The sequence below is a fragment of the Ruania alba genome (assembly GCF_900105765.1).
Classification (GTDB): domain Bacteria; phylum Actinomycetota; class Actinomycetes; order Actinomycetales; family Beutenbergiaceae; genus Ruania; species Ruania alba.
Genome location: NZ_FNTX01000001.1, coordinates 173,015 through 627,558, shown reverse-complemented (window position 1 = coordinate 627,558; position 454,544 = coordinate 173,015). Strand labels below are relative to the sequence as shown.

The following is a 454,544-nucleotide window of genomic DNA, read 5'->3' as shown; positions in this document are numbered from 1 at the left end:
CCGCCTCGTGCGACTCCGGCCGGATCTCATCAGCCAGGCCGAGCGCTCCGATCACCTCACCGTCGGCGAGGACGTGCAGCACGGTACGCCCGTTGTCTGCCCACTCGGAACTCTCCTCGATCGCCTCGGCCCCGGCCTCCTTCAGCAGTGCCGGACCTCCGACCCGAATCGTTCGGCCGGCCACGGTGGCCTGCACCCCCACCGCGGGAGCCGATGAGAAGTCGCCGGCCGCCTCGATCTCGAGCCCGCGATCCCTGGCGTTGGCCACGATCGCCCGGGCCAGCGGATGCTCACTGTCGGACTCGGCCGCTGCTGCGAGCGCGAGCACCTCATCGCCATCGGCACCATCCGTCCCGGCGAGCTCCACGACGCCGGGCTCTCCCCTGGTGAGGGTGCCGGTCTTGTCGAAGAGCACCGCGTCAACGGTCCGCGCCCGTTCCAGCGCCAATCGGTCCTTGACCAAGATCCCGGCGCGCGCCGCCCGCTCCGTGGAGATGGCGACCACGAGCGGGATCGCCAGGCCGAGGGCGTGCGGGCACGCGATCACGAGCACGGTGATCACGCGAACGAGCGCATCGGACGGGCTCCCCACAGCCAGCCAGACGATCGCCGTCAGCACGGCCGCCCCGAGAGCGAACCAGAACAGCCAGCCGGCCGCCCGATCCGCCAGACGCTGTACCTTCGTCGAGGACGACTGTGCCTCCGCGACCATGCGCTGGATGCCGGCCAACGCCGTCTGCTCCCCCACTGCTGCGATACGGACCCGAAGTCCGGAGTCCGTCGCGACCGTGCCCGCCACCACCGAATCGCCCTCGCCACGCGCAACCGTCGCAGACTCACCGGTGATCATGGACTCATCCATGTGGGCCCGGCCCTCGATCACCTCACCATCGGCAGGGACCCGCCCGCCGGGCCGGACGATGACCAGGTCTGAGAGCTCCAGCTCGGCCGGTGCGACGGTCTCGATACCACCGTCCTCGGTGAGCCGTTCGGCCTCATCGGGCAGTAGTTCGGCAAGAGAGTCCAGCGCCGATGAGGTCCGGGCCAGGGAGCGCATCTCGATCCAGTGACCGAGCAGCATGATCACCACGAGCAGGGCCAGTTCCCACCAGAACTCCAGCTCGTGAGAGATCAGCCCGAGGGTGGCACCGACGGACGCGACGAAGGCGACGGTGATCGCCATCCCGATCAGCAGCATCATGCCGGGCTGTTTCGCACGGACCTCGGACACCGCCCCGGTGAGGAACGGGCGACCGCCCCAGACGAAGATCACGGTGCCGAGCACGGCAGGGATCCAGACCGTGCCCGACGGCGGTGTGTACCCGAGCAGGTTCGCGAACATCGGGCTCAGGGCGACCGTAGGGATGGCGAGGGCGAGCATGATCCAGAACAGCCGACGGAACTGGGCGACGTGGTCGCCGTGGTCGCCGTGACCGCCATGTCCCTCGTGGCCGTCGTGGCTGCCCTCATGACCCCCGTGGCCCTGGTGGCTGCCCTCGTGGGCCTCGTGGCTCCCGTGCCCCGCGTGGCCGGGCTGCTCATCATGCTGATGCGGCGTGACGGATTCGTGCTCGTGCCGAGCCGCGTGCTCATCGGTCATTGGGTGCGCTCCATCGTTCATCATAACCACGGCAACGCGATACCCCCTTGGGGTATTCCCGGATCCTCGTTGACTCTGACACCGTGTCACGGTGTCGACTCTTCCCATGATCACCATCGGCGACCTCGCACGGCGCACCGACGTCTCGGTCCGGATGCTGCGGCACTACGACTCCCTCGGGCTCCTCGAGCCAGCACGCACCGACTCGGCAACTGGCTACCGGCATTACGCACCATCCCAAGAGGGACGGGTCGCTGCGATCCTCGCCCTCCGCGACCTCGGCTTCAGCCTCGCGGACTGCCGCGTGCTGCTGCGGGACGGCACACCGCTGGCCGAGATCACCGCACTGCTGCAGCACCGCCGGATGGAACTGGAGGAGCAGATCACGGCGGATCAGCGGCGCCTGGCCGACATCGAGGACAGACTGACCGCGATCGACCAAGGCCGAGCAGGCACCACGGACACACTCCGACTCACCGCGCTGCCCGCGCTCCACCTCCTGGTGGTCCACGGCCAGGCGCGGGACGAGTCAGAGATCGGGCATGTGCTGGCCTCGTTGCGCGCCATCCTCACCGAACGCGCCGGTACCGCAGGGATCGCGTCGAACGTCGGCACGGTCGCGACCTACGCCGGACGTACCGACATCCCGGTGATCGATGTCGCGGTCGGTATCCGCGCCGACCCCCACACAACGGCACCAGACGGGTTCGACACGGTGACCGTCCCCGCGGAGGCGAGGGCCGCCGTCGTGCGCCACCGCCAGGGCGTGCACCTCGGCGACGCGTGGAACGCCCTCGACGACGCGCTCGCCGAGCGCGGACTCACCTCAACGGGCACGTACCGCCACATGGCCGTCACCACGCCGGACGGCCAAGAGCTCATCGAACTCCAGGTGCCCGTTCGCCCCCTCCGGACCGGATGCTGACCTCAGGTCGTCACCACCGACGCAATCCCCCGCTCGGCCAGGCGAGCCGGATCTTGCGCGTCAGTACTGGTCACGAGGGCCGCCGGGACACCATCAGCGCGGAGCGTGTGCCACGCCTCGAAGTGTGCCCCACCCGGTCCCAGCGACGGGCGGTCGAGCGGAACCAGGGCGTCGTCCACCTCGATCTGCACCGCCGTCGGCCGGGCCGGCACCTCCCGCGGTCGGGCGCGCGCGTCGGCGATAACCTCGGCGATCCTCCGCCCGATCGGCTTCACCGTCTGATCGGTGCGTAGCAGGCCGAGACTGTACTCCAACGTCTTGAAGTCGGACAGGTCGGCGCCGATGTCGTGCGAGCACCACCAGGTCACCCCGTAGAGGTCAGCGGTGGAGAGCGCAGCCTCGATGGACTGCACGGCGAACTCCGGTGCCTCGTCGTTCGTGAGGCACCGGTCCGGCGCCCCGATCTCCTGCAACCAGATCGGACGGCGGACGTCGTCAGCGAAGGCGCGCGCGAGCTCGATCAGGTACTCCCCGTGCCGGACCGACTCCGAGGAGAGCCCGCCGTAGCGGTCCGCTGTGCCGTTGAAGATCCATGAGTGCACCGTGGAGACGGTGCCGTGCCCGGTGACGTGCCGCGGCACGAAGGGGTGACCGTTGCGGTACCAGGCATGATCGTTCGTGCTGTGCACGATCGTCGACTTCGACGACGCAGCGAGCGGCCCGATGACCGCGTCCAGCCAGGCCGTGACCTGCTCCGGCGTAGCCACCATCTTGTCGGGGTTGGGATCGTCGACGAACTGGTTCGTCTCGTTGCCCAGGGTAAGCCCGGCGAAACCGGGCAGACCGATGAGCCGGTCGTGCAGCACCGTGGCGAGCCTGGCCTGCGCCTCGATCGCCCCCGGGTCGGTGAACATGTTCCCGCGATGCCAGTTGACCAGCCAAGCCGGCACGAAGTCGAAGCCGGACATGTGACCCTGGATCACGTCGACGTACACCTGCAGCCCGGCCGCGTGCCCGAGCTCGACGACGGTCGCGACATCCTCAACAGCGCGCTGACGAATCAGCGTCCGGTTCGGCTGCAGCACCGGCCAGAGGGGGAACACCCGGACGTGGTCGAAACCGAGCCGAGCGATCGCATCGAAGTCGGCGCGGACCACGTCCGGATCGAGAGCCATCCACTGGAACATCCAGTCGACGCTCGGTGTGTAGTTGACGCCGAAGCGGGGGGCTGTCGCGGCGACGGGCATGGAGCTCCTCAATCGTTGGGTCGGTGGGCGTGCAGAACAGCACGCTGTTACTCAGGCGCGACGGCTACTCAGGCACGACGGTCGGCGACGGAGTCGCGCTCGATCAGCTCGCGTGGGCCCACTCGTCCGGACTTCGGCCCTTCGGAGCGCAACTGCGCGGCCAGCAGGTCGAGCGCCACGCGTGCGCTCTCCTTGATCGGTGGGCGCAAGGCGGTCAACCGGGGCACGAGCATCTCGCACACCCAGGAGTCTTCCCACGAGATCACCGAGACGTCTCCCGGGATCGTCCAGCCGTGCTCGTGGGCGGCCGTGTACAGCCGGCTGGCCATCAGCTCGCTGTCCACCAGGACGGCGATCGACGTCCCCGTCTCGGAGACGATCTGCTCGAGGTCCGTAGCGACGGGGCCATGCGGGTCACTGACGACGAGGATCCCGTCCTCTCCGAAGGCGTCCCGGTGGGAGACGCAATACAGATCGTTCCGGCGCGCCACGGCCACGGTCGTGTCCGGGTCGCTGAGCCGAGCCATCCGATCATGCCCCAGTCCGCGCACATGCTCCATCAGGTCGGTCATCGTGTGCTCGTCCGCGACCGTCACCTCGGGGATCTTCTCCGGCGCAGGTGAGTGCCCGATCGTCACGGCCGGCACACCCAGCTCGGCCAGCAGCTCGGCACGGGGGTCATCCACCACCGGGTCGAGCAGCAGGAAGCCATTCACCTTCTGCTCCTGCCACCAGCGCCGATACACCTCCAGCACGGCATCGGGCTCCTCCACGAAAGCCAGGACAAGCGTGAGCCCACGCTTGCTGATCTCGATCGAGATGGACGCGAGGATGTGGACGAAGGTCGCGTCTCGCTCGAAGTCCTCCTGCGATCGGGAGACAATCAGCCCGACGTCGCTGACCACACCCGAGAGCCGTCTGCCTGCACTGGCGGGCCGCCAGCCGAGCTCATCAGCAATCGCCCGGATGCGCTGTGCCGTCGCCGGCGGGATGTTCGGCTTGCCGTTCATCGCATGCGAAACCGCCGCCGCGGACACACCGGCGGCGGCGGCGACGGTACGGATCGTCGGACGCGACATGACTCCAGTATAGCCATCATTGCGCCCTCTAGTTAACCGGTGTACAGTGGCGGCTCATCGCACCAATGAACCGCGCCGTTCTCCCCCACCTGCCCGGTTCTTATCCCCTGCAGTTTCCGTATGAAGGAGCCCACGCAATGAAGCCGAGTCCTCGAATGATCGCCGTGCCGGCGATCGCCGCTCTGATGGTCGCTGCCGGGTGCTCCGGTGGCAGCGACGAGGTTGATTCCGACAACCTCGTGATCCAGACCAACTGGACCGAGTCGCAGCCACAGAATGCGCCTTTGGTGGCCGCCACCGAACAATTCACGGAAGAGACGGGAATCACCGTCGAGCTGCTCTACAACAGCGACGACCTGAACCAGGCATACGAGAGCTCCGCCCTGGCCGGGGAGGAAGCAGACGTTGTCCTGCTCAACCTCACCGACCGGCAGCTCAACTGGGCCATCGACGGCATCGTCGTCCCGCTGAACGACTACATCGGCGAGTGGGGTCTGGACGAGGTCATTCCTGAGTACAACGTCGAGGAATGGACCGACGAGGAGGGGAACCTGCGCGGCATCCCCTACACCGGTTTCAGTTGGCCGTGGTGGTTCAACACCGACCTGCTGGCCGAGGCAGGGGTGGACCAGATCCCGACGACGACCGACGAGCTGCTCACGGCCGTCACCGCGCTGCGCGACGCCGGGATCACCCCGATGGCGGCAGGCGGCAACGACTGGTCCGGCCAGAAGCTCTTCCTGCAGATCGCACAGAGCTACCTGCCCGCGGACGAAGCAGTCGAGGTCTTCGCAGAGGGCACGTTCTGCGAGTCCGACAACGCGATGCGCGGCATCGAGCTGTTCGCCGAGCTGCGCGACGCCGGCCTGTTCGTGAACGGCGCCGAGGGATACACGGTCGATGACGCGACCACGGAGTACTTCACCGGCCAGGCTGCCATCGGCTCGATGGGCTCTTGGTCCTACCTGCAGGCGCCGGAAGAGATCATCTCGGTGACCGAGCTGGGCGGCTTCCCCGGACCCAGCGACGGCGAGTACGGCCAGCCCACCGCCTACCAGGGCGCCACTGGCTCCGGGTTCTGGGTCAGCAAGAACGGCGAGGAGAAGATCGAGTCGGTCGAGCAGTTCATCACGTTCATGTACCAGGACGAGATCATCGACTCCCTGCTCACCGATGGCGGAATCGTTCCGCTGGTGCTGCCGGAGGGGTCGGACGCCAGTGAGAGCAACCCGCTGCTGGCCGAGGCCCTCACCACTCTCCCGGAGTCGGTGGACTGGGCCGTGATGCCTGACCTGCACATCCCCGCATCGGCCACCAACCCGATGTACCGGTCGGTGAGCATCGCGTTCTCCCCCGGTAACGATGCAGAGGCGATCTGCACGGCGATGGACGAGGCCTACTCCGGATGAGCTCCGACACCGTGACGCCCCGCCGTTCGTCGGCGGGGCGTCCGGCCCGGTCCTCGCTCGTGCGGTCCGTGGCCGGTCTGCTGCCGACGATCCCAGCTCTGGTCTGGTTCCTGCTCTTCTCCGTCGGACCGATCGCAGCGCTGTTCTACTTCGCCCTGCTGGAGTGGCGTTCGATCAACGCCGACCGTACCTTCGTCGGCCTGGACAACTTCGTCCGGGTGATCGGCGACGACGTCGCCCGCCAGGCGTTGGTGAACTCGGTCGTGCAGCTCGGCGTGTCCATCCCGATCATCATCGTCGGGGCGTTCGCGTTCGCGTACTACCTCAACCTGCACCCACCCGGGCACCGGTTCATCCGCACCCTGCTGTTCACACCGGTGCTGCTGTCCACACCCGCCCTGGCCATGGTGTTCTCGGGCGTCTTCGCACCCTCGGGACTGGCGAACGCCGTCCTGGGCCTGGTCGGGCTCGATGCAATCCAACGGCCCTGGCTGGCAGAAGGCGCCACCGGACTGGCCGCGATCATCGCGATCGGGATCTGGTCCGGGCTGGCGATCTCGACGGTCATGTTCGCGGCACGCCTGTCCGCACTTCCGTCCGAGGTGTTCGAAGCCGCGGAGCTGGACGGCTGCAGCCATCTGCGGCGCATCAGGTCCATCGCCTGGCCGATGGCGCGGGAATTCGTCGGTGTGGTGACCACGCTGCAATTCCTGTGGACACTTTTCGGGTCGGCCGCCCTGGTTCTCTTACTGACCCGCGGTGGGCCGGGGAATGACACGGTGACTTTGTCATTCCTGGTCTATGACTACGCATTCGGGAGGCAACAGGTCGGATACAGCCAGGCCATCGCCGTCGGGCTCTTCATTATCGGAGCCATCGGCCTGCTGGGAATTCGATCGTTCTTCAACGAGAAATCCGAGGAGTCCTGATGGCATCACGACGTCGCGGTACATTCCGGGCCGGCCGCACCAGGTACCTCGCGCACGGCGCGGCGTGGGCATATGTGGTCGCACTCGCTCTCCCGCTGTACTACCTGCTGATCTCCTCGGTGAAGTCGACCGTGGAGATCATCGACCAGCCGTTCCTGCCGAGCCTGTCGCCGACCTTCTCGAACTTCGCGAACGCCTTCAACCAGGCCGACCTCGGCCGCGCCATGGTGAGCTCGATCTACGTCACCCTGGGTGCGGAGGTGCTCACGCTCGCCGTCACCCTTCCGGCCGCGTACGCCATCGCCCGGGCACGAGCCCGCACCGGACGCGTCCTGGAGACCATCTTCGGCGCCGGCTTCCTCATCCCCGGCTTTGCTGCCCTGGTTCCCTCGGTGCTGCTGGCGATCGCGTTCCGGATGTTCCACACCCGTGAGTTCCTGATCCTGATTCTCGGTGCCGCCGCGATCCCGATGGCCGTGCTGCTGCTCACCCAGGCGATGCGCACCGTTCCTCGCGAACTCGAAGAGGCGGCGAGCATCGATGGCGCGGGCCAGGCACGCGTCTTCTGGACCATCTACGTGCCGCTCACGGTTCCCACGATGTCCGTGGTGGCCATCCTGAACTTCCTCAACTTCTGGAACGAGTACTTCTTCGCCCTCGTGATCGGCGGCACGGGTCCGGATGTGCGGACCGCCCAGGTCGCCCTCCCAACGCTGTCCGCAGCCACGAACGCTCAGTTCGGCATCCTCGCCGCCGGTGTGGTCATCACGCTCGTGCCGGTCTACCTGGCATACGCGGCGATGGCGCGACGGATGGAGAGTGCCATCCTTGCCGGAGCGCTGAAAGGATGACAATGCCTGCAGCACACGTATCGGACCTCAGCCTGCGCGAACAGGTCGGCCAGCTGAACCAGCGCCTGAAGGGCTGGGAGTGCATTCAGCGCACCTCGCAAGGCTGGACCGTCACCGATGTGCTCCGGCGCGAGGTGGACCGGTGGGGTGGGCTCGGCGCCCTGTACGGCCTGTTCCGTGCCGACCCGTGGTCCGGGGTCGACCTGGAGTCCGGTATCTCCGTGGCCGAGCGCGCGGATGTGGCGGCCCTGGTCACCGAGTACTGCGTGCAGCACAGTGACCACGGGATCCCTCCGCTCCTGGTGGAGGAAGCCCCGCACGGGCACATGGCGATCGGCGGCAGTCTGTTCCCGGTGAACCTCGCGGCCGCCGCCTCCTGGGACGTCACCAGCGTCCGGGAGGCTGCGCAGCTCACAGCAGCCGAGCTGCGGGCGAGCGGCACGCATCTCGCGCTGCTCTCGGGCCTGGACATCGCCCGCGACCCCCGTTGGGGGCGGACCGAGGAGTGCTACGGGGAGGACCCGGACGCCGCCGCCGCCTTCGTGACCGCCGTCGTGCAGGGCATGTCCCACGTGCCGGGTGTCGGGGTGGTGCTCAAGCACTTCGCCGGGCAGGGCGCCGGCATCGGCGGCCGGAACGGATCCAGCGCATCACTCGGACCGCTCGACCTGGGCGACCTGCACCTGCGCGCCGCCCGCAGCGGTGTGCTGGCTGGCGCCGTCGGGGTGATGGCCGCCTACAACGACATCGACGGCACTCCGTGCATCGCCCACCGGCACCTGCTCACCCACGTGCTGCGTGAACGGTGGGGATTCGAGGGAATCGTGATGGCCGACGGCGGCGCCGTGGACCGGCTGATCAGACTCACCGACGATCCCGCCACAGCCGCAGCCCTTGCCCTGCGCGCCGGCGTGGACATGAGCCTGTGGGACGAGTCCTTCACCGCCCTGGAGTCGGCCGTCGACGCCAGACTGGTCGACGCCGAGGAGATCGCCCAGGCAGCCACGCGGATCGTCGCGCTCAAGCACCGGCTGGGGCTGCTCGGCGCGCAGGCCGACATCCCCGAGACGGCCACCCCGGCGACCGCCGAAACCGTCACCAGCCGGATCGCCCAGCGGTCCATCATCCAGCTGAGCACCTCCCCCGGCGCTCTTCCCCTGCCCGGCGGAACGATCGCCGTCGTGGGCCCGAACGCCGACGACCTGCCTGCCCTGCTCGGCGACTACACCCCACCGATCGCCGGGGACCTTGGCGGCGTCGCCACAGCACTGCGCGACCGCCCCGGGATGGCCGAGCGGGTCCGCACACCCGCGCACTGTCGCGGGCGCAGCGGCACCCGATGGCGGGTGGAAGCGGAGGATCTCGCCGTGTGCCGCGCGGCCGATGCGGCCGTGGTGGTGCTCGGCGATACCAGCGAGCGGCTGTACTCGACCGAGTTCGACGACAACGGTGCCGCGATCCCCGGCTCCGCGATCGCGACCGGCGGTGAAGGCGTGGATGTCGCCTCCGTGGAGCTGCCCGCCGAGCAGCTCCGCCTGCTGCACGAGGTGGCCGACCTCGAGATCCCGGTGGTGTGCGTGATCGTCTCCGGCCGGGCACGGTCGCTCACTCCCGTGCTGGAACGCGCCGACGCGGTGCTGTTCGCGCCCTGCCCAGGGCCGGCGGGGGCCACCGCGATCGCCCGGGTGCTCACCGGTGAGTCGACGGCTTCCGGGCGGTTGCCGATCAGCCTCCCGTTCGCCGACGGCGTGCTGCCGGTGGCCCACAACGAGCGCCTCGAGCACTTCCACGGGTACGCCGATGGTGACGGCCGATCGCTCCCGTTCGGCCTGGGCGGGACTCCAGGGGTCGATGAGGAGCTGCTCGCGCCCGCTGCCGACGTGACTGCCGAGGATCTGTGCAGCGGCCGGACTCTGACCGTGACGGTCCGGGTGCGCAACCACACCGACCGTGCTGTGGACCATGGCGTGCTGCTGCACGGTCAACGGCAGGTCGCCGGCCGGCAGCGCCGCAAGAACGAGCTGCTCGCCTTCGCCCGCCTGAGCCTCGAACCTGGGCAGGTGCGGGACGTCCCGTTCACGTTGGGTACCGAGGAGCTGTTCGCGCGGAATGCCTACGGGGAGCCCGCGGTGGCACCCACCCACGTCCTGCTGTCCGTCACGCCGGGCCCACATCCGTCCGGCGCCCCCGGGGTGCACGTGGTTTCCCTCACCGGCCAGCCCAGGACAGACTGAGGGTCGCGCTCGCGACCTGCTGAGCTGGTCCGGCGCAGCCCTGCTCCGCCGGAGCGCACGTACGAGACGAGAACGAGGATTCGATGACGAGGCTGCCCCTGCATGAGGGCTGGACGCTGCGCTGCACCGGCGGCGACGCACCCACGACGATCAGCACTGCGGTGGTTCCCGCGCAGGTGCCGGGATCGGTGCACACCGACCTGCTGAGCGCCGGGCTGATCGAGGATCCCTACCTGGGCGAGAACGAGGCAGCACTGACCTGGGTGCACCGGGCCGACTGGGTGTACGAAACGACGTTCGAGGCGGAACCGATCGCACCGGGCGAGCGTGCCGCCCTGGCGTTCGAGGGGCTGGACACGGTCGCCACGATCACCCTGAACGGTGCGATCGTGGGCCGCACGGAGAACATGCACCGCTCCTACCGGTTCGACGTCACCGGTCTGCTCGAGGAGGAGAACACCCTGGTGGTGTCCTTCTCCTCGGCGCTGACCCGTGCCGAGGAGATCGCGCAGGAGGTGGGCCCTCGACCGCACTCCTACGACCACCCGTTCAACGCGGTCCGGAAGATGGCGTGCAGCTTCGGTTGGGACTGGGGCCCGGACCTGCAGACGGCGGGGATCTGGAAGCCGGTGCACCTGGAGCGGTGGCACGAGGCGCGCCTGGCACAGGTGCGCCCGCTGGTCACCGTCGGTGCCGACGGCACCGGTCGGGTGGAGGTGGTGGCCGACCTGGAGGTGGCCGGCGCCGAGGATCCCGGCCGGCGGGTGCGGGCGGAGCTGACCGCCCCCGACGGCGGACCGATCGCCACGGGTGAGGTCGCCGTCACCGGTGGGCGCGCGGTCGTGGTTCTCGAGGCGGGTGACGTGGACCTGTGGTGGCCGCACGGGTACGGGCCGCAGTCGCGGTACGACCTGCAGGTCACCCTGGCGGACGGGGACCGGGAGCGGGACAGCTGGTCCCGCAAGGTCGGCTTCCGGGACGTGGCGGTCCGCGCCGATCCGGACGAGGCGGGTACCTCCTTCGTGATCGAGGTCAACGGTGTGCCCGTTTTCATCAAGGGGGCGAACTGGATCCCCGACGACCATTTGCTCACCCGCGTCACGCCCGAGCGGTATGCCCGCCGGGTGGAGCAGAGCGTGGCGGCGAACATCAACCTGCTGCGGGTCTGGGGCGGCGGGATCTACGAGCAGGACGCCTTCTACGACGCCTGCGACGCCGCCGGCGTGCTGGTCTGGCAGGACTTCCTGCTGGCGTGTGCCGCCTATGCCGAGGACGAGCCCCTGCGTGGCGAGTTCGAGGCCGAGGCCCGCGACAACGTGGCACGGCTGATGCCGCACCCCTCCCTGGTGCTGTGGTGCGGCGGTAACGAGAACCTCTGGTTCTCCGTGGATCAGGACTGGGACGCCCGGCTCGAGGGTGGCACCTGGGGGTACGGCTACTACCACGACCTGTTCGCCCAGGTCGTGGCCGAGGTCGACCCGACCCGCGCCTACGTCGAGGGCAGCCCTGCCTCCCCCGGCTTCGCCCCGTGGGAGAAGCACCCCAACGATCCCGACCACGGACTCAAGCACGAGTGGGCGGTCTGGAACCAGGTCGACTACTCCCACTACCGGGACGAGGCTCCCCGGTTCGTCTCCGAGTTCGGGTTCCAGGGGCCGCCCACCTGGGCCACCCTGACCCGCGCGCTCGCCCCGCAGGACCTGCACAAGGAGTCGGCGGCATTCCTCCTGCACCAGAAGGCCCCGGACGGCAACGGCAAGCTCGACCGTGGGATGGCGCCGCACCTCGGGATTCCCGAGGACTTCACCGACTGGCACTGGGCAGCCCAACTGAACCAGGCCCACGCCGTCCGGTATGCCCTCACCCACTACCGGTCACACTGGCCGCACACCGCCGGAGCGATCGTGTGGCAGATCAACGACTGCTGGCCGGTCACCTCCTGGGCGGCCATCGACGGCGACGAACGCCCCAAACCGCTCTGGTACGCCATGCAGGCGGCCTACGCACCGCGACTGCTCACCATCGCGCCGCGCGAGACCGGACTGGTGGTCGCCGTGGTCAATGACTCCGACGACACCTGGGACGACACCCTGCACCTCTGCCGGGAAAGCCTCGACGGCGTCGGGCAGGCCACCGAGGACACACCCGTGCACGCGCCGGCCCGGTCCGTCACGCTGGTGCAGATCCCGGCCCGCCTGGCCACACCGGCCGATGCCACCGGCGAGGCGCTGGTCGCCACCCTCGGCGAGGAACGCACCGTTCACCTGTTCGCCGAGCTCAAGGACGTCGCCCTCGACCCGGACGCGCTCACCGCGAGCGCCACCCGGGTTGGCGACGGATACGACGTCCACATCACCGCGTCCTCGCTCGCCCTGGACGTGACCGTCCTGGCCGACCGCCTCGCACCGGACGCCCGCACCGACCGCGCCCTCGACACCCTCCGCGCCGGGGAATCGGTCACCGTCCACGTCACCACCGAGCACCCGCTCGAGACCGGACTGCTCACCGCCGCACCCGTGCTGCGCAGCTCCAACGACCTGCACGGTGTAGCCACGGACTGACGGCGATCACGCCGCACCACCCGCATCACCTCACGCTGTTCCCGACGGGCATCCTCGCCCGCCGGGAACAGCGTGCTTGACGTGCGTTCCTCCACCCACCTACTCTTACTTCACTGCTTAACAAAGGAGTGAAGATTGGGTCGGACGACGGCACGTACAGATGTCACCCGGTCCGCGGTACTCGCCCACATCGGAGTCCACGGACCGACCTCCCGCGCTGAGCTGGCGCGGGTGCTCGACGTCTCACCCGCCCTGATCACCGGCGCGACGAAGCGGCTCATCGCCGACGGGTTGCTCACCGAGCTGGACCACTCCCCCTCCCAGGGCGGCCGGCCGGCCCGGCTCCTCGGCCTGGTCGCCGAGAGCGGCCGTGCGATCGGCATCAAGGTGGTGGCCGACCACATCACCCTGGTCGAGGTGGGCATCGACGGCACCGTCCAGCGGTCGGCTACCCGCGACTTCGACGCCGCCGCACCCGCGGCGCTGAGCGAGCTGGCCGCCGTCACCGTCGCCTTCATCGACGCGGGCACCTCCGGCCCGCTGCTCGGCGTGGGCGTCGGCGTGCCCGGCACGGTGGACGAGCAGCACGCCGGCACCGTGGACTCCACCCAGCTCGGCTGGGTGCGGGTGCCCGTGGGCGAGACGCTGCGCCGCGCCCTGGACCTGCCGGTCCTGGTGGAGAACAACGTCAACGCTCTCGCCATGGCCGAGGCGCTCTACGGCAGCGGCCGCGGCCTCGGGCACGCCCTCGTGGTGACCATCGGTACCGGTGTGGGTGCCGGCCTCATCACTGACGGCGACGTATTGCGCGGGTGGCGCGGTGGCGCCGGCGAGCTGGGGCATGTTCCCGTGGTGGCCGACGGACCGGCCTGTGTGTGCGGCAGCACCGGGTGCCTGGAGACCCTGATCAGTGAAGAGGCTCTGCTTCGTGCGGCGACCGCCCAGGGCATCGTTCCCGAAGCCGCCTCCATCGACGCCGTGCACACCGCCGCCGATACCGGTGATGCTGGCGCGCAGGCAATCTTCCGTACCGCCGGCACCCACCTCGGCCGCACCCTCGCCGGGGTGGTCAACCTGCTCGACCCGGAGGCCGTGATCGTGCTCGGAGAGGGCGTGACGGCCTGGACGCACTGGTCGGCCGGATTCGAGCCCGCCTTCCGCGCCGCTCTCATCCCGCACACTCGTCATATCCCCGTCACGGTGGAGACCTGGCAGGACGACCGGTGGGCCCAGGGATCAGCGGCCCTGGTGCTGTCCACGCCGTTCGACGCCCAGGGACTCTCGGGTGAGCAGGGACGTCTCGTGCGCGAGCGCCTCGCCATCGGCGAGGTCGCTGCGAGCGCAGCAAGCCCAGCCGGCCCTGCCGGGAACGGAGGGTGAGGCGATGACTGCACCCTCCGCCGTCGGGATCTCGCGCACCGCGCGCCCACTCCCGCCGCCTCGACAAGCCAGGCGCGGCAGCCGGCTGCGCTACACCCTCACCGTGCTGGCGTTCCTGCTGCCCAGCGCCCTGCCGCTGCTGGCGTTCACCATCTATCCGATGATCGGCGCATTCTGGACCAGCCTGCACTCGTGGAACCTGATCGGGGTGATGGAGTGGGTCGGGCTGGACAACTACGCCACGCTGCTCACTGATGACGCCACGAGGCGCGTGTTCGCGAACACGCTGTACTACGTCGTCGGGTATCTGCCGCTGGTCTACATCGGCGGCCTGGCGCTCGCTCTCGCACTGAACAGCCTCATCCCGGCGCGGAACCTGCTCCGCGGGATCTACTTCCTGCCGGTGGTGACCAGCTGGATCGTGGTGGCCCTGGTGTGGCGGTGGCTGCTGAACCCGTCGGTCGGCGTGGTGAACGCCGTGCTCGGCGGGCTCGGGATCGATGGGCCGGGCTGGTGGACCGATCCGTACTGGGCGATGCCCTCGATCATCCTCGCCTCGGCGTGGAAGGACCTCGGGTTCGTGATGATCATCCTGCTCGCCGGGCTGCAGGCCATCCCCACCGACGTGCAGGAAGCGGCCATGATCGACGGTGCCGGGCGATTCCGGCGCCTGCTGAACATCACCCTGCCGCTGCTGTCCCCGTCCACCTTCTTCGTGGTGGTGATCTCCCTAATCAACGGCTTCCAGGTGTTCGACCAGGTGTATGCGATGACCGGGGGCGGGCCGGCCGGCTCGAGCACCGTGGTGGTGCAGCAGATCTACGACCTGACGTTCCGGTACAGCTCGGCCGGGGAGGCCTCGGCACTCTCCTGGCTGCTGTTCCTGCTGGTGCTCGCCGTGACGGTGATCCAGCTGATCGGGCAGCGGAGGTGGGTGACCTATGCCTGAGCGCATCCGCCGCATCCTGCTGACCGCCGTGGTGGCCCTCGGCGCACTGGTGATGTTCTTCCCGTTCGCGTGGACGGTGAGTACCTCACTCTCGAGCGGTGTCGGCCTGGACGCCACCCCGCAGCTGATCCCGGATGACCCGACCCTGGCGGCCTATCGCGAGCTGTTCGCGAACACCCCGTTCGCCCGCGTGATCGCCAACTCCCTCGGCCTGGCCATCACGACGACGGCCCTTCAGCTGGTCACGAGCTCGCTGGCCGGCTATGCCTTCAGCAGGCTGGCCTTCCCGGGGCGGGGCGTGGTCTTCGGGCTGTACCTGGCCACGATGATGATCCCGATCCAGGTGCTGATCGTGCCGTTGTTCGTGCAGATGCGCAGCCTCGGCCTGGTGGACACCTACCTGGGTGTGCTGCTGCCCGGGGTGGCCAGCGCGTTCGGGGTGTTCCTGCTACGGCAGGCGATGAACGCGGTGCCCCGGGAGCTGGACGAGGCCGCCACCATCGACGGCGCCGGACACTTCCGCATCTTCGCCCGCCTCATCCTCCCCCTCGCGGGGCCTGCCCTGGCGAGCCTGGCCGTGTTCGCGTTCATGAGCAGCTGGAACGGCTTCCTGTGGCCGCTGATCATCCTGCGCTCCGAGCACCTGCAGACGCTGCCGCTGGCGCTGGCCGGACTGCAGGGGCAATACACCACCCAGTGGGACGTGATGATGGCCGGCTCGGTGGTCAGTGTGCTGCCGATGCTCGCCCTCTACGTCTTCGCCCAGAAGTACGTCATCCAAGGCGTCGCGGGCACCGGACTGAAATGACACCCCGAACCCTGACTCACCCTGAAGAATCGAAGGAGATCCTCATGACCCGCACCCGATGGATGGCCGGCGCCGGCCTCGCTGCCGCGCTCGGCCTCACCCTGACCGCCTGCGTCTCAGGCAGCACCGACGACCCTGCCACCGAGCCGGCCGGCACCACCGACGACGGCCCGGTGACGATCACGTACACCAACTTCATCTCCGCCGGTGGCAACGAGGAGAACCTCGCCACCATCGTCGAGGCGTTCGAGGCCGAGCACGAGAACATCACCGTGGAGGTCACCACACTCCCCTACGCGGACTACTTCACCGCCCTGCAGACCGACCTGGCCGGCGGCACCGTGGCCGATGTGTTCGACATCGAGTTCGCCAATTACGCCTCTTACCAGGACAGCGGAGTGCTCGCACCGCTGGAGGTGGACACCAGCGTCTACCAGACCTCCCTCGCCGAGGCCTACGCCACCGACGGCACCCGGTACGCCCTGCCGAGCTCGTTCTCGAACGTGGTGCTGTTCTACAACAAGGACCTGTTCGACGCCGCGGGCCTGGACTACCCCACCGCGGACTGGACGTGGCAGGACGAGCAGGAGGCTGCCGAGGCGCTCACCGACGCTGATGCCGGGGTGTGGGGCGACTACCAGCCGATCAGCTACCACGAGTACTACAAGGCCGTGGCCCAGGCCGGCGGACAGTTCCTCACCGAGGACGGCACCGCGGCCGCGTTCAACTCCCCCGAGGGCATCGCCGCGGCCGAGTGGCTGGTGAACAAGTCCGGCACCACGATGCCCACGGCGGAACAGGGCGCCGGCACACCGGACTTCGACAGCGGCCTGTTCCTCGATAGCAAGCTGGCCATGTGGCACAACGGCATCTGGATGTTCGGAGCCCTCGCCGAGGCGGACTTCGCCTGGGACATCGCCGTGGAGCCAGGCGATGCGCAGCAGGCGAGCGCCCTCTTCTCGAACGCGGTGGGCGTGTCGGCAACGTCCGAGCACCAGGCCGCGGCCGCGGAGTTCGCGCAGTTCCTCACCAGCTCTTCCACCACCGTGGACGTGCGTCTGGAGTCCGGCTGGGAGTTGCCGCCGATCGCCGACCAGGCACAGCTGGACGCCTACCTGCAGCAGGAGAACCCGGCGAACCGACAGGCCGTGTTCGACTCCCTGGAGCAGGTGGCGCTGGCCCCGTCGATCGGTGACGGTCAGGCCGAGATGCAGGACATCGTCACCGAGGAGCTCACCGAAGCCGCGGCCGGTCGCAAGAGCGTGGAGGAGGCGCTCGCCTCAGCCGAGGAACGCGTGAACGCCCTGCTCGGCTGACCGGCCACTCCGGGGCCCACGTCCCCGCCGGGCCCCCTCACCACCTCACCCCACCACCCACCCACGCCGAGTGCCCCCGATTTCGCTCACCCGTTGAGATATAGCCGAAATCGAGGGCACTCGGTGACACCCCAGTGGAGACGATCATGACCACCACTGCCCATGCCCCACTGCTGGAGACCTCCCGCGCACTGATCACCTCGCTGCAGGAGCCGGGCGGCGCCTACCCGGCGAGCCCCACGTTCTCCGCCTACCGCGGGTACTGCTGGTTCCGGGATGGTGCGTTCATCGCCGACGGCGTCTCCTCCGCCGGGGAGGTGGCCTCCCCTTCGGCGTTCCTGGACTGGTGCGCCGGGGTGGTCGAGGCCCATCGCACGCCGATCGAGCGGGTGGTCGCGGCCGCCGCGGGCGGCGCGCCGGTGCCGCAGGAGCAGATGCTGCCAACCCGGTTCACGATGGCCGGCACCCCCGGGGCGGACGAGTGGTGGGACTTCCAGCTCGATGGGTATGGCACCTGGCTGTGGGCCGCAGCCCAGCACGCCGCACGCCACGGGCTCGATGTGACGCGGTGGCAGCCCGCCGCCGGGCTCACCGTGGACTACCTGCTCAGTTCCTGGGATCGGCCCTGTTACGACTGGTGGGAGGAGCACGCCGAGCAGGTGCACGTCTCCACGCTGGGCTGCATCGTGGCCGGGCTGCGTGCGGCCGCCGACTCGGGCCTGGTGACCGGCACCCGGGCGGAGGCGGCCCGTGCGGGGGCGGAGGCGGCGATGGCGGTCATCCACGAACGGGGCGTGGCCGGCGGTCACCTCACCAAATGGCTCGGCACCGATGCCGTGGACGCCAGCCTGGCTGCGCTGATCGGCCCGCTCGGGGTGATCGAATCAGAGTCCGAGCTCGCCGCGGCCACGATCGCGGCGATCGAGGACCAGCTCTGCACCGACGATGGCGTCTACCGGTTCCGCGCCGACACCTTCTACGGCGGCGGCCGGTGGCCACTGCTGTCCTGCTTCCTCGGCCTCGCGCACGCACGCGCCGGGAACACCGCACGGGCCGGAGAACTGCTCGACTGGGCGGCCGGCACCGCGACAACGGACGGCCTGCTGCCCGAGCAGGTGGACGGGCAGCTGCTCGCGCATGAGTACCGCACCGAATGGATCGACCGCTGGGGGCCGGTGGCGACACCGCTGCTGTGGTCGCACGCGATGGTGCTCCGCCTGGCGGCGGAGCTGAAGGAGGACGCATGATCCGGCACCGGCCACTCGGCTCCGGCCACCCCTACGCCCATGACACCGAGCAACGCTCTCCCGTGCAGCCCATTGCGGGAGAGTCGCTGCGCCTCGGCGTACGCACCTCCGCTGAGGTCACCGCTGTGGATCTGGAGTACCAGGTCGACGGCGGACCGGTCACCACGGTCTCGCTGGCGCCGGTGGCCCGGTCCTCGCGCGGGCAGTCCACCGACGGCGGCCACCTCGCCTCTGCGCAGGCACGTCAGGCCCGCCAAGCGGGCGGGTGGCAAACGGAGATCGTGGCGCCGGCTGCGGGGACAAGGGTGCGCTACCGCTTCGTCGGCCACACCAGCAGCAGCACCGGTGACGCGCAAAAGACCCGCTTCTACGAGTGCCGGTCAGCCACCTGGCGCGACGCCAAGGGCGACGTGCTGGACCTGGCCGGGGACGCCGTCGGGGTTCTTCCCGGTACCCAGGTGCTCGACGACGGCAAACGAGTGCACCAGGTGCGCTTCGCCCTCCCACTCGCACCCGGTGAGCGCGTGACCGGGTTCGGGGAGCGCTACGACGCCCTCGACCACCGCGGAGCCTCACTGGACTCGGTGGTCTTCGAGCAGTACAAGAGCCAGGGCGCGCACCGGCGCACCTATCTGCCGATGCCGTTCGCGCACGTGGTCGGCGGCGCCGGGTGGGGCTTCCATGTGCAGACCTCACGCCGGGTGTGGTTCGACATCGGCGAGGCGAGCCCGGACAGGCTGGAGATCACCGCGGAGGTGGCTGCGCCGTCGGGGACCACGCCGTTGCTCGGTGTGGCGACCTACGCGGGTGAGCCGGCCGCCGTCCTGGACGCATTCCTGACCGAGGTGGGCCGCCCCACCGAGCTGCCCGACTGGGTGTTCCGGCTGTGGGCCAGCGGCAACGAGTGGAACACCCAGGCCGAGGTGGAGCGGCAGCTGGCGCTGCATCGCGAGCACGAGATCCCGGTGGGGAACGTGGTGATCGAGGCATGGAGCGACGAGCAAACGTTCACCGCCTTCCGCGACGCCAAGTATGAGGTACGTGAGGACGGCGGGCCGATGCGGCTGGCGGACTTCACCTTCCCGGCGGACGGCGCCTGGCCGGACCCGAAGGGCATGGTCGACGCCCTGCACGCCCGTGACGTGCGGGTGCACCTGTGGCAGATCCCGCTGATCAAGATGCGCCCGCACCCGGTCGGCCAGGCGAAGGCGGACGCTCGAGTGGCGATCGAGGAGGGGGTGCTGGTCCGGGAGGAGGCACCGGATGGCAGTCTGCGGCCCTATCGCAACCGCGGCTGGTGGTTCCCGCTTGGCTTGATGCCGGACCTCACCGACGAGCGGGCCGCCGACTGGTGGACGGCCAAGCGCCGGTACCTGGTGGAGGAGGTGGGCATCGACGGGTTCAAGACCGACGGCGGGGAGCACGCCTGGGGGTCGGACCTGGTGTACCTGGACGGCCGTCGCGGCGATGAGGCGAACAACACCTTCGCGACCGGGTACGCGGCCGCCTACGGGCGACTGCTGGAATCGTGCGGGAAGGCGCCGGTGACGTTCAGCCGGGCCGGGTTCACCGGCTCGCAGGCGCATGGCGCGTTCTGGGCCGGGGACGAGAACTCCACCTGGGAGGCGTTCCGGTGGTCGATGCTCGCCGGGCTGAGCGCGGCCGCCTGCGGGATCGTCTACTGGGGCTGGGACATCGCCGGGTTCTCCGGACCGATCCCAGAGCCGGAGCTGTACGTGCGGGCCATGGCGGCGAGCGTGTTCGTGCCGATCATGCAGTACCACTCCGAGTTCAACCACCACCGCACACCCTCGGTGGACCGCACCCCGTGGAACATCGCCGAGCGCACCGGTGACGCCGCGGTGATCTCCGAGGTGCGGGCACTGGTGGAGCTACGCGAGCGGCTGGTGCCCTACCTCGCCGCCTCCGCGCGGGAGACAGTGGCGACGTCCCGGCCGCTGATGCGGCCCTTGTACTTCGACCACCCGGACGACCCTGCCGTGTGGGAGCACCCGGTGCAGTGGCTGCTCGGGGACGACCTGCTGGTCGCACCGGTGCTGGAGCCCGGGGCCCGCACCTGGCCGGTGTACCTGCCGGAAGGCACCTGGGTGGACGTGTGGTCCGGGCGAGCCCACGACGGCGGAGCGACCCTGGACGCCGACGTCACCGAGCGTGACCGGGTGCCGGTGTTCGCTCGTGCCGAGGCGTGGGAGGACGTGCGGGAGGTCTTCTCAGCGCAGGGCTGAGGGCGCAGATGCTGAACCGGGACATCGGACCTACGGTGGAAGGACAGCAGACCTCACCGAGAGGAGTGCCGATGACTACGCTCACCCACACCAGGGTCGCGTTCCTGGCCACCGACGGGTACGAGGACAGCGAGCTGACCTCCCCGTGGGACGCCGTCACCTCCGAAGGAGCCGAAGCGGTGCTGGTCTCCCCCAGCGCCGGCACCATCACCGGGAAGAAGGGGCACGAGCAGCAGGTCGACATGACCAGCTCCGCGGCGGAGGCCGGTGAGTTCGACGCGCTGGTGCTGCCCGGTGGCGTCGTGAACGCCGACCACCTGCGGATGGACGAGGCCGCCGTGGCCTTCACCCGGGCGTTCTTCGCCCAGCACAAGCCGGTGGCGGTGATCTGCCACGGGGCCTGGATCCTCACCGACGCCGAGGTGGTCAGTGGACGCTGGCTCACGTCCTACCCGAGCCTTCGTACCGATCTGCACAACGCTGGCGCCACCTGGGTGGACGAGGAGGTGGTGGTGGACCAAGGGCTGGTCTCCAGCCGCACCCCGGCCGACCTGCCCGCGTTCAACGCCAAGCTGATCGAGGAGCTCCGGGAAGGAACCCACGCGGGCCAGACCGCCTGAGGGTGGTGGCGATCGGCGGGCCGTGCCTCCACCGCCGGTAGTGCCGGCCGCGTCACCGTGGGTCTTCCGATACGGTCGGAGCACCCGACGGAAAACGCGCGATGACGAACCAGCCCTATCAGGTCCACGAGTACCACCAGCAGACGGCACGAGCCTATGCGAGCGCGGGGCGCTTCAAGGGAGAGGTCGTCACGGTCCGCGGCGGCCCGGGTGCGGTGGAGGTGACCGGCGCACACGGCACGATCACCACCATCGCGGGTGAGGGGGAGATCCTCCAACGCGGCGGAGCACGGCTCCGTGTCTTCGAGATGCCGCCGACTCCGGAATCGATCACCTACGGCCCGGTCCGGCACGACTTCCACGGCATCCCCCGGTGGGCGCGGACACTGCGGACCGTGTGGATCGTGGTGCTCGTGCTCGCGCTGCTCACCCTGAACGGGATCTACCTGGGCGAGATCGGCGAGAACGTACCCCTCCCCTGGGCCGTAGCCATGGTGGTAGCCATCGCGATCGCCGGGATCCCGCTGCTGCTGAGCATCCGAGCCACCCGGCGGGGCCTGGCCGACGCGGACCCGGTCGAGCAGGTGACCAGCGTGTTCGAAGCCTCGGGGATGCCCATGGAGGACGAGGCGACAGCTTCGGTCCGCCGGGGCAGCACCTGGACGGGCGCGGGGCGTCTGCCCGTTGTCGACTACACCCTGCGCCGCTTCACCCGCGCCGGTCTCATCGGCAGCCAGTTGATTCCCGGGTTCGTCGGCTACGTCGTTGGCTTCGCACCGATGGGCGTGATCGCCTTCGGAATCTCTCGGGTCGTCCCGGACGAGTCGTGGCGGACGGTCGGCGCGCTCGTCATCCTGATCGGCCAGCCGATCTGCGCCATCGTGGTCTGGCACCTGCTGCTCTGGTGGGTGGCCAAGACGCGCTACCACTCGCCGCTCAAGGAGCACGCCGCAGCCTACTACCGGCGGCCCCAGCTGGCGAGCGTGGTCTGGTTCATCCTCTACCTGGTCGTCACTGCTGCCCTGATGCTGGCCGTCTGGTGAGGCTCCTCGGAGGACTCCACTGGTGGGACCTCATGCGTGAGGGACGACGTGGCGTCTCGACGCCTCCCCGCCGATGGGCATCAGCCTGACGCTCACCACCGCTTCTACCATCAGTCACGACCTACGTCGTCCCTCAGCGAGCGCGGTCGTAGAACATCCACACTGCACCAGTGTTGCTGGTGGTGAAATCGGTCAGCTTCCAGGAGGTCGTCGGGAGGCCGTCCTCGAAGAGCCGGGCACCGCCCCCGACGAGTTCGGGGCAGAGGTTGATGCTCAACCTGTCGATCGCGTCGGCTTCGAGTAGGGCTTTGATCACGCTCGAGCTGGCGAGCACGACGACGTCACCACCGGCCTCCTTTCGCAGCCTCGCCACGACACTGGCCGGGTCCCCGTCGACGACCTCGGCGTCCTGCCCGTTCGGCCATGCGGCCTGGGTGAGAGTCGAGGAGAACACGGTCTTCTCCACGTCATTGAGCCAACGTGAGAATGCGCGGTCACGAGGATCGGCGTTCTCGTCGTCTGCGACTCCTGGCCAGAAACCTGCGAATCCCTCGTAGTTCTTGCGACCCAGGAGTGCATGGTCGGCCCCGCTGCTCATTCGGGTCATCCCGTCCCGCGCGCCGTCGGTGATCGCATGGGGAACGAGCCAGCCCATGTCTGCGTCACCGCCGGGTCCGTTCGTGCGGCCGTCCAGCGACAAGGTGATGTTGGCGACGATTGTGCGCTTGTTCTCGGTCATGTCCGTCTCCTGTTCGGCTCCGATGCGTACAGCACAGGATCGTGGCGACAACGCGAGGAGAACATCGGCCAGATGGCAGAGATCCGGTCACAGGGAATAGAACCGGGTGGGAACTCCGGCAGGCTGGCAGAATCGCCGAGGTGTCCACCCGTGCCGTGCATCACGCGCCACCTGAACTGTCGACGTTCATCGGGCGGCGTGGCGAAGTGGCGCAGATTGCGTCGAGCCTGGCTGGGATGCGGACCGTCACGCTGGTGGGACCCGGCGGCGTCGGCAAGTCGAGGTTGGCGCAGGCTGTCGCCACGCGGACTGCAGAAGCCTGGGTCGACGGCGTGTGGTGGGTGGAGCTCGGCGGCGACCGAGGGCCGGACCACGTCCTGACTCGGGTGCTGTCCGCTCTTGATGAGGTCCTCCCGTCCGGACTCCGCAGCGGATCTGCGCTGGCGAGGGAGATTCGGCAGCGCCGGATGCTGCTGGTGCTCGACAACTGCGAGCACGTCCTCGACGAGGTGGCGGCGTTCGTCCACAGCGTGTCCAGCGAGGCCGGGCATTGTGGTTTCCTCCTCACCAGTCGGGCACCGGCCGATATCGAGGGCGAGCACGTGTACCGGGTACCGCCGTTGTCCCTGGACGACGCGCTCGACCTGTTTCGCGATCGCGCCGGCCTTCAGGGGCCGGGGCCGGTCATTCAGGAGGCGCGGCGGGTCTGTGACCGGCTCGACCGGTTGCCGCTCGCGGTGGAGCTCGCGGCGGGGTGGGCCCGGACCCTCACCCTCCGCGAGATCGCGGAGGCGCTCAAGGACCCGCTGGGGCTCCTGGATGGCGGACCGCGAACCGCGCCTTTCCGTCAACGCAGCCTGCAGGCGTCCCTGCGTTGGAGCCACGACCTTCTGAACGAGAATGAGCGGACCCTCTTCCGTCGACTCGCGATCTTCCGGCCCGGGTTCACCATCTCCACGGCGGCCGAGGTCTGTGGCTTCGGACACCTTCCGCAGAGCGGCGTCCTCAAGGCGATGAGGGGTCTGGTGAATTCATCGCTGGTGATCGCCGACACCACCGGCCCCGAGGCGAGGTACGCCATGCTCGCCGTCGTGCATGCGTTCGCGTCCGCGCGTCTGGAGGAGTCACCCGACGGCGAACAGGTCCGCGAGCGCCATCTGACGGCACATCTGGATCTGGCCAGGGCGATCACCCGGCTGCGGGACGACGACGTCGATGCCTGGCGAAGGGGCGTGAGTCGCGACTACGCCAACCACAAGGCTGCACTCGACTGGGGCCTGGAGCTGGAGGATTCGGCGCCCGCACGAGCGCTCGCCGGGGAGATCGCCTGGCTCTGGCATCTGGAGGGTTCGTCCGAAGAGGGCCTGGCCGTACTTCGTCGGGCTCATCACGCGGGACGGGAAGACCTCAGCATGATCCAGGCCAGAGTGTTGCTCGGCATCGCGATCGTAGCGGATCCGACCGCGTACCGAACCGAACGGGTCTCCGCTGCCGAGCAGGCGGAGTCGATGGCCCTCGAGTTCGACGACTGGCCGACAATCCTCCAGGCGAGGCTTTTCCTGGCCATCGATCTCATCAACACCGATCTCGACGCGGCTCGAGAGCTCGCGGCCGACGTGGCACGGCAGGCGCGAGAGCGCACGGTCGGGTTCGTCGGGGATGGTGCACAGGTAGTTCTGGGACTTCTCCACCTGATGCGCGAGGAGTACACCGAGGCGATTCAGCTGCTCGACGACGCCTCCGATGCTCTGCTCGAACGTGGTCACCGGGGTGTCGCCACGACAGGACTGAGCTTCCTCGCTCGCGCATTGGCCAAGTCCGGTGACGTGCATCGTGCTGCCGACGCCGCGGAGCACTCGGCTGCTGCCGCGCGGCCACTCAACGACGTCCACCGCCTCGGTGTCGCACTCAGTGCGGTCGCTGACATGCGCCGCTTACGCGGCGACTTGGACGGCGCCGAACGCGCCCTCGCCGAGATCGACCAGCTTGTCAATGACAGAGATGTGACACCCTTCGTGCCCGGATGGGAGCGAACGGCCGCGCTCGTCGCTCTGGCGCGCGACGCCCCGGACATGGCGGCGCAGTGGTGCCGACGCGAAGGCGCGGCGCTCGCCGTCGACGACACCGCACTGACCCCGCAGACCCAGGCCGTTCTGGTCGCCGCTCTGCTCCGTAGCGGAGAGTCGGACCGGGCTCGAAGCCTGCTGGCCACGCTGTCCACCCGTGCCGACGCATTGGGTCTCCCCGAATGCCAAGCCGAGGCCGCCGAGCTGCGAGCCGAGCTGACAGAGCACCCCGAACAGGCACTGGACCACCGCTACGAGGCCTTGCGGATCAGGTCGAAGCATCGTCAGGTACCCGGCTGCATCGACACCCTGGAAGCCATCATCGGTCAGCTCTCCGCTCGCGGCCGGACCGAGCCCGCCGCGATACTCTCCGGTGCGGTCCGCCGCGCCCGACACGAGTCCGGGTATGCCGGTCGCTCGTGGGTCGGAGAGCCCACCGCGGACACGTCCCTGGAGGACCCACACCTCCGCGAGGCGTTCGGCCAGGGGCAGAAGCTCACACTCTGGGAGGCCGCAGACTACGCCTCCCGGTCCCGTGGGCCGCGCCGTCGTCCGGAAACCGGCTGGGACAGTGTGACGCCAACGGAGCTGTCCGTGATCGCACTGGCCGTCGACGGCCTGTCCAACCCGCAGATCGGGCAACGCTTGTTCATCGCGCCGGGAACCGTCAAGACCCATCTCGCGCACGTCTACGCGAAGCTGGGGGTCGCCAACCGCACTGAACTCGCCCGGGTGGCTTCCACGCGTAGGACGGACTGATCCATCTGCCCTGCCTGCCCGCGCGGCAGTCGGAGTATGCGGACACCGACACACACTGGCGGGACGTGGGCGCACCGACCGAGCGCCCCGTAGGGCGGGGCGGGTTGGTCGCCTTCCCGGTGCGTGCCTTCGCCTCGGCCCCGGACGCCTCCGGACGAGAGAAGGCCGACCACCCACGGACCGTCTACGTCAGGGCACGTCCGGCTCACCGTAGGCGGTCACCTCGATCTGGAAGCCGTCCGCGAACGGGAGCAGCGCCCACGGCAGCACGGGCGGACGTACCCGGGCGGTGAGTGAGACCTCGGCGATCTCGCCGTCGGGCGTTCCGGTGGGTGGGACCACGGCAAAGTCCTCGAAGTCGACCATGCTCGCCGGCGCTGCGGCCAGGTACTCCTCCACCGAGTCACGGACCGAGGCGTCAGTGAGCGGGAGCTGCCCGGGGTCTCCGCGACCCTCGGTATAGAAAGTCGTCTCATCGGCGGCGTCGGCGGCGTCGGCCGCGAGCGCATCGGCCAGGGACAGCAGGTCCTTGCGTTCCAGGTAGATCGCCGACACAGCGATCACCACCAGCACCAGAGCCAGCGTGATGGCCCCGTAGACGATCGACAGCAGCAGGATCTGGCCGTCCTCGCGGTGCCCGCCGCGAGCATCACGCCACCGTGCACGCAGGGTTCGCATCGATCCGGCCACCTCAACCGCCAGCCCGGTAGTCGTCGACGGCGGCCATCGCCTCTCCCTGCACGTGCACCTCGGTGGCCAGCGCCTCGGTGAGGAACTCCGGGACGAGCGGCAGTTCGACATCGGTACTCACCTGCAGGTGGATGTAGGAGCCCGGGCTCAGACAGGGATCACCGGAGCACGTCACGTCCAGGGCCTGCTCGCCGTCCACCTCGAAGCCCTGGTCGGCGAATGCCAGTTCCACGGCGTAGGCCGCGTGGGCTGCCCCTTCCTCCTGGGATTCCGCCTGAGCGATGAGACGCCCCGCGTCCCGTGCGGCGCCGTCGGCAGCGAACGCGGCCGCCTGCACCCTGCTCAGCGTGATGATCAGGTACACGGTCGGGATGAGCAGGATGAGCGCGACACCGAGGAACTCCACCACGGCGCTGCCGGCATCGTCGCCGGCACGCACCTGCGCCCAGCGGCGCCGCACCCATCGCGCCACGCCCAGGGAAGGCACGTCACCGCTCACTCCGCGACCGCCCGACCCGTCACGCTGATCACCCCGGACGGGCCGAGCAGCCCGATCACCGGGACCGGAGCGCTCACATGCACCTGCACGAGCTCCACGCCATCGGCACTGCCCAGCTCCGCCGTCACCTGCTGCGCGTACGCGCTCGGAAGCGTCGCATCGATCAACGCAGCCGTGCGTTCCTGCCCGGCCGTGATCGAGCTCCCGTGCAGGGCGCCGAACCGGGCCCCCTCGGCCGCGGCATCGATGAGCACCGTGCGCACGTGCAGCGTCAGGGCGAGCTGCACCACCGCGAGCATCAGCGCGGTCACCAGCACCGAGACGAGCAGGAAGTCGACCAGGGCCGACCCACGCTCGTTCTCCCGCGCAGCCTCCCTCATGCTCCGAGGACGCGCTCCATCGCCGTCCGGAAGACATCCTCGAGGAGCTGCCCGGCCAGCGCCCAGATCGCCACAACCAGGCCCGCGGTCATCAACGTGACGAGCACCCAGCCAGGCACATCACCGCGCTCGGGATCCTGCCGCAGGCGCGTCTTGACCCCGGTCCACCAGTTCTTCATCGTCTTCTCCTTCTGTGTAGAGCCTTGCTAGATCGACAGCACCGACAGCCCCGGGAACACCGCAAAGACCACCGAGATGGGAAGAAGGACGAACACCACGGGAACCATCATCACGATCTCTCGCTTGCCGCCCTCTTCCATGAGCGCTCGGTGCCCCACCTGGCGCGCATCCTGCGCCTGCGCCCGCAGCACATCAGCCAGCGGTGTGCCGCGGTCCACCGCTGTGGCGACGCCGTCGGTGAACCGGACGATGCTGCTCAGGTCGGTCCGGGCAGCCATCCGTTCCAACGCTTCGGTGAGGGTCCTCCCGGAGCGGACATCGGCCAACGTGGTGCTGAGCTCGCCGGACAGCTCACCGCGCGTGCTGCGTGCCACTCGGTCCAATGCAGCCACCGGCGCCTCCCCGGCCCCGACCGCCAGCGCCAGCAGCTCCGCCACGGTGGGGAACTCCGCGATCATCCGTTTCTCCCGGGCCGCCACCTGGCGACTGAGCATGGTGTCCCGCACCAGAGCCCCGGCCAGCCCCGCGAGGGCCACGAGCACGATCAACGCGGGCAGCGACGTCTGCCGGGTGGCGGCAAGCACGAGGGCAGCCAGCAGCCCACCGGCGAGCGAGAGCGCTGACCAGATCACCTGTTCGGTCCGGAACTGCTCCACGGACATCGGGCTGCCCGCGCGGATCAGACGGCGCCGAATGCTGACCGCCGTACTCCCCAGGCGCTCGAGGAAGGCGGCGAGATCACCGAGGAACGGCCGAATCATCCGTTCGACCGTGGGGAACGGGGTGTGCGGGCTCTCGGCAAGCAACCGCGAGGTGACCACCTGGTCGCGCAGGTAGGGCGAGACGCGATCGATCAACCGCACTCGACGGGCGGCAAGTCGCCAGATCACCAGGCAACTGCCGAGACCGAACATCAGCCCGATCCCACCGCCGGTCAAGGAGAGTGTGGTGAGCATCAGCGCATCACCCGCACGTCTTCGGGGAGCCGGCCGATCCGTACCATCATCAGGTAGGCACCCGCGGAGGCGATTCCGCCGAGCAGGAGCACGAGTGCACCGACGGGGCTGTTGAACGCGTCGGCCGTCTGCGGGCGGGTGCTCAGCATCGCCAGGATCAGCCACGGCGACGCCGCGGCCAGACGCGCTCCGTTCACTGTCCAGGACTGGCGTGCCTCCAGCTCACCGCGAGCACGCAGGTCCTCCCGGAGGAACTGCGAGAGGGTGCGAAGCAGCCGCCCCAGATCACTGCCACCGACCTCTCGGGTGATCCGGAGCGCCTCGATGAGGCGATCCGCGACGGGGTCAGCCAGCCTTGCCTTGAGCCGGTCGAGCGAGTCCGCGAAGCGCCCGGTGGCTCGATAGTCCTCGGCGAACGCGGTGAACTCGGCACGCATCGGCTCGGGACCGCGCTCGCCCAGACTGATCAGTGCCTCCGGGAGGGACAACCCGGCCCGAATGGCCGAGGACAGGTCGTCCACCACGTCCGGCCACAGCTCACGGAGGGCCACCCTGCGCCGTCGGGCACGTGCCTGCACGTATGCCTGCGGGGCGAGGGCGCCCAGCACAGCGAACGCGACCGCGATGGGCGGCGAGGCAGTGAGACCGAAGGCCACCACGAGCACCAGCACACCGACACCGAGCGAGACGGCCACCATCCCTCCAGGGCTGACGCCGGGCATGCCTGCCTGGACGAGCAGGTCCTGCAGCCGACTGGACCTCTCGCTGCGCGGGCGCGGTACCCGCGGCCAGAACGACCACCAGATGCACAGCACTCCCGCGCCGAAGATCAGGCCCGCGACGGTTCCCACCTGCTCACCGCCTCGCGAGCAGGTCACGCAGGTCGAATCCGGACCGCTCGAACCGCTCGACGTGCGGCGGGAAGCCATCGCTGCGCACCAACTCTCCTGTGCGCCGTTCGAACAGGCTGGAGATCTCCACCACCCCCTGCTCGACCCGGCCGGACATCGCGGCGATCTCAGCCACCCGACGGTGGCCGCGCCGGTCCAGGTCGAGGTGGACGACCACGTCGAACGCCGCCGCGACAGTGGGCACCACGAACCGGTCGGAGATGTTCTCCCCGGCGAGCAGCGGCAGGGTGCACATCTTCACCACAGCATCCCGTGCCGAGTTGGCGTGGATCGTGCATGCCCCGGGGATCCCGGCGTTCAGGGCGATCAGCATGTCGAGCGCTTCGGCCTCGCGGACCTCCCCGATGAGCAGCCGGTCCGGCCGCATCCGCAGCGCCTCCTTGACCAGGCGCCGCAGCGGGATCTCGCCCGTCCCCTCCAGGTTCGGCTGCCGGCACTGCATGGCCACCACATCACGGCCCGCGAGTTGCAGCTCGAACACCTCCTCGCACGTCACGACGTGCTCATGGGCGGGGATCGACCCGCCCAGGGCGTTCACCATGGTGGTTTTTCCCGCCTGGGTGGCTCCGGACACCAAGATGTTGAGCCCGCTGGCAACGGCGGCATGCAGAAAGGCGGCGGCTTGGTCGGTCAGGGACCCCAGGGCGACCAGGTCGCTGAGCCGGCGGGCTCGGACGAGGTACTTGCGGATATTCACCGCCCAGTGCCGGCGGGTCACGTCCGGGATCACCACGTGCAGGCGTTCCCCGCCCGGCAGGGTGGCGTCGACGAACGGAGTGCTCAGGTCGAGCCGACGCCCGGAGGTGCGCAGCATCCGTTCAACCAGGTCGTGCACGTGCTCCTCAGTGAGCAGCGTGGTGGTGAGTTCGGGACGACCGTGCCGGGCAACGAAAACCTTGCCCGGTTCATTGATCCAGATCTCCTCCACCTCAGGGTCATCGAGGTAGGACTGCAGCGGCCCGAACCCGGAGATCGCGTCATGCAACTCCTTCGACGTCAGGTCAAGGTCGTCCAGACGGGGCACCAGACCCCGCAAGGATCGGTCGTCGTAGTCGGCCACAGCAGCGGCGATGATCTCGCGCACGTCCGAGTCGTCCTGAGCGGGATCGAGGCCGCGGCGGCGGATGAGTTCGCGCACCTCGGACTCGAGCAGTGCTGCGCCCCCAGCCATTCGCCTCTCCCCCAGTGCCCCGTACCGACTCGTCCGAACACGGTAGCGACGATCTCCTCGACGGGCTAGGTGCCTGTGGACAACGTCCACGGCACGGACCGGTCGAGGCGTGCGTAGGATCGGCGCACATGAGCGCCACTGACCTGATCCACCGTCATCTCGCAGCGTTCAACGCCGCCGACGCCGACGCCCTGATGGCCGACTTCGATTCGGACGCCACCTGGGTTACCGGTGACTACGAGGTGCCGCCGGGCACGCTGCGAGAATTCTTCGCCACGGCCATGGCCGGCCTCACTCCGCACCTTCAGCTGCGCCGGATCATCGACGGCGGAGCGGTGGTGGCCGCCGAGCTCACTGAGACGTGGACCTCCAGCGAGCAGGACAAGACGGCGGCGCTGATCGCCGTCTTCGACCTCGACGATCAGGGACTCATCACCCGCGCAAAGATCTACCGCGAAGGTTCTGCCGACGCCTGAGGAATGCCCACGACCCCGTGCCCGCCTTACACCCGCCGTGCGCGGTGCCGCCGCACTGCGGCCCGGTTCGCGCAGCGCACCGAGCAGTACCGTTGCCGCCCGTTGCGGGTGACGTCCACCACGACGGCGGAGCATGGGTCTCCCGGCTCCTGCCCTGCCGCGCACCGGGCCAGCCGGTGCATCCCGCGAGTGGTCAGGTGCAGTGCAGTGCCCACGCTGATCACCGCGGCGAGCACGTGTGGCAACGAGTGACCGTCGTCGCGGTAGTGCAGGTGCCATCCCTCGTCGTCGTGGTCGGTCAGTCGCGGGTAGGCGGTGACCGCCGCCATCTGCGCGTTCAGCAACCCGGCCCGTTCCTGCTCGCCGGGCGCGTCCACCACGGTGAGCCAGCCGTCGATCACCCTGCGGGTGCCGGCGTGATCTCCCGGAGCCTCGGGGAACGGTTGCGTCATCCCGAACTCGCGGGTGCGCTCCTCGATTCCGGCCCGATCAGCGGGCCAGTCGTTCGCGAGTGACGCGGCGAGCAGCACCGCATACTCGCCGTAAGGGTTGAGATGCATAAGACAATTACATCATGGCAAGGGCGAGGGCACTCACCCACGCAGCAACAGGAAGGCACCTTCACCTCATCGTGGCCACGTCGTGGCGGCGTGCGCGCCGATCAAACGTTGACAGTATCGTTCCGCACTCGGAATAATACTGTCATGCCGCTATTGGGAGTCGACGAGGTTGCTGCACACCTGGGCGTCAGTGCACGCCGGGTGCGGAACATGCTCGCTCACGGACACCTCCACGGGCGCATGCTTGGCGGCCAGTGGCTCATCGACCCGACATCCCTTCCCGCGATCCCCCGTGGCCCAGGTCAGCCGCTGACCCCCCGAACGGCGTGGGGCCTGGTCGCCATCTCGCACGGACAGCATCCGCACGACCTCACCCCCTCGGAAATCTCCCGGCTTCGGCGGCGCTGGCGCGAGCTCGTCCACGAAGGGCTGCCGCTTCCGAAGTTGCGGTCGCTGCTGGCCCGGCGAGCGCGACGTCTGACCTACGCCGCCCCCGACCTCCCAGGGGTGCTCGACGATGACCGCCTGGCACGGTCCGGGCGTAGCGACCGACGCTCCGGGATGGCTGACAACCGCCTTGCGGAGGGCTATGTCGCCTCTGTCGATCTGGACAACCTGATCATCGATCACCTACTGACACCACAGGAACTCGGCCAGACGGGCAACGTCGTGCTGTACGTGGCACCACATCGAGTGCAGGCACCGGTGCCATGGCTCCTGGTCGCTGCTGACCTTGCCGACGGCGGCCCTCGCGAGGCTCAGCAAGCGGCAGCCCTCATCCGCTCCGAGTTACAGCCGTGAGTACGCCAGGCCACACCGAGGCAGTCGAGGTGCCGATGCTCAATGACGAACAGGCTGCAGGCTGGCACGCCCTGCTGGACCTGCAGAGCCGGCACCCCAGCGGGTGGACCCTGGTCGGTGGCCAACTCGTGCACCTGTGGTGCGCAGCACGTGGATCCTGGCCCACCCGCCCGACCAATGACGCCGACGCCGTGCTGGACGTTCGCGGACACCCCCAGGCGTTACTCGAGATCACTAGCACGCTGGTCGACCTCGGCTTCACCCCGGACGGGACCACTCGGTCCGGACATCAGCACCGCTGGATTCGCGGCTCTGCGACCGTCGACCTCCTCATCCCTCGCTACCTCGGCGAGCGGGCCGCGAGCCGGCGAGGGGCAGGCGGGGCCACCACGATCGAGACGCCCGGCGCGCAGAAGGCCCTCAATCGGACTTCAACACAGGCCGTCCTCATCGACGGCCGCACAGGATGCGTTCCGCGCCCTTCACTCGTCGGCGCAGTGGTCGCCAAGTCAGCCGCTCATGGGGTGACGCTGGACACCCACCGTCGCCGTCACCTGATCGACTTCGCAGTCCTGGGCACGCTGATCCGCCCCAATGATGTGCGAGGAGAAGCCCCTCTGGACCGCACCGAACGACGGCGCGTGACCACGATGGTCGGAGAAATGACGGTGAACCGGCCCGTATGGGCAATGGTCGACGGGGCTGCAGCAGGGTTGCAGCGATTGCAGATGTCACTGCTACGCGACTGGCATTGAGAACAGCGCTCTCACCAACCTCAGGGCGAGACCAGATCGCCGTAAGGGTTGAGATGCATAAGACCATTACATCATGGTGGACCCCATGACCACCGATCAGCTGCACCAGCCGCTCACTCCTTCAGTCCCCCTCGCCGCCCACGAGCACGGTTGGGTCGTCGAGTCGGCGCACCACACCTCGCAGGGCCGCCTCCTCTACGTCCGTTGCACGGGCTGTGGCGTGCGCCGGGTGGACCTGCAGGACCAGGGCGACCGGCCGCCGTCGGCCATCAGCCGCCCCACCCGCGGGCTGGCCGCACTCGGACAGTAGGCAGTTCAGGCGGCCGAGACGGTCCGGAAGCCGGTGTTGCTCATCGCCGAGTCCGGGGTGTTGGACGAGCGGGCCGCGTTCCGGTAGCGGTTGCAGTAGGAGTCGTGGCACAGGAACGACCCCCCACGCAGTACCCGGGCCATCCCCTGCTCGGGCCCGGTAGGGTTCTGCGCCGGCGAGTGGGTGTAGTAGCGGGGGTCGAACCAGTCCGCGCACCACTCCCACACGTTCCCCACGGTCTGCCACAGGCCGTAGGCGTTCGGGCTGAAGGTGCGCACCGGGGCGGTGGTGAGGAACCCGTCCTCGACCGTGTTGTCCACCGGGAACCGGCCCTGCCAGATGTTCGCCCGCCACTGGTCACCGTCGCCGGGGAACTCGGCACCCCACGGGTAACGGTGCCCCTGGGTTCCCCCGCGGCTGGCGGCCTCCCACTGTGCCTCGGTCGGCAACGTCCGACCGGCCCACCGGCAGTACGCCTCGGCGTCGTTCCAGGAGATGTGCACCACCGGGTGGTCCGCCAGGCCCTCGACGGAGGAGTTCGGACCGCCCGGGTGTGCCCAGTCGGCGCCCTTGACGCCGAGCCACCAGGGAGTGCCCGGCGCGCGCCCCATGATGGCCTCCTCAGGAGCGGCCAGGGCGAGATGGAACACGGCCGAGAACCCGAAGGTCTCGGACTCGGTGCGGTACCCGGTGGCCTCCACGAAGGCTGCGAAGTCCGCATTCGTCACCGAGGTGGCGTCGATGCTGAACGCGTCCACGGTCACCGGGTGCACCGGGGTCTCCCCGTCGGCGTGGTACCCGACACCGTCGGCGTCGCCCATCTGGAAGGTCTGCGCCGGCACCGCGCACTGCTCGACCGCGTGCTGTCCGCGGCCCGCGCCGGCCGGCACCTCCCCGACGCTCTCCTCTGCGAGTGCTCCCTGCGGGGTCTCCCGCGCCGGTGCGCAACAGGTCTTCGGCTGGTCCACATTGTCCTCGGTCATCGCCTGCGATCCTACGCCGCGCCCGAGGGCCGCCTCAGCGCAGTCTCACGAACGCGCGCAGCCCCGGGTCGTGATCGTGGGTCTCGACGAACCCGAGCGAGGTGTAGAAGGCCCGCTGCTCGGGGCGGTCGTCGGTGAGCAGCACCTGCTGGCGGATGTCGCCGTAGGAGCCGAGCAGTTGGGTGAGCAGTTCGCGGCCGAGGCCGGTGCGCTGGTGCGAGGGGCGCACCAGCACGTCCTGCAGGTAGACCACCGTGACGCCGTCGGAGATCGTGCGCGCCAGACCCACCAGCTGCTCCCCGTCCCAGGCCACGCCCACCCGGTGCGAGCCGCGCACCGCCCGGAGCAGGGCGTCCGGGTCGCGCGTGTAGGCGCTCCACCCGACGGCGGAGTACAGGTCCACGAGTTCCTCACGCCCCAGGGTGGTCGCCTCGCCCGTGCTGATCTCCATGGCCATCGAGGCTATCCGTTCCCGGTCGGCTCTCTGGTGGTCAGCTCCTGGCGCAGGCCGCGCTCCCCGGCCGCCATCACCCGGGCGTGCGCAGCGGCGAACAGCCCGCCGGCCACCGGCGCCAGCGCGCGCATCCAGACGCGTTGCACCTGGACGTCCCAGAAGATAGTCATTTCCGTCCCACCACGCACCGGCCGGGCGGCCCAGATCCCCGTCCCGCGCAGGTCACCAACCACCCGGGCGCGGGCCCACTGCCCGGGCTGGACGGCCACGATCTCGGTGCCGAACCGGAGCCGGTAGCCCACATTGAGGGTGAGATGGATGCGTTGACCCACGCCGCCGTCGTCGCCCGCACGCACCTGCACCACCCGGGTGAAACCGGGCCACCACTGCGGCCACTGCTGCGTTGCGGTGAGCACTGCCCACGCGGCCGCGGGCGGGGCGGCCACCAACCAGGTGGAGACGAACGTCGCCATCGCCCCTCCCGATTCCTTCCTGATGCAAGGTTCGATCATCGCAACTATCGTCACTCCATGGCCAGCGTCGCCCGTGGCGAGATCTCGCGCCCCCACCCAGTGGCGGACACGCTCCTGGCCGCGACCGGCATGCTGCTGATGATCGCGCAGGTGCCGTTCTTCCTGTCGATCGGGATCCTCGCACCACTCACCGGCCGGGTCGTTCTCATCGCCGCGTGGCTGCTGCTGGCGACGCTCGGTCTGCACTGGTTCCGGGATCACCCCGCGCGGGTCCTCGGCCTGGCCATGGTGATGGGAGTGTTCTGGTACACGGCGGGAGTGCTCGCCGAGGGGTGGCTCGACTGGACCGTCTGAGCGATCGCCGCAGCGGCGCACACCTCTGGCGCCTGGCAGGCTGGGCCCATGTGCGGTCGCTACGCCTCGTTCCGGGAGGCTCAGGATCTTGCCGACGCTTTTGACGTCGAGGAGATCACCGAACGTGCCGGCCTGCTCGAGGCCAGTTACAACGTGGCCCCCACCGACGGGGTCCGGATCGTGCTCGACCGAGCACCGAAGCCCACCGACGGCGCCGACACCGACGCGACCTCGGCGCCCGTGCGCCGCGAGATGCACGTCGCCCGGTGGGGGCTGGTCCCCGGGTGGGCGAAGGACCTCACCGTCGGGTCGCGGATGTTCAACGCCCGCAGCGACAGCCTCGCCGCCAAACCGGCATTCACGAAGTCCCTGCGCACCCGGCGCTGCGTCGTGGTGGCCGACGGCTACTACGAGTGGCTGAAGGAGGAGGTGCCCGGCCAGACCAAGCCGCGCCGCACCCCGTTCTACATCCACCGCAGCGACGGCGCACCGCTCGCGTTCGCCGGCCTGTACGCCTGGTGGCGAGACCCGGCCAAGGATCCCGACGACCCGGACCGGTGGGTGCTCTCCACCACGATCGTCACCGAAGACGCCCGCGGCGGGCTGGAACAGATCCACAGCCGTGAGCCCGTGGTCCTCTCCCAGGAATCAACCAGGTTCTGGCTCGATCCGGCCATCACCGCACCGGACGAGGCACTCGCCGCCCTGACGATCCCGACGCCCCCCTTGCGCTGGCACGAGGTGTCCCCCCGCGTGGGTTCGGTGCAGAACAACGACGCGAACTTGACTCACCCGGTGTGAGGTTCGGCCCCACGCGACCCGACGCAGCGCGGGCAAACGCCGACCCCCGGAACTTCATCGGCAAGGCTTCCGAAATCACTCAATGGACGCTAAGGTCTCACAGACACCTGTTCAATCGAATAATGGGGACGAGCGATGCGCATTCCCGGCGCCCACCTGCCTGATACCGCTTCCGGAGTGGGCACCCATCGACTCCAGCATCGCCGCCTCGTTGCTGTCGGCTCGGCCGTCGTCGCAGCAACCGCCCTGATCTTCGCGGGGGCGCCCCGCCGGCAACTGCGGCTGGTTCGACCTGGTACGTCGACGCCGCCGCCGGAACCGACGGGCCGGACTGCGGCGAGGCCGCTGGCGCGGATGCCTGCGCCACGATCGGCGCGGCAGTGACGTTGGCACTTCCCGATGACATCGTGTCGATCGCAGCCGGCGACTATGCCGAAGCTCTGACGATCACCACCCCGGTGACGCTGCAAGGCGCGGGGGCGGGCGAGGTGTCGCTGACCAACCCCGATCCCGACAACGCGCCCACGGTGCTGATCGATGCTGCCGACGGTACGGTGACGATCGCCGACATCGGCTTCATCGACGAGGACACCACCGCCCTCCAGCCGGTGATCCACGTTGCCACCGACCGCGCCGCAACACTCTCGGGAATCACCATCACGGGCGCTCCAGCGGCTCCCTCGACCGTCGGTGTCCATGCAGATGCCGGCAGCGTCGTCACCATCGAGGATGCCACGATCACCGGTACCGGCTCCGGTGTCCTGGCGGGCAACAGTGAACTCGGGCCCGACGCTGCACCGGCGATGGTCACGATCAACTCGTCCAGCATCGCCGCCAATGCCGTCGGTGTGGCGCTGGTGGCGGGCGAGGCGACGATCACGGGCGGATCAGTGTCGGGCAGCCTGGGTGCCGGACTCATCGGCTACACCGCCGATGCGACGTTCGACGTGACCGGAACCTCGATCATCGACAGCGGCGATCCCACGGGCGGGACGTTCCGCGGCGGGGTGGTGATCTACCAGGGTGGCGCGTTCACCGGTACGGCCGTGACGATCTCGGGCAACGACAACGGCATGATGCTGCCCGACGGCGGCGATGTCACGCTGACGAACAGCACCATGTCCGACAACGCCAGTGAGGGCCAGGACGCCGGCATCTGGGGACGGGCTGGCTCGACGGACGGCGAACCCATACCGCTCACCGTCACGATCACCGGCACCGAGATCACCGGCCATGCCATCGGAGTGCACGTCGAGCATGGCCAGACGCAGATCAGCGACAGCACCATCGCGAACAACCAGGCCGGGGTGTGGGCACTCGCCTCCTCGCTCGAGGGATCCAGCCTTGAGCTGACGAACAGCGTCGTCACGGACAACGACGGCGGCGAGGCCGGGGACGGGACGCCAGGCGCTGGCGTCTACCTCGAAGGTTCCGTCGATGCGGTCGTGACGGACACCGAACTCAGCCGCAACGCTATCGGCCTGTTCGCAGCCTATGCCCATGCCACGGTGACCGGTGGCGTCATCGCCGACAACGACTGGGCAGGTGTCTTCGCCGTCGAGGAGCCGCACGCGCAACAGCGGACCACCGTGGACCTGACCGGAACCTCGATCACCGGGAACGGCCTGGACGCGGACCTGGGGTCCCTCTTCGGCTTCGGTGGCATCGCCCTCAGCTTCGCTGCATCGGTCACCGGAAGCGATCTCACGATCGCTGACAACGCCGGTGGTGTGATGGTGCAAGGCGGCAGCCTCTCGCTCACCGACAGCACCATCAGCGACAGCGTGCGTACCAACCTCGACGATCTCGTCGGGGGCCGATCACCGGCTACGGCGCCATCGTGACCCCTACGGCCGCCGATTGGCCCGGCGACATCCAGTTGGTGCGGACCGAGGTGTCGGCCAACGCACGTGACGGCCTGCGGCTCAGCACCGGCTCCAGTGGCCTCGTCCGCTCGAGCACTGTTGCCGGCAACGGCGGCTTCGGCATCAGCAGGGAGGAGCTCGGGGACGAGTTCGGCGAGATCGCCGCGGCACCGCTACTGCTCGCTGGCAGCACCGTCGCGGACAATGCTGAGGGTGGACTCTGGCTGGGCGACACCATGGCCACTGCGATCGCTTCGATCGTGGACTCCTTCGATGGCACGTCTGCCTGCGACGGCGAACTGACCAACCTGACCGACGGTGGCTTCAACGTCGCTTCAGATGAGACCTGCACGCTGGATGCCGACACGAGCGTTGTCGCAAACCCGTTGCTCGAGCCGCTCGGGGACAACGGTGGTCCCAGTCGCACAGCGCTTCCCGGGTCGAGAAGCCCGGCCATCAACCTGGTGCCCACCGGTACCTCCGTGCCGTGGGGCAACGAGACGATCGAGCTGTGCCCCGGTGACGTCGATCAGCGCGGCGACGGCTACCCGCGACTGGTAGCCAGCGCGTGTGACGCCGGCGCGGTGGAGCGATCGGGTGGTGTCATCACGGTGACAGCGAGCGACGCGACGACCTACGAGGGTGCGTTCGAGCCGGAGGTGACGGCCAGCTACACCGGCTTCTGGGACCACGACACCATCGACGACCTGGACACCCTGCCGACCTGCGGCTACGACATGGATGCCGCCACCACGTTCTGCAGCGGCGGGGCTGACGACTTCTACACCTTCGAGTACGTCAACGGCACCCTGTCCGTGCTCGACCCGCTGGTGATCGTGACCGAGTCCCTGCCGGACGGGACGGTGGGCGAGGAGTACGCGGTCACGCTGGAGGCCGACGGCGGCAACGGTGGTCCGTACACGTGGGGCATGTCCGAGGGCGACCTTCCGGCAGGACTCGACCTCGACACCGAGACGGGCGAGATCTCAGGTGTTCCCGAGGTCGCCGGGGACGTGACGTTCACTGTGTTCGTGGGCGATCCCATCACCGCGGAGTTCACCCTCAGCGTGGCGCCCGCACCGACCGACCCACCCACCGAGCCAACGGACCCGCCCACCGAACCGACCGACCCGCCCACCGAACCGACCGACCCACCCACCGGACCAACGGATCCGCCCACCGAGCCAACGGATCCTTCCGGCGAGCCGAGCGACCCGCCCACCAGCGAGCCGAGCGACGCTGATCCGGGTCAGGAGATGCCAGACACCGGCGCGGACGTGCTCCTCGGACTGGCCGTCAGCGCGGCCCTTCTGGTCCTCGGGGCAGCGCTCATGCTGACCGTTCGGCGGCAACGGCACCAGCGCTCGGTGTCCTGACACAGCCTTCTCCCGGGTGTCGGCCGACATCCGGGAGAAGCCGCACGTGGAAGGTCGGGGTTCGTCGCAGGCCAGAATCATCCGGCTGAACGAGAGGCGGGCTGGCCAGCTCGTCCGCCTGCACACGACCTCAGGCGGCGTCGTCCAGCGTCATCGGCAGGACGGAACCGGTTCCGGCAACGAAGAAGGCCCGCACCCGTACCTTCATCCGCCGCGCCACGGTTCGAATCTGAGCATCCCAGGTGCGGTCGCCGGGACCCCGCCGGCTCGCACCGGGGCGTTCCAGCAACAGTGCCACGGACCCGCCCGGGGCGTGCTCGACCAGCAGTCTGCTCAGGAACGTCAGTACCTCCAGAAGCGTGCACGCGTCCGGGGTCTCGGGTACGTCCTCGATCGGGAGCAGCAGCGGTAGCGGGTGATCCTTGGAGTCCAGCAGCAGCACCCACAACGTGCTCCGGGTGGGTCGTACGTCCTGATGGACGAAGCGAGCCCAGTCCAGCAGGTCATGGTCGCTGCGCAGCGGACGGTCGGGGGTGATCGGTTCTGGGATGCCATCGGGGTGTGTCATGCGCTCCACCGTGCCCCGAGGCACCGATCCCCCGCTCCGGTTATCCACAGGCCATGCGGTACGCCCGCGGACGGAGGCGGCTGAGGGCTTCGTCCGACCGCAGTGGGACGCCATGCACCCGTCGGCCACCTAGTCTGAGAGATCATGGCGCCCCTCGACCCGCCGCCGGCCCCGCCGGTGCGGCGATACTCCCCGTTCACCGCGGACGCGATCGTCGCTGCCATCCTCACGATCACCCTCGGGATGCTGTCGATCGGGATCACCGGGTCCCTGGGACTCGGGAGGTTCGCCACCACCGTCACGGTGGTCACCAGCCTGGGCATGCCCGCCGCTCTCGCCTGGCGACGCACCCGCCCGGTGGCCTCGGCCGTGACGGTCTATGCGATGGCGCTCGCGCACGTGCTCGCCGGAATGATCCTCAGCGCCTCTGACCTGGCGATCTTCATCGCGCTGTACTCGATCACCGTGTACGGACCGCGCTGGGCCCGCCGGACCGCCCTGTTCTCCGCGCTGTTCGGCTGCCTGATTGTGGCGGTCTGGTTCCTCGTGTACAACGGCTTCACCGGTCTGGGCGCCCTGGTGGGCACCATGGGTGTGTTCGGCCTGCTCGCGGCCTTGGTGCTCAGCTCCTGGGCGCTCGCCCTGGTGCGCCGGGCCCGCGTGGAGCGCGTGGAGACTCTCGCCGAGCGTGCCGCGCGGCTGGAGGTCGAGCGCGACCAGCAGGCCCAGATCGCCACCCAGGCCGAGCGCGCCCGGATCGCCCGGGAGATGCACGACATCGTGGCCCACTCCCTCTCGGTGGTGATCGCCCAGGCCGACGGCGGACGGTACGCGGCCGCACATGATCCCCAGGCCGCCACGCACGCCCTCACCACGATCTCTGAGACCGGTCGCGCTGCCCTGGCCGACATGCGCAAGATCCTCGGAGTGCTGCGCAGCGATACCGGCGGTGAGCGGCTCACCCCGCAGCCGGAGACCTCGGACCTGGAGACCCTGGTGGAGCAGGTGCGCGACACCGGGCTGGCGGTCTCGCTGGTGCGGATGGGCACGGCCCGGACCCTTCCCCCGGGCGCCGGGTTGACCGTGTACCGGATCGTGCAGGAGTCCCTGACCAACATCCTCAAGCACGCCGGACCGGACGCCCACGCCACCGTGCTCGTGCAATGGAACCCGGCCCACCTGCTGCTGCAGATCGACGACGACGGCCGGGGTGCGGCAGCCCCCTCCGACGGCGCCGGGCACGGCCTGCTCGGGATGCGTGAGCGCGCCGCGATGCTCGGCGGCACACTCACCACCGGCCCACGCCAAGGCGGTGGGTTCCGGGTACGGGCCGAGATCCCGGTCCCGCACACCCCACCCGCGCCGACGGTCCTCGCACCGGGCCAACACCCACCACCGCCTGCCGGCCACAACCCGGCCACCGCCGTCGGGGGTGTACCACCGCCACCACCGCCCATCTCTCCCACCTGGCACAATCCAGCCGAGTGGGCCGACCGCTCTGGCAGCACACCACCCCGACCTGAGGACCACCACCGATGAGCACCGACACGCAGCCACCGGCCCCGATCCGGGTGGCGCTCGTGGACGACCAACAGCTGGTCCGCGCCGGCTTCGCGCTGGTGATCAACTCCCAGCCAGACATGACCGTGGCGCTCGAGGCTGGCGACGGCGCGCAGGCGGTACGGCTGCTCGCCTCCCACGAAGTGGACGTGGTGCTGATGGACGTCCGCATGCCGCAGATGGACGGGCTGGCCGCAACGGCCACGCTCACCGACCCACGCACCTCTCGCGTCGGCGGCACCCCGAAGGTGGTCATCCTGACCACCTTCGACCTGGACGAGTACGTGCTGCAGGCCATCAAGGCCGGTGCGAGCGGGTTCCTGCTCAAGGACACCCCGCCGGAGGAGATGCTCGCCGCGATCCGCACCGTGCACCACGGCGAGGCGGTCATCGCCCCCTCCAGCACCCGCCGTCTCATCGAGCACCTCGCGACCGTTCTGCCGGACGAGCAGAAAGCGTCCGCCGCCGTCCTCGACGCGCTCACCGAGCGGGAGCGCGAGGTGCTGGTGCTGATGGCCCGGGGCCGCTCCAACACCGAGATCGCCGGCGACCTGTTCGTGGCCGAGGCCACCGTGAAGACGCACGTGGGCCGGGTGCTGGCGAAGCTGGACGCTCGCGACCGGGTGCAGGCCGTGGTGACCGCCTACGAGACCGGGTTGGTCAGCCCCGGCTCCTGACGCCGTGGGTTGCCTCAGTGTCGAATCTCGCCTCGGGAACGACACTCACGCAACCCTCGTCGGTGGACGGGCAGGGAGCACGGTCCACCCACGGGATGACCCGAGAACCCACCCACGGCCAGACGCGCCCGCACCGCCGCGGCTCCTAACGTCGAGGTATGACCACACCAGCCACGCCCGAACCGGGCACCGCCGTCAGCGCCCAGCACCTCACCAAGGTCTACGGCAGCGGCGACGTTGCCGTGACCGCCCTGAACGACGTCTCGATCGGCTTCGAGACCGGCCAGTTCACCGCGATCATGGGCCCGTCCGGCTCCGGCAAGTCCACCCTCATGCACCTGCTCGCCGGCCTCGACTCCGCCACCTCCGGCCAGGTCCGGCTCGGCGACACCGAACTGACCGCCCTCGGCGACAACGAGCTCACCAAGCTGCGCCGCGAGCGGATCGGATTCGTGTTCCAGTCGTTCAACCTGCTGCCCATGTTCACGGCCCTGCAGAACATCACCCTCCCCTCCGAGCTGGCCGGCACGGAGGTCGACGCCACCTGGTTGGACATGCTGGTGGACACGTTCGGGATGCGCGACCGGCTCACCCACAAGCCGCACGAGCTCTCCGGCGGCCAGCAGCAGCGGGTGGCCATCGCCCGCGCGCTGAGCACCCGCCCGGACGTGATCTTCGCCGATGAACCCACCGGGAACCTGGACTCCCGATCCGGCGCCGAGGTGCTCTCCTTCCTGCGCCGCAGCGTGCGCGAGCTGGGCCAGACCATCGTGATGGTCACCCACGACCCGACTGCCGCCGCCTACGCCGACCAGGTGGTGCTGCTCGCCGACGGGCAGATCGCCGGCACCATCGCCTCCCCCACCCCGGAGTCCGTGATGGCCGGCCTTGACGCGCTGCGCAGCCTGGAGACGACGGCGGGCATGAGCTGATGTGGAAACTCACCCTGCACCAGATGCGCGCCTCGGCCGGCCGGCTGGTCGCGGCCGGGATCGCGATCATGCTGGGCACTGCGTTCGTGGCCGCCAGCCTGCTCGCCACGGCCACGATGGAGCGCACCACCTACAACTCGGTGAGCTCGGCCTACGCCGACGCCGACCTCGTGGTGGTGGACACCGGCGGTGGCCGTTCGGACGCCGACCTCGCCGAGATCCGCGGTCTCGACGGAGTGGGCGCCGTGCACTCCATGGCGATGCTCGGCGCCGAGGTCTCCGCTGAGAACCGGAGCGAGTTCGTCACCCTCGGCTCCGCCGCCCCGAGCCCGTCGCTGGAAGCAGCTGACCTCGCCGAGGGGCAGGTCCCGACGGCGGCCGGTCAGGTCGCGCTGACCGGTGCGGTGGCCGAACGACTTCAGGTGGGCCTCGGGGACGAGATCACCTCCAGCGTGGAGTACTGGTCCGAGGACCCGGAGGCCGCCGACGGCGGGACGAGCCAGTCCGAGACGGCCACCCTGGAGGTGGTCGGCCTGCTGAACGAACCCGATGCGTTCCTGTTCAACCGTGCCTCGGCGCTGCTCCAGGCCGACCAGCTCAGCGAGCTGCTCGCTCTGGCCTGGGAGGGCGAGCCCGCACACTACGAGATGAGTCTGGCCCTCGCCGACGGCGCCGACCTGGAGACGGTGCGCGCCGACGTCGACGGGCTGTTCGGCGACTCGGTGCAGGTGCGCACGGTGCAGGAGCAGGCGGAGCTAACCACCGCCCAGCTCACCGGCAACGAGCAGATCATGACCGTGCTGCTGCTGGCGTTCGCCACGGTGGCGCTCGCGGTCGCTGCCCTGGTGATCACGAACACCTTCCAGGTGCTGATCGCCCAGCGCACCCGCACCCTGGCGCTGCTGCGCTGCGTGGGTGCAGCGAAGGCTCAGGTGCGCCGGTCGGTGCTGCTGGAGGCGGCGATCCTGGGTCTGATCGCGTCGGTGGCCGGCATCGCTCTCGGTAGCGCGATCGTGGCCGTCGGGCTGACGGTGCTCGCGAACCTGAACCTGGAGGTACCGATCGATGCCGAGCTGGTGATCACCCCGTCGGTGGTGCTCGCGCCGCTGCTCACCGGCCTGGGCGTGACCATGCTCGCCGCCCTGGTACCGGCCCGGATGGCCACCCGGGTGGCACCGCTGGCAGCGTTGCGTCCGCTGGAGGGTGGCGCCACCCGGAGCGCTGGTCGTGTTCGTGCGGTCCTCACCGGCCTGCTCCTGGTGGGCGGGTTCGGTCTGCTCGGCGCGGCCGTGCTGATCGTGCGCACCGTCGAGAGCGAGTCCGACTCGACCGTACTGATCGCGCTCGCGATCGGTCTGCTCGGTGGCATTGTCTCTCTCGTCGGCCTGCTCGTGGGCAGCGTGTTCGTGGTACCGCGCCTGATCCGCCTCGTCGGGCGTCTGGCCGAACGCAGCGTGGCCGGGAAGATCGCGATCGCGAACTCGGTGCGCAACCCGAAACGGACCGCATCCACCGCCAGCGCCCTGCTGATCGGCGTGGCCCTGGTAACGATGATGAGCACCGGCGCGATGTCGGCACGGGAGACCCTCACCTCCGAGCTCGACTCCCGGTTCCCGGTAGACCTGAGCGTGGCCACCCCGGACTCGCTCTCGGACGTGCAGACCAGCGCCGTGGGCGAGGTGCCCGGCGTGACCGACTCGGTGTTGCTTGCCCAGACGGAGGTGGACGCCACCGACAGCTCCGGGCAGACCAGCTGGCTCACCGTGGCGGCAGTCAGCGAGGGCGACCTCACCGACGTGCTGCGCGACGCGGCGGCGGCCCAGCCCGCGGCAGGCACCCTGGTGGTGCCCGGCGAGATGGCCGGCTGGCAGGGCATCGATGACGGTCAGGAGCTCACCCTCACCCGTGGCGATGGCGACAGCGACGGCAACACCTCGGTCACGGTGACCGCGCAGGTGACCACCCTGGACGGGATGGTCGCACTCCTGGACCCGGCCACCCTCGCCGAGCTCGGCGAGGTCCCGGCGGCGTCGATGATGTGGGCCCGCGTGGCTGATGACGCGAACGAGCGCGACGTGGTGCGGACCGTGCAGTCCACGCTCACCGATCTCTCGGAGACTGTGGACGGGCTGCAGGCGCCGGAGATCAGCGGAGCCGCGGTGGAACGTGCCGGCTACGCGCAAGTGGTGGACACACTGCTGGCCGTGGTGGTGGGTCTGCTCGGAGTGTCCGTGGTGATCGCCCTGGTGGGCGTGGCGAACACGCTCTCGCTGTCGGTGATCGAACGACGGCGCGAGTCGGCCATGCTGCGGGCGTTGGGGCTGACCAAGGCGCAACTGCGCGGGATGCTCGCGGTGGAAGGCGTGCTGATCGCCGGGGCCGGTGCCGTGATCGGCGCGGTCGCCGGGTTGGTGTACGGCTGGGCCGGCTCGTCGGTGCTGCTCGGCTCGCTCGCGGACGTCCCCTTCCAGGTGCCGTGGCGCGACCTCGCCCTGGTGGCGGGCGTAGCCCTGGTGGCCGGGTTGCTGGCCTCGGTGCTCCCGGCCAGGTCGGCCGTGCGTACCTCCCCGGTGGCGGCGCTCGGGGTGGACTGAACCGGCTCGTCCACCGGCCGTGCGCTCGCCGTCGATCGGCGAGCGCACGGCCGCACTCAACCCAGCCCTGGACCTCGACAGCCGGGTGCGTGTGTCATGGGCCGAGGAGTGCAGCCGGAACGACGGCGACGCCGTCTCGGAGGGCATGCCGACGCCGGTTCTACCCGACCTCACGCGCACCATCTACCCGACCTCACGCGCAGCCGACCACCCGCCCTAGTCCCGACATCCCCAGCACGGCGTCGTGCACAGGTGACCACCGGTGCTCCTTCGTCCACAGCACGCCCGGCACTCTCAGCGGCGCCCTCCTCCGCCGGTGCACGCTCGCGGCATGCCTGCCCTCCCCCGCCACCATCTCGCCGTCGTCGCCGGACCCGATCTCGGGTGGATCGCTCCCCTCGGGCCGGAACCGGTCGTCGTCGGGCGGGGAGCAGAAGCGGGGCTCCGCCTGACCGACGGACGGCTGTCCCGGACCCATCTCGCGGCACGCGATCGTGGCGGGCGGGTCCAGGTGCGTGATCTCGGTTCGGTGAACGGCACCCTGCTACGCCCAGCCCGCCCGGCTGGCGCCGCTCCGTCCACCCGCCCGGTGCGCCTGGCACGCAGGCCGCGGCGCGTGGGGCGCCGGTGGCGTCCGGTGCCGGTGGGCAGCATGCTGGTGGCGGGGTCAACCGTGCTTCAGGTGCGCACGCACCCGGCGCTGACCGACCTGCCCGAGCCGGAACAGCATCTCTCGGACGGCCTGATCGGCCGATTGATGCTGCCGATCCTGATGGCGCTGACGATGATCCCGTTGTTGCTCAGCGGGGGTGGGAGCGGCTGGCGGATCGTGCTGGTGATCGCGATGCCGGTGGCGATCGTGCTGGCGGTGCTGTGGCCCGCGCTGCGGGAACGGGCACGACGGCGACTGCGGCGCCCGGACCGTCACCGCGACGAGCCCGCACGGGTCCCGTTCGCCGACCCCGCCGAGGCGCTCGCCTGGCCCGGTGCTGATCCCGGCCCCGGGAGCGCTGAGGCCACCTGGGAGCTCGGCGACGCCGACGAGCGAACCCCCAGACCTCGGCGGCCGGACCTACCGCTCCCTGCGCGCCGGCATCGGATCGCCGAATCTCTCCGGTACGGGGGCCCTCCTGGCGCCGGTGCAGGTCTCGCCCTGGTGGGCGCTCCGGAGGCGACGCACGGGCTGGGCCGGTGGCTGGTCGCCCGGATCGCCGCCACCGAAGCCCGCGCCGTGCACCCCCCGGCCACCTGGGAGTGGGCTGCCGGGCTGGCCGAACGGCACGTCGACGACGTCCCACCCCTGCGGGTGCACGACCTCACCTTCGGCGGCACTCCCCCACCCGCGGCGGACCCGGCAGCGGCGCACCTGGTGCTGACCAGCGACCTCACCGACGTACCGCTGTGGTGTACCACTGTCATCGTCGTGCGCTCCCGGCACAACAGGCAGGTCACCGACGCGTGGGCACGCGGCTTCCTGTCGGCACTGGCGGCTCAGCGACCGACCACCGCCGGCTTGCCTGCCCGGGTGCACCTGGGCGACCTGCTCGGCCCGGCCGAGCGCTCCGTGCTGACGGGCCGCTGGTCGCAGGGATCACCGGGGCTGCCGGCCGTGCTCGGCGTGGGCGACGCCGGAACAGTCGAGCTCGACCTGGCCCGCGACGGGCCGCATGCCCTGGTGGCTGGGACCACCGGATCGGGAAAGTCGGAGCTGCTGCTGGCGTGGATCCTCGCGATGGCGCATGCCGGCTCCCCCGAGGACGTCTCCTTCGTGCTGATCGACTACAAGGGCGGCGCCACGTTCGCCCCGTTGCAGCAGTTGCGGCACGTGGTCGGGCTGGTCACCGATCTCGATTCCACCGCCACGGGGCGCGCCCTGGCGAGCCTGCGGGCCGAGCTGCGGTCCCGGGAGCGACAACTGGCCGAGGCAGGGGTGCACGATCTGGCCGAGTACCGCCGGCGCAGGCCCACCCCAGCCACGGGTGGTGCCGCGCACATCGGTCGGCTTGTGGTGGTGGTGGACGAGTTCCGGGCCATGGCCGACGCGCACCCCGAGCATCTCGAGGCACTGGTGCGGCTCGCCGCACAGGGCCGGTCGCTGGGTATCCACCTGATCCTGGCCACACAACGCCCCGGTGGTGCCATCACCCCGGACATGCGCGCCAACCTGACCACCCGGCTGTGCCTGAGAGTGCTCGAGGAGTCCGACGCCCTGGATGCGATCGGCGAGTCCGCCCCGGCCCGGTTGCCGCGGATTCCCGGGCGGACGGTCCTGCGGGCCGAGGACCGGCAGGTCCTGCAGTCCGCGTGGTGCGGCCCACCCGACGCGGGTTGGTTGCCCGGGCGGATCGCCACGTTGAACGACGCAGCCGCTGCGCTGACCGCCGCTGAGCCCTGGCGTGCCACCCAGCGCCGACCGTGGGCTCCCCCGCTTCCGGATACCTGCACCACGGATGAGTTGCGGGCGCTGGCCGGCGCTTCCGGCGACGCGCACCCACCGGCCGGTCTGCCGATCGCCCGCACCGACCTGCCGGAGGAACAGCGGCTCGGCACGTGGCACTGGCCGGGTGGCACGATGCTCGTCTCCGGACCGTCCGGCACCGGCCGCAGCACGGCCGCGCAGACCGTGATCGAGGCGGCCCTTCGCACCGGGCGCGTCACGCATGTGGTCGCCGAAGGCGCTCACGACTGGCCGGGTCATGACGCACCGTCCGCCGGCACCTGGTGCGATCCCACCGAGGTACGCCGGGTGCGGCGAGTCCTGGAGGGGCTGGTCCGCAGCCCTGATCCTGCACTGCTGGTGATCGACGACGTCGACACGGTACTCAGCGCCGTGGAGGAGACAGGGGCACCCGGCGAGGGCGCCGACCTGCTCGGTGCGCTGTTGCGCCGGTCCCGTCGGCTCGGACTGGAGGTCCTGCTGACCGCACCCGCCCCTGCCCACCGGTGGGCCGCCGTCGTGGATCGCCACCTGGTGCTGTGCCCCCGGGACGCCGCAGACGCAGTGATGGTGGGGGGCCCGCGAGAACTGGTGGGCACCGGGTGGCCCCCGGGGCGTGGGGTGCTCGTCGAGCGCACGGGCGCCTGCGTGATGCAGGTGGGCGTGGCAACGCCCGACGGCGCAGCCTGGGTGGCGCCGTCGACCGTCCCCTGGCGGGTACGCGCCCTGCCTGAGCGGGTCGAGCTCACCGATCCGCTCCAGGGTGAGGGCGTGCTGCTCGGCGTCGGTGGCGATGCGGCGAGCGCCGTGCGCAGGCATCCGGCCACGGGCCAGACGTGGCTGGTGGCCGGACCTGCGGGGGCCGGGCGGTCCACCGTGCTGCGCACCATCACCGATCAGCTCAGCGCGCTCGGGTGGCAGGTCTCGGGCGGCGAGATGGTGGAGCCGGACCCCGCTCGGCACACAGCGGTGGTTCTGGACGATGCCGATCGTCTCCGAGCGCCGTTGCACCCCAGCGTGCTCGATGACCCGCGGGTGCTGGTGATCGCCGCGACCCGGCCGGACGGCTCGCTGACCATCGCGCATCCCCTGGGCACTCGACTGCGCGACCCCGATCTCACCCTGGTGCTGGGCGCCGGGCCGGTCAGCCACCTCCCACCTGTCCCGCTTCGCCACCATCAGGAACCGGAACCACCACCGGGCCGCGGGGTGCTGGTCGATCGTGGAGCGTTCGTCCCGCTCCAGGTAGCCACGGTGGCCCGCACCGACACGGCACGGAACGGCCGGTCAGAGCATCGCGTCAGGGTTTCCGGTGCGCGCGGTGGCGGCGAGCGATGCGGGCAGCAGGAGGCAGATCGTGACCGCGATCGCCGTCCCGATCCCGGGCACGGTGAGCCACCAGGGCAGGCTCGTGAAGGACGAGATCAGGATCGCCACCTGCAGCAGCTGCCAGGTGATCACCGGGGCGCGGCCCCACCGGCGCCCCTGATGGAGAGCCCGCACGGCCGCGGTGAGGAACGCAGCGAAGAGCACCAACACGAGGAGTACCCCGATGTTGGTACCCAGCAGCACACCGTCAGCGCTCAGGGCCGCGATCACGCCGGCGATGCCGACCAGCACCAGAACGACGGCTTCGAGCAACGCGAAGAGCAACCCGACGCGCAACGGCCACGGGTAGGCACCGGGTGCCGCACTGGCAGGATCGGAGGAAGCATCGGGCACGCCCTCACTGTACGCGCGGCCCGGACCCGTCGGGCGAGCAGCCCATTGGCCGTTCTGGCAATACCGGTTTGCTGTGATTGATCTCTCAGGGTCGCGAAACGGAAACTCAGCCGTAACCCCTTGTGCACGTCACCGTTGCATGTGAAAGTTGAACCAGTGAAAGTGCGCGTCCGGCGCGAACCCTCCCCCGAGATTTGGTTCATTGCGCTCGCACGCCTGGCGAAGGAGAATACCGCATGGATTGGCGTCACGAAGCAGCTTGCCTCACCGAGGACCCTGAACTGTTCTTCCCGATCGGGAACACCGGACCTGCCCTGGTGCAGATTGACGAGGCCAAGGCTGTCTGCCGCCGCTGCACGGTGGTGGAGACGTGCCTGAAGTGGGCCATCGAGTCCGGTCAGGACGCAGGCGTCTGGGGCGGCATGTCCGAGGACGAGCGCCGCGCTCTCAAGCGCCGCACTGCTCGCGCCCGCCGCGCCGGCTGAGAACGCCTGCACGAACTCCGACGGCGGCCGGTCACCCGACGAGGGTGGCCGGCCGTTCGTCATTCCCCGGCCCGAAACTCGCACTCGCGAGGTTCTTCCTCTGCCTTCCCATTTCAGCAGGCCGCCCGCGCCCGTCATGGGGAGAATGATCATTCCCCGGGCGTATCACAGACGTATCTCAGGCAGGGTCGCGGGGTTCTCCGAGACGCGCGTCCAAGAGCACCGCGGTACCTCCGGTGGGGACGGGCTCCCAGGTGATGGTGCCGTCCAGTTCCGTCGCCACCAGGGTCCGCACGATCTGGGTGCCCAGACCGTTCATCGCGATCTCGGACTCCATGCCGCGGCCGTCGTCGGCCACCCGCACCTTGAGCAGATGCCCGGTGCGGTCGGCGTCGATGGTGACGGTGCCTCCGATTCCGGCAAGGCCGTGCTCGACCGCATTGGTGACGAGTTCGGTGAGCACCACCGCGAGCGCTGTGGCGTCGGTGGCCGGGACCCGGCCGAAGGTGCCGTTGCGCACGGTTTTGACGTGACTCTCCCCGGAGGCCACATCAGCGGCCAGGCGGAGCGTGCGGCCGAACACCTCGTCGAAATCGACCACCTCGTCGATGGTCTGGGACAGGGCTTCGTGCACGGTGGCGATCGTGGCCACTCGTCGCATCGCCTCTTCCAGGGCACCTCGGGCGTCGGTGGAGTCGGTGCGCCGGGCCTGCAGACGCAGCAGGGCGGCCACGGTCTGCAGATTGTTCTTCACCCGGTGGTGGATCTCTCGGATGGTGGCGTCCTTGGTGAGCAACTCCCGCTCGCGGCGCCGCAGCTCGGAGACGTCGCGCACCAGCAGCACTGCACCGACGCGTTGCCCGTATTCGGTCACCGGCAGGGCGCGTAGCGAGAGGCTCACTCCGCGTGCTTCCATATCGGTGCGCCAGGCGGCCCGGCCCATCACCACCAGCGGGAGGGACTCATCGACCGGCGTGTTCATCTCCACCAACGGGGTGACCACCTCGGCCAGGGTGCGCCCGACGATCTCGTCGGTGACGCCGAGGCGGTGGAAGGCGCTCAAGGCGTTCGGACTGCCGTAGAGCACCTCCCCCTCGCTGTTCAGCCGGATGAGGCCATCGCCCACGCGTGGCGCGCCGCGGCGTGGGCCGGTGGCGGCATTGGCCAGGGGGAACTCGCCGCGGGCGATCATCCCGCAGATCTCGTCCGCGGACTCGACGTAGTTGAGCTCGAGGCGGCTGGGGGTGCGGCTCGCCCCGAGGTAGGTCTCACGGGCGATCACCGCGAGGGTGCGCCCGGCGCGGACCACCGGGATGGTCTCCTCGCGGATCGCGAAGGTGCCGTTCCAGCGGGCTTCCCGGGCCCGGTTCACCGCCTGCGCATCCCGGGCGGTGCGCAGCGTGGCACGCAACCCTGGTGGCACTCGACGGCCCACCACGTCGTCGTGGTGCACTGTGGCACCGGTGGAGGGGCGGGCGTGCGCGATGGCTACGAAGTCGTCGTCCTTGGTGGGCAGCCACAGCACCAGGTCGGCGAAGGCCAGGTCGGAGATCACCTGCCAGTCACCGACGAGGAGGTGCAGCCACTCGGCGTCCTGAGGCATCAGGTCGCTGTGCTGGTCGATCAGATCACCCATCGTGGACACGCGGACTAGCCTACGCAGTCCAGACCGCCTCTTCGCCCACGCAACTGGACGGGCGCGTTCGTGGGATGTCGCGCCCACGAGCGCCTCTTCAGACATCGACCTGGATGTGGGCGGGTGGAGCAGATCGCGCCTATCCGGGAGCAGCCAGGCGAGGGGCGTAGCCATACTCGGGCTCATCCGGCGCGATCCAAGCGTCGGCGCCGATCATGCCGTCCGGAAAGCCCTCCTGCCACGCGATTGCCTGCTCGGTTGCGTACTCGAACAACGCAGTCAGCCGAAATCGTCCCAGGACGTCGATTCCGGCGTGCGTCACCATCAGGTAGTCACCTGGCCGCGAGTCTCGGGCCAGCTCGAGATCCGCCATCGTCCAAGATGCCTCCACGATGCGGAGGTATTCGCCATAAAAGGGCTCCAGAGCACGCGAAACCCTCCGAGACTCTCCCCGCCCGACGGAGGCCAGGACCGCCGACCCGTGGTCGTTCGAAGAGAGCGGTCCGAGCCACAGGAGCGCGCCCATCTTACGTAGCGTTCGTTCCACGTCGATCGCATCGGCAGAGCGCTGCTGCCACACCGCGGGCGCAGCACGTCTCCGTGGGTGTGCAGACGCGATCCACGGTTCCACCTCCGTGGCTTCATGCGCACCCGCCACGTGCAGAACGTCACCGGACCACGTTCCCTGCACTCGGAGCGGCTGAAGAGGCGGAGATGCTGAACCTGGCCACTCAAAGCGCGTGCGCGCGGGTCGATGGACGACGTCGAGCCCTTTCGGGGGTGGTAGGTACCACGAATCACCATCGACTACGGCCGTCACTACGACGCGCTGGCCCTCGACTAGTCGACGTTCTCTGAGGCTAGCCACACTGCAGATCGGTCATCTCACGGGTGACCGGGGCACCGGTCGCAACAACACATCCCACCTCGGGTGACCACATCAACAGACTCCACCGGTCATCGCTGTAGTTCGGAAAGCAGTAGTAGTCGGTATATGTCATCAGCGGCGGAGGATTGTACATCAGATGGACGCCGCGCATTGCGCACGACTTCTCACTGTAGAACCAGTTGCCAGCCGGAACCCAACCCATCGGCCGAGGACCGATCTGATCGACAGAGACGATGGATGCCTGCGCACTCTGCCCCATCGACGGAACTGCCACCGCGCCCGACGGCATTGACTCCTAGCGCGGATCCGAGTGCGACAGCTAGCGAAAGAAGCCCATTCCTCACCCATACCCATATTTCCCCATATGCCGAGAATACCTCCGCCATGAAGGTGATACAAGTCACAATTCGAAGCGTACGAAGCACGTCCTGCGATCCGAATACCTGAGTGCGAAGGTTGATCACGACAGACACGACGCGTCCTCAGTCAACCCTTGAGGAGGCGGTTCACCGTGACTTCGTCAGCGGCGCAGCGCCTTCCGGGCGAGGGTGTTCCCCAGCCATTGCACAGCGTGCACGATCACGATGATGACGAGCACCACCATCGCAGTGACACCCCAGTCGAACTGGCGGTACCCGTGCACGATGGCGAAGTCGCCGAGGCCGCCGGCGCCGAGGTACCCGGCGATCGCCGAGGCGTCCAGGACGGCGACGAACAAGAAGGTGAACCCGAGGATCAGGGGGGCGAGCGCCTCCGGGATCAGCACACTCCCGATGATCCGCAGGGGACTCGCGCCCATCGCGCGCGCGGCCTCCACCACGCCCGGGTCGATACCGAGCAGGTTCTGCTCCACCAGGCGGGCGAACACGAAGGTGGCCATGAAGGACAGCGCGAAGGTGAACGGCTCGATCCCGATCGTGCTGCCGGTGACGAGTCTGTTCAGCGGTCCGATCGCCACCAGGAAGATGATGAACGGAATAGGCCGCACGATGTTCACCGCGACGTTCAGCACACCGAAGACGAACCTGTTCGCCAGCAGGTTCCCGGGGCGGAACAGGTACAGGCCGAGGCCGATCGCCAGCCCGCACAGGCCGCCCGCCGCCATGGCGATCAGCACGATGTACGCCGTCTCACCGGCGGCGGCGATCAGCAGCGGTGTGAGTCGCTCCCAGTCCATCAGCTGGTCCTCCCATCACCGATCGGCAGGTGGGACGAGCCGCCACCGAACAGTCCCGATCCGGGTCGCCTCGTTCTGGGAGGCGGCATGGCGGGTGGCCCGTCCGGCGTCCCGCCGTCGGATGAGCCCCGAGGAGTTGCCATGGACGGATCCTCGTGCGGATCGGACGCCGTACCCAGGTCGACCACGTCGGAGAAGGCGCGCAACGCCGTCACCCCCTGCTGGATGCTGGCCGGCTGCCCGGTGAGCTCCAAGGTGAGCGAGCCGTACGGGCGCTGGGCGACTTCGGTGATCCCGCCGAAGACCACGGTGGAGTCCACCCCAGCCTCACGGAGCACCTCGTTCATCGTGGCCGTGGAGTGTCCGGCATCGTCGACTCCCACCGTCACCAGGCGGCCCGGGTGCCGCCCGCGCAGCCGCTCCAGCACGTCCGCCGTCGGGCGGTCCTTGAGGGCGGAGGCCACGAACCGGCGACTCACCGGGTGCTGCGGGGTGGAGAACACCCGGTAGGTGTCGTCCAGCTCGACCACCCGGCCGTGCTCCATCACGGCGACGCGATCACACAGGGAGCGCACCACGTCCATCTCATGCGTGATCACCACCACGGTGATGCCCAGCTCAGTGTTCACCCGTCGTAACAGGGCGAGGACGTCGGCGGTGGTCTCCGGGTCGAGGGCACTGGTGCACTCGTCGGCGAGCAGGATGCGTGGGTTGGTGGCCAGCGCCCGGGCGATGCCCACCCGCTGCTTCTGACCGCCGGAGAGCTTCGCCGGGTAGACGCCGGCCTTGTCGGCGATGCCCACGAAGTCCAGCAGCTCGGCCACGCGCGCGGCCCGCTCGGCCTTCGGCCAGCCGGCCACCTCCAGTGGGTAGGAGACGTTCTTCGCCACGGAGCGCGATCCGAGCAGGTTGAACTGCTGAAAGATCATCCCGATCCCGGCGCGAACCTGCCGCAGTCGGGACTCCGGCAACGTGGTCAGGTCCAGACCGTCCACCACCACCGAACCGGAGGTCGCCGGCTCGAGGGCGTTGATGAGCCGCACCAGGGTGCTCTTCCCGGCGCCGGAGTACCCGATCACGCCGAAGATCTCCCCGGGGCTGATGTCGAAGGACACCCCATCCACCGCGCGGACGTCCCCGCTGCGGGCGGTGAACACCTTGCTCGCTTCGCGGAAGGCGATGATCGGTTCCGTCATGACTCTCCTCCGACGCACGTCTGCTTCCCGGGCGAGTCCGCACCCGGGAAGCAGTGTGCCAGGGCCAATTACTACTGCGAGAAGTCGCTCTCGATCTGGGCGAGGATCTCCTGCAGCTCGTCGGCCGGATTGTTCACGAAGACCGCACTGCCACCGGAGGACTCGAACGCTGCCTCCTCCACCTCGGGCGAGTGGTAGAGCTCGACGAGCTGGGCGAAGGTCTCGTTGTCCGCCTCGCCGGCGCTGGAGACCCAGATGTTGATGTAGGGCGCCGCAGCGTCCGAGGCCGGGTCGTCGGAGAAGATCGCGTCCTCAGCCACCAGGCCCGCATCGGCCACGAAGTCGTTGTTGATGATCGAGGCGGCCACGTCCTGCAGGGCCAGCGCCGTCTGGGCCGCGTCCACCGGTGTCACACTCACCCGGGACTCGGCCGCGATCACGTCAGCAGGTGTGGAGAAGGCACTACCGCCTCCCTCGAGGGCGAGCAGACCCGCCTCCTGCAGCACCAGGAGCGCGCGCGCCTGGTTCGTCTCGTCGTTCGGGATGGCGATCTCGGATCCTTCCGGGATCTCCTCCACGCTGGCGTGCTCGAGGGAGAACAGGCTCAGCGGGTACACCGCGGTGGCGCCGATCGGGGTGAGGTCGCTGTCAGTGTTGACGTTGTACTTGGCCAGGAACTGCAGGTGCTGGAACTGGTTCAGGTCCAGGTCGCCGTCGGTCAGGCCCTGGTTGGGCAGCTGGTAGTCGGAGAAGTTCACCATCTCCACCGTGATGCCCTCGTCTGCCGCGGCCGTCTCGAACACCTCCCACTGCGGTTCGGAGGAGTTCACCACACCGATGCGGATCGGGTCGTCCTCGGTGCCGGCGGCTGCGCCGTCGGCGGCATCGGCTCCACCACAGGCGGCGAGGGTGAGGGCTGCGGTGGCGGCAAGGGCGGTCGCCGTGAGGTGACGGCGGGAGAGCAGTGTGGACATGGGTGGCACCTTTCCGGGGGTGAGGTCAGGGACGACTAGGAGGGGGCAGGGGTGTGCCAGGTGGCCGCGATGCGGCGTGCGTCTCCGGCAGCGGGCTGTCAGCCGCGCATTCGCCCGGCGGCACGAACAGCCGGGACACGGGCGGTGCGGGAGAACAGGGTCATGGGCTCATCCTCGCTGTCACACGGCCGAGCGCCCAATCGTTCCGGTCTTGTGTCCACACTCTGGACGGGCTACTGCGGGGGTGCGGGGACATCCATCGCTGCGAGGCGGATCGGATCGACCAGTGCCACGACGTCCACGATGCGTCCGTCGACGACCGTGCAGGCCATCACACTGACCGGGGCGCCGCTACGCCCCCAGGTCATGATGCCGGGCTCGCCGTTAACCAACACGCGACCGGCCACGACCGAGGCGCGACGGCCACGCCGCGCTGCCTCCACCACCTCGGCCGCACCGAGATGCTCGATCGTGCCGCGGGCGGTGTAGGAGCGCCAGGTCACCTCGGGATGCAGCAATGTCACGAGCCCGTCGAAATCCCCCTCGCGAGCGGCGGCGAGGAAGGCATCGACCACGTCTCGCTGCTCCTGGCGTTTCGCCGTGGTCCGCGGGGTGCCACGGACCTTCCGGCGTGCTCGACTGGCGTCCATCTTGGCGGCGTCGGTGGATTTGCCGAGGATCTGGCCGACCTCGGCGAAGGGCACCCCGAACACGTCGTGCAGCACGAATGCCAGTCGTTCATCCGGGCGCAGGGTATCCAGGACCACCAGCAGCGCCAACCCGACCGAGTCCGCCATGACCGCGCTCTCCTCCGGGGTGACCTCATCCTCGGCGACGACGAAGTCCGGGAGCTCGCCGTCGTAGGACGCCTCGGGCCTGGCTCGGCGGGCACGCAGCACATCGAGACAGACCCGGCCGACGACGGTGGTCAGCCACCCGGGGAGGTTGTCGATGGCGCTGATGTCCTGACGCGCCAGGCGTAGCCATGCTTCTTGCACCGCGTCCTCGGCATCAGCACGGGATCCGAGCATCCGATAGGCCATCGCGATCAGACGCTCGCGCTCGCCCTCGAAGCCCTCGGTAGGGACAGCGTCGGAAGTCATGCGGCGTTACCTTTCGTGGCCGAGATCCGTCATGGGTACGACGTGCCCGCAAGGGCTGAGGTAACACGGAGGAGGATACATGGACACCGCTTTGTGGATCGTGGCGGGTGTGCTGGCGCTCGCCTACCTGCTCGGAGGCACCAGCCAACTGGCGATGACGAAGGAGAAGTACCGTTCGTTCGGCCGGGGCAACCACTGGGTCGACGACTTCGGCACCGGGCACATCACAGCGATCGGCATCACGAAGATCGTGGGGGCGATGGGACTGGTTCTGCCGGCAGCTGTCGATGTCGCGCCCGTGCTGGTCCCGATCGCCGCGACCGGGCTGATGCTGGTGATGGCCGGCGCTGCCACGACCCGGTTTCGTCGCAGCGAGTGGGGGTTCTTGGCCGGTGACCTCGTCTACCTGGGCCTCTTCGCCTTCGTGGCGTGGGGACGCTTCGTGCTCGTGCCCTTCGGTTCGTGACGCTGCGTTCGTCCGGGGGCTCAGATCGACCGGCCCAGGCTGCGCCGCAGCAGCAGCGACCCCAGCAGCAGTGCGCCGGCCGCGAAAGCAGCGAGCACACCCAGGTGCGGCAGGATCTCCGCCACCCCGGCGTCGTGCCGCTGCACCTCGGCGAACGCGCGGTAGCCCCAGCCGTGCGGGGTGAACGAGCTGACAGTGCGGAGCGTGTCCGGGAAGAGTTCTTGCGGGAACATGCACCCGCCAAGGGCGGCGAGCACCAGGGAGAGCCCGACACCGAGACCGGTAGCAGCACCCTCGTTGTCCAGGAGCGAGCCGATCACCATGGCGAACCCGGCCGCCACCGCCGCAAACACGGCAACCACCAGCAGGGCGACGGGCAGACTTCCCCAGGTGACACCGAACAGCAGGGTTGTCCCGGCCATCACGTACACCCCTTGGAAGGCCGCGATGACCCATCGTCCGAGCGCCTGCCCGGCTACGACGCTGCCCGTGCCTACAGGTGCGGCGAGGGTACGTGCGATCACCCCGTTGCGGCGCGCGTCGATCAGCGTGCCGGACCCGGCCAGTGCGGCCATGAACACGAACAGCAGCACCTGCGAGGCAGCTCCGACGTCGAAACCCGTCGCGCCGGCGAACGCCTGGCTGATCTCGTTGACGTCGATCACCTCGACCTCGAGCGGCGGCACCTCCTGCTCTGCTGTCTGCACCGCCTGTGCCGCGACATCCGGGTCCGCTCCGGCATCGGTCAGGGCGGTCAGCTGAGCACGCGTGGTGGCGAGCTCGTTCAACGCGGTCTGTACCCGCTGGGCCGTGGTCAACGCCCCGTTCGTGGAGGCCTGGATCACCTCCACCTCGACCGGTTCTCCGGCATCGTAGGCGGCCACATCCTCGGGGGAGATGATGATGGCCACATCGGCTCGTCCCCGCGCGAGCGCTTCAGCCGCGTCCCCGGCCGAGGAGGGATCGACGCTGACGTCGGCACCGCCGAGCGTGGTCTGCAGGTCCTGACCGAAACTCGTCTCGGTCTCGGTCAGCAAAACCCGTCCGTTGCTCGCACCGCCGCCGAACTGGGCGCCGATCACCACCACGAGCAGCAGCGGGAAGATGAAGGTGAAGAAGATGTTGGACTTGTCCCGCAGGAACCGGCGCAGCTCCACCCCGGCGATCGCGCCGACGACACTCATCGGGTCTCCCCTCGGTCCGGGATCAGCCGGGAGATCAGCAGGCATGCCGCGGCGAACGCGAGCAGGGTGAGCACCGGAATCGTCAGGTCGGTGAGCCCGCCGCCCCCGGCGGTGATGCCCAGCCCGCGAGTGAACGCGGCGATCGGATTCACATCGAGGGCCGCTCCGAGTGCACCACTAGCGGCGATCGGGAAGAACGCCCCGCCGGACATGCCGAGGACCAGGGCGAGGATGGTCTGCACGATGTTCGCCTGCTCGGCCGTGCGCGCCAGGCGCACCACGATGAAGGTGAGCGAGGTGGCCGCGGCCACGGCACACACCACCAGCACGGCCACGGCGCCCAGATTGCCGAAGGTGACCCCGAACAGCAGCGACCCTGCGATCAGCAGCACCGAGGTGGCCAGCACCCCGAGCACGAACGCACCGAGTGCCTTGGCGAGCACGATCGACCCGGGCCGGATCGGCATCGATCGCAACCGGGCAAGGGTGCCGTTGTCCCGCTCGGCCACCATGGAGAGCACTCCGAACCCGACGGTGAACATCAGGAACAGGCCGGCTTGCCCGGCAATCAGCGCACCGCCGGCGCTGAGCTGTTGATCGGACGCCTCGCCGGGCTCGGCCGTGATCGCACCGGCCGCGTCCAATTCCTCCTGCGCCAGCTGCGCAGCGACCTCGGGTGCGAGGCCAGCCTCGATCTCCGCCGCGGCGGAGACACTGCGTGAGCGCATCTCGGCGAGCAATCCGTCGGTGACGGCGATCAGGATGTTCGCGGACAGGCCCGCGTTGTCGCCGACCACCATCTGCACGGAGTGCTCGGTGCCCGAGCGCAGGTCCTCGGTGAGCCCGGGCGGGATGATCAGGCCGAGATCGGCGTCACCGGCGTCCACCCTGGCGCGCGGGTCCTCGGCGTCGGTTGCCGTCACCGGAAAGATGCTCAGGCCGGTCAGGCTGGAGACGACCACTCCGGCGAGCTCGTCGTCGGGATCCACCGCGACCGCGACGGACACCGGCTCGAGTTCGACCTCGTCGGCGCCGGTGGGGATCACCAGGTTGAGCACCGACATCAGCGCCAGCGGCACCGCGATGGAGAAGATCAGCACCGACTTGTCCCGCAGCCGTTGCTGCAGGTCCTTGGTGACCATCACCCACACGGCACGCATCGATCAGTCCCGCAGGGCCTTGCCGGTCAGGTGCAGGAACACCTGTTCCAGGTCCGGGCGGGTGATCTCCACGTCGGCCAGCTCCAGGTGGTTGCTCGCGGCGGTCACGATGGCCGCCAGTGCCGAGGGTGCGTCGGTGGCCGTCACCAGGAGCTCGGTGTCGACGACGTCGGCGTGCTCCACGCCACGCACTTGGGTCACCGCCCCGGCCGCTGCTCGCAGGTCCCCGGCCCCGGTCAGCCGCACCTGGTCGGAGGAGCCGAGGAGGCGGATGAGCTCGGAGCGCGTGCCGGCGGCCTGGATCCGCCCGGAGTCGATGATGGCGATCCGGTCGCAGAGGCGTTCGGCTTCTTCCATGTAGTGCGTCGTGTACAGCACGGCCATGCCCTCGCCGGAGAGCGCCTCCACCGACTCCAGGATCGCATTGCGCGACTGCGGGTCCACCCCCACGGTGGGTTCGTCGAGGATGAGCAGGGAAGGTCGGTGCAGGAGTCCGACGGCGATGTTCAGCCGTCGTTTCATCCCACCGGAGTACTCCTTCACCGGGTCCTTGGCCCGGTCGGAGAGGCCGACGACGTCGAGCACCTCGTCCACCCGGTGTTTCAGGTCCGCTCCGCGCAGGCCCTGCAGGCGGGCGAAGTAGCGCAGGTTCTCCCGGCCCTTGAGGTCGGGGTAGAGCGCCAGGTCCTGCGGGACGAGCCCGATGTGGCGTTTCACCGCGACGGCGGAGGGGCCGATCCGCTCACCGGCCACCGTGATCGACCCGCGGTTCGGGGCGAGCAGCCCAGCGATCATGGTGATGGTGGTGGTCTTGCCGGCTCCGTTAGGGCCGAGCAGCCCGAAGGTCTCGCCCTGTCGGATGGCCAGCGAGACCCCATCAACGGCCGTGAGGTCACCGAAGCGACGCTCCACATCGGTCACGACCAGCACGTCCTGGTCGCTCGATGTCTCTGCTCCCGCGATGTCGCCCACCCGTTCGGCCGCCACAGACGCCCCTCTCCCTCAGCCCTCCGGATCATCCTGACATGACCTCGACCGCCCTGGAACCCCTTTCGCCGAACGCAACTCTGTGCGGCTTCTGGCGCGCCAGATGCCGCACAGAGTTGCGTTCGGCGGGAGGGGGTTAGCGCACGTACCGGGCGGCGGCCGGCGGCTCGCCCGCGAAGTCCCACCGGGTTCCGGTGGCGGCCATCGCATCCCGGATCACCGCCCGACGGCGGACCGACTCCCGGGCCGCGGTATCCAGGGCGTCCGGGTCGAACTGGTCCAGCAGCAGGGCGTGCATCCGTTCCACGTCGTCGGCGCGGTCCGGGTCGCCGGCGAGGTCATGCCGCTCCCCCGGGTCCTCAGCGAGGTCGAAGAGCTGCCGGTCGTGGCCGTGCACGTAGACGTACTTCAGCGTGCCGGAGCGGACCATGTACCCGGAGGCGTGCACCTTCTCCACGTGGTACTCCGAGTACACGGCCTCCCTGTCCCAGGCATCGCCGTCGAGCAGGGGCACCAGGCTGGCCCCGTGCATCGGCGTGCGGCCCTCCTGGGGGACCTGCGCCAGATCGAGGAGGGTCGGTGCCAGGTCCACCAGCGTGACCGGCTCGGCGCACCGCCGTCCCGGGTTCGTCTCGCCCGGCCGGGTGATCAGCAGGGGCACCCGCACGGACCATTCGTAGAAGCAGCGCTTCTGCACCATGCGGCGCTCGCCGAGCATGTCCCCGTGGTCGGCCGTCACGATCACCACGGTGTCCGAACTCTGCCCGGTCTGTTCGACGGCGTCGAGCATCGCCCCGATCTTGCGGTCCACGTAACTGACGAGGGCGTAGTAGGCGCGACGCAGCGCACGCAACGCGTCCGGATCGGTCAGGTCCACTCCGGTCGTGTCGTGGGCCTCGTTCAGCCACCGGTCCAGGGCATTGATCGGCAGATCCGGCTCCGCTTCTGGGATGTCGACGTCGGCGTCGGCGTAGACGTCCCACATCTCCTGCGTCACCTGAAACGGATCGTGCGGGTTGTGCAGGGAGGCCACCAGGAGCCACGGGTCTGTGTCGCCACGGGTGCCGGCGAGGGCACGCTCACGGATGAAGTCCACCGCGTGATGGGTGGTCTCCTCGTCGTAGGTGAGGAAGCGGGTCCAGGTGCGTACGCCCACCCCGGGCGGGACGTAATCATGAGCGTGGCCACCCCGCGGGAACTGCCCGTTCTCATCCACCTCGGGCAACCAGTCGAAGCCTGCGGGAAAGATGTCCGGGTTGAGCCGGTCGGCGAATCCGTGCCGCTGGTCCGGGCCCACGAAGTGCATCTTTCCGGTCAGCGCGGTCCGGTAGCCCGCCACATCCAGGTAGTGGGCAAAGGTGGGCCTGTCAGCGGGGAACAGAGCAGCGTTGTCGTAGCAGCCGAAGGACGACGCGTGATCGCCGGTCATGAATGCCGCCCGGGCCGGGGAACACAGCGGATACGGCGTGTAGGCGGCGTCGAAGGTGACACCGTGAGCGGCCAACCGGTCCAGGTTCGGCGTCTGCACCACACCGTCGCCATAGGGGCCGGTGAGGAAGGGCACCAGTTGGTCGGCCATGATCACGAGGATGTTCGGCTGGTCAGTGGCAGTGTCGGCCACGGTGCCCCTTCTGGTGTGTCGAGACCGCGTTGATGGGTCCAGTCGTTGTGAGATCGTTCCCATGCTATGCTGCCCACTCTCCCGGACGAACGCAACCCCACCCGCCACCCGCGAGCTAGGCTCGCCTCGTGCCGCACCCCGCGCTGACCGACCTGCACACTGCCGTGGAGCGAGTACGCACCGGCACCTACATCCCGCTCGGTGGACCGCACGCCTACGACTCCGACCGGGCAGCCGCATCCCGGAATGCCGCCGTCCTGGCGTTGTTCACCCCGGCCGCCGACCGCGCCCGAGTCCCTGGGGCGGATCTGTTCCTCGTCCAGCGCTCCCCTGCGTTGCGCCATCACCCTGGGCAGATTGCGCTCCCGGGCGGCCGGATCGAACCGACCGATGTCGGACCAGAGGCGGCCGCCGTGCGTGAGACCGAGGAGGAGACGGGCATCCCGGCCGGGCAGGTCGCCGTGCTCGGCGCTCTCCCTCAGGTGCTCGTGCCGGTGAGCGGGTTCGTCGTCACGCCCGTGCTCGGGTGGGCCGACCGCGCCACACCGGCCACGACCGTGACGGATGGCGAGGTGCTGCACACGCTCCGGCTTCCGGTGGCAGATCTGCTCGACCCAGCAGCCCGGGCGACGGTGGTGCTGGCCGGGCACGGCTCGTGCGGGTTCCGGATCGCGACCGGATGGGTCTGGGGGTTCACCGGCAACCTGCTCGATCATCTGTTCACCGAGCTCGGCTGGACCCTGCCGTGGGACCGAGCCAGGGAGCACGCGATGAGCTGGGACGAGGCACGCGGCGCTCAACTGCTCGACTGAGACCGCACTCGTTCCGCAGCGAGTGCGGTCAATCTCGGCTAAATCTCGCCAAGTGAGCGAGATGGGCCGCACTCGCGTCAGCGGCCGTCGACTCCCGCTGGCGTGCCGGTCGGAGAGTCTTCCTGGGCAGGCAGGTGACCGAACCGGTGCATGGTGCGGCTGATCGCCTGCTCACGCAGCACGCTCAACATCTCGCGACGCCCCGAGGCGAGCACTTCTCCCGTCAACGGGGTCACGTCGGCGCGCTCGTCGCCGGCGGCCTCCCACAGCCCGGGCACATAGCCGATCACGCGCAACCGCCCGATCACGCGACCGGCAGCCACCCGGCCACAGAACTCCTCGTCCGTCTCGGTGGCCCAGTCCATGGCAGCCACGTCCGGTCCGAGCGCCGCACTCACCTGCCGGAACACGTCGGAGTGCAGCGAAACTTCGACCGGCACGCCGGCGCATGTGGCGGCAAGCACCATCCGGCCCACCTCCACCGGCATCGCTTGCGCGCCTGCGCGCACGGTGAGCAGCGGCACGGGGCGGTACCGGAACACGTTCGCCTCGCTGCGCAGCCCGGTCAGATCGGTCTCCCGGCGATAGATTTCGTCCCGTGCCCAGGCGTCGCTGGCCGCGGCCACCCGGAGCCACTCCTGCTCCGCTGCGTCGTCGCTCAGGCGTAGGAACCACTCCAGCAACGGCCGCGTGCGGGCACCCACCGTCCCCTGCCCGTGCGGACGGCGCTCGGTCGCCCACGTGCCCAGCTGGGCCACGTAGTTGGGGCCACCTGCTTTCGCCCCGGGCCCCACCGAGGATCGCTTCCACCCACCGAACGACTGCCGCTGCACGATCGCGCCCGTGGTGTGCCTGTTCACGTACGCGTTCCCGACCTCCACGTGCGTAAGCCAGTGCCGGATCTCGGCCTCGTCGAGGCTGTGCAGTCCCCCGGTCAGGCCGTAGGCGGTCGCGTTCTGCCACTCGACGGCTTCCTCGAGGGTGTCTGCGGTCATGATGCCCAGCACGGGACCGAAGTACTCGGTGAGGTGAAATGCCGAACCTGGCCACACCCCTTCCTTCACGCCCGGCGACCAGAGCCGTCCCTCGCCGTCGAGCTGGCGTGGCTCCACCAGCCAGGTCTCCCCCGGTTCGAGAGTGGTGAGGGCGCGCTGCAACTTGCCCTGCGGGGGTTCGATGACCGGCCCCATCGTGGTGCCCAGATCCTGCGGCCAGCCGACACGCAGCGAGGAGACGGCGTCGACGAGCTGGCGCCGGAACCGTTCGGAGGTCGCCACCGAACCGACCAGGATGAGCAGGGACGCGGCCGAGCACTTCTGCCCGGCGTGGCCGAATGCGCTGCGCAGCACGTCCGCGACGGCGAGGTCGTAGTCCGCGCTCGGCGTCACCACCAGCGCGTTCTTGCCACTGGTCTCGGCGAGCACGCCGGGACCGGTCAGGCGATCGGCCCGCCAGGAGGTGAACAGCTGGGCGGTCTCGTAGGCACCGGTGAGGATCACTCGATCGACGTCCGGGTGGGAGACCAGATGGCGCCCCACATCGCCCTCGTCGGTGCGCACGATCTGCATCAGTTCTGCCGGCACGTCATGGGTCGCGAATGCGGCGTAGATCGCCTCGGCGACCACCTCCGAACAACCCGGGACCGGCGGTGCCGGTTTCGCGATCACTGCGGCGCCGGCGGCCAACGGCGCCAGCATCCCCCCGGTGGGGATCGCGATCGGAAAGTTCCACGGTGGCGTCACCAGCACCACACTGTCCGGGGTGAAGGACAGACCCTCAGCCTCGGAGATCTGCTCGATCTCCTCGGCCCGGTCGGCGTAGTAGCGGGCGAAATCGATCGCCTCGGAGACTTCCGGATCCGACTCGGCGACCGTCTTGCCGCCCTCATGGGCGGCCACAGTCACGAGCGCACCCCGTCGTGCCTCGAGTTCGTCGGCAACGGTGCGTAGCACGGCTGCCCGTGCGGCCGCCGGACGGGCGACCCAGCTGGCACGGGCCACCCGCGCCCGCGCCACCACGTCGTCGACGGCCTCGGTGGAGCCGAGCATCGGGGAGGTGAGCTCGCGGGGCGGGGCGGTCACCCACTCCCTGGCTGCCTGCCGCACCTCGGGCAGTGAGGGGTCGGAATCCACCGAGTTCACGAACGAGCGCCCACTGGGCGCCCGCTCGGCGGTCCGGCGTCGTTCGGCGCTGACCTGCCCGGCAGCGGCCACCGAGGCCCGGAACCGGTGCTCCTGGTCGGTCAGCGGGGAGGAGCCCGTCTCGTCACCGGCGTGCGGGGCGAAGATCGCGTGCACGAAGTTCTCCGGTGCGGCATTCTCCTCCAGGCGGCGCACCAGGTAGGAAACGGCCACGTCGAAGTCCTGCGCGGCCACCACCGGGGTGTACAGGATCAGCGGGCTGCGGGTGCCCACCTCTGCTGCCACAGCGCGCGCCTGAGCCGGCGCCATGCCCTGCAGCATCTCCACGTCGAAGGCGTGCGCGACATCCCGCCCAACGGCCAGATGGTGCGCCAGAGCGAGGTCGAACAGGTTGTGCGAGGCCACGCCCACGCGGACGGCGTCGGCCACCTCCGGGCACAGGATGGTGTCGAGCATGCGCACGTAGTTCGCATCGACCTCCTCCTTGCTCCCGTAGGTCGCCTGCGCCCAGCCATGCACCTCGGCCTCCACGTGCTCCATCGCCAGGTTGGCCCCCTTGACGAGGCGGATCTTGATCGGTGCCCCTCCCGCGCCGCGGCGTGCCTGGGCGAAGCGGATGAGTCGTTGTAGCGCGTCGTAGGAGTCGGGCAGGTAGGCCTGCAGCACGATCCCCATCTCCAGGGACAGGAACTCGGGTTCGTTGCAGATCGCCTCGAACACCGCCACGGTGAGGTCGAGGTCGCGGTACTCCTCCATGTCCAGGTTCACGAACGCCGTCGGGGTCTTCGCCGCGGCAGTGCGGTAGAGCGGGCGGAGCCGCTCAAGCACGCGAACGACCGTGCCTTCGGTGTCCCAGGGACTGATCTGAGAGACCAGGGCTGAGACCTTGATGGAGACGTAGTCGACATCGCTACGTTCCAGGATCTGCCGGGTGCGGGCCGCGCGGGAGGCAGCCTCCTGCTCGCCGAGCACAGCTTCTCCGAGCAGGTTCACGTTCAACCGCCGCCCGTCCGCCCGGGCGTTCGCCAGATGCTGGGCCAGTCCCGGGTCAGACGCGTCCACGACGAGGTGCCCCACCAACTGACGCAGCCGTGCCCGGGCGAGCGGAACCACCACCGACGGCGCCAGTCTCGCGACCGACGCGCCCACGGCGAGCATCGCTCGGTCCACCGGAGAGAGGAAGCCGCCTGCGGCAGAGGTGGAGAGCCGGCCGAGCTCGCGAGCGGCCACCGCCAGATCCTCCGGCCGGGCTACCCGATCCACGAAACGCACCGCGAGGTCGAGCCCCTCGGGGTCCGAGACCAGCGCGGCCAACCGGCCCGAGGTACGGCTCTCGCTCGCGGTCGTGCCGTGCGACGTCGCCTCGGCCCACCGCCGGGCGAGCTGGACGGCGGGCTCGACAGCAGTACTCAGGGTGGTCTCGGTCATCCCCCTATCTTGCGCTGTCCGAGTGCCCCGCGTCTCGTCAGACGGGTGCGGGTTCGTCAGTGGTCCCGGCCCTTCACTTGGCACGATCGACGCGGGTGAGGCGGCGAGGCGGCGCCAGGGCAGGTTTCCATCCTGCGAGGTGGGACTCGGTACAGTCACGGCCATGACCGCCGACGCCGAGATCCGCGCGTGTGAGCGAACCTTCCGCCGGTTCGGGCTGCCGCTGCTGGTGGAGAACCACTCGGCGCGGCGGGATGTCTTCGGCCGCGCAGCGCCGTTCCTGCTCGTGGTGTTGTTGCTGCAGCTGACCGGTGCGGTGCGTCTGGACTGGTCGGCATGGGCGAACGTGCTCGCCGTGGTGGGGGCGGTGGCGATCATCTTCGCGGCCTACGTCGGGCTGAACGTGCTGCGCGGCAGACGATGGAGCACCCTTCCACAGGACGTGGGCCTGCCCGAGCTGGCGTTCTTCGTGCTGGCCCCGGCGGCCGTGCCGGCCATCATCGGCGCCCAGTGGGGCACGGCTCTGAGTACCGCGGCCGGGAACCTGGTGCTCCTTGCAATCGTCCGTGGCGTGGTCGGCTACGGGCTGGCGGCCACCCTGTGGTGGGGCATGGGGCGCATCTGGCGAGACCTGGGGTCATCCCTGGTGCGGTTGATCCGCTTCCTGCCGCTGCTGCTGATCTTCTCGATCGCGCTCTTCTACAACGCCGAGGTGTGGCAGGTGTTCGATCACACCCCCGGTGTCTCGGATTTCATCCTCGCCGGGTTCTTCGCCCTGCTGATCGCGGTGATCCTGCGGATCCGGTTGCGCAGCGAGTCCCAGGAAGTACTGGACCGGGCCGCGGCCGAGCACCCGGAGGTGGCCGAGCTTCCGCCGCTGACGCGGCCGCAACAGATGAACATCGCCGCGATGGTGGGCACCAACCAACTGCTCCAGGTGATCGTGATCAGCGCCGGGGTGGGGCTGTTCTTCTTCGCACTCGGCACCCTCACCATCACCGACGGGGTGCTGGAGGCCTGGAGCATCGACGGTGGCTCGTGGCAACAGCGCTTCTCGCTCGCCGGCGCAGACCTGCTCATTACCCAGACCCTGCTGCGGGTCTCGGTGGCGCTGGCCACCTTCACCGGCCTGTACTACGCGATCTCCGTGCTCACCGATGCGCTCTACCGGGCCGACTTCGTCGACGACATGGCCGAGCAGATGGCCGAGGTGTTCGCACACCGGGTGCGGTACCTGCAACTGCTTGCCAGCCGCGAGGACGACCGCCTCGACGCGCCGCTCGCCACTGATCGCGGGAACGGCCAGGACTAGGGTGAGGTGATGGCGATTCCCCCTGCCACCGACGGCCGACTGGTCGGTTCCGACCGCGTCCTCGCTGTTCTCGTCGAACTTGCTCAACACCCGGCCGGGATCGGCCTGGACGAGTTGACCACCACCATCGGGAGCGCGAAATCGACCGTCCACCGCGCACTCGGCGCCCTGGTGCGGGCCGGCTTGGCCACCAAGGACGGTCGTGGGACGTACCGGCTCGGCGACGAGTTCTTCCGGATCGCATTCAGCCACCGCGAGGCCCGGCCTGACCATGAACGGGTCACACCGGCGTTGCAGGCGCTGTGCGAGCGCTTCGCCGAGACCGTCCACTTCGCTGTGCTCGACGATCGCTCGGTAGTCTACCAGGCAAAGGTCGATCCGCCGGCAGGCGCGGTGCGGCTCACGTCGACCGTCGGGGGACGCAACCCCGCCCATGTCACCGCCGTGGGCAAACTGCTGCTCGCCTACCGCCTGCCCGATCTGGAGTCGGTCCAAGCCTGGACCGACGCTGCCCCGGTGGAGCCACGGACACCGAACTCGCTCACGTCCGCAACAGCACTGCACGCTGAGTTGGAACAGATCCGCGCACGCGGGTACGCCGTCGACGATGAGGAGAGCGAGCTCGGCGTCGCGTGCGTGGCCCTGCCGACGTTCCTCGCCTCGCCCAGCACGCCGTCGGGAGCGGTCAGCGTGAGCGCGTTGGCGCGCCGCACGCCGTTGCAGCGGCTGGTCGCGGCCATCGACGAGATCCGTGACGAGCTTGCCGCCTTCGGGATCAGCACCACACCCGACGGCGCACGCTCGCACTGAGCGGGCCCGCCGCCGTCGGGAGGGGGTCGCCTCGGGCTCAGTACGTGGCGCGCCCACCAGAGATGTCGTACACGGCGCCGGTGGAGAAGGAGCATCTGTCCGAAGCGAGCCAGGCCACCAGCTCGGCCACCTCGTCGGCCCGGCCGACGCGTTTCATCGGGATAAGGCTGGTGATGTGCGCGAGCACATCAGGGGCAGTCTCAGCGTTCATCGGCGTGGAGACGACGGCGGGGGCGATGGCATTGACGAGCACTCCGAACTGCGCCAGGTCCTTGCCCATCGTCTTCGTCATGCCGATGACGGCGGCCTTCGTGGCCGAGTAGGCGATCATATTCGGGTTTCCGTCCTTGCCGGCCATGCTGGCAAAGTTCACGATCCGCCCCCATCCGGACTCGATCATCGCCGGAGCGAAGGCGCGGCACACGTTGAACGTCCCATCGACGTTGACGGCGAACGTGCGCTTCCATGCGGCATCGTCCACCTCCCAGAACGGGATGTTCGGCCCGACGATGCCTGCGCTGTTGATCAGGATGTCCACGGCGCCGATCCGTTCGGCAGCCTCGCGCACGGCGGCGGCGTCGGAGATGTCGAGGACCACATCGGCGCTGTCGGCGATGTCGACCGTGATGATCTCCACTCCGTCCGCGGCCAGCCGCTCGGCGGTGGCAGCGCCGAGCCCACTCACCCCACCGGTCACTACTGCTCGTCGAGTCATGGCTGTGCACTCCATCGTTGGGTCGTCATTCGTCCGTGATCGCACCATCGCGAAGCGATCACGTCAGGCCACCGGCCTCACCTGTTCGGTCGGGCTGATCCGCCCGCTCGGGGCCGGCCCACAAGGGCTGCGGCAGTCCAGCAACACCCGGCTCCACGGTGAACAGGAATCCCGATTGCGGGAATTGCTGGAGTTGAACATCGGTGAGGCCCTGAGTGGCCGTGGTGATGACCAAGGTGCGCAGCTCATCGCCCGCGAACGCCACGCTCGAGGTGTGCGGCGCGGGCACGTCGACGACTCCGACCAGCTCACCCTCGGGCGAGTACCGGTGGACCTGCCCCTTCCCCAGACGGCTACCCAGAGGTGTTCCTCGGTGTCCAAGCACATCCCGTCCGGATATCCGTCGTCCAGGCGCACCAGTTCCGAGCGGGCGCCCGTGGCTCCGGAGACCGGGTCGTAGGAGCGGACGTAGACGACCTGCCGCAGGGTGTCGACGCTGTACATCCGCGTCCCGTCCCGGCTCCACGCGAGCCCGTTGGCCAAGGTGAGGTCGTCATCGATCGTGGTGAGATCGCCGTCGGGCTCGATGCGCAGGAGTACCTCAGCGGGAACCTGCTGCGCACCGCCGGCATGCAGGGTGCCGACCACGAACCTGCCGGCCGGGTCGGGTTTGGCGTCGTTGCAGCGCCGCCGGCCATCTCCGGGCAAGATCGTGGGTCCCGGGGTGAGGTGCCCGTCGGGTGTGCGCATCAGGATCCGGTCCGAGCCGGCGAGGATCCACTGGCCGCTCGCTGCCGGTGCGACAGCGCCGATCGTCTCGTCGAAGGGCACGCTCTGGACGGTCTCGACCGCGCCGTCGTCCTGGAGCACACCCATGTGCACGGTGCCGCTGACAATGTCGACCCAGAGCAGTCGGCCGCGGGGCGCGTCCCAGAACGGGCCCTCACCCAGCTCGCACCTCGTGCCGTTCGCGAGGTGGGCGGTATCACTCACAGTCACCACCAGTGTTTCCTCCCTGAGTCAGTGCGACTCACGCAGCACCTCCGAGCCGGACGAACCCACCAGGAAGTCCAGGTCCACACCGGCATCGGCCTGCAGCACGTGGTCGACGTACAGCCGCTCCCAGCCGCGAGCGGGATTCGCGAAGCTCTGCACGGTTCGCTCACTCGGTGAGCGTGCCGCCAGGTCCTCGTCGCTGATCAGCACCTCGATCCGCCGCGCGGGGACATCGAGGGAGATGACGTCACCGGTCCGAACCAGCGCCAGCGGTCCGCCGGCGGCGGCCTCCGGTGTCACGTGCAGCACGACGGTGCCGTACGCCGTCCCGCTCATCCGTCCGTCGCAGATTCGCACGACGTCCCGCACGCCACGTTCCAGCAGCTTGCGTGGCAGGGGCATGTTGGAGACCTCCGGCATCCCCGGGTAGCCCTTCGGGCCGCAGCCGCGGAGCACGAGGACCGAGTTCTCGTCCACTTCCAGGTCCGGATCGTCGATGCGCGCGTGCAGGTCCTCGACACTGTCGAAGACCACCGCGGGTCCGCTGTGCGTCATCAGGTGCGGTGAGGCGGCCGCTGGTTTGATCACGGCTCCGCCCGGTGCCAGGTTGCCGCGCAGGACCGCGATCCCGGCATCGCGCTGAAGTGGTGCGGCACGGTCACGGATCACGTCGCCGTCCCAGACCCGGGCCTCGTCCAGGCCATCCACGAGTGGTCGTCCCGTGATCGTGATCGCCTCCGGATCGAGGAGGTCACGGACGTCGCGCAGCACCGAGCGGAATCCCCCGGCCCGGTGGAAGTCGTCCATCAGGAACTCGCCGGAAGGCTGCAGGTTCACCAGCAACGGGACGCCGGAGCCGACCCGGTCGAAATCGTCCAGGCTCAGCTCGACGCCGAGCCGGCCGGCGATCGCGAGCAGGTGGACCACTGCGTTGGTCGAGCCACCGATGGCCGCGAGCGCCACGATGGCATTGAGGAAGGATGCGCGCGTGATGGTGGTGCTCGGGCGCCGGTCCTGGCGCACCATCTCGAGGATGGTCCGTCCTGTCTCGTGCGCGCCGGCGAGCAGGTTGCTGTCCACGGCGGGGGTTCCCGCCAGGCCCGGGAGCACGACGCCGAGCGCCTCGGCCATCAGGGCCATCGTCGACGCGGTGCCCATGGTGTTGCAGTGACCTTTACTGCGGATCATCGACGATTCCGAGCGCAGGAAGTCCTCGGCGGACATCTCGCCACCGCGAGTCTCTTCACTGAGCCGCCAGACGTCAGTACCACAGCCGAGCGCACGCCCCCGGAACGTCCCTGTGGCCATCGGGCCGCCCGGGACCACGACGGCCGGGATGTCCACCGAGGCGGCGGCCATCAGTAGGGCCGGGATAGTCTTGTCGCAGCCGCCGAGCAGCACGACGCCGTCGATGGGGTTGGCCCGGAGCAGTTCTTCCGCAGCCATCGCTGCCATGTTGCGCCACAGCATCGCCGTCGGACGCATCTGCGTCTCCCCGAGCGAGACCACCGGGAGGTTGTGCGGTACACCGCCGGCCTCCCAGACCCCCATCTTCACGTGCTGGGCCACCTCGTCCAGATGGGCGTTGCACGGCGTGAGATCCGAGGCAGTGTTGGCGATCGCGATCTGCGGCTTCCCGTCGAAGGCGTCCATGGGCGCGCCGCGGCGCATCCAGGCGCGATGGATATAGCTGTTGCGGTCCCTGCCCCCGTACCACTGCGAACTGCGAGGCTGTGCGTGACCCATCGATGCCAACTTTCCATTTACTGGACCCTCGATCTAGTATTGTGAAGACTAGGCGGGGAGTTCCCGCAGAGCAACCCAAGGATGGTGCAATGGCCCAGGAGGCGCGGCTGGTCGGTACCGATCGCGTGCTGGCCGTGCTCATCGAGCTCGGCGCTCACCCGCACGGCGTCACGCTCGACGAGCTGTCCCGGCAGGTCGCGAGCCCGAAGCCCACCGTCCATCGCGCCCTCGCCGCGTTGCGCCGGCAACGGCTCGCCATCCAGGACGGTCACGGGCGATACCTGCTCGGTGATGAGTTCGTGCGGCTCGCCTTCGCCAATCACGAGCAGCGGCCCGAGCACATGCGGGTCGCCCCCGCCCTGAGCCGGCTCTGTCACCGCTACGGGGAAACGGTCCACTACGCCATCCTGGACGGTCACGATGTGGTCTATCGAGCCAAGGTCGACCCCCCGACCGGCGCGATGCGGATCAGCTCGGTGGTCGGCGGCCGCAATCCCGCCCACGCCACGGGCGTCGGCAAGCTACTCCTCGCCCAGACGCTCACCAGTGCCGATGAGATCAGTCGCTGGATCGGCAACCGCCCGCTCGCCCGGCCTACGGACCACACACTGACCCAGCCGGAGGAGTTGCACGCAGCATTCGAGAAGATTCGTGACCAGGGCTACGCGGTGGACGAGGAGGAGAACGAGATCGGCATCGTCTGCCTTGCCGTACCCGCCGCACCATCCCCGCCTGCGCCTCACGGGGCGATCAGCATCAGCGCACTCGCTCACCGCACCCCTCTGGACGCCCTCGTGGGCGACTTCGAGGCAATCCGAACCATCGTCGATCGACCGGAAGATGACCATTGATGCGAGCCTTCGTCCTCACCGCACCCCACACCGCGACCGTCGTCGACGTCGAACCACCGCGAGCCGGACCGGACCAGGTCGTGGTCGACATGGCACGCGTCGGAGTCTGTGGCACCGACCAGGAGTTCTACACCGGGGAAATGGCTTACCTCGCGGACGGGTTCGCCAGCTATCCGATCCGCCTCGGCCACGAATGGTGCGGCACCATCAGCGCGGTGGGCGACGGCGTCGACCCGGACCTCCTCGGCCGGCGCACCACCGGGGACACCATGCTGGGGTGCGGCACCTGCGCCCGGTGCCGATCGGGCCGGCACCACGTGTGCGCCTCCCGGTACGAGATCGGGGTGCGCCACGGCTGGCCTGGCGCGCTCGCCGAGCAGCTGCTCGTACCCGCATCGGCCCTGCACTTGCTCCCGGATGCCGTGGACGACACCTCCGGTGCAATGGTGGAACCGGGCGGCAACGCGTTGCGCGCGGTCCGCGCCGCCCAACTCACGCCGGGAGACTGTGTGCTGATCGCCGGTCCGGGCACGATCGGCCTGCTCGCCGGGCTGTTCGCCCGGGCCGCCGGCGCACAGGTGCACCTGCTGGGGACCACGACGGCGTCCCTCGAGTTCGCCCGCACGTTCGGTTTCGATGGGGTCTGGAAGGCCGAGGACCTCCCCGAACTCGCATGGGATGCGGTGATCGACGCGACGAATGCGCCAACGATTCCGGCGTTCGCCCTCGATCAGGTGGAACCGGGCAAACGGGTCGTCTATATCGGTGTGGCGGGGAGTCCGAGCACGATCGATACCCGCACACTCGCCCTGAAGGATGTGACCGCCGTCGGGATCCTGGGCGCCTCCGCCGGTCTGGACGGTGCGATCGCCGCCTATGCCGACGGCTCGGTGGACCCCGAACCACTCGTTCAAGCCACGATCGGCCTCGACGGTCTGGCTGAGGCATTCCGCGGGGTCCGCCCGTCCGGCGCAGGCCCGGGCCCGAAGCTGCACGTGGATCCACGAGGCTGACCTAGCCGTCGGTCAGCACTGATCGCCAGCACCCGTCTCGCATCGAACCGTTCAGCCAGACCGATCGGTCGACCGGGGCAACGGTCCACCTGGCATAGCCGGACACGTTCGTCAACTCTCCGCACAACCGTGGTGCGTACTGCCGCCAGAGGTCACCACGGGTGGCGACCCAGGCCTCGATCGATCCGTCTCCAGCATTGCCAAATAATATACTTTTGTTCCAGTAATCAGAATACATACGTCGACCCACCCGGCGCCCCATCCGGTGTGATCCAGTGCGATGATCAGGGGATGGAACTTCCCACCTCTGGACTTCGCATCGAACGCACCGGCACCCGCCAGTACGTCGCCCGGAACGACCGCGGCGGCGAGGTGGCGATCGGCCCGCGCGAGATCGACGGTGTCTTCAACCCCGGTGAGCTGATGGCATTGGCGCTGGCGGCCTGCACGATGATGAGCGCGGATCTGCCGATCGGGCGGCGCCTCGGCGAGGACTTCACTGGCGGCGCCGTGGTCCGCACCGAGAAGGACGAGCAGCAGAACCGGTACACCTCGGCCGAGGTGGACGTGCTGCTGGACACGGACTCCTTGACCGAGAAGGAGACCGAAGCCCTGGTCCGGGTGATCTCCCGCGCCGCGGAGCAGGCGTGCACCGTGGGCCGTACGTTGCACGCCGGCCTGCCGCACGAGGTGCGCCTGGCCCCTCCCGGGAAGGACTGAGTCGATGGCACCGCGGCTGGATCACCTCATCGACGCAGCAACCACGATCCCGTCCACCCAGGTGCGCCGGTACGTGGACGGGCTCCGGCGCGCCCACCCGGACGCCTCCCCGGCCGAACTGATCGCCCTCATGGAGCGCCGGTACCTGATGGCGGTGAGCACCTCCGGTGGCGCCGTGGGAGCAGCGGCCGCCTTCCCCGTGGTGGGTACCGGTGTCGCGATCGCTCTGACGGCCGGGCAGGTGGGCGCGTTCGTGGCCGCCTCGGCCGCCCTCACCCTCGCGGTGGCGGACGTGCACGGGATCGCCACCGAAGACGCCGCCCGCCGTCGGGCCCTGCTGCTGACCACGCTGCTCGGTGAGAACGGCCCGGAGCTGCTCGAGCAGCAGCTGGGCCTGTCCACGGCCACCTGGGCGCAGGTGTTGCTCACCCGGATGCCGGTGGCCACCGTGAAGACGGTGAACAAGGCGTTGCGCGGACGAGTCGCCAAGGCGGTCGTCGCCAAGGGCGGCTCGGTGATGCTGGGCCGACTGGTGCCGTTCGGGATCGGTGCGGTGATCGGGTACGCCGGCGGCCGGGTGATGGGCAAGAACCTCATCGAGGGGATGGAGGCGGCCTTCGGGGCCGCACCCGCCGAGTTTGCCCGTGAGCTCGAGTCCCTCATCGAGGTCACCGAGATCACCTCCGGGGACGACCCAGACAGCCGCGACCTGTTCGCCGATGCCGCCCGGATCGCCGACGAGGCCGCCGAGCCTGACCGGCCCCGCCGCGACACCGACCTAGACTGATCGCCATGCCGGACACCCAGTACGAGAACCTTCTTGCCCACGTCCTGCAGCAGGGCTCGCCGAAGTCGGACCGCACCGGCACCGGCACCCGGTCGATCTTCGGCCACCAACTCCGTTACGACCTCTCCCAGGGTTTTCCGCTGGTCACCACCAAGCGGGTGCACCTGAAGTCGGTGGTGCACGAGTTGCTGTGGTTCCTCCGGGGCGATTCCAACATCGCCTACCTGCGCGAGCACGGGGTGCGCATCTGGGACGAGTGGGCAGACCCCGACGGCGATCTCGGCCCGGTCTACGGCGTCCAGTGGCGCTCCTGGCCCACCCCCGACGGCGGGCACATCGACCAGTTGGCGACCGTGCTCCAGCAGCTGCGGGAGCAGCCGGACTCGCGGCGGATGCTCGTCTCAGCCTGGAACGTCTCCGAGCTGGACAAGATGGCCCTGGCTCCGTGCCACGCCCTGTTCCAGTTCTACGTGGCACAGGGCCGCCTCTCCTGCCAGCTGTACCAGCGCAGCGCGGACCTGTTCCTCGGAGTGCCCTTCAACATCGCCTCCTACGCGTTGCTCACCCACATGGTGGCCCAGCAGTCGGGCCTGGAGGTGGGAGACTTCATCTGGACCGGTGGTGACTGCCACATCTACGACAACCACACCGAACAGGTGCGCGAGCAGCTCAGCCGCACCGCGTTCGACTTCCCTCGGCTGGAGCTGCGGCAGGCGCCGGACCTGTTCTCCTACGCCTTCGACGACGTCGAGGTGCTCGACTACCAGCACCATCCGAGCATCAAGGCACCTGTGGCAGTCTGAGGGGACGCACGGTAGCGCCGGTACGCAGGGCGGACATCAGGAGGGAGAGGTCGTGCTCGGGATGATCTGGGCACAGGCCCACCACCGAGTGATCGGGCGCGCCGGCGACCTGCCCTGGCACCTGCCCGAAGACATGCGCCATTTCCGCGAGTCCACTGCGGGGCATCCGGTGCTGATGGGGCGCAAGCAGTGGGAGTCGCTGCCGGAACGGTTCCGTCCCCTCCCGGGGCGGCGCAACATCGTGCTCACCCGCGACCCCTCCTACCCCGCCCCAGGTGCCGAGGTGGTCACCTCGATGGAGCAGGCCCTCGCGCTCGTCGAGGGAGAAGAAGCCTGGATCTGCGGCGGCGGTGAGATCTACACGGCCGCAATGGCCCACGCCGACCGACTACTGGTCACCGAGATCGACCTCGACGTCGAGGGAGACACCTACGCCCCCGTGATCGGCCCCGAGTGGCACGCGGCGCCGCGACCCTGGCAGACCGCGCGCACCGGCACCCAGTTCCGGATCCTCGACTACCGGCGCCGTGCCTGACTCGTCCACCGAGCCCGCCGGAGGTGCCGGGCCGGGTCGGTCCACCCGTGCACTCCCGGGTCGGTCCACCCGTGCACTCACGGCCACCTCGCTGGTGGCACTGGTGCTGCTGGTGGTGGTGCTCGCGGCACCCCTCGTCGGGTCGTGGGAGTTCGAGCCACGGTTCGAGCCTCGCGATCCCGTCCAGGCCACCGCCCCGACCGCCGAGCTCCCGACGGCCGAGCCCCGCTCGCCCGCGCCCACGCCCACGCCCACCCTGCCCGAGAGCGATCTGCACGCTCCGGACCTGCGCTGGCTGCTGGTGGTCGGTGCCGTGCTGGCCGCCCTGGTGGTGCTCGCACTGTTGGTGCGCCTGCTGCTCTGGCTGCGCCGCCCCACACCACCTGCTCCACCGGAGCCGCGGGGGCTGGCCGGCCACGGTGAGATCGATGAGGAACCGGAGCTCCCGGTGCTGCATCGCGGGGTCCAAGCCGCGGTGGCGCACCTGGAACAGATCCACGAGCCACGCGATGCCATCGTGGCAGCCTGGCTGGCGCTGGAGGAGGCGGCTGCACGCTCCGGCGTCCGACGGCGTCCGGCTCAGACTCCCACCGAGTTCACTGCCGCAGTCCTCACCCGCACCGGTGCCGACCAGGAGGCGATCACCCGGCTGCTGCGTCTCTACCACCGGGCCCGGTTCTCCACCTCAGACCCGAAGCGCGAGGATGTGGCCGCCGCCACCGAGGCGTTCGCTGCCCTCACCGCATCCTGGCCCGCGCTCACCGAGCCCTCCCAGCCAGATCCCAACGGAGGCGCCCGATGACCTCACGGGCCTCCCGGCTGCGCCCCTGGTATCCCTTCCTGGGCGCGCTGGGCATCGGCGCCCTGGCATGGGTGATCGGCGTGCACCTCCCCCATGCGCTCCTGCTCACCGGCCTGGTCGCGGCACTCACCCTCGTTGTCAGCGTGCTCGACGTCGGCAGCCAGACGACCTGGCCCGGTCTCGGCTTCGGGCGCAGGGACGGCGCCCGGCGGGACGTCTCCACCCTGACCTGGTCGATGCTCGACGGCACGGGCGGCCTCTCCGGCGTCGGCGCGGCACGACTGCACCGCGCCCTCACCGAGACTCTGCGGCTCACCAGGACCGACGCGACCTCACGTCGAGCGACCGAGCTGTTCGGACCCCGGGTGGCTCGCTGGCTCACTGAACCACCCGGCACGGAGAACCCACCGCCGGACCGCGCCACCGCCCGCCGCGCGATGGCCACCGCAGAGACTCTGCTGCGCACCCCACCCACGAGAGAGGGAGCCCATGTCCACCCCAGGTGAACCCCCAGGCCCCGCCCAGACCCGGGGCCCCGATCGGACCGACCACGAGTCAGGCCAGCACGCCCCGCTCCCGGTGGCCGAGGTGGCCCACCTCGGCGGTGCGGTCCTTGCGGAGGTGAGTACCGCCGTCGTGGGCATGCACCGGCCGTTGCGGGTGGCGCTGGCGACGATCCTGGCAGGTGGGCACGTGCTGTTCGAGGACGTGCCCGGCCTGGGCAAGACCCTCGCGGCCCGGTGCCTCGCCCAAGCCCTCGGACTGGACTTCTCCCGGCTGCAGTGCACCCCCGACCTGCTGCCCGCCGACATCACCGGCTCCTACGCGTACGACCCGAACGCGGCGGAATTCACGTTCCGGCCGGGCCCCGTATTCACCGGGCTGTTCCTCGCGGACGAGATCAACCGCACCGCCCCGAAGACCCAGTCGGCACTGCTGGAGGCGATGGCCGAGCGGCAGGTGACCGTGGAGGGCACCAGCTTCACCCTGCCGGCGCCGTTCCACGTGCTCGCCACCTCCAACCCGGTGGAGTACGAGGGCACCTACCCCCTCCCCGAGGCCCAGCTCGACCGATTCATGGTGCGTCTCGCCGTCGGACATCCGGACGCCCAGGCCGAGGTGGATGTGCTCACCCGCAGGATCGCCCGCCGCACCGAGCATGCCTCGGTGGCGCAGGTGGTCACCAGCGAGACCGTGCTGGGGATGCAGGCCGGGGTGGAGGCGATCGAGGTGGACCCGGACGTGCTGCGCTACTGCGTGGACCTGGCGGCCTCGACCCGCGCGCACCCCGCCGTGGAGGTGGGGGCCTCGCCGCGTGGGTCGCAGGCGCTGGTGCTGGTGGCGCGCGGCCTCGCCGTGCTGGATGGGCGCGACTTCGTCACCCCGGAGGACGTCAAGGAGGTGGCCGTGGCGGCACTTGCGCACCGGCTCACCCTCACCCCGGGGGCCTGGGCGTCGGGAACCACCCCGATCGAGGTGGTTTCCGCTCTGCTGGAGGAGGTGCCCGGGCCGGCCACGGCGGGCGCGTCGAGCACAGCACGCTCATGACCGGCCACAGCATCGGCTCCGACGCCCTCAGCACGGCCGCTGTGGGTGCGGCGGTGCTGGTGGGCGGCCTGGTGGCGGGACGCTCAGATGTGGCCGTGCTCGGGGTCCCCTTCCTGCTCTGCTTCACCTGGGGGTGGCTGACCCGCCCGACGGCGCAGGCTCGCCTGGCAGTGCGCCGCGCCACGGGTCCGGCTCGGGCAGGCATGGTGGCCGGTGTGCTCGAGGTGGCTGCGCCACCAGGAGCGGAGACCGTCCGCGTCCGGGTCTCCTCTCCCGGCCACCAGGAGGCGCAGGCGCTGCTGGCCGCCGACGGCACCCGGACAGTGCCGTTGCAGGTGACGACGGCCCGCACCGGGGTGTCTCAACTGTTCCGGACCGATCATGTGGATGCGGGCTTCGACGGCGTGACGCTGGCACACCCGGGTGTGGCCGGTCCGGTGCCGGTGGTGATCTACCCGCCTGCCCGGGACCTGCGCCGGATGCCGCTGCCGCCTCGTCTGCAAGGTCTGACCGGGCCGCACACCTCCCGGCGGGTGGGCGATGGCACCGACCTGCACGACGTGCATCCGTTCACCCCTGGTGACCGGCTGCGCAGGATCGACTGGCGGATCACGGCCCGGCGCTCCTATGACCCGCGCACCCGGCGCCTGGGCACCATCTACACCCGGCGCACCTTCGCCACAGCCGATGCCACGGTGATGCTCGTGGTGGACTCCCGAGACGCCGTCGGGCCTGATGTGGCCACCTGGGGTGGCGGCCGGGTGGCGGCGATCGACGAACCGATCTCGCTGGACGTCGCACGGGAGGCAGCCACGGCGGTGGCACGTGCCACGGTGACGGCCGGGGACCGGGTGGGCCTGGATGACTTGGGGCTGCGGCGCCGACCGGTGCCTCCGGCAGGTGGGCGACGCCAGCTGGACCGGATCAGTACCCGGTTGGCGCTGCTGGCCCCGGACAGCTTCCCCAGCCCGCGGGAACGCGCACCGCAGATCCCAGCGGCAGCGATGGTGGTGCTGTTCTCCACGTTCCTGGACGACGAGGCGGCCCGGATGGCACAGGAGTGGCGCGCCCAGGCGCACCGGGTGATCGCCGTGGACACACTGCCGGTGCTTCGCACCGATGAGCTGGACGAGGCCGCGCAGGCGGCCTACGAGCTGGTACGGCTGGAACGCGGGTTGCGTCTGGAGCGGCTGCGTCGGGCGGACGTGGAGGTCGTGCACTGGTGCGGTGATCCCACCGGGACCGGCGAGCACGGCGCCGACGTCGGGCTGGATGCCGCGTGGCAGCTGCTGGCCCGGCCCCGGAAGGGCGGGCACCGATGAGGGCGAGGAGCCCCCACGCAGGAGGGCCGAGGAACGAGGTCCACCGGAGTGAGGCACCGCAGACCTCAGAGAAAGGCAAGCACCGATGAGGGCGAGGAGCCCCCACGCAGGGGGGCCGAGGAACGAGGTCCACCGGAGTGAGGCACCGCAGACCTCGGAGAAAGGCATGCACCGATGAGCGCGGTGATCGAGTGGTTCGCGAGCGCGGGTGCACCGCGGCAACGGCCCGACCCCATGGTCGAGATCGGTACCGGAGCGGCGGTGTCGGCATGGGTGCTCCGGGTGACAGCGGCGGTGGCCCTGCTGGTGGCGAGTCTGGTGGTGGTCTCGGGGATCCCTGCCCTGGTGGTGGCCGGTGCGCTCGCAGTGGCTGTGGCAGTGGCACCGCACGGCGTATTCCCTGCCGTGACAGTGCTCCTGGTAGCGCTGGAGCTGCTGCGCCGGCCTGCTGGGGCACCGTCCTTGGTGGACCTGCCCGCACCGGTGACGACCGCCGTCGTGCTGTACACCCTGCACCTGATGGTGTTCCTGAGCCGCCGGGTAGCGGACCTCTCGCCTCGTGCCGCAGTGGAATGGGCGGCGCTGCGCCGTGGTGCGGTGCCGGCGCTGGCTGCCCAGGGAGTGGCCCAGCTCGGCGCGGTGCTGGCGATCGCGATCGCTGCCCCGCAGGTGCGGCTGCCGTGGGTGGCAGTCGGGGTGCTCGCGGTGGTGGTGGCCCTGCTGGTGCTGGCCGGCCGGACACTGCATCGGTCCGAGCAGCAGGCGCAGGCCGAGCAGCGGGCACAGGCGCGACAGTACGATCACGACAGTGCCGGCATCCCCCGGTGGGGACGTCTGGATGACTGACGGCACGAGGACGCGAGAGGGACGGCGATGACGGAAGAGAACTGGGCAGGGTCCTACACCTACCGGGCGGCGCAGATCCACCAGCCGGATACCCTCGATGCCGCCCGGCACCTCGTGGCCGAGGCACCGAAGATCCGTGCCCTCGGCTCGCGGCACTCCTTCCATGACCTGCCAGACTCCCCCGGCGTGCTGATCACCCTGGACTCGATGCCTCGCACGATCCGTCTCGACGAGGAGGCGAAGACGGTGACGGTGAGCGCCGGGACCCGGTACGGCGATCTGGCCACCGAGCTGCACCGGGCGGGGTGGGCGCTGTCGGCGATGGCGTCGCTGCCGCACATCGCGGTGGCGGGGGCAATCGGGACCGGGACGCACGGCTCCGGTGACCGGGTGGCGAGCCTCGCAGCCCAGGTTCTCGGACTGGAGCTGATCGATGCCGCGGGCGAGTTGCGCACGCTCACCACCGACGACGCCGACTTCCCCGGAGCGGTGGTGCACCTGGGGGCGCTGGGCGTGTTGACCTCGGTGACGCTGCGGGTGGAGCCGACCTACGACGTGCAGCAGTACGTGGTGAACGAGGTGCCCTGGGAGTTCGTCGAGGCCCAGTTCGAGGACGTGATGTCTGCGGCGTACAGCGTGAGCATCATGACCCGGTGGAACACGCCCACCGTGCAGGTGTGGCTGAAGAGTCGGGACGGCGACGCGAGCCTGCCGGAGGGCAAGCCTGCCGTGAAGAAGGAACACCCGGCCGGGCGCGACCCGGAGGGCTGCACCGAGCAGCTCGGTGAGGCAGGTCCCTGGCAGGACCGGCTTCCGCACTTCCGGATGGGGTTCACCCCCAGCAGTGGTCGGGAGATCCAGGCCGAGTACCTGCTCCCGCGGAAGCACGCGCGGGCGGCGATCGCTGCGCTGCGCGAGATCGGCTCGATCATCACGCCATTGCTGCAGACGTGCGAGATCCGTACCGTCGCCGCCGATGAGCTGTGGCTCTCCGGCTCCTATGGGCGTGACACCGTGGCGTTCCACTTCACGCTGCACCCCGAACCGGTGAAGGTACGGGCGCTGCTCGGCAAGATCGAGGAGGCCCTGGCCGGGCTGGAGGCACGGCCGCACTGGGGCAAATGGTTCAGCACGCCCGGCGAGGAGATCGCGGCGATGTATCCGCGGATGGCGGACTTCCGGGACCTGGTGGGGCGCTACGACCCGCAGGGCAAGTTCTCCAACGCCTTCCTGGAGCGGGTGGTCCTGAGGCGATGAGGCTGACGTGCCACGGGTGATCTTCATGTGCGGACCGGCGGGGTCCGGGAAGTCCACGGTGGCGGCCCGGCTGGAGGCGGCCGGGGCGGTCCGCCTCTCCTTCGACACCGAGGCCTGGGCGCGGGGGTTCCGGGCGATGCCACTGGCCCCGGACGTGCACGCGCAGATCGAGGCCGACCTGCGCGCACAACTGCGTGAGTTGGTGCTCGCCGACCGGGACGTGGTGCTGGACTTCTCGTTCTGGTCCCGGCGTATGCGTGCCGACTACCGCGACCTGCTCCGCCCGCTCGGGGTGGAGCCGGAGACCTACTACGTGCGCGCTCCGCGAGAGATGCTGCTGGCCCGGGTGCGGGCCCGGCAGGGCGCCCATGCCGAGGACTTCCGGCTTACCGAGGAGCTGGCCGCCTTCTACGCGGACGGATTCGAGGAGCCCACGGCGGACGAGGGGCCGCTGCGGGTGATCGACGGGACGGCAGAGATCGAGCTGATCTGAACCGCGGCCGACAGGAGGGCCAGGCTCACAACCGCGGGTCGACCGGCTCCGATTCCAGCGCGAGCACCGCGAAGACCGCCTGGTGCACCTGCCAGAGCGGCTGCTGGGCCACGAACGCCGTCAATGCCTCCACGCCGAGCCCGTGCTCGCGCAGGGCCAGCTGACGTTTCCTACCCAGGTTCCGGCTCCGCAGGTCGGTGAGCGAGTCCAGGTAGTCCGGGCCGTAGATCATCCGCAGGTACTCCCGGCCGCGCACCTTGACCGCTGGTTGGAGCCGCCCGCTCGGCACATCGGCGGGTTTGACGACCATCCCCTCACCCCGGCCGCGGTGAGGTCGGTCCACCACTGCGCAGCCTCATCCCGTTGACTCGGGGAAGACAGGTCCACGAACCGGTGCCGGGTCGGGGTGATGATGTCGCCCTGCACTTGGGCCAGCTGGGCGAGGTGCCAGTCGTGGGACTCGGTGAGGGCCACCGCACGCCCCTCGACGGCGAGGATCTGGAACGGCGCGATCGTGACGCCGTCCAGCCCATCAGTGGGGCGCACGTACGGAACGTAGGCATCCCGGAACGCGTGGGCGTTCTCCAGTCGCCGAGCGATGCGGACGGGCAGGTCGCCGAGATCGAGCCCGCGTTCGCTCGCCCGCTCCAGGGCTGACTGCGCCTCCGGCAGCGCATGCTGGGCGGCCGCGCCGACGGAAGCGTACTGGACCTTGATGAGGTCCAACGCCTTCGCCGACCAGGGCAGCAGCTCGCAGTCGAGCGCGAACCAGTCGGTCTCGAGGGCCTCGAACAGGCCGGAGGCGGCGGTACGGATCCGGTCAACGAGCGCGCTGGTGTCCGGGAAGAACGGGCGACCGGTGCGGGTATAGACGGTTCCCGTGCTGCCGTCGTCGATCCCGAACCGGCGTCTGGCCACGTCAGCGTCCTGGGCGATCACGGCGATGGCGCGCGATCCCATGTGCTTCTCCTCGCACACCACGCGGGGCACACCCCAGCCGGCGTACTCCTCGAACGCCTGCTCCGGGTGCTCCAGATAGCCGTCCCGGGTCGAGGTGGTGACGGGAGACATCGTGGGCGGGAGGTAGATCAACCAGCGGGGGTCGACGGCGTACCGGCTCATCACCTCCAGCGCTGCGGCGGCGTTCTCCTCCGGGATCTTCACCTTGCCGCCGTGGGTGGTGTTCAACCATCGGTCCCCGGCGACGTCGGAGATCCTGAGCACGGCAGACTCACGGGCGTCGGTGGCCGGCTGCAGCGGACGCGCCGGTTCGAACCACTGCTGTTCGGCGGGCACGCTGACCAGGTCCCGCTCGGGGTACCGCAGCGCGGTCAAGGTGCCACCGAAGACCACGCCGGTGTCCAGGCAGATGGTGTTGTTCACCCACTCGGCCTCCGGGACCGGGGTGTGACCGTAGGCGACCACCGCACGTCCGCGGTATTCCTGCGCCCACGGATACCGCACAGGTAGTCCGTACTCGTCCGTCTCCCCCGTGGTGTCACCGTAGAGCGCGAACTGGCGGACCCGGCGCGATGCCCTGCCGTGGTAGGCCTCCTTGAGTCCGGCGTGGGCGACGACGAGATTTCCGTCGTCGAGGACGTAGTGGCTGATCAGCCCGTCCATGAAACTGACGGCCTCGCGGCGGAACTCCTCGCTCTCGCGGGCGAGCTGGTCCAGCGACTCGGCGAGTCCGTGCGCGACGGTCACCTTGGCCCCGTTGAGCGCGCGCACCAGTTTCGCCTCGTGATTTCCACTCACGCACAGCGCAGCCCCGAGGCGACCATGCCCATGACGAGACGGAGGACGCCGGGTGTGTCGGGGCCGCGGTCAACCAGGTCGCCGACGAACACCGCCTGTCGCCCGTCCGGGTGAGAAGCCCCGACGGCGGCCCCGTCCTTGACCTGGATGTGCCAGCCCAGGGTGGTCAGGAGGGTGCGCAGTTCACTGACGCAACCGTGCACGTCTCCGATGATGTCGAACGGACCGCTGAGGTCCCTGCGATCGTTCCACGGCCGTTCGCGCACGATTTGCGCGGCGTCGATCTCCTCGGTCCCGCGGAGCACGTGGATGCGGCGGAAGCCTTCCTTCTTCGTCCGGCCGAGGGATCGTTTGAGATCACGCCGCTGGCGGCTGACGACGCGGCTGCCGAACGTGCGGTCCGGGCGACGTTCGTTGCGTTCGATCGCGACGTGCTCAGGGACGTCGAGGACGATCGCGTCGACCAGGACGTCATGCTCCTTGGCGAGCGAGACCAGGGAGGACCGCGCGTACGGCTGCACGTTCGTGGCGTCGACAACGGTGAGCAGTCCGCGGCGCAGCCGGGTGGCGACGATGTAGCCGAGCACATCGAACGCGTCCTTCGTCGCGGACTGGTCGTTCTCGTCGTTCGCGACCAGTCCACGGCAGAAGTCGCTGGAGATGACTTCGGTCCCGCCGAAGTGCTGGCGTGCGAACGTGGACTTCCCACTCCCGGAGACACCGACCAGCAGGATCAGGCCGGCCGCTGGTACGGCGATCGGGTCACGGGGCTGCTCGCTGGTCATGACACGCCTGCTTCCCGGGTGAAGACGGCCATCTGTGTGGGCGAACCGAGGGCAGCGTCCTGGTCACCGATGCCCCGGTGGTGCACGAGGTAACCGAACCTGTGAGCGACTTGGTGGGTCCACTCGGCGAACTCCCTGCGGGTCCACTCGAACCGGTGGTCCGGGTGCCGCATCCCGACCAGACCCTCGTAGCGGTCGTTGTACTCGCTGTTCGGTGTGGTCACCACCACCACGCCGGGCCGGGCTGCTTCGAAGACCACGTGTTCGAGCGCGGGGAGCCGGGCCGGGTTGAGGTGTTCGATGACCTCCATCAGCACGGCGGCGTCGTAGCCGGCGTAGCGCTCGTCCTCGTAGGTGAGGCTGCCCTGGAACAGCTGGATCCGTTCGGTCTGGCGCTCGCTCATCCGGTCGAGGCGGAGTCGGCGTGCTGCGTGCTGCAGGGCACGCGCCGAGACGTCACTACCCACGATGCGGGTGAACTTCGCGGAGGGGATCAGTTTCTGCAGGAGCTGTCCGGAGCCACAGCCGAGGTCGATGACCGAATGCACCCCTGCCTCGGTGAGTACGCCGAGCACGGCGTCGTGGCGCAACTGGTTCAGGGGCGGTGCTGGAAGGTGAACGTCCTCGTCCTCGTCCTCGGTCACGGAGTCGCTGAGCTCGGCAAGCCTCGCCCTGGCGAGGCGGGCGAACTCGCGGCGCGCGAGGTACCGATCGACGATGAGTGCGGAGTCCGGGTGGTTCGCCAGCCATCCGGAGCCTGATCGGATGAGCTTGTCCACCTCGTCCGGTCCCTGCCAGTAGTGCTTCGACTCGTCCAGCACCGGCAGGAGCACGTGGAGCTGGTTCAGCGCGTCGGCGAGGCGCACCGTGCCGGTCAGGTGCAGGCGCACGTATCGGGAGTCACCCCACTCACTGAACCGGTCGTCCAGCGGGATCGGATCGGCCTGCACGGTCCAACCGAGTGGCCCGAACACCCGGTGAGCGACGTCCGCGCCGCCACGGCACGGCAGTGCCGGGATGGTGATCTCTAGCGGGATCGGAGAGTCGGCCAGCTCCTGTCGCGAGGGGCACCGGCCGCTACGGGCGGTGGAGAACACCCGGGCGAGGGCGACACCCAGAAGCGAGGACGCTGCGTAGGAGCGGTCGTTGACGTACTGGGCGAGACTGAAGTCAACGGTCTGCTTGCGCGATCGGGTGAGCTGCACGGGATCCACATCGAGCAGCAGGGCAGCCGTGCAGCGCTCATCCGTGGCTTCGGGGTAGAAGACCCAGGCCGTGCCGAACGACTGCTCGAACGGCTGCACACGGTCGGGATGCTTGTGCAGCAGATAACCGAGATCGGTCGCCGGCTGATGCGTCGTCGACACGGTCAGCAGCATGGCGCCAGTCTGCCGGACGGCCTCGCCAGAAGTCTCACGAATACCTGCCCGGACAGCGCGATCACCGATCGCTCTGTGCCAGAGCGGCATCCTGAGCGGATCTGCAGGCCACCATGGACGATGCACAACGTGCACCGCCCGAGCGGCGCATGCACGACGAAGGCCCCCGATCCGTAGATCGAGGGCCTTCGTCATTCTGGTGGCGGGGGGAGGATTTGAACCTCCGACCTCCGGGTTATGAGCCCGGCGAGCTACCGAACTGCTCCACCCCGCGTCGGTAGTGACCACTCTACGGGTGCAGTGTGGCCGGATCAAATCGAGACGGTGTCGGCCCCGTCACACCTGCGGACCTACCGAGCGCAACTCTGTGCGGCGCTGACGCGTGCTACGCCGCACAGAGTTGCGCTCGGCCATGCTGAGGGCTACTCGTCCGTCGGTTCCTCGGTGGGTTCGGCAGACGCGTCCTCTCCGGCGGTGCCGTAGAGCTCCTCCTCGGCCGCGATCGCGTCCTCCAGGGCTGCCTGCAGCCGGTTCTGAGCCTCGCCGTAGGCGGTCCAGTCGCTGTTCGCCAGCGCCGTGTTGGAGTCCTCGATCGCCTGACCGGCCGCGGCCAGTGCCTCGTTGAGGCGCTGCTGGGCACCGCTCTCCGGGGAACCGCTGCCGTCGTCCGGATCACCGGAGCCACCGGCCCCCGTGCCGTCGTCGGGTTCAGGCTCCACCCCGGCGTCGCCGGCGTTCGCTCCGGAGTCTCCCTCGAACACCTGGTCCAAGGCTTGGTCGAGCGTCTGGGCGAACCCGATCTCGTCACCGAAGGCCACCAGCACGCGGCGCAGCAGCGGGAACTGGGTCCCACCGGAGGACTGCACGTAGACCGGCTGCACGTACAGCACACCGCCGCCCACGGGCAGCGTGAGCAGGTTGCCCTGGATCACCTCGGACCCACCGCGCGAGAGGATGTTCAGCTCGTTCGCAGCCGCGGTATCGGAGTCGAAGTTGTTCTGCACCTGCCCCGGTCCCGGCACGGTCACGTCCCGGGGTAGCTCGAGCAAGGTGATCGTGCCGTAGTCCTCGGCCACTTCCCCGGCTGTATCGCCGGGTTCGGCGTTGACCGCCATGAACCCGGTCAGCACGTTTCTTTCATCACTGTTGATGATGTAGCTCGACGTGAGGGAGAAGTTGGCCTGGTCCTCCCCCGGCAGTGCCAGGGTCAGGTAGTAGGACGGCTGCGGCGTCTGCACGCCGGCGGTCGGGTCGTTCGGGATCCGCCAGAAGTCACCACCGGTGTAGAAGGTGGCCGCGTCGGTCACGTGGTACTGCGTGAGCAACTCACGCTGCACCTTGAACAGGTCCTCCGGATAGCGCAGGTGGCTCATCAGGGAACCACTGATCTCCGACATCGGCCGGATCGTGTTCGGGAAGATCTCCATCCACGTCTGCAGCACCGGGTCCTCCGGGTCCCAGGCGTACAACGTGACAGACCCGTCGTAGGCGTTCACGACGGCCTTGACGGAGTTGCGGATGTAGTTGATGAACTCCGGCAGCGCGGCCGCGGCGAGCTGGTCCTGCTCGGTCAGCGAGTCGGTGATCGCCGACTCCAGCTCTTGCCGTGCGGAGTACGGGTACTCGTTGGACGTGGTGTAGGCATCCACGATCCAGACGACCTCGTTCTGGCCGTCGTCGTCGGTGTCCACGACCGCTGGGTAGGTGGAGCCTTCCGTGGTCAGGAACGGTGCCACGCGGGAGACCCGCTCGATCGGGTCGCGGTAGTACAGCACCTGCGACTCGTCGGTGACACGGTCCGAGAACAGGATCTGCTCGCTGCCGAACCGGGCGGCGTAGAGCAGCTTGCTGAAGAAGCCACCGATCGACGGTCCGCCGTCACCGGTGAAGGTGGTGTTCACCTGCCCGTTCGGCGCACTGTCATCGGGGTAGTCCAGCTCCCACGGGGTCGTCCCCTCGGGGGCGCCCACGATCGAGTAGTCCGGCGAGTTCGGGCTGAAGTAGATCCGGGGCTCGTAGTCGCCGAGCACGCCACTGCTGGGGATGCCACTCTCCATGAACTGGGGGCGACCGTCACCGCTGGTGACGTTGCCGCGTGCGGCCACCACGCCGAAGCCGTGCGTGAAGACAGTGTGGTCGTTGACCCAGTTCCGCTCCTGAGAACCTTCCAGGTTGAGCTCGCGCACCGCGATCACCGTGTCAGCGCTCTCCCCGTCCACGTCGTAGCGGTCCACCGAAAGGGTTTCCCGGAAGTCGTAGTACTGCCGGTTCTGCTGCAGCTGACGGAACGTCGGGGAGACGACGTTCGGGTCGAGCAGGCGGATGCTGGCAGTGGATTCGGCGTCCGCCCGCAGCGCGCCAGCCTCGGCGACGGTTTCGGCCTCATAGCGTTCCACTTCCACGCTGTCCAGGCCGTAGGCATCGTAGGTGGCCGCGATGTTGCGTTGGATGTACTCGGCTTCGAGGTTCTGCGCGTTCGGGTTCACCCGGACCGACTGGATGATCGCCGGATAGGCCCCGCCGACGAGGATGCCGGAGACCACCATGAGCGCCACGCCCACTGCCGGGAGGCGCCAGTTTCCACGGACGCCCGTCCACACGAACAGCAGGGCCACGAACACACCCACGACAGCGAGGATCGCCTTGGCCGGCAGTACCGCGTTGATGTCGGTGTAGGTGGCACCGTCGAACCGCTCACCGGCATTGGACAGGATCGAGTACCTGTCCAGCCAGTAGTTGGCGGCGATCGCCAGGGTGATGATGGCTGCGAGGATCGCGGTGTGGATCCGGGCCGCCCGGGTGATCCGCTCACCGTTGCCGGCCGGCTGCAGGGCGCCGTAGAGGTAATGCGTGAAGATCGCGACGATGCCCGAGATGATCGTGGTCGTCATCACGAAGGAGACGATGAACCGCACGAACGGCAGCGTGAACATGTAGAACGAGAGGTCGATCCCGTGCTGCGGGTCAGCGCTGCCCCACTCGGTCCCGTTCAGCGCCAGCAAGGCGGTCTGCCACTGTGCCGAGGCCGCCGACCCGGCAAAGAACCCGGCCACGATCGGCGCCCCCACGAACACCACCCGGCGCAGGGGCTCGAAGGCCTCCCGGTACCGGTCCAGGTCCTGCTGCTGCGGAGTGGTGGGCACATACATCGGCCGGTTGCGGTACGCCAAGCGCAGGTTCACCCACAGGGCCGCGCCCATCACCGCGAAGCCCAGCACGAACAGCGTGGCGCGGGCGATCCACTCGGTGCGGATCACCTGGCTGAAGCCGACCTGATCGAACCAGAGCCATTCGGTGAGGAACCGGGCCAGGACAAGGAAGGCGACCACGACACCGGCGAGCACCAACAGCGTCGGGAGCAATGGCCCACGGCGGCGCTCCCCGGATGAGGGGGAAGCTGGGCGGGAAGCGGCAGAGGACACGGACTACACCTCGGGTGGTCTCGGTTCAGTGAAAGTTGTCGACCCATTGGGGCGGTGACGACGACCGGACCGTACACAGGGAGTCGCTCCCGGCACGATCGGCCTCATCTGCACCAACGCATGAGCCGTCCATGAAGTTTCGCACACCCCGCACCGACTGCGACCATAGAGTCATGACCTCCGAGCTCAACGCCGCCACCCGCGCCCTCGCCCTGGCTACCGTGGAGATCGAACGGCACGTCGGCACACGCGGCTGGGATGGGCCGATCGCCGTGTTCTCCCTCGTCCGTTCCAGCCGGATCGTCGCGACGAGCCCGGAGCTCGCCGATCAGCTTCCTGAGGGCGCCGCCGAGGACCCCGAGCACCTCACCTCGATCGAGCAGGATGGCCTCCCCGAGGCGGACACACTCGAAGACCTGCTCGCGCAGCTCGCCTGGCCGGAGACTGTCGACGGTGCGGCGATCGTGGTGGAGCGGATGGTCGTACCGCCTGAGGCAGAAGCCGACATGCCGAGCGACCCGGAGGAAGGGCTCGCCTATCTGATGGCCCATCCGGAGCGCCAGGACATGCGCATCGCGGTCGGAGTGCTGCGATCCGGGGACACCTGGTGCGCCCTGCGCTCGCGCGCGAACGACAGCGACGATGCGGTCGCCGGCGGTCCGGACGCCGTCCCCGGCCTGGCCGAGGCGCTGGCGAGCACGCTGCGCTGAGACACCCGCCGCACCCACATGGTGCCGAGTGCGGAGGATTTCGCTCATATCCCGGGATATGAGCGAAATCCTCCGCACTCGCGCTGGTGGGTGGGGGCGCCGGGGGTGCGCCGGGTGGGTGACTAGCAGCTGGGGAGGTCGGCGGTGTCGCCGTCGGCGATGGCCTCGACGGCGTCCCTCGCCTCGGCCAGGGTGCTCACCCTGACCACCTGGAGTCCATCCGGCACCGCATCGACCGCCTCGGCGCAGTTTCCGGCCGGGGCGAGGAAGAACTCGGCGCCGTCCCGCTCGGCGGCGTACATCTTCAGCGTGATCCCACCAATCGGCCCGACCGTCCCGTCGAGGCTGATCGTTCCGGTGCCGGCCACCACGTGCCCGCCCGTCAGCTCTCCCTCGGTGAGCCGGTCCACGATCCCGAGAGCGAACATGGTGCCGGCGCTGGGACCACCGACATTGTCGATCTGGATCTGTACGTCCACCGGGTACTCGAACTCGGCGTCGAGGTAGATCCCGAGCACGCTCGCCCCGGTCCCGTCGTCGGTGGTGACGATCTCCAGGTCGGTCCGCTCTCCGTCCCGATCCACTTCGAGGGTGACCGTGCTACTCGCCGGGGTCTGGTCCAGGACGTCCGCGAGCGCCTGATAGGTCGGCACCTCGTAGTAGGTGCCGCCGGAACTGATGCCGCTGATGACGTCCCCTCCTTCCACCACGCCGTGGGCACCCATGGTCGGGTCCGCCCCGACCATGGTCAGCTCAGCGGGGACGTCGTACCCGAGGGAGCTCAAGGCAGCCACCGTGGCGTTCTCCTGGGAGGAGATCATCTGCTGGGAGGCGATCCGGTCCTGCTCCTCCTCGGTGACGTCGGGGTCGATCACGCCTTCTACGGGCAGGACCCGCCGCCCCGGGTCCAGCCAGCCGCGCACCACGCTTCCGGCGTCCACCGGAAAGCCGGGACCGCCGGCGGTGGTGACTGTGGTCAGGCGCAGTTCACCACTGGTGGGATAGGTCTCGGCGCCGGAGATGGTGATCAGCTCGGTGTCGGACACCTCACCGAGTGCGTCGAAGGTGGGGCCCGCCCCTTGGACGGCGTAGGGCACCGGAGTGAGCAGCATCAAGAGCAGCAGGCCCAACGTCAGGGTGCCGCTGACCAGCATGGTGATCGACCGGGTACCGATCCGATCGGTGTGCGAGCCCTGCCCGCGCGATTCGTCGTCCATCCCCCCATCATCTCCCCTGGACGGGTGCGCCCTGAGCGAAAGGTCTGCTGCGGGCCTGCCGTATGCCGGGGGCTGTGGTTACCGTGAAGCATGACCGAGGACTCGCGGGAACAGTGGCGCCAGATGCTCGAGCAGATGCTCGGATCCGAGGGTGCGGACGAGGCGATGCGGGCGCTCGAGGCGAGCGGGATCGATCCGAGCCAGATGTCCGGGGCGGGATTCCCGGCGACGCCGGAGCAGATGCAGGCTGCGATGGCTCAGATGCAGCAGATGCTAGCGGGGGCAACGACAGCGACTCGCACTGGAAGATGGCACACGATGTCTCGCGGCAGGTCGCGCACACCGGCGGCGATCCGAGCGTGACCGCGGCGGATGCCGACCAGGTTCGGAGCGTACTGCGGGTGGCAGACCTCTGGCTGGATGCTGCCACGGAGCTCCCTCCCTCAGGCGGGTCAGCCACGGCAGCGTCCCGGGCGGAGTGGGTCGAGCGCACACTGCCGACCTGGCGCACCGTGGCCGAACCGGTCGGCACGTCGGTAGCGGATGCTCTGGCCACCCTGCTCGATCCCGAGCGTCTCGGTTCCGAAGGGATGCCGGAGCTTCCCATGGCGGGGGTGGACATCTCCGCGATGATGCGCACCTTGGGCGCCGCGTCCTTCGCGATGCAGGTGGGCCAGGGAGCAGGCACTCTGTCGCGCGAGGTCTTCGGCGGCACCGACGTCGGGCTGCCGTTGCTGCGTGAACCGGGACTTCTGCTCGTGCCCGCCAACGTCCGGGAGTTCGCCGACGGGCTCGACGCCCCCGAGGACGAGGTGTGGCACTTCCTCGCTGTCCGGGAAGCGGCGCACGCGCGGCTGTTCACGCATGTGCCCTGGCTTCGCGGACACGTGTTCGGCGCCGTGGAGCAATACGCCCAGAACATCGAGATCGACCTGGAGCAGATGGAGGAAGCGGTCCGCAGCATCGATCCCACCGATATGGATCAGCTGCGCCAGGCGCTCTCTGCCGGCATCTTCGTGCCGAAGCCGACGCCTGCGCAGGCGAAGGCGCTGCTGCGGCTGGAGACCGCGCTCGCGCTCGTGGAGGGCTGGGTGGAAGAGGTGACCGCCGCCGCGGTGGCCCCACACCTTCCGCACGGGGTGCCGTTGCGCGAGATGCTGCGCCGTCGACGCGCCGCTGGTGGTCCTGCCGAAGACACCTTCCGATCCCTGGTCGGCCTGGAACTGCGACCGCGGCGCGCCCGGGACGCTGCCACCTTGTGGGGCCTGGTCGCACGTGAACAGGGCACTGAAGCCAGGGATCGGCTGTGGTCGCACCCGGACGTGTTCCCCACCGACACGGACTTGGACGCCCCCAGTGAGTTCCTCACCAAACGGGCCGCAGAGGCGATCGCCGACTCGGAGATCGATGCTGCCCTGGCGGCGATGCTGGACGGCGAGACCGGGCCTGATGACGACGACGACCACCCGGAGGGCACGGCCTGAGTTCAGAGCGGGAAGCGATCTCGCGCCTGTCAGCCCTGGTCGGCGTGGATGACCCCGAGGAGGAAACCACGGGCCCGCTCCGTCTGCGGATAGCGCTTCACGAGAGCCCAGAAGTTCTCGTCATGGCCAGGCTCGATGAGGTGCGCGAGCTCGTGCAACAGGACGTAGTCAAGAACCCAGCCGGGCATTCCCTGCACGCGGTCGGAGATCCGGATGGTGCCGCTGGCCGGAGTGCACGACCCCCACCGTGAGCCCTGGTTGCTGACCCAGGTCACGGTGGTCGGAGCGGCCCGTTCGTCGAGGTACCGGGCAGCCAGTTCCTGCGCGCGCGCAGTCAACGCATCGGCGTCCGGACAACGCCGCCCTTCCGAGGCGGCCAAGCGGGCAAGCATCCGGCGCACCCAGTGCTCCTCCTCCGCGCGGCTGAACCTGCTCGGGATGGACACCACGGTGCAGCCGTCCTCACGGAACGCGGAGACGGTCTTGCGCCGTCGGGCGCTGCGCCGCACCACAACGGTCTCCCCGTCCACCTCGCGGGCCGCCTCCAATGCGCTCACAGCGACAGCGTGGCACAGGTCGGCCGGGTTATCCACAGGCCCTCGGAGAGTCCCGGCGACGGCAGCCCACGATGTGCCACGCTCGCCGCGAGGAGGCGAGATGCGAGTCCGACCTGGATATGAGGTGTATTGGCGTGAGCCCGGGACGAGCCAGCTCGGCCTGGACCCACGGTGCGCGGTGGTGCTGGACGGGCTGAGCGAGAACGCTCAGGCGCTGCTCGAGCACGCATCGCGCGTCTACGACGTATCGATGCTGCGCGAGCGCGGGAACCGCTTGGGGATGAGCGCGGCACAGGTGCGGGAGTTGATCGGTCGGCTGAAGGACGCGGACCTGTTGACTGAGCGGGTGGGCGGTGAGGACGGGCCGGACAGGCGCTACTGGGACCGTGCCGCCAGCGTCGGGATCGAGTGCCACGCTGACCGTGCCACGGCGGTGGTGGAGATCCGCGGGCTCGACCGGCTGGGGCTGCAGACCGCTCTGATCGCCGCGGAGGCGGGTGTGGGGACCCTCGTGCTCCGGGACGATGCCACGGTGACCGAGCACGATGTCTCACCCGGGCTGTTCCGTCCGGCAGACGTGGGTCACTCGCGGCTGCGGGCTGCCCTGCCGATACTACGGACCGCGGCACCTCGGGTCCGGGTGAGCACACCCGAGGCGACACGTCCCGACCTGGTGGTGCTCGTGCACCAGAGCGTGGTGGACCCGGTGGCGGTGCGGGACCTGATGCGTGAGGACGTCCCGCACCTGAGCGTCCTCAGCGGTGAACTGTCGGTCACGGTCGGGCCGATGGTGCGTCCTGGACTAGGCGCATGTACCCGGTGCCTGGACCTGTACCGGTGCATGCTCGATCCGCGATGGCCCGCGGTCGCGACACAGGCCGCCGCTCGTGCCACGAGGCCGCGCGGAACGGAGACGAGTCTGGCCTGGTCAGGCGCTGCCTTAGCCGCCCAGCAACTGCTGGCCGTCGTGGATGGTCGGGCAGTGGCGTCGGAGGGCGCCACGCTCGAGGTGACGGCGTGGCAACCGGTGCCGGAGGTACGCAGGTGGGGACCGCACCCGGAGTGCGGGTGCACGGTGACGGCGCTGATCGAGCCGGTCAGCGCGTAGGCGGCGACGCGCCTCACGCAGCGGAACTGCTGCGTGAGGCGGCCGGCGCGTACGGGTCATTCTTGCGGGGGCGGCCGCGTCCGCGCTTGCGGGCGACGACCTGACCGTCGACGAAGACCTCACCACCCCAGACACCCCACGGCTCGCGCCGTTCGAGGGCTCCGGCCAGGCACTCGGCCCTGAGCGGGCACTCGGTGCAGAGTGCTTTGGCCCGCTCGATCTCGTCGGTCCGCTCAGCGAACCAGAGGTCTTGGGTGGTGGTGTCCTGGCAGGGCAGGGGTTGATCGTCGACGGCGGTGAGGTCGATCGACGAGGACGGGAAGCTCCAGCCAGTCGCCGACCCCCCGCGGGTGAGTTGGTCGAGAACTGAGGTGTACTGCACGAGATGCTCCTGAGGCATGGTGGGTGATGAGCCGGAGAGGTCCGTCATCACTCGGTGGAGCTGTGGCTCACACACAAATGAGGTCGCGGACCCGTGAGGGGCTCCGCGACCTGAACTGCTACAGGAGTGGTGCTGTCAGAGCAGTTCCGGGGCGGAGCCGGGGGTGTTGCCGCCGGTAGCGGGATCACCGGAGCCGGTGATCGCCACGCCGATCAGGCCGGCGACGGAGCGCGGGCGCACGAAGGTGAACGTGCGCAGGTCGCTCAGTCGCACGCCGATCGTCGACGGGCTGATCTGGTTCTTCATATCCACTGCGCTTTCCACCTCCTTCGGCTCAGGAACCGTGTCTCGCTGGCTAGGCGACGGCTCGCATCTGTCTCGGAACGGGATTCAGCCTATGACGACTCCGGCCGTGGTCCAAACTTTTTTTCGAAGTTTTTTCTCATCGCTCATACAGGAGTGTCTGAGCGGGCACCTTCGGTGAGCTCTTCACCGCGGACGACGGCCAGGATCTGGGCGCCATATGCCTCGATCTTGGTGGGGCCGATCCCGCGCAGGATGGCCAGTTGACGCAAGTGAGTGGGCTGCGCCGCAGCGATCGCGACGAGGGTGCTGTCGTGCAGCACGGTGAACGCCGGGCGATCGAGTTCCTGCGCAGTCTGCGCACGCCAGGCGCGCAAGCGTTCGAACACCTCCGGGTCGGCGTCCTCCTCCGCGATGGAGGATGCCAACGCCTCCGCCCGCGCCCCCTTGCTGCGCCGCCGGCGGGGCGGTCGCTCGTCCGAGGGCCAGATTCCGTCGAGGAATCGGGAAGGACGGCGGGTGCCGCGGCCTCCGGCGTTGCGCGACCGGGCGTAGGAGATCTGCAGGTGCTCGCGGGCACGGGTGATGCCCACGTACAACAGGCGCCGTTCCTCCGCGACCGCCTCATCGGTTTCGGCCATCGAGATCGGTAGGAGCCCGTCGCTGGCTCCCACCAGGAACACCGCGTCCCACTCCAGCCCTTTCGCGGCGTGCAGCGAGGCAAGCGTGACGCCGTCGACCGTGGGAGCGTGCTGGGCGGCGGACCGCTCCCCCAGCTCGGCCACCAGTTGCGCCAGATCGGCCCCCCGGGTGTGGTGAAGGTCGTCGGCGAGCTGCACCAGCGCGTTCAGCGACTCCCACCGCTCGCGCACGGCGCCACGTGCGGCCGGCGGCTCGGGCGCCCATCCGGCGCTGGTGAGCACGTCGCGTACGACCTCCGGAAGGGTGGACTCCCCTTGGCTACGGACCGCCCCGCGCAGCAACACGATCGCGTCCCGGACCTCTTTGCGGGAGAAGAAGCGTTCTCCGCCACGAACCAGATAGCCGATCCCAGCCTGGCTGAGCGCCTGCTCGTAGGCTTCGGACTGGGCGTTCGTGCGGTAGAGGACGGCGATCTCACTGGCCGACACGCCACTACGGATCAGTTCGGCCGCTCGTGCCGCAACGGCGGTCGCCTCGGACTCAGCATCGTCGTGCGCCTCGAACCTGACCGCCGGACCGGAGGGACGCTGCGCCTGCAGTTCAACTGACGCAGCCGACCGGTAGCGACCGGCCCGCGCGAGCAGGGCGTTGGCCAGAGAGACCACCTGTGGGGTGGAGCGGTAGTCGCGCACCAGGCGAACCACAGTCGCCTCCGGGTACGTGCGGGGAAACTCCGTCAGATAGCGAGCGGTGGCGCCAGTGAAGGAGTAGATGGTCTGGGCGGCGTCACCCACCACGCACAGGTCGTCCCTGCCGCCGAGCCACAGCTCGAGCAACCGGTGCTGCAACGGCGAGACGTCCTGGAACTCGTCCACCACGAAATGGCGGTACTGGCGCCGCACGGTGTCAGCCACGTCCGGACGTTCGGAGAGAATGCCGACCGTGAGCAGGAGGACGTCCTCGAAATCGATGACATTGCGGTCGGTCTTGGCGTCCTCGTACACCGAGAGCAGCCGGGCGATGGTGGTCGGATCGAAGCCGGCCACACCGCTGCGGTCCGAGGCGGCCGAGGCTCGCGGGTAGTCATCCGGAGTGATCATGGAGACCTTCGCCCACTCCACCTCTGCCGCGAGGTCACGGATGGCGAGCCGGTCCACCGACAGCCCGAGACGGCCGGCAGCTTCACCGATCAACGGCGCCTTGTGCTCGGCGATGCGTGGCACACCGCCGCCGATCGCGCTGGGCCAGAAGTAGGAGAGCTGGCGCAGCGCGGCGGCGTGGAAGGTGCGGGCCTGCACCCCACCGACACCCAGGTCTCGCAACCGGGTGCGCATCTCCCCCGCCGCCCGCGCAGTGAACGTGACGGCGAGAACGGTCTGCGGGTTGTACGCGCCGACGTGCACCCCGTGGGCGATCCGGTAGGTCACCGCGCGGGTCTTCCCGGTACCGGCACCAGCGAGCACACACACCGGACCGGTGAGCTGTTCGGCGACAGCGCGTTGATCGGGGTCGAGCGCATCGAGAAGCTGATCGGCAGACATCGACTCGATTGTCGCAGCCGGGGCCGACATCGCTCTGGCGTGTCCACACCCTGCTCTCCTGGACTGTGTCGAGTTTCGGTTCCTGATGACGGCGTGGAGATTTGCGGATCGTGCGGAGCGTGAGTCTCACGCCGGTGGTGACCGGTGGCCTTGACTGGGCATGGCTGCGCTCCTGGGCACTCGCGGGTGCTGAGAGATGAGCGCGCTTCGGCGCGCGCTCGTGCCGCTCCTGGTGCCGCCCTTCCTCGTGGCGGGCGTAGTCCTCGAGCGTGCGCGTGCGCGTCCGGGCCATCCCGTGGGGTGGCTTTATTCCCGTGGGATGACGGGTGGTCCCGGTGGTCCCGGTGGTGCCGGTGGTTCTGGTTCCTCGGGTGGGATGGCTGGTTGTTCGCAGGGTGGTGGGTGGTGGTAGTTGATGGGGTGGCCGCTGGGTGTGGTGAAGTGCCAGTGGTCGTGGTGTCGGGTGATGGTGATATCGCGCTGGTGGACCAGGCGGTGGTGGTACCAGCAGAGCAGGATGCCGTGGTGGGTGTTGGTGTGGCCGCCGCGGGACCACCAGGTGCTGTGGTGGATCTCGCCCAATCCTGGTGGTGCGGTGCACCCTGGGTATTGGCAGTGGTGGTCGCGGGCCCAGATCGCTTTGGTCTGGGCGGCAGTGTGCAGGCGTTGCGCCCGGCCCACATCCAGTACCTGACCCGCCGGGTTGAGGATGATGCGGGTGAACTCGGCATCACAGGTCAGGTGGGCGAGTTCGGCGTGGCTGATCGGGGTGCCATCAGCCAGGGTCGCGGGTTCTGCGCCGACCAGGTGTTCGTGGTCGATGGTTGAGCTGATCACCGGGGCGGCCGGGTCGGCCGGGCACCCCGGCGCGTGACCAGCCGTGTGGTCCAGACCCGGCAGTGCGGTCTCGAGTGGGCCCGCCTCGCTTGCGCAGGTGCAGCGGGGGCGCCGGTGGTCTGGGATGGGGGTGGGTGTGGTGGTCAGGCGGTGCAGGGTGTCGGCGGGGACGTGGACGAGGAGGTGGGGGCGGACCCGGGCTGTGGGTTGGAACTGGCCACTGTCGAGGACGTGCTGGGCGAGGGTGATCAGGGCGTGGGCGTTGCGCTGGGACGGGGTGCGTTCATCATCAGCGGCGGGCACACCGGTGACGGCGGCGAAGGCTTGCTCCACGATGTGACCGTTGGTGTCATCGAGCCACCCATCCACGCGGCGCCCGGCGGTGGTGGCCGAGACGAAGAGGTGCTCTTTGGCGGAGTCCTCACGCCAGTTCCGCTCCGCCGCCTCCGGGTCAGCCCGCACCGCCCAGGTTTTCACCAATCGGGTGAAGGAGTCCGCATCCAACACCCGCGCCTGAGCCACGAGGAAGTCCTCACCCACGTCGGGGTGACTCAACCGTTCCCGCAAGGTGTCGGTGGTGGTGGCGTGCCTGGCCAACGCGGCGGCATGGTCGCCGCTGATCACCCCGGCACGAAGGGCCATGGTGGTGGCGGGGAGGTGGTCGCGCAGGGTGCGGGACAGGTGCACCTGGCCACGGGCTTTACCCCCGTGAGTCCCGGTGGCGTTGGCCCACCAGGACGCCATCGTGCGTGCCCCTGACACAGCCCACGTCCCATCGGCTTCGACCGCACTGACGGTGGCGGTGGTGAGGGCGTCCAACCGGCGTCGCGCCTGCTCCACCCCACCCACCAGCTCAGGCAGCACCGCGGAAGGCAGCCCGGGCAGGTCCGTCTCGAGGACGTCATCCAACAGGGCGGTGACCACGGCCAACTTCCCGGGCGCATCGGTCTCGGTCAGGTGTTCGCTCAGCAGGTCCCGGACAGCCTCGGCGGGGGTGGTGCCCAGGTGGGTCGTGGTGCTCATCCCCGCCTCCTCACGGTCCCGAATCCTGCCCTGTTTCCTACCTCACAGTCTAGAACTGTTGTTCGCCTCAGTCAAGAGTAATCGTTGGTATTGCAACGAAAAGTCCGCCTCTACCTGTGGATGAAGGTGCATCGGGTATGCGCCTGTGGACAAGGCGCCCCGGGAAGGGGCATCGGACCCACATCTGTGGACAAACCCGCATCGCAGCGCACTCGATGCGTGGTTGGACGACAGGAGATCGAGGGTGTGCCGGAGTGCAAACCAGCGCCATTCACCACGCCCACGGATGCCCCAGTCCCAGCCCTGCTGAGCCTCGGGGGTGTAGAACACGTCCATGCACTGGCCGCTGCGCCCTGCTCCCAGTCGCGCCGAGTCTCGGCGCTGCACTTGCCTCAGCCGCGCCGGAGTACCAGCGGGGCACAATCAGCAGTGCCGAGGTACCAGTAGGACGCGATCAGCAGTGCCGACCTGCCAACGGGGTGCGCTCGACGTATCGACGTGACGGCAACCATGCGTCCGTGGCCCCGGGAACAGTGAGCTGATCGCAGGCGTTGCACGCGGCGAGGCCGAACGCCCGAGGCGACCGGCCGCCGTCATCGATCTCGATCATCTGGAGGACCCCGTGAGCACGACCGCACTCCCCGAGGCCGGCAGCATCACCATCTACAGCACCACCTGGTGCGGCTACTGCCGGCGGCTGAAGGGACAGCTGGACAGCGCCGGAATTCCGTTCACCGAGGTCAACATCGAGGAAGCGCCCGAGGCTGCCGCATACGTGGAGCAGGTCAACGGCGGCAACCAGACAGTTCCGACCGTCGTGTTCCCAGACGGGTCCGCGGCGACGAACCCGTCCCTGGCGGACGTCAAAGCCCGGCTCAGCTGAACCTGCTCAACGCGGCAGCGGCTGCCCGTACCACTCCTCGATCAAACTGCAGGCGATCGAGGTGGGCCGTGGCAACCGAGTCTGACCGGTGCGCCACTCCTCGGCGATCTGCTCCCGGGTGACGAACCGTGCGGCGGTGACCTCTACGCCGTCGGGGGTTGCCTCACGATCATCGGTGCGTCCACGAAAGCCCAACATCAACGAGGCGGGGAACGGCCACGGCTGGCTCGCGGCGTAGGTCACCTCGTGCACTCGGACGGCGGTCTCCTCGAGCACCTCGCGTCGCACGGCACTCTCGAGCGACTCCCCCGGTTCGACGAAGCCCGCCGGCACCGAGAACTGACCCTCCGGCCAGTGCGCCGCGTGGCCCAGCAACAGTCGATCCTCCGGGTCGGTGATGGCCATGATCACCGCAGGGTCGGTGCGCGGGAAGTGCTGCGAGCCGTCGTCCGGGCACCGTCGGACCCACCCCGATTCCACCACGTCAGTAGCCGCACCGCAGCGCGGGCAGAAGCCGTGCGTGGCGTGCCAGTTGGCCAGCGCGAGCGCGGTTGCCGCCAGACCGGCCTCCGCTCCGGAGAGCATCCAGCCGATGTCGCGCAAGGTGAGCATGCGGAGCTCGGCCGAGGTGACGGCCCCCTGCGGATCGTCCATCCCGCGCGCGAGCCCGGTCGTGGCCTGCTCGCTGGTGATCGCCGCGAGGTAGTCAGCATCCTCGTCGCGGCCCAGGTAGATCCAGAGCGCGTCCGCGGGAACCGGGTCGTGCCAGCGCAATCGGGGCTGGTCGGCCCCGCTGGTCGTGGCCTGGTCAGCGGCCACGCGTCCGTCGCTGACGTGCACCACCCGAGTGGACGAGGATGCGCGCAGCTCCTCGATCAGGTCGGGATGGTTCCGGCGGTGAGCGTCACGATCCACGCCGGGCCGGGACAAGGGCAGCAGGTCGGAGTCCACCTCGTCAGCCTGACACATTCCGCGAACCGGCCGAGCCGGGCGATCGGTGGACGCGCCGGGCGAGCGCCCGGCTCGTGGGGCAGGCGGGGCATACCGTGAGCATGTGCCCGAGACCTCCCGCTCTCCGCTCGCCCTCGCTGCGCTCGCCACCGTGGCGATCCCCGGCATGGACGTGATCGCCACACGCCCACCGCGCAATCCCGGTGCCGACTTCGACGTGGTCGGTGTGCTGGACTCCGCGAGGCGGCGCTGGATCGTCCGCGCCCCGCGCCGGGCATCTGCCGGTGCCGCCCTCGAGGCCGAGGTGGCGCTGCTCGGGGTCCTCGGGGCTGCCGTGGACTCCGGTGCGCTGCGGTTCGACGTCCCTCGACCCGCCGGGTTCGCCCCGCTGCCCGAGGGTGGCCGGGCGATGGTCTACCCGGAGCTGCTGGGCCAGCCGCTGGCCGTGGACCGGCTCGCGCATGGCCCGGGCCTGGCCGCCCAGGTGGGGCGGGCGATCGCCTCGCTGCACGAGATCGACGGCGCTACCCTCGCCGAGGTGGGGCTACCGGCCTACGACGCCGACTCCTACCGCCGCCGGCGACTCGCCGAGGTGGACGAGGCCGCGGCCACCGGCTACGTACCGGCCGCGCTGCTGCGGCGGTGGGAGCACGCGCTGGAGGACGTGGCGCTCTGGCGGTTCCGTGCCACCCCGGTGCACGGCGATCTCGCCGCCGAGCATGTGCTGGTGGCTGATGACGCGGTCACCGGTGTGCTGGACTGGTCCGACGCCCGGGTGGCCGACCCTGCCGACGACCTCGCCTGGTTGCTCTCCAGCGCACCGGAGGAATCGCTCGATTCGATCCTGGAGGCCTACGCCCTGGCCCGCACCGAGACCGCCGACGAGCACCTGGCCGACCGTGCCGTCCTCGCCGGTGAGCTCGCGGTGGTGCGCTGGCTGATGCACGGGGTCCGGGTGCGGGATGGCCAGGTGGTCGACGAAGCGATCACGATGCTCAGCCAGCTCGCCGACGACGTGGCCGATGCCGGACCGATCGGCCGCACCGAGCCGGTGATGGCTGACTGGTCCAATGAGTCGAGCGAGTCAGAAGACGAGGACGGTGCCGACGAGTACCCGGCCAACCACGAGTACGACGCTGACGACGAGCCCGGCACCGACGAGTACCGGGCTGGCCACGAGCCCGTCACCGACGAGCACGCATCGGGTCCGGAGCGGTCCCACCGCCCCGGGGTCCTGACCGGCGACGACAACGAGACGGCCGATCACCCCGAGCTCCGCCGTCTGCGCGAGTCGGCTGCCTCGCCTGCAGAGCACCCCGAGGACCATGCCGGTGAGACCCCGGCCGCCGACGCCCATGCGCTCACCGGCGAGGAGATCCGCGTCGGGCAGGACCGCCCGTTCCGCCGCGGGGACGATGAGACCCCGACGGCGCAACTCCCGCCACTGACCTAAGCCACTGTCCTGAGCACGTATGACGGGGCTCAGCGCCGCATCTGCCCTATGCGGCGACCGCGCGCGCAGATCAGTCGATTCTTCACACCGTCATGGCAGCATCGGCGAACTCGAGGCGTGGAGCGCGCGGGCGCGTCGTGCTGGCGCCGTCCCGTTGGGACACGTTGATCACCATGAACGAACGCCACCCGCTCTCGGCGAAGAACTCGGCATCGATCCCCTCAGCGTCCATCCCGTTCATCGGTCCTGTGGCCAGACCTGCCGCGCGCAGGCCGACGATGAGGTAACCAGCCTGCAGCAGCGCGTTCGTCCGCGCCATCGCCTCCGCGGCAGCGGCATCGCCGCCGACCTTCTCCCCAATGCCGGGCACGTGCGGCACCAGGTGATCCAGCCGCTCGTAGAAGACCGGGTCGAACGCCACCACGATGCTCAGCGGCGCCTCGGCCACACGTTCCCGGTTGCCCTCGGCCATGTGCGGGCAGAGTCGCTCACGCGCCTCGGCCGAGCGGACCAGCAGCAGCCGCATCGGGCTGCAGTTCATCGCCGTCGGACCCCACTTGATGAGGTCATACACTGCGGCGATCGTCTCGTCCGGAACCTCGGCGTCGGAGAACTCACGCACCGAGCGTGCCTCACGGAAGAGCAGATCGGCGGAGTCGCGGGCAAGGTGGAGCGCAGGACGATCGGCGGCAGTATCGATACTCATACCCGCGGCAACGGTTCACTATTCAACGAGATTCCGATGTGCACGGTGACACCGGCCACAATCGACCCGCCCAGGCAGCCACCACCCTCAGCCTCAGGACGGCGCATTCACCTCGGCCGCAGCCGCGAGCACCTCCTCGATCTCGCCCTCGGTGATCTCGTCCCCGCTGACCGTGACGCCCTCGGCCACGTAGTAGAACGAGGCACGCACCGTCTCCAGCGGCGTGCCGTGCAACCGCGACCATGCCACGCGGTAGAGAGCGAGCTGCATCTGACGGGCACGGGTGGCCGCAGGGTCTCGCGGGGGCGAACCGGTCTTCCAGTCGACGATGTGGATCCCGTGCTCGTCGGCGAACACGGCGTCGATACGGCACCGGATCATCACCCCGCGCACCGGGGTCTCGATGTCTGCCTCCACATCCACCGGCGAGCGATGAGCCCACTCGCTCGCCAGGAACGCCCGGCGCAGTTCCTCGAGCTCGGGATCGGTGCCGCTGAGGTCGTCGTCAGCCCCGGGCAGGGAATCCCAGTCGATCAGGGCACGCGAGCCGAAGTGCTGCTCCACCCAGGCGTGGAAGCGGGTCCCCCGCCGGGCGTGCACGCTCGGTCGAGACGGGACCGGACGCCGCCTGCTGCGCCGGAAGCTCTCCGGGTCCTGGGCAAGAGCAACCACTGCGGAGGCCGACAGGTGCGCCGGCGGGCTGGTGCCGGCGGCACGGGCACCGTCCCGCTCGGCGAGGAGCAACGCCGCATCGCGCCACCAGAACCGTACGTCCTCCGGAAGATCAGGGGCGGCCGGTGGCTGGTCGGGTGCTCCCTCCGGTCGACCCTCGGCCGGCGAGGGCTCCGCGGCGTCGTCCCACAGCCGCCACCACGAGGGACTGACCTGGGGTGGGAGGGTCGGCCAGGTGGCGGTGCGCACCTCCTCCGTGGCCGGGTTCTTCTCGGTCGCGCTCTGCTGCGGCCACGCGCCGCCGGTCTGAGCGAGCTCTCCGAGCACCACCTCGGTCAGGAATGGCGACGGACGGTTCACGCTCTGGCGCTCACCCCAGAACGACCCCGTCAGCAGCAGGTGGTGCCGTGCGCGGGTGAGCGCCACGTAGGCCAGGCGGCGCTCCTCCAGCAGCAGCCGTTGGCCCTCGGCGAGCCGAAACTGTGCCAGCGCCTCATCGACCTCCTGGTGCGTGCTCGGGGCCGCGAGGTCGAGCTCAGGCAGTGAGTCCCGGTCACCGCGCAGGGGGTAGGGCAGGGTGGCGATGCCACTGAGCCAGCCACTGCCGGTGAACGGCTTCTCCGGCTTGGGTATCGGGTTCACGGAGGGGAAGTCACCCACATTCATGCCCACCACCACAACGGCGTCCCACTCCAACCCCTTCGCCGCATGCACGGTCATGATCTGGATCGCGTGCGGATCCGGTTCTGCCTCCACGACCTCCAGACCGCGCTCCTCGTCCTCAGCGACGTCCAGGTAGCTGAGGAAAGCCCCCAGGGTCGGGGCTTCGGCGTCGCGCGAGAAGTCGGCCGCGGCGGCGGTGAAGGCGTCCAGGTGGCGGCGAGCGTGCCCGGCCGAGCCCGGTACCGCTGCCAGCACCTCGATGTCCAGGTCCAGGGCCTGTTCGGTGGCGGTGACCAGCTCGGGGATTCCCAGGTGGGTCAGCGAGCGCACCAGGCGGACCTGGTCAGCCAGCCGGTTCAGCCGGTCGCGTGCCGGTGGACTGAGCGTGCGCCCCTCGGCGGTACGCCATGCCGGCGGAGGCAACCGGTCGATGGCCTCGACGAGGCTCGCCTGCTCCACCGGTTCGAGCACCTCGGCGCGCTCGTCCCGGTCGGCCGAGACCTTCGCCGTCGCTTCGGCACTCGTTCCCGATGGCGCGTCACCTTCGCCACTGCCGAGGTCGAAGAGCACACCCGACGGCGTCCCTTGCGTGGCGAGCGCAGGTTCACCGGTGGTGCGCCACGACCGCGCCTGGGTGCGCGCCCACTCCGAGAGCACTCGCAGATCGCTCGCTCCGAGGTTCACGCTCGGGCCGGTGAGCAGACGCATCAATGCGTCACCACGGGACGGGTCGTGGGCCACCTGCAGGGTGGCCCGCACATCGGCGACCTCCGGGGTGGCGAGCAGACCGGCGAGCCCGACCACCTGGCACGGCAGCCCGGCCTCCCGGATCGCGCGTTCGATCACCGGGAACTGTGCGCGGCGCCGGCACAGGACGGCTGCCGAGCCGTGCTCCGGGTGCCAGTGCCGGCGGAGGAACGAGGCCACGATCTCGGCCTCCTCGGCCGCCGTCTCCGGATACCGCGCGTGCACGGCCCCTTCAGCCGCACCGGGGCGGGGCTGCAGCTCGGCGACGCCTTCGGTCAGCAACGGCGCGGCCACGGTGTTCGCGGCACGCAGGATGGCCAGGTCGTTGCGCCAGGCGGTGGAGAGGTTCGCGGTCCCCGCGCGGCTGCCGTCCGCCGCGCGGAACACCTCGGGGAAGGCCAGCAGCGTTCCGGCCGCGGCGCCACGCCAGCCGTAGATCGCCTGGTTCGGGTCCCCGACGGCGGTCACCGGGTGGCCGCCGTCGAAGAGCGCGCGCAGCAACTGCACCTGGGCGATCGAGGTGTCCTGATACTCGTCCAGGAGCACCACCTGGTACCGGGACCGTTCCGCGACCCCGACGTCCGACACCTGCTCGGCCACGGTGGCGGCGATCCGCACCTGGTCGCCGAAGTCGACCACACCGTCGGCGCGCTTGCGCCGCGCGAACTCGGCCACCACGTCCATCACCTGGGTGCGCGTACGCAGCGAGACCAGCAGGTCCCGAGCCGCCTTGAGTGGCCCCTTGGCCCGTGCTCCCGGCTCGACCTCCTTCTCCTCGATCTCCCGCATCAGGTCGGTGAGCACGGCGGCGGCCTCGTCCGGTGTCCGGCCGTGCTCGGACAGCTCCGCTGCCAGGGCAGCGACGGCGTCGATCACGGTCGTGACGGCTGACGGCGTCTCGATCGTCTCTGCCCACGTGTTCACCACGCTCTCGGCGAGCTGGTAGCGCCCGGCGTCGCCGATCAGGGTGGCATCGGGGTCGATCCCGATCCGCAGCGCATGGTCGGCCACGATCGCCGCCGCATAGGAGTTGTAGGTGGCGATACGGGGCCGGTCGGCCACTGTGTCACCGATGGAGACCCCGGCGCGCTGCAGCCGACGCAACCGGGCCCTGATCCGCCCGGACAGCTCGGCGGCAGCCTTCCTGGTGAAGGTGAGCCCGAGGATCTCCCCCGGTGCCACGATGCCGTTCGCCACCAGATACACCACGCGAGCGGCCATCGTCTCGGTCTTGCCGGAGCCGGCGCCGGCCACCACCAGCATCGGTTCCAGCCCGGACTCGATCACGAGTCGTTGCTCGGCCGTGGGCGGTGGCTGCCCCAGCGTCTCGGCGATTCGCGCCGCGGTCCATTCCACGTCCGCAGCCGCGCTCGGGGCGTCGCATCCGTCACTCATGAAGGCGTCACCCTTCCTCCGGCCGGCTGGGCCGGGCACGAGTTCTGCACCGGGCAGATCCGACAGCGTGGGTTGGGCCGGGCCTCGAACTCGGCGGCGGCCATCGAGGCGGCTCCGTCGCGCAGCATGGTCTCGGCCCATGCGGGGTCGGCGTCCTCGGCCAGCGGACGCTGCTCCCGCTGCGTCACCGCCTTGGTGGCCGCACCCAGGTAGACCAGGGCAGCGCCACCGGAGGCTGACGCCCCGAACGCCCCTCGCTCGACGGCCACCTGATAGCTGCCCAGCTGGGCGTGCCGCTCGGCATCTGCCTTCGACACCGCGGACTTGCCGGTCTTCAGATCGACGATCCGCACCCCGGTACTGGTGTGCTCCACCCGGTCCACCCGACCGCGTAGCCGGATCCCGTCGGCGTCCACCTCGAATGCCGTCTCGGTCTCCACCCGCTGTCCAGCGCGCTCAGCGTTGTACTGGGCGAGCTTGCGCATGATCTCCTCGCCGCGGGCTCGTTCGCGGCGACCGACCCACCCGTCGGAGAGCTCCAGTTCGTGCCAGCGCTCGGCGAGCGCCTGCAACAGCTCGGACTCGCCGCCGGACGGATGCTCGGCGGCAATCTCGTGCACCAGGTTTCCCAGGTTCTGGGCAGTGGAGTCGCCCGGCTTGCCGCCGTGCCGGGTGAGCGCCCAGCGCAGCGGGCAGGTGGTCACGTCCTCCAGGGTCGAGGGCGACACCGTCACGGTCTCCCCGTCGGCCCACAGTGGTGCCGTGGTGCTCGGGGTGCGGAAGATCGGCCACTGCGCTGGATCCGCCCCGTGCACGTCGCGGGCAGCCAGGTGAGCCAGCAGCGCCGCGGCCGACTGCGCGCGCGCCCCCGCCTCGGTGCCACCCTCCGGTTCCGACCGGGTCAGCAGTGGTCGCACCTCGGCCCGCAGCCGCCCGACCAGGCCTCGCAGGTCGAGCGGCGGGGCCACCGGGGTGACGGGGGGCAGCTCGTCGGAGTCCGGCAGCAGCGTCTCCACGAAGATCGACGGCCGTGCGTCGGTGTCGAGCACAGCGGTGACCAGCAGGTCCCGCCGTGCCCTGGAGCACGCGGAGACGAAGGTGCGCAGTTCACCCTCGTACACCTCGCGCCTGGCCCGCCGGAACGCATCCCGCTCAGCAGTGCCTGCACTGTCGGTCGCGGTCGCCACATGCCGCGCCGTGGCGATATCGGCCAGCTCGGCCGAGCGCAGCAACGAGTCACGGATCCGCAGGTCGGGCCAGGTGTCATCCTGCACCCCGGCCACGACCACCACGTCCCACTCTCCCCCGGCAGCGCCGGCCGGGGTGTGCACCGCGACAGCATCGCCGGTGTCGCCGTGGGCGGCGAGGGTGTCGGCCGGGAAGTCCTGCGCGGCGAGGTGCTCGAGGAACTTCGCCGGGGAGGCGAACGTGCTGCGATCGACGAACTGCTCGGCCGCCCGGAACAGGGCCATCACGGCGTCCAGATCGGTGTCAGCGCGGTCCCCACCAGCCCCGCCGGCGAGCGCCCGCCGTTGCCATGTGCGGCTGAGCCCGGCGGTCTCCCAGATCTCCCAGAGCACTGTCTCCACGGTGGCCTCCGGGCCAGCGAGTTCGTCGCGGGCCGCGGTCAGCACCCGCAGGACGGTCCGGACACTGCGCACCACGCGGTCCGGGACATCTTCCAGTGCGGCGCCGGAACGGCCAGGCGTTGCTGCTTCCTCGGGTCCCCCGCGTCCTCGGGCGCCGCACTGACCGAACCATCCGGGCCATCTGAGCCAGCTGAGCCATCAACGATCCCCGCCGTCGGCAGTTCGTGCGCCGCCAGACGCACGCCGACGCGACGAACGGCGGGTTCGAACAGCTCCCCGAGCAGGTCCTCGGAGTGCCGCTCCCCGCCCGACGGCGCTCGGCTTGGCGGAGCGCCCGGCGGAGCGCCCGCACGCCGACCGCATCCATCCCGCCGATCGGTGAGACGAGCAGTGCTGCCGCGTCCTCCGGGGTGACGTCCCCGGTGATCGCGCACCGCAAGGACACCAGCAGCGGCCGCACGGCCGGCTCGTCCCGCAGCGGTCGGTCCGGGGTGGCCATCGCGAGGGGGACGCCCGCGGTCCGCAACCCGCGCCGCACGGCACCGACCAGGGACCCGGACCGCACCACCACCGCCATCTGCGACCAGGGCACGTCGGCGTGCACGTGCTGCTCCCGTAGGTGACGCGCGATGTAAGCCACCTGCTGAGCGTCGGTAGACAGCAGCACCGCACGGACCCGCCCGTCTCCCGGCTCGGCCCGCGCCCGCCGCCGCCGGGTCTCGGCCATGCTGGGCAGCGACGCCGTGAGCGAAGTCACCGCCTCGCGAACTGCCGCCGGATGCCGGTGCACGTCATCCAGCACGTGCTCCGTCGCGCCCCAGGCACCGTCCCGTCCGGGCGGCAGCGACGCCGTGTGCAACAGCGCAGGAACACCGCCACGGAACTGCTGCACGGCCAGATCCGCGTCGCCGAAGACCGCCACCCGCGCGCCGTCGTCAACCAACGTGTCGAGCAGTCGGGCGGTCGCCAGGGTGGCGTCCTGATAGTCGTCGTGCAACACCAGGGACCAGCGCGGGCGGGGCACGTCCGGCACCGTGTCTTCCCAGGTGCGTAACGCAAGCACCGCCTCGTCGACGATCGTGGCGGCGTCGTACCGTGCGCCACGGTCCGGTGTGGTCTGCCCCAGTGACATCACCTGGGTGTACTCGGTCAGCACCCGGCCCGCGGCGCACCACTCCGGGCGATGGTGCCGTTCACCCCAGGCGGTGAGCCCCTCTCCGTCCAGCCCGGCCTCGGCGGCCCGCATCAACAGGTCCCGCAGCTCGTTCCGGAAGGCACGCAACCCCAGCGTCTCCCGACTCACCGACTCCGGCCAGCCGATCGGCGCCCCCTCCCTCTCGGCGTGCCCGGCGAGCAGCTCGGCGAGCGCCTGGTCCTGCTCCGGTCCGGTGACCAGGGTGGGAGCGGGTTCGCCGAGATGGCTGGCCCGCAGTCGAAGGATCGTGAAGGCGAGCGAGGCGGGCGTGCGCACCAGCACCGCACCGGTGGTGCGCTGCAGCCGGGCACTCACCTGGTCCCGGACCGCGGCCGCCCGACGGCGGGTGGGCACCAGCAGCACAGCCGCACCAGGGTCCTGGCGCACCCACTCGGTGAAGGTGAGCAACGCCGTCGTGGTCTTACCTGTCCCAGGCGCGCCATGCACCACGTGGTGGCCGCCGGCCAGGATGGCCGCGCGTGCCTCGTCGGCAGCACCGCTCAGGCGGTGCACGAGAGAGTCTGCGGTAGCCACGGGCATGAGTCCATCATCACCCGCCGACATCGGCCTACGGAGCGACCCACCCGTTCGGCGTGCACCCGTCCAAGGTGATGGTCTGCTGCTGCATCACCGGTGCCCGCTCGCCGGCGCCGGGGCAGTCCTCGTGCGGGTAGCCGAGCAGATGTCCGACCTCATGGGTGACGAGGTACTGGCGGTAGGTCCCGATCCCCGCCTCGGCGAGGAAGGAATCGGTGCTCTGCGCCCAGCGCACCGCGTTGAGAACGGCGTGCCCCTCTCTCCCGCAGGAGTACTCACCGCCGGTGTCCAGGGGCGCACAGAGTTCGTCGGTGAGGTCAGGAGAGGCGAGCACCACGCGCATGTCGGGGTCGCCGTCGGTGCGGGCGAAGGCCACCGACCCGTCGTGACCCCAGCCGCGCGGATCGTTCAGGACGGTCATCACGTACGCGGCGAAGGTCTCCGGCTCCACGGCGAGCCCGTCCTCCACCTCGACCCGCACGTGGATCACCCGGTCGGCTCCTTCGGGGGCCGCGGTCTCGCCGTCGACCACGAGCAGCTGCCCGGAGGCGGACCGCGGCACCTCGCGGTCCAGCACACCGGCGCGCTGGTCGGCACGCTCGGCCGCGGTCAACTCCGGTTCTTCCGGCTGCTCCGACTCCGCTGAGGTGTCCTCAGCGGACTCGTTCCCTGCTTCGACCTCGCCCGGCCAGTCGGGAATGCGCATCGACGGCCAGGCCGTGGGGGTCGGATCAGCCTCACGACCGTCCGACGGCGCCGGATCGCGGTCGCTTCCACGGCTCGTGACCGGGGCGCGGAGCACCTCTGTCTGCGCGGCGTCGTCCGGATCGGGAATAGCGCTCGGACCCTCGGCGCTGACCATCCCGAGGAGCAGCACGAGCAGGCCCACGGGCGCGACGAACCGCACCCGCTTGCGCCTGGACTCGTGACTGGTCATGGAGTCCATGGTGCCACTCGTAGCAACGTACGATGGCGCGCAGTACCCCTAACCACAGGTGGCCTAGGCCACGCATGAGATGCGGAGAGACACGTGGAGATCACGATCGGCGTCAAGCACATCAACCGCGAGCTGACCCTGGAGGTGGGTGAGGACGCCGACGCCGTGGTCGCCGCCGTGACCGAGGCGCTCGCGAAGTCCGCCGACGGCGATGCCGGCGCGGTCCTGGACCTCACCGACGAGAAGGGCCGCCGGGTCGTGGTGCCGGTCGCAACCCTCGGGTTCGTCGAGATCGGCGCCCAGACCCCGCGCCCGGTGGGCTTCGGGGCTCTCTGAGCCCAGCTCGACCTCACCGCGACGGGTCGACCGCCTCGAGCCTCCGCGCCAGACCGTCCAGGAGCAGGTCGAGGGTGAACTCGAACTCGTTCTGCGAGTCGCACCAACCGAGCGGGTCCTCGTCGTGGTCGTGCAACTCGGCGGCCACCATCGCGGTCAGGTGCGGGAGCCGTTCGGCCATCGCCGCGAACTCGGCCTCCGCAGCGTCCTCGTCGAGCGTCCCGCCGGCGTCGGTGGGGCTGAACAGCTCCTGCGCGAAGCCGAGCGCCATGCTGCCCAGGCTGTGCAACGCCTGGTGCGCCAGGTGATAGCTGAAGCCGCCCCCGATCAGGGTGGCGAGGATCGCCTCGAAGTAGGGATAGAGGGGGGCCGGGATCGTCGACCGCGACCCGATCAGCCCCGGCGCCCAAGGATGACGCACCATCACCGTGCGCGCTGTCAGGCACCGTCGCCTGAGCGCAGCACGCCAGTCCTGGGCCACGGGGTCGGCGCTCGGTGACCCCGGCGGGTTCGTGCGCCCCACCGCGGCCTCGATCTCGCCGACCACGGACTCCACGAGCCCGTCCAGCAGCTCCTCCTTGCCGCGCACGTGGTGATAGAGCGACATCGCCTCGACATCCAGCTCGGCCGCCACTCGGCGCATCGTCACCGCCGACAGCCCGTCGGCGTCGGCGAGCGTCGATGCCGCGGCCAGCACCCGATCCCGGCTCAGCGGCGGGCGCACCCTCCCGGCAGCCATCCAGCCTCCTCGGTTCGGTCGTGGGTTCGCCCCCATTGTTGACCGACCTTACGCCGTATGGTTACCTTACGCCGTAAGTTTCGTCGATCCGGGAGCAGATGATGACCACGACCACCGCCACGTCCCCCGTCCCGAACGCTCTCGACCCGGACCAGCAGGCACGCGTCCGGACTGCCCGGATCACCGGCCTGCTCTACCTCGGCCTCGGCGTGACCGGAGTCCTGGGGTTCCTGGTGATCCGCAGCCAGCTGTTCGTCGCCGGCGATGCGGCCGCCACCCTGGCGAATCTGCAGGCGCACCCCGTCCTCACCCGGGCGGGCGTCGCGCTGGAGATGGGGGTGGTGATCACCCAAACCCTCACTGCCCTGTGGTTCTACCGCCTCTTCCGCGGCGTGAGCCCGTTCGCCGCAGGCGCCCTCGCCGTCTTCGGGCTGATGAATGCGGTGGCCCAGACCGGCAGCGCAGCCTTTCTCGCCGCGGCGGCCGGCGTGGCCGCCGACCCGGCCACCGCGATCGCCGGGGACGCGGCCGGCTCGGTCCAGCTCTTCTCCACCATCGCCGAGCACTTCTGGAGCGCCGGCACCCCGTTCTTCGGACTCTGGCTGCTCCCGATGGGCCACCTGATCCTCACCTCCGGCTGGCTCCCGGCACCGCTCGGCTGGCTCCTCCTGGTGGGCGGGGCGGGCTACCTCCTCAGCGCCTTCGTCGCCACCCTCGTCCCCGAGGCGGAGACCGTCGCCGGCCTGCTCACCGCGCCCGCCACGGTCGGTGAACTGTGGACCCTGGGGTACCTGATCGCCGTCGGGGTTCGACGGGCCCCGGCGGCGCGATAGCGCGGCCACATCCGGAACTGTCGACGCAGGCGGTAGCATAGGAGCCGTACACGGTTGCCCGGTCGCCCGAACAGGTAGATCACGCGGCATAAGTCGGCACGAGCCGACACTGACATTCTGCGATCGGCTACCACGACCAGGTGAGACTCGTCGCCCCGCACCGCGTGGGTGGGACGAGCGGCGCGATCCACCGTGAAGCGAACAGGTTCACACCCGTGACAGACACCATCAACACTGACGAGGCGACCGAGGATCTCGACGCCGTCGTCGGCGACAGGGTCGAGGCCGGCGAGATCGCCGACCCGCACGCCGAGGTCGCCAAGACATTCGCGGACTTCGGTGTCCGTGACGACATCGCCGGCGCGCTCAGCGACGTCGGCATCACCCACCCCTTCCCGATCCAGGCACTCACCCTCCCGGTGGCGCTGAAGGGCCGGGACATCATCGGGCAGGCCAAGACCGGCACCGGAAAGACACTCGGTTTCGGCGTGCCCCTCCTGGAGGGCGTGGTCGCCCCCGGTGAGGACGCCTGGGAGACCCTGCCCGACGCCGGGAAGCCGCAGGCGCTGGTGGTGGTGCCCACCCGCGAGCTCGCCGTGCAGGTGGCCGGCGATCTGGCGACGGCGTCCCGTCGCCGCAAGGTGCGCGTGCTGCAGGTCTACGGTGGCCGTGCGTACGAGCCGCAGATCGAAGCCCTGCAGACCGGTATCGAGGTTGTGGTCGGCACCCCCGGCCGGATGATCGACCTGCTCAAGCAGCGCCACCTGGACCTGGGCAAGGTCCGCACCGTGGTGCTGGACGAGGCCGACGAGATGCTCGACCTCGGCTTCCTGCCGGACGTGGAGACGCTGCTCGCCGCCACCCCCGCCACGCGCCACACGATGCTCTTCTCGGCCACCATGCCGGGGCCCGTGGTCGCGATGGCTCGCCGGTACATGACGCGCCCCACCCACATCCGGGCGCACGACCCGGGTGACGAGGGTGCCACGCTGAAGACCACCCGGCAGGTCGCCTACCGGGCGCACGCGATGGACAAGGTGGAGATGCTCTCGCGCATCCTGCAGGCCGAGGGCCGCGGGCTGACGATCGTGTTCGCCCGGACCAAGCGCACCTGCGCCAAGGTCTCCGACGAGCTGAACGACCGCGGTTTCGCTGCCGCGGCGATCCATGGTGACCTCGGTCAGGGCGCCCGTGAGCAGGCGCTGCGAGCGTTCCGCAACGGCAAGGTGGACGTGCTGGTGGCCACCGACGTGGCCGCTCGCGGTATCGACATCGACGACGTCACCCACGTGATCAACTACCAGTGCCCCGAGGACGACAAGGCGTACGTGCACCGGATCGGGCGCACCGGACGCGCCGGCAACACCGGGACCGCGATCACCTTCGTGGACTGGGACGACCTGCCGAAGTGGGGCCTGATCAACCGGACCTTGGACCTGAACATCGGCGAGCCGCCGGAGACCTACTCCTCGTCGGCGCACCTGTACTCCGACCTGAAGATCCCCGAGGGCACCAAGGGCCGGCTGCCCCGTGCGGCGCGGACCCGTGCCGGACTCGGGGCCGAGCAGGTCGAGGACCTGGGCGAGACCGGCAACTCGGCCGGTAAGAGCAAGAGCCCGGACCGTGCTGGCCCAGCAGGCGGTCGCGGCCATGGCGACGGCGGTGGCCGAGGTGAGGGACGCCGTCGGGGTGGACGCTCCGGAGGACGTTCCGGGGAGGGCCAGGCCGGCGGCGGACACGCCGACGGTGAGCGCCCCGGTGGTCAGCGCCGCCGGCGTCGGCGCCGTACCCGCGGCGGCCGCCCCGCCGAGTAAGTCACGCAGCACCGGTGGGGCGGGCGTCGATCTCACAATCGATGCCCGCCCTACCGTGGTGTGCGATCAGGTCTCCCCCGGCGGGAAGTAGAACTGGGGCGCCGACTCCGGCCCCTCGCTGCGAGGTTGCAGGGCGCCGATCCGCCCGTCCCGCGGCTCCGGGAAGATCAGGGCATTGAGCTCGCTCGGATCCCCGGGGGCACAGGCGGTCCTCGCGGCAACGCGCACGCTCCCGGTGGCCGGGTAGCAGGAGACGACGAGTTCGGCGTAGCGGTCGTCACCGCGCACGATCAGCGCGTGCTGGGCACGTTCCCCAGAGCCGTACGACTCAGCGTTCGGTGCCAGCCCTGCGCCGCGGAGCATGGTGAGCGCCTGGGCCATGACCTCCTCCGCCGGCCGGCCAGTCCGCACGTGCCGCAGGTACTGGAAGTGGTATCGCGCCGGTCCCTCAGGATGGTCCGGGCATCGTTGCGCGAAGGCGCCGTACTGCGCCTGACCCACGGCCCACTCGCCCTCGTGGACGCTCATCAGGAGTGCGTGCAACTGCCCCTGATAGGCGTGGAACAGGTCGGCGGCGCCCTCGTAGAGCACGCCTGCGGTAGGACCGTCAATCGTCTGGGACATCACTCATCACCAATCCGCAGCACGACTGCTGCATGCTGCCTCACCATGGGACCGCCGGGGTGCTCACCGGCGGCCACCGGAAGGAGTCCTTCACGAGTTCCACGCCGTCCTCGATGACGTTCTTGCCGGTCTCGACGACGTCGTCCACGGACTCCCAGAACCCGCCCTCGCTGCCGACGCCGTCGGTCACGGTGCCCGGCTCACCGTGGGCGACGATCTGCTCGATGTTGTAGAGGGACTCGCTCCCGTCGCTCAGATAGCCGTCCGCACCCTGGGCCGAGTGTCCCTCGGTGGGATGCAGGTACTCGCCGTCCTTGTCGGTCGCGAGCGTCCCGTCGGGGTCGCGGGCATAGCCACCGTCGCTGTCGAACTCCGTCGCACCCGGAAGGCCCTCGGGGCCCACTCGGTCCCCGCCCCAGAGCGTGACGTGCCGGCCGATCCGCGCCCACGGGTCGTCCGGGGACAACGAGGCGTACAGGTCCGGGCCGTCGTTCAGGTTGGCGAGCAGGGCCTCGTCGTTCGGGAAGCCGGCCGATCCGACGGCGATGAACTGGTCCACGCCGTGCCCACCCGGTTCGGAGCCGATCGCGAGCGCCGCGGTGGTGCTTCCGTAGGAATGGGCGATCACCGCGTTCTCGGCATCGGGATGGACGGTCTGGAGACCGTCCAGGAAGGTGCTCAACGAGGCGGCCCCGTCCTCAGCCCGATCCAGGAACGGCTCCTCCAGCTTCGAGGGTGTGTCATATCCGAACCACACCACGGTGGCCGATTCAGCCGCGGCGTCGGCCGCCTCGACGCCCTCGTTCAATGCCCGCGCCGATGCGCCCCAGCTGGGCATCCCGGTCACGCTGGCATCCATCCCCGGCACCAGCACGTTGAGGTCCGTGGCGCCGGCAAGGTCGCCGTAGGCGAGGGCCGCCGTCACCTGCTCGGACCCGTCCGGATCGAAGGAGACGAGCCACGCGTCGTTTCCTTCCACCTCGGCCTCCAGTGCAGCGAGGTCCGGCGGTACGGGCTCGCCTGCGGCAGCGATGGCCCGCTCGAGCTCAGCCACGTTGGCCGCGTGCCGCACGTCATACGGGATTCCGTCCAGGTTGCCGATGATCTCCGGACGGCGGCCGCTCAGTTCCGCTCGCGCGCCCGGTCCGAGCTGCTCCCAGTAGGCGGCCACCTCGGCAGGGGTGTCACAGGCGAGGAGGCCCGCCAGTGCGTCCCGCGCCTCGGAGGTGAGCGCGGTGCCGGTGCCCTCGGCGAGCGCCGTGAGTGCCTCGTCGTAGGCCTCGTCCCACGCGGCGTAGTGCTGCTCGTAGGTCTCCCACAACTCGTCGAGCGCGCTCCTGCAGCCCTCGCGCGCCTCATCGGCCTCCTGCAGCCTCGAGTGCGCGGTCGCCGACGCCTCCTCATCGTCGCCGCGCGCGGACCACAGAGCGGCCAGCGCCGCCTCCTGGTACTCCACATCGGCCGCCTGCCAGGCAGCATGGGCGTCCTCGACGTCACCGATCACATCGTTGGCGCTGCTCGCGGAGGTGTCGTAGGCCTCGGCGTAGTCGGCGAGCACCCGCACCAGCAGCTCGGCCGCCGCGATGTCCGTAGCAAGCGCCAGGAGCAGGTCGGCGGCGTCGTCGCGGGCCCTGGTCACCGACTTGCCGGTGCCGGGGAGCTCCATGGTCTGCTCCGCGGCGGATCGGACGTCGTCCTGCCGATCAGCCAGCCGCCCGATGGCGCTGCTCCACCACCGCATGTCCCCGGCACTGCCGTCGATCTTCTCCAGCGGAAAGCCTCGGTTCGGCGAGGTGAGTGACACGTGCTGCTACTTCCCGAACAGTTCGTCGTCGAGCATGCCGAAGTCGTCAGCAATGGCCTGCACGTTCGCGCTCAGGGTGGATGCGGCCACGGACCGGTTCAAGGCAGTATCGCGGAGCGTCTCGATCTGCCCCCGCACGGCCAGTCGTAGACCGGCTCGACCAGCCGGGTTCTCGATGCCGAACCCCTCGCCGGTGAGGTCGGCCCGCGCCTGGTCGAGCTCGCTCACGGCCCGGCTCATCGCCGCGGCGGATCCCTCCAGCTCGGCTTTGAAGATGTCGACGTCGCCCACCAGGTCCTCTCCCGTTGCGCCTTCGTGATCGACGCTAGAGGCAGGCCCCGGCCTGCACGATGGGGAGATCTCCCCAACGACGCTGTCAGCCGGCGAGGATGAACGCCCGGACGGCGTCAGCGATGAGCTGCACCGCGATCGCCGCGAGGAGCAGCCCGGCGATCCGGGTGACCAGGATGGTGCCGCCCTCGCCGAGTACCCGGTGGATGATCCCGGCGAACCGCATCGCCAGGAACAGGCACAGGTGCACCCCCACGATCGCCGCGACGATCGCCACCCACTCGGGCAGGCTTCCCTCAGAGCGCTGCACAGCGAGCATGGCGGCAACGATCGCACCCGGGCCCGCCAGCAGCGGAGTGCCGAGCGGCACCAGGGCCACGTTCACCTTGCCCGACGGCGAGGGTTCTTCGGCCTTACCGGTGAGCAGGTCCAAGGCCACCAGCAGGAGCAGCAACCCGCCCGAGGCCTGCAACGCCGGCACAGAGATGTTCAGGAAGCTCATCAGATGCTGCCCGAACAGCATGAACGCCACGATCACACCAAAGGCCACGCTCACTGCCTGCAGAGCGGCCTTGGCGCGCTGCTTCGCCGTCATCGTGGAGGTCAACGCCAGGAACACGGGCACCGTGCCGGGCGGGTCCATGATCACGAACAGGGTGAGGAAGGTGGTGGCGAACAGGGTGCCGTCGATGATTGCGCTCACGGGGTCAGCACCTCCACCGCCCCCTGAGCCGCGATCACCTCGAACACAGCCTCGGACGTGGTGTGCTCGCCGAGCCGGTTCAGCTTCCCGGTGCCGTGATAGTCGCTGGATCCCGTCACCAGGAGACCGAGCTCTGCGGCGAGCGCGGTGAGGTACTCCCGGTCGGCCGCGGTGTGATCGCGATGGTGCACTTCCAGTGCGGCGAGCCCGGCCCCGGCCATCTCCCGGATCATCGACTCGTCCACGACCCGACCACGGGCGCTGGCACGCGGGTGTGCGAACACCGGCACACCTCCGGCCGCCCGCACCAGCTGGACCGCGTCCACCGCGTCCGGAGCCTGGTAGCGCACGTAGTACGGACCTGCCGGGGAGAGCCACGAGGCGAACGCCTCGGCCCGATCAGCCACGTACCCCTTGGCCACCAGCGCGTCGGCGAGGTGCGGGCGGCCGATCGTGGCGCCGTCGGAGGCCTGCGCCTGCACGTCCGCCCAGGTGAGGTCGACGTCCTCGGCGAGGCGGGCCACCATCGCCTGGGCGCGCCCGTCCCGAGATGTTCGCGAAGCCTCCAGCACGGCGTTCAGCGCGGCGTCGTCAGGGTCGTGCAGGAAACTGAGCAGGTGCACACTGATTCCCCCGGCGGTGCAGGAGATCTCGGTCCCTCGGACCAGGCCGACGCCCGCGTCCGGCACGGCGGCGGCCGCTTCCGCCCACCCGGCCGTGCTGTCGTGGTCGGTGAGCGCCAGCACGTCCACCCCGGCCGCGGCCGCCTCATGCACGAGCTCGGTGGGCGTGGAGGTTCCGTCGGACACGCGCGAGTGCGTGTGGAGGTCGATGCGCACGGGCCCCACACTAACCGCCGGTGTCCGGTGAGTGAGACGCTCGGGAGTTTGCGATCATGGGCGCATGGTCTCTTCAGCCGATGAACGCGACGCCGCCCAGCAGCTCTCCGACCGGGGCTCGAACCGCTCCCAGCGCCCCACCTCCGACGCGTTCCGCGCGTTCATCGCCGCCGAGTGGGCGGCGCGTCCTGAGCCGGACGTGGCCCGGGCACCGGTGGCCGACCACGCCGCGGCCCGCCGGGACCGGATCGCCGAGCACTTCGCCGGGGACCGCCTGGTGATCCCGGCCGGCCCGCTCAAGGTCCGCTCGAACGACACCGACTACCGGTTCCGGCCACACACCGCCTTCGCGCACCTCACCGGGCTCGGCACGGACGAGGAACCGGACGCGGTGCTGGTGCTGCATCCTGAGGCCGATGGCGGTCATGAGGCCGTGCTGTACTTCCGTCCGCTCGCCGGGCGGGACACCGAAGAGTTCTATGCCGACGCCCGGTATGGGGAGTTCTGGGTGGGCGCCCGGCCCACCCTGACCGAGTTGGAGGCCCGGACCGGCATCCGGTGCGCGCACATCGACGAACTCGCCGACGCTCTCGCCAAGGACGCCGGGCAGGTGCGCATCCGTGTGGTGCCGGAAGCGGACGACGCCGTGACAGCCCAGGTGCACGCCGCACGCACCTCCTCCGGCCAGGAGATCGACGCCACCTCCACCCAGGCCGAGGACGGCGAGCTCGCCGAGGCCCTCTCCGAGCTGCGCCTGGTCAAGGACGACTGGGAGGTGACCGAGATGCGCCGCGCCGTGGACGCCACGATCGACGGTTTCGCCGAGATCGTGCGGTCCCTCCCCCGCGCCACCGAGCACCCCCGCGGGGAGCGAGTGATCGAAGGAGCGTTCGGCGCCCGCGCCCGGGAGGACGGCAACGGCACCGGGTACGACACCATCGCCGCGGCCGGCGACCACGCCACCACGCTGCACTGGATCCGCAACGACGGCCAGGTCCGCGCCGGGGAGCTGGTGCTGGTGGACGCGGGGGTGGAGGTGGACTCCCTCTACACAGCGGACGTCACCCGCACCCTGCCGGTGGACGGCACGTTCACCGAGGTCCAGCGCCGGATCTACACCGCGGTGCTGGACGCCGCCGACGCCGCCTTCGCTGCCGCGAAGCCCGGTCTGAAGTTCCGGGACGTGCACACGGCTGCGGTGACCGTGCTGGCCGAGCGGCTCGCCGCCTGGGGGTTGTTGCCGGTGGGTGCGGACGTCGCGCTCAGTCCCGCCGGGCAGCAGCATCGCCGGTGGATGCCGCACGGCACCAGCCACCATCTCGGCCTGGACGTGCACGACTGCGCCCAGGCACGCCGGGAGATGTACCTCGACGCCGAGCTGGAGCCGGGGATGGTGTTCACCATCGAACCGGGCCTGTACTTCAAGTCCGACGACCTGGCCGTGCCGGAGGAGTACCGCGGCATCGGGGTGCGGATCGAGGACGACGTGCTGGTGACCGCCGACGGGGTGGAGAACCTCTCCGCCGCGCTGCCCCGCCGCCCGGAGGACGTGGAGGCGTGGATGGCCTCGCTGCGTGACTGACAGCAGCCAGACGCCCGCCCCGGCGCCCGAGCGGGCCGCCGGTGGGGTGCGCGGCCGGCGACGCGTGCTGCCGGCACTGGCCGTAGGGCTGCTCACCACCGCGCTGTACACCGTGTTCTCGGTTCGCCAGTGGTCCCGGTTCACCTCGCCGTCGTGGGACCTGGGCATCTTCACCCAGCTGCTGCGTGCGTACGCCGAGCTGCGCTCCCCGGTGGTGCCGATCAAGGGCGAGGGCTTCATGCTCCTCGGCGACCACTTCCACCCGTTGCTCGTGCTACTCACCCCGGCCTACGCCCTCGCACCGTCCGGCCTCACCCTGCTGGTGCTGCAGAACGCCCTGATCGGCGTCTCCGCGGCGGTGCTCACGGGCTGTGCGGTGCGCCACCTGGGTCGAGTGGGCGGGACCACCCTGGGGATGGCCTACGGGCTGAGCTGGGGGTTGCAGTCCGCCGTGGCGTCGCAGTTCCACGAGGTGGCCCTCGCCCTGCCCTTCCTGACGGCGTCCGGTGCGGCCCTGGTGCGCCGTGACCATCGGGCGGCGGTGCTGTGGGCGCTGCCGTTGCTGGGCATCAAGGAGGACCTCGGCCTGACCCTCACCATGGTGGGGGTGGTGGTGGCCCTGCGCGGCTCACGTCGCCTGGGCCTGCTGACGGCGGCCGGGGGCGTGGCCGCGTTCGTGCTGGTGACCAAGGTGGTGCTGCCTTCCCTGAACCCCGACGGCGTCTGGGACTACGCCGACGACTCCATCCTGGCGACACTCCTGGAAGACCCAGGGGCCGCCGTCGGGGCCCTGTTCACCGGGGCCGGAGCGAAGCTCGGCCTGGTGCTGATGGTGGTGGGGGTGACGGCCTTCCTCGCGCTGCGTAGCCCGATCGTGCTGCTCACGCTGCCCACCTTCGCGTGGCGCCTCACCTCGGACGTGCCGTTCCACTGGAGCACCGACTGGCACTACTCGGCGGTGCTGATGCCGGTGGTCTTCCTCGCCGCGGTGGATGCGGTGCTGGTGCTGCGGCTGCGCCCGTACACCTCATGGATCGGGGCGGGACTGCTGGTGCTCGCCCTGGCGGTCACGTTCCGGTTCCCGCTCTGGCAGCTCACCGATCCGGAGCTCTACCAGCCCGCGTGGAACGCCGACGGTGCCGAGGCCGCACTGGAGGCGGTGCCCGACGGCGCCGTGGTGGCCACCGACATCACCCTGATGGCCTATCTCGCGCCCCGGGCGGAGGTGTATTGGGTGGGCAACGAGGACAACCCGGTGCCCGACCTGGTGGTGGTGAACACCAGCTCGGGGGTGTACGGGGATGCGCCCCCGGAGGACGTGGTGACCTACGCCGAGGCGAAGTTCCCGGGGGTCGAGTTCACTGAGGTGCTCGATCAGGAGGGGTTCGGAGTCGCCGAACGAGCGAGCGGCTGAGCGTTACTGCTGCGGGGGCCGGTCCTCGTGTGGCGGCTGGTGCGCCGGCGGCTGCTGGGGCGAGGGCTGCTGAGCCGGCGGCTGCTGGGCAGGCTGCTGCTCAACAGGCGGATGCTGGGCAGGCGGCTGCGGCTCCTCCGAAGGGCGGGCCACCTGGGTCACCGGGGCGCCCGGCCCGCCCGACTGGCCGTCGGAGCCGAGGCCGTTGAGCACGCGACGGGCTTCACCGGCCTTCTCCTCCAGGCAGAGGATCGCGAACGATCCCGCGACCACCTGGGAGGTCGAGGTGAAGTCGCGCTTCCCACCCGTCATCGCGTAGGCGATCACCGCGAAAAGCATGCCGGCACCCGCACCGATCAGCAGAGCCGGGAGCAGGGTCTGTGCCAGCGTGCCACCGAACAGCAGCAGCAGGATGCCGATGAAGAAGCCGAAGTAGGCACCGGAGCCGGCGCCGCGCAGCGCCACCTTCGGGTAGGTGCGCCGGCCGGTGATCCGCTCCACCATCGTGAGGTCCTTGCCCACGATCGTCACGGCGCTCACCGCAAACTCCTCGTCGGCCAGGTAGTCCACGGCACGCTGGGCCTCCAGGTAGCTGGAGTAGGTGGCGATCTCTTCTCCGCGGGGCTGGTTCCCGGCGCGCGGGTCGGTCGGGCTCATTGCTGGCATGTGTTCATTCTCGCCCAGATTCAGCCGCCATGTCACCCGACGCGAACGCCCTGCTGACATAGGCTGCACCCGTGAGCACCACCACGAGCCGCATCTTCGTCGCGCGCCTCGCCGGCATCGGCGTCTTCGACCCGCTCGGGGACCGTGTCGGCCGGGTGCATGACGTCGTGGTGCTGCTCCGGGTACGTCAAGCACCCCGCGCCGTCGGCCTGGTCGTGGAGGTGCCCGGGAAGCGGCGCGTCTTCCTCCCGCTCTCCCGCGTCACCGCCATCGATCCCGGCGCTGTCATCACGAACGGGTTGCTGAATCTGCGACGGTTCCAGCGCCGGGCCGCGGAGACGCTGGTGATGGGCCAGCTGCTGGACCGCGTGGTCACCCTGCGCGACGGTGGCGAGAAGGTCACCATCCAGGATGTCGGGCTGGAGCAGCAGCGGAACCGGGACTGGCTGGTGACCAAGCTGTTCGTGCGGCAGGAACGGCACAGCAGCGGGCGCCGGCTCTTCATGCGAGGGCAGGGCCAGGTGGTGGACACCGCCGAGGTGACCGGCCTGGCGCCGTCGGCGGAGCAGCAGGGCGCCGCGGCGCTGCTGGCCACGATGGACGACCTCAAGCCCGCCGACCTCGCCGACGTGCTGCACGACCTGCCCGAGCGCCGACGCAAGGAAGTCGCCGCGGCACTGCCCGACGTCCGCCTGGCGGACGTGCTCGAGGAGCTCGGTGACGAGGACCGGGTCGCGATCCTCTCCGCCCTGACCGCTCAACGCGCGGCGAAGGTGCTCGACGAGATGCAGCCCGATGACGCCGCCGACCTGATCGCCGAGCTGCCCACGCAGAAGGCGAGCGAGCTGCTCGAGCTGATGGAGCCCGACGAGGCCAAGGACGTGCGCCGCCTCCTCATCTACGACGAGGACACCGCCGGTGGTCTGATGACCACCGAGCCGATCATCCTCTCCCCCGAGACGTCGGTGGCCACCGCGCTCGCGCACGCCCGCCGGCAGGACGTCACCCCCGCCCTGGCCGCGATGATCTTCGTGGTGCGCCCTCCGCAGGAGACGCCCACGGGCCGCCTGCTCGGGGTGATCCACCTGCAGCGGATGCTCCGCGAAGCCCCGCACGAAGCGATCGGTGGTCTGCTGGACAAGGATGTCGAAGCCGTCGACCCGCACGCGCCGATCGGACGGATCACCCGGCTGCTGGCCACGTACAACCTGACCGCACTTCCCGTGGTGGACGAAGATCGCCGGCTCCTCGGTGCGGTGAGCGTGGACGACGTTCTCGACCAACTGCTGCCCGACCACTGGCGGGAGGCGGACGACGAGGTGACCGACGCCGCATTGGGAGGCCAGAATGTCTGACCGCCTGGACACCCCGCTGAAGATCCGGCGCCGGCTCATCCCCCGCCGTCGGAACAAGGACTCCTTCGGCAAGTTCGCCGAAGCCATCGCGAGGTTCATCGGCACCCCGCGGTTCCTGCTCTACATGACGGTGTTCTGCGGCGTCTGGCTCGGCTGGAACTCCCTCGCCCCGGTGGAGCTGCAGTTCGACCAGCGCGCCCAGAACTTCACGCTGCTCACCTTGATGCTCTCCCTGCAGGCCTCCTACTCGGCTCCCTTGATCCTGCTCGCGCAGGACCGGCAGACCGACCGGGACCGGGTGGCCGCCGAGCAGGACCGGCAGCGGGCCGAGCGCAACCTCGCCGACACCGAGTTCCTCGCTCGCGAGATCGCCGCACTGCGGATGGCGATGAACGATGTGGCCACCCGGGACTTCCTGCGCAGCGAGCTGCGCACTCTGCTGGAGGAGATCCAGGCCGAGCGGGAGGACTCCTCCGACCAGGACGTGGGCCGGGACACACCCACGAACTCCGGGGTGGATCGACGACCGTAGACTCGGGGTATGTCTGAGTTGATCGCACGCGTCCGCGAGGCCATGACCTCGGTGCTCGACCCGGAGATCCGGCGGCCGATCACCGAGCTCGACATGGTCAGGGACGTCGAGGCGTCCGAGGGCCCGGACGGCGCAGCCGTCACCGTCACGATCGCCCTGACCACCTCCGGGTGCCCGCTGCGCGAGACGATCACCCGCGACGTCACCAACGCCGCGAACGCCGTCGAAGGGGTCGCGCGGACCGAGGTGTCGATGACGGTGATGACCGACGAGGAGCGCACCGCCCTGCGCACCAAGCTGCGCGGTGGGATGGCCGAACCGGTGATCCCGTTCTCACAACCGGACAACCTCACCAAGGTCTACGCCGTCGCCTCGGGCAAGGGCGGGGTCGGCAAGTCCACGGTGACGGCGAACCTCGCCGCCGCGATGGCCGCCGACGGTCTCAAGGTGGGCGTGGTGGACGCCGACGTGTACGGCTTCTCCCTGCCCCGCATGCTGGGCGTGGAGCTGCCGCCCACCAAGGTGGACGACATGATCCTTCCGCCGGTGGCCGGGGACGTGAAGGTGATCTCCATCGGGATGTTCACCGAGCCGGGCCGGGCCGTGGTGTGGCGGGGACCGATGCTACATCGCGCCCTGCAGCAGTTCCTCGCGGACGTGTTCTGGGGTGACCTGGACGTGCTGCTCCTCGATCTGCCGCCCGGCACCGGGGACATCGCCATCTCCGTGGCGCAGCTGCTGCCGAACGCCGAGCTGCTGGTGGTGACCACCCCGCAGCTCGCCGCCGCCGAGGTGGCCGAGCGTGCCGGTGCGATGGCGCAGGCCACGCAGCAGAAGGTGGCCGGGGTGATCGAGAACATGTCCTGGCTGGTGCAGCAGGACGGGAGCCGCCTGGAGCTGTTCGGGTCCGGTGGCGGTCAGCGGGTCGCCGACCAGCTCACCGCCACGCTCGGTAGTGACGTGCCGTTGCTGGGTCAGGTCCCGATCGAGGTGGAACTGCGTGAGGGCGGCGACAGCGGTTCCCCGCTGGTCACCTCCACCGATCACTCCGAGGCGGCCGACGTGCTGCGGGAGGTCGCCCACACCCTCGGCACCCGTCAGCGTGGGCTCGCCGGACGCAAGCTCTCCATCTCGCCGGTCGGCTGAACCCGCCTCACCGCGGTGGCGGGAACTCAGGTCGCTTCGTCGTCGTAGGGGGCGCCGTTCGCGAGCGGGTCGACCGGTTCGACTGTGTCGGTCGCGTCGCTGTCGGTCGCGGTGGTCGTGGCACCCCCGCTTGCAGCTGCCTCGTCGGTGGTGTCATCCTCGCCCGCACTCGATCCGGTCGCCGGCTTCGACGTGGTGCTCGAGGAGCGAATGGAGGAACCGGTCTTCGTCGCCGTGCCGCTCGGCTTGGTGGGCTTCTCGTCGTCCAGCAGTGCGTCGCGCACGATACGGCGCGGGTCGTACTGCCGGGGGTCGAGCTTGCTGAAGTCGAGGTCGGCAGCCTCCGGGCCGAGCTCTTCCTTGATCGTCGCGGTCGCCCCACGCGCCATGTCCCGCAACGTCCGGACCAGCCGGGCCAACTGCTCGGCATAGGTGGGCAACCGCTCCGGACCGATGAGCAGCACGGCGAGAACGGCCACGATGGCGATCTCTTCAAACCCAAGTTGCACACCCGAAGCCTATGGCACGTACCGAGTGCTCCTCACCCATGGGCTCATCGTTGCTCGCTGACGCGCTCTCCGAGCACCACATCCACGTCGCGCTCCTGCTCGCCTTCCCGCACGGTGAGGGTGATCGTCTCCCCCGGCGCACGCGCGCGGATCTTCACGATCAGCTCGTCCGGTGAGGTCACCGGTTCACCATTGATCGCCACGATCACATCGCCCGGTTCCAGACCTGCGTCGTCAGCCGGGCCGTCGGGGACGATCGCCTCCAGGTCGTCCGCGTCATCGGTCAGGACCTGCACACCCTCGCCGCTGTACCGCCCGTTCAGGGTGGCCCCGATGATCGGGTAGCTGGCCTGGCCGGTATCGATCAGCTGTTGTGCGGTCCGCCGCACCTGCGTGCTCGGGATCGCGAAACCGAGGCCGACGCTGCCGGCCGAGGATCCCACCTGAGCCGTGGAGGCGATGGCTGAGTTCACGCCGATCACCTCACCCGCGGCATTCACCAAGGGGCCTCCGGAGTTACCGGGGTTGATCGCCGCGTCGGTCTGGATGGCGTTCAGGAACGAGCTCCCTTCCTCCCCCGGGATACTCACCGGCCTGTTCAGCGCACTGACGATCCCAGCGGTGACCGTGCCCTCCAGGCCCAGTGGCGCACCGATCGCTACCACCGGATCGCCGACACGCAACCCGTCCGAGTCACCGAGCAGCAGCGGGGTCAGGTCGGTGCGTTCCACCTGCAGGACGGCCAGGTCGTAGTCCACCGTGGAGCCGACCACGTCTGCCGGCTCCTGACTGCCGTCGGCCAGCACGACCGTGACCTCGTCAGCGGCGGCGATCACGTGATGATTCGTGACGACGTACCCATCCTCGCGGAGCACGAAGCCACTTCCTGACCCGCCTTGCCCGGCGCCACTGGTGCGGATGTAGACGGTGCTGGGCAGCACGTCGGCAGCGATCCCCGCCACTGAGCTCTCGTCCAGGTCGGCAGGACTGGGACGATCGCTCGTGGGTGCAGCGGTCGGCAGCGGCCGCGACTGTGGTTCGTCGAAGAGCTGCACACCACCGATGGCTCCGGCGATCAGGCCGACCAGCAGGCTCAGCACCATCAGCAGCACCACCATTCCCCCCGCGACACCGCGCCGGCCTCGTCGGCCACGGTCGGGGCGCTCTCCCGCGTCCCGTGCTGTGCTCCCGTCCGCGGGCACCGTCGGCGAGGGCTGGGGGCGCTGGGCTGGTGCCGACGATGCTGCGGGCGGGTGCCAGGCCGCGGAGCCGTGCCCCTGTGCCGGCCCGTGCGGCTCCTGCGGGGCGGTCACGAGCCGGCGAGCAGGACGTGCAGACCGTTCGCCATCCGGTCCACGACACCGGGGTCGTCGTTCTCGGCCATCCGCACGATCACCTCGTGCGCCGCCGTCGGGTCCGGGCCGGAGGACACGGCCACGACGGACCCGCCGCACTGGAGGATCCACCAGTCCTCGGCCACCAAGTAGGCCTCGTGCTCGCCCACCTGGACCGGTTCGAGGGCTGCGATCATCGATGTGTCGAGCACCCCGCGCTGCTCCATCACGTGCACGACCGCCTGACCGGAGACGAGGTCCAGCTGCAGCACCTGACCGCCGGCGTCAGCGCTCTCGGCGACGCTGACGTTCTCCACCCGCATCCCGGCCGGGAGGTCGCTGGGGGTAGACCACCCGGAGGTACTCATCCAGTCCAGGACCGTGCCGGAGATCTCGTCGCCGCTGCCGTCCGAGGCGGTGCTCGCGGTGGAGGGGGCATTCGCCAGGCCTGGCATCGCCGTCAGGCCGACCGGATCCTTGATGGTCGGCACCATGGCGGTGAGGTCGTCCACCTGGCGCTGCTGCCCGCCGAGCACGAACAGGGCCACGGCGAACACGCCCGCCGAGGCGAGCGCACCGGAGATCACCCGTACCCGGGTACCGCGCACGGCACGCTCGACCTCTCCCGTTCCGGTGTTCAGCCGACCGGGCGAGGCGTCCGGGATGCTCAGGGCCAGCAGCTTCTCGGTGAGGTCTGGGTTGACCGGGACCGCTCGAGCGGCGCGTGCGGCGTCTCGGCAGGACCGCTCGGCCTCGACCTGGGCACGGCACGCTTGGCACTGCGCGAGGTGCTGTTCTGCCTTGGCCACCCGCGCAGCGGAGAGCTGTCCGTCGACGAACGGGGAGACGAGCGGTCCCAGATGGCTCATCCGGCGCCTCCGGGAGACACCGGTGAGAGGACGGGAGTTGTGGCGGCCGGAGCGTCGTGTTCGGGTCCGGGCCCGACGAGCAGACCACCGTCCGGGGCGCCGGGTGCACGGTGCGCCAATACCTTGCGCAACTGAGCCCGGCCCCGGTGGATCCGCGAGCGCACGGTCCCCATGGAGATGCCGAGGGTTGCCCCGATCTCCTCGTAAGAGAGACCTTCGATGTCGCACAGCACCACGGCCGCACGGTATTGCGGCTTGAGCCCGTCCAGGGCCGCTTGGATGTCGGTGTCGAGGTTCTCGTGCTCGTACCGGCGCTCGGGAGACCCCGCCTCGCCGGTGGCCGGGACCCGCTCGGCAGCGGGGCCCAGGGCGTCGAACCGGATGCGCTTCTTGCGGCGCTGGCCGTCCAGGAACAGGTTGGTGGTGATCCGGTGCAGCCACCCCTCGAAGGTGCCCGGAGCGTATGAGCTCAATGAGCGGAACACCCGCACGAACACTTCCTGGGTCAGGTCTTCCGCATCTGCCCGGTTACCGGTGAGGCGGTAGGCAAGCCGATAGACCCGATCGGAGTTCTCGCGCACCACCTGCTCCCAGGTGGGCGGTTGCCAGCCCGTTGTGGCGTCCGCGGTCTGGTCCGGGTCGCCGTCGGTCGTGACAGAAGTAAGCGTGTCCATGTCACCGTCCATCGTAGAGGCAGTACCTGAGAACTTCCTGGGAGAGGACCGACGGCGCCACTCACCGCGAGAAGCGACCCGCCGCCTGGCCGGGCACGCCGCGTGCGAGACGGGGCATCGGCGCTACCATCGAGGTCACCGACTATCACCGACAGTTTCGTTCCGGCTCCGCCGGCACCTTCCGGGAGGCCCACCATCGCTGCCGACAAGGCCCAGAGCTGGGCCTACACCGAGGACTTCCTCACCGAACCCGAGCAGATGCAGGCCGCGCGTGGCCGCGCAGAGGAGTTCGGCATCACCCCGGTCTCGACCGGCACCGGCGCAGCCCTGCGGATGCTCGCCGCTGCGGCGAAGGCTCGAGCGGTGGCCGAGGTCGGTACCGGGACTGGCGTCTCCGGGCTCTGGCTGCTCGAGGGCATGCTCGAGGACGGTGTGCTCACCACGATCGACGTCGAGGTCGAGCACCAGCGCGCCGCCAAGGAGAGCTTCGCTGCAGCCCATGTCCGGCCGACCCGGACGCGCACCATCTCCGGCCGAGCCCTGGATGTCCTCCCCCGGCTGGCGGACACCGCCTACGACATGGTCGTGGTCGACGGGGACCCGGCCGAGGCCGCTGACGACGCCGACCAGGCCGTCCGGATGCTGCGTGCCGGGGGAATCCTCGCCGTCACGGACGCGCTCGCCCGCGACCGGGTCGCCGACCCGGCGCGACGTGACGAGCAGACGGTCGCGATGCGCGAGCTGGGGCGCCGTCTCCGCGAGGACGAACGCCTGATGCCCACGCTGCTCCCGGTCGGCGACGGCCTCCTGGTCGCGATCCTGCGCTGAGGCGCCGCTCCCCACCCCGCCGAGCACCACTCCCCACCCCGCCGAGCACCACTCCCCACCCCGCCGAACGCAACTGTGTGCGGCGTCTGATGCGGGAAACGCCGCACAACATTGCGTTCGGCGCTGGGTGGACGGCCGCAGCATAGGGGTGAGCGCGGGCTGGAGCTCTTACTGGCCCAGCGATTGCAGCCAACGGAACAGCAGGCGCGCGCCGAATCCGGTCGCCCCTTCGCTCACCTCGTGCTCCGCCTTGGGTGAGCGGCCAGGGCCGGCGATGTCCAGGTGCGCCCACGGCTGCTCCCCCGCGAAATGCTGCAGGAACAGGGCCGCGGTGATGGAGCCACCGCCGACCGTGGCGTCGGTGGCGATGTGGGACAGATCAGCCACCGAGGACTCGAGGGCGCGACGGTACTCGGGCACCAGCGGCATCGGCCACACCTGCTCGCCGGTGCGTTCGGCCGCCGTCTGCAGACCAGTGGTGAGCACGTCGTCGGTGGCATACAGCGCTGCGTGCCGCTTGCCCAGACCAAGGCTCGCTGCGCCGGTCAACGTGGCCACGTCCACGAGCGCTGCCGGGGCGTAGGTCGCTCGCGCCCACGCCATCGCGTCGGCGAGCACCATGCGCCCTTCGGCATCGGTGTTCCCGATCTCCACGGTGGTGCCGTCGACCATCTCGACGACGTCGCTGGGCCGGTAGGACGCGGCGCCGATGGCGTTCTCGGCCAACGGCAGTACTGCCACCACCCGCACCGGAAGCTGGGCACGTGCGGCGCCGAGGACGGTGCCCAGCACAGCCGCGGCACCGGCCATGTCCGTCTTCATCGGGATCATCGCCTCGCGTGGTTTCAGCGAGATGCCACCGGTGTCATAGGTGATGCCCTTGCCCACCAGCACCACAGGTGCCGAGTCGTCGGCTCCCGGGGCTCCAGGGTGCTCCACGGTCACCAGGCGCGGTGGACTGTCGGAACCACCGCCGACGGCGAGGATCCCGCCGAAGCCGTGCTGTGCGAGCCAGGTCTCGTCCCGGGACTGCACAAGTAGTCCGGTCCCCTCGGCGAGCTCGGCCGCTTGCTCGGCCATCCACTGCGGGTTCTTCACGTTCGACGGCGTCGCCGCGAGGCGACGAGCCACCAGCGTGGTCTCCGCTGCGATCGCCCCGTCGGCGACCGCAGCATCGAGATCGACCGCTGCGCCGCACAATGTCAGTGCTGCCAGTGACGCTGATCTCGTGACCGCCGATCCCTGAGACGGGGGCGCGTAGGCGCCCAGCAGCACGCCTTCGACCAGGGCGGAAGCATCGCCGTCGAGCAGATCGGCAAGCACCAGGACGGCATGCTCCTGCCCCACCGAGGTCGTGGCCAGTGCCGCACCGGCGCGGCGTGAGGAACGGTCCGACCCGTCCCCGATCCCGAGGAACACGACCCTGCGCGGCAGGCCCGCCCAACGCTCGAGGCGGGGCAACGACACCACGACGGACTCACCGGCCCTGCCGGTGACGCCCGCTGTGCCGGCCCACTCGGCAAGGTCGATGTCGTACCCATGCACCCCGGCGACGCGCAGGGAGTGCTCCCCTGCGCCGTCGGGCATGGCCGGGGCGACGGCGAGCGCAAGCGTGGCGTCCTCACCCCATGCGCTCAGGTCGTCCGAGCCGGGAGTGGCAGGTCCTACGGTGAGTGTGGGGGCGTGAACCATCCTCAGCCGGCGACGGCGGAGAGCGCAGCGCTCAGTTCGTCCGCCTCGCCGGGCTTGAGCTCGACCACGAGACGACCACCACCTTCGAGCGGCACGCGCATGATGATCCCACGGCCCTCCTTGGTGACCTCGAGCGGTCCGTCACCGGTTCTGGGCTTCATGGCGGCCATGGGGTTACTCCCTGTTCTGAGTGCGTGATGCGCCCTCGGTGGTCGCGGGCGTGATCTCCCCTGACGACCCACCTGTGGTGCGGTTCATGTCCCATTCTATGCCAGGTGTGACGCGGGACTCCATCATCTCGGCCTGGTCAGGGTCGGAGGGGTCGTCGAAGGTCACCTGCCACTGCCCGCTGGAGACGGCCACCGCGACGCACGCGACGAATGCGCATACACCGAGCAGCATCCAGGTGATGGCCGTGACCCAGATCATCGGGTGCTCACTCGGGACCGGCGGCACCGGCGCGCGCCGCAGCATCGGCGGCCGCAGCCATCTCCTGGCGGCGGCGGCTCCGGTTCGCCTTGACCACCACATCCACGGCCTCGGCCGGGTCGTCGGTGAGGTGCACCAGATCCAGGTCGTGCTCGGAGATCGTGCCGCGACCGGCGAGCGAGTGCCGGATCCAGTCCACCAGGCCGCCCCAGAACTCGGTGCCCACGAGCACGATCGGGAACCGCTTCACCTTCTTCGTCTGCACCAGAGTGAGCGACTCGAACAGTTCGTCCATGGTGCCGAAACCACCGGGGAGCACGATGAAACCTTCGGAGTACTTCACGAACATCGTCTTGCGAGCGAAGAAGTACCGGAAGTTCACACCGAGGTCGACGTACTCGTTGAGGCCCTGCTCGAACGGGAGCTCGATCCCCAGCCCTACCGAGATGCCGCCGGACTCGTGCGCCCCCTTGTTGGCAGCCTCCATCACGCCCGGGCCACCGCCGGTGATCACCGCGTACCCGGCGGCAGTGATGTTCTGGGCCACCTCTTCGGCGAGTGCGTACTCGGGGTCCTCCGGGCGTGTCCGGGCGGAGCCGAACACGCTCACCGCGGGGCCGAGCTCGGCAAGCGCGCCGAAGCCCTCCACGAACTCGGACTGGATCCGCAGCACCCGCCACGGGTCGGAGTGCACCCAGTCGGCACCCTCGGAGGGCTCGAGGAGTCGCTCATCGGTGGTCTTCTCCGGGATCTGCCGGCCCCGAAGCTGCACCGGGCCCTTCCAGTAATTGTGCTTGCGGTCAGCGGTCATTGTGGGCTCCTCTTCTCGCCCGGGCCGTGAGCCGGGGCGGTCAACCACGCAGCCAGGGCGGCTGCACACTGTCGGATCTGCTCGGTGGGGACGTGCTCGTCGTCGGCGTGGGCGAGCGAGGGGTCGCCGGGGCCGAAGTTGACGGCGGGGACCCCCAGCTCGCTGAACCGGGCGACATCGGTCCAGCCGTACTTGGGGCCGAGCTCCCCGCCCGTCACAGCGGTGACGGCCTCCAGGAAGTCACGGGCGGCTGGGGAGTCCATCCCGGGCCGGGCGCCCGGTGAGGAGTCGGTCAGTGCGAGCTCGTAGCCGTCGAACAGCTCGCACACGTGGGCATACGCCTGCTCCACGCTCGCCGAGGGCGCGAACCGGTAGTTCACGGTGACCACGCACTCGTCCGGGATCATATTGGTGGCGATCCCGCCACGGATCCCGACGGCGTTCATCCCCTCCCGGTAGACCAGCCCGTCCACCTCGACCTCGCCCGGGCTGTACGCGGCCAGCCGGGCCAGTACGTCGGCGGCGTCGTGGATGGCATTGTGCCCCTTCCAGGCGCGGGCGGAGTGAGCCGTGGTGCCGTGGGTGCGCACCTCCACACGCAGGGTGCCGTTGCAGCCGCCTTCGATGCCCCCGGCGGTGGGTTCACCAAGCACGGCGAAGTCACCGGTCAGCCAGTCCGGGTGGGTACGCACCACGCGGCCGAGCCCGTTCTTCGTCGCTTCGACCTCTTCGTGGTCGTAGAAGACCCAGGTCACGTCGACGCCCGGATCGGTGAGGGTGACGGCGAGGTGCAGCGCGACCGCGACGCCGCCTTTCATGTCCACGGTGCCTCGGCCGGTGAGGATCTCCTCGCCGTCGCGCTGCAGCAGCTGGGTAGGCAGGTTGTCCTGGATGGGCACGGTGTCCAAGTGGCCGGCGATGACGACCCGGCGGTCTCGTCCCAGGTGGGTGCGGGCCACCACGGCGTCCCCGTCGCGGAGCACCTCGAGGTGGTCGGCGCTGAGCAGCAGGTCCTCGACGGCGTTCGCGAGCGCGGTCTCGTTCCCGCTGACGCTGGGGATGTCGCAGATCGCGCGGGTCAGGGTGACAACGTCGACCTCGCGGGGGTCGGGCAGTGCGACTGGCATGACTTGAGCGTAACGATCACACGATGCTTCGACGACCGCCAACGGTCACGATTGCGCAGGTCAGTAGCGTGTGATTGACATCTCGAGTCCGCCGGTCGACCGAAGGGACGCCGATGGCGAATCAGACGATCAATGTGCGTACCTGGTCGAAGCAGGTTCCGGCGTACGGCTTGGCGCTGGGCGACCTCGACCTGTATGTGCTGAAGAACCACGACGAGATCCTGCGCGCCCTCGGGCGTCAACGGGTCACGGACTCCGCTACCACCCGGCGGCTGCTGCGTGCGGTCGCGATCGTGGTGCTGATGATGGCCCCGATCACCGGCGTGAGCACGCTCGGTGGTGCGGGCCGGTTCGGGGACGGGTTGGACGACTCTCTGGGGGTGCCCGTGACCGCGTGGGCGTTCGCGGTCGCCGTGGTCGGGGTGGTAGTGGTCGCCGTTCGGTGGCTGCGCAGCGACCGGCACGCCGCGCCGGTCGAGATCGTGTACTTGGCGGGCACGATCGTCTGCGGCGGTCTCGCCCTCCTGCAGTTGGAGACGGTGCGGGGAGTGGACATCGCCGCCTTCGCCGTGCCCTCCCTCCCGGTCTGGGTGGCGTCCGCCGCGGCGGCGATCATCCTTGCGGCGATCGTGCTCGGGTCCCGTGGGCGCCGGGTGCCCATCCCGGACCATTTCCGCACGATCGGCACCCCGGACCAGCGCACCGCTGCCGAACTCATCGATGCCCTGGATCCACGGGAGCGCGAGAAGCTGCTCGACGACCGCCGTCGGGCGATCCGACGGCTGCGTGAGCGGGGCCTGATCGGTGCCGACGACGCCACCCAGCTGGAGTCGGTGCCGTTGGGTGAGTCGACGAGCATCGGCTGAGGCCGAGGGTGTGCTACCCGCGGGCGTCGTGCAGTGTCCTGGCGGCCTCAGCGATCGACCCGGACAGCGACGGGTACACGGTGAACGCCCCCGCGATCTGGTCCACGGTGAGCCGGTTGGAGATGGCCAGCGTGATCGGGAAGATCAGCTCGCTCGCCCTCGGCGCTACCACCACGCCCCCGATCACTGTGCCGGAGGATCGGCGAGAGAACAGCTTCACGAAACCTTCATTGATCCCCTGCATCTTTGCGCGTGGGTTGCGGGCCAAGGGCAGAGTGGTTACGGCGCCGTCCACCGCGCCGGAGTCGATCTTGTGCTGCGGGATTCCCACGGTGGCGATCTCCGGGGCGGTGAAGATGTTTGCCGAGACCTGCCCGAGGTCGAGCGGGGACACCGCGTCGCCGAGGGAGTGCCACATGGCGATCCGCCCCTGCATGGCTGCGACGGAGGCCAGCGGCAGCACCCCGGTGCAGTCGCCCGCGGCGTAGACCCCGCGCACCGTGGTGCGCGAGACCCGGTCCACCTGGATGTGGCCGCGCTCGTTCACCGCCACCCCGGTCTCGGCCAGGCCGAGGTCCTCGGTGTTCGGCACCCCACCCACGGCGATGAGGCAGTGCGAGCCGCTGACCATGCGCCCGTCGGCCAGCTCAACCTCCACCCCGTTCTCGGTGCGGCGTGCAGATGCCGCGCGGGACCGGGAGAGCACCTCCATGCCGCGGCGCTTGAAGACCTGCTCGATCAGCTCGGCGGCGTCGGCGTCCTCCCCTGGCAGCACCCGGTCCCGGCTGGAGACCAGCACCACGTCGGCACCGAGGGCGTTGTAGGCGCCGGCGAACTCGGCGCCGGTCACCCCGGAGCCGACCACGATCAGCCGTTCCGGGATCTCGGTGAGGTGGTACAGCTGCGTCCAGGTGAGGATGCGCTCTCCGTCCGGTTGCGCCGTCGGGAGTTCACGCGGGCGGGCTCCGGTGGCGAGCAGCACCACATCGGCGGGGAGTTGCATGTCCCCGTGCGCGGTGGTGGCGATCACCCGGTGCGGCCCGTCCAGGCGGCCGGTGCCGTCCACCAGGCGCACCCCTTCGCGCTCCAGGCGGGTGTGGATGTCGGTGCTCTGCTTGTTCGCGAGGGCGACCACGCGGGCGTTCACGGTGCTGAAGTCGGCCGTGTAGGAGATCGCCTCCTCCCCGCGCGGCCGGATGCCGAGTTCGCTGGCGCTCTCGGTGAGGGTCATCCATTCGGCGGTCGCGATGAGCGTCTTGGAGGGCACCACGTCGGTGAGCACGGCCGACCCACCGACCCCTTGGCGCTCCACCAGCGTGACGTCGGCACCGAGCTGACGGGCCACCAGCGCGGCCTCGTATCCCCCGGGGCCGCCGCCGATGATGACGACGCGGGAGCCTTCGCGGGTGCTCGAGCGGCCCACGCCACTGCTCTGTTCGGATGGTGCAGGTGCATCGGGTGTGGAGGTCACCCGTTCATTGTGCACGGTGGGCGGTATCTTCGGGCATGTGAGTGAGAACGCGAGCACCGACCCTGCACATGCGGTCGTGGACCTGGATGATCCCGGCACCGACCCGTTCGAGGCGGCCGCTCAGGCGGCGCGCACCATCGCCGCACGCAGCGGGGTGGACCGGCACGACATCGCCCTGGTGCTCGGATCGGGCTGGGGCCCGGCGGCCGACGTGCTCGGGGAGACAGTGGCCGAGATCGATGCCGGCGAGGTGCCGGGGTTCTCTCGTTCCGGCGTGCCCGGTCATTCGGGCACGCTGCGCTCGATCCGGTACTCCGACCACGCCGGCATCACCCGACATGCCCTCGTGCTGGGTGCGCGGACGCATTTCTACGAGGGCCGCGGGGTGCGCCGGGTGGCGCACGGGGTACGCACGGCCGCTGCCGCCGGCGCGCAGACCGTGGTGCTGACCAACGGGTGCGGTGGGCTGCGCCCGGAGTGGGTTCCCGGTACCCCGGTGCTGCTCAGCGACCACATCAACCTCACCGCCGCCTCCCCGCTGGAGGGTGCGACGTTCGTGGACCTCACCGACCTGTACTCCCCCCGGCTGCGGGAGATCGCCCGCGAGGTGGACCCCAGCCTGGCCGAGGGCGTGTACTGCCAGTTCCGCGGGCCGCACTACGAGACCCCGGCCGAGGTACAGATGGCCAGGCGGATCGGTGGGGATCTGGTGGGCATGTCCACAGCCCTGGAGGCCATCGCGGCCCGGCACGCGGGTCTGGAGATCCTGGGGATCTCCCTGGTGACGAACCTGGCCGCCGGGATCTCCGCCCAACCGCTCTCCCACGCCGAGGTGATCGAGGCAGGGCAGGCGGCCGCACCCCGCATCTCGGAGCTGCTGGCGCAGATCGTGCGCCGGGCGGTGCCATGAGGCCCGATGACGCGCTGCTGAGCCAGGTGCGCACGTGGATCGAGGACGACCCGGACCCTGCCACCGTCGACGAGCTGCGCGAGTTGCTCGGCTACGCCGAGGGGGGCGGGGTCGAGCCGAGCGAGCGGGAGCAGGCGCTCGATGCGTTGGCCGACCGGTTCTCCGGACCACTCACCTTCGGCACGGCGGGCCTGCGCGGCCGCCTCGGCGCCGGCCCGCACCGGATGAACCGCGCCGTGGTGATCCAGGCTGCGGCCGGCCTGACGGCGTACCTGCACGAGGTCCTGGATGGTGCTGCTCCGGTGGTGGTGATCGGCTACGACGCGCGCTACGGCTCCGCGACGTTCGCCCGGGACACCGCGGACGTAGTCGCGGCTGCCGGTGGACGGTCCGTGCTGCTGCCCGAGGCGCTGCCCACCCCGGTGCTGGCGTTCGCCGTCCGCGAGCTCGGCGCGGACGCCGGTGTGATGGTGACGGCCTCGCACAACCCTCCCGAGGACAACGGGTACAAGGTCTACCTCGGTGGCCGGGTGATCACCGACGCCGGCCAAGGTGCGCAGATCGTGCCGCCGGCGGATGAACGGATCGCGGCGCAGATCGCCGCGGTGCCATCGGTGGCCTCCGTGCCGCGCAGCGCCGAGGAGGGCGACCGGCAGGGCGGTTCGGTGGAGATCGCGGAGCGTTCACTGGTGGACGCCTACGCCGATCGCGCGGCAAGCCTGGTCACCGCGCCGGCGCCGGCGTCGGCGCGTGCTGGGCTGAGCATCGTGCTGACCCCCATGCACGGGGTAGGAGGGGCGCTCGCAACCCGGGTGTTGCGTGCGGCCGGTTTCACCACGGTGCACCTGGTGCGCGAGCAGGCCGAGCCCGATCCCGACTTCCCCACGGTCGCGTTCCCGAACCCGGAGGAACCGGGCGCGCTCGATCTGGCGTTCGCGACCGCTCGGGCGAACGGCGCCGACCTGGTGCTGGCGAACGACCCGGACGCCGACCGCTGCTCGGTCGCGGTGCCCGACCCCACGGCCGAGGGCGGCTGGCGCCAGCTCACCGGAGACGAGGTGGGCTCGCTGCTCGGCGAGCAGGCCGCCCGCCTGGCCACCACTAGCCACGGCGTCACCGACGACCACGTCGCTGACCGCTCCTCCACCGACAACAAACCCACCGGGGGTGAAGTTGACACCCCCGGGGAGGGTGGCGCCGATACCGGCAGGGCCGCGAGGCCTGTGCTGGTCAGCTCGATCGTCTCCTCCCGGATGCTGGCGTCGATCGCCGACGCCCACGGTCTGGCGCACCGGGCCACCCTCACCGGGTTCAAGTGGATCAGCCGCGTCCCCGGAGCGGTCTACGGCTACGAGGAAGCCCTCGGCTACTGCGTCGATCCGGCAGCTGTCCGGGACAAGGACGGGATCTCAGCCGCAGTGCGCATCGCCGAACTCGCCGCCGATCTTCGCGCTCAGGGCCGCACCCTGCTCGATGCCCTGGACGACCTCGCCGTCACCCACGGCGTGCACGCCACCGCCCCACTGACGGTCCGGGTGGAGAACACCGACGAGATCACCGCCACGATGGCGCGGCTACGGATGGCGGGCCCGCGCACCTTGGCGGGCTCCGCCGTCGTGACCTCCCTCGACCTGAACGACGGGGGCGGGCAGACCTACCCGGACCTGCCGCCCACGGACGGCCTGCTCTACCTCACCAAGGCCGGGGACCGGGTGATCGTGCGCCCCAGTGGCACCGAACCGAAGCTGAAGTTCTACCTCGAGGTGGTCGAACCGGTCGCCCCGGGCGAGCCCGTGACGGCGTCCCGCACCCGGGCAGCGGAGCGCCTGGTCGCGCTCCGGGCCGACATGGCAACGGCGGCCGGCCTCACTTGACCGGGAACTGAGGTCAGGAACGCTCGGCCGAGTCAGCCGGGTCGCCGAGCACGACCCGCTGGATCGGGAGCGCCGCCGGGTTGTTCTCCCGCAGCCAGGTGGCCAGGTGCTCGCGCACATAGCAGCGCAGGGTCCAGTCGGCGTCGGTGTTCACGCTGGTCACCAGGGCTCGCACGGTCAGCCGGTCGCCGGAGGAGTCGGTCACCAGGATCGAGCGGGCACGTCCGTCCCACAGGCCACTCTCGTCGACGATCTCCTCGAACGCTGCCCGCAACCGGGTCAGGTCCACCCGCCAGTCGAGCGAGAAGTAGACGACGCCGGTGACAGTGTCGCCGGTGCGGCTCCAGTTGATGAACGGGGTAGTGGTGAAGTACGTGGAGGGAAGCACCTTGTGCCGTTCGTCCCAGATGCTCACCACCACGTAGGAGAGCGTGATGTCCTCGATGGTGCTCCAGGTGCCGTCCACCTCCACCACATCGCCGATCCGGATGGCGTCGGTGAACGCCAGCTGGAGGCCGGCGAACAGGTTGCCCAGGCTGGTCTGCGCGGCAATGCCGAGCACCACCGACAGCACGCCGGCCGAGGCCAGGATGGCGCCGCCGATCTGTTCCACCCCGGGGAAGGTGAGCAGCACCATCGCCACACCGACGACCAGGAAGGCGACGTCCACCACCCGGGTGATCAGCCGCATCTGCGTCTCCACCCGGCGGCGAGCGCGATCGTCGTCGGACTTCCGCTGGACCGCCTCGTGCTGCAGGTGCGCGAGCCAGGCCAGCACCACGGTCTCCACCAGCCAGACCGCGGCGATGATCACCGCGATCAGCAGCACGTGCAGACCGACGTCGCGGAACGTGCCGTCCTCAGCGGTCTGGGCGAAGCTGACGCGGAGCGCGATGGCCAGCACAAGGGCGGCCAGCGGGCGGCGGACCTTGCGCCAGGCGCGCGCCAGGAAGGGCACGCGGCGACCGACCCGGCCGACCACGATGTTGGCGACGATCAGCACCGCGACCACCACGGCGGCCGAGGCTCCGACAGCGGCGACCCACCGCACGACTTCCATCACATCCATGGCCCCTGCCTAACACACTGCGGCCGGGCCGGGGCAATAGTTGTGATGTGTCGCACGCCCACGCTGGGCACCGGCCGTCCAGCCACGGTGGTGATCGCGCACTCCTAGACTTCGAGGATGCCGAACGAAGCCGTGACCGCCGCCTCCGTCCGCGAGGCGGCTCAGCGGATCCAGCACGCCGTCAGCCGCACCCCGCTACAACGCTGGGAACGGATGAGCGCCGCGACCGGTGCCCAGGTGCTGCTCAAGCGCGAGGATCAGCAGCAGGTGCGCTCGTACAAGATCCGCGGTGCGTTCAACCTGATGCTGCACCTGGACGGGGCCGAACGGGACCGCGGCGTGGTCTGCGCCAGTGCCGGCAACCACGCCCAGGGCGTCGCCAAGGCATGCCACGAGCTGGGGATCGCGGGCCGGATCTTCGTACCGCGCACCACGCCCAAGCAGAAGCTGGACAGGATCGCCGACCTGGGCGGCGACCATGTGACCTTGGTGCCGGTGGGCTCCACTTTCGACGAGGCGTCCACTGCGGCGCGTGAGTTCGCCACCACCGACGGTGCCGTGCAGGTGCACCCGTTCGACGACGCCCGCACCATCGCGGGGCAGGGCACCGTGGCCAAGGAGCTGCACGATCAGCTCGGGCACCCGCCGGACGTCGTGGTGGTGCCGGTGGGCGGTGGCGGCTTGATCGCCGGCATGGGCGCCTATCTGGCCGAGGCGTGCCCGCAGACCCGGGTGGTGGGCATCGAGCCCGGCGGCGCGGCGAGCATGGCCGCCGCCCTGGCGGCCGGGGAACCGGTCGCCCTCACCGACATCGACACCTTCGTGGACGGCGCCGCCGTGCGCCGGGTGGGCGACGTACCGTTCGAGATGGTCTCCCGGTTGGGGCTGCCGATGACGGCGGTGCCCGAGGGGCGTCTGTGTGCCGAGCTGCTCTCGCTGTACCAGACCGAGGGGATCGTGGCCGAGCCGGCCGGGGCGTTGACACTGGCTGCCGTGGGCCCGATGGGATCGGGGGCGGCGGTGGAGGTGCACCCGGGGTCGACCGTGGTGTGCGTGCTCTCCGGCGGCAACAACGACATCTCCCGGTACGCCGAGGTGGAGGAGCGGGCACTGGTGCACGCGGGGCTGCGGCACTACTTCGTGATCGACTTCCCGCAGGAGCCCGGGGCGTTGCGCCGGTTCCTCGACCACGTACTCGGGCCGGAGGACGACATCTCCCTGTTCGAGTACACCAAGCGCTCGAACAGGGAGACCGGGCCAGCGTTCGTGGGCCTCACCCTCGGCTCGGCGGACGGCTACGTGCCGCTGCTGGAGCGGATGGACGCCTCGGGGCTCACCTACGAGGTGATCGCCCCCGACTCCCCGCTGTTCCGCTTCTTCACCTGACGCGAGTGCGGCGCTTCTCGCTCACCTGGTGAGAAATGGGCGAGATCGGACGCACTCGATGGGGCGCCAGTGCCTCAGGAGGCTGTCGCGATCCCGTCCAGGATCCTCGCGAGGCTGAACTCATAGGCCCGATCGCCGTCATACGCCGAGCCCTGGGCAGCGCCGGCCGCTGCACCGATGCGGGTGGCCAGCGGGTATCGGGTGGGGTCGATCACCTGCTCCAGCAGTGGACCGTTCACCGCCCACCACTGCATGTCGTCCATCCCGGACGCAGCGACCGCACGCGCCACGTTCTGCTCGGAACGGGCGTGTGCTCGCACGAACGAGAGCACCAGGGTGCGCGCGTGGTCGGTGCTCAGGTCGTCCAGTCCGAGCGGGGTGAGTGCCCCGAGCTCCCACTCGTAGGCAGCGATTCCCCCAGGCCCCAGCGCTGGTCGGTTCAACGCCTCGGCATCGATCAGCCATGGGTGCGCGACGAGCAAGGCCCGGTGCGCGTCGGCCACCTCACGCACCCGCCGTCGCCAGCCCCACCGCTCCCAGGGCCCGGTGGGCAGCTCACCCAGCACCGCATCGACCATCAGCACCAGCAGTCCGTCCTTATCGGGCACGTGGGTGTACACCGACATCGGCGCGATCCCGACGGCGGTGGCAAGGGCTCGGACAGAGAGCGACCGGACGCCGTCCTGATCGGCCAGCTCGACCGCCGCGCGGACCAACTGATCCACAGACCGCGACGGCACCGGCCCGCGGCGCTTCGGCGCCGTCACGGTCCCCCGCCAGAGCAGTGCGAGCAGGCGGTCTGGCTCAGGTTCGACGGTCATGGGAATACATTCTGGCACCCGGCCGTTCTCTATCTTCGTACACCGTACATAGATTGGAGTTCCATGGCCATCACCGCCACCGCCCTGTCCCTGAACGTCGCCGACGAGACCACCTCGGCCGCATGGGCCACCCGCTACCTCGGTTTCACCGAGCAGATGTCCGCGGAGGGGTTCGTCTCGCTGACCCACACCGAGAGCCCGCTCAATCTCATCTTCCTGCGTACCGGCTTGTCCTCGTTCAAGCCTGCCTCGGCTGCGGGGCCCGCTGACGGTCTGCTGGTGGTCTTCGAGGTGGATGACATCGAGGCTGACTACTCCCGCCTGCGCGGGGAGGGTGCCGAGATCGTCACCCCGATCGAGACCGAACCGTGGAGTGAACGGTACTTCCAGATGGCCGACCCGAACGGGGTGATCTACCAGCTGGTGCAGTGGGTGTAACTTCCCGACGGCGGAGCGCGCCCGGGCGAGTACGGCTCACCCGGGCGTAGGCTCCGTGGGTATGGGGCGGCGGGGGATCTATGTGGAGATCGGGGTCGCCGCGCCCCTCGATCGGGTGTGGCAGCTGAGTCAGGAGCCAACCCTGCACGCCCGGTGGGACCTGCGGTTCTCCTCGATCACACCGACCACACCCACGGCGGACGGCGCGATGCGGTTCACCTACACCCGCAGGGTGCCGCTGCATACGGTGGCCGGCGACGGGATCAGCATCGGCGAGACCCACCGCCCGGATGGCACCCGCACCTCGGCGCTGCGCTTCGCCACGACCGACCGCCTCTCCCCCATCCGCTCCGGGCGCGGCTACTGGCGCTATGTGCCCACCCAGGCCGGGGTGCGTTTCCTCACCGGATACGACTACGAGCCGGGCTGGGGGCGGCTGCTGGACCTCATTGCCCGGCCGCTGCTCGGCTGGGCGACCGCGTGGAGCTTCGACCGGCTGCGCATCTGGGCCGAGCGGGACGAACCGCCCGAGGTCTGGCCGCTGCATAGTGTGCTGTGGGTCTGGCGCGCGGAGCGACCCCGGGCCAAGCGGTGCCTGCGCGGCCCGCCCGGGAACCGCCGTCGGGCCAATCACCTGGCTGATGCACCTGCCACGCTCGCCACGCTGGCCGAACCGAAGGGACACCACTGATGACGTCGATCTTCGCCCGTGCGATGGGGGCCGAGTTCGAGCGCCTGCACCCGATGATGCAGCGCCGGTTCGGTGTGGGGCTGGACTCCGGTGAGGCATGCACGGGTCGTGGGGTGATGTGGGAGATCCGCCGCGGCCCGTGGTGGACGGTCCCGTTCCTGCAGATCGGCCGGCTGCGCAACATCCTGGTGCCGGACGTCGGCACGCACGTGCCGTTCGCGGTGGAGAACTATCCCTACCTGGATCCGTTCGGCCGCGAGACCGTGACGGTGGTGCGCGAGTACGAGATCGGCGGCAGGCAGCGTCGCTTCGACGCCACGATGATCCTCGCCGACGGCGGGATCGTGGACTACCTGGGCACCCATCAGCACCTGGCCGTGGACCTGGAGCTGCACGCCGACGATCGCGGCGGCCTGGTGCTCACCTCCGACGCGCAACGCTTCTACGCCGGCCCGATCGGATTCCCCTTTCCGATGCTGTTCAGCGGGCGGGCGCGGCTGCGGGAGTGGTATGACGACGCCGAGGGGCAGTTCCACATCGATCTGCGGGTGGTGAACTCGGTGTTCGGGTTCCTGTTCGGCTACCGCGGCACGTTCACCTGCGAGTGGACGCCGGCCGCCGATGCGCCGCAGCGGCTGAAGCCGGCGCGGCACGAGGCTCGCACCTGAACGACCCGCGACGGGGCTCCAGCGAACATCGGGGATCCTTCTCTATCCGTCCGCCCATCCACCAGCGCGGGATCGCAGGCAATTCCGGGGCAGACGGGTAGCCTGAGCGGTATGAGTGAAGCCGGATACGGCGACTTCGAGTTCGAGCGCAAGTTCTTCGTGCGCGCGCTGCCCACCGACCTGTGGGACGAACCGACGCCGGACGTGATCGTGCAGTCCTACTTCCTCGCCTCCGAGGGGTATGCCCTGCGGGTGCGGTTGCAGGCACCCGCCCCCGCGACGCTCGCCCGCGCCGACACGGCCACCGACGCCGCCACCATCCTGAACGAGCTCTCCGGGCAGTGGGAGTTGTGCACCCTCACCGCCAAGGGCCCGGCCGCCGGCGGCACTCGCTACGAGGCCGAACGCGAGCTCGACCCGATCGTGGCCGAGGAGATGGTGCGCCGCGGTGGAGCGAAGGTGATCAAGCTGCGGCACGCCGTCTGGCTCGGCGAGGACGGCTGGGTGCTGGATCAGTTCCTCGGCACCAACGCCCCGCTGGTGATCGCCGAGTGTGAGCGCGAGGGCCCGGTCACGGACCTGACCATCCCGGCGTTCTGCACCACCGAGATCTCCGACGACGACCGGTTCGCCAACGAACAGCTCGCCGCCCGCCCGTACTCGGCCTGGGCACGCCAGTTCAAGAGTGAACTGTCAGCGCATGGACCTCGCTACCTGCAGGCGTTCGGGCCGAACGTCTCGGGGCGCTGATCAGGTCGGTGCCCACAGCTCGTTGTCCCAGCTGAGCGTGTCTGCACCACCGAGCCGGAACTCGTCGGACTCGTAGTACTTCCAGTCCCGGCCACCAGTCTGCTCCCACCAGGTGTCCACCCGCTCGTGCAGGTCGTCACGAATGGGTCGAAAGTCGGGGTCGTAGGCACGGTTGACCATCTCGTGCGGGTCCGCCACCAGGTCGTACAGCTCAGCGTCACCCTCACCGGGTCCGTAGTGCCGCACATACTTGTACCGATCAGTGCGCACCATGCGGAACGGGTGGAAACCCCAGTACGAGCCATAATGCTCCATGAAGATCTGTTCCGGTCCGGCACCACCGCCGGCGACACTTGGAACCGAAGGGCGATCGGGCCATACCTCCGGTCGTTGCACCCCCGCCAGATCGAGCAGCGTGCCGGGTAGCTCCACGTTGACGGTCAGTCCGTCCACCCGGGTCCCGGGAGTGATCTGTGGTGCCGAAATGATCAATGGAACTCTGAACAGTTCCTCGTACGGGAACGTCCCCTTCAGTCGCAACCCGTGGCCACCCATCATGTCGCCGTGGTCAGAGGTGAACGCCACCACGGACTCCCGCTCTCTGGCCGCCACGGCATCCAACACCCGGCCCACCTCGTGATCCATGGCCGCGATCATCGACAGGTACTCGGCCTGCTCCTCGCGCAGTCCCTCCTCCGTGTAGCTACCCTCACGGTGGCTACGTCGCGCCGTCTGGTAGAGCGGTCGACCGGCGAGATCGTCGTCGAACGAGGCCGGGATCTCGACCGCATCCCGCGCCCGCTCGAGATACTCCTCGACCGGTTCGAACGGTGGATGCGGCTGGTGCCACGAAACCACCAGGAACATCGGCCGGTCCGGGTCGTGGTCAGCAACGTACTCGATGGCGTCGTCGGAGATCTGGCGGTCGACCTTCGCCATGGAACTCCCCGCCCCGCGTTCGACACCGCCGTCGTACCCCAGACGGTCGATCGGATAGCCGAAGTGCGACTTCCCGAACAGGGCGGTGGAATAGCCGGCCTCGGAGAACGCATGAGCGATCGTGGTGTGCCGGTCGTCCAGGTGGCCGGTGTGCCCACCAAAGCCGTAGATGACCATCACACCTGCCTCGTGCGGATACAGCCCTGTCTGCAAAGACGCCCGCGACGGGGTGCACTGCGCGGAGGAGCAGTACGCCCGGTCGAAAGTAGCACCGCGGGCCGCGAGGCCGTCGATGTTGGGGGTCAGGGAGGGGTCACCCCAGGACAATCGCTGTGCCTGCATCTGATCACAGATGAGCAGGACAACGTCCGGCCGCCGATTCGCTGCCGAGCCAGATGGGCTTCCGGGTGCCGCATCGGCTCCGTGCTCTGTCGTCATCTCGTTCTCCTCCTACGTCCGTACTCTCGCTGTTCGACGGCGTTCACCCTGCCCGGACCTGCGCACGCGCATCACGACGTCCATGGACACCGCTCTCGACCTGGCATGCATGTCGCAGGAACAGCTCGCGGTATCGGTCCACGTCGATAGCCAGGCCCACCTCGGCGTACTCGCCGAAGCGCGCACCGCGCAGGTCCGCCTCTCCCGGCCGAGCACGACGGTCTACGATCGTCTGACCACGCGCGAGGACACCGCCGCACTCCACGGCAACCCGTGCACGCTCCGTCTCCATGCCTGCCGGGTCAACAGCCGCACAGACTGCGCCGGCGTCGCCCAATCCATACCCTTCGTCGACGAGCGTCGGCCGACCGGTCAGGATCCGGTGGACGAGGTTCGCCCCAGGATCCTCCGCTCCCGCCATATTCGCGACCTGATCGTCCGTCAGTTGCAGGCCGGTGAAGACGTCCAACCCGTACATGGTCAGCGGCACGGACGTGCCGAACACGACGGCGGCGGCCTCGGGATCGTGCCACACGTTGAACTCTGCCACTGGGGTGGCGTTTCCCACCGAGGCTGACCCACCCATCAGCACGATCCGTCCGATCCGTGCTGCTGCCGCCGGGTACATGCGCAGTAGCAGCGCCACGTTGGTCAAGGGGCCCAGCGCCACCAGAGTGATCGGCTGTTCGCTTGAGGTCAGTTGCTGCCGGAGCAGTTCCACTGCATGGACCCGCGCTGGCGGCACCAGCGAAGCAGGGAGGTCGATCCCGGCGAGTCCATTCACGCCGTGCACGTGATCGGCATCCCGATGCGGCTCCAGCAGCGGTCGCTCGGCACCGCCTGCCACCGGCATACCGGGGGCGCCGATCGCTTGCAGGACCGCACCGGTGTTTCGGACGACGTTCTCGATGCTGGTGTTCCCAGCCACGCATGTGACGGCGCGCAGATCGATGTCTGGGTGGCGCGCTGCCAGGATCAGCGCGAGCGCGTCATCGGTCCCGGTATCGACGTCCAGAATGTATGGGGCGCTCATCGTCACGACTCCCGCATCGCGAGATCGACCAGATCGTCCTCGTTCAAGGCAGACAACACGGTGATCTCCACCCGATCCAGGACCTCGTCCGGAAACGCGAACTCACCCGGATAGGCGTCGGAGACCTGGCACAGGCGGTCCCGGCCCACATCCACACCCCAGAAGGAGAGATGCCCGAACGTGAAGGGAACATCGACCTTCCCGATCTCCTCCTCACCCTGCAACAAGCGCACCTGTGCCGAATGGTCATCGGCGGTGCGGACCTCGAATCCGACCGTGACATCACCGGCTGTGGTGAGCCGGCCTTGGACGCGAACGCGTTCCCCTATCGCAACATGCTCGAAGACGAGCTGCCCGCCCTGAATGTAGAGGACATACCCGCCATAGCCGGTCCCACTGGCCAGCATCACGCCTTCGTGCGAGGAGTCCCACGCGTGCAGATGCGCGCGCACGCGCTGCGAGCGCCCGATGCCGGCAAGCTTGGTCGACACCGGCACATGCCCAGCCCCCGGACGCAGCACCACCTGGTCCTGACCGGCCAGCCCGAGCCGAACTCCGACTCCCTCGTTGAGCAGGAGCTTCAAGGGGCGGTCGTCGACGGGGAAGACACCGTGCAGCTCCGCTTCGCGCCACCACAACTCATCGAGCAGCTGCACCACATCGGGGTGGTCAGCCGCGACATCGGTGGTCTCGGCGAAGTCGGTCTCGGTGTCGTACAGACGCCACTCGCTCAGGTCGTACCCGGCTCCTTCCTCGTGCGCAGTCACAGCCCGCCAGCGCCCGTGCAGGATCGCTCGGTGCCCGAACATCTCCCAATACTGCGTGCTGCGCGTGGGGGGCGCGGCAGACCGTCGGAACGACTCGGCGATCGACTCGCCATGCATCTGCGGGGAAGGCTCAGCGCCCGCACAGTCCAGCACCGTCGGCGCCAGATCGATCACATGTGCGAACTGCGAACGTACCGCGTCCACGTCGGCAACACCCTCGGGCCAGTGAACGATCAACGGTGACCGAACCCCGCCGAGGTCGACGAACTGCTTCCAGTACCGGAACGGCGTGTTCCCCGCCATCGCCCACCCTTCTGGGTAGTGCGCACCGGCACCAGGGCCGCCGATCTCGCCGAGACGCCGGCGCTGTTGTTCGAGCGAGTACGGCACGTGGGAGTACACCACATTCGTGTCCACACCACCGTTGCGGGCACCCTCACGGCTGGCGCCGTTGTCCGACATCACCATGACGATCGTGTTGTCGAGCTCGCCAGTCCGCTCAAGTGCCTCGATCACGCGGCCGAGCTGGGCGTCCGCATGCTCGAGGAACCCGGCGTAGGCGGCTTGGAGGTGCACGTACAGTTCTTGCTCATCGTCGCTGAGATCGGACCACGCCGGCACGCTCGGGTTCCGGTCCGCCAGAGCGGTCTCCTCCGGCACGATGCCGAGTTCGACTTGGCGGTGCAGCCGGTCCGTACGCGTGCGGTCCCAGCCCTTCGCAAAGATGTCGCGGTAGGGGGCGATGTACTCCTCTGGGGCTTGGAACGGCGCATGGGTCGCCCCGAAGGCCAGTTGCAGGTAGAACGGGTCGTGAGGGCGGAACGTCACATGCTCGGTGACGTAACCGATCGCGCGGTCGCACAGGTCGGTGGACAGGTGGTACCCGTCGGCACCAGGCGAGACCTGGTGGTGGTCCTCGTACAACTCGGGTGTGTGCTGATCGGTGCATCCGTCGAGGAAACCGTAGAAGCGGTCGAAACCCTTGGCCAGCGGCCAGTTCTGGTAGGGCCCTGACGGCGTGATCTCGTGCGCAGGGGTCAGGTGCCACTTCCCCACGAGATAGGTGCCGTAGCTGCGTTCGCGGAGCGCCGCTGGCAAGGTCGTCACGTCGGGGTCGACGCGGCCCCGGGAATTCTGGTACCCGGTGTCGAGGTCAGCGAGGAATCGCATCCCGACCGAGTGATGGTTCCGTCCCGTCAGCAGACTGGCGCGGGTCGGCGAGCACAGCGGTGTCACGTGGAAGTTGGAGTACCGCAGCCCGGCGGCGGCGAGCCTGTCAATCGTAGGCGTGCGGATCTCGGAGCCGTAGCAGCCAAGATCGGAGAAGCCCGTGTCGTCCAGCATCACCACCAGCACGTTCGGTCGATCGTTCTTGGCAACGTGGTGCGCCGGCCACGACGGCTCCGCGTCTGCAACCGTTCGCCCGCTCCTATGTCCATCTCCGTACACGATCTCGTGAGTCCTTCCTCTTGTCCCGACGCCGTCCCTGGCCTTGGTCTCGGACCGTCCGTCCGGGCCACGATTGGCCAGAACGGACGGTCCTGTCGTCACGAGACCCCGGTGATCAGCTGTTGCTGCGCAGTTTCAGCGTCCATGTCGCCCAGCAGGACGGCGTTCATCACGCTGGCGAGCAACTCACGCTCCTGCTGGGAGATGCCGGCGATCACGCCGTTGGGTCCGAGCGCTCCGTCCCATACGGTGTCTGGGACCAATCCGTAGGCGACCGCGGTGGCGGGGTCGTCGGTGAGCTCGGCCTGGAACGCCTCCGAGTTTGCCACCGACTCGCGAATCGGCAGCTGTCCTGTCGACAGCGCCCACGCCTCCTGCGACTCGGCGCTGGCCAGGTGCTCCATGAACAGCCAGGACGCGAGGTCCTCCTGTGCGGTGTCCGAGTCGAAGGCAGTCACACCTGGGCCGTACAGCACCGTGACGGGCGCGTCGGTCGCGGCGGCCTGTGGCGGCGGTGCTGCCTGCCAGGAGAATGCATCTCCGATCGCGTCCGGGAAGAAGCCGATGTTCCGGCTGGTCCCGAGAACGAACGCCGCACGTTCGGAGATGAAGGACTGCAGGTCGGGGCCGGTCACCTGCGCCGTGCCACCGCCCGCCACCTCGACGTACCCGGAGGCGGCGAGATCCTCGAACATCTGCAATGCCTCAAGCCACTCCGCACTGTCCACGGCGGGAGCGCCTGTCTCGTCCCGGATCAGCCCACCGAAAGCTCCGGCCACACCGTTCATCGACGATCCGTCGCCCCGGGCGGAGAAGCAGGGCAGATCCAGCTCGTCCTTGATGATGGCGCACTGCTCAGCGAAGTCGTCCCAGGTAGCCGGCGGATCGTCGATCCCCACCGAGCCCAACAGGTCTTCGTTGTAGTACATGACCATGACGTTGGCGGTGAACGGGAAACTCAGGTAGTTGCCGTCTGCCACGTCGTAGCGATTGATGGTTCGCTCGATCTCGAAGATGTCGGCGAGCTCATCCTCGCCGAGGCCCACCTCGGGACTCTCGATATACGAGGTGAGGTCGAGCACAAGACCGGAGGTCTCGTAGTCGAGCACCTGGGCCGGAAATGCGATCGCGACGTTCGGAGGGTCGCCCGCCTGGAGCGAGGAGATGATCTTCTGATTCTGCTCCCCGAAGCCGCCGGTGTACTGCACCTCGACGCTGACCTGTGGGTGCTCGTCCTCGAACGATGCGACAAGTGCATCGATGGCCTCCTGGTCAGCACCCTGATAGACGTGCCAGAAGGAAATGGTCACGTCCTCTTCGATTGCTGTAGCAATGTCGGTGGGACCGTCTTCCTCGCTGGGAGCACAGCCCGCCAGCACCAGTGCGGCTGCCATGCTCGTGCCCGCGAGTACACGGGTGCGTCTGCGTGTCATTTGATTGCTCCTTGACCGATCCCGTTGATGACGTACTTCTGAGTGATGGCGAACATGACGATCACAGGGATCACGGCGAGCGTCGTCGCAGCCATTAGGAGGTTCACGTAGACCCCGCCCTCGGTCTGGAACACGGACAACCCCAGTTGCAGGGTGCGCATCTCGGTGCTCGAGGTGACGAGCAGGGGCCAGAGGAAGGCGTTCCACGACCACAGGAAGCTGAGGATGAGAACGGTCAGCGAGGTCGACCGCGCGATCGGGAACACGATGGACCAGAAGATCCGCCACTCGGAGGCGCCGTCGAGGCGACCTGCCTCGGCGAGCGACTCGGGGAAGGTGAGGAAGCTCTGGCGGAACAAGAAGATGCTGAATGCGGTGACCAGCCACGGCACAATCAGGGCTGCGTAGGTGTCGTACCAGCCGAGTTCCCGGATCAAAACGTAGTTGGGGATGAACGTGGCTTCGCTCGGCACCATGGCAGCGATCAGGATCATCGCGAGGACGAGCCGCTTACCGCGAAACGCGCCGCGGGCGAGCCCGTACCCTGTCATCGCGCCGATGAACACGTTCGCGACCGCCGTCACGCTGGCGACCAGGACGGTATTGGCCACGTAGCGCCCGAACGGCGCCTCGCTGAGTGCGTCCGGGAAGGCCTCCAGGCTGGGCGAGGTTGGCCAGAGCGTCGGCGGGACGGCGAGCGCTTCCTGCAGATCCTTCAGCGCCGTCGAGAGCATCCAGTACAACGGGAAGATCATCACGAGGACGGCCAGCCCGATCACGATATGGGAGGCGACGAGACCCCTGTTTCTACCCCGAGGTCGGCGTCGAGCCACCGGTGCAGCAGGTCGACTTCGGACAGCGTTCTCAGTCATACTGCTCTCCCTTGCTCACCTTGAACTGAACCCAGCTCAGACCCACGATCAGCAGGGCAAGGACGATCGCCGTGGTCGCGCCCATGCCCAATTGGTTGTCTTCCCAGAATTGGCGCACCATCATCAGCGAGAGGGTCTCGGTGCTGCCGAACGGGCCGCCGCCGGCGAGCACATACGGCAGGTTGAACTCACGCATCGTGAACACCGTTAGCGCCACGGAGAGGAAGAGCAGGGTCGGCTTGACCAGCGGCATGGCGATGTTGCGGAACAACCGGACCCCACCCGCACCATCGATGCGAGCAGCCTCGAACATGCTCGGATCGACGTTGGATAGGGCCCCCAGCAGCACCACCACAGTGAAGCCGAGCAGGTTCCAGACCTGAACCACGGTCACCACCATCAGCGCCACGCTGGGTCCCGCCCAGAGGCCGCTCAGCTGTACGCCGAGCGGGTCCAGGAGGATGGCGAAGAGTCCGTTGCCATCCAGCAGCCAGGTGCGCGGTTCCGCACCGAAGATCCCGAGCAACGCGTTCGCGAGACTGCCGGGCGTCGGTCCGAACACTGTCTGAAAGATCAGCGCGCCGGCAACGGTCGGCACCACGTACGGCGTAAAAACCAGGATTCGATAGATCGAGTACCGCGCCAGCGTGGTGTGCATCAAGTACGCGATCGGCATCGCCAGCGCCAAGGTCACCGGAACGGTGCCGAGCACATAGAACAGGGTCACAGCCAACGCGTTGACGAACTCGGCACTGGCGATCAGGTCCGCATAGTTCTGACCGTAGTTGAACGTCGCTCCCGCGAGACTCCAGTCCGTGAACGACATCACCACGTCGAAGATGATCGCGCCGACGTGGAAGACACCGATCACGATCGCACCGGCAAGCACAAAGGACCAGCCTGGTCGACGAGCGCGAAGGGCTCGCGCCTGTGCCGCCCGTCCACGGGTTCGCGGATCGGTCCGCGGTTCCTGCAGAGTCATCGACCCTGACATGTCATCACCACCTCGTTGTGAGCAATACGAGTAGAGCATTCTGTTGATTCTGTGTCAAGAGTGCGTCATTTTTCCGCAGTCTTTCAACGTCTGATACGATCAACTCGTGTTGCTGAAGGAGGACACATGAACGGAGGATCTCAGCCGCCGGCCCGGCGGGCCGACGTCGCCGAACGCGCCGGCGTGTCCCCGGCCGTGGTGAGTTATGTCCTGAATGGCGGCCCACGCAAGGTCTCGCCCGACACTCGCGATCGCGTCCTGAAAGCCGTCAGGGACCTTGACTACCGGCCGAACCACGTTGCCCGGTCACTGCGCACGCAACGAACTATGACGATCGGGCTGATCGTGCCCGACCTGGCAAACCCGTTCTTCACCGAGCTGATGCACTCGATTCAACGGGAGGCATTCGAATCCTCGCTGGCGCTCATGGTGGGCGACTCCGGCGAGGACGGCGCACTGCAGGAGCAGTACATCCGCAGTTTCGTCGAGCGCCGCGTCGACGGGCTGATCCTGCTCCCTGCGCACGCCGGGATGAGCGGATTGGAGCATCTCAAGGAGCGGGGCCTTCCGTGGGTCGCGATCGACCGGTACGTCCCGGGAGGGGCCGAAGTAGCCACGGTCATGGTGGGCAACTGGGAGGGCGGATTTCAAGCAACGAATCACCTGCTCGAGCACGGGCGGCGCAGAATCGGGTGCATCGCTGGCCCTGCCAACGTGCGCTCAACAGTCGAGCGGGTATCGGGGTGGCGGTCCGCGATGACCAGCCGGGGGATCGAGCCAGAGAACCATCTCCTCCGACATGCCGTCTTCCAGCGAGCAGCGGGATATCGCGAGACCACCCGCATGATCGAGTCCGCTGAGGTCGATGCGATCTTCTGCGCCAGCGACGAGCAAGCACTCGGCGTGATGCGAGCGCTCAATGATCTGGGGCTGCGCTGCCCCGAGGACGTCGCGCTGGTCTCCTTCGACGGCATCCCCACCGGAGCGGATGTCACCCCCTCGTTGACCACGATGGCTCAACCGTTCGCTGAGATCGGCAGGGCGGCCGTCGAGCGGCTCATCGAACGCATTGCAGACCCGGGACGGATGAGCGCGGCCACTTTACTCCCGGTCCATCTCGTCCGCCGTGAGTCCTGCGGTTGCGCTGCGACCGACCGGGACGATTACACCGTCTCGCTGTACCGCGCGATCACTCGTCGTGACCATCCGAGCTGAAAGGTCCATGCATGAATGCTCGCGTTCCTGACTCCGGCGTCCTCGTCGTAGGCAGCGCGACGATCGACGTCACTGCCCGGAGCGCCCGAAGCCCGCGCCCAGGAGAGACGGTCCGAGGTGGCGGTTCCACGCTCGTTCCCGGCGGGAAAGGCGCCAATCAGGCCATCGCTTCGGCAGCGAGCGGCGCGCCCACCTACTTCGTCGGCTGCGTGGGCACCGATGCCTTCGGGACGATGATCAACGACGAGCTCTCCGATCACAGGATCGACCTGAGCCATCTCATTCCTGTCGAAGGGCCGACCGGCCTCGCCCATATTCGCGTGACCGAGGACGGAGAGAACGACATCGTCATCGTCCCGAACGCGAATGCGGCGCTGACAGTCGAGAACGTCGACACCGCGGTGGCATCGACTCGACGGAACTGCCGCGTGCTGCTGACACAGCTGGAGACACCGTTGGACATCGTGGCTCACACGTTGCAGTGCGGACGCTCGGCAGGTCTGACCACAATCCTGGACCCAGCGCCAGCAGCGCCACTACCCGAGAAAATCTGGGCCCTGGTGGACATCGTGACGCCGAACGAGACCGAGGCCACCGAACTCACCGGGATCCAGGTAACGGACGTCGAGAGTGCCGTGACCGCGGGCCACTGGTTCACCGCCCACGGTGTGGGCACGGCGATCATCACTCGGGCTGGGGACGGGGCTGTCGTCGTCACCAAGTCCGACTCTCACGCCCTCGATGCCCAACACGAGATCGTCGTGGTCGACACGACGGCGGCCGGTGACGCGTTTGCGGGCTACCTGGCCGGCTCGTTGGCTGCTGGACTCACCCCCGACGACGCCGTCCGACGTGGGATGGCCGCCGGCACCCTCGCCGTCACCGTCGCAGGTGCCTCACCAAGCATCCCCACAGCTGGCGACGTCGACGCCCTCCTGGACCGGGGAGCAGATCGAGATCTTACCCCCGCGACAATCCAGGGGCACTCGTGACATTGACCGTCTATCTCGCCGGCCCTGAGGTATTCCTCCACGACGGCCGTGAACTCATCGAACACAAGCGAGAGCTGGCCTGTACCTACGGCTTCGCTCCCGCCGAGTTGCACGGTGAGTTCGCGGCGCACGCCGACACCGATCACCTCGGATTAGCTATCAGCCGTCGCAACGAGGTACTGATGGACTCGGCCGACCTGTGCATCGCCAATCTCACACCCTTCCGCGGCATCAGCGCCGATCCGGGCACCGTCTACGAGGTCGGGTACATGATTGCCAGCAAGAAGCCCACCTTCGCCTACACGAACGACCCGCGCAGCTACGCCGATCGGGTAGCCGAGGTGTTCGGCCCCCTCGAGGAGTCAGACGGGGCGCTGCGGCTCGCCGATGGCGGGGTCGTGGAGAACCACGGCTGGTCCGACAACCTCATGATGGAAGGCGGTATCGCGTCGCGCGGCTGGGCGATGGTCCGCACCACTGTCCGCCCAGAGGACCTGTGGCGGGATCTGGAGGTGTTCACCGAGTGCCTCGACCGCGCCAGATCTGCCTTGCGCACCGACCACTGAGAAGGCAAGAACACGTGACATACACTCGCCCCATGACTGTGACGTCCCCAGCGCGCTCGACCAGCGGCGGCACCCACCCGGCCACGCGCACGGCGGATCAGGTCGCGGCGGACGCGACTGCCGTCGTCGGATCGGCCGACCTGAGCAACCGCGCCTTGCGCACCTTCCTGCACGGCCTGCCGGGCGTGGACAAGGTGGGCCTGGATGGCCGGGCGGCCGTGCTCGGCACGCGGTCGATTAAGACCACGTCGAAGGCGTGGGCACTCGACATGGTCATCGCGATGATCGACCTCACCACGCTCGAAGGCGCCGACACCCCGGGTCGGGTGCGTTCCCTCGTCGCGAAGGCGCGCACCCCGGAACCGGGCGATCTCTCCTGCCCCCGACCGGCCGCCGTCTGCGTGTACGGGGACATGGTGACCGTGGCGAAGGAGGCCGTAGGCTCGTCACCGATCAACGTGGCAGCCGTGGCGACGGCGTTCCCCGCCGGGCGAGCAGGACACACCTCCCGTCTCGCTGACACCACCGATGCGGTGGAGGCCGGCGCCGAGGAGATCGACATGGTGATCGACCGGGGCGCCTTCCTGTCCGGCGATTACCGGAAGGCCTTCGATGACATCGTCGCCGTCCGGGAGATCTGCCAGCAGCGCACCGGAGAACCCGCGCACCTGAAGGTGATCCTGGAGACCGGCGAGCTGTCCACCTATGACAATGTGCGCCGCGCCTCCTGGCTCTCCATGCTGGCCGGGGCCGACTTCATCAAGACCTCCACCGGGAAGGTCTCCCCCGCCGCGACCCTGCCGGTGACGGTGCTCATGCTCGAGGCAGTGCGCGACTTCCTCGCCGCCACCGGAGTGCAGGTGGGGGTGAAACCCGCCGGTGGGATCCGCACCTCCAAGGATGCGATCAAGTACCTGGTGGCCGTGAACGAGGTAGCCGGGGAAGCATGGCTGGACCCGGCGTTCTTCCGGTTCGGCGCTTCCTCACTGCTCAACGATGTGCTGCTGCAGCGCCAGAAGCTCGCCCACGGCGCCTACTCCGGCCCCGACTACGCCACGATCGACTGAGACTGAAGGCTGCTATGTCCCGCTTCGAGTACGCCCCCGCCCCGGAGTCGCGCGCTGTCGTCGACATCGACTCCTCCTACGGGCTGTTCATCGACGGCGAGTTCACGCAAGCCTCCTCCGGGCAGGCGATGAAGACCATCAACCCGGCCACCGAGGAGGTCCTCGCCGAAGTTGCCGAGGCGGACGAGGCCGACATCGACCGCGCTATCAAGGCCGCCCGCAAGGCGCAGACCCAGGTGTGGGGCCCGATGCCGGGCTCCGAACGAGCCAAGTACCTGTTCCGGATCGCCCGGCTGCTGGCCGAGCGCGCCCGCGAGTTCGCCGTGCTGGAAACCCTCGACAACGGCAAGCCGATCCGGGAATCCCGCGATGTCGACATCCCGACGGCGGCCGCGCACTTCTTCTACTACGCCGGCTGGGCGGACAAGCTCGAGCACGCCGGGTTCGGGGCGAACCCCACGCCGCACGGGGTGGCCGCGCAGGTGATCCCGTGGAACTTCCCGCTGCTGATGCTGGCGTGGAAGATCGCCCCCGCGCTGGCCGCCGGGAACACGGTGGTGCTCAAGCCGGCCGAGACCACTCCGCTGACGGCGCTGCTGTTCGCCGACCTGGTGCGCCAGGCCGACCTGCCGGCCGGGGTGGTGAACATCGTCACCGGGGCCGGTGCGACCGGCCAGGCGCTGGTGACCCATCCGGGAGTGGACAAGGTGGCCTTCACCGGGAGCACCGCCGTCGGGCGGCAGATCGCTCGGCAGCTGGCCGGCTCCCGGGTGCCCGCCACCCTGGAACTGGGCGGCAAGGCCGCGAACATCGTGTTCGAGGACGCCGCGATCGACCAGGCCATCGAGGGCATCGTGAACGGCATCTTCTTCAACCAGGGGCAGGTGTGCTGCGCCGGGTCCCGGCTGCTGGTGCAGGAGTCGATCGCCGACGAGCTGACCGACCGGCTCAAGGACCGCCTCGGCACCCTCCGGGTGGGCGACCCGATGGACAAGAACACCGATGTGGGCGCCATCAACTCCGCCCGCCAGCTGGACCGGATCCGCGAGCTCACCCAGGCCGGGGAGGACGAGGGCGCCACACGCTGGACCAGTGACTGCCCGATGCCGGAGACCGGGTGGTTCTTCGCCCCCACGGTGTTCACCGACGTCTCGGCTGCGCACCGGATCGCCCGGGAGGAGATCTTCGGGCCGGTCCTGTCGGTGCTGACGTTCCGCACCCCGGACGAGGCGGTAGCGAAGGCGAACAACACCCCCTACGGCCTGTCGGCCGGCATCTGGACCGAGAAGGGGTCGCGCATCCTCGCGATGGCGGACAAGCTGCGCGCCGGGGTGGTGTGGGCGAACACCTTCAACCGGTTCGACCCGACCAGCCCGTTCGGTGGGTACAAGGAGTCCGGGTACGGGCGCGAAGGGGGCCGCCATGGCTTGGCGCCCTACCTCAAGGGAGGGATCGGCCGATGAGCACCACGACGGCGGCACGGGTGGACGTGCGCAAGACGTACAAGCTGTTCATCGGCGGGAAGTTCCCCCGCTCGGAGTCCGGCCGCACCTACGAGGTGGTCGACGCCAAGGGAAAGTTCGCGGCGAACGCTGCCCAGGCCTCCCGCAAGGACGCACGCGATGCCGTTCGCGCCGCCCGGGCGGCACAGCCCGGGTGGGCAGGGGCGACGGCGTACAACCGCGGGCAGGTGCTGTACCGGGTGGCCGAGCTGCTGGAGGGACGCCGGGCCCAGTTCGTGGCCGATGTGGCTGCCGGGGAGGGGCTCACCCCGCGGCGGGCTGAGGATGCCGTCTCCGCCGCGATCGACCGGTGGGTCTGGTACGCGGGCTGGACGGACAAGGTGGCCCAGGTGGCCGGGAACGCGAACCCGGTGGCCGGCCCGTACTTCAACCTCTCGGTGCCCGAGCCCACCGGTGTGGTGGCAGTGCTTGCGCCGCAGAAGTCCTCACTGCTCGGACTGGTCTCGGTGCTCGCACCGATCCTGGTGACCGGGAATACGGCCGTCCTGGTGTCCTCCGAGGACCGCCCGCTGCCCGCGATCACCCTCTCCGAGGTGCTCGCCACCTCCGACGTCCCCGGCGGTGTGGTCAACGTGCTCACCGGCAGGACGGCGGAGCTCGCCACTCCCCTGGCGCGTCACCTGGACGTGAACGCCCTGGACCTGGCCGGTGCCGTCGGAGCCGCGGACGCGACCTGGGGCGAGGTGGAGGCGGACGCTGCCGAGAACCTCAAGCGGGTGCGACGACCGGCCACCGAGAGCGAGCCGAACTGGAAGAACGAGCAGTCGCTGGCGGCGATCCTCGCATTCACCGAGACGAAGACGGTATGGCACCCGAAGGGGATGTGAGGGGTGCCTCCGGCTTCAGGCGATCAGCTGGATCTGCACACCGGCGACCGGCGACCGCGCCAGTCGAGCATCACACGTGAGCAGCGGCGCGCCTAGCCCAGCGGCAAGCGCCACGTACTGAGCGTCCGAGACGCGCAGGGCCGCTCTTCGAGACCACGCGTCGTGGAGTAGGTGTTCTGAGGGCACTCGTTCGCATGCGAGCCGCAGCCAGGCATCCAGCCCGCGCCTCGCCTCAGCCGCGCTGATGGAACTCGCCCGCTCCATGCGGGCCAAGGCCGACATCACCTCGGAGTCGATCAAACACGGCGCCAAGAGCTCGGCCCCCTGCATCGCGTCGAGCACCCGAGAACCGCGATAGTTCGCGAGCACAGCATCGACCCCTGCACTCGCGTCCAGGACAACCCTCACCGGTTCGGAAAGCGCTCGTCAGGGTCATACTCGGTACGCGCAGCATCAAGAGCAGCGAGCACATCGATCTCCCGTCGCGGCTCATTGTTCCGCCTCTGCTCGGCGATCCATTCCGCGAGCGACGGCTTGGAGAGGTCTCGCTCCAGCACCTTGGTCACGTAGTCCGACATCGTCATCCCTTCGCTTCGGGCACGCTCCCGCAGAGCCGCGTGCAGCTCGTCCGGGAGGTTGCGTACCTGAAGCATCTTCACTCGATCAGGGTTTCATGTGCTGCACATGTCCGCAAGACTGTGGACAACCAGCCGCCCTACGCCTTCAGTTCAGGCGTGCAGCCGCGCGAGGAACTCCCGCGTCCTCGTCTCCTGCGGATCGCCGAGCACCTGAGCCGGCGTGCCCGACTCGTGCACGCGCCCTTCGTGCAGGAAGCACACCTGGTCGGCGACGTCCCGCGCGAACGCCATCTCGTGGGTGGCGATGAGCATCGTCATCCCCTCGCGGCGCAGCTCGGCCAGCAGTTCCAGCACCTCCCCCACCAGCTCCGGGTCCAGGGCCGAGGTCACCTCGTCCAGCAACAGCAGTTCCGGATCGTTCACCAGGGCCCGGGCGATCGCCGCGCGCTGCTGCTGGCCGCCGGAAAGCTGGTCCGGGTAGGCGCGGATCTTGTCCGCCAGCCCCACGCGGGTGAGCATCTCCACCGCAGCATCTTCGGCCTCGGCACGATCGCGCCCGTGCACGAGCCGCGGCGCCAGGGTCACGTTGTCCAGCACGCTCATGTGCCCGAACAGATTGTAGGCCTGGAACACCATGCCCATCCGCGCCCGGGCGGCATCGGCGTCCACCCACGGATCCGCCACGTCCACGCCGCGCAGCTCGATGGACCCGTCGTCGACGTCCTCGAGCAGGTCGATCGCACGCAGCAGCGTGGACTTGCCCGAACCGGAAGCCCCGATCAGCACCACGCATCCGTGCTCGGGCACCTCGAGGTCCAGATCATCGAGCACCACATGCTCACCGAAGCTCTTGCGCAGCCCGCTCACCCGCAGCAATGACGAGCCGACAGCGGACGGAACAGGCGCCGTCATCGGATACCTCCCGCGGGCCCACGGGCACCGCGCCAACCGCGGCGGGCGTTGAACGTGTCCACGGCCCGGGTGAGCGGCACCGAGACCAGCAGGAACAGGAATCCGGCGGCCACGTACGGGGTGAAGTTGTAGCTGCCGGTCACCTCGATCTCGGCCACCCGGATCGCGTCTACCGCGCCAAGCACCGAGATCAGACCGGAGTCCTTCTGCAGCGCCACCACCATGTTCAACAAGGCCGGCACCACGTTCCGCACGGCTTGGGGCACCACCACGCGCCGGGTGGTCTGCCCCCGGGTGAGCCCGAGCGCGCGGGCGGCCGCCACCTGCGAGGGGTGCACCGATTCGATCCCGGAGCGGAAGATCTCGGACAGGTAGGCCGAGTAGGTCAGCACCAGGGCGAGCGAGCCGAGGAAGGCGGCATTCCCGGGCAGCCACGGTAATCGCAGGGCGGGCAGCCCGAAGCCCACCAGCAGCAGCACCAACAGCACGGGGACTCCACGGAAGATGTCGACGTACACCACGACCAGTGCGCGCAATGGGAAGAGCGCCGGCGCTGCAGTGGTCCGCGCGATCGCCAGCAGCAGACCGAGCACGATCGAGATCGCACCGGCGATAATCCACACGCGCAGATTCAGCCACAGTCCCTCGGCGATCCCGGGGAGCACGTCGACGAACTCGGCCGGATCGAAGAACGTCTCCCGGGCGCGCTCCCAGCCCGGTGAGGTGACCAGCACCCACCAGGCCAGGGCGGCCACGATCACCGTGCTGAGCAGCGCTACGGCAAATGATCGCCGACGGCGGCCCTCACGGTAGGCGGTCCGCTCCCGTGCGCGTGTACTGGGCTGCCAGGTGCTCATCGGCTCCTCGGTTCAGGTCCGGGTGGGCGCCTCAGCCGAGCTCGTCGATGCCGTCGGTGCGCAGCCACTCGGTGTTGAGCTCGTCGATGGTGCCCTCGGACTGGAGCGTCTCGACGGCCTCGGACACGCAGGCAGTCAGCGGCGAATCCTGGTCCAGCACGAAGCCGAGCTGGGAGGGGTCGCCCTCCTCCGGGAGGGTGCCGATCACATCGGACTCAGGGAAGTACACCGTGGAGGCGGCAACGGCCTGGTTCACGTCCATGACGACGGCGTCGATCTGCCCGTTGGTCATCGCCTGCATCGCCTGGCCGGCGTCGTCGTAGGGGACCAGCTCGGCGGCATCTCCCCAGGCGGCCTCGGCGATCGGCATCGAGGTCTGTCCGGCAGTGACCCCGATCCGTGCGCCCTCGAAGTCGGCGAGTGCTGCGGCATCGGCGTAGTCGCCACCCTCATCGACCACCACACCCTGGGCGGTGGTCAGGTACGGCGAGGAGAAGTCCACCACCTCGGCCCGCTCGTCGGTGATGGTGGTCTGGTAGGCGGCGAAGTCGAACGGCTTGATGCTCGGGGCGATGATCTGCTCGAAGGTGACGTCCTCCCAGACCACGTCCTCCGCCGCGTACCCCAGCTCCTCGGCCACGGCGTACACGAGCGCGGACTCGAAGCCCTCACCGGTGCTGTGGTCCTCCCCCACGTACCAGGGCTCGTAGGGCACGGACGTGCCGACGGTGAGGACGCCGTCGGTGAGGGTGGGCAACTCGCCCGCGGTGCATTCCGCCGCCGGTGCGGAGGTGCCTGTTCCATCGGTGCTGCCGCTGGGATCGGTGCAGGCGGCCAGGGTGAGGCCGACTGCTCCAACGATGATGAGAGCGCGTGCGCGCAAGGGATCTCCTCGGTGGTCGTCACGCCGGTGGGTCACGGCGGTTCTTCGACGAGGCTATGCCATCGCCGGTGCACGCGGGACCGACCGGGTGAGGTGTCTCACCGATGCTCGGCGGGGGCGTCGTGGTGCGCATCACCTGAGCCCTGAGGCGGGCAGACCTCTGGTCGTTCTCGACGTCGAGATCGACCAGAAGTCCGCCCCGGGCGCAGATGGGGGCTCGGCTCAGACCCGCGCCGCCTCGAACCCGGGAATGATCTGCTCGGTGACGATCGCCTGCTTCACGTGGAAGGGCGCGAACGCGTTCCAGGCGGCTTGCAACGTGACTTCCTCGAGGTCGTCCAGGTCCCAGCCGGCCTCGTCCACCAGGAGCTGCATCTCGTGGCTCATCGAGGTGCCGGACATCAGCCGGTTGTCGGTGTTGATGGTGACGGCGAAGCCCAGGTTCCGCAAAGTGCTCACCGGGTGTTCGGCGATGGTGCCGGCGATGCCGGTCTGCAGGTTCGAGCAGGGGCACACCTCAAGCGGGATCTGCCGGTCCAGCACCCAGGCCGCGACCTCGCCGAAGGTGGCGTCGATCTCGTCGTCCTCGCGGTCCACCTGGATGTCCTCGATGATCCGCACCCCGTGTCCGAGCCGCAGGGCACCGCACACCTGCAGCGCTTCCCAGACGCTCTCCACGCCAGCGGCCTCGCCGGCGTGCGCGGTGGCGGGAATGTTCGCCTCACGCAGGGTGCGGAACGCGGTGAGCTGGCGCGAGGGTGGGAACCCGTCCTCCGGTCCGGCAATGTCGAAACCGACCGCACCAGAGTCGCGGTTCGCGATGGTCAACGCAGCGATCTCATCGGCATTGTCGGCCTGCCGCATCGCGGAGAGAAGGGTGCCCACCTCGATGCGGCGCCCCTCCTCCTCGCCAGCCTGCGCAACGCCGTCGGCGATCCCCGCGTGCACCGCATCGACCACCTGCTGCAGGCTCAGCCCACCCTGCAGATGCTGCACGGGGGCATACCGCAGCTCGGCGTAGACCACGCCATCGGCCGCCAGGTCCAGTACGGCCTCCTTCGCCACCCGGTGCAGCCCTTCCTCGGTCTGCATCACCGCAACGGTGTGCTCGAAAGTCTCCAGGTACCGCACGAGTGAGCCGGAGTCGGCGGCATCAACAAACCAGCGCCCCAGTTCATCGGGGTCGGTGCTGGGCAGCTCGTGGCCGACCGCAGCGGCGAGCTCGATCATGGTGGCCGGGCGAAGGCCGCCGTCGAGATGGTCGTGCAGCAGCACCTTGGGCAGGGCGGCGATCGTGCGAGGGGTCAGCGTCATACCCTGAGCCTAGCCCGCACTCGGCGGTCCACGAGTGCCCGAGATCTCGGGCATATCTCGCCATGTGAGCGAGATGGGCCGCACTCGCGGTGTTAGGCGAGCAGGTTCGCGAGCGAGAGCAGCAGCCCGAGGGCGGCGAGCACGATCACCGAGGTGCAGGTCATCTGCAGCACGGTCCACCGGGCCTGCTCGAACGGCCCCCACCGGCGCAGGCTGCGCAGCACGAGCACGAGCAGCACGAATGCAGTGATCGCCGCGATCGCCGCGATCAGCGCGTGCTCCTGGCGCTGCGCGGTGAGCGAGACCACCAGAGCACCCAAGGTCACCGCGAGCACGGTCCGGTGCCAGGACAAGATGGTGCGCTGCGGCTGCGCACCGCGGTCACCCTCGAGCCCTACCGTCATGTGAGGACCTGATACACCGCGTACCCGGCCATCAGCAGCGCGAACACAGCCACTGCAGCCACCAGCACGGGCAGGATCCGCGGCGCGGGCAGCGGTTCACTCAGCCGCAGCGCACGCTCCCGGCGGCGCCACCCGGAGATCGCCGCCAGGGCCAGCACCCCACCGCCGAGGCACGCGAATGCCGCAATCACGTCGAGGACGGCGTTGCCCCCGGCGAACGAGGCGAGCGTGGTGAGCGCGACCCCGCCGGCCACCAGCGTCAGCCCGGTGCGCAACCACGCCAACGCCGTGCGCTCGTTCGCCAGAGAGAAACGCACATCCGGCTCGGTGCCCACACCGTAGACGGACTGCGGCCGGCGGGTGTCCTTCTCCTCGTCCTCGCCGGAGGAACCGCTGGAGCTCTCGTCGTGGGAGCCCGCCTCAGCCGGATCGTCGTGCTCATCGTCGTACTCGGCCGGCTCCACGCCTGGTGCCTCCCTCTGCTCGGTTCACACTCCCACTCGCTCGAGCACGATACCGCCACCGGCGGGCCGGTCCTCGTCCGGTGCGAGCTCCACCGCACCGTCGAGCGCGGCCATCGCGTGGGCGAACCGCTCCGGGGTGTCGGTGTGCAGGGTCATCAGCGGTTCACCGGCGCGCACCAGGGCGCCCGGCTTGGCGTGCAACTCCACCCCGGCCGCGGCCTGCACCGGGTCTTCCTTGCGGGCCCGACCGGCGCCGAGCCGCCACGCCGCCACGCCCACGGCGCGCGCGTCCAACTGCACCACCACACCGTCCGCGGGGGCGAGCAGTTGCTCGGTGTGCTGAGCCACCGGAAGCGGAGCGTCCGGGTCCCCGTCTTGGGCGGCGATCATCGCCCGCCAGACGTCCATCGCCCGCCCGTCCGCGAGCGCCGCCGCGGGATCGGCGTCCGTGCGGCCCGCGGCGTCCAGCATGTCCCGGGCCAGTGCGAGGGTCAGCTCCACCACGTCCGCAGGTCCGCCCCCGGCGAGCACCTCCACCGACTCGCGCACCTCCAGCGCGTTCCCGGCGGTCAGGCCCAGCGGGGTGGACATGTCCGTGAGCAGCGCCGTCGTGCGCACACCCGCCTCGGTTCCCAGCGTCACCATCGTGCGCGCGAGCTGACGCGCCTGCTCCAGCTCGTCCATGAACGCACCGGACCCGACCTTCACGTCCAGCACCAGCGCGCCGGTGCCCTCAGCGATCTTCTTGCTCATGATCGAGGAGGCAATCAGCGGGATCGACTCCACGGTGCCGGTCACGTCCCGCAGCGCGTACAGCTTGCGGTCCGCGGGTGCGAGCCCGGATCCTGCCTGGCAGATCACGGCGCCGACGCCCTCGAGCTGGGCGAGCATCTCGTCGTTGCTCAGCGCGGCCCGCCACCCCGGGATCGCCTCCAGCTTGTCCAGCGTGCCGCCGGTGTGCCCCAGCCCGCGCCCGGAGAGCTGCGGCACCGCCACGTCGAACACCGCCACCAGCGGCGCGAGCGGCAGGGTGATCTTGTCTCCCACCCCGCCGGTGGAGTGCTTGTCCACCGTGGGCCGGGTCAGGGACGAGAAGTCCATCCGCTCCCCGCTGGCGATCATCGCCCGGGTCCACCGGGCCACTTCCGCCTCGGTCATCCCACGCAGCACGATCGCCATCGCGAGCGCGGCCATCTGCTCCTCGGCCACTCCGCCCCGGGTGTAGGCGTTGATCACCCAGTCGATCTGGTCCGCGCTGAGCGCACCGCCGTCGCGTTTGGTGCGGATCACGTCGACGGCGTCGTGGTCGGTCATGACCTCACCCTACGGCCGCACCGACGGATCGACGGATGCTCAGCCCTCGCTCAGTGCCACCTCGATCGCCCCGTCGATGGCGGTCGTGTCGTAGTCGGCCTCGCCGTCGGTCACCAGGTGTGCCTCGGCGCTGACCGTGTACTGCTCCCCGGCGCTGTAGCCGTACACCGCGGCCCACGACGCGGACTCACCCGGAGGAAGCTCCAGGTCGTAGCCGGACCCGGAATCGACCTGATCGTAGTCGATGGGCGAGCTAGCCAGTCCGGTCTCGGCGAACGCCCCGCCGCCTGCGAAAAGTGCCACAGCGATACTGGGCTCGTCCGGCTCGCTGCGCCGGTCGGACCCGTCGTATCGCAGCGTGGTCGTCACCTCGCCGTTCTGGAGCACCACGGGCTCCTCAGCCACGGTGGTCACCACGTACTGCAGCGCCACCACCGGGTCGCCTGCGGCGAACAGCGGCTCACCGGTGTCATCCGACTCCCAGCCGGAAGCCTCGGGCGCCTCCGCCACGCCCACCTGATACACGTCCAGGCGCAGCGCGTCGCTCTCCATGGCCCCTACCCACGTACCGGTGGGCTGCGCGTCGACCGCCCAGTCGACGATCTGATAGCTCTCGAGCGGCTCGGCGGGCTGCACCACCTCCGCTTCGGGGGACCCTCCGCACGCCGACACCAGCGCGATGGCCGTGGCCGCGGCAAGGGCAGGAACGATGCTGGTCGTCTTCACGGACTGTGCTCCTCAGCACTCGGCAGGATCGGCCGCTGATGCGACCGGGTCCATCATCACCGAGCCGGGTGGCCAACAGAGCACCGGGGCATGGGCAGCGGTGCCCATACCGTCGGTCAGGGGCGCTGCCCGCGGGTGAGATCGTCCGGCCCGAAGGCGTCCGGCAGTACCTCGGTCATCGGCCGGATCCCGCGGGGGGTGTCCACCAGCAGCTCCGGCCCGCCGTGCTCCCAGAGCAGCTGCCGGCACCGCCCGCACGGCATGATCTGCTGCCCGCGCGAGTCCGTGCAGGTGAACGCCACCAGCCGGCCACCGCCGCCGGTGATCAGCGCCGAGACCAGGGAGCACTCCGCGCAGAGGGTCACCCCGTAGGCGGCGTTCTCCACGTTGGCGCCCACGACGACGTCCCCTGCGTCGGTAAGCGCGGCCGCACCCACCGGGTAGCCCGAGTAGGGCGCGTAGGCACGCGTCATCACCTGCCGCGCCGCCTCCCGCAGGGCTGCCCAGTCGACGGCGACCCCGTCCTGGTCAGGCGAGGTCACCTCGGCTGGAGGCTCCGCCGTCATGAGGGGTACGCCTTCCCGGCGCCCGCTGGCGGGCGCACCCGCCCGACCAGGCCCGCCACGGCGAAGATCGTGGCCAGGTAGGGAAGCATCGCGAGGATCTCGTACGGCACCGGGGAGCCGATGTTGTTCAACACCCGGTTCAGGGAATCGGCGAAGCCGAACAGCAGCGCCGCGGCGAGCGCCCCGGTGGGGCTCCACCGGCCGAGGATCATCGCCGCGAGCGCGATGTAGCCGCGCCCCTCGGTGACCTCCTTGGTGAACGCCAGCCCGGCGGCCACCATCGACGCGCCGCCGAACCCGGCGACCGCGGAGCCGAACACGACGTTCCGGTACCGGGTCCGGTTGACGTCGATGCCGACGGTGTCGGCAGCCTTGGGGTGCTCCCCCACCGCACGCACCCGCAGCCCCCAGCGGCTGCGGAAGAGCCCGATGTGCAGCAGCACCACGGCCACGTACATCACGTAGACGATGAGGTTCTGGTTGAACAGCGCCTGGCCGATCACCGGGATGTCGGCCAGGAGCGGGATGCGCAGAGAGGGCAGCTGCGGCGGACTGTTCAACCGGAGCGGGTTGTCGCTGAGCACGGTGGAGAACAGGTAGCTGGTCAGGCCCAGCACCAGCACGTTCACCACCACGCCGACGATGATCTGGTCCACCCGGTACTTGATCGCGAAGACGGCGAGCAGCAGACCCACCAGGGCGCCACCCACTGGGGCAGCGATCAGCCCGATGTAGGGGTTACCGGCCACCGTGGCGAGCACGGCGGTGAGGAAGGCGCCGGCGAGCAGCTGGCCCTCGATAGCGATGTTGATGACGCCGGAGCGCTCGCACAGCAGGCCGGCGAACGCGCCGAAGATCAACGGTAGGGCCGCCGTCATGGCCGTGCTGAGCAGGAACGGCAGCGGCAGCCCGGAGGCGTTGCCGGCCACCGCCCAGATCAGGAAGGCCAGCACCAGGCAGACCCCGAAGACCACCGGGACGGCCACGGACCGCCGTCGGTTCTGAGTGGTCCAGAAACTCAGCCCGGCGAGCGCGAAGGCCACCAACACGAGGGCGAGCGCGGAAGCGCGCGAGGGGAGCACCAGATCAGGCAGCTGCCAGGCGGCACCGCCGCCGGTGAGCTCGATTTGGGAGTCCAGGTCGGCGGGGGTGAACAGCGCGAAGCCGAACAGGGCGAGGGCGGCGAGGGTCGCCATGATGATCGGCGTGCGCCAGGAGATGGGGGCCAGCACACTCCGGCCGATCAGCTCGCGCTCGGTGGTGGGGGCACTCATGAGGTCGCCTCCTTGGCCGTCACGGTGCGGGCACGGGTGGTCCTGCCCGGTAGCCGGAACATGGACCGCACGAGGGGCGGGGCAGCGATGAACAGCACGATCACTGCCTGGATCACCAGGATGATGTCGACCGGGGTGTCCGCCTCGGTCTGCATCAGGGCGGCACCGGCACGCAGCGCGCCGAACAGCATGGCCGAGGCGACGATGCCCCCGGGCCGGTTCCTGCCGAGCAGGGCCACGGTAATGGCGTCGAAGCCGATCGTTCCGGCGCTGGACCCCCGGAAGGTGCCCTCCACACCGAGGATCTGCATGGCGCCACCGGCACCGGCGAGCATTCCGGCGGCCACCATCACCATCACGAACACCCGGTTCACGGTGATCCCGGCGGTCCGGGCGGCGTGCGAGTTCGCACCGACGGCACGGAACTGGAAGCCGACCGTCGAGCGCTCCATCAGCCACCACCCCCCGACGGCGGCGAGCAGCGCGAGCGGGAAACCCCAGTGCAGCGGGGACCAGCCACCGAGCAGCGAGGGCAGCTCGGCGGTGCCGAGCACATGCGGCGCGATCGGGCGGTTGCCCTGGATCCGGTACACCGAGGTGGTGAGCAGATAGGCCACCAGATAGGTGGCGATCCAGTTCAACATGATCGTCACGATCACCTCGTTGGCACCCGTGCGCGCCTTCAGGAAGCCCGCGATCCCGGCCCACAGTCCGGCGACCAGGACTGCGGCACCGATCGCGACCACCACGTGCAGCAGGCTGGGGAAGAACCCGGTGCCCCCGGGCGGAACGAAGGTGAACCCCACCAGGGACGCCGTGGCCGCACCCATCAGCACCTGCCCCTGGGCGCCGATGTTGAACAGTCCGGACCGGAACCCGATCCCGATCCCGAGCGCGGCGAAGATCAGCGGAGTGGCCTCCACCATGGTCTTGGTCAGCGGTGCGATGGCTTGTCCGAGGGCGGCGAGGCTGAATCCCTGCCGCAGCACCGCGTAGTCGAGGACCGAACCGCGGAACAGGGCGATGTAGGTGCCGGCCACACTGTCCCCCACGGCCGCGAGCATGTCCGAGGGGCGGCTGAAGAAGTAGCCGGCGCTGCTGCGCACGTCGGAGTCGGCCACCGCAATCAGGACCGAGCTGATCAGCATGGCGGCGACGATGGCCAGCAGGGTGATCACCCAGTTCCCGGTGAGCATCTCGTGCCGGAACGTGGCCCACCTGGCCTGGCTGGTCGTTGGTCCGTCATCGACCGTGTGCGGGCGTGGTGCAGAATCGGGCACCACCGGCCTCGGGGACTTCGGGGCACCCTGCGGCTCCTCGCCGTCCCGCTGGCCGTCCTCGGTGTTCTCCGGCTCGTCGCGCCCGGTGCTCTCGCCCGTCAACTCGGTTCCTCGCCCTCGACCTCATGCATCGCCGTCGGGTGTTCCTCGGCTTCGTGCTGCGCCTCCTCCGGCGGTACACCGGCCATCATCAGACCGAGCACGTCACGGTCGGTGTCGGAGTCGACGATGCCGATGATGGCACCGCGGTACATCACCGCGATCCGGTCCGCGAGGGAGATCACCTCGTCCAGCTCGGTGGAGACGATCATCACCGGCGTGCCACTGTCACGTTCGGCCACGATCCGCTGGTGCACGAACTCGATTGAGCCCACGTCCAGGCCACGAGTGGGTTGAGAGGCGATCAGCAGCCGCAACGGCCGGGACATCTCCCGCGCCAGCACCACCTTCTGCTGGTTCCCGCCGGAGAGCGTGCTCACCGGGTCGTCGACCGAGGTGATCCGCACGTCGAAGGCGTCGACGTACTCCTCGGTCTTCTCCCGCGCCACGGCGAGCTGCATCGCCGGACCTTTCGCATACGGCGGCTGCGCGTACTGATCCAGCACGAAGTTCTCGATGATGGAGAAGGAGGCGATCAGGCCGTCCTTGCTGCGGTCCTCGGGCACGAACCCGACACCGGAGCGAAGCACCTGGTCCACCGTCTTGCCGAGCAGCTCGGTACCGTCCAGCTGCACCGACCCGGCCGCGGCGGGCCGCAGCCCCAGGATCGCTTCGGCGAGCTCGGACTGCCCGTTGCCCTGCACACCGGCCACGGCGAGCACCTCGCCACCATGGACGGTGAACGAGACATCGCGCACCACCGGGGTGCCCACCGCGTCCAGCACGGTGAGACCGTCCACCTGGAGCGCCCGGTCGTTCGTCTCCGGTGCCTCCTTGTGCACGCCGAGGGAGACCTCCCGGCCCACCATCAGCGCGGCGAGCTCGGCCTGGGAGTCCTCCGGGGTGGCCGTGCCGACCACCTTGCCGCGGCGGATCACGGTGATCTCGTCCGCGACCGCACGCACTTCGCGCAACTTGTGCGTGATGAACACGATCGCCGTGCCGGAGTCGCGGAGCTGGCGCATGATCTCGATCAGCTCATCGGTCTCCTGCGGGGTGAGCACCGCCGTCGGCTCGTCCAGGATGAGCACCTTGGCGTCCCGGGAGAGGGCCTTGATGATCTCCACCCGCTGCTGCACACCGACGGGGAGGTCCTCGACCTTGGCGTCCGGGTCCACGTCGAAACCGAACCGGGCCGAGATCTCGCGCACCAGGGTGCGCGCCTCCTCGATGCCGATGATGCCCAGCGGGCCGGTCGGTTCGTGCCCGAGCACCACGTTCTCGGCCACCGTGAACACGGGCACGAGCATGAAGTGCTGGTGCACCATCCCGATGCCCGCAGCCATCGCCTCACCCGGGCCGGCGAAGCTCACGATCTTCCCATCGATGATGAGTTCACCCTCGTCCGGGGTGTAGAGCCCGTAGAGCACGTTCATCATCGTGGACTTGCCGGCACCGTTCTCCCCGAGGAGTGCGTGGATCCGGCCCGGCTCGAACGTGAGATCGATCCGGTCGTTGGCCACGAGGGACCCGAACCGCTTGGTGATCCCGCGAAGCTCGAGCGTCATCTCGTCCCTCCCCTCTCCTGCCGGCGCCGTTGCTGGTCTGCCCGCACTGTAGCCCGCGCGTGGTCGGCCACGCTTGCCGATCCCTTGCCGCGAACCTGCTCGGTCGCCGGAACGAGGCCGCGGCCCGGGCGAGGTCGTGATCGCCCGGGCCGCTGTGGTGCGGTCGATCAGTTGGCGCTGGGCGAGGTGATCTCGAGATCTCCCGCGACGATCTGCGCCTGCAGGTCCTCGATCTCGGTCTGCAGCTCGGCCGGCACTGCATCCTCGAAGTCGTGGAACGGGGCCAGCCCCACGCCACCGTTCTCCAGCGTGCCCACGTACGGCTCGGCGCTGAAATCACCCTCCACCGACGACTCGATGGTGTCGAACACGGCGGTCTGGATCTGCTTGAGCACCGAGGTGAGGATCAGGTGCTGGTAGTCGGCGTTGGCCGGCTGCTCATACCCGTCGGAGTCCACCCAGATCACCGAGACATCCTCGTGCTCGGCTGCTGCCCGCAGCGACCCGCCGCCCACCGGCCCGGCGACCGGGAGGATGATGTCGGCACCGTCGGCGATGAACTGCTGGGTGGTGTTGTACCCGTTCTCGGTGTTGGTGAAGTCACCGGTCATGGATCCGTTCTGGGCGTCCTTGTCCCAGCCGAGGGTCTGTACGTCGGTGCCGTGCGCCTCGTTGTAGGCAGCGACGCCGTCGACGAACCCGTCCATGAAGATCGTCACGGACGGGAAAGGCTGGCCGCCGTAGGTGGCCACGGTGCCGGTCTCGGTCATCCCGGCAGCCAGGTAGCCGGCCAGGTAGGCGGCCTCCTGGGTGTTGAACAACAGCGGCTTGGCGTTGTCGTACTCCACGGGGTTGAACTCGTCGTCGGAGAAGCCGGAGTCCACGAGCGCGAAGTTGAGGTCCTCGTTGGCCTCGGCGACCTCCTGGATGGTGTCCTCGAGGGCGAAGCCCACACCGATCGTCAGCGAGCAGCCCGCCTGCACCATGGCATCGGCGTTGGAGGCGTACTGGCCCGGGTCGGTGGACTCGGCATCGCGGATCGTCACGCCCAGGTCGGTCTCAGCCTGGGTGAGCCCGTTGTAGCCGGACTCGTTGAACGAGGCGTCGTCCCAGCCGCCTTCGTCGGAGATCATGCAGGCGAGGAAGTCGCTGTTGTCCTCGCCGGAGCCTCCGGTCTCCTCGGGGGCGGCACCACACGCCGCCAAGGTCAGGGCTGCGGCAGCGGTGAGAGCTGCGGGGATGGACTTCTTCACGTGGTCACTCCTCGGTGGGGCGGCTCGGCGGTCGGGGGTGTGACGCCGAGAGGCTGCCCCGTACCTTAGACACCCACCATGGCACCTGTGTTACATCGTGAGACACCTGGCGCGAGTTGTTACCGAACTGGTACCTCGTCGGCGTCGCCCGCGTGCAACCGGCGGCCGGCGTCCAGGGCCACCTGGGCGAGGAACCGTGCACCGACGCTGATCGCTCGTTCGTCCACCACGAGCTCCGGTTGGTGCAGGTCGTAGCTGCGACCACCCGGGGTGCGGGTACCCAGGCGGGCCATCGACCCACGAACCTGCGTGAGGTACCAGCCGAAGTCCTCACCGCCCAGGGACTGCTCGGTGAGCTGGACCGCCTCATCGCCGAGCACCGCGCCGGCTGCCTGCTCCATCAACCGCACGCTCTCGGCGTCGTTGTCCACCGGCGGCACACCACGCACGATCTGCAGGTCCACCTCCACCCCGGTGGGGCCGACGATCTGCTCGATCACCTCGTGCAGGAGTGATTCGGCGCGGTCCCAGGCTCGCACGTCCAGGCACCGCAGGGTCCCGGTGATCGTGCCGGTGGTCGGGATGGCGTTCGAGGCGGTGCCCGCCTTGATGGCGCCCCAGGTGAGATTGACGCCGGTGCGCGGGTCCAGTCGGCGGCCGAGCACCGCGGGGGTCATCGTGGCGACCAGGCCGAGCGCATAGACCACGTCCCCGGTCAGGTGCGGGCGGGAGGTGTGCCCACCGGTCGAGCTGACCGTCACCGTCACGGTGTCGGAGGCGGAGGTGATCGGTCCGATCCGGGTCCCGACGAATCCGACGTCGAGCTTTGGGTCACAGTGCACGGCGAAGATCCGGTCCACCCCGTCCAGTGCCCCGGCGGCGAGCAGATCGAGCGCTCCCCGGGCTGGATCTCCTCGGCCGGCTGGAAGATCAGCCGCACCCCGGCCGGCAACAAGTCGTCCTGAGCGAGCTGCGCCAGGGCCAGCCCGGCGCCGAGCACCACTGTGGTGTGCACGTCGTGGCCGCAGGCATGGCTCACGCCCCGGACTGTGGAGGCGTACTCCAGTCCAGTGGCCTCCTGGACGGCGAGGGCGTCGAGGTCGGCGCGCAGCGCCACCCGGCGGCGCTTGCGTGCCTGCGGGCCACCGTGCGTACCGGGCGGGTCGATGTCCACCGAGAGGCCGGTGGGGCTGAACCGGTGGACAGCTAGCCCAGCGTCCGCGAACCGTTCCGCGAGCAGCTCACAGGTCCGTGTCTCGGTGCGGCCCAGCTCGGGGTGGGCATGCACGTCCCGCCGGAATCCGATCAGCTCGGCGTTGAGGTCGGCGAGCAGGGCGGAGAGCCGGTCGGTCAGGTCGGATCGGGAGAGCACCTTCCCGAGGTTACCCGTGACAAGGGCTGACGCAGGCTCAGGTGAGCCCACCGTCGTCATCGGACAGTCGCGCCACGATCTCCTTCACCCGCTGCGCCTGGTCGCGCGTGGTCACCAGCACCGCGTCCGCGGTGTCCACCACGACGGCGTCCGGTACCCCGAGCAGCACCAGGCGCCTCCCGGAGCCGGTCACTGCGAGCGCTCCAGGGGAGTCGAGGGCCAGCACGTCGCTCTCCTCACCGAGCACCCGGACGTCGCCCAGGCCGGCGGGGAGAAGGTCGCCAAGTGACTGCCAGTCCCCCACATCGTCCCAATCGAACTCGCCGGGAACTACGGCTACTCCCCCGGCGGCGGCCACGGGTTCGGCGATCGCGTGGTCGATGGCGATCTTGGTGAGCGCGGGCCACTCACGGTCGAGGACGGCGGTGCGCTCGCTGGTGTCCCAGGCGGCGGCGATCCGCTCGAGGCCTGCGGCGAGGGTAGGTTGCAGGCGCGCGAGGTGGTCGAGCAGCACCCGGGCACGGACCACGAACATGCCGGCGTTCCACCGGTACGCGCCGGTGGCCAGGTACTCCTCGGCAGTCGCAGCGTCGGGTTTCTCGGTGAAGCCGTGCACGTGGTGGGCGCCGACGCCACTGGCGAGCGGGTCGCCCATGCGGATGTAGCCGAAGGCGGTCGAGGGTGCGGTGGCGCGGATGCCGATCGTCACCACGTAGTCCTCGGTCGCCGCAGCCACCGCGGTGCGGACCGCCCGGGCGAAGGCATCGGTGTCGGTGATCACGTGGTCGGCCGCGAAGGAGCCGAGGATCACGTCCTGGTCCGGGTGGCGGTGGGCGAGCAGTGCGGCCGCGAGACCGATCGCTGCCATCGAGTCCCGCGGGGAGGGTTCGGTGAGCAGGTCGCTGACGTCGAGGTCCAGCTGAGCTGCGACGGCGTCGGCGTGTTTGTCTCCGGTGACCACGACGAGACCGTCACTGAGTGGGAGAAGTCGGTCCGCCGTCGCCTGGATCAGGGTGCGGCCGGTGCCGGTGAGGTCGTGCAGGAACTTCGGGTGGTCCTGCCGCGAGAGCGGCCAGAGGCGGGTGCCGGCGCCGCCGGCGGGCACGACGGCGTAGAACGAGGGCTGCATCGGCTCAGCGTAGTCAGGCGCGGCGGGCCCCGGTGATCTTGCGGCCCAACCAGCCGATCAGCCCGCCCCAGTACGGCTCCGGGGGCGGCGGCTCCTCCGGCTGCACCCGGCCGGTCACCGGGTCGTGCTGCCACTCGAGGGTCTCGGGTTCGCTCATCGTGACGTAGTTCGGGGTTTCGTCGAAGTGGGTGATCATGTCGTCGGCCACCACGGGGTGCGGCGGCGGGTTCGAGGTCCAGGACGCGACCAGCAGGGTGAGCCGAACGACGAGGTTGATCCACAGCAGGAGGGTGCCGAGCGCGGCACCGGAGGCGAACAACGGGTTCTCGCTCAGATTGCCCCCCACCACAGACGTGCCGAGGTAGCGGAGCACGCCGGCGCCGACTGCGGCGATCAGGGCACCCAGCCACAGGTCGCGCTTCGGTGGCCGGATCCCGGCCAGCGTGCGATAGATCCAGACGAACACCAGCGTGTCCACAACGAGCACTACCGCCAGGCCGGCGATGCGCAGCAGCCACTTGCCGGCGGAGGTGTCTTCCCATCCGGCCAGCGAGAGCAACCACTGCGCAGCTGCACCGGCCGCGATGCCCATCGCGGAGGTGAGGATCACCGAGAGCGCGAGGCCGAGGAACCCGAGGAAGTCGCGCAGCTTGCCGAGTACCGGGTTCTCCGGCGGGGCGACCATGCCGAACATGACGCGGATCGACGATCGCAGCGCGGCGGGCACACGGACGGCGGTGAAGAAGAGCACGAGCACGGAGATGATCCCGGCCACCCCTGCCCCGCGGGAGAGCGTCAGGTCGTCCGGGCTGATCATGCCGTTCTCGTATTCGGGCGTCTTGATGAGACCGGGCAGGGAATCGGCAACAGCATCGATCACCCGCTGGCGGAGCTCCTCGTTGTCACCGAGCACCGCCATGAACGCGACATAGGCGATCGTCAGGGCCGCGAACACGGAGAAGAGAGCGGCGAAGGCGATGCCCCCGGAGAGGAGATTGCCGTTCGCCGTGCCGTACCGGGCCAGCGCCCGCATCACCCGGGTGTTCTTCAGCCAGTCGACGAACCGTGCTACCCCTGTCTTTTCACCTGCCATGGCTCCAGCATGTCGAAACCGAGCCGACGGCGCACGTCTGGCTCACCCGTGTCCACCGGCCGGGCGATGTGCGGGCGGGATCAGGAGGTCAGCACGTAGGTGCTGACGTCCCGCCACACGCCGTCGTCGCCGTGCTCGTAGAGGCAGAAGTGGGCCACCGGGAAGACAGCGTCGAAGCCGGCCATGTCGTGGAACGCCGCGTCGAGCGCCGCATCGTCGACCTCGTGCGCAAGGGTCACGTGCGGGTGGTACGGGAACCGGAGGGTCTGTGCGACAGGCCCGTCGTTCACCGCCGCCTGCAACTGGGCGCACTCCGCTACCCCGGAGTCCAGCCGGACGAACACCACCGGCGAGATCGGGCGAAAAGTGTCGGTACCGTGCAACTCCACGACGAACGGGCTCTGCTGAGAGGCGATGCTAGCCAGGTGGTGGTGCACATCGGCGACGGCATCGGCCGGCACATCGGTAGGTGGTAGCAATGTGATGTGCGGCGGGATGGCGTGAGCCAGGGGGTCCCGGGCGTGGATCCGGGCACGGACCAGGCTCGCCGCGTACGGCTCCGGGATGGGGATCGCGACGCCGATTCGCACCACGTCTGTGACCTGGTCCGCATTGAGCTGCGCGGGTGTGGCCACCTGTGCGCGCGGGACGAGGGACGGTGCGCCACGCATCATCGCGCGCTCCATCCGTGCAACCCCTGCGAGCACTTCATCGTCGTATTGTGCCTCACTCCCACCCGGGCCGACGCCGTCTTCACCACCACACTCGACCTCGCTCGTCCCGATCGACGGTGATGCGTAGCGCCACTCGGTTATTTGCGCGGCTCTACGTATGAGCGTCGATCGGTTTGTGGGCCACGTCGAGCATGTGCGATTGTGTGCGAATTGGTGCATTCTTGTGCGAGACTGGGTCGGTGAGTGATCTCCCCGCCTTGAGCACCGCGCAGGTGCGCCGCACCCCCACCACCCTCGCCGACGGTCGCGACTTCTTCTACTACGACGACTCCGAGCCGTACGTCTCCGGCGAGCAGACCCGCCGCCTGGATGACCCGCGCCCACTCGCGGACCGCTTCGCGCCCGTGGAGTCCGCGGACGGCAGCACCCAGCCGGTCACCGGCCCGGAGATGCGTTACGACGTGCTCACCGGCGAGTGGGTCCCGATGGCCTCGCACCGGATGAACCGTCCGCACCTGCCGGGCGGGAACGCCAACCCGCTCGCGCCCGCCAAGCCCGGTGCGGAGTACTCCGACGGCGAGATCCCGGACACCGATTACGACGTGGTCGTCTTCGAGAACCGGTTCCCGTCCCTGATGCGGGTACCCGGGGCGTCGGACGAGGTGACCCACCTCGATGGTGACGACCTCTACCCGGTGCGCCCCGCCGTCGGGCGCTGCGAGGTGATCTGCTTCTCCCCGGACGCCAGCGCCTCGCTGAGCTCGGTGTCCCCCACCCGGATGCGCACCATCGTGGAGGCGTGGGCGGACCGGACCGCCGCGCTCGCGCAGATCGACGGCGTGCAGCAGGTGTACTGCTTCGAGAATCGTGGCGCCGAGATCGGCGTGACGCTGCACCACCCGCACGGGCAGATCTATGCCTACCCCTTCCTCACCCCGAAGACCGACGCGATGCTGCGCCAGGCGCGTGCGCACCGCGAGCGCACCGGGCGCAACCTGCTGCGCGACGTGCTGGACGCGGAGCTGGCCTCGGGGCGGCGCATCGTCGCTGAGAGCGAGCACTGGGTTGCGTACGTGCCGGCGGCTGCGCGCTGGCCCGTCGAGGTGCATGTGGCACCGCGGCGCGACGTGCCCGACCTGCCGGCCACCACCGATGCCGAGCGCACCGATTTCGCCGAGCTGTACCTGAGCCTGCTCTCCAGGCTGGACCGCTTCTTCGTCGATTCCGACGGCGAACCGATGCCGTTGCCTTACATCTCCGGCTGGCATCAGGCGCCGGCGAGCGCCCGCGACGACCTGCGCCTGCACCTGCAGCTGTTCTCGATCCGTCGCGCACCGGGCAAGCTCAAGTACCTGGCCGGGTCCGAGTCAGGCATGGGAGCCTGGATTTCCGACACCACCCCCGAGCGCATCGCCGACCGCCTGAAGGAGATCCACCTGTGACCGACGTGGTGACCGCATGGACCGAGGACGCGGGCGCCGCACAGGCGCGCGCACTGTTCACCGAGGCGTTCGACGGCGTCGCGCCGGACGGTGCGTGGTCCGCCCCGGGCCGAGTGAACCTGATCGGGGAGCACACCGACTACAACGGTGGACTGTGCCTGCCGATCGCGCTGCCGCACCGCACCTATGTGGCGCTGCGCCGCCGGGACGATGACGCCATCCGGCTGATCTCCGGGCGCGAGTCGGGCCGGTGGGAGGCCCGGCTCGACCAGGTCGGACCGGGCACCGTGAGCGGGTGGGGCGCCTACCCCGCCGGGGTGGCGTGGGCGCTCGAGCAGCTCGGGCACGCCGTGGGCGGCTTCGACGCGGCCGTGGCCAGCGCCGTGCCGTACGGCTCCGGGCTCAGCTCCTCGGCAGCACTCGAGTGCGCCTTCGCAGTCGCCTTCGCCGGGGCACCGGGATGGACCGGACCGGACGCCGGCACCGACACCGGGCGGGTACAGCTGGTGACCGCCTGCATCCGCGCCGAGAACGAGATCGCCGGTGCGAACACCGGCGGGATGGACCAGGCCGCCTCGCTGCGGAGCCAGCCGGGGCACGCGCTCCTGCTGGACTGCCGGGACGGCGGCGTTCGGCACATCCCGTTCGACCTGTCCGCCGCAGGGCTCGAGCTGCTGGTGATCGACACCAAGGCCGAGCACGCACTGGTGGACGGTCAGTACGCGCAGCGGCGTGCCACCTGCGAGGCGGCGGCCGAGACGCTCGAGGTCCCAACACTGCGCGAGATCTCGCCAGACCTGCTGGACGGGGCGCTGGCGGCACTGCCCGGTGCGGAGTCCCGCAAGCGGGTCCGGCACGTGGTGACCGAGATCGGCCGGGTGGAGCAGTTCGTCGAGCTGCTCGACTCCGGACGCGTGCGGGAGGTGGGTCCGCTGATGGATGCCTCGCACGCGTCGCTGGCCGAGGACTACGAGGTCTCCTGTGCCGAGCTGGACGTGGCGGTGTCGGCCGCCCGCAAGGCAGGTGCCCTCGGAGCCCGGATGACCGGTGGCGGTTTCGGCGGGTCGGCGATCGCGCTGATCGAGGCGGGGACGAGCGAGGCGGTCTCGGCCGCGGTGGAGCAGGCGTTCGCCGATGCCGGTTTCGGCGCCCCGGCGTTTCTCACCGCGGTGGCGTCGAGCCCGGCGCGATAGCGGGCCTCCCTCCCAGGGCAGGCACCGCCGTCGGCCGCGAGGTGCCACTCCTCGTCGCCACGAACCCGTGGCAGCGACGGCGGATGGCACCAACCCGGGCACGATCTCGCGCTTGGTGCCGCTCGCTGTCGGTCCGCCCACCCCAGAGCGACATTCAACGGCACCTACGGGCGGTGGCGGTCAGGGCGGACCTACCGGCGGTGGTGGTCAGGTCGGCGCGATCACGGCGGTCACGCAGGCACGGTCAGTTCGCGGCCGCGGCGCGCCAGAGGTCGATGGCAGTCCACCAGCTCAACCCGGTCGAGACTGCCGACCTCGGCGAGCGGGATCCAGCGCGCCTCGTCAGTGCTTCCGTTCTCCTCGTGCCGCAGATCCCCACCGATGATCGCGGCTTCGTAGACGGCCCGGACGGCCTTCATCGGCCGGGTGCCGTGCAGGCGACGCTCGGCCGGAATGTGATGGGTATCGATGCCGAGCAGACGGACCGCCTCGACCCGGTATCCGGTCTCCTCCCACACCTCCCGGACCATGGTCTGCTCGGCGATCTCGGCGAGGTCGGCACCTCCGCCGGGCATCGTCCACCGGGGCCGGTCGCTCTCATTCCAGAGGGCGAGCAGGATCTGCTCGGTACTGGGGTCGATGATCACGCCGTAGGCGGCGAACCGGGTGTCGAAGTCCACGAGCGGCGAGTCTACGACGCCCCGGAGATGGGGTGCGTTGCCGAGACGATTCGGCCATCGCGCGACGGCGATGCACCCCACACGGCTCACGTCGTCGCCGGTGCGTCGCTAGTGTCGCCCCACATCCTCGTGAGCCACGAAGAACAGCGACCACGGCTCCCCGTCGGGGTCCGGCTCCTCCTCCTTGGCCTCGATGAACAACTCGCCGATCTTGCGGATCAGCTCTGCGCGGCGCTCCGGACGCATCCGCACTCCGAGCCGGATGATCGCCTCCGTGCGGTTCATCGTGGGGCACCTCCCCGTTCGGCGGGCTGCTCGGTGCTGGGCTCGGCAGCACCTGGGGCACCACCACTGCCCTGTGTGTGCGGGTGGTGGGTACCGTGATCGCCGCGATGCCCGTGGTGCTATCGCCGCTGTGGCGGATGACTGTGGTGCCGCGAGGAGATATCGAGCCCTCGTGTCCGGTCCGGCCCGTCGCAGGCCGATCCGGGACACGTGAACTCACCCCCGACTGTGCCTTGTCCCCTACACTGCACACACGTTGAACTGGGGCCGTACGGAACAAGGGGGTCGTCGTGGGCGTGACGCGCCGCATCATCTTTCCAGCATTGAGAATCCTCGTCTGGGCGGTGATCGCCGTGGCGCTGGTGCAGCTCGCGTTCGGGGGCGGCTCACCCACCCAGCCGGACACTGAGGCGCCCCAGGATGAGCCGCACGCGGACTTCACCGAACCGCAGATCGAGGTCACGACCGCCTCGATCACAAACACGGTGGAGATCGCCGGGACAGTCGTGGCGGACGCCGCAGTGCCCGCACCTGCCGAGCAGGAGGGCTACATCCTCTGGTTCGAGGTGAGCGACGGTGCAGAGGTCACCGAAGGCGATCGGTTGCTCGTGGTTCAGCAGGAGATCCCCCGCGACCCTGTGGAATCGACGGACGAGGACGGCAACATCACTGTCACCGAGCAGGAGCCTCAGGTGATCAGCTCGGTCGTGAAGGCACCAGCATCCGGGATCGTGGACTTCAAGGTGCTGGCCAACCAGACCGTCACCATCGGTGACGTTGTGGCGACCGTGGACCCGGGCACGCACTCGGTGATCGGCTCACTCACCCCGGAGCAGCAATACCGGCTCATCGATGCGCCGAGCGAAGGGGAGGTCACGGTGCCGAACGGACCGGCTCCCTTCACCTGCTCCAATCTGACCACGGGCACGAGCAGCAGTGCTGACGGCGGGAGCACCGGCCCTTCCAATCCGGACTCCGTCGCCCCTGAGGGGGACGCGCCCGGCGGCACCACCGTCCAGGCGAGCTGCTCCGTTCCCGACGACGTCACCGTCTTCCCCGGGTTGACTGCCACCCTGACGATCACGACGGGCTCGGTCGAGGATGCCCTGGTGCTGCCGGTGACCGCGGTGCAGGGACGATTCGAGACGGGCAATGTGTGGTTGCCCGCCGATGAGGGGGAACCCGCTGAGCACGAGGTCAGCCTCGGGCTCACCGATGGTGAGGTCGTCCAGATCACCGACGGGCTCGAGGCTGGGGACCTGGTCCTGGAGTTCATCCCGATCGGCGATGAGGAGCCGATCGACCCGTATGCCAGGGACCAGGAGATGGTCGGGTGAGTCTGCTCGAGCTGCATGGCGTGACCAAGTCCGTCCGCCTGCCCGATGACTCCGTGCTGGAGATCCTGCGCGGGATCGACCTGACCGTCTCCGCCGGCGAGCACGTTTCGGTGGTGGGCAGGTCCGGCACGGGCAAGTCGACCCTGCTGAACATCCTCGGGTTGCTCGACGCCGCCACGGACGGCGAGTACCTGCTCGACGGCGTGCCGATCGGCCGGCTGCGGTCCCGGCAGCGGGCCCGCCGCCGGGGCGAGGGCTTCGGTTTCGTGTTCCAGCAGTTCCACCTGCTGCCGGGGCGCACCGCCCTGGAGAACGTGATCGCGCCGTTGCTGTACGCCCGCGGCCGGATGTTCTGGCGCCGGCGAACGATCGCCGCCGACATGCTCGATCGAGTGGGTCTCGGCACCCGGATGGACTCGATGCCTGAGCACCTCTCCGGCGGCGAGCAGCAGCGTGTGGCCATCGCCCGCGCCCTGGTGCGCACTCCTCGGGTGATCCTCGCCGACGAGCCGACCGGCGCCCTGGACCTGGAGACCGGCGCCGAGATCATGACGCTGCTCGATTCGATGGCCACCGAGAACGACGCAGCGCTGATCGCCATCACACACGATCTCGCCGTCGCGTCCCGGGCGAAGCGGCACTTCCGCCTCGGCGACGGCGTGCTCACTCCGCTGGACCTACCGACTGAGGATCGCGCCCCCGACGACGTCCCGATCAGTCGCGCTGATCAGTCGCCCGCCGAGGACGAGCCGAGCGACGACGAACGCGAGTTCGTCTCATGACCTCGCTGGTGGGGGCGCTCGTCGAGGCGTGGAAGGAGCTGCGGGTGCACCGGCTCCGGGTATTGCTCTCCCTCGTCGGCGTCGCGATCGCAGTCACGGCGATGACCAGCGTGACGGCGATCGGGCAGATCGCCCAGCAGGGCCAGGCCGAACTCATCGAACGGCAGAGTGGGCGGCCGGCCACCCTCGGTGTCAACGCATGGTCCGAGGGTATGGGGGTGCCCCAGGGGGACGGTCAGGCAACGACCGACGCGATGCGCGAGGTGGTGGACCGTTACCGGATCGAGCACGCGAGCCTCACCTCCATGACCACCACCAACTTCCGGTTCCCGGCGGGAACGATGATGGTGCAGACGCAGGTGGTGGACCCTGCCTACGGGGCCATGCGGCGTATCCAGGTGGTGCACGGCACTTGGTTCACCGCGGCGGACGAGGACAGGTTCGCCCCCGCCGTCGTCGTGAACGAGGCATTCCTGCGTGAACTGGGAGTTGCTGACCTGAGCGAGCCGGTCACAGCGACGATAACCGGTGACCCGGACGTAACGACCACCATCATCGGCGTGGTCCCCGATCAGTGGGACGGGGCGATGCCAGAAGCGTTCCTGCTGCACGCGGCGTTCGACCGGTGGGGCATGAGTGACCCGATGATGACGGGGCCACCGACGCTCGAGGTGTGGATCGGACCCGAGGTGGCGGACATCGCCCAGGAGACCATCACCCGCGACCTTCAGGCCATGCTCGGTGCGAGCACGCACGTCGAGGCCTACCGGATGGATGCGTTCGGCTACGAGGCCTTCGACCAGGCCTTCCAGCTGATCGTCACCGGCATCGGCGTACTGGTGCTGCTGCTGGGCGCCCTCAGCCTGGTCAACATCGCGCTGGTCACGGTGCGCCAGCGGATCCGGGAGATCGGGATCCGTCGCTCATTCGGCGCCACGTCCGCACGTGTGTTCTTCTCCATCATGATGGAGTCCGTGGTGGCCACGTTCATCGCTGGTGTGATCGGGGTGGCGATGGCTATCGCAATCGTGCAGAACATGCCCCTCGATGACTGGCTCGGCTGGGGTGGCGTCCAGGACGCGCCGCCGTTCCCGATGGAAGCGGCGATGACCGGACTCGTGGCCGCGACCGCCGTCGGGGCGTTGGCCGGCCTGCTGCCCGCGCTGGTCGCCGTCCGGGTGAAACCGATCGACGCGATCCGCTACTGACCCTCCTCACCAGCTCTGCTGCCAGGCCGCCTCGAGCAGGTCACGCACCCGGTCGTCCACCTCGGTCACATCCCGCAGCCGCACCCGGCGGTCCAGCGGCTGGTCCTTGTTCGGCGTGAGCACCTCCACGCGATCGTCGGCCGGCACGTCCAGACGCAGCAGCAGGTGCAGCGCACTCTTCGCGGCCGGCACCACCTGGGCGAACTGACGCCGTCCGGTGCGCAGCGAGACGTAGGTCTTGCGGGCCTGGAGCTGCGCGCCGAGCCCGGTGGCGATCTCGAAGACCACCTCGGCGATCGGGCGCAGCCCGGGCCGGTCGGCGTACTGATCGTCCACCAGCTCCTGCCCGGAGAGCTCGAAGAACTCCGGTGGCCCGAACATCTCCCAGATCACGGCGTCCTGCCCGCGCCCGCGCACGTCCTGCTCGGCGAGCCAGGTGCGCGCCTCCTCAGGCGTCCCCGCACCCGCGGCCCGGACCCGGTCGGCCCAGGCAGCGACGTCGGCACCGGTGCGGCGCTGCAGGATCGCCCGGCTGTCATCCACCATCTGCTGCCACCCGGCGAACCGGGGTTCGTTCTCCGCGGACATGTCAGCGATCGTAGGACACCCGCAGCGGGGCGTGGTCGGAGATCCGTTGGTCGTAGGCGGGGTCCCGGTCCACCACCGCCGAAGTGGCCAGGGGCGCGAGCGCAGGACTGGCGAACTGATAGTCGATCCGCCAGCCGGAGTCGTTGTCGAAGGCCTTCCCGCGCCAGGACCACCACGTGTACGGCCCGTCCACATCTCCAGCGAACGCGCGCCCCAGGTCCACCCACCCATGCTCACCGGTCCACCGATCCAGGTAGGCCCGCTCCTCGGGCAGGAATCCCGCGTTCTTCCGGTTGCCCTTCCAGTTCTTGATGTCGCGCTCGGTGTGCGCGATGTTCACGTCCCCACCCACGACGGCGGCTCTCCCCTGCCTGCTCAGCTCGGCCATCCGGTCGGTCACCTTGTCCAGGAACGCGTACTTCTCGTCCATCGACGGCGTCCCGGCGGTCCCGGAGTGGATGTAGGTGGAGATCACGGTGATCGTCTCCTCGCCGCGCTGGATGTCGGCCTCCACCCAGCGGCCCACCTCACCATCGGCCCGGGTGGCCGGATCGCCTACACCGAACCGGACGCCGTCGAGCGGGAGACGGGAGGCGATCGCCACGCCGGCGCGCCCCTTGGCCACCCCTTCCTCGTGCGCGAGGTGCCACCCCTCGCCGAGGTAGCCAGTGACGATCTCGTCGGTGGCACGGACCTCCTGCAGCAGCAACACATCGGGTTCGCGTGCGGCGATCCATTCGGCCATCCCGCGCCGGAAGGCAGCCCGGATCCCGTTGACGTTGAAGGTGGCAATACTCAGTGCGGGAGGAGAAGAGCTCGACATGGAACCATCCCATCACGGCCCGCCGACACTCCCTGACGGACGGGAGACTCAGTCCGCCGGCATCCGCCGCGCCCACGGCCACCAGGTGCGCCGACCCAGATCGTGCACCAGACCGGGCACCAGCAGGCTGCGCACCACGAAGGTATCGATCAGCACGCCCACGGCCACGATGAACGCGAGCTGAGCCAGGAACAGCAGCGGGATCACCCACAGCGCGGAGAACGTGGCCGCGAGCACCAGGCCGGCCGAGGTGATCACTCCCCCCGTCACCGCCAGCCCCGTGCGCACCCCGGGCCGGGTGCCGAGCTGCAACGACTCCTCTCGCACCCGCGTCATCAGGAAGATGGAGTAGTCGATCCCGAGCGCCACCAGGAACACGAAGCCGTACAGCGGCACCGTGGCGTCGGCGCCGGGGAAGTCGAGCAGGTGGTTGAACACCAGGGCGGAAAGCCCCATGGTGGCGGCGAAGGACAGGACGTTCGCGGCCAGCAGGACTAGCGGAGCCACCACGGAGCGCAGCAGGATCATCAACATCAGCGCGATCACGAGCAGGACCACCGGGATGATGGTGCGCAGGTCGCGCTCGGCCGTCTCCTGGGTGTCCAGGCGTTGCGCAGCCTCGCCACCGACGAGGATGTCCTCGTTCACCGTTTCCAGGGCGGTCCGCACCTCGGTCACGGTCGCCAGCACGGCCTGGCTCTCCGCGGAATCGGTGGTGACCACCTCCACCAGGACGCGCCCGTCGATCACCATCGCCTCACCCTGCCCAGGCACGCCCTGGCCGGACCCCTCGGTCACCACGGCCGCGGACGTGACGCCGTCGACACTCTCGGCAGCGGCGAGGACATCATCGGTGGACCCCTCGGGCGCGACCACCTGGATCGGCTGCACGGTGCCGACGGCGAAGTGCTCGGCGAGCACCTCCTCCCCGGCCACGGACTCCACCTCGCTGAGGAAGACGTCGTTGTCGCTGGTGCCCTCGGCCTGGAAGGTCGTGGCGAAGGCCGCCAGCACACCCAGCACGACGGCGGTACTCACCCAGACCACCCGGGCTCGCTTGGTCACCAGGGTCGCCACCCGGGCCCACAGGCCGGTGGTGGGCACGCCCGCGTCCTGCACGGACCTCTCCGGGGCGTAACGGGGGCGGGACGGCCAGAACATGGCACGGGACCGCGCGCCGAGCACGAGCAACAGGGCCGGCAACAGCGTGAGCGCACCGAGGACCGAGGCCACGATGCCGATCGCGGCGATCGGACCGAGGCTGGCGTTGGAGCCGAGGTCGGAGAGCAACAGGCACAGCAGGCCCACGATCACGGTGCCGGCACTGGCCGCGATCGGCTCCAGCGTGGCACGCCAGGCGGCCCGCATCGCGGCGGCGGGGTGCTCGTTGCGGGTGAGCTCCTCGCGGTAGCGGGCCACCAGCAACAGCGAGTAGTCGGTGGCAGCGCCGATCACGAGGATGGAGAGGATGCCCTGGCTCTGCCCGTTCAGGAGGAGCACGTCGGCGCCAGCCAGCGGCACGATCACCAGTGCCGCCAGGCACAGGGAGAACACCGAGGTGAGAATGACGGCGAAGGGCAGCAGCGGGGACCGGTAGACGATCGCGAGAATCACCAGCACCACCGCCAGCGCCACGCCGAGCAGGATGCCGTCGATCCCGGCAAAGGCCGAGACCAGGTCGGCCACACCGGCGGCCGGTCCGGTCACCCAGCCGGCCAGGTCGGCATCGGGGAGGGTGTCGGCTACCTCGGCACGGATGCGTTCGGTGACGGCGGTGGAGACCCGCTCCTCGTCCTCGCCGAGCAGGTCGCTCGCCTGGGCGGCATCCAGAGAGATAGGGAGGAGCGCCGCCTCACCGTCCTCGCTGGGAACGGTCGGGATCTGGGACGTGACCAGGTAGTCGGCGACTGTTGCCCCGCCGGGCAGGTCCAGACCAGGGATGGATTCGGCGAGGGTGCCGATGGCGGCCAGGTCCTGCGGGGTGAGTGCCCCGCCATCATCAGCTTCGATCACCAGCAGCGCGGGAAGCGAGGTGTCCTCGGAGAAATCGGCGATCAGCTCGTTCGCCTGGGTGGACTCGGCACTCTCGGGCAGGAAGGCTGCGGGGTCGTTCTCCTGGACTCCCGAGAGATTGCCCTGCGCCATCCCGCCGAAGCCTCCGATGGCGAGCCAGGCGACGAGCGCGAGGGCAACCATGAGGGAGCGCACCAGAGCGGGTCGGCGGCTGCTCGCACCGGCATTAGTCAGCATGCTGAGCATTCTGCGACGGGAGCCCTCCTTCGCGCAAGCAAATGGACCGCGACTTTGGAATCGAGTGCGGGCCTTTTCGGCTATATCTCACAAGGTGAGCGAGAAGGGCCGCACTCGGCGAAGGGTGGAGGCGGCGGCCCGTGCCAGGATGGACGTCGTGCCGCAGTCTGCCCCTCTACCTGACGAGCCCACGCCCGCACCGGGCCCGGGCGTGGCCGAGCGCCCGGACGAGTGGCCCACCGGCCGGTTGCTCTCCGCCGCGGCCCGGCGGGTGGAACGGGCCTGGGACACCTATCTCGCCCAGTGGTCGCTCAGCCACGCCTCGCTGCCGGTGCTGGCCGTGCTGGCCGGCGGTGGCCACTCCCAGCGGGAGATCGCCGAGCACACGGGCGTGACCGAGCAGACGATGAGCCGGATCATCCTCGGCCTGGAACGCACCGGCTACGTGCGCCGCTACCCGCACCCCGAGGACCGCCGTCGTCACATCGTGGAGATCACCGGCGAGGGGTTCGCGGCGCTGAGCTCGCTGAACGTGCCGGATGCGATCGACGGCCTGGTCACGCACGACCTGGACGAGACCGAACTCGCCGATCTGCGCCGGCTGCTGATCCGCTTCCTCGGCTGACCCCAGCCCGCCGGGGCGGGATCATGGTCGATCCCAACCCGCCCGGGGCGGATCTACGATCGTTCCCTTGGAACCACGGCAGGGTTGTGGTCGCTTTCAGGCCGACAAGCGACCACAACCCTGCCCACGGCGGTGGGAACTACGCCCGACGCTCGGCCGCCTCGACGGCGTTCTGGAACAGCATCGCGATGGTGGTCGGGCCCACGCCACCCACCCGCGGGGTGATCGCGCCGGCCACGGCCTCGCAGGACTCGTCGACATCCGGCAGCAGCTTGCGCCCTTCGTAGCGCACGCCTCCCCCGACCACGGTGACCCCCGCCGTCAGGTGCTCCGGCTGCAGGATCCCCGGCACCCCGGCGGCCGCGATGACCACCTCGGCCCGGCGGGTGTAGTCGGCCCAGTTCGGTACCCCGGTGTGCACCACGGTCACGGCCGCGTTCGCCGTCGGGCGCTTCTGGGAGAGCAGCAGTGCGAGCGGACGGCCGAGCGTGGTGCCGCGGCCGAGGATGCACACCTCCCGGCCGGAGATCGGCACCTCGTAGTGAGCGAGGATCGCCTCGATCCCGGCCGGCGTGCACGGCACCGGGCCGGGCATGCCGAGCGCCAGGCGCCCCATGTTCACCGGGTGCAGCCCGTCCACGTCCTTGTCCGGGTCGAGGGCGAGCAGCGCGGCGTCGAAGTCGATCTGCGGCGGGGTCGGGTGCTGCATCAGCACCGCATCCACGTCGTCGGCGTCGTTCATCTCAGTGATCGCAGCCAGTACGTCCGCCTGGGACGCGTCCTGACCGAGGTGGATGTGCGGGGAGGTGAAGCCGAGTTCGCCGGCCCGCTCCTGCTTCATCCGGATGTAGCCCGCGCTGGCCGAGTCATCGCCCACCAGGATCGTGCCCAGGCCCGGGCGGTGCCCGGCGGCCACGAGCGCCTCGATCCGGGGGGCCAGGTCGGCGAAGACCGCCTCGGCGACCGGCTTGCCGGGCATCATCCGCGCGCCGGTCTGCTCCGGGGCGCTCACTGGGCCAGTCCCGGGTAGAGCGGGAACGCGTCGGTGAGCTTCTGCACCCGGGCCTTGGCGGCCTCGATGTCCGCACCGGTTCCGGCGGCGAGCACGGTGCCGATGATGTCGGCCACCTCGCGGAACTCGGTCTCGCCGAACCCGCGGGAGGCGAGCGCCGGGGTGCCGATCCGCAGGCCCGAGGTCACCCGCGGCGGGCGCGGGTCGAACGGGACCGCGTTGCGGTTCACGGTGATGCCGGCTGAGTGCAGGAGGTCCTCCGCCTGCTGACCGTCCAGGGCGGAGTCCCGCAGGTCCACCAGGGTCAGGTGCACGTCGGTGCCGCCGGTGAGCACCGACACCCCGGCGCCCGCGACATCGGCAGCGGTGAGCCGCTCGGCGAGGATCTGCGCTCCCTGCACGGTGGCTGCCTGCCGCGCGGCGAACTCCTCACCGGCGGCCACCTTGAGTGCGACCGCCTTCGCGGCGATCACGTGCATCAGCGGGCCACCCTGCTGGCCGGGGAACACTGCCGAGTTGAGCTTCTTGCCGAAGCCTTCGGCGTCCCGGGCGAGGATCAGGCCGGAACGAGGCCCGCCAAGCGTCTTGTGCACGGTGGTGGAGACGACGTCGGAGTGCGGCACCGGGCTCGGGTGCAGCCCCGCGGCCACCAGACCGGCGAAATGCGCCATGTCGGTCCACAGGTAGGCGCCGACCTCGTCGGCGATCTCACGGAAGGCGGCGAAGTCGAGCTGGCGCGGGTAGGCGGACCAGCCGGCGATGATCACCTTGGGCTTGTGCTCGAGGGCGGCATCGCGCACGGCGTCCATGTCCACCCGGTAGGTGTCCGGGTCCACGCCGTAGGCGGCGACGTTATAGAGCTTGCCGGAGAAGTTGATCTTCATCCCGTGCGTCAGGTGCCCACCGTGGGCCAGGGAGAGCCCGAGGATGGTGTCGCCCGGGGTGGCCAGCGCGTGCAGCACCGCGGCGTTGGCCGTGGCACCGGAGTGCGGCTGCACGTTGGCGTACTCGGCGCCGAAGAGCGCCTTGGCCCGGTCGATCGCGAGGTTCTCGGCGATGTCGACCTGCTCGCAGCCGCCGTAGTAGCGCTTGCCGGGATAGCCCTCGGCGTACTTGTTCGTGAGCACCGACCCCTGGGCCTGCAGGACGGCGCGGGGGACGAAGTTCTCGCTCGCGATCATCTCGAGGGTGTCGCGCTGGCGGCCCAGCTCCCCCTCGAGGACGGCGGCGATCTCGGGGTCGAGTTCGGCGAGGCTCTGGTCACGCACCGGCGTGGTGGCCTGCTCGGACACGGACTGGGTCATGGATCCTCCAGGTGGATGCATCGGCGGTACCCTCGCGGCCCAGGCGGGCGACCGTGAGGCTCGTCTTCTGCATCGCTCCCCGGTGGTGATCCACCTGCGCCAGTCGCGATGGGTCCAGCCTAGACGATATGACGACGGCTCAGCCAGAGACGGTCATGTCGCAGGTCGGGTCTAGTTTGCTCAGATGGACGAACTCGCATCGATCACTCGACGGCTGCACCACCTGGAATCGCTGGAGGAGATTCGCGACCTTGCTGCCCGATATTGCTGGGGCGCGGACCACCGTGATGCGGACGTGTGGAAGTCGGTCTGGTCCCCCAACGCTGTCTGGAAGGTGGGCCCAGCCCGCGAGTTCGTCGGCCTGGGCGAGATTCAGGCCGCGGTTCGGCACCAGTGGGCACAGTTTCCGCGGATGCAGCACGCCACAGTGAATCACCGCGTCACCGTCTCAGGCGACACCGCCACTGGTACGGCGGACGTCGTTGTGATGACACAACTCGGTCAGGCATTCGGAGGCTGGGCCGACGACTGGCTCTGCGGGGGCGGCACGTATCAGGACGAGTACGTCTGCCTTGGAGGTTCCTGGTACCTCAGCAGGAGGGAAGCCACGGACAATGTGCTCTTCGGCCCCACTCCCACGTTTGACCCGGCGGGCAAACGCCCATAACCCTTCAACGTTCTGTCCTCAGCGCGTGACGCCCAGATCGTCACCTGGGACGTCGACGGAGGCACTGTCGTCATCACCGGCCATCCCGCCGAGGATCTTGCGCAGGTAGGCGTAGGTGAGGTCACCGGCGTTCTGGTCGTATTGGTGCTCGAACCCGTGCTTGGCGTAGAGGGAGAGGTTCTGCTTGGAGTCCTGCCCGGTGAACACCCAGACCTCCTGGGTCTGCTCGGGCAGGTAGTGCAGCACCGCCATCAGTAGCTGGGTGCCGATGCCCTGGCCCTGCAGGTCGGGCACCACGGCGAGGCGGCCGAGCAGCGCGCGGTCCTCCTCCAGGCCCACCCGCACCGAGCCCACCAGCCGGTTCTCCATCCAGGCACCGAGGGTGACGACGTCGGCACGCGCCAGGTCCTCGGTGAGCTCGTCCAGGGTCTGGGTGAGAGAGGGGATGTGCGGATCGTCGTAGAGCTGGGCCTCGGTCACGAACGCGGCACGGCGCACGGTGAGCAACTCACCGGCATGGTCGGCGTCGACGACGTCGATCTTCAGCTCATCCATGTGCCTATCCTTCCATCCCCGGCGCACTCGTGTGTACTCGAACACACACTCGTGTCCGGGCCGCCACCGCCGGGCTACTACTCTCGGCGTGTGACCAACGCAGCCACCGAATCCGCGACCCCGCCCACGCAGTGGGTGCTCACCCTCTCCTGCCCGGACCGGCCCGGCATCGTGCACGCGGTGGCCGGTGCGATCGCGACCCGCGGCGGCAACATCACCGAGTCCCAGCAGTTCGGCGACCCCGAGACAGGGCTGTTCTTCATGCGGGTACAGGTCGAGGCGGACCTTCCGCAGTCCGAGTTGGAGGCCTCGCTCTCCCCGGTGGCCGAGCAGTTCGGGATGACCTGGCTGGTGGACCGGGTCGGGCGGCCGATGCGCACCCTCGTGCTCGGGTCCACCACCGAACACTGCGTGGGCGACCTGCTGTTCCGCCAGCAGTCGCAGCGCCTGCCGGTGGACATCGTCGGCGTGGTCTCCAACCACACGGTGCTGCAGCCGCTCGCCGAGTTCTACGGCGCGGGCTTCCACCACGTACCGGTCACGAAGGCGACGAAGGCCGACGCTGAGGCGCGGCTGCTCGAGCTGGTGGACGAGATGGACGTCGAGCTGGTGGTGCTGGCCCGGTACATGCAGATCCTCTCCGACGACGTCTGCACCGCCCTGGCGGGTCGGGTGATCAACATCCACCACTCGTTCCTGCCGAGTTTCAAGGGTGCGCGCCCGTACGCGCAGGCGCACGACCGAGGGGTGAAGCTGATCGGGGCCACGGCGCACTACGCGACCGCGTCGCTGGACGAGGGCCCGATCATCGAGCAGGACGTGGAGCGGGTGGACCACTCCGACGACGTCACTGCCCTGATCGCGATGGGTCAGGACGTGGAGCGGCGCGTGCTAGCCCGTGCGGTGCGCTGGCACGCCGAGCACCGGGTACTACTGGACGGGCACCGGACGGTCGTCTTCCGCTGACTGTCAGTCCCGCAGGGCGGTCAGAGGCACGACATTCACACCGTCGTCGCGACGGTGGGCGAGGCCCCACCCCGTGACGACGAGCAACCCCAGGCACTCGCCTGTTCGCTCGTCCACGTTCTCGGCAAAGCGCAGCAGAGAACTCGCTGCGTGGTCGACGGCACCTGGCCCGAGCTTGATCTCGACGGCCATCCATGCGCCGTCACGCCGCTGCAGGACTGCGTCTGCTTCACGGCCGGAGGAGTCTCGTGCATGGAACACTCTGACTCCGTGGCGCTGACCGTAGACGCGCAGATCTCTGACTGCCAGCGACTCGAACAACTGCCCGGTAAAGTTGAGATCGCGCATCAGCTCCTCCGGCCCAGCACCCAGGGCGGCGACGGCCAGGGAGGGGTCGACGAAGTGCCGCTTGGGCGCCTTGCGCAGGGTCGCGCTGGACCGCAGATGCAGCGACCAGGCCGGCGCATCCTCGACCACCATGAGCCGGGAGAGCGCGTCGAGATAGTCGACGATGGTCTCCCATGCAAACGAGCCAGTGCCCTCTCCCACGTCCGTGGCCAAGGTGGAAATGCTCGACTCGGTCGCCGAGCTTCGCGCCAACGAGCTCAGCAGCTGGCGGACTCTGTTCGGGTCCCGTCGACGATTGGAAACAGCGCTGATGTCCACCTCGGCGAGAAGGTCGACATAGTGCTGGATCTGGGTGCGGGCATCGGCGAGGGGCGCACCCTGGACGCTCGGCCATCCACCGCGAACGAGGGCGTCGATGATCCCGGGCAGGTCAGGCTCGGTGACGACCGTCGACGGGCGCTCCCCTGCGAGCAGCGACCAGAGACTCACTTCACCGCTCGATTGACCCGATTCCCAGAGCGTCATCGGCCGCATTCGCAGCCGTGCGATCCGACCGGCCCCTGAGTGCAAACGCGCATCCTCAACCGGCTGCGCGGACCCGGTGAGGATGAACTGCCCCTTGCCCTGGCGGTCGTCCACTGCTCGTCGCACGACATTCCAGAGCTGCGGCTGCCCCTGCCACTCGTCGATAAGTCGCGGCGTGCCGCCACTCAGAAGCAACGCGGGATCGACGGCCATCATTGCCGGGACCTGAGGATCGACGTCCACGCGCACCTCACTCGAGGCCACCCGCCGCCCGGTCTCCGTCTTGCCGCAGGCCTTCGGCCCCTCGATGAGAACGGCACCCGAGATTCGCAGGAGGCCTTCCAGCTCCGCGTCCACCACACGCGGCAGGTACGCTCCCGAATCAGCACTCATGGGGCCATTCTAGAGTCTGTCGACCGTCTAGTCGAGAAATTGTGGACTAGTCAGTCGACAAAATACATGCCACTCAGCCGAGAACTTGCTGTCGACTCAGTCGAGACTCTATCGGCCCCTCAGTCAAGACAACATCGCCTAGCGAGTCGAGAGATTGCCGGATCCGTCAGCGGTATAGGTCGTCGCCCTTGCCCTTGGGGCCGCCGAAAGGCGAGTCTCCGGTACCGGAGCCGGGGATGTCCGAGCCACCCATCCCGGTGCCGTACAGGCCACCACCGGCGGCGGCTTGGGCCTGGGCGAGCTGCTTCTTCGCCTTCACGTACTCCACGATCCCGCGGATCCCGAAGATCACACCGAAGAGGACGAAGTACCAGGGCCGGAGGTAGGTATCCCCCGGGCCGGCCGCGCTGTACGAGACGATCCAGACCACCAGCGCCACCGCTGCGACCCCGAGACCGATCAAGATGTTCCGTCGACCGTCCTTGACCTGCTTCTCGACGAGCGCCATGCTCGCGCCCCCGGGCGCCATCGAGGGGTCGTAGGCACCGGGCTGCCCCGTGTTCGGGGACGGGTCGTAGGCGTTGGCCTGCCCCGTGGTCGGGGACGGGTCATAGGCGTTGCCCCCGCCGTGCGCGCCGGGCGTCCCGGCGTTGTGCATGCCCGGGTGACCCGGTCCGGCAGCCCCCGGGTTCGACGGACCGTACCCGCTCGGCTGGCTCGCGCCCCCGTAGCCGGGCTGCTGCTCGCCGTATCCCGGCTGCTGAGCGCCGTAGCCGGGTTGGCTGGCGGCACCATACGTCCCTACCGCGTCATCCACCCAGAAGTTCCACCCGGGAGGGGCCGGCGGCCAGGACGGGTCCGGCTGCCACCCTTGGGTCGGTGCGAAGCCGGCGGGCACCTGCCAGCCGGGAGGAGGATTGAATCGCTGGGCCATGCCAGCACTCTAGCGACCCACCCACCCCCTGCGCACCGGTGTCCCTGGGCAGCACTCCCCACCACAAACCGTCCCCACCATCGGCGCTCCCCGGCTGCAGCCGGCCCGCGAGCGCAACCTTGTGCGGCATCTGCGAGCTGCAACGCCGCACAAGGTTGCGGGCCGGCGGAGGGTGATGGGGCCGAGCGGTCGACCTCAGGCGCGAGCGAACCGCAGCGTGCAGATCTGGAACGGCCGCAGGCTCAGGTGGGCGCGGTTGCCACTGGCACGCACGCCGGCTCGCGTGGGACCCGGCCGCTCCAGCAGGTCGGTCTCGACCGCCCCGCCTGTCTCGAAGTCCGCGGCCACCACGGCCTCGGCACGCCGCCCGTGCGCCTCGTAGAGCCGCACCACCACGTCACCGGAACCGTCCTCGGCGAGCTTCACGGCTTCCACCACCACACCCGGGTGGTCCACGGCCACCAGCGGCGCCACCGTACGCTCACCGGAGACCCGCCGCAGCGGCAGGTTGGTGGCGTACCCGGCCCGCACCGCGCCGTCGATCCCGACGCCCACCGCGAGAGTGGTGCGCAGCACGTGCGTACCCTGGTCGGCGTCCGGGTCCGGGAACAGCGGGGCGCGAAGGAGCGACTGCCGCACCACGGTGATCGGGTTACCGGCGTCGTCGGTGTCGGCGTGGATGTCGTGACCGTAGGTCACGTCGTTGGCCACGGCGACGCCGAAGTCCGGCTCGCCCACGTGCACCCACCGGTGCGCCACCGTCTCGAAACGTGCGGCGTCCCAGGAGGTGTTGACCGCCGTCGGGCGGTGGATGTGCCCGAACTGGATCTCGGACGTGGCGCGCTCGGCGGCCAGGTCCAGCGGGAAGGCCACCTTGAGCAGCTTCTGCCGCTCGTGCCAGTCCGCCTCGGTGGTGATCTGCACGTCCCCCTCGGCAGGGAGCTCGATGCGCTGGGTGATCGTGGACTCCCCGAAGGAGCGCCGCACCACCACGACGACCGCGTGCCCGTGGGTCTCGGTGGTGATCTCGTCCGCCTCCACCAGGTCGGTCACGACGTGCCGGTAGTGGGCATCGATGTCCCAGGCGTCCCACTCGTTCGGGATGTCGCGGTGCAGCTGCAGCAGATTCGCCGCCCGCCCGGCCGGGATCACCTCACGGTTGGTGGCCAGGTCCACCAGCGACGTGATCAGCCCACGCTCGTCCACAGTCACCCGCACCCGCGAGTTGGTCAGCACCCAGTCGGTGCCGGCCGCCTCCAGGTGCACGTCCGTGTGCGGTTCGGCTGTGGCTGCCCCGCCCAGAGCGGGGATCCCCTCGACGGCGTAGGGCCCCGCGTTCAGGGACAGTTCCGTGGAGCCGGTGCCCACCAGGGCGGAGATCGAGGCAGTGATCAGCTCGTTCAGTTCGGCGGCGATCTCCTCATAGTGACGCTCCGCCTCACGGTGCACCCATGCGATCGAGGACCCGGGCAGGATGTCGTGGAACTGCTGCAGTAGCACCAGGTGCCAGAGCCGCTGGAGCTCCTCGGCCGGGTAGCGAGCGCCCACGCGCACCGCGGCGGTAGCGGCCCAGAGCTCGGCCTCGCGGAGCAGGTGCTCGCTGCGCCGGTTCCCTGCCTTGGTGCGGTGCTGGGAGGTGTAGGTGCCGCGGTGGTACTCCAGATACATCTCCCCGGTCCACACCGGCGGATCCGGGTATTCGGCGCGGGCGGTGTCGAAGAAGGTGTCCGGTGTGGAGAGCACCACCTGCGGCGAGCCCTCCAGGTTCGCCACCCGGCGCGCCTGGGCGACGATCTCGCGGGTCGGCCCACCCCCGCCGTCGCCATATCCATAAGGAGCCAAGGAGGTGTTCGCGCGGCCCTTCTCGGCGTACTGCCGCTCCGCGCGGGCAAGCTCGGGGCCATCCAGCATGGAGTTGTAGGTGTCCACGGGCGGGAAGTGGGTGAAGATGCGGGTGCCATCCAGACCCTGCCAGTCGAAGGTGTGGTGCGGCATGGTGTTGGTGTCGTTCCAGGAGATCTTCTGGGTGAGGAAGTACTCTTTCCCGCTGGACGTGGCGATCTGCGGGAGCGCACCGGAGTAGCCGAACGAGTCCGGCAGCCACACCTCGCGCGGTTCTACCCCGAACTCGTCGATGAAGAACTGGGTGCCGGTCACGAACTGGCGGGCCATCGCCTCCCCGCCGGGCATGTTGGTGTCCGACTCCACCCACATGCCGCCGACCGGGATGAACCGCCCCTCACGCACCCGCTCGGCGATCCGGGCGTACAGCTCGGGGTAGCACTCCTTGATCCAGGCGTACTGCTGCGCGGAGGAGCAGGCGAAGGTGAACTCCGGGTCACGGTCCATCAGGTCCAGCACGTTGGAGAACGTGCGGGCGCACTTACGCACGGTCTCACGCACCGGCCACAGCCATGCCGAGTCGATGTGCGCATGCCCGACGGCGTGCACCCGGTGGGCGGACGCCGTCGCCGGGGCACTCAGCACCCCTTCGAGAAGGTGACGGCCCTGCGCGGCAGTGCCTGCGACGTCGTCGGGGTCGACGGCGTCCATCATGTCCTCGAGGGCACGGAGGATCTGCGCACGCCGCGGGGAGGTCGGGTCCAGCTCGAGCATCAAGCCCTGCAGGGCGAGGACGTCGGCGGTGAGGCCGAAGACGTCGGTGTCCAGCAGCGCCACGTCGGCGGCGGTGAAGGTGTAGATGGGGTCCGTGCCAGCGGTGGCCTTGTCGCCCATCGGGGTGGGCTTGATCCACTGCCCGTCCGGGACGTCGGGGTTGGCCGCGGCCTCGACGTACACGTCCAGCTCGTGGGTGTCGGCGGCGAGGCCGAGGTGCTGGTTGCGCGGTTCGAGGCCCTTGAGGATGCGCCCGTCCGGCAACCAGAGCGCACCCTCGGCCTGGAAGCCCGGTTGCGCCGCGGTGAAACCGATGTCCACCACGAGCTCGAGCTCACAACCGGCGGCGATCTGGTCGGCCCAGTCGGTGGGCACCGAGCCAGTGAGGTGGAACCAGGCGGTGCTCCACGGGCGGCCCCACGGGGTGCCGACCTCGAACGGGCGGTACTCCTGGCTCACCGCCTCGGTGAACGGGACCGGTTCGTCCGGGACGTCCCAAGCGGTGACCGTCAGGGGCGCCCGGGCGCGGTACTTCGCCGGGAGCAGGCGTTCGGAGATGAAGCGGCGCAGGCGGTGCTCGGTGCGGGCAGTCGTGTCGTGCACGGTCAACCTTCGGGTAGGACGGCATCGGCCATGCTCCAACGTAGTCGTTCGTGGGAGATGCGAAAGATCGACGCTCCCCTAACGCGCCGCGTGGCCGCACCGAGTTCGGTGCGGCCACGCGGGTGGTTCAGTGAGGAGAGGTCGGAACAAGCCGATCAGATCAGCCCCAGCCCCTTCACGGCATCCCGCTCCTCGACCAGCTCGTTCACCGACGCGTCGATCTTGCCGCGGGAGAAGTCGTTGATGTCCAGCCCCTGCACGATCTCCCAGGCTCCTCCGGTCGAGCGCACCGGGAAGGAGGAGATGATGCCCTCGGGCACCCCGTAGGAACCGTCGGAGGGGATGGCCGCGGAGGTCCAGGAAGTGTCGGGTGTCCCGGCTACCCAGTCGTGGACGTGGTCCACTGCCGCGTTCGCCGCGGAGGCCGCTGACGACGCACCGCGGGCGTCGATGATCGCCGCGCCACGCTTGGCGACGGTGGGGATGAAGGTGTTCTCCAGCCAGTCCTGGTCGTTGACGACCTCGGCCGCCGGCTTGCCGGCGAGGGTGGCGTGGAAGATGTCCGGGTACTGGGTGGCGGAGTGGTTGCCCCAGATGGTGAGGTTCGCGATGTCGGAGACCGGGGTCTGCGTCTTCTGCGCCAACTGGCTCAGTGCCCGGTTGTGGTCGAGCCGGGTCATCGCGGTGAACCGATCGGCGGGCACGTCCGGGGCGTGCGCGGAAGCGATCAGCGCGTTCGTGTTCGCCGGGTTGCCCACCACGAGCACCCGAACGTCATCGGCGGCACCGGCGTTGATGGCCGCGCCCTGCGGGCCGAAAATGCCGCCGTTGGCCTCGAGCAGGTCACCGCGCTCCATGCCCGCTCCACGCGGGCGAGCACCGACCAGCAGCGCCACGTTCGCTCCGGAGAACCCGGCGGTCGGGTCGTCAAAGATGTCGATCCCGGCGAGCAAGGGGAAAGCGCAGTCGTCGAGCTCCATCGCGGTGCCCTCGGCGGCCTTCACGCCCTGCGGGATCTCCAGCAGACGCAGCTTCACGGGGGTGTCCGGGCCGAGCATCTGACCGGAGGCGATACGGAACAGCAGGGCGTAGCCGATCTGACCGGCCGCACCGGTCACGGTCACGTTGACGGGCTGAGTCATGGGGTGGGGTCTCCTCCTCGATTGTGGCGGCCCGGGCGCCGCTGGCACCTCGACGCGACCACTGTGCTCGCCCGCGGGCGACCAGCCCTCACGCCGGTGGGTACCGGACCGCACCCGGTGACCCCAGGCTAATGGACCCGGGCACCCGCCGGGCCCCGCGTTCCAGCCCGTCCGACCTCCGGGAGTGATGCGCCACCGGCGCGCGAGGAGTTCTCGGGAGATTCTCAGGTTCGCGTGGAAGGATCACCGTGCTGACTTATCCACGCCCGACCCGATGGGAACCGCATGTCCACCCCCACCGCCCCGGCCGTCGAGACCGACGACCGCACCGGCACCGCCGAGGACCACGTCACCCCAGCCGAGCGTCCTCTGTTCATCCGCTTCGCCGCCGAGATCCTCGGCACCTTCCTACTCGTGTTCATCGGGTTCGGCGTCACCCTGTATGCCGGGGTCACGGTCAACCCGGACGAGGGTGCCAAGCTCCTCGCCTGGGGAGCCGGCGTGATCGTCGCCATCGCCGTGATCGGACACGTCTCCGGCGGGCACCTGAACCCGGCCGTCACCCTTGGCGCCGCGCTCACCGGCCGGATCTCCTGGGCGGACATCCTGCCCTACTGGGTGGCGCAACTGATCGGCGCCGTCGGTGCGGCGGCCCTGCTGTTCGTGACAATCCCGACGGCGCTGGCCACGGCCAGCGGACAGGGGTCCACCCGGTCGATGTTCAGCACGAACGCCAGCGGCATCGGCGAGAACTCCACCCTCGGGCGCCTCTCCGGCGGTGAGGTGTCCAGCGATCTGGTGCAGGTGCTGCTGGTGGAGGCGATCGCGACCATGCTGTTCGTGGCGGTCGCGCTGGCTGCGGGGCGCGGGTTGCGCCGTGGCGTCCTCAGCGGTCCCGTGGTGATCGGCCTGGCGTATGCGGGACTCACTGTGGCCACCTACACGCTCACCGGCGGGGCGCTGAACCCCGTGCGTGCGACAGCGGCCGCGATCTTCTCCGAAAGCTGGGCGCTGGGCGACCTGTGGGTGTTCTGGGTGGCACCGCTGCTGGGTGGTGCGATCGCCGGACTGATGTTCACGGTCTTCGCTCCGGAGCCGCTCGCGGAGGAGGACACCTACGCGTGGGACGACGAGGACGAGGGTGACGACGAGATCGACGAGGACTTCACCGATGAGACCGAGGTGCTCGATCAGGACGTCGAGTCCGACGACTCCCCGGTCGTCCTCACCGAGGACGAAGCGACTCCCGAGCGCGACGACGCCTTCACCGAGGACTACGACGTGACGGCGCTCGACGACGAGGCGACCGAGACGGAAACCGTCGACGTGGACGCGGCATCTCCTGAGGCTGGTGCCGAGAGCACGGACGACGGTGAGCCCGACGAGCGCGAAACTCCTCGCGCCTGAGCTCAGAGGGGATCTAGGCCGCTCGCGATCAGCGCGAGCGTGCCGATCCCGATCCCGCTGAGCATCAGGACGGCGACATCGAAGGCACGCGAGCGGCTGGTGATCCCGTATGGCCCGGGGCTGCGAGTCACAGCACGGACAAAGCCGAGCACCACCAGCTCGGAGGCGATCACCAGCGCACCGGGGCGCGCTCCTTCGACGATCATCACCACGAAGGCCGCGAGCAGCCACGCGAGGGCGATCCACATGACGACGTACCGGCGCCAGTGGCCAGGTTCGACAGGCCGCGGGGTGGGCCGGGGGGTGGTCATCGCTGCGAGCCTACCGCCGCTGCGAGGCTGCGCCCGGCAGGTTCCCGGCGCGAGTAGCGTGGCCGGGTGAGCAACTCCAGCCTCGGTACTCCGAACCGGATCCTCGTGGTGGGAGCAGGTCTCGCGGGCCTGCGCACCGCCGCTGAGCTGCGAGCGGCTGGGTTCACCGGCCACCTCCGAGTGATCGGCGCCGAACCGCACCTGCCGTACGACCGGCCCCCGCTCTCCAAGGAACTGCTCAGCCATCCCGAGCCCACCTGGCTCGCCGACGATCTCGACCAGGACCTCAGCGCCCTCGCCGACGATCTGCACCTGAGCACCACCGCCGATGCCTTGCATGTGGGGACCACCACCGATGACCCCGTCATTGTGCAGACCACCAGTGGCGACTTCGAGGCCGACGCCGTCGTGGCCGCCACCGGCTCCCGCGCCGTCCAGCCCGCGGATTGGTCCGGCACCTTCACGCTGCACTCCCTCGAGGACGCCGCCGACCTTCGGGCGCGGTTGGTCCCGGGAGCATCCCTGATCGTGATCGGGGCCGGCTGGATCGGTGCCGAGGTTGCCGGGGTGGCCGCCGGCGCCGGTTGTGACGTGACCGTACTGGAGGCCGGCCCCGCTCCCCTGGCCCGCCAGCTCGGCACCGAGCTCGGGGCACGCACCATCGACTGGTACGCCGCCCAGGGCGTACGGCTACGCACGGACACCCCCGTGGCCAGCGTACGGTCCGCCGTCGTGACCCTGGCCACCGGAGAGGTCCTGACGGCGGACGTGGTGCTGTGCGCGATCGGCGCCCGCCCGAGCACGGGCTGGCTGGAACCCTCCATGCCCCTGACGGCGTCCGGTCACCTCCCGGTGGACGGGACCGGTCGGTCGATGCACCCGCGGGTGTGGGCGGTCGGAGACGTCGCCGCCCGCACCCACCCGCTGTTCGGCTCCGTGCCCGGTGGGCACTGGTCGGCCGCCCTCACCGACCCGGTGCCGCTGGCACGCGCTCTCGTCGGGCATGCGCCCGCGGAGGACACGGCTGAACCGGCCCCGTACGTCTACTCCACCCAGCTCGGCCACCATCTCACTGTGTTCGGCCGGCTCACCGACGACCAGCTCACCCGCGGCGACCTCACCCAGGCGTGGACCACGCTGTGTTTCGACGGTGAGCACCTGGTTGGCGCGGTGATCGCCGACGCCCCCCGGGAGGTCGGTGCGGTGCGTAAGCTGCTCAGCCGCGGATCGCTGCCGCGGTTGGACCGCACCCTCGCCGCCGACCCGGCCACGCCGCTGCGCCGCGCCGTCATCTAGCCCGCCGAGCGCAACCTGGTGCGGCACATCGCGCGCCAAACACCGCACAGGGTTGCGTTCGGCGGACGTGATAGCGGGCTGAGCCTGGTCAGCCTTCCCGCCGTCCCGCCCGCTCCGCGAACGCATCCACAGCACTCAGTACCTCGTCGGCGCGCCAGAACGGACCGAGCTGGTGCTCGCGCTTGGAGGCGAGGATTCCTGCCTCAGTGAGCGCTCGCAGTGGCGGATACACATTGGGCTGCCGGATGCCGAGTTCGTCGGCTGCCAGCGCTGCCGACACCACCGGACTGCGGAGCAGCACGTCCAGGAGCCGCCACGCATGGCTGTCCCGACGAACCCTCAGTCGCTCCTCCCAGCGTGCCCGGATCTCGTCGAGTTCGGCCACCAGGGCCCGCGTATTGGCAATGGCCCGCGCAATCGCGTCGGTGAATGCGAGCACGATGGGCTCCACGTCGCCGGAGCGGAATGCCGTGAGTGAACGGTGATACCCCTCGATGTCCGCGAGCAGCCCGGCCGAGACCGGAATAGCCAGGTGGCGCGTCACTCCTGCGTGCCGGAGCATCGCCTGTGCCAATGCGCGCCCGGTCCGGCCGTTGCCGTCCGTGAACGGATGGATGGTCTCGAACTGCGCATGCACCACGCTCAGATGAACCACGGGCGAGATGTCACGACGTGACGCGAGCGCGACAAGGTCGTCGATGAGAGCGGGAATCCGCGCATGGTGCGGCGCCACAAACTCAGCACCCACAGCGCTGTCCGAGCGGGTGCCCACCCAGACCGCCTCGTCGCGCCAACGGCCCCTCGGGTGCGCGCTCCGGTTCTCCATCAGCACAGCGTGCATCTGCAGAATCGCTGCTGGCGATATCTCGTCGGCCAGAGCGATCGCCGATTCCAACAGTCGCGTGTTCGCGGTGATCTGCTCGGCATTGCGGCCCGTCCTCAGGCCCAGTTCAGCGCTGAAGATCGCTCGCGCGGAAGCCGTGAGCATCTCGATCTGGGACGATGACGCCGCTTCCGACCGGAGCAGCACCGGAGCGAACGAACTCACACGCACTCCGAGCTCGGCATCGAGACGACTCAACTCCCGTTCAGCATCGCGCGCTGCGCCCTCGACATCAGTCGAGAGGGCAGGGACACGTTGAGCGACCGAGGCAGGCACTGCCGCAAGATACGCCTGCGCGCGGCCACGGCTCGCCGCCTGTACACCCCATTGGCCCGCGGGAGTCCAGACGCGCTCTTCCCACTGGAGGGCAGGCCATGCACCATCTGTCGAAGACGAATCCATAACACCTCCCACCCCAGATTATGAGTTCCAGCGTAGCTCATAATCTTGCGCGCTGCCGAGCGCAACCGTGTGCGGCGTTCGCGGCACGTTCTGCCGCACAAGGTTGCGTTCGGCGGGAAGGGGGCGAGCGTTCGGCGGAGAGGGGGCGAGCGCTGAGGGGCGTGCGCGGAGGGGCCAGCGATCAGTGCGCGAAGTGGCGGGTCCCGGTGAAGTAGAGGGTCACCCCGGCGGCGTTTGCGGCGGCGATGACCTCCTCGTCCCGAATCGACCCACCCGGCTGCACCACGGCCCGCACGCCGGCGTCGATCAGCACCTGCAGCCCGTCGGCGAACGGGAAGAACGCGTCGGAGGCTGCCACGGCGCCGCGGGCCCGCTCCACGTCACCGGTGTTCGCGCGCTCCACGGCCAGCTTGCAGGAGTCCACCCGGTTCACCTGCCCCATCCCGATGCCTACGGAGGCGCCGCCGGAGGCGAGCAGGATGGCGTTCGACTTCACCGCCCGCACGGACCGCCACGCGAACGCGAGGTCGGCCAGGGTCGCCTCGTCGGCCGCACCACCGGCAGCGAGGGTCCAGGCCGCCGGGTCGTCACCGTCGGCGTCGATCTGGTCGGAGGCCTGAACGAGGAACCCGCCGCAGATCTGCCGCACGTCCAGCCCGCCGGGGCGACCCTCGGTGCGCAGGATCCGGATGTTCTTCTTCCGCTGCAGCACCTCCAGGGCATCCTCGGCGAACGCCGGGGCCACGATCACCTCGGTGAACACCTCCGCCACCTGCTCGGCCATCGCCCGGGTCACCTCGCCGTTCACGGCGATCACGCCGCCGAACGCCGAGACCGGGTCACACTCGTGCGCCTTGCGGTGCGCCTCGGCCACATCGCCGCCCACGGCGATCCCGCACGGGTTGGCGTGCTTGATGATCGCGACCGTCGGCCGGCCGCCGTGGTCGTTCGCGGCCCGGATCGCGGCGTCGGTGTCCACGTAGTTGTTGAAGCTCATCGCCTTGCCGTGCAGCTGTTCGGCGGTGGCGAGGCTGTCCCCGGCGTCAGGGTGGGTGTACAGGGCGGCCCGCTGGTGCGGGTTCTCGCCATAGCGCAGCACCTGGTTGCGTTCCACCGCGGTGCCCATCCAGGCGGGGAACCCGGTGGACTCACCATCAATCACGGAGGTGTCGGTGAGCACGTTGCCCATCCAGGAGGCGACCTGCACGTCGTAGGTAGCGGTGTGCACGAATGCCTTCGCGGCGAGCTGCTCCCGCTCAGCCAGGGTGTACCCGCCCGCCTGTGCGGCGGTGACGGCGGAGCCGTAGTCGGCACCGGCGGTCACGATCGCCACCGAGGCGTGGTTCTTCGCGGCGGCCCGCACCATCGACGGGCCGCCGATGTCGATCTTCTCGATGCAGTCCTGCACCTCGGCGCCCGAAGCCACGGTGTCGGCGAACGGGTACAGGTTCACGACCACCAGGTCGAACGGGGCGACGTCCAGCTCCTCCAGCTGCGCCACATGCTCGGGCAGACGGCGGTCGGCGAGGATGCCGGCGTGGATCCGCGGGTGCAGCGTCTTCACCCGCCCGTCCAGGCACTCGGGGAAGCCGGTCACGTCCTCCACGCGGGTCACCGGCACACCGGCGGCCTCGATCGTCGACGCGGTGGAACCGGTGGAGACGAGCTCCACGCCCGCTGCATGCAGGCCGGTGGCGAGCGCGTCCAGTCCGGTCTTGTCAAAGACGGAGAGGAGGGCCCGGCGTACGGGAATCTGGTCGGTCACGGCGTACTCCTGGTGGGTCTCGAGGGGTGCTCCGGTCGCGGGTCGCTTCCGGCTCGGGACGTGGCACCCAGGCGGCCGGTGCACGAAGTCGCAGCTTCTCGGGCCGCTCCCCGGTGGTGCTCCACCTCGTGACGCCAGTCACGGCCCGCGAAGCAGTCTACCGGCCGCAGCGGGAGCGTCCACTACTCGCCAACGATCACCCGGCGCCCCTCGACGCGCCACCCCTCACGTGCCAGCCGGCCCACGGAGTCCACCAGTTGGGCCCGCTCGGCCACCTTGATCCGTTCGGTCAAGGTGTCCTCGGTGTCGTCGTCCAGCACTGGCACTGCCACCTGAGCGATGATCACCCCGGTGTCGACTCCCGCATCGACCACGAACAGCGTGGCGCCGGCCACCTTCACGCCGTACTCGAGCGCCTCCCGCGGCCCGTGCATGCCGGGGAAGGCAGGCAGCAGCGAGTTGTGCGTGTTCAGGTAGCGCCCGCCGAACTGGTCGAGGAATCGCTCCCCCACCAGCTTCAGGAATCCCGCCGAGATCACCAGGTCCGGTTCGTACTGCCCGACGGCGTCCGTCAGGGCCGCATCCCAGGCGTCCCTGTCGGGGTGGTCGCCCACCCGCTCCACGAAGGTGGGGATGCCGACCTCGCGCGCGAGGTCCAGGCCCGCGGCGCTGGGCCGGTCCGCCCCGACGGCGACCACCTGCGCCCCGTAGCCAGGGTCACCGGTGGCCTCGAGCAAGGCGGCGAGATTGGACCCACCACCGGAGATCAGGACGACGAGTCGCTTGGCGGGAGTCACAGAGCGTCACCTTACCGGCCAGGAACTATCGACGGACATACCGCACGCACTGCCCCATCAGGCAGTGCGTGGCTGAGGACCGTCGATAGTGTTGCGCACCTGCGCGGCATCGGCCGTCGGCCCGGCCACCGGCCGGTCAGAGCCCAGCACCAGCGCCGCCCCCTTCTCCCCGATCATCATCGACGGCGCCTGTGTGTTGCCGCTGATGATGGTCGGCATGATCGAGGAGTCGATCACCCGCAGCCCCTGCACCCCACGCACGCGCAGCTGCGGGTCCACCACTGCCATGTCGTCGACGCCCATCTTGCAGGTGCCCACCGGGTGGTAGTCGGTCTTGCCCCACTGGGTGATGTAGTCCCGCAGCTCCTCGTCGGTGTCCACATCCGCCCCGGGCATGTCCTCGGCGGCGACGTACGGGGCGAATGCGGGCTGGGCGAGCACCTCTCGGATCCTTCGCAGGCCCGCCACCGACACCCGCCAGTCCTCTTCCTCGGCCAGGTAGTTCGGGTCCACCACGGGCGGCTCGGCCGGGTCAGCCGAGGTCAACCGCACCTCACCGCGACTCTTCGGCCGGATCGCGCAGGCGAGAATGGTGAACCCATGCCCGGTCACCTTCTCCGCGGTGCGGGAACCGTCCTTCCACTTCACCGTGACAGGGAGCATGTGCAGTTGGATGTCCGGCTGTGCCACGGATTCCTCGCTGCGCACGAAGGCACCCGCCTCGGTGACCGTGGCGGTGGCCGGCCCGGTCCGGAACAGCGTGTATTGGATGCCGTGCCGCAGCATCCGCAGCCCCCGGTCCTCACCGGTGTAGCTGACCGGTTGCGCAGCGTCGACGGTGATATACACCTCGAGCTGGTCGTGCAGGTTCTTCCCGACACCGGGAAGGTCATGCACCACCGGCACCCCGATCGACCGCAACTCCTCGGCCGGGCCGATCCCGGAGTGCAGCAGCAGCCGCGGCGAGTTGATCGCCCCGGCACTGACGATCACCTCACGCCGGGCGCGGGCGGTGACCACACGGCCACCGCGCCGGTACTCCACACCGGTGGCCACGCCGTCGGAGACCTGCACCCGCCGCACGTCCGCCCCGGTGAGCACGGTCAGGTTGGGGCGGGAGCGGACCGGCTTGAGGAACGCCGTCGCGGCACTCTCCCGGCGGGCCTTGCGCTGGGTGACCTGGTGGTAGAAGACGCCCGTCTGGTCGGCGCCGTTCGGGTCCGGTGTGAACGGGATCCCGGCCTGCTGGCACGAGCGGACGAAGGCACGCGAGAGCGGATTGTGCTGCACCTGGTCGGCCACGTTCAGCTCCCCGTCGGTGCCGTGGAAGGCGTCGGCGAGCCGCTCGTTGCGCTCGTGCGCGATGAAGTAGGGCAGCACGTCGTCATAGCCCCAGCCCTCGCACCCGGCATCCCGCCACCCGTCGTAGTCGCCACGGTTGCCGCGCACGTAGAGCATCGCGTTGATCGAGGTGGACCCGCCGAGCACCTTGCCCTGCGGGAGGAACATCGACCGGTCGGCCAGGTGGCGTTGCGGCGCGGTGTCGTAGATCCAGTTCATCGCGGTGCCCATCACCATGCCGAACCCGGCGGGGATCTTCACCAGCGGGTGCAGGTCCGCTCCCCCGGCCTCCAGCAGCAGCACCCGCGCCGCGGGGTCGGCACTGAGCCGGTTCGCGAGCACGCACCCGGCGGCGCCGGCTCCGACGATGACGTAGTCGTAAGTGGCAGTCATGGTGTGTCCGATCGGTCGAGGTCGTGGGCCAGGCCGAGCAGGTCGGGCCGGAAGATGTCAGTGGCCATGGGGGTCACGTCGCCGACCCCGACGGCGAAGGGCAGCTGGTCGAGCACGTCCCGTTGGGCGTCCACTCCGGGGGCCACCTCGACCAGTTCCAGGCCGGCGTCGGTGAGGGCGAACACCGCGCGTTCGGTCACGTACAGCACCCGCTGTCCACGACGCAGCGCCTCGGCGGCGCTGAAGGTGATCTGATCCACCGCCGTCACGAACTTGCGGTGCCGGCCCTCGGCGGCGATGGTGAGCGCCCCGTCGGCCGGGTGGGCCTGCAGGCCACCGGCGGTGAAGGTGCCGCAGAAGACCACGGTGGCAGCGTTCTGGCTGATGTTCACGAACCCGCCGGTGCCGATCACCCGGCCGCCGAACTTGGAGACGTTCACGTTGCCGACTGCGTCGATCTGGGCGAAGCCGAGGAAGGCGATGTCGAGACCGCCGCCGTCGTAGAAGTCGAACTGGGCGGGCTGGTCGAGGATGGCGGAGGGGTTCGTGGAGACCCCGAAGATCACCCCGCGTGCCGGGATTCCGCCCACCAGGCCCTGCTCGATGGTGAGGGTGAACCGGCCGGACACCCCCTCCTCGGCGGCCACGGAGGCGATCCCGTCGGCGATGCCGACGCCGAGGTTCACCACGTCCCCGGCACGGATCTCACGCACGGCCCGGCGTGCCACTACCTTGCGCTCGTCCAGGTCGAAGGCGGGCAGCGTGGACAGTGCCACGGTGAGCTCGCCGGAGAACCCGGGGTTGTAGTCGTGCGTGACCAGCTGGCGCTGGTCCGGGCAGGCCACCACATGGTCCACCAGGATGCCCGGGATCTCCACCGTGCGAGCGTCCAGGCTGCCCGCCTCGACGACGTACTTCACCTGGGCAATCACGGTGCCGCCCCGGTTGTGGGTGGCCTGGGCCATGGCGAGCATCTCCAGCCGGGCCGGTTCTTCTCCCATCGCGATGTTGCCGTGCTCGTCCGCGACGGTGCCGCGGATGAAGCAGACGTCGATGTCGAAGGAGGGGTAGAACAGCCACTCCCGCCCGGCTAGCTCCACGACCTCCACGTAGGTACCGAGGCTGCGGTCGTTGAGCCGGCCCGCCTCCACCCGCGGGTCACAGAAGGTGCCCAGGCCCACGTGGGTGAGCAAGCCGGGGCGCCCTGCGGCGATCTCCCGGTAGAGCTGGCTCATCACCCCTTGCGGGAAGTTGTACGCCTCGAACTCGCCGGCGGCGGCCATCCGGCTCATCTGCGGCGCCATCCCCCAGTTCCCGGCGATCACCCGGTCGGCCAGCCCAGGGTGAGCGAGATGGTCCATCCCACCGCCTGCCCGGTCCCCGATCCCGGTGGTGTGCACCAGAGTGAGCCCGGCCGGGTGGGTGGTGTTCCGGTAGTGCTTGCCGAGTGCGGCCAGCAGGGCGTCCGGTTCCAGCAGGCCGCCGCCAGAGCCGCCGATGGCGAGCGTCGCGCCGTCGGGCACGACGGCGGCCGCCTGCTCGGGAGTGAGGAAGGTGGGCCCGTTGGCTGTTCCACCGCGGGTCATGCCATCACCCCGCCACCGTTGAGGTGCAGCGTCTGCCCGTGCATGAGCTCGGCACCGGCGGAGGCGAGGAACACCACGGGTGCGACGATCTCCTCCGGTCGGCCGAGCCGTTGCAGCACCGCCCCGGCGGTGCGCTCACGCACCCACTCCGGGGTGGTGTGCGGCGCGGTCATCGGCGTCTCGATCGGCCCCGGGGCGATCGCGTTCACCCGGACGGCGGGCCCCACCTCCCGGGCCAGCGCCCGGGTCATCGAGACGATGCCGCCCTTGGCGGCACTGTAGGAGACATACTCGTGGGCCCCCTTGAAGGCCAGCTGGGACGCGACATTCACGATCACCCCTCGACCGGCTGCCAGCATCCCCGGCAGCACCTGCCGGGTGGCGATGAAGACGCCGTCCAGGTCGATGCTGAGGGTCTCCCGCCAGGCGGCCAGGTCCATCTCGGCGAACGTCTGCTGGCGCATCATCCCGGCGTTGTTCACCAGCACAGAGACGGCGCCGAGGTCGGTGGCGATCCGCTCCACCATGGCATCGGTCTCGTCCCAGTCGGTCAGGTCCGCCTCCACCACGGTGGTGCGGGCACCCGCCTCGGCCAGCTCCGCGGCGAGCGCCTCCGCCTCGCACCTCTCACCGAGATGGTGCACGGCCACGGCCGCTCCGGCCGCGGCGACCCCGGTGGTGATGGCCCGTCCGAGGCCGCCGAGACTGCCGGTCACCAGGGCGACCTCGCCGGCAAGGGGGCGCGGGTCCCAGCCCGAGCTGAGGGTCCAGGGGGTGGTCATCGGGTTGTCCCTCCGTACCAGGACGCCCCGGCTCCGCCGGTGCGCACCATCATCGTCTTCAGGGCGGTGAAGAACTCCATCCCCTCGCGGCCGAACTCGGGGGCGAAGCCACTGTCGCGGCGCCCACCCAGTGGCAGCTCGGGGTGGGAGTCGGTGGACCCGTTCACCCACACGGTGCCCACCCGCAGCCGGCCGGCCAGGTCGAAGGTGGCGTCCACGTCACGCCCCCACACCGAGGCGGCCAGACCGTAGGCCTGGGCGTTGGCACGCCCGGCCACCTCGTCGATGGTGTCGAAAGTCTGCACGGCGGTGACCGGGCCGAAGATCTCCTGGGAGATCGCCGGGTTGGTGTCGTCGTCGGTGCGCAGGATGGTGGGCTCCAGGAACGGACCGGCCGCCACCTCGGTGAGGGTCTGGGATCCTCCGGCCACCAGCTGAGCGCCGCCGTCGACGCCCTGCTGCACCATCCGGGTGACCTGGGCGAAGTGGTCGGCGGAGATCAGCGGGCCGAGCTCGGTGGCCTCGTCCCGTGGCTCGCCGAGGCGGATCTGCGCCGCCCGACGGGCAAGCTCGGCAGCGAGCTCGTCGGCGATGCCGCGCTGGGCGAGGATGCGGGATCCGGCCACACAGACCTGCCCTTGGTTGAAGTAGGCGCTGAACAGCAGCCCCTCGACCGTGGACTCCAGGTCGGCGGAGTCGAGCACCACCACCGGCGTCTTCCCGCCGGCCTCGATGGCCACCGGCTTGAGCCGCTGGGTGCCGGCGCTGCGGGCAATGGCGCGGCCCACCCCGGTGGACCCGGTGAAGCTGATGACGTCGGTGCTCGCCGATTCGACGATCCTCGCCCCGCCCTCGGCACCGGCGAGCACGACGCTCAGGGCGTCTGGGGCAGTCCGGCCTCGAGCAGGATCTCCGCGACGGCCAGGGCGCTCAGCGGGGTCAGCGGGCTGGGTTTGAGCACCACGGTGTTCCCGGCGGCCAGGGCGGGCGGTAGCTTCTGGCCGAGGATCCCGAGGGGGAAGTTCCAGGGGATGATCAGGCCGGCCACCCCGGCAGGTTCACGGACGGTCATGGCGAGCAGATCGGTGCTGATCCCGGACTCGGTGCGGCCGCCGACGGTGCGCGCCAGTCCGGCGAAGTACTCCAGGGAGTTCACCAGGGCGCCCACCTCGCCGCGGGCCTCCCGCACAGGTTTGCCGGTCTCCACCATGAGCAGGTCGGCCAGCCGGTCGGTGGCGGCCGCGGTCAGCTCGGCGGCGCGCCAGAGCACCCGGGCCCGGTCCCGGCCGGTGCTGCGCCCCCACGGTCCGTCGTCGAACCCGCGGCGCACAGCCGTGATGGCGGCGTCCACCTGCTCGGCGCCGAGCACCGCGGTGTGGAAGGTCAGGTGCCGGTCACCGGGGCTGGGGCGGGCCGTGGGCTCATCCGGGCCGGCGGCCGGGGTGCCGCCGATCAGGCTGCTCGCCACCGTCCGATCGTCCTGAACGTGAGCGGCGGCGCCGATCAGGTCGGCGAGCGTGACATCGGTGGGGAGGAGGGCGGTCATGACTGTGCTCCTTCAGTGGCGGAGGATCCCTGACGGCGTGCCAGGAAGGCGTCCTTGCGGGATCGGGACTGGGGGGTCTGGGAGGTGAACTGGGCGAGCAGACCGTCGATGGGCGCTGCTCCGGTGAGCGCCTTGGCCAGGGACACCGCGCGCGGGTCGGCCGCTCGGATCCGCCCCACCAGTGCAGTGACGGCGTGGTCGAGCCCGTCCGGCTCGACGACCTGGGTGACCAGGCCGATCTGCTCGGCGCGGGTGGCCTCGACCAGGTCGGCGGTGAACAGAAGCTCGCGGGCGCGCACCGCTCCCACGGTGTGCATCAGGCGGGTGATCCCGCCATAGGCGGGCAGGTTCGCCAGGGTCGCCTCCGGCAACCCCAGCCGCGCGCGGGTGGTGGCAATACGCAGGTCGCAGGCCAGCGCCAGCTCGAGCCCGCCGCCGGCGGCCACCCCGTCGATCACGGCGATCGTCGGCATCGGCGCCTCGGCGAGCGCTGCGAAGGCGTCCACCCCGGCGCGGGACATCCGGTGCGCGTCCTGCTCACTGGGTGCGGCCCACTCAGTCAGGTCGGCCCCCGCGCTGAAGTGCCGGCCGCTGGACCGGACCAGGATCACCTCGACCCCAGCAACGGTCAGCTCCCGCACACCGTCACCGAGGGCGGTGATCATCTCGGTGGACAGGGCGTTCAGCTTCTCCGGACGGTCCAGGACGAGGTGCCCGACGCCGTCGGTGTGGTGGACGTCAACGGTGCCGCTCATGCGGTCCTCCTTCTGCCTGACCACTGCGGTGCCTCACTCCGGTACACCTCGTCCCTCGGCGTCCCTACATGGGGGCTCCTCGCGCTCATGCGGTCCGCTCCCGGCGCGCGATCCGGTCTACCAGCAGGGCGATGATGATCGCCGCACCGACGGCAACCTGCTGGTAGAACGCCTGCACGTTCAGTGCGGTCAGCCCGGCGGTGAGGGTGGCGATCAGGACGGCGCCGAACAGGGCGCCGAACATGCTGCCCTCCCCACCGGAGAGCTTGGTGCCTCCCATCACCGTGGCGGCGATCGCCGTCAGGAGCAGGTCCGCCCCGATGGTGGGGTCGGCGGCGCCCAGGCGGGCCACCAGGATCGCGCCGGCGAGGCCCGCTCCGGCGCCGGAGAGCACGTAGGCGCCGGTGGTGATGCCCTTGACGTTGATGCCGGCGAGGCGTGCGGTCTGAGCGCTACCGCCGACGGCGATCAGGTACTCCCCGAACCGGGTGAACTTCATCACCAGGGCGCTGCCCACGGCGAACGCGATCACCAGCACGATGGGGATCGGCACCCCGACCATCCGCCCGGCCAGCAGGTCCTTGAACAGTTGCGGGATGTCGTAGACGGCGCGGCCGCCGGCGATGATCAGCGCGACACCCGAGTAGATGCTCATCGTGCCGAGAGTCACCACGAACGGGGTGATCCCGGTGAGGGTGATCAGCAGTCCGTTCGCGAGCCCGGCGAGCGCGCCGACGGCGATACCACCGAGGATCGCCACCGGTGCGGGCATGGAGTGGGCGAACATCCCGGCGCTGATCGCCGAGACGGCCACGATCGAACCGATGGAGAGGTCGATGCCGCCGGTGAGCAGCACGTACGTCTGCCCGATCGCCATCACCCCGACCACGGAGGCCTGCAGCAGGATCGCGACCATGTTGTCCCCGGAGCCGAACGAGGGCCGGGCGATGGTGAAGGCGACGAACAGGATGATGATCACGGCGACCAGTCCGGCGCCGCGCGCGGCCGAGCGGATCCGGTCGGCCCAGGAGACCCCGCCGAGGAGGTCCGGGAGGGCGCCGTCGACGTCGGGCGCCGTCTGTGTGGTGGCGTTCATGTCAGTCCTAACCCGCCGCGTGCGCGACGACAGATTCCTCGGTGGCCTCGTGGCGATCCAGATCGGCGACGATGCGGCCGCGCCGCATCACCAGGATCCGATCGCTCATGCCGAGCACCTCGGGAAGGTCGGAGGAGATCATCAGGACGGCCTTGCCGTCGTCGGCGAGCCGGCGCATCAGCCGGTGGATCTCGCCCTTGGCACCGACGTCGATACCCCGCGTCGGTTCGTCGAAGATGTACACATCGGAATCGGTGAGCAGCCACCGCCCGACGACGATCTTCTGCTGGTTACCGCCGCTGAGGGAGCCGGCCTTGCCACGAACCGGGGTCTTGCTCCCGAGCCTGGTCATCACGTCGGCAGCAACGTGCCGCTGCTTATTCCGATCGAGCATGCCCCATCGCCCGGGTGGAGCGGGCAGGGTCACGTTCGCCGCGATGGACATGTGCAACCCGAGTCCCTGGCTCTTCCGATCCTCGGGCAGGTAGGCGATGCCCGCGTCGATCGCCTGCCGAGGGTGGGAGATCTGGTGCTTCCGGCCGGCCACCCGGACCTGCTGCGACCGGGACCGGAGCGCGCCGATCAGCCCGAGCGCGAGCTCGGTGCGTCCGGCGCCCACCATCCCGGCCATGCCGACGATCTCGCCGCGACGCACCGTGAGGGAGACCTGGTGCACCAGCCCCGGTACGGAGAGCGACTCGATCTCCAGGCCGGGCTCACCCGGCTCGGCGGTGCCGTGCAGACCAAGGGCGTCCAGCTCGCGGCCGACCATCAGCCGGATCAGGTGGTCCTCACCGGTGATCTCGCTGCGGGCGAGCTCGTCGATCGTGCTCCCGTCCCGCAGCACGGTGACACGGTCCGCGAGGTCGAGCACCTCCGGGAGCCGGTGCGAGACGTACACGATCGCGCACCCGGAGCTGCGCAGCTGGCGGATCACCTCGAAGAGCTGGTCGGACTCGTGCGTGGTGAGGGACGCCGTCGGCTCGTCCATGATGATCAGCCGGGCACCAGCGGCCACCGCTCGGGCGAGCTCGACCAGCTGCTGCTGGGCCACGCTGAGCCGCCCGACCGGGACGGCGGCCGAGGCGGAGAAGCCCAGCTTGGCGAGCGCGGGTACTGCCTCGCGGCGCGCCCGCCGCCAGTCGATCCACCCGGCGCTGCCGGCCTCCCGGCCGAGCACCACGTTCTGGATCGCGTTCAGCTGCGGGATCAGGCTGAGCTCCTGGTGCACCATCGCGATCCCACGGTCGATCGCGTCACCTGGGCGGGCGAGCTGGACCTCCTCGCCCTCGAAGGCGATCGTCCCGGAATCGGGGCGGTGCGCGCCGAACAATGCCTTCAGCAGCGTGGACTTGCCGGCCCCGTTCTCGCCGAGGAGCGCGTGCACCTCCCCCGGGAAGACCCGCAGGGACACCCCGTCCAGGGCGCGCACGCCGGGGTAGGTCTTGACCAGGTCACGCGCCTCGAGCAACGGTGTGACGGCGGGCGCATCAGTGGTGACACTCACTCGTAGAGTCCTTCGACGACGAGGCCGTCCTCGGTGTAGAACTCGTCCACATTCTCGGCGTCGATCAGCTGCGCGGGGGCCACCACCCAGGGCGCCACCTCCTCGCCGCGTAGCATCCGGACCGCGGCCTCCACGGCCCAGTAGCCCTCGTAGTACGGCAGGGGGCTCACGGTGGCCTCGATGGAGCCACTGCGCACGCCGCTGATCGCCTCCGGGACGCCGTCGGTGCCGACGATGGTGATCTGGTCGGTCAAGCCCGCCTCGGCTACCGCCTGCGCCACACCGATCGCCATGGTGTCGTTGTTGGCGTAGATACCCACCAGGTCCGGGTGCTGCTGCAGGATCTGGTTGGTGGCGGCGAACGCCTCGTCCGCGCTCCAGTTCCCGGGGACACTCGCCACTAGCTCGAGATCGTCGTGCGCCTCCACACCCTCGGTGTATCCGGCGATGCGCAACGTCGCGGCGCTGGAGCCAGCCTGTCCCTCGATCTGGGCGACCGGGCCGCCGTCGGGGTTGGCCTGCGCGATGTAGTCGGCGGCCTGGGTGCCGTTCAGGGTGTGGTCGGGGCCGACATAGACGGTGCCGGCGATGCGCGCATCGTCCACGTTCACGATCGGTGCACCCTGGTCCATGATCGTCTCGATCGCCGGGGTGAGGTTCGACGTGCTCTCCGGAGCCAGGATGTAAGCGTCATACCCCTGGTTCACCATCGTCTGGGCGATGGTGAGCTGCTCATTCTGAGCACTCTCCGAGCTGGCAGCCTGCAAGGTGACGTCGACGTCGAAGTCCTCAGCGGCCGCGTTCACGCCGAGTTCGATGCCCTGCCAGTACTGGTTGGTGAGGGCCTTGAGCACGACGGCGATCGTCTCGCCGGAGCCATCCGGCACCGGGCCGCCGGCCGCCAGTTCCACGCCCTCGACGGTGTCGATGCCGTCCTGGTCACTGGTGTAGGTGTAGGCGGACTCCGCCCCGTCGTCGGCACCGCCTCCGTTCGTACCGGCGTCCGCGCCGGTGCACCCGGCGGCCAGGGCCGTCACTGCCACGAGGGCACCTGCTGCCCACATTGTGCGCTGGTTCATGATCGAAGCTCCGTTCTGACAGCGTCGTCGCCGTCCTTGGCCCCGAGAGTATGATACCGGTTTCCTATCGCGCAAGTAGAGATCGCAGATTGGCCATACTCAGGTGCCGTTCAGCCTGCCGACGGCGCTCCTGTGGTGCCCCGAACACGCAGCACCGGCTGGTGCACCACCTCGCGCAGGTCGTCCTGCGCGGCGTCCTCCCTGGCTGCGAGACGGTCGAGCAACAGGCGGGCAGCATCCCGACCGATCACACCGGCCATCGAGTCGACCGTGGTCAACGAGATGAACGAGCTCGAGGCGAGGGCGATGTCGTCGAACCCGACGATCGATATATCGTCCGGGACGCTCAGCCCTCGGCTACGCACCAGGTCCATGGCACCGAGCGCCATGTTGTCATTGCCCACGAACACTGCTGTCGGCTGGGCCGCCCCGTCCAGAAGGGTGGCCATCGCCTCCGCACCGGCCTCGGTCGAGGACCCTGCCGCCACCACGATCAGCTCTTCCGCCGCCAAGCCATGCTGGGCGAGCGCGTCCCGGTGCCCGATCAACCGGTCCTGGAAGGGGACCACGTCCTGCGGCCCGGCGATGTGCGCGATCCGGGTGTGGCCCAGCTCGGCGAGGTGGTCCACAGCCATCCCGGCGCCGGCGTGGTTGTCCACGACGACGGTGTCGGTGACCAGGGTGGGCAGGTTCCGGCTGGCGAGGACGAGCCGGGTCCGCGAGCTCATCAGCGACTCGATCTCGGCTACCTGGAGGCGCGCTGAGCACATGATGACCCCGTCCACCTGGCGACGGATCATCGATCGAACGATGGCCCGCTCCCGCTCCGGGTCCGAACCGGTGCTGCCGAGCACCACCGTGTACCCAGCCGGTTCCACAGCCTCCTGCACGCCCGCCACGAGGTCGGGGTAGAACGGGTTCCGGATGTCAGCTGCTACCAGCCCGATCGTCATGGTGCGGTGCTGGGTGAGGCCGCGGGCGATGACGCTCGGTTCGAAGTCCAGCTCCCGGATCGCCGCCTCGATCAGCTCGCGCGTCTCTGCGGCCACGTAGTACCCGGCGGACGAGTTCAAGTACTTCGAGACGGTGCTCTTGGTGACGCCCGCACGCCGCGCGACGTCACTGATCGTCACGCGCGCCACCGTCCCTCTGACTCGCCCTCGCGACCCTGCTTCCACCCAGTCCTCCCTCGTCGTGGGCCGCCCGTACACCGGCCCGACGGTGATGGAACCTTCTCACATCGTTACCGGTCGAACCGTCGGGAAGCACCTGGCCGAGGGCATCTGAAAGAATCTCCCGCAGAGACGACCACGAGGAGCGCAGTGCCCAACCCGTACGCCCCGCCGGACCCGAACGCACCCCCGCCGCCGAAGCGCGAGTGGCCAGACCGGGACGCCGAGAAGCGCCACCACGCGGAGCAGGGCGACCAGAGCAAGAACGAGCCACCGAGGAAAGGCGACGGCGGGGAGCGGCGCACCCCGACCCCGGAGGAGGCCCGCGCGGCGAGCAAGTCCATCCTCACCTTCGGTGTGATGATGCTCTGCGGTCTGCTCGCCCTCCAGTGGCCGATCCCCTGGCAGCTCGCGGCGCCGGTCTTCTTCGGCGTGGCCACGGCACTGGGCATCCGCGCCCTGCTCGTCCACCGCCGGATCAATGGCCCCGGGTCCTTCTCTGTCTTCCTGATCCTGGGCGTAGGGATGGCCGGCGTGCTCACATTCAGCGCCCTCACCCCGCTGGCGCTCTGGGATGCCCAGGTCGAGCGTCAGGAGTGCCTGGACTCGGCGCTGACCCTGGCGGCAGAGCAGCGGTGCCAGGACGCCTACACCGAGGCACTCGAGGAACGTTTCAGCACCGAGTGAGCACCGGCGGTGCAACTGGAGCGGCCGCCGTTCAGTCGTCGACCGGCCGCCCGTGCACCTGCTCCCACCACGAGCCACCGGCTGCCCGAGCACGCTGAGCCAGCACCCCGAACGCACCGATCGTGCGAGTGTGCCCGAGCAGCACGAACACCGCTGCGGGCGCGCCCACCTGCCACAGCATCGCGACCCCCACGGCAATCGGGTCGGCGCCCACCTCGGCCATCCGTCCCGGGCCGGCCGAACCTGAGGCGACCAGCGTGAGCAGCGCCATCCCCCGGCGGCGAGCACCGCCGTCAGGATCACGGCCGCCACGGCGGCCCCCAGGGAACGCTCACGAAGCGCCCGCATCAACCACAGCCCCACCACTGCCCCAGCGACCAGTCCCACCAGGCCGAGCGCGGGCAGTTGGCCGGCCAGGTGGTCCGGTCCGGGTAGGCCACCGAGCACCGGCACCAGAGGCAGCGGACCAGCCTCCACCCCGCTCGGGGAGAACACCGTGCCCGCCCCCACCCAGAAGCCGGGTCCGAGCAGGAACGCGGCGGCGTAGACCACCAGGTTGGCCACCACCAGGAGCTGTGCCAGCACCAGCACCACCGCGCTCACCAGGTCCGGGCCCAACCCGTCGTGCAGCTCACGTACCTGATCGAGCTGAGTCACCAGCGCAGCCACCAGCACCGCTGTGGCCAACACCAGATGGACGGCGAGCGCGCGCCAGCCGGCCCGCACCGCGATCCTGCCCCACGCGGGTATCGTCCCGACGGCGGAGGTCACCCAGGCAGGGCGGGCTGCAGCGGGCAGCCCTACCGCCACCCCCAGCACAGCCACGACGAGAGCGCCGGCGATGGCGCGCGCCGCCCCGGGCACCCCGGCGAAAGCGACGAAGAGCACCGCGAGCAGCACGTAGATACCGGCGGCTATCGCGCCGGGTATCCATCCGGCCAGCCGGGCGCGGCGCACCGAGCCCGCCGTCAGGGCGATACCGAGCAGGGTGATGCCGAGCGGCACCAGGTTGATGGAGAGCTCTCCCACGCTGATGGCGGCACCGTGCCCGAGCAACCACGCGGCTGTGCCGATTCGGGCGGCCTCGAGCCATCCGGCCGAGCCGAGGGCGGGCGCGGAGGCGGTGGCCACATAGGCGGCGATCGCGGGCACCACCACCACGAGCCAGCTCAGCAGCGCCGCCTCGGCACCGGCGAGGAGACCACGCAGCGCCCCCTCGGGCAGGCGTAGCACCCGGTTGTTCGAGGCGTGCTCGACCACACGGGGGGCGATCCTGGGCGGCGCGGAGGCCGGAGGCGGAGTCATCGTCTCCATCGTGCGGCAACGGTGTGCTTCCGACTGGTCTGACACACCGAGCGCCGTCTGACCCACCGCGGGAGGTAGGTCAGACGGCGCTCAGTGTGTCAGTTGCCCGGCTGGGGTGAGGCGTCAGCCGGCGAGGAGCTGGCGGGCGAGCTCCGCCGTCTCGCTGGGGGTCTTGCCGACCTTGACGCCGACGGCCTCGAGCGCTTCCTTCTTGGCCTGCGCGGTGCCGGCGGAGCCGGAGACGATGGCGCCGGCGTGGCCCATGGTCTTGCCCTCCGGGGCGGTGAACCCGGCCACGTAGCCGACGACCGGCTTGGTGACATGGTCGGCGATGTAGGCGGCGGCACGCTCCTCGGCGTCCCCACCGATCTCACCGATCATCACGATGACCTTGGTCTGCGGGTCGTTCTCGAACGCCTCGAGAGCGTCGATGTGCGTGGTCCCGACCACCGGGTCACCACCGATGCCGATGGCCGTGGAGAACCCGTGGTCCTTCAGCTCGTACATCATCTGGTAGGTCAGCGTGCCGGACTTGGAGACCAGTCCGATCGGGCCGGCGCCGGTGATGGTGTGCGGGGTGATCCCGGCCAGGGACTCACCCGGAGTGATGATGCCGGGGCAGTTCGGGCCGATCATGCGGGTCTTCTTGCCCTCGAGGTAGGACCACACCTCGGCACTGTCCTGCACCGGGACCCCTTCGGTGATGACCACCATGAGTCCGATGCCGGCGTCGATGGCCTCGATGCAGGCGTCCTTGGTGAAGGCCGGCGGCACGAACAGTACGGAGACGTTCGCACCGGTCTCGGCCATCGCCTCGGCGACGGAGCCGAACACGGGCAAAACGACCTCGCTGCCAGTGTTGTCAGTGTGGCTCACCGTGGTGCCGGCCTTGCGCGCATTCACACCACCGACGATGTTCGCGCCCGATTCGAGCATCAGGGCGGTGTGCTTGGCACCCATCCCGCCGGTGATGCCCTGGACGATGATCTTCGAATCAGAGTTCAGGTAGATCGACATGTGTCAGAGTCTCTTTCCGCAGGTCTGTCAGGCGTTGGCCAGCTCGGCTGCCTTGTCGGCGCCGCCGTCCATGGTCTCGGCGAGGGTCACGAGCGGGTGGTTGCGCTCGGTGAGGATGGCGCGCCCCTTCTCGACACTGTTGCCGTCGAGGCGGACGACCAGAGGCTTCGTCGCAGCGTCACCGAGCAGGTCGAGGGCTCCGACGATGCCATTGGCGACCTCGTCACAGGCAGTGATTCCGCCGAAGACGTTCACGAACACGGACTTGACCTGCTCGTCGCCGAGGATGACGTCCAGACCCGCGGCCATCACCTGGGCGTTCGCGCCGCCGCCGATGTCGAGGAAGTTGGCGGGCTTGACCCCACCGTGGTTCTCCCCGGCGTAGGCGACCACGTCGAGGGTGGACATGACCAGACCCGCGCCGTTGCCGATGATGCCGACCTCGCCGTCGAGCTTGACGTAGTTGAGGTCGTTCTCAGCGGCCTTGGCCTCGAGCGGGTCGGCGGCCGCCTTGTCCTCGAGCTCGGCGTGCTCCGGGTGACGGAAGTCGGCATTGGCGTCCAGGGTGACCTTGCCGTCCAGGGCCACGATCTCCCCCGCACCGGCCTTCACCAGCGGGTTCACCTCGACGAGCGTGGCGTCCTCGGCGGAGAACACGGTCCACAGGGTGCGGATCACGTCAGCAACCTTGGGGGCGTCCTCGGCGGAGAACCCAGCGGCCTGAGCGATCTCGGCGGCCTTGGCCTCGTCCACGCCGACCTGCGGGTCCACGGCGACCTTGGCGAGCGCCTCGGGGCGCTCCACAGCGAGCTGCTCGATCTCCACGCCGCCCTCGACGCTGCACATCGCCAGGTAGCGACGCTCGGAGCGGTCGAGCAGGAGCGAGAAGTAGTACTCCTCGGCGATATCTGCGCCCGCGGCGATCATCACGCGGTGCACGGTGTGCCCCTTGATGTCCATGCCGAGGATCTGCCCGGCAAGCTCAGCGGCTTCGTCGGCGGACTTGGCGATCTTCACGCCGCCGGCCTTCCCGCGGCCGCCCACCTTCACCTGGGCCTTGACGACCACGACGCTGCTACCGGCTCCGAGGAGCTGCTCGGCCGCCGCCCGTGCTTCGTCCGGGGTTGTGGCGACAACGCCGCCCAGCACGGGTACACCATGCTTCTCGAAGAGATCTCGTGCCTGATACTCGAACAGGTCCACCTGCGCCTCGCCCTTCTCTCGTCACGCGATGAGATTTTGCCTCGACATCGAGACTTTTCCCGGCAACCCTACCGCGCCGTGCGCGTTCGGCGAGGCGCAGGTAAGCGCTATCCGCCAGGAACGGCGCCCGTGTGGGGAACCTCACGCGTGCGGGCGGCCGCTGGCTCCCCTCGGTGCGCTCTCACCACAGCTCACGAATCGCCATTCCCGCCGTCTCCCGGCACACACCTTCCCCAGCGCGCCGAGGCCTAACCGACTCCGAGCTCCTCCAGCGCTGCCTGCACGATGTCGGCGTACAGGTACATCCCCTCCATGTCCGGATGGATGCGGTCCGGCTGCAGGTCCTCGGGGTGGTCGAGCGCTGCCTGGTGCCAGTCTGCAATCACCACGTTCGGATAGTCGGCGGCGATCTCGGCGAGGTTCTCGTTCGACTCCTCCACCCAGAAGGAGGATCCGTAGATGTTCACCAAGACCACCTCCCGGTCCGGGCCGAGCAGATCGAGTGTCTCGCGCACGATCTCGGGCTCGCGGACACCGGCGTTGGTTCCTGCGGCGATCACCACCACATCGCGCACCGTGCCCTCGTCCAGGGCAGCCGCCACCGTCTCGGCGACTGCGGGCCACTGCCGGTTCGACTCGGCATCGATGGACATTCCCGGGAACGTGGCGCTCAGGCCTGGAGCGGCCACGTACATCATCGAGTCCCCGAACCCGCTGATCTGTGCCCCCGGCCCCTCGGCCGCACCATCGACGGTCTGGCCGCCGTCCGTCTCCGAGCTCTCACCGTCGGTCTCTCCGCTGCCGGTCTGCGGGCTCTCGGTACTCCCGGCCACGCTGCCCGACTCCCCACCGGAGGCCTCCACCACACCCGAGGCCTCATCCATCGCGATCTGCACCTGGGAACGGTCCGGAGCGGTGGCGACAGCCACCGCGAACAGGGCGAGGACCGCCGTCGTGCTCAGGAACGCCACCCGCGGCGGGGTGAGCCCACCGGGTGCGGTGAGTGCCGCCAGCACCCGGCGCCCGGTGGCGCGGAAGCCATCCCGACGCACGGGCATCTCGATCCACCGGTAGGAGGCGGCCGACACGGCAAGAGTGAGCACCAGGGCAGCCCCGCGCTGCACCCAGCTGGCCACCGAGTCCGGCGCCGTCGGCGGAGCGAAGGCGGCGATCAGCAAGATCACCGGCCAGTGCCACAGGTAGATGCCGTAGGAGCGCTCGCCGATCCACGCCACCGGGCGCAGCCGGAAGATCAGGTGCAACAGGTTCGTGGGCCCGGGCAGCGCGCCGAGCACGAGGGCGGTGAGCAGGGAGGCGGCAAGGATCCCGCCCCGGTAGGCCATCGGCTGGGTCGGGTCGAGTACCAGCATCAGGGCCACGAGGCCACCGAGCGCGCCGAGCGCGAGCAGCACCCGGGCGCGGCGGTACCAGGTCTGCGCGAGCAGGTTCCAGGACTCGCCGGCGGCACTGAGCGCAAGCGCGGCGCCGATCATCAGCCCGAACGCGTGGGTGTCGGTGCCGTAGTAGACGCGGGTGGCGTCCTCGCCCGGGGTGTACAGCAGCGCCATCAGGAGCGCGGAGGCGGCCGCCAGACCAAGCACCACCCCCACCCGTTGCCGGCCCGTGCGCGTGGTCGCCATGATCAGCACGAACAGCAGTGGCCAGAGCAAGTAGAACTGCTCCTCCACCGCCAGCGACCAGAAGTTCACGAACAGCTGGGGCGAGGTCGCGTTGAAGTAGCTGGACCCGGCGCTGATCTCGAGCCAGTTGTTGGAGAACGTGAGAGCCCCGACCACCTGCCGGCCGATGTTCACCAGCAGGTCGTCCCCGGCGAAGAACGCCAGCGCCACCGACGCCGCCACCACCGTGGCGAGGGCAGGCAGCAGTCGGCGGGCGCGCCGGGTCCAGAAGGCGGTCAGGTCGAGCTCGCGGTTCGCGCGCAGCTCACGCACCAGCAGGGTGGTGATCAGGAACCCGGAGACCACGAAGAAGACGTCCACACCCAGGTACCCGCCGGGCAGGCTGAGCGGACGCAGGTGGAAGATGAGCACCGCCACGATCGCGAGCGCGCGAACACCGTCGAGGCCCTCGATCCGCCCCCGATCCTGCGTTGCCGTGCTCACCATGGGTCCTCCCGCTGTCGATGCTCAGCGTAAGACAGCTCAGGGGCGTTCCACCGATCACACGCCGCACCCTCGCAGGTGACCGCTCAGAGCTTGGTGACCGGGGAGTAGCGCAGCAGCAGTCGCTTCACGCCACTGTCCCCGAAGTCGATCTTCGCGACGGCGTTGCTACCCGTTCCTTCCAGGGCCACCACCCGTCCCATCCCGTAGGCGTCGTGGGTGACACGGTCGCCGATGTCCAGCGTGGGAACGTCCCCGCGCGGGGTGGCTGAACCGAAGGTAGCGGGGCGTTCTCCGCGGGTGGTCGTCTGCACCGGCGCGGACGGGCCACGGGAACCGTGCCGCACCCGACCCGAGCGCGGGCCGCTGAACCCGGTCCCGCCGGCACGCAGAGTGGACATCGAGGACTCGGCGCGCTTCCAGTCGATCAGCTCCTCCGGAACGTCGGCCAGGAACCGGCTGGCCGGCAGCTCGTTCGGCAGGCCGAAGGTGGTCCGGACGGCGGCCCTGGTCAGGTACAGCCGCTGCCGCGCCCTGGTCAGGGCGACGTAGGCGAGGCGCCGTTCCTCGGCCAGCTCGGACGGGTCGGCGAGCGATCGCTGATGCGGGAAGGTACCGTCCTCCAGGCCAGTGACGAACACCATCGGGAACTCCAGGCCCTTGGCGGTGTGCACGGTCATCAGCGTGACCATGCCCTGATCGTCGTCGGGGATCTGATCGGCGTCGGCCACCAGCGAGACGCGTTCCAGGAAGTCGCCGAGATCCCCCTCGGGATCGGACTCGGAGAACTCAGCAGCCACCGCATGCAACTCGGCGAGGTTCTCCACCCGGGAGTGGTCCTGCGGGTCGCTGCTGGCGCGCAGCTCGGCCAGGTAGCCGGACCGGTCCAGCGCGGCGTCGAGCACATCGGCGGGACTGGCGTCTCCGGCGGCCAGCTCACGGAGCCCTGCCATCAGCTCGGCGAACGCGCGCGCGTTCGTCATGGACCGGGTGGCCAGGCCCAGCACATTGTCGAGGTCGTCGATCGCGGCGCCGAAGGAGACGCGCTCACGCTCGGCGTGCGCGGCGAGCATCGCCTCGGCGCGGTCCCCCAGCCCACGCTTGGGCACGTTCAGGATGCGGCGCAGGTTCACCGAGTCGTCCGGGTTGGCGATCGCGCGCAGGTAGGCGATCGCGTCCTTGATCTCCTTGCGCTCGTAGAAGCGCGTGCCGCCGACCACCTTGTACGGCAGCCCCACCCGGATGAGCACCTCTTCCAGGGCACGGGACTGCGCGTTGGTCCGGTAGAACACGGCGACGTCGCGAGGACTAAGCTCGCCGGCGTCGATCAGCCGGTCGATCTCCTCGGCGATGAACCGGGCTTCCTCGTGCTCGTTGTCGGCCACGTACCCGACGATCTGGGGTCCGGCACCGGAGTCGGTCCAGAGCTTCTTCGCCCGCCGCTCGGGGTTCTTCACGATCACCGCGTTCGCGGCGGACAGGATGGTCTGGGTGGACCGGTAGTTCTGCTCCAGCACGATGGTGCGCGCGTTCGGGTAGTCGGCCTCGAACTCGTCGATGTTGCGGATCGTGGCACCACGGAAGGCGTAGATGGACTGGTCCGAGTCGCCCACCACGGTCAGCTCGGCCGGCGGCACCGTGGCCAGGGCCCCCTCCTCGGCAACGGAACCTGCGCCGTCGGCAATCTCGGCCGTGACCCCGGTGAGCTCACGCACCAGCACGTACTGGGCATGGTTGGTGTCCTGGTACTCGTCCACCAGGATGTGCCGGAACCGGCGCCGGTAGTGCTCGGCCACCGCCGGGAATGCCTGCAGGAGGTTCACGGTGGACATGATGATGTCGTCGAAGTCGAGGGCGTGCGCCTGCCGGAGCCGCTCGTTGTAGAGGCGATAGGCGGCGGCGAGATTCTGCTCGAACGGGTTCGACTCGCTGACGGTGCCCGCGTAGTCGTCCGGGTCGATCAACTCGTTCTTCAGGTCCGAGACCCGGTGGCTGAAGGCCTTCGGCGGGAACCGTTTCGGGTCCAGGTCCAGCTCGCGGCACACCAGGGTCATCAGCCGCTGGGAGTCGGCCGCGTCGTAGATGGAGAACGACGAGCGGATCCCCAACGTCTTGGCCTCGCGCCGCAGGATGCGCACGCATGCCGAGTGGAAGGTGGAGACCCACATGGTGGCCGCGCGCGGGCCGACCAGCTCGGCCACCCGCTCGCGCATCTCCGCGGCCGCCTTGTTCGTGAAGGTGATCGCGAGGATCTGCCCCGGCCGGGCGCGACCGGTGGCGAGCAGGTGGGCGATCCGGTGCGTGAGCACCCGCGTCTTGCCCGAGCCTGCACCGGCGATGATGAGCAGCTGCCCGCCGGTGTGCTCCACCGCAGCCTTCTGCTGCGGGTTCAACCCGTCCAGCAAGGCTTCGGCAGCCAACGACGGCGGCCCCTCGCCGTCGGAGCGGGTGCCGGCTGCGTCATCGCTCATCTCTCCCACTGCACCGGTGCGCTCGCGCGCCGGCATCGAGGGGAGGTGCGAATCGCTGCCCTCGGGCACGGTCGCGGTCGGGAACAGCGGGAGATCGTCGAACAGTGAAGTCATGTCGAGACCGAGCCTAAGCGGTCGGACCGACATCTCCCCTATCGGTCCACAGGCGGCGACCCGCAGTCCGGATCGGAGGTCCCCTCAACGCTGGGCTCCTCGCCGGACTCGCCCTGGACATCGGGGACGCTGCCGCTGTGCCCGGTCAGTTCCTGCAGCGCCTCCTCGAAGAACTCCCGGACCTTCGACCAGCTGACGGTGGCCTCGGCCAGGTGGTGCTCGAGCCGTTCGATCTCAGCGTGCTGGGCCTGGTGCAGGCGACGTTCGGCGAGCTCGGCACGCAGTCGGCACACCGTCTCCTCGGTCTCGGAGATCAGCCGGACGAGTGCGGCGTCGATCTCGTCGAGGGAGCGGGGCGCGTCCGCCTCCTCGGAAGAGCCCTCGAGTGGAGCGTGCTCCGGGCCGTCGTCGTGCGGAGTCCGGGTGACCATCGTGCCTCAGAAGATCGAGGTGGCGAGGATCAGCAGGCCGGGCACGGCCACGAACACCCCGAGCACCCACAGGGCAGCGAAGGACTTCTGCTCGGCGGAACGGTCCGCGAGCCACTGCGCGGCCCGGACCGGAAGGAGGCGCAGGAACGGGAGCCCGAAGATCACCAGGGTGGCCGTGAGGTTGAACAGCAGGTGCACGAGCGCCACCTGCAGACCGAGCGTCGCCTCCATCCCGCTCAGGCCCAGCGCAGCCACCAGGGCCGTGATGGTGGTCCCGATGTTGGCGCCCAGGGTGAACGGGTAGACCTGGCGGAGCGTGAAGGTGCCGGACCCCGCGAGCGGGATCATCAGCGAGGTCGCCGTCGAGGACGACTGCACAATGGCGGTCACCACGGCACCGGAGGTGATGCCGCTGATCGGGCCGCGCCCGATCGCGGCGTGCAGCACCTGCTTGGCACGCCCCACCATCAGGACCTTGAGCACCTTCCCGACGAAGGCGATCGAGACCAGGATGAGCGCCACGCCCACACCGATCGTGAGCAATCCAGCCCACAACGCCGGCAGAGACCCGGTCAGGGCGCCCATCAGCTCCTTCAGTGGTGCGGTGGCGGCACCCACAACGTCCATGCTGTCGGTGTCTACGCCGCCCACGCCGGTCAGGGCGCCGGAGAGGCTGCCGGAGAGCCGCTCCAGGAAGCCCGTGGCCAGTTCCAGTGGCAGCAGGATCGCCACGGCGATGAGATTGAAGACGTCGTGCACCGTCGCGGCCGCGAACGCCCGCCGGAAGTCATCCTTGTTCCGGATCATGCCGACGCTGACCAGGGTGTTGGTGAGCGTGGTGCCGATGTTGGCGCCCATGATGATCGGGATGGCGATCTCCAGCGGGAGACCGCCGGCCGCCAGGCCCACGGTGATGGACGTCGTCGTGGAGGAGGACTGGGTGGCCGCTGTGGCGAGGACACCGACCATGAGCGCCACGATCGGGTTGCTGGCGAAGGCGAAGAGCGTCTCCGCGTGACCTCCGGTGGCGACCTTGAAGCCGGCTCCGATCACGCCGACGGCGGAGATCAGCAGGTAGACGCTGACGACGACGGAGAGCCAGTTGACGATCGATCGCGCGGTGCCTGCGGGGACGAGGGAGTCGAACGGGCCACGCAGTGGCGGCTCGACGGGCGTCGACGCCGTCGATGTACGGAGGGACGAGCTCGGCACCTCAAGGGTGGCGAGGTGCGCGTCCCCGAGGAGGTCGCTGTCGCGAACTGGGGTCTGCTGGCTCATCGGCCGGTCCCGTCATTCGAGTGCACACCACCAGTGAACCGGGGACGACGATGCCTCGCGTCCGTCCTCACGGAAACGTTAGGTGAACAACAGGTGAACGACGTGATCGGGGTCACTCAGGTGGCACGAATTCCCGCCTCGAGAGCCCGCGGGCACCCCGACCGTGTCAGCTCCAGAGCACCGCGATGGCGATGTTCACCGTGGTCAGGCCGGCGATAGCGCCGAGGTAGCCGCGGGTGACCTTCTCAGAGTTCCGGTTACCGAAGATGATCAGCCCAGTCACCACGAGCGCGATCACCAGCTTCACGCCGATCTTGATGTTGTTCGGCTCGTCCGCGGCCAGTCCTGCCGAGGCGAGACCCACCATGAGGATCCCGGCGATCAGTGCGGTCAGGATGCCGTGCAGCATGCCCTTGTTCAGGCTCACCGGCCGCATCCCGTAGACGGCGCCGCCGAGCACCAGGGCCCAGCCGATCAGGTGCAGTACCAGCAGAATCCCATAGACGATCTCCATGATGCTGACATTACGTCAGTTCCCTCTGGAGACGAAATCGCATATCGATCGGGCGCCCGTGGGCTCACCTCGCGCGCCGGAGGGTGCTGAGCGCGATCCCGACCGCCACCAGTACCAGCACTGCCCCGATCAGCGAGGTCAGGCCGACGCCGCTGGTGAATGCCGCCTGCGCGGAGGCCACCAGCTCCGCCGCCTGCCCGGGCGGAAGCGACCGGGCCACCTCCACCGCTCCCCCGAGGGTCTCACCGGCGGCCTGCGCATCGGCCGCGGCAACACCCTCCGGAAGCACCACGTTCCGGGCGTAGGCGCTGGTGAGCAGCCCGCCGAGCACCGCGGTGCCGAGCACCGAGCCCACCTCGTAGGCGGTCTCGGAAATAGCGGACGCGGCGCCGGCCTTGTCCGCGGGCACGGCGGAGAGGATCAGGTCGTTCGAGATCGTCTCCGCCCCTCCGACACCCACGGCGACCAGGACGAAGGCAGCCATCAACGCGCCCAGCGAGGTACCGCCGTCGCCCGCGGCGACCATCAGGTATCCACTCGCCGAGAGCAGCAGCCCACCGGCGACCACGAGCACCGGCCGGACCCGGCGCACCAACCGAGCGGCCAGCAGCCCGGCGGCGATCGTGCCGACCACGCCAGGCACCAGGACCAGGCTGGCCCGCATCGGGTTCAGCCCGTGCACGAGCTGGAGGTCCTGGGAGGCGAAGAACAGGAACCCCACCATCGCGAAGACCGACAGCAGGTTGATGGCCACGGCCCCGGAGAACGCGCCGTGGCGGAACAGGCTCATCTCGATCATCGGATACACCAGCCGGCGTTGCCGGCGCACGAAAGTCACCCCGAGCACCAGCCCGACGGCGAAGGTCCCGATCGCGAGCGTCGTCACCCCGTCCTTCGCGACGGTTTTGATGGCGAGCACGAGCGAGGTCATCGCCACCAGGACCAGTACCACGGAGGCGAGGTCGATGGGCCGGGCGTGCCGGTCGCCCGACTCCGGCAGGAAGACCGGAGCGAGCAGCAGGAGCAGCACCAGGACCGGCACCGCGATCAGGAAGACCGAGCCCCACCACGCGTGCTCGAGCAGGAACCCGCCGACGATCGGCCCCAGTGCCGCGCCGGCACCGAACCCGGCCGCCCAGACCGCGATCGCCGTCCGGCGCTCGTCCCGGTCGGTGAACACGTGCCGGAGCAGCGAGAGCGTGGACGGCATCAGCATCGCGCCGAAGAAGCCGAGCAGCGCACGCGCGCCGATCAGCACCTCGATCGAGGGCGCGTAGGCCGCGAGCAGGGACACGGCGGCGAAGCCGGCCGAGCCGATCATGAGCATGCGCCGCCGGCCGAACCGGTCCGCCGTCGCCCCCATCGGCACGAGCAGTCCGGCGAGCACCAGCGGGTAGATGTCGATGGCCCAGAGGAGCTGGGTCCCGGAGGGCCGCAACGCTTCGGAGATCTGCGGGAGCGCGAAGTTGAGCACCGTGTTGTCGATCGCGACCAGCAGCACCGGCAGCATCAGCACCACCAGGGCAGCCCATCGTGCGCGCTTGCCCAGCGGGTTCGCGTCGACCTGCGGCGGGAGCTCCACCGGGGTGTGCGTCGTGTCCGTCATGACCTCCACCTCCTTCCGAACCCTCGTTACTATACCGGCTGGACGGTTTAGTAACACGTGAGATCGCTCACCCGCGTACCCTGACTGCTATGCCGCCTCCCCCGGCAGCACGCGCAAAGGTGCTGCACGCGTTCGCCGAGATCCTGGTCAGCCAGGGTGAGCGCGCGGCCACGCTGGATGCGGTGGCAGAGCGCGCCGGGGTCTCCAAGGGCGGCCTGCTCTATCACTTCCCCACCAAGGAGGCCCTGGTGGAGGGGATCGCGGCTTACCTCGGTGAGCTCGTGGCCGCCGACACCGAGCAGATGCGCGCTGACCCGGAAGGGCCAGTCGCGTACTTGGTGCGCACGTCGGCGCACGCCGATTCCGAGTTCGAGCTGATCTACGGGGCGGTCGCCACGTTGGCGCGGGGGTCGCACGCCGGCGCTGCCGAGGCCCTCGTCCGGGCCCAGGCCAGTTGGAAGGAAACGCTCGCCGAGGGCGTGCCGCACCCCACGCTCGTGCGGGCACTGGTGCACATGGCAGACGGGCTGGCCGCCGATGCAGAGGTGCGCCGCGCGGCCGGGCACCCGCCGCTGGCAGCGTCCGAGGTGGAGGACCTGGTCACGCTCGCCCAGGAGATCGCCGATCTACGTTCCTGAGGGGTGCGTCCGCCTCTCCTGCCGGTCGGGCTCGGGGCGGGACGCGGTGTGCTCGGCGGCGTCAGCCGGTGACGGCGTCGAGCACCTGCGCGATCGGGGTGTCACCGTCGATGAAGGGCACCGTGGTCCCGATGGTGTCCTTGCGGCGTAGCACCTGCGCGGCCACCTCGGCCACGTCGGCCCGCGAGATCTCGCCGCGCTCCTCGCTCAGGGCGATCGTCCCGGTGGCCGGGGAGTCGGTCAGACGGCTGGGCTGCAGGATCGTCCACTCCAGCGCGCTGGAGCGCAGGTGCTCGTCGGCTGCTGCCTTCGCCTCGGCGTACGGGAAGAAGGTGGAGTCCTCGGGCACCCCGTGGTCCGGCCCCGCGCCCAGGTAGGACACCATGACGAAGCGCAGCACCGCGGTCAGCTGGGCCGCATCCATCGTCCGGATCGCGGCGTCCCGGTCCACCGCGTAGGTACGGTCCGGGTTGCCACCACCGGCACCGGCCGACCACACGATCGCCTCGTGTCCACCCACGACCTCGGCGATCTCGGTGGCCGAGAGGTGCTCCACGTCAGCCACGACGGCGGAGGCGCCCGTGGCCTCGACGTCCGCCACGTGCGCGGGGTTGCGGATCACCGAGGTGACCTCGTCCCCACGGCCGGTCAGGACCTTCGCGAGCAGCAGGGCGATCTTCCCGTGCCCGCCGATGATGGCGACTCGACTCATTCCTCCACGCTACCTCGCGACGGCCCAGACCCCCAGCCCCATGGGCCCTGGGCCATTCGAACGGGGTACCGTCGCTCGAACGGGGTACCGGCCGCCCGGAAGCCCGTTCCAGCGCCGGAAGCCCGTTCGAATGCGATGCGAGCCCCGCGCCTCAGAGCAGCTTGCGCACCGCTGCCCACCGGGTGAGCTCGTGCCGGGAGGAGAGCTGCAGCTTGCGCAGCACCGCCGAGACGTGCGTCTCCACGGTCTTGATGGAGATGAAGAGTTCCCCGGCCACTTCCCGGTAGGTGTATCCCCGGGCGATCAGGCGCATCACTTCCTGCTCCCGTGCGGAGAGCCGGTCCAGCTCATCGTCGGTCACGGCCACGTCGGTGGCCCCCGTGCCGAAGGCGTCCAGCACGAAGCCGGCCAGCCGGGGCGAGAACACCGCATCTCCCCCCGCCACCCGACGGATCGCGTCGGAGAGGTCGTTGCCGGCGATCGCCTTGGTCACGTACCCGCGAGCGCCAGCCCGGATCACCGAGACCACGTCCTCGGAGGCGTCCGAGACCGACAGCGCCAGGAAGCGCACGTCACCGAGCAGATCGGCGCAGTCGCGCAGCACCTCCGCGCCGCCACCGCCCTGGCCACCGGGGAGGTGCACATCGAGCAGCACCACGTCCGGGCGCAGCTCGTGCACAGCGGCGATCGCGGTCGGCACGTCGGCCGCCTCACCGACCACCTGCAGGTCCGCGGCCAGCTCGCTCCGCACTCCGGCCCGGATCATCCGGTGGTCGTCCACCAGCACCACACGCAACATCATCGTTCTCCCATTCCTTGATGTGGCATCCGCAGCCGGATCTCCGTGCCGCGCTCAGCATCGCTGCGGATGTCCGCGGTGCCGCCGTGCCGGTGCATCCGGCCCACGATCGAGTGCCGCACCCCGTGCCGGTCGTCATCGATGCTCTCCGGGTCGAAGCCCGCACCCCGGTCCCGGACGAACACCTCAGTCGCCTCACCGTCGACCTCCACATACAGCGAGACCGGGGGTGCACCGTGCTTCGCCGCGTTCGTCAACGCCTCCCGGGTGGCGGCGGTCAGCACACCGGTGCCGGCATCGGGCACGGCGTCTCCCGCCGTCACCACATCGATGGGCACCCCGTGCGCGTCCTCCACCTCGGCGGCGGACTGGCGCACCGCTTGGGCGATCGAGTCCCCTTCGTCGGGGCGGTCGGCATAGAGCCACTCGCGCAACTCGCGTTCCTGCCCACGCGCCATCCGCCGCACGAACACCGGGTCGTCGGCGCGGGCTCGGATCAACGAGAGGGTTTGCAGAACCGAGTCATGCAGGTGGGCGGCGATGTCAGCGCGCTCCGCCTCCCGCGCACGCGCCGCACGTTCGGAGACCAGGTCGCGCCACATCCGCAGCCCGAGCGGCGCCAGCACGAAGGCGGTGCCGGCCAGGATCGCGAGCCCGGCGAGGACCCCGTTGACGACGTCACCGAGCGGGCGTCCGCGTGCCACGAAGATGATCACCCCGATCAGCGCGAGCGCCAGGCCGCCTCCCACCCGCAGCACCACCGCACCGCGCCGCACGGGTTCACCGGTCCGGCGGTGCCGTTCGACCGCTTCGAGCTGGCTCCACGCGAGCGCCGCTCCCGCCACGAGCACCACCACCGGGAGCAGCCAGGCAGCCTCCAGCCCCGGCTGCACCTGGCTGGCGAGCAGCGCCGCGGCGATCAGGAGCAGGACCGCGCCGATCACCAGGTCCGGCACCGGCGTCGCCGCGGTCGAGGCACGCAGCCGCGGCACCAGCCGCGTCAACCGGGTGGGGCGTTCCTCAGCGGCCGCCTCCTCGGGATCTCCCTCCGACACCGTGAGCACGAACCAGACGTAGAGCACGATCCCCGCGCCGAGCAGCAGTGCCAGGAGCACGAACACCCACCTGACGGCGGTCGTCGAGAATCCGAGGTGTCTCGCCAGCCCTGTGCACACGCCGAGGACGCGCCGCCCCTGCACAGGGCGGCGCAACGGCACGGCGCCGACGCGATGCGTCCAGTGCGCATCGGAGTCGGTCGGGGCTTGTGGGGTCACCGGAACATCGTGGCACGCGGCTGGCCGCCGCAGGAGGGTCAGGGCCCATGCTCAGGGGAGAGATCAGGGTGGACGGTGGCAGAACGGCGGGCGATCTCAGGGCCGGTTCAGGGTCTCCCCGATACCGCGACGCCTGCTGCGCCTGTTCACTGGAGGCATGAACTCGAACGCACCTGACCCGGAGGCCTCTGCGGCCGACGGCTTCTTCGACTCCCTGCGCCGCACCGGTCTCCCCCGCACCTCAGACCGTTGGATCGGTGGCGTGGCTGCGGGTATCGCCCACCGGCTGGGGATCGACCCGCTGATCGTGCGTGGCGCGTTCCTGCTGATCACCCTGTTCGGCGGATTCGGGCTGCTCGTCTACGGGGTGGCCTGGGCGCTGCTGCCGGAGCAGGCCGACGGCCGGATCCACCTGCAGGAGGCGTTCCGCGGCCGGTTCGACGCCGCGCTGGCCGGAGCGATCCTGCTCACCGTGATCGGGCTCTCCCGTGCCGGATTCTGGTGGAGCGGCTGGGGCGGCCTGCCGGTCAGCCTCGGCGTCATCGCACTGATTGCTCTCGTGGTGGTGATCGGCGTCGCGATCCAGCAGGGGCGCAAGGACAACGGCACCGGTCCGTCGGGCACACCCTGCGGCGATTCACCCGGATCTGCTGGTCCTGGTGGTCCGAGCGGGACGCAGTGGACCGAGGAGTCGGGTGGTGCCGGCGGGCCCTGGAGCTCCGGTGCCACCCCGCCCCCTCCCCCGGCGGGCACCCCCGGCCCACCGGGAACGACCGTGGCGTTCGCCGCAGGTGCGGCAGGAACTGTGCCGGCGCCCGCCGGAGAGCCGACCGCCGAGAGCGAGGACGCCACCGAGAGCGAGGCCACCAGCGCGGACACCCCCTCCGACGCCGGTGACGACCCGTCGGCCGAGACACCTCACCCGACCGACCCGACCGAGCCGGCAGACCCGACCGACCCGGCCGACCACGAGACCCACGTCCTCCCACCCCCCGACGACGGGACCCCGATGTCGACCACCAGCACCGCCTCGGCAGCCGGCCAACCGCCGAAGGACCCACCACCTGGTCCACCAGCCGGGCCACAACCACCGGTCGTGCCACAACCGCCGACGCCGCCACCACCACCGAAACCACGGGTTCCCGGCCCGGGTGCCACGCTGGTGCGGGTCACCCTCGGTCTGATCCTCCTCGTGGTCGCGGTCGTGCTCTTCGTCGGCTACACCGGGGTCGGGAGCGCATGGACCGGGCCCTGGTTCGGTCCCTCCGATCTTGGCCCAGCGTGGAGCATCCCGCTGGTCGCCATCGGTGCTGCGGTGGTCCTGTTCGGCCTCGGCTCCGTGGTCGCCGGTCTGATGAGCCGCCGGTCCGGGAGTCTCGGCGTGCTGGGCACCCTGGTGGCGCTCGTCGCTGTCCCCTGGGCGATGGTGCACTCGGCTGACGTGGTGCACCGCTTCGACTGGAACGACTCCAGCGCCTACAACGACGAGATCTGGCGCCCCACCACAGCCACAGAGGCGCAGGCCGGGTTCGACGACCTCGCCGGCGGCTCGCTCGAGGTGGATCTGACCGAGCTGGACGGGGCAACGGTGCCCGAGCCCGTGACCGTCGAGATGGGAGCGGGACAGGTCACCGTCGTGGTCCCGGACGGGATGCCGATCACGATCGAGGGCTCCGTGACCGGAGAGGTCACCACACGCCATCTCGACGACTGGACCGCTGTGGTGGACGGCCGGTCCGCCCAGATAGACGACGGCGACCTCAACGTCGGGTGGCGCATCGGAGGCGGCCGGGAGGTCACCCTCTCGTCCCCAGAGTCAGTCGACTCCGAAGCCCTCGAGCTCCAGGTCGACCTCGGGTTCGGCGAGATCGTCATCGAGGAACAGTCATGAGCACGGAACACGAAGAACGTCCCACTGTCGAGGAGGGGGAACCCACCATGTCCACCAGTCCTGCGAGTTCCGTGCACGAGACGGAGACCATGAATTCCGTCAGCTACGGTGGCGCAGCCGATCCCGCCCAGCCCCAGGAGCGGGGGCCGCGCCTGCGCACCGTCGTGTGGGGTCTGGTGCTGATCCTGCTCGGTGCCGTGGTGATCGCCATCGGCATGGGCGTCCAGCTCGACCCGACCGTCGTCTTCATCGGCATCCTCGCGATCGCCGGTGCCACGCTGCTCATCGGAGCACTGGTCTCCGCGGCACGAGGACGCTGACACCGCAGCACCGTCACCGTCAGCGCATCACACCGAGCCCGGGAGGCCCACCGCCTCCCGGGCTCGCGCGTATACCCGGTTCGCTCGACCGATCACCTCGGCCCAAGACATCGACGGCGGAACCGCCGCGTTGTGTGCGCGGATCCCGGCCAGCAGCTCGCCGTCCTCGGCCAGCCGCACCAGAGCATCGGTGGCAGCCTCGTCACCGTCGACGAGCAGCCCCTCCCGCTCGTGCTGCACGAACTCGCTCACCCCGGTACCGGCCTGCCCCACCACCGCAAGCCCGGCGGCACGTGCCTCCAAAGCCGCGACCCCGAACGCCTCGAGCAGCGCCGGCGCCACGAAGACGTCCTGGGCGCGGTACAGCGTCGGCAGCGTCTGCCGCGGCACCCGGCCCAGCACGGTCACCACGTCATCCAGGTCACCGGCGGCCACCTCGGCGCGCACCGCGTGCTCGGCCGGTCCGCCGCCGGCGATCGTGAGCAGGATCCGTGGGCGTCCCGCCGTGTCCCGGCCCAGCCGCTCGTGCGCCTGCGCCACGGTCCGCACCAACGGCACGGCCCGTTTACGCGGAGCGAGCCGCTGGGTGGCCACCACCCGCAGCGGACCGCCACCGCCGCGGCGAGCAGACACTCCCGACGGCGTCCGGTCACCTCCCGTCGCGACGGCGCGCCACGGCGTCAGGTCCAGTCCGTTCGGCATCACGGACACGTCCGTGCGTCCGAGCGCTTCGGCGACCCGTTCGGCGGCCACCCCACTGACCGCACTCGGGGCGAACCGAGCGGACCGCCACCCGGTGGCCCGGGCGCCGAGCGCAAGTGCCGGTTCAACGCCGTCCAGCATGCAGTGCCACGTGATGGCCAACGGAAGGCCCGCCGCCCGAGCCGCACGGGCGCCGTCGTGGGCGAACGGGGAGACCACGCCGGCGTGCACGTGCACCACGTCCGGTTCCAGCAGCGCCAACGCGCGGCGGATCAACGCCTGCCCGCGCGGGTGCACCGGCAGGCCGAGGGAGACCGGGGAGGCGATCCGGTGCACCCGCACCCCGGACGGCTCGGTGATCGTCTCCCGGTACCGGCCCAGCGTGGTGGTGCCCGTCTCTGCCGCGGTGGCGGTGAGCACGTGCACGGCGTGCCCCTGGCTCACCTGGTGCGCAGCAAGGTCGGCGACCTGACTCTCGATCCCACCCACGCGCGGCGCGTAGCAGTCGGAGACATGGACGATGCGCACGATGGCCCCCTCAACTGGGTGCGGTCAGAGGACTACTCCCACTCGATGGTGCCCGGCGGCTTGCTGGTCACATCCACCGTCACCCGGTTCACGTCGGGCACCTCGTTGGTGATCCGGGTGGAGATCCGCGCGAGCACGTCGTAGGGCACGCGGGTCCAGTCGGCGGTCATCGCGTCGTCGGAGGAGACCGGGCGCAGCACGACCGGGTGGCCGTAAGTACGACCATCGCCCTGCACGCCCACCGAGCGCACATCGGCGAGCAGTACCACCGGGCACTGCCAGATCTCGCGGTCCAGACCCGCAGCGGTGAGCTCCTCCCGGGCGATCAGATCCGCGCCGCGGAGCGTCTCGAGCCGCTCAGCGGTCACCTCACCGACGATCCTGATGCCCAGCCCCGGCCCGGGGAACGGCTGGCGCCAGACGATCGCCTCGGGCACGCCGAGCTCGAGCCCGACGGCGCGCACCTCGTCCTTGAAGAGGGTGCGCAGCGGCTCGATCAACGCGAACTGCAGGTCGTCCGGGAGCCCGCCGACATTGTGGTGGGACTTGATGTTCGCGGCGCCCTCACCGCCGCCGGATTCGACCACGTCCGGGTAGAGGGTGCCCTGAACGAGGAACTTGACCTCCCCGCCCCCCTCTCCTTCCGTAGCGACCACCTCACGGGCAGCATCCTCGAACACACGGATGAACTCGCGGCCGATGATCTTGCGCTTGGTCTCCGGGTCGCTCACCCCGGCCAGTGCGGTGAGGAAGCGCTGCTCGGCGTCGACCACCTTGAGCTTGACCCCGGTGGCGGCCACGAAGTCGGTCTCCACCTGCTCGGCCTCACCGGTGCGCAACAGCCCATGGTCGACGAACACGCAGGTGAGCTGGTCACCGATGGCTTGCTGCACCAGCGCCGCCGCCACGGAGGAGTCCACCCCGCCGGAGAGCGCGCAGATGACCTTCGCGTCCCCGACCTGGTCACGGATCGCGGCGATCTGATCGGCGATCACGTTCCCGGCCGTCCAGTTCGGCTCGATACCCGCGGCGCGATAGAGGAAGTTCTCCAGTGCCTGCTGGCCCCGCTCGGAGTGCTTCACCTCGGGATGCCACTGCATGCCGTGCAGCCGGCGCTCGACGTGCTCGAAGGCCGCCACGGGCGACCCCGGCGAGGTGGCCAGCACCTGGAACCCTGCCGGTGCCTCGTGCACCGCATCGCCGTGGCTCATCCAGGTGGTCTGCGCCTGGCCGCACCCGTGCAGCAGGGTGCCGGCCTCGTCCACGTTCACCGTGGTGCCGCCGTACTCCCGGGTCCCGGTGTGCGCGACGGTGCCGCCGAGCGCCCGGGCCATCGCCTGGAAGCCGTAGCAGATGCCGAGTACCGGGACCCCGGCCTCGAAGAGGGCCGGGTCGACCGAGGGCGCTCCCTCGGCGTACACGGACGCGGGTCCGCCGGAGAGGATGATGGCGGCCGGGTCCTTGGCGAGCATGTCGGGCACCGGCATCGTGTGCGGCACGATCACGGAGAACACGTGCGCCTCGCGCACCCGGCGGGCGATGAGCTGGGCGTACTGCGCGCCGAAGTCGACGACAAGCACGGGCCGGGGCGTGGAGGGGGAGGTGGGTGCGCTCACCACAGCAGGATAATGGCCGCCGACGGCGCCGCCTGCCAGCGTTCAGTCCGCGGTCTGCCGCGCCGCGAGGGTGTGCTCCACCCAGCCGTGCGCCTTCTGCTCCATCACGAAGGAGAGCACCGGGATCACACCGCCGGCGATGAGCAGGGCGATCCGGCCGAAGCTCCACCGCATCCGGCTCCACAGGTCGAACACCGTGACGGCGTAGACCACGTAGATCCATCCGTGCACGAACGCCACCCAGGACCCGATCACGGGCAGGGCGTCGCCGTTGACGTCGACGCCGTTCACCTTGACGACGTATTTGAGGATCATCTCCAGGCAGAGCAGCAGCAGCATGCCGCCGGTCACAAACGCCATGATCCGGTAGCGGGTGAACGCGCCGCGGTCCCGCATGTCCTGCGCGTCCGACGGGGCGGGATCAGGGGTGGTCGCCTCGGGGTCGGTCATACGCTCAGTCTCTCACCGGTGGGCGGCTGGCTCGACACTCCCGCGCTACGGTGATCGGTGTGCGTGCCAACTCCAACCTGCGTTCCCGGGTGACTGTGGCGGTGGTAGCGGCCCTCGCCGTCGCGGCGGTGGTGATCGTCCTGGTCGTCCGGGAGAACCGACAGCAGGCCGAGCATGAGGCCGCTGTGAGCGACTGGGACACCCAGTTCGCGTCCTGGGAGTCCGACCGGCTCGCCGGCATCGGCGCCGGCGTGGCTCTGCCGGACGGGGCAGTGTCCCTCTCCGATGCGGTCGGCGGAACGGCCCTGCGCCCCGCCTGGCCGGACGCGGCAGACCCGGACAGTTCTGCGGACTCCCTGGACGAGGTGAACACCGCGTGCACAGCCCTGACGGCGTACGCCGAGTCCGTGGACGTCGCTCCCGAACCGCCCGCTCCCCCGACCGACCTGGAGCTGACCGACCAGGACCGAGCACCGTTCGAGCGCGGTTCCGCCGCGCTCGCCGACCTGCGCTCGGCCGTGAGCGAACCGATCTCCGCAATCCGCCAGTTCTGCGGCACCTACCCGGCCCTGATCCTGGCCCACGGCACGACCGACGGCGCCGAGGCGAACCAGGCGGTGGCGGACGCCCTGGCCGTGCAGTGCCCGGTCCCGACGCTCGAGGCGACGTGCACCGCTACGGCCGGTGCAGCGCGCGCGCTGGGCGGCCAGAGCCCGAACATGGCGACGGACCAGTCCCTTTGGGCGTCCGCCGTCGTGGATTCCGGTGAGGTGGACGCGAACGCGGCCGATACCGGCGCAGTGGAGACGGCGGTGGCCGCAGTGGTGACCAGCCACCTGGCTGGCCTCGAGCAGCAGGTGGACGAGGCCGTTGCCGTGTTCGGGGCCGAGCTCGGTCAGTAACCCGCGCGCACGGCCGGTCAGGTCATCCGCCGACGGCGGAACGCTCCTCGCGTAGGTGGCGCACCTCGTCGCGCACCATCCGCCACCACAGCACGATCGCGAAGCCGCCGAAGATCCACCACTCCGCCGCATAGGCGAGGTTGCGGACGTTGAGGCCGCCGCCGGTGATCTCCGGTGGTCCGACCGGGGTGGGCGAGACGGCACCTGCCAAGCTCGCCGCATCCGACTCCTGGGTGGCCAGGCGCAAGTACGCCGAGTACATCGGCCCGCCCCAGTGGTTCACCAGTTGCGCCGGGCTGATCGTCTCCACCTCGCCGCCGGAGCTCGTCTCAGGATCGATCCCGTGCTCAGCGGGCTCCGGTCCGGCGAGGAATCCGGTGAGCTGCACCTCACCCTCGGGGACGATCAACGCGGCCTCCGCGGCCTCAGGCACCCAACCACGCAGCACCGGCAGGAGGGCACCGTCGGAGGGCCCACCGCTGACCCGCACGGCGCTGAGCACATAGGCTCCGGGCTCGCCGTCATACCCACGACCGGTGACGAAGAGCTGAAGGTCCGGCTCGAAGGAGCCCTGCACCTGCACCCGTTGGCCGAGTTGCTCCTGGGTAAGTCCGGTGCCCTGGACGAGGACGTCCGCTAGGGGGCGGGCGGGGCCGTCCATACGCTCCGACGCAGCGACCGCGGCTTCCTGATCTCCGCGGATCTGGGCCCGGTCGAGCTGCCAGGCGCCGAGACGGATACACAGCAGCGCCCCGGCGAGCAGGATCACCAGGATGCCGAGCAGACGCGGCCGGGTGGCGGCCCGCACCCAGTCCCGGCCGATGCGCGCCGGGCCCGCCGCGCGATCGGCCTGCCGCCCACCCATAGTCACCCCTCCAGGGTACGGCGGTACCGGACACACCGGTGACGGCAGTGGGGTCGCCACACAGGACCAACGGCCCGCCCCGGGCGGCCACCGCCGGGTAGCGTGTGCTCTGCCTGACCAGGAGCCCAGGGACCCGCACACCCACCGTGCCGGGGCCTGCGTCGACCGAGGAGAGACGTGCGATGGTGACCAGTGTCTATGTGACCTCCCCGGAGGGCCATACCGGGAAGTCGTCGGTAGCGCTGGGGCTGGTCGAGTCCTTCGTGCGGCGCGTCACCCGGGTGGGCGTGTTCCGGCCGATCACCCGCGGGGACTCCGACCGGGACCCGGTGCTGGAGCTGCTGATCAGCCATGACGCCGTGGACCTCGACTACGAGGACTGCGTGGGCGTCTCCTACGAGGACGTGCACGCGGACCCGGATGCGGCGTTGGCCACGATCGTGCACCGCTACCACGAGGTGGCCGACCGGTGCGAGGCGGTGGTGATCGTGGGCTCGGACTACACCGATGTGGCCGGACCCACCGAGCTCGCATTCAACGCCCGGGTGGCGGCGAACCTGGGGTCGGCGGTGGTGCTGGTGGTCTCCGCCGTCGATCGTGACCCCGCAGATGTCCGGCAGATGGTGGACGTCTCGGCCGCAGAGCTGGGCGCTGCGCACGCCCGCCTGGTGGCCGTGGTGGCCAACCGTGCGGCACCGGAGCGGCTCGACCCGATCCGCGCAGCGTTCACCGACCTCGACGTACCGGCGTGGGTGATGCCGGATGTGCCGCTGCTGGCCGCACCCAGCGTGCGGGACCTGATGGGAGCGGTGGACGGGTCGCTCGCGACCGGGGACTCGGAGCTGCTCGACCGGGAGGCCGAGGAGCTCATCGTCGGAGGGATGACGATGGAGCACATCCTGGAGCGCCTCTCCGACGGTGCCGTGGTGATCGTGCCCGGGGACCGTTCCGAGGTGATCCTGGCCCTGGTGGCGGCGCACGCGGCGGAGAACTTCCCGTCCCTGGCCGGGCTGATCCTGAACGGCGGCTTCGAACCATCCGAACAGACCACTCGCCTGGTGGACGGGCTGCGGCAGAAGCTGCCAATCATCACCACCTCCTACGGCACGTTCGAGACGGCGAGCCGGGCGGCCCGCACCCCGGGGCTGCTCTCCACCGGCTCCCAGCGCAAGCTGGACCTGGCCCGGTCCACCTTCGAGCAGGCCGTCGATGCGGAAGCGCTGATGGACGCCGTGAACGTGCCGCGCAGCGAGGTGGTGACCCCGCTGATGTTCGAGCACACCTTGCTGGAACGGGCCCGGGCGGGCGCGAAACACGTGGTGCTGCCCGAGGGTGAGGACGACCGGATCCTGAGGGCGGCGAGCACCCTGCTGGCCCGTGAGGTGGCGGCGATCACGCTGCTCGGGGACGAGTCGGTGATCCGGGCCCGGGCCAGCGAGCTCGGCCTGGACATCGCTGCAGCCACAGTGCTCTCCCCCACCGATGCGGACCTGCGGGAACGCTTCGCCGCGACGTACACGAGCTTGCGCGAGCACAAGGGGATGACCGTCGAGCGGGCCCGGGAGATCGTCACCGACGTGTCCTACTTCGGGACGATGATGGTCTACGAGGGTCTCGCCGACGGGATGGTCTCCGGCGCCCGGCACACCACGGCGCACACCATCAAGCCCTCGTTCGAGACCATCAAGACACTGCCGGACGTCTCCATCGTCTCGTCGGTGTTCTTCATGTGCCTGACCGACCGGGTACTGGTGTACGGCGACTGTGCCGTCAACCCCGACCCGGACGCCGGGCAACTGGCCGACATCGCGATCTCCTCGGCGGCGACCGCCGCGCAGTTCGGAGTGGAGCCGCGGATCGCGATGCTCTCTTACTCGACGGGCGAGTCCGGCTCGGGGGCGGACGTGGACAAGGTGCGCGAGGCCACCGCCGAGGTACGGCGCCGGCGCCCGGACCTGGTGGTGGAGGGCCCGATCCAGTACGACGCCGCCGTGGACCCGACCACGGCCAGCACGAAGATGCCCGACTCCGAGGTGGCGGGGCGGGCCACGGTGCTGATCTTCCCGGACCTGAACACGGGCAACAACACGTACAAGGCGGTGCAGCGCAGTGCCGGTGCGGTCGCCGTCGGGCCGGTGCTGCAGGGTCTGCGGAAACCGGTGAACGACCTCTCCCGGGGTGCGCTGGTGCAGGACATCGTGAACACGGTGGCCATCACGGCCATCCAGGCCGAGGGGGGTGCCGAATGAACGGCCCGACGGCGCAGCACGTGCTGGTCATCAACGCCGGCTCCTCCTCGCTCAAGTACCAGGTGGTCGATGCCACCTCCGGGGCGGCTCTGGCCACCGGACTGATCGAGCGGATCGGCGAGCCGAACGGGCTGGTGAGCCACGCCGTCGGGGACGCCGAGCACGAGCGTGAGGTGGCCGTGCCCGACCACGGGGCCGCGATGGCAGCGATGAGCGAGGCGTTCGCTGAGCTCGGCCCGGACCTCGCTGAGGCGAACCTGGTAGCGGTGGGGCACCGGGTGGTGCAGGGCGGGCCGGACCTGACCGAGTCCGTCCTGATCACCCCTGAGGTGGAGACGGCGATCGAGGACGTCTCCGACCTGGCGCCGCTGCACAACCCGCCGAACCTGGCGGGTATCCGTGCGGCTCGGGAGACGTTCGCCGATCTGCCGCAGGTGGCCGTCTTCGACACCGCCTTCCACCGCACCCTGCCCGCCCGTGCAGCGACCTACGCGCTCGACCAGGAGGTGGCCACGAAGCACCGCATCCGTCGTTACGGCGCGCACGGCACCTCGCACCAGTACGTGGCCCGCGCGGCGGCCCACGAGCTCGGCATCGCACCCGAGCAGGCGAACCTGATCGTGCTGCACCTGGGCAACGGCGCTTCGGCCACGGCGGTGGCGAACGGGCGGTCGGTGGACACCTCGATGGGGCTCACCCCGTTGGAGGGGCTGGTGATGGGCACCCGCACCGGGGACATCGACCCGGCGGTGGTGTTCCACCTGGCGCGGACGGCCGGGATGGACATCGACGAGATCGACACGATCATGAACCGCCGGTCCGGGATGCTCGGGCTCGCCGGCAGCAATGACATGCGGGACGTGGTGTCTGCGGTGGAGGCGGGTGACGAGCGGGCGAGCCTGGCGCTGGAGGTGTACTGCTATCGCCTGCGCAAGTACATCGGCGCCTACACGGCGGTGCTCGGCCGGGTGGACGCCGTGGTGTTCACCGCCGGGATCGGGGAGAACAGCGCGCCGGTACGTGCGGGTGCGCTGGCAGGGCTGGAGGGCATGGGCATCCGGTTGGACCCGGCGGCGAACGAGGAACGCGGAACCGTGCGGATCTCCACCCCGGACTCCCCGGTGGCGGTGCTCGTGGTGCCGACGAACGAGGAGTGGGAGATCGCCCGCGAGACGGTCGGCGTCATCACTGCCTGAGCAGTTGCATAGCCCCAGACCCTGGTGACCTGGGTCACAGAGATCTACCATGGTCCTCCACGGGGAGGTGACGAGATGACGCAGCAGCAGACGGTTGTGGTCCTGCGTGAAGTCGATGATTCCGACCTGGATGCCTTCTTCGCCCAATTGCGTGATCCTGACGCCGCCAATCTGGCGGGCGACATGTTCGAGGCACCGGACGAACGGCAAGCGTTCGACGCGCACTGGCGCCACCTACGGGCAGACCCCAGTGCCCACCTGCGCACGATCGAGGTGGACGACGACGCCGGACCGCGGGTGATTGGCCACATCCGAGGACGGAACGAGTCCGACGAGCACCGCGTCTCGTTCTGGATCGATCGTGAGTACTGGGGCCGCGGGATCACCACCAGGGCGCTCGGAGCATTCCTGGACGAGGTACCGCATCGGCCGGTGTTCGCGCGGGTTCCGCGGCACAATGAGGCGGCGCTGGTGGTGCTCCGCAAGAACGGGTTCATGCCCGTGGGCGAGGAGACCGGGTACATACCCGACCGTGGCCGGGTGGTGGACGAGCTGGTGCTCCGGCACAACTGAGGCGCTGGCCGTACGGCGACGAGCACCGGCCGGTAGGTGCCATCCGTTGTCGTCATGCTGCCAGTACACCGACGACGACCGGCACCCACCGACCAGCCCGGCTCCGGTAGATGCCACCCGTCGTCGGTTTCGGCTCACGACACCGACGACGAGCGGCACCTACCCGGGCCGGTCCCGTCCTGAGGGTTCAGTCCTGTCGGTCCGGCATGGCATGCTCACCACCATGCCTGGAACCAACCTCACCCGGGACGAGGCCGCTACCCGCGCCGCCCTCCTCTCCGTCGACAGTTACGCCATCGATCTGGACCTGACCGGTTCGGACACCCACTTCGCGAGCACCACCGTGATCCGGTTCTCCTGCTCGCAGCCCGGCGCCGCCACCTTCGCCGACCTGGTCGGCGCCGAGGTCCACGAGATCACCCTGAACGGCACCGCCCTGGACCCGGCCGAGGTCTACGCCGACTCCCGGATCCTGCTGCGCGACCTGGCAGCGCAGAACGAGCTGCGCGTGATGGCCACGCTCCCCTACTCCCGCACCGGTGAGGGACTGCACCGGTTCGTCGACCCCGCCGACGGGCGCGTCTACACCTACACCCAGTTCGAGGTGCCCGACGCCCGACGGGTGTACACCACCTTCGAGCAGCCCGATCTGAAGTCGGTCTTCACCTTCACCGTCACGGCTCCGGATCAGTGGCGGGTCATCTCCAACGCCGCCACGCCGGAGCCAGCGCCTGCCGCCGAGGGCACCGCCACCTGGTCCTTCCCCACCACCGAGCGGATGTCCACGTACATCACCGCTCTGGTGGCCGGGGAGTACCACGAGGTGCTCGACTCCTACCAAGGCGCGAACGGCGCCATTGCACTCGGCCACTACTGCCGCCAGTCCCTGGCCGAGCACCTGGACGTCGAGACGCTGCTGCACGTCACCAAGCAGGGCTTCGCCTTCTTCGAGGAGACCTTCGGCGTCCCCTACGCCTTCGGCAAGTACGACCAGCTGTACGTGCCGGAGTACAACATGGGCGCGATGGAGAACGCCGGCGCCGTCACCTTCCGCGACGAGTACCTGCCCCGCTCCCGGCAGACCCACTCCTTCTACCAGCAGCGCGCGAACACTATCCTGCACGAGATGGCGCACATGTGGTTCGGCGATCTGGTCACCATGAAGTGGTGGGACGACCTGTGGCTGAACGAGTCCTTCGCCGAGTGGGCCTCGCACCACGCGATGGCCAGCGCCACCGAGTACACCGAGGTGTGGACCGCCTTCACCAATGCCCGGAAGAACTGGGCCTACCGGCAGGACCAGCTGCCGTCCACGCACCCGATCGCCGCGGACAACCACGACCTGGAGGCCGTGGAGGTCAACTTCGACGGGATCACCTACGCCAAGGGCGCCTCCACGCTGAAGCAGCTGGTGGCCTGGGTGGGTCTGGAGGAGTTTCTCGCCGGCCTGCGCGCCTACTTCACCGAGCATGCCTTCGGCAACACCGAGTTCGCGGACCTGCTGCGTGCGCTGGAGGCATCCTCCGGTCGTGAGCTGGCTGGGTGGGCGGACGAGTGGTTGAAGACCTCTGGGGTGAACGTCCTCTCCCCCGAGTTCACGATCTCCGACGGCGGAGCGTACGAGACCTTCGCCGTGCACCAAGGTGCGGCATCAGAGTTCCCCACGCTGCGCCGTCACCGGATCGGCATCGGCCTGTACGACCTGACGGGCGGCGCCCTCACTCTGCGGGAGCGGGTCGAGGTGGACGTACGCGGCGAGCTCACCGTGATCGAGGAACTAGTGGGCGAGGCGCAGCCGGACCTGCTGCTGCTCAACGACGGCGACCTCACCTACGCCAAGATCCGCCTCGACGAGCGATCTCTGGCCACTGCGGTCGCTCACATCCAGGATTCCCCGGACTCCCTCACTCGGGCCCTGCTGTGGGGCGCGGCGTGGGACATGACCCGCGATGCGCAGATGCCGGTGGCGACCTTCGTGGACCTGGTGCTGGCCGGGATCGGCACCGAGACCGACCTCACCGCCGTCGGCCGGTTGCCCGCGTCGGTGCGCGCAGCGATCGAGCTCTACACCGAGCCGGCCCGGCGGGACGGGCTGCGGGAGACCTGGGAGTCCGGGCTGCGTGACCTGCTCACCGGCGCGGAACCGGGCAGCGACCACCAGCTGGCCTTCGCTCGCGCCCTCGCCGGTGCGGCGCAGACTCCGGCCAGCCTGGACCTGATCTCGGCTCTTCTGGACGGATCGACCGCGCTGGACGGGCTGACCGTGGACACCGACTTGCGCTGGGCACTGCTGACCGCGCTCACCCGCACTGGCCGTGCCGGTGAGGAGCAGATCGCTGCCGAACTGGAGCGGGACAACACGATCTCCGGTCAGGAGCGTGCGGGGATGGCGCGCGCTGTCCGCCCCGACGCTGCAGCCAAGGCCCAGGCCTGGCGGGACGCCGTCGAACGCGACGACGTGGCCAACGAGACCCAGCGGCAGACCGCCCTGGGCTTCGCCACCCTCGGGCAGGCCGACCTGCTGGCGCCCTACCTGGAGAAGTACCTCACCATGGCGGAGAGCATCTGGGAGGACAAGGGCGTGCAGCGGGCCTCGACGGCGCTGACCTACATGTTCCCGCTCCCCCTGGCCTCCGCTGAGGCGGTGGACCGGGTCACCCAGTGGCTGGCCACATCATCGGCGAACCCGGCCGCGAAGCGGTACGTGCGCGAAGGGCTGGACGACATGCAGCGGGCACTGACCGCTCAGGAGCGGTCACGGCGATCCTGAGCGCTGAGCCCCGACGGCGTCCGGTCACCTCCCAGAGGTCAGGTGACCGGACGCCGTCGGCCGGCCAAGTCGTTCGAGAGTCCGCGCCAACGCACGCCGTGCCGACGGCAAGTAACGGTATGCATGGACGATCTCGTAACCGGCGATGGCGCACTGGTAGGCCTCGATTGCAGCCTCGAGATCTCCGAGGGCCACGTGCAGATCGCCGATCGTACCGTCGGCACTGCCCCAGTATTGGCCGAATCGGAAGATGCCGTGCTCGCCGCGGTGCCGCTGCAGATGCTCCAGGCAGACCTCCAGGCCCGCCCGATGCTCCGTGCGTCGGCACGTGCCGGCGAGGAGCAGCAGCCGTGGCACGATGTCGCTGTCGGGGATGATCTCGTCGCGGATCTCCTCGACCAGGTCGGCACACAACTCGCGCGCCGAGGCCGCCCCCGCCACCGCCGGCAGGTAGGCGGCGACGTACCTCATGATCGGGTGCCGGCTGGCCCACGTGGGGTGGGCCAGCAACGGCGACTGTTGCGCCGCGTCGAGGTCGCCGGTGAGCAGCGCCAGGTACGTTCGCTGCCCGTAGAAGCTGGCCGCCCGTCGGGCGTTCTCCGCCGGGTCCGGGTGTCGCGGCGCCGCAAGCGCCTCGTCGATCAGCCGGTATGCCCGCCCCACGTCTCCGGCGGCGATCATCGTTGTGATGCGCCACTGGGTGAGGTCGAATCGGGTCTGATCATCGGCATCGTTGAGCGGCACGGGACACGGTGGCTGATCGTCGATGGCGCGCATCCCGGCCGCAACCTCGCTGACCCAGAGCCGGAGCCACGAGCCGATCGGATCGGCGGTGTCGTCCTCGACAAGCGCGCGGGCAGTGAGCAGCTGGTCCGGCACCGCCTGATGCTCCCAGACCTCCAGACGGAACCTTCCTCGCATCACGGGGGCGATCTGGCAGGTCGAGTCGAGGAGCTCAGCGGCACGAGCAGGCCGATAGACCTGGATGGCCGCGAGCGCCTCACCCACGAGCTCAGGCAGTGCGGCGAGCTCACCGCTGGCGCACGCCTCGGACACGGCTGCCACCAGATGGTCGGTGACCTCCGGGCCGACCCGCCTGGTGTACTGGGTGCGCAGGATCCCGAGCGCAGCGAACAGGCGCCACCGGATCATCCCCGTGGCATCTGCCAGCCGCAGCTGCGACTGGTACAGCTCGTTCGCCATGTGCAACTGGCCCGCTGCCGCACACGCCCCGGCGGCCGCACCGAGCAACTGGGCGGTGCGGGTGTCCTGCTCGCGCTGCGGATCCATCGCCAGATGGTCCAGCGCCGCCCGATAGTGGGCGGCGGCCTGCGTGAAGTCCAATTGTGCGCTGGCGGCTTGGGCCGCAGCCGTGAGGGTGTCCACAACCTCATCCGTGCTGGTCTCCGGCCAGCCGCGCACGTAGTGGTGGGCGAGAATGTCCGCTGGGCAGGGCCGGCTGAGCGCCAGGCGCTGCAACGCCCGGCCGATGGCGGCGTGGATCCGGGTCTGGTGGTCGGCCTCGATCTGGTCGTACAGGTGCTCCCGGATGAGGGTGTGCACGAAGTCGTACCTGCCCGGTTCGCCCGGATCCGCTCGAACCAGCCCGTGGCTAGCCGCCGTGGCCAGCTGGCCGCGCCAGGTGGGCAGGTCCTGGCGAATCTCGCCGGGCAGCGCCGCGAGGGTGACAAGAGTGAACGTATCGCCGACGGCGGACGCGACCCGGAGGGTGTCGAGCACCTCGTCGGGGATGAGCTGCAGGTGGGCGTCGATGGCTGCCTTCAGATCATCCGGCAGGTCGGAGGTACCGATGTGTCCGGTTTGGTGGAGCTGGCGCACGTACAGCGGGTTGCCGCCCGTACGCCGCCGGAGGTCCACCGCGAGGGCGGGATCGTTCTCGCTTCCGATCAGCTGCGCCACCGCGTCGATGCTCAGGCCAGAGAGCCGGGTCCGCTGCTGGACCCACCGGGTCAGCTGGTCTGGCAGCGTGCGCGTCCGTGTGGTGATGAGCACGGCGAGCGCACTGGTGTGGGCGGCGCCCAACAACGCGGCGACCGCCTCCACGGTGGCGGGCGGCGCCCAGTGCAGGTCTTCGACCACCAGCACCAGCCCCGTGGGGTCGGCGATGCTGCGCAGCTGCTCGGACAACGCGGTGTGCAGCAGGTCGATGCTGGCGGCGGGGTCGGCCAGCGCGTCTCCGCGGAGGAGTCTGCTCAGCGGAGAGGTCTGATCGTCCGGCGGAGCCAGCGGGGCGAACACCGCGTACGGGAGGGTGCGGCGCGGATCGCACTGCAGCGTCAGCGCGCGTGGCCCACCTTCCTCGGCGAACCTGGCGAGCACAGCCCGCACCAGGGCACTCTTTCCGATACCTGCCTCGCCGCTGACCGCCACGACGCTGGGTGTCGTGCTCTGGATCGCCGTGCGCACAGCAGCGGAGACCGCCTCCAGGTCGCGGGATCGTCCGATCAGTGGCTCCGGCTCCAGAACCTGCCCGGCCGGCTCCACGGGGCGGGCGGCTGATGGTGCTTCGGCCGATTCGGCGCGGCCGAGGCGTGCGATGATGCCGGACAGTTCCGGGCCTGGTTCGACGCCTTGATCGATCAGCGCCCGTCGTGCCCGGTCACAGCTGCGGTTGGCGTCGGCGCGGTTGCCGAGGTCGAGGTAGCAGCCGATCAGCAGTGCCTGGCTGTGCTCCCACGCGGGCCGTTCGGTCGTGACGTGCTCAAGGAGCCTGATCGCTTCGTCTCGCCGAGAGGTACCGGACAGCAGCTCGCCGAGGCGCTCCATCGCTCCGAGGCGCAGCTCCGTGAACCTTTCGGCCTCGGCCGGCGGTAGAGCGGCCCGTGGTTCGCCGGCGCTGGGCCACGTCGACAGCGCCTGCGTCAGCGCAGCGACCGCACCCGTCCGGTCGCCGTCGCGGGCCAGGGTGTGCCCGCGCTGCAGCAGACCCTCATACTCACGGACGTCGATGCTGCACCAGGCCGCGACCAGCCAGTATCCGTACGGGTCGGAGGAGATGGCTTCCGTACCCCATGTTTTCCGGAGGCGCCACACCAACGTGGCCACCGACCGACGGGGCCTGGGCGGCAGCTCCTCTCCGTAGACCGCGTCGACCAGCTCGTCGACCGATGGGCGCTGCTCATGGAGCGCGGCGACCGCCAGAGCGATGACCAGGCGCTGCTGGGTCGGCCCCTGGGGTGTGACGTCGACGCCGTTCACGCACACGCTGAGCCGGTCCAACAGTCCGATCTGCACAGGCGCGGCAGCAGCCGGCGAGGCTGCACCGGGCGGCACAGGGAGTCCGCGCTCGAACTCCCCCGTCCCCCTGTGGCCCACGCACACCGACCCTACTCACCGGACTGGTCGGGCGTATAGGCGCAGGGGCTACGTCAAGTGTGACCTACGCCACACCATCGGCGGTCCGGGCGGGTGGCCCAGAGCCGCTCACGGCGACTGCTCGACGGTATCGATCACGGACAAATCAGCGACCTGGGGGTCACGGTGCACGATCAGATCCGTCAGTCGTTGTGAGGCCGGATGCCCCCGAGGTCGGCGGACGCCCGGCGCAGCACCTCGAGCGCGTCCACCTGACGGTCCATCAGGTGCAGAGCACGCGCCAGCATCAACCGGAAGCCCAGTCTCTCGGGGTGCGCAGCGATCAGGTGGCGCAGCGTGGACACCGTGGTGAAGTCCACGCCATCATCCATGGCGAGCTCCTGCTGCATCTCCAGAACCCCCAGCCGGAGGCGCCGCAGGCGCTGAATCTCCGGAATCGCGGCGCTGTACCGGAGAAGCTCCGGATATGGGTCCGAACGCCACAACGCCAGCGCACCGTCGACGTCCGCGGCGACGCGCTCGTGCCTTCCTTCCCGCCAATGGCGGCGCGCTGCGGCGGCCAGCGCGGAGAACCGGGACGCGTCGACGGCGTCCTCAGTAAGGACCAGCCGGACGGTCGCCTCGTCCACCTGCACCACGCCGTTGGGCAGTGCGACCGCCAACCTGCGCAACTGAATCCGGACCTGTGGGGCCGTGCCGTGGCGAGCGCCATCGCCGAGCATGCGCGAGACCTCGCCGATCGGAAGGGGGCGGTTCGCGTGCATCACGAGCCAGGCGAGCAGTTCCACACGCTGTCCGCCGATGTCGGCCGGCCGCCGCCCGGAGGTGACCCTGAGCGGGCCGAGCACATCGATACGCACCATTCGCTGTCCGGGGTACTCACTCGCACGCTCGCTGAGCCGGCCCCTGCTCCCTCCACGGATCGTCATCGGCACGATCGCCGCGCCGGTCGCCGGCCGTCAGCGTAGCCGGGCCGCTGGCTCCCTCGGTCACCGCCGGGTCACCAGGGGCGAGTGGGCAGGGGGCAGTTCGAGGTGCTGCCGGGCGGTGCCGGCGGCGTGGCCGACCCGTTGTTGACCGCCCGGTGACCGGGGTGTGCGTGCCGGTGACCGCGCGGTGACCCGACGTCGTCGGTGCCTTGCCACCGTGAGCTGACCGAAGGACTGGTCGGCGAGGGCGCCGGCCGTGGACGTTAGATACGCAAGGAGACACAGCAGCTCATGTACGCGAGCAGAGGGCCAGGGATCGGCGCAACTGCCGCCCTCGCCTACACCGGTGTCGCCACCGGGTTCTACCTGCTGGTGGCGCTCGTGGTGATCATCGCCGGTCTGCTGCTCGTCCGCACCGCACATCTGAAGCGGGTCGAGCACTGATGGGTTCACTCCTGATCGGCATCTCGTTGGTGATCGTGGTGACGTTCCTGTCCTACCTGGCCACGATCGCCCGGGCCTTCTTTCGCCGCCTGCCGGACCAGCCCGGCGATGCGGAGGCGTTCGAGTGGCACATGTTCGTTCCGTGCCGGGACGAGGACGTGGTCATCGGCGCCACGATCGATCGCCTTCGCGCCACCTTCGCCGGCGCACACGTGTGGGTGATCGATGACGACAGTGACGACGCCACCGCGGACGTGGTGCGCTCCCGGGCTGCGACCGACCCGATGGTGCACCTGGTGCAGCGGCGCCGTCCGCACGCCCGCACCGGAAAAGGAGACGCGCTGAACTCCGCCTACCACCGCCTGAACGCGTTCCTTCCGGCCGGCTGTGACCGCACCCGGGTGATCGTGTGCGTGGTCGATGCGGACGGACAGATGGCGGGCGACGCACTGGACCACGTCGCGGGGACGAAGGTCTTCGGCGACCCACGCGTGGGTGCCGCACAAATCTCGGTACAGATGCGCAACCGCGACGATCACCGACCCCGGCCGAGCAAGGGGCGGGCCGCGAACGCCCTATCCCGGTACCTGGTGCGGATGCAGGACATCGAGTTCCGGACCTCGATCTGTGCGATGCAGGCCCTACGCACCCAGACCCGCAGCGTCGGACTGGGCGGCAACGGTCAGTTCACCCGCCTGACGGTGCTCGACGCGATCGCCACCCAGGCGGGGCGGCCGTGGCACGGCGCCCTGCTGGAGGATTTCGAGCTCGGTGTGCATGTGCTGCTCACCGGCCACGAGATCCGGTTCGTGGCCGACAGCTACGTCTCCCAGGAGGGGCTGACGGACCTCAAGCGACTGTTCACCCAACGCACCCGGTGGTCGCAGGGAAACATCCAGTGCATCAAGTACCTGCCGCAGATCGTGCGGTCACCACACTTCACCTCCGGCGGAGTCCTGGAGTCCGGGTACTACCTGATGCTGCCGTTCATCCAGATGCTCGGCCTGTTCCTGTGGCCGACGCTGGCGGTGCTCACCGTGAGCGGGACCCTGCAGGTACCGGGTGGGGTCGTGAACTGGCTGGCGAGCTCGTGGTGGCTGCTCGCGCTGTTCTTCCTGATGAGCGTCGCCCCGTTCGCCATGTGGGGACCGATCTACCGCGCGACGTGCGAACCGCGGGCCACCCGGTGGCAGTCGATCCTCTGGGGGCTCGGCCTGTGGCTCTACATCTACTACATGTACGTCTCCGTCACCCGGGCGTTCGTCCGCATCGCCTTGCGGCGCGGTGGCTGGGCCAAGACGCGCCGGAACGGGGAGAACCTCACCGTCGGCGCGACCGCCAAGGAGGCATGAACCGATGCGCGCACCCACGACGTCCGGCGACTACCCGCTCGGGCGCAGGCTCGTCCGCATCACCGCCGCGCTGGTGCTGCTCGGCGCGGCCGCCGCGATGCTCTTTTGGCAGCAACAGGTCCGCTACGGCGAGATGAGTCTGGCCGGCACCTGGTTCGACCTGGTGCTGGCCGGATCGACGCACACGAACCGGGATGCCATCTACTTCTCCTGGACCGGCGGCGAGCTGATCGGGCTGCGGAACACGTGGGAGTGCACCGTCGCCCTGCTCGCCGGGCCACTGCTGGGGATCGGTGCGGTGCTGCTGGCCCTGACGCGGATCCCCTGGCACCGCCTGGTCACCGGCCTCGCCCTCGCGCTCGTGCTGATCGTCGCGGTGAACCAGCTCCGCCTCGCCATGATCGCCGTCTCCCTGCAGCGCTGGGGCATGGACGGCTACGCGCTCAGTCACACCGTCATCGGCTCGATCTTCGCGATCGCCGGCTTCGTCGTCGCGGCGATGGTCTTCCTGAAGATCGCCGGGGCCTCACCGACGGGTCGGCACCGGCCGGCACCGCACCTCGGATAACCCAAGGGAGAGGAATCACTGATGAATGCACGAACGCACCAACACGGAGCCAGGCGGGCGTTGACCGTACTGACCGGAGCGGTCCTGGCGCTCGGGATCGGCTCCGTCACCGCCCCGGCCGCGCAGGCTGCTGACCCCACCGACCTGGAGTCGGAAACGACTTTCGTGACCGATCCTGTGGAGGTTGGCGGCGAGGGAACTGTGTACGTCAACGTGTTCAACCGCGGCACCGTGGACAGCGGGGACTGGACCCAGACCATCACTCTGCCCGACATCATCGCGCCCGATCCGGTTCTTGAGGGCGTCGATTCGCCTCAGGGCGAGTGCACCGTGGACGGACGAATTGTCACCTGTACCGGCACCGGGTTGGGTGCCGGGTTCACCTTCAGCGCGATCATGACCGTCACCGGCCTTGCACCCGGCACCGACGTCATCACCGCGGCCCATGTCGTCGTCCCTGAGGATCCGGAACCGGCGAACGACAGCCACACGGTGCCCATCACTGTGGTGGGTCCCGAGACGGGGTCCGGCGACTGGGGCAAGCCCGGCAGCGGCCTGATGGAGCCGGGAAGGACCGCGTACTACGACGTCGCCTTCACCTGCCTCTCGGCAGAGGGCTGCGACTACGGGCCGGGAATGACGATCACCGACCAGGCGATGAATGGCGGGTCGTTCAACGCTGGCACCAACACCGTCTACATCAACGGCGAGACGGGCATCGGCAGCTGCCAGGTGACCACCACCGACATCAGCTGCACCGTCACCGGGACCGGGCACGCCGACCAGGGCGACGTCATCGGCTCCACGAATATCGGCTACGCAGTGGCGGGAGGCACTCCCCCCGACACGCAGGTATTCGCCCAGACGATCGCGTTCCCGGCGGGCTGGGAAGGCAACGATCCGTCCAACGACGTCTACCCGATCTTCACTCCACCCGAGGCCGGGGCGTCCATCGTCTCGGCGCAGGCCGGGATCGGTGCCGGGGCGCTCGCCCTGGTCCTCGGCAGCGGTCTCCTGCTCCGCCGCCGGCAGCGCGCAGGCCAGACGCCCACCTGACCCACCCAAGCCGCACCGCCGGGCGGGTTCCCAGTACCCGCCCGGCGGTGCACCCACGCCCCGCATGCCGACCAAGGAAGGCACAGCGACGTCATGACCACCGCAACGTCCACACCCCCGGGCCGGATCGCCGTCGTGCTCGGTACCCGACCGGAGATCATCAAGCTGGCCCCGGTGATCCGGGAGCTGGGCAGGCGGGCGTGGGTGATCCACACCGGCCAGCACTACGACGCGAACCTGGCCGACGACTGCTATACCGGGGCCGGGCTCCGGGCGCCCGAGACCGTGCTCACTGGCGTGGGCGGTCGCACCCGTACGCAGCAGATCGCCGTCAGCCTCGGCCAGCTCGATGACCTGTTCACGGCTGAGCGCCCGGCCGCGGTGATCGTGCAGGGAGACACGAACTCCACCAATGCCGGTGCCCAGGCGGCCAGCTACCACGGCATTCCCCTGATCCACGTCGAGGCCGGGTTGCGCAGCCACGACCGGGCCATGCCGGAAGAGCTGAACCGGCTCCTCGTAGGCGCGCTCGCCGACCTGCACTGCGCCGCCACCGATCACAACGTGCAGAACTTGCGCGCCGAAGGAGTGCCGGCCGAGCGGATCGTCCTGACCGGAAACACGATCGTGCCCTCCGTCGAGCGCATGCTCGAGCGGTGGGCCCCCGCCATCGCCGGGCGGCAGTGGATGGCCGGCGACTTCGTCCTCGCCACCATCCATCGGCCGGAGAACACCGACGACCCCGCGCGGCTGGAGGTGATCCTGGATCAGCTCGCCCGGATCGGGCTACCGGTCCTCCTCCCCCTGCACCCCCGCACCCGCGCCCTCCTCGCCCGGCACCGCCTGGAGCATCTGAGCGACCCCCTCACCGTCACCGGTCCGCTCGGGCACGCGGAGTTCCTCGCCGCCGCCAGCGGCTGCGTGTTGCTGGTCTCCGATTCCGGTGGCCTGCAGGAAGAGTGCACCGTGCTGAAGAAGCCATTGATCGTCGTCCGCAACTCCACCGAACGTCCCGAGTCGGTGGACGCCGGATTTGCGCACCTGGTACCACCCGGCCCCGGCATCAGCGTCGTGGCGCAGCGGCTCCTGGCCGACTCAGGACTTCCTCAGCGGCTGCGTGCAACGGCCAGCCCGTACGGTGACCGCCGCGCGGCCGAGCACATCGTCGCGGCCACGATGCGCCTGATCGGCGCCGGGCAGGGCGAACCGATGGAATCAGGGGTGCGTCATCGTGGAGACGTCGAGCGCCTGATCGAGCACCTCGGTGGTGATCTCGCCCCGCTCGACGTACCCGAGGTCCTCGACGGCCTGCCGGATCGTGATGCCCTCGGCCACCGAGTGCTTGGCGATCTTCGCGGCCGCCTCGTACCCGATGTGCCGGTTCAGCGGGGTGACGATCGAGGGTGAGGACTCGGCCAGCTGGAGCGCGCGCTCGGTGTTGGCGGTGATCCCGTCCACGCACTTGGTAGCCAGATGGGTCGAGGCGTTCGCGAGCAGAGTGATCGACTCCAGGCTGTTCCGGGCGAGCACCGGCAGCATCACGTTCAGCTCGAACGAACCGGAGGCTCCGGCGAACGCGACCGCAGCATCGTTGCCGATCACCTGGGCGGAGACCATCAGGGTGGCCTCTGGGATCACCGGGTTCACCTTGCCGGGCATGATCGACGAACCCGGCTGCAGGTCGGGCAGGGCGATCTCGCCGAGACCGGTGCGCGGGCCGGAACCCATCCAACGGATGTCGTTGCAGATCTTCACCAACGAGACCGCGATCGTGCGCAGCTGACCGGAGGTCTCCACCAGAGAGTCCTGCGCCCCTTGGGCCTCGAAGTGGTTCGGCGCCTCGGTCAGCGGCAGCCCGGTGCGCTCGGCGATCAGCTCGATCACCCGGGGGGCGAACCCGGGCGGGGTGTTGATCCCGGTGCCCACCGCGGTCCCGCCCAGCGGCAGCTCAGCCAGCCGCGGCAGCGCGGCGTTCACCCGGTCGATCCCGTTGCGGATCTGCTGGGCGTACCCGCCGAACTCCTGACCGAGCGTCACCGGCGTGGCGTCCATCAGGTGCGTGCGGCCGGACTTGACCACGGCAGCGAACTCGTCGGACTTCGCCTCCAGCGATCGGGCCAGTGTGTCCAGCCCGGGCAGCAGCTCCTCGATCACGGCCTGGGTGGCGGCGATGTGGATCGAAGCGGGGAAAGTGTCGTTGGAGGACTGCGAGGCATTCACGTGGTCGTTCGGGTGCACGTCCAGCGCCTCGGTGCTGGCGAGGGTGGCGATCACCTCGTTGGTGTTCATGTTCGAGGAGGTGCCCGAGCCGGTCTGGAAGACATCGATCGGGAAGTCGTGGTCGAACTCACCGGCGATCACGCGGTCCGCGGCGGCGCCGATCGCCTGCGCGCGAGCCTCATCCAGCACCCCCAGCTCGGCGTTCGCCTGCGCCGCGGCACGCTTGATGTGCGCGAGCGCGGCGATGTGGTGGCGGGAGATCCCGCTGCCGGAGATCTGGAAGTTCTCCACCGCTCGCTGGGTCTGCGCCCGATAGGTGGCGTTCTTCGGGACCTTCACCTCACCCATCGTGTCGTGCTCGATGCGGTACTCGATCTCCTGCGTCATCACTGCTCCGTCGTCGGGCGGTCGCTGCCACGCGCCAGTATTCCACCGGTTCGAGCGACATGAGCACGCCGGAGCAGAGCGCTCCTCAGGGTCGCGCCACGAAGTACACGTTCAGCGGATCGTCTTCCAGCTTGGTCACCTCGACGAGCCCGAATCCGGCGTCGGTGAGCATCTCCTGGGCACGCTGCCGACCCCAGGCAGTCCCCAGTCCGGCGCCACCGTAGGCGAGCGAGACCGTCATGCAGTGGAACACCGAGAAGGCGAACGCCAGCGGCGCCATCGGTGCACCGACGTTCTCCTCCAGCCGGGAGGAGAGATCGATGTCCCCCATCAGGAACACGCCATCGTCGTTGAGCACGCCTCGCACCCCGGCGAGCACGTCGGCCGGCCGCGCCTGGTCGTGGATCGTGTCGAAGGCGGTGACCACGTCGTAGGAACCGGTGAGCTCGGCGGCGTCGCCGAGTTCGAAGGTGGCATTCTCCAGCCCCCACTGCTCGGCCTCGGCCCGGGCCAACCCGATGCCTTCGGTGGAGATGTCCAGCCCGGTGAACCGGCTGTTCGGGAACGCCCTCGCCATCACGTTCACCGCGTGCCCGGCGCCGGTACCCACGTCGAGCACCCGGGCTCCGGCCTCCAGCCTGGGCACGAGGGTGTCGGCGAGCGGGAGGATGTCGGAGACCAGGGCAACGTCGTAGACACGGGCGGTCTCGTCCCGCTGCAGCTCCTGGAAGGTGTCGTACGCCTCGTAGCCGACGCCTCCGCCCTCGCGGAACACCCGGGCGATCTCCGGCTCGATGGTGCCCATCAGGCTCACGTACCGGGTGAACAGGGAGAGGTCGTCCACACCGGCACCGGTGGTGAGGCAGGCGGCGTGCTCGGCAGGCAACCGGTACGTACGGTCGTCCGGGTCGAAGGTGACGACCCCGCCGACCACCATGCCGCCGAGCCACTCCCGCACGTACCGTTCGTCGAGGGCGGCCGCACGGGCCACCTGGGTGCTGGTGGCGGGGGCATCGAGAGCGGCGAGCGTGTCGAGCAGCCCGGTGCGGTGCCCGAGGCTGATCAGCAGCACGAGGGCGGCATCGTCGAGGCCGCCGAGGATGCGTTCAGCGAACGCCTCAGCTCGTTCAACCGTCCCGACGGCGGTGGCTTGCGCGGACATGATGACCTCCGGTCTGCAGGGGGTGTGGGTGAGACCAAGGCTTCTCGCTCCCGGACGTCGGCGATACCGTCCGCACACGTACTATCCCCGGCAGCACACGTAGGCACCCCGACACGGGTCGGCGGTACCCGGGTTGCCAGCGTCTGCCCCACCTCCCAGGGCAGCCGGCACCACCGGACGTTCCCAGGAATCCGGCGTCGGACCTGTCTCGTGGGTCAGATCAGGTGCGTCCGGTGCGCGTAGGCGATGGCGACCGAGCGAGCGGCCGACCCGGTCGCCCCCACGGCGAGGTAGATGTTCGACAGGTGCCGCTCCACGGTGCGCACCGACAGCACCAGGCGTTCGGCGATCTCCCCGTTCGTCAGTCCCTGCGCCGCCAGGCGCAGCACCTGGACCTCCCGGGAGGTGAGGGCTCCGCCGTCGGCGGGACGCAAGGTGGCCTCGATCTGGGCGGCAAGCGCCACGACCCCACCGGCCCCCAGCTCCTCCGCAGCGGCCCGTGCCTGCGCAGCCTCCCGGCGTGCGCTCCCGGAGTGCCCGCACCCGCACAGCGCTTCGGCCAGGGCGATCCGTGCCTCGATGGTCTCGAACGCGAGGCCCGACTCGTCGAGGTCGTCCACCGCCTGCTCGAGGAGCGGCACGGCGGCCTCGGGGCCTTCCCGCTCCCCAGCGACGCGCGCCCGGCACAGTCCGGCGGTCCCACGGATCCCAGCTGTCGGCACGCGCTGCGCCGTGCTGGTGAGCTCCTCGACCGCCTGGTCGGCCCGTTCCAGGTCCCCGAGGGCGAGCCGGGCCCGCACCAGTACCTCGAGACCATCGACCCGCTCGATCACGTCCTCCGGCGAGACCATCCGCAGATAGCGCTCGGCCAGGTCGGCGGCGGATTCTGCTTCACCGCGGGCCAGCTCATGAGCGGCGCGGCCCACCAGCACCAGGTGCCGGACCGCTCGCCGGTACGGTTCCCGCTCCGCGACCGAGAGATCACGGTCGGCCTCATCGGCGCGACCCTGGCGGAGCCGCAACCTGGCCCGGGTGATGAGGCTCATCGCCACGGTAAGCGGACGCCGCTGCCCGTCCCGCACCGTCTGCTCCAGCGCGGCCTCCGCCTCCACCCACCGGCCGGCCAGCAGCATCGCCCCGGCGTACTGGGTGCGGGCGAAGGCACCGAAGGTGTCCCCACCGGCTTCGGCCACGGCCATCACCCGTTCGGCCCACTGCACCACCCGCCCGGCGTCGCGGATACGTTCGCACGCCGTCAGCAACAGACAGTAGGTGTCGAAGGCATCGGTCACCGACAGTTCCCCCGCGGCGGCCGCGGTCGCGACGCACTCGAGCTTCCGCATCCCGCCGTCCAGGTCGCCCAGCATCACGTCGATGAGGCCGAGATACGCCTGGCCCACCAGGATGTCCTCCTGCGCGCCGAGCCGCTCGGCGACCTGCACCGCGGCGACGGCGTGGCCGCGAGCGCCGGCGGGGTCCTTGTCGTAGGCGAGGGCGACATAGGCCTGCATCCCCGCGAGCCGCACGTGCGCGGACTCCTCGGGAAGTCCCGCGATCAGCTGGTCGGCCCGGGAGAGCCAGCCCCGGGCCACCGAGAGGGTTCCGGAGTGCTCGAGCGTCACATCGGCCAAGGTGAGCGCATCCACGGCGGCCGCCCCGGCGTGCCCCTCGGCACGCCTGCACCGGTAGGCCCGTTCCAGAGCGCCCCTGGTGGCGGGGATGTCGTCAAGCACGCGGCACGCCGTGGCCAGTCCCTCCAGGGCGATCGCATCCGGGCCGCCGGCGAGGATCTCTTCGAAGGCGTCGCGAGCCTCCTGGAATCGTCCCGCATCGAGCAGGCCCTGGCATCGAGTGGGTGGGTCGTCCGTCACGGTCGCCTCCGCACCGGTCAGCGGGTGCATCGAGCGTACTCCCGTCGCCGGCAGGTCTCTCGTCGACCGGTCGCCGGACGGCCCACCGCCCGCAGCGGTACCGTGGGCCACCCGTCCGAACCCTCGGACACCGATCATCAGGACGACTCATGCTGACCGTCGCCCTCGTGCTCGCCGCCCTCGCGGCGCTGCTGCACGTGTACATCTTCGCGCTGGAGGCGCTCGCGTGGAACACCCCGCGCGGGCGAGCCACGTTCGGAACCACCCGGGAGCAAGCCCGAGCCACCCAGGAACTCGCCTACAACCAGGGCTTCTACAACTTGTTCCTGGCACTGGTCACCACGGTCGGTGTGGTGCTCATGGCCGCGAGCACCGGCCCGGCAGGAGCGGGACCTGCCCTGATCTACGCGGGTGCCGGATCGATGCTCCTGGCTGCCGTGGTGCTGGTGACGAAGAACCGGGCGATGGCTCGTGCGGCAGTTGTCCAGGGCACAGCACCAGCGCTCGCGCTCACCCTCCTCACGGTCGTGCTGCTGATGAACTAACCCAGCCAGCGCCCCCACACGGTGACGTCCTGCGCCTCGTAGCCGAGTGAGGCGTAGAACTCTCCCGCGGGGTTTCCCTCGCGCACCATGAGGTTCACCTTCGGCGCTCCATGCGAGGCGAGCCATGCCTCCGCGGCCACCACAAGGCGGCGGCCATGCCCCTCCCGCTGCCGGTCCGGCGCCACGGCGAGGTAGTAGATCCACCCGCGGTGGCCCTCATACCCGGCGAGCACGGTCCCGCACAGGTGACCTGCGCCGTCGTGCAGCACCAGCACCGTGGAACTCGGCGTGGCCAGGGCCGTGGCGAAGTCCGCCTCGGGGTTGTTCCACGGCCGGGTCAGGCCGGCGGCGTGCCACAGGCCGACGACGGCGGAGGCGTCCTCGGCGTGTGCCTCTCGTGCCGCTGTGGTCACCGGGGTGTGTACGGCGAGACCACGACCTCCACACGCTGGAACTCCTTGAGGTCGGAGTATCCGGTGGTGGCCATGGCACGGCGGAGCGCACCGAACATGTTCAGCGTCCCGTCGGCGCGGTTGCCGGGCCCGAGCAGGATCTCCTCGAGGCTCCCGACGCTTCCCACGTGCACCCGCTCACCGCGCGGCAGCTGCGGATGGTGCGCTTCGGGCCCCCAGTGCCAGCCCTTGCCGGGGGCCTCGCTCGCGCGGGCGAGCGCGGCACCGAGCATCACGGCGTCGGCCCCGCATCCGATCGCCTTCACCAGGTCGCCGCTGCGGCCCACACCGCCGTCGGCGATCACGTGCACGTACCGGCCGCCGGACTCATCCAGGTAGTCCCGCCGCGCGGCCGCCACATCGGCGACGGCGCTGGCCAGCGGGGCGTGGATGCCCAGGGTCTGCCGGGTGGTGTGCGCGGCACCTCCGCCGAATCCGACGAGTACTCCGGCGGCACCAGTGCGCATCAGGTGCAGGGCTGCGGTGTAGGTGGCGGCCCCGCCCACGATCACCGGGACGTCGAGCTCATAGATGAACCGCTTGAGGTTCAGCGGTTCGGCATGGCCGGAGACGTGCTCGGCCGAGACCGTGGTGCCGCGGATCACGAACAGGTCCACCCCGGCGTCCACCACGGTGCGCCAGTGCTCCTGGGTGCGCTGCGGAGAGAGTGCTCCCGCGACGGTCACCCCGGCCGCACGGATCTCCTGCAGCCGGGCGGTGATCAGCTCCGGCATGATCGGCGCCGCGTAGATCTCCTGCATCCGCGCCGTCGCACCCTCGGGAGGGAGTTCGGCGATCTCGGCCAGCAGCGCGGTGGGGTTCTCGTACCGGGTCCACAGGCCCTCGAGGTCGAGTACGCCGATTCCGCCCAGCTCGCCGAGCTGGATCGCGGTCTCCGGGCTCATCACCGAATCCATCGGCGCGGCCAGCACCGGCAGCTCCACCTGGTAGGCGTCGATCTGCCATGCGATGGACACTTCCTCCGGATCCCGGGTACGCCGCGAGGGCACCACGGCGATGTCGTCGAAGGAGTACGCGCGGCGGCCTCGCTTGCCTCGGCCGATCTCGATCTCGTTGCTCACGCCCCACAGGCTACCGGCTGCACGCCCCGGTGCCGCGCCCTTTCAGGGCGAGTGAATTACGGTGGCCTCGTGGCCCCGACCTGGCTGACCGTCTTCCTCGATTTCGACCCCGCCCGCTTCGACGTGGGGGTGCAGTTCTGGCAGCACGTCACCGGATCTGACCTGTCTCCACCTCGCGGCGAGCACGACGAGTTCGCCACCTTGCTCCCTGCCGACGGCGACCCGTTCCTCCGGGTGCAGCGCCTGCAGCACCGCCCGAGCGGCGTTCACCTCGACGTGCACCTGCCGGGCCGTGAGTTCGACGTGCGCCGCTCTCCCGGCGGCATGGCCTACTGCGTCGTTCCCGGACCCGAGTCCCGACGCCCGGCCGCCTCGGTGTGGCCAGGCGGCCACCGGTCGATCGTCGATCAGATCTGCCTCGACATCCCCGCGCGCCACTACGACGACGAGTGCGCCTTCTGGAGCGAGCTGACCGGCTGGGCGCTTCACGGGTCGACCGTGCACACGGACTTCCGATCCCTGGTCCGCCCCCAGGGTCAGCCGATCCGGGTGCTGTTGCAGCGCGTGCTCGACGACCGCCCTCGCGTGACGGCGCACGTGGATCTCGCCACCGACGACCGTGCGGCCGAGAGCCGACGCCACGAGGCGCTCGGTGCACGCGTCGAGGGCGTTCACCAGTGGTGGACCGTGCTCGTCGACCCAGCCGGGTCGCGCTACTGCATCACTGACCGCGACACCGAGACGGGGATGCCCGCCACTTCCCGATGAGCAGGGCGCCATCGTCTCCCGCAGCGATCTGCTCACCGGCTGACCATGGTGGGCCCGGCGTGTGCCCATCGTCGGTGTCAGTGCCGTGTGGTTGCGTAGGCACCACGTTCGGGAGGTTTCTGGAGATGAGCGCGAGATGACGACATGGCTCGATGGGCCACTGCTCGGTTTCGACACCGAGACCACCGGCGTGAACCCGTTCCGGGACCGGATCGTCACGGCGGCCTTGGTGGGCCGTGGGGCGAACGGCACCCAGCAGCGCACCTGGCTGATCGATCCCGGTGTGGAGATCCCGGAGCAGGCGTCCGCCATCCATGGCATCAGTACCTCCTATGCCCGCAAGCACGGGATGGCACCCCGCCGGGCCCTGGCCGAGATCGCGGACGAACTGACGACGGCGTTCCGGTTCCGGGTTCCTGTGGTCGCCTTCAACGCCGCCTTCGACCTCACCATCATCGAGCGCGAGCTGGAACGGCACGGTCTGCCCACCATCGGCGAACGACTCGGCCGTCCGCTCGCCCCGGTGCTGGATCCGCTGCTGCTGGATCGCGGGCTTGAGCACTCTCGACCGGGCGCGCGTCGACTGGTCGACCTGTGCGGGTACTACGGCGTGCAGGAGTCCGGCCGACTGCACACCGCCGACGTGGACGTGGAGGCGACCCTGGACGTGCTCGCCGCGCAGGTCCGCGAGCACCCGGACCTGGTGGAACGCTCCCTCGGGGAATTGCACGAGTGGCAGACCGATCAGCACCAGCGGTGGGCGGAGCGACGCAACGCCGAACGCTCGAGGCAGGGCGTGGACCCCGGCACCAGCATCGAGTGGCCGCTACCTACCGCCGAGAACGTGCCCGGGAGGGCACGGCCGGGACCCATCCCGGCCTGAGCCCCGCAGTACCGCACCCTCCCCGATGGTGTGCCACGTCACACCACGATCCCGCCACCCGGACGCGATGGCGGAATCACTTCGCTGCACACGCGTTGCATGAAGTGAGATCCACCGTTCGAAAGAGGTTGCTCCCATGTCCGCGCTGCTGCGCATCCTGCGGTTCACCCGCTCCCTGAGGCTGTACTACGTCGGCATCATGCTCGCCGCCGCTGTAGTGACGGGGGCCGGGCTGGCCGTGCCGTTCATCACCGGGCGGGCCACCGACGTGATCGTGGACGCCCTGGACTCCGGTGGCGGTGACGACGTGCTCGGGGCGACGATCCGGACCGTGCTGCTGCTCGCTGCTGCGTTGCTGCTCGCCGAGCTGGTGGACACGCTGGTCAGCAACATCGGCGGCTACTGGGGGGACGTGATGAGCGCGCGGATGCGCACCATCCTGTCCAGCCGCTACTTCGAAAAGCTGCTCTGGCTGCCCCAGCGCTACTTCGACAATGAGCTCACCGGCACCATCGTGGCCCGGCTGAACCGGTCGATCGCGGAGATCACCAACTTCATGAAGTCGATGTCGAACATGTTCGTCACGCTGATCATGACCACGATCGCGGTGCTGGTGATCAGCGCCTGGCACTACTGGCCGCTCGCGGTGCTGCTGCTGATCGCCTACCCGCTGTACCTGTGGTTGACGGCCCTGACGTCAGCGAAGTGGCAACGCCTAGAAGGCCGCAAGAACGAGCACGTGGACATCGCTTCCGGCCGGTTCACCGAGGTGATCGGGCAGATCCGGGTGGTGAAGTCCTTCGCCCGCGAGCGCAGCGAGCTGCGCCACTTCACCGAGCACTTCGACGCCACCATCGGTCTCACCGATGAGCAGTCCCGGCACTGGCACCGGATGGACGTGATCCGGCGCGCGGTGCTGAACGTGATCTTCTTCGTGCTGTACGCGATGATCTTCGTCCGCACCGTTCAGGGCCACTTCTCCCCCGGTGACATGGTGATGCTCGTGCAGCTGATGGCGATGGCGCGCCAGCCGGTCACCAGCCTGAGCTATGTGGTGGACACCGCGCAGCGGGCCATCGCCGGGTCGAAGTCCTACTTCGAGGTGATGGAGCTGGACGAGGCGAGCATCGGTGGTGGTGGAACGCCACCGCGGGAGCCGTCCCCCGCTCCCTCGACGGGCGGCGACGGTGCCACGATTCGCTTCACCGACGTCCGGTTCGGGTACGACAACGACGGCGACGTTCTCTCCGGGGTGTCCTTCGAGGTGGGCCGAGGTGAACGGGTCGCCTTCGTGGGCGAGTCCGGCGGCGGCAAGACCACCCTGATGAACCTCCTGATGGGGCTGTACGACACACGCTCCGGATCAATCGAGGTGGCCGGCGCTGGTGCCGACGTGGAGGCGTTGCGTCGCAGCATCGGTGTGGTCTTCCAGGACCCGTCACTCTTCTCCGGCACCGTGGCTGAGAACATCGCCTACGGCCGGCCGGACGCCACCCGGGCCGAGATCGAGGACGTAGCGCGGCGGGCAGCCGTGGATGAATTCGTGCGCAAGTTCCCCCGCGGCTACGACACCGTGATCGGGGAACGTGGCATGAAGCTCTCGGGCGGGCAGAAGCAGCGGATCGCAGTCGCCCGGGCGATGCTGAAGGATGCGCCGATCCTGGTGCTGGACGAGGCCACCAGCGCGTTGGACACCAAGTCCGAGCGGCTCGTGCAGGCCGGTCTGGAGAACTTGATGCATGAGCGCACCTCGCTGATCATCGCCCACCGGCTCTCCACGATCGCCGAGGTAGACCGCATCATCACCCTGCGCGACGGGCGCATCGACGAGATCGGCACCCCGGACGAGCTGGCCGCCTCAGGCAGGATCTACGCCGAGCTGCTCGCCCTGCAGAACTCCGCGAGCGCCGCCGACCGCAAGCGCCTGAAGACCTACGACGTGGTGGGCTGAGCCCCGCTCAGCGGCCGCCGTAGTTCGGCGCCTCGGCCACCATCTGCACGTCGTGCGGGTGCGACTCCTTCAGCCCGGCCGAGGTGATCCGCACGAACTTCCCGCGCTGCTGCAGCTCGGGCACGGTCCGCGCACCCACGTAGAACATCGACTGGCCAAGACCACCGGTGAGCTGGTGCGCCACCTGCGCGAGCGGGCCACGGTAGGGCACCTGCCCCTCGATGCCCTCGGTGATGATGTCGTCGTCGGCGACATCCCCCTGGAAGTACCGGTCCTTCGAGTAGGAGCGCCGGTCCCCACGGGACTGCATCGCCCCCAACGACGCCATCCCGCGATAGCGCTTGAACTGCTTACCGTTCACGAAGACGAGGTCGCCCGGGGACTCGTCACAGCCGGCGAGCAGCCCGCCGAGCATCACCGAGCTAGCCCCGGCTACCAGGGCCTTGGCGATGTCACCGGAGTACTGCAGTCCGCCGTCACCGATCACCGGCACCCCGGCGGGCTTGCAGGCCAGGGAGGCCTGGTAGATGGCCGTCACCTGGGGCACACCGACGCCGGCCACCACGCGAGTGGTGCAGATCGATCCTGGGCCCACCCCCACCTTCACGGCGTCGACCCCGGCGTCCACCAGCGCCTGCGCACCTTCACGGGTGGCGACGTTCCCGCCGATCACCTGCACGTGCGCGCATCCCGGATCGCTCTTCAGGCGGCGCACCATGTCCAGCATGAGTCGTGCGTGCCCGTTGGCCGTGTCCACCACGAGCACGTCCACGCCAGCCTCCACCAGCGCGGTCGCCCGCTCCCACGCGTCCCCGAAGAACCCGACGGCGGCCCCCACCCGCAGGCGGCCTTCGGAGTCCTTGGTGGCGAGCGGGTACTGCTCGGACTTCACGAAGTCCTTGACCGTGATCAGGCCGCGGAGCCGGCCGGCGTCGTCGACGAGCGGGAGCTTCTCCACCTTGTGCTTGCCGAGCAGTGCCGCGGCGTCGTCGGTGCTGATGCCGACCTGCCCGGTGATCAGCGGCATCGGCGTCATGATGTCGCGCACGATGGTCGTCGCGAAGTCGTCGAGTGCGACGAACCGGATATCGCGGTTGGTGATGATGCCGAGCAGCACCCCGGCCCCATCCACCACGGGCATCCCGGAGACCCGGTACCTCGCGCACAGCTGGTCCATCTCGGCCAGGGTCGCGTCGGGCCCGATCGTGAGCGGATCTGTCACCATGCCCGACTCGGACCGCTTGACCAGGTCCACCTGGCCGGCCTGGTCCGCGATCGGGAGGTTGCGGTGCAAGATGCCGATACCGCCCTGGCGCGCCATCGCGATCGCCATCCTGGACTCGGTCACGGTGTCCATCGCCGCGGAGACGAGCGGGATGGCAAGGTCGATCTCTCGGGTCAGCCGGGTGGCGGTGTCGGCATCGCTGGGGATGACGTCGGTCTCGCCGGGCAGCAGGAGAACGTCGTCGTAGGTGAGGCCGACGAAGGCGAACGGGTCGGTCTCGGTGGTGGTCGGAGCTGACGGTGCGGCGGGCGGCTCAGTCACTCACCGATCATAACCGCGCGAACCGGCAACAGGCTCAGCCGGAGAAGCCGGACGGGTGCAGCGCAGCCCGGTCTGCGAGCAGGCTCTCGATCTCGTGGACCGCTCCTGCCAGCGTTCGCGCGCGAGGGAGGTCGGCCAGCTGCGAGTGCACACCCGTGAGTGAGATCACGAAGGCGAGGCGATCGGTGGCGTGCATCGCCTCCGCCACTGCCTGCCCATCGCGCGGTTCGCCGAGCAGCACCGCCATCTGCACCTGCGGGTCCGAGCCGACCGACACCGATTCAGAAGTCCGGGTGCGTCGCGCCGGCCGGAGCACCCGGGCGCCGATCTCGCGAGCCACCAGCTCCCCGGCGAGGACGTGGGCGTCGAGGTGGTGGTCGAGGTCGGCGTAGATCATCACCACCAGGTTGTCCTCGGACCTCGATCCGTGCGCGTGATCTCGCACGGCTGCCAGCAATGCGGCGCCGAGCGCAGCCACCGGGTCACGCCCCGGCCGGTCTCCGTGATCACGCGCCTCGAGGAGGTCCAGAGCCGGACGCACCAGGTTCTGCCACGCGCTCAATCCGCCGGACTGCGCCGCAGCCCGGTGCACCATCCGGTGCAGGCGGCGCTCGTCGGTCTCCACCGCGGCGGCCGCGAGCGAGAGCGGGTCAAGGATGTCGGCCACGCCGGCATCGTCGTCGTCAGGAGCTGCCTCGTCCGCCTCCAGACCGCGGGCGAGGCGCGCGGCATCAGCCGGGGCGACCCCTTCGCGGGTGAGCCGGCGCATCGTCTCCAGCCTGGTCACGTCCTCGGCGTTGTACCGGCGGTGCTGGCCGGCCGTCCTGCTGGACGGGCCGAGGCCGTAGCGGCGATCCCAGGTGCGCAGCGTCGATGCGGCCACTCCGAGCCGCTTGGCGACAGCGGCCACGGTCAGGCGAATCCGAGCACGCTCGCGCTCGTCCGAACCGGATCGTGCCACGGGCACCCGGTCCTCCTCTCGGCGGCCAAGGGGGACAACTGCGCTGGCAGCCTACGTCCGGAATCGATGTCGAACAACTTCTACGGAGCAGCTCCACCAGTTTCTGACCGGGTCTTGAACAACTTCTGAAACGCTTGTAGGTTGAACACAGATCGCCACGGTGACGACTCAGGGGAGGGCATCGCGGCGACAGCGGAATCGCCGACCGCCGCAGGGAGCGGCCGACGACAGACGAACAGAAGGGTGGGCACCATGGCCGAACTCTCAAGGCTCCCGGGGCCGATCATGGACCTCTGGGACTGGCAGTACGAAGGCGCCTGCCGGGAGACCGGCGACGAACAGTTCTTCCATCCGGAGGGCGAGCGGGGCGCATCGCGGCGTCGGCGTGACGCCAACGCCAAGGCGGTCTGCGCCCGGTGCCCCGTCATTCAGCAGTGCCGCGAGCACGCCTTGCGGGTACGCGAACCGTACGGGGTGTGGGGAGGACTCTCCGAGGACGAGCGCACCGCGATCCTGGCTCAGCAGACTCCGGCGGCCAGCTGACCAGCATGGCGAGACGCCCGGCACATGACGAAGGCCCCGGTCCCACGCAGGGACCGGGGCCTTCGTCATGCCTTCAGGCGTGAATCACTTGTCGACAACCGCGAGGATGTCGCGCGCCGAGAGGATGAGGTACTCATCGCCGGCGTACTTGACCTCGGTGCCTCCGTACTTGCTGTAGATGACAACGTCACCGACAGCAACGTCCAGCGGCACACGGTTGCCGTTGTCGTCGACGCGACCCGGGCCGATGGCCAGGACCTCGCCTTCCTGCGGCTTCTCCTTGGCAGAGTCCGGGATAACGAGCCCGGACGCGGTGGTCTGCTCGGCCTCGAGCGTCTTGACGACGATCCGGTCCTCGAGCGGCTTGATGGAGACCGACACTGCGGACCTCCCCTTCGCATGAGTGGTGAACAATGACAAGGGTCTCCCCCGGCCTCGGTGCCGTCCGCCGTCGCGGGGGTCGGGCATGCACCACAGCACGTGGGTGAACGCTCCTCCACGAGGGAGGAACCTCAGGGACTAATCTAGGCACGGATTAGCACTCGGTCAAGGTGAGTGCTAAAGCGTCTCGTTCGTGTCGCCGTCGGCGATGACATCAGCGCCGCTCGGCCGGCGTTCTTGCCACCAGCGACCGAGCTGGTCCGGGGTGGCCAGCACGCCGGGATCGGTGAGCACCAGGCGGAAGTAGTCGCGCAGCACGTCCGCTGCCCGGATCACCTCGGGGTCGTACAGCGCCTGGAGCTGCACGCCGTCCCAGAGCGCCACCACGGTCACTGCGGCCACCGCAGGATCCACGTCCGGGCGGAGCAGGCCCGCGTCGGCGAGCGCCTCGAACTCGTCGGCGTACTGCCCGCGGAGCACGGCGAACCGCCCCGCGAAGTAGCCGCGAGCCGGATGGTCCTGGGTGGCCGCCTCGGCGGTCAGCACCCCGTAGAGACGCACCAGGTGCGGCACATCCTCGTTCGCGATCGCCTGACCCACCACCCGATCGGGAAAGGAGTGCTCCGGTCCGGTGAAACGTACCGAGTCCCGGTGGGTCATCGTGGCCCACAGCAGCTCGTTCTTGGTGGCATAGAAGTGCAGCAGGCTGGACGGGCTGATCCCCGCTCGCGCCGCGATCGTGCGGATCGTGGCACCCCGGTACCCCTGCTCGGAGAACACCTCGACCGCTGCATCCACGATCCGCCGGCGCCGCTCGGCGGACTTGCGGTACGGCCCGCGGCGACCTCGGCCGGCGCCGTGCTCGATGCCGGGTCCACCCGCTTGTGCCGCAGGGTCGAGCGCGCTCGGTTCCGGCACGTGGGCCTCCTCGTCGCCTGGCTGCGTGGACCCCTTCAGGCTACCGAATGAATCTCGAACGCTTGATCGGGTTTGTGTTAGCGTCGTCGCGGAGTCGCCACGCACACCTCGAGGAGCCCCGCTGTGAACCACCCGCACCTGTCTTTCGCCCCCGCCTCCGGAGCCGTGCAGGCGGCACGATCGTGGGTCACCAGTGACGCCCCCCGGATCGACCTCGCCGGCGACTGGCAGTTCCGTCTCTCCCCCGCCGTCCCGGGAACGCCGGGTGGCCATGGGGTGCTGGGCGAGGAAAGCCCGACGGCGTTCGCCGCCCCGGACTTCGACGCCACCGGGTGGGACCGGCTCGCCGTGCCCTCGCACTGGGTGCTGGCCGAGGACTTCCGGTACGGGGCACCGATCTACACGAACGTGCAGTACCCGTTCCCGGTGGACCCGCCCTTCGTGCCCGACGAGAACCCGACCGGGGACTACCGGCGCACCGTCGAGGTCCCGGCACCCTGGCGCGAGTCCGGCCGGGTGCTGCTGCGCTTCGACGGCGTGGAGTCCTTCGCGCAGGTGTGGGTGAACGGCCACGAGGTAGGCACTTTCTCCGGCAGTCGGCTCGCGCACGAGCTGGATGTGACCGACGTGGTCTCAGCGGGTGCGAACACGATCGCCGTCCGGGTGACTCAGTGGTCGGCTGCCAGCTATCTCGAGGACCAGGACCAGTGGTGGCTGCCCGGAATCTTCCGCGACGTCACCCTGCTGCACCGGCCGGCCGGGGCGCTCGAGGACGTCTGGCTCACCGGTGATTACGAGCCGGCCTCCGGGGCAGGCACCCTGGTGCCCGAGGTCCGGGCGGAGCCGGGTGCCTTCCCGGTGCGCCTGCAGGTCCCCGAGCTGGGTGTCGACGTCACGTGGGCCGCGCCCGAGGAGGTCGCCCCCGTGGCGATCGACCAGGTGCAGCCGTGGTCACCCGAGGCCCCGACCCTGTACGACGTCACCGTCTCCTCCACCGCCGAGACTCTCTCCCTGCGCACCGGTTTCCGTCGCGTGCAGATCGACGGCGACCGATTCCTGGTGAACGGCCGTCAGGTCACCTTCTCCGGGGTGAACCGGCACGAGACGCACCCCGACCGCGGGCGCGTCTTCGACGAGGAGTTCGCCCATGCGGACCTCGTGCAGATGAAGCAGCACAACGTCAACGCGATCCGCACCAGCCACTACCCGCCGCACCCGCGCCTGCTCGACCTGGCCGACGAGCTGGGCTTCTGGGTGATCCTGGAGTGCGACCTGGAGACGCACGGGTTCCACCAGGGCGACTGGGTGGACAACCCCAGCGACGATCTGCGTTGGCGGGAGGCCTACCTGGACCGGATGGAGCGCACCCTCGAGCGGGACAAGAACCACCCGAGCATCGTGATGTGGTCGCTCGGCAACGAGGCGCACACGGGCACCAACCTGGCTGCGATGGCCGAGTGGGTGCACGGGCGCGACCCGAGCCGCCCGGTGCACTACGAGGGCGACTACCAGGGGGTCTACACCGACGTGTACTCCCGGATGTACGCCACCGCACCGGAGACCGCGTCGATCGGCAGCGACGACGACACCACACCCCTGCTCGCCTGTTCCGCCGCGGAGAGCGCGCGCCAGCGCAGCAAGCCGTTCCTGCAGTGCGAGTACGCGCACGCCATGGGCAACGGCCCCGGCGGCCTTCTCGAGTACCGGGAGCTGGTGGACCGCCACCCGCGCCTGCACGGCGGCTTCATCTGGGAATGGCGCGACCACGGGATCCGCACGACGACTGCCGACGGCACCGAGTACTTCGGGTACGGCGGCGACTTCGGCGAGGTCGTGCACGACGGCAACTTCATCATGGACGGGATGGTCCTCTCCGACGGGACCCCCTCCCCGGGTCTGATCGAGTTCGCCGCGGTCGAGGCCCCGGTGCTCATCTCCCCGGCCACCGACGGCGTGGCCGTGGTGCGCAGCCGTCGCTTCGTGGCCGACACCTCCGACCTGGACGTCCTGTGGAGCGTGGACCACGACGGTCGCCCGGCGGCCGAGGGGCGGGTCGCCCTGGCCGATGAGTCCGGCGCCCCCATCCCCGCCGGTGGCACTGGCGCGGTGCGCCTGTTCTCCGAGCTCCCGACGGCGGAGCCCGGCACTGAGCGGTGCGTCACCGTGGCCGTGGTGCTGCGTGAGCAGACCCCGTGGGCACCGGCCGGACATGTGGTGGCCCGGGCCCAGTGGCAGGTGGACTCTGTGAGCGCTGTCGGCACCTTCGGTGCCGCTCCTGCTCGGGTGAGCTCCGCCGTCGGGAATGACGGCTCTCCCGCCGTCCTGGACGGGCCGACCCTGACCACATTGGCCGGGGCACCGGTGCGCGGGCCGGAGGTGGAACTGTGGCGCGCCCCCACCGACAACGACGAGGGCGGCGAGTTTCCCAGCTACGACGAGGGTGACCCGCAGGACTTCACGAACCTGCACCGGGCGCCGTCGTCGGCCGACCAGTGGCGCGGGGCAGGGCTGGATCGACTGGTGCGTCGCGTGATCGACGTCTCCGGCGACGATGCGCAGACCGTGGTGCAGCGGCGGGTGTCCGCCGCACAGAGCCGGGCCGCGATCGACGTGACCGAGCGGTGGACCACCGAGCGGGCCGCCGACGGGGTGGTCGAGGCGGTGCTGCGGGTGAGCATGACGCCGAACACGCACTGGGAGTACGCCTGGCCCCGGATCGGCCTGCACCTGGAGCTGCCCACCGATGTGGACGGGGCGTCCTGGTTCGGGCTCGGCCCGCACGACTCCTATCCGGACACCATCACGTCGCCGTGGCTGGGCCGGTTCAGTGCCGACATCGACGACCTGACGGTGAGCTACGCACGGCCGCAGGAGTCGGGCCACCGCAGCGGGCTGCGGGAGCTGGTGCTGCGCCGTGGCGGTGCGGACTGGCTGCAGGTGAGCGCGGACGCCGACGTGCGGGGCCGCCGCCCCGGCTTCGTGCTCAGCCGGCACAGCGCCCACGAGGTCAGCCGGGCGGCACACCCGCACGAGCTGCCCACTCCGACGGCGCACCACCTGTACCTCGACGCCGCGCAGCACGGGCTGGGGTCCCGGGCGTGCGGGCCGGACGTGTGGCCGCCGGCGATGCTGCGCCCCGAGGCACGCACGCTCACGGTGCGGTTCCGCGCCCTCTGACCCGAACCAGCGGGCGCGCAGTCACTCCACCTGGCAGTGCCACTGACGGAACGCTCCCCTTCGTCCCCGTTGAAGCCGTACCACGATCTCCTCGTCGGCGGGCATCGCTTTGAAGGCGGCGAGACGGTCGCGAGCAGCTCGACCTCGTTCGTGAGTGCCACGAGAACCGCACCGGCGCCTGAATCTGCCGAGCGAGCACAGCGCCGTCCAGGTAGGACAGCGCGGTCAGCACCTTCTCGACCCGGTCCCGGTGGATGGATAGATGGCGGGTGATCTCAGCGATCGGCGCCCGCGGGTCGTGCCTCGGCACGCGAGAACGATTTGCGAGCCGAACGAACGCGCTGCCGCAGAAGCATGGGCGGCATCGGGCGCGCGCAGAGGCACAGGCGCATGAGCGTCCGAAGCGGTGGGACCACTCAGCCGAGCAGCGTGGGGCATCGCCGAACGGCGCGTCCCAGGCCGGTGCCCGCGACCAGTCCCGGCGTTGTGATCATCGCGTAGGCACTCGGCCCCACCACCGCGCTTTGCATGATCGATGTCTGTCAGCAACGTCGCGATGACCGACGGGTGGGTCGCCTTGTGGGAACTTGCTGACCTGACCCGTGCGCAGCCTCCAAGTGTAGTGTGTACTCATGACACACTCTCGATTGGATGCTGTGCTCGCCCTCCGCCATGCCGTTGAGGTGGAGGAGCCAGCCGAGGTCATCGCACTTGCCCGGACTGAATCCGACACTGGCACCAAAGTCACCACTGGCTTCATATCCCGACAAGGGCGCGTCCTGGCGTGGAAGACATCCACGGGCGAGCACGTCCTGTACGGAGGCGCGATCCGAGTAGCAGACGACTACGGGTGGGAGTCAGCGGGAACACCTCGCGTTTACCTGTTCGACACCAACGACGAAGATGCGACCGCCGACGACGCTGTGCGGCTGTTCCTATCACAGAGCCTCACCAACGGCGGAGCGGAGCGGTTCGCAGGCTGGCGTGAACGAATCGTCGCGCTGATCCCTGAAGAGGTTGGCGCCAAGGAATCGAAGATCATCCGCACGCTTGCAGACGGCACTCTCGAGCGAACCCACACGTACAACGTGCTCGACGCGTACTCGACCTACGCGAGGTGGGTCAACCAACTCGCGAACGAATTTGGCTCCACCGACGAGAACCTGGCCGCCGGCATCTCGATACCCGACACCGCACCGCTCGAACCGCTCACGCCGAACATCGTGCAGGCATGGCTGATGCGCGAAGCGGCTCAGGCGCAACTCGATCAGGCACGCGCGTCCCTGAAGTTCGGCCTTGCCGCGCAAGCGCGCATGCATGAACACACCAGCCCTGACACCGATGCCGACGTGTCGATCGCCGAACTCGCCCGTTCGCTACACACGGACCGACCCAACCTCACCCGGGCGATCAAGGCTGCCGAGGCCGACGCCAAACTCCGGAACCAGTTGGACGACATCGAACGCATGCAACTCCCAACCCGACGATGACGATCTTGCAGAACACGACACGAATCTGAGAATCCCCGGCCAACACGGGAACGCGGAAGTACTGGACAGGCGACCGCCTCACCAACAAGGTCGGCGAGAACCTCCACTATTTGCACGACCGAGTCGATCACTCGGCCGACCAGAGGATGGACGGGTACCGTTGCCACCACCCCTCCACAAGAACGCGCCTGCCAGTAGGAACCACGGCCCCACCTCCCCCGGTCTACCCACTCACGCGCGCCGTCACAGTCAGCGCCGTCACAATCACCAGCGGACCTGGCCGATCACGAGCGACTCAGGACGCCCGGCACACGGGTGGCGAGCGCATACCACGCCGTCAGAACAGCGCGGCGAGCACCCAGGGGCCCGTAGCATCGGTAGCAGCCACAAGTCCGGTCCTTACGCCCGAAATCTGGCCCGTTGGTCGGGTCGCGAACGTCATACTCCAAGAGCAGACTTGAACTGTGCGCGGGTCTGCCCGATCTGCTCCAGCAGCGCCAACTCGTCCTGCCGGGCACGGATCCCGGTGTGCCCGGTGTACAGATCCTGCCGGGCGTAGGCCAGCGCTACTGCGGCCTTCTGGAACTTCTTCATCGCAGTGGCCGCGGCCGGACCGCCACGCGCCGCCCAGGTCTTCGCCTGGCGGCGTCCCTGCATCGAGGTCAGCATGGTCACCTCCTGCGGCACCAGCCACCCGGACGGCACGTACTCGCTGAGCCGTTCGCCGACGAGCTTGACCTCGTTCTTGCGCAACCAGACCAGGATGATCGCCCACACGACCAGCGGCAGCCAGTTCACGAAGACGAACAGTGCCACCAGACCACCCAGGCCATCGGCGAAGCTGGCGAACCCGTTCCACGCCATGTGCAGAGCCACGGCGCCGATGTAGCCGAGCGGCATCAGCCACAGCCATGCCAGCTTGCTCTTGTGCCGGGAGGCGACGCCGAGGGCCACGCCGATGCATGCCGTGTAGATCAAGTGGCCGAACGGCGAGGCCAGGCCGCGCAGCACGAAGGTGAACGCCACACCATCACCGGCGCCGCCGAGGTACTGGATGTTCTCCACGAAGGCGAAAGCGGCGGCGACCACGGCGGCGTAGACGATCCCGTCCACGGGGCCGTTGAAGTGCCGGCGCCGGATCAGGAAGATCAGCAGCACGCCGAGGCCCTTCCACGCCTCCTCGATGATGGGGGCGCCGAAGATGGCCGGCATCAGCTCCGGCGCCATCGACGGGGCGAATATCCCACCCAGGAAGAGGCCGAACGGAGCGTTCATCAGGCTGGCGAGCCAGACCGAGATACCGCCGCCCCAGACGAACGCGGCGGCCATCAACAACCGTGGTTCGGGTTCCCAGCGGTCCACCCAGAGCACAGCGAAGCCGACGATGGCGAGGGGGATGAGGGAGAGGAAGGTGGCGACCACAATGCTGCCCACGCCCATACCGAGCGCCATCAACGCCACGATGGAGAGCACGCCGAGAGTGCCGAGCGAGAGCAGGATGATCTCGAAGACGACCCGACGCTTCCGCCGAGGCTGCTGGGCCTGCCGTCCCCACGGCTGCTGGGCCGCCGGAGCGTACTGGGCCGACGGCGGAGACACCGACACCGGCGCCGGTGCCGCCTGCACACCGTACGCGGACTGACCGGGGTTCGGGGCACCGCCGTAGTTCGCGTGGTACTGCCGAGGCAGTCCCTGCTGGACCGGCTGCTGGGGGTGCTGTCCCTGGTGCTGCGGGGGCTGCTGGGGCTGCGGGGCCTGCTGCGGCGGACCCTGCGGCATCTGGCCCGGTTGTTGGGGGTACTGACCCTGCTGCGGTGGGCCCTGGGGGTACTGACCCTGCTGCGGCGGCCCCTGCTGCGGGTAGCCCTGCTGCGGTGGGTACTGTCCGGGAGCTGGCTGCGGCGGCTGGCCCTCGGGATGGTGACCCGGTCCTGACTGATTCGGCGGTTGAGTGCTCACAGCGCGCACGCTAGCGGCTTTGGCGCGCTCGAGCGAGGGGACACGATGGGCTGAGGTCCCCAGTGCCCGTGACAGGATCGTCTGGTGGACCGCCGAACTCTCGCCCAGCTGCTCTCCCCCGAAGGGTGGATGCTCCTTGCCCAGCTTCCCCCGTACGAGGAGAAGCAGGCCTTGCAGCTGGCCGAGGGGCTACGCGCCCGCGGCCTCGATCCGGACCTCGTCTCCGGTGCCCTCACGCAGAGTCGCCTGCGCACCAAGGCACGCGCGAAGTTCGGTGAGTTCGCCGACGAGATGCTGTTCACTGACGCCGGCCTGGAGCAGGCCACCCGGTTGGTGGTGGCCGCACGGCACGCCCGCCGGTACGCCGAGGCCGGCGTGAGCTACGTGGCCGACCTGGGGTGCGGTCTCGGTGGTGACGCGATGGCGATGGCCGGCCTTGGACTGCGAGTGCTGGCCCTCGAGCTGGAGGAGGAGACGGCGGCGCTCGCCACGGTGAACCTGCGCGCCTTCGACCAGGCACAGGTGCGCCTGGGAGATGCAGCGACGTTCGACCCGCACGCCGAGGGTGTGGATGCGGTGTTCGCGGACCCGGCGCGGCGCACCCGGTCCGGCACCCGGGTGTTCGACCCGCGGGCGTACTCGCCCGACCTGGACACGTTGCTGGGGCTGCGCACCCAGGTGCCGAATCTCGGCCTGAAGGTCGGTCCCGGCATCCCGTACACCGCACTCCCCTCCGAGACGCACGCGCAGTGGGTGAGCGTGGACGGCGCCGTGGTGGAGGCCGGTCTGTGGTTCGGCGCACTGGCCCCGGAGGGCCCAGGCCGCAGCGCCCTGCTGCTGGCCGGCGGGCAGGCGCACACCGTCGCCGCCCCCGGTGACGCCGATGCGCGCGCTGCTCAGGCTCCGGCCGGCGATCTCGGCGCCTACCTGTATGAGCCGGACGGTGCCGTGATCCGTTCGGGCCTGGTGGCGCGGGTGGCCGAGCAGCTCGAGGGCACCCTCGTGGACGAGTCGATCGCCTACATCACCACACCGACGCACCGGAGCACCCCGTTCGCCGTCGGATATCGGGTGCTGGACTCCTTCGACTTCGGTCTGAAGCGGCTGCGGGCCTACCTGCGCACCCGCAACGTGGGGCGACTGACCATCAAGAAGCGAGGCACCGCCGTCGTGCCGGACCAGCTGCGACAGCAGCTGGCCCTCCGCGGGGAGAACGAGGCGACCATCGTGCTCACCCGGTTGCGCGGAAAGCAGAGCGTGCTCGTAGTCGACCCGCTGTAACGGGCGACGCGAGGCCCTCGCGATGGAAAGATGACCGGGTGACGATCGACTTCTCCCCCTCCGCACGCTCCACGCTCGGCATCGAGTGGGAGCTCGCGCTGGTGGACACCGATACCGGGGACCTGCGTCAGGTGGCCCAGACGGTGCTGGACGCGGTGGCCCCGGCGGACGGGTCGCAGCACCCGACGATCCGCCAGGAGCTGCTGCTGAACACGGTGGAGATCGTCTCCGGAGTGTGCCGGACCGTGCCGGAGGCGATGGCAGACCTGGCTCGCAGTACCGCCCTGGTACGGGAGGTCGCCGACCCGCTCCGGGTGGAGCTGATGTGCGCGGGCACGCACCCGTTCGGGCACTGGGGCTCGCAGAAGGTCACCGACAAGGAGCGCTACGCCACCCTGATCGACCGCACCCAGTGGTGGGGGCGGCAGATGCTCATCTACGGGGTGCACGTGCACGTGGGGATCGAGAGCCGGGAGAAGGTGCTGCCCATCCTCGGGGCGCTGCTCTCGTACTACCCGCACCTGCTCTCCCTCTCGGCGTCGTCGCCGTTCTGGGACGGGCGGGACACCGGATACGCCTCCAACCGCGCGCTGCTTTTTCAACAGCTCCCGACGGCGGGGCTTCCGTTCACGACCGTGCGCACCTGGGCGGACCTCGAGCACTATGTGGACGACATGCTGCTCACCGGCGTGATCGACGACTTCGACGAGGTGCGATGGGACCTGCGTCCCTCACCGAAGTTCGGCACCCTGGAGATGCGCATCTGCGACGGCATCTCGAACGCGTTGGAGCTCTCCGCGGTGGCGGCGCTCACCCATTGCCTGGTGGAGAAGTTCTCCCGGATGATCGATGCCGGTGAGCCGCTGCCACAGATGCCGGCGTGGTTCCTGGCGGAGAACAAGTGGCGTTCGGCCCGGTACGGGATGGAGGCGATCATCATCCTGGACGAGGCGGGCAACGAGGAACTGGTGACCGACGCGCTCGAGGCCGTGCTCGCGGACCTGGCCCCGATCGCCGCGGACCTGGGCTGCGAGGTTGCGCTGGACGGGGTGCGGGAGATCATCCGCACCGGTGGGTCCGCGGCACGGCAACGGATGATCGCGGCGGCGTCGGCACCTGGCGACCTGGCGCCGGTGGTGGGGCACCTGGTGCGCGAGTTCCACGCCGGCCGCCCGCTGGACCCAGCCTGAACAGTAGTGTCGACGCAATGACGAGGAGCCGACGATGAGCGACGAGCGCGTGATCCTGACCGCGACCTTCACGGCCCGGCCGGGCGAAGCGGACCGGGTGGCCGACCTGATTCGCGAGTACGGGGAGTTCGTCCGGACCGAGCCGGGGAACGTGGTCTTCGACGTCTCACGGCTGCGAGAGGTGCCGGAGAAGTTCTTCGTCTACGAGATCTACCGCGACGAGGCCGTATTCCAGGCACACCTCGACACCGAGGAAGGGCGGGTGTTCAACGAGGACCTGACCCCGCTGATCGTGGAGCCGCACTCGGACCTGACGTTCCTCGTCGCGGTCTGACTGCTCAGGCTGGCGGCCAGGCCGCCGCGCGACAGATCCCGCGGAGGCTCCGGTCGGCAGCGGTAGTCCATGCCTCGAGGAGGCGGGCGAGGTCGTCCAGGTAGGGGCTGGTGCGGTCGAGGACCCTGGTTATGCCCTCTCTCCCGAGGTGGTGGTCGCCGCGACGGTGCGGGCGTGCTGGGCGGCACGGCGGCCGCCGCGGATGGCGAGGATGAACAGGATGATGAGCGCGATCAGGCCAAGAACCGGAGCCAACTCGAACCGCCCGGTGAGCGCGTAGAACGTGGTGCTCGCCAACCCGATCGGCGCTACCGCAGCGCCCAGCACCTTCTCCAGCGGAGTCCACAGGCCGGACGCGATGAACAGGGCCACGACGACCGCCAACGGTAGCAAGCCCATCGGAAAGAGTGAGAGCGCTCCGAGAATGAACAGTCCGATCGCGACCACGGGCGGCACCCAACGCCCCAGCAGCCGTTCCCGCCTTGAGGTGGCGACGGCCCCGGCTGGAGGGCTATCCGGCGCGGTGCTGATCCCGTGCCCGTTGTCTGTGGGCCGCTCCGCCAGAGCCGCCTCCGCGACCGCCCCCGGTGAGCCGAGCTCGCTCAGGATGCGGTTCACATCCTCCTCGGAGGCCCCGCTCCCCACCTCCGCGAGCGCAGCACCGATGTGCTCACGCACCGAGTCGAGAACCTCGGCGCGCGCTCGGCAGGGTCCATACCGTCGAGGAGGCGGGCGAGGTCGACCAGGTAGCGGGCGGTGCGGTCGGTGGTCATAGTCATGAGCTCTCTCCCGAGGGGGTGGTCGCCGCGACGGTGCGGGCGTGCCGGGCGGCGCGGCGGCCGCCGCGGATGGCGAGGACGATGAGGATGGCAATTGCTACCGGCAGCAGCACGAGCCCCGGAATCAGAACCCGGTCCGTTCCGGTGAGCACTCCGATCGTGGCCATCGGAAGCCCCACGGCGGGGACGATTGCGCCCAGCGCTTTCTCCGGGACTGTCCACAGACCGGAGAGGATCAGAAGTGCGATCAGCGCAGCCAACGGGAGCCATCCCGCAGGACTAATCGAGACAAGGCCGCCGAGAAAGAGCCCAATCGTCACGGTGGGTGGCACCCACCGCCGCATCAGTTGCTCCCGCCACGTACCACCGAATGCACCCGGCGTCGCAGGTCCACGAGACGTCGGTCCCGGCCGCTCCGCCAGCGCCGCCTCCGCGACCGCCCCCGGCGAGCCGAGCTCGGAGAGGATGCGGTTCACGTCTTCCTCGGTGGGCTCGTTCCCCACCTCCGCGAGCGCGGCATCGATGTGCTCGCGCACCGAGTCCAGCACCTCCGCCCGCTCGGCCGGCTCCAGGGCGGCGAGCAACCGGGCCAGGTCATCTTGATAGCGCTGCGTCCGTTCGATCGCAGGTGTCATCACGTCCCCTTCCCCACAGTGGTGTCCACGGCCGTGCGGAACGGTTCCCAAGCCCGCACGAACACGTCCAGGGCGCGTTCGCCGTCGGGTGTGACCGTGTAGTAGCGGCGGGGCGGCCCGGAGGTGGACTCCTGCCACCGGGTCTCCACCATGCCGGACTTCCGTAGCCGCGCGAGCAGCGGGTAGAGCGTGCCCTCCCCGCCCGCGAGCACACCGTCCTCGGTGAGCTGCCGAGCGATGTCCCGACCGTAGGAGGCGCCACCCCGCAGCGAGGCGAGCACGCAATACTCCAGCGCGCCGCGCCTCAGGTTCGTGAGGATGCTCTCCTCGCCAGGTACCATGCGCCACAAGGTACCTGGCTATGCCGCATACGGCAAGAGCGCTCGGCAGAGGACCCAATGCCGTCGGCGACGTCGTCGGTTGGGCATGACGTGGTTGGTGCGCACCCACGAAGTCACGCGAGATCGACGAACTCGGAGACGACCGCCACCCTTGGGCGCGCCCCTACCGCCTCAGCAGGCAGTCGCGGCCAGCCCTCGCACCTCGACCGGCAGGTTCCCGGGCGCCGACGCTTCCCCGGCCAGCACCGCCGCGACCGCCTGGAACGCCCCGGCCGTCCGCCCGAAGGCCGCTAGCCGCACGGGCGCATCGGTCCCGGTGAGCAGCCACGGCGCGTCCAGGGAGACCGCCACGTCGCCCGTCCCGCTGGGTGTGGCCGAGGTGATCAGCCGCACGCTGGTATCCGCCGGCTGCTCCAACGGCACCACCTGAAGGCCCTCGCCCTCCGCGGCATCCACGAACGCGTCCCAGTCGTCCGCGGTCCCACCGCGCACGTGGATCCGTGGACCCGCGAGCGGGCCCTCGCAGCTCCCCTGCACCACGGTCACCGCTGCCGCGCTCAGCGCTGCCGATGCCTCGCCTCCCGAGCTGGACTGCGCGAGCTCCACCGCGCCCACACGCTCGGCCTCGGCAGCCTGCCACTGCATCAGCGCGATCACGCGACCGGCCGCCTCGTTCACCCGCTCCCGCTCCAGCGACCCGTCCTGGAGCGCGGTCACGATCCCGTGGTGCGCGCCCGCCACATCGGTCGGGCCGAGCAGCAGGTCCGCCCCCGCCGCGAGCGCCTCCACCGCGATCTCGTCAGCCGTCCGGCTCTGCGTGAGCGCCCCCATGTCGAGCCCGTCGGTGATCGCCACCCCCGTGAAGCCCAGGTCCTCGCGCAGCACCCGGTATGCCTCCGCCGAGAGCGATGCGGGTACGCCCGGGTCCCACGCCTCCACCGCGATGTGGCCCATCATCACCGTCGGCGCCCCGGCGTCGATCCCTGCCTGGAACGGCACCAGGTCACGGTCGCTCAGTTGCGCCGTGCTCGCTTCCTGCACCGGGAGAGCCTCATGCGAGTCCACGGTGAGCGAGCCGTGCCCGGGGAAGTGCTTGATGCTGGAGATCACGGCCCCGTCGGCGAACCCCTGCACGGCGGCTTCCACCGCGCGGGCCGCGCGATCCGGGTCCCCGGCGGGTGCACGATCCCCGACGATCGGGTCGGCCGCGCCGATGGTCACGTCCGCCACGGGGGCGAAGTCGTAGTTGACCCCGGTGGCACGCAGCTCGGTGGCCATCGCCTCGGCGGCGGCACTCACCACCTCGGCGTCGTCCGCGGCGCCGGCGGCCATGAACGGCGGGAACGAGCTCCAGTCCCCGGCCTGAGCCGAGAGCCGCTGCACCCGTCCACCCTCGTTGTCCACCGAGACGATCGCCGGCCAGTCCCGGCCGAGCTCACGCTGCGCCTCCTGCACGGCCTCGGCCGTGTCGGCCACCTGCTCGGCGGAGCCCACGTTCGCCCCGAACACCACCACACCCGCGAGATGGTCACGGCTGAGCACGGCCGCCGCGTCGGCCGGGTCGGTGCCGGGGAACCGAGCCAGGATCACCTGCCCGGCCACCTCTTCGGGCGTCATCTCCGCGGCAATGTCGATCGCAGCGGCCACATCGTCCTCGGTGGGCCCCCAGGCGAGCGGTTCGGCGGTCGGGCTCGGCGTCGGGGTCAGCTCGGGAGGTTCGCTGGTCTCCTCGCCCGCCGTCGTCGTCTCCGACGGCGTGGGGTCCCCCTCCCCCGGCCCGTTCGGTGAGGTGCATGCCGCCAAGGCGAGCGCCCCGACGGCGGCCAGTGCGGTCAGGCGAGAACGTCGCCGTGACCTGCTGGTCGCCGTCGTCAGTCCCCTCATGCGGTCGCCAGGACCTGCGTGAGGGGCATCTGGGAGTCGATGGTGATCGCGAAGTCCGAGGGCGGCAGACCGGCTGTCACCACGGCCGAGCCGAGGGCGGCGATCATGGCGCCGTTGTCCGTGCAGTAGCGGATCGGGGGGATCCGCACCTCGATACCTGCGTCACCGAACCGTTCGGTAGCGAGCGAACGCAGCCGACTGTTCGCCGAGAAGCCGCCCCCGATCACCACGCACCGCACGTCGTGCTTGGCGCAGGCAGCGAGGGTCTTGGTGACCAGCACGTCGGCGACGGCCTCGGAGAAGGAGGCTGCGACGTCGGCGGCCGGCACCTCCTCGCCGCGATCGGTGAACCCCTCCACCACCCGTGCCACAGCGGTCTTCAGCCCGGAGAAGGAGAAGTTGTAGGCGTGTGCGGCGAGGTCTTTCGGCTTGGAGAGCCCGCGGGGAAAGGCAAACGCCTCTGGGTCACCTTGCTGGGCGAGCTTGTCCACGTGCGGGCCGCCCGGGTACGGCAGGCCGAGCAGGCGGCCCACCTTGTCGAAGGCCTCACCGGCGGCGTCGTCGAGGGTCTGACCGAGCTCGACCACGTCGGTGGCGATGTCGCGTACGTGCAACAGGCTCGAGTGCCCACCGGAGACCACGAGGCCGAGGAACTCTTCCGGGAACGGGCCATCCACGAGCACGTCCACGGCCACGTGCCCGAGGATGTGGTTCACCCCGTACAACGGCACGCCCAGGCCGAGCGCGAGGGACTTCGCCGCGGCCACCCCCACGGTGAGCGAACCGACCAGCCCCGGTCCGGAGGTCACCGCCACCGCATCGATATCGCCCAGGGTGAGTCCAGCCCGCTCGACGGCGGCCGTCAGGGTCGGGCCGAAGGCCTCCAGGTGCGCCCGGCTCGCCACCTCCGGCACGATCCCACCGAAGCGGGCGTGCTCATCCATCGACGAAGCGGTGACGTCGACCAGCAGCTCCTGTCCGCGGACCAGGGCGATCCCGGTCTCGTCACAGGAGGTCTCGATGCCCAGGACGATGGGGGCGTCATCATGCTCTGTTGCCATGTCCACCAAGCCTACGCCCGAGCACCCACCCACCCTCGCCGAACGCAACCTTGTGCGGCGTTCTAGCCGGCGGATGCCGCACCGGGTTGCGTTCGGCGACCTGCGGGAGGGAGTCAGCAGCCGGAGCTCAGTCGGTGGCGGGTTGCAGGCCCGTGGCGACCGGTCGGGCTTCGTCGGCCGACCACTGCGACCACGACCCGGTGTACAGGCGCGCCGGCACGCCGATCGCTGCCAGCGCGGCGACCTCGTGCGCCGCGGTCACCCCGGACCCGCAGTAGACGACCACATCGTCTGCCTCGGGCACACCGACGGAGGCGAACCGCTCGGTGAGCTGCTCGCTCGGCCGGAATCTGCGCTCCGCGTCCAGGTTCTCCGCCGTAGGTGCACTGACGGCACCGGGAATATGCCCGGCACGCGGGTCCACCGGCTCGGTCTCACCCGCGTAGCGCTCCCGGGCCCGGGCGTCCAGCAGGACGCCACGAGCGGGCGCGGATGCGGCGTCGCCGGCGTCCGCCACCGGCATGTGGTCCGCGGAAAGGGTCACGGTCCCGGGCTCGACCAGGACGTCCCCGTCCTCCAGGATGCCGCCGATCTCGCTCCATGCGTGCAGGCCACCGTCCAGGATCCGCACGTCCTCCAGCCCCGCCCAGCGCAGCAGCCACCAGGCACGCGCGGCGGACGTTCCCCCGGTGTCGTCGTAGACCACCACGGAGTCACCGTCGTCGATCCCCCACCGCCGGGCGGCCATCTGCAGATCGGCCAGGTCAGGCAGTGGGTGACGGCCTGCTTCCCCGGAGGGCGGACCGGCGAGGTCGCGGTCGAGGTCCACGAACTGTGCCCCCGGGATGTGCCCGGCGATGTAGAACTTGCGCCCGTCCGGCTCGGCGAGCGACCAGCGCACGTCGAGCACCACCAGGCGTTCAGGCCCAGCGAGTAGCTCGTGCAGCTCGGTCGCCGTAACCAGCACGCGGTGGCGCACGTCGAGATCAGCCATGCGGGTGTCCTCCTCGATCATCTCGGACCCGATCGGGCCGGGGCCCTGCCGCGTGCTCAACGGTAACCGCATCACCACCGCATCCGCGCCCTCGGGCTGGTAGTAGCCGCGGCGCACTCCCAGCGGGATGAACCCGAACCCGCGGTACAACGCCTGCGCGCCCTCGTCGTCGGCCCGCACCTCGAGAAAGAGGGCCTCAGCTCCGACGCAGCGCGCCTGCCCCACCAGTTCGGCGAGCATCCGGGCGGCATGTCCACGGCGACGATGACCAGGGGCCACACCGATCGTCATGATCGTCGCGTCCGGGCCGGTGGCAAGCCCGGCGTAGCCGACCAGCCGGCCCCCATCCGTGGCCGCCACGTAGTACCGGTCGGCCCGGCGGAGCTCGTCGTCGTAGATCGCCCGGCTCCAGGCGCCGCGGCCGAACAGCTCCGGCTCGAGCGCCATCACCGTGTCCAGGTCGGCGGGAGCGAGCGGCCGCAGGCTCAGCGCGCCCGGACGTGTCACGACGCTCGGCTGCTGCCTGCGCCCGGAGTCACGTGCACGTCGGGCCGGCGCAGGTAGAGCGCCTCGGTCGGCTGGTCGGCGCCCTGCCCCGCACGCTCGGCGGCCAATGCACCGAGGCGGACCGGGTCGACGGTGAGTGCCGCGCGGCGGAGGCGGTCCTCCTCGATCGCCTCCGGTGCGAGCACGTCGGGGTAGAGGGCCACGCCACGACCCACCACGGCACCAGCCGCCACGAGGTCATTGTGCTCGGCTGCCACCACGTCGGCGGACTCCACACCGGGGCCTGCCATCAGTTCCAGCCCTCCGACGGCAGATCGGCGGTATCGAGCCCAGTACACCTCCCGGCGGCGCGCGTCCGTGGCCACCAGCACCTCCTCGCCCGCCTGCTCGAGCGCCTCGTCGGCGATGGCGTCCAGCGAGCTCACTCCGTACGCCTCGATCCCACGCGCCAGGGCGAAGGTGCGCGCGGTCACCAGTCCCACGCGCAGCCCGGTGAACGGCGCCGGTCCGGTGCCCACCGCCACGGCCGTCACCTCATCGGGTGCCACTTCGGCCTCGGTGAGGCAGGCGACGATCATCGGGGTGAGCGTCTCCACGTGACGACGCGGGTCGGTGCTGCGGGCGGCGGCTAACGTGGCGCCGTCACGCAGCACCGCCACGGCCGCACCATCGGAGGTGTCCAGGCAGAGAGTGATCACGGGCGGTACTTTACGCGTGCGGCGCCAGCGCGCCGAGGTCCACCCCGGTCCACCGCTGCCCGACCGGGCGCAGTTGCACGCGGCGTGGCTGGTCCTCACCGGCCTCCGCCGCAGTTCCACCGCGAGGGCGCTCCAGGTGGATCTCGAGCCGGTCCTGCGCGAGCCCTTCGACCAGGCCGGCACCCCACTCGACCACGGTCACCGACTCCTCCAACGAGCTGTCCAGGTCGAGGGCGTCGACCTCCGCGATCGAGGTGAGCCGGTAGGCGTCCACGTGGATCAGACCGGGCCCGGCGCCGACCGGTTGGTGCTCGCGGGCGATGATGAACGTGGGTGAGGCGACTCGCCCGCGCACCCCGAGCCCGTCGCCGATGCCCTGAGTGAGCGTGGTCTTACCCGCGCCGAGGTCACCGGTGAGGATCACCAGGTCACCGGCCCGCAGCACACCGGCCAACTGTCGCCCGAACGCCGTGGTGGCCTCGGCATCGGTGAGCTGGAGGCTCACGCTGGTCTCCACCGTCATGCATCCTCTCCTCGGTACACCCGCGGCACCCGCGGGCCGATCTGCGTCACGATCTCGTAGCTGATCCCCCCGACGGCGTCCGCCCAGTCCTGCGCGGTCGGCTCGCCGTCAGAACCACTGCCGAACAGGACCGCCGTGTCGCCGGCCGCCACCGACAGGTCACGCACATCCAGCACGAACTGGTCCATGCACACCCGCCCGGCGATCCGCACCTGACGACCGGCCACCTGCACCGGGGCGACGTTGCTGGCCCGCCGGGGAATGCCGTCGGCGTACCCGAGGGGCACGGTGGCCAAGGTGGTCGGGTAGGACGTGGTGTAGGTGTGGCCGTAGGAGACGCCCTGGCCGGGTCCGGCATCCTTGACCACATGCAGGTCCGCCTCCAGGCGCATCGCCGGCACCAGGCCCACCTGCGGCGACGGATGTGTGAGGGGCATCGGGGAGAGCCCGTAGACGGCGATCCCCGGGCGGACCAGGTCGTAGTGCACCTTCGGCACGGCGATAGTGGCGGCCGAGTTGGCCAGGTGCCGCACCTCGAGGGCCGCACCCGCAGCCTCGGCCCGGCGCACGGCCTCGGCGAAGACGTCGAACTGCTCGAGCACGCTGGGGTGGTCCACCTCGTCGGCGCGAGCCAGGTGGGACCAGACACCGACCACCGAGACCACACCGTCGGCCTGGAGCTGCACGGCTCTGGTGAGCATCGCCGTCCAGTCCTCCAGGAAGGAGCCGCCACGAGCCAGTCCGGTGTCCACCTTCAGGTGCACCCGCGCGGTACGACCGGTGCTCCGGGCGGCGTCGGCGATCTCGGCCAGTGCCCACGGAGCCGGGGCGGAGATGTCGATACCCGCCTCGAGCACCTGAGCCAGAGGGGCACCGGGACCGTACAGCCAGGTGAGAACCGGCGCCGTGATCCCGGCGGCACGCAGCGCGAGCGCCTCGGGCACCTGAGCGGCACCGAGCCAGGTGGCGCCGCCGCGCAGCGCCGCTCGTGCGGCCGGCACCAGGCCATGCCCGTACGCATCCCCCTTGACGACGGCCATCACCTGAGCGGTCGGGGCGCGCTCGCGCAGCACGGTGACGTTGTCACGGATCGCGTCGAGATCGACGACGGCGCGTCCCGGGTAGTAGTTCACACGTCCCAGTCTGCCACCAGCGCCCCACCGGTGACGGCTCCACGCGTGGTGTCAGCGAGCGGTGAGCAGGTCCGCCACGGTGGCAGGCAGTGCCGCCACCAGGTCCGACGGCGTCACTGGCCCGCCCGGGTTCGCCGCCTGGGCGGCACGTCCGTGCACCAGCGCGGCCGCGGCGGCCAGCTCCGGGGCCGGGGCGTCACTGGTGGCCAGCAGAGCACCGAGGATCCCGGCGAGCACGTCACCGGAGCCGGCCGTGGCCAACCACGGCGGTCCGTCGGCCTGGCTCAGCAGAGGGAGATCATCAGGAGGAATCCCGTTCCCGCCATCAAATCCCGTTCCGGACGGCCGGACGCGGCTTCCACCGCCGGAACGGGAGTCGGATGCGTCCGGGGCCGCCACCAGGGTCACCGCCCCCTTGAGCAGCACGGTCGCACCGGTGACCTCGGCAGCGGTGCGCACCCATCGGGCCGGGTCGGACTCGATCGCGGCGCGATCAACCGGGTGACGACGAGCCCGGAGCAGCTCGGCCAGCTCTCCGGCATGCGGCGTGAGCACGGTGCGGCGGCGCCGGTTCACCTCGGGGTCGGTGGGCAGCGCTGCCAGCGCCCCGGCGTCCCACACCACGGCGGGCAGTGGCACGCCGGCCCGGACGGCTGCCTGATCGGCCGCCTCGATCTGCGCGACCACCCGTCCCCGGTCGCTCACGCCGGCGAGGCCAGGGCCCACCACGAGCGCCTGCACGCGGCCCGGCGCCGTCACCGCTTCCGGGTAGTGGTCCAGCACCCGGTCGGCTACCGCAGGCTCCTGCCCGAGGTAGCGGACCATGCCGCACCCGGTGCGCAACGCCGCACCAGTGGTGAGCACCGCTGCCCCCGGGTATCGCGCCGATCCCGCGACCACCCCGAGCACCCCACGGCTGTACTTGTGATCGGCCTGGCCGGGCACCGGCCACAGCCGGGCCACATCGCAGACCTCCAGCCGGGTCACCGCCGCAGCCTGAGCTGCGAACGCTGCCCCCAGACCCAGGTCGAGCACCTGCACGGATCCGGCCATCCCCGCTGCAGGCGGGAGCAGCAGTCCCGCCTTCATCGCGCCCATCGTCACCGTTCGGTCGGCGTGCAGCACCGGGCCGGCCACCGCACCGGAGTCGGCGCCCACCCCGCTCGGGGTGTCCACGGCGATCACCCGTTGCCCGCAGCGCACCTGGTCCAGACGCTCCACGACGGCAGCGCTCACCCCCCGCAGTCCGCCATGCACGCCGATGCCTGCCAAGGCGTCCACCCACACGTGCGAGCGCTCGGCCTCGGCAACCCAGGGGCCGCCGTCGGGACCCTCGGCAACGTCGACGATCCGCACGCCCCGTGCCCGCGCGTGGGCGAGCCCCTCGGCGTGTACCTCGACCCGTGCGAGTGCGACGGTCACCGTGATCCCGCGCTCGGCGAGCAGTGCCGCGGCGTGCAGCCCGTCTCCCCCGTTGTTCCCGCCGCCGACCAGCACCAGTACCCTGGCCGATCTCCGTGACACCCGCCGCTCGGTGAGCACCTGCCGCACGGCCGCCGCCACACCGCGGGCGGCCCAAAGCATCAACGGCACACCGGCCGCGAGCGCCGGCGCCTCGGCCGCGCGGACCTCCTCTGCCCCGTATCCGCGGATCATGCGCTCACCCCTCGGCGATGGCCACCGCGGAGGCGATCCCGGCGTCGTGGGAGATGGACAGGTGCCAGGAGCGGACGCCGCGTGCCTCGGCGGCAGCGAGCACCGTGCCGGACAGGTCGACGATGGGTGCGCCGCCGACCACCCGGTGCACGGTCGCGTCCTGCCAGCTCATCCCGCCGGGAGCACCGAGTGCTTTCGCGATCGCCTCTTTCGCGGCGAACCGGGCCGCGAGCGACGCCGGTGCCAGCTCCCGCTCGGCGGGGGTGAACAACCGCTCGCGCAGACCCGCAGCCCGCTCGAGGGTGCTGGTGAACCGGTCGACGTCCACCACGTCGATCCCGACGCCCACAATCACGCGATCACATCGCTACTCGACGGTGACGGACTTGGCCAGGTTGCGCGGCTGGTCCACGTCGAGCCCCTTCGCGGTGGCGAGCGCGGCGGCGAAGATCTGCAGGGGTACCACGGTCACCAACGGTGCCAGCAGGGTCGGGGTCCGCGGCACCCGGAAGACGACGTCGGCGAACGGCTCCACGTCGGTGTCCCCGTCCTCGGCGATCACCAGGGTGCGGGCACCGCGGGCACGAATCTCCTGAATGTTGGAGATCACCTTCGCGTGCAGTGCGTCCCGGCCGCGCGGCGAAGGGACGATCACGAACACCGGCTGCCCCGGCTCGATCAAGGCGATCGGGCCGTGCTTGAGCTCACCGGCGGCGAACCCTTCGGCGTGGATGTATGCGAGCTCCTTGAGCTTGAGCGCACCTTCCAGGGCGACTGGGAAGCCCACGTGGCGGCCGAGGAAGAGGACGGTGCGCTCGTCCTTCATCTCTGCCGCGATGGTCTGCACCTGCTCCTCGGCGTCCACCACTCGCTTGACCTTGTCCGGCATCTGCCGCAACTGTTCGAGCGTCTCGCGGATCTCGTCGGGGAACTTGTTCCCACGCAGCTGGGCGAGGTAGAGCCCGAGCAGGTAGCAGGCGGTGATCTGGGCGAGGAACGCCTTCGTCGAGGCGACCGCGACCTCGGGGCCGGCGTGGGTGTACAGCACCGCGTCGGACTCGCGGGCGATCGTGGACCCGTGGGTGTTCACGATCGCGAGGACCTTCGCCCCCTGCTCGCGGGCATGCCGGATGGCCATGATGGTGTCCATCGTCTCCCCGGACTGGGAGACCGCGACCACCAGCGTCTTCTCGCTCACCACCGGGTCGCGGTATCTGAATTCGTGGGCGAGTTCCACTTCCACTGGGATCCGGCACCAGTGCTCGATCGCGTACTTGGCCACGTGCCCCACGTAGGAGGCGGTCCCGCACGCGATCACCACGATCTTGTCGATCGAACGCATCACGGACTCGGGGATACGCATCTCGTCCAGCATCAGCTGGCCCTCGGCGTCGACGCGGCCGAGCAGCGTGTCCGCCACCGCCTGCGGCTGGTCGTGGATCTCCTTCTCCATGAAGGTCGCGAAACCGCCCTTGACGGCGGCATCCGCGTCCCAGTCCACGGTGAATCGGCGCGGCTCCACCCGACCACCGTCGACGTCGGTGACCACCACGTCGTCGGCGGTGATGGTGACGATCTGGTCCTGTCCCATCTCCATCGCTTCGCGGGTGGAGGCGATGAACGCGGAGACGTCGCTGCCGAGGAAGTTCTCCCCCTCACCGAGGCCGATCACCAGCGGCGAGTTGCGGCGTGCCGCGACGACGGTTCCCGGGGAGTCGACGTGCAGGGCGAGCAGCGTGAAGGCGCCCTCCAGGCGACCCACCGTGGAGCGCATCGCCTCGGTGAGGTTGCCGATGTCGTCGTAGGCGCGAGCGAGCAGGTGGGCGACCACCTCGGTGTCGGTCTCGGACACGAAGGTGACACCGGCGGCGGTGAGCTCGTTCTTCAGCGCGTGGAAGTTCTCGATGATGCCGTTATGGATGACGGCGATCCGCCCCTCTCCCGCCAGGTGCGGGTGGGCGTTGACGTCCGTGGGGGCGCCGTGGGTCGCCCAGCGAGTGTGGCCGATCGCTGCCGTACCCTCGGGCAGGTTCCGCTGCTCCAGTTCGCCCACCAGATTGGTCAGCTTGCCCGCCTTCTTCGCCGAGGCGAGCCCTTCCGGTGTCGCGACTGCCACCCCGGCCGAGTCGTAGCCGCGGTACTCGAGTCGACCGAGCCCCTCCATGACCACGTCGAGGGGACGGGAGCTGGGCACCTTGGCCCCGACATATCCGACGATTCCACACATACGGGTTAGCGTAACTGCCGAGTACGCAGATCGCGGCCGAGAGTGGAAGAGTAGGCGTGTGGCGACATCTGACCTTGCTCTGGCGACCGGCTCAACGACCGTGAGCCCGTACGTGGAGTTCGACCGCGCGGCCTGGAGCCGGCTGTCCGCGTCCACCCCACTCCCGCTGACCGCGGACGATGTGGAGCGCCTGCGCGGGTTGGGCGATCCGATCGACCTCGCCGAGGTGGACACCGCCTACCGCCCGCTCTCTCGTCTACTCACCCTGTACGTGGCCGCCTCGCAGCGCCTGCGTGCCACGACCTCGACCTTCCTGGGCGAGCGGGCGCACCGGACGCCGTTCGTGATCGGCATCGCGGGATCGGTGGCGGTGGGCAAGTCGACGGCGGCCCGGGTGCTGCGCGAACTGCTGCGGCGCTGGCCGGAGACTCCGCGGGTGGAGCTGGTGACCACGGACGGCTTCCTGCATCCCAACGCGGAGCTGCAGCGGCGTGGCCTGATGGAGCGCAAGGGGTTCCCGGAGTCCTACGACAGGCGCGCGCTCCTGGAGTTCCTCACCCAGGTGAAGGCGGGAGCAGAACGGGTGACGGCGCCGGTGTACTCCCACCTCACCTACGACATCGTGCCTGATGCCACGGTGGAGGTGCGCTCGCCCGAGGTACTGATCGTGGAGGGTCTGAACGTGCTCGCCCCGGCACGGGTGACGGCGGACGGGGAGGCAAGCCTCGCCGTCAGCGACTTCTTCGACTTCTCCATCTATATCGATGCCGCCACCGACCACGTGAAGCAGTGGTACGTGGACCGCTTCCTCGACCTGCGGCAGACCGCGTTCGCGGACGAACGCTCCTATTTCCACCGCTATGCCGGGCTCGACGACGACGCCGCACGGGAACGCGCGATGCAGATCTGGGAGTCGATCAACGAACCCAACCTGGTGGAGAACGTGCTCCCCACCCGCGGACGGGCCACCCTGGTGCTGACCAAGGACGCCGACCACCGGTTGAGCCGCTTCGGGCTCCGGAAGATCTGAGCGGTGGCTGAACTCCCGCCGAGAACCACCGTCGCCCACGCGCCGTGCGGTTCGGTGAGTGGTGTGGTGCGATCCCTGCCCGACGGCGTCAGCTCGCTCGCGTTCCGCGGCATCCCGTACGCGGCAGCACCGGTGGGTGTGCACCGGTTCGCTGCGCCCGTTCCGCACGAAGGGTGGGACGGGGTGCGGGATGCGCTCCGGAACGGGCCCACGCCGAGTCTCGGACCCGCCGGTGACGGCCACTCGGTCCCGGAGCCGGTGGTCGCGGGGCGGAGACCCTCAACCTCAACGTGTTCACCCCGGACCTCACCGCGCAGCTACCCGTGTATGTCTGGGTGCACGGTGGAAGCTACGTGGGCGGGTCGCCCGGTGGACCCTGGTTCGACGGCGCGGCGTTCAACGCCGACGGGGTGGTCGTGGTGACGATCACCTACCGGCTCGGGTTCGAGGGGTACGGCCACGTACCGGGTGCACCGTCCAACCGGGCGTTGCGGGACATGATGGCGGCTCTGGCGTGGGTCCAGCAGAACATCGGCGCCTTCGGCGGCGATCCCGATCGAGTGACGCTGGGCGGGCAGAGCGCCGGTGGAGGCGCCGTCCTGGCGTTGCTCGGTGCTCCGGCCGCTCGAGGGCTGTTCCACGCGGCGGTGTGTCACTCCGCACCACTGCCGGACATCGATCCGGCCACGGCCGAGCGGACCGGCGTCGAGCTCGCGCGGGCGTGCGGGGTGGAGCACACCGTGTATGGGTGGCAGGACGTTCCTCGGGCAGAGATCGTGGCCGCTGAGCGGTCGCTGGACGCCGCAGACCTGTTCTCGGCGGTCGGTGACCTGTATCGAATCCTCTCCCGCCGGGAACCAGTCACGGCCTTCGGTCCGGTGCTGGACGGCGACCTGCTTCCCGACGACAGTTCCGCCATGCTCCGAGCCGGGGCCCACGTCCCGTTGCTGCTCGGCACCACGAGTCATGAGTTCAACCGGCTCACGCAGCCCCTCGCTCGCTATCTCGCTCGCGGTGTGGGGGCAGCGGTGCTGATGGGGATGGGTGTGCCACCGGCCCTGGCCAGGGCCTATCCGCGGGCGCACCCGGAGATGACCCCGGCCGAACTGCTCGGCCAGGCGATCAGCGACCGCGTCTTCCGGATCCCGGCCGTACACGTGGCCATGGATCGCAGCACCAGCGCACACGCAGGCGATCACGCCGACACCTGGCTGTGGGACTTCAGGTGGCTCTCCCCGGTCACCGAGCGTGCCGTGCACTGCCTGGACCTGCCGTTCGCGTGGCACGTGCTGGGAACCGACCGGGTCGCCCGGATCGCGGGCGACGCACCGCCCGCGGAATTGGCCCACGACATGCACGCGGCCATCGCCGGGTTCGTCCGCACCCACCGGGCCGATTGGCCCGCATACGTGCCGGACGCTCCCGTGGCTCAGGTCTGGGACGCCCCGAGCTGGACCGGGCGTGATCCGTACCGGTTCGAGCGGATCGCGACCGGGGTGCTGAACGAGGCTTGAACCGCTGCGGATCAGTGACGCGGCTCAAGCGCCTGAGGGTCCTCTGACTCCTCACGCTGATGCACCACCTCGTGCATCTGCTCGATCGGGTCGATCCCCCGACGGCGCAACACCAGTCGCACCACACCATCCACCAAGACCCCCATCACCACACCGAGAACGACGCCCGCGCCAACTCCGAGCAGAGGGTTCGCATGCAACGCGGCACCGGCGCTCGCTCCCAGACCGATCGAGTACCCCGACCACATCACCGCCGCGATCGCCGCAACCACAACGAAACGCCGATAGGGATACCCCACGGCACCCGCGGTCATGTTCACGGCGACGCGTCCGATCGGGATGTACCTGGCCGCGAGGATGAAGACCGCACCACGTTTGGCCAGGGCGCGCTCAGCCCAGGCCAGTGTCTTCTGACCGCGCCGTGAGCGGAAGATCCGGAAGCTATGGATCGGCAGCTTCGTCCCGATCGCGTACGCGATGTTGTCACCGAGAAAGGCACCTGCCGCCGCGACCAGGCCGATCCACCACAGGTTCGGGGCCTCGTGGGAGATCGCCAGACTGGTCAACGCGATCACCAGGGATTCACTGGGAACAGGCGGGAAGAACCCGTCGATCACACACCCGGCGAAGAGCACGAGCAGCACCCACGGCGAGGCCGCCATAGCCAGCACTGGCTCCTGGATTGCTTCGAACACGAACGCTCCTCGTTCTCGGACCGGGACGGTCCACGCTACGCAGCCGCAGGCGTCTCGTCATCCGGGGACTCCCTGAATCATCCCCGATTCCTGAACCGGCTGTCGTCCACCCGTGGTTCGATCTCACGTCCGGTCACCGCGCATCGCCGCCATGGCCGCCATCGCCGCCATCGCCGCCATCGAGCATCACGACACCAATCATGCCGGTCACTGGCACCACGAATCGCCGCTCCCTCATCACCACTGCGAACGCTCATCCGGTGGTGGAATGCAACAAGGGCCACCTGGCGTCGCCCCTGGTGTGAGGGGCGGCCTGGTGGCCCTTGTTGGAATGGGTGTCCGGCGGTGTCCTACTCTCCCACACCCTCGCGGGTGCAGTACCATCGGCGCTGAGGGGCTTAGCTTCCGGGTTCGGAATGGGACCGGGCGTTTCCCGCCTCGCTATGGCCGCCGTAACTCTATGGAGATATTCACACACCGGTGGGTGTGTGTTCCGCGGTGTCACCCCGGGGCGACCCCCGTGTGTTGGGGGTCGGGGGTGTGCCGGTATCTCGGGAACCGCACAGTGGACGCGCACAATAATTCTTTGACTTGTGTTGTGGTAAGTCATCGGCATATTAGTACCGGTCAGCTTCACACCTTTCAGTGCTTCCACGTCCGGCCTATCAACCCAGTGGTCTAGCTGGGAGCCTCTCACACCTCGAGGGTGTATGGAAATCTCATCTTGAAGCAGGCTTCCCACTTAGATGCTTTCAGCGGTTATCCCTTCCCAACGTAGCTAACCAGCCGTGCTCCTGGCGGAACAACTGGCACACCAGAGGTTAGTCCGTCCCGGTCCTCTCGTACTAGGGACAGCCCTTCTCAAATTTCCAACGCGCGCAGCGGATAGGGACCGAACTGTCTCACGACGTTCTGAACCCAGCTCGCGTACCGCTTTAATGGGCGAACAGCCCAACCCTTGGGACCAACTCCAGCCCCAGGATGCGACGAGCCGACATCGAGGTGCCAAACCATGCCGTCGATATGGACTCTTGGGCAGGATCAGCCTGTTATCCCCGGGGTACCTTTTATCCGTTGAGCGACGGCGCTTCCACGAGCCACCGTCGGGTCACTAGTTCCGACTTTCGTCCCTGCTCGACATGTACGTCTCACAGTCAAGCTCCCTTGTGTACTTACACTCGCCACCTGATTGCCAACCAGGCTGAGGGAACCTTTGAGCGCCTCCGTTACTTTTTAGGAGGCAACCGCCCCAGTTAAACTACCCACCAGGCACTGTCCCTGATCCGGATCACGGACCGAGGTTAGGAATCCAGAACGACCAGAGTGGTATTTCAACGTTGACTCCACACACGCTGGCGCGTGCGCTTCATAGTCTCCCACCTATCCTACACAAGCCGTACCGAACACCAATACCAAGCTATAGTAAAGGTCCCGGGGTCTTTCCGTCCTGCTGCGCGTAACGAGCATCTTTACTCGTAGTGCAATTTCGCCGAGTTCGCGGTTGAGACAGCAGAGAAGTCGTTACGCCATTCGTGCAGGTCGGAACTTACCCGACAAGGAATTTCGCTACCTTAGGATGGTTATAGTTACCACCGCCGTTTACTGGGGCTTAAATTCTGAGCTTCGCTCCCGAAGGAACTAACCCGTCCTCTTAACCTTCCAGCACTGGGCAGGCGTCAGTCCGTATACATCGTCTTGCGACTTCGCACGGACCTGTGTTTTTGATAAACAGTCGCTTCTCTCTGGTCTCTGCGGCCATCAACGCATCCCCACCGCAAAGGGTGGATCACGCATCAGGCCCCCCTTCTCCCGAAGTTACGGGGGCATTTTGCCGAGTTCCTTAACCACGATTCACTCGATCGCCTTAGTATTCTCTACCTGACCACCTGAGTCGGTTTAGGGTACGGGCGGCTAGAACCTCGCGCCGAGGTTTTTCTAGGCAGCATAGGATCACCCAATCATCCAGCATTCGCTGTCACCATCAGTTCTCAGGCTATATGAGGTACGGATTTGCCTATACCTCGCCCTACAACCTTGGACGTGCCAAGCCATAAGACACGCTGGGCTACCTTCCTGCGTCACCCCTGTTAATACGCTTACCTACTACCGGTTCGGGTCACGCGCTACGCTCCCACGTTCCCCGAAGGGACTCTAGGAAGTTTCGGGCGTTTAGCATCACCGGGCTCGGTATGGGCGGTTCTTCGCCGGTAGCAGAATATCAACTGCTTGTCCATCGACTACGCCTGTCGGCCTCGCCTTAGGTCCCGACTTACCCAGGGCGGATTAACCTGGCCCTGGAACCCTTGGTCATTCGGCGGACGGGTTTCTCACCCGTCTTTCGCTACTCATGCCTGCATTCTCACTCGTGTGGCGTCCACGGCTGGATCACTCCGCCGCTTCACTCCCCACACGACGCTCCCCTACCCATCCACACACCTGGACCCACCCCACAAGGAGGCAAGCCAAGTAAATGCGTGAATGCCACAGCTTCGGCGGTATGCTTGAGCCCCGCTACATTGTCGGCGCAGAATCACTTGACCAGTGAGCTATTACGCACTCTTTCAAGGGTGGCTGCTTCTAAGCCAACCTCCTGGTTGTCTGTGCAACTCCACATCCTTTCCCACTTAGCATACGCTTAGGGGCCTTAGCTGGTGGTCTGGGCTGTTTCCCTCTCGACTACGAAGCTTATCCCCGCAGTCTCACTGCCACGCTCTCACTTACCGGCATTCGGAGTTTGGTTGACGTCAGTAACCTGGTGAGGCCCATCAGCCATCCAGTAGCTCTACCTCCGGTAAGAAACACGTGACGCTGCACCTAAATGCATTTCGGGGAGAACCAGCTATCACGAAGTTTGATTGGCCTTTCACCCCTATCCACAGCTCATCCCCCAGTTTTCAACCTAGGTGGGTTCGGTCCTCCACGCGGTCTTACCCGCGCTTCAACCTGGCCATGGATAGATCACTTCGCTTCGGGTCTAGAGCACGCGACTCAATCGCCCTATTCGGACTCGCTTTCGCTACGGCTTCCCCACACGGGTTAACCTCGCCACGTACCGCTAACTCGCAGGCTCATTCTTCAAAAGGCACGCTGTCACCCCTGCTAAGGAGGCTCCAACGGATTGTAAGCATTCGGTTTCAGGTACTATTTCACTCCCCTCCCGGGGTACTTTTCACCTTTCCCTCACGGTACTTGTCCGCTATCGGTCACCAGGTAGTATTTAGGCTTACCAAGTGGTCTTGGCAGATTCACACGGGATTTCTCGGGCCCCGTGCTACTTGGGATACTCATCAAGAGGCCACGCAATTTCGCCTACGGGAGTCACACCCTCTATGCTGGACCATTCAAGATCCTTCGACTATCACGCGACTTTTTTACTCTTTGCCAGCTCGGCAGAACCAGCCAACGAGTCCCACAACCCCACAAGTGCAACGCCTGCCGGCTATCACACACCCATGGTTTGGCCTCATCCGATTTCGCTCGCCACTACTCTCGGAATATCTTTTCCTGTGGGTACTGAGATGTTTCACTTCCCCACGTTCCCTCCACACACCCTATGTGTTCAGGTGCAGGTAACCGGGCATGACCCCGGCCGGGTTTCCCCATTCGGAAATCCTCGGATCAAAGTTCGTTTGCCAACTCCCCGAGGCTTATCGCAAGCTACTACGTCCTTCTTCGGCTCCTGGTGCCAAGGCATCCACCGAATGCTCTTAAAAACTTGACCACAAAAAATCAAAGATGCTCGCGTCCACTGTGCAGTTCTCAAGCTACCGACGATCCCCACCACCGACCAACCAACAGATCAGCCAAGCGCATGGGCCCGCATCAAGACCACCAACCCCAACGGGTTCGTTGCCTCAGACACCCAACAGTGTGTTCGCACCCACCAGCACCGCCCCAACCCAGCCCCCACACAGGAGAACCAGACCAGAACAAGCCAGCAAGAGACGTGATTGATGTTCCACCCATGAGCACCACCCCCAGAACACTCGCCCGGGGCATGGCCACTGCCCACCCACACCACCCACACACGGCGGATGACACAGATGAGAGTTGCTCCTTAGAAAGGAGGTGATCCAGCCGCACCTTCCGGTACGGCTACCTTGTTACGACTTCGTCCCAATCGCCAATCCCACCTTCGACAGCTCCCCCCACAAGGGTTGGGCCACCGGCTTCGGGTGTTACCGACTTTCATGACGTGACGGGCGGTGTGTACAAGGCCCGAGAACGTATTCACCGCAGCGTTGCTGATCTGCGATTACTAGCGACTCCGACTTCATGGGGTCGAGTTGCAGACCCCAATCCGAACTGAGACCGGCTTTATGGGATTCGCTCCACCTTACGGTATCGCAGCCCTTTGTACCGGCCATTGTAGCATGCGTGAAGCCCAAGACATAAGGGGCATGATGATTTGACGTCATCCCCACCTTCCTCCGAGTTGACCCCGGCAGTCTCCTATGAGTCCCCACCATTACGTGCTGGCAACATAGGACGAGGGTTGCGCTCGTTGCGGGACTTAACCCAACATCTCACGACACGAGCTGACGACAACCATGCACCACCTGTATACGAGTGTCCAAAGAGCCCCACATCTCTGCAGGGTTCTCGTATATGTCAAGCCTTGGTAAGGTTCTTCGCGTTGCATCGAATTAATCCGCATGCTCCGCCGCTTGTGCGGGCCCCCGTCAATTCCTTTGAGTTTTAGCCTTGCGGCCGTACTCCCCAGGCGGGGCACTTAATGCGTTAGCTGCGGCACGGAATCCGTGGAATGGATCCCACACCTAGTGCCCAACGTTTACGGCATGGACTACCAGGGTATCTAATCCTGTTCGCTCCCCATGCTTTCGCTCCTCAGCGTCAGTAGTGGCCCAGAGACCTGCCTTCGCCATCGGTGTTCCTCCTGATATCTGCGCATTCCACCGCTACACCAGGAATTCCAGTCTCCCCTACCACACTCTAGTCTGCCCGTACCCACTGCAGGCGCGAGGTTGAGCCTCGCGTTTTCACAGCAGACGCGACAAACCGCCTACGAGCTCTTTACGCCCAATAATTCCGGACAACGCTTGCGCCCTACGTATTACCGCGGCTGCTGGCACGTAGTTAGCCGGCGCTTCTTCTGCAGGTACCGTCACCCGAAAGCTTCTTCCCTACTGAAAGAGGTTTACAACCCGAAGGCCGTCATCCCTCACGCGGCGTCGCTGCATCAGGCTTTCGCCCATTGTGCAATATTCCCCACTGCTGCCTCCCGTAGGAGTCTGGGCCGTGTCTCAGTCCCAGTGTGGCCGGTCACCCTCTCAGGCCGGCTACCCGTCGTCGTCTTGGTAGGCCATCACCCCACCAACAAACTGATAGGCCGCGAGCCCATCCCTCACCAAAAAATCTTTCCAAACCCCACCATGCGGCAGGACCTGAATATCCAGTATTAGACGCCGTTTCCAGCGCTTATCCCAGAGAAAGGGGCAGGTTACTCACGTGTTACTCACCCGTTCGCCACTAATCCACGGTGCAAGCACCGCTTCATCGTTCGACTTGCATGTGTTAAGCACGCCGCCAGCGTTCGTCCTGAGCCAGGATCAAACTCTCCGTAAAAAGCTGAAACAGCACCCCCAACCCAAAAGGCCAGAAGCACCAACAACCATACGAAAAAAATCCCAGCCAGGCGCACACCCCCAACGAGGCAGGAGCGCACACCCAACCAATAAAAAACTGGCATCAATCACTTACAAACACACTGTTGAGTTCTCAAACAACGAACGCGCACCGCGAACACCCTTATCACAGGGCCCTCTCCGGGGCTACCGTTCCTCGGCTGGCCTACTCTACCGGACTTGACGTCCGGACTCCAGTTGGCCGGTCTACATCTTCTCACACTTCTGCAGGAAGAATCTCGACCCGAGTCTGCCCTGTGGGGATCGGCCACCGAGTCGGTGTCCGCTCCTCCCTCACTGGGGCAACGAGTGGATACATTACGCATCCCTGGGGGGTGGGTCAAATCTTGTGAGCCGAGTTCGACGTGGCGCCCTCCGCGGCACGTCGCGCAGGGCCACGACGACGAGTTTCCGTTGCAATCGCGCGCTTCGCGGTACCCGATGCTGAGCCCAGCGGGCGGCTTCAGGAAGGGGGTAATCGGCCAGTGGCGCCACGTTCGGCCGCGTGATGTGGTTCAGCACACAGTCGCGGTCGACGTGGCGGGCGCCACATCCGGAGCACGCGCAGCTCGACCATCGGAACGGGCCCGGGGAGGCGCCTCGCGTCTGTTGACTCAATGGGCGGCCGAGACGAGACCCCACCACCCGGCCACGAGACGGTGGCGACATGGTCGTCTCGCCGGCAGAGGCGCCGCGTTCGGTCCCCGCTATCCCTGGCGTGGAACGCCCGGGAACGACGAATGCGCCCCCGGAGCAACGCGGGGGCGCATTCGTCGGAATCTCATGTCGGGCTCACCCCACGGATCAGTCCAGCGCGAGCTCCCTGCTCACTACGTCACTGAGCTGGCGAGCTTCCTGGTCAGCCTGGTCCTGGGTGGCCGCCTCGACCATCACCCGAACCAGCGGCTCGGTGCCGGACGGGCGCAGCAGGACGCGACCGCTTCCTCCCAGGCGCGCCTCAGCACTCTCGACGGCCGCCGTGACCGTCGGGTCAGTCGTGACGCGCGCCTTGTCGACTCCTCGTACGTTCACCAGCACCTGGGGCAGCCGCGTCATCACCGAGGCGAGCGAGGCCAGAGTCCGCCCAGTCTGAGCGGCCCGCGCGGCGAGGTGTAGCGCGGTCAGCACACCATCCCCCGTCGTCGCATGCTTGGCGAGAATGATGTGTCCGGACTGCTCCCCGCCGAGGGAGTAGCCACCCTGGCGCATCTTCTCCAAGACGTACCGGTCCCCTACCCCGGTGCGCACGACTTCGATCCCCGCCTCCCGCATCGCCAGCGTCAGGCCGAGATTGCTCATCACCGTCACCACCAGCGTGCTGTCAGCGAGTGCGTCGGCCTCGTTCATCGCCACAGCGAGGATCCCCATGATCTGGTCACCGTCGATCAGGTTCCCCGTGTGGTCCACTGCCAAACATCGGTCGGCATCGCCGTCGAAGGCCACACCGAAGTCGGCCTCGGACGCGACCGTCACGGCTTGCAGCTGTTCCGGGTGGGTCGATCCACACTTTTCGTTGATGTTGCGTCCGTCCGGCGAAGCGTTGATCACCACCACGTCAGCACCCGCCGCACGGAGCGCGGCCGGCCCCACGTCGCTGGCAGCGCCGTTCGCACAGTCGACGGCGATCCGGAGACCGGACAGGTCAGAGTCGATGCTGCCGAGGAGGTGCTCCACGTAGGCATCTCCGGCCGATCCGCGATTCATGCTGACATGTCCAACATCGGCGCCGATCGGCAGCTCCCACTCGGCGTCGAGCTGTGCTTCGATCGCGTCCTCGATCGCGTCGTCGAGCTTCACGCCGCCACGGGCGAAGAACTTGATGCCGTTGTCGGGCATCGCGTTGTGCGAAGCCGAGATCATCACGGCGAGGTCGACATCGTCCGCGCCGGTCAGATGCGCCACGGCCGGGGTGGGGATCACACCGAGATCCTCGGTGTCCACGCCGGCGCTCGCCAGGCCCGCGATCACAGCGGCCGAGAGGAACTGGCCCGACACCCGCGGATCACGTCCCACGATGGCCCGCGGCCGGTGCCCATCGAACAACCCCTTCTCCGCCACCACATGGGCGGCCGCCGTTCCCAGGCGCAGGGCAAGGGACGCCGTCACCTCTCGATTGGCAAGTCCTCGCACACCATCGGTCCCGAATAGTCGAGCCACCAGTGGCCCCTCTCTCTTCTCATCGCCTGCACAGCACAGGTGATACGCGTTCGGCCCCGAGCAACCACGCGTGGTTGCTCGGGGCCGATGGGTAGCGCGTCAGCGCTTGGAGTACTGCGGCGCCTTCCGGGCCTTCTTCAGACCGGCCTTCTTGCGCTCGGTCGCTCGCGCGTCACGGGTCAGGTAGCCCGCCCGCTTGAGCGCTGCACGGTTGGACTCGGTGTCGATCTCGTTCAGCGCTCGGGCGATCGCCAGACGGAGCGCGCCGGCCTGGCCGGAGACGCCCCCGCCATCGATCCGTGCGACGACGTCGAAGCGACCCTCGAGGTCGAGCAGGGTGAACGGCGAGTTCACCAGCTGCTGGTGGAGCTTGTTGGGGAAGTACTCCTCCAACGTGCGCCCGTTGACCTTCCAGGTGCCGGTGCCGGGCACGAGGCGTGCGCGGGCAATGGCTTCCTTCCGGCGGCCCAGGGCCTGTCCGGGGGCAGTCAGGGAACTACCGCCACCGGTGGCCGGTGCGGTGCTCTCGGAGGTGTAGGTGCTCAGGGCGTCGCCCTCGAGCTCATCGATCTCGGCAGTGGTCTCGGACACGGTTCTCCTCAGTTCAGTGTTCGCGTCAGTCCGCCGCGTTACTGCGCGACCTGGGTGATCTCGAAGGCCTCGGGCTTCTGGGCACCGTGCGGGTGCTCAGAACCGGCGTAGACCTTGAGCTTGCGCAACTGGGCCCGGCCCAGACGCGTCTTGGGGATCATTCCCCGGATCGCCTTCTCCACGGCACGCTCGGGGTGCTTCTCGAGGAGCTCGACGTAGTTGGTCGCCTTGAGGCCGCCCGGGTAGCCGGAGTGCCGGTAGGCGATCTTCTGCTCCCGCTTCGCGCCGGTCAGCGCGACCTTGTCCGCATTCACGACGATGACGAAGTCGCCACCGTCCGCGTGCGGCGCGAAGGTGGGCTTGTGCTTACCACGCAACAAGGTGGCAACGTGGCTCGCCAGTCGCCCGAGCACCACGTCGGTAGCGTCGATGACGTACCAGGTGGGCTCGGTGTCGCCGGGCTTGGGGGTGTACGTACGCACGGTCGTAGCCTTCGTTTCTCTGCTGGTCTGCGGGGGCCGTCCCTCGTCTGCGCGGTGTGCGCGCGAGAGTCATCGACCCCTCTGGTCACTTCTACGGTGGTGAGCGTCTGCGGAAGTACCGGGTGCGGTGAGTGGGAGGCACCGACCAGCGAGCATAGACGCACAACGACTCATAAGAGTACTGTGCGCCGACCGCAGCGGTCAAAGCGTAGAGCCCTGCTCCCCACGCGATCTGCGTCACTCCCCAGCCGGCGCACCTGCTCATCGTGCGGAGGGAGCACGCGCGTGCCAGTCTGGACAGATGAGCACGATCGACGGCGGGGCCCAGGGTCCGGAACCCGACTCCAACCAGTTGCCTCAGGAGGACACGCTGCTCGATCGAGGCGTCGACGACATCCTCGACGAGGGCTACTCGCCACCGGATCGACCGCACAACCACCGGTGGGGCGAGACCAGCAGGGAAGAGATCGAGGGCGAGCCGCTCGAGGAGCGCCTCGCGCAGGAGGAGCCGGACGATTCCAGCGCGCCGTCCGTCTCCCGGCAACCGGACCGGGCAGGTCGTCTTGAAGCAGGAGCCGATGTCGATGCGAGGGACGTCGGCATAGCGGGTGGCGGTGCAGGCGCTGAGGAGGCGGCCATGCATATCACCTCCGACGTCGACCGGCCATACATCGAGGACGACCCCTCCTAGCCGCGGACCCGTGACAGCGTGGGAGTCCTGCCACTCACGTCGGTGGGAGGGTGCGCACCGATCGAGCCGTACGAGCCCGCTCGGCGAGCCGGGCGTCGTCGGGATATCGCACCTCCTCCAGGGCGAGCCCGCGCGCAGGCGCGACGCCGACGGCCGAATCCCGTACCCCGGCGCGTAAGACCTCTGCAGGCCACGAGACCTCACGTCTGCCCTCCCCGACGGCGAGGCTCGCCCCGACCAGGGCACGCACCATGGAATGGCAGAAAGCATCCGCACGCACGTGTGCGACCGCCAGGTCGTGCTCATCGCGGGACCACCGGAAATCCAGGAGGGTGCGGATCGTGGTCGCCCCTTCCCGGGGACGACAGTAGGCGGCGAAGTCGTGCTCGCCGAGGAGCAGTTGCGCAGCGAGGTCCATGGCGGACACGTCGAGCGTCCTCCGGTGCCAGGTCACCCAGGCACGGGTGAGCGGATCGCGGTGCTGGGCGTCGTCGGCGATCCGGTAGGCGTAGCGGCGCCAGATCGCCGAGAAGCGGGCATCGAACCCGTCTGGTGCGCGCTCGGCGTGACGCACCACGATGTCCCTCGGCAGGACGGCCGCGAGCCGATGCACCAGGGCGACCCCGGGCGTGCGGTCACTACGCCCCGGCGCTGCAGCCCATGCCTGCTCGGGCAGATCCACGTGGACCACCTGGCCACGTGCGTGCACCCCCGCGTCAGTACGCCCCGCCACGGTGAGGCGCACCGACGGCAACCGCAGTACCCGCGCCATCCCGGCGGCGAGCTCGCCTTCGACCGTGCGACGTCCAGGCTGGGCGGCCCATCCGGAGAACTCCGTCCCGTCGTATCCAAGGTCGAGCCGGATGCGGATCGTGGGTGTGTTCACGTGTTCGGGCACTGTCCCAGTCCATCACATCCGTTCGCGCCAGTGGCGTACAGTGCCACCGTGCACGAGACTCCCGCCACGCTCGCCGTCGACTGCGGCGGTGGTGGTATCAAGGCGTCCGTGCTCGACGCGGCCGGCACCATGCACGCGCAGCCGGTACGCACAGCGACGCCCTACCCACTGCCTCCGGAACGTCTGCTCGCAGTGATCGCCGATCTCGCCGACCAGTTGCCTCCGGCCGGCCGGGTGACAGTGGGGATGCCCGGGATGATCCGGCACGGTGTGGTCGTCACCACGCCGCACTACATCACCAAGTCAGGTCCCCGCACACGCGTGCTGCCTGACCTGGTGGCAGCCTGGTCCGGCTTCGATATGCGTGCGGCCCTGTCCCAGCGCCTCGAACGACCGGCGATGGTCCTCAACGATGCCGAGGTGCACGGAGCCGGCGTCATCGCCGGTGCCGGCCTGGAGCTGACACTCACTTTCGGTACCGGACTCGGCAATGCGCTGTTCGACGGCGGTGTGCTCGCCCCGCACCAGGAGCTCTCCCAGGGCCCGGTCCGGTGGGGGCTGACCTACGACGAGTACATCGGCGAGCACGAGCGCCTACGGCTCGGGGACGCCATGTGGTCGCGACGGATCCGGCGCGTGGTGGAAGCTCTGCGGCCGGTCTATCTCTGGGACCGGCTGTACCTGGGCGGCGGTAACTCGCGACGCGTGGTGCCCGCTGTGCTCGAACGCCTCGGTGACGATGTGGTGGTCGTGCCGAACAGTGCAGGCATCATCGGCGGGGTCCGCGTCTGGTCGCTACCGAGCTGAGGATCACTGCTGCACGGCGCGCACGAAGGACCGCGTCAGTCGGGCGAAGACCTGTGGCTGATCGGCGGTGATGATGTGCCCGGCACGCCGCACCCGCACCAGGCGGCCCACGCGGGCGGCCGCGACGAAGCGTCGCTCCTCCAGCCGGAAATGGTCCCACGTGCCATTCACCACCCAGACGGGCACCCTCAGGCGGGCCAGGTCCGCCAAGGGATCGACCGCGTGCATCGCACGTAGCGCGGGACCCATGACGTCCAGGGCCACACCGCCGTCAGACGCCTCACGGGCTCCCTCGGCGCCGAGGGCCCACCGACTCATCACCTGGTGCAATCTCATCCCGTGATCGGGAAGGTGTGCGATGAGGCCCGCCACAGCCTCGTACCCGGAAAGCGGCACACCTCGTGGTCGCGTGCTGCACGCGGCAGCGAGAACGCCCTGGACCGGGAATGACGTTCGTGCCGCCCAGTGCAACGCCAGGTACCCGCCCAATGACAGCCCGACCACCAGCACCGGACCACCGGCCCGGCGGGCGGTCTCATCGAGCACGGACTCGCAGGCGGCCAGACTGAACGTCTCGCCCATCCGCTGTCCGTGTCCGGGGAGATCGACCGCGATGGAGGCAACTCCGGCGCCGCGGAGCTCGTGCGCGACCCGGCGCCACATGGTGCGTGAGCTGCGGATCCCGTGCACGAGCAGCACCGTGGTGGACATCTGTGCACTGTAACCACTGGGGACGGCGAAGGGCCCGTCCGGGAGGTCATCCCGGGACGGGCCCTTCGTCAGGTGTGCACACCGTTCGGGTCTGCGGCACCTGGTGTCCTCACATGGAGGACGGTCTTACTTGGAGTCCTCGGACTCCGCGGCGTCGCCGTCGGTCGACTCGGCCTCGACCTCATCGCTGGACTCGGCCGCGGCGTCGTCGGTGACTTCCTCGGTCTCCTCGACCTGGTCCGCGGTGTCCTCCGACTCCACGACCGTCTCCTCGGCCGCGGCGCTCTCCTTGACCGCGCGCTTGGCAGCGGCCTCGGCTTCGGCAACCGTGGCCTGCTTCGGGCTCACCGGCTCCATGACGAGCTCGATCACAGCCATCGGAGCATTGTCGCCCTTGCGCGGGGCAACCTTGGTGATCCGGGTATAGCCACCCTGGCGCTCAGCCATGGCGGGGGCGATCTCCGCGAACAGCACGTGGACGATGTCCTTGCGGGAGAGGACTGCGTGCACCTGGCGGCGAGCGTGCAGGTCACCACGCTTGGCCTTGGTGATGAGGCGCTCCGCCAGCGGCCGGAGGCGCTTGGCGCGCGCTTCGGTCGTGGTGATGCTCTGGTGCTCGAACAGGGACTGCGCCATGTTGGCCAGGATCAGCCGCTCGTGCGCCGGTCCGCCACCGAGGCGAGGACCCTTCGTGGGCTTAGGCATGATGTTTCCTCAGTTTCTTGTGATGGGCCGCGCGGCTCAGTTGTAGGCGTCGAAGTCGTCGCCGTCGTCGTACGCGCTGGCCACGAGCGTCGGGTCGAAGTCAGCGGGGCTGTCCTTGAGGGACAGTCCGAGACCCACCAGCTTCTCCTTCACCTCGGTGATCGACTTCGCACCGAAGTTGCGGATGTCGAGCAGGTCCGCCTCGCTGCGAGCCACGAGCTCGCCCACGGTGTGAATGCCTTCACGCTTGAGGCAGTTGTAGGACCGGATGGTCAGGTCCAGCTGCTCGATCGGCAGCGCGAGATCCTCCGCCAGGGCCGAGTCGGTCGGTGACGGACCGATCTCGATCCCCTCGGCCTCGACGTTCAGCTCACGAGCGAGACCGAAGAGCTCGACCAGCGTCTTGCCCGCCGAGGCAAGCGCGTCGCGCGGGTCGATAGAACGCTTGGTCTCCACATCCACGATCAACTTGTCGAAGTCGGTGCGCTGCTCGACACGGGTGGCCTCGACCTTGTAGGTCACCTTCAGCACCGGCGAGTAGATCGAGTCCACCGGGATCCGGCCGATCTCCGCGTCATAGGCCTTGTTCTGCGCCGCCGAGACGTATCCGCGGCCACGCTCCACGGTCAGCTCGATCTCGAGCTTGCCCTTGGCGTTGATGGTGGCGATGTGCAGATCGGGGTTGTGCACCTCAACACCCGCCGGCGGGGTGATGTCAGCGGCGGTCACCGTACCCGGGCCTTGCTTGCGCAGGTACATCACGACCGGCTCGTCGTTCTCCGAGGAGACGACGATGTTCTTGATGTTGAGGATGATCTCGGTCACGTCCTCCTTCACCCCGGCGATGGTGGAGAACTCGTGCAGCACGCCGTCAATGCGGATGCTGGTCACGGCCGCGCCAGGGATGGAGGAGAGCAGGGTCCGCCGCAGCGAGTTGCCGAGCGTGTACCCGAAGCCGGGCTCGAGGGGCTCGATGACGAAGCGCGAGCGGTACTCGTCGACGACATCCTCGGTGAGCGTGGGGCGCTGTGCAATGAGCACGGGTGTGTCCTTTCAGCAGGCGTCCGCTATATGACGCCGTGCGCAAACCCCTCGCCCATCGGTCCGGACGAGGGGGTCCTGCTGCGAGTGTGGAGCCGTCAGGCTCAGACGCGCCGGCGCTTCGGCGGGCGGCACCCGTTGTGCGCCTGCGGCGTCACATCCTGGATGGAGCCGACCTCCAGGCCGGTGGCCTGCAGCGACCGGATTGCGGTCTCACGACCGGAACCCGGGCCCTTGACGAACACGTCGACCTTCTTCATTCCGTGCTCCTGCGCCTTGCGCGCAGCAGCCTCGGCGGCGAGCTGAGCCGCGAACGGGGTCGACTTGCGCGACCCCTTGAAGCCCACCTGGCCGGAGGAAGCCCAGGAGATCACGGCGCCGGACGGGTCCGTGATGGAGACGATGGTGTTGTTGAACGTGGACTTGATGTAGGCGTTTCCTGCGGAGACGTTCTTCTTCTCCTTGCGGCGCGGCTTGCGCGCGGCGGTCGCCTGGCGAGTCTTGGGAGGCATGTGGTGTTCTCTCTTCTTCGGTGAGGTCGTCGGTCCGGATCAGCCCGTGTGCCGAGGCTGGTCGACGGACTACTTAGCGACCGGCCTTCTTCTTGCCGGCGACGGTCCGCTTGGGACCCTTGCGGGAACGCGCATTGGTCTTGGTCCGCTGCCCGTGCACGGGGAGACCACGACGGTGCCGCAGGCCCTGGTAGCACCCGATCTCGACCTTGCGACGGATGTCGGCGGCGATCTCGCGCCGCAAGTCACCCTCGAGCTTGTAGGTGCCGTCAAGGAAGTCACGCAACGCGACGACCTCGTTGTCGTTCAGATCCTTCACCCGAAGGTCCGGGCTCAGGCCGGTCGCCTTCAGGGCCTCAGCGGCGCGGGTACGCCCGACACCGAAGATGTAGGTAAGTGCCACCTCGAGCCGCTTGTCGCGGGGGAGGTCGACACCGACGATTCGTGCCATTCGTTCTCACTCCTGTGAGTCGCGGAGGTCTTCCGCACCACCACCCCGGTTCTCCCGGGCCCCGGCCTCCGACCGGGGGTGAGCCGCCATACCTGGCGGTCGATGATGCGCTTGGTACGTCCTGGATGGACGCGGGTGAGTTGATTCAGCCCTGACGCTGCTTGTGGCGCAGGTTGGTGCAGATCACACGCACGGTCCCGTTTCGACGGATGACCTTGCAGCTGTCGCAGATCTTCTTGACGCTCGGCTTGACCTTCATGGGGAGTTCCTTTGCCGCGCGCGACCGACGGTCACCCGGTAGACCGGGTGAGACGGGCCTCGCCGACGTGCTCGGAGGGCTATTACTTGTAGCGGTAGACGATGCGGCCGCGGGACAGGTCGTACGGGCTCAACTCGACCACCACCCGGTCCTCCGGAAGGATCCGAATGTAGTGCTGACGCATCTTGCCCGAAATGTGAGCGAGAACCTTGTGACCGTTGCTGAGCTCCACGCGGAACATCGCGTTCGGCAAAGCCTCGATCACGCTGCCCTCGATCTCGATGACACCGTCCTTCTTACCCATGTCCTCCGCTAACTGCAGTGCTGTTCTGACCGACGCCTCCGCCCCACTCCCCCAGGCACGCCACCACCGACCGCACCAGCACAGACGCTGGTGCTCTCGTGTGACATGAGCCGAAGGCAGATGCGAGTGACAGAGCACGCCCAACGGCTCATCGTACGGCATGGACACGTCACGCGAAAGTTCGGGCCGCTGCTGGCCAGTGCGGCCTCGGTCACACTGAAGCCGCCAGGCCGACGTTTCCTCATTCGGGCCGCTTGTGACTCTCGACCGGAGGGAGGGCTCCGGTCTCGCGCCCGAGAAGTCCAAGGTAATGACCGTGACGCACCGCCTCGACACGGTTGTGCACGCCCAGGGTGACATAGATGGCCCGGAGATGGCTCTTCACCGTGTTCACCGAGACATACAGGAGCGCCGCGATCGCCTCCACGGACAGTCCGGCATCCAGAGCGCTCAGCACCTGTCGCTCCCGGTCGGTGAACGTCACCGAGGCCGCGGGCGCTGGGAAGAACGGCGGCCGATCCCCGACCCCCGCCGCGGACAAAGCGCTCTGGATGCGAGGGTTCCCCTGGGCGATCTGCTCCAGGTCCGCCGCCGGCACTGAAGCGAACGGTCGGTACAGGTCGTGCAGCGTGGAGACCGTCACGGCAAGCTGGAGCGTCGCGATCGCACGTTCGAGACGCCCGAGCCGATACAAGGCACTGGCACGCACCAAGAGGAGTTCGAGGGCCCCGCGCGGAAACGTGGCCATCCATTGTTCGGCGTCCGCCGTGAGGCGCACGGCACGTTCGAGTTCTCCCCCGTAGAGCGCTACTCGCGCCGCAGGCACGCCGGTCGACCGCAGGGCGCGACACGGCGTGGTGACCAGAGTCCGGCACTCATCGACCCTACCGAGGGCGAGCAGGACGTCGACCATGGCGGAGAACACGACCATGGCTGCGAGGTTCGGCCGGTCGAGCTCGCTGAGCGTCGCCCACCGGTCCGCGAGGGCGGCGACGGCAGCCGCGCGGGTCTGCGAAGCGCGCATCTGTCGTGTCATCCCCATCACCTCCGCAAGGGTGACCAGCTCGGGGATCGGGCACCCAGACACATCGACCGGGGCCGGCGGATCGGTCGCAGCATCGTCGGCTTCCATAAACCAGCGCACCAGTGCCAGTGCGGTGGCGGCCTCCGCCGTCGGGTCCTCTTCTGGTCCGGGGATTCCAGCGAGACCGCACCACCGTTGTGCGGTCCTGCGCTGCCCCAGCATCGCGCACCCGAGTGCGTGGCACGCCGCAGCGGTGCGGCAGTCCGCGGGGCGAGCGAGGTCCTGTGCGACCCGGAACGCATCGGCGAACACGGCGCATGCGCCGATCAGGTCGACGGCGAGCAGGCGACTCATTCCCCACCGCACCAGCAGTACCGGAATGCGGGCCGCGACCGTCGGGGCGAGTCCACGGTGCGGCACGTGCGACTCGCTCTCGGCACCGGAGACATACTCGTGGAGAATCGCCAGCCGAGCGTCCTCGCGCCAGCGCGTTCCCGGAAGCCCTTGCAGGGCAGCGGTCGCGACGACCGGGTCGTCAATCAGCGCCATCCAGGAATCGAGCAGAATGTGCTCCGTCAGTGCGATGTCGGCTGCCCTGGTGGCGTGGTGCAGGGCACTGGCCGGAGTACCGTCGCGCTGGGCCAGCAGTGCAAGGCGTCGGTGCACGGTACGCGCCCACGAGGGGTTCGTCTCGGTGATGAACGCGGCCGCAGCCCTACGGACAACCTTCGGCACCTGGCCGTCCGGTGCGAGCACACCCGCGTCGGCCAGCTGGTGAAGCACTGTTCCGGGGTCCTGACCGGCATCAAGACACACCCGGAGCGACCGGGCGTCCAGGTGGTCGGCGAGGCAGAGGGACATCAATGTGTGTGAGTAATGGGCTGCTTCGCCGGACTGCAGGACGGACGCGAGGTATCGCTCGATCAGTGGCTCGGAATCCTGCTCACCGGCTTGCAGGCGCAGTCGGATCACAGCTGGCCAACCCCCGGTGTCCGTTGCCAGCTGTCGCGCCTCCTCCGCTCCCATCACGACCCCAAGCGCACGGGCCAGGTGCGCCACGTCCGGACCGTCCAGGGCGAGCTGCTCGGGACCGATGACGACGCCGTCAGGCAATCGGGAGACGAGGTCCTCGATCGGTTCGGACATGCGAGAGAGCAGCATCACGTGCACGCCTACGCCCGACTGGGCAAACCGAACGATCTCCTCATCGAATCGTCGGTCGACGAGCCGGTGGTATCCGCTCACGATGAGGACAATGCGGCCACCACGCTGAGCGAGTGCGGCCGCCGTCACGGCGCCCAGTGCCTCACCAGTGAGCTCGGGTCCCACCTCAATACCGAGCGACTGCACCCGTTCTCGCACCGTTTGCCACAAGCGACGCCGGCTTCCCGTGCTCGGCACCGGGATCCAGATGGGCACCGTTTCCGTGCCGAGGTTGCGGATCCGCCACGTGGCGAATCCAGCCTTGCCCCAGCCGCGCGGCGCGCGCAGCACGGTCACTGCGGGCAGCTCCGCGACCAGATCGCTGGCCGCTGCCGGCGGGACGAACGCCGGCGTCACACGGGGCTGGGCGGCACTAGTCCCCCTGGTGACCATCCGTCACGCCCGGTGCCGCAGGGTGGCCAGGGCTCCCGCCCGGCTCGCGACCCCGAGCTTGCGATAGACGGTGCGCAGGTGGGTCTTGACGGTGTTGGTCGACATGCCCAGCGCCTCAGCGATCCCTACCGGGCCGGCGTGCTCCCGCAGTGCCATCAGCACCTCGCTCTCACGAGCAGTCAGCGTGTGGGTGCGCCCGTGTGCCACTGGCTCGGGATCGGTACGTTCCTCCGGACGTGGCCACAACGCCAGGATCTCGAGATCGTCGTCCGCCAGCGCTCTGAACGTGTACCGACGCATCAGCACGAACGGGCGCCGCTGACCGGTCTGGCGCGCGATGGTGACCGCGGAACGAAACGGCTCCTTGGCAAGGCCACGCTGCCCCAGTGCATCGTGCGCACCCGCCAGGAGCACCTGGCACTCCATCGCCGTCCGCTGAGTGAGGCGATTCGAGCGCAGCAGCTCCGTCGCGATCCGAAGGACGTCGTCGTAGGAGTGCTCCCGCATCGCCAACTTCATCAGCGCCACACGGACGAGGCGCTGAGGCTCCACGCGAGCTGCCACCTGCCGGGCGACCTGCCCCATGCCTGCAACGAGCAATGCCTCGATGAGCGCGTCGGTGAGCAATGCCTCGGTGCGAGAGCCACGACGGATGTATCGCAGCGCCGCCCGAAGCTCGTTCGTCCTCGTGACCAGGTCGTCCTTGTTGCCGGTCAGCACCGCGTGGTGCACGCGGACGAACACGCTCAACGCCCAGAGTTCGTCGCGGTGCCGACCCTCGGGAATCGCGTGAACCGCTGCGGTGGCATCTGGGGACGCCGCATCCACCAACGCGAGCGCACGAGCCACCGCTGCGACGATGCGGACGAAGTCGGGAGCATCATCGGCCGCGGAGCGGTTGAGACGCTCCCGAACCTCCGGATCGTCCAGCCAGCGCAGCGCAGACGCTGGTTCACCCTGCACGGCGTGGACCAAGGCCAGACCGACGGTTCCCAGGTCGGCAACCCCGGCGCTGCCGTGGTCGATCATGCCCACAGCACGCGCTTGTGCGAAGGCGTAGAGCGCGAGGTCGAGCTCGCCCTGCAACATACTCGTCAAACCCCACTGCAGCAGCACGAGCAGCACGTCCTCCCCCGCTCGCGTGAGGCGTTCGTGGTGGGCCGCCATTTCCGCCTGCAGCGTCGGGGATTCGATCGCCCGCCAGCGATCGTTCGTACCGCGGGCGGGTCGCACCCCGTCGAGATGGTCGACGGCGACCCGCACTCGGGGGTTGCCGGTCACCATGGTTTCTGGAAACTGCCGGGCGGCCGCGATGAGCGCGAGTGGGTCCTCCACCACGAGCTGGACCCAATGCTGGTCCACGACCTCCAACGCGGTCTCCCACTCGCGCGCCTGCACCGCGTGATAGAGCACCCGGGTGGGTCGTTGCTTCCCCTCCCATAGGTGCACCAGGGCACGGTGTACCTCCGCCTCTACCTCGGGCCGACTGTCTCGCAGCACCCGCAGCACCGCCGTCCGGATCGCCGGAGCGAAAGAAAACATCGACCCGTTCACCGTGCGACGTTCGGAGAGTAGGCCCGCCGCAAGCACATTCCGCAGCATCCGCGCGGTATTGCCTTCCGGGACGATCTCGCGTGCCATCTCAAGGTCGAACTCGTCCGGAACTGCGGTCCGGAGCAGGAACGAACGCATCTTCTCGAACCGCAGATCGCGCACCATCGTGGCGATGTAGTTCTCCACCAACTCGTGATCGACAGCGTCCGACCTGTCGCTGCCCGCTGACCGGACCAGCCCGGCGCGGATGGCGGACGGCCACCCCGCGAGATCCACGGCGAGCTGTTGTGCTCGGTCCATCGTCAACCCCACGCCAAGGCGGCTCGCGAGGCGATGGACTGACGCTCCGCTCAATCGCAGCTCCTGGGGACCGATCACGGCGGAGTCGACCGTCAGCGAACCGACCGTCTCGATCTCACGCAGAGTCCGTCCAGCCACGGCGAGGTAGAACGCCTCGTTCTGCCGCAGCAGGTTCACCAACGCGTCATCGATGGCCTCGGGATCGTCGTGAAGCCCAGCCTCGTGCATGTCGTCAATGATCACGAGCACGGGTTCGCGGCGTGTGCCGAGCACCCGAGTCACGGCGATCTCGGCACCGTCAGCGGTCACATCCGGTGCGGAGACCAGGCCATTCGCGACCATCGCGGCAGCGACCTCGGCCCAGAATCCGTCGACCTGGTTGCTCGCCGTGGTCAACGAGACGTAGAGGGCTGGTGGCAGCCCGTCGGACGACTCCAGCCATCGCGCCAGCAGACTGGTCTTACCGTATCCGCGAGGGCCTCGGACGACTGTGAGCGGGTGGCACGCGGTCAGCATCGCCAACACGTCGTCCGAGAACTCCGAGTCACTAGGCAGACGCGGCATACCTCGTGGACGGCGCGACTCGTGTACTGCCAACGAATCGTCACCCCCTCCGAGGCACACGGAGCAGCAACCACCGAGGGTGCTGCGATGCCGTCGCTACCTGCAAGGGAGGCGCCGGTCCGAACCTGATGGTAACATCCGGGCCCCAGCGTACCGATGGTGCCCGTGGGGGCGGCCGCTCACGACTCAGTCGAGCGGAGCGGGCGCAAGCCCATGTGGCGCAAGGCCAGCGGATCCACCGTCACGAGCCGTGAGCACCCAGAGACCCTCGGCGTGAACCGCAACCGAGTGCTCCACGTGCGCCGCACGCGAACCGTCGACAGTGACGACGGTCCAGTCGTCGTCGAGCACCCGGGTCTCGCCCGTTCCGGCCGCGATCATGGGCTCGATGGCCACGCAGAGGCCGGGTCGGATCTTCGGGCCGCGATGGCCGGAGCGGTAGTTCAACACATCGGGCGGTTGGTGCATCGCGGTGCCGATCCCGTGTCCGACGTACTCGCGCACGATCCCGTAGCCGGGTTCAGCGGAGTCCACTGACGCTTCAACGGCGTCTCCGACCACGCCGAGCCGACCTCCGCCTGCAAGAGCGGCGATGCCCGCCCAGAGTGCGGACTCCGTGGCGGCGATGAGCGCACGATCGGACGGGGCTCCCTCACCGACCACGGCGGTGAAGGCGGCGTCACCGTGCCAGCCGTCGATGACGGCACCGGCGTCCACCGACACCACATCCCCGTCGGCGAGCACGCGGTCACCGGGGATCCCGTGCACGACCTCGTCGTTGACGGAGACACAGATGACACCAGGGAACCCGTGGTACCCGAGAAAGTTGGACCCGGCACCCGCCTCTTCCAGGACCGTTGCCGCGACGTCGTTGAGCGCACGGGTGCGCACCCCTGGTGCGATGGCCGCCCGGACGGCGTCGTGGATGTCAGCGACGACGAGGCCGGCCCGCCGCATCACCTTGATGTGCTCGCGTGACTTCAGCTCCACGCGCCTCTGCCCGAACATCGCAGGCAGAGCCTCAGGCCAGTGCCGTAGTGAGCCGTTCAGTGACGTCGTCGACCTGTCCCATCCCGTCCACCTGAACGAGCAGACCGCGGTCGGTGTAGACGTCGACGAGCGGAGCGGTCTGCTCCGCGTATACCTCGAGACGGCGGCGGATCACAGACTCGGTGTCATCCGCGCGTCCCTGCTCCTCGGCGCGCTTGAGCAACCGTGCTACCACCTCGTCGGTGTCCGCCGTCAGTTCCACCACATGCGTGAGCCCGCGCCCCTGCGCGGCCAGCATCTGGTCGAGCTCGGCGACCTGGGCGGCCGTGCGCGGGTAGCCATCTAGGAGGAACCCCTCGGCCGCATCCGGCTCCGCGAGCCGCGCCTCGACCATCTGGTTGGTGACCTCGTCCGGAACGTACTCACCCGCGTTCATGTACTTCTGGGCCAGCTGGCCCAGCTCGGTGCCGTCAGCGACGTTCTTGCGGAAGATGTCGCCGGTGGAGATCGCCGGCACCCCGAGCTGCTCCGCGAGCCGGGCGGCCTGGGTACCCTTCCCTGCTCCCGGAGGTCCGAGGAGGATCAGGCGTGCGCTCGTCATCTCAGGAACCCTTCGTAGTGCCGTTGCTGCAACTGGGAGTCGATCTGCTTGACCGTCTCCAGACCCACACTCACCAGGATCAGCAGCGAAGTACCCCCGAACGGGATGGTCGTGCTGATCCCCATCAGCTTGAACGCGATCGTGGGTATCAGTGCCACGATCGCCAGGTAGATGGACCCAGCCGTGGTGATGCGGGTGATCACGTAGTGGAGGTACTCGGCGGTCGGACGTCCGGCCCGGATACCGGGGATGAAGCCGCCGTAGCGTTTCATGTTGTCTGCGACCTCGTCCGGGTTGAACGTGATCGAGGTGTAGAAGTGAGCGAAGAAGACGATCAGGACCACGTAAACAGCGATGTAGATGTTCTGACCGGGGTCTGCCAGGTTCAGGCTCACCCACTGCACCCACGGCGTGGTCTGGTCGTCCACGAACTGCGCTGCAAGCACCGGTAGCGCCATCAACGAAGACGCGAAGATCACCGGGATCACGCCCGACATGTTGATCTTGATCGGGATGTACGTGCTCGAACCGCCGTACATCCGCCGGCCCACCATGCGCTTGGCGTACTGCACCGGGATCCGCCGCTGAGACTGCTCCACGAAGACGATGAGTCCGATCACCAGCAGGGAGATCGCGACGAAGATTGCGAGCTTGATCCAGCCGTTGTCCGCAAGCTGGATCTGTCGGAACGCCGAGGGGAAGCTGGAGGCGATGGAGGTGAAGATCAGCAGCGACATGCCGTTGCCGACGCCACGTTCGGTGATCAACTCGCCCATCCACATGACAAGTCCGGTACCGGCCGTCATCGTGAGGATCATCAGCAGGATCGTCACCACGGAGTCGTCGGTGAGGATGTCCAGATTGCAGTCGGTGTACAGATTGCCGCTGCGCGCCACCGTGATGATCGTGGTGGCCTGCAGGATCGCGAGCCCGATCGTCAGGTAGCGGGTGTACTGCGTGAGTACCGCGGTGCCGGACTGTCCCTCCTTGTGCAGGTCCTCGAACCTCGGGATCACCACGCGCAGGAGCTGGGTGATGATGCTCGCCGTGATGTAGGGCATCACTCCGAGCGCAAAGACCGACAGTTGCAGCAGCGCGCCACCACTGAACAGGTTCACGAGGCCGAGCATGCTGTTGTCCGTACCCGGCTCAAGGCACGCACGCACGTTGACGTAGTCCACACCGGGAGTCGGGACGAACGACCCGAACCGGAAGATGGCCATGATCCCGAGCGTGAAGAGCAGCTTCCGCCGCAGATCCGGCGTACGGAACGCGCGGACGAATGCGCTGAGCAATGGTCCTCCTGGGAGGGATCAGTGGGTGGCTCGGTCGGCGGGGCCGCCGTTGCACACGGATGAAAGGTACCGGAGGTCTACGTTACGGCATCGAGTCGGCTCCGGGACGATCGGTGACTCGCGCGGCCGTTTCGGCCGCTACATCCCCGGATACGAGTCGCGGCGGCGCGGGATCGCTCCCGCGCCGCCGCGTGCATCGTCTCTGCAGCCTCAGGCCTGCTCGACACTGCCACCGGCAGCGACGATCTTCTCCTTCGCGGAGGCTGAGACAGCGTCCACGGTGACCTCGAGCTTGACGCTGACGTCACCGGTTCCGAGAACCTTCACCGGATGTCCGTCGCGCACAGCGCCCTTCGACACCAGGTCCGCAACGGTCACGGCGCCGCCCGCGGGATAGAGGTCCGCGAGCTTGGCCAGGTTGACGACCTGGTACTCGGTGCGGAACGGATTCTTGAATCCGCGCAGCTTCGGCAACCGCATGTGCAGCGGCGTCTGGCCACCCTCGAAACGAGCGGGCACCTGGTACCGCGCCTTCGTTCCCTTGGTGCCTCGACCGGCCGTCTTACCCTTGGACGCCTCACCGCGACCCACGCGGGTCTTCGAGGTGTGCGCGCCAGGAGCCGGACGCAGGTGGTGCACCTTCAGGGGAGCCGAACCGGCAGCGCTGCTACCTTCGGCTCCGTTCTTCTTCTCGGCCATGTCAGTCAACCTCCTCGACGGTGACGAGGTGCGCCACCGTGGTGACCATGCCGCGAACCTCGGGACGGTCCTCCTTGACGACAGTGTCGCCAATTCGCTTCAGGCCGAGCGAACGCAGCGTGTCACGCTGGTTCTGCTTGCCGCCAATGGCGGACTTCTTCTGCGTCACCTTGAGCTGGCTCATGAAGCCACCTCCGCAGACGGAGTCGCGTCAGCCTGGTCGGCGGAGCCTGCCTCGGCCCGTCCCGCGGCCTGCGCCCGGAGCAGAGCCCGCGGGACGACCTCGTCGAGCGGCAGACCGCGCCGTGCGGCGACCGCCTCCGGCTGTTCGAGGGCCCGCAGACCAGCCACCGTGGCGTGCACGATGTTGATCGCGTTGGCGGAGCCGAGCGACTTGGTGAGCACGTCGTGAATTCCCGCGCAGTCAAGCACCGCACGTACGGGACCACCGGCGATAACACCGGTACCCGGCGAGGCGGGGCGAAGCAGGACGACGCCCGCTGCGTCCTCACCCTGCACCGTGTGCGGGATGGTCTTCTGAATCATCGGGACCTTGAAGAAGTTCTTCTTGGCCTCCTCGACACCCTTAGCGATGGCCGAGGGAACTTCCTTCGCCTTCCCGTACCCGACGCCGACGGTGCCCTCACCGTCGCCGACGACCACGAGTGCGGTGAAGGAGAATCGACGACCACCCTTGACGACCTTGGCGACGCGGTTGATCGTCACCACACGCTCGACGTAGGTGTTGCGGTCTGCGTCACGACGGTTGTCACCGCCGCGGCGGTCACGGCGCTCGTTGGAGCGCTCGCCACCGGCGCCGGCGGACGAACCAGTCCTGCTGCGCTGCGGTGCAGCCATCATGCGTTCCTTTGCTCGTTGGTCTGGGAGATCACAGGGACAGTCCTCCCTCGCGGGCGCCGTCGGCCACCGCCGCCACCCGTCCGTGATACTTGTTGCCGCCACGATCGAAGACCGCGGACTCGACGCCCTTGGCCTTCGCCCGCTCAGCGACGAGCTCGCCGACCCGGCGAGCCTTCGCGGTCTTGTCAGCGTCGCTGGCACGCGCGTCGGCCTCGAGCGTGGACGCAGACGCGACGGTGACTCCCGCCGTGTCGTCGACCAGCTGCGCGACGATGTGCCGTGCCGAACGGTTGACCACCAGGCGCGGCCGCTCGGTGGTGCCATTGATGCGCTTGCGCACGCGGAGGTGTCGCCGAGCGCGCGCGACCCGCTTGCCCGATCCCTTGATGGACACAGCCATGGCTACTTACCAGCCTTTCCGACCTTGCGGCGGACCTGCTCGCCCGCGTAACGCACGCCCTTGCCCTTGTACGGCTCGGGCTTGCGGATCTTCCTGATGTTCGCCGCGACCTCGCCGACCACCTGCTTGTCGATCCCGGTCACCGAGAACTTGGTGGGCGACTCCACCTGGAAGGTGATGCCTTCCGGGGGTCGGACCGTGACGGGGTGGGAGAAGCCGAGGGAGAACTCCAGGTCGGAGCCCTTCGCCACCACACGGAAACCCGTGCCGACGATCTCCAGCTTCTTCTCGTACCCCTGCGTCACGCCCTGGACGCAGTTGGCGATGAGCGTACGGGTCAGCCCGTGCAGCGAGCGCGACTCGCGCTCCTCGTCCGGCCGGCTCACCACGATCGCGCCCTCGTCATCACGGGAGACCGTGATCGGGTTCGCGACCGTGTGCGAGAGCGTGCCCTTCGGCCCCTTGACTGTGACGGCCTGACCGTCGATGCTCACATCCACACCGCTGGGTACGGCGACGGGGATCTTGCCAATTCGAGACATTGTTGCTCCTTTCGATCCCTCGATCACCAGACGTAGGCGAGGACTTCCCCACCTACGCCCTTCTTGGCCGCCTGCCGGTCGGTGAGCAGGCCGGAGGACGTGGACAGGATCGCCACGCCCAGACCGCCGAGCACCTTCGGCAGGTTGGTCGACTTTGCGTACACGCGCAGACCCGGCTTGGAGACGCGGCGCACACCGGCGAGCGAACGCTCCCGGTCCGGGCCGAACTTGAGCTGCAGGGTCAGAGTCTTGCCCACCTCGGCATCCTCGACGGTCCAGCCACTGATGTAGCCCTCCGCCTCAAGGATCTCTGCGATGTGGGACTTGAGCTTCGAGTACGGCATGGATGCCGACTCGTGGAACGCCGAGTTTGCGTTGCGCAGACGCGTCAACATGTCGGCGATGGGGTCTGTCATTGTCATCGGGCTGATGCCCTTCCTCGTCGCGGTTTCCTCACGGACCTGCGACGTAGTCGATTTACCAGCTGCTCTTGGTGACGCCGGGGAGCTGCCCAGCGAGCGCCATATCACGCAGGCACACGCGGCACAGGCCGAACTTGCGATAGACCGAGTGCGGACGTCCACACTTGGCGCACCGCGTGTAGGAACGCACGGCAAACTTCGGCTTACGGTTGGCCTTCTGGATCAGTGCGGTCTTTGCCACGTCAGTTCTCCTTGAACGGGAAGCCGAGGCGACGCAGCAGCGAGCGACCCTCGTCGTCGGTGGTGGCCGAGGTCACGACCGTGATGTCCATACCGCGCACGCGGTCGATCTTGTCCTGGTCGATCTCGTGGAACATCGACTGCTCCACCAGACCGAAGGTGTAGTTGCCGTTGCCGTCGAACTGCTTCGCCGAGAGTCCGCGGAAGTCGCGGATCCGCGGCAGCGCCAGTGTGAGCAGCCGGTCCAGGAACTCCCACATCCGGTCGCCGCGAAGCGTGACGTGCGTGCCGATCGGCTGGCCCTCGCGGAGCTTGAACTGCGCGATGGAGCGGCGAGCCTTGGTCACGCTCGGCTTCTGCCCGGTGATCAGCGTGAGGTCACGGATCGCGCCCTCGATCAGCTTCGAGTCGCGCGCCGCGTCACCGACACCCATGTTGACCACGATCTTGGTGAGGCCGGCGACCTGGTGCACGTTCGAGTGACTGAACTCCTCCCGCAGACCGGAGAGGACCTCCTCGCGGTACTTCGCCTTGAGGCGAGGGATCCCGGAGTTACCCGAGGTGCTCGCGGTGCTCGTTGCTTCGGTGACGGTGCTCATGAGATGTCCTTACCGGAGCGCTTGGCCACGCGGACCCGCTGGGTCCGTGTACGTCCGTCACGCTCGACGTCCTCGGTGCGGTAGCCGACGCGCGTGCCCTTCTTCGTTTCCGGGTCCACGAGCATCACGTTGCTGATGTGGATCGCTGCCTCGACGGTCTCGATTCCACCGGTGCGAGCGCCACGCTGGCTCTGCGACACCTTCGTGTGCCGCTGCATCCGCTGCACGCCCTCGACGACCACACGGTCCCGCTCCGGCTGCACCTCGAGCACGCGGCCCTGCTGGCCCTTGTCTCGACCAGCGATGACGACCACGAGGTCGCCCTTCTTGATCTTTGCCATGGTTACAGCACCTCCGGGGCGAGCGAGACGATGCGCATGAACCGCTTGTCACGAAGCTCACGGCCCACCGGGCCGAAGATGCGCGTTCCGCGCGGCTCGCCTTCATTCTTGAGAATCACGGCAGCGTTCTCGTCGAAACGGATGTAGGAACCGTCGGGACGGCGGCGCTGCTTGCGCGTGCGCACGATGACCGCCTTGACGACGTCACCCTTCTTCACGTTGCCGCCGGGGATCGCGTCCTTCACGGTGGCGACGATGGTGTCGCCGATGCCGGCGTAGCGACGCCCAGAACCGCCGAGCACGCGGATGCACAAGATCTCCTTGGCACCCGTGTTGTCGGCGACCTTGAGTCGCGACTCCTGCTGGATCATTCGATCTACTCCTGTCGTCGTGCCGGTTCTCGCTCGTCGCGAGCCTGGCCGAACGGATGATGGTCGTCATCCGGGCCCGTCCTGCGGACGGCCCCGGCGGTGGTCACTTGGCCTTTTCGAGGATCTCCACGACACGCCAGCGCTTGGTGGCCGCGAGCGGCCGCGTCTCCATGATCGAGACGAGATCGCCGACGCCCACGGAGTTGTTCTCGTCGTGCGCCTTGACCTTGGTGGTCCGCCGCATGACCTTGCCGTAGAGCGCGTGCTTGACGCGGTCCTCGACCTCGACCACGACGGTCTTGTCCATCTTGTCGCTGACCACGTAACCGCGACGTGTCTTGCGGTAGTTGCGCTCGGGCGCTTCAGTGGTGTTCTCGGTGCTCATCGTGTTCGCCTCGTTCACTTCGCGTCCGCGGTGGGCGCAGTCCGGATACCCAGCTCACGCTCCCGCAGGATCGTGTAGATGCGGGCGATGTCGCGCCGCACGGTCTTCAGTCGCCCGTGGTCCTCGAGCTGGCCGGTGGCCGAGGAGAACCGCAGGTTGAACAGCTCCTGCTTGGCCTTCTTCAGCTCCGCAGCCAGCCGCTCGGTGTCCATGCCGTCCAGGTCGGCAGGCATCAGATCCTTGGAACCGATCGCCATCAGACGTCACCACCCTCGCGACGCACGAATCGCGTCTTCATCGGGAGCTTGTGCTGTGCGCGGCGAAGCGCCTCGCGTGCAAGCTCTTCATTGACTCCGGCCAGCTCGAACATGATCCGACCGGGCTTGACGTTGGCCACCCACCACTCGGGTGAGCCCTTGCCGGAGCCCATGCGGGTCTCAGCCGGCTTCTTGGTGAGCGGGCGGTCCGGGAAAATGTTGATCCAGACCTTTCCGCCACGCTTGATGTGACGGGTCATGGCGATACGGGCGGCCTCGATCTGCCGGTTCGTGACGTAGGCCGGCTCGAGAGCCTGGATGCCGTAGTCACCGAAGGAAATCGACGTGCCACCCTTGGCCACGCCACTGCGCTTGGGGTGGTGCTGCTTACGGTGCTTGGTGCGCCGGGGGATGAGCATGGCTCAGGCCTCCGTCTCGGACCCGGTGGCGCTCGCGGCGTCACCGGAAGTGGTTGCGGGAGCGTCAGTGGCGGCGGGGGTAGCAGCGGCACTCTGACCGGCCTGCGGGGCCTGTCCGCCCGGACGCGAATCCTGACGACGACCACGGCCGCCGCCACGTTCGCCACGCCCACGCTGAGGGCGCGGGGCAGCGGAAGCCTGTTCACGAGCAAACTCGCGCTCGGTCTGGTCGCCCTTGTAGATCCACACCTTCACACCGATCCGGCCGAAGGTAGTACGAGCCTCGAAGAACCCGTAGTCGACGAAGGCACGCAGCGTGTGAAGCGGCACTCGACCCTCACGGTAGAACTCGCTACGGCTCATCTCGGCGCCGCCGAGACGGCCCGAGCACTGCACCCGGATGCCCTTCGCGCCGGCACGCTGAGCAGACTGCATACCCTTGCGCATCGCACGACGGAAGGAGACTCGGGAGGCGAGCTGCTCCGCGATGCCCTGGGCGACGAGCTGCGCATCGATCTCGGGGTTCTTCACCTCGAGGATGTTCAGCTGCACCTGCTTGCCGGTGAGCTTCTCCAGCTCACCGCGCAACCGGTCTGCCTCGGCGCCGCGGCGGCCGATGACGATGCCCGGGCGCGCAGTGTGCAGGTCGACGCGCACCCGGTCACGGGTCCGCTCAATCTCGACCTTGGAGATGCCGGCCCGCTCCAGACCCGTGGCCATGAGCTTGCGGATCTGCACGTCCTCGCGGACGTAATCGCGATATCGCTGACCATCCTTGGTGGAGTCAGCGAACCAGCGGGACCGGTGGTCGGTCGTGATGCCGAGCCGGAACCCTGTGGGGTTGACCTTCTGGCCCATCAGCGAGCCCCTCCCTTGGTCTGTCGCTCGGCCACGATCACGGTGATGTGGCTGGTGCGCTTGAGGATCCGGTTGGCCCGACCCTGCGCACGGGGACGGAACCGCTTCAGCGTGGGACCTTCGTCCACGTACGCCTCCGCGATCACCAGATCGTCACTGTTAAACGCTTCCGAGGCCTTGTCCGCCTTCACACGGGCGTTGGCCACCGCGCTCTCGACTACCTTGCGGACGGTCTCTGCCGCCGCCTGCGGAGCGTACGTGAGCACAGCCACGGCCTCATCGGCCTGCTTGCCGCGGATGATGTCCACGACTCGCCGGGCCTTCTGGGGCGTGACGCGCACGAATCGCGCCTGCGCCTTGGCTTCCATCGATGTCCTGCCTTCTCAACTAAGAGTTTGTCGGTGTGGTGTTCGCCTGGTGTCAGCGACGACGCGCCTTGCGGTCGTCCTTCTCGTGCCCACGGAACGTGCGGGTCGGGGCGAACTCCCCGAGCTTGTGGCCGACCATCGACTCGGTGACGAACACCGGGACGTGCTTGCGACCGTCGTGCACCGCGAAGGTGTGGCCCAGAAAGTCCGGCGTGATGACCGAACGACGGGACCAGGTCTTGATGACGTTCTTGGTGCCCTTGTCGTTCTGGTCGTCCACCTTCTTCTGCAGGTGGCCGTCCACGAAGGGGCCTTTCTTCAGACTGCGAGGCATCTCGTGGTCTCCCTATCAGCGCTTCTTGCCGGTACGGCGACGGCGCACGATGAGCTTGTCGCTCGGCTTGTTCGGACGGCGGGTACGACCCTCGGTCTGGCCCCACGGGCTGACCGGGTGACGACCACCGGAGGTCTTGCCCTCACCACCACCGTGGGGGTGGTCGACAGGGTTCATGGCCACACCGCGGACGGTCGGACGCTTGCCCTTCCACCGCATCCGGCCGGCCTTTCCCCAGCTGATGTTCGACTGCTCGGCGTTGCCGACCTCACCGATCGAGGCGCGGCACCGCAGGTCGACGTTACGGATCTCGCCCGAAGGCATCCGCAGCTGGGCGTAGGGGCCATCCTTGGCGACGAGTTGTACAGAGGCTCCGGCCGACCGCGCGATCTTCGCACCACCACCCGGCTTGAGCTCAACGGCGTGGATGACGGTACCGACCGGGATGTGCCGCATCGGCAAGTTGTTGCCCGGCTTGATATCAGCGCCCGGGCCGTTCTCGATCTGGTCGCCCTGCTTGAGCTTGACCGGAGCCAGGATGTAGCGCTTCTCGCCGTCTGCGTAGTGCAGCAGCGCGATGCGAGCAGTCCGGTTCGGGTCGTACTCGATGTGCGCGACCTTCGCCGGGATCCCGTCCTTGTCGTGCCGACGGAAGTCGATCACGCGGTAGGCACGCTTGTGGCCGCCACCGATGTGACGGGCCGTGATCCGGCCCGAACTGTTCCGACCACCACTCTTGGTGAGCGGACGGACCAGCGACTTCTCCGGCGTCGTGCGGGTGACCTCGACGAAGTCGGCGACGGACGAACCGCGGCGGCCCGGCGTCGTCGGCTTGTGCTTACGGATTCCCATGAGATTCGATCCTCAATCTGTGCTCTGCGGACCGGCTCAGCCGGTCGGCCCGCCGAAGATGTCGATGGTGCCCTCGCGGAGGGTGACGATGGCGCGCTTGGTGTCCTTGCGCTTGCCGAGCCCGAACCGAGTACGGCGCGTCTTGCCCTTGCGGTTGATCGTGTTCACCGACGCCACCTTGACGTCGAAGATCTGCTCGATCGCGATCTTGATCTCGGTCTTGTTCGAACGCGGGTCCACGACGAACGTGTACTTGCCCTCGTCGAGCAGGTTGTAGCTCTTCTCGGACACGACCGGTGCGATCACGACGTCGCGCGGGTCCTTGGTGAGTGCGGTCACTTCTGCTCCTCCTCGGCCTGGGCCGCGCCGGTCGCCGGGGCGAGGAACGCCTCGAGAGCCGTCGACGTGAAGACCACGTCGTCGCTCACCAGCACGTCGTAGGTGTTCAGCTGATCCGGGTGGATCAGGTGCACGGTCGGCACGTTGCGCAGGCTCATCCAACCGAGCTCGTCCTCGCGTTCGAGGACAACCAGCACGTGCCGCGAAAGTGCCACCTTGGCGAGCACTGACGTGGCCGTCGCGGTGGACGGTGCATCGCCGGAGACCAAGGACTCCACCACGTGCACGCGGTCGGCGCGAGCGCGGTCGGAGAGCGCGCCGCGCAACGCGGCCTGCTTCATCTTCTTGGGCGTGCGCTGGGAGTAGTCCCGCGGCACAGGTCCGTGCACGGTTCCACCGCCGGCAAACTGGGGCGCACGCGTCGATCCCTGACGGGCCCGACCGGTGCCCTTCTGCTTGTACGGCTTCGCGCCACCACCACGGACCTCGGCCCGGGTCTTCGCCTTGTGCGTACCCTGGCGCGCCGCTGCGAGCTGGGCCACGACGACTTGGTGAATCAGCGGAACGTTCGTCTGCACGCCGAACACCTCGGCGGGCAACTCGACCGAGCCGGACTTCTTACCGTCGGCGCCGATGACGTCGACGGTTGTGCTCTGAGCGGTATCAACCACAGTGCTCATGGGTTCAGGCCCCCTTCGCGGCGGTACGAACCACGACCAGGCCGCCCTTGGGGCCCGGAACGGCACCGGAGATGAGCAGCAAGCCCTTCTCCGAGTCGACACCGTGGATGGTCAGGTTCTGGGTGGTCTGGCGTGCGTTGCCCATCCGGCCGGCCATCCGCAGGCCCTTGAACACGCGCGACGGCGTGGCGGCCCCACCGATGGATCCCGGCTTGCGGTGGTTGCGGTGCGCACCGTGCGAGGCGCCCACACCGGCGAAGCCGTGACGCTTCATGACACCGGCGAAGCCCTTGCCCTTGGTGGTGCCCACCACATCCACGACGGCTCCGGCCTCGAACGTCTCCGCGGTCAGCTCCTGGCCCAGGTCGTATTCCGAGGCATCCGCGGTGCGGATCTCGGCGACGTGTCGGCGAGGCGTCACGCCCGCCTTCTCGAAGTGGCCCTTGAGCGGCTGGGTGACCTTGCGCGGATCGATCTGGCCGAAGCCCACCTGGACGGCGGAGTAGCCGTCGACGTCGGTGGTGCGGATCTGGGTCACGACGTTGGTGCCCACCCGCACGACCGTGACCGGCACGAGACGACCTTCGTCGTCCCACACCTGGGTCATGCCGAGCTTCGTGCCGAGCACCGCCTTGACGACGCGCTCGGACTGCTGGGGAAGTGAAGTCATGACTGAGTCCTCAGAGCTTGATCTCGATGTTGACGTCAGCCGGAAGGTCGAGCCGCATGAGCGAGTCGACCGCCTTCGGCGTCGGGTCCACGATGTCGATCAGCCGCTTGTGCGTCCGCATCTCGAAATGCTCGCGGCTGTCCTTGTACTTGTGCGGAGAACGGATGACGCAGAACACGTTCTTCTCGGTTGGCAGCGGCACCGGGCCCACGACCGTTGCACCAGCGCGAGTCACCGTGTCGACGATCTTGCGCGCCGAGCTGTCGATGACTTCGTGGTCGTAGGACTTGAGCCGGATGCGGATCTTCTGTCCCGCCATGGCGTCGTCTGACTCTCTCTCTTCGTACCGCAACTGACCGACCCCCGCACTCGGGCGTGTCGCAAATGTGGACACATCCCACCGGCGTGCACCCTCAAGATGCGGGTCGGAAGATGACTTGTGTGGTTCCCCGCCTGCCTTGTGGCAGTCAGGATCGAACCGAACAGGATGATTGCCGTGCTGGGCGGGGAACTGTCTCCGAATCGTTCTCGATGGGCCTGCTGGCCGACCGGATCGATGCGCATAGGTGTCCGCACCTCGTGCACGAGGCAACCTGACTAGTCTGCCACACCCCCTGGTCAGAACCAAGTCCGCCGACGGTGGCCTGGGCCACAACGAGCAGGAACGGGTCAGGAGGAGGGGCATCGAGAAGGCCCGCCGGCTTGGGCCGACGGGCCTTCTCGTGTCGGGCGGTGCCCGACGCCAGATCAGTGCAAGATCACTTGAGGATCTTGGTCACACGGCCGGAGCCAACGGTGCGGCCACCCTCACGGATGGCGAAGCCGAGGCCGTCTTCCATGGCGATCGGCTGGATCAGCTCGACCGTCATCTCGGTGTTGTCACCCGGCATGACCATCTCGGTGCCCTCGGGCAGCTCGATGACGCCGGTGACGTCGGTGGTGCGGAAGTAGAACTGCGGACGGTAGTTGGAGTAGAACGGGTTGTGACGACCGCCCTCGTCCTTGGCCAGGATGTAGACCTGGGCCTCGAAGTTGGTGTGCGGGGTGATCGAACCCGGCTTCACCACGACCTGTCCACGCTCGACGTCCTCACGCTTGGTACCGCGCAGGAGGAGGCCGACGTTCTCGCCGGCGTCGGCGGTGTCGAGCAGCTTGCGGAACATCTCGACACCCGTCACGGTCGTCTTCTGCGACTCGCGGATACCGACGATCTCCACCTCCTCGTTCACCTTGAGCTGGCCACGCTCCACCCGACCGGTGACCACGGTGCCGCGACCGGTGATGGTGAAGACGTCCTCAATCGGCATCAGGAACGGCTTGTCGATGTCACGCACCGGGTCCGGCACGTTCTCGTCGACAGCCTCCATGAGCTCCTCGATGGACTTGACCCACTCGGCGTCGCCCTCGAGCGCCTTCAGCGCAGAGACGCGGATCACCGGCAGGTCGTCGCCCGGGAACTCCTGGCTGGAGAGGAGCTCACGAACCTCCATCTCGACCAGCTCGAGGATCTCCTCGTCGTCGACCATGTCCGACTTGTTCAGCGCGACGAGCAGGTACGGCACGCCGACCTGACGGGCGAGCAGCACGTGCTCGCGGGTCTGCGCCATCGGGCCGTCGGTGGCGGCGACCACGAGGATCGCACCATCCATCTGGGCCGCGCCGGTGATCATGTTCTTGATGTAGTCGGCGTGTCCCGGAGCGTCGACGTGCGCGTAGTGGCGCTTGTCGGTCTGGTACTCCTGGTGGGACACGTTGATCGTGATGCCGCGCTGCTTCTCTTCCGGCGCGTTGTCGATCATGTCGAACGCGGCCGCGGTGTTGATGTCCGGAAACTTGTCCGCCAGCACCTTGGAGATAGCGGCCGTCAGCGTCGTCTTACCGTGGTCGACGTGACCGATCGTGCCGATGTTGACGTGCGGCTTGGTCCGCTCGAACTTGGCCTTCGCCACTGGTGTTCCTCCTGGAACTCGGGTAGTTGTACGCAGCGTGGGGGTGACGGGTGGTCACCCACTCGGAGCTGGTCCGTCCTACGGGTCGGTTGGTGTTTTGATGAAGCGGGTCGACCTGTGGGACTTACTCGCCCCGGGTCTTCTTGATGATCTCCTCGGAGACGTTCCGAGGAACTTCGGCGTAGTTGCTGAACTGCATCGAGTACACCGCACGACCCTGGGTCCGAGACCGCAGGTCGCCGATGTATCCGAACATCTCGGACAACGGCACCAAGGCGCGAACTACCTTAACGCCACTGGCGTCCTCCATCGACTGGATTTGTCCACGCCGCGAGTTCAGGTCGCCGATCACGTCCCCCATGTACTCCTCTGGGGTCCGCACCTCGACGTCCATGACCGGCTCGAGCAGCACGGGGTCGGCGCGCTTGACGCCTTCCTTGAATGCGATCGAACCGGCAATCTTAAAGGCCATCTCCGAGGAGTCGACGTCGTGGTAGGCGCCATCGAGGAGGATGGCCTTGACACCCACCATCGGATAACCGGCGAGAATACCGGCTCCCATCGCATCCTGCACGCCGTGATCGACGCTGGGGATGTACTCGCGCGGGATCCGGCCACCGGTGACCTTGTTCTCGAACTCGTACATCTCGCCCTCGGCGGAGTCGAGCGGCTCGAACGTGATCTGCACCTTGGCGAACTGTCCGGACCCACCGGTCTGCTTCTTGTGGGTGTAGTCGAACTTCTCCACCGCGCGGCGGATCGTCTCGCGATAGGCCACCTGCGGCTTACCGACGTTCGCCTCGACCTTGAACTCCCGCTTCATGCGGTCCACCAGGATGTCCAGGTGGAGTTCGCCCATGCCGCCGATCTCGGTCTGGCCGGTCTCGTCGTTCAGGTTCACCGTGAACGTGGGGTCCTCGGCGGAGAGCTTCTGGATGGCTGTCGACAGCTTGTCCTGGTCACCCTTGGTCTTCGGCTCGATCGCCACGAAGATCACCGGGTCCGGGAAGGACATCGACTCCAGGATCACCGGAGCGTCCGCCGCGGTAAGAGTGTCACCGGTGGTGGTGTCCTTCAGGCCGATGACGGCGTAGATATGACCGGCGTGCAGCTCCTCGACCGGGTTCTCCTTGTTGGCGTGCATCTGGAAGAGCTTTCCGATGCGCTCCTTCTTCCCCTTGGTGGAGTTCAGGACCTGCGTACCGGGAGTGCACGTACCGGAGTACACGCGGATGAAGGTGAGCTGCCCGAAGAACGGGTGCGCAGCCACCTTGAACGCCAGTGCGGAGAATGGCTCATCCTCCGCAGGCTTGCGCACGATCTCGGTCTCCTCGTCGTTCGGCGGGTGCCCGATCATGTCCGGCACGTCCAGCGGCGAGGGGAGGTAGGAGATGACGGCGTCCAACATCGGCTGCACTCCGCGGTTCTTGAACGCGGAGCCGCAGAAGACCGGGTAGGCCTCGGAGTTGATGGTCATCTCGCGGATACCTGCCACGAGCTCGGAGTTGGTGATCTCCTCACCCTCGAGGTACTTCTCCATCAGCTCCTCGGAGGACTCAGCCACCTGTTCGATGAGCTTGGTGCGGTACTCCTCGGCCTTGTCCTTCAGGTCCTCCGGAATCTCCTGCGTCTCATAGGCCGCACCCATGGTCACGTCACCCTTGGCGTCACCGGGCCAGACCAGCGCCTTCATCCAGATCAGGTCGACCACACCGACGAAGTCGCTCTCGGCACCGATCGGCAGCTGCATCACCAGCGGGGTGGCCCCCAGGCGGCTGATGATCGTGTCAACGGTGAAGTAGAAGTCCGCACCGAGCTTGTCCATCTTGTTGACGAAGCAGATGCGCGGCACGTTGTACTTGTCAGCCTGGCGCCACACCGTCTCCGACTGCGGCTCCACGCCTTCCTTGCCGTCGAACACCGCAACAGCACCGTCGAGCACGCGAAGCGAACGCTCCACCTCGACGGTGAAGTCCACGTGCCCCGGGGTGTCGATGATGTTGATCTGGTTGTCTTCCCAGAAGCAGGTCACCGCGGCGGAGGTGATGGTAATGCCGCGTTCCTTCTCCTGGTCCATCCAGTCGGTCGTGGAGGCACCGTCGTGGGTCTCACCGATCTTGTAGTTGACCCCGGTGTAGAACAGGATCCGCTCGGTGGTGGTGGTCTTGCCGGCATCGATGTGGGCCATGATGCCGATATTGCGGACCTTGTTCAGGTCGGTCAGCACGTCCTGTGCCACAGTGGCTCTCTTCTGGTCGGTGCGAGCGTGGTCAGTGGGTGAGTCGCACTGAGGGCTGCGCCGGTCGGCGCAGCCCTCAGCTGACGATCACCAGCGGTAGTGCGCGAACGCCTTGTTGGACTCCGCCATCTTGTGCGTGTCCTCGCGGCGCTTGACGGCGGCGCCGAGACCGTTGGACGCGTCCAGGATCTCGTTCATCAGCCGCTCCGTCATGCTCTTCTCGCGACGGCCGCGTGCGTAATCGACGAGCCAGCGCAGTGCGAGGGTGGTCTGCCGGGAGGTGCGCACCTCGACCGGGACCTGGTAAGTGGCGCCACCGACACGGCGCGAACGCACCTCGAGGGTGGGGCGCACGTTCTCGAGCGCACGCTTGAGAACCACGGCCGGCTCGGTCTGGGTCTTCTCGCGGACACCCTCCAGGGCGCCGTAGACGATCCGCTCCGCGGTGGACTTCTTGCCGTCCAGCAGCACGCGGTTCACGAGCTGGGTGACGGTGGTCGACCCGTAGACAGGGTCGACGGCGAGCGGCCGCTTCGGGGCCGGGCCCTTACGAGGCATTACTTCTTCTCCTTCTTCGCGCCGTACCGGCTGCGAGCCTGCTGGCGGCCGCGCACACCCTGGGTGTCCAGGGCGCCACGCACGATCTTGTAACGCACACCAGGCAGGTCCTTCACACGACCACCGCGCACCAGCACGATGGAGTGCTCCTGGAGGTTGTGGCCGACGCCCGGAATGTACGCGGTGACCTCGATGCCGCTGGAGAGCTTCACACGCGCCACCTTGCGCAGCGCCGAGTTCGGCTTCTTCGGGGTGGTGGTGTACACACGCGTGCACACGCCACGGCGCTGAGGGCTTCCCTTGAGGGCCGGCGTCTTCTGCTTCGCGGCCTTGGCGCTGCGGCCCTTGCGGACCAGCTGCTGAATGGTGGGCACTACATCTCCGTCTCGAACGTTCTGACTGCTCTGTGATCTGGTTGTACTGCGATCGGGGTCGATCCTGTCGGCGTATGGCGCCGGATGAACCACCCCGATGGCCCCCCGCACTCGGGCGTGTCGCCACCTGATGGCTCGCCGCACGACCGCATACCGCTGCACAGAGGGAGTGGGTCGTACTCGCGGTCCATCTGGTGGAGAACCACCGCACACCCACTGGCTCGTGTCCCCTTTCGGGCACAGCGAGCCGGCTCGGCGCGCACGCGAGGGCCCGACAGAGCGGGCACTGCCGATCAGAGTACTCCGCGCGAGCCAACCAGGTCAAAGGAGCGCGGGCCGATGTGGCGGGAAACACTACCGCGGACCCGACCGACTGACTTGTCGAGATCCGCACTATCGAACGACGCTGGCACGACGACGTCAGACGCTGGCTTGTGCCTGGCCGCCTTCAGTCGACTTTCCCAAGGCTTCGAGGAGCCTGACGGCGTGGGCCGGGCTTCGTAGCAGCAGGACCGGTGGGGCGTCGGGGTCGGCGTGCCAGGTGCGCATCCGGATCCGTTTGCTGCGCCAGGACTGGAAGTGCCATCGCAGGATCGAGTGCCGTGGCGAGAGCGCACGCCTCAGAGTCTCGCGGTTGCCGTTGCACACGAGCTCCTTCGTCACGATCCGACGGGTCGTGCGGCGCATCAGACGAACGAGGGAGACCAGGCGGGGGTAGTCGAGTGCGACGATGACGTCCACCCGGTCCAGGGCGAGAGGGCTCTGCGGTGAGTACACCGAGTCGATCACGTACCGCTCCCCCTCGAACAAGGGGCGGATGCGACGGTCTTGTTCCTCGCGGCCGACCGGCACCCAGTCCGGTTCCCAGCACAGCTCGTCCACGAGGTGCAAGGGGAGCCCGAGCCGGTCGGCGAGCTGAGCCGCCATGGTCGACTTGCCGGCGCCGGTCGCCCCATAGCAGAGCACGCGGCGCGCCGTACGCAGATCCGCAACCGTCCCCAGACTCACAGTCGAGGACTGTACCCGCTGGACGCGGCACAGGTGAGACGCCGACGGCCCGGCACCCTCGCGGGTGCCGGGCCGTCGCTCTGGTGGCTCAGATCAGCGGAAGTCCGCCTCGAAGCCGCGGCCGAGATCGAGCTCCTCGAGCGCGATCGCCTCACCACCGTCAGAGACGGGGCCGTAGTCAATCTCGTCATAGCCGAAGCTCGGGTAGATCTCCGCCTTGGCCTCCTCGGTGGGCTCCACCCGGATGTTGCGGTAGCGGGGCAGGCCCGTACCGGCCGGGATGAGCTTACCGAGAATGACGTTCTCCTTCAGGCCCAGCAGCGAGTCGGAACGACCGCTCATCGCTGCCTCGGTGAGCACCTTGGTGGTCTCCTGGAAGGAGGCCGCGGACAGCCACGACTCCGTCGCCAGCGAAGCCTTGGTGATCCCCATGAGCTCAGGACGACCCGAGGCCGGCTGGCCACCCTCAGAGACAACGCGGCGGTTCTCGTCCTCGAACCGGCCGCGCTCAGCGAGCTCACCCGGCAGGAGGTTGGACTCGCCCGAGTCCAGCACGGTCACGCGGCGCAGCATCTGCCGCACGATGACCTCGATGTGCTTGTCGTGGATGTCCACACCCTGGCTGCGGTAGGTCTCCTGGACCTCGTCCACCAGGTGCTTCTGCACGGCACGCGGGCCGAGGATACGCAGCACCTTCTTCGGGTCGACGGCACCGGCCACGAGCTGCTGCCCGACGGCGACTCGATCACCGTCGTGCACCAGCAGGCGGGACCGCTTGGTGACCTGGTAGGCGAAGTCCTCGCTGCCGTCGTCGGGGGTGACGATGATCTTGCGAGCACGGTCGGTGTCCTCGATGGTGACTCGCCCGGGGACCTCGCTGATGGGGGCCTCCCCCTTGGGGGTACGGGCCTCGAACAGCTCCGCCACACGAGGCAGACCCTGCGTGATGTCCTCCGCGCTCGCCACACCACCGGTGTGGAAGGTCCGCATCGTCAGCTGGGTGCCCGGTTCACCGATCGACTGGGCGGCGATGATGCCGACCGCCTCACCGATGTCCACCAGAAGCCCGGTCGCCAGCGAGCGGCCGTAGCACTTGGCACAGGTACCCACACGAGACTCGCAGGTGAGCACCGAGCGCACCTTGAGCTGCTCCACACCGGCGTTCAGGAGAGTCTCGATCAGGACATCGCCGACATCCTGACCACCGTCGCCGAGCACGGTGCCGTCCGGTCCCTCGACGGGGCCGGCCAGGGTTCGTCCGTACACGCTGGTCTCCACCGTGTCCGCGCGCCGCACGTCCCCCGCAGGGGTCTTCTCGGCGATCGGCAGGGTGAGGCCACGTTCGGTGCCGCAGTCCTCCTCGCGGATGATGACGTCCTGGGAGACGTCCACCAGGCGCCGGGTCAGGTACCCAGAGTCGGCGGTCCGCAGTGCCGTGTCGGCCAGACCCTTACGAGCACCGTGCGAGGCGATGAAGTACTCCAGAACGGAGAGGCCCTCACGGTAGTTCGACTTGATCGGACGCGGGATGATCTCACCCTTGGGGTTCGCCACCAGACCACGCATACCTGCGATCTGACGCACCTGCATCCAGTTACCACGGGCTCCGGAGGTGACCATCCGGTTCACGGCGTTGGACGAGGAGAAGTTCTCCCGCATCGCCGTGGCGACCTGATCGGTGGCCTGGTTCCAGATCTCCACCAGTTCTTGACGACGCTCGTCGTCGGTGAGCAGACCGCGGTCGAACTGGCCCTGGACCTTCGCGGCCTTGCCCTCGAACTCAGCCAGGATCGCGGCCTTGCCCTCGGGAGCCTCCACATCGGAGATCGAGATGGTCAGTCCGGACCGGGTGGCCCAGTAGTACCCGGCGTCCTTGAGGGCGTCAAGGCTGGCAGCCACGACCGCCTTCGGGTACCGCTCGGCGAGGTCGTTGACGATGGCCGAGATGGCCTTCTTGTCGGCGACCTCGTTGAAGAACGGGTAGTCCACCGGGAGCGCCTCGTTGAACAGCACGCGGCCGAGGGTGGTCTTGACCAACGCCTGCTGACCGGACTCCCAGCCCTCCGGTGCCTCCCACTCCGGGTGCGGCACGAAGCCCTCCAGACGGATGGTGATCTGGGCGTTCAGGTCCAGATCACCGGCGTCGAAGGCCATCATCGCCTCGGCCACCGAGGTGAATGCCCGGTCGGTCCCGATGACCTCGCCCTCCTTGTCGGAGGTGAGGTGGAACAGACCGATGATCATGTCCTGCGAGGGCATCGTCACCGGGCGGCCGTCGGACGGCTTGAGGATGTTGTTCGAGGACAGCATCAAGATGCGTGCCTCGGCCTGCGCCTCTGCGGACAGCGGCAGGTGCACAGCCATCTGGTCACCGTCGAAGTCGGCGTTGAACGCACCACAGACGAGCGGGTGCAGGTGGACGGCCTTACCCTCCACCAGCTGCGGCTCGAATGCCTGGATACCCAGACGGTGCAGCGTCGGCGCTCGGTTGAGCAGCACGGGGTGCTCGGTGATGACCTCTTCGAGGACATCCCATACGACCGACCGGGCGCGCTCGACCATCCGCTTGGCGGACTTGATGTTCTGCGCGTGGTTCAGGTCCACCAGCCGCTTCATCACGAAGGGCTTGAACAGCTCGAGTGCCATCTGCTTCGGCAGACCGCACTGGTGCAGCTTCAGCTGCGGGCCCACCACGATGACGCTACGACCGGAGTAGTCGACGCGCTTACCGAGCAGGTTCTGGCGGAACCGGCCCTGCTTGCCCTTGAGCATGTCGGAGATCGACTTCAACGGCCGGTTGCCCGGTCCGGTGACCGGTCGGCCACGGCGACCGTTGTCGAAGAGCGAGTCGACGGCCTCCTGCAGCATCCGCTTCTCGTTGCTGACGATGATCTCCGGCGCACCCAGGTCGAGCAGTCGCTTGAGGCGGTTGTTCCGGTTGATCACCCGGCGGTAGAGGTCGTTCAGGTCGCTCGTGGCGAACCGGCCACCATCGAGCTGCACCATCGGACGCAGGTCCGGCGGGATGACCGGGATGCAGTCCAGCACCATGCCCAACGGCGAGTTGTTCGTGGTGAGGAAGGCGTTCACGACCTTCAGACGCTTCAGCGCACGGGTCTTGCGCTGCCCCTTGCCGGAGCGGATGATCTCGCGCAGCGACTCGGCCTCAGCCGTCAGGTCGAACGTCTCCAGGCGCTTCTGGATCGCTCCCGCGCCCATGGCACCCTCGAAGTAGTTGCCGTAGCGGTCCTGCAGCTGGCGGTAGAGCAGTTCGTCGCCCTCGAGGTCGGAGACCTTGAGGTTCTTGAACCGGTCCCACACCTGCTCGAGCCGGTCAAGATCCGCGTCGGCACGCTTGCGCAGCTGCGCCATCTCCCGCTCGGCGGAGTCCTTCACCTTGCGGCGTGCGTCAGCCTTCGCCCCTTCGGCCTCCAGCTCGGCCAGGTCGGTCTCGAGCCGCTCCGCGCGCTGGGCGATGTCCAGATCGCGCTTCTTGGTGATCTCGTCCTTCTCCAGGTCGATCTCGTTCTGCAGGCTCGGCAGGTCCTCGTGCCTCCCGTCCTCGTCCACCCAGGTGATCATGTGGGCAGCGAAGTAGATGACCTTCTCGAGATCCTTGGGGGCGAGGTCGAGCAGGTAGCCCAGCCGGGACGGCACACCCTTGAAGTACCAGATGTGCGTGACCGGGGCGGCCAGCTCGATGTGGCCCATCCGCTCACGGCGGACCTTGGAGCGGGTGACCTCCACACCGCACCGCTCGCAGATGATGCCCTTGAACCGGACGCGCTTGTACTTTCCGCAGTAGCACTCCCAGTCCCGGGTCGGGCCGAAGATCTTCTCGCAGAAGAGACCGTCCTTCTCGGGCTTGAGGGTGCGGTAGTTGATGGTCTCTGGCTTCTTCACCTCACCGTGCGACCATGCGCGGACCTCGTCCGCGGTCGCGAGACCGATACGCAGCTCGTCGAAGACGTTGACGTCGAGCAATTTTCCTACTTCCTTCGGTGGAACACCGTGTGGAACCAATCAGGTGGAGTCCGCTCAGGTGTCGCCGGGGCCGCCAGGGGCACACCCGTCGACACCTGAGCAGGCTCAGATCTCTTCGACGCTGCTCGCGTCGGGGCGGCGGGACAGGTCGATACCGAGCTCTTCAGCGGCGCGGTAGACCTCCTCGTCGGTGTCACGCATCTCGATGGACGTGCCGTCGGAGTTCAGCACCTCCACGTTCAGGCACAGCGACTGCATCTCCTTGATGAGCACCTTGAACGACTCGGGGATACCAGGCTCGGGGATGTTCTCGCCCTTGACGATGGCCTCGTACACCTTCACGCGGCCGGGGACGTCGTCGGACTTGATGGTGAGGAGCTCCTGGAGGGCGTACGCCGCTCCGTATGCTTCCAGCGCCCACACCTCCATCTCGCCGAACCGCTGGCCACCGAACTGCGCCTTACCACCGAGCGGCTGCTGGGTGATCATCGAGTACGGACCCGTCGAGCGCGCGTGGATCTTGTCGTCCACGAGGTGGTGCAGCTTCAGGATGTACATGTAGCCAACCGCGATCTGCGACGGGAACGGCTCGCCGGAACGACCGTCGAACAGACGCGTCTTGCCGGTCGCGTCGATCAGGCGGTCTCCATCGCGAGTCTCCAGGGTGCACTCCAGCAGACCCTGGAGCTCGTCCTCGTGCAGACCGTCGAACACGGGCGAGGCAACCGGAGTGCCCGGCTCGCCCGTCAGCGCATCGTCCCGCAAGTGACTCGCCCACGCCGGGAGCTTGCCCTGCTTGGCCTGTTCGATGCCGACGTCCCAGCCCTGCTTGGCCACCCAGCCCAGGTGCGTCTCGAGCACCTGGCCGACGTTCATCCGGCCCGGCACACCGAGCGGGTTCAGGATGATGTCCACCGGGGTGCCGTCCTCGAGGAACGGCATGTCCTCGATCGGCAGGATCTTGGAGATCACGCCCTTGTTCCCGTGGCGGCCGGCGAGCTTGTCGCCGTCAGTGATCTTGCGGCGCTGGGCGATGTAGACCCGCACCAGCTGGTTCACACCCGGGGGCAGCTCGTCGCCGTCCTCGCGGTTGAACTCGCGCACCGCGATGACCGTGCCCGACTCACCGTGGGGCACCTTGAGAGACGTGTCTCGAACCTCGCGTGCCTTCTCACCGAAGATGGCGCGCAGCAGGCGCTCCTCCGGGGTCAGCTCCGTCTCCCCCTTCGGGGTGACCTTGCCGACCAGCACGTCGCCTGCGCCGACCTCGGCACCGATCCGGATGATGCCGCGCTCGTCCAGGTCAGCGAGCACGTCGTCGGAGACGTTCGGGATGTCCCGGGTGATCTCCTCCGGACCCAGCTTGGTGTCGCGGGCGTCGACCTCGTGCTCCTCGATGTGGATCGAGGAGAGCACGTCGTCCTGCACGAGACGCTGGGAGAGGATGATCGCGTCCTCGAAGTTGTGCCCTTCCCAGGACATGAAGGCGACCAGCAGGTTGCGGCCGAGCGCGAGCTCGCCCTCGTCGGTGGCCGGCCCGTCCGCGAGCACGGAGCCCTCGGAGACCTTCGCGCCCTCTTCGACCAGCACCCGCTGGTTGTAGCAGGTGCCCTGGTTGGAGCGGCGGAACTTGGCCACCCGGTAGGTCATCGTGGTGCCGTCGTCACCGGCCACCACCACCGCGTCCGCGGAGACCTCGGTGACCACACCGGGCTTGGTCGCCACGATCACGTCACCGGCGTCGACGGCAGCGCGCCGCTCCATGCCCGTGCCGACCAGCGGCGCCTCGGACCGCACCAGCGGCACGGCCTGGCGCTGCATGTTGGCACCCATCAGTGCACGGTTGGCGTCGTCGTGCTCGAGGAACGGGATCATCGCGGTCGCGACGGAGACCATCTGACGCGCGGAGACGTCCATGTAGTCGATGTCGTCGACCGGCATGTCGATGGCCTCACCACCGCGCAGTCGGACCAGTGCGGTCTCCTCGGCGAACCGGCCGCTCTCGGCGATCGGTGCGTTGGCCTGCGCGATGACGAAATGGTCCTCGTCGTCAGCGGTGAGGTAGTCCACCTGATCGGTGACCGTGCCCTTGACGACCTTGCGGTAGGGCGTCTCGACGAACCCGAACGGGTTGATCCGCGCGTACGTCGCCAGCGAGCCGATCAGACCGATGTTCGGACCTTCAGGGGTCTCGATCGGGCACATCCGGCCGTAGTGGGACGGGTGGACGTCCCGGACCTCCATGCCGGCACGATCCCGGGAGAGACCACCCGGACCCAGCGCGGAGAGGCGGCGCTTGTGGGTCAACCCGGCCAGCGGGTTGTTCTGGTCCATGAACTGGGAGAGCTGGCTGGTGCCGAAGAACTCCTTGATGGAGGCCACCACCGGGCGGATGTTGATCAGGGTCTGCGGCGTGATGGCCTCGACGTCCTGGGTGGTCATCCGCTCACGCACCACGCGCTCCATCCGGGACAGGCCGGTGCGCACCTGGTTCTGAATGAGCTCACCGACCGCACGGATGCGACGGTTACCGAAGTGGTCGATGTCGTCGGTCTCGACGCGCACCGCGATCTCCTCGCCGTGACGCGTACCAGGGATCTCGGACTCGCCCTTGTGCAGCGCTGCCAGGTACTTGATCGTCGCCACCACATCGCTCAGCGACAGGACCGAGTTCGCCAGATCGCCGTCCACGCCAAGCTTCTTGCCGATCTTGTATCGGCCCACCTTCGCGAGGTCGTAGCGCTTGGAGTTGAAGTAGAAGTTGTCGAGCAGCGCCGTCCCGGCCTCGACGGTCGGCGGCTCCCCCGGACGAATCTTCCGGTAGATGTCGACCAGCGCCTCGTCCTGGCTGTGCACGGAGTCCTTCTCGAGGGTCTCCAGCACGGTCGGGTACTCGGCGAACTCTTCGCGGATCTCCGACTCGGTCATCCCGAGCGCCTTGAGGAACACCGTGACCGACTGCTTGCGCTTTCGGTCCACACGCACACCGACGGCGTCGCGCTTGTCGATCTCGAACTCGAGCCACGCGCCGCGCGAGGGGATCACCTTCGCGGTGAAGATGTCCTTGTCCGAGGTCTTGTCCGGGGTGCGCTCGAAGTACACGCCCGGGGAACGCACGAGCTGAGACACGACGACACGCTCGGTGCCGTTGATGATGAACGTGCCCCGCTCGGTCATCAGGGGGAACTCCCCCATGAAGACGGTCTGGGACTTGATCTCACCGGTGGTGTAGTTGACGAACTCGGCCGTGACGAACAGCGGCGCGGAGTACGTGAAATCCTTCTCCTTGCACTCCTCCGCCGTGTACTTCGGCGGTTCGAAGCGGTGGTCCCGGAACGACAACGACATCGTGGAACCGAAGTCCTCGATCGGGGAGATCTCAGTGAAGATCTCCTCGAGTCCGGACGTGGTGGTCACGTCGTTGTTGCCGGAGGTGACCGCGGCCTCGACCCGTGCCTGCCACTTCTCGTTCCCAAGCAGCCAGTCGAAGCTGTCGGTCTGGAGGCCGAGCAGGTCCGGAGCCTGGAGCGGCTCGTGGATCCTTGCGAAAGAGACTCGGCGGGAGGCAGTACGTTGAGCGATAGCGTCAGCGGTCGGAGCAGAAGGGGTGCGCGAGGCAGCCAAGAGGGGTCCTTCCCTACGAATTGTGTGCACACGCGCTCACGCCCGCCAAGCGCACCATTCCGACCTTCCGTCCGTGCCCGATCTATCGACCGGCATGGCACAGCGAGAGGTGCTGGGGAGGGTGAGCTGGGGCAGACGACAGCGCAAAGCGACAGCATACCCGTGAAACGGGGTGCTGTCCAGAACCAGGCTGGCGCGGATGAATCCCCGCGGGGCTCGTCCACGCATGTGGTGGGGGCTAGGACCCCGACCGTCTAGGCCCTGGACGCCAGACGAGGCCCGCACCCCGTGAGGTGCGGGCCTCGTCGTCGCGGCCAGTCAGCCAAGCATCTCAGTGCAGGCGCCCCGTCGATCCGGAACGCCCGCTCCGATCACTTGAGGGTGACGGTGGCGCCGGCGCCCTCGAGCGCCTCCTTGGCCTTGTCGGCAGCGTCCTTGTCCACGCCCTCGACAACCGGCTTCGGGGCGCCGTCAACCAGGTCCTTGGCCTCCTTCAGACCGAGGCTGGTGAGGGCGCGCACCTCCTTGATGACCTGGATCTTCTTGTCGCCGACGCTCTCGAGGACGACGTCGAACTCGGTCTGCTCCTCCTCAGCGGCGGCCTCGCCACCACCGGCGGGGGCGCCACCGGCAACGGCGACAGCGGCCGGGGCCGCAGCGGTGACCTCGAAGGTCTCCTCGAACTGCTTCACGAACTCGGAGAGCTCGATGAGGGTCAGTTCCTTGAAAGCGTCAATGAGCTCGTCGGTGCTGAGCTTCGCCATGATCGGCGTTCCTTCCTGTTGTGCCTGCTTGCGCGGGATGCGAGAAGCGGCAGGGGTGGGTAGGTGAGGCGAGGCCGGTCAGGCCGCAGCCTCGCTCGCCTGCTTCTCACGCAGGGCTTCGATGGTGCGAACGGCCTTGGAGGCCGGAGCGTTGAAGACGTACGCCGCCTGGTGCAGCTTGGCCTTCATGGCGCCCGCGGCCTTGGCCAGTAGCACCTCACGGGACTCGAGGTCCGCGAGCTTGGTGATGTCCTCGGCGCTCAGGGTGCGCCCGTCGAGGACACCGCCCTTGACGACGAGATTGGGGTTCGCCTTGGCGAAGTCACGCAAGCCCTTGGCTGCCGCGACCGGGTCGCCTTCGACGAAGGCGATGGCCGTGGGGCCGGAGAGCTGGCCGTCGAACGCGTCGACGCCGGCTTCCTTGGCCGCCAGGTTGGTGAGCGTGTTCTTCACCACGGCGTAGCTGGTGGTACTGCCGAGCGTCGTACGCAGCTGCTGGAGCTGAGCGACGGTGAGCCCGCGGTACTCCGTCAGCACTGCGGCCGGGGACTGGCGGAACTTCTCTGCCAGTTCGGCGACAGCCGCTGCCTTGTCAGGCCGTGCCATGAGCCCTCCTTCCGTGATGTGCCGCCGGCCTAGGTCAGACATGACGAAGGCCCCGCGCAGATGCACGGGGCCTGAGATTCCATCACGCACGACGGCGTTGGAGGGTTCTGCAGATCTCGTTCACCTGCGCTGGCTCCGCTGTGTGCGGACTTAACCCCCGCCATAGTGACGGGCGACCGGCGGTCTGAGGCAGGCACCACTCTAGCGGGTCCGCGACCGTGCTCCAACTCGGGCTCAGGTGAGATGGCGCACAGCCGGGATGCGAACGACCCGAGCCCGCCGAAGCGGAACTCGGGCCGTACGCTGGTCGAGCAGTGCTGTCAGCCGGCTGCCAGCGGGATACCCGGCCCCATGGTGGTGCTGAGGACCGCCTTGCTGATGTAGCGCCCCTTCGACGAGGACGGCTTGAGCCGCAGGATCTCCTCGTGGGCTGCCGCGTAGTTCTCCAGCAGCTGCGTCTCGGTGAACGAGACCTTGCCGATGATGAACTGCAGGTTGGCGTGCTTGTCCACGCGGAAGTCGATCTTTCCGCCCTTGATGTCGGTGACGGCCTTGGTCACGTCCATCGTCACCGTGCCGGTCTTCGGGTTCGGCATCAGCCCTCGGGGACCGAGCACGCGGCCCAGGCGACCCACCTTGCCCATCAGGTCCGGCGTGGCCACCGCCGCGTCGAAGTCGGTGTATCCGCCGGCCACCTTCTCGATCAGCTCGTCTCCGCCAACCTCGTCGGCGCCGGCGGCGATCGCCTGCTCGGCGCGCTCGCCGGTCGCGAACACGACCACCCGGGCAGTCTTGCCGGTGCCGTGCGGAAGGTTCACGGTGCCACGAACCATCTGGTCCGCCTTACGGGGGTCCACACCGAGACGGAAGGCAACCTCGACGGTCTCGTCGAACTTGGTACCCGCCGTCTTCTTGGCCAGTTGCACGGCCTCGGTCGGGCTGTAGAGCTCGGAACGATCGACGAGCTCGGTCGCCTTGCGGTAGTTCTTGCTGCGCGTTGCCATCTGCTTCTCCTCGTGTCAGCAGTCGTGGTACGGGCCCGCGCGGACCCTCCCACTGGGTGGCCGTCCGGACGGTGGTCCGGACGGGATGGGCCGCGCCGTCAGTGACGAGCGGCCCGCGTATGAGTGAGGCTCAGGAGACCGTGATGCCCATCGAGCGCGCAGTTCCGGCGATGATCTTCGCGGCTGCGTCCATGTCGCGGGCGTTCAGGTCTTCCATCTTCGTCTCGGCGATCTCGCGCACCTGGTCCTGGGTGAGCGTGCCGACCTTCGCAGTGTGCGGCGTGCCGGACCCCTTGGCGACGCCGGCTGCCTTCTTGATGAGCTCGGCTGCGGGCGGAGTCTTGGTGATGAAGGTGAACGAGCGGTCTTCGTAGACCGTGATCTCTACCGGGATCACGTTGCCGCGCTGGGACTCGGTCGCGGCGTTGTAGGCCTTGCAGAACTCCATGATGTTCACGCCGTGCTGACCGAGGGCGGGCCCGATCGGCGGGGCCGGATTGGCAGCACCGGCCTGGATCTGGAGCTTGATCAGGCCAGAGACCTTCTTCTTGGGAGGCATATCAGATTCGCTTTCTAGGTGGTGGGCCGACGCCGTGGGCGATGACCCGGTTGCAATCCGAAGCTAACTTCGGATCCCGAGGGCGGAGCCCTCGGAAGTCTGTGATTGGGAGTCACGGGGGCTTGCCCCGTGCGTGGGTCCTTTAGGGGGAACACGGGGGGCGAAGCCCCCGTGCGTGTGTGGTTTTTCGTGGGGGTACGCGGGGGCGGAGCCCCCGTGCGTTTCAGATCTTGGCGACCTGGTTGAACGACAGCTCGACCGGCGTCTCGCGGCCGAAGATCGAGACCAGCACCTTGAGCTTCTGGTTCTCGGCGTTGATCTCGGAGATGGTGGCCGGCAACGTGTCGAACGGGCCGTCGGTGACGGTGACCGACTCGCCGACGGAGAAGTCGACCTGTACGGCCGATGCCGCCGACTTACCGCCGGAGGGCTGCGCCGTCGGGGCCTTGGACCCGATGTTGGTGGCCAGCATCGACATGACCTCGTCCATGGTCAGCGGAACCGGTGAGTGCGTGTGTCCGACGAAACCGGTGACGCCCGGTGTGTGCCGGACGGCACCCCAGGACTCGTCGGTGAGGTCCATCCGCACGAGCACGTAGCTGGGCACGCGGACCCGGCGCACGACCTTGCGGACGGAGTTCTTGATCTCGACGACTTCTTCCATCGGCACCTCGACGCCGAAGATGTAGTCCTCCATGTTGAGCGACTGGATCCGCGATTCCAGGTTCGCCTTCACCCGGTTCTCATATCCGGCGTAGGAGTGGATCACGTACCACTCGCCCGGAAGCGAACGCAGCTCGGAGCGGAACGCCTCAACGGGGTCCTCCACCACGTCCTCAGCAGCAGCGGGAGCGTCGACGGTCGCGTCCTCGACCACAGCCTCGCCGTCACCGGCCACGGCGCTCTCGCCGTCCGTGACGTCCGCCGGCACGTCCGCCGCCGACACGTCCCCGGTGGGGTGAGTCTCTTCAGACACGTCCTGACCTACTTCCCTTGAGTCTCTTCAGTGTTCCAGCCTGTCGCCGGATCGTCGATGTTCGCAGCCCTGACGAGCCTGCGGCGGCTCAGCCGCCGAACGCCCAGAGCACCAGACGGCCGAAGCCGTAGTCCAGCACGCCCACGTAGGCCATCATCACGATCAAGAACACGATGACGACGGCCACGTAGGTCAGGAGCTCTGTGCGGGTGGGAGTGACGACCTTGCGGAGTTCAGCGATCACCTGGCGGATGAAGCGCCAGATCCGTGCGAAGGCATTCGGCTGGGCGGCACGGGCCGCCTCAGCCTCAGACCGCGACGCCGTACGACGCCCCTTGCCCGCATCGTCCGCGCGCACCGAGGCGCTCGCGCGCTTCGAACGACGCTCCGCCACAGCGGCCGCGGCAGCCTCGGTCTCCGCCGAGTCCTCGCCCTTGGACTCGTCCGCGCCGGCGGATTCGTCCACCGGGGAGCCCTCGTTCGACTCGTCCGCGCCGGACTCGTGCTCAGCCGCCTGGTCGAGGTCGTCTTCCCCGCGGGCAGCGTCGTCACGACCGACGTCGTCGGGCTCGCCCGAATCGGCGTTGGTGGAGTTGCTCACGGATGTGTCCTCGGATCGGCTGGCCTGGGTTTCACCCTCGCGGGTGAGGAGCAGGGCAGGAGGGACTCGAACCCACAACCGCCGGTTTTGGAGACCGGTGCGCTACCAATTGCGCCACTGCCCTTCGCAGCAGTCGACACCGCCTGGGACGGACCGGTCTTTCCAGGAACCGGGCACGAACCAGCATGGCGGACGTCAACCACCTGGCGAGGAGTCTACCCGGCGAGTGCGCGTGAGTCGAACCGCCCAGGGATGACCCCCGACACGCCACCGGAGGCGTCGGATCATCGTGAGCAGGGATACTGGCACCGTGCGTCTGCGCTTTCCCCACCCCGAACCAGTGTCCGCACGCGCGCACTGGCGGCACTGACGATCCTCTCCGCGCTCGCACTCGCAGCGGCCGGGGTGAGTGCCTACTCGCTGGAACGCGATCGGAGCCTGGCTCGCCTGGACGACTCGCTGAACCGGTCCGCGGAGGAGATCCGCACTCTCGCCGAGATCGGCGTCGACCCGAGTACCGGGGAGCCGTTCGCCTCCGTCTCGGCGGTGCTGCGCACGGTGCTCAGTCGCGTGGTGCCGGCCACCCATGAGGCGCTGGCAGGGTTCATCGACGGGGAGGTCTCACACGTCCCGGAGATCGCCACCTCGTTCCGGATCGAGGACGACCCGGAACTGCTGACCGCCGTCTCGCCCGCCTCAGGATGGGACCGGGCCGACGTTTTCACGGTCGAGACCTCCCAACGCACCTATCGGGTCCTCGCGCTGCCCGTCACCACCGACCCGCCCAGTGAGCCGGGCGCCCTGGTCCTCGCGTTCGACGTGGATGCCGAGTACGACCAGATCGAGGGCACGTTCCGCACCTATGCACTCGTGGCAGTGGCTGCCCTGGCCTGGATCACCCTGATCGGCTGGTTCGTGGTGGGTCAGCTGCTCGCCCCCCTGAAAGTTCTACGGACCACCGCCGAGGAGATCGGCTCCTCGGACGATCTGAGCCGCCGAATCACCCTGTCCGGGAACGACGACCTCGCCCTACTCAGTGCCACGTTCAACGACATGCTCGCCAGGCTCGACCACGCCTTCACATCACAGCGTCAGTTGTTGGACGACGTAGGTCACGAACTGCGCACACCGTTGACCATCGTCCGTGGCCACCTCGAACTGATGGACCCCACGGACGCCGACGACGCGGCGACCACGCGGGCGCTCGCCCTGGACGAGCTCGACCGGATGAACCTCCTGGTCGAGGATCTGATGACGCTGGCGAAGTCGAGGCGTCCCGACTTCGTCACCCGCTCCGAGGTCGACGTGGCCCTGCTCACCGACGACGTGCTGGCCAAGGCCGCCACACTGGGCTCGCGACGATGGGTGCTCGACTCCTTGGCGGACGTGCGCATCCAGGCCGATCCGAGGCGACTCACCCAGGCGTTGCTGCAGCTGGCGAGCAACGCGGTGAAGTTCTCTGCGGACGGCTCCACCGTGGCCGTCGGGTCCGCGCTCTCGAGCGACGAGACCACCGTGTCACTCTGGGTGCGGGACGAGGGCGTCGGGATACCCGAGGCTGACCAGGAGCGGGTGTTCGGTCGCTTCGAGCGTCTCGACCCGGTGACCGAAGGCATCGGGCTCGGACTCCCGATCGTGGCTTCCATCGCCGAGGCACACGGTGGACGCACCACCGTCGACTCCGCTCCTGGCGCCGGGACGACGATCACCATCCACCTGCCCGTGGTCGATTCCGTGACTGACGCGCACCACAAGGCCCCGACCGACACCGCTTCGAAGGAGCACCGATGAGTCAGATCCTGATCGCCGAGGATGAGGAGCGGATCGCTTCGTTCGTTGCCAAGGGCCTCCGGTCAGCGGGGTACGCCCCGACGGCGGTCGGCACCGGCACTGAGGCGATCGACCTGGCGAGCACCGGGGAGTTCGATCTGCTGGTCCTCGACCTCGGGCTCCCGGACCAGGACGGGTTCACCGTGCTGCGCACCATCCGCTCGCTCGGTGTGGCGATCCCCGTGATCATCCTCACGGCGCGTTCCTCCGTGACCGACACCGTGGCGGGTTTGGAGGGTGGGGCCGACGACTACATGGCCAAGCCGTTCCGGTTCGAAGAACTGCTCGCCCGGGTGCGGCTCCGGCTCCGCGCCGAGTCCGGTGGCGCCGAACCGACCGTCCTCACCCACGGCGACCTGTCCCTGGATCTGCGCACCCGCCGGGCACGAGTGCACGATCGGGAGGTGGACCTCTCGGCGCGGGAGTTCACCCTGGCCGAGACGTTCCTGCGTAGCCCTGGGCAGGTGTTGAGTCGGGAACAGTTGCTCTCCCGAGTCTGGGGGTACGACTTCGATCCCGGCTCGAACGTGGTGGACGTCTACGTGCGCTACCTGCGTAAGAAACTCGGAGCGCAGCGATTCGAGACCGTGCGTGGGATGGGGTACCGGCTCAGCTGACCGGCGCCACTCGCTCCCGGAGATGCTCAGCCGGCGGCGGCGTGCCAGAGGAGGGCGAGGTGGGTCCGATTCGACGGCGGCCACGCCGCCGGTGCCACCGGCGGAGACCGACCGGGCCACGATCGTGGCCCGGTGAGCGCAGTGGCAGCCAGAGGATGACCGCCGTCAGGCGCCGTCGTGCAGGTCCTCGCTGTCCCGGTCGCTGGGGTATCACTTGTCGCCCGGCCCGGCGGGGCCGTACATACCCGAGATGACCATGGCAATCGGGGCGGTGCTCGTGGCCGGACTGGTCTCAGCGTTGCTCGGCTGGGCTGCCGGCGCCATGCTGGAACACCTCACCCGGCGCGCGGACACGGTGTGGACGATCACGGCTGCCGACGGCGCAGCCTCCGTGGTCGTGGTGGCGCTTCACCTGGTGGTGGGCACCACCCTGATCATCGGACTGCCGGCACGGTCCCGGCGCGGAGCCTGACCGGACCGGCGGTCCGCATCCTGATCAGTCCCCGGAGTCAGCCGAGGGCGCGCTGTCCGCGGATGCCGGGCTGTCCGCCGATGCCGGGCTGGCCGGGCTCGGCGCACTCGCCGGGCTGGCCGGGCTCGGCGCACTGGCCGGGCTCGGCGCACTGGCCGGGCTGGCCGGGCTCGGCGCACTGACCGGGCTCGGTGCACTGGCCGGGCTCGGCGCACTCGCCGGCGTCTGCGCGCTGACCGGGCTCGGCGCACTGACCGGGCTGGCAGGCGTCTGCGCACTCGCCGGCGTGGTCGCCGATGTCGCGGTCACCGAGGACACCGCACTCTGCGTGGCCACGGCAGCAGGGTTCGCCGTCACTGCCTCGGACGCCACGGACGCCTTGGCGGCCTCCGGCAGTCCAGCCACCTGGACGGCCGACTGGTCGAAGTTGTCGCCCGGGTCAGCAGCGGCGGCAACCGCACCAGCGGCGACCGCGACCACACCGAGTGCTCCGGTAGCGATCCATGCGTTGCGAGTGTTCATCGTGTCTCCTTGTGATCATGCCCCGAACCGGGACGAGGTGATGGTGATATCGATAGTGGGCGCTGCACATGAGAGCCGAGGGAGGGGGCAATGAGAGGGCTCTCATCAATCGTCCGCAGACTCCGCCGAAGGCGGGCTGTCCGGGCTGTCCGGGCTGTCCGCACTGGCCTGATCCGCCGGGCTGTCAGCCATGGCCGGGCTGTCGGCGCTCACGGCGGGGACGAGCGGCACGCGCTCCGGGGAGTGACTGGCCCCCGACGAGGAGGTCGAGGTGCCCGACTGCCCGGACCCCGACGAGCTCGCACCGGAGGATCCGGAGCTGCTGGTGGATTCCGTCCCCGAGGTCTCGCTCGCGTCCGGCGCCTCGGCCGCCGACACCGCGGTGCGTACCGTGCTGTCCCCGCCAGCATCCGAGGTGCTCGCGTCCGAGACCTCGCGCTCCTCCCCCGCTCGCGGATCGCCGATCGGGCCGGCGACCACGATCGCTGCTCCTGCCTCGTCGGCGGTCGCGCCAGGGCCGGTCACGAGCACCGCGCCCACCACTCCCGCCACGCCGAGCACGCCGGTGGCCATCCATGCACTGCTTCTACTCATGCGCTCCCCCGCTCGTCCTGTGCGCGCGCCAGCCAACGTCCCGCCACCTCGAGCCGGGCTCGTCCCAGCTCGACATTGGTCCCGGCCACGAGGGAGAGGACCACGGCCGCCGCTCGCGCTGCCAAGACCGCCGGATCGACCCGTCGGGCGAACGACGCAAACCAGGCCTCGGTGAGCTCGGCCACGTGCGGGTACCGCGTGGGCGCGAGGGTCGGCAGGACACTCAGGTGTCCCAACATCGTCGCCAGATCGTCCTCCCGGGCACCGGGGCCGAGAGAGTCCAGGTCGATCGCTCCGCAGACCCGGCCGCGGGTGGTGAACACGTTGGCTTCGTAGAAGTCGCCGTGCGTGGGCACGGTGTCCGGGGCGGACCGGCTAGCGAGGATCGCATGGACCCCGCGCTCGAGTTCGGTGATCAGGGAGGCCGACGCCGGCTGGGCAGCCCGTGCTGCCTCGGCGTGGAAGTCGATCCGGTCCACCCACGAGGCACGTTTCGGCAGGGACAGCACGGTCTCCGGCAGCCCGTCGAGCCAGGTGACCAGTTCCTGCGGGTCAGGCAGGTCGCTCGGGCGCTCGGAGGCTCCGGCGATCGCTTCAGCCAGTGGCACACCGGTCATCGCCGCGAGGACCACCACCCCTGGCACTGGCTCTCCGAGCACTCGCGGGGCAGGCACCCCTGCGTCGTCGAGCACCTGGTGGCGCCGGATCAAGCGGGCGGAACGGTTCGGTGGAAGGACCTTGAGAAAAGCGGATGCCGACGTCACGCCATTCTCAGCACGGATCACGGCACGCCGCGTGGGCCGGTATCCGAGCAGCTGCACCCGCACGCCCGAGGCTTCCCCTGCCACACCGGCGTCCAGGTCTCGCAGCCAGCGACTGACCTCCACGGGGTCCAGTGCAGCGCGCAGGCCGGGGAGGGCAGGGTCGTCCGGACGGCGCCACACCCGCACCTGGTGAGCGCCGTTGTCGAGAACCGCCACGGAGGGGGCGTCCGGGACGGTGGCCGTGCTCGCCACGAAGTGCTCCCGGACTGTGTGCCCCTGCGTCCGGTAGCCGACCGAGTAGACCGCGCTCACACCGATCCCGGGCCGGTGGTGCACGGCATCGACCTCGACGGCGAGGTCGGCCGGCGCCTGGTCCGTACCGATGGCGGCCCGCACCAGGTCGTCCGCGTCCGCCCCGGCGAGCAGGGTCAGGTCATCGGGCACAAGCGTGGTCACGGTTGTCATCCCATCGACGTTGCATGGGTGCTTGGTGAGAGGAACATGAGAGAACTCTCATACAGTGGCACAGTGGCACGTGACCTGCGAGCGCTCCCGAAGGCGCACCTGCACCTGCATTTCACCGGGTCGATGAACGCCCACACCCTGAGCGATCTCGCCACCGAGGCCGGGGTGCAGCTCCCGGAGACGCTCCGGGAGGCCGTCGCCGCCGATGCGCTGCGTCTACCTGCGAATGAACGGGGCTGGTTCCGGTTCCAACGGATGTACGACGCGGCTCGCGCGGTGGTGCGGTCCGAGGCAGCGATGCGCCGGCTCGTGCACGAGGCCGCCCGGGCCGATGCCGACGAGGGTTCTCGCCGCCTGGAGATCCAGGTGGACCCGACCTCCTACGCGCCATTCGTCGGCGGCATCACCCCGGCATTGGAGATCGTCACCGATGCCGCACGGGAGGCGAGCGCGATCACAGGCGTCGAGATCGGCGTCATCGTGGCTTCCTCGCGCACCCGGCATCCACTGGACGCACGCACCCTGGCGCGCCTCGCCGTCCGGCACGCCGGTGACGGACCGGGAGAGGTGATCGGTTTCGGTCTGAGCAACGATGAACGCCGCGGGACCACCTCGGAGTTCGGCCCGGCGTTCCGGATCGCCGCCCGTGCCGGGCTGCTGCTCGCCCCACACGGTGGGGAGTTGCTCGGACCGGATCACGTGGCCGAGGTGGTCGCCCACCTGCACCCGGACCGGCTTGGGCACGGCGTCCGTGCCGCCGAGGACCCGGCACTGCTGGACCGGATCGTCGCCGACGGGATAGGACTCGAGGTATGCCCGGCGTCGAACGTCTCCCTCGGAGTGTTCTCGACGGCGGAGCAGGTCCCACTACGGCGGCTGCTCACCGCGGGGGCGAACATCGCCCTCGGCGCTGACGACCCGCTGCTGTTCGGGTCGCGGCTGCTCGCCCAGTACGAGACCGCCCGGCACGTGCACGGCCTGACCGATGCCGAGCTCGCCGAGTTGGCCCGCGGGTCGATCCGCGCCAGCCGTGCAAGCCAGACCTCCCGGACGGCGATGCTCGCCGACGTGGACGCCTGGCTCGCGGCGTAGCGCGCTCGGCGGTCGCTACAGGCTCGTGCCCACCAGCACCGGCTCGGGAGCAAGCACGATGTCGAACCTGTTCCGGACGCCGTCACGGACCTCTCGGGCGAGTGCGAGCAGCTCGGCGGCCGTGGCACCGCCGGTGTTGGTCAGGGCAAGGACGTGCTTGGTCGAGAGTGCCGCGGGTCCGGGCGACCCGTACCCCTTGGCGAAGCCGGCCCGGGAGATCAGCCAGGCGGCACTGGTCTTCACCTGCTCCCCCGCCGGGAAGCGTGGGGCATCGGCGGGTAGGCGAGCCGCCCGGTCGGCGCTGAGCACCGGGTTGGTGAAGAACGAACCGGCACTCCAGGTGTCGTGGTCGGCCTCGTCGAGCACCATGCCCTTTCCCTGCCGCAAGCTCAGGACGGCGTCACGCACCTCGGCTGACGCGGCACGTTCACCCAAGGAGACGCCGAGCGCCGAGGCCAGTTCCGGGTAGCGCACGGGTGCGCTGGTGTCGGCCAGCGCGAATTGGAACCCGACATCGAGGACCACATAGCGGGGCGTGGGGCGCCAGGACGTGCCAGTGCCATCGTCGCCGAAGGAGTCCTTGAGCACGGAGCTGCGGTAGCCGAAGCCGAGTTCGGAGCGGGCCAGCGTCCGGACTTTCCCGGCAGCCCGGTCCCAGGTACGCACCGTGGAGATCACCTCGGCGACCTCCTGCCCGTAGGCGCCGACGTTCTGCACCGGGGTGGCGCCGGTCGACCCCGGGATGCCGGAGAGCGCCTCGATCCCGCGCCAGCCTTCGGCGACCGCTCGGAGCACGACGTCGTCCCAGGGCTGGCCAGCCGTGACCCGGACGGCGGCCCCGCCGCAGCTGTCCTGGCTCTCGACGGTGATGCCGCGGCGGGCGTCTCGTACGACGACACCCGCGAAGCCCTCGTCGGCGACGAGCATGTTGGAGCCGCCGCCGAGCACGAGCAGCGGTTCGCCGGCACGATCAGCTGCTGCGATGGTCTGGACGAGCTCCTCCTCAGATGCAGCGTCCACGAACTGGGCAGCCGGACCCCCGACGCGGAACGTGGTCAGGTCCGCCAGCCGCGGCAGCGCGGTTCCGGTGGTCGGGGGCTGGGGGGTCATGAGCGACCACTCTACGCAGGCTTCTGCGTCCTGCGCGCCGGAGGTGTCAGCGAGATTCATCGGCCGGACTGGGCTGATCGGCGGCGTCGTGATCGTCGTGTTCCGGGAGCGGACGTGCCGCGGGGATCACCAGCAGTCCGACGATCAACGGCACCATGATGGCCAGGAGGGCATTCCTGGTTCCGATCGAGTCGGCCAGGAGTCCGATGAACCCGGGCCCGATCAGGAACGCGGCGTAGCCGATGGTGGAGACCACCGACAGTCGTGCCGCAGCCTTGGCCGGGTCGTCCGAGGCCGCGCTCATTCCGACCGGGAACCCCAGGGCAGCACCCATCCCCCACAGCACTGCCCCGACGAGGGCCAGCGGCAACCACGGGACGAGGGCGAACATGCCGAGCCCGATGATCGCCAGCGCCGTGCACAGCCGGAGCACTGCGACACGGCCGAACCGGTTCAACAGGGCGGTGCCCAGGAAGCGCATCACCGTCATCCCGACCAGGAAGATCGCCAGGCCGACGGCACCGACCTCGTTCGGAGCGCCGAAACCGTCCACGACGGCGAGCGCGAGCCAGTCGTTCGCAGCCCCCTCGGTCAGTGCGGCCGCAAGGACCACCAGCCCCACCATCAGGGTGCGCGGCTCGAACCAGACCCGCAGGTAGGAGGTGCCCGGGCCACGGCGGGCGGCGCCGTCGGGGTCCTCGGGTGAGTCGGCCGCCGGGGCGCGATCCGGGAGGAATCCGCGGGTACAGACGATCACGGCGATCAGTGCCACGCCGATCACGGTGAGCACGTGCAGCGGTACCCCGATCCCGGCGCGGATCACCAGTGCGCCGACGCCGGCACCGAAGACGGTGCCGATGGAGAACCCGCCGTGGAACCACGGCATGATCGCGCGATCGAGCGCCCGCTCCACGACGGTGCCGGCATAGTTCATCGCGACATCCCAGCCACCGATCCCCATGGTGGCCACGAACAGCCCACAGACCAGCAACCACACCGCGCCCGTGGCCACACCGGTCACGCCGAGCGTCAGGCCGACGGCGGCAACAGCAGCCGCGATCGCCACGCTGGCTCGTGCGCCGATCCGCCCGATCACCCGTCCGGTCAGCGGCATCGCCAGCAGCGAGCCGAGTGACCCGACCAGGATGATCAGACCCAGCTGGCCCTCGGACAGGTGCAGCTCGTCCCGGATCGTGGGGATGCGGGAGAGCCAGTTCGCGAAGGTGAAGCCGTTCAGGGTGAACGTGGCGAAGACCAGGGCAGCAGCCCGGCGCGCACGGGCGTCAGCAGGAGGAGGCATGAAGGCTTTCGGCAGTAGTCATGAAGAGGCTCATCCGGTCCAACGCGCGGGGCAGCGGCGGATGTGAGGTGGCCTAGGCTATGGTGCGCACCTGCCGAGGGCTGGTCAAACTGCGACGAAAGGATCCGGGTGAGTGCTCGCGCCACGTTGACTGACGTCGCGCGCACGGCGGGAGTCTCGCTCTCGACGGCGTCCCTCGCCTTCTCCGGTGCCGGCCCCATCTCCGGTGCCACCAGAGACCGGGTGCTCGCGGCAGCGAACGCGCTCGGCTATGCCGGGCCGAACCCTGTGGCGGCCTCATTGCGACGCGGTCAGAGCAAGATCATCGGCGTTCTCGTCGGGCGGGACCTCCGCGTGAACTTCCGTGACCCGGTGGCGGTGCAGACGCTCGGCGGAGTAGCCAGTGCACTGGGCGACGCCGCTCGCGGCATGCTGCTGGTCCCCGCGGCCGACGACGAGCTGGCCGGCGGCCAGCACCTGATCAGGCACGGCTCGATGGACGCCGCCGTGGTGCTGCACGCCAGCGGCCGGGAAACCTCACGGATCCTGCGCGGCCGTGGCGTGCCGATGGTCTGGGTCGACCGGGCCGGGCCGGGCGCCGTCTCGGTGCGGGTCCAGGACAAGGAGGGCATGGCCGCCCTCGGCCGGCACCTGGTGGGCCTGGGGCACCGTCACGTTGCCCTGGCCACCATGCCGTGGACCCGCGCCCGAACGGCAGGACCGGTGAATCTCGCCGGGCCTCGGCCGCAGGCACGCTACATCGGGGACCGGCTCGCGGGGCTCACCGAGGCCGGCATCCACCCGGTGGCGGTGGAGTCCACGACAGGGTCGCTGGTGGAAGAGGGCATCCGCGCCGGACATGCACTGCTGGACCGGTCCCCCCGGCCCACGGCCCTGGTGGGATTCAGCGACCTGATCGCTGCCGGGTTGCTCCTCGCCGCGAACGAGCGGGGCCTGCGCGTTCCCGAGGACGTCTCCGTCGCAGGCTTCGATGGGGTGGACCTTCCCTGGTTGGGCGAGCACCGCCTCACCTCGGTGGTTCAGCCCGCGCAGGAGAAAGGCGAACAGGCAGCGCGCACGGCGGTCGCTCTCGCCGACGGGGAGCAGCCTCGGCCCGTGGTGCTCGAGTGCCACCTGCGGGTGGGCACGACCACCGGGCCGGCGCCGACCTGACCGCCTGGGCTCTTCCCAGCTCTCCCCCGGCTCTCCCCCGGCTCTCCCCCGGCGCCGAGCGCAATGTTGTGCGGCGTTTTCCGCGGAGAACGCCGCACAAGATTGCGTTCGGCGCGAGGGCGTCTGAGGGCGCGGGCGGGCTGAGTGGTGGTCTCAGTGCAGGCGGACCTGCGCCTGGCTCTTGCCGAGCACGGCGGTGCCGTCCAGAGTGACGGCGAGGTCCACACGGGCGGTGCCGGCGTCGGTATCGAGAGCGCCGAGCGTCGCCACCACCTCGAGCCGGGCCTCGCCCGGGTCGGGGACGGGCACCGGGCGGGTGAACCGGACCGCGTAGGAGACCAGCTCGCCCGGGTCGCCGAGCCAGTCCGTGAGCGTGGCCGAGGCGATCCCCATGGTGAGCATGCCGTGCGCGATCACGCCGGGCAGCCCCACCTCGGTGGCGAACCGGTCGTTCCAATGGATCGGGTTGAAGTCGCCGCTTGCACCGGCGTAACGCACCAGACGTGCGCGGTCCACGGCGACCGTGGTCCGGTACAACTCGCTACCGACCTCAGTGGCAGCGGTGACGGTGTTCGCGGTACTCACGAGCCCTCCCCACGTACTGCCAGGGTCGAGGTGACGGTACAGACTGCCTGGCCTGCGCCGTCGGCAATCTCGCAGCGGGTGGTGACCATGGCGATCCCGGCTCGTTCGGTGACGGCGTCCACGTGCACGGCGGTGTGCAGCTCGTCCCCGGCCACGATCGGGCGGTGGTGGGTGAAGCCCTCATTGGCGTGCACCACGCGGGAGAAGTCGATCCCGGCCTCGGGGTCCTCGATGTACTCGGACTCGGCCCGCTGCGCGATCAGCACCGCGAAGGTGGCCGGGGCGACGACGTCGTCGTAACCGTGCGCCCGGGCAACGTCCGGATCGGTGTGCAGGGCAGCCGTCGCGCCGACGGCGGTGGCGAACTCGGCGATCTTGGCACGGGATACGCCATAGGGCGGGGTTCCAGTGAACACCCGCCCTATGAAGTCTGCGTTGACTGCGCTCATCGCGTGTGGATCAGCGGGTCTCGCGGTGGTTGGTCTTGGCGTTGCAGCGTGCGCAGTACTTCGCCAGCTCGAGCCGGTCGGGGTTGTTCCGACGGTTCTTCTTGGTGATGTAGTTGCGCTCCTTGCACACGTCGCAGGCAAGGGTGATCTTCGGACGGACGTCCGCGGACTTGGTGGCCATTGGTCTTCCTCACGAGTTGCCCCGCCCGGTCCGGGCTGGGATTGCGGCGCTGGTTGTGTAGCGGGAGCGGGGATCGAACCCGCGACCTCACGATTATGAGTCGTGCGCTCTGACCGTCTGAGCTACCCCGCCGCGTCCTGCCGGACCTGCGACCGGCGGGTCGCAGGCCAGGCACAGACCAGAGCCCCGAAAGGGAATCGAACCCTTGACCTTCTCCTTACCATGGAGACGCTCTGCCGACTGAGCTATCGGGGCAGCGGGATCGAGGGTACATGCTCTTCGGGTCCAAGGTGAAATCGACGGGGCATCTGTGGTGCGGACCACTTTCTCCTCAAGCTTGACGGCCTACGTGGCCGCTCGGCCTTCTCGGCCAGACCGTGATCTGTGATCTGTGGTTGATCTCACGCTACCCGCGGTGACCGGATGGCGCAGGCGGATCCGTGGGCGGAGACGACGAACGGGGCGCCTCCCGAAGGAGACGCCCCGTCTACGCTCTGGTGGCGGGTGCAGGATTCGAACCTGCGAAGCATTCCGCGGCTGATTTACAGTCAGCTCCCTTTGGCCGCTCGGGCAACCCGCCGTATGGTCGAAGGACCGGGTGGAACAATACCAACTTCAGCGGGACTTCGTGACCACCGACCGTCACCCGGCGGTCGACACAGCCGAGAAGGAGATCAGCGTGGCGAGTGATTCCTCGTTCGACGTCGTCAGCAAGGTGGACCGGCAGGAGGTCGACAACGCCCTGAACCAGGCCGCAAAGGAGATCTCCCAGCGGTACGACTTCCGGAACGTCGGTGCCTCGATCGCCTGGAGCGGTGAGGCGATCGTGATGACGGCGAACACCGCCGAGCGGGTGCTCGCGATCCTGGACGTGTTCCAGTCCAAGCTGATCCGCCGCGGCGTTTCGCTGAAGGCGATCGACACCGGCGAGGACGAGCCGCAGCCGTCCGGCAAGGAATATCGCCTGGCCGGCACCCTGAAGGAGGGTCTGTCCAGCGAGAATGCGAAGAAGATCACCAAGCTGATCCGGGACGAGGGCCCGAAGGGTGTGAAGACCCAGATCACCGGTGACGAAGTGCGGGTCAGCTCGAAGAAGCGGGACGACCTGCAGGTGGTCATCGCCATGCTCAAGGACGCCGACATCGATGCGGCGCTGCAGTTCGTGAACTACCGCTGACGACACTGCTGTTCTCCGCCGGAGGACGGTTCGACGGTCATCCGTCCAGACGGTCGGACCATCCTTCCGCGAGCCGCGGCCAGTGTGGGATGGGGCGGCCGTCGAGGTTCCCACCCGCGTGCTGCCACTCCTGCTGCGGCCACCCCGGGGGCACGTCCTGCCAGGTCTCCTGACGCCCGTACGGCGTCAGGTCCATCAACGCGTAACTGTTGTCCAGCTCCTCCACTCCCCGCCGCGTGGTCCAGTAGGTCTCGAAGACCTGGTCCCCCTCGCGCAGGTAGCAGACGATGAACATCATCGACGGGTCCCGACCGACGAGCAGAGATGTTCGGGACAACTCCGGTACGCCGTACCAAGGGGTCTGCCAGCCGAGGAAGTCGCGGTAGCGCACGCTCTCGGCGTACGGGCCTTTGCAGAGGATCGCGAAGGTGATGTCCCTGGAGTGCAGGTAGGACAGTTCCCGCACTTGGCTGGCGCACCAGGTGCAACCGCCGCACTGCTCGGCGGCGGGGTGCCCCGGATGCCACATGAAGAAGTAGGCGAGCAGCTGCCTGCGCCCCTCGAACGCGTCGAGCAGCGATGTCGTGCCGTCCGGCCCGTGCAGCGGCGTCGCGGCATCGACCGCCACCATCGGCAGACGACGACGGGCCGCGGCGATGGCGTCTCGCTCGCGCGTGTTCGCCTTCTCGCGGGCCCGGAGCTCGTCGATCTCGGCCTGCCACGTGGCTCGGTCGACAACCGGGGGTGCAGGCCAGGAGGCGTCGGTCATGGTGTTCGCTCCAGACGGGGCTCGAGCAACCGGGATCGTTGCACCGTAGGCCGCAGTGTTCGCAGCCGTCAATCACCCGCCTAGCACGCGCGCACACCACACATGCGCCGGCCGGTCCGCTCAGCGCTGCCAGCCGCCCCGGGCCATCTCCTCCAGGCGGGAGATGCGCTCAGCCATCGGCGGGTGTGTGGCGAACAGCTTCGAGACGGCTCCTGCCTTGAACGGGTTGGCGATCATCAGGTGCGAGACGTCTGCCAGGTCGCCGTCCGGGCGCAACGGACGGGCCGCCGTCCCGCTCTCCAGCTTGCGCAAGGCCGAGGCCAGGGCGAGCGGATCACCAGAGAGCGTGGCGCCATCGGCGTCCGCGTCGTACTCCCTGGTGCGGGAGATGGCCAGCTGGATCAACGTGGCCGCGAACGGGGCAAGCAGTGCCATGGCGATCATGCCGATCAGACCCAACGGTCCGGCGCCCCGGTCACGTCCTCCCCCGCCGAAGAACAGCAGGAACTGTGCGACGGAGGTGATCACCCCGGCCAGCGCCGCCGCCACCGAGGAGGTCAGGATGTCGCGGTTGTAGACGTGCGAGAGCTCGTGGGCGAGCACCCCCCGCAGTTCCCGCTCATCCAGCAGACCCAAGATGCCGAGCGTGCAGCACACTGCCGCGTTCCGCGGGTTCCGACCGGTCGCGAAGGCGTTCGGCGCATCGGTCGGCGAGACGTACAGCCGCGGCATCGGCTGCCGCGCCGCGGTAGAGAGCTCGCGCACGATCGCATACATCGCGGGCGCCTCGGCCTCGCTCACCGGGCGTGCGCGCATCGCACGGATCGCGATGGTGTCGGAGCGCCAGTACGAGATGAACGTCACGACCACGCCGACCCCGGCGAACGCCCAGATCCAGATCGACCGCCCGGTCCCCGAGGCCACGAGCGCCCCGAGACCGAGCACCACCGCCCACAGCACGCCGAACAGCGCAGCAGTCTTCGCACCGTTCATCCACGTGCGCGACATGCGCGTTCCTCCCTGCTCCGTTCGGTGCGAGCAGGGCCCTGATCAGGCGCGGGCGGTCACTCCGCGGGAGATCTCCGTCATCTCCTCACGGGGAACGACCTTGATGCGTTCACGGCCTTGCTCCTCACCCAGGGAACGCTCGTAGGAGTCGAGGAGTTCCCAGCCTTCCCACGTGGTGTAGGGCACACCATCGGCCTCGAGGCGATCCAGGATCGCCTGCGGGTCGCGGTCCTGCGCGGCATCGAGAGAGCCATCCTCCAGGGCACCGGCGAGGTCCTCCACCAGGTGCCGGATCGTCTCCGCCGCGTCAGACTTCGTGTGGCCGATGAGTCCGACCGGTCCGCGCTTGATCCAGCCCGTGGCGTACAGGCCCGGGATGTGGTCCCCATCAGCGCCGAGCACACGACCGCCATCGTTCGGGATCACGCCGGCGACCTCGTCGAACGGGATGTCCGGCAGTGGAGATCCGAAGTAGCCGACCGCGCGGTAGATGGCCTGCACCTCGAAGTCCTCATAGGTTCCGGTGCCGCGCACGTTCCCGTCGCCGGTGAGCTCGGTGCGCTCGGTGCGGAATCCGGTCACCTTGCCATCGGATCCCAGCACCTCGTGCGGTTTGTGCAGGAAGTGCAGGTGGATCCGGCGCGACGCCGTGAGCTCGCTCGGGTCACGCAAGGTCCAGTCGGTGAGGGTCTTCACCACCTGCTTGGTCAGGTTCGAGGAGCGGATCGCCTCTTCGGATCCTTCGTCGAAGTCGAAGTCCTCCGGGTAGACCACGATGTCCACGTCCGGCACCTTGCCCAGCTCACGCAGCTCCAACGGGGTGAACTTCACCTGTGCCGGCCCGCGACGGCCGAACACGTGCACGTCCGTGACCGGGCTCTTCGCCAGCCCCTCGGCCACGTTCGCCGGGATCTCGGTGGGCATCAGGTCCTCGACGTGCTTGGCGAGCATCCGCGCCACGTCCAGCGCCACATTCCCCACCCCCAGCACGGCGATGTGCTGCGCCTCCAGTGGCCAGGTCCGCGGCACGTCCGGGTGCCCGTCGAACCAGGACACGAAGTCCGCGGCCCCGTAGCTTCCGTCAAGGTCGATCCCGGGGATGTTCAGGTCCGCGTCCCGGATCGCTCCGGTGGAGAAGATCACGGCGTCGTAGTAGCGGCGCAGCTCCTCCAGGGAGACGTCCTTGCCGAAGTCGACGTTGCCGATCAGGCGGATGTCCCCACGCTGCAGCACCTTGTACAGGGCTGTGACGATGCCCTTGATGCGCGGGTGGTCGGGCGCGACGCCGTAGCGCACGAGGCCGTACGGCGCGGGCAGCCGTTCGAACAGGTCGATCTCGACCTCGAGGTCCGTCTTGGACAGGATGTCAGCGGCGTAGATCCCGGCAGGGCCGGCACCGACGATGGCGACGCGAAGCGGTGTGGTGGTAGGCACGGTGACGAGATGCCTCTTTCGGGGACGTTGGAGGGGCACGGTCATGCCCGTGGTCGTGTACCAGGTCCCAGTCTAAGGGTGACCTCACCGACAGCGCTGTATGGCAGATGTGTCTCATCTTTCGGGAACACCGATCCCGACGGCGTCCCTCCCCGGGCGTCGTCATCCTCGCCAAGGCGGGCGGTAGGTTGAGCACGTGCCTACCGCGACCCATCGAAGCCCGGACGGGCTCGATCCTCGCGGGCTCGCCGCCGGGTTCGCCGGCTACGCCTGGTTCGGGCTGCTGCCGCTGTACTTCCCGCTGCTGGCACCCGCAGGGCCGCTCGAGATCGTCGCCCACCGTGTGGTCTGGTCGGTGGTGGCCTGCCTCGCTCTGCTGGCCGTACTCGGCCGGTTGGGCGCTTTCACGGGGCTGCTCCGGCAGCCGCGGATCACGGCACGTCTGGCTCTCGCCGCGACGTTGCTGTGCACGAACTGGATCGTCTACGTCTTCGCCGTACTCACCGGGCACGTGGTGGACGGCGCACTCGGCTACTACATCAACCCCCTGGTCACGGTGGTGCTCGCGGTGCTGGTGCTCGGGGAGCGGCTCCGACCGGCGCAGTGGGTCGCGGTCGGGTTCGGCGGGGCAGGCGTGCTGGTGATCGCTCTCGGCTTCGGCTCCTTCCCGTGGATCGCGATCGTGCTAGCGCTCAGCTTCGGTGGGTACGGGCTGGTGAAGAAGCAGGTGGGCGCGCGGGTCCCGGCGCTGCCCGGACTGGCAGTGGAGACCTTAGTACTGAGCCCGGTGGCGCTCGTCTTCCTCGTGGTGCTCGCCGCGAGGGGCGAGGGCGCTTTCGGCGGCCCTGGCGCCGGCGGGATGCCGACCGGCGGGCTCGCCGCACTGCTCATCGCAGCCGGCATCGTCACCTCCGTCCCGCTGGTGCTCTTCGCGACGGCGTCCCGTCGCCTCCCGCTGGCGATGATGGGCCTGCTGCAGTACGTCACCCCGACGATGCAGTTCCTCACCGGGGTCCTGATCTACCGGGAGGCGATGGACCCGAGCCGGTGGGCCGGGTTCGCCCTGGTGTGGGTGGCGCTGGTGCTGCTGACGTGGGACACGTTCCGGGCCGGGCGCCGGATGCCGCGGCTGGCCAGACCTGACGAGTAGCGCGCCCTGCTCCCGTCGCGCGGGCGGGGTAGGACAGGGGAAACTACGCCATCCGGTCCACGAGCAGACCGGCGAACACCTCGAGCGCATCACGTGAGGCGGACTCCGGCAGGGGCGTCAGCTCGGCCACCGCGTCGGCGGACCACCGGCGGGCCATCTCCCGGGCCTCGTCGAGCACGTCGTGGGCGCGCAACCGGCTGAGCACGTCGGCCAGGGCATCGTCCGAGCTCAGGTCGCCGTCGAGGTCGGCCAGCAATTGCTCACCGCTAGCATCGAGGGTCCCGGCGGCCGCACGGGCCCGCAGCAGCAGCACCGGCATCGTGGCCACCCCTTCGCGCAGGTCCGTCCCAGGCGTCTTCCCGGTGGTCTCGGCGTCGGAGATCAGGTCGATCACGTCATCGGCGAGCTGGAATGCCACGCCGACCTTCTCGCCGTAGGCGATCACGGCCTGCTGCGCCGACTCCTCCGCCCCGCTGAGCATCGTGCCGTAGCACGCCGCGGCGGCGATCAACGATCCGGTCTTGTCGGCGAGCACCTGGAGGTAGTGCGGGATTGGGTCCTCGCCATCGCCCGGGCCGAGCGTCTCGTGCAGCTGGCCCATCACGAGCCGCTCGAAGGCTTCCGCTTGCACCCGCACCGCGCGTGGCCCCAGGTCCGAGACCAGTTTCGACGCGCGAGCGAACAGCAGATCTCCGGTGAGGATCGCGACCGAGTTGCCCCACACCTCGTGGGCGCTGGGTGCCCCGCGGCGCAACGGCGCGGAGTCCATGACGTCGTCGTGGTAGAGGGTGGCCAGGTGGGTGAGCTCGGTGGCCACTGCCGACTGCAGCACCGACTCGTTCACCCCGCTGCCGAACTGGCTGGTGAGCAGCACCAGCACAGGTCGGATCCGCTTGCCACCGGCGGCGAGCAGGTGCCGCGAGGTCTCGTCGACGATGCTCTCGCTGTGGCGTGCCGCCGCCACGAGCCGCCTCTCGACCTCGTCGAGGTCGGTGGCGAGCCGAGACTCAAGCTCGGTATCGCCGAGGGTGGGCAGGGAGGAGGTCACGGAATGAACTTAGCCGCTTCTGCCGCGAGAGACAGAATCGGGGTGGGAAACACACCGAGCACCACGGTACCGATGGCGCACACGACCACCGCGACCGCTGTCAGCCCCTCGGTCTGCACCACCGCCGCACGCACGCCGGTGGAGACAACAGCGGGCGCGCCGTCGGCCGCAGCTCCGTCGATCGCACGGTCGGCCTCGTCGGCCGCGGCGTCGTCCTGGTCGGGCTCGGTGAAGAACATCAGCACGACCACGCGCACGTAGAAGAACGCAGCCGCGGCGCTGGCGAGCACCGCCACCACCACCAGCGGCCAGGCGCCCCCCTCCACCGCAGCGGCGAACACGGCGAACTTACCGATGAAGCCGGCGGTGAGCGGGATGCCGGCGAAGGAGAGCAGGAACAGGGTGAAGCACACCGCGAGCACGGGGTGCCGGCGCCCGAGCCCGGCCCACTGATCCAGCCGAGTCGCCTCACCGGTGACGTTGCCCTCCGCATCGCGCTCTCGGACCAGGCTCACCAGGGCGAACGCGCCCACCGTGGCCAGACCGTAGACCAGCAGATACACCAGCACCGAGCTGATGCCGCTGCTGGTGAGCGCCAGCACACCGAGCAGCACGAACCCGGCATGCGCCACCGAGGAGTAGGCGAGCATCCGCTTGATGTCGGACTGCACGATCGCGAGCACCGTGCCCACGATCATGGTGAGGATGGCGATCCCCCACAGCAGCGGGCTCAGGTCCCACTCCAGGCCTGGGGCCACCACGTAGACGAACCGCACCATCGCCGCGAAAGCCGCAATCTTCGTGCACGCGGCCATGAAGCCGGTGATCGACGTGGGCGATCCCTGGTACACGTCCGGCACCCAGGAGTGGAACGGGACGGCACCCACCTTGAACAGCAGGCCGACCAGCACCAGCACCACGCCGGCCAGCAGCACCGTGTCCATCCCCACCATCGCCGGCACCGCAGCCGCGAGGTCGGCGAACCGGACCGAGCCGGAGTACCCGTACAGCAGGGCGACGCCCATCAGGAAGAACGCGGACGAGAACGCCCCGAGCAGGAAGTACTTCAGGGACGCCTCCTGGGAGAGCAGGCGACGGCGCCGCGCCAGTCCGGCAAGCAGGTACAGCGGAAGGGAGAGCACCTCGAGCGCGATGAACAGGGTGAGCAGGTCACCCGCCGCGGGGAAGACGAGCATGCCACCGACGGAGAACAGCACCAGCGGGAAGACCTCGGTCTGCACCAGGCCCATCCGGCGCGCCAGCGCCTCGTACGCGGACCCGGGCACGGCCGCCGCCGTCGGCGTGAAGCCGTCCTCGCCGCCCGAGCGGTCGGCGATCACGAGCATCCCCACGAACGCGCAGATCAGCACGATGCCCTGGGCGAGCAGCGCGGGCCCGTCCTCCAGGAGCGCCCCGCCCATCAGCTCGGCCGGGCCCTGGGACTGCACGACCGTCCACCGCCAGGCCACGGCCACCAGGGCGGCACCGAGCGTGACCACAGAGAGCGAGACCTGCACCACCCGGCGCACGGAATCCTTCACGAACGCCTCGATCAGCACCCCGAGCACAGCGGCGCCGAACACGATCAGGAGGGGGACCAGAGCCGCCCAGTCGATCGACGGCGGGACGAACTGGTTCATGACGGGCTCCCGAGGATCGCGGCGAACTGGTCAGCGGCCGGGGTCAGCAGGTCCAGCACAGGGCCAGGGAAGAAGCCGAGCGCGAGCATGGCGATGACGAGCGGAACCATGGTCCATCGCTCCCGTCCGCTCAGATCGGCGAGTTCCCCAGACCCTTCGGCCACCGGACCGGTGAACACCTTCTGGTAGGCGAGCAGGATGTACAGCGCCGAGAGCACCACACCGATCACCGCGAACACGCCGGCGGCGGCGTTGGCCTCGAAGCTGCCCAGCAGGACGAGGTACTCCGGCACGAACCCGCTCAGGCCGGGAAGAGCGAGGGTGGCGAGACCGGAGATCAGGAACACCCCGGCCAGTACGGGGACCACGCGCTGCATCCCCGAGTAGGCCGACATCTGCTGCGACCCGCCGCGCTGGGTGAGGAACCCGGCCACCAGGAACAGGGCCGCCGTGGAGACGCCGTGGGCGACCATGTAGATCATCGATCCGGTCATCGCCGTCTGCGTACCCACGAAGATGCCGAGCACGATCAGACCGAAGTGCGAGACCGAGGTGAAGGCGATCAGGCGCATCAGATCGCGCTGCCCGATGGCGAGGATGCCGCCGTAGACGATGGAGATGATCGCCAGCACGATCAGGTAGGGCGCCACGTTCGCCACCGCGTCCGGGAACAGCGGCAGGCAGATGGCGATCATGCCGAACGTGCCCACCTTGTCCAGCACCCCGACCAGCAGGGCGGAGGTGCCAGGTGGTGCTTCCGCGGCAGCGTCCGGCAGCCAGGTGTGCACCGGCACCATCGGCGCCTTGATCGCGAACGCGAGCAGGAAGCTGAGGAACACCCACAGCTGGGCGGTGTAGTTCCCCTCCAACGCACCGGCAAGGTTGTCGAGCAGGAGGGCACCCTCACCACCACCGGTCTGCACCAGCAGGTAGATCACGCCGGCCAGCATCACCAGGCCACCCGCGAGGGAGTACAGCAGGAACTTCATCGCTGCCGGGCGCCGGTTCGGGCCACCGAAGACACCGATCATGAAGTAGACCGGGATCAGCATCGCTTCGAAGACCACGTAGAAGGAGAACAGGTCCCGGACGGCGAAGATGGCGATCATCATCGCCTCGAGCACCAGCACCAGGGCCACATAGCCTGCCCGACGGCGGTCCAGCGCCTTCGCGCTCCCCTCACCCTCGCCCGCGCTCGCCGGGAGCGCGACCTCGTTCCAGGCGGCGCCGATCACGATCGGCACCAGCGCGACGGCCAGCAGGATCATCACCAGGCCGAGGCCGTTGATGCCCACCGCCCAGGAGGCCCCGATCGCAGGGATCCAGGAGTAGGTCTCGGTGAACTGGTACCCGCCCCCGGCGTCGAAGCCGGGAACCATGGCGATCGCTCCGGCGAGCACCAGCAGGCTCACGACCAGCCCCAACGGGCGGGCGACCTTCTGCACTCCGGGAACCAACCAGATCACGGCGGCAGCCAGCGCGGGCACCGCCACGAGCAAGGAGAGCCAGGGCAGATCAGTGATGGTGGAAGTCATGGATCCTCCGACTCTAAACTCGCGTGGCGAGGACGACGACAACGGCGAGCACGACACCGACGGCCATGACTGAGGCGTAACTGCGGACGAACCCGTTCTGGGTGCGGCGCCACCATTCGCCCAGACCGACCGCACCGGACCCCAGGCCCCGGGCTGCGCCGTCGACCACGGACGTGTCCGCCTCGGTGAGGACCTCGGTGGTCCGCTCCCCCGGGGTGGCGAAGACCGCCTCGTTCACGGCGTCCTGGTACAGGTCCACGCGGGCGGCGCGAGTGAGCACGGAGCCCTCGGGCGGCGTGACCGGCACGGCAGCGGCACCGAACTGGCGCCAGGCCAGGAAGGCGCCGAGGAGCACGATCACCACGGTGGAGACGATCAACACGTTGACCGGCAACACCGGGGCGTGGTGCTCGACGTGCCCGGTCACCGGCTCGAGCCAGCTGGTGAACGTGTTCCCGATGGCGAGCACACCGCCGAGGGCCACCGACCCGACCGCGAGGACGATCATCGGAACGGTCATCAGCAGCGGCGACTCGTGCGGGTGTTGCACAGGTCCGGGCCGATCATTTTCTCCATCGTTCCAGCGCGCCTTGCCGTGGAAGGTCATGAAGAACAGACGGGACATGTAGAAGGCGGTGATCCCCGCGCCGAGCAGCGCGACCGGGCCGAACACCCACGGCTGCCAGCCCTCACCGACGAAGGCGGCCTCGATGATCTTGTCCTTGGACCAGAAGCCGGAGAATGGCGGGATCCCCAGGATCGCGAGCCACCCGGCACCGAAGGTGATCCAGGTGATCTGCATCGAACGGCGCAGTGCGCCGAAGCCGCGCATGTTCACCTCGTCGCCCATCCCGTGCATCACGGACCCGGCGCCGAGGAACATCCCGGCCTTGAAGAAGCCGTGCGTGACCAGGTGGAAGATCGCGAAGGCGTACCCGATCGGTCCGAGCCCGGCGGCGAGCACCATGTAGCCGATCTGGCTCATCGTGGAGGCGGCGAGGGTCTTCTTGATGTCGTCCTTCGCGCAACCGACGATCGCACCGAACAGCAGGGTGATCGCACCGATGATCGCGGCCACCAGCTGCGCGGTGGGCGCCCCTTCGAAGACCGGCGCCGAGCGCACGATCAGGTACACACCGGCGGTGACCATGGTGGCGGCGTGGATGAGCGCCGAGACCGGCGTGGGGCCGGCCATCGCGTCCCCGAGCCAGGCCTGCAGCGGGAACTGGGCCGACTTGCCACAGGCGGCGAGGACGAGCATCAGGCCGGTCGCCGTCAGCACACCCTCATTGGTTCCTGGCGCTGCCGCGAAGACAGTCTCGAAGTCCACCGCGCCGATCGAGGCGAACATGAGCATCATCGCGACGAGCATGCCCATGTCACCCACGCGGTTCATCACGAACGCCTTCTTCGCCGCGACCGCGTAGGTGGTGTTGTGGTTCCAGAACCCGATCAGCAGGTAGGAGGCCAGCCCCACCCCTTCCCAGCCGACGAACAGCAGCGCGTAGGAGTCGGCCAGCACCAGCACCAGCATCGCTGCGATGAACAGGTTCAGGTAGGCGAAGAACCGACGGCGTGCGGCGTCGTGCTCCATGTACGCCACAGAATAGATGTGGATCAGCGCACCGACGAAGGTGATCAGCAGCACGAACGTCATCGAGAGCGGATCCACCAGCAGTCCGGCGTCGACGCTCAGGTCACCGGCGGGGATCCAGGAGAACAGATGGAGGTTGACCACGCGGTCCTCGCCCGGCAGCCCGAGCAGCTCCACCAGGATGGCGATTCCGAGCACGGCCGCAGCGCCGGCGGCGAGCACACCGAGCCAGTGCCCCCAGGCGTCGGTGCGGCGGCCGCCGACCAGCAGCACGGCGGCGCTCGCCAGCGGGATGGCGATCAGCAGCCAGGCGAGATCGGTCAAGGGCGTCATTTCCACAGCTGTCCGGCCCCTATCAGTTCTTCAGCAGGTTGACGTCATCGAGCGACGCTGACCCGCGGGTTCGGTGGATGGACACGATGATCGCCAGACCGATGACCACCTCGGCGGCGGCGACCACCATCACGAAGAAGGCGATCACCTGCCCCTGCAGGTCACCGTGCATCCGGGCAAAGGTCACGAGCATCAGGTTCGCGGCGTTGAGCATGAGCTCGACACCCATGAACGCCACCAGGGCGTTGCGCCGCACGAGCACGGCCACCGTCCCGATCGTGAACAGGATCCCGGAGAGCACCAGGTAGTGAACCAGAGTCATCGTTCGCCCCCCTCATTCGATGCGTCGTCACTGCCGGGAGCGTCACGGTCAGGTGCCTCCGGCAGCGTGTCCTCCGGGAGTTGACCGTCGTCCTCGGCGTGTGCCTCATCGGTCGTATCCACCACGGGCGATCCGGAGGCGATCATCGCCACGCGACCGGTCTCCGTGATCGCCTCACCGTCGCGGATCACCTGACCACGCACCCGCAGCACCGTGGTGATGGAGGCGTCCAAGGTCTCCCCGGTCGCGCTCATCGCCGGCATGTCGGCGGAGTTCGTGCGTGCGTACACCCCGGGGCCCGGCTTGGAGATGATGCCGGAGATGGATCCGTCGGTCTTCAACGCGGTGAGCTTGCGCTCGACCGTCTCCTTCTGCCCGTGCTTGGGTCCCAGCCGACGGCGGTGGCTGAGCACCAGGGCACCGAGCGCTGCCGTGATCAGCAGGGCGGCCGTGAGCTCGAACGCGAACACGTAGTCGCCGAAGATCAGCCGGGCCACTCCCACCGGGTTGGTGTCAGCATTCGCGGGGGCCAGGCCGACCGGTGCAGCGAACGTGGCCCGGGTGACGATGCCGATCATCAAGGCCAGCAGGCCGATCCCGCCGAGCACGGCGAGCCAGCGTTGACCAGCGAGAGTCTCGGTGAGCGACTCCCGGGAATCCACGCCGATCAGCATGATCACGAACAGGAAGAGCATCATCACCGCGCCGGTGTAGACGACGACCTGCACAGCCCCCAGGAACGGGGCTTCCAGGGCGAAGTACAGCACGGCGAGGGAGACCATCACTCCGGCGATGCTCACCGCAATGTGCACGGGGCGCTTGGCGAACAGCAGCGACAGCGCGCCGAGCACGCTCAGCGGGGCGAGCACCCAGAACAGCACCCCCTCGCCCGTGGAGAGGACGAGCTCGTTCATCGCGACCCTCCCTCGGGCTTCGCGGTCGACGACGACTCCGCCGCGCTCGCGGCGGAGTCCAGGCTCGGGTCGTCCGGGCGGTTCTCGGCCACCCAGGCCACCTGCTCCTCGCTGGGGCCGGTCACGGCGCCACGGTAGTAGTCACCGTCGGTGGTGCCCTCAGCCATGGGGTGCGGGGCGGAGAGCATCCCCGAGCGCAGCGGCGCCAGCAACTGCTCCTTCTCGAAGATCATTCCGGCCCGCGAGGTGCCAGCCATCTCGTAGTCGTTCGTCATCGTCAACGCCCGGGTGGGGCAGGCCTCGATGCACAGGCCGCAGAAGATACACCGCAGATAGTTGATCTGGTAGACCTTGCCGTACCGCTCCCCCGGCGCATACTGGGCGTCCGGGGTGTTGTTGCCGGCCTCCACGTAGATGGCATCCGCCGGGCAAGCCCAGGCGCACAGCTCACACCCGATGCACTTCTCCAACCCGTCGGGGTGGCGGTTCAGCTGGTGTCGACCGTGATATCGCGGGGCCGTCGGCACCTTCTCGAAGGGGTACTGCTCGGTCACCACCGGGCGGAACAGCGAGGCCATCGTCACCCCGAAGCCGGCCACCGGCGCGAACATCTCCTCCAACGCGCTCTTCTCGCTGTCGCCGTCCACATCGAAGGTGTTCACGTCGTACGTGGCGCCGATCGCGTTCTTCTGCTTGTCGACGTCCTTGCGCGGGTTCGACCGCTTGGAGTCAGCCATCGGTCTTCTCCTTCTCAGTTGCACTCTCGGCCGCCGGTGCAGTCACCTTCGCCTTCCGGGGCGAGGGAGGCAGGTTCTGCCCCGGCATCGGGGGCACCGGGTAGCCGTCGGCGAAGGCATCGAACGCGGGTGCCTTGGTCTTTCCTGGCTTGCCGTCCTTGGTGGACGAGGCCTTGCCTGCACCGGTCTTGCCTGCGCCGGCCTTGCTCGTATCGGCGTCGGCGTCCGGGTCCTTCTTTTCCGGGATCAGCATCAGCACCACGGCGAAGACCACCAACGCTCCGGCGAGCACGAACAACAGTGTCTGCAGGCTGATGTCGGTGAACTGACGCACGCCCTGGATCACGGCGACGCCCACCACCCAGGCGAGGGAGATCGGGATCAGGACCTTCCAGCCGAGATGCATGAACTGGTCGTAGCGGAACCGCAGCAGGGTGGCACGCAGCCACACGAAGAAGAACATGAAGCCCCAGAGCTTGATGAGGAACCACAGCAGTGGCCACCAGCCCTCGTTGAACATGCCGTCGTTGATGCTGGACAGCGGCCACGGCGCCCGCCAACCACCCATGAACAGGGTGGTGGCGATAGCGGAGACGTTCAGCATGTTGATGTACTCGGCGAGGAAGAACCACGCGAACTTCATCGACGAGTACTCGGTGGTGTACCCGGCCACCAGTTCACCCTCGGCCTCCGGGAGGTCGAACGGGAGCCGGTTCACCTCGCCGGTCATCGAGATCAGATAGATCACGAAGGCGGGGGCGAGTGCGATGGACCACCAGAGTTGCGTTTGCGAGTCCACGATCTCGGAGGTGGACATCGATCCGGAGACGATCAGCACGCTGACCAGGGACAGGCTCATCGCCAGCTCGTAGGAGATGATCTGTGCCGTGGACCGTACCGAGCCCAGCAGCGGGTAGGTCGAGCCCGAGGACCAGCCACCGAGCACGATGCCGTACACGCCGAGCCCGGCGATGCCGAGGAAATACAGCACGGACACCGGCAGATCGGTGAGCTGCAACGGGGTGACGATGTCGGTGAACGGGATCTGTACCGCGGGCCCGAACGGGATGATCGCGAAGATCATGAAGGCGCAGAACACCGAGATCATCGGCGCCAGGAAATAGATGACCTTGTCGGCGCCCTTGACCGTGATGTCCTCCTTGAGCAGGAGCTTCAGGGCGTCCGGGATCGACTGCGCCAGACCGAACGGGCCACGCACGTTCGGGCCGAGTCGCTGCTGGAACCGGCCGATGATCCGGCGCTCGAACCACAGCGCGAACAGCACCGAGAGCAGAAGGAAGATCAGGATCGCGGCGGCCTTGATGAACATCAGGCCGATCGTGTCGCCGGAGAAGTCGGCAGCGCCGGTACTGGCGAGGACCGGGGCGTTCATCGCTGCACCTCCGTGGTGAGGGCGGTCAGGTCCACCACAGACCCGGCCCCGGCACCGAGCATCCGGTGCACCGAGGAGCCTGGTGAGTGCTGCGGCAGCCAGACCACCCGGTCCGGCATCGTGGTGATGGTGGCGGGGAGCTCGATGGAGCCGCTGGGTCCGTTCACGCGGAGCCCGTCACCGTCGGAGACACCGACCTCGGCGGCAGTCGCTGCAGAAAGCAGCGCAACCGGTCGACGGGCCGTCCCGGCCAGATGTGGCTCGCCGTCCTGACCACGCCCTGAGTCGAGCTGCATCCGCCAGGTCGCCAGCACAGCCGAACCGGCCCCGACTCTCGGGTCCGTCTCTGCGGGGGCAGCCGGCTCCACGGTGGGGGCTGCCGGCTTGGCACCGTCCCACCCGCTGAACTCGGCCAGCTCCGCGTGCAGCGCCTCGAGGCTGCGTCCCCCGAGCGTGGCTCCGGCGGCCGAGGCCACCATGTCCAGGACGCGAGCGTCGCTCAGCCGGCCCTCGAACACGGCGTCGAACGGCCGGGGCCGCCCTTCCCAGGTGAGAAAGGTGCCGCCCTTGTAGGTCGGTGGTGCCACCGGGAGCACCACGTCCGCGTGATCGGTGACGGCGGAGCGGCGCACCTCGAGCTGGATCACCGTTCCGACGGCTGCCAGTGCCTCCTCCGCGAGCGCCGGGTCCGGGAGGTCCTCCAGATCCACACCGCCCACCAGGAGCGCACCCAGGTCGCCATCGCGGGCAGCCTCGAGGATGCCGGTGAGGTCACGGCCGGGGGTCTCGGGCAGTGAGTCCACGCCCCAGACGGCGCCGACATCCACCCGGGCCTGAGCGTCCGCCACCGGGCGTCCCCCCGGCAGCAGATGGGGCAACAGTCCCGCTTCCACCGCGCCCCGGTCGCCGGCCCGGCGAGGCACCCAGGCCACCCGCGCACCCGTGGCCTCGGCCAGTCGCAGCAACGCGGTGAACGCACCCGGGACGCCGGCGAGGCGCTCCCCCGCGAGGATCACCGCACCCTCGGTGCGGACCTGCTCGGCGAGGGCGGCCAACGGCTCAGAACTCTCTGCACCCTCGGACGGGACGCCGTCGGCGAGGGCGTTCAGCACCTCGGCCTCTCCGCCCGGTGCGGTGTGCAGCACATCGGCGCGCAGCTTCGTGCTCCCGCGCGTGGTGAGCGGAGCGATGGCGCTGACGTGCACGTCCCCGGCGAGGACTCCCTTGCGCAGCCGAAGGAAGATGGTGCCAGCCTCCTCCTCGGGCTCGAACCCGACCAGGAGCACCTCGGAGGTGCTCTCCAGGTCACGGAAGGTGACGTCCATCCCGTGACCGGCCACCCGGTGGCCGAGGAAGTCGGCCTCCTCCGCCGAGTGCGCCCGGGCGCGGAAGTCCACATCGTTGGTGCCCAGCACCACGCGGGCGAACTTGGACCACGCGTAGGCGTCCTCCACAGTGAGTCGGCCGCCGGGCAGGACACCGATGCCGGCGCCTCCGGCGTCCGCCCGCGCCGCCGTCAGGGCTCGCGCAGCCAGGTGCACGGCCTCGGACCAGCTGGTCGGCACCAGCTCGCCGGACTCGTCGCGGACCAAGGGGCTGGTGAGCACGTCCGGTGCGCTCTGCCACGCGAAGGCGAAGCGGTCCTTGTCGGTGATCCACTCCTCGTTCACCACCGGGTCGTCACCGGCGAGCCGGCGCAGCACCACATCACGCCGGTGGTCGATCCGGATCGCGCTGCCGCAGGCGTCGTGCTCGCCGATCGACGGTGAGGAGACCAGGTCGAACGGCCGGGACCGGAACCGGTAGGCCGCCGACGTCAGCGCACCCACCGGGCAGATCTGCACTGTGTTGCCGGAGAAGTAGGAGGCGAACGGGCGCCCCGAGACGTCCAGGGCTGCCTCACCCATCGTCGGGGTGCTGTCCCCGGTGCCGGCGACCAGGGCGGCTCGCCCGCCCGGACCCACGCTGCCGTCGTCGGTTGCCTCCTCGCCACCGGCAAAGTCCAGGATGGCCTCGTCGAAGCGGCCGATCTGCTGGGCCGGCAGTCCGTGCCCATCGTCGCCCGGGGTGCCACCGCCACGACCCTGCAGGTCGATGAACGGGTCACCGGCGATCTCGTCGGAGAACCGGGTGCAGCGCTGGCACAGGATGCACCGGTCGCGGTCCAGCAGGATCTGCGTGGAGATCTTGATCGGCTTCGGGAAGGTGCGCTTCACCCCGGTGAACCGGGAGGTGCCGCTGCCGTTCGAGAGTGCCTGGTTCTGCAGCGGGCACTCGCCACCCTTGTCGCAGACCGGGCAGTCCAGTGGGTGGTTGATCAGCAGGAACTCGATCTGCCCGCGCTGCGCCTTCTCCGCCACCTCCGAGGAATGCTGGGTGCTCACCTGCATCCCAGGCATGACTTCGAGGGTGCAGGAGGTCTGTGGCTTCGGCATCGGGCGGACGTTGCCCTCACGGTCCGGCGCGGCCACCTCCACCAGGCACTGGCGGCACGCACCGGCAGGCTTGAGCAGTGGGTGGTCGCAGAACCGGGGGATCTGCACACCGATCTGTTCGGCGGCGCGGATCACCAGGGTGCCCTTGGGTACCGAGACCTCGACCCCGTCGATGGTGAGGGTGACGTCGTCGGGCTTGCTGACGGCGTCGTTGGTCGTGGTGGTGGGAGCGGTCATGACGTCACTCCGATAGCGGCGTTGGCTTCATAGGGGAACAGTTCCCAGGCGGGGGTGTGCAGACCCTGCTCGAACTCGTCGCGGAAGTAGGTGATCGCACTCTTGACCGGGGTCGCGGCAGCATCACCCAGGGCGCAGAAGGAGCGTCCCTCGATATTGCCGGCCACGTCGAGCAGCAGATCGATGTCGGACTCGGTGCCCTGACCTGCCTCGATACGCTGCAGGATCTGCTTCAACCAGAAGGTGCCCTCCCGGCAGGGTGTGCACTTCCCGCAGGACTCGTGCTGGTAGAAGTCGATCCAGCGGGTCACGCACCGCACGACCGAGGTGGTCTCGTCGAAGACCTGCAGGGCGCGGGTGGCGAGCATCGAACCGGCGGCACCGACGGACTCGTAGTCGAGCACCACGTCCAGGTGCTCGTCGGTGAGGATCGGGGTGGACGACCCGCCCGGGGTCCAGAACTTCAGGCGGTGCCCGTCCCGGATGCCACCGGCCATGTCGAGCAGCTCGCGGAAGGTGATCCCCAGTGGCGCCTCGTACTGGCCGGGCTTGGTGACGTGCCCGGAGAGCGAGAACAGGCCGTGGCCTTTGGACTTCTCGGTGCCCATCGAGGCGAACCAGTCCACCCCGTGGCGGATGATGCCGGGAACGGAGGCGATCGACTCGACGTTGTTCACTACGGTGGGCCGGGCGTACAGGCCGGCCACAGCCGGGAACGGCGGCTTCAGTCGCGGCTGACCGCGCCGGCCCTCGAGGGAGTCCAGCAGCGCCGTCTCCTCCCCGCAGATGTAGGCACCGGCACCGGCGTGCACCGTGATCTCCAGGTCATAGCCGGTACCAAGCACGTCCTTGCCGACCAAGCCCGCCTCGCGCGCCTCGGCGACGGCGGCCAGCAGCCGCCGGTACACGTGCACGACCTCGCCACGCAGGTAGATGAACGCGTGGTGGCTGCCGATCGCGAAGGAGGTGATCGCCACGCCCTCGATGAGGGAGTGCGGGTTCGCCAGCATCAGCGGGATGTCCTTGCAGGTGCCCGGCTCGGACTCGTCCGCGTTCACCACGAGATAGCGCGGGCCACCGTCGGGCTTGGGCAGGAAGCTCCATTTGAGCCCGGTGGGGAAGCCGGCGCCACCTCGGCCACGCAGCCCGGAGTCCTTGACCATCGTGATCAGCTCGGCCGGGTCGGTCTCCAGGGCCTTGCGCAGGCCCTCGTAGCCGTGCCGGGACTCGTAGGTCGACAACTTCCAGGACTGCGGCGCGTCCCAGATGTCGCTCAAGATCGGTGCGAGGGCACTCATGCGTTGGTCCCCTTCTCGTCAGTCTCGGCCACCGTCTCGGCCGAGGTGTCCGACGGTGTGCGTGGTTTCCGCTCTGCACTGGAGCCCTCGTCGCCGACGGGGTCGGTGCCGGACTCGGCGGCCTTCGCGGCGGTCTCCGGACCGCCCGCGTCCGCGTGCTCTTCCGCATCCGCACCGGGAGCATGCCAGCCGTTCTTGCGGGCAAGGTCGAGCCCCACCAAGCTGGCGTGACCGGCGCCGGTGCCCTCATCGGCGCGACCGTCGTCGAAACCGGCGAGCACCCGGGAGACCTCCTTGAAGGTGGCCACGCTGTGCGCACCGCGGGTGGGGGCCACCGGCTCGCCAGCGAGCAGCTTGTCCACCGTCTCGGCAGCCGAGGCGGGAGTCTGGTTGTCGAAGAACTCCCAGTTGATCATCATCACCGGGGCGTAGTCGCAGGCGGCGTTGCACTCCACCCGCTCCAAGGTGATGGTGCCGTCCTCGGTGGTCTCGTCGTGCCCGATGCCGAGCTTGTCGGCCAGGTGGTCGAAGATCGTGTCCCCGCCCATCACGGCGCAGAGCGTGTTCGTGCACACGCCCACGGTGTAGGTGCCGTTGGGGTGGCGCTTGTACTGGCTGTAGAACGTGGCCACGGCCGAGACCGATGCGCGGGAGAGGTCGAGCACATCGGCACAGAAGCCGATGCCCGCGGGGCTGACGTAGCCGTCCTCGGACTGGACGAGGTGAAGCAGCGGCAGCAGCGCGGACCGAGGTTCCGGGTAGCGCGCCAGGATCGCCTGGGCGTCACTCCGGAGGCGCTCCAGGACGTCGCCGGAGTAGCGGGTCGTAGTCGTGGCCATCAGCGGTCCACCCCTCCCATCACCGGGTCGATCGATGCGACGGCGACCACGACGTCGGCGATCGAACCTCCCTCGCACATCATCCCGAGAGTCTGCAGGTTGTTGAACGACGGATCACGGAAGTGCGCGCGATACGGGCGCGTTCCGCCGTCGGAGACGAGATGCACCCCGAGCACACCCTTGGGGTGCTCGATCTGCTGGTACACCTGCCCGGCCGGCACCCGGAAGCCCTCGGTGACCAGCTTGAAGTGGTGGATCAGCGCCTCCATCGAGGTGCCCATGATCTTGCGGATGTGGTCCAGCGAGTTGCCCTGACCGTCGCTGCCCACGGAGAGCTGTGCGGGCCAGGCGATCCGCTTGTCCGCCACCATCACCGGCTGCTTGCCCGTGCGGTCCTGCGCCTCCAACCGGTCCAGCACCTGCTGCACGATCTTCAGCGACTCCCGCATCTCCTTGAACCGGAGCACCACGCGGGCGTAGGAATCGGCGTCGGTATGGGTCGGGACCTCGAAGTCGTAGGTCTCGTACCCGCAGTACGGCTGCGTCTTGCGCAGGTCGAAGGGGTGCCCCGCCGACCGCAGGATCGGTCCGGCGGCGCCGAGAGCCATCGCGCCCGCGAGGGGCAGATATCCCACCCCCTGCAACCGGCCGAGGAAGATCGGGTTCTTCAGCGCCAGCTTCTCCATCTGCGCGATCCGGTCCCGGATGGTCGGGATGGACTCACGGACCTGCTGGGTAGCACCTGGGGGGAGGTCGGTGGCGACCCCGCCGGGGCGGATGTAGGCGTGGTTCATCCGCAGGCCGGTGATGGCCTCGAAGATCAGCAGGATCTCTTCACGCGCGGTGAACGCGATCGTCATCATCGTGGTGGCGCCGAGCTCGTTCCCGCCGGTGCCGAGGGCGATCAGGTGCGAGGAGATCCGGTTGAGCTCCATCATCAGCACCCGGATCAGGCTGGCCCGCTCCGGCACGTCGTCGGTGATGTCGAGCAGCTTCTCCACCGCAAGGCAGTACGCGACCTCCTGGAACAACGGAGCCACGTAGTCCATCCGGGTGCAGTACGTGACGCCCTGAGTCCAGGTGCGGTACTCCATGTTCTTCTCGATGCCGGTGTGCAGGAAGCCGATCCCGCCCCGGGCCTCGGTGACGGTCTCGCCCTCGATCTCCAGCACGAGCCGGAGCACGCCGTGCGTGGACGGGTGCTGCGGGCCCATGTTGACGACGATCCGCTCGTCCGCATTGGCTTCGGCGTCGGCGCTGATCTCTTCCCAGTCGCCGCCGCTGGCGGTGTACTCGCGGGCGCCGTCAGCGGCACCGGCCGGGCCGGTCGCCTGCGGGCCGGCGGCGGGAGAGGTGGGTGGCGTAGTCATCAGTTGTACGACCTCCGGTTGTCGGGTGCCGGTACCTCGGCGCCCTTGTACTCGACCGGGATCCCGCCGAGCGGGTAGTCCTTGCGCTGCGGGTGGCCGGGCCAGTCGTCCGGCATCTGGATACGAGCCAGGGAGGGGTGCCCGTCGAAGATCATCCCGAAGAAGTCCCAGGCCTCACGCTCGTGCCAGTCGTTGGCCGGGTAGGTGTCGACGATCGTCGGCAAGTGCGGATCCGCGTCGGAGACGGCCACCTCCAGCCGGATCGCCCGGTTGTGCGTGATCGAGAACAGCGGGTACACGGCGTGCAGCTCACGACCTTCGTCCCCGGGGTAGTGCACCCCGGAGACGCCCAGGCACAGCTCGAACCGCAGGTCCTGATCGTCCCGCAACGAACGGGCCACCACGGGGAGGTGCTCGGGCCGCACGAACAGCGTGCACTCGTCGCGGAACACCACCACCTTCTCGACCGCGTCGTCGTAGGCCACACCGGCTTCGCCGAGCACCTCGGCGAGGATGTCGACCACCTCGTCGAAGTAGCTGCCGTAGGGGCGCGACGACGCTCCCGGAAGGGCGACCACACGCTGCAGACCACCGTAGCCGGAGGTGTCTCCGGTGCCACTGACGCCGAACATGCCGGAGCGGACCTCGACGACGTCCAGCGGGGCTCGCCCGCCGGGCTGGGTCACCTGCTCGAGATTCTGCGAACCAGCCTCCTGCGCCTCCTGGGCCGGGCTGGTCACCTCGTCCTTGTTCTCCCCGTCCGTCACGCGACGCCCTCCTTGCGCGAACACTGCGGTGCCTCGCTCCGGTACAACTCGTTCCTCGTCGTCCGTGCCTGCGGCGGAATCTGACGGCTCCTCGCGCTCACATTCACGCCAACAGCCCCTTCATCTGGTGCGTCGGCACAGCCTCGAGCGCCGCCGCCTCAACCTTGGCGCGCACCTCGGCCCGGTTGCCGGCGAGCGGCTCGTTCTTCACGACCTGCTCGTGCAGCTCGAGGATGGCGTTGATCAGCATCTCCGGCCGCGGCGGGCAGCCGGGCAGGTACACGTCGACCGGGAGCACGTGGTCCACACCCTGCACGATCGCGTAGTTGTTGAACATGCCACCCGAGGAGGCGCACACACCCATGGAGATGACCCACTTCGGGTCGCTCATCTGGTCGTACACGGTGCGGATCACCGGGGCCATCTTGTGGCTGAGCCGACCGGAGACGATCATCAGGTCCGCCTGGCGCGGCGAGGCCCGGAAGACCTCCATGCCGAACCGGGAGATGTCGAACCGGGAGGTCCCGGTGGCCATCATCTCGATCGCGCAGCAGGCCAGACCCATCGTGACCGGCCACATCGATGAGCTGCGGACCCAGCCCACCAGGTCCTCCACCTTGCCGAGCATGAATCCGCTAGGAAGCTTGTCTTCGAGTCCCATGGTTTCTCCTCCTTCCTCAGTCCCAGTCCAGGCCGCCACGGCGCCATTCGTAGACGAACGGCACGGTGATCAGCACGAGGAACGTGAGCATTGCGATCAGCCCGAAGGTGGCGAGCTCGGAGAACGAGACCGCCCACGGGTAGAGGAACACGACCTCGATGTCGAAGATGATGAACGTCATCGCCACGATGTAGTACTTCACCGGGAAGCGACCGGTCGCCGCGTGCGGTGAGGGCTGGATACCGCACTCGTAGGCGTCCACCTTCACCTTGTTGTACCGCTTCGGGCCGATCACCACGCTGGAGGCGAGCCCGGCCAGGCCCATCACGAGCGCGAGCAGGCCCATGATCAGCAGCGGGACGTACGGGTTGGTCATGAGTTCTTCCTTCGGGCGGTGTAGCTTCCCGACGGCGGCCGGCCACGATGGCACGGCGTCGTCGCCTTGGTCTGGGGTTCTCTCATGCTGTGTCTGCCTTCCACGCCCGCTGCGGTGCCTCGCTCCGGTACACCTCGTGCCTCGGCGTCCCTACGCGGGGGCTCCTCGCGCTCATGCGGCCGGCACCATCTTGGTCAGTGCCGTGATGACCCGATCGGTGGGGTCCCCACCGCGGGTGTCGTAACAGTCCGAGAGCAGCTTCAGCACGATCTTCATCAACGTGGGGCGGGGCAGGCCGTGCTTGGTGCAGATCCGCATCACCTGCGGGTTCTCGATCAGTTTCACGAACGCCCGACCAAGGGTGAAGTACCCGCCCAGGTCGGCACGCATCCGCTCGGGGTAGGTCGCCAGTGTGCGTTCCCGGGCATCGTCGCTGGTGCGTGCGAGCGCCTGGGCGATCACATCGGCCGCCACCCGGCCGGCCTGCAGACCGTAGGCGATTCCCTCGCCGTTGAACGGGGAGACCATGCCGCCGGAGTCGCCCACCAGGAGCAGGCCGCGGGTGTAGAGCGGCTGCCGGTTGAACGCCATCGGCAGGGCGGCACCGCGCACCGGCCCCTCCTGGTTCTCCGGTGTGAACTCCCATTCGGGCGGCGCATTGCGCATCCACGCGGCGAAGAGCGCCTTGTAGTCGAGCTGGGTGGCCGTGGCGGTGGAGTTGACGGACCCGAGTCCGACATTCGCCAGGCCGTTGCCGAGCGGGAAGATCCAGCCGTAGCCGGGGAGCAGCTGGGACCTGCCCGGCTCGCCGTCCCAGAGCTCGAGGTGGGACTCCATCCACTCGTCGTCGTGGCGTGGGGTGCGGAAGTAGGTGCGGACAGCCACTCCCATGGGCCTGCTGTCCATCTTGGCCAGGCCGAGCGAGGTGGCCATCCGGGCGGAGACGCCGTCGGCCCCGATCACCACCGACGCTCGGAACGTCAACGGCTCACCCTCCACGCGGCGTCCTCGGGCATCGACCTGCTTCGCCTGCACGCCGACGACCCTGCCGGTGCGCTCGTCGAGCAGCGGCCCGGTCACGGAGGTGCCTTCGAGAAGCTTGGCGCCGGTGGCGCGGGCGTGGTACGCGAGCGTGCTGTCCAGATCGGTCCGTGCCTTGGCGAGCCCGTAGTCGGGGTAGCGCTCGATCTGCGGCCAGGGCAGGTGGATGGTGTGCCCGCCACCGATCACCCGGAGACCGCGGTTGCGGATCCAGCCGTCCTCGGCGCGGGTGGGTACCCCCATCCGGATGAGCTCGGCCACGGCTCGGGGCGTGAGGCCGTCGCCGCAGATCTTGTCGCGCGGGAAGGTGGCCTTCTCCAGCAGCAGCACCTCAAGGCCGGCAGCGGCGAGATAGTGGGCACTGGCAGCACCGGCGGGGCCTGCGCCAACGACGATGACATCCGCGTCATCGGTTGTGCTGCGCACGCTTCCACCTGACCTGTCTCGTCGCTGATCTGCTTCAGGTACACCCGGTCGCCCACCTGCTGCGCTGAGTCCTTCGGGGATGTCAGCGCCTCCGGCATGCGGCCACGGCGGAGCACCGAACCTGCGTCGGCGGGTCGGTTCTCGACGCCTAGGCTACCCCGACAGGGGCGTGACCGAGACCACGGGCACACCCGCTCCGGCCCCATATTCCGCCAATTTTTCGCTACGCGAGAGTGCCGTAATTCTCATGCTCCGGGACGGCTGGTGCCCCCACACCGAGAATCGAACGTCGATCTGACGGTTGCGGCGGTAGCCAGAGCGACGTTCGAGTTCTGAGAGGGGTTGCGAGGGACGGCGTCAGGCCGGCTTCGTCGCCCGGTGCAGTGCCACGATCCCGCCGCTGAGGTTGCGGTAGGCCACCGAACGCCAACCCGCCTCGTGCAGCAGCCCCGCGAGCGCGCGCTGGTCCGGCCAGTCCGCGATGGACTCCGAGAGATAGGAGTAGGCGTCGGTATTGGAACTCACCAGGGAGGCGACCCGTGGCAGCACCTGGTCCCGGTAGAACCCGTACAAGCCTCGCCATGCGGCGTTCGGCGGGGTGGAGAACTCGCAGATCACCAGCCGGCCACCGGGAGCGGTGACGCGGAACATCTCGGCGAGGGCCGCCGTCGTGTCGACCACGTTGCGTAGCCCGAACGAGATGGTGACCGCATCGAACGTGGCGTCAGCGAAGGGCAACGCGGTGGCATCCCCGACGACGAAGTCGAGGTCGGGCCTGCGGCGCTTGCCCACGGCGACCATCCCGGCGGAAAAGTCGCACGGAACCACGTCGATGCCGGCATCGGCGTACGGCTCGCTGGACGTGCCGGTCCCGGCGGCCAGGTCCAGCACCCGCTCCCCCGGCGCGGCGGCCACCGCGGCTCGGGTCTGCACCCGCCAGAGACGGTCCATCCCCATCGAGAGGACATCGTTGGTGAGGTCGTAGGCGGGTGCGACACCGTCGAACATCCCCGCGACCTCACGGGGATCCTTGGCCAGGCTGGCTCGTGACATGCCTCCATCATGACGTAGCCGCGGGTGAGCAGGTGCGTGACCAGCATCACCGGCTCCGGCGGGTGCAACGACTCCTGACCGCAATAGGCTGACCAACGATGACCGACGCCGCCCCTGAGCCTTGGCCGCCGACGCTGCTCGCACGGACGATCTCCGTCCCCGACGAGGCACTCGGCGCCCTCTTCGATCTGCTTCCCGCGGCCAGCCCCGCCGACGCACTCGCCTGGGTACGCCGCGGTGAGGGCATCGTCGGCTGGGGCGAGGCGCTGCGGATCGAGACCCACGGCGAGGACCGGTTCGCCGAGGCGGACCAGCGCTGGCGCGACCTTGCCCAGCACATGGTGGTGCGCGACGAGGTGCGCCGCCCGGGCACTGGGCCGGTGGCGTTCGGCTCGTTTGCCTTTTCACCAGATTCCGAGGCCGGCGGCACCCTGATCGTGCCTCGAGTGGTTGCCGGACGGCGCGGCGGGGCAGCCTGGCTGACCACCATCACCTCGGCCTCCGAGCTGCAGCCGCCGCCCAACCCGACGGCGTTGCGCACCGCCCGGGACGCACCGCTGGCCCGCCCCGAGGTGAGCTACGCCGACGGTGCCCTGGGTGCATCGGACTGGGGGGACGCCGTCGCCGATGTGGTGCGGCTGATCAGGGGCGGCGATGTTGCCAAGGTGGTGATGGCCCGCGACGTGACTGCCCGCCTGGACTCCCCCGTGGACGTCCGGAGCCTGCTCAGCGCGCTGGCAGAGGACTACCCGACCTGCTGGACGTTCGCCGTCGACTCTCTGGTGGGCGCCACCCCGGAGCTCCTGGTCCGCCGCGAGCGCGGCCTGATCTCCTCCCGGGTGCTCGCCGGAACCATCCAGCGCACCGGCGATGATGAGGCTGATCTGGCCCGAGCCGCCTCCCTTGCCCGGTCGTCGAAGGACCTGGAGGAGCACGAGTTCGCGGTGGACTCCCTCACGCGCTCCCTCGAGCCGTACGTGGCCTCCACCAGTGCGCCGGAGGCTCCGTTCGTGCTGCATCTGCCGAACGTGATGCACCTGGCCACTGACGTGACCGCGGTACTGGACGACACCCACGCCGACATGTCCTCGCTCGAGGTGGCGGCGGCACTGCACCCGACGGCGGCCGTGTGCGGCACCCCCACCGACGTGGCCGCCCGGATCATCGCCGAGCACGAGTCGATGGATCGCGCCCGGTACGCCGGCCCGGTCGGGTGGATCGGCGCCGACGGCGACGGTGAGTGGGGCATCGCCCTGCGTTCGGCCGAGGTGGCTCCGGACGGCCGGTCGCTGCGGCTGTTCGCCGGGTGCGGCATCGTCGCGGCCTCGGACCCGGAGGCTGAGATCGCCGAGTCCGAGGCGAAGCTGGAGCCGATGCGGACCGCCTTGGGGCGCTGAGCAAACCTCCTCGTGAAACTATCGACGGCCCTGAGCGCCGTCATGCCAGATGTGGCACGAGCTCGCTCAGGCCCGTCGAAACTCTCTAGGAGGGCACATCCTCACGCGCGGCCAGGGTGACCGTCACCTGGCTCAGCTCACCGTCGCGGGCGACGCTGAGCGTCACCTCGTCGCCGGAGGCGTAGGTGCGGACGTAGCCGGTGAGCGACGCTGCACTTCCGACGCTGTCGTCGTCGATCTGCACGATCACGTCGCCGGAGCGCAGCCCCGCCTCGGCAGCCGGAGTACCGTCGAGCACCTCGCGCACCGCCGCCCCGGTCCGAGTGGAACCATCTGCCGTCACCATCTCGTCGGTGAGCGTCACACCCAGATAGGCATGTTCAGCCGCCCCGTTGGCGATCAACTGATCGGCGATGTCCGTGGCCAGGTCCACCGGGATCGCGAAGCCCAGACCGATGCTGCCCGAGGACTGGCCGTCGGTGGCGATCGATGAGGTGATGCCGATGACGCGCCCCTCGGCGTCGAACAACGGCCCACCGGAGTTGCCGCGGTTGACCGCCGCGTCGATCTGGATGGCGTTCGTGACCACGGACTCCTGGGACCGCTGATCGGTGGTGTTCACCGGACGGTCCAGCGCTGAGACGATCCCGGTGGTCACGGTCGAGTCCAGTCCGAGCGGGTTCCCGACCGCCATCACACCCTGACCGACCGTGACGTCCTCGGACGTGCCAAGCGTGGCAGCGGTGAGATCGTCCGGCGGGTCCGCGAGCTGCAGCACGGCGAGGTCGGTGGCCCGATCAGTACCGATGATCTCCGCCTCGAACATCCGCCCGTCGCTGAGCGTGACAGCGAGCTGTTGGGCTCCTTCGACCACGTGGTTGTTGGTCAGCACGTACCCGGATTCGGCGTCGATGATCACGCCGGAACCGGCGCCCTGCCCCTGCTGAGAGGCGGCGTCGATGGCCACCACGCTCGGGCGAACCGACTCGGCCGCCGCCTGCCAGTCGGGGCTGCCGTCGGCGGCCGGGGACACTGTGGTGCCCGACGGGACCTGGGTCAGACCCGAGTCTGCCGCGTGGGAGCCGTCCAGCACCAGGGCGGTCCCACCACTGGCGAGCCCGGCGGCGAGGACCGCCGCCACGCCCACCATCAACCAGGGCCGCTGGCGCTTTCCTCGCGGAGCAGCGACCTGCGGCGGATGGGGAGCGGCCGGCGCATGGGTCGTGGGCGCGGAGGCATGCTGCATGTCGTGACCGTACCCACCGGGGTTCTGCCCTGGGAGGCCGGCTGCGCTGGGCGCCGACCATGCGTACGGGTTGGACGGCCCGCCCGTTGCCGGCCAATGCGTCGCCTCGGGCTGGGTCGCCGCAGGCTGGGCGTGCGCACCAGACCCGTACTGGGACGGCGTCGGCCAGTCCCCACGGGGTTCGCGCGGCCGGTCTGCGTGTGGGTGGTGCTGCTCGTTCATCAGGTCCTCCTCGTGGTGATGGACCTATGACAACGCGCGGACCTGTCGTGCGGCTGAACTGTTCCTGGGAGTCCCCTGAGAGTCCTGTCTCCCTAGCTCTACCGGGCGGTCCCGACGGCGGACCGGTGCTCAGCTGCCCAGCGCACTCCGGACGGCCTGGCGTACCGAGCCGGTGAGCCTCTCGGCGCGTTCGTGTGCACCGGCGGGATCCAGGCGCACCTCGATCACGCTGCGTCCATGGATGCCCTGGTCGAGCGCGTCCATCAGCTCGCTGACGGTGCGGACCTCCTGGTGCCGGGCGCCGAAGCCGGCCGCGAGCGCGGCCAGGTCCACACTCTGCGGGGTGGCGAAGAACCGGCCGAAGGTCTCGGCGTGCTCCTCCTTCCCGTGCTCGAGCGTGGCGAAGATGGATCCCCCGTCGTCGTTGAGCACAATCACCTGCAGGTCCACCTCGCGCTCGAACCTCCCGCGGGCGAGGCCGCCGACGTCGTGCAGGAAGGTGATATCCCCGATCAGGGCTCGCACCGGTGTACCGGTCAGGGCCACACCGGTGGCGGTGGAGATGGTGCCGTCGATGCCGGCCAGGCCACGGTTGGCGAGCACCTGGGCCGCTGCGAACGCCGGACCGGCCGGTGCCGCGAGGTCGGCGTCGCGTACTGCCATCGAGGAGCCGAGCAGCACGGTCCCGCCGGCCCCGAGCACGGCGTGGGCCACCGTCGGTCCGTCGAGAGGGCGCGGCCTGTCCAGTGCGGTGATCGCGGCGGCCGAGGCCAGCTGCCACCGGTGCAGCCAGTCCCGCTCGCCCGCCCCGAGATCGCCGGGCACGGCGATGGCGTCGGCGACCACGCGTGCGGTGCCGGCCACGTCGGCCCAGTCGGCCCTGCCTGACACCACCACCACGTCCAGGTCGTCCCGGGCGAGCAGCCGGGTGATCGGCCGGCTCAGCGTGGGCCGGCCGAGCACCACCACCCGCTCGATCTCGCGGGCGAGCTCGTCGGCGATCACCCGGCCGGCCGCCACAGCGGTGGCGGCCCCCCGCAGGCCGGAGGACGGCTCGGCGAGAACCGGCCAGCCCCAAGAGCCCACCTCCTGGACGGGTCCAGCGCGGTGAGCCCCGTCACCGGCCACGACCACGGTGCGCGGACCACGCGGCAGCACCACAGGCTCCACTGGTCCGGTGGCGACCACCTGCACCGGTGCAGGGACCTCACCGGCCCAAGGGCCGTCGTCGGGGGTGAGCGGGTCCCGGAAGGCGACGTTCAGATGTACCGGCCCCGGGGCACGGGTGCGGGCGCCGGTGGCGGCGGCCACGGCCCGGGTGACGGCGCTGCGCACCCCGCGCATCGGATCGGCGTCGTCAGCGGGCAGCTCGGTGAAGCTACGCACCGCCGTGGCGAACACCTTCACCTGGTCGGTCGTCTGGTTCGCACCCACACCGCGCAACTCGTGCGGCCGGTCGGCGCTGACGATCATCAGCGGCGCCCCGGAGTGGCTCGCCTCGAGCACCGCGGGGTGCAGGTTGGCCACGGCCGTGCCCGAGGTGGTGACCACGGCCGCCGGGCGCACCCGGGCGATGCCGAGCGCGACGAAGCCCGCGGATCGTTCGTCGACGCGGACGTGCACTCGGAGCCAGCCGGCGTCCTCAGCGGCGTGCAGGGCGTAGGCAAGCGGTGCGCTGCGCGACCCCGGTGCCAGCACCACGTCGCGAATCCCGGCGGCCACCAGCGCGGTCACTACGGCGCGGGCGCGGAGGGTGGAGGGATTGGTCATGCTCGCGATCTTGTCACGGCGCTGCCCCGGGCCGGCGTTCCAGCAGCGCCCCAGCCGCCACGAAGCCAGCGCTCCGGTAGAGCGGCACCGACGCGTCGTTCGCCCGCACCGACAGTCGCGCGCCGACGGCGTCAGCCGCCTCGCACAACGACCGCACCAGCATGGTGCCGATGCCATGGCCCCGGTGCTCGGCGAGGACGAAGACGCTCTGCACATCACCCGTCATGCGGTGCGCGTCGTCGACATTCGGTACGCGTTCGTCGAGCACCAGCCAAGCCATCCCGACCAGCGTGCCGTCCACCTCGGCCACCCGACAGACGAGCCGGTCCTCGCGATCAGCCATCCACCGCGCCAGTGAGGCAATGAAATGGGTGCGCTCCGAGAGGGAGACCGTTCGTTCGGGCGCAGACCAGGCGATCTTCAGGTCGGCGAGGGCGGGCAAGTCGTCGGCGCGCGGCGCCCGCACCTGGGCTCCCCGGTCAGTCACGGCAGGCAGCCAGGCGTTCCTGCCACCGGGCAGTCAGCGTCTCGTCGGCAGCTGCTGCCGCCAGCAGCGCGGGCGTAGGTGCCGCCCTGCGTACCGGAAGCTCACCACCGGAGGGGAGCAGCGGGTCGTCGGTGACGTCCCGGTCGAAGAGGTGCACCGTGGCCAGGCCGCAGGCGTAGGGAAGCTCTGGGAGGGCCGCTGCGAGCGCCACCCCGGCCGCGATCCCGACGGAGGTCTCCAGGGCCGAGGAGACCACTGCAGGCAGTCCGATCTGCTCGGCGATCCGCAGTGCCGCGCGCACCCCGCCGAGCGGCTGCACCTTGAGCACCACCACGTCGGCCGCCTCGGCGCGGGCCACGGCATACGGGTCCTCGGCGCGGCGGATCGACTCGTCCGCGGCGATGGGCAGGCTGAGGCGACGGCGCAGCGCGGCCAGGTCGGCCACGGCCGCGCAGGGTTGCTCGGCATACTCCAGGCCGCCAGCGGCGCGGTCCAGGATCGGCAGCCGGCGGCGTGCCTCGTCCAGGTCCCAGGCGGCATTGGCATCGATCCGGATCGCCCCGCTCGCGCCGAGCGCGTCCCGGACGGCTTCGAGGCGGGCCTGCTCCTCGGCGAGGGTCTGGCCCGGTTCGGCGACCTTCACCTTGGCGGTGCGGCAGCCGCCGCCGGCGATGACGATAGCGTGCGCCCGTTCGGGGGTGGTGGCCGGGACGGTGACGTTCACCGGGATGCTCTCGCGCACCGGGTCGGGGAAGGGCAGCGTGGCGGCTTCGTGGGCGGCCGCCCACCAGGCGCGGGACTCCGCGAGGCCGTACTCCCAGAACGGGGAGAACTCGCCCCAGCCGGCCTCCCCCTGGATCAGCATGCCGTCCCGGCGGTCCAGGCCGCGGAACCGGGTGCGGAGCCCGATCGAGTAGCACGCCGTCCTCACTCGGCAAGGATACGGCCCCCGAACCACCCGCGTGCAGGACCGGTTGGGCAACCAGTTCTATATTCTGGTACTTTTGTACTAGAAATAAGGAGGTGGCGTGATGGCGTGGGTCATCTTGATCGTGTCCGGGATGCTGGAGACCGTATGGGCGACGAGCCTGAAGGCATCGGAAGGGTTCACAAGACTGTGGCCGTCGGTGGTATTCGGCGTCTCGCTCGCGGCGAGCATGGCCGGGCTCGCCTACGCACTGCGCAGCCTCCCGGTCGGCACCGCCTACGCGGTCTGGGTCGGGATCGGCGCGAGCCTGACGGCGGTGGTCGGGATGGTCTGGCTGAGCGAGGGTGTCAGCGTGATCAAGATCGTCTCGCTGGTGCTGATCGTCGCGGGTGTGGTCGGCCTGAACTTGGCCGGTTCGGAGCACTGATGCCTTCGAAGGGGGCGCGCAGGCGGGACTCGGTGATCACCGCTGCGGCGGACCTGTTGCTGGAGCGGGGCCCCGGCACCTGCACGCACCGAGAGGTGGCCGCCCGTGCCGGGTGCTCGCTCTCGGCCACCACCTACTACTTCTCCTCGCTCGAGGAACTGCTCGGCGCGGCCGGCGAACGCATCGTGCGCGGCTGGGCGGACCACGCAGAGCGCGTGGCGGCCGAGCTCGACCCCCGGGCGAGCCGATCGCAGCGGATCAGCGCCGCCGTCGCCGCGGTGCTCCCCGAACCGGAGCGGGTGCGCGGGCACTACGAACACCTCGCCGGAGCCGGCCGCAGCCAGCAGGTTGCCGCCGCCTATGCCGCGGGACGACCCCGGGTGGACGCGGCCCTCACGCAGATCGCCGGCCCGCTCGGCCTCGACGCCGCTCTCGTGGTCGCGGTGATCGACGGTGCAGCGATCACGGCGTTGAGCGAGGGCGGCGATCCGGCCGCCCTCGCCGCACAACTGCTCGACCTCAGCTGCCCAGCCGCCTGACCGCCGCCTGACCTGGCGGCTGATCCGGCACGATCCGAACCGGACCACGCCAGCATGGCCGGTGCCGAGCCGGCGATCCGTGGCGTCGCTAGGCGTCGAGGACGACGGTTCCGGTGGCGCGACTGGTGCAGATCATCATGGTGCCGGCGTCATCGTGCTCGTCGGCATCCAGGATGGAGTCACGGTGGATCGGAGTACCGCTGACCACGGTTGTCTCACAACTACCGCACCACCCCTGCTCACAGGAGGAGTCCCGCGCGATGCCATGCCGTCGAAGGGTGTTCAGGAGCGTGTCATCAGCGGGCACCTGCAGGGTGCGCCCGGTGCGGGCGAGGGTGACCTCGAAGGGACGGTCAGACTCCGAGCTGTTCGATACGGGCGTGCTCGTGAACCGTTCGGTGTGCACCGGGAGGTCACGACTGGTCGCGGCGACGGCGGCACGTACCGCGGACGTCAGCGACTCCGGGCCACAGCAGTAGATGGCGGTGTGCGCGGGCAGATCGGCCACGAGCGCCGCGATCTCGGGGCGGCCGGCCACGCTCGTGCCGATCATCGTCACAGCCGGGACTGCTGCGAGCTCCGAGCCGAACGGCATCCCCGCCTGGTCTCGGCCGATGTAGACGGCCTGGTAGGAACCACCACGCCGGGCGACCATCGTGATCATCGGCAGGATGGCCGTGATCCCGATGCCACCGGCAATGAACAGGTAGTGCGGGGCGTACCGCAGCGGAAACCTGTTCCGCAGCGCCTTCATCCGCAGGCACGCGCCGCGCGTGGCAATCTCGTGCAACTCGCGCGAGCCGCCGCGTCCGCCCGCTTCGGCGAGCACAGCGATGCGGTACCGGTACTTCTCCCGCGGATTGCCGCACAGAGAATAGTGACGCACCCGGCCGGAAGGAAGCGCGAGCTCGATATGGGCGCCCGGGGACCATGCCGGCAGGCTGCCCCCGTCCGCGGCGCTCAGGTCGAGGACGAGAACGTGCCCGACCCGGTCCACCTCAGCGACGACGAGATCACGCTTATGCATCAGACCGCGGTTGGAGGCGTCGTAGATACGACCGTCCTGAACGTGGATGGGGTGGGAGCGGAGCTTGGCGCCGGACCCTTCGGCGAGGTGGTCGCCGGTGGCTAGGTCGAACTCCCAGCCGTGCCAGGGGCAGCGCAACACCTCGCGATCGCGGCCGTAGGTGTACTCGTACACGGCGGACTGCAGTCGGGTGCCCGTGACCGGTCCACGGCAGACCGGGGCAGCTTCGTGCGGGCATACATTGCGCCAGGCTCGGATCTCGTCCGCGACGCGATACAGGCCGATCGGTGTGCCGTTCACGTCACAGCGCAATGCGCCGTGACCTGCGGGAGGGACGTCCTCGACGCGGGCAATCTCCGCCGTCTCGGGACCGACCGGATGATCCGGGATGAGCTGGTTCGTGGCGGGTGTCGCGATGGTCATTCGACGGGGACCGCTTCGGTCATCGGCTGCTCGACCGGCTCGTCCGTTGCCGGCAGGTGCGCCGGGAGATCCTCCGGCAGCGGCATCCGGATGATCCCGTAGAGCTCGGCGGCGGTCTCCCCCATGATGCGTGCACGCGTCGAGGAATCGATCGCGGTGAGGATGAGGTTGGCGTTGTCGTAGTCCCAGTGGGGGTAATCCGAGGAGAACATCAGCGTGCGTTCGGCCTCGATCATGGCGAGGATCTGCGTGAGTTCTTCGGGACGCCTGGGCTCTTCGATCGGCTGGGTGGTCAGGCGAACATGGTCGAGGATGTACTCCGACGGCAGGCGCGTCAGCCACGGGGTGGTGTCCCGCAGCGCCTTGTAGTTCTTGTTCATCCGCCACATCAGGTGCGGGAGCCATGCCGTCCCGCCCTCGATCGCGATGAACCGCAACGAGGGGAAGTGCTCGAAGGCGCCCTCGGTGACCAGTGAGTTGATCTGCGCCATGTAGCCGATCGGGAGGATGTTGTGCCACTCCATGTACCGGGAAGGCCACCCCATGGGCGTGGGCGGGAAAGCGGTGCCGGCACCCTCGGTGCCGGGGTGGACGGCCAGCGGTAGGCCGGTCTCGCTGCAGGCCTCGAAGATCGGCCAGAACTCCCGTTGGCCGATCGGACGCCGCGTGGCGGCAGCTGCGATGACCTGGACGAAGCGTTTGTCGCTCGCCCAGTGTCTGATCTCACGGGCCGCCGCGTGCGGGTCATCGAGGTTCACCAGGATCGAGCCGCGGAACCGGTCCGAGATGGTCAGCCAGGTGGCGGCGGTGCATTCGTTCATCGCCCTGGCCATCATGTTCTGGTAATCCAGATCCGTGCCCAGGTGGATCAGGTGGGGCCCGGTGAGGATTGCGTAGTCGATCCCATACGGATCCAGGTGATCGGAGATCAGGAAGTACGGGTCACTCGCCGGCGCACCGCCGTTCGGCGGGGTGACATCCTTCCGGGCGACTCCACCACGCGGATTCGCGTAGTTGTGGCTGGTCGGCACCGAAGCTGTGCGCCATCCCCCGGCCCAGACTGCCGGGATGAACCGGTCGAGATCGGGAAGTGCGTTGTGCACATCGCCGTCGATGACGACTCCGGCGCTCCCTGTGGTCGCTCTACTGCTCATCTAAATCTCCTTCATCTGTACTGTCCCGGTGCCGCGACAGGTGGTCGCTGTGCAGAAGGTTGTCCGGCAGGTGGCGCCGAAGCGCTGCAAAGTCGGGTGGTGCGGGGCGGTTGACCTCGCCCCCGAACGCCTGCGACGCCTCGCTGCACGCCTCATAGAGCATGTCCAGGGCCGCAGGGTTCATCACGTCTGCAGCGAGGTAGGCGGGTGTGAAGAGACCCAGCGAGCACAGGACCTCGCCATTGCGGGCGCGCACGGGCATCGCGATACTGACGGCGGACCGAGGATCGCGTGTGGGATTGAGTGCCAGTCCGTGTTCGCGGATCTGTGCGAACACCTGCCGCCAGGAGGGATAGAGCCGCGGCGAGAGGTCGGTGCGGGCGATGTAGTCCCCCCAGTGCTTGCGGTCGCCGAAGGCCACCAGGACCCACCCCGTAGCAAGTTTGAGCGGGTCCTTCCAGACGTCGTGCTCAACCCGCATTCCCAGTACTCCCGGGCTGGGCGTCGACGCCACGATGCGTGCCTCGCGTCCGACCAGGACCGTCGCCGTCGACGCGAGTTGTGCACGTGCACTCAAGGAGACGAGAATGGGATCGACGTGGGCGACGAGCTTGGCTGCGTGATCGTGCCAGCTGCCCGAGCCGATGGCGGCCGGGCCGAGGGCGTATCCGCCGCGAACCCGCACCAGATAGTTACGCATCGTGAGGGTGTGAATCAGTCCATGTGCGGTCGAGGGCGGTAGGCCGACCAGTTGGCCGATCTGAGTGACGCCGAGTGGACCCGACCGCGTGACGACCTCCAGCACGTCGAGCGCACGATGGACCGACTGGACGCCGACGCTAGCCTTACGAGTGCTCACACCGACGACGGTAGGGACGCGGTCCCGCAATGCCAAGGCCGCCATCGGCCATGCCGAATCCTCGGCATCGGCACTCGCATTCAGTTCCGTCCGGGAAGACCTGAGAAGCGGATCGCGGATCCCTGGGGCAGTACCGGTTTGAGTGTGTAGCGGGAGTTCCCCCACACCGCATAGAGCAGCGGGGTCGCGGCCAGCCCGACGGCGAGGGCCGGGTGGATCACGAAGAGTCCCGCGAGTAGGCCCAGCACCAGGAAGGACACCGCGGTCAGGTACCAGCGTCGTAGGCCCAGGTAGAGCGAGGCCCGTAGGACGTCCCGGAGCCGGGCGTCCGGGCGCTCGACGCTCGCCACCAGGGCGAGCAACGCCGTCGCGGTGGCGAGCAGGAACAGCACCACGAAGACAGGGGTGAGGACGGCGCCCAGGGTGGCGCCCCACAGGGCGAGCACGTCCACCACCAGGATCACCGCCGTCGTGGTCCATAGGAGTCCGACGGCGAGTGAGCGGCGCAGGTGCGCCGCCCAGGAGCGCCAGAAGGTGCGGATCACCTCGGTGCCATGCGTGCGGGAGTAGTGGGTGAAGACCGCGAAACCGGCGGTGAGTGCGGGTGTGGCGAGCACACCCGCACCCAGCAGCGCCGGCCAGGACGTGACCGGATCGGTGCTGACCAGCAGCACCACCAGTGGCAGGGCGCCGACCAGCAACATCGCGTTGGTGCCGAGCACCAGGTACCCGATGCCGATCACTGTTTCCCAGGTTTGGGCCGAGGGCATCCGCAAGCGTCGCCGCTCCGGCCGCTGGCCCCGTTCCGTGCCCACCATGGTCACCATCGTCAGCCCTTGAGCCCCGCGGTGGCGATTCCTTGGACGAAGTAGCGCTGCCCGAGCATGAAGATCAGCGCGATCGGCAGCACCGAGATGACTGAGCCGGTCATGATCAGCGCATATTCGGCGTTGTACTGGGACACGAAGGACTTCAGCCCGATCTGGATGGTCCAGATGTCCCGGTCGCGCAGGTAGATCAGCGGGCCGAGGTAATCGTTCCAGGTGTTGACGAACGTGAGCAGCGTCAGCGTGGCCACGGCCGGGCCGGAGAGCGGCAGCACGATCTTGCGCCAGATCGAGTACTCCGAGAGCCCGTCGATCCGGGCCGCCTCGGAGAGCTCCTCCGGGATGGACTCGTAGTACTGCTTCATCAGGAAGACCCCGAACGCACTGAACGTCTGCAGCGCGAGGATCGACCACAACGTGTTCGACAGTCCGGCCTTGGAGAGCATGATGAACTGCGGGATCATGTACGCCTGCCACGGCACCGCGATGGTGGCCACGTAGGTCAGGAACAGCACGTCCCGGCCGGGGAAGCGCATCTTGGAGAAGCCGTAGGCGGCGAAGCTGCCGGTGAGGACCTGCAGGAAGGTCACCGAGACCGACAGGATCAGGGTGTTCTTGACCCAGTTCAGCATGTCGGCCTTGGCCCAGATGTCGAGGTAGTTGCGCCAGACCACCGGGTCGGGCAGCCACTGGATCGGGACGGAGAAGACCTGGTTGTTCATCTTCAGCGAGGAGGTCACCATCCAGAAGAACGGCAGCATGATCGCAGCCGCTGCGACGATCAGCGCCACGTACAGCAGCACCCGGGCGACGAGCCTGCGGCCCGCCTTGGGGTCCTTGCGCAGCTGGGGAGTGGCCGTGCTGGGGCGATCGAGGGTGACGGTGGCCATCAGACCTCCCTCCTCTTGTTCAGCAGGAACTGCACCACCGTGAGGGCGAGGCAGATGAAGAACAGCACCACCGCCACGGCGGAGGCGTAGCCGAAGTCGTTCTCCTCGAAGCCCTTGCGGTAGATGTACTGGGCGAGGACCAGGGTTGAGGTGCCGGGGCCGCCGTCGGTCATCACCAGGATCAGGTCGAGGATCTTGAAGCTCTGGATCGTCAGGATCACAGTCACGAAGAACGTGGTGGGTCGTAGGCTCGGCACGGTCACGTTCCAGAACCGCTGGACCGCGTGCGCACCGTCCACCCGGGCGGCCTCGTAGAGCTCGCGCGGGATGGCCTGCAGCCCAGCCAGGAACAGCAGCATGTAGTAGCCCATCTCGCGCCACACGCTCACCAGCACGATCGAGGGCATCGACCAGCTGGCCGAGGTGGTCCATCCGGGCGGGTTGTCGATCCCCACCGCCATCAGGAACTGGTTGATCGGACCCGAATCGGGGGAGAACAGCATGTTCCAGACCACCGCGATCGCCACGATCGAGGTGATGTAGGGGAAGAACGCCACGGTGCGGAAGAACGCGATCCCACGCATCTTGTGGTTCAGCAGCAGTGCCAGACCGAGCGAGGCCGCCAGCGTGAGGGGGATGTGCATCAGCGCGTAGTAGGCGGTGTTGGCCAGCGCGGTGTGGAACGTGCCGTCGGTGAGCAGCCGCTCGAAGTTCTCCAAGCCGATCCAGTCCGCCTGCCCGAACGCGTTCCAGGACGTGAAGGCGAGGTAGAACAGGATGAGCACCGGCACGAGCGTGAGCACCGCGAAGCCGATGAAGTTGGGCAGGATGAAGGTCCACCCGATGAAGGTGTTGCGAAGCGTGAGCCTGCTGCTGCGGGCCCGGCGCCGTGGTGGCGTCGGTGCAGCGGAGGCGTCCACAGCCGTCGTCGCCATGGTTCTCCTCGTCGATTCAAGGGGCACCGGCCGGCCGCGGTGCGCGGCCGGCCGGTGCGAGAGTGGGTGGGGTTAGCCGAGCACCTCGGACTGCGCCCGCTCCATCGCCTCGGCGATGCCGTCGGCCGGGGAGACCGTCCCGGCGAGGATCGCCGAGTGAGCATCGTTCAGGATGTTCTGCAGGGACGGAGTGAGCTCATCGACGGGGAATCCCAAGCGGGGCGCACTCTCCGCGAAGGCGAAACTGGACAGGTCGTCCGACGGCATTTCACTCACCGAGAAGTACGCGTCGGTGACTGCCTCGCTGCCATATGCAGGGGAGATCCCCACCTCGGCCACAGCGACGCCCGCTTCCTCGCTGGCGACAAACGCCAGGAAGTCTCGTGCTGCGTCCAGCTCCGGGCCGGATACCCCCGAGTTGATTCCGATCCCGGTCGGCGATCCCGGCGAGACGGGCGATTCGATAGTGGATGCATTGGGCTGAGGAGCGGGCGCGAAACCCCACGCGAAGTCATCCGCGTCACCACTCTCCTGCTGAGCCAGCAGCACGCCCACGTACCACGACCCCATCGGCATCATCGCCGTCTGTTGCGTGCCGAAGACAGCCTTGTAGTCGGTTGAGTTGGTAGTGATCGATCCGTACGTGACTTGCGCTCCCGCGTCTTGCAGCGCAAGCGTTCGCTCGTACCAGGGCACCAGGTACTCCCACTCACCGGAAAGCACGTCCGCCTCCGGATCCTGGGTGTTCGCGAACGCCAGGACGAGGTCGCCCCAGTGCTGCTGGAAGGTGCCGTAGGCGTCGGATCCGGCGGCGTCCAACGCCTCGGTCAACTCCTCGGCAGCGGCGGCGTAGTCGTCCCACGTCCACGACCCGTCCGGGTACTCGATCCCGGCAGCGTCGAACAGGTCCTTGTTGTAGAACAGGTACCAGGCGTCCTGACGGAACGGAATCGCGTACGTGACGTCATCGATCGTATAGGTGTCCAGGCCGACGATCGGCGGATCGTTCTCCGCGGCGATGTCGGACACGTCCAGGAGCTGGTCACCCTCGTGCAGCGTGATGAGATCGTTGAGGCTCTTGAGGGTGATGAGGTGCGGGGCTGAATCAGCAGCCAGGTCCGCAATGATCTGCGTGCTGTACTCCGTCGCGTTGTACTCTTGGATCGCGACCGGGGTGTCCGGGTTCTGCGCATTGTAGGCGTCGATCAGCGCATTGAACTCCGGTGTGATGCTGACGCTCCACGCCGAGAGCGTGATCTCCTCGACGGCTTCGTTCTCCGTGCCGCCACTGCTCTCGGCATCGCTGCTGCACGCTGTCAGGGCGAGCGCACCAGCGAGTGCCGGCGCGCCAAAGGTTATCCAGGTTCGCTTCATTGCGTTGTCTCTCTCTGTCGAACTCGTGGCACGGCATGCGCTCCAGGTCATTGGTTGCGAGTCGCATGTCCGGCTCCGACCGCTAGCGAGAGTGCACTCCGTTCGTCGGGGAAGTACAACGTCGATTCGGCATCGGCGAAAGCAGGTCGATAGGTGCCGCCATGGCCAGACAGAAACGAGGCGAAGTATCCCACTGCGGCATGGACAGTGGCCGGTGAGCCGATGGGGCTTCGGCCGCTCTGCTGACTACAGTGGCGTCCGTGAGCGATACCCCGGCCGTCCCCGCCCGCGTCTCCGAACTGTTCGACCCGCAGCGGTGGCGAGATGTCGACGGATTCAACTTCACCGACATCACCTACCACCGAGGCGTCGACAGATCGAGCGCCTCCGGGCCGGAGGATCTTCCGGTGGTGCGGATCGCATTCGACCGGCCCGAGGTGCGCAACGCATTCCGCCCGCACACGGTGGACGAACTGTTCCGTGCGCTGGACCACGCACGGATGAGTTCCGATGTGGCCGCCGTGCTGCTCACCGGGAACGGGCCGAGCCCGAAGGACGGCGGCTGGGCGTTCTGCTCGGGCGGCGACCAGCGCATCCGCGGCCGGGACGGATACCGCTACGAGGGCGAGACGGCCGGGGAAGTCGACCCTGCCCGCGCCGGCCGCCTGCACATCCTCGAGGTGCAGCGACTGATGCGCACCATGCCCAAGCCGGTGATCGCCGTCGTTCCTGGATGGGCCGCCGGCGGCGGGCACAGCCTGCACGTGGTGGCCGACCTGACGATCGCTTCGAGCGAGCACGCGAAGTTCATGCAGACCGACGCGAACGTGGGCTCCTTCGACGCCGGGTACGGATCGGCCCTGCTGGCCCGGCAGGTGGGCGACAAGCGGGCTCGTGAGATCTTCTTCCTGGCCCGGGAGTACTCGGCGGAGCAGGCCGAGCGGTGGGGGGCGATCAACGAGGCGGTCCCGCACGCCGAGCTGGAGGACCGGGCGCTGGAGTACGCGCAGATCATCGCCACCAAGTCGCCGCAGGCGATCCGGATGCTGAAGTTCGCGTTCAACCTCGCCGACGACGGGATGGCCGGGCAGCAGGTGTTCGCCGGGGAAGCCACCCGGATGGGTTACATGACCGACGAGGCGGTCGAGGGGCGCGATGCGTTCCTGGGCAAGCGCGACCCGGACTGGTCGGGGTTCCCGTACTACTACTGATCCCGAGCCGTCAGGAACTCGCCACGCGCGTTGACGGCGAGCAGATGCCGCCGCTCCACGGCGTGGAGAACGTGCGTGAGCTAGGTTGCGTGGATGGAAACCGTCACACTCTGGCGTCCGACAGGTCCGGACGAGCTCGACCTGGTGGCGGCCTCCGGATGGCGTGCGTGGCCGGCACGGCTGCCCGAGCAGCCGATCTTCTACCCCGTTCTCAGCGAGGAGTACGCCGTTCGGATCGCCCGCGACTGGAACGTCAAGGCAAGCGGCGTGGGCTACGTGACGCGCTTCGAGGTCGAGAGAGCCTTCCTCGACCAGTACGACGTCCAGCAAGCTGGAGGGCAGACGATCCTGGAGTACTGGATCCCCGCGGAAGACCTTGACGAGTTCAACCGGCACATCGTCGGCCTGATTGAAGTCGTCCGTGAGTTTCGATGAGCCACTAGGACGGGCCGCCGTAGGGCCGGGCTGCGACGGTGAACCGGCGGTGCGCTCCAAGGGCCTACCCGGATACTGGCGTGCCGCGATGATTCCTGACAGGTACCGTCTCGACGTGGGCTTCGCACGCGGCAAGACGGAGGACGACTGGGCCTCACTTCGGTGCGGGTACGGCAGCGCCGAGATGGTCCCCGCGATGCTCCGCCGTGCGGCGGCGTCGGGCACAGCCTTCGACGACTGCTGGGATGACCTCTGGACCGCCCTCTGTCACCAGGGCACCGTGTACAGCGCGAGCTACGCTGCCCTGCCGATCCTGACGGCTATGTGTCTGAGCCAGGACCCTCGCGGCTATTCCGCCCCGCTCCAACTCGCGGGCGCCATCCTTGCCTCCATCGATGGGCCGGAGGAGCCAGCCGCGGTGCGCCGGCGATACGGGGCAGAAGTCGCACAGTTGCACGCGATCGCAGAACGGGGCATTGAACTCGCAGGAACTGACCTCGAGTTCATCTACGGCCTCGAGACCTTGACGTCATTCGAGGATGGCGGTCCTTGGTCAAGAAACCTCAGCTATCTTGCGGACGGTGAAGCGCCGATGGAATGCGCTGGGTGCGCTGCGGCTCTGGTCCTGCACATCGACGATCTTCCAGCCACGGTCACTCGTCAGGACGTGAGCGAAGGATCGACGCCGGTCAAACCCACAGCGAATGTTGCTGGGACCGAAGCACGGCTTCTCGATCTCGCCACCCAGAATGACCGACAGCGTGTCGCCGACCAGTTCCGCTACCTGTTCGGCAATGCGACATGCCCCGTGTGCAGTGTCGACCTCCGCATCGCCAGCGTCCTCATCTAGAGGTCGTCAGTCGCCGACGCGAGTGGGGCCACGCCACTCCCCAGGCCCTTGGCTTCAGGTACCACCGGAGTAGCCTGGCAGTGAGGTTCGAGGAGGTTCGCTCATGTCAACTCTCCTGGACGACGCCCTGGCCGCACTGTCGCCGCCCGTGGTCCGCCCTGGTGACCCGGAGTACGACGCGGCACGGCGGGTGTGGAACGCCGCCGTGGATCGATACCCGCGGGCAGTGGTGCGCTGCCGCTCGGTCGAGGACGTGCGCGAGGTCGTCGCGCTCGCACGACAGCACGACGTCCCCCTGGCCGTACGCGGCGGCGGGCACAGCTTCGCCGGTCACGGCACCTGTCACGACGGCATCGTCATCGACCTCGGTGGGATGGACCAGATCGAGATCGATCCGCAGACACCGTGCGCCCGGATCGGGCCGGGAGTCCGCTGGGGCATGGTCGCCGATGCCGCCGCCGAGCACGGCCTCGCCCCGGTCGGCGGCCACGTCTCGGGCGTCGGAGTGAGCGGACTGCTGCTCGGAGGCGGGATCGGCTGGCTGGCCCGCGAGTACGGCCTGGCGTGCGACAACCTGCTCGATTCCACCGTTGTCACCGCGGACGGTCGCGTCGTTCGGGCAGCCGAGGACGAGAACCCCGATCTGTTCTGGGGCCTGCGCGGGGGCGGCGGGAACTTCGGGATCGCGACGTCGGTGACCATTCAGCTCCACCCGCTGCCGACGGTGTACGGCGGCATGCTGGTCTACCCGCGTGACCGGGTCCATGACGTGCTCGTCACGCTGCGGGACCTGAACGCCTCCTCGGAGCAACTCAGCGTCATGGCGGCTCTCACCACCGCCCCGCCGGCGCCGTTCGTCCCCGCCGACCTGCAGGGCGCGCCCGCGGTCCTGGTGGCCATCTGCTGGACCGGAGACCTGACCGAGGGCGACTCGGTGATCGCGCCGCTGCGCCAGATTGCGGAACCGGCGGCCGATCTCGTGGGGCCGATGCCGTTCGCCGAGCTCCAGCACCTCTTCGACGGCTTCAACGGGTCTGCCGGATTCCACATGCGCGCACACCTGCTCGCGGATCTGCCCGATGACGCCGTGGCCACGCTGGTCCACGAAACCGACGACCTTCCGCCCGGGATGAGCAGTGTCCTGATACTCCCGCTCGGCGGAGCCGTGGCGAGGGTCGACCCCGCGGCCACCGCCTTCGCACACCGGGATGTTGCCTACAACCTCGAGATCGCCGGTGCCTGGCCCCCGGGCGAGAACGACGTGGGTCCGTACCAGCAGTGGGCCGAACGCTGCTGGGACCGGCTCCGCCCCTGGGCGAGCGCCGTCGAGGTGAACCACGTCGCCGACGAAGGTCCCGATCGCGTGCGCACCGCCTACCCGGAGACGACCTGGGACCGGCTCGCGACCGTCAAGGCCACCTGGGACCCGGACAACGTGTTCCGGCTCAACCAGAACGTCCCACCGGCCACCTCGGCGTGATCACAGCGACCTCGAATTAGCCCGCGAAGAAACCGACCGCGGCGCGCACCGCGAAGCCGGCGACGGCCGCGAGGCCGCTGAGCACCGCGAGCGCGGCGATCAGGGACAAGGCAGCGGGCAGCAGGGAGTCCCGCACGGGGCGCGGGTCGGTTCCATCTCGAGCATCGATCGTCGTCATGTGATCGATCCTCGCGCCGGGGCGTCGGGTGCCACATCGGCCCCCAGGATCGACCTGACGCCGACGGGTCACCCCGGTGACTCACCTCGGCATCATCCCGTGGGTGGACGTGTCAGCCGCGCGTGTCCCGCCAGGCGACTGCCGCCCGCACCTCGTCCAGGTCGTAGTCCGGGCCACTGGTGCCGATGGTGAACAGGCTCGCACCGGCTGCGACGAACTCCTCGGCCTGCTCGACCCCGGGCCAACCGGTCGACCGGGCGATCTCGGCCGGGTCCCGGCCCACGTCGGCGCAGTGCCGTTCGAGCACGCCACTCTTGTGCGTGAAGGTCTCCAGGTCGCCGAAGCCGTGCCAGATGTTCGCGTGCTCGGCCACCAGGCGCAGCGTCTTGCGCTCACCACCACCGCCGACCAGCACGGGCAGGTCCCCGGCGGCGCGTGGGGTCAGCCGCTCCAGCCGGGAGACGATCCGGGGAAGGTACTCCTTGAACAGGGCGAGGCGCGTACCCGGGGTGCCGAACTCGTACTCGTACTCGGTGTAGTCCCGCTCGTTCCACCCGGCGCCGACGCCGAGGATCAGCCGGCCACCGCTGATGTGGTCGACGGTACGGGCCATGTCGGCCAGCAGGTCCGGGTTGCGGTATCCGCCGCCGGTCACCAGCGCACCGATCTGCACCCGCTCGGTCTGCTCCGCCCAGGCACCGAGCATCGTCCAGCACTCGTAGTGGTAGCCGTCCGGGTCGCCGGTGAGCGGGTAGAAGTGGTCCCAGTTGAACACCACGTCCACCCCGGCCTCCTCGGCGCGGAGCACCGCGTCCCGGATCAGCCCGTACTCCCCCGCATGCTGGGGCTGCAGTTGTACACCGATACGCACGTCACTCAAGTGAGGCTCCTCGAAGGCTCGTCATAGTCAGGAGATGCGGACGCTGGAGCCCGACGTGGGCACCAGTTCGATCCATGTGTTGCCTGGGGCCAGCTCGACCGTCTCGCCGTCGGAGGTGGTCAGCACGAGCGGGTCGCTCGGACCGTCCTTGGACCAGGTCACCTCAAGCGAACGTCCCCCGCTGGCCACGATCGCCTCGCCGCTGCCGGACATGATCGTCTCGGGCACATTGGCTCCCGAGGGGTCCACATAGGCGGTGGTGGAGACTTGGACCCGCAGCACCACGAGGTTCACTGCCGTGATTCGCCCGGCATCCTCTGTGGTGGCCGAGTCGCCGCCCTCGCTGCGCCGCCACGCGTCGTCGCTCGCGCTCCAGACCCACGACGGCGTTGCGCGCGGGAAGGAGATCTGCACACCGTCCGCAGGGCTTCCGTCGGTGACAGCCGTCGCGCCCTCGGCGCGGCGGGAGAACTCCAGCTGCTCAGCAGGCGGGTCAGAGTGGCCACCGTCGGCCTGGTCCAGGAACAGGGACGGCGTGCCGTAGAGGTTGTGCGGGGCGAACCGGGCGCTGCTGCGGGTGAATCCGCCGTGCCCGAGGTCGTCGGTGAGCACCTGCAGTCCGGCATTGCGGATGCTGTTGATGAAGGGGGCCTGGCCGCCGGAGGCCACCAGCAGCCCGCCGTACGGCGCGGAGATGGCCGAGTCCATCGGACGGACCGACCGGATCGGTCCCACCTGGGCCGGCAGGTCCGAGTGGTAGACGGCATTGAACCGGGTGATCCCACCCTCCACCATCTCTTCCCACACCACGTCCGCGGCCTGCAGGCCCGTCTGCGGGCGCGCCTGCTCCGAGTTCTCGATCTTGATCGACAGGGCGGGCCGGTCGGACAGCTCCTCGCCCGCCACTTCCCCGGTGAGCGGCCACCGCGGGGTGATCTCCGGCTCCGGCGGCGCCTGCTTGTCCGCGATCACGGGCGTCGGTGACGGGCTCGGCGTGGGCGACGGGGATGAGGTGGTCGGTGTCGGCGAGGGTTCCGGGTCCTCCCCGGCCGAACATCCGGCCGCCAAGGCCAGCACCAGCAAGGACGCCGCCCATGGGGCAGCGCGACGAGGGCGTCGGTGGGTCGGGAGCGCGACAGCGGGCACCCGCCTACTCTACGAGGTCCGGCCGCTGGGCCCGTACCCTGAGCACGTGCCTCGTCCCGCCGTACCCAGCCTGCTGCCCCGGCTCCAGGAGGCGCTCGCCGGCGGACCGCCCCTGCTGGTCGGCCCCGCGGCCGAGCGAGTCCGCGCTCAGGCACTCGACCATCCCGGCCTCGCGCTGGTGCTCGGCACGTCCGGATCCACCTCCGGCACGAGCCGCGCCGTGGCGTTGAGCGCCGCAGCCCTCCGCGCGAGCGCGGCGGCTACGCATGAGCGGCTCAGCGGACCTGGGCAGTGGCTACTGACCCTGCCGCCGGACCACGTGGCCGGGGTGCAGGTCCTGGTCCGTTCGCTCGAGGCGGGCACGGAGCCGGAGCTCACGCCGGAGGGCCCGTTCAACCCGGCCGAGCTGGCCGCTGCGATCACCCGGATGCGCACCGACGTGCCTCGATACGTGTCCCTGGTGCCGACGCAGCTGGTGCGGGTGCTCGACTCCAACGCCAGCGGCGCGCTCGCCGCACTGCGCACCTGCGCCGCAGTGCTCGTGGGCGGCGCCGCCACCCCGGCACCGCTGCTCGAGCGGGCCCGGCAGGCCGGCATCTCCGTGGTCACCACCTACGGGATGACCGAGACGTGCGGCGGGTGCGTGTACGACGGCGTCCCGCTCCAGGGCGTGACGGTCCGGCTGGCGGCCAGTGGCCGGATCGAGATCAGCGGACCGGTGCTCGCCGAGGCCTATCTGCAGGCACCTGGTCACGACGCCGGGGCGGCCGGTGCAGCCACCTCGGAGCTGGTGACCGAGGAGGGCCGGCGCTGGTTGCGCACCACCGACTCGGGCTCCTGGGCGGATGACCGACTGGTCGTGCACGGCCGATTGGACGACGTCCTGGTGACCGGTGGCGTGAACGTCCATCCCCACGAGGTGGAGCGCCGACTGTCCGAAGCAGCAGGTCTTCAGGAGTGCGTGGTGGTCGGCGTCCCGGACCCGACCTGGGGCGAGCTGGTGACGGCCGTCGTCGTGGGCCGGTCCACCTTGGCGGCCCTGCGCACCGAGGCTGGTGGCGGCCCGTACGCACCCCGTGCGCTGGTCCGCGTCGCAGCGTTACCCCACCGCGGCCCCGGGAAGGTCGATCGGCGCGCGGCCGGCGACCTCGCCGCCCGCGCCGTTGCCGACGGCACCGCCGAGGTGCACTGACCCGGCAGCCCAGAACGACATGCAATCTCCAGGGCCGGGATTGACTATCCTTCTTCGAGCCGTCCCCCTTCTCGATCGGAGCCCGCATGCCCACCCTGCGTGACTGGGCCACCGGCGCACGCCCGCGCACCCTGCCAGCCGCCCTGGCTCCGGTGCTCGCGGGCACCGGAGCCGCCGCGTTCGCCGGCGCTGCCTCCCCCGTCCGGGCGCTGCTCGCTGCGGGGGTGGCACTCGCCCTGCAGGTGGCGGTGAACTTCGCGAATGACTATTCCGACGGCATCCGTGGTACCGACGATGCGCGGGTGGGGCCGGTGCGACTGACCGCCTCCGGGGCCGTGGCCCCGAGGGCAGTGAAGCGGGCGGCATTCGCCGCCTTCGCCGTGGCTGGTGTGCTCGGGGTGCTGCTCTGTGCGCTCGCCGGGACGTGGTGGCTGATCGCCGTGGGGGCTGCGTGCGTGCTGGCCGGCTGGTTCTACACCGGCGGCCGGAACCCCTACGGCTATCGCGGACTCGGCGAGGTGGCCGTCTTCGTGTTCTTCGGCCTGGTCGCCACCCTGGGCACCACCTACACCCAGGCTCGCACGATCACCGGACCGGCGGTGCTGGCGGCTTGCGCGATCGGTGCCGTGGCGTGCGCGCTGCTGATGGTGAACAACATCCGGGACATCCCCACGGACGAGGTCGCCGGCAAGCGCACCCTCGCGGTGCGGTTGGGCGAACGGCGTGCCCGCCTTGCCTACGTTGTCCTGCTGCTCGCTGCGGTGGCCTGTGCACTGGCCATCGCGTTCTGGGCGCCGTGGGCGTTGCTGCTGATCGGGCTGGTGCTACCGGTGCTGCGACTCTCGGCGCAGGTTCTCGGTGGTGCCTCGGGCCGCGAGCTCATCCAGGTGCTTGCCCGGACCGGGCTGCTCGAGCTAGCGCTCGGGCTGGGCCTCGGGGTCGTTCTTCTCGTCTGAGTTCTCAGGGTCGGGCTCCGCCGTCGATGGTGGGTCCTGCATCCCGGCTAGCATCTCGTCCTCCTCGCGGGCATCCGATCCCATCGCCTCAGCGAACTTGCTCGGCCGACCGCCGCCTCGCTCCTGCAGCCAGGCAGCCGAGGCACGGCGGAACCTGTCCAGCAGCACGTAGCTCAGCCCGGCCCCGATCAGCACAGCCGCAGCAACCAGCAGCACCCCACGCATCCCGGCCAGGTAGAGACCTAGACCGGCCGCGACGATGAGCAGGATGCGCAGCACACTGTAGACGAGAACAGGCATGAACACAGCGTAGGCTCATCGGATGAGGATCCTGCTGTTCCTGGCTGTGCTGGCCCTCACGGTGTACTCGGTGATCGACTGCGTCGGAGGCGAGGAAGAGCGGCGTAAAGGGATACCCACCTGGCTGTGGGTGACCCTGATCATCGCGCTTCCGGTGCTCGGCGCGATCATCTGGCTGGCGGTCTCTCGCAGCCCCGGGGCATCCGGCCGCCCGGCGAGGCCACAGCGCACCCAACCGCTCGCCCCCGACGACGACGCCGCCTTCCTCGCCGACCTGGACCGGCGTACCAAGCCGAAGCCCCCGGCGGACGCCCCCGAGGACGAGGACGACGAGTCGAACGGATCCGAGAACGGATCCGAGAACGGATCCTCAGGCGGTCACAAGCCCGAGTAGGAGTGCCGGCCGTTGAAGAAGATGTTCACGATATAGAAATTGGCCAGCAGCGCCATGAAGCCGACGAGCGCGAAGTAGGCGAACTTGTTCGCCGCCCAGCCGGTGGTCACCCGGGCGTGCAGGTACGCGGCGTAGATCACCCAGATCACGAACGTCCAGGTCTCCTTCGGATCCCAGCCCCACGGGCGACCCCAGGCGTGCTCAGCCCAGATGGCACCGGCCACCAGGGTGAACGTCCAGGCCACGAACCCGACGGCGTTCAGCCGGTACGCGACCCGCTCCAGATCGATGACGGGCGGCAGTGCCTCCAGCACACGGCTCAGACGCGTGGCCTGGGGCGGCGCGGTAGCCGTGGCCACGGTGCCCCCCTCCCCCGAAGCCGGGGACCCGCCGTCGGGGCCCTGCGGGGCAGCAGTGCCGGCGGCACTGCCCTGGTCATGACCGCGCCCCCGGACCAGCTGCAGGATCGAGACCAAGGCACTCACACCGAACAGACCGGTGGCGAGCGTGGCCACGGAGACGTGGATAACGAGCCAGTAGCTGTCGAGTACCGGCTGCACCCCGTCGGCCGCGACGTGCAGGCTCGTCACCGCCAGACCGAGCGCGAGCAAGGAGAGCAGGGTCACGCCGACACCGACGTAGCGGATGTCCCGCCGCTGCTGCACCACGAGGAAGATCGCGGTCAGGAAGAAGGTGAACATGAGGGTGAACTCGTACATGTTCGCCCACGGCACCCGCCCGGCCGCGAGCGCCCGCAGCAGGGTGCCCACGGCCAGCACCGCGACGGCGAGCCAGGTGGTGGTCATCCCGATCCCGGCCGCGCGACGGCGCCGGCCCTTGCTCGCACCGCCGCCGAGGGCGGAGATGTCGACGGCGAACGCCACCATGGCCACCGTGTAGCAGGCCATCGCCGCGTAGACGAAGAGGGTGCTCCAGATGTCGAGCTCGATATTCACGGGTTCTCCTTCGTCTGCCGGCCGAGGGGGTCGAGGATTCGGTCCAGCTCACGACGCAGTCCCGGATCGTCCCCACGGGCCAGCGCTGCCGCCGTCACCACTGTAGTGCCGTCCGGTCCCGGGGCGATCTTCGCCCAGACCCGGCGCCGCGGCAGGAACAACGACGCGATCAGGCCCACGAATGCGAGTCCGGCGAAGACGCCCATCGAGGCGATGGACGGGTCATAGCGCACGTCCAGCGCGGCGAACCGGGGCAGGTCCTCGAAGGTGATGGTGCCGAGACCGTCTGGGAGCTCCAGGGTCTCGCCCGGGCGGAGCACCAGCCGGACGGGGTCACCGTCGGCGGCGGTCACCTCGTCCATATTCGTGGTGTCCAGGGTGAACAGGTTCTGCGGCTGCCCGTCGTCGAGGCCCAGGTCCCCGACGTACAGGGTGAGCACCAGCACCGGGTCGATCGCCTCCGGGTAGGCCGAACCCATCGGCTCACCCTCGGGGCTCTCGATGACTGTCGGCAGGAGCACCCCACTGAACCCCAGCTGCTGCTCGCCGCTGTTCGCGTCCGGCGCCATGATCACACCGTTGGAGGTGTAGAACAGATCCCCCGACGGCAGGAACATGGTGGGCTCGGCGAACGCCACCTCACCGTCACCATCGGTGACCGTGACGTTCGGGGCGTACCCGTTGCCGGTGAGGTAGACGCGGGTGGAATTGGTCTCGAGGGGTTGGTTCAGCACGATGTCCTGCTGCTGCTCAGCCCCGTCCGGGGAGAGCATCGTCACCGACGCGGTGAAGTCACGGGGCTGTGCGTCGTCGGTAAAGACGGAGGAGAAGTCGTCGAGCCGCAGCCGGAACGGCTCCATCGATTCGGCATCGAACCAGGCGCCGGTGTCGAAGGAGTCGTAGTCCAGCGGGGCGTTCACGAACGTGTGGCCCTCGACCACCACGATCTGTCCCCGGTAGTGCACCAGCTGGCCCCACGCCGTCACCACCAACAGTCCGACCAGGGCGAGGTGGAAGAGCAGGTTGCCGGCCTCCCGCCCCTTTCCTCGCTCGGCGGAGATGGTGCGGATCTGCACCGGCGTACCGGACGCCGTCGTGACCTCCTCGATCCCGGTGCGGTGGGCGTACCGCCTGCCGAGGGCGGCCAGGAGGGTGCGTTCGGTCTCCGCAGGGGTACCGCCGGTGCGGAGCTCGGAACGGACCTCGAACCGGGAGAGGCGGCGCGGCACCCGGGTGGGTTCGGAGCGCAGGTTCTTCAGGTGGGACCAGGTGCGCGGCACGATGCACCCGATCAGGGAGGTGAACAGGAGCAGGTACACCGCGGAGAACCACGGGGAGGAATACACGTCGAACAGGAACAGGGCGTCCAGCAGCTCGGCGGTGTCGGGGCTGTCCCGGTAGTACTGCAGCACCGCGTTCGGGTCCACCGACCGCTGCGGGAAGAAGGCACCAGGCAGGGCGACCACGGCGAGCAGCAGAAGCAGCATCAGGGCCACCCGCATGCTGGTGAGCTGGCGCCAGACCCAGCGCAGCCAGCCACGCATTCCGAGCCTCGGTCCACCGGTGGCGCCACCCCGGGCCGCCCGTTCCTGCTCGGGGTACGCCGCCCCCTTCAGCCCGACCGGTTCGTAGCTCATACGAGCACCTCGAAGTCGGCGATCAGGCCCTGCAGCGAACCCACCAGCTGCCCCCACAGGCCAGTCACCAGCGCGAGACCGATGAGTACCAGCAGGCTGCCGCCGATCCGCTTGATGAGCAGCCGGTGCCGCCGCAGCACGGTGAGCATACGCTGGGACGAGCGCAGGCCGAGCGCCACGAGCACGAACGGCAGGCCCAGTCCTACGCAGTAGAGCAGCACCAGCGCCAGGGCGCGCGCCGGGTCGGCGCCATTGATCGCGAGGGTCTGTACAGCGGCAAGAGTGGGACCGATGCACGGGATCCAGCCGAGGCCGAACACCACGCCGAGCAGCGGCGCTCCCCAGACCCCGGCGCGCGGGCTGAGCTGGATCCGGCGTTCCTGCTGCAGGAAAGGCACGGCGCCGAGGAAGGCCAACCCCATCAGGATCACCACCACACCGAGCACCCGGGTGATCTCTTCCTGCCACTGCACCAGCGCGAGGCCGACACCGGCCAGGGCCATCGTGGTGGCGGTGAACACGGCGGTGAAGCCGGCCACGAAGGCGAGCACTCCGAGCACGAGACGCCGACGCGCCGGGGCGGCCACGGTGGCGGTGCCGCCTCCTCCCGACCGGGTGCCCGCGGTGTCGGCGCCGACCATGCCACCGACGTAACCGACGTAACCGGGCACCAGCGGCAGCACGCACGGGGAGGCGAAGGAGATGAATCCGGCGATCAGTGCCACCGGCGCGGCCGCCAGCATGGAGCCGGAGAAGACGGTCTCGGCGAACGTGGCGCCGAGGTCGTTCAGCCAGTTCATGGTGCTTCGGCGAGCACGTCGTCGAGCAGGCCGCTGAGCGTGCTCGCCTCGACCAGGCCGATCACCCGTGCGGCCACTCGACCTTCGGCGTCGAGCACCACGGTGCTCGGCATCGCCTGCAGCGGCACCACCCCCTGCACGGCTGCCACGCCCTCGGCATCACGGTCGTGCAGGCTCGGGTAGGGCACGTCGAAGCGGCGCTCGAACGCCAGCGCAGTGCCGGCGTCGTTGGTGTGATTCACCCCGAGGAAGTGGACACCGTCGTCGGCGTAGTCCTGCGACACCTGGGCGAGGTCGGGCGCCTCGGCCCGGCAGGGTGGGCACTCGGCGTACCAGAAGTTCAGCACCACGGGGCCGCCGCGCCAGTCGGCGATGTCCACCGGCTCCTCGTGATAGCTCTCGCCACTGAGCTCGACCGGCTCGCTCCGCTCGGCGGGCGCCCAGGTCTCGATGGTGCCGTCTCCCGCGACGTAGCCGGAGGTCACGCCGTCGTCGGTGATGGCATCCTGGCCGGAACATCCGGCGAGCACGAGCACAGCGGCCATGCCGCCGAGCAGGACGCCCCGCCGCCGCGGCCCGGTGAACTCGGGGAACCGCAGGTTCACGGCAGGACCGCCGTGGAGGAGTCCGGGAGCAGGTCACGGCACGGCTCCTCGTAGTCCAGCGCCACGAGCGTGCCGTCGTCGAAGGTGAGGGAGGTCAGCGACGCGAGGGTGCATCGCCGCTGCCGAGGGTCGTGCACCATGGACCGTCCCTCGAGGTGGCGGCGCATCGCCCAGATCGGCAGCTGGTGAGAGACCACGACGGCTTCATGCCCCTCGGCGGCAGCGCGCACCTCCCGGACAGCCGCCGTCATGCGGGCGATCACCTCCACATATGGCTCACCCCAGGAGGGGCGCCACGGGTTCAGCAGCTTCACCAGGCGCGCCGGGTGCAGCAGCTGAGCGGGATTCTTGGCCACGGCGCTGCCCTCGAAGTCATTCCCTGCCTCGATCACCCGCTCGTCGCTGGCGATCTTCAGGCCGAACGCCTCAGCCACGGGAGCGGCTGTCTCCTGTGCGCGCAGCAGCGGCGAGGCGGTCACCGAGACGATGTCAGCACCACGCTCGTGCAGGGTGCTCGCGACCCGTGCGGCCATCTCCCGTCCCCGCTCGGAGAGGTGATAGCCGTCGAGACGGCCGTACAGCACACGCTCGGGGTTGTAGACCTCGCCGTGCCGGAGCAGGTGGACCGTGGTGTACGCCATGGCAACAGTGTCGCAAACTCCGCCCGGGGTGAGGGCACGACGGCGGAGCCACCGCACGTGAGGCGGCTCACCTTGGGCGGTGGCTGATGAAACCGCCTACTCGTCCTGGTGGTCGGCCTCGAGCTCGAGGGTGACCCGCTCGAACGCCTCCCCCACCGCCGTCAGCTGTTCGGGGGTGAGGACGTCCACGAGCCGTCGGCGCACGGACTCCACGTGCGCGGGCGCCGCGGCCACCAAGCGGTCGTACCCGGCATCGGTGAGCACACAGTCCACCCCGCGTCCGTCGTCACAGCTGGTGCGGCGCTCGACCAGCCCGGCCGACTCCATCCGGCGCACGGTATGGGTGAGGCGGGAGCGGGACGAGACGACCTGGTCGGCGAGCGCGGACATGCGCAGGGCACGGTCTTCTGACTCACTGAGCCGCACGAGCACTTCGTACTCGTTCATGGACAGCTCAGCGGCTTCCTCAAGATCACGACCGAGCGCCTCGAAGAGTGACCAGCATCCTTCCAGCAGGGACCGCCAATGGCGCTGCTGCTCCTGGTCCAGCCATCGCGGCTGTGTCATCTCGGTCCCTCCAGGTGATCTGTCTCTCGTGGTTTCTCTTGACAGGAGAGTAGTTGTCCGGCACCGTATTTAGTGAAACATTCAACCATTTTCTGAAGGAGTCCCCCAGTGAGCACCACCGTGACCACCGTCCCCGTCGGTATCTACGCCATCGACACTGTCCACAGCGAGGTCGGGTTCGTCGTCCGGCATTCCGGCATCTCCAAGGTGCGGGGCCGTTTCACCGACTTCGGTGGAACGTTCACCGTGGCCGAGAACTTCGCCGACTCCGCTGCGCAGGTGACGATCGAGTCCGGCTCGGTGCACACCGGCAACGAGCAGCGTGACGGGCACCTGACCAGCCCCGACTTCTGGGACTCCGCGAGCAACCCGCAGTGGACCTTCACCAGCACGTCCGTGGAGGGCGACGGTGCGGAGTTCACCCTGCACGGCGACCTCACCATCAACGGCGTCACGCAGCATGCGGCGCTCGAGGTGGAGTTCAACGGCGCCCTCGCCACCGGAGACGGTGAGGAGAAGGTCGGCTTCTCCGCTCAGACCGTCATCTCACGCAAGGACTTCGGCCTCACCTGGAACGTCGCCCTCGAGGGCGGCGGCCTCCTGGTCGGTGACAAGGTCACCATCTCGATCGAGGTCCAGGCCGCGAAGCAGGCCTGAGCACCTCCGCACGCCACCACGACGGTGGCCTGGGTGTCGCGATCTGAACGATCGACGGCATTCAGGCCACCGTCGTCGTCTGCGGATCAGCCGAGAGCAGCCTGCAGGCGTGCCGGATCGATCCGGAAGTACCCGATCTGCCGGCCGTCGACGAGGACGACCGGGATCAGCTCCCCGTACTGCGTGGTGAGGTCGGCATCATCGTCGATGTTCACCTCGGACCACTCGTCTCCCGTCCGCGCGCAGATGGCGCGCACCACGCGGCGCGCATCGTCGCACAGGTGGCATCCGGGTCGGGAGTAGAGAGTCACGCGGGGGTCCACACGACCCAGGGTACGCGAGGGGTTTCCGAGCGCGCGAAAGGCCGGACCGCTCGAAGGCGAGCGATCCGGCCCGGCGCTGGCGCAACGAGTGCGCTCCGCCTTCTCGGCGGAGTCGGCTACTTCTTGTTGCGGCGCTGGTGACGCGTCCTGCGGAGCAGCTTGCGGTGCTTCTTCTTCGCCATCCGCTTACGACGCTTCTTGATGACCGAACCCACGGGACCTCACTACGACTGGACTAAGAACAGGAACCTGAACGCGCACGTTGCGTGCTCAGAGCGTTCAGGTTGGACAGAACACCGACCCATCTTACCCGCCGTACCGCCGGGCCTGGTCCTTCGGACCAGCCGGGCGTGCGCGCGGGCTCAGCGGCCGGACACGGACCGGGTCTCACCCCAGTCCTCGAGACCGCCGGAGAGCATCTCCTCGACGGCCGCCTGGGGCACCCGGTAGGACTTACCCACGCGGATTGCAGGGAGCTCGCCCGAGTGCACCATGCGGTAGACGGTCATTCGAGAGACTCGCGCCATCTCGGCTACCTCGGCAACGGTGAGGAAGCGCGGCGCGGTGGCGTCAGCCATGTCCCTCGTCTCCCTCTTTTCTCTCACCGTCGGTGCAGGCAGTGCACCGCTGGCTCATCTGCATGGGCCCCAGATGAGCATCCTAGGGGTAAAAGGGCCTCCACGGGAACCTCTCGCCTGCATCACTCCGCCGTCAGCGGGTCAAGACCGCGCCAGGGAAAGGCTGCTCGGCGGGTCGCCCCGATGGCCTGGTCCACCGGGTCTGCGGGGTCGAATCCGTCGACCCAGCTATGCACCTGCGCCACGACACCGTCCGACATCGTGGCCGGCAGCTCGGCGTCGGTCATCTCGCGCACCCGACGCAGCCACCCCTCGGGAACCAGCGCCTCAGGGGGGATCGGCGCCCCGGCAGCGATGGCCAACAGATGCGCCCACGAGCGGGGCACGGTGGAGACGATGTCGTACCCACCCCCACCGGTGGCCAACCATCGTCCAGCGGCGTGCTGGTCGGCCCACTGACCCACCAGCTGGGCGGCCATCCGCTGACCGTCAACGGAGATGTTCATCCCGGTGAGCGGGTCGCGATGATGGGTGTCACAGCCGTGCTGACTCACGATCACCTGTGGCGCGAACTCGGCCGCCACCGGCCCGGCGACGGCCTCGATACCCCGCAACCACGCGACGTCCCCGGTCCCTTCCGGCAAGGCGAGGTTGATCGCCGAACCGCGCGCCTGCGGACCACCCACGTCCTGAGCGAACCCGGTCCCCGGGAACAAGGTCTGGCCACTCTGATGCACCGAGATCGTCACCACTCGCGGGTCGTCCCAGAAGGTCCGTTCCACACCGTCCCCGTGATGGGCATCGACATCCAGGTACAGCACCCGCTCGCACCCCTGTCCGAGCAACCAGGCGATGGCCACGGCGACGTCGTTGTAGATGCAGAAGCCACCGGCACGGCCAGGCATCGCGTGGTGCATCCCGCCGGCGAGGCTCACCGCCCGCCGGGGTTCGTCCTGCCAGACCGCGCGCGCTCCGGTCAGCGTGGCACCCGCGATCCGAGCGGAGGCGTCATGCATGCCAGCGAAGATCGGGTCATCGGTGGTCCCCAGACCTCGTACGCGATCAGGCTGACCTGCAGAGGCGGCGCGCACCGCGGCGACGTACTCGGGCTCATGCACCATGGTGAGCTCGTCGTCGGTAGCGATCTGCACGCCGACGAGGTCGACCCCGGGCGCCTCGAGCAGTCCCAGTGCCTCGATCAGGTCAAAGGTGAGGCGCAGCCGGATCGGGGCCATCGGGTGCCCGGCACCGAAGTCGTACGCGAGCAGGTCGTCGCTCCACGGCACGGTCGCGGGGAAGGGCATGCTTCACCGTAGCGCGGGAGAGCCGTCCCGGTGCACTCTCACGCCCGCGCCGCGCGGCCAGTCGGTGCGCGGGCCGCGGCGTGGCACAGTAGGCACGTTCGGCAGTGGCGACCATCAGGAGAACCGTGGCAGGCGAGCGCACGTTCCGCTCCGGCGACGACGTCGGTGTGCTGGCACGGCTGCGCGAACGCGTTGATGACGTCGCTCGTCGCTCCCCGGCGCGGTTGACCCTGATGGTGTTCGCCTCGGTGATCGCCGTCGTGACGGCCCTGCTCTCGCTCCCGATCGCCACCGCTTCCGGGGATCGGGCCCCGTTCGCCGACGCGCTGTTCACGGCCACATCGGCGGTCTGCGTGACGGGACTGGTGACGGTGGACACCGCGGTGTACTGGTCCACGTTCGGGCAGGCCGTGATCCTGATCGGGATCCAGATCGGCGGGCTCGGTGTGATGACGCTCGCCTCGATCCTCGGCCTGGCGGTCTCCCGCCGGATCGGGCTGACCCAGAAGCTGCTCGCTGCGGCCGAGACCAAGACCACGCGACTCGGTGAGGTCGGCTCTCTGGTGCGGGTGGTTCTGGTCACGATCGCCGTGCTGGAGAGCGCACTGTTCGTGGTGCTGCTACCGAAGTACCTGTTGCTCGGGCTCTCCCCGGGCACCGCCATCTGGCACGCGGCGTTCCAGTCCGTCTCGATCTTCAACAATGCCGGCTTCATCATCGAGGTGGGCGGCCTCGGCGCCTACGTCGGGGACTGGTGGATGAACCTGCCGATCATCGTCGGTGGATTCGTCGGTGCTCTCGGATTCCCGGCGATCCTGTCGATCGCCGGCAGCTGGCGCAGACCGCGGCACTGGTCCCTGCACGCCAAGTTGACCCTGGCCACCAGCACGGTGCTGTACGTGGTGGGCACCGTCGTCATCGGTGCGATGGAGTGGGCCAACCCGCGCTCGTTCGGGGCCCTGCCGGTGGCGGACCGGATCTTGGCTGCGCTACTGGCCGGTGGCACCCCGCGCTCCTCGGGCTTCTCCACCGTCGACATCGGCACGATGTCCGAGGCCACCTGGCTCGTCCAGGACGCCTTGATGTTCGTCGGTGGAGGCAGCGCCTCCACCGCCGGTGGGATCAAGGTGACGACGTTCGCCGTCATGGTCCTGGCCATCCTCGCCGAATCGCGCGGAGACCCGGACATCGAGGCATTCGGACGACGGATCGCCCCCGGCGTACTTCGCGTGGCGATCGCGGTGGCGTTCGTGGGCGCCACGATGGTGGGGGCCGGAACACTCGCCTTGCTGGTGCTCACCGACCTGCACCTGGACGTGGTGCTGTTCGAGGTGATCTCCGCGTTCGCCACCTGTGGGCTGAGCACCGGCATCACGCCTACGCTTCCCGATTCCGCCAAGTACGTGCTGGTCGCGCTGATGTTCGCCGGCCGGATCGGCACGATGACCCTGGCCGCGGCACTCGCCCTGCGGGACCGCCGCCGCGTGATCCGACTCCCCGAGGAGAGGCCGACCATTGGATAAGAAGTTCGCACGAGGGACGAGGTCGAACAGCGACCAGGGCCACGACGCAAGTGTGCTCGTGATCGGCCTCGGCCGGTTCGGTGGAGCGCTCGCCGCGACTCTGGACGAGCTCGGCCGCGACGTGCTCGCCGTCGAGCGGGACCCGGACCTGATCCGCGACTGGAGCGGACGGATCCCGCTGGTGGAGGCCGACGCCTCCAACCCGGTGGCGCTCGAGCAGGTGGGGGCGACGGATTTCCCGATCGCCATCGTCGGAGTCGGGACCTCGCTGGAGGCGAGCGTGCTGATCACCGGCAACCTCGTGGACCTGGGCACCCCGCTGATCTGGGCGAAGGCGATCTCGGCCGAGCACGGACGGATCCTGCAACGCATCGGCGCCCACCACGTGGTCTACCCCGAGCACGATGCGGGTGCGCGGGTGGCGCACCTGGTCTCGGGCCGGATGCTCGACTTCATCGAGCTCGAGGACGGATTCACCATCGTGAAGATGCGCCCGCCGAAGGAAACGCACGGATTCACCGTGGGCGAGGTCGACATCAAGGCGAAGTATGGCGTCACGGTGATCGGGGTGAAGCAGCCTGGGCAACCGTTCGAGTACGCCACCGCGCAGACGAGGATCGACGCCGGCGACACACTGATCCTCTCCGGGGACACCGTGCTGCTGGAGAAGTTCGCCGCCCGGCCGTGACCCCGCCGGCGCCCACTACTTCACGTCGTAGGCGCGCAGGGCGGTCGCCTTCTGTCCTGCCTGGGGATGGATGACGACGACGGCCCGCCGGGCGTGCTTGCTCGCGCTCAGCAGGGGCCCCTCGGGCATCCCGGGCATCACCTGCGCCAGCGGCACCGGTCGGGCCAGCGCTCGTGGCTTGCCCAGAGCGGTCTCCCACTGGACGACCTGGGGTCCGCCGGTGCCGACCTGCTGGCGCACGTGCTGGAGCAGCCCGTCGTTGTCCTGCTCGGACAGCGACGGGTGCGTCAGCAGGTCGACGCTGAGCGGTTGGGACTTCTTGTCCGAAGACACCCGCAGGCCGGTCTCGCGGGCGAGGGCGAGGTAACCGCGGTCCAGGTAGTCGCGGTACAGCTTCGCGTACAACGCATTGCGCGAGATCATTGAGTAGAGGAAGAACGCGAGCGCGATCAGCAGCATGATCGGTGCACCGATGACGATGACGTACAGCCAGACGGTGACCACGTCGTTCTCCCCGTACGTGGACCAGAACACCCGCCAGAACTGGCGGCTTCCGATCAGGGAGAAGTCGTTGTCGAGGGTGCGCATGGTGGAGCGAAGGTTCCACAGCACACCGATGCCACCGAACATGAGGAACAGCAGGGCGACTGCCTGGGAGCCGCGTTCGAGACGGAGGGACTTGCCGAAGCTACGGTGGTCGCTGAGTTCACGTTGTATCTGGTCGATCGCCATGCGCAGCACAATAGCGATGTTGCACGCGCGTGGAGAACACTACGAATCGAGCTCGCGGCCCATCTCTATCGAGCGGGTACGGACCGTCTCCGCAGCGGCGATCACCGCAGCCCGGACGCCACGTTCGTCGAGCTCGCGCAGTGCTGCCACCGTGGTGCCGGCCGGGGAGCTCACTCGCTCTCGGAGTACCACCGGGTGCTCACCGGTCTGCTGGGCCATCGCACCCGCACCGGCCACCGTGCGCACGGCCAGGTCGCGCGCCAGATCACGGCTGAGACCGCCCAGCACGCCGGCCTCGGCAAGGGCGTCGATGAGGTAGAAGACGTACGCCGGGCCCGACCCGGAGATGGCCGTCACGGCATCCTGGTACGGCTCGTCCACCCGGTAGACAGCACCCGTGCCCTCGAGCAGGGTGCTGATCTGGTCCAGGTGGGCCGGTGTGGCGTGCGTCCCGGCACTGAGCACGCTGACTCCCGCACCGATCGTGGCGGGCGTATTCGGCATCACCCGGACCACGGGAGTGCCGGCGGGCAAGCGGGACTCGAGGAACGCCGTCGAGATCCCCGCAGCCACACTGACCACGACGGCACCGGGCGTGATCGCCGGGGCGATCTCCTCGGCGACGGCTCCGATGTCTTTCGGTTTGACGGCGAGGAGCACGACCGCTGCGCCGTCCACGGCCTCGGTGTTGCTCGCAGCGGCGCGGACCCCGTGGGCGGCGGCGCGCTCACGTGCGTACTCGACCCGGCCGTCGGCTACCCGGACGTGCTGCGGGTCGACGGTGCGCAGGACCGAGGTGAGGATCGCCTCCCCCATCACGCCGATGCCGATGAATGCGGTGGAACTGGAGTTCGCCATCTGTGCTCCTTGATCGGTGGTCGCCCCGTCAGAGGGGGTAGGCGAGATAGAAGGCCGTCACTGTCTCGACGTCGGGCCCATTAACGATCAGCACGACCGTAGCGTTCGTCCAGGTCGCGCGGGCGCCGTCGTCGGTCTCTGCGACGACATACTGCCCGGCATCGGACCCGTCGACCTGGACGGCACCTGACTCGACGGGGTCCACCCCGTCGGTCAGATCGGTGAACACCTCGGTGGCTTCCTCGGCCTCCTCCCACTGGGCCAGCTGGAGCGTGACCGAGTCCTCGGCATCGGTATAGGTGAGCTGCCAAGTCTCCAGAGCGTCCTGGTCCAGCGGATCGACCTCCTCCTGTGCCGTGACGGCGTACCCGTCCACCTGGTCAGGGAGCGCTTCGAGCAACGGGGTGGAGGTGTCCCGATCGATGGGGTCCGGGGCCGTGGGCTCCGGTGTGGGCTTGGCAACCGGCTCTGCCGTGGATCTGGCGGGCCCGTCGCCGGCCAGTCGGGGCACCAACAAGACGGCGAGCACGATCAGGAGGACGAGGACGACGCCGCCGAGAGCGATCACGCGCCATCTGGCTGTCCGCGCCGGCCGGGCAGCGGCTGGGTCCTCACTCGTTCCCTCAGGTTCCGAGGGCTCCTGGGGTGCATCCCCATCGGTTGTCATGGTGCGCTTCACCTCTGCTGGTCGGTATCCGCTAGGGGAACTGTACGTGGCGGGGTGGGCGCTGCAGCAGCTCGAGCAGGGACGGGCAGGACAGGGTGTGGGTTGCGGCGGCGCAGTGTCAGCACCGGGCGATACCGTGAGCGCGATGAGGAGCACAGCATGAGGGCCAAGAGCACATTCGTGTGCGGCGACTGCGGCGCGGAGTTCGCCAAGTGGTACGGCCGCTGCCAGAAGTGCGGCGCCTACGCCACGATCGAGGAGGCAGCGCCGACCACGGCGGCGGGGCTGAAATCCACCCGGACCACCCGTGCTCCGCTGCGTCCGGCGCGGCGCGTCCGCGAGATCGAGGTCGATTCCGTGGATTCGCGGCTCTCCACCGGACTGCGCGAGCTGGATCGAGTGCTCGGCGGCGGTCTGGTGCCGGGTCAGGTGGTACTGCTGGCCGGTGAACCGGGGGCCGGCAAGTCCACGCTCTTGCTCACCGCGGCGGATGCGGTGGCCGCCGCGACCGACCGGCCGGTGCTGTACGTCTCCGGCGAGGAGTCGGTGCAGCAGCTGGCCACCCGCGCGCGTCGGATCGGGGCCGCCGACGAACACCTGCTCCTCGCCGACAGCAACGAGCTGAGCGAGACGCTCGGGCACCTGGACGCCCTGGACGGCGAACCCGCCCTGATGATCGTGGACTCGGTGCAGGCGATCGCGTCTGCCGAGGTGGACGGTCGCGCTGGTGGAGTGGCGCAGGTGATGGAGGTGGCCTCCACCCTCACCCGCCTGGCCAAGGCCCGGAACCTGCCGATGTTCCTGGTGGGGCAGGTCACCAAGGAGTCGACGCTCGCCGGGCCGCGCGCGCTCGAGCACATCGCCGACACCACGCTGGCGATGGAGGGGGACAAGCAGACACCCCTGCGGATGCTGCGTGCGATCAAGAACCGGTTCGGTCCCGCGGACGAAGTGGCCTGTTTCGAGCAGACCGATGGCGGGATCGTTGAGGTCGCTGACCCGAGCAGCCTGTTCCGCAGCCTGCGCGCCTCGCCGGTCCCGGGTACCTGCCTCACGGTCACTGTCGAGGGCAGGCGACCGATGATCGCAGAGATGCAGGCACTGGTCTCCCCGAGCACAGCGCCGAACCCGCGCCGTGGCGTGAGCGGCTTGGACACCTCGCGCGTGTCGATGCTGATCGCGATCACCGAGCGTCTGGCGGGCGTCCGCCTGCACGACAAGGACATCTTCACCGCCACAGTCGGCGGGATGCGTTCCACTGATCCAGCAACGGATCTCGCCGTGTGCTTGGCAATCGCGTCAGCGGCGAACGAGATCGCGATCCCGCTCGACTTTGCCGCAATCGGCGAGGTCTCACTCTCCGGCGACATCCGCCGCGTCGGCATGATGTCCCAGCGCCTGGCCGAGGCCGCGCGGCTCGGCTATCGGCGAGTGCTGGTCCCGATCGGGACCAGTGGCACGGCCGGCCGCCTTCCGGAAAACGTCCGGCTGCTGGAGGTCGCCACGATCCACAACGCGCTCTTCACTCTGGACGGGTTGCGGTCTCCCGCCCCGACTCGGCACCCGGCGACTACGATGAAGGCTGAGAAGGGCCGACTCACCTCCATCCGACCGGTCGACCCGTGATGACTCACGCAGAGCTGCAGAAAGGCCCTCGGGTGCCCGATTCCACACTCCCCCCGTTGTTGCGCGAGACCCTGCGCGCGGTAGCACCCGGGACCGAGTTGCGCGACGGGCTGGAACGGATCCTGCGTGGACGCACCGGGGCGCTCATCGTGCTCGGCTACGACGACACGGTGGCCTCGATCTGCTCCGGCGGGTTCGAGCTCGATGTGCGGTTCTCCTCCACGCGGTTGCGCGAGCTCGCGAAGATGGACGGCGCCATCGTGGTGGACCACGGTGCAGCACGGATCCTGCGGGCGGCGGTGCAGATGCTCCCGGACTCCTCGATCGAGACGACAGAGTCAGGCACCAGGCACCGCACGGCGGAGCGAACGGCCAAGCAGACCGGATTCCCGGTGATCTCGGTGAGTCAGTCGATGCGGATCGTCGCCCTGTACGTCGGTGGGCAGCGGTATGTGCTGGAGGACTCGGACGTGATCCTCTCGCGGGCCAACCAGGCGCTGGCAACGCTCGAGCGGTACAAGTCACGACTCGACGAAGTGTCCGGCACCCTCTCCGCGCTGGAGATCGAAGACCTGGTGACCGTGCGCGACGTCGCGGCCGTGATGCAGCGGCTGGAGATGGTGCGCCGGATCTCCGCCGAGATCTCCGACTACGTGGTCGAGCTCGGGACCAACGGCCGCCTGCTCTCCTTGCAGTTCGACGAGCTGATCGGTGGTATCGGACCGGACCTCGAGCTCGTCGCGCGCGACTACGTGGACTCGCGCAACACTCGGAGCCTGGACGAGGTACTTGCTGCACTTGCCGCACTCGATTCCACCCAGTTGATCGACCTCACGCAGATCGCCCGCATCCTCGGCGTGGGTGGCCGCCAGGGAGACTCGCTCGACTCGGCTATCGCGCCGCGCGGCTATCGGATCCTTACTCGGATCCCGAGGCTGCCGATGTCAGTGGTCACGGACCTGGTCGAGCACTTCGGCACCCTCCAGAAGATGCTCGCCGCCACGATCGACGACCTCGAGGTGGTGCACAGTGTGGGCACCCAGCGAGCGCGATCCGTCCGCGAGGGATTGTCACGGCAGGCCGAATCGTCCTTGCTGGAGCGATTCGCCTGAGTCTGCGCGGACGCTGAAGCAGTGCGGGCACTGAGGCAGCTCAGAGCACGTGAGCGTTGGAGCTCGTCGCACACGGCTGACGCACCTCACCGTGGTGCAGCCGACGGTGGTTCTCGTCCAACGTGCCGTGGTGAGGCGCCCCATGATGCGAGTCGGCAGGTGGTTGAGGAGGTACGCAGGGAATGCGCGAGCTTCTCAGACCCTTCGGACCGTCAGAATCCTGGGAACAACACCGACGCCGCGGCCTGCGCTTCTGTTCCACAGGAACTTGACTGGGTCGGTCCACTGTCATACCCCGCTGGAAGAATGTGGGGATGACGTCGACAACCACTGGTTCCATGTTCTCGGTACGGGTCGAGAACGAGCTGGCTGCCGTGTGGATGAGCATTCCTGAGCCGCTGGCTGAGGGATTCTGTGTCAATGGTCCAGGACGGGGTATCACCATCTCTCGTCTGAGCGGAACTTATCCACAGGTGCTGACGCTGTCCAGCGCAATGTCAGTGCCTTCTGCGAGAATAAAGACATGACCTCGACAGCCACTGGTTCCGCGTTCTCGGCTCCGGCCGGGAATGCGGTGCTGGCTGCCCTGCGGGAGAACGTCACCACGGCTCGGGCGGTTGATGTCGAGCGTGCCGAGTTGGTGATCGCCTGGGTGGGTGAGCGGGCGATCGACCCGGCCACCCTGGGCGCCTTGAGGGGTGGGCCGGTGTTCGACCCTGATGAACACGCGGGCATGCCGGTTCCGGACGAGCACGCGGGCCTGCCGGGGACGGAGCAGCCGATGCGGTTGGCCGGGGATGGTGCCCCATTGGTCTCGGACCTGGAGTTCACCCGGTTGGCCACGGCGTTGGGGCAGTCGAACGAAGCAGCCCTGGCCTATGTGGGTGTGGTGGTCGAGCTCGCCTACCGGCTACCCCAGTTGTGGTCCCGGGTACGGGCCGGGCAGGTCAGCATCCACCGGGCCCGGACAGTGACCCGGATGACGAAACGCCTCCCGTTCGCCGGTGCCGCCTGGGTGGACGCCCAGGTCGCCTGGACAATCGGAACCTGCACGACCGCTCAGATCGAACGCACCGTGAGTGCCGCCATGGCCACCTTCGACCCCGACCAAGCCGCCAAAGACGAACAAGCAGCATTGGAGGGGCGCCACTTCGACATCCGCCTCGACGAGGCAGGCACCACCGCGGCACCTGGACCAGGACTGGGTGTGGGGTCGGTGGTGCGGGTCGAGGGCGGCCTCGACCAGGCTGACGCCATCGACCTTGAGGCTGCGGTGACCGACCAAGCACGCGTACTGGCCGGGTTCCTACCCGGCACCAGCGAGGACGTGCGCCGCTCCATCGCCATCGGTGACCTCGCCCGCGGACACACCACCCTCCCCATCCCCGGCAGCGGTGACGGTGGCAGTGAAGGAGTTTCCGGCAGTGACGCAGCACCGACCACCACGACCGGGACCAGCATCGTGGGGGCGCCAGGTGCGGCCGGTGGGATGGGTCGGACCGTGATGCTCTACCTCCACCTGCCCGCCGACGCCCTCAACGACCACGCCGGAACCGGCACCGGTGAGAGCTCCGGTACCGGTGAGGGTGCGGGTAACTCTGGTGAAACGGGCCCTGAGTTCGGCTCCGGGATCGTGGGCCGGTGCGAAAACACCAAATCACCGGTCTCGAAAGAACAGATTCGCCACTGGTGCGCCACCGCAGGACGAATCCTCGTCCGTCCCGTGATCGATCTCGCAGGATTCACCTCCGCGTCCACGTATGAGTCCAGTCCGACACTGCGTGAACAGATCATTCTTCGTGATGGACGGTGCCGGTTCCCCTATTGCCACCGCAATGCTCGTTCTGCCGATCAGGATCATAGTGTTCCCTTCGACCGCGGCGGCCGAACCAGTTCGGTGAATATGGCCGCCTTGTGCCGACGTCATCACCGGGCGAAAACTCACACCGGGTGGTCGTATTCGATGATCACACCGGGCGTGTATTACTGGGCCGCGCCCGATGGTGTGCAGTACCTGGTCACGCCCTCCGGCACGTATCCCATCCCGAGCGCTGGGTCAGTCCGACCACCAGGGAGCAGTCCGCCCGGTGGTCACAGGCATCCCCCATATGGTGCGGCTGAACCTCCCGGCGATCCCGGCGATCCCGGTGATCTCGGTGATGCCGGCCGCCACGCCGGCAACTCCACACACTCGCATCCACCCGGCCACACCGACCCACCACCAGACTGACCACCCCGCCCCGAACCCCGCCGACACCACCCGTCGACGGGGCCATCGGTGTGTCCGGTGCCGGCACCAGGCCGGTAGCCATCGGGCACGTAGCCAGCCCGAGGCTCCCGGCCGGGATATTGGCTGCGTCGCGATGATTCACGGGCAGGGCGAACGCTCTCATCACCGCCGAACAGCGGGAACGAGGCAGCACCAGCAAACCCAGGCCCTCTGCACCGTCACCGCAGTGTCAGAACCTCGTCCGTGCCGACCTCCGTGCCGTCAACATCGAGGCCGATGGTGACCCGATACGTGCCCGGCTCTGCCTCGGCTGCATCGGCCGGGCATCCGTCGGCACTGCGCCGTCCGCCCCACGTGAGAGCCGTCTCCTCCGCCGCACCCGCGTCCAACAGGATGGGGCGTTCGGCCGGCCCGGAGGGACACTGGGCGGTGGTCCACACGCGATCACCACCAGAGGTCACTGTCATGTCCAGGCTGCCGTGCCCGACGTCGAGGAGACATGCCACCTGTCCCGAGTTGGTGATCGTGACACCAACGGGGACCTCGGACCCCGCGCGCACATTCGCGGACTCGAGCCCGATCGCCACATCGACCACATCGGGCACGCATGCAACAGGGTTGGCGAGTGCCTCTTCATCCGGCGTGATGGACTCCGTCGGTGTCGGTGTCGGCGTCGGCGTCGGCTCAACCGTGCCGTCCTCCAATGGCCCCGCCGTTGCCCCCGTCCCACCGAACCGATCCATGAGCGTCTGCGCAAGCACGGTGCCGCCGAACGCGATACCCGCCACCAGTAGCAGCGCCACCACCGCCACCGTGATCCGTCGGCGACGATACGTCGCTGGGTCGACCGTGCCACGGGACGGCGGCCGCGGTCCTCCGCCTCCTCTCGCGGCTGTCTTCGCGGTCTGAGATCGGGAGCCGCGAGCGCCGGATCCACCACGGCCGGACGAGCCCCCAGCGGCCCTGGTCGTGCTCGTGCCTTTCGCCCCGCCGGCGCCACGTCGGCTCCCCGGCCCGGTCCCGGAGCCTCCGGACCGACTCCCGCCGCTGCGGCTCGAACCGGCACCCTTGGCGGGGCGGGCCGCTTCGCTCGCGCGCCTCGTGCCGCCAGCAGCACCCTTCGTGCCGCCAGCGGCCCCTTTCGTGCCGCCAGCACGCTTCGCACCGGGCGCACCCTTCGTACCGGCAGCCCCCTTCGTCGACGCCGCGCCCCTGGTCGTCTTCGCCGCTCCCGTACTCCGCCGCGCGCCCGATCGTCGCTGCGTGCCGCTAGCACGCCCCGACGTCGCGCGAGGGCGGCGTCCGGACGACTCGGAACGGTTCTGATTCGGCACGATGCGACGGTAACCCGTGGACGACGCGCGCGGGTCGCGCCACGTCGGCGAGTGCCCGAGGCGGCCAGATTGTGGCCCCGTCCGCGAGCCGACGCCTACGCCTCGGCGCTACTTCTGATCCGGGCGCCCCCGGGCTGCCTTTGCAGCCGCACGCCGCCGCTGCAGCTCCTCTTCTTCGGCGCGCACCTGCTCCTGCACCGCCCGCTCCTGGACCAACCACTCCGGCGGGTCGGCTCGCAGCGCGTCAATGTCGGCCGTGGTCAGCGCCTCGGTCACACCTGCACGAACCAGGCCCGAGATCGAGACGCCGAGCCGTCCAGCCACCACTGGGCGTGGGTGCGGGCCGTTGCGCCGTAGTTCGGCGAGCCAGTCTGGAGGCTTGCGCTCCAGCTCTTCCAGCTCGCCGCGCGTGAACGTCGCGTGCTGGAACTCCTCCGGCGCGGCTGGGAGGTAGATCCCGAGCTTCTTCGCGGCGGTGATGGGTTTCATCCGCTGAGCGGCATCCGAGGCAGCCATCCGGTCAGTATGCCCCCTCGCGCTCCCCTCGGCCCTCCTCAGCCGCCACGGGCCCTCCTCGGCGGCCACCCGCCCAACCGTCGCCCGCCCACCCCGGTTACGCTGACCCCATGACGCCGCAGCCCTTCCGCCTCGGCTACGTGCCCGGGGTGACGCCGGCGAAGTGGGCACGCATCTGGTCGCAGCGTCACGCCACCCCGCTCGAGCTCGTCCCCCTGGACGCCGCGGACGCCGAGCGCGCGGTCCGCGAGCGCGAGGTCTCCGCGGCCTTGCTCAGGCTCCCGGTGGACCGCGAGCTGCTCAGTGCCATCGTGCTGTACGAGGAGGCACCGGTCGTGGTGACCCCGACCGATCACGTGGTCGCAGCACTGGACGACCGCGAAGAAGCCACCCTCGACGACCTCGCCACTGAGACAGTGCTGCACCCTCAGGACGACGTGCTCGACTGGCCTGACGGTCTCCCAGGAACAGTCGCAGAACATCGCCCGGAGAACACCGCGGCCGCCATCGCGCTCGTCGCCGCAGGGATCGGCGTCCTGGTCGTCCCACAGTCGCTCGCTCGGCTGTACCACCGCCGCGACCTCACCTACCGGTTCCTCACCGACGCACCTGTAGCGCCAGTGGCACTCAGCTGGCTCACCGACGCCAAGACGGACGAGACCGAGGACATGATCGGGATCGTGCGCGGCCGCACCGTCAACTCCTCGCGGGGTCGCCCCCGGGCACAACCGTCGGAGAGTGTTCGTGACACTCCTCCGGCGGGCGGCACCTCCCGCGGACGCCGCAGCGGTGCGCAAGGCCGCGGGAGTCGTCCGCACACGGGTCGGTCGCCGCGCCCCGGTGGGCGTCGACCGCGCCGCGGAAAGCGTTGAGCGCCCCAGCGCTGTCAACCCCTGGTCCCGTTCGGCAACGCCAGCCTGCGCATTGTGAAAAAGTGGCGATGTGATGACTCGGCGGCACGCACGGCTGGTTCGTGGATCCATTGCCGCCGGCGTCTCCACCGGTCTCGCTGCTGTGGCACACATCGCCGGCGGTGGCGCAGTACCCGGGGTCTGGGGTTTCCTCGTCCCGCTGATCTTCTCCTGCCTGGTGGCAGTGAACATCGCCCAAGCGCGCATCCGGCTCGCCGGACTGGCCGTCTCCACCACAGTGAGCCACTTCGCCTTCCATGCCCTGTTCGTCGTCGGGACACCTACAGGACAGAGTGCCGGGAGCACAGGCGAACACCATCACGGCGCCCCGTCATTCCCGCTGGACCTGGCCTCGGGGGTGGCCCCGGACGCCCAGATGTCCCTCACCCACCTCACTGGTGCATTACTCACGGCGGTGGCGCTGCACCACGCCGAGACCGTGCTGGCCTGGCTGCACCGCTCGGCGCACGATCTCCTGACCGCGCTCGTCGGGCCACGCGAGGCCCGGCCCCGCCCGTTCTGCGCGAACCGTCCCGGCTTCCGTGCCGTGCAGCGGCGCGAGACACCGTCGATGCGAGTGATCCTCGCCCGCGCTCCGCACCGCGGGCCGCCGCATCTGCAGGTCCTCTGAACCACCTCGGTACCACTCCACACGGTGCCGGGGACATGGTCGCGCCTCCCCTGCGCGTCCAGCCACAGACCCTGCTGCGGCATGGTTGCGTGCTCGACTGACGGGCACCCACCGTGCCGTGCCGATGAACGGAAGAATGATGACGCACGCCCTGATGATTACCCCTGCCCGACGCACGCGCCCGTTCCGCGCCGGTGCGATCCTCACCGCAGCACTGCTCGGTGCCGGCCTCGCCGGGTGCACCTCACCCAGCGGTCAGCCCACCGACTCCGCCACAGAGTCGATCGAGTTCGCGGACGGCTGGGTGGCCGCTACCGACGGCGAGAGCAGCGCCGCGTATGGCACGCTCAGCAACCCCACCAGCACCGAGGTGACCATCACCGCAGCCACCTCAGCCGCCGCCGGTGAGATGCTCCTGCACGAGATGGTCGACGACGCCGACGGTGACATGCAGATGCAGGAAGCCGACGGTGGCTTCACCCTGCCTCCCGGCGGGGAACTGCTCCTCGAACCGGGCAGCACCCATCTGATGATGCTCGACGTTCCAGAACCCATCGAGGCTGGTGCCGACATCACCATCGGTCTCGAGCTCGCCGACGGCAGCACGGTGACCGTCACCGTGCCTGCCAAGGACGTTCCCGCCGGGGAGGACTACCACCCCAGCGAGTCGGACGAGTCGATGGAACACGAGGACAGCTGATGTCGGATTCCCACCATGGCCCCAGTCGGCGGCAGGCGCTCATCGGTAGCGCCGTCGTCGGCTGGGGGGCAGCCGCCGCCCTCGGGATCGACCGGGTCGCCACCGCTCGCGAGACTCCCACAGCGACCGGCTCGCGCACCGTCCCGTTCCACGGCCGGCACCAGACGGGTGTGACGGTCCCACCTCAGGCCCACGCCGCACACGTGGCGCTGGACCTGCTGCCAGAGACAGATCTCACCGGCATCCGCCGAATGATGCGGCTGCTCAGCGACGATGCCGCCCGACTCACCCAGGGTCGCCCAGCGCTCGGCGACACCGAACGAGAGCTGGCCCACACGCCGTCGGCCCTGACGATCACCTTCGGCTTCGGCCGCGAGCTCGTCACCCGCGCCGGCGGCCCGGTCCCCGACTGGCTCAGTCCACTGCCCGCATTCGAAATCGACAGACTCACCGAGGCCTGGAGCGGCGGCGATCTGCTGCTCCTCGTGGCCGCGGACGATCCCGTCGCAGTCGCACACGCTGTGCGGATGCTCAGCAAGGACGCCCGGCAGTTTGCCTCAGTGCGCTGGGTCCAGCACGGTTTCCGGAACGCCCGCGGCTCCACCGCCCCGGGCACCACCATGCGCAACCTGTTCGGCCAGGTGGACGGCACGGTGAACCCGGCCCCAGGCACGGCGGAGTTCGATCAGCTCGTCTGGCACTCCGGAGGCTGGCTGGACGGCGGCACCTCCGTCGTGATCAGGCGCATCGCGATGGACCTCGACGGATGGGACCGGGTGGCCCGGGTGGACCGGGAAGGCGCCGTGGGCCGCCGGCTGGACAACGGCGCACCGATCACCGGAACCCGCGAGCACGACGACCCCGACTTCGATGCGGTCGATGAACGCGGCTTCCCCGTGATCGCCGAGTATGCGCACATACGGCGTGCCCGTTCGCCGAACGTGGCTGAACGCTTCCTGCGCCGCGGGTACAACTACGACGACCCGCCACCGGCCGGGCAGCTCTCCGACAGCGGCCTGATCTTCGTCGCGATGCAGGCCGATCCGGTGCGTCAGTTCGTCCCGGTGCAGCGCCGCCTGGACGATCTGGACCTACTGAACGAGTGGACCACACCGGTCGGTTCGGCCGTGTTCGCGATCCCGCCGGGCTGCGCTGACGGTGGGTACATCGGTGAGACGCTCCTAGGCTGAGTCACGATGAACACCGACCTGCATCCCGCCGTCATGGGCTGGTACGCCACGCACGCCCGGGATCTTCCGTGGCGCTCCCCCGACGCCTCCGCGTGGAGCGTGCTGGTCAGCGAGATCATGCTCCAGCAGACCCCGGTGGTGCGGGTGGAGCCCGCATGGCGGGCGTGGCTGCAGCGATGGCCCACCCCCGCCGATCTCGCCGCGGCCACCCCGGCACAGGTGCTGCGCGCCTGGGACCGGCTCGGCTACCCACGCCGTGCACTGCGGCTGCGCGAGGCGGCCATCGCGATCACCGAACGGCACGGTGGGCAGGTGCCGTCCGACGAGGAGGACCTGCTCGCCCTGCCGGGAATCGGGTCCTACACGGCGGCCGCTGTCGCCGCGTTCGCGTTCCGACGGCGGTCGGTGGTCCTGGACACGAACGTGCGGCGGGTGCTGGGCCGCCTCGTGCACGGGACAGCGCTGCCGCCTCCGTCCCCGCGCCGCGCCGAGACGGCGACCGCCCTCGACCTGCTCCCGGCCGACCCGGAGACCTCGGCGCGGTGGAACGTGGCTGTGATGGAGCTCGGCGCACTGGTGTGCACCGCCCGCGCACCACGGTGCGCGGACTGTCCGGTCGCCGCACAGTGCCGCTGGCGAGCGGCCGGCTACCCACCGGACGAGCATGCCGCCCGACGGCGCACCCAGGCCTGGCACGGGACCGACCGGCAGGCGCGTGGTCGGGTGCTGGCCGCCCTGCGCACCGAGGACGAGCTGCGGCCCGATCAGGTGCGAGACCTGTGGCCTGACGGCGACCAGCTCGCCCGCGTCCTGACCGGACTCCTCACTGACCAGCTGCTCACTGCCGTCAGGGATCTCGACGGTGTGGTGACCGGCTACCGGCTTCCCGACTCCTGAACCCACTACTGTCATGAACATGTCCACCGCGCCCCTCCCACCCGATGTGGTGATCGCGCGCGCCCTGCGGGCTCATACCCGTACCCTCTTTGCAATGTGCGGGATGGCCCTGGTGCTGACACTCATCGGCACCGGGGCCCTGCAGATGGCCGGTCAGGAATGGGACGACCAGCGCGTGCTGGCCGGGCTGTCGATGCTCGCGGCCGGGCAGCTGCTGGCGATCGTTGCCGCCGTGCTCGCCGGTGTGGGGTGGATCGGCCTGGTGCGCCGCATCGGTGCACCAGGCTCGGCCGAGACCGTCCGCGCCGTCACCGACGGGGTGCCACGGCGCCAGGTCGAGGTGACCGCGAGGCGCCTGGCGCTGCTGCTGCGGGTCGCCCTGGCGGTGGCAGTAGCGGGGGTGACGGCATGGGTGATCGCCGAACCGGCCGGGCTGATCGGTGCCGTCGTGGGCGCGGTCCTGGTGGTTCAGGTCGCCGTGGTGATCGCGATCGTGCGGGTCAGTGTGCTGGTGCGTCCACGCCGTCCGTAACCGGCACCGCCTCGGCGGCTCGGCGGACCTCCTCGACCGTGCACGAGCCGGGCTCCTGGCCGGTCCGCGCTGCCCGCCGCGCCCAACGGGTCAACGTGTCGTTCAGTGGTGTCGGCACCCCATGGCGGCGGCCGAGCATCGCGATCTCACCGTTGAGGTAGTCGGCCTCGATGGACCCGGTGCCGCGCCGCAACGACTGCCAGCTGGAACCACCGAGCCGGGTATGCCCCGGGACCTCACCCACGCGCATGGTCGGGCGCAGCTCGGCCTCCTCCTGCGGTGTGGCCGCCATGATGCCCGCGGCAGCGAGCGCGGCCTCGCCTTCCGCACGGACGTCAGTGAGCATCGAGCGCGCCTCGTCGGAGCCGGTTCCGGTGAGCGCCTCGACGGCGTTGCCCAGATTGCCGAGCAGCTTGGCGTACTTCCAGCGCATCACATCCTCGCGCAGCGGGGCAGCGAACCCGGCAGCCTCGAGATCCGTGGCCACCTGCCGGTCGACGTCGTCGACACCACCCGGCCACCTGCCCAGATGCAGCACACCGTGCACCGGAGTGCCCTCAGCCACCACCACTCCCGGTTCGAGATGAGTGGCCGGCAGCCAGACACAGACGCCATGGACGTCGTCGAACACCCGAGCCGCGAAGGGCTCGTTGGCCACACCGTTCTGCGCGAGGAAAAGCGGGAGCCGCTCGGCGGCAGTGCCACCGGAGGCCACCGGGACGTCCGCCCAGACATCGAGCGCCGCGGCAGTGTCCTGCCCTTTCACGGCGAGCACGAGCGCATCGCCGGGGCGCAATCCGCCGGCAAGCTCGTCCGGGTGGCTCACCACCGGGATCTGATGCGTCCCGGGCCCGTCCGGGGTGAGCAGGGTCAGCCCGTCGGCGGCCAGTGCGCGACCGTGTGCGCCCCGAGCCACCAGCACCACGTCGTGTCCAGTGGCATGCAGTCGGCCGCCGATGGTTCCTCCGACGCCGCCCGCGCCGATCACGATGTATCGCACTGCCTCAGCATCTCACCTCGTGCCGGGGCGGTTCAGCCGGAGAGGCTCGCCCACATGATCAACAGCACCGCCACCAGCACGACAGTCCATATCCAGCGGTACGGGCTCGACGATCCGTTGTTGCCGTAGTAGCGGTTCCGGCGGGATCGGTAGGAGCCGGACGAGGAGCCCCAAGAGCGGCGGGACCGGCTCGACCGGGACGATCGACCGAACGAGGACGAGGAACCGCGCGAGCGCCGCGAGGACCGGAACGACCCGCCGCTCGAGCGACGACCGAAGGACCTACCGCCGGAACGCCGGCTCGACCTGCCCAATCGCTTACCCATGGCGCTCAACGTAGCCGCAGCCGGACCATGGTGCACTGGGGAGAACTCCCCGGCGGCCAGCCCGTCCGCCTACTCGAGGGTGCGCAGCATCCGGGTATTGCCCAGCGTGTTCGGCTTCACCCTCGCCAGATCCAAGAACTCCGCGATCCCGTCGTCCCGGGAGAGAAGCATCTCGCGGTAGACCTCCGCTTCGACCACGTCGCCCTCGATCGGGGTGAATCCGTGCCGACTGAAGAAGTCCACCTCGAAGGTCAGGCAGAACACCCGGTGCAACCCGTAGGAGCGTGCACGCTCGATCAGCGCATCCAGCATGGCGTGCCCGATCCCGTCACCCAGCAGGTCGCGTCGCACAGCCAGCGTGCGGACCTCGCCGAGGTCCTCCCACATCACATGCAGAGCGCCGCAACCGACCACCTCGTCCGCGAGCGTGGCCACCAGGAACTCCGGGACCGACTCGAAATAGCCCACCAGGTCCTTCGCGAGCAGGATCCGCTCGTCCGCGTACGGCACGACCAGTTCGCGGATCGTCCGCACATCGGCAGGGCGCGCAGGACGGATCACGAGATCGGCATCGCTGGTCATAGGGTTCAGCCTGCCACGCCGCCGGCGCGCACCCGCTCCAGCAGCGCGCGTGCCGTGGTCTCGTCGAGGATCACGTCGGTCGCGACCCGGGCCCGCAGGGCACCGAGCAGTGCCGGCACCTTCGCCTCACCCACCGCCACGCAGACCCGACGGCGCAGCGTGCGCAGCTCCCGAGGGGACGGGCCGGTGGCGCGCGCATTGATTGCGATGTCCCGATACGTCCCGTCCTCGCGCAGGAAGACCGTGCACACGTCTCCGACCACCCGATCAGCGGTGAGCTCGGCGATCTCGGCATCGTCCAGGTAGCCCGCGTTGTAGACGTGGCTGGGCACGTCAGCAGCGAGTGCGCCCACTCCGAACAGGGCGATGTCGACCCTGCGCTGGACTCCCAGCACCCGGCGGACGCTCCGTTCCCGCCACATCGCGGCCTTCGTCTCGGCGAAGTCGAAGAACGCAGGCACCGGGAACAAGTGCGGTGTGGAGTCGAACGCCCTGGCGATCGTGGCGATCAGATCCCCTGCGTAGGTGACGCCCCCGGCAAAGGTGTTGGCGGCTCCGTTGAGCTGCACGACCGTGCTGCCCCGGACCGGGGTCGGGGCCAGGTGCCGGGCGATCGCCGTCACCGTGGTCCCCCAGGCCACGCCGACGACCATGTCCGCGCTGACCCATTCCGCCATCAGCCGAGCGGCCACCATGGCCACCTGCTCCAGCCGGTGCACCTCCGTGGCCCGCTCCCGCACCGGCACGACGTGCGCCTTGATCCCGAAGCTGGCCGAGAGCCGGTGCCCCAGATCTGCGCCGGACCCGCTCGGTTGGCGCAACGAGATCCGCACGATGCCCTCCTCGCGCGCCATCTTGATCAGCCGCGAGACCGTGGACCGGGAGACGCCGAGCGTCTTCGCGATGACCTCCATGGTCTGGTCCTGCAGGTAGTACATCGTCGCCGCCCGGTAGGCATCGTCGTCACGCACTCTTTCAGCCTCCCTCGGCACCGCCTGCACGTATGTGCACGATGCTTGCGCACTCTTGCGCTGGGAGCAAACATGAGCCGCGAGGGGGCCCGGCAACGACGCGGGCACTCGCCACGAACTCGACGGGGAGGCAGACGCGTGCAGGGAGGGCCAGAGCCGGCGTCGGCTCCACGGCCTGCGCAGGAAGGCCGACCCATCGAGCGTGCACACGGCGCGGACGCCGAACCCGCACCGCAGAACACTTCCGAGAAGAAAGTGAGAGTCCGATCGTGAACTTCACCGCGATCTTTGTTCCCGAGCTGTTCGGGACGATGATGCTGACGCTGCTCGGGTGCGGCGTCGTGGCCAACGCCGCACTGCCCGGTACCAAGGGCAATGGCGGCGGCTTCCTGATGGTCAACTTCGGCTGGGGGCTGGGCGTGTTCGCCGGTGTCTTCGTCGCCATCTCCAGTGGCGGGCACATCAACCCCGCCGTGACCATCGGCCTCCTCGCCAACGGCGTGGAAGAACTCGGCCCGGACATCCCGGCGACCGCCGGCAACGCCGTCATCTACATCCTGGGGCAGATGGCCGGAGCCTTCCTCGGCGCCGTGCTGTGCTGGCTCGCCTACAAGACCCACTTCGACGCCGACTCCGACGGACCCACCAAGCTGGGCGTCTTCTCGACCGGCCCGGCGATGCGCTCCTACGGCTGGAACGTCGTGACTGAGGTGGTCGGCACCTTCGTGCTGGTCTTCGTGGTGATTTCGTTCGGCTTCGCCGGCGCAGCCGCCGGGCAGCTCGGACCGCTCGCCGTCGCACTCCTCGTGGTCGGCATCGGCGCCAGCCTCGGTGGCCCCACGGGGTACGCCATCAACCCGGCCCGTGACCTCGGCCCGCGCATCGCACACGCCCTGTTGCCGATCAAGGGCAAGGGAACGAGCGACTGGAGCTACTCCTGGGTTCCGGTGCTCGGCCCGATCATCGGTGGCATCATCGGTGGCCTGAGCGCGGCCGCGATCTTCTGACCCAGCACCGACGGAAACGCGTTCGCCGCCTGGCGGACACCACCACGAGCAAAGGAGCACTCATGGCTCAGTACGTCCTCGCCATCGATCAGGGCACCACCAGCACGCGAGCGATCGTCTTCAACCACGCCGGCGAGATCGTCGACAGCGGTCAGCTCGAGCACGAGCAGATCTTCCCCAAGGCGGGGTGGGTCGAGCACGACCCGATGGAGATCTGGCGCAACACCCGCGAGGTGGTGGGCCTGGCGCTCACCCGGGCAAACATCACCTCCACCGATCTCGTCGCTGTCGGCATCACGAACCAGCGAGAGACCACCGTGGTGTGGGACAAGAACACCGGCGAACCGGTCTACAACGCCGTCGTCTGGCAGGACACCCGTACCCAGAAGATCGCTGACGAGCTCGCCGGCGACGAGGGCGCAGAGAAGTACAAGGCGATCTGCGGGCTGCCGCTGGCCACCTACTTCTCCGGCCCCAAGGTGAAGTGGATCCTCGACAACGTCGAGGGTGCCCGCGCCAAGGCTGAGGCCGGTGACCTGCTGTTCGGCAACACCGACTCCTGGCTGATCTGGAACATGACCGGCGGCACCGAGGGCGGTGTGCACGTCACCGACGTCACGAACGCCTCCCGCACCATGCTGATGAACCTGGACTCGCTCACCTGGAACGCCGACATCGCCGGCGACATGGGCATTCCGCTGTCGATGCTCCCGGAGATCAAGTCCTCCTCCGAGGTGTACGGCGAAGGCCGGGCGAAGGGGATGGTCCCCGGGATCCCGATCGCCGGCATCCTCGGCGACCAGCAGGCCGCGACCTTCGGCCAGGCCTGCTTCGAGGTCGGCATGGCGAAGAACACCTACGGCACCGGCAACTTCATGCTGATCAACACCGGTGAGGAGATCGTCCCCTCCGAGAACGGCCTGCTGACCACGCTGGCCTACAAGATCGGCGACAACAAGCCGATCTATGCCCTCGAAGGGTCGATCGCCGTCACCGGTTCACTGATCCAGTGGCTGCGGGACAACCTCGGGATGATCTCCTCCGCACCCGAGGTGGAAGAGGTGGCCAAGAGTGTCGAGGACAACGGTGGCGCGTACTTCGTGCCCGCGTTCTCCGGGCTGTTCGCCCCGTACTGGCGTGGCGACGCCCGCGGCGTGCTGGTCGGTCTGACCCGGTTCGTGAACAAGGGGCACATCGCCCGCGCTGCGCTGGAGGCCACCGCCTTCCAGACGCGTGAGGTGCTGGACGCCATGAATGCCGACTCCGGGGTGGACCTCACCGAGCTGAAGGTCGACGGCGGGATGATCGCCAACGAGCTGCTCATGCAGTTCCAGGCAGACATCCTGGGCGTGCCCGTGGTCCGGCCGAAGGTGGCCGAGACCACGGCACTCGGTGCCGCCTACGCGGCCGGGATCGCCGTCGGGTTCTGGTCCGGCGAGCAGGACGTGATCGACAACTGGGCCGAGGGCCAGCGGTGGGAGCCGTCGATGGACGCCGACGAGCGCGAGCGCACCTACCGCCTGTGGAAGAAGGCTGTCACCAAGTCCTTCGACTGGGTGGACGACGACTCCGAGTAGGTCGCCCCTCGCGACGCGCCGTCCAACGCGTTGCCACGAAATGTCGCTCGGCCGGTCACGCCAGCGACATTCCGTGGCAACGCACGGACGCCGGCACGGCAGGAACCGGTTTCTGCCTAGGATGGTCCGGACAGCGAGCGACCACATACCCCGGGCAGGCACAGTGAGCACCGACGGCGTCACCACCATCGCCGAGGTTGCCCGCCAAGCCAAGGTCTCCCGGGCAACCGTCTCCCGTGTGATGAACGGCCACGCCACGGTCGATCCTGAGCTGGCCGGTCGCGTGCGCGAGGTGGCCGCACGGCTGCACTACTCCCCCAGCCGGGTCGCTCGCAGCCTCTCCCTCGGCCGCACCCAGACGGTGGGGCTGCTCGTGCCCGATCTCGGCAACCCGATGTTCCAGCAGGTGCTGCGTGGAGCGAACCAGGCGGCACGTCGCTCCGGCTACCGGATCCTCGTGGCCGACAGCATCGAAGAGCCGCAGCGGGAAGCCGAGCTGGCCATCGAGGCGCGCCGCCAGTGTGACGCCCTCATCCTGTGCTCACCGCGGATGCCCGAACCAGAACTGGTGCAGGTCCTCGACGCCACCCGACCGGTCGTGCTGGTCAACCGGGAGCTGACCGGCTCCGACGTCCCCACACTCACGGTCGACTACGTGCACGGCATCCGGGCCGTCGCCCAACACCTGCTCGACCTCGGGCATCGCACGCTGCTCTACCTCACCGGGCCGGCCGAGAGTGCCTCGAACGCGGCGCGGCTGGCCGGGTTGCGCCAGTGGCAGGCCGACCACCCGGAGGTGAAGATCGAGGACGTGCCGTGCGGCTCGATGATCGAGGACGGATACCGCGCTGTGGACGTGGTGCTCGACTCGGGTGCCACGGGGGTGATCGCCTTCAACGACCTGGTCGCCTTCGGTCTGCTCGGCAAGCTCGACGAGGCCGGGGTGAACGTTCCGGGTGATCTGTCGGTGGCAGGTTTCGACGACATCGACTTCGCCCGCTACGCACGTCCGTCGCTGACGACGATGTCGGTGCCGCAGGCGGATCTGGGCAGGCAGGCCTGGGACCAGCTGCAGGCGTTGCTCCAGTTCCCCGGACAGACGGCGCCTGGCCCGACATACTTCCGGCCCCGCCTGGTCCAGCGGGCCAGCACCGGGCCGGCCGGCAGCACCTCGTGAGCGCCGTCCTCTCCGCACTCGCCACGATGGCGGTGATCGCTTTCGCCGGCTGGGTGCTGGCCACCTTCCGGGTGCTCGGCGAGGGAGCTCAGCAGGTGCTGGCGCGCCTGGTCTTCGCCCTGGCCACCCCCTCGCTGCTGATCACCACGATCGGCGAAGCAGATCTGGCGCTGCTCCTCACCCGTACGGCTGCCACCACGTGGCTGAGCACCCTGACAGTGGCGGCTGCCGCCGTCGTGATCTTCGGCGTGCTGCTCCGGCGCGGGCGCGGGCAGGCCACGGTGGCCAGCCTCGCCGCCAGCTACGTCAACGCCGGCAACATCGGAATCCCGGTGGCGATCTATGTGCTCGCCGACGCCCTCGCGGTCGTGCCCACGATGCTCATGCAACTGCTCGTGCTCGCCCCAGTCGCCTACGCCGTGCTGGACACGGCCGGGGCGAGCCGGCGCGAGCTGCTCCTGCGCCCGTTGCGCAGCCCGCTGACCATCGGGGCGCTCATCGGCCTGGCACTGGCCGTGGTGCCGTGGACCCCGCCCGACGCGGTCCTGCAGCCGCTGCGCCTAGTGGGCACCACCGCCGCTCCGCTGGCGCTGCTCACGCTCGGGATGTCCTTCGCCCCGACGCGGCGCACCGAGGCTCCCTCGACCGGACCTGCAGATCTGCGCCCGCGCGGCCACTGGGTCGATGTGACGATCGTGGCCACCTTGCGCGCGGTGGTGCATCCCGCCCTGACCTTCGCCGTAGCGCACGGCCTGGGGGTCGACGAGGAACACATGCTGGGCGTCGTGCTCATGGCCGCACTCCCGACGGCGCAGAACGTGCTGGTCTACGCGTTGCAGTTCAACTGGGGCCTGCGGATCGCCCGCGATGCACAGGTGATCACCACGGCGTTGTCGATCCCACTGCTGGTGGGTGTGGTGGCGCTGCTGCACTGAGCGACCGTGACAGGCAGGTCAGGCTCCGAAGGTCATCTCCCGCGCCTGCGCGTATCGATCGGCGAGGGACGCATCGACCTCGTCCGAGACACCGAACTCCTTGGCGCCGGCCAGTCCCCACTCCGGCGCCTCGTCCGCACCGGAGAGCGCCCACGCGGCCTGGCGCGCCGCGCCGTCAGCCACGTACTCGCCCGGCTGCGGGACGGTGACAGGCACGCCGAGGATGTCCGGGGCGATCTGCCGCACCGCCGCCGACTGCGCGGCACCACCAACGAGCAGCACCCGATGCACGGGCACGCCCTGGGCCCGGAGCGCGTTCAGGCCGTCCGCGAGGCCGAGCAGCACCCCCTCGACGGCGGCCCTCGCCAGGTGCGCCGGCGTGGTGTTCCCGAGACGCACCCCGTGCAGAGCGCCCGTGGCGTCCGGCTTGTTCGGGGTGCGCTCGCCCTCGAGGTAAGGCACCAGAGTGAGACCCTCCGCACCAGGCGGTGCGGAGAGCGCGAGTTCGGCGAACTGCTTGTGGTCCACCCCGAGCAGACGCCCCATCGCGTCGAAGACACGGCTGCCGTTCAGGGTGCACGCCAGCGGCAGGAAGCGACCGGTGGCGTCCGCGAACCCCGCGACCAGACCGGTGGGATCGGCGACCGGGGTCTCGCACACCGCGCTCACCACCCCGGACGTGCCGATCGAGACGGCGACATCGCCTCCGGCCATGCCGAGGCCGAGCGCGGCACCGGCGTTGTCACCGGTGCCGGCACCGAGCACCAGAGAGCCGGACTCGCGGGCGACGGCACCAGGGGCCACCACCTGCGGAACACCGATCCGGCGGCCGAAGGCACGCTCGAGCAGGTCGAACCGGTACTCACCGCTGGCCGCATCGAAGTAGCCAGTGCCGGAGGCGTCGGAGCGGTCGGTGGTGAGGCGCTCGAGGCTGTTCCCGCCCGCACGACTCCCCGGCCCGTCGCCGGCGAGGCGCCAAGTGAGCCAGTCGTGCGGCAACGCCACGGCGGCGACCTTCGCGGCGTTCTCGGGTTCGTGCTGAGCGAGCCAGCGCAACTTGGTGATGGTGAACGAGGCCACCGGCACCACGCCCACCTGCTCGGCCCACGCCCGCGCTCCCGCCTCGGCATCGCCCTCGCCGAGCTCGTCGATCAGGTCGAGGGCGGCCCCGGCGCTGCGGGTGTCGTTCCACAGCAGTGCCGGGCGGACCACGTTCCCGTCGGCGTCCAGGGCGACCATGCCGTGCTGCTGACCGCCCACGGCCACGGAAGCGACGTCGTCGAGACCGCCGGCGGCGGAGACCGCCACCTGGAGGGCATCCCACCACGCCTCGGGGTCCACCTCGGTACCGTCCGGGTGCGGCGCGGAGCCGAAGCGCTTCAGCGCTCCGGTCTCCGCGTCCCGGATGACCACCTTGCAGGACTGGGTGGAGGAGTCCACCCCTGCGACGAGTTGTCCGGCGAGCGAGCGTCCGGCGGATTGCGATGTCGACGTCGTCATCGGGCTAGTTCACCCGATCAGGTGCCGGATGGCCAACTGGTTCAGGTGAACGAAGCCCGCGTTGCGCTCACCCACGGTGTCGGCGTCGAAGTCCTCGAAGGCCGCGCGGTCGGCGAGCAGGTCGCTCAGGCTCTCCCCCTCGCCGAGCGTGGGCTGCGAGAGCTCGAGCACGCCAGAGGACTCCAGGGCCTCCTGCACCTCGGGGTCGGCACGATAAGCCCTGGCCTTCTCCGCCAGCAGCAGGTAGGTCTCCATGTTCGCGCGAGCCGAGTCCCACACCCCCTCGAAGCCCTCGGTGCGCGACGGCTTGTAGTCGAAGTGGCGCGGGCCGTCGTAGGTCGGGCCACCGCCGGGGAACCCGTTCTCGATCAGATCCACCGTGAAGAAGGCCGAGAGCAGGTCGCCGTGCCCGAACACGAGGTCCTGGTCGTACTTGATGGACCGCTGACCGTTCAGGTCGATGTGGAAGAGCTTGTCGGCCCACAGCGCCTGGGCAATGCCGTGCGTGTAGTTGAGGCCGGCCATCTGCTCGTGCCCGGTCTCGGGGTTGAGGCCCACGATGTCGCCGTGCTCGAGCTCGGCGATGAAGCCCAGTGCGTGGCCGACGGTCGGCAGCAGGATGTCCCCACGGGGCTCGTTCGGCTTGGGCTCCAGGGCGATCTTGAGGTCGTAGCCCTGCTCCTTGATGTAGGCGGCGACGGTGTCGACGCCCTCGCGGTAGCGGTCGAGGGCGGCGTTGACGTCCTTGGCGCCGTCGTACTCGCTCCCCTCACGGCCACCCCACATCACGAAGGTGGTGGCACCGAGTGAGGCGGCGAGGTCGACGTTCCGGATCACCTTGCGCAGGCCGAACCGGCGCACGGAGCGATCGTTCGCGGTGAAGCCGCCGTCCTTGAAGACCGGGTGGGAGAACAGGTTCGTGGTGACCATCTCGATGGTAAGTCCGGCCGCGTCGGCGGCCTTCTTGAAGTCGGCGAAGCCCTTCTCGCGAGTGGCGTCGTCGGCACCGAAGGGCACCACGTCGTCGTCGTGGAAGGTCACGCCCCAGGCGCCGGCCTCGGCGAGGTGGGGAAGGTACTCGGTGGGGTCCAGGGCGGGGCGGGTGGCCTGACCGAACTGGTCCTGGGCCGCCCATCCGACGGTCCACAGACCGAAGGAGAACTTGTCGTCCGGGGTTGGGGTGCGCACCATCGCGGGCTCCTTGCAAGGTGAGGGGGAGACTGTTTGTTGTACGGTACAACTTATGCGGACTCTCGGCTAGGGTCAAGGCATGGACCGGCACTTGGATCGCCCCGGGCGCCCTGCACGGCAGGAGACTCTGCGCGAGCACAACCTCGCCCTCGTGGCGCGCACCGTCCTCCTGGCCGACACCCCGCCGTCGCGCGCCGACGTGGCGGCCGTCACGGGGCTGAACAGGGCGACCGTCTCCCGCCTGGTCGCCGAGCTGGTCGCAGGCACCCTCCTGGTCGAGGACGAGCCGGTCACTGCCGGCGCGGGCCGGCCGGCCACCCCGTTGCGCCCGGCGCGCGGCACGATCGCCGGGCTCGGGCTCGAGGTGAACATCGACTTCATCGGAGCCCGCCTGGTCGATCTCGCCGGCGACGTCGTGGCCGAACAGATCGAACCGGGCGACTACCGCGGCGCCGACCCGGCGGCCACCCTGACCCAGGTGGCCCACCTGGGCCGCGACCTGATCGAGCGCGCCCCCCAGGTCCGCGTCGCCGGGACCGGCTTGGCCCTGCCCGGCCTGGTGCGTGATGCAGAGCTGCTCACGGCACCCAACCTCGGCTGGCAGGACCTGACTCCCGGCGACGTGCTCATGGGCGCTGCCGCAGAGCTGGCACACCTCCCCCTCACTTTGGGCAACGAGGCCCGCTTCGCCGCGCTCGCCGAGCTGACCGCCGGGCCCGGCGACTCCTTCCTGTACGTCTCCGGCGAGGTCGGGATCGGCGCTGCCATCGTGCGAGACGGTGTGTTCTTCACCGGGCTGCACGGCTTCAGCGGCGAGCTGGGTCACGTGAGCGTGGACCCGACCGGGCCCCGTTGCCGTTGTGGCGCCACTGGTTGCCTCGAGACATTCGCAGGCACCGATGCGATGGTGGCCGCTGCAGGCTTGCCCGAGGGGAGCGGGATCGACCGCCTCGTCGATCGCGTCGCCGCAGGACACCCGGACGCTCGCCGTGCGATCGACACGGCAGCCGCCGCCCTCGGCGCAGCCCTCGCCTCCTTCGTGAACTTGGTGGACATCCCCGAGATCGTGCTGGGAAACACCCTGGCCCGGCTCACCGACCATCTCCGACCCAGGGTCGAGTCCGAGCTGCAGTCCCGGGTACTGTCAGCCCGCTGGGCGCCGCCACACCTGCGGACGGCCGCCACGATCACCCACCCGGCCCTGACCGGCGCCGCCCGGGCCGCCCTGGACTCGGTGATCGCCGACCCGAGCGCCTGGATCGCCAACCGCTGAGGTCGCAGCCCCGACGGCACGCCACTCAGTCGGTCACCGGCAGCGGGAAGGCGTCGTAGTACATCCGCACGCGGCGCTCGTCGAGCTCCCTGTGGCCCCCCTCGTCCCGGCGACGACGCGCCTGGCTGGTGTGCTCCTCCAGCACCTTCTGGACCGCGTCGTTCATCGCCGCGAACTCCGCCAGCGTCAAGGACGCTGTGGTGGACTGCTGCAGGCTCGCCTCCACCCACGACGTGGGCGTGTCGGTGTCCTCGAACCAGGTCCGCAGCGCGTGCACACGCTGCTCGAGCAGGCCGGAGAGCACGGTCCCGGCCAATGAGCGCAATGCAGGATCCTTGCGCGCCTCAGTGCCCGGGATGCTGAAGGACGCCGCCTGCCACCAGCGCTCCCGGCCGGTCCCGCGATCGGCGTCCTCCTCGACCAGACCGTGCCGGGCGAGCTGGCGCAGGTGATAGCTGGTCTGCGCGCTGCTCTCCCCCAAGTGTTCGGCCAGCTGGGTCGCTGTGGCTGCGCCGTGGTCGGTGAGGTAGGAGAACATCCGGATCCGGAGCGGATGGGCGAACGCCTTCATCGCGGCGTGGTCCAGCGGCGTTTCCCGTTCAGGCATGGGCGATTCACTCTCCCTCTAGACATGCAGACATTTCTCTGCAAAACTTTCTCTGCATAGATTCCTCTGCAACAGACTACCGGGAGCACCTCATGGCGCACGCACCCCTCGCCGCACCGCTCGGGCGGCGATTCTGGGCCCTGTTCGGCGCCACGTCCTTCTCGAACCTGGCCGACGGCGTCCTGATGGTCGCCACACCGTTGCTCGCGCTCACCCTGACCACGTCACCGCTACTGATCTCACTCCTGCCTGCCGCTACCTGGCTCCCGTGGTTGCTCCTCGGCCTGTACTCGGGGGTCCTGATCGACCGCGGCGACCGGCGCCGGATCTTCCTGATCGCGACGGCGGTGCGGATCGCCGTGCTGGCGAGTCTGGTCGGCACTGCCTGGGCGGGGGCTCTGAGCATGCCCGCCCTGCTGGTCGCCCTGCTCGCGTTCGGGTGCGCGGAAGTCTTCGCCGATGGCTCGGCGAGCACGATGATCCCCGCCGTCACCCCGCGGTCCCGGCTGGGCGCCGCCAACAGTCGTCTGCTCGGTGCCCAGCAGGTCGCGAACGGATTCCTCGGCGCACCGCTCGGCGGGTTGCTCGCCTCGATCGGGGCTGCCTGGGCATTCGGGGTACCGGGACTGCTGTGCGTGCTGACCCTGATCACCGTGGCCGCCGGGCTGCGTGGTCCCTACCGCGCCCAGCCAGTGAAGAGCACCGACGGCGCGGCCCGGCCTCCCGCAGTACGCACTGAGGTTCGGGACGGCCTGACCTTCCTGGCCACACATCCGGTGCTGCGCCCCATCCTGATCGGTGGGGCCGCCCTCAACTTCGCGAACACCGGCTACTTCGCCGTCTTCGTGCTCTGGGCCGTGGGACCGGATTCCGCGATCGGCTTGGACCCAGCCCAGTTCGGTCTGATCTCTACGGCGATCGCCGCCGGTGCCGTCGCCGGCTCGGTCGCGGCGGAGGCGTTGCTTCGCCGGTTCTCCGAGGCGCGCCTGATCGGCGTGAACTGGCTGGTGAACTCAACTCTGCTGCTGTTCCCGGTGCTGCTACCGAACCCGTGGGCCGTGGCAGCGAGCTTCGTCCTGATCGGAGCCACCAACACCGTCGGCAATGTGGTGAGCCGATCGATGCGCCAACGACTCGTCCCTGACGCGATGCTCGGTCGCATCGGCGGAGCCTCCGCCACAGTCGCCTACGGCACGATGCCGCTCGGCGCCGTCCTCGGCGGCGCCGTGGGAGAGATGGCCGGCCTGCCGTCAGTGTTCGTGGGTGCCGCTGCCATCTGCATCGCTTTCTCGATCTACGTCCTGCACACCGTCACACCGCCCCTGGTTCGAGCGGCCGACGAGGCCGCCCTGAGCCACCAACCGAAGGAGAACGCATGACCCCGCTCACCGGCACCCCCTGGCACCCGCAACGCTGGCTCCCACCGGAACCTGCGCCGTCGGGCAGGCACACCCACCAGGCGCGCGGAGCGCGCCGATTCGCCACGCGCAAGGCCCACCTGCCCATGACCTGAGAGACTGAGCGGCGTGCGCGCATCTCACCACCGTTCCGCCGACCGCGCCTGGTGCGACGAGGCGATCCGCAAAGTCCAGGCCGATGCGCAGCGATCGGCCGACACCCACCTGCACCAGCTCCCACTTCCGCTGGACTGGGGCATCGATGTCTACCTCAAGGACGAGTCGGTCCACCCGACCGGCAGCCTGAAGCACCGGCTGGCCCGCTCGCTGTTCCTGTACGCGCTCGCGAACGGCTGGCTCACCGAGCACACCACGGTGATCGAAGCGACCAGCGGGAACACCGCCGTCTCCGAGGCCTACTTCGCACGGATGCTCGGCCTCGACTACATCGCCGTGATGCCCCGCACCACGTCGCACACCAAGGTGACGCGGATCGAGGCCTACGGCGGGCGCTGCCACTACGTGGACGCCGCCCCCGACATCTACGCTGAAGCCGAACGGCTCGCCGAGGAGACCGGCGGGTGCTATCTGGATCAGTTCACCTACGCCGAGCGCGCCACCGACTGGCGCGGCAACAACAACATCGCCGAGTCGATCTTCGAGCAGATGAGCGCCGAACGGCATCCGGTGCCCACCTGGGTGGTGGCGGCTGCGGGAACCGGTGGGACGTCGTCGACGATCGGCCGCTATCTGCGCTACCGCCGTTTCCCGACCAGGCTGGCCGTGGTCGACCCGGAGAACTCCGCCTACTACCCGGGGTGGTGCGACGACGTCTCGGACTACACCACCGGGATGCCCTCCCGGATCGAAGGCATCGGCCGGCCCCGCATGGAGGCCAGCTTCGTCCCCTCAGTGATCGACACGATGATCCCGGTACCCGACGCGGCCAGCGTCGCTGCCATGCACCACCTGGACGAGGTGTTCCGCCGGCGCGCTGGGGCGTCCACCGGCACCTGCCTGTGGGGCGTGTGGTCGCTGGTGGAACAGATGCGCGACGCCGGCGAACCAGGCAGCATCGTCAGCCTCATCTGCGACTCCGGCGACCTGTACGGCTCCACCTACTACGACCCCACCTGGCTCGCCGGCCAAGGAATGGACCCGGCTCCCTACCGGGAGCGGTTGGAACGATTTCTCGACGGCGGCCGGCTGACCTGAGAGGGCCTGACCGGGCGCGTCGAGGTTCAGGTGAGCGCAGGAGCGCGGGGAGCGACGGCGGCAGCCATCTCCCGCAGCCGGCTGTTCGCGGTCTCGACCATCGTGGCCGCCCGGTGCGCAGCCGCGTCCCGGTCCCGGTAGGCGGCAATGGCGAGCTCCGCTGCACGCGGCGCGTCGCCGATCTCCACCACCATCTCCGGGTAGCCGAGGTCGGCATACATGTTGCCCTTCGCCGTCTCGGCGGGCAGGCGCAGGTAGACGGCCGGCGTTCCCTGCGCGGCGGCGATGATCGGCGAGTGACAATCCATGCTCACTACGACGGCGGCACGGGCGTACACACCGGACATCTCCTCGAGCGGCCAGTAGCGATCCAGGATGTGCACCTGGTCACGCACGTCCTCCGGCAGCCGCTCAGGCAGATGCGCGAGGGCGTACGTGTGCACATAGCTCATCTCGGGCACGACTGCCGCCGGGGTGCCGGTCGTGCGCACCCACTCGGTGACGACGGCGGCGAATGCGTCGAGGTCCTCGCGCCACGTCAGCTCGTTCAGGCCGGCCCGGCGCTGCTGCTCGGGCGTGGGGTGCCGACCCTTGATCTGCGGGTAGGGGGCGTAGCGCAGGCGCGGGACGAAGCACCCGAACTGTCGTGAGGTGAACCCGAAGTGCGCCAGGAACTCCTCGGCCGCCTCGTCGTCGCGGTGCGTGAACGCGAATGTCGCGTCCGGGCCGAACTCGAGCCTGACGCCCTGCAGCTTCTGACTGCGCAGGTACTTCAGGCTGAGCGAGTCGCGGGTGTAGAAGAACTCGGCTCCCTCCAGGCGCGTGCGCATCTCCTCGCTCATGTAGTCCTCGAGGAGCGAGTCGATCATCTGATCGATCTCGGCGAGGGTCGCCCAGGTGGGCGGGCACACCGGGTCCGCGGTGACGCCGAAGTAACCGTACGGCTTGCCGGTGTGGGCGACCCAGCCGTCGATCTCGTTGCCCAGCATGGGCGATGCACCAGGGCCGTGCACGAGGATGTCCGCCCGCTCCCATGCCGCGAGCACGTCCGGATCCGTGGGCGCGCCGTTCTCGGCCACCGCCCCCTCGACGATCTGCACCTGGGGGTAGATCGTGGCCAGCAACCGCTTCTCCCGTGCACCGAAGTCCAAGGCCCAGACGATCACCTCAGCCCCGCCGTATTCCTGCAGGGCACGGATCGCTCCTGGCACGTGAGCGACGTCGCCCACGTTGTCCACTTGCCATCCCGCCCGCAGCAGTACGGTACGGCCCGGTCCAGGGTCCTGGATCGTCATATCGGTCTCTTCCTTTCGGGTAAGGGGCATCAGTGACGGCCCTGCAGCTGGATCTCCTCGGAGCGCACACACGCGACCGCGTGTCCTGACTCCTCCTGAAGCACTGGCGGTGCATCAGCTCTGTCGCACAGTCCCTCCACCGCGAATCGGCAGCGCGTGTGGAAGCGGCACCCCGCCGGTGGGTCGGTCGGGTCGGGCAGGTCGTCGGGCAGCCGGATACGTCTGCTGCCGCCGCGCTGGCGCGGGTCGGGCTGGGGCACAGCCGAGAGCAAGGCCTCGGTGTACGGGTGCCTCGGCTGATCGAAGAGCGAGTCGGCATCCGCCTGCTCGACCACCTCGCCGAGGTACATGACGGCGACGCGATCGCAGACATGCTCGACGACGGACAGGTCGTGCGAGATGAACAGGTAGGTGAGCTCGAACTCCTCCTGCAGATCCTTCAGCAGGTTCAGGATCTGCGCACGCACCGAGACGTCGAGGGCGGAGACCGCTTCGTCCGCGACCACCAGACTGGGGCGGGTGATGAGCGCCCGGGCGATGTTGATGCGCTGACGCTGCCCACCGGAGAAGGCGTGCGGGTAGCGCCGCATGTACTCGGGCCGCAGACCGACTTTCGCCAGCATGTCGGCCACCTGGTCCTGGATGGTGCTGTCGGCCACGTCCTTTCCGGACGGCGGCCGGTTGCGGGCCCCGGCGCGCTGGAGCGGTTCACCGATGAGCTGTAGCAACGTCTTGCGCGGGTTGAGCGAGGTGAAGGGATCTTGGAAGATCATCCGTACGTCGCTGCGGTAGGGCCGCAGCTCACGGCTACCGAGGGCGGCGAGGTCGACCTCACGGTCGGAGCCGGGGGCGCGGTAGACGATCGATCCGCGTGTGGGCTCCAGTGCCCGGACGATGCTGCGGCCGAGTGTGGTCTTCCCGCAGCCTGATTCGCCGACGAGTCCGAGAGTCTCGCCGGGGTAGATGTCGAGATCCACGCTGCTGACGGCACCGACATGCCCGACCGTGCGCTTCCAGAAGCCCTTGCGGATCGGGAACTCGACCGAGAGATCTCGCACGCTCAGCATCGGCTGCTTGCTCTCGGGCGCGGGGCTTCTTCCCGGACTTCCCGGACTTTCGGGGCCTCTCGGGCTTCCGGGACGGGCGGGACCGGCAGCATCGGCAACGGCCGGCCGCTCCCGGTTGCCTCCGGGTCGTGCAGGTGACAGGGGGCGATCCGGCCCCCACCGAGATCGAGCGCCGGAGGCTCGTCGACGTCGCAGGTCCCCGCCATCGCGTGCGGACAGCGCGGATGGAAGGAACAGCCATCCGGGCGGTTGGCGGGGTGCGGCACCGTTCCGCTGATCGCCCGCAGCCGTTCAAGTTTCTGGCCCTCGTGGTCCCGGCTCGGGATCGACTCCAGCAGGGCTTGGGTGTAGGGATGCTGCGGGTTCTCGAAGAGCTCGTTCACGCCCGCCTTCTCGACGACCTTGCCGAGGTACATCACCGACACGTCGTCGGCGATCTCCGCCACGACCCCGAGATCGTGGGTGATGAACAGCATCGACATCCCGGTCTCGGCCTGCAGCTCGCGGAGCAGGTCGAGGATGCGTGCCTGCGTGGTGACGTCGAGCGCAGTGGTCGGTTCGTCGGCGATCAGCAGCGAGGGCTCGCACGAGAGCGCGAGCGCGATCATCACGCGCTGACACATGCCCCCCGACATCTGGAACGGGTAGTTGTCGAATCGCCGCTCCGGCTGCGGAATGCCTACCCGCTTCAGCTCATGGATGGCGCGGTCCTTCGCATCGGCCTCGTTGAGGTCGGTGTGCAGGAGGATCGTCTCCGTCAGCTGATCCCCGACCGTGTACATCGGCGACAGGGAGGCCATCGGCTCCTGGAAGACCATGCCGATCTCACCGCCGCGCACGCGCCGCAGGCGCTCGCCGTCCTCGGGCAGCGACGTCAGGTCGATGGCCCCGACGGTGGGGTCCGGCTGCCACATGATGCGCCCGTCGGTGATCTTGCCCGGGTGGTCGATCAGTTGCAGGATCGAGCGCGCCGTCACGGACTTGCCGCAGCCCGACTCGCCGACCACGCAGGTGGTCCGTCCCCGATAGGCGGTCAGATCGACGCCGTCGACCGCCTTCACGGTGCCTTCGTCGGTCCGGTACTGCGTCTTGAGGTCGCGGATGGTGAGAACGGCTTCGCGTTCGCCGCTCGGTTCTCCTGCGGCACGAGCACCCTCGGATACGGCGGGCTGGTCCGCTCGGGTGGTGGAAGTCATGGGCGTTCCCTTGTCAGTGCTTGTAGGGGTCGGCGGCATCGCGCAGGCCGTCACCGAGGAAGTTCATCGCGAGGACCGCGACCACGACGGCGACACCTGGCAGCAGCAGCCATGGGGCCGTCGAGATCACGCGGATGTTCTGCGCCTCCTGCAACAGCACACCCCATGACACGGTCGGTGGCTGAAGCCCGAGGCCGAGGAACGACAGGGCGGTCTCAGCGAGGATCATCGTCGGGATCGCCAGGGTCAGCGTCGCGATCAGGTGGCTGGTGAACGAGGGCAGGATGTGGCCGAAGATGATCCGCGGTTCCTTCGTACCGTCCAGCCGTGCAGACGTGACGAAGTCCTCCTCGCGCAACGCCAGGAACCTGCCTCGAACGTCTCTGGCCAGGCTGGTCCACGCCACGAGCGACAGGACGAGAGTGATCGCGAAGTATCTCTGGACGCTGTCCCACTCCCGGGGGACAGCCGCCGCGAGTCCGAGCCAGAGCGGCAGGGTGGGCAGCGACATGAACAGTTCCACAGCACGCTGGATGATCGTGTCGACCCTGCCGCCGAAGTATCCCGAGATGCCTCCGAGCAGGATGCCGAGCACGAAGCCCATCCCGACACCGACCAGGCCGACCGACATCGAGATCGCGGTGCCATGGATGATGCGGGAGAGCTGATCGCGCCCGAGCTGATCGGCGCCGAGCAGGTACATCGGCGTGTCGCTGTCGACCGGACCGATCAGGTGGCGATCCCAGGGGATCAGGCCGAACAGCTCATACTCATCTCCTTGGACGAAGAGGCCCACCGGCACCTTGTTGTCAGGGTCGGTCGTGAACTCCTGCTCGAGCGTCTCGGGGTCGCGCTCCATCGTGTACCCGTGCACGTACAGGCCCCAGTCCCAGGAGTCGCCCGAGGCGTCGACGATGTGCAACTGCTGCGGCGGTGCGTAGGTGTAGTCGGCGTCGAGCTGGCTGCTGCCGTACGGGGCGATCATCGCCCCGAAGACCGCCACGACGTACACGCCGATGGTGACGATCAGGCCCACCATGGCGAGTTTGTGCTTACGGAATCGCCGCCACACCAGGCGCCAGCGGGAGGCGACGGCGTCCTTCGTCGCGGCCTGGTCCTGCGTCTCGCTGTCGAGCAGCGCGGTCGAGCTGTCCGGTGGCATCTATCTCGCTCCCTCAGTTGATCCGGATTCGCGGATCGAGCCACGCCAGCGCAAGGTCCGACAGCAGCGTTCCGATGACGGTGAACACGGCGGAGATGAGGATGATTGATCCCGCCAGGTACATATCCTGACCGCGCAGCGACTGCAGCAGCAGCGGGCCGGTGGTGTCCAGGTTCATCACCGTGGAGACGATCACCTCGCCGGAGATCAACGTGGGCAGCAGCCATCCGATCGACGAGACGAACGGGTTCAGGGCCACGCGCACCGGATACTTGATCAGGCGCCGGCGTTGCGGGATGCCGCGCGCCCTGGCCGCCACCACATACGGTTTTTTCAACTCGTCGAGGAGGTTCGCACGCATGACGCGAATGAGCCCAGCGGTGCCGGCTGTCCCGAGCACGATGACCGCGACGACGAGCATCGCGGGAGACGCACTGCCCACGCTCATCCCCATACCGGCGGCTGCCCACATCATGATCAGCGCGAGCAGGAAGTTCGGCGTCGCGACGCCCAGGAATCCGATGGTCGTGAACACATAATCGCCGGCCGAGTACTGCTTGACGGCCGAATAGATCCCGATGGGCAGTGCCATCGCCCACGTGAACACCACCGTGACGAGCGAGATTCCGATCGTCAGCGGCAGCCGATCAGCGATCAGCGCGGAGACCTCGCGCCCCCACTCGAAGGAATGGCCAAAGTCGAGGTGGAAGATGATGCCGGTGATCCACTGCCAGTACTGCACCCAGATGGGCTGGTCGAGCCCGTACCGCTCACGCAGGTAGTCGATCTGTGCCTGGTCGACGCTCTCACCGCTCTCCTCCATCTGCACGATCAGGGTGCTCAGGTAGTCGCCCGGCGGCAACTGGATGATCACGAACACGAGGATCGAGATCAGGAACAGTGTGGGGATCATGTAGAGGATCCGCCGGATCAAGAACTGCACCATCGGGTTCTTTCACCCTTCTCTCAGGTCGTCCACGCCGCGGGCGGTGCCGAGTTGTGCCGGCACCGCCCGTGGACAGGATGTGGGGTCAGCCCCGATGAAGTACTGGGACACGTTCGTCGGGGCTGGGTCGCCGTACCGGTACGCCGTCGGGAACATCTCCGGCACGTTCTTCAGGCGATTGGCCACGGTGCCGTAACCGAGTGGGATCCGCACCGTGCCGATCGTGTAGAACTCGTCCTTGGCGATCTGCAGGACCTCCCGGAAGAGTTCCTCGCGCCGGGCCTCGTCCGGCTCGGACTCCATCTCCCAGTACAGCTCCATTTGGCGCAGCGGAGCTTCTGGCGGGGTCTCACCCTCCTCGCCGCGGCTGCCGAAGTACACCGCCCATTCGACGGCCCACGCGACGATCGAGGTGCGGGAGGGCAGGTAGTACAGCGGTGCGAGCACCTCGTCGCGGAATCCTCCGGTGCCGTTCCACACGCCCGCGTCATGCTCGCTCGCGACGGTCCGCTCCTGGAACAGGGACCGGTCCACCGGCTCGGCGCGTGTGTCGATGCCG

General features: G+C 69.1%; 421 protein-coding genes, 5 tRNA genes, 3 rRNA genes, 8 pseudogenes and 2 riboswitches (2 of these 439 running past the window's edge). Of the genes and pseudogenes, 151 read left to right on the top strand and 286 right to left on the bottom strand.

The window, feature by feature from the left end; all coding sequences use genetic code 11:
- Positions 1–1,600, bottom strand: partial view of a heavy metal translocating P-type ATPase gene (locus BLU77_RS02850; RefSeq protein ID WP_089771603.1) — the 5' portion only. The gene continues 527 nt to the left of window position 1, outside the view; the window shows 1,600 of its 2,127 coding nt (coding positions 1–1,600); the start codon lies at positions 1,598–1,600; its stop codon lies beyond the left edge, outside the window.
- A 91-nt stretch (positions 1,601–1,691) separates the two neighbouring features.
- Between BLU77_RS02850 and BLU77_RS02845 the strand changes: the two genes are divergently transcribed.
- Positions 1,692–2,525, top strand: coding sequence for a MerR family transcriptional regulator (locus BLU77_RS02845; RefSeq protein WP_139177567.1), 834 nt, complete (start codon positions 1,692–1,694; stop codon positions 2,523–2,525).
- Between the two features lie 2 nt (positions 2,526–2,527).
- On the opposite strand, the gene BLU77_RS02840 is transcribed toward BLU77_RS02845, so the two are convergent.
- Complete coding sequence (locus tag BLU77_RS02840; protein ID WP_089771601.1) at positions 2,528–3,772, bottom strand: glycoside hydrolase 5 family protein; 1,245 nt, start codon at positions 3,770–3,772, stop codon at positions 2,528–2,530.
- 68 nt (positions 3,773–3,840) lie between these two features.
- Positions 3,841–4,851: a LacI family DNA-binding transcriptional regulator gene (locus tag BLU77_RS02835; RefSeq protein ID WP_089771600.1), complete on the bottom strand. Its 1,011-nt coding sequence runs from the start codon at positions 4,849–4,851 to the stop codon at positions 3,841–3,843.
- A gap of 137 nt (positions 4,852–4,988) precedes the next feature.
- Between BLU77_RS02835 and BLU77_RS02830 the strand changes: the two genes are divergently transcribed.
- The 13 genes from BLU77_RS02830 to BLU77_RS02770 all read left to right on the top strand — a co-directional run bounded on the left by BLU77_RS02830 (position 4,989) and on the right by BLU77_RS02770 (position 22,444).
- Entirely contained in the window at positions 4,989–6,260 is a 1,272-nt protein-coding gene (locus BLU77_RS02830; protein WP_175476922.1) for an ABC transporter substrate-binding protein, read from the top strand.
- Positions 6,257–7,189: a carbohydrate ABC transporter permease gene (locus tag BLU77_RS02825; protein ID WP_089771598.1), complete on the top strand. Its 933-nt coding sequence runs from the start codon at positions 6,257–6,259 to the stop codon at positions 7,187–7,189. Before BLU77_RS02830 ends, BLU77_RS02825 begins: the two co-directional genes overlap by 4 nt.
- Positions 7,189–8,040: a carbohydrate ABC transporter permease gene (locus BLU77_RS02820; protein WP_089771597.1), complete on the top strand. Its 852-nt coding sequence runs from the start codon at positions 7,189–7,191 to the stop codon at positions 8,038–8,040. The genes BLU77_RS02825 and BLU77_RS02820 overlap by 1 nt, the downstream gene beginning before the upstream one ends.
- A 2-nt stretch (positions 8,041–8,042) precedes the next feature.
- Entirely contained in the window at positions 8,043–10,274 is a 2,232-nt protein-coding gene (locus tag BLU77_RS02815; protein ID WP_175476921.1) for a glycoside hydrolase family 3 protein, read from the top strand.
- Positions 10,275–10,357: 83 nt separating this feature from the next.
- Positions 10,358–12,835, top strand: coding sequence for a glycoside hydrolase family 2 protein (locus BLU77_RS02810; RefSeq protein WP_089771595.1), 2,478 nt, complete (start codon positions 10,358–10,360; stop codon positions 12,833–12,835).
- A gap of 135 nt (positions 12,836–12,970) precedes the next feature.
- Positions 12,971–14,215: an ROK family transcriptional regulator gene (locus tag BLU77_RS02805; RefSeq protein WP_089771594.1), complete on the top strand. Its 1,245-nt coding sequence runs from the start codon at positions 12,971–12,973 to the stop codon at positions 14,213–14,215.
- 4 nt (positions 14,216–14,219) lie between these two features.
- Positions 14,220–15,164: a carbohydrate ABC transporter permease gene (locus BLU77_RS02800; protein ID WP_089771593.1), complete on the top strand. Its 945-nt coding sequence runs from the start codon at positions 14,220–14,222 to the stop codon at positions 15,162–15,164.
- Positions 15,157–15,972 (top strand): carbohydrate ABC transporter permease, encoded by an 816-nt coding sequence (locus BLU77_RS02795; protein WP_089771592.1) that lies wholly within the window; start codon positions 15,157–15,159, stop codon positions 15,970–15,972. Before BLU77_RS02800 ends, BLU77_RS02795 begins: the two co-directional genes overlap by 8 nt.
- Before the next feature lie 44 nt (positions 15,973–16,016).
- The gene (locus BLU77_RS02790) at positions 16,017–17,288 is read left to right on the top strand and encodes an ABC transporter substrate-binding protein (protein WP_217632343.1); all 1,272 of its coding nucleotides are present in this window, start codon (positions 16,017–16,019) and stop codon (positions 17,286–17,288) included.
- 146 nt (positions 17,289–17,434) lie between these two features.
- On the top strand, positions 17,435–18,535 hold the full coding sequence (locus BLU77_RS02785) for a glycoside hydrolase family 15 protein (RefSeq protein ID WP_089772931.1): 1,101 nt from the start codon (positions 17,435–17,437) through the stop codon (positions 18,533–18,535).
- A complete protein-coding gene (locus tag BLU77_RS02780; protein ID WP_089771591.1) occupies positions 18,532–20,781 on the top strand; it encodes a glycoside hydrolase family 31 protein in 2,250 nt (749 codons plus the stop codon). The genes BLU77_RS02785 and BLU77_RS02780 overlap by 4 nt, the downstream gene beginning before the upstream one ends.
- Before the next feature lie 71 nt (positions 20,782–20,852).
- A complete protein-coding gene (locus BLU77_RS02775; protein ID WP_089771590.1) occupies positions 20,853–21,401 on the top strand; it encodes a type 1 glutamine amidotransferase domain-containing protein in 549 nt (182 codons plus the stop codon).
- A 101-nt stretch (positions 21,402–21,502) separates the two neighbouring features.
- Positions 21,503–22,444: a hypothetical protein gene (locus BLU77_RS02770; RefSeq protein ID WP_089771589.1), complete on the top strand. Its 942-nt coding sequence runs from the start codon at positions 21,503–21,505 to the stop codon at positions 22,442–22,444.
- Between the two features lie 133 nt (positions 22,445–22,577).
- Here BLU77_RS02770 and BLU77_RS02765 read toward each other — a convergent pair whose 3' ends face one another.
- The gene (locus BLU77_RS02765; RefSeq protein WP_089771588.1) at positions 22,578–23,183 is read right to left on the bottom strand and encodes a dihydrofolate reductase family protein; all 606 of its coding nucleotides are present in this window, start codon (positions 23,181–23,183) and stop codon (positions 22,578–22,580) included.
- A 140-nt stretch (positions 23,184–23,323) separates the two neighbouring features.
- Between BLU77_RS02765 and BLU77_RS02760 the strand changes: the two genes are divergently transcribed.
- A complete protein-coding gene (locus tag BLU77_RS02760) occupies positions 23,324–26,008 on the top strand; it encodes a helix-turn-helix transcriptional regulator (RefSeq protein WP_089771587.1) in 2,685 nt (894 codons plus the stop codon).
- A gap of 189 nt (positions 26,009–26,197) precedes the next feature.
- On the opposite strand, the gene BLU77_RS02755 is transcribed toward BLU77_RS02760, so the two are convergent.
- The 7 genes from BLU77_RS02755 to BLU77_RS02725 are packed head-to-tail and all read right to left on the bottom strand — an operon-like array spanning position 26,198 to position 30,795.
- Complete coding sequence (locus tag BLU77_RS02755) at positions 26,198–26,686, bottom strand: hypothetical protein (RefSeq protein WP_139177565.1); 489 nt, start codon at positions 26,684–26,686, stop codon at positions 26,198–26,200.
- Between the two features lie 13 nt (positions 26,687–26,699).
- The gene (locus tag BLU77_RS02750; RefSeq protein ID WP_245708640.1) at positions 26,700–27,185 is read right to left on the bottom strand and encodes a pilus assembly protein; all 486 of its coding nucleotides are present in this window, start codon (positions 27,183–27,185) and stop codon (positions 26,700–26,702) included.
- An 8-nt stretch (positions 27,186–27,193) separates the two neighbouring features.
- Positions 27,194–27,577 (bottom strand): TadE/TadG family type IV pilus assembly protein, encoded by a 384-nt coding sequence (locus BLU77_RS02745; protein ID WP_089771585.1) that lies wholly within the window; start codon positions 27,575–27,577, stop codon positions 27,194–27,196.
- The gene (locus BLU77_RS02740; RefSeq protein WP_089771584.1) at positions 27,574–27,756 is read right to left on the bottom strand and encodes a hypothetical protein; all 183 of its coding nucleotides are present in this window, start codon (positions 27,754–27,756) and stop codon (positions 27,574–27,576) included. Before BLU77_RS02740 ends, BLU77_RS02745 begins: the two co-directional genes overlap by 4 nt.
- 27 nt (positions 27,757–27,783) lie before the next feature.
- Complete coding sequence (locus tag BLU77_RS02735; protein WP_089771583.1) at positions 27,784–28,713, bottom strand: type II secretion system F family protein; 930 nt, start codon at positions 28,711–28,713, stop codon at positions 27,784–27,786.
- Entirely contained in the window at positions 28,713–29,564 is an 852-nt protein-coding gene (locus BLU77_RS02730) for a type II secretion system F family protein (protein WP_089772929.1), read from the bottom strand. The genes BLU77_RS02735 and BLU77_RS02730 overlap by 1 nt, the downstream gene beginning before the upstream one ends.
- A gap of 4 nt (positions 29,565–29,568) precedes the next feature.
- Positions 29,569–30,795, bottom strand: a complete 1,227-nt coding sequence (locus BLU77_RS02725; protein ID WP_089771582.1) for a TadA family conjugal transfer-associated ATPase — start codon at positions 30,793–30,795, stop codon at positions 29,569–29,571.
- A 128-nt stretch (positions 30,796–30,923) separates the two neighbouring features.
- Here BLU77_RS02725 and BLU77_RS02720 point away from each other — a divergent pair, with 128 nt between their 5' ends.
- Positions 30,924–31,271 (top strand): nuclear transport factor 2 family protein, encoded by a 348-nt coding sequence (locus tag BLU77_RS02720; protein ID WP_089771581.1) that lies wholly within the window; start codon positions 30,924–30,926, stop codon positions 31,269–31,271.
- Between the two features lie 26 nt (positions 31,272–31,297).
- On the opposite strand, the gene BLU77_RS02715 is transcribed toward BLU77_RS02720, so the two are convergent.
- Positions 31,298–31,831 (bottom strand): CGNR zinc finger domain-containing protein, encoded by a 534-nt coding sequence (locus BLU77_RS02715; protein ID WP_089771580.1) that lies wholly within the window; start codon positions 31,829–31,831, stop codon positions 31,298–31,300.
- Between the two features lie 144 nt (positions 31,832–31,975).
- On the opposite strand from BLU77_RS02715, the gene BLU77_RS02710 reads away from it, so the two are divergent.
- The 3 genes from BLU77_RS02710 to BLU77_RS02700 all read left to right on the top strand — a co-directional run bounded on the left by BLU77_RS02710 (position 31,976) and on the right by BLU77_RS02700 (position 33,697).
- The gene (locus BLU77_RS02710) at positions 31,976–32,632 is read left to right on the top strand and encodes a helix-turn-helix domain-containing protein (RefSeq protein WP_175476920.1); all 657 of its coding nucleotides are present in this window, start codon (positions 31,976–31,978) and stop codon (positions 32,630–32,632) included.
- Positions 32,629–33,387, top strand: a complete 759-nt coding sequence (locus BLU77_RS02705) for a hypothetical protein (RefSeq protein WP_139177563.1) — start codon at positions 32,629–32,631, stop codon at positions 33,385–33,387. The genes BLU77_RS02710 and BLU77_RS02705 overlap by 4 nt, the downstream gene beginning before the upstream one ends.
- An 85-nt stretch (positions 33,388–33,472) precedes the next feature.
- Complete coding sequence (locus BLU77_RS02700) at positions 33,473–33,697, top strand: hypothetical protein (RefSeq protein WP_089772928.1); 225 nt, start codon at positions 33,473–33,475, stop codon at positions 33,695–33,697.
- Positions 33,698–33,702: 5 nt separating this feature from the next.
- Here the strand turns inward: BLU77_RS02700 and BLU77_RS02695 are convergent, their stop codons facing one another.
- From BLU77_RS02695 to BLU77_RS02685, 3 genes are read right to left on the bottom strand one after another with little or no spacing between them, the layout of a single operon-like run.
- Positions 33,703–34,680, bottom strand: a complete 978-nt coding sequence (locus BLU77_RS02695) for a formylglycine-generating enzyme family protein (RefSeq protein WP_089771577.1) — start codon at positions 34,678–34,680, stop codon at positions 33,703–33,705.
- A gap of 34 nt (positions 34,681–34,714) precedes the next feature.
- The gene (locus BLU77_RS02690) at positions 34,715–35,131 is read right to left on the bottom strand and encodes a GNAT family N-acetyltransferase (protein WP_089772927.1); all 417 of its coding nucleotides are present in this window, start codon (positions 35,129–35,131) and stop codon (positions 34,715–34,717) included.
- Between the two features lie 11 nt (positions 35,132–35,142).
- On the bottom strand, positions 35,143–35,607 hold the full coding sequence (locus tag BLU77_RS02685; protein ID WP_175476919.1) for an SRPBCC family protein: 465 nt from the start codon (positions 35,605–35,607) through the stop codon (positions 35,143–35,145).
- 57 nt (positions 35,608–35,664) lie between these two features.
- Between BLU77_RS02685 and BLU77_RS02680 the strand changes: the two genes are divergently transcribed.
- The 4 genes from BLU77_RS02680 to BLU77_RS02665 all read left to right on the top strand — a co-directional run bounded on the left by BLU77_RS02680 (position 35,665) and on the right by BLU77_RS02665 (position 40,003).
- Positions 35,665–35,961 (top strand): hypothetical protein, encoded by a 297-nt coding sequence (locus tag BLU77_RS02680; protein ID WP_089771575.1) that lies wholly within the window; start codon positions 35,665–35,667, stop codon positions 35,959–35,961.
- 48 nt (positions 35,962–36,009) lie between these two features.
- Complete coding sequence (locus BLU77_RS02675) at positions 36,010–36,762, top strand: SOS response-associated peptidase (protein ID WP_089771574.1); 753 nt, start codon at positions 36,010–36,012, stop codon at positions 36,760–36,762.
- Between the two features lie 407 nt (positions 36,763–37,169).
- Positions 37,170–38,606: a right-handed parallel beta-helix repeat-containing protein gene (locus tag BLU77_RS02670; protein ID WP_139177560.1), complete on the top strand. Its 1,437-nt coding sequence runs from the start codon at positions 37,170–37,172 to the stop codon at positions 38,604–38,606.
- Entirely contained in the window at positions 38,603–40,003 is a 1,401-nt protein-coding gene (locus BLU77_RS02665) for a choice-of-anchor Q domain-containing protein (RefSeq protein ID WP_089771572.1), read from the top strand. The genes BLU77_RS02670 and BLU77_RS02665 overlap by 4 nt, the downstream gene beginning before the upstream one ends.
- 130 nt (positions 40,004–40,133) lie before the next feature.
- Here BLU77_RS02665 and BLU77_RS02660 read toward each other — a convergent pair whose 3' ends face one another.
- Positions 40,134–40,571: a hypothetical protein gene (locus BLU77_RS02660; RefSeq protein ID WP_089771571.1), complete on the bottom strand. Its 438-nt coding sequence runs from the start codon at positions 40,569–40,571 to the stop codon at positions 40,134–40,136.
- A 144-nt stretch (positions 40,572–40,715) separates the two neighbouring features.
- Between BLU77_RS02660 and BLU77_RS02655 the strand changes: the two genes are divergently transcribed.
- The 6 genes from BLU77_RS02655 (at position 40,716) to BLU77_RS02625 (ending at position 50,978) form a co-directional block, all read left to right on the top strand.
- Complete coding sequence (locus BLU77_RS02655) at positions 40,716–42,110, top strand: sensor histidine kinase (protein ID WP_245708639.1); 1,395 nt, start codon at positions 40,716–40,718, stop codon at positions 42,108–42,110.
- Positions 42,107–42,808 carry a response regulator gene (locus tag BLU77_RS02650; protein ID WP_089771570.1) on the top strand — a complete coding sequence of 234 codons (702 nt, stop codon included), beginning with the start codon at positions 42,107–42,109 and terminating at the stop codon, positions 42,806–42,808. The genes BLU77_RS02655 and BLU77_RS02650 overlap by 4 nt, the downstream gene beginning before the upstream one ends.
- Positions 42,809–42,966: 158 nt before the next feature.
- Complete coding sequence (locus BLU77_RS02645; RefSeq protein ID WP_089771569.1) at positions 42,967–43,740, top strand: ABC transporter ATP-binding protein; 774 nt, start codon at positions 42,967–42,969, stop codon at positions 43,738–43,740.
- A 23-nt stretch (positions 43,741–43,763) separates the two neighbouring features.
- The gene (locus BLU77_RS02640; RefSeq protein ID WP_139177557.1) at positions 43,764–46,334 is read left to right on the top strand and encodes an ABC transporter permease; all 2,571 of its coding nucleotides are present in this window, start codon (positions 43,764–43,766) and stop codon (positions 46,332–46,334) included.
- A gap of 331 nt (positions 46,335–46,665) precedes the next feature.
- Positions 46,666–50,574, top strand: a complete 3,909-nt coding sequence (locus tag BLU77_RS02630) for an FtsK/SpoIIIE domain-containing protein (protein ID WP_089771566.1) — start codon at positions 46,666–46,668, stop codon at positions 50,572–50,574.
- A 155-nt stretch (positions 50,575–50,729) separates the two neighbouring features.
- Positions 50,730–50,978, top strand: a complete 249-nt coding sequence (locus BLU77_RS02625) for a WhiB family transcriptional regulator (RefSeq protein WP_089771565.1) — start codon at positions 50,730–50,732, stop codon at positions 50,976–50,978.
- A gap of 178 nt (positions 50,979–51,156) precedes the next feature.
- On the opposite strand, the gene BLU77_RS02620 is transcribed toward BLU77_RS02625, so the two are convergent.
- The 6 genes from BLU77_RS02620 to BLU77_RS02590 all read right to left on the bottom strand — a co-directional run bounded on the left by BLU77_RS02620 (position 51,157) and on the right by BLU77_RS02590 (position 57,953).
- Positions 51,157–52,614, bottom strand: coding sequence for a sensor histidine kinase (locus tag BLU77_RS02620; protein WP_089772925.1), 1,458 nt, complete (start codon positions 52,612–52,614; stop codon positions 51,157–51,159).
- Between the two features lie 139 nt (positions 52,615–52,753).
- Complete coding sequence (locus BLU77_RS21690) at positions 52,754–52,987, bottom strand: hypothetical protein (protein ID WP_139177554.1); 234 nt, start codon at positions 52,985–52,987, stop codon at positions 52,754–52,756.
- A 1,036-nt stretch (positions 52,988–54,023) separates the two neighbouring features.
- The gene (locus BLU77_RS02605) at positions 54,024–54,680 is read right to left on the bottom strand and encodes a methionine ABC transporter permease (protein WP_089771562.1); all 657 of its coding nucleotides are present in this window, start codon (positions 54,678–54,680) and stop codon (positions 54,024–54,026) included.
- On the bottom strand, positions 54,680–55,876 hold the full coding sequence (locus BLU77_RS02600; protein WP_089771561.1) for a methionine ABC transporter ATP-binding protein: 1,197 nt from the start codon (positions 55,874–55,876) through the stop codon (positions 54,680–54,682). Before BLU77_RS02600 ends, BLU77_RS02605 begins: the two co-directional genes overlap by 1 nt.
- A 71-nt stretch (positions 55,877–55,947) precedes the next feature.
- Positions 55,948–56,850 carry a MetQ/NlpA family ABC transporter substrate-binding protein gene (locus tag BLU77_RS02595; protein WP_089771560.1) on the bottom strand — a complete coding sequence of 301 codons (903 nt, stop codon included), beginning with the start codon at positions 56,848–56,850 and terminating at the stop codon, positions 55,948–55,950.
- A gap of 233 nt (positions 56,851–57,083) precedes the next feature.
- Complete coding sequence (locus BLU77_RS02590) at positions 57,084–57,953, bottom strand: sigma-70 family RNA polymerase sigma factor (protein WP_089771559.1); 870 nt, start codon at positions 57,951–57,953, stop codon at positions 57,084–57,086.
- 79 nt (positions 57,954–58,032) lie between these two features.
- Between BLU77_RS02590 and BLU77_RS02585 the strand changes: the two genes are divergently transcribed.
- Positions 58,033–58,419 carry a DoxX family protein gene (locus BLU77_RS02585; RefSeq protein WP_089771558.1) on the top strand — a complete coding sequence of 129 codons (387 nt, stop codon included), beginning with the start codon at positions 58,033–58,035 and terminating at the stop codon, positions 58,417–58,419.
- A 20-nt stretch (positions 58,420–58,439) separates the two neighbouring features.
- Here BLU77_RS02585 and BLU77_RS02580 read toward each other — a convergent pair whose 3' ends face one another.
- From BLU77_RS02580 to betC, 4 genes are all read right to left on the bottom strand, one after another.
- Positions 58,440–59,603: an ABC transporter permease gene (locus BLU77_RS02580; RefSeq protein ID WP_089771557.1), complete on the bottom strand. Its 1,164-nt coding sequence runs from the start codon at positions 59,601–59,603 to the stop codon at positions 58,440–58,442.
- On the bottom strand, positions 59,600–60,763 hold the full coding sequence (locus BLU77_RS02575; RefSeq protein WP_245708638.1) for an ABC transporter permease: 1,164 nt from the start codon (positions 60,761–60,763) through the stop codon (positions 59,600–59,602). The genes BLU77_RS02580 and BLU77_RS02575 overlap by 4 nt, the downstream gene beginning before the upstream one ends.
- A 3-nt stretch (positions 60,764–60,766) precedes the next feature.
- On the bottom strand, positions 60,767–61,750 hold the full coding sequence (locus BLU77_RS02570) for an ABC transporter ATP-binding protein (RefSeq protein ID WP_245708637.1): 984 nt from the start codon (positions 61,748–61,750) through the stop codon (positions 60,767–60,769).
- Positions 61,751–61,886: 136 nt separating this feature from the next.
- Positions 61,887–63,371: a choline-sulfatase gene (betC, locus tag BLU77_RS02565; RefSeq protein ID WP_175476918.1), complete on the bottom strand. Its 1,485-nt coding sequence runs from the start codon at positions 63,369–63,371 to the stop codon at positions 61,887–61,889.
- 128 nt (positions 63,372–63,499) lie between these two features.
- Here betC and BLU77_RS02560 point away from each other — a divergent pair, with 128 nt between their 5' ends.
- The gene (locus BLU77_RS02560) at positions 63,500–64,183 is read left to right on the top strand and encodes an NUDIX hydrolase (RefSeq protein ID WP_089772922.1); all 684 of its coding nucleotides are present in this window, start codon (positions 63,500–63,502) and stop codon (positions 64,181–64,183) included.
- Positions 64,184–64,260: 77 nt separating this feature from the next.
- On the opposite strand, the gene BLU77_RS02555 is transcribed toward BLU77_RS02560, so the two are convergent.
- On the bottom strand, positions 64,261–67,752 hold the full coding sequence (locus BLU77_RS02555) for a bifunctional proline dehydrogenase/L-glutamate gamma-semialdehyde dehydrogenase (RefSeq protein WP_089771555.1): 3,492 nt from the start codon (positions 67,750–67,752) through the stop codon (positions 64,261–64,263).
- Positions 67,753–67,915: 163 nt separating this feature from the next.
- On the opposite strand from BLU77_RS02555, the gene BLU77_RS02550 reads away from it, so the two are divergent.
- Positions 67,916–69,064 (top strand): hypothetical protein, encoded by a 1,149-nt coding sequence (locus BLU77_RS02550; RefSeq protein WP_089771554.1) that lies wholly within the window; start codon positions 67,916–67,918, stop codon positions 69,062–69,064.
- Between the two features lie 9 nt (positions 69,065–69,073).
- Entirely contained in the window at positions 69,074–69,874 is an 801-nt protein-coding gene (locus tag BLU77_RS02545; RefSeq protein ID WP_089771553.1) for an IclR family transcriptional regulator, read from the top strand.
- A gap of 37 nt (positions 69,875–69,911) precedes the next feature.
- Here the strand turns inward: BLU77_RS02545 and BLU77_RS02540 are convergent, their stop codons facing one another.
- The 3 genes and pseudogenes from BLU77_RS02540 to BLU77_RS02530 form a co-directional block, all read right to left on the bottom strand.
- Positions 69,912–70,589, bottom strand: a complete 678-nt coding sequence (locus BLU77_RS02540) for an SDR family NAD(P)-dependent oxidoreductase (RefSeq protein ID WP_089771552.1) — start codon at positions 70,587–70,589, stop codon at positions 69,912–69,914.
- 58 nt (positions 70,590–70,647) lie between these two features.
- A pseudogene (locus tag BLU77_RS02535) lies at positions 70,648–71,582 on the bottom strand (SMP-30/gluconolactonase/LRE family protein).
- Between the two features lie 27 nt (positions 71,583–71,609).
- Positions 71,610–73,331, bottom strand: a complete 1,722-nt coding sequence (locus BLU77_RS02530) for an IlvD/Edd family dehydratase (RefSeq protein WP_089771551.1) — start codon at positions 73,329–73,331, stop codon at positions 71,610–71,612.
- A gap of 89 nt (positions 73,332–73,420) precedes the next feature.
- Between BLU77_RS02530 and BLU77_RS02525 the strand changes: the two genes are divergently transcribed.
- The 13 genes from BLU77_RS02525 (at position 73,421) to BLU77_RS02465 (ending at position 84,308) form a co-directional block, all read left to right on the top strand.
- Positions 73,421–74,182, top strand: a complete 762-nt coding sequence (locus BLU77_RS02525; protein ID WP_089771550.1) for an IclR family transcriptional regulator — start codon at positions 73,421–73,423, stop codon at positions 74,180–74,182.
- A complete protein-coding gene (locus BLU77_RS02520) occupies positions 74,182–75,195 on the top strand; it encodes a zinc-dependent alcohol dehydrogenase (protein ID WP_089771549.1) in 1,014 nt (337 codons plus the stop codon). The genes BLU77_RS02525 and BLU77_RS02520 overlap by 1 nt, the downstream gene beginning before the upstream one ends.
- Positions 75,196–75,486: 291 nt before the next feature.
- Positions 75,487–75,915: an OsmC family protein gene (locus BLU77_RS02515; RefSeq protein WP_089771548.1), complete on the top strand. Its 429-nt coding sequence runs from the start codon at positions 75,487–75,489 to the stop codon at positions 75,913–75,915.
- A gap of 4 nt (positions 75,916–75,919) precedes the next feature.
- Positions 75,920–76,702: a hypothetical protein gene (locus tag BLU77_RS02510; RefSeq protein ID WP_089771547.1), complete on the top strand. Its 783-nt coding sequence runs from the start codon at positions 75,920–75,922 to the stop codon at positions 76,700–76,702.
- A 5-nt stretch (positions 76,703–76,707) separates the two neighbouring features.
- Complete coding sequence (locus tag BLU77_RS02505; RefSeq protein WP_089771546.1) at positions 76,708–77,505, top strand: thymidylate synthase; 798 nt, start codon at positions 76,708–76,710, stop codon at positions 77,503–77,505.
- A 61-nt stretch (positions 77,506–77,566) separates the two neighbouring features.
- A complete protein-coding gene (locus BLU77_RS02500) occupies positions 77,567–78,040 on the top strand; it encodes a dihydrofolate reductase (protein WP_089772921.1) in 474 nt (157 codons plus the stop codon).
- Positions 78,033–78,842 (top strand): DUF4129 domain-containing protein, encoded by an 810-nt coding sequence (locus BLU77_RS02495; RefSeq protein ID WP_245708636.1) that lies wholly within the window; start codon positions 78,033–78,035, stop codon positions 78,840–78,842. Before BLU77_RS02500 ends, BLU77_RS02495 begins: the two co-directional genes overlap by 8 nt.
- Positions 78,839–79,348: a hypothetical protein gene (locus BLU77_RS02490; RefSeq protein ID WP_089771545.1), complete on the top strand. Its 510-nt coding sequence runs from the start codon at positions 78,839–78,841 to the stop codon at positions 79,346–79,348. Before BLU77_RS02495 ends, BLU77_RS02490 begins: the two co-directional genes overlap by 4 nt.
- Positions 79,332–80,390 carry an AAA family ATPase gene (locus BLU77_RS02485; protein WP_089771544.1) on the top strand — a complete coding sequence of 353 codons (1,059 nt, stop codon included), beginning with the start codon at positions 79,332–79,334 and terminating at the stop codon, positions 80,388–80,390. Before BLU77_RS02490 ends, BLU77_RS02485 begins: the two co-directional genes overlap by 17 nt.
- Positions 80,387–81,712 (top strand): DUF58 domain-containing protein, encoded by a 1,326-nt coding sequence (locus tag BLU77_RS02480; RefSeq protein ID WP_089771543.1) that lies wholly within the window; start codon positions 80,387–80,389, stop codon positions 81,710–81,712. Before BLU77_RS02485 ends, BLU77_RS02480 begins: the two co-directional genes overlap by 4 nt.
- Before the next feature lie 174 nt (positions 81,713–81,886).
- On the top strand, positions 81,887–82,558 hold the full coding sequence (locus BLU77_RS02475; protein ID WP_089771542.1) for a hypothetical protein: 672 nt from the start codon (positions 81,887–81,889) through the stop codon (positions 82,556–82,558).
- A 27-nt stretch (positions 82,559–82,585) separates the two neighbouring features.
- Positions 82,586–83,815, top strand: a complete 1,230-nt coding sequence (locus BLU77_RS02470) for an FAD-binding protein (protein WP_089771541.1) — start codon at positions 82,586–82,588, stop codon at positions 83,813–83,815.
- Between the two features lie 7 nt (positions 83,816–83,822).
- On the top strand, positions 83,823–84,308 hold the full coding sequence (locus BLU77_RS02465) for a P-loop nucleotide/nucleoside kinase family protein (RefSeq protein WP_245708635.1): 486 nt from the start codon (positions 83,823–83,825) through the stop codon (positions 84,306–84,308).
- 25 nt (positions 84,309–84,333) lie between these two features.
- Here the strand turns inward: BLU77_RS02465 and BLU77_RS23020 are convergent.
- From BLU77_RS23020 to BLU77_RS02445, 5 genes and pseudogenes are all read right to left on the bottom strand, one after another.
- Positions 84,334–85,430 (bottom strand): annotated as a pseudogene (locus BLU77_RS23020) (hypothetical protein).
- A 632-nt stretch (positions 85,431–86,062) separates the two neighbouring features.
- Positions 86,063–86,851, bottom strand: coding sequence for an AAA family ATPase (locus BLU77_RS23015; RefSeq protein ID WP_342741436.1), 789 nt, complete (start codon positions 86,849–86,851; stop codon positions 86,063–86,065).
- Complete coding sequence (locus BLU77_RS02455; RefSeq protein ID WP_175476916.1) at positions 86,848–88,230, bottom strand: 3' terminal RNA ribose 2'-O-methyltransferase Hen1; 1,383 nt, start codon at positions 88,228–88,230, stop codon at positions 86,848–86,850. Before BLU77_RS02455 ends, BLU77_RS23015 begins: the two co-directional genes overlap by 4 nt.
- Before the next feature lie 197 nt (positions 88,231–88,427).
- Positions 88,428–88,504 (bottom strand) — tRNA-Met (locus tag BLU77_RS02450).
- Positions 88,505–88,652: 148 nt separating this feature from the next.
- The gene (locus BLU77_RS02445; RefSeq protein WP_089771539.1) at positions 88,653–91,652 is read right to left on the bottom strand and encodes a UPF0182 family membrane protein; all 3,000 of its coding nucleotides are present in this window, start codon (positions 91,650–91,652) and stop codon (positions 88,653–88,655) included.
- A gap of 173 nt (positions 91,653–91,825) precedes the next feature.
- Here BLU77_RS02445 and BLU77_RS02440 point away from each other — a divergent pair, with 173 nt between their 5' ends.
- Positions 91,826–92,362 carry a PPA1309 family protein gene (locus tag BLU77_RS02440; protein ID WP_089771538.1) on the top strand — a complete coding sequence of 179 codons (537 nt, stop codon included), beginning with the start codon at positions 91,826–91,828 and terminating at the stop codon, positions 92,360–92,362.
- Between the two features lie 122 nt (positions 92,363–92,484).
- Here the strand turns inward: BLU77_RS02440 and BLU77_RS02435 are convergent, their stop codons facing one another.
- Positions 92,485–93,579 carry a YlbL family protein gene (locus BLU77_RS02435; protein ID WP_245708634.1) on the bottom strand — a complete coding sequence of 365 codons (1,095 nt, stop codon included), beginning with the start codon at positions 93,577–93,579 and terminating at the stop codon, positions 92,485–92,487.
- A 90-nt stretch (positions 93,580–93,669) separates the two neighbouring features.
- On the opposite strand from BLU77_RS02435, the gene BLU77_RS22495 reads away from it, so the two are divergent.
- On the top strand, positions 93,670–93,942 hold the full coding sequence (locus BLU77_RS22495) for a hypothetical protein (protein ID WP_245708633.1): 273 nt from the start codon (positions 93,670–93,672) through the stop codon (positions 93,940–93,942).
- Positions 93,888–95,063 (top strand): zinc-dependent metalloprotease, encoded by a 1,176-nt coding sequence (locus BLU77_RS02430; protein WP_245708632.1) that lies wholly within the window; start codon positions 93,888–93,890, stop codon positions 95,061–95,063. The genes BLU77_RS22495 and BLU77_RS02430 overlap by 55 nt, the downstream gene beginning before the upstream one ends.
- A 29-nt stretch (positions 95,064–95,092) precedes the next feature.
- On the opposite strand, the gene BLU77_RS02425 is transcribed toward BLU77_RS02430, so the two are convergent.
- On the bottom strand, positions 95,093–95,620 hold the full coding sequence (locus BLU77_RS02425) for a M48 metallopeptidase family protein (RefSeq protein WP_217632342.1): 528 nt from the start codon (positions 95,618–95,620) through the stop codon (positions 95,093–95,095).
- A 100-nt stretch (positions 95,621–95,720) separates the two neighbouring features.
- On the opposite strand from BLU77_RS02425, the gene BLU77_RS02420 reads away from it, so the two are divergent.
- The gene (locus tag BLU77_RS02420; RefSeq protein ID WP_089771536.1) at positions 95,721–96,728 is read left to right on the top strand and encodes a ThiF family adenylyltransferase; all 1,008 of its coding nucleotides are present in this window, start codon (positions 95,721–95,723) and stop codon (positions 96,726–96,728) included.
- A 13-nt stretch (positions 96,729–96,741) separates the two neighbouring features.
- On the opposite strand, the gene BLU77_RS02415 is transcribed toward BLU77_RS02420, so the two are convergent.
- The 5 genes from BLU77_RS02415 to BLU77_RS21970 all read right to left on the bottom strand — a co-directional run bounded on the left by BLU77_RS02415 (position 96,742) and on the right by BLU77_RS21970 (position 102,066).
- A complete protein-coding gene (locus tag BLU77_RS02415) occupies positions 96,742–97,110 on the bottom strand; it encodes a WhiB family transcriptional regulator (RefSeq protein WP_281242033.1) in 369 nt (122 codons plus the stop codon).
- A gap of 135 nt (positions 97,111–97,245) precedes the next feature.
- Positions 97,246–97,416, bottom strand: a complete 171-nt coding sequence (locus BLU77_RS21975; RefSeq protein WP_175476915.1) for a hypothetical protein — start codon at positions 97,414–97,416, stop codon at positions 97,246–97,248.
- 143 nt (positions 97,417–97,559) lie between these two features.
- The gene (locus BLU77_RS02410; protein ID WP_245708631.1) at positions 97,560–99,596 is read right to left on the bottom strand and encodes an ATP-dependent helicase; all 2,037 of its coding nucleotides are present in this window, start codon (positions 99,594–99,596) and stop codon (positions 97,560–97,562) included.
- 306 nt (positions 99,597–99,902) lie between these two features.
- Positions 99,903–101,456 carry an HNH endonuclease signature motif containing protein gene (locus BLU77_RS02405; RefSeq protein ID WP_089771534.1) on the bottom strand — a complete coding sequence of 518 codons (1,554 nt, stop codon included), beginning with the start codon at positions 101,454–101,456 and terminating at the stop codon, positions 99,903–99,905.
- 454 nt (positions 101,457–101,910) lie between these two features.
- Positions 101,911–102,066: a hypothetical protein gene (locus BLU77_RS21970; protein WP_175476914.1), complete on the bottom strand. Its 156-nt coding sequence runs from the start codon at positions 102,064–102,066 to the stop codon at positions 101,911–101,913.
- A 12-nt stretch (positions 102,067–102,078) separates the two neighbouring features.
- Here BLU77_RS21970 and BLU77_RS02400 point away from each other — a divergent pair, with 12 nt between their 5' ends.
- On the top strand, positions 102,079–102,339 hold the full coding sequence (locus tag BLU77_RS02400; RefSeq protein WP_089771533.1) for a mycoredoxin: 261 nt from the start codon (positions 102,079–102,081) through the stop codon (positions 102,337–102,339).
- 6 nt (positions 102,340–102,345) lie between these two features.
- On the opposite strand, the gene nudC is transcribed toward BLU77_RS02400, so the two are convergent.
- On the bottom strand, positions 102,346–103,290 hold the full coding sequence (nudC, locus tag BLU77_RS02395) for an NAD(+) diphosphatase (RefSeq protein WP_245708630.1): 945 nt from the start codon (positions 103,288–103,290) through the stop codon (positions 102,346–102,348).
- Between the two features lie 103 nt (positions 103,291–103,393).
- Here nudC and BLU77_RS23010 point away from each other — a divergent pair, with 103 nt between their 5' ends.
- Complete coding sequence (locus BLU77_RS23010; protein WP_342741435.1) at positions 103,394–104,743, top strand: macrolide 2'-phosphotransferase; 1,350 nt, start codon at positions 103,394–103,396, stop codon at positions 104,741–104,743.
- An 82-nt stretch (positions 104,744–104,825) separates the two neighbouring features.
- On the opposite strand, the gene BLU77_RS02385 is transcribed toward BLU77_RS23010, so the two are convergent.
- The 5 genes from BLU77_RS02385 to BLU77_RS02365 all read right to left on the bottom strand — a co-directional run bounded on the left by BLU77_RS02385 (position 104,826) and on the right by BLU77_RS02365 (position 113,184).
- Positions 104,826–105,449: a malonic semialdehyde reductase gene (locus BLU77_RS02385; protein ID WP_089771531.1), complete on the bottom strand. Its 624-nt coding sequence runs from the start codon at positions 105,447–105,449 to the stop codon at positions 104,826–104,828.
- Positions 105,450–105,542: 93 nt separating this feature from the next.
- Positions 105,543–108,926: an ATP-dependent helicase gene (locus BLU77_RS02380; RefSeq protein WP_175476913.1), complete on the bottom strand. Its 3,384-nt coding sequence runs from the start codon at positions 108,924–108,926 to the stop codon at positions 105,543–105,545.
- On the bottom strand, positions 108,923–110,515 hold the full coding sequence (locus tag BLU77_RS02375) for a PD-(D/E)XK nuclease family protein (RefSeq protein WP_139177551.1): 1,593 nt from the start codon (positions 110,513–110,515) through the stop codon (positions 108,923–108,925). The genes BLU77_RS02380 and BLU77_RS02375 overlap by 4 nt, the downstream gene beginning before the upstream one ends.
- Complete coding sequence (locus BLU77_RS02370; protein WP_175476912.1) at positions 110,418–112,244, bottom strand: UvrD-helicase domain-containing protein; 1,827 nt, start codon at positions 112,242–112,244, stop codon at positions 110,418–110,420. The genes BLU77_RS02375 and BLU77_RS02370 overlap by 98 nt, the downstream gene beginning before the upstream one ends.
- A gap of 34 nt (positions 112,245–112,278) precedes the next feature.
- A complete protein-coding gene (locus BLU77_RS02365; protein ID WP_245708629.1) occupies positions 112,279–113,184 on the bottom strand; it encodes a DUF3152 domain-containing protein in 906 nt (301 codons plus the stop codon).
- 93 nt (positions 113,185–113,277) lie between these two features.
- Here BLU77_RS02365 and BLU77_RS02360 point away from each other — a divergent pair, with 93 nt between their 5' ends.
- Positions 113,278–113,520: a DUF3107 domain-containing protein gene (locus tag BLU77_RS02360; RefSeq protein WP_089771527.1), complete on the top strand. Its 243-nt coding sequence runs from the start codon at positions 113,278–113,280 to the stop codon at positions 113,518–113,520.
- A 13-nt stretch (positions 113,521–113,533) separates the two neighbouring features.
- On the opposite strand, the gene BLU77_RS02355 is transcribed toward BLU77_RS02360, so the two are convergent.
- Positions 113,534–114,259 (bottom strand): TetR/AcrR family transcriptional regulator, encoded by a 726-nt coding sequence (locus tag BLU77_RS02355; protein ID WP_089771526.1) that lies wholly within the window; start codon positions 114,257–114,259, stop codon positions 113,534–113,536.
- Positions 114,260–114,360: 101 nt separating this feature from the next.
- Here BLU77_RS02355 and BLU77_RS02350 point away from each other — a divergent pair, with 101 nt between their 5' ends.
- Both BLU77_RS02350 and BLU77_RS02345 read left to right on the top strand, forming a co-directional pair.
- Entirely contained in the window at positions 114,361–115,092 is a 732-nt protein-coding gene (locus BLU77_RS02350) for a DUF4386 domain-containing protein (RefSeq protein WP_089772915.1), read from the top strand.
- 215 nt (positions 115,093–115,307) lie between these two features.
- Positions 115,308–116,906, top strand: coding sequence for a DEAD/DEAH box helicase (locus BLU77_RS02345; RefSeq protein ID WP_089772914.1), 1,599 nt, complete (start codon positions 115,308–115,310; stop codon positions 116,904–116,906).
- Positions 116,907–116,972: 66 nt separating this feature from the next.
- Here the strand turns inward: BLU77_RS02345 and BLU77_RS02340 are convergent, their stop codons facing one another.
- The 5 genes from BLU77_RS02340 to BLU77_RS02320 form a co-directional block, all read right to left on the bottom strand.
- A complete protein-coding gene (locus BLU77_RS02340; protein WP_089771525.1) occupies positions 116,973–117,530 on the bottom strand; it encodes a hypothetical protein in 558 nt (185 codons plus the stop codon).
- Positions 117,531–117,570: 40 nt separating this feature from the next.
- On the bottom strand, positions 117,571–119,334 hold the full coding sequence (locus BLU77_RS02335) for an alpha/beta hydrolase (protein WP_089771524.1): 1,764 nt from the start codon (positions 119,332–119,334) through the stop codon (positions 117,571–117,573).
- A 6-nt stretch (positions 119,335–119,340) separates the two neighbouring features.
- Positions 119,341–119,625: a hypothetical protein gene (locus BLU77_RS02330; RefSeq protein ID WP_089771523.1), complete on the bottom strand. Its 285-nt coding sequence runs from the start codon at positions 119,623–119,625 to the stop codon at positions 119,341–119,343.
- Between the two features lie 85 nt (positions 119,626–119,710).
- Positions 119,711–120,328 (bottom strand): MarC family protein, encoded by a 618-nt coding sequence (locus tag BLU77_RS02325; protein WP_089771522.1) that lies wholly within the window; start codon positions 120,326–120,328, stop codon positions 119,711–119,713.
- Positions 120,325–121,167 (bottom strand): PHP domain-containing protein, encoded by an 843-nt coding sequence (locus BLU77_RS02320; protein ID WP_089771521.1) that lies wholly within the window; start codon positions 121,165–121,167, stop codon positions 120,325–120,327. The genes BLU77_RS02325 and BLU77_RS02320 overlap by 4 nt, the downstream gene beginning before the upstream one ends.
- Positions 121,168–121,231: 64 nt before the next feature.
- Here BLU77_RS02320 and BLU77_RS02315 point away from each other — a divergent pair, with 64 nt between their 5' ends.
- Both BLU77_RS02315 and BLU77_RS02310 read left to right on the top strand, forming a co-directional pair.
- Positions 121,232–122,749, top strand: a complete 1,518-nt coding sequence (locus BLU77_RS02315) for an aminopeptidase P family protein (protein WP_089771520.1) — start codon at positions 121,232–121,234, stop codon at positions 122,747–122,749.
- Positions 122,742–124,163 carry a DUF2079 domain-containing protein gene (locus BLU77_RS02310; protein ID WP_089771519.1) on the top strand — a complete coding sequence of 474 codons (1,422 nt, stop codon included), beginning with the start codon at positions 122,742–122,744 and terminating at the stop codon, positions 124,161–124,163. The genes BLU77_RS02315 and BLU77_RS02310 overlap by 8 nt, the downstream gene beginning before the upstream one ends.
- 3 nt (positions 124,164–124,166) lie before the next feature.
- On the opposite strand, the gene BLU77_RS21965 is transcribed toward BLU77_RS02310, so the two are convergent.
- The gene (locus BLU77_RS21965) at positions 124,167–124,829 is read right to left on the bottom strand and encodes a YflT domain-containing protein (protein WP_089771518.1); all 663 of its coding nucleotides are present in this window, start codon (positions 124,827–124,829) and stop codon (positions 124,167–124,169) included.
- Between the two features lie 71 nt (positions 124,830–124,900).
- On the opposite strand from BLU77_RS21965, the gene BLU77_RS02300 reads away from it, so the two are divergent.
- From BLU77_RS02300 to BLU77_RS02290, 3 genes are read left to right on the top strand one after another with little or no spacing between them, the layout of a single operon-like run.
- Complete coding sequence (locus BLU77_RS02300; protein ID WP_089771517.1) at positions 124,901–126,184, top strand: magnesium transporter MgtE N-terminal domain-containing protein; 1,284 nt, start codon at positions 124,901–124,903, stop codon at positions 126,182–126,184.
- On the top strand, positions 126,177–126,716 hold the full coding sequence (locus tag BLU77_RS02295) for a DUF1003 domain-containing protein (protein ID WP_089771516.1): 540 nt from the start codon (positions 126,177–126,179) through the stop codon (positions 126,714–126,716). The genes BLU77_RS02300 and BLU77_RS02295 overlap by 8 nt, the downstream gene beginning before the upstream one ends.
- A 9-nt stretch (positions 126,717–126,725) precedes the next feature.
- Positions 126,726–127,862: an Mrp/NBP35 family ATP-binding protein gene (locus BLU77_RS02290; protein WP_089771515.1), complete on the top strand. Its 1,137-nt coding sequence runs from the start codon at positions 126,726–126,728 to the stop codon at positions 127,860–127,862.
- Positions 127,863–127,888: 26 nt separating this feature from the next.
- Here BLU77_RS02290 and BLU77_RS02285 read toward each other — a convergent pair whose 3' ends face one another.
- The 4 genes from BLU77_RS02285 to sigE form a co-directional block, all read right to left on the bottom strand.
- Positions 127,889–128,371, bottom strand: a complete 483-nt coding sequence (locus BLU77_RS02285; protein ID WP_089771514.1) for a twin-arginine translocase TatA/TatE family subunit — start codon at positions 128,369–128,371, stop codon at positions 127,889–127,891.
- Between the two features lie 44 nt (positions 128,372–128,415).
- Positions 128,416–129,489, bottom strand: a complete 1,074-nt coding sequence (locus BLU77_RS02280; protein ID WP_089771513.1) for a S1C family serine protease — start codon at positions 129,487–129,489, stop codon at positions 128,416–128,418.
- 191 nt (positions 129,490–129,680) lie between these two features.
- Entirely contained in the window at positions 129,681–130,574 is an 894-nt protein-coding gene (locus BLU77_RS02275) for an anti-sigma factor family protein (protein ID WP_089771512.1), read from the bottom strand.
- Complete coding sequence (sigE, locus tag BLU77_RS02270; protein ID WP_217632341.1) at positions 130,571–131,248, bottom strand: RNA polymerase sigma factor SigE; 678 nt, start codon at positions 131,246–131,248, stop codon at positions 130,571–130,573. The genes BLU77_RS02275 and sigE overlap by 4 nt, the downstream gene beginning before the upstream one ends.
- Before the next feature lie 195 nt (positions 131,249–131,443).
- Here sigE and BLU77_RS02265 point away from each other — a divergent pair, with 195 nt between their 5' ends.
- On the top strand, positions 131,444–132,076 hold the full coding sequence (locus tag BLU77_RS02265; protein ID WP_089772913.1) for an O-methyltransferase: 633 nt from the start codon (positions 131,444–131,446) through the stop codon (positions 132,074–132,076).
- 168 nt (positions 132,077–132,244) lie between these two features.
- Here BLU77_RS02265 and BLU77_RS02260 read toward each other — a convergent pair whose 3' ends face one another.
- The 5 genes from BLU77_RS02260 to dapE are packed head-to-tail and all read right to left on the bottom strand — an operon-like array spanning position 132,245 to position 136,135.
- Complete coding sequence (locus BLU77_RS02260) at positions 132,245–133,768, bottom strand: leucyl aminopeptidase family protein (RefSeq protein WP_089771510.1); 1,524 nt, start codon at positions 133,766–133,768, stop codon at positions 132,245–132,247.
- A gap of 2 nt (positions 133,769–133,770) precedes the next feature.
- Positions 133,771–133,938, bottom strand: coding sequence for a DUF3117 domain-containing protein (locus tag BLU77_RS02255; RefSeq protein WP_089771509.1), 168 nt, complete (start codon positions 133,936–133,938; stop codon positions 133,771–133,773).
- A gap of 4 nt (positions 133,939–133,942) precedes the next feature.
- Positions 133,943–134,197 (bottom strand): hypothetical protein, encoded by a 255-nt coding sequence (locus tag BLU77_RS02250; protein WP_139177549.1) that lies wholly within the window; start codon positions 134,195–134,197, stop codon positions 133,943–133,945.
- A 7-nt stretch (positions 134,198–134,204) separates the two neighbouring features.
- Positions 134,205–135,008, bottom strand: coding sequence for an LOG family protein (locus BLU77_RS02245; RefSeq protein ID WP_089771507.1), 804 nt, complete (start codon positions 135,006–135,008; stop codon positions 134,205–134,207).
- Positions 135,005–136,135, bottom strand: a complete 1,131-nt coding sequence (gene dapE / locus BLU77_RS02240) for a succinyl-diaminopimelate desuccinylase (RefSeq protein ID WP_089771506.1) — start codon at positions 136,133–136,135, stop codon at positions 135,005–135,007. The genes BLU77_RS02245 and dapE overlap by 4 nt, the downstream gene beginning before the upstream one ends.
- 113 nt (positions 136,136–136,248) lie before the next feature.
- Here dapE and BLU77_RS02235 point away from each other — a divergent pair, with 113 nt between their 5' ends.
- On the top strand, positions 136,249–137,001 hold the full coding sequence (locus BLU77_RS02235; RefSeq protein WP_089771505.1) for a hypothetical protein: 753 nt from the start codon (positions 136,249–136,251) through the stop codon (positions 136,999–137,001).
- Between the two features lie 13 nt (positions 137,002–137,014).
- On the opposite strand, the gene BLU77_RS02230 is transcribed toward BLU77_RS02235, so the two are convergent.
- Positions 137,015–138,424 carry an NAD(P)H-quinone dehydrogenase gene (locus BLU77_RS02230; RefSeq protein WP_245708768.1) on the bottom strand — a complete coding sequence of 470 codons (1,410 nt, stop codon included), beginning with the start codon at positions 138,422–138,424 and terminating at the stop codon, positions 137,015–137,017.
- Positions 138,425–138,509: 85 nt separating this feature from the next.
- Between BLU77_RS02230 and BLU77_RS02225 the strand changes: the two genes are divergently transcribed.
- Both BLU77_RS02225 and BLU77_RS02220 read left to right on the top strand, forming a co-directional pair.
- On the top strand, positions 138,510–139,382 hold the full coding sequence (locus BLU77_RS02225) for a purine-nucleoside phosphorylase (protein WP_245708628.1): 873 nt from the start codon (positions 138,510–138,512) through the stop codon (positions 139,380–139,382).
- Complete coding sequence (locus BLU77_RS02220) at positions 139,379–141,256, top strand: phospho-sugar mutase (RefSeq protein WP_089771503.1); 1,878 nt, start codon at positions 139,379–139,381, stop codon at positions 141,254–141,256. Before BLU77_RS02225 ends, BLU77_RS02220 begins: the two co-directional genes overlap by 4 nt.
- A 13-nt stretch (positions 141,257–141,269) precedes the next feature.
- Here BLU77_RS02220 and BLU77_RS02215 read toward each other — a convergent pair whose 3' ends face one another.
- Positions 141,270–142,325, bottom strand: a complete 1,056-nt coding sequence (locus BLU77_RS02215; protein WP_089771502.1) for a mechanosensitive ion channel family protein — start codon at positions 142,323–142,325, stop codon at positions 141,270–141,272.
- A 117-nt stretch (positions 142,326–142,442) separates the two neighbouring features.
- Here BLU77_RS02215 and ilvA point away from each other — a divergent pair, with 117 nt between their 5' ends.
- The gene (gene ilvA / locus BLU77_RS02210) at positions 142,443–143,711 is read left to right on the top strand and encodes a threonine ammonia-lyase IlvA (RefSeq protein WP_089771501.1); all 1,269 of its coding nucleotides are present in this window, start codon (positions 142,443–142,445) and stop codon (positions 143,709–143,711) included.
- A gap of 74 nt (positions 143,712–143,785) precedes the next feature.
- Here the strand turns inward: ilvA and BLU77_RS02205 are convergent, their stop codons facing one another.
- The gene (locus tag BLU77_RS02205) at positions 143,786–144,532 is read right to left on the bottom strand and encodes a TetR/AcrR family transcriptional regulator (RefSeq protein WP_089771500.1); all 747 of its coding nucleotides are present in this window, start codon (positions 144,530–144,532) and stop codon (positions 143,786–143,788) included.
- Between the two features lie 63 nt (positions 144,533–144,595).
- Between BLU77_RS02205 and BLU77_RS02200 the strand changes: the two genes are divergently transcribed.
- The 4 genes from BLU77_RS02200 (at position 144,596) to BLU77_RS02185 (ending at position 147,079) form a co-directional block, all read left to right on the top strand.
- Positions 144,596–144,970, top strand: coding sequence for a VOC family protein (locus BLU77_RS02200; RefSeq protein WP_089771499.1), 375 nt, complete (start codon positions 144,596–144,598; stop codon positions 144,968–144,970).
- Between the two features lie 61 nt (positions 144,971–145,031).
- On the top strand, positions 145,032–145,661 hold the full coding sequence (locus tag BLU77_RS02195; protein ID WP_175476911.1) for an SRPBCC family protein: 630 nt from the start codon (positions 145,032–145,034) through the stop codon (positions 145,659–145,661).
- Positions 145,661–146,329: a DUF4166 domain-containing protein gene (locus BLU77_RS02190; RefSeq protein WP_089771498.1), complete on the top strand. Its 669-nt coding sequence runs from the start codon at positions 145,661–145,663 to the stop codon at positions 146,327–146,329. The genes BLU77_RS02195 and BLU77_RS02190 overlap by 1 nt, the downstream gene beginning before the upstream one ends.
- Positions 146,330–146,440: 111 nt before the next feature.
- On the top strand, positions 146,441–147,079 hold the full coding sequence (locus BLU77_RS02185) for a CYTH domain-containing protein (RefSeq protein ID WP_089771497.1): 639 nt from the start codon (positions 146,441–146,443) through the stop codon (positions 147,077–147,079).
- Here the strand turns inward: BLU77_RS02185 and BLU77_RS02180 are convergent, their stop codons facing one another.
- The 6 genes from BLU77_RS02180 to BLU77_RS02155 form a co-directional block, all read right to left on the bottom strand.
- The gene (locus BLU77_RS02180) at positions 147,080–148,456 is read right to left on the bottom strand and encodes a sulfatase family protein (protein ID WP_089771496.1); all 1,377 of its coding nucleotides are present in this window, start codon (positions 148,454–148,456) and stop codon (positions 147,080–147,082) included.
- Between the two features lie 43 nt (positions 148,457–148,499).
- Positions 148,500–149,489: a nucleoside hydrolase gene (locus BLU77_RS02175; protein WP_089772910.1), complete on the bottom strand. Its 990-nt coding sequence runs from the start codon at positions 149,487–149,489 to the stop codon at positions 148,500–148,502.
- A 2-nt stretch (positions 149,490–149,491) separates the two neighbouring features.
- Positions 149,492–151,606: an arylsulfatase gene (locus tag BLU77_RS02170; RefSeq protein WP_281242099.1), complete on the bottom strand. Its 2,115-nt coding sequence runs from the start codon at positions 151,604–151,606 to the stop codon at positions 149,492–149,494.
- A gap of 197 nt (positions 151,607–151,803) precedes the next feature.
- Entirely contained in the window at positions 151,804–153,138 is a 1,335-nt protein-coding gene (locus BLU77_RS02165; protein ID WP_089771494.1) for an extracellular solute-binding protein, read from the bottom strand.
- On the bottom strand, positions 153,135–153,917 hold the full coding sequence (locus BLU77_RS02160) for a carbohydrate ABC transporter permease (RefSeq protein ID WP_175476910.1): 783 nt from the start codon (positions 153,915–153,917) through the stop codon (positions 153,135–153,137). Before BLU77_RS02160 ends, BLU77_RS02165 begins: the two co-directional genes overlap by 4 nt.
- Before the next feature lie 85 nt (positions 153,918–154,002).
- Positions 154,003–154,899: a carbohydrate ABC transporter permease gene (locus BLU77_RS02155; RefSeq protein ID WP_175476909.1), complete on the bottom strand. Its 897-nt coding sequence runs from the start codon at positions 154,897–154,899 to the stop codon at positions 154,003–154,005.
- Positions 154,900–155,130: 231 nt separating this feature from the next.
- On the opposite strand from BLU77_RS02155, the gene BLU77_RS02150 reads away from it, so the two are divergent.
- From BLU77_RS02150 to BLU77_RS02125, 6 genes are read left to right on the top strand one after another with little or no spacing between them, the layout of a single operon-like run.
- Positions 155,131–156,219: a LacI family DNA-binding transcriptional regulator gene (locus BLU77_RS02150; RefSeq protein ID WP_089771491.1), complete on the top strand. Its 1,089-nt coding sequence runs from the start codon at positions 155,131–155,133 to the stop codon at positions 156,217–156,219.
- An 11-nt stretch (positions 156,220–156,230) separates the two neighbouring features.
- A complete protein-coding gene (locus tag BLU77_RS02145; protein ID WP_089771490.1) occupies positions 156,231–157,211 on the top strand; it encodes a ribokinase in 981 nt (326 codons plus the stop codon).
- Positions 157,208–157,777 (top strand): nucleoside 2-deoxyribosyltransferase, encoded by a 570-nt coding sequence (locus BLU77_RS02140; protein WP_089771489.1) that lies wholly within the window; start codon positions 157,208–157,210, stop codon positions 157,775–157,777. Before BLU77_RS02145 ends, BLU77_RS02140 begins: the two co-directional genes overlap by 4 nt.
- A 32-nt stretch (positions 157,778–157,809) precedes the next feature.
- Positions 157,810–158,844, top strand: coding sequence for a deoxyribose-phosphate aldolase (deoC, locus tag BLU77_RS02135; protein ID WP_089771488.1), 1,035 nt, complete (start codon positions 157,810–157,812; stop codon positions 158,842–158,844).
- Positions 158,845–158,858: 14 nt separating this feature from the next.
- A complete protein-coding gene (locus tag BLU77_RS02130; RefSeq protein ID WP_089771487.1) occupies positions 158,859–160,307 on the top strand; it encodes an aldehyde dehydrogenase family protein in 1,449 nt (482 codons plus the stop codon).
- Positions 160,304–161,194, top strand: a complete 891-nt coding sequence (locus tag BLU77_RS02125; RefSeq protein ID WP_089771486.1) for an aldehyde dehydrogenase family protein — start codon at positions 160,304–160,306, stop codon at positions 161,192–161,194. Before BLU77_RS02130 ends, BLU77_RS02125 begins: the two co-directional genes overlap by 4 nt.
- A gap of 15 nt (positions 161,195–161,209) precedes the next feature.
- Here the strand turns inward: BLU77_RS02125 and BLU77_RS23150 are convergent, their stop codons facing one another.
- The 19 genes and pseudogenes from BLU77_RS23150 to BLU77_RS02030 form a co-directional block, all read right to left on the bottom strand.
- Positions 161,210–161,602, bottom strand: coding sequence for a type II toxin-antitoxin system VapC family toxin (locus BLU77_RS23150; RefSeq protein WP_089771485.1), 393 nt, complete (start codon positions 161,600–161,602; stop codon positions 161,210–161,212).
- Positions 161,599–161,847, bottom strand: coding sequence for a FitA-like ribbon-helix-helix domain-containing protein (locus BLU77_RS02115; protein ID WP_245708767.1), 249 nt, complete (start codon positions 161,845–161,847; stop codon positions 161,599–161,601). The genes BLU77_RS23150 and BLU77_RS02115 overlap by 4 nt, the downstream gene beginning before the upstream one ends.
- A gap of 75 nt (positions 161,848–161,922) precedes the next feature.
- Positions 161,923–162,684, bottom strand: a complete 762-nt coding sequence (locus tag BLU77_RS02110; protein WP_089771483.1) for an amino acid ABC transporter ATP-binding protein — start codon at positions 162,682–162,684, stop codon at positions 161,923–161,925.
- Entirely contained in the window at positions 162,681–163,541 is an 861-nt protein-coding gene (locus BLU77_RS02105) for an amino acid ABC transporter permease (RefSeq protein ID WP_089771482.1), read from the bottom strand. Before BLU77_RS02105 ends, BLU77_RS02110 begins: the two co-directional genes overlap by 4 nt.
- 31 nt (positions 163,542–163,572) lie before the next feature.
- Positions 163,573–164,424, bottom strand: coding sequence for an ABC transporter substrate-binding protein (locus BLU77_RS02100; protein WP_175476908.1), 852 nt, complete (start codon positions 164,422–164,424; stop codon positions 163,573–163,575).
- Positions 164,425–164,646: 222 nt separating this feature from the next.
- On the bottom strand, positions 164,647–165,738 hold the full coding sequence (locus BLU77_RS02095; RefSeq protein WP_089771480.1) for an adenosine deaminase: 1,092 nt from the start codon (positions 165,736–165,738) through the stop codon (positions 164,647–164,649).
- Between the two features lie 92 nt (positions 165,739–165,830).
- Positions 165,831–166,142, bottom strand: a complete 312-nt coding sequence (locus BLU77_RS02090) for a DUF202 domain-containing protein (RefSeq protein ID WP_089771479.1) — start codon at positions 166,140–166,142, stop codon at positions 165,831–165,833.
- On the bottom strand, positions 166,139–166,606 hold the full coding sequence (locus BLU77_RS02085) for a YidH family protein (protein ID WP_089771478.1): 468 nt from the start codon (positions 166,604–166,606) through the stop codon (positions 166,139–166,141). Before BLU77_RS02085 ends, BLU77_RS02090 begins: the two co-directional genes overlap by 4 nt.
- Positions 166,607–166,630: 24 nt before the next feature.
- Positions 166,631–167,920, bottom strand: coding sequence for a thymidine phosphorylase (locus BLU77_RS02080; protein ID WP_089771477.1), 1,290 nt, complete (start codon positions 167,918–167,920; stop codon positions 166,631–166,633).
- 39 nt (positions 167,921–167,959) lie between these two features.
- Complete coding sequence (locus BLU77_RS02075) at positions 167,960–168,646, bottom strand: hypothetical protein (protein WP_089771476.1); 687 nt, start codon at positions 168,644–168,646, stop codon at positions 167,960–167,962.
- 116 nt (positions 168,647–168,762) lie between these two features.
- Entirely contained in the window at positions 168,763–169,212 is a 450-nt protein-coding gene (locus BLU77_RS02070; protein WP_089771475.1) for a cytidine deaminase, read from the bottom strand.
- On the bottom strand, positions 169,209–170,486 hold the full coding sequence (locus tag BLU77_RS02065; RefSeq protein ID WP_089771474.1) for an ABC transporter permease: 1,278 nt from the start codon (positions 170,484–170,486) through the stop codon (positions 169,209–169,211). Before BLU77_RS02065 ends, BLU77_RS02070 begins: the two co-directional genes overlap by 4 nt.
- Positions 170,483–171,868: an ABC transporter permease gene (locus tag BLU77_RS02060; RefSeq protein ID WP_245708627.1), complete on the bottom strand. Its 1,386-nt coding sequence runs from the start codon at positions 171,866–171,868 to the stop codon at positions 170,483–170,485. The genes BLU77_RS02065 and BLU77_RS02060 overlap by 4 nt, the downstream gene beginning before the upstream one ends.
- Positions 171,865–173,433, bottom strand: coding sequence for an ABC transporter ATP-binding protein (locus tag BLU77_RS02055; protein WP_089771473.1), 1,569 nt, complete (start codon positions 173,431–173,433; stop codon positions 171,865–171,867). Before BLU77_RS02055 ends, BLU77_RS02060 begins: the two co-directional genes overlap by 4 nt.
- Positions 173,434–173,600: 167 nt before the next feature.
- A complete protein-coding gene (locus BLU77_RS02050; RefSeq protein WP_089771472.1) occupies positions 173,601–174,686 on the bottom strand; it encodes a BMP family lipoprotein in 1,086 nt (361 codons plus the stop codon).
- A gap of 119 nt (positions 174,687–174,805) precedes the next feature.
- Positions 174,806–176,118: pseudogene (locus BLU77_RS23145) on the bottom strand (amidohydrolase).
- Complete coding sequence (locus tag BLU77_RS02040) at positions 176,096–177,187, bottom strand: mannose-1-phosphate guanylyltransferase (protein WP_089771471.1); 1,092 nt, start codon at positions 177,185–177,187, stop codon at positions 176,096–176,098. The pseudogene BLU77_RS23145 and the gene BLU77_RS02040 overlap by 23 nt, the downstream one beginning before the upstream one ends.
- A gap of 13 nt (positions 177,188–177,200) precedes the next feature.
- A complete protein-coding gene (locus BLU77_RS02035; RefSeq protein WP_089771470.1) occupies positions 177,201–178,280 on the bottom strand; it encodes a YihY/virulence factor BrkB family protein in 1,080 nt (359 codons plus the stop codon).
- Positions 178,281–178,360: 80 nt separating this feature from the next.
- Positions 178,361–178,966 (bottom strand): 2'-5' RNA ligase family protein, encoded by a 606-nt coding sequence (locus BLU77_RS02030; RefSeq protein ID WP_245708626.1) that lies wholly within the window; start codon positions 178,964–178,966, stop codon positions 178,361–178,363.
- Positions 178,967–179,193: 227 nt separating this feature from the next.
- Between BLU77_RS02030 and galT the strand changes: the two genes are divergently transcribed.
- Positions 179,194–180,396 carry a galactose-1-phosphate uridylyltransferase gene (galT, locus tag BLU77_RS02025; protein WP_245708625.1) on the top strand — a complete coding sequence of 401 codons (1,203 nt, stop codon included), beginning with the start codon at positions 179,194–179,196 and terminating at the stop codon, positions 180,394–180,396.
- A complete protein-coding gene (gene galK, locus BLU77_RS02020; protein ID WP_089771468.1) occupies positions 180,393–181,589 on the top strand; it encodes a galactokinase in 1,197 nt (398 codons plus the stop codon). The genes galT and galK overlap by 4 nt, the downstream gene beginning before the upstream one ends.
- A gap of 230 nt (positions 181,590–181,819) precedes the next feature.
- Here galK and BLU77_RS02015 read toward each other — a convergent pair whose 3' ends face one another.
- Together BLU77_RS02015 and BLU77_RS21960 are read right to left on the bottom strand one after the other, a co-directional pair.
- Complete coding sequence (locus tag BLU77_RS02015) at positions 181,820–182,269, bottom strand: NUDIX hydrolase (RefSeq protein WP_089772907.1); 450 nt, start codon at positions 182,267–182,269, stop codon at positions 181,820–181,822.
- Positions 182,270–182,377: 108 nt separating this feature from the next.
- On the bottom strand, positions 182,378–182,554 hold the full coding sequence (locus BLU77_RS21960; RefSeq protein WP_175476907.1) for a hypothetical protein: 177 nt from the start codon (positions 182,552–182,554) through the stop codon (positions 182,378–182,380).
- A 290-nt stretch (positions 182,555–182,844) separates the two neighbouring features.
- Here BLU77_RS21960 and BLU77_RS02010 point away from each other — a divergent pair, with 290 nt between their 5' ends.
- The 3 genes from BLU77_RS02010 to BLU77_RS02000 are packed head-to-tail and all read left to right on the top strand — an operon-like array spanning position 182,845 to position 185,881.
- Positions 182,845–183,891, top strand: a complete 1,047-nt coding sequence (locus BLU77_RS02010) for a permuted SH3 domain-containing protein (RefSeq protein WP_245708624.1) — start codon at positions 182,845–182,847, stop codon at positions 183,889–183,891.
- Positions 183,888–184,673, top strand: a complete 786-nt coding sequence (locus tag BLU77_RS02005; protein ID WP_089771467.1) for an ABC transporter ATP-binding protein — start codon at positions 183,888–183,890, stop codon at positions 184,671–184,673. Before BLU77_RS02010 ends, BLU77_RS02005 begins: the two co-directional genes overlap by 4 nt.
- Entirely contained in the window at positions 184,670–185,881 is a 1,212-nt protein-coding gene (locus tag BLU77_RS02000; protein ID WP_089771466.1) for an ABC transporter permease, read from the top strand. Before BLU77_RS02005 ends, BLU77_RS02000 begins: the two co-directional genes overlap by 4 nt.
- 6 nt (positions 185,882–185,887) lie before the next feature.
- Here BLU77_RS02000 and BLU77_RS01995 read toward each other — a convergent pair whose 3' ends face one another.
- Genes BLU77_RS01995 through BLU77_RS01985 form a run of 3 tightly spaced genes read right to left on the bottom strand, consistent with a single transcriptional unit; the run spans position 185,888 to position 189,542 of the window.
- Positions 185,888–186,469: a DUF5655 domain-containing protein gene (locus tag BLU77_RS01995; protein WP_089771465.1), complete on the bottom strand. Its 582-nt coding sequence runs from the start codon at positions 186,467–186,469 to the stop codon at positions 185,888–185,890.
- A 1-nt stretch (position 186,470) separates the two neighbouring features.
- The gene (locus BLU77_RS01990) at positions 186,471–187,292 is read right to left on the bottom strand and encodes an exodeoxyribonuclease III (RefSeq protein WP_089771464.1); all 822 of its coding nucleotides are present in this window, start codon (positions 187,290–187,292) and stop codon (positions 186,471–186,473) included.
- A gap of 48 nt (positions 187,293–187,340) precedes the next feature.
- Positions 187,341–189,542 carry an MMPL family transporter gene (locus BLU77_RS01985; protein ID WP_342741432.1) on the bottom strand — a complete coding sequence of 734 codons (2,202 nt, stop codon included), beginning with the start codon at positions 189,540–189,542 and terminating at the stop codon, positions 187,341–187,343.
- A gap of 157 nt (positions 189,543–189,699) precedes the next feature.
- Between BLU77_RS01985 and BLU77_RS01980 the strand changes: the two genes are divergently transcribed.
- Positions 189,700–190,167: a MarR family winged helix-turn-helix transcriptional regulator gene (locus BLU77_RS01980; protein WP_245708623.1), complete on the top strand. Its 468-nt coding sequence runs from the start codon at positions 189,700–189,702 to the stop codon at positions 190,165–190,167.
- A 139-nt stretch (positions 190,168–190,306) separates the two neighbouring features.
- Here the strand turns inward: BLU77_RS01980 and BLU77_RS01975 are convergent, their stop codons facing one another.
- Together BLU77_RS01975 and glyA are read right to left on the bottom strand one after the other, a co-directional pair.
- Positions 190,307–191,179: a bifunctional 5,10-methylenetetrahydrofolate dehydrogenase/5,10-methenyltetrahydrofolate cyclohydrolase gene (locus tag BLU77_RS01975; protein WP_245708622.1), complete on the bottom strand. Its 873-nt coding sequence runs from the start codon at positions 191,177–191,179 to the stop codon at positions 190,307–190,309.
- Positions 191,176–192,483 (bottom strand): serine hydroxymethyltransferase, encoded by a 1,308-nt coding sequence (glyA, locus tag BLU77_RS01970; protein ID WP_089771461.1) that lies wholly within the window; start codon positions 192,481–192,483, stop codon positions 191,176–191,178. Before glyA ends, BLU77_RS01975 begins: the two co-directional genes overlap by 4 nt.
- A 30-nt stretch (positions 192,484–192,513) precedes the next feature.
- Positions 192,514–192,600: riboswitch (ZMP/ZTP riboswitch) on the bottom strand.
- Positions 192,601–192,667: 67 nt separating this feature from the next.
- Between glyA and BLU77_RS01965 the strand changes: the two genes are divergently transcribed.
- Positions 192,668–193,150 carry a nuclear transport factor 2 family protein gene (locus tag BLU77_RS01965; RefSeq protein WP_089771460.1) on the top strand — a complete coding sequence of 161 codons (483 nt, stop codon included), beginning with the start codon at positions 192,668–192,670 and terminating at the stop codon, positions 193,148–193,150.
- An 18-nt stretch (positions 193,151–193,168) separates the two neighbouring features.
- On the opposite strand, the gene BLU77_RS01960 is transcribed toward BLU77_RS01965, so the two are convergent.
- Positions 193,169–193,705 (bottom strand): GNAT family N-acetyltransferase, encoded by a 537-nt coding sequence (locus tag BLU77_RS01960; RefSeq protein WP_089771459.1) that lies wholly within the window; start codon positions 193,703–193,705, stop codon positions 193,169–193,171.
- A gap of 90 nt (positions 193,706–193,795) precedes the next feature.
- Between BLU77_RS01960 and purU the strand changes: the two genes are divergently transcribed.
- Positions 193,796–194,671, top strand: coding sequence for a formyltetrahydrofolate deformylase (gene purU, locus BLU77_RS01955; RefSeq protein WP_245708621.1), 876 nt, complete (start codon positions 193,796–193,798; stop codon positions 194,669–194,671).
- Between the two features lie 3 nt (positions 194,672–194,674).
- Here purU and BLU77_RS01950 read toward each other — a convergent pair whose 3' ends face one another.
- The 4 genes from BLU77_RS01950 to BLU77_RS01935 all read right to left on the bottom strand — a co-directional run bounded on the left by BLU77_RS01950 (position 194,675) and on the right by BLU77_RS01935 (position 201,232).
- Positions 194,675–195,937, bottom strand: a complete 1,263-nt coding sequence (locus BLU77_RS01950; RefSeq protein ID WP_089771457.1) for an ATP-binding protein — start codon at positions 195,935–195,937, stop codon at positions 194,675–194,677.
- A gap of 166 nt (positions 195,938–196,103) precedes the next feature.
- Positions 196,104–196,871 carry a hypothetical protein gene (locus BLU77_RS01945; protein ID WP_089771456.1) on the bottom strand — a complete coding sequence of 256 codons (768 nt, stop codon included), beginning with the start codon at positions 196,869–196,871 and terminating at the stop codon, positions 196,104–196,106.
- 195 nt (positions 196,872–197,066) lie between these two features.
- Complete coding sequence (locus tag BLU77_RS01940) at positions 197,067–200,090, bottom strand: alpha-mannosidase (RefSeq protein WP_089771455.1); 3,024 nt, start codon at positions 200,088–200,090, stop codon at positions 197,067–197,069.
- Between the two features lie 155 nt (positions 200,091–200,245).
- Positions 200,246–201,232 carry a malate dehydrogenase gene (locus BLU77_RS01935; RefSeq protein WP_089771454.1) on the bottom strand — a complete coding sequence of 329 codons (987 nt, stop codon included), beginning with the start codon at positions 201,230–201,232 and terminating at the stop codon, positions 200,246–200,248.
- Between the two features lie 285 nt (positions 201,233–201,517).
- On the opposite strand from BLU77_RS01935, the gene BLU77_RS01930 reads away from it, so the two are divergent.
- The gene (locus BLU77_RS01930; protein ID WP_089771453.1) at positions 201,518–202,639 is read left to right on the top strand and encodes an MIP/aquaporin family protein; all 1,122 of its coding nucleotides are present in this window, start codon (positions 201,518–201,520) and stop codon (positions 202,637–202,639) included.
- Between the two features lie 2 nt (positions 202,640–202,641).
- Here the strand turns inward: BLU77_RS01930 and BLU77_RS01925 are convergent, their stop codons facing one another.
- Entirely contained in the window at positions 202,642–202,950 is a 309-nt protein-coding gene (locus tag BLU77_RS01925; protein ID WP_089771452.1) for a DUF3017 domain-containing protein, read from the bottom strand.
- 66 nt (positions 202,951–203,016) lie between these two features.
- On the opposite strand from BLU77_RS01925, the gene BLU77_RS01920 reads away from it, so the two are divergent.
- Positions 203,017–204,246, top strand: a complete 1,230-nt coding sequence (locus tag BLU77_RS01920) for an NAD(P)/FAD-dependent oxidoreductase (RefSeq protein ID WP_089771451.1) — start codon at positions 203,017–203,019, stop codon at positions 204,244–204,246.
- 88 nt (positions 204,247–204,334) lie between these two features.
- Here the strand turns inward: BLU77_RS01920 and BLU77_RS01915 are convergent, their stop codons facing one another.
- The 21 genes and pseudogenes from BLU77_RS01915 to BLU77_RS01810 all read right to left on the bottom strand — a co-directional run bounded on the left by BLU77_RS01915 (position 204,335) and on the right by BLU77_RS01810 (position 232,099).
- Positions 204,335–205,294: a Fic family protein gene (locus tag BLU77_RS01915; protein WP_245708620.1), complete on the bottom strand. Its 960-nt coding sequence runs from the start codon at positions 205,292–205,294 to the stop codon at positions 204,335–204,337.
- Between the two features lie 418 nt (positions 205,295–205,712).
- Positions 205,713–207,296: a bifunctional phosphoribosylaminoimidazolecarboxamide formyltransferase/IMP cyclohydrolase gene (purH, locus tag BLU77_RS01910; protein WP_089771449.1), complete on the bottom strand. Its 1,584-nt coding sequence runs from the start codon at positions 207,294–207,296 to the stop codon at positions 205,713–205,715.
- 58 nt (positions 207,297–207,354) lie between these two features.
- A riboswitch (ZMP/ZTP riboswitch) is annotated at positions 207,355–207,448 on the bottom strand.
- A gap of 30 nt (positions 207,449–207,478) precedes the next feature.
- Positions 207,479–208,093 (bottom strand): phosphoribosylglycinamide formyltransferase, encoded by a 615-nt coding sequence (gene purN, locus BLU77_RS01905; RefSeq protein ID WP_089771448.1) that lies wholly within the window; start codon positions 208,091–208,093, stop codon positions 207,479–207,481.
- A 57-nt stretch (positions 208,094–208,150) separates the two neighbouring features.
- On the bottom strand, positions 208,151–209,827 hold the full coding sequence (locus BLU77_RS01900; RefSeq protein WP_089771447.1) for a GMC family oxidoreductase: 1,677 nt from the start codon (positions 209,825–209,827) through the stop codon (positions 208,151–208,153).
- Positions 209,824–211,413, bottom strand: coding sequence for an acyl CoA:acetate/3-ketoacid CoA transferase (locus BLU77_RS01895; protein ID WP_089771446.1), 1,590 nt, complete (start codon positions 211,411–211,413; stop codon positions 209,824–209,826). The genes BLU77_RS01900 and BLU77_RS01895 overlap by 4 nt, the downstream gene beginning before the upstream one ends.
- A complete protein-coding gene (locus BLU77_RS01890) occupies positions 211,410–212,195 on the bottom strand; it encodes an SDR family oxidoreductase (protein WP_089771445.1) in 786 nt (261 codons plus the stop codon). The genes BLU77_RS01895 and BLU77_RS01890 overlap by 4 nt, the downstream gene beginning before the upstream one ends.
- Positions 212,192–213,741: pseudogene (locus tag BLU77_RS22490) on the bottom strand (aldehyde dehydrogenase family protein). The gene BLU77_RS01890 and the pseudogene BLU77_RS22490 overlap by 4 nt, the downstream one beginning before the upstream one ends.
- Entirely contained in the window at positions 213,738–214,496 is a 759-nt protein-coding gene (locus BLU77_RS01875) for an enoyl-CoA hydratase/isomerase family protein (RefSeq protein ID WP_089771442.1), read from the bottom strand. Before BLU77_RS01875 ends, BLU77_RS22490 begins: the two are co-directional and overlap by 4 nt.
- A gap of 85 nt (positions 214,497–214,581) precedes the next feature.
- The gene (locus BLU77_RS01870) at positions 214,582–215,592 is read right to left on the bottom strand and encodes an ABC transporter permease (protein WP_089771441.1); all 1,011 of its coding nucleotides are present in this window, start codon (positions 215,590–215,592) and stop codon (positions 214,582–214,584) included.
- Between the two features lie 7 nt (positions 215,593–215,599).
- Complete coding sequence (locus tag BLU77_RS01865) at positions 215,600–217,099, bottom strand: sugar ABC transporter ATP-binding protein (protein WP_089771440.1); 1,500 nt, start codon at positions 217,097–217,099, stop codon at positions 215,600–215,602.
- The gene (locus BLU77_RS01860; RefSeq protein WP_089771439.1) at positions 217,096–218,178 is read right to left on the bottom strand and encodes a sugar ABC transporter substrate-binding protein; all 1,083 of its coding nucleotides are present in this window, start codon (positions 218,176–218,178) and stop codon (positions 217,096–217,098) included. Before BLU77_RS01860 ends, BLU77_RS01865 begins: the two co-directional genes overlap by 4 nt.
- A 110-nt stretch (positions 218,179–218,288) precedes the next feature.
- Positions 218,289–219,311 (bottom strand): LacI family DNA-binding transcriptional regulator, encoded by a 1,023-nt coding sequence (locus tag BLU77_RS01855; protein ID WP_139177543.1) that lies wholly within the window; start codon positions 219,309–219,311, stop codon positions 218,289–218,291.
- A gap of 102 nt (positions 219,312–219,413) precedes the next feature.
- Positions 219,414–221,342, bottom strand: a complete 1,929-nt coding sequence (locus tag BLU77_RS01850) for a cell division protein PerM (RefSeq protein ID WP_139177540.1) — start codon at positions 221,340–221,342, stop codon at positions 219,414–219,416.
- A 123-nt stretch (positions 221,343–221,465) separates the two neighbouring features.
- Entirely contained in the window at positions 221,466–222,359 is an 894-nt protein-coding gene (gene sucD / locus BLU77_RS01845) for a succinate--CoA ligase subunit alpha (protein ID WP_089771436.1), read from the bottom strand.
- Positions 222,360–222,386: 27 nt separating this feature from the next.
- Entirely contained in the window at positions 222,387–223,562 is a 1,176-nt protein-coding gene (sucC, locus tag BLU77_RS01840; RefSeq protein WP_089771435.1) for an ADP-forming succinate--CoA ligase subunit beta, read from the bottom strand.
- A gap of 248 nt (positions 223,563–223,810) precedes the next feature.
- Complete coding sequence (locus BLU77_RS01835; protein WP_175476905.1) at positions 223,811–225,685, bottom strand: acyltransferase family protein; 1,875 nt, start codon at positions 225,683–225,685, stop codon at positions 223,811–223,813.
- Between the two features lie 86 nt (positions 225,686–225,771).
- The gene (gene pcrA, locus BLU77_RS01830) at positions 225,772–228,270 is read right to left on the bottom strand and encodes a DNA helicase PcrA (RefSeq protein ID WP_089771433.1); all 2,499 of its coding nucleotides are present in this window, start codon (positions 228,268–228,270) and stop codon (positions 225,772–225,774) included.
- A gap of 38 nt (positions 228,271–228,308) precedes the next feature.
- On the bottom strand, positions 228,309–228,701 hold the full coding sequence (locus BLU77_RS01825) for a hypothetical protein (RefSeq protein ID WP_089771432.1): 393 nt from the start codon (positions 228,699–228,701) through the stop codon (positions 228,309–228,311).
- Between the two features lie 6 nt (positions 228,702–228,707).
- A complete protein-coding gene (locus BLU77_RS01820) occupies positions 228,708–229,979 on the bottom strand; it encodes a Na/Pi symporter (protein ID WP_089771431.1) in 1,272 nt (423 codons plus the stop codon).
- Positions 229,980–230,145: 166 nt separating this feature from the next.
- Entirely contained in the window at positions 230,146–230,493 is a 348-nt protein-coding gene (locus BLU77_RS01815) for a hypothetical protein (RefSeq protein ID WP_089771430.1), read from the bottom strand.
- A gap of 64 nt (positions 230,494–230,557) precedes the next feature.
- Positions 230,558–232,099 carry an MFS transporter gene (locus tag BLU77_RS01810; protein ID WP_089771429.1) on the bottom strand — a complete coding sequence of 514 codons (1,542 nt, stop codon included), beginning with the start codon at positions 232,097–232,099 and terminating at the stop codon, positions 230,558–230,560.
- 89 nt (positions 232,100–232,188) lie between these two features.
- On the opposite strand from BLU77_RS01810, the gene BLU77_RS22870 reads away from it, so the two are divergent.
- Positions 232,189–232,737 (top strand): TetR/AcrR family transcriptional regulator, encoded by a 549-nt coding sequence (locus BLU77_RS22870; protein WP_139177537.1) that lies wholly within the window; start codon positions 232,189–232,191, stop codon positions 232,735–232,737.
- Between the two features lie 61 nt (positions 232,738–232,798).
- Here the strand turns inward: BLU77_RS22870 and BLU77_RS01800 are convergent, their stop codons facing one another.
- The 3 genes from BLU77_RS01800 to BLU77_RS01790 form a co-directional block, all read right to left on the bottom strand.
- Positions 232,799–233,449, bottom strand: a complete 651-nt coding sequence (locus BLU77_RS01800; RefSeq protein ID WP_089771428.1) for an SDR family oxidoreductase — start codon at positions 233,447–233,449, stop codon at positions 232,799–232,801.
- A 151-nt stretch (positions 233,450–233,600) separates the two neighbouring features.
- Complete coding sequence (locus BLU77_RS01795; protein WP_089771427.1) at positions 233,601–234,251, bottom strand: response regulator; 651 nt, start codon at positions 234,249–234,251, stop codon at positions 233,601–233,603.
- A complete protein-coding gene (locus tag BLU77_RS01790) occupies positions 234,248–235,522 on the bottom strand; it encodes an ATP-binding protein (protein WP_245708619.1) in 1,275 nt (424 codons plus the stop codon). The genes BLU77_RS01795 and BLU77_RS01790 overlap by 4 nt, the downstream gene beginning before the upstream one ends.
- 157 nt (positions 235,523–235,679) lie before the next feature.
- On the opposite strand from BLU77_RS01790, the gene BLU77_RS22305 reads away from it, so the two are divergent.
- Positions 235,680–237,413, top strand: a complete 1,734-nt coding sequence (locus BLU77_RS22305) for a PspC domain-containing protein (RefSeq protein ID WP_217632340.1) — start codon at positions 235,680–235,682, stop codon at positions 237,411–237,413.
- Positions 237,410–237,733 (top strand): hypothetical protein, encoded by a 324-nt coding sequence (locus BLU77_RS01780; protein ID WP_089771425.1) that lies wholly within the window; start codon positions 237,410–237,412, stop codon positions 237,731–237,733. Before BLU77_RS22305 ends, BLU77_RS01780 begins: the two co-directional genes overlap by 4 nt.
- 27 nt (positions 237,734–237,760) lie before the next feature.
- On the opposite strand, the gene BLU77_RS01775 is transcribed toward BLU77_RS01780, so the two are convergent.
- From BLU77_RS01775 to BLU77_RS01765, 3 genes are read right to left on the bottom strand one after another with little or no spacing between them, the layout of a single operon-like run.
- Entirely contained in the window at positions 237,761–238,963 is a 1,203-nt protein-coding gene (locus BLU77_RS01775) for a glycosyltransferase family 4 protein (protein ID WP_089771424.1), read from the bottom strand.
- 32 nt (positions 238,964–238,995) lie between these two features.
- The gene (guaA, locus tag BLU77_RS01770; RefSeq protein ID WP_245708618.1) at positions 238,996–240,579 is read right to left on the bottom strand and encodes a glutamine-hydrolyzing GMP synthase; all 1,584 of its coding nucleotides are present in this window, start codon (positions 240,577–240,579) and stop codon (positions 238,996–238,998) included.
- 42 nt (positions 240,580–240,621) lie between these two features.
- The gene (locus tag BLU77_RS01765) at positions 240,622–241,029 is read right to left on the bottom strand and encodes a DUF3817 domain-containing protein (protein WP_089771422.1); all 408 of its coding nucleotides are present in this window, start codon (positions 241,027–241,029) and stop codon (positions 240,622–240,624) included.
- 59 nt (positions 241,030–241,088) lie between these two features.
- On the opposite strand from BLU77_RS01765, the gene BLU77_RS01760 reads away from it, so the two are divergent.
- Complete coding sequence (locus tag BLU77_RS01760; RefSeq protein ID WP_139177535.1) at positions 241,089–241,931, top strand: hypothetical protein; 843 nt, start codon at positions 241,089–241,091, stop codon at positions 241,929–241,931.
- Positions 241,932–241,953: 22 nt separating this feature from the next.
- Here the strand turns inward: BLU77_RS01760 and BLU77_RS01755 are convergent, their stop codons facing one another.
- Positions 241,954–242,796 (bottom strand): SURF1 family protein, encoded by an 843-nt coding sequence (locus BLU77_RS01755; RefSeq protein ID WP_089771420.1) that lies wholly within the window; start codon positions 242,794–242,796, stop codon positions 241,954–241,956.
- A 182-nt stretch (positions 242,797–242,978) separates the two neighbouring features.
- Between BLU77_RS01755 and pta the strand changes: the two genes are divergently transcribed.
- The 4 genes from pta (at position 242,979) to pepN (ending at position 249,584) form a co-directional block, all read left to right on the top strand.
- Positions 242,979–245,045, top strand: a complete 2,067-nt coding sequence (pta, locus tag BLU77_RS01750; RefSeq protein ID WP_089771419.1) for a phosphate acetyltransferase — start codon at positions 242,979–242,981, stop codon at positions 245,043–245,045.
- The gene (locus BLU77_RS01745) at positions 245,042–246,241 is read left to right on the top strand and encodes an acetate/propionate family kinase (protein ID WP_089771418.1); all 1,200 of its coding nucleotides are present in this window, start codon (positions 245,042–245,044) and stop codon (positions 246,239–246,241) included. The genes pta and BLU77_RS01745 overlap by 4 nt, the downstream gene beginning before the upstream one ends.
- Before the next feature lie 75 nt (positions 246,242–246,316).
- Entirely contained in the window at positions 246,317–246,814 is a 498-nt protein-coding gene (locus BLU77_RS01740) for a GNAT family N-acetyltransferase (protein WP_089771417.1), read from the top strand.
- 223 nt (positions 246,815–247,037) lie between these two features.
- Positions 247,038–249,584, top strand: a complete 2,547-nt coding sequence (gene pepN, locus BLU77_RS01735) for an aminopeptidase N (RefSeq protein WP_089772903.1) — start codon at positions 247,038–247,040, stop codon at positions 249,582–249,584.
- A 24-nt stretch (positions 249,585–249,608) separates the two neighbouring features.
- Here the strand turns inward: pepN and BLU77_RS01730 are convergent, their stop codons facing one another.
- Positions 249,609–252,878: an ATP-binding protein gene (locus BLU77_RS01730; protein WP_175476904.1), complete on the bottom strand. Its 3,270-nt coding sequence runs from the start codon at positions 252,876–252,878 to the stop codon at positions 249,609–249,611.
- 224 nt (positions 252,879–253,102) lie between these two features.
- Complete coding sequence (locus tag BLU77_RS01725) at positions 253,103–253,849, bottom strand: AfsR/SARP family transcriptional regulator (protein ID WP_089771415.1); 747 nt, start codon at positions 253,847–253,849, stop codon at positions 253,103–253,105.
- 291 nt (positions 253,850–254,140) lie between these two features.
- Here BLU77_RS01725 and BLU77_RS21955 point away from each other — a divergent pair, with 291 nt between their 5' ends.
- From BLU77_RS21955 to wecB, 5 genes and pseudogenes are all read left to right on the top strand, one after another.
- Positions 254,141–254,293 (top strand): hypothetical protein, encoded by a 153-nt coding sequence (locus BLU77_RS21955; protein WP_175476903.1) that lies wholly within the window; start codon positions 254,141–254,143, stop codon positions 254,291–254,293.
- Complete coding sequence (locus BLU77_RS01720) at positions 254,293–255,645, top strand: XrtP-associated glycosyltransferase (protein ID WP_089771414.1); 1,353 nt, start codon at positions 254,293–254,295, stop codon at positions 255,643–255,645. Before BLU77_RS21955 ends, BLU77_RS01720 begins: the two co-directional genes overlap by 1 nt.
- A 4-nt stretch (positions 255,646–255,649) precedes the next feature.
- Positions 255,650–256,213, top strand: coding sequence for an exosortase/archaeosortase family protein (locus tag BLU77_RS01715; RefSeq protein WP_089771413.1), 564 nt, complete (start codon positions 255,650–255,652; stop codon positions 256,211–256,213).
- Between the two features lie 21 nt (positions 256,214–256,234).
- Positions 256,235–257,269: a hypothetical protein gene (locus tag BLU77_RS01710; protein ID WP_139177530.1), complete on the top strand. Its 1,035-nt coding sequence runs from the start codon at positions 256,235–256,237 to the stop codon at positions 257,267–257,269.
- 93 nt (positions 257,270–257,362) lie between these two features.
- Positions 257,363–258,436: pseudogene (gene wecB, locus BLU77_RS22480) on the top strand (non-hydrolyzing UDP-N-acetylglucosamine 2-epimerase); the annotation flags it as partial.
- 48 nt (positions 258,437–258,484) lie between these two features.
- On the opposite strand, the gene BLU77_RS01700 reads toward wecB, so the two are convergent.
- The 3 genes from BLU77_RS01700 to BLU77_RS22865 form a co-directional block, all read right to left on the bottom strand.
- Positions 258,485–259,876 (bottom strand): class II fumarate hydratase, encoded by a 1,392-nt coding sequence (locus BLU77_RS01700; protein WP_089771411.1) that lies wholly within the window; start codon positions 259,874–259,876, stop codon positions 258,485–258,487.
- An 85-nt stretch (positions 259,877–259,961) separates the two neighbouring features.
- Complete coding sequence (locus BLU77_RS01695) at positions 259,962–261,038, bottom strand: class I SAM-dependent methyltransferase (RefSeq protein WP_089771410.1); 1,077 nt, start codon at positions 261,036–261,038, stop codon at positions 259,962–259,964.
- A 215-nt stretch (positions 261,039–261,253) separates the two neighbouring features.
- A complete protein-coding gene (locus BLU77_RS22865) occupies positions 261,254–262,939 on the bottom strand; it encodes a LuxR family transcriptional regulator (RefSeq protein ID WP_139177527.1) in 1,686 nt (561 codons plus the stop codon).
- A gap of 119 nt (positions 262,940–263,058) precedes the next feature.
- On the opposite strand from BLU77_RS22865, the gene BLU77_RS01685 reads away from it, so the two are divergent.
- Positions 263,059–263,454: a DUF1304 domain-containing protein gene (locus tag BLU77_RS01685; RefSeq protein WP_089771408.1), complete on the top strand. Its 396-nt coding sequence runs from the start codon at positions 263,059–263,061 to the stop codon at positions 263,452–263,454.
- Here BLU77_RS01685 and BLU77_RS01680 read toward each other — a convergent pair.
- Positions 263,451–263,867, bottom strand: a complete 417-nt coding sequence (locus tag BLU77_RS01680) for a GNAT family acetyltransferase (protein WP_089771407.1) — start codon at positions 263,865–263,867, stop codon at positions 263,451–263,453. The two genes, BLU77_RS01685 and BLU77_RS01680, sit on opposite strands and share 4 nt — an antisense overlap.
- Complete coding sequence (locus BLU77_RS01675) at positions 263,864–264,988, bottom strand: GuaB3 family IMP dehydrogenase-related protein (protein WP_089771406.1); 1,125 nt, start codon at positions 264,986–264,988, stop codon at positions 263,864–263,866. Before BLU77_RS01675 ends, BLU77_RS01680 begins: the two co-directional genes overlap by 4 nt.
- Positions 264,989–265,057: 69 nt before the next feature.
- On the opposite strand from BLU77_RS01675, the gene BLU77_RS01670 reads away from it, so the two are divergent.
- From BLU77_RS01670 to BLU77_RS01660, 3 genes are all read left to right on the top strand, one after another.
- Positions 265,058–265,756, top strand: coding sequence for a VOC family protein (locus BLU77_RS01670; RefSeq protein WP_089771405.1), 699 nt, complete (start codon positions 265,058–265,060; stop codon positions 265,754–265,756).
- A 136-nt stretch (positions 265,757–265,892) separates the two neighbouring features.
- Positions 265,893–266,639, top strand: coding sequence for an exonuclease domain-containing protein (locus BLU77_RS01665; RefSeq protein WP_089771404.1), 747 nt, complete (start codon positions 265,893–265,895; stop codon positions 266,637–266,639).
- Between the two features lie 136 nt (positions 266,640–266,775).
- The gene (locus tag BLU77_RS01660; RefSeq protein WP_089771403.1) at positions 266,776–268,590 is read left to right on the top strand and encodes an ABC transporter ATP-binding protein; all 1,815 of its coding nucleotides are present in this window, start codon (positions 266,776–266,778) and stop codon (positions 268,588–268,590) included.
- A gap of 7 nt (positions 268,591–268,597) precedes the next feature.
- Here the strand turns inward: BLU77_RS01660 and guaB are convergent, their stop codons facing one another.
- Both guaB and BLU77_RS21950 read right to left on the bottom strand, forming a co-directional pair.
- Positions 268,598–270,136 (bottom strand): IMP dehydrogenase, encoded by a 1,539-nt coding sequence (gene guaB / locus BLU77_RS01655; RefSeq protein ID WP_089771402.1) that lies wholly within the window; start codon positions 270,134–270,136, stop codon positions 268,598–268,600.
- A 34-nt stretch (positions 270,137–270,170) separates the two neighbouring features.
- Positions 270,171–271,103 carry a MerR family transcriptional regulator gene (locus tag BLU77_RS21950; RefSeq protein WP_175476902.1) on the bottom strand — a complete coding sequence of 311 codons (933 nt, stop codon included), beginning with the start codon at positions 271,101–271,103 and terminating at the stop codon, positions 270,171–270,173.
- Positions 271,104–271,349: 246 nt separating this feature from the next.
- Between BLU77_RS21950 and BLU77_RS01645 the strand changes: the two genes are divergently transcribed.
- Positions 271,350–271,640 (top strand): WhiB family transcriptional regulator, encoded by a 291-nt coding sequence (locus BLU77_RS01645; RefSeq protein ID WP_089772902.1) that lies wholly within the window; start codon positions 271,350–271,352, stop codon positions 271,638–271,640.
- Between the two features lie 84 nt (positions 271,641–271,724).
- On the opposite strand, the gene groES is transcribed toward BLU77_RS01645, so the two are convergent.
- Both groES and BLU77_RS21680 read right to left on the bottom strand, forming a co-directional pair.
- A complete protein-coding gene (gene groES / locus BLU77_RS01640) occupies positions 271,725–272,021 on the bottom strand; it encodes a co-chaperone GroES (protein ID WP_089771401.1) in 297 nt (98 codons plus the stop codon).
- Positions 272,022–272,198: 177 nt separating this feature from the next.
- Positions 272,199–272,939: a TetR/AcrR family transcriptional regulator gene (locus tag BLU77_RS21680; protein ID WP_175476901.1), complete on the bottom strand. Its 741-nt coding sequence runs from the start codon at positions 272,937–272,939 to the stop codon at positions 272,199–272,201.
- 123 nt (positions 272,940–273,062) lie between these two features.
- Here BLU77_RS21680 and BLU77_RS01625 point away from each other — a divergent pair, with 123 nt between their 5' ends.
- Positions 273,063–276,116: a glycoside hydrolase family 2 TIM barrel-domain containing protein gene (locus tag BLU77_RS01625; protein WP_089771400.1), complete on the top strand. Its 3,054-nt coding sequence runs from the start codon at positions 273,063–273,065 to the stop codon at positions 276,114–276,116.
- On the opposite strand, the pseudogene BLU77_RS23140 reads toward BLU77_RS01625, so the two are convergent.
- Positions 276,091–276,492 (bottom strand): annotated as a pseudogene (locus tag BLU77_RS23140) (acetylxylan esterase); the annotation flags it as partial. The gene BLU77_RS01625 and the pseudogene BLU77_RS23140 sit on opposite strands and share 26 nt — an antisense overlap.
- 256 nt (positions 276,493–276,748) lie before the next feature.
- Here BLU77_RS23140 and BLU77_RS01620 point away from each other — a divergent pair.
- Positions 276,749–277,606 carry a hypothetical protein gene (locus tag BLU77_RS01620; RefSeq protein WP_139177519.1) on the top strand — a complete coding sequence of 286 codons (858 nt, stop codon included), beginning with the start codon at positions 276,749–276,751 and terminating at the stop codon, positions 277,604–277,606.
- A gap of 438 nt (positions 277,607–278,044) precedes the next feature.
- On the opposite strand, the gene BLU77_RS01615 is transcribed toward BLU77_RS01620, so the two are convergent.
- Positions 278,045–279,205, bottom strand: coding sequence for a PrsW family intramembrane metalloprotease (locus tag BLU77_RS01615; protein ID WP_175476900.1), 1,161 nt, complete (start codon positions 279,203–279,205; stop codon positions 278,045–278,047).
- Positions 279,206–279,277: 72 nt separating this feature from the next.
- Here BLU77_RS01615 and BLU77_RS21945 point away from each other — a divergent pair, with 72 nt between their 5' ends.
- The 4 genes from BLU77_RS21945 to BLU77_RS01595 all read left to right on the top strand — a co-directional run bounded on the left by BLU77_RS21945 (position 279,278) and on the right by BLU77_RS01595 (position 282,370).
- Positions 279,278–279,541 (top strand): hypothetical protein, encoded by a 264-nt coding sequence (locus BLU77_RS21945; RefSeq protein ID WP_175476899.1) that lies wholly within the window; start codon positions 279,278–279,280, stop codon positions 279,539–279,541.
- A 108-nt stretch (positions 279,542–279,649) separates the two neighbouring features.
- Entirely contained in the window at positions 279,650–280,846 is a 1,197-nt protein-coding gene (locus BLU77_RS01605; protein ID WP_089771396.1) for a class I SAM-dependent methyltransferase, read from the top strand.
- Positions 280,847–280,884: 38 nt separating this feature from the next.
- Entirely contained in the window at positions 280,885–282,036 is a 1,152-nt protein-coding gene (locus BLU77_RS01600) for a glutamate--cysteine ligase (RefSeq protein ID WP_089771395.1), read from the top strand.
- A 34-nt stretch (positions 282,037–282,070) separates the two neighbouring features.
- Positions 282,071–282,370 (top strand): putative quinol monooxygenase, encoded by a 300-nt coding sequence (locus BLU77_RS01595; RefSeq protein ID WP_089771394.1) that lies wholly within the window; start codon positions 282,071–282,073, stop codon positions 282,368–282,370.
- 129 nt (positions 282,371–282,499) lie between these two features.
- Here the strand turns inward: BLU77_RS01595 and BLU77_RS01590 are convergent, their stop codons facing one another.
- The 12 genes from BLU77_RS01590 to glmS all read right to left on the bottom strand — a co-directional run bounded on the left by BLU77_RS01590 (position 282,500) and on the right by glmS (position 294,808).
- A complete protein-coding gene (locus BLU77_RS01590) occupies positions 282,500–283,048 on the bottom strand; it encodes a hypothetical protein (RefSeq protein WP_089771393.1) in 549 nt (182 codons plus the stop codon).
- Positions 283,049–283,145: 97 nt separating this feature from the next.
- Entirely contained in the window at positions 283,146–283,784 is a 639-nt protein-coding gene (locus tag BLU77_RS01585) for an HAAS signaling domain-containing protein (protein WP_089771392.1), read from the bottom strand.
- A complete protein-coding gene (locus BLU77_RS01580) occupies positions 283,784–284,125 on the bottom strand; it encodes a PadR family transcriptional regulator (RefSeq protein ID WP_089771391.1) in 342 nt (113 codons plus the stop codon). Before BLU77_RS01580 ends, BLU77_RS01585 begins: the two co-directional genes overlap by 1 nt.
- Positions 284,126–284,296: 171 nt before the next feature.
- Positions 284,297–286,009: a glycoside hydrolase family 3 N-terminal domain-containing protein gene (locus BLU77_RS01575; protein ID WP_089771390.1), complete on the bottom strand. Its 1,713-nt coding sequence runs from the start codon at positions 286,007–286,009 to the stop codon at positions 284,297–284,299.
- Entirely contained in the window at positions 286,006–287,070 is a 1,065-nt protein-coding gene (tsaD, locus tag BLU77_RS01570; protein WP_089771389.1) for a tRNA (adenosine(37)-N6)-threonylcarbamoyltransferase complex transferase subunit TsaD, read from the bottom strand. Before tsaD ends, BLU77_RS01575 begins: the two co-directional genes overlap by 4 nt.
- A gap of 127 nt (positions 287,071–287,197) precedes the next feature.
- The gene (gene rimI / locus BLU77_RS22995; protein ID WP_089771388.1) at positions 287,198–288,571 is read right to left on the bottom strand and encodes a ribosomal protein S18-alanine N-acetyltransferase; all 1,374 of its coding nucleotides are present in this window, start codon (positions 288,569–288,571) and stop codon (positions 287,198–287,200) included.
- A complete protein-coding gene (tsaB, locus tag BLU77_RS01560) occupies positions 288,568–289,269 on the bottom strand; it encodes a tRNA (adenosine(37)-N6)-threonylcarbamoyltransferase complex dimerization subunit type 1 TsaB (protein WP_089771387.1) in 702 nt (233 codons plus the stop codon). The genes rimI and tsaB overlap by 4 nt, the downstream gene beginning before the upstream one ends.
- 10 nt (positions 289,270–289,279) lie before the next feature.
- Entirely contained in the window at positions 289,280–289,792 is a 513-nt protein-coding gene (gene tsaE, locus BLU77_RS01555) for a tRNA (adenosine(37)-N6)-threonylcarbamoyltransferase complex ATPase subunit type 1 TsaE (RefSeq protein WP_089771386.1), read from the bottom strand.
- Complete coding sequence (alr, locus tag BLU77_RS01550; protein ID WP_089771385.1) at positions 289,789–290,925, bottom strand: alanine racemase; 1,137 nt, start codon at positions 290,923–290,925, stop codon at positions 289,789–289,791. The genes tsaE and alr overlap by 4 nt, the downstream gene beginning before the upstream one ends.
- A 51-nt stretch (positions 290,926–290,976) precedes the next feature.
- A complete protein-coding gene (locus tag BLU77_RS01545) occupies positions 290,977–292,581 on the bottom strand; it encodes an NAD(P)H-hydrate epimerase (RefSeq protein WP_089771384.1) in 1,605 nt (534 codons plus the stop codon).
- A 4-nt stretch (positions 292,582–292,585) separates the two neighbouring features.
- Positions 292,586–292,936, bottom strand: coding sequence for a holo-ACP synthase (locus BLU77_RS01540; protein WP_089771383.1), 351 nt, complete (start codon positions 292,934–292,936; stop codon positions 292,586–292,588).
- Between the two features lie 12 nt (positions 292,937–292,948).
- Positions 292,949–294,808: a glutamine--fructose-6-phosphate transaminase (isomerizing) gene (gene glmS, locus BLU77_RS01535; RefSeq protein WP_089771382.1), complete on the bottom strand. Its 1,860-nt coding sequence runs from the start codon at positions 294,806–294,808 to the stop codon at positions 292,949–292,951.
- 58 nt (positions 294,809–294,866) lie between these two features.
- Between glmS and coaA the strand changes: the two genes are divergently transcribed.
- The 3 genes and pseudogenes from coaA to BLU77_RS01520 all read left to right on the top strand — a co-directional run.
- Positions 294,867–295,838: a type I pantothenate kinase gene (gene coaA / locus BLU77_RS01530; RefSeq protein WP_245708617.1), complete on the top strand. Its 972-nt coding sequence runs from the start codon at positions 294,867–294,869 to the stop codon at positions 295,836–295,838.
- 3 nt (positions 295,839–295,841) lie between these two features.
- Positions 295,842–296,036 (top strand): annotated as a pseudogene (locus tag BLU77_RS23135) (carboxylesterase family protein); the annotation flags it as partial.
- Positions 296,037–296,125: 89 nt separating this feature from the next.
- Positions 296,126–297,352: pseudogene (locus BLU77_RS01520) on the top strand (carboxylesterase family protein); the annotation flags it as partial.
- Between the two features lie 11 nt (positions 297,353–297,363).
- Here BLU77_RS01520 and BLU77_RS01515 read toward each other — a convergent pair.
- From BLU77_RS01515 to rplM, 7 genes are all read right to left on the bottom strand, one after another.
- Complete coding sequence (locus BLU77_RS01515) at positions 297,364–298,047, bottom strand: DedA family protein (protein ID WP_245708616.1); 684 nt, start codon at positions 298,045–298,047, stop codon at positions 297,364–297,366.
- Positions 298,048–298,384: 337 nt separating this feature from the next.
- A 5S ribosomal RNA gene (gene rrf / locus BLU77_RS01510) occupies positions 298,385–298,502 on the bottom strand.
- A gap of 143 nt (positions 298,503–298,645) precedes the next feature.
- A 23S ribosomal RNA gene (locus tag BLU77_RS01505) occupies positions 298,646–301,768 on the bottom strand.
- Positions 301,769–302,108: 340 nt separating this feature from the next.
- Positions 302,109–303,633: ribosomal RNA gene (locus BLU77_RS01500) — 16S ribosomal RNA — on the bottom strand.
- The 16S, 23S and 5S rRNA genes sit together here, the layout of an rRNA operon.
- An 863-nt stretch (positions 303,634–304,496) precedes the next feature.
- Positions 304,497–305,849 carry a phosphoglucosamine mutase gene (glmM, locus tag BLU77_RS01495; RefSeq protein ID WP_089771378.1) on the bottom strand — a complete coding sequence of 451 codons (1,353 nt, stop codon included), beginning with the start codon at positions 305,847–305,849 and terminating at the stop codon, positions 304,497–304,499.
- A gap of 99 nt (positions 305,850–305,948) precedes the next feature.
- The gene (rpsI, locus tag BLU77_RS01490; RefSeq protein WP_089771377.1) at positions 305,949–306,440 is read right to left on the bottom strand and encodes a 30S ribosomal protein S9; all 492 of its coding nucleotides are present in this window, start codon (positions 306,438–306,440) and stop codon (positions 305,949–305,951) included.
- 38 nt (positions 306,441–306,478) lie between these two features.
- Positions 306,479–306,922: a 50S ribosomal protein L13 gene (gene rplM, locus BLU77_RS01485; protein WP_089771376.1), complete on the bottom strand. Its 444-nt coding sequence runs from the start codon at positions 306,920–306,922 to the stop codon at positions 306,479–306,481.
- A 301-nt stretch (positions 306,923–307,223) separates the two neighbouring features.
- Here rplM and BLU77_RS01480 point away from each other — a divergent pair, with 301 nt between their 5' ends.
- The gene (locus BLU77_RS01480; RefSeq protein ID WP_089771375.1) at positions 307,224–307,613 is read left to right on the top strand and encodes a DUF5709 domain-containing protein; all 390 of its coding nucleotides are present in this window, start codon (positions 307,224–307,226) and stop codon (positions 307,611–307,613) included.
- Between the two features lie 34 nt (positions 307,614–307,647).
- On the opposite strand, the gene truA is transcribed toward BLU77_RS01480, so the two are convergent.
- Positions 307,648–308,499, bottom strand: a complete 852-nt coding sequence (gene truA / locus BLU77_RS01475; protein ID WP_245708615.1) for a tRNA pseudouridine(38-40) synthase TruA — start codon at positions 308,497–308,499, stop codon at positions 307,648–307,650.
- A 60-nt stretch (positions 308,500–308,559) separates the two neighbouring features.
- On the opposite strand from truA, the gene BLU77_RS01470 reads away from it, so the two are divergent.
- A complete protein-coding gene (locus tag BLU77_RS01470; protein ID WP_089772898.1) occupies positions 308,560–309,318 on the top strand; it encodes an ROK family protein in 759 nt (252 codons plus the stop codon).
- Between the two features lie 3 nt (positions 309,319–309,321).
- Here BLU77_RS01470 and BLU77_RS01465 read toward each other — a convergent pair whose 3' ends face one another.
- The 47 genes from BLU77_RS01465 to BLU77_RS01235 form a co-directional block, all read right to left on the bottom strand.
- Entirely contained in the window at positions 309,322–310,029 is a 708-nt protein-coding gene (locus BLU77_RS01465) for an alpha/beta fold hydrolase (protein WP_089771374.1), read from the bottom strand.
- A 126-nt stretch (positions 310,030–310,155) separates the two neighbouring features.
- Positions 310,156–310,734, bottom strand: a complete 579-nt coding sequence (gene rplQ, locus BLU77_RS01460; protein WP_089771373.1) for a 50S ribosomal protein L17 — start codon at positions 310,732–310,734, stop codon at positions 310,156–310,158.
- Positions 310,735–310,770: 36 nt separating this feature from the next.
- Entirely contained in the window at positions 310,771–311,775 is a 1,005-nt protein-coding gene (locus BLU77_RS01455) for a DNA-directed RNA polymerase subunit alpha (RefSeq protein ID WP_089771372.1), read from the bottom strand.
- Positions 311,776–311,879: 104 nt separating this feature from the next.
- Positions 311,880–312,287 carry a 30S ribosomal protein S11 gene (gene rpsK, locus BLU77_RS01450; protein WP_089771371.1) on the bottom strand — a complete coding sequence of 136 codons (408 nt, stop codon included), beginning with the start codon at positions 312,285–312,287 and terminating at the stop codon, positions 311,880–311,882.
- 73 nt (positions 312,288–312,360) lie between these two features.
- The gene (gene rpsM, locus BLU77_RS01445) at positions 312,361–312,738 is read right to left on the bottom strand and encodes a 30S ribosomal protein S13 (protein WP_089771370.1); all 378 of its coding nucleotides are present in this window, start codon (positions 312,736–312,738) and stop codon (positions 312,361–312,363) included.
- Between the two features lie 145 nt (positions 312,739–312,883).
- Positions 312,884–312,997, bottom strand: coding sequence for a 50S ribosomal protein L36 (rpmJ, locus tag BLU77_RS01440; RefSeq protein ID WP_089771369.1), 114 nt, complete (start codon positions 312,995–312,997; stop codon positions 312,884–312,886).
- Between the two features lie 82 nt (positions 312,998–313,079).
- Complete coding sequence (infA, locus tag BLU77_RS01435; RefSeq protein WP_089771368.1) at positions 313,080–313,301, bottom strand: translation initiation factor IF-1; 222 nt, start codon at positions 313,299–313,301, stop codon at positions 313,080–313,082.
- A gap of 241 nt (positions 313,302–313,542) precedes the next feature.
- Positions 313,543–315,885: a helix-turn-helix transcriptional regulator gene (locus BLU77_RS01430; RefSeq protein ID WP_175476898.1), complete on the bottom strand. Its 2,343-nt coding sequence runs from the start codon at positions 315,883–315,885 to the stop codon at positions 313,543–313,545.
- Between the two features lie 39 nt (positions 315,886–315,924).
- The gene (locus BLU77_RS01425; RefSeq protein ID WP_089771366.1) at positions 315,925–318,339 is read right to left on the bottom strand and encodes a LuxR C-terminal-related transcriptional regulator; all 2,415 of its coding nucleotides are present in this window, start codon (positions 318,337–318,339) and stop codon (positions 315,925–315,927) included.
- Between the two features lie 186 nt (positions 318,340–318,525).
- Positions 318,526–319,347 carry a type I methionyl aminopeptidase gene (gene map / locus BLU77_RS01420; protein WP_089771365.1) on the bottom strand — a complete coding sequence of 274 codons (822 nt, stop codon included), beginning with the start codon at positions 319,345–319,347 and terminating at the stop codon, positions 318,526–318,528.
- Between the two features lie 13 nt (positions 319,348–319,360).
- Positions 319,361–319,930 (bottom strand): adenylate kinase, encoded by a 570-nt coding sequence (locus BLU77_RS01415; protein ID WP_089771364.1) that lies wholly within the window; start codon positions 319,928–319,930, stop codon positions 319,361–319,363.
- A complete protein-coding gene (gene secY, locus BLU77_RS01410) occupies positions 319,927–321,225 on the bottom strand; it encodes a preprotein translocase subunit SecY (RefSeq protein WP_089771363.1) in 1,299 nt (432 codons plus the stop codon). Before secY ends, BLU77_RS01415 begins: the two co-directional genes overlap by 4 nt.
- A 210-nt stretch (positions 321,226–321,435) precedes the next feature.
- Entirely contained in the window at positions 321,436–321,924 is a 489-nt protein-coding gene (rplO, locus tag BLU77_RS01405) for a 50S ribosomal protein L15 (RefSeq protein ID WP_089771362.1), read from the bottom strand.
- Position 321,925: 1 nt separating this feature from the next.
- On the bottom strand, positions 321,926–322,108 hold the full coding sequence (gene rpmD / locus BLU77_RS01400; RefSeq protein ID WP_089771361.1) for a 50S ribosomal protein L30: 183 nt from the start codon (positions 322,106–322,108) through the stop codon (positions 321,926–321,928).
- Entirely contained in the window at positions 322,105–322,782 is a 678-nt protein-coding gene (rpsE, locus tag BLU77_RS01395) for a 30S ribosomal protein S5 (protein WP_089772897.1), read from the bottom strand. The genes rpmD and rpsE overlap by 4 nt, the downstream gene beginning before the upstream one ends.
- 31 nt (positions 322,783–322,813) lie before the next feature.
- Entirely contained in the window at positions 322,814–323,185 is a 372-nt protein-coding gene (rplR, locus tag BLU77_RS01390) for a 50S ribosomal protein L18 (protein WP_089771360.1), read from the bottom strand.
- A 2-nt stretch (positions 323,186–323,187) separates the two neighbouring features.
- Positions 323,188–323,727, bottom strand: coding sequence for a 50S ribosomal protein L6 (gene rplF / locus BLU77_RS01385; RefSeq protein ID WP_089771359.1), 540 nt, complete (start codon positions 323,725–323,727; stop codon positions 323,188–323,190).
- A gap of 23 nt (positions 323,728–323,750) precedes the next feature.
- Complete coding sequence (gene rpsH, locus BLU77_RS01380; protein ID WP_089771358.1) at positions 323,751–324,149, bottom strand: 30S ribosomal protein S8; 399 nt, start codon at positions 324,147–324,149, stop codon at positions 323,751–323,753.
- 55 nt (positions 324,150–324,204) lie between these two features.
- Entirely contained in the window at positions 324,205–324,390 is a 186-nt protein-coding gene (locus BLU77_RS01375) for a type Z 30S ribosomal protein S14 (RefSeq protein ID WP_089771357.1), read from the bottom strand.
- A 1-nt stretch (position 324,391) separates the two neighbouring features.
- Positions 324,392–324,988 carry a 50S ribosomal protein L5 gene (gene rplE / locus BLU77_RS01370; protein ID WP_089771356.1) on the bottom strand — a complete coding sequence of 199 codons (597 nt, stop codon included), beginning with the start codon at positions 324,986–324,988 and terminating at the stop codon, positions 324,392–324,394.
- Positions 324,985–325,329 (bottom strand): 50S ribosomal protein L24, encoded by a 345-nt coding sequence (gene rplX, locus BLU77_RS01365; RefSeq protein ID WP_089771355.1) that lies wholly within the window; start codon positions 325,327–325,329, stop codon positions 324,985–324,987. The genes rplE and rplX overlap by 4 nt, the downstream gene beginning before the upstream one ends.
- 2 nt (positions 325,330–325,331) lie before the next feature.
- Positions 325,332–325,700 carry a 50S ribosomal protein L14 gene (rplN, locus tag BLU77_RS01360; RefSeq protein WP_089771354.1) on the bottom strand — a complete coding sequence of 123 codons (369 nt, stop codon included), beginning with the start codon at positions 325,698–325,700 and terminating at the stop codon, positions 325,332–325,334.
- Positions 325,701–325,803: 103 nt separating this feature from the next.
- Positions 325,804–326,085, bottom strand: coding sequence for a 30S ribosomal protein S17 (gene rpsQ / locus BLU77_RS01355; protein WP_089772896.1), 282 nt, complete (start codon positions 326,083–326,085; stop codon positions 325,804–325,806).
- 14 nt (positions 326,086–326,099) lie between these two features.
- Positions 326,100–326,342, bottom strand: coding sequence for a 50S ribosomal protein L29 (gene rpmC / locus BLU77_RS01350; RefSeq protein WP_089771353.1), 243 nt, complete (start codon positions 326,340–326,342; stop codon positions 326,100–326,102).
- Positions 326,342–326,761 carry a 50S ribosomal protein L16 gene (rplP, locus tag BLU77_RS01345; RefSeq protein WP_089771352.1) on the bottom strand — a complete coding sequence of 140 codons (420 nt, stop codon included), beginning with the start codon at positions 326,759–326,761 and terminating at the stop codon, positions 326,342–326,344. The genes rpmC and rplP overlap by 1 nt, the downstream gene beginning before the upstream one ends.
- Positions 326,762–326,764: 3 nt before the next feature.
- Positions 326,765–327,619, bottom strand: coding sequence for a 30S ribosomal protein S3 (gene rpsC / locus BLU77_RS01340; RefSeq protein ID WP_089771351.1), 855 nt, complete (start codon positions 327,617–327,619; stop codon positions 326,765–326,767).
- Complete coding sequence (rplV, locus tag BLU77_RS01335; protein WP_089771350.1) at positions 327,619–327,987, bottom strand: 50S ribosomal protein L22; 369 nt, start codon at positions 327,985–327,987, stop codon at positions 327,619–327,621. The genes rpsC and rplV overlap by 1 nt, the downstream gene beginning before the upstream one ends.
- Positions 327,988–328,039: 52 nt before the next feature.
- On the bottom strand, positions 328,040–328,321 hold the full coding sequence (gene rpsS, locus BLU77_RS01330) for a 30S ribosomal protein S19 (RefSeq protein WP_089771349.1): 282 nt from the start codon (positions 328,319–328,321) through the stop codon (positions 328,040–328,042).
- Between the two features lie 15 nt (positions 328,322–328,336).
- Positions 328,337–329,173 carry a 50S ribosomal protein L2 gene (gene rplB, locus BLU77_RS01325; protein ID WP_089771348.1) on the bottom strand — a complete coding sequence of 279 codons (837 nt, stop codon included), beginning with the start codon at positions 329,171–329,173 and terminating at the stop codon, positions 328,337–328,339.
- Between the two features lie 36 nt (positions 329,174–329,209).
- The gene (rplW, locus tag BLU77_RS01320; protein ID WP_089771347.1) at positions 329,210–329,512 is read right to left on the bottom strand and encodes a 50S ribosomal protein L23; all 303 of its coding nucleotides are present in this window, start codon (positions 329,510–329,512) and stop codon (positions 329,210–329,212) included.
- The gene (gene rplD / locus BLU77_RS01315; RefSeq protein WP_089771346.1) at positions 329,509–330,192 is read right to left on the bottom strand and encodes a 50S ribosomal protein L4; all 684 of its coding nucleotides are present in this window, start codon (positions 330,190–330,192) and stop codon (positions 329,509–329,511) included. Before rplD ends, rplW begins: the two co-directional genes overlap by 4 nt.
- A gap of 4 nt (positions 330,193–330,196) precedes the next feature.
- Positions 330,197–330,862, bottom strand: a complete 666-nt coding sequence (rplC, locus tag BLU77_RS01310) for a 50S ribosomal protein L3 (protein ID WP_089771345.1) — start codon at positions 330,860–330,862, stop codon at positions 330,197–330,199.
- Between the two features lie 10 nt (positions 330,863–330,872).
- Positions 330,873–331,181 (bottom strand): 30S ribosomal protein S10, encoded by a 309-nt coding sequence (gene rpsJ, locus BLU77_RS01305; RefSeq protein WP_006946210.1) that lies wholly within the window; start codon positions 331,179–331,181, stop codon positions 330,873–330,875.
- A 439-nt stretch (positions 331,182–331,620) separates the two neighbouring features.
- Complete coding sequence (tuf, locus tag BLU77_RS01300; protein WP_089771344.1) at positions 331,621–332,811, bottom strand: elongation factor Tu; 1,191 nt, start codon at positions 332,809–332,811, stop codon at positions 331,621–331,623.
- 124 nt (positions 332,812–332,935) lie between these two features.
- The gene (gene fusA, locus BLU77_RS01295; protein ID WP_089771343.1) at positions 332,936–335,050 is read right to left on the bottom strand and encodes an elongation factor G; all 2,115 of its coding nucleotides are present in this window, start codon (positions 335,048–335,050) and stop codon (positions 332,936–332,938) included.
- Positions 335,051–335,137: 87 nt separating this feature from the next.
- Positions 335,138–335,608: a 30S ribosomal protein S7 gene (gene rpsG / locus BLU77_RS01290; protein WP_089771342.1), complete on the bottom strand. Its 471-nt coding sequence runs from the start codon at positions 335,606–335,608 to the stop codon at positions 335,138–335,140.
- The gene (gene rpsL, locus BLU77_RS01285; protein ID WP_089771341.1) at positions 335,608–335,982 is read right to left on the bottom strand and encodes a 30S ribosomal protein S12; all 375 of its coding nucleotides are present in this window, start codon (positions 335,980–335,982) and stop codon (positions 335,608–335,610) included. Before rpsL ends, rpsG begins: the two co-directional genes overlap by 1 nt.
- Positions 335,983–336,402: 420 nt before the next feature.
- Positions 336,403–336,990 (bottom strand): P-loop NTPase family protein, encoded by a 588-nt coding sequence (locus BLU77_RS01280; protein ID WP_175476897.1) that lies wholly within the window; start codon positions 336,988–336,990, stop codon positions 336,403–336,405.
- Positions 336,991–337,083: 93 nt separating this feature from the next.
- The gene (locus BLU77_RS01275) at positions 337,084–340,974 is read right to left on the bottom strand and encodes a DNA-directed RNA polymerase subunit beta' (RefSeq protein WP_089771340.1); all 3,891 of its coding nucleotides are present in this window, start codon (positions 340,972–340,974) and stop codon (positions 337,084–337,086) included.
- A 105-nt stretch (positions 340,975–341,079) separates the two neighbouring features.
- Complete coding sequence (rpoB, locus tag BLU77_RS01270; protein WP_089771339.1) at positions 341,080–344,598, bottom strand: DNA-directed RNA polymerase subunit beta; 3,519 nt, start codon at positions 344,596–344,598, stop codon at positions 341,080–341,082.
- Positions 344,599–344,969: 371 nt separating this feature from the next.
- A complete protein-coding gene (gene rplL, locus BLU77_RS01265; protein ID WP_089771338.1) occupies positions 344,970–345,362 on the bottom strand; it encodes a 50S ribosomal protein L7/L12 in 393 nt (130 codons plus the stop codon).
- A gap of 78 nt (positions 345,363–345,440) precedes the next feature.
- A complete protein-coding gene (gene rplJ, locus BLU77_RS01260; RefSeq protein ID WP_089771337.1) occupies positions 345,441–345,968 on the bottom strand; it encodes a 50S ribosomal protein L10 in 528 nt (175 codons plus the stop codon).
- A 320-nt stretch (positions 345,969–346,288) separates the two neighbouring features.
- Positions 346,289–346,972, bottom strand: coding sequence for a 50S ribosomal protein L1 (gene rplA / locus BLU77_RS01255; RefSeq protein WP_089771336.1), 684 nt, complete (start codon positions 346,970–346,972; stop codon positions 346,289–346,291).
- Between the two features lie 130 nt (positions 346,973–347,102).
- Positions 347,103–347,531: a 50S ribosomal protein L11 gene (gene rplK / locus BLU77_RS01250; protein ID WP_089771335.1), complete on the bottom strand. Its 429-nt coding sequence runs from the start codon at positions 347,529–347,531 to the stop codon at positions 347,103–347,105.
- Positions 347,532–347,754: 223 nt separating this feature from the next.
- A complete protein-coding gene (nusG, locus tag BLU77_RS01245; RefSeq protein ID WP_089771334.1) occupies positions 347,755–348,507 on the bottom strand; it encodes a transcription termination/antitermination protein NusG in 753 nt (250 codons plus the stop codon).
- Between the two features lie 88 nt (positions 348,508–348,595).
- On the bottom strand, positions 348,596–349,108 hold the full coding sequence (secE, locus tag BLU77_RS22990) for a preprotein translocase subunit SecE (protein WP_342741431.1): 513 nt from the start codon (positions 349,106–349,108) through the stop codon (positions 348,596–348,598).
- Positions 349,109–349,159: 51 nt separating this feature from the next.
- Positions 349,160–349,232, bottom strand: a tRNA-Trp gene (locus tag BLU77_RS01235).
- 128 nt (positions 349,233–349,360) lie between these two features.
- Between BLU77_RS01235 and BLU77_RS01230 the strand changes: the two genes are divergently transcribed.
- The 3 genes from BLU77_RS01230 (at position 349,361) to BLU77_RS01220 (ending at position 352,027) form a co-directional block, all read left to right on the top strand.
- Positions 349,361–350,899: a sensor histidine kinase gene (locus BLU77_RS01230; protein ID WP_089771333.1), complete on the top strand. Its 1,539-nt coding sequence runs from the start codon at positions 349,361–349,363 to the stop codon at positions 350,897–350,899.
- Positions 350,896–351,555 carry a response regulator transcription factor gene (locus BLU77_RS01225; protein WP_089771332.1) on the top strand — a complete coding sequence of 220 codons (660 nt, stop codon included), beginning with the start codon at positions 350,896–350,898 and terminating at the stop codon, positions 351,553–351,555. Before BLU77_RS01230 ends, BLU77_RS01225 begins: the two co-directional genes overlap by 4 nt.
- Before the next feature lie 214 nt (positions 351,556–351,769).
- Positions 351,770–352,027, top strand: coding sequence for a DUF6069 family protein (locus BLU77_RS01220; protein WP_342741430.1), 258 nt, complete (start codon positions 351,770–351,772; stop codon positions 352,025–352,027).
- Positions 352,028–352,051: 24 nt separating this feature from the next.
- On the opposite strand, the gene BLU77_RS01215 is transcribed toward BLU77_RS01220, so the two are convergent.
- The 3 genes from BLU77_RS01215 to BLU77_RS01205 form a co-directional block, all read right to left on the bottom strand.
- A complete protein-coding gene (locus tag BLU77_RS01215) occupies positions 352,052–352,549 on the bottom strand; it encodes a hypothetical protein (protein WP_089771330.1) in 498 nt (165 codons plus the stop codon).
- 105 nt (positions 352,550–352,654) lie between these two features.
- Positions 352,655–353,143 (bottom strand): hypothetical protein, encoded by a 489-nt coding sequence (locus BLU77_RS01210; RefSeq protein WP_139177510.1) that lies wholly within the window; start codon positions 353,141–353,143, stop codon positions 352,655–352,657.
- The gene (locus BLU77_RS01205; RefSeq protein WP_089771328.1) at positions 353,140–354,372 is read right to left on the bottom strand and encodes a phosphotransferase; all 1,233 of its coding nucleotides are present in this window, start codon (positions 354,370–354,372) and stop codon (positions 353,140–353,142) included. Before BLU77_RS01205 ends, BLU77_RS01210 begins: the two co-directional genes overlap by 4 nt.
- Positions 354,373–354,435: 63 nt before the next feature.
- On the opposite strand from BLU77_RS01205, the gene BLU77_RS01200 reads away from it, so the two are divergent.
- Positions 354,436–355,464, top strand: coding sequence for an adenosine deaminase (locus tag BLU77_RS01200; RefSeq protein ID WP_281242025.1), 1,029 nt, complete (start codon positions 354,436–354,438; stop codon positions 355,462–355,464).
- Between the two features lie 15 nt (positions 355,465–355,479).
- Here BLU77_RS01200 and BLU77_RS01195 read toward each other — a convergent pair whose 3' ends face one another.
- Positions 355,480–356,574 carry a UDP-N-acetylmuramate dehydrogenase gene (locus BLU77_RS01195; RefSeq protein ID WP_089772894.1) on the bottom strand — a complete coding sequence of 365 codons (1,095 nt, stop codon included), beginning with the start codon at positions 356,572–356,574 and terminating at the stop codon, positions 355,480–355,482.
- 46 nt (positions 356,575–356,620) lie between these two features.
- Positions 356,621–357,874: an MFS transporter gene (locus tag BLU77_RS01190; protein WP_089771326.1), complete on the bottom strand. Its 1,254-nt coding sequence runs from the start codon at positions 357,872–357,874 to the stop codon at positions 356,621–356,623.
- 129 nt (positions 357,875–358,003) lie between these two features.
- Here BLU77_RS01190 and BLU77_RS01185 point away from each other — a divergent pair, with 129 nt between their 5' ends.
- Positions 358,004–359,047, top strand: a complete 1,044-nt coding sequence (locus tag BLU77_RS01185; protein ID WP_089771325.1) for a LacI family DNA-binding transcriptional regulator — start codon at positions 358,004–358,006, stop codon at positions 359,045–359,047.
- 153 nt (positions 359,048–359,200) lie between these two features.
- Here BLU77_RS01185 and BLU77_RS01180 read toward each other — a convergent pair whose 3' ends face one another.
- From BLU77_RS01180 to BLU77_RS01155, 6 genes are all read right to left on the bottom strand, one after another.
- Positions 359,201–359,632: a MaoC family dehydratase gene (locus BLU77_RS01180; protein WP_089771324.1), complete on the bottom strand. Its 432-nt coding sequence runs from the start codon at positions 359,630–359,632 to the stop codon at positions 359,201–359,203.
- Complete coding sequence (locus BLU77_RS01175) at positions 359,629–360,081, bottom strand: FAS1-like dehydratase domain-containing protein (protein WP_089771323.1); 453 nt, start codon at positions 360,079–360,081, stop codon at positions 359,629–359,631. Before BLU77_RS01175 ends, BLU77_RS01180 begins: the two co-directional genes overlap by 4 nt.
- A 10-nt stretch (positions 360,082–360,091) precedes the next feature.
- A complete protein-coding gene (gene rpmG, locus BLU77_RS01170) occupies positions 360,092–360,262 on the bottom strand; it encodes a 50S ribosomal protein L33 (RefSeq protein ID WP_089771322.1) in 171 nt (56 codons plus the stop codon).
- A 58-nt stretch (positions 360,263–360,320) separates the two neighbouring features.
- A tRNA-Met gene (locus BLU77_RS01165) sits at positions 360,321–360,394 on the bottom strand.
- 50 nt (positions 360,395–360,444) lie between these two features.
- Positions 360,445–360,517, bottom strand: a tRNA-Thr gene (locus BLU77_RS01160).
- Positions 360,518–360,757: 240 nt separating this feature from the next.
- Positions 360,758–360,842: transfer RNA gene (locus tag BLU77_RS01155), tRNA-Tyr, on the bottom strand.
- Positions 360,843–360,941: 99 nt separating this feature from the next.
- Between BLU77_RS01155 and BLU77_RS01150 the strand changes: the two genes are divergently transcribed.
- Positions 360,942–361,439 carry a YajQ family cyclic di-GMP-binding protein gene (locus tag BLU77_RS01150; protein ID WP_089772893.1) on the top strand — a complete coding sequence of 166 codons (498 nt, stop codon included), beginning with the start codon at positions 360,942–360,944 and terminating at the stop codon, positions 361,437–361,439.
- A 37-nt stretch (positions 361,440–361,476) separates the two neighbouring features.
- Here BLU77_RS01150 and BLU77_RS01145 read toward each other — a convergent pair whose 3' ends face one another.
- From BLU77_RS01145 to BLU77_RS01135, 3 genes are all read right to left on the bottom strand, one after another.
- The gene (locus BLU77_RS01145) at positions 361,477–362,208 is read right to left on the bottom strand and encodes a DUF899 family protein (RefSeq protein ID WP_089771321.1); all 732 of its coding nucleotides are present in this window, start codon (positions 362,206–362,208) and stop codon (positions 361,477–361,479) included.
- Between the two features lie 120 nt (positions 362,209–362,328).
- Complete coding sequence (htpX, locus tag BLU77_RS01140) at positions 362,329–363,216, bottom strand: zinc metalloprotease HtpX (RefSeq protein ID WP_089771320.1); 888 nt, start codon at positions 363,214–363,216, stop codon at positions 362,329–362,331.
- Positions 363,217–363,258: 42 nt separating this feature from the next.
- Positions 363,259–364,695 (bottom strand): FAD-dependent oxidoreductase, encoded by a 1,437-nt coding sequence (locus tag BLU77_RS01135; RefSeq protein ID WP_089771319.1) that lies wholly within the window; start codon positions 364,693–364,695, stop codon positions 363,259–363,261.
- Positions 364,696–364,846: 151 nt separating this feature from the next.
- On the opposite strand from BLU77_RS01135, the gene rarD reads away from it, so the two are divergent.
- On the top strand, positions 364,847–365,800 hold the full coding sequence (gene rarD / locus BLU77_RS01130) for an EamA family transporter RarD (protein WP_089771318.1): 954 nt from the start codon (positions 364,847–364,849) through the stop codon (positions 365,798–365,800).
- 43 nt (positions 365,801–365,843) lie between these two features.
- On the opposite strand, the gene BLU77_RS01125 is transcribed toward rarD, so the two are convergent.
- From BLU77_RS01125 to BLU77_RS01045, 17 genes are all read right to left on the bottom strand, one after another.
- Complete coding sequence (locus BLU77_RS01125) at positions 365,844–366,848, bottom strand: polyprenyl synthetase family protein (RefSeq protein WP_089771317.1); 1,005 nt, start codon at positions 366,846–366,848, stop codon at positions 365,844–365,846.
- Positions 366,845–368,488, bottom strand: coding sequence for an NADH-quinone oxidoreductase subunit NuoN (gene nuoN / locus BLU77_RS01120; RefSeq protein WP_089771316.1), 1,644 nt, complete (start codon positions 368,486–368,488; stop codon positions 366,845–366,847). The genes BLU77_RS01125 and nuoN overlap by 4 nt, the downstream gene beginning before the upstream one ends.
- Complete coding sequence (locus BLU77_RS01115; protein ID WP_245708613.1) at positions 368,485–370,023, bottom strand: NADH-quinone oxidoreductase subunit M; 1,539 nt, start codon at positions 370,021–370,023, stop codon at positions 368,485–368,487. Before BLU77_RS01115 ends, nuoN begins: the two co-directional genes overlap by 4 nt.
- 13 nt (positions 370,024–370,036) lie before the next feature.
- On the bottom strand, positions 370,037–371,950 hold the full coding sequence (nuoL, locus tag BLU77_RS01110; protein ID WP_089771315.1) for an NADH-quinone oxidoreductase subunit L: 1,914 nt from the start codon (positions 371,948–371,950) through the stop codon (positions 370,037–370,039).
- Between the two features lie 22 nt (positions 371,951–371,972).
- Positions 371,973–372,272, bottom strand: a complete 300-nt coding sequence (gene nuoK / locus BLU77_RS01105) for an NADH-quinone oxidoreductase subunit NuoK (protein WP_089771314.1) — start codon at positions 372,270–372,272, stop codon at positions 371,973–371,975.
- Positions 372,269–373,186 (bottom strand): NADH-quinone oxidoreductase subunit J, encoded by a 918-nt coding sequence (locus BLU77_RS01100; RefSeq protein WP_089771313.1) that lies wholly within the window; start codon positions 373,184–373,186, stop codon positions 372,269–372,271. Before BLU77_RS01100 ends, nuoK begins: the two co-directional genes overlap by 4 nt.
- The gene (nuoI, locus tag BLU77_RS01095; protein ID WP_245708763.1) at positions 373,183–373,797 is read right to left on the bottom strand and encodes an NADH-quinone oxidoreductase subunit NuoI; all 615 of its coding nucleotides are present in this window, start codon (positions 373,795–373,797) and stop codon (positions 373,183–373,185) included. The genes BLU77_RS01100 and nuoI overlap by 4 nt, the downstream gene beginning before the upstream one ends.
- 118 nt (positions 373,798–373,915) lie before the next feature.
- Positions 373,916–375,316 (bottom strand): NADH-quinone oxidoreductase subunit NuoH, encoded by a 1,401-nt coding sequence (gene nuoH, locus BLU77_RS01090; protein WP_089771311.1) that lies wholly within the window; start codon positions 375,314–375,316, stop codon positions 373,916–373,918.
- Complete coding sequence (locus tag BLU77_RS01085) at positions 375,313–377,988, bottom strand: NADH-quinone oxidoreductase subunit G (RefSeq protein WP_089771310.1); 2,676 nt, start codon at positions 377,986–377,988, stop codon at positions 375,313–375,315. The genes nuoH and BLU77_RS01085 overlap by 4 nt, the downstream gene beginning before the upstream one ends.
- Positions 377,985–379,286 (bottom strand): NADH-quinone oxidoreductase subunit NuoF, encoded by a 1,302-nt coding sequence (nuoF, locus tag BLU77_RS01080; RefSeq protein WP_089771309.1) that lies wholly within the window; start codon positions 379,284–379,286, stop codon positions 377,985–377,987. The genes BLU77_RS01085 and nuoF overlap by 4 nt, the downstream gene beginning before the upstream one ends.
- On the bottom strand, positions 379,283–380,125 hold the full coding sequence (gene nuoE / locus BLU77_RS01075) for an NADH-quinone oxidoreductase subunit NuoE (RefSeq protein ID WP_089771308.1): 843 nt from the start codon (positions 380,123–380,125) through the stop codon (positions 379,283–379,285). The genes nuoF and nuoE overlap by 4 nt, the downstream gene beginning before the upstream one ends.
- Positions 380,125–381,495 carry an NADH-quinone oxidoreductase subunit D gene (locus BLU77_RS01070; RefSeq protein WP_089771307.1) on the bottom strand — a complete coding sequence of 457 codons (1,371 nt, stop codon included), beginning with the start codon at positions 381,493–381,495 and terminating at the stop codon, positions 380,125–380,127. Before BLU77_RS01070 ends, nuoE begins: the two co-directional genes overlap by 1 nt.
- Positions 381,495–382,262, bottom strand: a complete 768-nt coding sequence (locus BLU77_RS01065) for an NADH-quinone oxidoreductase subunit C (RefSeq protein WP_217632338.1) — start codon at positions 382,260–382,262, stop codon at positions 381,495–381,497. The genes BLU77_RS01070 and BLU77_RS01065 overlap by 1 nt, the downstream gene beginning before the upstream one ends.
- Positions 382,263–382,365: 103 nt before the next feature.
- Positions 382,366–382,923, bottom strand: a complete 558-nt coding sequence (locus BLU77_RS01060; RefSeq protein ID WP_089771306.1) for a NuoB/complex I 20 kDa subunit family protein — start codon at positions 382,921–382,923, stop codon at positions 382,366–382,368.
- A gap of 16 nt (positions 382,924–382,939) precedes the next feature.
- Positions 382,940–383,299 (bottom strand): NADH-quinone oxidoreductase subunit A, encoded by a 360-nt coding sequence (locus tag BLU77_RS01055; protein ID WP_089771305.1) that lies wholly within the window; start codon positions 383,297–383,299, stop codon positions 382,940–382,942.
- Between the two features lie 171 nt (positions 383,300–383,470).
- Complete coding sequence (locus BLU77_RS01050) at positions 383,471–384,766, bottom strand: geranylgeranyl reductase family protein (RefSeq protein WP_089771304.1); 1,296 nt, start codon at positions 384,764–384,766, stop codon at positions 383,471–383,473.
- A 357-nt stretch (positions 384,767–385,123) separates the two neighbouring features.
- On the bottom strand, positions 385,124–385,819 hold the full coding sequence (locus BLU77_RS01045) for a demethylmenaquinone methyltransferase (protein WP_089771303.1): 696 nt from the start codon (positions 385,817–385,819) through the stop codon (positions 385,124–385,126).
- Positions 385,820–385,917: 98 nt separating this feature from the next.
- Here BLU77_RS01045 and BLU77_RS01040 point away from each other — a divergent pair, with 98 nt between their 5' ends.
- Positions 385,918–387,216: an isochorismate synthase gene (locus BLU77_RS01040; RefSeq protein ID WP_089771302.1), complete on the top strand. Its 1,299-nt coding sequence runs from the start codon at positions 385,918–385,920 to the stop codon at positions 387,214–387,216.
- Between the two features lie 85 nt (positions 387,217–387,301).
- On the opposite strand, the gene BLU77_RS01035 is transcribed toward BLU77_RS01040, so the two are convergent.
- The 4 genes from BLU77_RS01035 to BLU77_RS01020 form a co-directional block, all read right to left on the bottom strand.
- The gene (locus BLU77_RS01035; RefSeq protein WP_089771301.1) at positions 387,302–388,684 is read right to left on the bottom strand and encodes a S1C family serine protease; all 1,383 of its coding nucleotides are present in this window, start codon (positions 388,682–388,684) and stop codon (positions 387,302–387,304) included.
- A gap of 129 nt (positions 388,685–388,813) precedes the next feature.
- Positions 388,814–390,454, bottom strand: a complete 1,641-nt coding sequence (gene menD / locus BLU77_RS01030; RefSeq protein WP_089771300.1) for a 2-succinyl-5-enolpyruvyl-6-hydroxy-3-cyclohexene-1-carboxylic-acid synthase — start codon at positions 390,452–390,454, stop codon at positions 388,814–388,816.
- Between the two features lie 13 nt (positions 390,455–390,467).
- A complete protein-coding gene (locus BLU77_RS01025; protein ID WP_089771299.1) occupies positions 390,468–390,941 on the bottom strand; it encodes a GNAT family N-acetyltransferase in 474 nt (157 codons plus the stop codon).
- Positions 390,934–391,872 carry an o-succinylbenzoate synthase gene (locus BLU77_RS01020; RefSeq protein WP_089771298.1) on the bottom strand — a complete coding sequence of 313 codons (939 nt, stop codon included), beginning with the start codon at positions 391,870–391,872 and terminating at the stop codon, positions 390,934–390,936. The genes BLU77_RS01025 and BLU77_RS01020 overlap by 8 nt, the downstream gene beginning before the upstream one ends.
- A gap of 100 nt (positions 391,873–391,972) precedes the next feature.
- On the opposite strand from BLU77_RS01020, the gene BLU77_RS01015 reads away from it, so the two are divergent.
- Both BLU77_RS01015 and BLU77_RS01010 read left to right on the top strand, forming a co-directional pair.
- Complete coding sequence (locus BLU77_RS01015; RefSeq protein ID WP_089771297.1) at positions 391,973–392,296, top strand: DMT family transporter; 324 nt, start codon at positions 391,973–391,975, stop codon at positions 392,294–392,296.
- Positions 392,296–392,835 (top strand): TetR/AcrR family transcriptional regulator, encoded by a 540-nt coding sequence (locus BLU77_RS01010; protein WP_089771296.1) that lies wholly within the window; start codon positions 392,296–392,298, stop codon positions 392,833–392,835. Before BLU77_RS01015 ends, BLU77_RS01010 begins: the two co-directional genes overlap by 1 nt.
- A gap of 88 nt (positions 392,836–392,923) precedes the next feature.
- On the opposite strand, the gene BLU77_RS01005 is transcribed toward BLU77_RS01010, so the two are convergent.
- From BLU77_RS01005 to BLU77_RS00975, 7 genes are all read right to left on the bottom strand, one after another.
- The gene (locus BLU77_RS01005) at positions 392,924–394,285 is read right to left on the bottom strand and encodes a 2Fe-2S iron-sulfur cluster-binding protein (protein ID WP_089771295.1); all 1,362 of its coding nucleotides are present in this window, start codon (positions 394,283–394,285) and stop codon (positions 392,924–392,926) included.
- Positions 394,282–395,439 (bottom strand): amidohydrolase family protein, encoded by a 1,158-nt coding sequence (locus tag BLU77_RS01000; protein ID WP_089771294.1) that lies wholly within the window; start codon positions 395,437–395,439, stop codon positions 394,282–394,284. The genes BLU77_RS01005 and BLU77_RS01000 overlap by 4 nt, the downstream gene beginning before the upstream one ends.
- Positions 395,429–396,298 (bottom strand): IclR family transcriptional regulator, encoded by an 870-nt coding sequence (locus BLU77_RS00995; RefSeq protein ID WP_175476894.1) that lies wholly within the window; start codon positions 396,296–396,298, stop codon positions 395,429–395,431. Before BLU77_RS00995 ends, BLU77_RS01000 begins: the two co-directional genes overlap by 11 nt.
- 80 nt (positions 396,299–396,378) lie before the next feature.
- Positions 396,379–397,116 carry a DUF624 domain-containing protein gene (locus tag BLU77_RS00990; protein ID WP_245708612.1) on the bottom strand — a complete coding sequence of 246 codons (738 nt, stop codon included), beginning with the start codon at positions 397,114–397,116 and terminating at the stop codon, positions 396,379–396,381.
- 11 nt (positions 397,117–397,127) lie between these two features.
- Entirely contained in the window at positions 397,128–398,015 is an 888-nt protein-coding gene (locus tag BLU77_RS00985; RefSeq protein ID WP_089771292.1) for a carbohydrate ABC transporter permease, read from the bottom strand.
- Positions 398,015–398,950 (bottom strand): carbohydrate ABC transporter permease, encoded by a 936-nt coding sequence (locus tag BLU77_RS00980; RefSeq protein ID WP_089771291.1) that lies wholly within the window; start codon positions 398,948–398,950, stop codon positions 398,015–398,017. The genes BLU77_RS00985 and BLU77_RS00980 overlap by 1 nt, the downstream gene beginning before the upstream one ends.
- Positions 398,951–399,022: 72 nt before the next feature.
- Positions 399,023–400,324: an ABC transporter substrate-binding protein gene (locus BLU77_RS00975; RefSeq protein WP_175476893.1), complete on the bottom strand. Its 1,302-nt coding sequence runs from the start codon at positions 400,322–400,324 to the stop codon at positions 399,023–399,025.
- Positions 400,325–400,584: 260 nt separating this feature from the next.
- Here BLU77_RS00975 and BLU77_RS00970 point away from each other — a divergent pair, with 260 nt between their 5' ends.
- The 4 genes from BLU77_RS00970 (at position 400,585) to BLU77_RS00955 (ending at position 404,300) form a co-directional block, all read left to right on the top strand.
- Positions 400,585–401,535, top strand: a complete 951-nt coding sequence (locus BLU77_RS00970; RefSeq protein ID WP_089772889.1) for a 1,4-dihydroxy-2-naphthoyl-CoA synthase — start codon at positions 400,585–400,587, stop codon at positions 401,533–401,535.
- A gap of 93 nt (positions 401,536–401,628) precedes the next feature.
- A complete protein-coding gene (locus BLU77_RS00965; protein ID WP_089771289.1) occupies positions 401,629–401,970 on the top strand; it encodes a hypothetical protein in 342 nt (113 codons plus the stop codon).
- A gap of 196 nt (positions 401,971–402,166) precedes the next feature.
- Positions 402,167–402,820, top strand: coding sequence for a hypothetical protein (locus BLU77_RS00960; protein WP_139177507.1), 654 nt, complete (start codon positions 402,167–402,169; stop codon positions 402,818–402,820).
- Between the two features lie 103 nt (positions 402,821–402,923).
- A complete protein-coding gene (locus BLU77_RS00955; RefSeq protein WP_089771287.1) occupies positions 402,924–404,300 on the top strand; it encodes an FAD-binding oxidoreductase in 1,377 nt (458 codons plus the stop codon).
- Between the two features lie 16 nt (positions 404,301–404,316).
- On the opposite strand, the gene BLU77_RS21930 is transcribed toward BLU77_RS00955, so the two are convergent.
- The 3 genes from BLU77_RS21930 to BLU77_RS00945 all read right to left on the bottom strand — a co-directional run bounded on the left by BLU77_RS21930 (position 404,317) and on the right by BLU77_RS00945 (position 406,504).
- Positions 404,317–404,478, bottom strand: a complete 162-nt coding sequence (locus BLU77_RS21930; protein WP_175476892.1) for a hypothetical protein — start codon at positions 404,476–404,478, stop codon at positions 404,317–404,319.
- Positions 404,479–404,590: 112 nt separating this feature from the next.
- On the bottom strand, positions 404,591–405,358 hold the full coding sequence (locus BLU77_RS00950) for an LLM class F420-dependent oxidoreductase (RefSeq protein WP_089771286.1): 768 nt from the start codon (positions 405,356–405,358) through the stop codon (positions 404,591–404,593).
- A 27-nt stretch (positions 405,359–405,385) separates the two neighbouring features.
- Positions 405,386–406,504 (bottom strand): DUF3048 domain-containing protein, encoded by a 1,119-nt coding sequence (locus BLU77_RS00945; RefSeq protein ID WP_217632337.1) that lies wholly within the window; start codon positions 406,502–406,504, stop codon positions 405,386–405,388.
- A 46-nt stretch (positions 406,505–406,550) separates the two neighbouring features.
- On the opposite strand from BLU77_RS00945, the gene BLU77_RS00940 reads away from it, so the two are divergent.
- Both BLU77_RS00940 and BLU77_RS00935 read left to right on the top strand, forming a co-directional pair.
- Positions 406,551–407,696: an AMP-binding protein gene (locus tag BLU77_RS00940; protein ID WP_217632336.1), complete on the top strand. Its 1,146-nt coding sequence runs from the start codon at positions 406,551–406,553 to the stop codon at positions 407,694–407,696.
- An 86-nt stretch (positions 407,697–407,782) separates the two neighbouring features.
- On the top strand, positions 407,783–408,652 hold the full coding sequence (locus BLU77_RS00935; RefSeq protein WP_089771285.1) for a 1,4-dihydroxy-2-naphthoate polyprenyltransferase: 870 nt from the start codon (positions 407,783–407,785) through the stop codon (positions 408,650–408,652).
- Here BLU77_RS00935 and BLU77_RS00930 read toward each other — a convergent pair.
- The gene (locus BLU77_RS00930; RefSeq protein WP_139177504.1) at positions 408,611–408,952 is read right to left on the bottom strand and encodes a DUF4229 domain-containing protein; all 342 of its coding nucleotides are present in this window, start codon (positions 408,950–408,952) and stop codon (positions 408,611–408,613) included. The genes BLU77_RS00935 and BLU77_RS00930 overlap by 42 nt on opposite strands.
- A gap of 22 nt (positions 408,953–408,974) precedes the next feature.
- Between BLU77_RS00930 and BLU77_RS00925 the strand changes: the two genes are divergently transcribed.
- On the top strand, positions 408,975–409,346 hold the full coding sequence (locus BLU77_RS00925; RefSeq protein ID WP_089771283.1) for a PLD nuclease N-terminal domain-containing protein: 372 nt from the start codon (positions 408,975–408,977) through the stop codon (positions 409,344–409,346).
- On the opposite strand, the gene ccsB is transcribed toward BLU77_RS00925, so the two are convergent.
- The 6 genes from ccsB to BLU77_RS00895 all read right to left on the bottom strand — a co-directional run bounded on the left by ccsB (position 409,331) and on the right by BLU77_RS00895 (position 414,552).
- Positions 409,331–410,302 carry a c-type cytochrome biogenesis protein CcsB gene (gene ccsB, locus BLU77_RS00920; protein ID WP_245708611.1) on the bottom strand — a complete coding sequence of 324 codons (972 nt, stop codon included), beginning with the start codon at positions 410,300–410,302 and terminating at the stop codon, positions 409,331–409,333. The two genes, BLU77_RS00925 and ccsB, sit on opposite strands and share 16 nt — an antisense overlap.
- Positions 410,299–411,939 (bottom strand): cytochrome c biogenesis protein ResB, encoded by a 1,641-nt coding sequence (gene resB / locus BLU77_RS00915; protein ID WP_089771282.1) that lies wholly within the window; start codon positions 411,937–411,939, stop codon positions 410,299–410,301. The genes ccsB and resB overlap by 4 nt, the downstream gene beginning before the upstream one ends.
- Entirely contained in the window at positions 411,936–412,739 is an 804-nt protein-coding gene (locus tag BLU77_RS00910) for a cytochrome c biogenesis CcdA family protein (protein ID WP_089771281.1), read from the bottom strand. Before BLU77_RS00910 ends, resB begins: the two co-directional genes overlap by 4 nt.
- The gene (locus BLU77_RS00905; RefSeq protein ID WP_245708610.1) at positions 412,736–413,344 is read right to left on the bottom strand and encodes a TlpA family protein disulfide reductase; all 609 of its coding nucleotides are present in this window, start codon (positions 413,342–413,344) and stop codon (positions 412,736–412,738) included. The genes BLU77_RS00910 and BLU77_RS00905 overlap by 4 nt, the downstream gene beginning before the upstream one ends.
- On the bottom strand, positions 413,341–413,985 hold the full coding sequence (locus BLU77_RS00900; protein ID WP_089771280.1) for a histidine phosphatase family protein: 645 nt from the start codon (positions 413,983–413,985) through the stop codon (positions 413,341–413,343). The genes BLU77_RS00905 and BLU77_RS00900 overlap by 4 nt, the downstream gene beginning before the upstream one ends.
- Positions 413,986–414,081: 96 nt before the next feature.
- The gene (locus tag BLU77_RS00895) at positions 414,082–414,552 is read right to left on the bottom strand and encodes a MarR family winged helix-turn-helix transcriptional regulator (RefSeq protein ID WP_089771279.1); all 471 of its coding nucleotides are present in this window, start codon (positions 414,550–414,552) and stop codon (positions 414,082–414,084) included.
- A gap of 108 nt (positions 414,553–414,660) precedes the next feature.
- Here BLU77_RS00895 and BLU77_RS00890 point away from each other — a divergent pair, with 108 nt between their 5' ends.
- Positions 414,661–415,209 (top strand): YceI family protein, encoded by a 549-nt coding sequence (locus BLU77_RS00890; protein WP_245708609.1) that lies wholly within the window; start codon positions 414,661–414,663, stop codon positions 415,207–415,209.
- Between the two features lie 86 nt (positions 415,210–415,295).
- On the opposite strand, the gene BLU77_RS00885 is transcribed toward BLU77_RS00890, so the two are convergent.
- The 4 genes from BLU77_RS00885 to BLU77_RS00870 form a co-directional block, all read right to left on the bottom strand.
- The gene (locus BLU77_RS00885) at positions 415,296–415,532 is read right to left on the bottom strand and encodes a glutaredoxin family protein (protein ID WP_089771278.1); all 237 of its coding nucleotides are present in this window, start codon (positions 415,530–415,532) and stop codon (positions 415,296–415,298) included.
- A 116-nt stretch (positions 415,533–415,648) separates the two neighbouring features.
- Positions 415,649–415,747 carry a 30S ribosomal protein bS22 gene (locus BLU77_RS00880; protein ID WP_012085056.1) on the bottom strand — a complete coding sequence of 33 codons (99 nt, stop codon included), beginning with the start codon at positions 415,745–415,747 and terminating at the stop codon, positions 415,649–415,651.
- Positions 415,748–415,894: 147 nt separating this feature from the next.
- Positions 415,895–416,110, bottom strand: a complete 216-nt coding sequence (locus BLU77_RS00875; RefSeq protein WP_089771277.1) for a helix-turn-helix domain-containing protein — start codon at positions 416,108–416,110, stop codon at positions 415,895–415,897.
- Between the two features lie 122 nt (positions 416,111–416,232).
- Complete coding sequence (locus tag BLU77_RS00870; protein WP_089771276.1) at positions 416,233–417,414, bottom strand: acetoin utilization protein AcuC; 1,182 nt, start codon at positions 417,412–417,414, stop codon at positions 416,233–416,235.
- A gap of 125 nt (positions 417,415–417,539) precedes the next feature.
- Between BLU77_RS00870 and BLU77_RS00865 the strand changes: the two genes are divergently transcribed.
- Together BLU77_RS00865 and BLU77_RS00860 are read left to right on the top strand one after the other, a co-directional pair.
- The gene (locus tag BLU77_RS00865) at positions 417,540–418,937 is read left to right on the top strand and encodes a TrkH family potassium uptake protein (protein WP_245708608.1); all 1,398 of its coding nucleotides are present in this window, start codon (positions 417,540–417,542) and stop codon (positions 418,935–418,937) included.
- Positions 418,938–418,989: 52 nt separating this feature from the next.
- Entirely contained in the window at positions 418,990–419,625 is a 636-nt protein-coding gene (locus BLU77_RS00860) for a potassium channel family protein (RefSeq protein WP_245708607.1), read from the top strand.
- A gap of 15 nt (positions 419,626–419,640) precedes the next feature.
- On the opposite strand, the gene BLU77_RS00855 is transcribed toward BLU77_RS00860, so the two are convergent.
- From BLU77_RS00855 to BLU77_RS00845, 3 genes are read right to left on the bottom strand one after another with little or no spacing between them, the layout of a single operon-like run.
- Complete coding sequence (locus tag BLU77_RS00855; protein WP_089771274.1) at positions 419,641–420,357, bottom strand: hypothetical protein; 717 nt, start codon at positions 420,355–420,357, stop codon at positions 419,641–419,643.
- A 39-nt stretch (positions 420,358–420,396) separates the two neighbouring features.
- Entirely contained in the window at positions 420,397–421,215 is an 819-nt protein-coding gene (gene proC / locus BLU77_RS00850; RefSeq protein WP_089771273.1) for a pyrroline-5-carboxylate reductase, read from the bottom strand.
- 28 nt (positions 421,216–421,243) lie between these two features.
- Positions 421,244–421,882, bottom strand: a complete 639-nt coding sequence (locus tag BLU77_RS00845; RefSeq protein WP_139177501.1) for a hypothetical protein — start codon at positions 421,880–421,882, stop codon at positions 421,244–421,246.
- A gap of 159 nt (positions 421,883–422,041) precedes the next feature.
- On the opposite strand from BLU77_RS00845, the gene radA reads away from it, so the two are divergent.
- The 3 genes from radA (at position 422,042) to BLU77_RS00830 (ending at position 426,850) form a co-directional block, all read left to right on the top strand.
- Positions 422,042–423,508: a DNA repair protein RadA gene (gene radA / locus BLU77_RS00840; protein WP_089771271.1), complete on the top strand. Its 1,467-nt coding sequence runs from the start codon at positions 422,042–422,044 to the stop codon at positions 423,506–423,508.
- A 32-nt stretch (positions 423,509–423,540) separates the two neighbouring features.
- Positions 423,541–424,620: a DNA integrity scanning diadenylate cyclase DisA gene (gene disA / locus BLU77_RS00835; RefSeq protein WP_245708606.1), complete on the top strand. Its 1,080-nt coding sequence runs from the start codon at positions 423,541–423,543 to the stop codon at positions 424,618–424,620.
- A gap of 523 nt (positions 424,621–425,143) precedes the next feature.
- Positions 425,144–426,850, top strand: coding sequence for an HNH endonuclease (locus BLU77_RS00830; protein WP_089771269.1), 1,707 nt, complete (start codon positions 425,144–425,146; stop codon positions 426,848–426,850).
- Positions 426,851–427,068: 218 nt separating this feature from the next.
- On the opposite strand, the gene BLU77_RS00825 is transcribed toward BLU77_RS00830, so the two are convergent.
- Complete coding sequence (locus tag BLU77_RS00825) at positions 427,069–427,653, bottom strand: hypothetical protein (RefSeq protein WP_139177498.1); 585 nt, start codon at positions 427,651–427,653, stop codon at positions 427,069–427,071.
- A gap of 639 nt (positions 427,654–428,292) precedes the next feature.
- Positions 428,293–428,700, bottom strand: coding sequence for a DUF5997 family protein (locus tag BLU77_RS00820; RefSeq protein WP_089771267.1), 408 nt, complete (start codon positions 428,698–428,700; stop codon positions 428,293–428,295).
- A gap of 110 nt (positions 428,701–428,810) precedes the next feature.
- Between BLU77_RS00820 and BLU77_RS00815 the strand changes: the two genes are divergently transcribed.
- The 6 genes from BLU77_RS00815 (at position 428,811) to BLU77_RS00790 (ending at position 433,561) form a co-directional block, all read left to right on the top strand.
- On the top strand, positions 428,811–429,572 hold the full coding sequence (locus tag BLU77_RS00815; RefSeq protein WP_089771266.1) for a LysR substrate-binding domain-containing protein: 762 nt from the start codon (positions 428,811–428,813) through the stop codon (positions 429,570–429,572).
- Between the two features lie 73 nt (positions 429,573–429,645).
- A complete protein-coding gene (locus tag BLU77_RS00810; RefSeq protein ID WP_089771265.1) occupies positions 429,646–430,242 on the top strand; it encodes a hypothetical protein in 597 nt (198 codons plus the stop codon).
- A gap of 139 nt (positions 430,243–430,381) precedes the next feature.
- Positions 430,382–430,942, top strand: a complete 561-nt coding sequence (locus BLU77_RS00805) for a copper chaperone PCu(A)C (RefSeq protein ID WP_175476891.1) — start codon at positions 430,382–430,384, stop codon at positions 430,940–430,942.
- Complete coding sequence (locus tag BLU77_RS00800; protein WP_089771263.1) at positions 430,942–432,132, top strand: Dyp-type peroxidase; 1,191 nt, start codon at positions 430,942–430,944, stop codon at positions 432,130–432,132. Before BLU77_RS00805 ends, BLU77_RS00800 begins: the two co-directional genes overlap by 1 nt.
- A 6-nt stretch (positions 432,133–432,138) precedes the next feature.
- On the top strand, positions 432,139–433,029 hold the full coding sequence (locus BLU77_RS00795; protein ID WP_089771262.1) for an HhH-GPD family protein: 891 nt from the start codon (positions 432,139–432,141) through the stop codon (positions 433,027–433,029).
- Positions 433,030–433,048: 19 nt separating this feature from the next.
- Positions 433,049–433,561 (top strand): hypothetical protein, encoded by a 513-nt coding sequence (locus BLU77_RS00790; RefSeq protein ID WP_139177492.1) that lies wholly within the window; start codon positions 433,049–433,051, stop codon positions 433,559–433,561.
- On the opposite strand, the gene BLU77_RS00785 is transcribed toward BLU77_RS00790, so the two are convergent.
- The 3 genes from BLU77_RS00785 to BLU77_RS00775 all read right to left on the bottom strand — a co-directional run bounded on the left by BLU77_RS00785 (position 433,530) and on the right by BLU77_RS00775 (position 436,440).
- Entirely contained in the window at positions 433,530–434,561 is a 1,032-nt protein-coding gene (locus BLU77_RS00785) for a ketopantoate reductase family protein (RefSeq protein ID WP_089771260.1), read from the bottom strand. The two genes, BLU77_RS00790 and BLU77_RS00785, sit on opposite strands and share 32 nt — an antisense overlap.
- Positions 434,562–434,956: 395 nt before the next feature.
- Positions 434,957–435,469, bottom strand: a complete 513-nt coding sequence (locus tag BLU77_RS00780; RefSeq protein WP_089771259.1) for an amino-acid N-acetyltransferase — start codon at positions 435,467–435,469, stop codon at positions 434,957–434,959.
- 5 nt (positions 435,470–435,474) lie between these two features.
- Positions 435,475–436,440, bottom strand: coding sequence for a sugar-binding transcriptional regulator (locus BLU77_RS00775; protein WP_281242020.1), 966 nt, complete (start codon positions 436,438–436,440; stop codon positions 435,475–435,477).
- 269 nt (positions 436,441–436,709) lie between these two features.
- Between BLU77_RS00775 and BLU77_RS00770 the strand changes: the two genes are divergently transcribed.
- From BLU77_RS00770 to BLU77_RS00755, 4 genes are all read left to right on the top strand, one after another.
- Complete coding sequence (locus BLU77_RS00770) at positions 436,710–437,447, top strand: MIP/aquaporin family protein (RefSeq protein WP_089771258.1); 738 nt, start codon at positions 436,710–436,712, stop codon at positions 437,445–437,447.
- 62 nt (positions 437,448–437,509) lie between these two features.
- Positions 437,510–439,024 carry a glycerol kinase GlpK gene (gene glpK, locus BLU77_RS00765; RefSeq protein WP_089771257.1) on the top strand — a complete coding sequence of 505 codons (1,515 nt, stop codon included), beginning with the start codon at positions 437,510–437,512 and terminating at the stop codon, positions 439,022–439,024.
- Between the two features lie 163 nt (positions 439,025–439,187).
- Positions 439,188–440,201, top strand: a complete 1,014-nt coding sequence (locus BLU77_RS00760) for a LacI family DNA-binding transcriptional regulator (RefSeq protein ID WP_245708605.1) — start codon at positions 439,188–439,190, stop codon at positions 440,199–440,201.
- Positions 440,198–441,136 (top strand): AEC family transporter, encoded by a 939-nt coding sequence (locus BLU77_RS00755; protein ID WP_089771255.1) that lies wholly within the window; start codon positions 440,198–440,200, stop codon positions 441,134–441,136. The genes BLU77_RS00760 and BLU77_RS00755 overlap by 4 nt, the downstream gene beginning before the upstream one ends.
- A gap of 18 nt (positions 441,137–441,154) precedes the next feature.
- Here the strand turns inward: BLU77_RS00755 and xylB are convergent, their stop codons facing one another.
- Both xylB and xylA read right to left on the bottom strand, forming a co-directional pair.
- Positions 441,155–442,636, bottom strand: coding sequence for a xylulokinase (gene xylB / locus BLU77_RS00750; RefSeq protein ID WP_089771254.1), 1,482 nt, complete (start codon positions 442,634–442,636; stop codon positions 441,155–441,157).
- Positions 442,637–442,645: 9 nt separating this feature from the next.
- Positions 442,646–443,827 (bottom strand): xylose isomerase, encoded by a 1,182-nt coding sequence (gene xylA / locus BLU77_RS00745; RefSeq protein ID WP_089771253.1) that lies wholly within the window; start codon positions 443,825–443,827, stop codon positions 442,646–442,648.
- A gap of 79 nt (positions 443,828–443,906) precedes the next feature.
- Between xylA and BLU77_RS00740 the strand changes: the two genes are divergently transcribed.
- Positions 443,907–445,100 (top strand): ROK family protein, encoded by a 1,194-nt coding sequence (locus BLU77_RS00740; protein WP_089771252.1) that lies wholly within the window; start codon positions 443,907–443,909, stop codon positions 445,098–445,100.
- 25 nt (positions 445,101–445,125) lie between these two features.
- Here the strand turns inward: BLU77_RS00740 and BLU77_RS00735 are convergent, their stop codons facing one another.
- Positions 445,126–445,707 (bottom strand): ArsR/SmtB family transcription factor, encoded by a 582-nt coding sequence (locus BLU77_RS00735; protein ID WP_089771251.1) that lies wholly within the window; start codon positions 445,705–445,707, stop codon positions 445,126–445,128.
- Positions 445,708–445,799: 92 nt separating this feature from the next.
- On the opposite strand from BLU77_RS00735, the gene BLU77_RS00730 reads away from it, so the two are divergent.
- Genes BLU77_RS00730 through BLU77_RS00725 form a run of 3 tightly spaced genes read left to right on the top strand, consistent with a single transcriptional unit; the run spans position 445,800 to position 448,319 of the window.
- Positions 445,800–447,086 carry an MFS transporter gene (locus BLU77_RS00730; protein ID WP_089771250.1) on the top strand — a complete coding sequence of 429 codons (1,287 nt, stop codon included), beginning with the start codon at positions 445,800–445,802 and terminating at the stop codon, positions 447,084–447,086.
- Entirely contained in the window at positions 447,083–447,220 is a 138-nt protein-coding gene (locus tag BLU77_RS21925) for a hypothetical protein (RefSeq protein WP_175476890.1), read from the top strand. The genes BLU77_RS00730 and BLU77_RS21925 overlap by 4 nt, the downstream gene beginning before the upstream one ends.
- A 13-nt stretch (positions 447,221–447,233) precedes the next feature.
- Entirely contained in the window at positions 447,234–448,319 is a 1,086-nt protein-coding gene (locus tag BLU77_RS00725) for a PLP-dependent cysteine synthase family protein (RefSeq protein WP_217632335.1), read from the top strand.
- Positions 448,320–448,345: 26 nt separating this feature from the next.
- Here the strand turns inward: BLU77_RS00725 and BLU77_RS00720 are convergent, their stop codons facing one another.
- The 6 genes in view from BLU77_RS00720 to BLU77_RS00695 are tightly spaced (at most 29 nt apart) and all read right to left on the bottom strand, a layout consistent with a single transcriptional unit that may run on beyond the window.
- The gene (locus BLU77_RS00720; RefSeq protein WP_175476889.1) at positions 448,346–449,614 is read right to left on the bottom strand and encodes a polysaccharide pyruvyl transferase family protein; all 1,269 of its coding nucleotides are present in this window, start codon (positions 449,612–449,614) and stop codon (positions 448,346–448,348) included.
- A 29-nt stretch (positions 449,615–449,643) separates the two neighbouring features.
- Positions 449,644–450,681 (bottom strand): ABC transporter ATP-binding protein, encoded by a 1,038-nt coding sequence (locus BLU77_RS00715; RefSeq protein ID WP_089771247.1) that lies wholly within the window; start codon positions 450,679–450,681, stop codon positions 449,644–449,646.
- The gene (locus BLU77_RS00710) at positions 450,675–451,877 is read right to left on the bottom strand and encodes an ABC transporter ATP-binding protein (protein ID WP_089771246.1); all 1,203 of its coding nucleotides are present in this window, start codon (positions 451,875–451,877) and stop codon (positions 450,675–450,677) included. The genes BLU77_RS00715 and BLU77_RS00710 overlap by 7 nt, the downstream gene beginning before the upstream one ends.
- Positions 451,878–451,890: 13 nt before the next feature.
- A complete protein-coding gene (locus tag BLU77_RS00705; RefSeq protein WP_089771245.1) occupies positions 451,891–453,039 on the bottom strand; it encodes an ABC transporter permease in 1,149 nt (382 codons plus the stop codon).
- A gap of 13 nt (positions 453,040–453,052) precedes the next feature.
- Positions 453,053–453,985, bottom strand: coding sequence for an ABC transporter permease (locus BLU77_RS00700; protein WP_089771244.1), 933 nt, complete (start codon positions 453,983–453,985; stop codon positions 453,053–453,055).
- 9 nt (positions 453,986–453,994) lie between these two features.
- Positions 453,995–454,544: the final stretch of an ABC transporter substrate-binding protein gene (locus BLU77_RS00695; RefSeq protein WP_175476888.1), read on the bottom strand. 1,487 nt of this gene lie beyond the right edge of the window; 550 of the gene's 2,037 nt are visible here — the last part of the coding sequence; the start codon falls outside the window, past its right edge — the gene reads right to left on this strand; the stop codon is at positions 453,995–453,997.

What these genes read in the sequence shown, in the direction of transcription:
- BLU77_RS01685 (WP_089771408.1), top strand. Translation starts at nt 263,059, where the DNA reads ATGCTGACCGTCGCCCTCGTGCTCGCCGCCCTCGCGGCGCTGCTGCAC.
- BLU77_RS02350 (WP_089772915.1), top strand. Translation starts at nt 114,361, where the DNA reads ATGACCACGACCACCGCCACGTCCCCCGTCCCGAACGCTCTCGACCCG.
- BLU77_RS02430 (WP_245708632.1), top strand. Translation starts at nt 93,888, where the DNA reads ATGGCACACGATGTCTCGCGGCAGGTCGCGCACACCGGCGGCGATCCG.
- BLU77_RS21965 (WP_089771518.1), bottom strand. Translation starts at nt 124,829, where the DNA reads ATGCCAGCAATGAGCCCGACCGACCCGCGCGCCGGGAACCAGCCCCGC.
- rpmJ (WP_089771369.1), bottom strand. Translation starts at nt 312,997, where the DNA reads ATGAAGGTCAAGCCGAGCGTCAAGAAGATCTGCGACAGCTGCAAGGTC.
- BLU77_RS00830 (WP_089771269.1), top strand. Translation starts at nt 425,144, where the DNA reads ATGACCTCGACAGCCACTGGTTCCGCGTTCTCGGCTCCGGCCGGGAAT.
- BLU77_RS01595 (WP_089771394.1), top strand. Translation starts at nt 282,071, where the DNA reads ATGAGCGACGAGCGCGTGATCCTGACCGCGACCTTCACGGCCCGGCCG.
- BLU77_RS01060 (WP_089771306.1), bottom strand. Translation starts at nt 382,923, where the DNA reads ATGGGACTCGAAGACAAGCTTCCTAGCGGATTCATGCTCGGCAAGGTG.
- BLU77_RS00870 (WP_089771276.1), bottom strand. Translation starts at nt 417,414, where the DNA reads ATGCCCTTCCCCGCGACCGTGCCGTGGAGCGACGACCTGCTCGCGTAC.
- BLU77_RS01545 (WP_089771384.1), bottom strand. Translation starts at nt 292,581, where the DNA reads ATGATCCGCGGATACGGGGCAGAGGAGGTCCGCGCGGCCGAGGCGCCG.
- BLU77_RS00855 (WP_089771274.1), bottom strand. Translation starts at nt 420,357, where the DNA reads ATGGCGATCGACCAGATACAACGTGAACTCAGCGACCACCGTAGCTTC.
- rplX (WP_089771355.1), bottom strand. Translation starts at nt 325,329, where the DNA reads ATGGCAAAGATCAAGAAGGGCGACCTCGTGGTCGTCATCGCTGGTCGA.
- BLU77_RS02115 (WP_245708767.1), bottom strand. Translation starts at nt 161,847, where the DNA reads ATGCTTCAGGTACGCAACCTCCCGGACGAGCTGCACGCGGCTCTGCGG.
- nuoH (WP_089771311.1), bottom strand. Translation starts at nt 375,316, where the DNA reads ATGAACGCCCCGGTCCTCGCCAGTACCGGCGCTGCCGACTTCTCCGGC.
- BLU77_RS00965 (WP_089771289.1), top strand. Translation starts at nt 401,629, where the DNA reads ATGGAAACCGTCACACTCTGGCGTCCGACAGGTCCGGACGAGCTCGAC.
- BLU77_RS02205 (WP_089771500.1), bottom strand. Translation starts at nt 144,532, where the DNA reads ATGACCGTCGAACCTGAGCCAGACCGCCTGCTCGCACTGCTCTGGCGG.
- BLU77_RS01580 (WP_089771391.1), bottom strand. Translation starts at nt 284,125, where the DNA reads ATGGTACCTGGCGAGGAGAGCATCCTCACGAACCTGAGGCGCGGCGCG.
- BLU77_RS02290 (WP_089771515.1), top strand. Translation starts at nt 126,726, where the DNA reads ATGTCTGAGTTGATCGCACGCGTCCGCGAGGCCATGACCTCGGTGCTC.
- sigE (WP_217632341.1), bottom strand. Translation starts at nt 131,248, where the DNA reads ATGGACACGCTTACTTCTGTCACGACCGACGGCGACCCGGACCAGACC.
- BLU77_RS01930 (WP_089771453.1), top strand. Translation starts at nt 201,518, where the DNA reads ATGTCCACCCCCACCGCCCCGGCCGTCGAGACCGACGACCGCACCGGC.
- BLU77_RS02580 (WP_089771557.1), bottom strand. Translation starts at nt 59,603, where the DNA reads ATGAGTGTCGTCGGCGCGATCGCCGGGGTGGAGCTGCGCCGGTTCCTG.
- map (WP_089771365.1), bottom strand. Translation starts at nt 319,347, where the DNA reads ATGTTCGGGCAGAGGCGCGTGGAGCTGAAGTCACGCGAGCACATCAAG.
- BLU77_RS22495 (WP_245708633.1), top strand. Translation starts at nt 93,670, where the DNA reads ATGACCGAGGACTCGCGGGAACAGTGGCGCCAGATGCTCGAGCAGATG.
- BLU77_RS02485 (WP_089771544.1), top strand. Translation starts at nt 79,332, where the DNA reads ATGTCCACCCCAGGTGAACCCCCAGGCCCCGCCCAGACCCGGGGCCCC.
- BLU77_RS01085 (WP_089771310.1), bottom strand. Translation starts at nt 377,988, where the DNA reads ATGACCGCTCCCACCACCACGACCAACGACGCCGTCAGCAAGCCCGAC.
- rpmD (WP_089771361.1), bottom strand. Translation starts at nt 322,108, where the DNA reads ATGAGCCAGCTCAAGGTGACGCAGAAGAAGTCCGCCATTGGCGGCAAG.
- BLU77_RS01925 (WP_089771452.1), bottom strand. Translation starts at nt 202,950, where the DNA reads ATGACCACCCCCCGGCCCACCCCGCGGCCTGTCGAACCTGGCCACTGG.
- BLU77_RS02435 (WP_245708634.1), bottom strand. Translation starts at nt 93,579, where the DNA reads ATGGACGACGAATCGCGCGGGCAGGGCTCGCACACCGATCGGATCGGT.
- BLU77_RS02000 (WP_089771466.1), top strand. Translation starts at nt 184,670, where the DNA reads ATGACCTCGCTGGTGGGGGCGCTCGTCGAGGCGTGGAAGGAGCTGCGG.
- BLU77_RS02480 (WP_089771543.1), top strand. Translation starts at nt 80,387, where the DNA reads ATGACCGGCCACAGCATCGGCTCCGACGCCCTCAGCACGGCCGCTGTG.
- rplL (WP_089771338.1), bottom strand. Translation starts at nt 345,362, where the DNA reads ATGGCGAAGCTCAGCACCGACGAGCTCATTGACGCTTTCAAGGAACTG.
- BLU77_RS00985 (WP_089771292.1), bottom strand. Translation starts at nt 398,015, where the DNA reads ATGGCCACCGTCACCCTCGATCGCCCCAGCACGGCCACTCCCCAGCTG.
- rplR (WP_089771360.1), bottom strand. Translation starts at nt 323,185, where the DNA reads ATGGCTGTGTCCATCAAGGGATCGGGCAAGCGGGTCGCGCGCGCTCGG.
- BLU77_RS01645 (WP_089772902.1), top strand. Translation starts at nt 271,350, where the DNA reads ATGGCCGAACTCTCAAGGCTCCCGGGGCCGATCATGGACCTCTGGGAC.
- BLU77_RS01745 (WP_089771418.1), top strand. Translation starts at nt 245,042, where the DNA reads ATGAACGGCCCGACGGCGCAGCACGTGCTGGTCATCAACGCCGGCTCC.
- BLU77_RS01765 (WP_089771422.1), bottom strand. Translation starts at nt 241,029, where the DNA reads ATGACCGACCCCGAGGCGACCACCCCTGATCCCGCCCCGTCGGACGCG.
- BLU77_RS21930 (WP_175476892.1), bottom strand. Translation starts at nt 404,478, where the DNA reads ATGACGACGATCGATGCTCGAGATGGAACCGACCCGCGCCCCGTGCGG.
- BLU77_RS01100 (WP_089771313.1), bottom strand. Translation starts at nt 373,186, where the DNA reads ATGAACGAGCTCGTCCTCTCCACGGGCGAGGGGGTGCTGTTCTGGGTG.
- rplE (WP_089771356.1), bottom strand. Translation starts at nt 324,988, where the DNA reads ATGAGCACCGTCACCGAAGCAACGAGCACCGCGAGCACCTCGGGTAAC.
- BLU77_RS02420 (WP_089771536.1), top strand. Translation starts at nt 95,721, where the DNA reads ATGCGAGTCCGACCTGGATATGAGGTGTATTGGCGTGAGCCCGGGACG.
- radA (WP_089771271.1), top strand. Translation starts at nt 422,042, where the DNA reads ATGAGGGCCAAGAGCACATTCGTGTGCGGCGACTGCGGCGCGGAGTTC.
- BLU77_RS01755 (WP_089771420.1), bottom strand. Translation starts at nt 242,796, where the DNA reads ATGGGTGGGCGGCAGGCCGATCGCGCGGCGGGCCCGGCGCGCATCGGC.
- BLU77_RS01665 (WP_089771404.1), top strand. Translation starts at nt 265,893, where the DNA reads ATGACGACATGGCTCGATGGGCCACTGCTCGGTTTCGACACCGAGACC.
- BLU77_RS02145 (WP_089771490.1), top strand. Translation starts at nt 156,231, where the DNA reads ATGAATGCTCGCGTTCCTGACTCCGGCGTCCTCGTCGTAGGCAGCGCG.
- BLU77_RS01145 (WP_089771321.1), bottom strand. Translation starts at nt 362,208, where the DNA reads ATGACCGACGCCTCCTGGCCTGCACCCCCGGTTGTCGACCGAGCCACG.
- BLU77_RS02830 (WP_175476922.1), top strand. Translation starts at nt 4,989, where the DNA reads ATGAAGCCGAGTCCTCGAATGATCGCCGTGCCGGCGATCGCCGCTCTG.
- BLU77_RS02510 (WP_089771547.1), top strand. Translation starts at nt 75,920, where the DNA reads ATGGCACCGCGGCTGGATCACCTCATCGACGCAGCAACCACGATCCCG.
- xylA (WP_089771253.1), bottom strand. Translation starts at nt 443,827, where the DNA reads ATGGTGCGCACCCCAACCCCGGACGACAAGTTCTCCTTCGGTCTGTGG.
- BLU77_RS00720 (WP_175476889.1), bottom strand. Translation starts at nt 449,614, where the DNA reads ATGACGATCCAGGACCCTGGACCGGGCCGTACCGTACTGCTGCGGGCG.
- BLU77_RS01875 (WP_089771442.1), bottom strand. Translation starts at nt 214,496, where the DNA reads ATGAGCGGCACCGTTGACGTCCACCACACCGACGGCGTCGGGCACCTC.
- BLU77_RS02585 (WP_089771558.1), top strand. Translation starts at nt 58,033, where the DNA reads ATGGACACCGCTTTGTGGATCGTGGCGGGTGTGCTGGCGCTCGCCTAC.
- BLU77_RS02710 (WP_175476920.1), top strand. Translation starts at nt 31,976, where the DNA reads ATGCCGCTATTGGGAGTCGACGAGGTTGCTGCACACCTGGGCGTCAGT.
- BLU77_RS02125 (WP_089771486.1), top strand. Translation starts at nt 160,304, where the DNA reads ATGAGCACCACGACGGCGGCACGGGTGGACGTGCGCAAGACGTACAAG.
- BLU77_RS01225 (WP_089771332.1), top strand. Translation starts at nt 350,896, where the DNA reads ATGAGTCAGATCCTGATCGCCGAGGATGAGGAGCGGATCGCTTCGTTC.
- BLU77_RS02755 (WP_139177565.1), bottom strand. Translation starts at nt 26,686, where the DNA reads ATGCGAACCCTGCGTGCACGGTGGCGTGATGCTCGCGGCGGGCACCGC.
- BLU77_RS02035 (WP_089771470.1), bottom strand. Translation starts at nt 178,280, where the DNA reads ATGGCAGGTGAAAAGACAGGGGTAGCACGGTTCGTCGACTGGCTGAAG.
- BLU77_RS00795 (WP_089771262.1), top strand. Translation starts at nt 432,139, where the DNA reads ATGAACACCGACCTGCATCCCGCCGTCATGGGCTGGTACGCCACGCAC.
- BLU77_RS02650 (WP_089771570.1), top strand. Translation starts at nt 42,107, where the DNA reads ATGAGCACCGACACGCAGCCACCGGCCCCGATCCGGGTGGCGCTCGTG.
- BLU77_RS01945 (WP_089771456.1), bottom strand. Translation starts at nt 196,871, where the DNA reads ATGGCCCAGCGATTCAATCCTCCTCCCGGCTGGCAGGTGCCCGCCGGC.
- nuoF (WP_089771309.1), bottom strand. Translation starts at nt 379,286, where the DNA reads ATGAGTGCCCTCGCACCGATCTTGAGCGACATCTGGGACGCGCCGCAG.
- BLU77_RS01860 (WP_089771439.1), bottom strand. Translation starts at nt 218,178, where the DNA reads ATGAACCAGCGCACAATGTGGGCAGCAGGTGCCCTCGTGGCAGTGACG.
- BLU77_RS02720 (WP_089771581.1), top strand. Translation starts at nt 30,924, where the DNA reads ATGAGCGCCACTGACCTGATCCACCGTCATCTCGCAGCGTTCAACGCC.
- BLU77_RS01205 (WP_089771328.1), bottom strand. Translation starts at nt 354,372, where the DNA reads ATGACAACCGTGACCACGCTTGTGCCCGATGACCTGACCCTGCTCGCC.
- BLU77_RS01890 (WP_089771445.1), bottom strand. Translation starts at nt 212,195, where the DNA reads ATGACCACCCCCTGGACCCTCAGCTCGGGCTGGGACCCGCGCCCCCTT.
- nuoI (WP_245708763.1), bottom strand. Translation starts at nt 373,797, where the DNA reads ATGTTCGCGCCGGTGGCCGGCTTCGGGGTGACGATGGCCTCGCTGTTC.
- infA (WP_089771368.1), bottom strand. Translation starts at nt 313,301, where the DNA reads ATGGGTAAGAAGGACGGTGTCATCGAGATCGAGGGCAGCGTGATCGAG.
- BLU77_RS02690 (WP_089772927.1), bottom strand. Translation starts at nt 35,131, where the DNA reads ATGGAGATCAGCACGGGCGAGGCGACCACCCTGGGGCGTGAGGAACTC.
- BLU77_RS00710 (WP_089771246.1), bottom strand. Translation starts at nt 451,877, where the DNA reads ATGACTTCCACCACCCGAGCGGACCAGCCCGCCGTATCCGAGGGTGCT.
- BLU77_RS02250 (WP_139177549.1), bottom strand. Translation starts at nt 134,197, where the DNA reads ATGATCTGGGTCACGGCCATCACCTGGATGCTGCTCGGTGTATGCGCA.
- rplA (WP_089771336.1), bottom strand. Translation starts at nt 346,972, where the DNA reads ATGGCAACGCGCAGCAAGAACTACCGCAAGGCGACCGAGCTCGTCGAT.
- BLU77_RS02735 (WP_089771583.1), bottom strand. Translation starts at nt 28,713, where the DNA reads ATGCTCACCACACTCTCCTTGACCGGCGGTGGGATCGGGCTGATGTTC.
- rpsH (WP_089771358.1), bottom strand. Translation starts at nt 324,149, where the DNA reads ATGACAATGACAGACCCCATCGCCGACATGTTGACGCGTCTGCGCAAC.
- BLU77_RS02675 (WP_089771574.1), top strand. Translation starts at nt 36,010, where the DNA reads ATGTGCGGTCGCTACGCCTCGTTCCGGGAGGCTCAGGATCTTGCCGAC.
- BLU77_RS02835 (WP_089771600.1), bottom strand. Translation starts at nt 4,851, where the DNA reads ATGTCGCGTCCGACGATCCGTACCGTCGCCGCCGCCGCCGGTGTGTCC.
- BLU77_RS01210 (WP_139177510.1), bottom strand. Translation starts at nt 353,143, where the DNA reads ATGAGTAGAAGCAGTGCATGGATGGCCACCGGCGTGCTCGGCGTGGCG.
- BLU77_RS02540 (WP_089771552.1), bottom strand. Translation starts at nt 70,589, where the DNA reads ATGACTCGACGAGCAGTAGTGACCGGTGGGGTGAGTGGGCTCGGCGCT.
- BLU77_RS02355 (WP_089771526.1), bottom strand. Translation starts at nt 114,259, where the DNA reads ATGGCTGCCGGGAGGGTGCGCCCGCCGCTGAGCCGGGATCGGGTGCTG.
- BLU77_RS02340 (WP_089771525.1), bottom strand. Translation starts at nt 117,530, where the DNA reads ATGTCCCAGACGATTGACGGTCCTACCGCAGGCGTGCTCTACGAGGGC.
- nuoN (WP_089771316.1), bottom strand. Translation starts at nt 368,488, where the DNA reads ATGAACCAGTTCGTCCCGCCGTCGATCGACTGGGCGGCTCTGGTCCCC.
- BLU77_RS01620 (WP_139177519.1), top strand. Translation starts at nt 276,749, where the DNA reads ATGACACACTCTCGATTGGATGCTGTGCTCGCCCTCCGCCATGCCGTT.
- rplD (WP_089771346.1), bottom strand. Translation starts at nt 330,192, where the DNA reads ATGAGCACTGTGGTTGATACCGCTCAGAGCACAACCGTCGACGTCATC.
- BLU77_RS02775 (WP_089771590.1), top strand. Translation starts at nt 20,853, where the DNA reads ATGACTACGCTCACCCACACCAGGGTCGCGTTCCTGGCCACCGACGGG.
- rpsC (WP_089771351.1), bottom strand. Translation starts at nt 327,619, where the DNA reads ATGGGCCAGAAGGTCAACCCCACAGGGTTCCGGCTCGGCATCACGACC.
- BLU77_RS01960 (WP_089771459.1), bottom strand. Translation starts at nt 193,705, where the DNA reads ATGGATGAGCTGAAGATCGACGTCGTCGACGCCGACCATGCCGGTGAG.
- BLU77_RS01725 (WP_089771415.1), bottom strand. Translation starts at nt 253,849, where the DNA reads ATGACGATCCGTGGAGGGAGCAGGGGCCGGCTCAGCGAGCGTGCGAGT.
- BLU77_RS02640 (WP_139177557.1), top strand. Translation starts at nt 43,764, where the DNA reads ATGCGCGCCTCGGCCGGCCGGCTGGTCGCGGCCGGGATCGCGATCATG.
- BLU77_RS02660 (WP_089771571.1), bottom strand. Translation starts at nt 40,571, where the DNA reads ATGACACACCCCGATGGCATCCCAGAACCGATCACCCCCGACCGTCCG.
- BLU77_RS02190 (WP_089771498.1), top strand. Translation starts at nt 145,661, where the DNA reads ATGACGTCGATCTTCGCCCGTGCGATGGGGGCCGAGTTCGAGCGCCTG.
- BLU77_RS02130 (WP_089771487.1), top strand. Translation starts at nt 158,859, where the DNA reads ATGTCCCGCTTCGAGTACGCCCCCGCCCCGGAGTCGCGCGCTGTCGTC.
- BLU77_RS00810 (WP_089771265.1), top strand. Translation starts at nt 429,646, where the DNA reads ATGACTCGGCGGCACGCACGGCTGGTTCGTGGATCCATTGCCGCCGGC.
- BLU77_RS02600 (WP_089771561.1), bottom strand. Translation starts at nt 55,876, where the DNA reads ATGACGGAACCGATCATCGCCTTCCGCGAAGCGAGCAAGGTGTTCACC.
- BLU77_RS02070 (WP_089771475.1), bottom strand. Translation starts at nt 169,212, where the DNA reads ATGACGGCGGAGCCTCCAGCCGAGGTGACCTCGCCTGACCAGGACGGG.
- BLU77_RS02195 (WP_175476911.1), top strand. Translation starts at nt 145,032, where the DNA reads ATGGGGCGGCGGGGGATCTATGTGGAGATCGGGGTCGCCGCGCCCCTC.
- BLU77_RS01820 (WP_089771431.1), bottom strand. Translation starts at nt 229,979, where the DNA reads ATGAGCCAGCAGACCCCAGTTCGCGACAGCGACCTCCTCGGGGACGCG.
- BLU77_RS02065 (WP_089771474.1), bottom strand. Translation starts at nt 170,486, where the DNA reads ATGAGTGCCCCCACCACCGAGCGCGAGCTGATCGGCCGGAGTGTGCTG.
- menD (WP_089771300.1), bottom strand. Translation starts at nt 390,454, where the DNA reads ATGACCAATCCCTCCACCCTCCGCGCCCGCGCCGTAGTGACCGCGCTG.
- BLU77_RS01825 (WP_089771432.1), bottom strand. Translation starts at nt 228,701, where the DNA reads ATGGTCACCCGGACTCCGCACGACGACGGCCCGGAGCACGCTCCACTC.
- BLU77_RS02555 (WP_089771555.1), bottom strand. Translation starts at nt 67,752, where the DNA reads ATGACCGAGACCACCCTGAGTACTGCTGTCGAGCCCGCCGTCCAGCTC.
- htpX (WP_089771320.1), bottom strand. Translation starts at nt 363,216, where the DNA reads ATGTCGCGCACGTGGATGAACGGTGCGAAGACTGCTGCGCTGTTCGGC.
- rpsJ (WP_006946210.1), bottom strand. Translation starts at nt 331,181, where the DNA reads ATGGCGGGACAGAAGATCCGCATCCGGCTCAAGTCCTACGACCACGAA.
- BLU77_RS23015 (WP_342741436.1), bottom strand. Translation starts at nt 86,851, where the DNA reads ATGACCAGCGAGCAGCCCCGTGACCCGATCGCCGTACCAGCGGCCGGC.
- BLU77_RS02165 (WP_089771494.1), bottom strand. Translation starts at nt 153,138, where the DNA reads ATGACACGCAGACGCACCCGTGTACTCGCGGGCACGAGCATGGCAGCC.
- BLU77_RS02525 (WP_089771550.1), top strand. Translation starts at nt 73,421, where the DNA reads ATGGCCCAGGAGGCGCGGCTGGTCGGTACCGATCGCGTGCTGGCCGTG.
- rplN (WP_089771354.1), bottom strand. Translation starts at nt 325,700, where the DNA reads ATGATCCAGCAGGAGTCGCGACTCAAGGTCGCCGACAACACGGGTGCC.
- BLU77_RS00935 (WP_089771285.1), top strand. Translation starts at nt 407,783, where the DNA reads ATGCCCACCCTGCGTGACTGGGCCACCGGCGCACGCCCGCGCACCCTG.
- BLU77_RS01800 (WP_089771428.1), bottom strand. Translation starts at nt 233,449, where the DNA reads ATGAGTCGAGTCGCCATCATCGGCGGGCACGGGAAGATCGCCCTGCTG.
- BLU77_RS02405 (WP_089771534.1), bottom strand. Translation starts at nt 101,456, where the DNA reads ATGAGCACCACGACCCACCTGGGCACCACCCCCGCCGAGGCTGTCCGG.
- BLU77_RS00800 (WP_089771263.1), top strand. Translation starts at nt 430,942, where the DNA reads ATGTCGGATTCCCACCATGGCCCCAGTCGGCGGCAGGCGCTCATCGGT.
- BLU77_RS00845 (WP_139177501.1), bottom strand. Translation starts at nt 421,882, where the DNA reads ATGACAACCGATGGGGATGCACCCCAGGAGCCCTCGGAACCTGAGGGA.
- BLU77_RS02220 (WP_089771503.1), top strand. Translation starts at nt 139,379, where the DNA reads ATGAGGCCCGATGACGCGCTGCTGAGCCAGGTGCGCACGTGGATCGAG.
- BLU77_RS01995 (WP_089771465.1), bottom strand. Translation starts at nt 186,469, where the DNA reads ATGTCCGCGGAGAACGAACCCCGGTTCGCCGGGTGGCAGCAGATGGTG.
- BLU77_RS01985 (WP_342741432.1), bottom strand. Translation starts at nt 189,542, where the DNA reads ATGCTGACTAATGCCGGTGCGAGCAGCCGCCGACCCGCTCTGGTGCGC.
- BLU77_RS02200 (WP_089771499.1), top strand. Translation starts at nt 144,596, where the DNA reads ATGGCCATCACCGCCACCGCCCTGTCCCTGAACGTCGCCGACGAGACC.
- BLU77_RS02280 (WP_089771513.1), bottom strand. Translation starts at nt 129,489, where the DNA reads ATGGTGGTGCTGCTGATGGTGCTGAGCCTGCTGGTCGGCCTGATCGCC.
- BLU77_RS02700 (WP_089772928.1), top strand. Translation starts at nt 33,473, where the DNA reads ATGACCACCGATCAGCTGCACCAGCCGCTCACTCCTTCAGTCCCCCTC.
- rpsQ (WP_089772896.1), bottom strand. Translation starts at nt 326,085, where the DNA reads ATGAGCACCGAGAACACCACTGAAGCGCCCGAGCGCAACTACCGCAAG.
- BLU77_RS02410 (WP_245708631.1), bottom strand. Translation starts at nt 99,596, where the DNA reads ATGTCTGCCGATCAGCTTCTCGATGCGCTCGACCCCGATCAACGCGCT.
- BLU77_RS00900 (WP_089771280.1), bottom strand. Translation starts at nt 413,985, where the DNA reads ATGGCGTACACCACGGTCCACCTGCTCCGGCACGGCGAGGTCTACAAC.
- pepN (WP_089772903.1), top strand. Translation starts at nt 247,038, where the DNA reads ATGCCTGGAACCAACCTCACCCGGGACGAGGCCGCTACCCGCGCCGCC.
- BLU77_RS21955 (WP_175476903.1), top strand. Translation starts at nt 254,141, where the DNA reads ATGTACGCGAGCAGAGGGCCAGGGATCGGCGCAACTGCCGCCCTCGCC.
- BLU77_RS02765 (WP_089771588.1), bottom strand. Translation starts at nt 23,183, where the DNA reads ATGACCGAGAACAAGCGCACAATCGTCGCCAACATCACCTTGTCGCTG.
- BLU77_RS02455 (WP_175476916.1), bottom strand. Translation starts at nt 88,230, where the DNA reads ATGCTGCTGACCGTGTCGACGACGCATCAGCCGGCGACCGATCTCGGT.
- BLU77_RS01965 (WP_089771460.1), top strand. Translation starts at nt 192,668, where the DNA reads ATGGACGAACTCGCATCGATCACTCGACGGCTGCACCACCTGGAATCG.
- BLU77_RS02680 (WP_089771575.1), top strand. Translation starts at nt 35,665, where the DNA reads ATGGCCAGCGTCGCCCGTGGCGAGATCTCGCGCCCCCACCCAGTGGCG.
- BLU77_RS00820 (WP_089771267.1), bottom strand. Translation starts at nt 428,700, where the DNA reads ATGGCTGCCTCGGATGCCGCTCAGCGGATGAAACCCATCACCGCCGCG.
- BLU77_RS02840 (WP_089771601.1), bottom strand. Translation starts at nt 3,772, where the DNA reads ATGCCCGTCGCCGCGACAGCCCCCCGCTTCGGCGTCAACTACACACCG.
- glmS (WP_089771382.1), bottom strand. Translation starts at nt 294,808, where the DNA reads ATGTGTGGAATCGTCGGATATGTCGGGGCCAAGGTGCCCAGCTCCCGT.
- rplQ (WP_089771373.1), bottom strand. Translation starts at nt 310,734, where the DNA reads ATGCCTAAGCCCACGAAGGGTCCTCGCCTCGGTGGCGGACCGGCGCAC.
- BLU77_RS02590 (WP_089771559.1), bottom strand. Translation starts at nt 57,953, where the DNA reads ATGACTTCCGACGCTGTCCCTACCGAGGGCTTCGAGGGCGAGCGCGAG.
- BLU77_RS00875 (WP_089771277.1), bottom strand. Translation starts at nt 416,110, where the DNA reads ATGGCTGACGCCACCGCGCCGCGCTTCCTCACCGTTGCCGAGGTAGCC.
- BLU77_RS00980 (WP_089771291.1), bottom strand. Translation starts at nt 398,950, where the DNA reads ATGGCGACGACGGCTGTGGACGCCTCCGCTGCACCGACGCCACCACGG.
- BLU77_RS01895 (WP_089771446.1), bottom strand. Translation starts at nt 211,413, where the DNA reads ATGACCCGCGGTGGAACAGCCAACGGGCCCACCTTCCTCACTCCCGAG.
- BLU77_RS01465 (WP_089771374.1), bottom strand. Translation starts at nt 310,029, where the DNA reads ATGTCCACCACGGTGCTGCTCGTGCACGGGATCCGCAGCTCACGCACC.
- rplP (WP_089771352.1), bottom strand. Translation starts at nt 326,761, where the DNA reads ATGCTCATCCCCCGGCGCACCAAGCACCGTAAGCAGCACCACCCCAAG.
- BLU77_RS02740 (WP_089771584.1), bottom strand. Translation starts at nt 27,756, where the DNA reads ATGAAGAACTGGTGGACCGGGGTCAAGACGCGCCTGCGGCAGGATCCC.
- BLU77_RS02185 (WP_089771497.1), top strand. Translation starts at nt 146,441, where the DNA reads ATGAGTGAAGCCGGATACGGCGACTTCGAGTTCGAGCGCAAGTTCTTC.
- nuoL (WP_089771315.1), bottom strand. Translation starts at nt 371,950, where the DNA reads ATGACGCCCTTGACCGATCTCGCCTGGCTGCTGATCGCCATCCCGCTG.
- rpsG (WP_089771342.1), bottom strand. Translation starts at nt 335,608, where the DNA reads ATGCCTCGTAAGGGCCCGGCCCCGAAGCGGCCGCTCGCCGTCGACCCT.
- BLU77_RS00715 (WP_089771247.1), bottom strand. Translation starts at nt 450,681, where the DNA reads ATGCTGAGCGTGCGAGATCTCTCGGTCGAGTTCCCGATCCGCAAGGGC.
- BLU77_RS21975 (WP_175476915.1), bottom strand. Translation starts at nt 97,416, where the DNA reads ATGAAGAACCAGATCAGCCCGTCGACGATCGGCGTGCGACTGAGCGAC.
- nuoK (WP_089771314.1), bottom strand. Translation starts at nt 372,272, where the DNA reads ATGACTCTGGTTCACTACCTGGTGCTCTCCGGGATCCTGTTCACGATC.
- tsaE (WP_089771386.1), bottom strand. Translation starts at nt 289,792, where the DNA reads ATGACGGTGGAGACCAGCGTGAGCCTCCAGCTCACCGATGCCGAGGCC.
- BLU77_RS02620 (WP_089772925.1), bottom strand. Translation starts at nt 52,614, where the DNA reads ATGGGTGATCTGATCGACCAGCACAGCGACCTGATGCCTCAGGACGCC.
- BLU77_RS02695 (WP_089771577.1), bottom strand. Translation starts at nt 34,680, where the DNA reads ATGACCGAGGACAATGTGGACCAGCCGAAGACCTGTTGCGCACCGGCG.
- BLU77_RS02530 (WP_089771551.1), bottom strand. Translation starts at nt 73,331, where the DNA reads ATGGGTCACGCACAGCCTCGCAGTTCGCAGTGGTACGGGGGCAGGGAC.
- pcrA (WP_089771433.1), bottom strand. Translation starts at nt 228,270, where the DNA reads ATGACTTCACTGTTCGACGATCTCCCGCTGTTCCCGACCGCGACCGTG.
- BLU77_RS01710 (WP_139177530.1), top strand. Translation starts at nt 256,235, where the DNA reads ATGAATGCACGAACGCACCAACACGGAGCCAGGCGGGCGTTGACCGTA.
- BLU77_RS00705 (WP_089771245.1), bottom strand. Translation starts at nt 453,039, where the DNA reads ATGCCACCGGACAGCTCGACCGCGCTGCTCGACAGCGAGACGCAGGAC.
- BLU77_RS01415 (WP_089771364.1), bottom strand. Translation starts at nt 319,930, where the DNA reads ATGACGAGCGCACGCCTGATCCTCCTCGGACCTCCGGGAGCAGGGAAG.
- BLU77_RS00780 (WP_089771259.1), bottom strand. Translation starts at nt 435,469, where the DNA reads ATGACCAGCGATGCCGATCTCGTGATCCGTCCTGCGCGCCCTGCCGAT.
- BLU77_RS22870 (WP_139177537.1), top strand. Translation starts at nt 232,189, where the DNA reads ATGCCGCCTCCCCCGGCAGCACGCGCAAAGGTGCTGCACGCGTTCGCC.
- BLU77_RS02175 (WP_089772910.1), bottom strand. Translation starts at nt 149,489, where the DNA reads ATGAGCGCCCCATACATTCTGGACGTCGATACCGGGACCGATGACGCG.
- BLU77_RS02215 (WP_089771502.1), bottom strand. Translation starts at nt 142,325, where the DNA reads ATGGATGTGATGGAAGTCGTGCGGTGGGTCGCCGCTGTCGGAGCCTCG.
- BLU77_RS01715 (WP_089771413.1), top strand. Translation starts at nt 255,650, where the DNA reads ATGCGCGCACCCACGACGTCCGGCGACTACCCGCTCGGGCGCAGGCTC.
- BLU77_RS01935 (WP_089771454.1), bottom strand. Translation starts at nt 201,232, where the DNA reads ATGACTCAGCCCGTCAACGTGACCGTGACCGGTGCGGCCGGTCAGATC.
- BLU77_RS02055 (WP_089771473.1), bottom strand. Translation starts at nt 173,433, where the DNA reads ATGACGCTCGAGCTTCGCGGGATCACCAAGCGGTTCGGGTCCCTCGTG.
- BLU77_RS02605 (WP_089771562.1), bottom strand. Translation starts at nt 54,680, where the DNA reads ATGGACTGGGAGCGACTCACACCGCTGCTGATCGCCGCCGCCGGTGAG.
- BLU77_RS02295 (WP_089771516.1), top strand. Translation starts at nt 126,177, where the DNA reads ATGTCTGACCGCCTGGACACCCCGCTGAAGATCCGGCGCCGGCTCATC.
- rplC (WP_089771345.1), bottom strand. Translation starts at nt 330,862, where the DNA reads ATGACTTCACTTCCCCAGCAGTCCGAGCGCGTCGTCAAGGCGGTGCTC.
- BLU77_RS01040 (WP_089771302.1), top strand. Translation starts at nt 385,918, where the DNA reads ATGACCGACGCCGCCCCTGAGCCTTGGCCGCCGACGCTGCTCGCACGG.
- BLU77_RS02825 (WP_089771598.1), top strand. Translation starts at nt 6,257, where the DNA reads ATGAGCTCCGACACCGTGACGCCCCGCCGTTCGTCGGCGGGGCGTCCG.
- glyA (WP_089771461.1), bottom strand. Translation starts at nt 192,483, where the DNA reads ATGACCCAGTCCGTGTCCGAGCAGGCCACCACGCCGGTGCGTGACCAG.
- BLU77_RS02095 (WP_089771480.1), bottom strand. Translation starts at nt 165,738, where the DNA reads ATGACGCTGACCCCTCGCACGATCGCCGCCCTGCCCAAGGTGCTGCTG.
- BLU77_RS02090 (WP_089771479.1), bottom strand. Translation starts at nt 166,142, where the DNA reads ATGACGGTAGGGCTCGAGGGTGACCGCGGTGCGCAGCCGCAGCGCACC.
- BLU77_RS01795 (WP_089771427.1), bottom strand. Translation starts at nt 234,251, where the DNA reads ATGATGTTGCGTGTGGTGCTGGTGGACGACCACCGGATGATCCGGGCC.
- BLU77_RS01575 (WP_089771390.1), bottom strand. Translation starts at nt 286,009, where the DNA reads ATGAGGGGACTGACGACGGCGACCAGCAGGTCACGGCGACGTTCTCGC.
- BLU77_RS02080 (WP_089771477.1), bottom strand. Translation starts at nt 167,920, where the DNA reads ATGACCGACCACGACGCCGTCGACGTGATCCGCACCAAACGCGACGGC.
- BLU77_RS02780 (WP_089771591.1), top strand. Translation starts at nt 18,532, where the DNA reads ATGATCCGGCACCGGCCACTCGGCTCCGGCCACCCCTACGCCCATGAC.
- rplV (WP_089771350.1), bottom strand. Translation starts at nt 327,987, where the DNA reads ATGGAAGCCAAGGCGCAGGCGCGATTCGTGCGCGTCACGCCCCAGAAG.
- sucD (WP_089771436.1), bottom strand. Translation starts at nt 222,359, where the DNA reads ATGTCGATCTACCTGAACTCTGATTCGAAGATCATCGTCCAGGGCATC.
- BLU77_RS00895 (WP_089771279.1), bottom strand. Translation starts at nt 414,552, where the DNA reads ATGACACAGCCGCGATGGCTGGACCAGGAGCAGCAGCGCCATTGGCGG.
- rpsM (WP_089771370.1), bottom strand. Translation starts at nt 312,738, where the DNA reads ATGGCACGAATCGTCGGTGTCGACCTCCCCCGCGACAAGCGGCTCGAG.
- deoC (WP_089771488.1), top strand. Translation starts at nt 157,810, where the DNA reads ATGACTGTGACGTCCCCAGCGCGCTCGACCAGCGGCGGCACCCACCCG.
- BLU77_RS01055 (WP_089771305.1), bottom strand. Translation starts at nt 383,299, where the DNA reads ATGACCAACCCGTACGTCCCGCTGCTGATCATGGGCCTGCTCGCGCTC.
- BLU77_RS21925 (WP_175476890.1), top strand. Translation starts at nt 447,083, where the DNA reads ATGACCCCGCTCACCGGCACCCCCTGGCACCCGCAACGCTGGCTCCCA.
- BLU77_RS02505 (WP_089771546.1), top strand. Translation starts at nt 76,708, where the DNA reads ATGCCGGACACCCAGTACGAGAACCTTCTTGCCCACGTCCTGCAGCAG.
- BLU77_RS01870 (WP_089771441.1), bottom strand. Translation starts at nt 215,592, where the DNA reads ATGAACGCCACCACACAGACGGCGCCCGACGTCGACGGCGCCCTCCCG.
- BLU77_RS00930 (WP_139177504.1), bottom strand. Translation starts at nt 408,952, where the DNA reads ATGCCTGTTCTCGTCTACAGTGTGCTGCGCATCCTGCTCATCGTCGCG.
- rpsK (WP_089771371.1), bottom strand. Translation starts at nt 312,287, where the DNA reads ATGCCTCCCAAGACTCGCCAGGCGACCGCCGCGCGCAAGCCGCGCCGC.
- BLU77_RS01720 (WP_089771414.1), top strand. Translation starts at nt 254,293, where the DNA reads ATGGGTTCACTCCTGATCGGCATCTCGTTGGTGATCGTGGTGACGTTC.
- BLU77_RS01700 (WP_089771411.1), bottom strand. Translation starts at nt 259,876, where the DNA reads ATGACGCAGGAGATCGAGTACCGCATCGAGCACGACACGATGGGTGAG.
- BLU77_RS02500 (WP_089772921.1), top strand. Translation starts at nt 77,567, where the DNA reads ATGATCTGGGCACAGGCCCACCACCGAGTGATCGGGCGCGCCGGCGAC.
- BLU77_RS02380 (WP_175476913.1), bottom strand. Translation starts at nt 108,926, where the DNA reads ATGAGTGACGGATGCGACGCCCCGAGCGCGGCTGCGGACGTGGAATGG.
- BLU77_RS02385 (WP_089771531.1), bottom strand. Translation starts at nt 105,449, where the DNA reads ATGAGTATCGATACTGCCGCCGATCGTCCTGCGCTCCACCTTGCCCGC.
- BLU77_RS01135 (WP_089771319.1), bottom strand. Translation starts at nt 364,695, where the DNA reads ATGACCGTGCCCCTCCAACGTCCCCGAAAGAGGCATCTCGTCACCGTG.
- BLU77_RS21960 (WP_175476907.1), bottom strand. Translation starts at nt 182,554, where the DNA reads ATGAACCGCACGGAGGCGATCATCCGGCTCGGAGTGCGGATGCGTCCG.
- BLU77_RS01005 (WP_089771295.1), bottom strand. Translation starts at nt 394,285, where the DNA reads ATGACCATCGCGACACCCGCCACGAACCAGCTCATCCCGGATCATCCG.
- BLU77_RS02790 (WP_217632343.1), top strand. Translation starts at nt 16,017, where the DNA reads ATGACCCGCACCCGATGGATGGCCGGCGCCGGCCTCGCTGCCGCGCTC.
- BLU77_RS02030 (WP_245708626.1), bottom strand. Translation starts at nt 178,966, where the DNA reads ATGGAGCGCGCGATGATGCGTGGCGCACCGTCCCTCGTCCCGCGCGCA.
- BLU77_RS02655 (WP_245708639.1), top strand. Translation starts at nt 40,716, where the DNA reads ATGGCGCCCCTCGACCCGCCGCCGGCCCCGCCGGTGCGGCGATACTCC.
- BLU77_RS01000 (WP_089771294.1), bottom strand. Translation starts at nt 395,439, where the DNA reads ATGAGCAGTAGAGCGACCACAGGGAGCGCCGGAGTCGTCATCGACGGC.
- BLU77_RS00790 (WP_139177492.1), top strand. Translation starts at nt 433,049, where the DNA reads ATGTCCACCGCGCCCCTCCCACCCGATGTGGTGATCGCGCGCGCCCTG.
- BLU77_RS02645 (WP_089771569.1), top strand. Translation starts at nt 42,967, where the DNA reads ATGACCACACCAGCCACGCCCGAACCGGGCACCGCCGTCAGCGCCCAG.
- BLU77_RS02820 (WP_089771597.1), top strand. Translation starts at nt 7,189, where the DNA reads ATGGCATCACGACGTCGCGGTACATTCCGGGCCGGCCGCACCAGGTAC.
- BLU77_RS01015 (WP_089771297.1), top strand. Translation starts at nt 391,973, where the DNA reads ATGGCGTGGGTCATCTTGATCGTGTCCGGGATGCTGGAGACCGTATGG.
- rplF (WP_089771359.1), bottom strand. Translation starts at nt 323,727, where the DNA reads ATGTCTCGAATTGGCAAGATCCCCGTCGCCGTACCCAGCGGTGTGGAT.
- BLU77_RS01480 (WP_089771375.1), top strand. Translation starts at nt 307,224, where the DNA reads ATGAGCACGATCGACGGCGGGGCCCAGGGTCCGGAACCCGACTCCAAC.
- BLU77_RS00730 (WP_089771250.1), top strand. Translation starts at nt 445,800, where the DNA reads ATGGCGCACGCACCCCTCGCCGCACCGCTCGGGCGGCGATTCTGGGCC.
- BLU77_RS01215 (WP_089771330.1), bottom strand. Translation starts at nt 352,549, where the DNA reads ATGAACACTCGCAACGCATGGATCGCTACCGGAGCACTCGGTGTGGTC.
- BLU77_RS01815 (WP_089771430.1), bottom strand. Translation starts at nt 230,493, where the DNA reads ATGGAGATCGTCTATGGGATTCTGCTGGTACTGCACCTGATCGGCTGG.
- BLU77_RS02260 (WP_089771510.1), bottom strand. Translation starts at nt 133,768, where the DNA reads ATGGTTCACGCCCCCACACTCACCGTAGGACCTGCCACTCCCGGCTCG.
- BLU77_RS01810 (WP_089771429.1), bottom strand. Translation starts at nt 232,099, where the DNA reads ATGACGGACACGACGCACACCCCGGTGGAGCTCCCGCCGCAGGTCGAC.
- tsaD (WP_089771389.1), bottom strand. Translation starts at nt 287,070, where the DNA reads ATGGCAACAGAGCATGATGACGCCCCCATCGTCCTGGGCATCGAGACC.
- BLU77_RS02105 (WP_089771482.1), bottom strand. Translation starts at nt 163,541, where the DNA reads ATGAGCACCTGGCAGCCCAGTACACGCGCACGGGAGCGGACCGCCTAC.
- proC (WP_089771273.1), bottom strand. Translation starts at nt 421,215, where the DNA reads ATGGCGAACTCCAGTTCCACCGCATTCATCGGCATCGGCGTGATGGGG.
- ilvA (WP_089771501.1), top strand. Translation starts at nt 142,443, where the DNA reads ATGCCGAACGAAGCCGTGACCGCCGCCTCCGTCCGCGAGGCGGCTCAG.
- BLU77_RS02365 (WP_245708629.1), bottom strand. Translation starts at nt 113,184, where the DNA reads ATGACCAGTCACGAGTCCAGGCGCAAGCGGGTGCGGTTCGTCGCGCCC.
- BLU77_RS01660 (WP_089771403.1), top strand. Translation starts at nt 266,776, where the DNA reads ATGTCCGCGCTGCTGCGCATCCTGCGGTTCACCCGCTCCCTGAGGCTG.
- rpsE (WP_089772897.1), bottom strand. Translation starts at nt 322,782, where the DNA reads ATGGCTGCACCGCAGCGCAGCAGGACTGGTTCGTCCGCCGGCGCCGGT.
- BLU77_RS01585 (WP_089771392.1), bottom strand. Translation starts at nt 283,784, where the DNA reads ATGACACCTGCGATCGAACGGACGCAGCGCTATCAAGATGACCTGGCC.
- BLU77_RS01230 (WP_089771333.1), top strand. Translation starts at nt 349,361, where the DNA reads ATGACCCCCGACACGCCACCGGAGGCGTCGGATCATCGTGAGCAGGGA.
- BLU77_RS02625 (WP_089771565.1), top strand. Translation starts at nt 50,730, where the DNA reads ATGGATTGGCGTCACGAAGCAGCTTGCCTCACCGAGGACCCTGAACTG.
- BLU77_RS02785 (WP_089772931.1), top strand. Translation starts at nt 17,435, where the DNA reads ATGACCACCACTGCCCATGCCCCACTGCTGGAGACCTCCCGCGCACTG.
- BLU77_RS02800 (WP_089771593.1), top strand. Translation starts at nt 14,220, where the DNA reads ATGACTGCACCCTCCGCCGTCGGGATCTCGCGCACCGCGCGCCCACTC.
- BLU77_RS02275 (WP_089771512.1), bottom strand. Translation starts at nt 130,574, where the DNA reads ATGAGCCATCTGGGACCGCTCGTCTCCCCGTTCGTCGACGGACAGCTC.
- BLU77_RS02575 (WP_245708638.1), bottom strand. Translation starts at nt 60,763, where the DNA reads ATGCGTGCCGTGTGGGTGATGGTCACCAAGGACCTGCAGCAACGGCTG.
- BLU77_RS02745 (WP_089771585.1), bottom strand. Translation starts at nt 27,577, where the DNA reads ATGAGGGAGGCTGCGCGGGAGAACGAGCGTGGGTCGGCCCTGGTCGAC.
- BLU77_RS02315 (WP_089771520.1), top strand. Translation starts at nt 121,232, where the DNA reads ATGGTCTCTTCAGCCGATGAACGCGACGCCGCCCAGCAGCTCTCCGAC.
- BLU77_RS01175 (WP_089771323.1), bottom strand. Translation starts at nt 360,081, where the DNA reads ATGAGCGCAGTCAACGCAGACTTCATAGGGCGGGTGTTCACTGGAACC.
- BLU77_RS02795 (WP_089771592.1), top strand. Translation starts at nt 15,157, where the DNA reads ATGCCTGAGCGCATCCGCCGCATCCTGCTGACCGCCGTGGTGGCCCTC.
- BLU77_RS01425 (WP_089771366.1), bottom strand. Translation starts at nt 318,339, where the DNA reads ATGCCGCGTCTGCCTAGTGACTCGGAGTTCTCGGACGACGTGTTGGCG.
- BLU77_RS02715 (WP_089771580.1), bottom strand. Translation starts at nt 31,831, where the DNA reads ATGCATCTCAACCCTTACGGCGAGTATGCGGTGCTGCTCGCCGCGTCA.
- BLU77_RS02815 (WP_175476921.1), top strand. Translation starts at nt 8,043, where the DNA reads ATGCCTGCAGCACACGTATCGGACCTCAGCCTGCGCGAACAGGTCGGC.
- BLU77_RS00975 (WP_175476893.1), bottom strand. Translation starts at nt 400,324, where the DNA reads ATGAAGCGAACCTGGATAACCTTTGGCGCGCCGGCACTCGCTGGTGCG.
- BLU77_RS01780 (WP_089771425.1), top strand. Translation starts at nt 237,410, where the DNA reads ATGAGCACGGAACACGAAGAACGTCCCACTGTCGAGGAGGGGGAACCC.
- BLU77_RS02245 (WP_089771507.1), bottom strand. Translation starts at nt 135,008, where the DNA reads ATGACCGCTGACCGCAAGCACAATTACTGGAAGGGCCCGGTGCAGCTT.
- BLU77_RS00815 (WP_089771266.1), top strand. Translation starts at nt 428,811, where the DNA reads ATGACGCCGCAGCCCTTCCGCCTCGGCTACGTGCCCGGGGTGACGCCG.
- BLU77_RS02110 (WP_089771483.1), bottom strand. Translation starts at nt 162,684, where the DNA reads ATGACGGCGCCTGTTCCGTCCGCTGTCGGCTCGTCATTGCTGCGGGTG.
- BLU77_RS02520 (WP_089771549.1), top strand. Translation starts at nt 74,182, where the DNA reads ATGCGAGCCTTCGTCCTCACCGCACCCCACACCGCGACCGTCGTCGAC.
- BLU77_RS02440 (WP_089771538.1), top strand. Translation starts at nt 91,826, where the DNA reads ATGACCTCCGAGCTCAACGCCGCCACCCGCGCCCTCGCCCTGGCTACC.
- BLU77_RS02470 (WP_089771541.1), top strand. Translation starts at nt 82,586, where the DNA reads ATGACGGAAGAGAACTGGGCAGGGTCCTACACCTACCGGGCGGCGCAG.
- rplK (WP_089771335.1), bottom strand. Translation starts at nt 347,531, where the DNA reads ATGCCTCCCAAGAAGAAGGTCTCTGGCCTGATCAAGCTCCAGATCCAG.
- BLU77_RS01900 (WP_089771447.1), bottom strand. Translation starts at nt 209,827, where the DNA reads ATGACTGCCACTTACGACTACGTCATCGTCGGAGCCGGCGCCGCCGGG.
- BLU77_RS02515 (WP_089771548.1), top strand. Translation starts at nt 75,487, where the DNA reads ATGGAACTTCCCACCTCTGGACTTCGCATCGAACGCACCGGCACCCGC.
- BLU77_RS01035 (WP_089771301.1), bottom strand. Translation starts at nt 388,684, where the DNA reads ATGAACGAGCAGCACCACCCACACGCAGACCGGCCGCGCGAACCCCGT.
- BLU77_RS01950 (WP_089771457.1), bottom strand. Translation starts at nt 195,937, where the DNA reads ATGAGTGCTGATTCGGGAGCGTACCTGCCGCGTGTGGTGGACGCGGAG.
- BLU77_RS00700 (WP_089771244.1), bottom strand. Translation starts at nt 453,985, where the DNA reads ATGGTGCAGTTCTTGATCCGGCGGATCCTCTACATGATCCCCACACTG.
- rplB (WP_089771348.1), bottom strand. Translation starts at nt 329,173, where the DNA reads ATGGGAATCCGTAAGCACAAGCCGACGACGCCGGGCCGCCGCGGTTCG.
- BLU77_RS01990 (WP_089771464.1), bottom strand. Translation starts at nt 187,292, where the DNA reads ATGTCGAGCTCTTCTCCTCCCGCACTGAGTATTGCCACCTTCAACGTC.
- BLU77_RS02235 (WP_089771505.1), top strand. Translation starts at nt 136,249, where the DNA reads ATGGCGAATCAGACGATCAATGTGCGTACCTGGTCGAAGCAGGTTCCG.
- BLU77_RS00740 (WP_089771252.1), top strand. Translation starts at nt 443,907, where the DNA reads ATGGACCGGCACTTGGATCGCCCCGGGCGCCCTGCACGGCAGGAGACT.
- BLU77_RS02810 (WP_089771595.1), top strand. Translation starts at nt 10,358, where the DNA reads ATGACGAGGCTGCCCCTGCATGAGGGCTGGACGCTGCGCTGCACCGGC.
- BLU77_RS02490 (WP_089771545.1), top strand. Translation starts at nt 78,839, where the DNA reads ATGACCTCACGGGCCTCCCGGCTGCGCCCCTGGTATCCCTTCCTGGGC.
- BLU77_RS01190 (WP_089771326.1), bottom strand. Translation starts at nt 357,874, where the DNA reads ATGCCTCCTCCTGCTGACGCCCGTGCGCGCCGGGCTGCTGCCCTGGTC.
- BLU77_RS21690 (WP_139177554.1), bottom strand. Translation starts at nt 52,987, where the DNA reads ATGGCGGATCTCGAGCTGGCCCGAGACTCGCGGCCAGGTGACTACCTG.
- dapE (WP_089771506.1), bottom strand. Translation starts at nt 136,135, where the DNA reads ATGCCAGTCGCACTGCCCGACCCCCGCGAGGTCGACGTTGTCACCCTG.
- BLU77_RS01010 (WP_089771296.1), top strand. Translation starts at nt 392,296, where the DNA reads ATGCCTTCGAAGGGGGCGCGCAGGCGGGACTCGGTGATCACCGCTGCG.
- BLU77_RS02475 (WP_089771542.1), top strand. Translation starts at nt 81,887, where the DNA reads ATGAGCGCGGTGATCGAGTGGTTCGCGAGCGCGGGTGCACCGCGGCAA.
- xylB (WP_089771254.1), bottom strand. Translation starts at nt 442,636, where the DNA reads ATGACGACGTCGACATCGCAATCCGCCGGACGCTCGCTCGCCGGACAA.
- nuoE (WP_089771308.1), bottom strand. Translation starts at nt 380,125, where the DNA reads ATGGCCACGACTACGACCCGCTACTCCGGCGACGTCCTGGAGCGCCTC.
- resB (WP_089771282.1), bottom strand. Translation starts at nt 411,939, where the DNA reads ATGAGCTACGAACCGGTCGGGCTGAAGGGGGCGGCGTACCCCGAGCAG.
- BLU77_RS02545 (WP_089771553.1), top strand. Translation starts at nt 69,074, where the DNA reads ATGGCGATTCCCCCTGCCACCGACGGCCGACTGGTCGGTTCCGACCGC.
- BLU77_RS21970 (WP_175476914.1), bottom strand. Translation starts at nt 102,066, where the DNA reads ATGATCGAGATCGATGACGGCGGCCGGTCGCCTCGGGCGTTCGGCCTC.
- BLU77_RS00910 (WP_089771281.1), bottom strand. Translation starts at nt 412,739, where the DNA reads ATGAACTGGCTGAACGACCTCGGCGCCACGTTCGCCGAGACCGTCTTC.
- rplJ (WP_089771337.1), bottom strand. Translation starts at nt 345,968, where the DNA reads ATGGCACGGCCTGACAAGGCAGCGGCTGTCGCCGAACTGGCAGAGAAG.
- rplO (WP_089771362.1), bottom strand. Translation starts at nt 321,924, where the DNA reads ATGGCCGAGAAGAAGAACGGAGCCGAAGGTAGCAGCGCTGCCGGTTCG.
- BLU77_RS02685 (WP_175476919.1), bottom strand. Translation starts at nt 35,607, where the DNA reads ATGGCGACGTTCGTCTCCACCTGGTTGGTGGCCGCCCCGCCCGCGGCC.
- BLU77_RS00735 (WP_089771251.1), bottom strand. Translation starts at nt 445,707, where the DNA reads ATGCCTGAACGGGAAACGCCGCTGGACCACGCCGCGATGAAGGCGTTC.
- BLU77_RS01045 (WP_089771303.1), bottom strand. Translation starts at nt 385,819, where the DNA reads ATGTCACGAGCCAGCCTGGCCAAGGATCCCCGTGAGGTCGCGGGGATG.
- BLU77_RS01070 (WP_089771307.1), bottom strand. Translation starts at nt 381,495, where the DNA reads ATGACTACGCCACCCACCTCTCCCGCCGCCGGCCCGCAGGCGACCGGC.
- rpsS (WP_089771349.1), bottom strand. Translation starts at nt 328,321, where the DNA reads ATGCCTCGCAGTCTGAAGAAAGGCCCCTTCGTGGACGGCCACCTGCAG.
- BLU77_RS02725 (WP_089771582.1), bottom strand. Translation starts at nt 30,795, where the DNA reads ATGGCTGGGGGCGCAGCACTGCTCGAGTCCGAGGTGCGCGAACTCATC.
- BLU77_RS01850 (WP_139177540.1), bottom strand. Translation starts at nt 221,342, where the DNA reads ATGACTCCGCCTCCGGCCTCCGCGCCGCCCAGGATCGCCCCCCGTGTG.
- glpK (WP_089771257.1), top strand. Translation starts at nt 437,510, where the DNA reads ATGGCTCAGTACGTCCTCGCCATCGATCAGGGCACCACCAGCACGCGA.
- BLU77_RS02040 (WP_089771471.1), bottom strand. Translation starts at nt 177,187, where the DNA reads ATGCAGCCCTCGTTCTACGCCGTCGTGCCCGCCGGCGGCGCCGGCACC.
- BLU77_RS02180 (WP_089771496.1), bottom strand. Translation starts at nt 148,456, where the DNA reads ATGACGACAGAGCACGGAGCCGATGCGGCACCCGGAAGCCCATCTGGC.
- rpmG (WP_089771322.1), bottom strand. Translation starts at nt 360,262, where the DNA reads ATGGCCACCAAGTCCGCGGACGTCCGTCCGAAGATCACCCTTGCCTGC.
- BLU77_RS00960 (WP_139177507.1), top strand. Translation starts at nt 402,167, where the DNA reads ATGCTCCGCCGTGCGGCGGCGTCGGGCACAGCCTTCGACGACTGCTGG.
- BLU77_RS01195 (WP_089772894.1), bottom strand. Translation starts at nt 356,574, where the DNA reads ATGACCCCCCAGCCCCCGACCACCGGAACCGCGCTGCCGCGGCTGGCG.
- pta (WP_089771419.1), top strand. Translation starts at nt 242,979, where the DNA reads ATGGTGACCAGTGTCTATGTGACCTCCCCGGAGGGCCATACCGGGAAG.
- BLU77_RS01740 (WP_089771417.1), top strand. Translation starts at nt 246,317, where the DNA reads ATGACGCAGCAGCAGACGGTTGTGGTCCTGCGTGAAGTCGATGATTCC.
- BLU77_RS22305 (WP_217632340.1), top strand. Translation starts at nt 235,680, where the DNA reads ATGAACTCGAACGCACCTGACCCGGAGGCCTCTGCGGCCGACGGCTTC.
- BLU77_RS00925 (WP_089771283.1), top strand. Translation starts at nt 408,975, where the DNA reads ATGAGGATCCTGCTGTTCCTGGCTGTGCTGGCCCTCACGGTGTACTCG.
- BLU77_RS02630 (WP_089771566.1), top strand. Translation starts at nt 46,666, where the DNA reads ATGCCTGCCCTCCCCCGCCACCATCTCGCCGTCGTCGCCGGACCCGAT.
- BLU77_RS00955 (WP_089771287.1), top strand. Translation starts at nt 402,924, where the DNA reads ATGTCAACTCTCCTGGACGACGCCCTGGCCGCACTGTCGCCGCCCGTG.
- BLU77_RS02255 (WP_089771509.1), bottom strand. Translation starts at nt 133,938, where the DNA reads ATGGCCGCCATGAAGCCCAGAACCGGTGACGGACCGCTCGAGGTCACC.
- BLU77_RS00805 (WP_175476891.1), top strand. Translation starts at nt 430,382, where the DNA reads ATGACGCACGCCCTGATGATTACCCCTGCCCGACGCACGCGCCCGTTC.
- BLU77_RS00990 (WP_245708612.1), bottom strand. Translation starts at nt 397,116, where the DNA reads ATGGTGGGCACGGAACGGGGCCAGCGGCCGGAGCGGCGACGCTTGCGG.
- BLU77_RS02770 (WP_089771589.1), top strand. Translation starts at nt 21,503, where the DNA reads ATGACGAACCAGCCCTATCAGGTCCACGAGTACCACCAGCAGACGGCA.
- BLU77_RS01695 (WP_089771410.1), bottom strand. Translation starts at nt 261,038, where the DNA reads ATGTCCGCGCAAGCCACCGCCGTCGGGACGGTTGAACGAGCTGAGGCG.
- BLU77_RS02595 (WP_089771560.1), bottom strand. Translation starts at nt 56,850, where the DNA reads ATGTCCACACTGCTCTCCCGCCGTCACCTCACGGCGACCGCCCTTGCC.
- BLU77_RS01115 (WP_245708613.1), bottom strand. Translation starts at nt 370,023, where the DNA reads ATGACTTCCACCATCACTGATCTGCCCTGGCTCTCCTTGCTCGTGGCG.
- BLU77_RS02150 (WP_089771491.1), top strand. Translation starts at nt 155,131, where the DNA reads ATGAACGGAGGATCTCAGCCGCCGGCCCGGCGGGCCGACGTCGCCGAA.
- BLU77_RS02550 (WP_089771554.1), top strand. Translation starts at nt 67,916, where the DNA reads ATGACCGCCGACGCCGAGATCCGCGCGTGTGAGCGAACCTTCCGCCGG.
- BLU77_RS22865 (WP_139177527.1), bottom strand. Translation starts at nt 262,939, where the DNA reads ATGCACCCGCTGACCGGTGCGGAGGCGACCGTGACGGACGACCCACCC.
- rpmC (WP_089771353.1), bottom strand. Translation starts at nt 326,342, where the DNA reads ATGGCGATCGGTTCCAAGGATCTGATGCCTGCCGACCTGGACGGCATG.